The following is a 446,884-nucleotide window of genomic DNA, read 5'->3' as shown; positions in this document are numbered from 1 at the left end:
CACTGGCGCTCCAGGACGTCGTCGTACCCTTGGGCGCCCAGTTCTGGGGTTTGCTGAACAATCAGATCGACCTTGCGGTGTATCAGGCGGGCGCCCGGTCGGTGACCGGAGGCATCAGCCTCTACGACGTCAAGATGGTCGGCGACCTGGACTACACCTATTCGCCGTTCTCCGCGCTGTTGTTCAGTCCGCTGGCCTGGGTGTCCTTCGACCTCGCGCGTCCGCTGTGGACCGCGGGCATCGTCGTGGCGCTCTACCTGGTGATCATGCTGAGCTTCCGCAGCCTCGGCCGACCGGTGACCTGGCCGTTGCGCGTCATCGCGGTGTCGCTGGTCGCGGTGGCGATGTTGTTCGAGCCGGTGCGGACGACCATCTGGTACGGACAGATCAACGTCTTCCTGATGCTCGTCATCCTCGCGGACCTGACGCGTCCGGACGGTGGTCGCCTCAAGGGGTTCTGGACCGGCGTCGCCGCCGGCATCAAGCTGACACCCCTCATCTTCGCCGGATACTTCCTGGTGCAGCGGAACTGGCGCGCCCTCGCGGGGGTCATCGGCGGTTTCGCCACCACCGTGGTGATCGGTTTCGCGGTGTTGCCGGGGGATTCGTGGTCGTACTGGACCGGAAAACTGTTCGAGTCCGACCGGGTCGGGTCGGCGCAGTTGCGCGGCAACCAGTCCCTCCGCGGCATGCTCGCCAACCACCTCGACACCGACAATCCGCCGACGCTCCTGTGGCTCGTCGTGGTCCTGGCGGCGCTCGCGGTCGGCTTCGCGGTCGCGACCTATGCCCATCGCAAGGGCCAGGAACTCCTGGCCATCAGCATCGTCGGCATGACCGCGTGCGTCGTGTCGCCGATGTCCTGGGGCCATCACTGGGTCTGGTTCATCCCGATCCTGGTCATCGGGGTCCACCTGGTCCTCGACGTCCGACGCCCGCACACCCCGCGGGTGTGGGCGGGTGTTGGTGTCGCGGCTCTCGTGCTCCTCGCGTTCTCGTGGCCGACGCACGTGCCCGCGCTGATCCCCGACGGTTATTACACGGGGTTGTACGTCAAGACCCACATCCGGTGGCTGAACTGGTTCACCGTCAGCCCCTACCTGTGGGCCTACCTCGGTGTGCTCATCGCAACGGTCGTCGGCTTGCGGATGGTCGGCAGCCGCGGACCGTCGACCTCCGACCCGGTCATCCCGGCCGGCGTCGCGGCCGCTGTCATCGCCGACGGCGGCTTGCCGACCGGTGATGCGGGCGGCTCCGGGGCCGAGGACCGGCGGCGAGCGGAGAGAAGCGGCGACGAGTCCGGACCACGCGAGTCCGACCGCCCGTCCGAGCCCACCGACCACGTCCACGGCATGGCCGATGACCTGGTCGGAACCGACGGCGAACCCGTCAGCGAGACACCCGAACAGGGGTCTGCTCCGCCAGTGTGAGGCACGCTCATCGAGTGTCACGGGTCGCCGGTAGTCTCGACGCGTGGCTCTGTATCGCACCTATCGCCCGGCTACCTTCGCCGACGTCGTGGGGCAGGAGCACGTCACCGATCCGTTGAGTCGCGCCCTGGATTCCGGGCGCATCAACCACGCCTATCTCTTCTCGGGTCCGCGTGGTTGTGGCAAGACGTCGTCGGCGCGAATCCTGGCCCGTTCGCTGAACTGTGTGCAGGGGCCGACCTCCACACCGTGCGGGACCTGTGCCTCATGCGTGGCGCTCGCGCCTGGCGGACCGGGCAACCTCGACGTCATCGAACTCGACGCCGCGAGCCATGGTGGTGTCGACGACACCCGCGAGCTCCGCGACCGTGCGTTCTACGCGCCCGCCGAGTCGCGCTACCGCGTCTTCATCGTCGACGAGGCGCACATGGTGACGAACGCGGGCTTCAACGCGCTCCTCAAGATCGTCGAGGAGCCGCCGGAGCACCTGATCTTCGTGTTCGCGACCACCGAACCCGAGAAGGTGCTCCCGACCATCCGGTCGCGGACCCATCACTATCCGTTCCGGCTGCTCGCGCCGCCGGTCATGCGCGGCCTGCTGGAGAAGATCTGCGAGCGCGAGAACGTGACGGTCGCTCCCGAGGTGTATCCGCTCGTCATCCGTGCGGGCGGCGGATCTCCTCGTGACTCACTGTCGATCCTCGACCAGCTGCTCGCCGGCGCCGACGACGACGGGGTCGCCTACGAACGCGCCCTGGCCCTGCTCGGTGTCACCGATGTCGCGCTGATCGACACCGCCGTCGACGCACTCGCCGATGCCGACGGGTCGGCGTTGTTCGGCACGGTGGAGAAGGTGGTCGACGCCGGGCACGACCCCCGGCGATTCGCCGTCGACCTGCTCGAGCGTCTGCGCGATCTGATTCTGCTGCAAGCAGTTCCAGATGCTGCCGACCGCGGGCTGGTCGAGGCCCCGGGCGACCAGCTCGCCCGGATGCGCGCCCAGATCGAGACCCTCGGCCCGGCGTCGCTGACGCGGTTCGCCGAGATCGTGCACAACGCGCTCGGGGAGATGCGGGGCACCACGTCGCCGCGGCTGCTGCTCGAGGTGATGTGCGCGCGGATGCTGTTGCCCGCAGTGTCCGCCGACGACGCGGCGCTGCTGCAACGACTCGAACGACTCGAGTCGGGCATCGGCACCACGTCGATCCCGGTGCCGGCGAAACCGGCTGAGCCGGAACCGGAGCCGAAGTTCGTCCGGCCGTCGCAACGCAAGGCGATGGAAGACGCCAAGGCCGCCCAGGCCTCCGACCGTGCGGCTGCCGAGGCGGTGGAGGCCGATGCCGCGGCTCCCGAACCCGCGGCTCCCGAACCCGTGGCGCCGGAACCTGCGGCGCCGGAACCTGCGGCGCCGGAACCCGTGGCGCCGGAACCCGTGGCGCCGGAACCTGCGGCGCCGGAACCTGCGGCGCAGGAACCTGCGGCGCCGGAACCTGCGGCGCCGGAACCTGTGGCGCCGGAACCTGTGGCGCCGGAACCTGCGGCGCCGACCCCCGCGGACCTCGACTCGGCCGCACCGACCGAAGGGTCCGCCGAGGACGAATCGATGTTCGACGAGCTGATCGCCGAACAGCCGAGCGTCGATGCGACAGACCCCGACCCGGTGGCCGACCCAGCGCCTGCCACGCCGACGCAACCGCCGGCTCGTGCCGAGCGGACTCCGTCCGCGCCGGAGCCGCCGTCGCGTCCGCGGGTGACGTCTTCGCCGGAACCGGAACCAGTCGCCGAATCCGCGTCGACGTCGCCCTACGACGACATCCCGCTTCCCGATGAACCCGTCGACGAGGACGACGTCCCACCACCGGATGCGATGCCCGTCCGCGCCCGCCGGCCAGAACCCGCACCCGAGCCGGAAGCAGAAGCCGAGCCCGAGCCCGAGGCGCCCGCCGGTCTCGACGCCGACTCGGTGCGCAAGCGGTATCAGGACTTTCGGGCCGCGGTGCGTGAGCGTTCGAAGAGTTTGGAACCGATGCTCTCGGCAGCGGTCATCGCCGACGTCGACGGAACGACCGTGGTGCTGTCGCATCCCGTCGAGGTGTTGGTCGGGCGTCTGTCGGCGCCGCACGCCGTCACGATCATCCGAGAGGCGCTGACCGAGGTCTTCGGTACCGAACTCGACGTTCGCACGGTGCACCAGGCGCCGGGTGCCGCCGCGCCCACGGGCGCGTCTGCCTCACCGCCGTCGAAGCAGCCGGGTAAGGCGCGCCAGTCGTATTCACGGCCGAGTCGTGCGCGCGACCAGTCGGCGACGCCGGCGCCCGCGCCGGAACCGGTTGCCGAACCGGAGGAACCCGAGCCGCCACGCGCCGACGAGGACATCCCGCACGACGAGCGCGCGGAGATGGTGGCCGACGCGCGGACCGGGAACCCCGAGCAGCGGCTCGACCCGGACCAGGTGGCGCTGGAATTGCTCAAGTCCGAGTTGGGGGCCAGGCCGCTCGAGTGACCGGGTGTGTTCGCGGCCGGCGCTCGTGTACGGCCGTTCGTGGTAGAACGCACAGATGCGACGAGTAGCGGTGCGCCTCGGACTGTCACTGATGTCGGTGACGGCGGCGCTCACGATGTCGATGGCGTGCGCTGCGGCGACCCCGACCGAAGCGCCTGCGGTCGGTGCGTCTCCCGGCGGCGGAACATCGGGATCGGCGGTCAGAGCTCCCGCCGTCGGGCCGGCGCCGTCGATGCGGATGCCGGTCGACCGGCGGGTCAGCGCCGTCGGTTTCGTCGACGTCCGGACCGCGGTTCCCGACGCCGTCCTCGACCTGCGATATGCGACGGCCGACAACTTCGTCGGCGAGCGACTGTACCCGCCGAACGCCCGCTGTCTGGTCCACGAATCGATGACCCCGGGACTTCGAACCGCCGCGCGGACTCTACGGGCCCGCGGCGAGGTGCTGGTGTTCTGGGACTGCTACCGGCCGCACTCGGTGCAGCAGAAGATGTTCGACAAGGTGCCGGATCCCGCGTGGGTGGCCAGGCCGGGGCCGTATTCGACCAGCCACGAAGCCGGACGTTCGGTTGACGTGACACTGGCCGACGGCCGCCCGAACTGTCCTCCGGCGCGCGTCGTCGGCGACCGGTGTCGTCTCGACATGGGGACCGACTTCGACTCGTTCACCCCGCGGGCCACCGCGTATGCGACCGAGGGGGTGTCCGCGCCGGCACGGGCCGCTCGAACCCGCCTTCGAGAGGCGATGGCCGCCGGTGGGCTGACGATCTACGCGGGGGAGTGGTGGCACTTCGACGGACCCGGCGCCCACGTCCGCCGCCCGGTCATCGACGTGCCGGTCACCTGAGGGGCGGCGACAGAGGGTGGCTGAAAACCGCCTCGCACAGCGGGTTCGACGACGATACGTCGTCGAACTGTGTGCAGAGGGCGGATTTCAGCAGCGCGGGTGTGACCTCAGGCGTCCCACCACGGCCGGAGTGGTACCTGGTGACCGCCGTCCTCGTCGAGCTTCGTGGCGAGCACGTGATGGAGCTGGATGATGTTGCGGTCGAAGCCGATTCGGCATCCTGCCATGTAGAGGCCCCACAGCAGCGCGGTGCCCTCGCCGACCTCGGCCACCGCCTCGTCCCAGTGCTCGACGAGGTTGATGTTCCAGTCACGCAGCGTCATCGCGTAGTGCTCGCGGAAGTTCTCCTCGTGGATGACCTCCATGCCGCCGATGTCCTGCAGCTTCGAGATGATCTTGCCGGAGCCGGTGAGCTCTCCGTCGGGAAACACGTAGCGGTCGATGAACGATCCGGCTTTGCTGCGACTGGCGTTGTCGGGCCGGGTGATGCAGTGGTTGAGCAGCATGCCGCCGGGGCGGAGCTTGTCGCGCATGAAGCCGAAGTACGCGGGGTAGTTGTGGACGCCGATGTGCTCGGTGAGCCCGATGGACGACACGGCGTCGAATCCGCTCTCGGTGATGTCGCGGTAGTCGCTGTGCCGGACCTCGGCGAACTCGCCGAGTCCTTCGTCGGCGATGGCCTTCTGGGCCCACTGCGCCTGCTCGGCGGACAGTGTCGCCCCGATGGCGTGGACGCCGCGTCGGGCGGCATAGCGGACCATTCCGCCCCAGCCGCAACCGATGTCGAGGAGGCGGTCGCCGGGTTTCAGGCGCAGCTTCTCGAAGATGAGGCGGTACTTGTTCTCCTGCGCGGCTTCCAGCGATGCGTCGCGTTCCGGGTAGACGGCGCAGGTGTAGGTCATCGACGGTCCTAGGACCCACTCGTAGAACGTGTTCGAGACGTCGTAGTGGTAGTGGATGACCTCGGCGTCGCGGGACTTGCTGTGCCGCAGTCCTTCCGCGAATCGCCGCCAGCGCGGCACGGCCTCCTGCGGCGGCGGTGCGATCGGCTTGAAGTGCTCGATGCCCAGCGACCTGGCGATGTGCGCGAGTGCCAGCGGGGAGGGACGGTGGAACTGCAGGTTGCTGGCGAGAGCCTTCAGCGCGGGGTACGGGTCGCCGGGGTGGGCGCCGATGAGTTCGAGATCGCCTGCGATGTAGGCCCGTGCGAGCCCGAGGTCGCCGGGCGCGGTCACCAGATACGTCGTCCCCCGCGGGGTCTTGAGGTCGAGGCCGTATTGGGCGTCCGCGGGTCCGGCGCTGCTGCCGTCGTAGGCGGTGATCCGGATCGAGAGATTCCCGCCGAGGAGGGTCTCGAAGATCTCGGCGAGGGTCATCTTGCCGGCGTGTGAGTCGACACTCGACGGCGTGCTGTCCTTGAACGTGGTCATTGGCGTTTCACCGCTTTCGCATAGAGGTCCAGCAGACGGCCGCGCGGGTCGTACCGCTTCTTGAGGAGCCGATAACTCTCTCCGCCGTAGAGTTCGTCGAACTCCTCCGGCGTGTAGAAACTCTCTGAGTACAGCGACTTGTGGCCGTCGAGTTCGGCGACCTTGCGTTCGATGATCTTGTTGGTGTGTCCGGGATCGCCCGGGGTGACCGGCACGGCCGACCAGAAGCCGACGTTGACGTAGGTGCGTTGCGGGGCAAGGGGATACAGCGGCCACGGGCGTACCGGATCGGCGCTCGGGAGGGCCGGCTCCCGAAGACGCAGTGGGCACAGCCAGATCGGTTCGATCGGGATGTCGGCGAGGAACCACTCCACGTACTCGGCGGTCCGTTCGATGGGCACCTCGATGTCCTGCACGACCCGCTCGCCCGCGGGCAGGCCCTTGCGGGCGTTGAGCCGGTCACCGATGTCGAACCGCTGGTCGAGTCCGATGAGCTTCCAGTAGAAGCTGCTGCGCAGGTACCGCTTCGGCCACCAGCGTCGGATCTTCGGGTTCTGTGCGCCGAACGCGCGGGAGCACCAGAACCAGTCGGTGTCCCAGCGCCACAGGTAGTCGTGGATCGTGAGCCGATCGGTGGTCTTTCGCTGAATGGACCGGTAGAAGACATCCATCCCGGTGTAGTCGCTGACCGGCCCGTCGTCGTCGGTCTGACGGCCGAGTGTCAGGTAGGACTCGTTGGCGGAGAAGACGACTCCGTCGAGATAGTCGACGGGCTCGCCGTCGTGCGTCTTGGTGGTGACGATCGCGTCCATGGTCGACTGGAGGTCGGCGATGGTGGTGAACCGGAGATGACGCAACGCCACGTAGGGCTTCACCGGCTCCAGCTCGATGCGGAGGCGAACCGAATATCCGAGAGTGCCATAGGAATTCGGGAATCCGTAGAAGAGGTCGGCGTGCTCGTTGGTCGGCGTCGCCGTCAGGATCTCGCCGTCGCCGGTGAGGATGTCGATCTCCAGCACCGATTCGTGGGGAAGGCCGGATCGGAACGATGTGCTCTCGATGCCGAGGCCGGTGACCGCGCCGCCCAGGGTGATCGTCTTGAGCTGCGGGACGACCAGCGGCGCGAGGCCGTACGGCAGGGTGGCCGCGACCAGGTTCTCGTAGGTACACATCCCGGCGACGTCGGCGGTTCGTGCCGCCGGATCCACCGAGATCACGCGGTCGAGTCCGGAGACGTCCAGTCCGGGATGCGGATTGGCGGCGCGCTTGCGGAAGAGGTTGGACGTCTTCTTCGCCAGGCGCACGGTTGCGTGCGGCGGAATGGCACGATAGCTGGCCAGAAGGTCGGACACCCCCTGGTCGAATGCCGCTCCCCCCATCTCCAGCCGGTTGCTCACCCGGATAGCCTAGGACTTGATCAGTTCGCCCGCCAATCGTTTCGTACTGAGGAGTGTCCAATCGTGGGTCAGGTTTCCGCATCGCAGTCGCTCGACATCGCCGCCGCCCCGGACGCCGTGGTCGGAGCACTCGCCGACTACAACGACGTACGCCCGGCCATCCTCCCGGAGCAGTACCGCGACTACAAGGTGATCAGCGGCGGCAACGGCGACGGCACCGTCGTGCACTGGATCCTGCAGGCCACCTCGAAGCGTCAGCGTGACGTGCAGGCGACGGTCAGCGTCACCCCGGACACCGTCACCGAGCGCGATGCCAACTCGACGATGGTGACCACCTACACCGTCGCTCCGTCGGGAAGCGGTTCGCGCGTCACGACCACCACCACGTGGCAGGGTGCGGGCGGCATCGGCGGATTCTTCGAAAAGACGTTTGCGCCGAAGGGTCTCAATCGAATTCAGGCCGAGGTGCTCGGAAATCTGAAGAAGCGCCTCGAGCGCTGAGAAGTCGGAGTCTCCTCCGGCGGCGTTCGAACACACACACATGACCGGCGCGGGGCCTTCCGGCAGGCGACGTCGGGGCCGGGCGCGGCCATCGCCGTTGCCCATCCGCGACGGCGTCGACGCCACGCGCGTGGTGTTGCGTTCGGGGCCGGAGTCGACGGTGTCGCAGGCGTTGCTGGCCGCGCCCGGTCTGGCGGGGCTGACCGCCGACGACCTGCGTCGACGCGCCTCCGCCGGCGAGGTCGTCGATGCCGACGGTCACCCGGTGGATCTCGATTCGCCGTCGCGCCGCAACATCTCGCTCTACCTCTACCGCGACCTCGACGACGAGGTGCCGGTCCCGTTCGACCTACCGGTGCTCTACCGCGACGAGAACATCGTCGTGGTGGACAAACCGCATTTCCTCGCCACCATGCCCCGGGGCCGCCACGTCACCGAGACCGCGCTGGTCCGACTGCGTCGCGAGCTGGGCTCCGACACGATCTCGCCGGCTCACCGACTCGACCGGCTCACCGCCGGAGTGCTGCTGTTCACGCTGCGCCCGGAGGTGCGGGCGGCCTATCAAGATCTGTTCGCATCCCGGATCGCCCGCAAGGAGTACCTCGCGCTCGCGCCCGCCGACGAGGCACTCGCCACCACTGTGACCGTGCGGGATCGGATCGAGAAGACCGCGGGCGACCTCCGCGCGCTCGTCGTCGACGGACCCGTCAACGCCATCAGTGACATCACTCTCGTCGACGGCGCGGGGCGCCACGGCGTCTACCGGCTGGTGCCGCACACCGGTCGCACGCATCAGCTCCGATTGCACATGGCGTCACTGGGTGTGCCCATCGTCGATGACCCGCTGTACCCCGAGGTGCGTCCGGAACTGGCGGCGCGCCCCGACCACGCGGACTTCTCGAGGCCCCTGCGTCTGCTGGCACGGGTGTTGGAGTTCAACGATCCCCTGACCGGCGAGCACCGCAGGTTCGAGAGCCTGCGGTCGGTGTCGGGGTAGCAGGACACGATCTACCCTGGCCGCATGACCATCCGAGCGTCCTACGAGCGGCATCCCGACTTGGGGTGCGAGGCCGTGGTCTTCATCGACGACGAGTCGCTGGCATGTTTTCAGATCCAACGCGATCTCGTCGGGGGACCGCGCGCCGACGAGTACTGCGTCACGACGGGGGCGAGTGCGCCGATCTACGGGGCGATCACACAGTGGCGTCGGGTCGACGACCGATTCGAGTTCGCACTGACAGCGCGAGCGGGACGGCTGTTCGGCGACGAGGTCCTGTCTTTCGAGGTCGCGGCCGTCGAGGAGTCGACCGTCGACGACATCGCCGCGCATGTCGATCGGTTGCTGCGCTGACGCTGCGACTACCCTGGGCCGGGTGACGCAACCATTCGATCCCAGCGCGTTGTTCGGCGGCGGTCAGGGCGGAGAGAACCCGATGGCCGGACTGCTCGCGCAAGCTCAGCAGATGCAGGAGAAACTCCTGTCCGCGCAGAACGAGATCGCTGCGGCAGAGGTGGTCGGCAGCGCGGGCAACGGACTCGTCACCGTGACCGGCAACGGCACCGGCGAGGTGACCGCGGTGTCGATCGACCCGAAGGTCGTCGATCCCGACGACGTGGAAACCCTGCAGGACCTGCTGCTCGGTGCGCTCGCCGACCTGTCGGAGAAGCGCGAGCAGCTGGCCGGCGAGAAGATGGGCCCGCTCGCCGGTGGCCTCGGCGGCGGCCTTCCCGGACTCGGCGGCTGAGCACCACGCCCACGCACGACGCCGAACGACGAGTAGAGACCCCGGACACCATGGACGCAGAACACCATGTATGAGGGACCGATCCAGGACCTGATCGACCAGCTGGCCAAACAGCCGGGGCTCGGTCCGAAGGGGGCCCAGCGGATCGCGTTCCACCTGCTGGCCGGAGAGAAATCCGACATCGATCGCCTCATCGCGGCGCTCGGGCGGGTTCGCGACGACGTCGTCTTCTGTGCCGAGTGCGGAAACGTGTCGGCGAACCGCCTGTGCCGGATCTGCTCGGACTCGCGTCGCGACGCCAGCAAGATCTGCGTCGTCGAGGAGCCCAAGGACGTGCATGCGATCGAACGGACCAAGGAGTTCACCGGGCGCTATCACGTGCTCGGGGGTGCTCTGGATCCGTTGTCGGGGATCGGCCCCGACCAGTTGCGGATCCGCGAGCTGTTGCGTCGGCTGGCCAATCAGGAGGACGGCGTCGACGTCTCCGAGGTGATCGTCGCCACCGACCCGAACACCGAGGGCGAAGCCACCGCGACCTACCTCCAGCGCATGCTCAAGGACTTCCCCGGTCTGTCGGTCACCCGACTCGCGTCGGGGTTGCCGATGGGCGGCGACCTCGAGTTCGCCGACGAGCTCACTCTGGGCCGCGCCCTGTCGGGTCGTCGCATCCTGGCGTGAGGCCCGGCCCTCCCACCCGGCCCCTCGTACCCGGCAAACCGGACGGCTACTGTCAGGGGGTGATCTCGCGTAATCGGTGGCGTCGTCGAAATCGGGTAGTGGCAACGGGCCTGACGGCGGTGGTCGTGGCCGGGCTGGTGAGCGTGGGTCAGTTCGCGGCGACGCCCGAAGCGTCGGCGGCGCCCGCGCTCGACTGGGAAGCATGTCCCGCCGTTCACGGCGTCCCGGCGACCGTCCGATGCGCGACGGTCGAGGTGCCGCTCGACTACCGCAAGCCGGATGGCAAGACGATCGAGATCGGTGTCAGCCGGATGCAGGCGCGAGACCAATCGCGCCGGCGCGGTGTCGTGATGGGCAACCCGGGAGGTCCGGGTGGCGACGGCATCGCGATGTTCAGCCAGGTGCCCCCGCCCGCGGCGATGCTCGACGAATGGGACCTGGTGGCCGTGCAGCCCCGGGGTCTGGTGTCGGGCACGCCGCTGCGCTGCGAACCCATCACCGGCGACGAACCCGAACTGATGACTGCGCTGGGCAAGGTGAATCGCGATCGCTGTGAGGCCCGGACACCGGGTCTGGGGGCCTCGCTCACCACCGAGAACACCGCCCGGGACATGGAGGTGGTCCGCGGTCTGCTCGGTGAGTCGAAGGTCAGTCTCTACGGCATCTCCTACGGCACCCTGTTGATGTCGACGTACGCGACACTGTTCCCGCAGCGGGTCGACCGGATGGTCCTCGATTCCGGTTTCGACCCCGATCTCGTGTGGAACACCCTCCTCTCCGCCCAGACGCCCGGCTACAAGGCCCGCGTGCACGCGATGATGGCGTGGATCGCGCGCCACGACCGGATCTACGGTCTCGGAAAGACTCCGCTGGCCGTGTACCGGAAGTGGAGTGACCGGGTCAGTGTGGAGGCAGGCGTCCCGCCGTCCCTCCTGGCGCCGCCGGCCCAGGTGGGCGACGTGCCCCCGGGACTGCGGGCGTTCGCCCAGCAGTACATCGCCGGCACCGACCTCACCGCCGACGCGCGGGCGCGGTTCGAGAACCTGATGCTCACGTTGCTCCGACCCGGCTCGCTGCAACTGTCGTCGCAGCTACTGGTGCTCACTCGCGCCCTCGCGCCGGATCGGAACTCGTGGCCACTCGTCGCACAGCTGACCGCGAAGCCCGGCCGCAAGCTGCCCACCCCGGCGCCCGCGGTCCTCGAAGCCGCGCAGGTCTCTCAGGACATGCAGGGCGCGGTCCTCTGCAACGAGAACCGGGTGCCCGCACAGCCGTCGCTCGGCTTCCAGGCGTTCGTCGCGAACTACGTCACCGGGGATCCGTTCGAGGCGCCCGGGCTCGCCTATGAGTCCGGACTCGCCTGCGCCGGCGCGCCGGCCCTCGCCCGGCCGATCGAGATCCGCAATCGCGGGCTGGCGGTGACACCGTTGCAGATCCAGAGCGTCGGCGACCCGCAGACCCCGTATCGCGGCGCGCTGAAGATGCGTTCACTCATGCGGAGCCACCTCATCACCGTCGGCGGTGGCGACCACGCGCAACTCGGCCGGGCCAACAAGCCGCTCGAGAACGCGATCGTCGAATATCTCCGCACGGGGCGGACCGCCGTGCAGCGCGTTCCCGAAGCACCCATCACGGCTCCGCTGACGCAGATGCCGCCGGCATTCGCGGCCGGCACGGCCGGTCGGTGACCCATCCTGATCCGGTGAACCCCCGGATCCGCGCCCGGATCACCGACTTGGCCGATCGCCTCGATGCGGGGATCGTCGCCGTCGACGGGCCGTCGGGAGCGGGGAAATCGACGATCGCCGACCTCCTGGTCGCGGACCTGCGAGCCCGTGGAGTCGGCGTGACCCTGGTCCGCACCGACGACTTCGCGACGTGGGACGACCCGGTCGCATGGTGGCCGGAGCTGGAAGCCGATGTGCTGCATCCCTTCACGCGACGACGGGACTACCGGTACCGGCCGCGCGTATGGCAGGACGGTACCCCGACCCCCGGACCCCGTGTGTGGATCGAGTGGCAGCCCCTGCTCATCATCGAAGGGGTCTCCTCGGCGCGGCGACGGATCGCCGACCGCCTGTCCCACGCGCTGTGGCTCGACGGCGGAACACCCGGCGAACGACTCGAGCGGACGATCGCCCGTGACGGGGAGGGCGCGCGGGCACATCTGGAGGCCTGGCAGCAGTTCGAACGCGGCTGGTTCGGCGTGGATCGCACCCGGGAACGGTGCGTCGTCCTCGACTGACGGGGGTCCTCGGCCGATGAGGTGCCGCTTCCGACTCGACGGTTAGTGTCGAGGTATGGCCACCCGACGACGCTTCCGTGATCTGGCGGAGCTCGACGCGCAGCTGATCGAGTGCCGAGCATGCCCGCGCCTCGTCGAATGGCGGGAGCAGGTCGCCCGCGAGAAGCGTCGCGCGTACGCCGACGAGGAGTACTGGGGCCGGCCGGTGGCCGGTATCGGTCCGGCCGACGCGCGACTGCTGATCGTCGGACTCGCCCCCGCGGCGCACGGCGGAAACCGCACCGGGCGTATGTTCACCGGAGATCGCAGCGGCGATGTCCTGTTCTCGGCGTTGTACCTCGCCGGCCTTGCGAGCCAACCCCATTCGGTCGCGATCGGTGACGGGTTGGAGCTCTTCGATACGCGGATCACCGCGCCGGTGCATTGTGCCCCGCCGCAGAACAAACCGACGGTCGCGGAACGCGACACCTGCTCCCACTGGTTGCATGCCGAACTCGAACTGCTCGCGCCGACCGTGCGTTCGGTGGTCACCCTCGGTGGATTCGGTTGGCAGTCAACGCTTCGCACGTTCGCGAAACTTGGCTGGACGGTCCCCAAGCCGCTGCCGAAGTTCGGGCACGGCGCCTCCACGACGCTTGTCCGCGAGGGTGCCGAGCTCGAGGTGTTCGGGTGTTATCACGTGAGCCAGCAGAACACCTTCACCGGACGGTTGACGGTGGAGATGGTCGTGGACGTGCTTACCGCGGCGGCACGGTCCGCGGGTATCGAGAACGGCCACCGCCCGGCTTTCTGAGGTGCGAACGAAGCCTCCCCTGCTCCCTGAGGTGCGGCGAAGCGAGCCAGGAAGGGGCTCGCGAGGTGTCCCACCAGGCCCTTCGAGGCTCGTCGCTATCGCTCCTCACACCTCAGGATCTGCGGCCTGGCGACCGTCATGGGCCACGAAAGACCTACCCCAACGCCTTATTTCGTGACCGACAGACTTCAACTCGACTCCCAGACCTCGATCGAAGTCTGTCGGTCGAGTTGAAGTCTGCCGGTGGCGGGGCCGCCCTCCGCAAGCTCCGGGCGTCGGGAAGCAGGGGGTCGTCGCTACCGCCGCCGACCGGCGGCGAGGCGCTCGCGACGAAGCCGGTCGACCTCGGGGAGATCCAGCGGCGCAAGGGATTCGACGCCCATGGCGGTCGCCAGGAGATGATCGGCGAGTTCGGGGTTGCGGGCCAGTGCCGGACCGTGCATGTAGGTGCCGATGACGCTGCCCTGGACGACGCCCTCGGTGCCGTCGCCGACGCCGTTGCCGACGCCGTGCCGTACTCGACCCAGCGGGGCTGCGTCGGAACCGAGAGTGGTTCCGCCGCGGTGGTTCTCGAAGCCGGTGAGAGTCTGGGTCAAGCCGGGCAGCGACGGCTCGACGAGCAGCTCGCCGATGCTCCGGGTTGCTTGGGGGGCCGTCGTGAGGTCGAACAGGGAGATGCCGTCGACGCGTTCACCCGCCGACGTCTCGTACCAGTGGCCGAGCACCTGGATGGCCGCGCAGATGGCCAGCACCGGACGTCCGGCCGCCGCGGCCTGCTGCAGACCGGGGTAGCGCGTGAGATGTCGGGTGGCGAGCCGCTGCGCGTAGTCCTCTGCGCCGCCGAGGGTGTAGACGTCGAGGGAGTCGGGGACCGGGTCGTCGAGCGTGATGTGCACGACCTCGGCGTCGATGCTGCGCATCAGCGCTCGACGTTTCAGCACGAGCGCGTTCCCGCCGTCCCCGTAGGTGCCCATCACGTCGGGCAGGACGAGACCGATCCGCAGGGTCGATTCGCTCACTGCTCTGCCTTCCGCGATCGTGCTGCGCGTTCCAGGGCGGTCCCGAGGTCGCGGAACGCCGTGTAATTGGCCAGGACCTCGACGCGTCCCGGCGGGCAGGATGCGATGGCCGCCATGGGGTCGGGGACGGTGGTGTGCTCGGCGCCCGCGTAGAGCAACCGAACGGAGAGATCGGCGGCGCGCTCGCCGGCCGCGACAACCTGCATGCTCTCGAACGCCTCGAATCGCACATCCCACAGCCACGACAGGTCCTCGCCGTCGGGTACCTGGCCGTTGACCGCGATGACGAGTCCGTCGGCGTCCTGGTCGATCATCGACATCGCCTCTTGCCAGCCGGCCGGGTTCTTCGCCAGAAGTGTTCGGACGGAATGGTTCCCGACCTGATGGATGCCGTACCGGCCGGCGACCTCGCCGACCGTGCCGACGGCTGCCACCGCGCTGCGCGGGTCGGCGCCCATCGCGACGGCCGCCGCCACCGCCTGGGTCGCGTTGCCGCGGTTGGCCCTACCCGGTACCGCGAGCTGCAGGGGAGCGCTGAATCCGTCGGGGCCGTAGATGTTCTCGTCGTCGAACCACCAGTCGGGGCTGGGACGCCGGAAGTCGTCGTCGCCGGTCGAGCGCCACCCCTCCTCGGAACGGACGATGGGCTCGCCGGTCCGCGGGCAACTGACCGAGTCGCCGACCCAGCTCGCGCCGGCCGCGACCCACACCACGTCGGGGGCATCGAAGGCGGCGGAGGTCACGAGGACATCGTCGCAATTGGCGATGACCGTGGTCTCGGGGTGACGTGCGATGCCCTCGCGGAGCCGGCGCTCGATCATGTTGATCTCGCCGACCCGGTCGAGCTGGTCCCGGGAGAGATTCAGCAGCACCAGGACCTCGGGGTCGACGGCGTCGCTGACATGGGGGACGTGCAACTCGTCCACTTCCAGTGCGCAGAACGGGGCGGTGCGGCTGAGTGTGAGTGTCGCGATGATCCCGGCGTCCATGTTGGCTCCGTCGGCCTGCGTCGCGACCTCACCGAGTTCGGCCATGGCGGCCGCGGTCATCCGCGTGGTCGTCGACTTGCCGTTGGTGCCGGTGACGATGGCGGTCCGCTTGCCGGCCGCGAGCCTGCCCATGATCTGGGGGTCGATCTTCGCGGCGACGAGTCCGCCGATCATCGATCCCTTACCTCGTCCCGCGGTTCGTGACGCCCACCGAGCGGCAGCGGCAGCGCCCAGGGCAACGGCGGTACGCGCGGGAACTCGGGTATTCGTGCGGGGTGCGGAACCGGCGGAAGAGAGTCGGTCGGGCATGCGCACGAGTGTGTCACAGGCCGATCCGGCGGGAGTGGTCGTGCCATGCGCCGGCGCCGCGTAGGCTCTGCGGCTGTGAGCCGCGACACCCAACTGCGACTGTCCCTGCCCGCTCGAGTGCAACGCCGCGTGCTGCTCGCCGCCGCGCGGATCCCCGCCGGCGCGCTGGCCGTTCTGGGGCGTCGGGCACCGGTGAACTCCGACGGCGAACGGGTGGCCCCCGAACTCGCGGCGATCGGCTGGGCCAACGACAACGTGCCCGGCTTGAATCCCTTCCAGGGTGAGGTGGCGCAGTCGCGCGCGCAGACCGATGAGAGCGGCGCATCCATGGCCGAGGTGCTGCCGCCGCTGGCGGTGGAAGAGGACCTCGTCATCGACGGGCCCGCCGGACCGATCCCGGCCACCCGGTACCGCTCCTCGACCGAGTCGGCGGGATTGCTCGTCTACTACCACGGTGGTGGGTTCGTCACCGGCAGTCGGATCAGCCACGACGCGTTCGTCCGGCGTCTCGCGCACGGCACCGGACTCGACGTGCTGTCGATCGAGTACCGCCTGGCCCCGGAGGCGCCGTTCCCCGCAGCGGTCGAGGATGCGGTGGCGGCCTGGCGCTTCGCCGTCGAGGTCGCACCGAGGTGGGGGCTCGATCCGGGGCGGATCGTGGTCGGCGGGGACAGCGCCGGCGGGAACCTCGCGACCGTCGTCGCCCGCGAGGTCCGGGGCGATGCGGTGACCCCGGTGTTCCAGCTGCTCATCTATCCGGTCACCGATCAGGGCGCCGACACCCCGTCGCGGCGGGAGTTCGCCACCGGATACTTCCTCACCGCCGACGGCATCGACTGGTTCACCGACCGGTATGTGCCCGATGTCGCGCAGCGGCGCGACCCGCGCTGCTCGCCGCTGCTGGCCGAGGATCTCAGTGGCCTCCCGCCCGCGCATGTGATGGTCGCCGGGTTCGACCCGCTCCGCGACGAGGGCCTCGCGTACGCGCGCAGACTCGAGGAGGCGGGCGTGCCGGTCACGGTTCGCCGAGAGGGCGCGATGATCCACGGATTCGTCAACATGACCCTCATCAGTCCCGGCGCCCGCGCGGCGGTCGACCGCCTGTGCGCGGTGGTGCGCGATGCGCTCGCCGCGACTCCGCCCGGCGGGACGACGTCACCGGTCTGAACGCACCGGGGTCCCGATGCCGACGAGCGCGGCGGGGTCGACCGATTCGGAGTCGGGTGACTCGGCCGTGGCCGGATCGACGTCGACCGCGGCTCGTCTGCGGGCCCGCGGACGGGCCATCACCCCGGCCGCGCAGCCGGCCACGACGATGACCGCGCCGATGATCTCGCCGACCGACGGGACCTCGCCGAGGACGACGAAGGCCGCCGAGATCCCGACCACGGGCACGAGGAGCGACATCGGGGACACCCGACTGGCGTCGTTGCGCCCGAGGAGTGTGGTCCACAGGCCCGCGCCGATGACGGTGCCGAAGACCGCGAGGTAGAGCAGACCGCCGAGGGCGCGGAGACCACTCTCGGTGCCGAGCGTGGCGAGCGCCTCGAACCCCGCGGCCGGCCCCTCGACGATGAGACTGACCGCGTACAGCGGCGGGGTGGCGACGACGGCCATCCACAGCGTCATCCTGAGGGAATCATCCGGCCGGGCGAGCCGGCCACCGATGTTGCCGGCCGCCCAACTCAGACCGCCGAGAACGGTGAGGCCGATCGGCAGCAGTGCGGCCGCGCCGAGGTCGCTGCCGTGAACGCGGTCCAGCGCGATCACCGCCATGCCGACGACCGCGATCGCCAGTCCGAGGACCTGGCCGACGGTCATCCGCTCCCGGAGGAACAGCACGCCGAGCACGACGGTGAACGGCGCCGAGGTCTGGAGCACCAGCGAGGCGAGCCCGGTGGGCATGCCCAGATCCATCGCCAGGAACAACAAGATGAACTGCACGCTGCCGAAGCCGGCGACGTAGAGCAGGAACCACTTCAGGCGCACCTTCGGGAACCGGACGAAGAGCATCACCGGTATCGCGAGCACCGCGAATCGCATGGCGGCGAGAAAGAACGGCGGAAAGTGGTCGAGTCCGAGTCGGATCGCGATGAAGTTCAGTCCCCAGAGGACGACGACGAACAACGCGAGGAGGCGATCACGAGTGGACATGGCCCCATCGTCGGCGCTACCCAAATGAAGAACAATCTAATTTTGACGCACTGACTATTCAGATTTACTGAATATTACGCGCGTCACTCCTGGGCCGCGGCGACCTTCGCGCGCACGTCGTCCATGTCGAGACCCTCGACGGCGCCGATCAATTCCTCGAGCTGAGCCGCGGGGAGCGCGCCCGGCTGGTTGAACACCAGGATCCCGTCGCGGAACGCCATCAGTGTCGGGATGGAACGGATGCCGAGACTGCCGGCGAGCTGCTGCTCGGCCTCGGTGTCGATCTTGCCGAACGTGATGTTCGAATGTGTTTCGGAAGCCTTCTCGAAAACCGGCGCGAACTGGCGGCACGGACCGCACCAGCCGGCCCAGAAGTCGAGCAGGACGATGCCGTCCGAGGCGATGGTGTCCTCGAAGGTTTCCAGGGTGATGCCTTGTGATGCCATGCCCCCGACAACGGTGTGGGGCGTCCAGACATTCCGGGCAGCCCGGACGGGGACTCGATGCACGTTGCGCGAGCAGTCGGCCGGAGTGGGCCGCCGGCATGGGTGAGTACCGTTGCCGCATGGAGGTCCGGCGTCTACGGCTGCTGCGTGAGTTCGCCGATCGGGAGTCGATCGGTGCGGTGGCCGATGCGATGCACATGACCCCGTCAGCGGTGTCGCAGCAGTTGAAGGTCCTGGCCGAGGAGGCGGGGGTCGCGCTGTTCGAACCCGACGGCAGGCGAATCCGTCTGACGGAGGCCGGACGCGCACTCGTGTTGCGCGCCGACGACGTCATCGCGGCGGTGGATCGGGCCCAGGAGGAGATGTCGTCGTACCGGTCCGGCAAGGCGCGCGTCCGGCTGGCGATGTTCCCGTCGGGTGCGACGCTTCTGCTGCCGTCGGTCCTGGAGCGCGCCGGGGCGTCGGGCATCGACGTGCACGCAGTGCATCTGGACGTCGGATATCACGATGCCGCACCAGCTCTCGCGGATCACGACATCGTGGTCACCCACCGTGACGAACGAACGCCCGCGATCGACGTACCCCGGGTCCGGGTCACCGAGCTGATGCGCGAACCCGTCGACGTGATCGCCGCCGCCGACAACGAATTGGCCCTGCGGGACCAGGTCGCGGTCACCGAACTCGCCGACCACGACTGGATCAGTGTCGAAGGCGGCTTCCCGGTCGACGATGTGCTGCTGTCGATCTCGGCGGCGACCGGTGTGGCGCCGCGGGTGACCCAGCGGATGCTGGACTTCACGACGATCGAGGCCCTGGTGGCCCATGGGCACGGCATCGCTCTGATGCCGCGGTTCGCCGTCCGCCACCCGGGGGTGAAACGGCTGGTGCTCAAGGGTGTTCGTGCCGCACGGGTCTACGAGGCGCTCGCCCGGCCGCGTTCGCGAGCGGCCGTGCAGCAGGTCGTCGACCACCTGCGCGGCGTCGGCGCCGACCAGGGCTGACCGCCGCCGGGCGCGGGTGGCGCCAGGCCGTATGACGCACACAGCCCGGGGCGTGGCCCCGGGCTGTGGACGATGTCGAGGACTCAGACGCCGAGGCTCTTGCCGACGATGTCCTTCATGATCTCGGTGGTGCCACCGAAGATCGTCTGGATACGCGCGTCGGTGTAGGCGCGGGCGACGCGGTACTCGTTCATGTAGCCGTAGCCGCCGTGCAGCTGCAGGCAGCTGTCGATGACGCGCTTGGCCAGTTCGGTACACCACCACTTGTTCTTCGAGGCGTCGACGGCGTTCAGCTCGCCGTCGAGAACGCCCTGCAGGCAGCGGTCGATGTAGACCTCGGCGATGTCGAGCTCGGTGGCCATCTCGGCGAGGGTGAAGCGATTCGCCTGGAAGGTGCCGATCGGACGGCCGAAGGCCTTGCGGTCCTTGGTGTACTGCAGCGTCTCGTCGAAGATGGCGCGTGCCCCGGCGATGGCGCCGATGCCGATCGACAGGCGCTCGGAGGGCAGGTTCTGCATGAGGTGGTAGAAGCCCATGCCCTCCTGGCCGAGCAGGTTCTCGACCGGCACGCGCACGTCGTTGAAGTGCAGTTCGGCGGTGTCCTGCGCCTTGAGGCCCATCTTGTCGAGCTTGCGCCCGCGCTCGAAGCCCTCCATGCCGCGTTCGACGACGAGGAGCGAGAACGCCTTGTGGCCTGCTTCGGGGTCCGGGTTGGTCCGGCACACCACGACCACGAGATCGGAGTTGATGCCCGAGGAGATGAACGTCTTGTTGCCGTTGAGGACGTAGTGATCACCCTCCAGCTTCGCCGAGGTCTTGATGCCCGCGAGGTCGGAGCCGGCGCCCGGCTCGGTCATCGCGACGGCGAGAATCGTCTCACCGGTGGCGATCCCGGGCATCCAGCGCTTCTTCTGCTCGTCGTTGGCGAGGTGCACGAAGTACGGTGCGACGACGTCGTTCTGCAGGCTGAGGCCGGGTGCCGCCCCGTCGAACTTCGCGAACTCCTCGACCACCACGGCGTTGAACCGGAAGTCGTCCATGGCGCCGCCGCCGCCGTACTCCTCCGGGATGTTGAACCCGAGAAGGCCTGCGTCACCGGCCTTCTTGAACGCGATGCGATCGACCTGACCGGCTCGCGTCCACTCCTCGGTGTACGGGGCGCATTCGCGCTGCAGGAACTGGCGCGCGGTTTCCCGCAGGGCCTCGTGCTCGTCTTCGAAGATGGTGCGTTTCATGGCTTCTCCCTTTCGTGAGTGAGTCTGTCTCAGATGTCGGTCGGTGATCGGTCGGCGTCGCTGTGTCCTCGGGCACCGACGACGCGCAGGGAGATCAGGGCGTACGACGCCGCGACCTCGGCCGGTGTCCGGGGACCAGACGGGCGGTACCAGGTGGTCACCGCCTGGCACGCACCGAAGAGATAGCGCAGGACCTCTTTCGGGTCCTCTTCGAAGTGGAACTCGCCCGATTCGACACCGCGCGCGATGACATCGGCGAGCAGGTCCTCGGTTTCGGTGCGCATCGCGACGTAGGTCTCACGTCGCGGATCGTCGGAGTCGAGATGGCGGAACTCGTGGGCAACGCTGGCGAGTTCGAGATCGCTCGTCATGTGCAGGACGATCGACTCGATGGCATTGGACAATTGCTCGCTCGGCGTCCGGCCGGACTGGATGGCCGCACCGACCCATGCCAGCACCGAGGTCATCGCGGCCTCGAGCAGTTCGACGAGGATGCCGAGTTTGTTGTCGTGGTGGTAGTAGAGCGTCGGCAGGGAAACGCCTGCCCGCGAGGCGATGTCGCGGATCGAGGTGCCGTGATAACCGCGCTCGTAGAAGGCGTGCTTGGCCGCGACGAGGGTGGCCGGAAGCGGCACGGGCTCGCGCTCCCGCCAGTCCAGCCCCTCGGTCTCGATCGTCAGCTTCCGGGTGGGAGCCGTCCGCGCCGCCTCAGACACGTTCGATGATGGTGGCGTTGGCCATGCCGGCGCCCTCGCACATGGTCTGGAGGCCGTAGCGGCCGCCGGTCGCCTCGAGATGGTTGACCATCGTCGACAACAGGCGGGTACCGGACGAACCGAGCGCGTGACCCAGCGAGATGGCACCACCGCGCGGGTTCAGTTTGGCGGGGTCGGCACCGAATTCGTGTGCCCAGGCCAGCGGCACCGGTGCGAACGCCTCGTTGACCTCGTAGGTGTCGATGTCGTCGATGGACAACCCGGATCGCTTGAGCACCTTGTGGGTCGCCGGGATCGGTGCGGTGAGCATGAAGATCGGGTCATCGCCGGCGACCGAGAACGAATGGAAACGCGCGCGCGGGGTGAGCCCCAGCTTGGCGGCCATGGTGTCGCTCATGATGAGCGCACCCGATGCGCCATCGGTCAGCGGTGAGGAGTTGCCCGGCGTGATGAGCCAGTTGATGTCCGGGAAGCGTGCGGCGGTCTCTTCGGTGTAGAAGGACGGGCGCAGACCGGACAGTCCTTCGGCGGTGGTCGTCGCCCGGACGGTTTCGTCGGTGCGGTGGGTGACGGTCTCGCCGTTGGCGTCGGTGACGTCGATCGGCAGGACCTCGCGGTCGAAGAAGCCCTCCGCGGCCGCGGCTGCGGCGCGTTGATGCGACTGCGCGGCGAAGGCGTCGAGGGTGTCGCGATCGAACTTCCACTTGGCCGAGATCAATTCGGCCGAGATGCCCTGGTTGACCAGACCCTCGGGGTAGCGCGCGGCGATGCTCGGACCGTACGGGCTCTGTCCGGCGGTGGTGAATCCCATCGGGACGCGGCTCATGGATTCCACGCCCGCGGCGATGACCACGTCGTAGGCGCCGGCGATGATGCCCTGCGCGGCGAAGTGGGCGGCCTGCTGGCTCGATCCGCACTGCCGGTCGACTGTGGTGGCGGGGACGGACTCGGGGAAGCCTGCCGAGAGGAGTGCGGTCCGCGAGATGTTCAGGGCCTGCTCGCCGGCCTGGCCGACGCAGCCGCCGATCACGTCGTCGACGATGGCCGGATCGATGTCGTTGCGCTCGACCAGCGAACGCAACACGTGCGCCAGCAACTCGACGGGCTTGGTCTCCGAGAGCGCCCCACCGGGCTTGCCCTTTCCGGACGCGAGACGGACGACGTCGACGATGACGGCTTCGGGCATGGGGTTCCTCTCGGTGGCGCGACGCAGCACAGTGCATGGCACGCGTCACTTTATCTAACGATCGTTATACCCGGTCTAGCACGCCATCAGCAGCGGAATCAAGATCGGGGACCGGTGGACACGACGAAGCCCTCACCCGGTGGTCGGGTGAGGGCAATTGCCGCAAGAGCGTCAGATGGTCCCTTTATCGTCCTGACCTGCGGGGACGGCGGTGAATGTGCGCACATCGAGAGGTCCGGCGAGCAGACCGCCGATCGTCTTGCCGAGTTCGGTGAGGGCAGGTGCGGCGCCGTGGGTGGCCAGGGCCTCCATGGATTCCCAGCGCTCGATCATCACCAGATCGGTCGAGTCCCCGGTGGCCTCGTGTAGTGCGTACTTCCCGCAACCGGGCTCATCGTGCACCTGGGGGATGGCCTTGAGGACGGCGTCGCGCACGGCCTGTTCCTCCCCGGCCTTGGGGGAGATGGTGGCGACAACGATCACTTCGGACATTCGTGGTTCTCCATTCGCGGTCGAGCGGGGGGCGGCGCGGGTGTCGCGCGGTGAACCGGAAGGCCGAACGGTCGACGACCCGGACACCTCGGTGACGTTAGGGGAGTGGGCCGGGCTTCGGTGCCCGTTTGCCGACACGGGGGCGGTGACGCGCCCGTGACCGGCGGTGCGATCCGGAATGAGATGGAGAACACAGTCGAGCCCTCGATGTGACTACGTGTGATGCCTGATATTTGGGACAGAATCGACGCTTCGTGTCTACGAACCCGCAGACCAGTGGCATGTTCCGCTCAAATCCGGTGTGCGAGCCGCTGATCGGACACGTGGATCGTCACTGCCCCCAGCGGGCGGTGTCGATGACCCGGGGACAGGTGATCGCACCGGATGCGGTTTGCCCGCCACAAACGCGTCTACCTATGCTCCGTGCGTTCGGTCACATTCCGCGGCCGTGAAGTGCCTGGGACGGTTTCGGGGGTTGTGGGTGACTACTGCGAGCATCCGTCTGGGGCGTTCGGGGCCTGCGACCTATGTGCTCGGCTCGGTCCGGACCTTCGGGCGCCTGGTGCGGATGACGGCCAGGTCCTCGGCGATTGCCGGCGCGGAGATCGCGACCGGCCGATTCCCGTTGCGCGAGAGCCTGGTTCAGGGATGGTTCTTCGTATCGGTGTCCCTGTGGCCGGCGATACTCATCTCGGTGCCGATGGGGGTCGTGATCGCGGTGCAGATCGGCAGCGTCGCCTCGAACGTGGGTGCCAACTCGATGGCCGGAGCCGTCGGCGGCATGGGTGTCATGCAGCAGATCGCGCCATTGGCGACCGCCCTGCTCGTCGGTGGCGCCGGCGGGTCGGCGATCGCGTCGGACCTCGGCGCGCGCACGATCCGCGATGAGATCGATGCGCTGCGCACCATGGGTATCGACCCGCATCAGCGTCTGGTGGCGCCGCGGCTGGTGGCGATGTCCCTGGTGGCGCCCGCTCTCGCGGTTCTGGTGATCCTGATGAGCATCCTGTCCAGCTTCGCCGTGGCGGCCATCGGGCAGGGTGTCGCGCCGGGTTCGTACTGGTTGTCGTTCGGCAGTTTCGCATCGATCACTGATCTGCTGATCTGCCTCGGCAAAGCCGTCGTCTTCGGATTCGTGGTGGCCGCCATCGCCTGTCACCGCGGCCTCGAGGCGAAAGGCGGACCGAAGGGTGTCGCCGACAGCGTGAATGCCGCAGTCGTGCTCGGCATCCTCGCCTGCGTCGTCGTCAACCTCGCACTGACCCAGCTGACCATGATGTTCGTCCCCATCCGGTTCCTGTGACGGGCGGCAGATGATCACCGAGACAGACGAACCCGCCCACTACCGGCGGCGAGGGCTCGGCTGGACCCGCTCGCTCCGAAGGGCCTGGGGGCCGGTCGACGCAGTGGGACGCCAGTTCCATTTCGTGTGGATGGCGCTGAGCGGCATCGGCCATGCGCTCCGGATGCATCGCCGACGGACGGCCGAGATCTTCACCGACCTCGCCTGGGGGAACGGCCGGGCCCTGATCGTCGGTGGCGGAGTCGCGCCGGTGCTCGCGCTGATGGGTGTGGTGTCGGGCGCAATGATCGGGATCATCGGGTTCGAGGTACTCGACATGCTGGGGGTCGGGCCGCTGGCCGGTGCGATGTCGGCGATAGCCAATCCGCGTGAGCTCGCGCCCCTGATCGCCGCGGTCGGCTTCGCGGCCCAGGCCGGTTGCCGGATCACCGCCGAGGTCGGCGCCATGCGGATCTCCGAGGAGATCGACGCGCTCGAGGCACAGGCGATCGACCCCGTGCCGTATGTGGTCTCGACGCGCGTGATCGCGTCGGTGCTCACGGTGATACCGGCCTATCTCATCGCGCTCGCGCTCGGCTTCGCGACCACCCGCCTCACCGTCACCGCTGTCCAGGGGCAGCCGACCGGCGCCTACCAGCACTACTTCGACATGTTCGTCGAACCCCTCGACCTCGCCTACTCGCTGGTGAAGGTCGCGGTGTTCGTCATCGTGGTGACGCTCGTCCACGCCTATCAGGGCTTCTATGCCTCCGGTGGCCCGGAGGGCGTCGGGGTGGCGTCGGGTCGCGCGATCCGCGCCAGCCTCGTGGCCATCACCGTGTGCGACATGGTGCTGACCCTGCTGATGTGGGGCCTCGAATCGTCGATCGACTTCGCGGGGTGAGTGCATGACCAATCATCGGGAGCCGAGTGTCCGCGGTTATCGGATCCGCGGCCTGTGCGTCCTCGCGCTTGTGATGTTGCTCGGAATCGCACTGTGGCAGAAAGTGACCCCGGAGCCCGCCGACGGCGTGCGGTTCGCCCTGGTGGTCGCCGACCTCGGCGACGGTGTCGGGGAGGCCACCCCGGTCCGGTTGCACGGGCTCACGGTGGGTGAGGTCGTCGACCATCGGCCGCACGGGCCCGGACGTCAGCTCGTCACACTCTCGGTGGACGGCGCGCGATTCGGTGAGTTGTCCGACGAGCTCGATGTGCGTTTCATCTCCGGCACCGTGTTCGGTTCGACGGCCGTCGAGCTCGTTCCGTCGGAAACCGGTGTGCCACTGCGCCCGCGAGCGGTCCTCGATCTGGGCAACCGCGCGTCCGACGACACCATCACGACCATCATGCGGGACTCCGGACGACTGATGATCGACGTCGTCAACCGCGATCTCGCGATGTCTCTCGACGCGGGCGCCGAACTCAGCGCGGCGTCGGCCCCGCTGCTCGCCTCCGGACTCGTCGTGTTGCGCACGATGCAGCGAAAGATGAATATGCCGATGGCCGAACTGCTTCCGGCTCTGGCCAACGCATCAGAGGGCACCGCGGCGTTCACCCCGTCGGCCATCGGCATCCTCAACTCACTCGCCTCGGTGGCAGAACTCGACGATCCGACGCAGGTGGAGCTCGCCAACGGCACCATCGTCGAGGTCTCGAACCTGGTGTTCTCCTTCGCCGGCCGCCTCGTGGGTGCTCTCGCGCCGATGTCGGGCCTCATGGATGTGATGCTCGACCTCATCATCCCGCTCAATCAAGGGCTGCAGGGCATCACACCGGGCAAGGTGGAGCGCCTGCTCGACGGCGCGGACGGTGCGCTGCATCGTCGCGGCGGCCGCGTCGACCTCGACACCGAGATCCTGCTGCAGGGGTTCCCCGCCTTCGGACTGCCGCTGGCGTCGATGAAGGGGACACGGTGAAGAGCCCACGTCAGGCCGCCATCCGGCTCGCCGTTCTCGGCGTCGCGGCCGCACTGATCGTCACGCTGATCGTCGCGGCCATCCAGCGTCCCGTCGCCGGTGAGACGGTGGACTATCGCGCCACCTTCGGAGATGTCTTCGGCCTCACCCAGAATGCCGATGTCCGGTTGCGCGGCGTCCAGATCGGCAAGGTGACCGGAATCGATCTGACCGACGACGCCCGCGCCGAAGTCGGGTTCCACATCCAGGACGAGCACCGGTTGCGCACCTCGGACAAGTTGTCCATCCGATTCCAGAACCTGACCGGTCAGCGCTACCTCGAGGTCATCCGCGGCGAGGCGACCGCCCCGGAGGTCGCCGACGGCTCGCTCGTCACCAACACTGCGGACTCCTTCGACATCACCACCGTCTTCAACGGCCTGCGCCCGTTGCTCAGCGCGGCGGATCCCGAGGTCTACAACCGACTCGCGACCAATCTGGTGGCACTCATCGACGGCGGCAGCGACGACATGGGGCCGGTGCTCAAGGACATCTCGTTGCTTGCCTCCTACGCGAGTGACCGCACCGCGGTGATGGAGACGATCGTCGGCAACCTGGAGCAGATCTCGGTCGAGATCAACGGGCGGTCGGAGAATCTCGCGGCGATCCTCAAGGTGTTCCACTCGATCTTCATGCCGATCGCGACCCGGATGGAGGAGTTCCTGTCGCTCATGGACAAGGGGTCCATCGAGCTCTCGGAGATCCTGCGCGTGACCGATGCGCTCGCGCTGATGGGGCTCGGGGCCCGGAGCACCTCCGACGACGTGAATCAGAAGATCACCGAGGTAATCCCCGACACACGCGCCGCGGTGCGGTCGCTGTCGCTGCTCCCCGGAGTGCTCGAGGGCCTGAACAAGGTGATCCCACAGGCGAACCCGGCGCGATCGTGCAGCAACGGGCAGGTCACGATGCCGGTGACCGCCGGCGTCCTGCTGAACGGCCGGCCGCTCACCGTGTGCAAGGGGGACCGATGAGTGACACCCGCAGCAAGACGCTGATCGGCGCGGAGGACGCGTCGTCGAGCTCCCAGATGTGGTGGGCGACCGTCAGTATCGCCGTTGTCGCGATCCTCATCGCGACGACGGGCATTCTGTACCTGAAACCGCCGGGTACGCAGACCTTCCACCTGACACTCAGCGAATCCGGCAACCTGCGGGCCGGGGACGCCGTCCGGGTGGCAGGTGTCCCGGTCGGCAAGATACTCGGACTCGGACTCCGCGAGGATCACGTCGACGTCGAGTTCTCGGTGACATCCGAGGTCTTCGTCGGCGACACGACATCGGTGAGTGTACGGATGCTGACCCCGATCGGCGGGCTGTATCTCGCGATGATGCCGTCGGGCACCGAGCCGCTGCGCGAGCCCATCCCGCAAACACGTGCCGACGTGCCGTTCCTCGTCGACGATCTCGTCTCGAACGCGGTCGACGTGACCGACCAGATCGACACCGACGCATTGCGCGACGCGATGTCGGCGTCATCGGTGGCCCTCGACGACGCGCCGGGAACGGTGCGCAGCACCGTCACCGACATGCAGAAGGTGATCGAACTCTTCGCCCGCCAGAAGAACCAGATCGAGGACCTGCTGTCGCTGTCCAACGAGTACCTCGGCGCCGTGCTCGACAACAAGTCATTGATCACCGAGGTGATCCGGGCCTACGCCGTGCTCGGACCGTCGGCCATCGCATCGGCCGAGGAGACGAAGGTCTTCGCCGACTCCCTCTCGATCCTCGTCGGCGTCATCTTCGACTTCCTGTCGGGCCCATACCAACAGAAGCTCGAACCCCTTCTGCCGCCGCTCGTCGAGGCGCGGAACGTCGGCCGGGACATGGTCGGCTGGTCGACGCAGGTCGTCGACCAGATGCGAAACACGCTGGTGAGCCTGGGCGAGCTGGCCGGTCCCGAGGGCAAGGCGCTGATCGACCAGAGCGGACTCACCACCCGGTTGCCCGACGTCTGCCTGCCCGTGCCCGGACGGACCTGTTGATGGCCACCGCGGACCAGTCGCCCCACGTCTCGGCGACCCGACGGCGCGCCCTGGCCGTCCTCACCATCGTCATCACGGTGGTCGCCGTGTGCAGTGTCGCGTTCACCAGCACCGACACCCGGACCGGAACCGGGATCTGTGCGGCGTTCGAGAACTCGTTCGGCCTGTATCCCGGCGCGGCCGTGACCATCCGCGGAATACAGGTCGGAACGGTCGACTCGGTGACGCCGCGCGGCACCTCCGTCCAGGTCGACATGTCCATCGACGACCGGCCTCTCGGTGGCGACGTCGGCGCGGCGATCGTGAACTCGTCGATCCTCACCGACCGACGCGTCGAGCTCGTGAACACCGAAGAACGGAGCGGCACAGCAGAGTTCGACGGCACGTGCATTCCGGAATCGCGTACGGCCGAGCCCATCAGCGTTCCGGATGCGCTGGCATCGTTCTCCCGGTTCTTCACCGAGATCACCACCGCCGACGAGTCGGGCCGACCACCTCTGCAGGCTTTGCTCGAAGGTGCGGACCGCGAGATCGGCGGCCTCGGACCCACGATCAACCGACAGCTCCGGTCGTTGGGCCAGATGATGGAATCGCCGGACACCTTCATGAGGCAGTTCGGCACGCTCATCGAGAACAGTGCAGAGCTCACCGAGTTCGTCGACGCCGACTGGGACAACGTCTCCACCACCATCACAACGCTCGGGCCGGGCCTGTCGCTGATCGAGTACCTGCTCGGACTGGTCAAGACCATCGTCGAGAAGCTCGCCGACGCCATCGGCCCTCTCGACCGGCTGTTCAACGAGAACTTCCCGCTCGTCATGGATGCGCTCAACGCGTCCGTACCGATCGTGAAGCTGGTGCGCACCAGAGCAGAGGAATCCCCGGAGCTGCTCCGCACGATCCCCGGCGTCCTCACCATGCTCCACACGATGATCGAACGCCCGGGGCGCGGAATCGGCGTCGACTATCGTGCACCCACTGCGCAGCTGCGAAGCCCCGACGCTGAGCGGATGTGCGCTGCGCTCAACAAGATCCCGGGGAGCCGATGTGAGGTGGCGTCGTCGCAGATGATCGCCGTGCCGCTGCCGCAGTTGCTTCTCGACGACCTGACGGGACATCGACGATGATCCACGGCCTCATCTCGCCGCGTCGTCGCCTGACGGCGTGGCTCGGGCTGCTCCTGGCCGCAGTCCTGACGTGCGTCGGCTGCTCGTTCAATCCGGGGAACCACGCCATGCCGGGTACCGGTGTCGGCGGTCCGACGTACCGCCTCGACCTCGAGTTCACCTCCCTGCTCAGTCTTCCCGCCGGCGCCGAGGTGCGCAGCAACGGTGCGAAGGTCGGTTCGATGCAATCGATCACGCTCCGCGACGCGTTCGTGATCGCGCACGTCGAGGTCAGCGAGGACGTCGAGTTGCCCTATGGGACAGGGGCGGAACTACGACAGACGTCGATGCTCGGCGACATCTACATCGCCCTGATCCCGCCGGCCGTGGTGGGGCCGGACAATCTCGGCGACGGCGATGTCATCTCCCTCGCCGACACCGACCCGGGACCGCAGATCGAAGATGTGCTGGCGAGGATGGCCGACTTCGTCAACGCCGGCAGCGTGACCCGCCTGCAGGATGCGATCGCCGGCCTCAACGCCGCGCTGCCCTCCGACGTCGCCGAACTCCGGGGTTTGTCCGAATTCGGTTCGGCCGCACTGCACGAGTCCGCTGACAACCGCGACGCAATCGGTCGCACCATCGAGGCCGCAGACCAGCTGAGTGGTCGCCTCGACGCGATGCGTGGCGATCTCGGATTCATCTTCTCCGATCGCGCCCGCAGCCGGATGGAACGAGTGCCGCAGTTCATGACTGCCGTCCTCAACGTCGTGATCGACGTCAACACGCTGACCACCGGTCTGGAGTGGCTCATCCCCCGGCTGCCCCATCTCCGCGCCAACCTCGAACTGATCGCCCCGCTTGTCCGCGAACCATCCGCGAGTCCACACCACCTCAACGGCAACGCGGCCACGGTGGTGTCCTTGACCAAGAACAAGCTCGTTCCGTTCCTGTTGGGGCCCAACGTGGACATCGACCGGGTCAGCGTCGCGGAGCAGGACGTCAGCGCGAATGCCTTCATGTTGCTCAAGATGGTGGGGGCGGTCCGATGAGTCGAATCCCGGGGTGGGCCTCGGCCGTGGCGCTGATCGTCACGACAGTGCTCGGGGTCGGCTACCTTGTCGTCGACGTGCTCGCGGTCGATCCGATGGAGAAGAAGACGAGCATCACCGTCGATCTGACCGACTCCGCCGGCCTGGCAACCGGTTCCGACGTCGTCTACCGCGGTGTGAACATCGGACAGGTCGACGAGGTCACCGGACGTGAAGGTGGCGTCCGGGTCCGCCTCTCCTATTCGGCGAACCACCGCGTGCCCGTGGAGACCGAACTCGAGGTCGAACAGCTGTCATCACTCGGCGAATCGGTGTTCGCGTTCATGCCCACCACCGATGCGGGTCCCTTCCTGACGAACGACGCCCATCTCACGCAGACCGTCGAGGTGCCGACCTCGGTCGCGCAGTTGCTCGGTGACACCTCGGCGATGCTCGAGCAGGTCGAACCGCAGCGGGTGACACGGCTGATCGACACTTTCTCGCAGGCGGTCACGGGCATCGAGTCCACGGTGACCCCGGCGGTGCGTCGCGGAGCCGATCTGTTGCTGCTGACCCTCACGTCGAGACAGGGTCATCTCGACGCACTGACCGACCACCTGACCGAGATGCTCTCCAAGACAGATGAACTGAAGCCGGCGATGTTGGCGGCGCCGCCGCAGCTCGACGCGTTCGGGGAATCGTTGGGGGTCTCGTACGAGTACCTGTTCCTCGCCTCCCGCGAGCTCCGGGGGAGCGAGATCATGAGCTCGTGGCGCGACGAGCAGGCGCAACTCGTCGAGGTGCTCGAGAAGTTGTCGCCCGACCTGCTCGCGCTCGGCGGCATACTGCGCCCGATCTCCAAGGCGACCGGACCGCTGATCGGCATGATCGACCTCGCCGACCTGATCGACAGCGCTCTGCATTCCCTGCCCGGTGACCGACTCCGCGTCGAACTCACCGCCCCGGGCGGACAACCGTGAACCCCAGCCTCTGAAGGAGTCGAGCATGAGCCAGCACGAGAACCCCAGCGTCGAGGACACCACCGGCGAGAAGGACACCGACACCGACACCGGTGGACCGGCAGTGGCCGTGGACGACACACGCGAGGTATCCGAACGGGCCGCGAAACCCGCGAAAACCAAGGCGCCGAAGGTCAAGTCGCCGGGGTCGACGTCGACGAAGGGCGGCTCGGCCAAGGGCGGGAAGAAGGGCGGGAAGGCGAAGAAGAAGGGTTCGGGTGACGCGCCGCGGGCGAGCGCCCGGACGCGTGGACCGTTCGCCGTGCTCGGTGCCGTCGCGGCAATCGCGACCATTCTCGCTGTCGTGTTCGGAACTCTCTGGGCCACCGATGGTTCCGACGACGAGCTGGCGGTGCTGACATCGACGATCGCCACCGAGGCGGAGGCCGAGCGGGTGGCCGGTGACTATGCACTGAACGTGTCGAAGGTCGACTACTCCGACATCGACGCGTGGCGCGGGGCCTTGCAGACCGGGGTGACCCAACAGCTCAAGGAGAAGATGAGCACCGCCGTCGACGTGGTCGCACCGCTGCTGACCCAGATGCAGTACGTCTCCACGGCCGAGAAGCTGGCCGCAACCGTCGCTCATACCGACGGAAATCGGTACGTGGTGCGGGTTTTCGTCGACATGGACTCCAAGAGCAGGCAGACCCCGGACGGTGTCACGGCGACTGCCAGCTACACCATCACCCTCGACAAGGCAGGCGACTGGACGATCACCGATGTCGGCGGCCTGGGAGCCGGGCTACCCGGACAGGGTGAGGAGGCGCCCGCCGGCGGCAACTGAGCCGCCGGCGAATCCCTGACCACGGAGCAGAGGGTCAGCGCCATCCGAGCGCCGGTGCAACATGGGTGAGGATCGACTCGAGCACATGCGCGTTGTAGTCCACACCCAGTTGATTCGGCACCGTCAGCAGCAGGGTGTCGGCCGCGGCGATCGCCTCGTCCTCACGTAGTTGCTCGATCAACTTGTCCGGCTCATCGGCGTAGCTGCGGCCGAACCGGGCCACGCTGTTGTCGATCACACCGACCTGGTCCGACTCGGCGCCGCCGCGGCCGAAGTAGGCGCGGTCGCGGTCGTCGACGATCGCGAAGATGCTGCGGCTCACGGACACTCGCGGCTCGCGCGGGTGCCCGGCGTCGGCCCAGGCCTTGCGGAAGCGCTGGATCTGTTCGGCCTGCAACTGGTGGAAGGGCACGCCGGTGTCCTCGGTCAGCAGCGTCGAACTCATCAGGTTCATGCCCTGCTGCGCGGTCCACTCAGCCGTTGCCCGGCTCCCGGCACCCCACCAGATGCGATCCCGGAGACCGGGCGACTGCGGCTCGATGGGCAGCAGGCCGGGCGGATTGGGGAACATCGGACGCGGGTTCGGGGTCGCGAAACCCCCGCCCTCGATGACCCGCAGGAAGACCTCGGTGTGTTGACGCGCCATGTCGGCGTCGGTCTCGCCGTCGGACGGGACGTATCCGAAGTACTTGTACCCGTCGATGACCTGCTCTGGCGATCCGCGACTGATGCCGAGCTGGAGCCTGCCCTCGGAGATGAGATCGGCGGCGCCGGCGTCCTCGGCCATGTACAGCGGATTCTCGTACCGCATGTCGATGACCCCGGTGCCGATCTCGATCCGGCTGGTCTTCGCGCCGATTGCGGCCAGCAGCGGGAACGGCGAGGCGAGCTGTCGGGCGAAGTGGTGGACCCGGAAGTACGCGCCGTCGGCGCCGAGTTCCTCGGCGGCCACCGCCAGGTCGATCGACTGGAGCAAAGTGTCGGCCCCGGACCGCACCTGGGACCCGTGGGCGTCCGACCAGTGGCCGAACGAGAGGAAACCGATGTTCTTCATGACCCTCTAAATGAAACTCCGGTCCGTTTTGTTCCCGCGACCCCGCGGCCGTTCGGCGGATCGGACCAGATCAGCCGAACGGCGGCGGTTCGAGGAAGGTGGGGTCAGGGCGCCCAGGTGCCCGGGGCGGTCTCGTCGTCGGCGGCCGGCACCGAGACGACCCGGTAGGCGCGGTTCACCGCCGACACGACTGCACGCAGGCTCGCGGTGGTGATGGACGAGGCGATCCCGACACCCCACACCGTCTCGCCGTTGACCTCGGTCTCCACGTACGCCGCGGCGCTCGCGTCGCCGCCCGCGGTCAGTGCGTGCTCGCTGTAATCGAGCACCCGGACCTCGTAACCGACGGTGCCCAGCGCGTCGACGAACGCCGCCAAGGGTCCGTTGCCCGAGCCGGAGATCTCGCGCTCGTTGCCCTCGACCTTCACGACCGCGGTGATGTGGTCGTCGCCGCCGTCGACCTCCGCGGCGTCGACCTTCTGACGGATGCGCTCCAGCGGCCAGATCGGATGCAGGTAGTTCTCCGCGAAGACGTCCCACATCTCCTTCGGATTGACCTCGCCACCCTCGCCGTCGGTGATCTTCTGGATCTCGCGGCTGAACTCGATCTGCAGACGACGCGGCAGATTCATGCCGTGGTCGGCCTTCATGATGTAGGCGACGCCACCCTTGCCGGACTGGCTGTTCACCCGGATGACCGCTTCGTAGTTGCGGCCCACGTCCTTGGGGTCGATCGGCAGATACGGGACGGCCCAGGTGATGTCGTCGACGTCGGAATCGGCGTCGTCGGCGTCGACCTTCATCTGGTCGAGACCCTTGTTGATGGCGTCCTGATGGCTGCCCGAGAAGGCCGTGTAGACCAGGTCTCCGCCGTAGGGATGGCGCTCGGGGACGTTCAGCTGGTTGCAGTACTCGACCGTCCGGCGGATCTCGTCGATGTCGGAGAAGCTGATCTGGGGGTCGACACCGCGGCTGAACATGTTCATGCCGAGGGTGACCAGGCAGACGTTGCCGGTGCGCTCGCCGTTGCCGAACAGGCATCCCTCGATGCGGTCGGCGCCCGCCTGGTAGCCGAGTTCGGCTGCGGCGACGGCGGTTCCGCGGTCGTTGTGCGGATGCAGGCTCAGGATGACCGAGTCACGCCGGGCGAGGTTGCGGTGCATCCACTCGATCGAGTCGGCGTAGACGTTGGGAGTCGCCATCTCGACGGTCGCCGGCAGGTTGAGGATCATCGGCCGCTCGGGTGTGGGGGCGATGATCTCGGTGACCGCGTCGCACACCTCCTTGGCGAAGCTCAGCTCGGTACCGGTGTACGACTCGGGGGAGTACTCGTAGCGCCAGTTGGTGTCGGGGTAGTTCTGCTGCACCTCGAGCACCTTGTGTGCGGCGTCGGTGGCGATCTTGGTGATCGCCGCCTTGTCCGCGCGGAACACGACGCGCCGCTGCAGGACCGACGTCGAGTTGTAGAAGTGCACGATGACGTTGGCGGCACCGCGGCAGGCGTCGAAGGTGCGCTCGATCAGCTCGTCGCGACACTGGGTCAGGACCTGGATCGTCACGTCGTCGGGGATGGCGCCGTCCTCGATGATCTCGCGGACGAAGTCGTAGTCGGTCTGACTCGCGGACGGGAAGCCGACCTCGATCTCCTTGTAACCCATCCGGACCAGAAGATCGAACATGCGGCGCTTGCGTGCCGGGCTCATCGGGTCGATCAGTGCTTGGTTGCCGTCGCGCAGGTCGACCGCGCACCACATCGGGGCGGTGGTGATGACCTTGTCGGGCCAGGTGCGGTCGGGAACCGACACATTCTCGACCTCATCGGCGAACTGGCGGTATCGGTGAACCGGCATCGCCGAACTGCGTTGCGGATTCCATACGGGCTGTCCGGCGGGAATCGGGCCCGCGGGCTCGACGATTCGGCTGGCGCCGGAAGTGAAGCTGTCTGCTGGTGCCATGGTGGTCATTCTCCGTGTCTGGAAGGAAAGTGACCGGCGCGTGATTGGGCCCCGCGACGGAGGGCCGGTCGGTTCAGACCCCGCCGCGGCAACCGAGGAGGAGTGCGCGCTGCATGCGCCTGACTGTACTCCCCGGCGACGAAGTGACCAAAGCTGCAGGTGAGGCCCCAGATCGGCTCCCCCCTCTTCGGGGGGTGCCGCCCCAGCTGCTCGCATTCCAGACTATGACATGCCTCTCAGTCGGCAGCGTGAGTGACGCAATTCATCCATGCGGCCGACGGGGCGCCCGGGTGAGTTGTCGTCCGGGATAGCGCGCCGCCCACGCGGCCGTCTGCAGAAAGGGACGAACGCCAGTGACGACCATCCCCGCCGAGCCCCCGGTGACCGACCCGCCGGAGGGCAAGCGCACAAGCCTTCGACGAGTGGCCGCCGCGAGCTCCATCGGTACGACCATCGAGTTCTACGACTTCTTCATCTACGGCACCGCCGCCGCGCTGGTGTTCCCGACGGTGTTCTTCCCGTCCGCCGACGAGGTCACCGGGACGATCGCCTCCTTCGCGACCTTCGCCGTGGCCTTCTTCGCCCGCCCGGTCGGCGCCATGCTCTTCGGTCACTTCGGCGACCGGATCGGCCGCAAGCGCACCCTGGTGTGGACCCTGCTGATCATGGGACTGGCGACGGTCGCGATCGGACTTCTGCCCGGTTACGAGACCGGTGTGTTCGGCTTCGCCGAATCCGGCATCGGTATCGCGGCCCCCATCCTCCTCGTGTTCCTGCGGTTCCTGCAGGGCTTCGCCGTCGGCGGGGAATGGGCGGGCGCAACGCTTCTCACCGCCGAATATGCCCCGCCGGGCAAGCGTGGGCTGTACGCGATGTTCCCTCAGCTCGGCCCGGCCTTCGCGTTCTTCCTCTCGAGCCTGACCTTCCTCATCGCGAGCCTGACCCTCGGCGAGACCAGTTCGGCCTTCCTCGATTACGGCTGGCGGATCCCCTTCATCCTCTCGTTCGCGCTGGTGGCTGTCGGGTTGTGGGTTAGGCTCGCGGTCGCCGAGACCCCGGTGTTCCGGGAGGCGCAGCAGCGCAAGGCGACCGGCGCCGCCACGACCGACGGCCCCGCCCTGCCGTTCCTGGACGCGTTCCGGCACCAGTGGCGCGAGATCCTCATCGCCGGCGGTGCGCTGGCGAGCCTGTTCTCGCTGTTCTACATGGGTACCGCGTTCCTCACGAACTACGGCACCAAGTCGCTGGAGCTGTCGCGGACGTTCGTGCTGACCGCCGGGATGGGTGCGGCCGTGGTGTTCGGTCTGTCGACCGCGGCTTCGGCAGTGTGGTCGGACCGCGTGGGGCGTCGCCGGGTCATCCTCACCTCGTGTGCCATCGCTATTCCGTGGACGCTGGTGCTGTTCCCGATCCTCGAGGTCGGCGGCGGCCTGGCATTCGTCGTCGGGCTCCTCGGCACGCTGCTCATCTTCGGCATCGCCTACGGGCCTGCCGGTGCGCTCCTGCCCGAACTGTTCGAGGCGCGGTACCGCTACACCGGTGCGGGAATGGGCTACAACCTGGCCGGCATCCTCGGTGGGGCGATCCCGCCGCTGATCGCCGCCCCGTTGATCGCCGGTCCCGGTGCCATCTGGGTGGGTGTCCTGCTCGCCGGTCTGTCGGCGCTCAGCGTGGTCTGCACGATCATGATCGTCGAGACGAAGGACAAGACCATGCGTGCCTCGGCAACCGACGACGACCAGGTCTTGGTCGCGTAAACGACTGTCACCCAACGCATACGCACTCCGCCCCCGAGCCGAACGGCTCGGGGGCGGAGTGTTGTGGGACGAGGGTCGGCGGACTCAGGGGGTGTAGCGCAACCAGTCGACGGTCATCGTCGCCGGACTCGGGGTCGTCGACGACGGAGGGCCGGGCCAGATCCCGCCGACGGCCACGTTGAGCAATGCGTACATCGGCTTGTCGAAGACCCATCGTTCATCGCCGGTGAGCGAGGACTTGTTGATCGTGTGGACCGCGTTCCCGTCGATGGTGAAGCGGATCTGCGACGACGTCTTGGTCACGGCATAGACGTGGAAGTCGCCGGGGTCGATGCCGGTGAGGTCATGACCTCGTTCCCAGCGGCCGGCGAGGGGGCCCGGCAGCGGGAGTCCGGGGAGCAGGTCGGTGAGCGAGATGTCGAGCGACCCGGCGGCGGTCCCCAGAGCCGTGGGGCCGTGCACACCCACGTGCACCCAGTCGGAGGTGTTGATCGTCTCCGCGACGTCGATTTCGCCGGCCGCCGGATATCCGACCGAGTCGATGTCGGCACCGAGCAGCCAGAACGCCGGGTGCAGTCCACGTCCCTGCGGCAGGGAGAGGCGCGCCGAGATCGTCCCGTAGGTGAACTCGAAGCTGTCCTTGGTGGTCAGCCGGGCCGAGGTCCAACCGCCCGTCGCGGCGCGGCGGGCCTCGATGAGCAGGTTGCCGTTGCCGTCCAGACGCGAGTTGAGGCGGTCGGCGGTGTAGTTCTGTACCTCGTTGTTGCCCCAGCCGCCCGCGCCGGTCTCGTGCTGCAAGGCGGACGGAAACGTGCCGGCCGCGCCGTCGAACTCGAGACCGAAGGGCTCGTCGGCGTTCGCGGTCGCCGGCACGGACAGCGCTGCCGCGGCCGACAGTGCCGTGACGGCGGCGACGGGAGCGAGGTGCGATCCCAGCCGACGGAGAAGTCCTCGTCGTGGAGGTGAGACAGTCATGGAGAAGAAGTACCACAAGTCACTTCTGCCTCATATGCCTCGTTCGTCACATCCGCCGGTCAGGTGTCCGCGGAGCCCGGGAACGCGGCATGACCCCAGTGGTCGGCGAAGGCGACCTCTTCGAGGGGGAGTCGGGTGCGCGGCTTCTCGTCGCGGGCGCGGATGTCCTCGGGGAGCGACGCCGCGTCGGCGGCGAGCACTCCGATGCCGAGCAACACCAGCGGCCGTCGGCCGGCCGGGATCCCGAAAGCGTCTCGGGCGGCCTCGGCGTCGAACCCGGCCATCGGATGAGCGTTGAAACCGAGTGCCTCGGCCTGCAGGATCATCTGGGCGACGGCAAGTCCGCAGTCGACCGCCCCGTAGGTATGGGCCTTCGCGTCGTCGGGGTCATCGGTGGTGCAGACTAGGACCAGCGCCGCCGAGCGCGGCGCCCACCCCGAGTTGCCGCGGGTCAGGACGCCGCTCAGGGCGGCGAAGGTGGGGTCGTCGCGCAGGCCCACGATGAAGCGCACCGGTTGCACCCGGCCCCAGGTGGGTGCCCAGCGACCGGCGTCGACGATGGTGGCGACGTCGTCGACCGAGATGGTCGCGGCGGGATCGTAGCCGCGCGCGCTCCAGCGTCCCGAGATCAATTCGTGCATCCGCCCGAGGGTAGTGGCGCGGGGCCGTCCCGGTCCGCGGTCAGGGCTCGGTACGTCCCACGCCGACGGGACCGGTCGCCGGGAGCGAAGCGAGCGGGACCGGATCAGCGCCGTCGGGCAGCTGCACGTCGGCGACCTCGGCCTGCGGATCGGTCGGCTCGTCGCGCATCACGACGAGCAGGATCGTCCCCAGGACGAGCAGGGCGAGACCGCTCGCGAGCGATGCGGCATGCATGCCGTCGACGAACGACTGCTTCGCCGCCGTGGCCAGACCCTCGCCGGCCGGACCCATGTCGGCCGAGCGGTGCAGCGTCTCGCCGAGGGTGTCGCCGAACGCCCAGCCGCGATCGCCGTCCCGGAACACGAGGGTGGCCAGCGATCCGAGAAGCGCCAGACCCATCGCGGTGCCGAGCTCGAAACTCGTCTCCGAGATACCGGATGCGGCGCCCGATCGTTCCGGGGGCACCGAACCGACGACCACGACGGAGACCAGGCTGAACTGGATGCCGTAACCGATGCCCGCGATCGTCGTGCACAGGATGTACACCCAGACCGGAGACGAGGTGCCGAGGGTCAGCATGCCGAGGTTGCCCGCCGCCGCGAGGCCGACGGAACCGACGAAGGCCAACCGGGTGCCCAGGAAGGCGGCGACCCTGGTCGCCCCGATGGAGAACACCGCCACCGCGACGGCCATCGGAAGGCCGGCGATGGCCGCGGCCAGGACGTCGTGGCCCATGACCGACTGGAGATAGACGCCGGTCAGGTAGGACATGCCGCCGAGGGCCATCATGCCGATCAGCGCGACGGCGACCGCGCCGCTGAACTGCGCGTTGCCGAACAGTTTGAGGTCGAGGAGCGGGGACGCGATTCGCCGCTGGTGCAGCAGGAACGCGATGAGCAGAGCCGCACCCACCACGCCCGCGACGACCACGGCGGTCGTGGCGCCGTCGCTCGCCACCGTCTTGACCGCGTAGACCAGCGGGAGGATGCCGGCCATCGAGAGCACGACGCCGAGGACGTCGAAGGGATCGGTGGTCGCAGCCCGGTACTCCGGGATCAGGCGCGGGCCGAAGACGAAGAGCAGGACGAGCACCGGAACGTTGATGAGGAAGACCACGCCCCACCAGAAGTGGTGCAGCAGAACGCCGCCGATGACCGGGCCCACCGCGCTGCCGCCGGCGAACGCCGCGGTCCACACGCCGATCGCGCGACCGCGCTCGCGGGCGTCGGGGAACATGTTGGCGATGAGCGACAGGCTCGACGGCAGCAGGGTCGCGCCGCCGATGCCCATCAGGGCGCGCGCCGCGATCAGGATGCCGGCCGTGGGAGCGAAGGCCGCGATGACCGAAGCGACGCCGAAGAGGCCGGCGCCGGCGAGCAGGATGCGACGACGCCCCACGCGGTCGCCGACGTTGCCCATCGTGATGAGCAGTCCGGCGATGAGGAACCCGTAGATGTCGAGAATCCACAGCTGCTGGGCCGCGGACGGCGCGAGCGCATCGGTGATCGACGGGATGGCGAGGTACAGCACCGAGACGTCCATCGAGACCAGGAACACCGGCAGGGTGAGCACGGCCAGTCCCAGCCACGTTCGTCGGTCGGCGGCACCCGGGGTCGGGTGGAGCCGGTTCGACGGGTCGAGCTGGGCGGACATCGCTCCTCCTTCGCGGCAGACGACAGCTACCTACGCGTACGGTGTACGCGGGTCAGCGTACGGGGATGAGTACGCTGTACGCAATCGCTTTATTCCCGCTCTGAGCAGGAGGAACCCGAAAGTGACGTCCGACACCTCGAAGCTGTCGCCCGCGACGATCGTGAACGCCGCGATCGCCGTCGCCGATGACGACGGCATCGGATCGCTGTCGATGCGGCGGGTTGCCGAGAGACTCGGGGTCGGTGCGATGTCGCTCTATCGCCACGTCGCGGACAAGGACGCGCTGCTGCAGGCGATGTCGACCGAGGTGGGGCGTCGGTTCCCGTACCCGGTGGACACCGCGCCCGGGTGGCGCGCCCGGGTCGAGGTGGCCGTCGACGTCGACTGGGAGCTCTACACGCGGCACCCATGGGTCGTCCTCGCCTACTCGTCGCCCCGGCACAGCTATGGCGAGGATTCGCTGGCGTGCCTCGATTGGCTCGCGGCGGGGTTCCTGGAACTCGGCGTCGGCATCGAACGCGCGACCGACATGGCGCTGTCGGTCTGGAGTTTCGTCCACGGTGTGGCGCTGGTTGCGGTGAGCGACCAACTGCTGCACGACGACTCGCTGCTCCCGTCCGCCGGACTCGCCGAGGTGATCTCGGGAGAGTCCGAGGTCGAGGTCCCGTCGCACCTCGCCCGTCTGGCCGGGCGGCCCGATGCCGGCCGGCTCCTCGATCCCCGCGCGCGGCTCGACACCGGGATCGACTACCTCTGCCGGGGATTCGCGGCGTCTGCGGTGTGAGTCCGCGCTCCTCGGGGGGTGGGGGTGCGCGATTCTCACATGGCGTGGGGGAACACGGTGAGCATGTGCGCGCCGAACCACGAGCTGCCCACCACGATCGGCACGACGATCAGGCCGGCGACGACCGGTCGCATCCGGGCGAGCGCCATCGCCAGCGGGATCAGCAGGACGAACGCGGGCAGGAGCAGCCGCGGCCTGCTCATCATCAGCCCGCTCGACAGCACGATCTGCGCGACCAGCAGCGAGCCGTAGAGCAGGACCGGCCACGGCATCCGTGACCACACCGCGACGCCGAGCATCGCCAGCGTGCTCAAGACGATCCACGCGGTGGCAACCGGTGCGATCTCGGCCGAGTGCACGAGCATCTCGTTGACGAACCGGAAAGCGGCCTCACCCCAGTCGAACTGGGTGTCCCACCCCTCGGTCTGGATTCGGAACCATCCGGTCGGTGATCCGGTGTGCGCCCACACCACGCAGAGGTATGCGAGATAGCCGAGGGGGCTGATCAGGATGGCGACGATCGCGCGGACCCGTGCCCCTCGGGAGACGGTGGTTCGGCGTGCCTGCCACAGGAACACGACGGCCGCGAGCATCACGACCCCGATCAGGACCGCCGCCGTCGGCCGGCACAACCCGCAGATCGCGGCCACGACGCCGGCGAGGAGCCAGCGCTTCTCGAGGACCCCGACCAGCGCCCACACCGCGAGCGCGCAGAACAGCGCCTCGGTGTAGGCCATGTTCAGCACGATCGACATCGGCGTCGCCGCGAACAGCGCCACCAGGAAGAGTCCGGTGCCCCGCTCGGGGGCCGGGCCGACCGGTGACCGGCGGGCCATGAGTCGCGCGCACACCATGCCCAGGCGTGCCGCGCCGACCGCGGCCACACAACCCAGGAGCAGGTTCACCGTGAGGGCGGCACCGAACGGGCTCAGCCCGGGCAATTTCGCGATCAACCCGACGAGGTACGGATATCCCGGGAAGAAGGCGTAGGCCGTGTCGACGGTGTGCAGCCCCCGTGCGTCTGTGAGGGCGTAGGGCACGCCGTCGTAACCGTGGGTCGCGATCGCGATCATCCACTGCCCATCCCACACCGCCAGGGAGTCGCCGAGCGTGGTCCCGCGGAGGTCGACGAATCGGGCCAGGACCAGGATGCCGATCGCCCGGATGACGAGGAAGACGAGCAGCGCGTCGAGCCACCAGCGATGTCTGCGGAGGCCGGCGGGCGACGAGCCGACCGGACCGAAGAACGCCGAGGTCAGCGTCCGCAGTCGACGACCCGCGTCGGACCGGCTCCCGGTCCGGCCGTCGGCGCCGCTTCCGGTATCGCCGACGTCGGTAAGGGAGGCCACCCGAGCGATCCTAGGGCGGATCGGATCGTCCGGGTGCCGATGGGTGGCGCGGAGACCAGATCAGGCCGTCGGGCGTGGTCCCGGTAAGGTTGTCCCGGCAAGTTGACGTCTATGGTCCGGCCGACGCGGCCGGCAGGAGGTAACTCGACGTGGCCCTCGTGGTGCAGAAGTACGGCGGATCCTCGGTCGCAACGGCCGAACGCATCCGTCGCGTCGCCGAGCGGATCGTCGAGACCAAGAAGCAGGGCAACGACGTCGTCGTGGTCGTGTCCGCGATGGGCGACACCACCGATGAGCTGCTCGACCTCGCCCAGCAGGTCAATCCGGCGCCGCCGGCGCGCGAGATGGACATGCTGTTGACCTCGGGTGAGCGGATCTCCAACTCGCTCGTGGCCATGGCGATCAGCTCGATGGGTGCGCAGGCGCAGTCGTTCACCGGCTCGCAGGCCGGCGTGATCACGACGAGCAGCCACGGCAAGGCCAAGATCATCGACGTGACCCCCGGCCGGGTCCGCAGCGCCCTCGACGAGGGCAAGATCGTGCTTGTCGCCGGATTCCAAGGCGTCTCGCAGGACACGAAGGACGTCACCACGCTGGGACGCGGTGGTTCCGACACCACCGCGGTCGCGCTCGCCGCGGCGCTCGAAGCGGATGTCTGCGAGATCTACACCGACGTCGACGGCGTCTACTCCGCGGACCCGCGCATCGTGCCCGACGCCCGCCGGCTGGACACCGTCAGTTTCGAGGAGATGCTCGAACTGGCCGCCTGCGGTGCCAAAGTGCTGATGCTGCGCTGCGTCGAATACGCCCGTCGCTACAACGTTCCCGTTCACGTGCGCTCGTCGTACTCGACCAAACCCGGCACCGTGGTGACCGGATCGATGGAGGACATTCCCGTGGAAGAAGCCATTCTCACCGGCGTCGCACATGATCGCAGCGAGGCCAAGATCACCGTCGTCGGGCTCGACGACAAGCCCGGTTACGCCGCGCGGGTCTTCCGTGCCGTCGCCGACGCGGAGATCAACATCGACATGGTGCTCCAGAACGTCTCGAAGGTCGACACCGGCAAGACCGACATCACGTTCACCCTGCCGCGCGAGCTCGGACCGCTCGGTGTCGAGAAGCTCACCAAGCTGCAGCGGGAGATCGGCTTCACCGATCTGCTCTACGACGATCACATCGGCAAGGTCTCGCTGGTGGGTGCGGGCATGAAGTCGCATCCCGGCGTCACCGCCACGTTCTGTGAGGCGCTCAGTGAGGCCGGCGTCAACATCGAGTTGATCTCCACGTCGGAGATCCGTATCTCGGTGCTGTGCCGCGACACCGAACTCGACGACGCGGTGCGCGCCCTGCACGCCGCATTCGACCTCGGCGGCGAAGAAGAAGCCGTCGTCTACGCCGGGACGGGGCGATAGCCATGGGTGTTCGTATCGGAGTCGTGGGTGCGACCGGTCAGGTCGGTGCCGTCATGCGAACCCTGTTGGCCCAGCGCAACTTCCCGGCCGACGAGGTGCGGTTCTTCGCGTCGTCGCGTTCGGCAGGCAAGACGCTGCCGTGGGGCGACGGCGAGATCGTCGTCGAGGACGCCTCGACCGCCGACCCGTCGGGTCTGGACATCGCGCTGTTCTCCGCGGGGGCCACGATGTCCCGCGAGCAGGCGCCGCGGTTCGCCGCGGCCGGCGTGACCGTCATCGACAACTCGTCGGCGTGGCGCAAGGATCCCGATGTGCCGCTGGTGGTCTCGGAGGTCAACGGCGAGCTGGCGAAGAACCCGCCCAAGGGGATCATCGCCAACCCCAACTGCACCACCATGGCCGCGATGCCGGTCCTCAAGCCGCTGCACGACGAGGCCGGCCTCCAGCGACTGATCGTCTCGAGCTACCAGGCGGTCTCGGGCAGTGGCCTGGCCGGTGTCGAGGAACTCGCCGGTCAGGTGCGTGCTGTTGCCGGTGACGCCGAGAAGCTGGTCCACGACGGATCTGCTGTCGAGTTCCCTGCGCCGAACAAATACGTCGCGCCGATCGCCTTCAACGTGCTGCCCCTCGCCGGGTCTCTCGTCGACGACGGTTCGGGTGAGACCGACGAGGATCAGAAACTGCGCAACGAATCTCGCAAGATCCTGGGCCTGCCGGAACTGCTCGTGAGCGGCACCTGTGTGCGTGTGCCGGTGTTCACCGGTCACTCGCTGTCGATCAACGCCGAGTTCGCGAGTCCGCTGTCGGTGGCGCGCGCCCAGGAGATCCTCGGCGCGGCCGCCGGTGTCGAGCTCGCCGACGTGCCGACGCCACTGGCGGCCGCGGGCAACGACGCGTCGCTCGTGGGCCGGATCCGCCAGGACCCGGGTGTTCCCGAAGGTCGCGGACTCGCGCTCTTCATCTCGGGGGACAACCTCCGAAAAGGCGCTGCGCTCAACACCATCCAGATCGCCGAACTGCTGGTCTGAGCGGTCCCTCCCGAGCGGTCAACGGGTCTCTTCGGAGACAGCTGCCGCCGCCTCGGTGATGATCGCCCGCATCGACGCCTCCGCGACCTCCGGGTCGCGGAGGCGTATTGCTCTGGCCACGTCGTCGTGCAGTGCGATGGCGGCCGGGTTGGGGGTCGCCGGCATCATCCCGTGATGGGTGCGTCCGGCCAGGACCTCGTTCACCACGCCGGTGAGTGACCGGAACATCTCGTTGCCGCTCGCCTCGAGGAGTGTCCGGTGGAAGACCTTGTCGGCCAACAGGTATGACTCGAGGTCGCCGGTACGGCCATGCACCGACATGTCCGACACCGCCGCGGCGAGGATGCGGCACTGGTGTTCGTTCGCGCGTTCCGCGGCCAGCGCTGCCGCCACCGGTTCGAAACCACGCCGCAACTCCGACAGCGTCGCCAGGAACTCGGCGCGCTCACCGCCGTCGAGCCGCCACCGGATCAGCCGTGCGTCGAACACGCTCCAGCGCGTCCGCGGTTGGATGGTGATGCCGACGCGCCGCCTCGACTCGACCAGACCCATCGACTCGAGTACCCGGATCACCTCACGGGACACTGTCCGGGAGACGCCGTGTTCGGCACTGATGGAGTCGAGGGTCAGCACGCTGCCGGCCGGCTGTGCTCCGGACACGATGCGTCTGCCGATCGCCGCAAGGATCTCCTCGTGCCGTTCGGGTGCGCTTCGTGTGCCCTGACTCACCGTTTCATCTTCTCATTAGTCGAGGTCCGGCCGAATGTGCGTACTTAATGGCAGGACACGCTTGCAAAAGTATGACTATTGAGGCAGCCTACGTGATCAGCAGCACAATGTCGTGAGGAGTGAACATGCGATCACCGATTGTCGTCATGGGGGTGTCGGGGTCCGGGAAGTCGACGGTCGGAGCAGCGCTGGCGCAGCGTTTGCGCGTGCCGTTCGCCGACGCCGACGACTTCCACCCGGCGGAGAACATCGCCAAGATGTCGGCCGGACAACCGCTCGACGACGACGATCGCGGCCCCTGGCTCGAATCGATCGGGGTCTGGCTGGCCGAGCACGAGAGCGGTGGCGTCATGAGCTGTTCCGCACTCAAGCGTGACTACCGGAACCGCCTCCGCGAGCACGCGCCGGCGACACTGTTCGCCCACCTGGCCGGCTCGGTCGACGTCATCTCGCGACGGCAGGCGTCGCGGCCCGGGCACTTCATGCCCCCGGCACTGCTCGCCTCGCAGTTCGAGACCCTGGAGCCGCTGACCGCGGACGAACGCGGGTTCACCGTCGACGTCGACCAGAGTGTGGACGCCATCGTCGACGAACTGGTCGCGTCCCTGCCCGACACGCACGTTGACGGCGAGGAGAGCTGACGATGTCGACGACGACCACGATCCTCGCCGCCGGTGCGGACCTACCCGAACCCGTTGCCCCCGGTTGGCAACTCATTCTCGCGGCGCTGGCCGGCATCGCCGTCATCGTCGTCGCGATCACGATCGCGAAGGTCCACCCCTTCCTCGCGCTCGTCGGCGGCGGTGCGACGGTCGGCATCGTCGCGGGTGAGTCCATCCCGACGGTCCTCGAGTCGTTCACCGCCGGATTCGGCACCACCGCAGCGGGTGTCGGCATCCTGATCGCACTCGGTGCCATGTTCGCCAAACTCCTGGCGGACTCCGGCGGGGCCGACGAGATCGTCGACACGATCGTCGCTCATGCGTCACCGCGGATGCTGCCGTGGGCGATGGCCCTCGTCGGCGCCATCATCGGGCTGCCGATGTTCTTCGAGATCGGTCTCGTCCTGCTGATGCCGGTGATCTACCTGGTGGCCCGACGATCGGGACTCGGTCTGATCCCGATCGGCATTCCCGCGCTGGCCGGGCTCTCGGCGATGCACGGTTTCGTCCCGCCGCACCCGGGCCCGCTGGTGGCGATCGACGCTCTCGGCGCCGACCTGGGCATGACCCTCGGACTCGGTGTGCTGGTTGCCATTCCGACCATCATCGTGTCCGGACCGCTGTTCGGTGTGCTCGCCGGGAAATGGGTGACGGTCGACGCCCCGACGACCTTCGACGTCGATCCGGCAGACGGCCCGACGACGAAGCGGCCGTCTTTCGCGATCACCATGTTCAGCGTCCTGCTGCCCGTCGTGCTGATGCTGGGCAAAGCCATCGCCGAGATCTTCATCGCCGACGAGGACCAGCCCCTGCGCAAGGTGCTCGACATCCTCGGCACCCCGCTGATCGCGCTGCTGATCGCCGTGATCGTCGCGATGTTCACCCTCGGCCGTGGGTCCGGGATGGACCGCGAGACGATCTCGAAGTGCACGGGTGCGGCACTGCCCGCCATCGCGGGAATCCTGCTGATCGTCTCGGCCGGTGGCGGATTCAAGGAGGTGCTCGTCGACACGGGTATCGGCACCCTGCTGGCGGACTGGGCCACCGGTGCGAACGTCTCCGTCCTCCTGCTCGCCTGGACCCTCGCGGCACTGATCCGCCTCGCGACCGGTTCGGCGACGGTTGCCTCCATCACCGCGTCGTCGCTGATCCTCGGACTGGTCGACGGCATGGGTTCGGGAGAGCTCTCCCTGGTCGTCCTGGCGATCGGTGCCGGCTCGGTGTTCCTGTCGCACGTCAACGACGCCGGCTTCTGGTTGGTGAAGGAGTACTTCGGGATGACCGTCGGCCAGACCTTCAAGACCTGGTCGATGATGGAGACCGTCCTGTCGGTGACCGGACTGATCGTGGTACTCGCTCTCGGCCTGGTCATCTGAGCCGCGCGGCCGCGCCTGAAACCCACCCTCAGCAGCCGGGCCGTCGACATATCGTCGTCGAGCAGTCTGTGGGGGGTGGGTTTCAGAGGCGGATTTCTGCTGGGGTCCGGTAGCTTCACCTTCCATGACGCGGATGAAGCGGGTCTGGACGGCGGTGGTCAGCGGAGTCATGGCGATGGCGGTGGGTCTCGCGTACCCCGCGGTGGCGCAACCGGACTCGCCGAGCGTTGGGCTCGGACCGGCCGACACCTCGCTCATGCACGGCGATCTCGCCTCCACCGACTCTACGTCGCATCGCGGACCCGGCCGCGGTGCCCGGTTGGCCGCCTCCTCCGTCCCCGGCGGAGCCTGTGCGGCGACCTTCGTGGGCCGCGACGGGATGCCGGTCGCGTTGTGCACGCAGTTCGTCGGAACGACGCCGCCCGCATTCGCGGCACCGACGGTCGTCCTCTTCGATCCCCGGACCGCGCAACCGTTGGCGTCGACGCAGCTCACGAAGGGCGGCCTGCTCGGCGGTGTGTACGGCTACCTCGACGACCGTGACCGGGTGGTCGTAGCCGACGGCTCGAACTCGATTCTTCGTGTCGCGCATGCGAAGACGGCGAACGGCTGGCGGGTCTACGTCGATGATCGGGTCGACGTCGGCCAGGCGATCCCGGCGGGTGACGCGATCACCGGCCTGGCGCCGGACTTCGACGGCCGCGTCTGGTTTGCGACCACGGGTGGGGTGGTCGGGACGGTCGACCGGCATCGCGCCGTCCGGTCCACCCGGCTCCCGGCGGGAGAGGAACTGGGCAACGGCCTGTCCATCCGGCGGACCGGTGCGTCGATCCTCACGACGCAGGCGCTGTACGAGATGCGCGCCGACCCGGGCGCGGCACCGCGAGTCGTCTGGCGTCGCGCATATGACCGGGGACCGGCACGCAAACCCGGGCAGCTCACCTGGGGTTCGGGAACGACGCCGACCTATTTCGGTCCGGGCGGCGACGGGTGGGTCGCCATCGTCGACAACGCGGAGCCGCCGAGTCTTCGTGTGCTGCGCAGCGACGACGGTTCCGAGGTTTGCCGGATGCGGGCCTTCGCGAGGTCGGGGCCGGGCACCGAGAATTCGCCGATGGCCTGGGGTAACTCGCTGGTCATCCCGAGTACCCACGGCTACCAGTACCCGCCGATGGCGGTGCGGGGGCCGTCGGTCCCGGCCGATGCCCCGTTCGTCGGCGGCGCCACCCGCATCGATGTCGGCGACGGCGGTTGTCGTCGCGTGTGGGAGAACGACGACCGGATCGCCACGCTTCCCAAGCTGTCTCGCGCGGATGGGCTGATCCATGCGATCGGGTACGGACCTCTCGAGTCGCGCCGCCCCCAACAACTGGGTGAAGTCGTCTACCTCGCAACCGACTTCGCGACGGGGCGGCGGGTGGCGACCGTGCCGGTCGGGGCGGCACCATTCGACGAGCCGCTCGAACTGACCGGAACCATCACCGCGGATGGAACACTGTGGCAGGCGACTCTCGGCCGCATGCTGAAGGTGGCGCCGGGTCGCTGAATCGCCTCTCAGCGATACCCGTCGGCCGTTGTCGGCTCCGAGGTTCGCGAGACATCGGGAACTGCCTGTCCGACTTCGGATTCGCGTGTCGCCGGGGAAGTGGTCGGCGTCGGGGGCGTCGAGGTCTGTGGGCCATCGGTCGGTGAGGCCGGGTCCGTGGACGGCTCGGTCGACGATGATCCCGGGGTCTGCGACGCCGAACTCGGCGAGCCGGATTCGCTCGGGGTCGTGCTCGACACGGACGGGGCGGTGCGGGCCTGACGTCCGGGTGCTGCCCCGGGACTCGTCACCGTCCCCGGCGTCGCGCACGACGAACTCAAGACAGCCTTCGTGATCCGATGGGTCAGTGTGGGACTCGGCGAGATCCAGAAGTTCCCCACGCGGGAGACGAGATGAACCGTCGTCGAGCTGGGGAGCAGATCCAGGAGACCCGCACTCACCGTGTAGCTGACGGTCCCCGACGCCTGGGCCGGTAGGTCCTGGGTACTGAGCAGGAGACCGGTCGTCGTGGCCCGGAACTCGAGCCGGTAACCGAACGCGGGCCCGACCACCGGCCAGCTCAAGAGGGCGCTCGTCAGCAGTGTTCCCTGGGTCGCACAGGTGAAGCTCGCCGGCCGGGGCGCGGTGCCCAGCGTCATCGTCACCTGGCCGACCGTCCGGTCCGTCATTCCCGCTCGGGCGGCACCGGGCGGCGAGGCGACAATCAACGTCGCCGACAGCGCACCGACGAGGACGATCGGCATCCCGGCATGCGTGGCGCGTCCGGGGACGCCGGGGTGCGGTGCGGCCGCCCGGTGCCGACCGCTGCTGCGTCTGCGCCGGTGGGGTCCGAACACGGCGATGAGCAGCCAGACCGCCAGGACGATGCCCGCCGCGCGGGCAGCGGGCGTCGACGACCACGCGACGGCATAACCGAGATAGGGGACATCGGCCATCACGCGCTCGACGTCGGTGACGACATACGGGGTGAGGTCGGGTTCGGTGTTCGCGTCACCCTTCAGTACGAGCGCCACCGAATTGCCCGCGCCGGCATCCACGTTCACCACCCGGTGGGTGATCCGATTGCCGTTGTCGGCGGTCACGCTCACGACGTCACCCGGCTCGACCGCGCCGGCCGGGACCTCGCGAGCGAGGGCGAGGGAACCGACGGGGATCGCCGGCTCCATCGATCCGGACCGGAAGACGAGTGGTGTGATGCCGAACAGCACGGCCGAGAAGGCCAGGCACATACAGACCACGCCCGCGACGGCACCGACGCTCAGCGCGACGTCGGTTCCTCGCCCGGGCCGGCGACCGGGGGTGACGGGCTCAGGCATTCGCCACCCCGGTGCCGTCGAAGGTGAACAGGACGCCGCCGGTTGCGGCCTGGGTGGCATTCGATGCCGTTGCGGGCAGCGTGAACTGAAGGCACAGGATCTCGGCTCCGGTGCCGGCCGCGAGTGGGCCGCGCGTACCGAGGATGGCGGCGTCGGCGCCGGTCAGCGGCATGGTGGGAACCGTGGGGGTGCCGGTGCAGGTCGATCCCGAGATGGTGCCGCCGACCACGACGGCGAGTTGTACCGCGGTACCGGCCGTGCCCGTCCCTCGGACCTTGGTCGTGTAGGTCGCGGCGACATTGCCCCGACTCTGGACGGTGACACGTACGGCGGCGGATTGTCCGGGCAGCAGCGCCGACCCGAGTGGCACCGACAGCGGCGCGGCCTGAGTCGCGTTCACGTTGTCGAGCCACAGATCGACGGTGCCGGTGGTGAAGGTCCCGGAGGTGGTCGTCGTGGTTGCCGACCAGGCGGCCAGTGTCCCGACTGTGCCGAGTCCGAGAACGATCCCGACCGACAGCACCGCACGGACGCGGGTCGACCGCAGGAATCGTCCGAACCCGCGCGCGGCCGCGCGCATCGTGCTCATCGCGGCGCGGATCCGGTCGACACCCGCCGCCTGTCGACGACCGCACCGACGAGCTGAACGGCGGCATAGAGCCCGAGGGCGCCCGCCATGACGGTCACCACCAGAACGCGAGTGTCTCCGGTGAGCCAGTTGTTGACGTGACCGAGGTACGGGATCGAGTACCACACCGCTCCGCGGATCTGGGCCGGCTCCGCGGACCCGGGGTCGGGCTGTGGGTTGTTGTCGCCCTGCGTCGTATACGTACGTCCGCCGGTACTGTCCATGCCCGTGGCGATGATCCGATGCGTGACGACTGCGGGTTCGCCCGACCGGATCTGGAAGGTGATCACCTCGCCGACCGGCAGGCGGTTCGTGTCCGAGTCCCGGACCACGACAAGCGTGCCCGGTGGATAGGTGGGTCGCATCGACTCCGTCAGCACCGTGTACGGCTGGGCGTTGCCGACGAGTGGGATCACGACGAGCGCCAGGACCAGTGCCGAGACCGCGAACACGAGTAGCCAGGTGACGATCGTGCTGACCCACCACCAGGGTCCGGTGCGCGACGGATTCCGCCTCCGTGATCGACCGAGTGTCGGTGTGCCGGTGGCTCATACCTGCTCCGCCCGGAAGCCGAAGACGTGGGTGTAGGTGGCCGGTTCGGCCCCGGCGACGGAGATCAGCGTGCTCCGGACGCACCAGGTGTCCTGCGCCCCGGCGGCCAGGGTGCGGAACGCCGATGCGACGGTCGAGACGGAGCCGACGCCCGACAGCGTCGGGAAGGCGCTCGTCGGCCCGAGAGCCGATGTTGCCGTACAGGTTCCACCGATTGCCCCGGCGAGGGTCACCGTGACCGTCGACGCCGTCGACACCTGTGGGCCGGCGGAGGTCAATCGGTACCGCAGTGGCGTCGTCCCCGTGTTGACGATCGCCAGCGGCGCCTGCCGGAACTGGTTCGGGACGAGAGCCGCTCCGGTCAGCTCGGGAAAGGTGTAGACGTTGTCGGCTCCCGAGCCGGTGGCGAGGGCCAGTCGGCCGGTGGCCACCTGGCCGGGAGCCGACGACGCGGTCTCGGTCCAGTACGCCCCGGTCGAGCGCACCGACACCGCGATCAGGACGACCACCACCGCGAGCGCGACCGCGCCCGCGACGGGCCCGAACACGTGGCGCGACATGCGCATCCGTCGTCGTCGAGGTCGCTCAGGCGCGTTCCTGCTGCAGGGTCACCTGCAGCTGCGAGAGGTTGACCGTCGAGTTGATCCCCACCTGATCGGGGGTGCCGCGATCGAAGTCCACCGTGACGGTGACGTCAACGGTCTTTCCGTTGTCGGCCGTCGTGATCACGCTGCTCGGAATGGGCGCGCCGCCGAAGGTCGCGGTGTTCGTGACCGTCACCCAATCCGTCAGCGCTGCCGGAATGACGTTGGTGCCCTGATTCGTCGTGGTGATGCGCGCGGTCAGGTTGTCGCCGACCGCCGCGACCCGGTAGCTCGCGGTGAACTGCAGGACGTCACCGGGCACCATCCGGAAGGTCGCCGGATCGATGTCGACCGGGGCCGCGGCATTCGAGACATCCTGCCACTGACCCGCATTCACTGCTGTCAGGTCGAGCGTTCCGGTCTGGACGTCGCCGGAGTCGGTGGTCTCGCTGTCGCTCCACAGGGCGTAGGTGCCCAGGCCGCCCAGCAACAGCAGCACGGCCGCCACCGCTGCGAACAGACCCTTGCTGACCTTCTTGTTCACTTTTCGCCTCTCGTCGTGGTGTGCCGATTCGCCCGAGAAACCGATCGAAATGGGGTCGGAATCGACCTGAGAAATGTACCGATCCGAATTCGAGGCTATTCGTATGAATGGGTGAGGGAAAAGTGCCGGTCATTCTTTTTGGGGAACGCGAGCGAAATTGCGCATTATTCAATCACGAGACCGTAACGAATTCATTCGCTGCACTGAAATGACCGGGCCCCTTGGGGAGGATGTTCGGCCCACCGCGTCGGGACTCCGTCGTCGGCTGCTCCCCCGGATGCCGGAGTGGGGAACTCCTGGTGCCCGGACCCCCGACGCGATGCCAGTCACCTGACTCAAGTTACTGTGGGGTAGGTTACACAGCCATGAACGTGAGGTCGGGGAAGAACATGACTCATCGCAGGACATCGAGACGCATCGTCGGTGTCGCCGGCGCGTTGGTGGCGGCCTGTGCCGCATCCTTGGTTCCGGCTGCGGCCGGGACCGCTGCCGCGGCGGATTTCTACAGCCCACCGGCCCGGTATGCATCCGAGCCGGGTTCGGTGATCCGCAGCCAGTCGAGTCCGCTGCTGCTCCAGATCCCCGGGATGGCCGGTCAGTGGCCGGGGACGGCGCGCACCGTGATGTACACCTCGCGTCGTTCCGACGGGACACCCGTCCCGGTCACCGGCACCGTCGTCGAGCCCACCGCGCCGTGGCGCGGCAAGGGTCCGCGACCGACTCTGGTCGTCGGTTCCGGAACGATCGGTCAGGGCGACCAGTGCGCCCCGTCGAAGCTGATGGGTCTGCCGATGGCGGTCGACCTCACGAAGCCGAGCATCTCGGTCAACTACACGGCACCTGAGATGTACTACATGCTCGTCCACGGCGTGCGGGTCTTCGTCACCGATTACGTCGGGATGGGCACGCCCGGTGTGCACACCTACGTCAACCGCGCCGAGTCCGGACAGGCCATGCTCGACGGTGCGCGGGCCGCGCTCGACCTCTCGGGCGCGCCCGCCGATGCGCCGGTCGGCTTCGCCGGGTACTCGCAAGGCGGGGGAGCCGCGGCGTCGGCCGCCGAACTCGCCGAGACCTACGCGCCCGAGCTGAACGTCCGCGCCACCTATGCCGGCGCACCCCCGGCCGACCTGGAGAAGGTCATCCCGGCGATCGACGGCACCACCATCGCGGGTGCGATCGGTTTCGCGATCAACGGACTGACCGAGCGGTATCCGAACGTCGCCGACGTGGTGCGCCGAGAGACCAATCCGACCGGCAAGGCCGCACTGAAGCAGATCTCGACGAGTTGTATCGGCGACATCATCCCGGCCTTCGGTTTCCGCCGCGTCGAGACGTGGACGCGAACCGGTGAGACGCTGTCAGCCCTCATCGCGCGATCGCCGGGGCTGCAGGACGTGGTCCGGCAACAGCGGATCGGACGCCTGAAGCCGAACGCGCCCGTCTTCGTCGAAGGCGGACTGCACGACGACGTGATCCCGTACGGCCAGGTCGCGCAGCTCGCCGCGGACTGGCGGGCGCAGGGCGCCGACGTCACCTTCGTCACCGATCCCACCCCGCCCATCCTGACCAAGTCGATCGTCAACCACGTCGTGCCCATGCTCGGGACATTCGTGCCCGGGATGGAATTCGTACTGACCGAGTTCCGGAAATAGGCCGCACGTTGTCGGGCGGTTCTCGGCGCTGGAGGGCCGCCGGGGCGAGTGGCAGGATCGGGGCATGACGGATCCGAAGGACCCGACCGGCGGGACGTCCGGCGACCCGGCCGGGCGTGACCCCGACCGTGTCCCGAGCCAGGCCGAGCTGGATGCCGAGGACCTGGCCGCCCTCGAACGATCCTCCCGAGACCGGGACCAGGCGGCGCTCTATCCGGCCCGGCCCGGCGATCCCGGACGGCCACCGGATGCGCTCGCCGTGCACGCACGGATCGTGTGGTGGGGCGCTGCGGTGATCGGGTTGGTGCTGACGATCTACGGCTTCTTCAACCTGGGGACCATCACCGACGACCTGCGTGGCCGGTTGCTGGAAGGAGTGGTGGCCGACCCGGCGAACTCCGCCCCGGAGAGCGAGGTCGATACGCTCGCCGGGTTCTTCCCGCCGTTCATGCTGGTGATGATCATCGTCGTGCTCGCCATCGAGTACGCGTGCCTGGTCACCGCTGCCACACAGCACAGCCGCCACCTCCGGAACTTCTTCCTGGCTGCCGTCGTCGTGCACCTGTTGTGCATCCCCGTCGGCGTCGACCTCCTCTTCCGGTACCCGGACGTGTCGTCGACCATGGTCGTCCTGAGCTATGCGCAATTCGTTCTGCTCGTGGTCGCCGCCCTCTGCACCCTGCGTCGCCCGGTCAACCAATGGCTACCGGAGTCGACCCGGATGAAGCCGACGCGGATGATGCGCGGACGCTGAGCCGGTTGCGGAGACCGGTGTCGCGACCATCACGTCGCCGACGGCGGTGTCGCCGGAATGTTCGGTGAACGGAACGGGTTGGAACGACCGTTGGCCCGAACCCGCACTGAGCATCCAGGAGGATCTCGAATGGCAATCGAACCGGTGTACACCATCTCGTCGAAGGCGTCCGGCGGTGGACGCGACGGCGAAGTCGTCTCGGCAAGCGGCCAGATCGACCTGGACCTGCGCCCGCCGAAGGAACTCGGTGGCAACGGCGAGGGAACCAATCCGGAGGAGTTGTTCTCCGCGGGCTACGCGGCCTGCTTCCTGAGCGCGCTTCGTGCCACGGCCAAGCAGGCGGACACCTCGGTCCCCGACGGGGCAACCGTGGACGTGACCGTCGGAATCGGGAAAGACCCCGCGGACAACGGATTCGGGCTCACCGTCGCCATCGAGGTGTCGCTGCCCGGCCTCGATGAGGCCAAGGCCAAGGAGCTCGCCGACCTCGCGTACACGTTCTGCCCGTACTCGAAGGCGACCAAGGGCAACATCGACTCCGCGGTCACCGTCCGCGTCTGACCGCGTCGCACAGCGCAGTCGGAGCACGACTGCGACCAGCTATGACAAGAAGGGAGTTCTTGATCATGACCACCACTCCGATCACCAGCACACTCACCGACGAGCAGCAGTCCGTCGCCGGAAAGGCGTTGCAGGACACTCTCGTCGATCTCATCGACTTGTCGCTCATCGCGAAGCAGGCGCACTGGAACGTGGTCGGCAAGCAGTTCCGGTCGGTGCATCTCGACCTCGATGAGCTGGTCACGGTGTCCCGGGAGTTCACCGATGCGGCGGCCGAACGGGCCACCGCGATCGGCGTGAGCCCCGACGGCCGTGCCGAGACCGTCGCGAAGACCGCCCACACCAAGGGATTCGGTGAGGGATGGACCAAGGACAGTGACGTCGTCGAGGCGATCGTCGACAATCTCAAGGCAGTCGTCGCGGGTCTCCGCGAGCGAATCGGGGTCACCGAGGAGGCCGATCCGGTCACCCAGGATCTGCTGATCTCGTTCGCCTCGAAGCTCGAGCAGCTGCACTGGATGTGGCAGGCGCAGATCGCCTAGCGAGCCGCCTGACCCTCTCACAGCAACGAACCCCCGCCGGGCGGTCCAGCCCGGTGGGGGTTCGTTGTGTCTCGGGTCGCCGGTCGGTCAGTCGACGGGCCGTGTGGAGACCGGGGTTTCGGTGGAGGGGGTTTCGGTGGACGGGGCCTCGGTGGACGTGGCTTCGGCCGTCGGGGCCTCGGTGGACGTGGCTTCGGTGGACGGGGCCGAGTCCGGATCCGAGTCCTCGCCGGCGTAGGAGTCGCTGAAGGACACCCGTGGCGTGGTCGCCGAGTGATACAGCGCGATGCCGACGTACACCAGCGTCGAGACCCCGAAGACGCCTGCGGCCACGATCGTCGCGACGTGTACGACGGTCGCGAACACGCCGTCGAGTGATCCCACCGCGAGCGCTCCCGCTCCGGCGAGCACTGAACCGAGAAGCGCCCACGCGGCGCTCCGAATCCACGGCGCGACCACCGAGGCGTAGAAGAGCCGGTGATAGATGGTCAGCGAGAACTCGTCGACCGCGGCCAGCCGCACCTCGTCGTCGCCGGCGAGGTCGCGCAGTTCCCGGGCGAGCTGGGTCTGGCGCTGCAGGGTCGTCGATTCCCGTTCGCGGTATCGCACGAATCCGACGACGCCGAACGCCGTAGCCAAGAGTCCCAACCCGACCATCACACCCCAGTAGTCCACGACATGCACGCTACAACTAGAACCTGTTGCAGTCGTGAAGCGGGTCACAGGGCCGCGTCGTCGTGGCCGGTCACGGCCTCGCCCCCGCGGTGGCCGTCGAACCCGCACTGCCGGCGCTGCTACGTTGGGCGTCCGTCTGCGCCGGAACGGACGGACCGGGGCGAGCCCGGCAGCCGCGCGGAGGATTCGGCAACGAACGGGAGGGTGCGCGGGTGACCGGTCGGGTGATCTGGACGTCGATCGTGTGCGTGGTCGTCGGCCTCGTCGTGAGCGCTTCGGCAACCGGTGTCGGGGCTTCAGGCGTCGGGGCGTCCGGGATCGGTGCGTATACGAACCCGCCGCCGGGCGTCGGCGTGCTCTCCGGCGATGCACCGGAGTCCGTTCAGCTCAGTCGCGAGCTGTACGCCCGATCCGACGAGGCGATCCTGGTGGGTCCCGACGCACTCGACGACGCCGCCGGCCGGGCCGCTGCAGCACGTGTCGCACAGGACAAGCACGTGCCGGTCCTGGCCGTGACCCCGCAGACGGCGCCCAGCGTCACCGACGAACTCCGACGACTCGGGGTCGAGACCGAGGTCCGGCTCGGTCGGGTCGATGGCATCCCGTCGCCGCGTATCTCGGCGGCTCTCGACGACCTGCGGGGCAACGCCTCGAGGTCGGGGACCGCACCGGTGGTGATGCTGACCCGCGACGCCCCGGCCGACGCGATCATGACGGCACGGTCGGCGGCACGTGTCGTCGAGGTGCCGGTACCCGACCCGCGTGCGACCGCCGAGTCGGTGGCCACGATCGAGGCGGCCGCGTCCGAACCGGCCGCCGTGCGGGCGGTGGGACCCGGCTTCGGCACCACCGAGGAGTTCGCCCGGCGCGTCGAACTGGCCCGCGACACACCGGAACTGCCCGGCGGTGGGCAGGTCGTCTTCCCGGGCAGGCGGATGGTGGCGTTGTACGGCTCGCCGGACGCGCCGGCGCTCGGTCCCCTCGGCCGGCAGGGCATCGCGGCGTCGATAGACCGGGTGCGTCGCCTCGCCGCCGAGTATCAGCGGGTGAGTGCCGAACCGGTGGTCCCGGCGTTCGAGATCATCGCGTCGGTCGCCTCGGCCGAACCGGGCCCGGGGTCGACCTACACGAACATGATCGATCCGGAGACCCTGCGGCCCTGGGTCGAGGCCGCCGGCCGCGCCGGGGTCTACGTGACCCTCGACCTCCAACCGGGGCGCATGGACTTCCTGACGCAGGCGCGTCGCTACGCCGACCTGCTGGCCCAGCCGCATGTCGGCCTGGCGCTGGACCCCGAGTGGCGGCTCGAACCCGATCAGGTCCATCTCACCCAGATCGGCTCGGTCGGGGCCGGGGAGGTCAACCGGACCTCGGAGTGGCTCGCCGGACTCGTCCGAAGCCGCCGCCTCCCGCAGAAATTGTTCGTGCTGCACCAGTTCGACGCCGGGATGCTCGACGATCGGCCCGCGATCGTGACCGACCGCGACGAGTTGCAGGTGGTTCTGCACGCCGACGGGCACGGCACCCCGGACGTCAAGATGGAAACCTGGCGCAGATTGGTCACCGATCTCCCGGCGGGGATGTGGATGGGCTGGAAGAATTTCTACACGGAGGACAAGCCGACGTTCTCGCCCGCGACCACGCTGGCGGTGCGCCCGTCCCCCTGGTTCGTGTCGTATCAGTGACTCCGACGTCACCATGCGGTCCGGGCCGGACGGACGTCGTTCGCGGCGGTTCACCGCGGGTTCCGAACGGGACCCGGAGAACTGCAACTCCGCCCGGTGGCGGGGCCGCACCGACGTGAAGGAGCGCCCGTGGCGACATCCCTCTCCACCCTGCCCACCGCTGCCGAACTCGCCGCGTGCCCCACGCCGACCGAGCGCGCCGACCCGCTGAAAATCCTGGCGGCGCAGGCACAGACCCGGGTCGCCGACCTGATCCCGGTGCGGCACGCCCGGATGTCGGCCACCCCGTTCACCTTCTACCGCGGTGCGGCCGCGGTGATGTCCGACGATCTGTCGCGAACCCCGGACACCGGGATCATCACGCAACTCTGTGGCGACGCACACCTCAGCAATCTCGGTCTCTTCTTCAGCCCCGAACGTCGAATGGTGTTCGACCTCAACGACTTCGACGAGACGCACGTCGGCCCGTTCGAGTGGGACGTCAAACGCCTCGCGGCGAGCTTCGCGATCGCCGGACGCAACAACGGATTCGACGACGCGATCAACCGCAAGGTCGCCAAGACCGTCGCCAAGTCGTACCGGCGGGCCATCGCGCGCAGCGCCACGCAGACGACGCTCGAGAACTGGTACGCCGGCATCGACGCCGACGACTTCCTGACGGATTTCGGTCCGAAGCTCGACACGTCGATGAGTGAGCGTACGCAGAAGGCCCTCAAGAAGGCGCGTCACCGCGACAGTGCCCAGGCCCTTGCGAAGCTCTGCGTGATCGACGCCGACGGTACGGCGCACATCCGCAGTGACCCTCCGCTTCTGGTGCCCCTGCACGAACGGTTCCCGGCGGAGACCGCCGACGTCGTCGCGGAGCGGGTCCGCGAGCGGATCAGTGCCTACCGCGACACCGTGCCCCTGCACGTGGCGGCGCTCCTCGACCAGTTCGAGATCGTCGACATCGCGTTCAAGGTGGTGGGAGTCGGCAGCGTCGGTACGCGGGCATGGATCATCCTGCTCACCGGCAAGGAGATGGGTGACCCGCTCTTCCTCCAGGTCAAGGAAGCGCAACGCTCGGTTCTCGCCGACCATGTGCCTGCGTCCGGCTTCGACAACCAGGGCCAGCGGGTGGTCGAGGGTCAGCGACTGCTCCAGGCGACCAGCGATCTGTTCCTCGGCTGGTCGACGGGGACCGACGAGAACGGCGAGCGACGCGACTTCTACGTGCGCCAACTGCGGGATGGCAAGGGTTCGGTGGTCGTCGAGGCCCTGAGCCCGGAGGGCATGAAGTTGTATGCGCAGTTGTGCGGTCTGGTCCTGGGTCAGGCGCATGCGCGCACCGCGAGCCGCTTCCGGATCGCCGAGTACCTGGAGACCACCAAGGGCTTCGGCGAGGCCATCGCCGAGTTCTCGATCGGCTACGCGGATCTCAACGACTCCGACCATTCGAGGATGATGGAGGCCATCGGCCGCGGCGAACTCGAGGTGTACGACCTGGCGGCCGAGGGAAAGAGCTGAGTCCCGTCCGTTCGGCCGGGACCGCCCGATTCGAGGACAGACGGGAGATCGCCGGTGAAATCGACTGCGCGAGAAAACGACAGGGACGTCGAACTGCGTGACCAGGTGGCCGCGCTGATGCCGCAGGCGAGGTCAGATCTCGCGGAGATGGTCGGTTTCCGGTCGGTGCACGATCCGCATCAGTTCCCCGTCGAGGAGTGCGACGGGATGGTCGACTGGCTGCTGTCGGCGTTCCGGGATGTCGGCGTGGAGGACATCGCCGCACATGTCACGAGCGACGGGAGCAAGGCGATCACCGGATCGATTCCCGGCCCGGAGGGCGCACCGACCGTCCTGCTCTACTTTCACCACGACGTCCAACCGCCCCTCGGTGACGACGAATGGGATTCTCCCGTGTGGGAATTGACCGAGCGCGACGGTCGCTGGTTCGGGCGCGGAGCGGCGGACTGCAAAGGCAACATCGCGGTACACCTCACCGCGCTGCGGGCACTTGCCGGCCGGGCCGGGGTGACGGTGAAGATCATCGGTGAGGGCTCGGAGGAGCAGGGGACCGGCGGCCTCGAGGACTTCGCGGTCCGGAATCCGGAACTGCTTGCGGCCGATGCCATCCTGATCGCGGACTCCGGCAACTTCGCCGTCGGGAAACCGAGCCTGACGACCACCCTGCGGGGTATCGCGAACATCGTGGTGTCGGTGGAGACGCTCGGGTCGGCCATGCACTCCGGGATGTTCGGCGGCGCCGCGCCGGATGCCCTCGCCGCCCTCATCTCGATGCTCGCCACCCTGCGTGACGAGCGCGGCAACACCACCGTCAGTGGACTCGACGCCGACGCCCGCTGGTCTGGGGTGTCCTACCCGCCCGAGCGATTCCGTGGCGATGCAACGGTTCTCGACGGGGTCGAACTGGTCGGATCGGGATCGGTGTCGGACATGGTGTGGGCGCGTCCGGCCGCCACGGTGCTCGGTATCGACTGCCCACCGGTGGTCGGATCGTCGGCGGCCGTGCAGCCGCGGGCGCGGGCGCGGATCAATCTCCGGGTGCCGCCGGGGATGGACCCCACGCATGCGCAGGACGCACTGATCGAGCATCTCCGCGGGGTCACGCCCTGGAACGCACGGGTGTCCTTCGAACGCGAGGCGGTCGGGGCGCCGTTCGTCGGGTCCACCAGCGGCCCGGCGTACGACACACTCACCGACGCGATGTCGACCGCCTACGGCAGTGAGGTGCTGATCCAGGGACAGGGCGGGTCGATCCCGTTGTGCAACGTTCTCCAGTCGCTGTACCCCGACGCCGAGATCATGCTCTTCGGTGTCGAGGAGCCGCGCTGCCTGATCCACGCACCCAACGAGAGCGTCGACCCTTCGGAGATCGAACGGATCGCGCTGGCCGAGGCCATCTTCCTGCGCGACTTCACCTACCGCTGAAGAGCTGCAGCAGCGCGTTTTTCAGCTCCGGTCGACTCGCGGCGACCAGGATGAACGCGGCTTCGCGGAACAGTCGCTCGGAATGACTCCCGCGCACGAGTGCGCGTCCGCCGTCCGCGGACACCAGCGCGGCGGCGGCGTCGAGTGCCAGGCGGGCGGCGTCGGCCCGGGCTGCCAGCAACGCGGTGGCATCCGCCATCCCGGCGTCGAGTGCGGTTCGCACGACGTCGGCGCGTTCACGCAGCGCACGGGCTTCACGGTCGTGCCCGCTGACGTCGAGCAGCGCGGTGCATCGGCGCAGGAGTCCGAACGGGAGGGTGCCGTTGAGCCGGACTCCGACGTTCTGGTTCGTGAAGAACTCCGCGAGGCCCACTCGGGTCACCACCCGATCGACGGGGACGATGAGGCCGTCGACGTGCAGCGACACCGTCTTCGTCCCGGCGGCAGCGGACAGGTCGACGGGTGTGGCCTGCACCGCGCGGGCCGACGAGCCGTCGAGGAGATCGGACATGCGCACGATCGCGGACACGACATCGTCGGTGCCGGCGTCGCGTGCCGAGATCTGCAGGAGGTCGAGGTCGCCCCAGCCGCTGACGAAGGGAGCGTGACCGGTGAGCAGCCAGCCGTCGGCGGTGGCCGTCGCGGACATCCGTGGCGGCGTGGGGACGACCCCGGCATAGGCGACCCCCGCACGCAGTCGTCCGGCCACGGTCGCTTCGAGGAATTCCGCTCGTAGGTCGGCGTTCGTGGTCCGGGACAGGGCCACCACGACGCCGTGATGCTGAATCCAGGTGAAGGCGGTGGCGAGACAACCGCTGGTCAGTACCTCCAGGATCTCGGTGATCTGACCGAACTCGAGTCCCGGCCCACCGGCCTCGACCGGCGCGGCCATCCCGTACAGGCCGGCGTCGGCGAGCGCCTGCCAGTGCGCTTCGGGCACTGTGCCGGTGCGGTCCACCTCTCCGGCCGCCGGGAACAAGACCTCATCGGCGATCCTGAGCGCGGCCGCCCGGAGCTCGACGCGTCGTGCGTCTGCGGCGTCGTCGGTGGTCACGGTTCTCACCCTACGACGCGTGCTCCCGCCGGCCTCCAGAGTTGGACGTCTGACCCGGTCTGGCGCCGCCCCGGCTCACGGAACCCGTCGTGGCGCAGCACGATCCCGGGACCAGAATCCTTGAAAGTGGGACCAAAGGCCCAAGACCGGCGACGTGAGCGTCGATAAGCTCGTGTATCGGGTGGGAGCAGTCTTCGTGTGGAAGGAACCCAGGTGACCGCAATCCTCAATGGTCGGGACGTGCAGTCGATACGCGTAGTGCCGGAATCGAATTCGGGTGCTCCGCGGTCGGATATGCGGACGAGTGAGCGGTACTTGCGCGCCGCGGTCACCGACCTCATCGAGCGCAACTTCCGTGATCCCGACTTCAGCGTCGAGATCGTCGCCCGGCACCTGCACGTGAGTCGCCGGCACCTCTACCGGGTCCTCGCCGGCGGCACCACCTCGCTCGCGGAGATGATCGCCGACCGCCGCCTGGAATGGGCCCAGGGATTGCTCATGGGGCCGGGCAATCTGAAACTCGAGGCCATCGCGCACGCGTCCGGCTTCGCCTCGACGGCGACGATGCGCAACCGTTTCCGGTCGAAGTTCGGCTGCACCCCCGACGAGTTCCGCCGCACCGCGCCGATGCCCGGGCCGGACGCCGAGGCAAGCTGAAAAAGCTCCGGCGCAAACACTTTCGTGCCTGCGCCGGAGTCTGTGGTCATCGTCTGACGGTGGCCGTCACACCGTGCACAAGGGCGAGTAGTCGCTGCGTCCGCCGGTGGTCGGAGACACCAGGAAGGTGCACGGGTTGTACCCGACCTTCTCGATCTCCTTGGTCAATCGACGCAGCTCCGAGTTGGGGACCACCTTGTCGCGGGAGAGCAGAAATCCCGATCCCCGGGTGGGATCACCGACGATCGCATACCGGTAGGGGCCGGTCGGGTTCGGGCCGTCCTCGAGATAGGCGACGATGTAGTTGGGCGCGCCGCCGGGGTTGATGCTGCCCGGGGTCTGCGGGAAGCGAACGCTCAGTTGCGCATTGGTCTGCGGGTCGACGACGGTCGCGCGCCCGACGACGCCTCCGCGCATGCCGGTGGGGCCGGTGCACTGGTTGTCGACGCCGATCGTCGTGGCGTCGATGTAGGTGTAGGTCGCGCTGGTGTCCCGGGCGCAGGTGACGCCGAAGAACGACGGCACTGTCGCCAGCTGCCACCACTTACCGAGGTAACGGTCCACCTCGACCTTCGCCACGGGGGCCAGCGGCGCCGCTTGCGCCGGGCCGGCTCCGGATGCGAAGCCGACGCTGAGGACTACGCCTGCGACAAGGGCTGCAAGGGACCGGGTGATGCGGATGGTGTTCCTTTCGGGCGAAACGTCGTCGCGCGGCTCTCGAGGTGGAGCAGCGTCACCAGACGATTCGGACCGGATGCGCGTCGTGGATTGGTCGGTCCCCGCAGCCCTCGTCTCAGCGAAGTGTTCTCACTGCGTCAGTGGCCGGTCGGTCACAGGTTGTATTCGTTGGTGGGATTCCAGGTGGAGACGGCCCAGATCACGATCAGATCCAGGACGATGATCAGGATGGCCCACGCGGGGTAGTAGGGCAGCCACAGGAACTGCGCGATGATCGACAGCGACGCGATGATGATCGCGGAGATGCGCGCCCAGTCGGCGCCCACGGCGAGGCCACCGGCGACCAGGACCCCGACGATGCCGAGGATCAGGTGGATCCAGCCCCAGGTGGTGAGGTCGAACTGCCAGATGTACTGGGGTCCGGCGACGAACAGTTCATCGTTGGCGATGGCTGAGATGCCCTGGAAGATCGAGACCAAGCCGGCTACGAAGAGCAGCGCGGCGGCTACGATCGCGATCCCGAATGCGAAACCCTGCTTGGCAGACGAGTTGGCCTGCTGATCCGGGGAAGCGCTCATGGTTGGCGTGTCCTTTCAGTGGTTGTACGCCGACTCCCTGGTCCCGACCGACGGCGCGGCGGCACTGGTACGGATGGACCACAACAAGAATGAGGTGCGGGAGGCACTTTCGCACAGCATTCGAGCCAGACCGGGCACATCTTTGACCAGGCGATTTAGTACTCGACCACAGTGGGGTATAAGCTATCGCAGGCTACACACGGGGTGTGGCGCAGCTTGGTAGCGCGCTTCGTTCGGGACGAAGAGGTCGTGGGTTCGAATCCCGCCACCCCGACGCAAGGTTGAGATTGCAGAAGAGACCCTGACCGGAGACATCCGGTCGGGGTCTCCTCGTTTCCGCAGGTCGCCGGGTCACTCCGGCTCTTCCTCCGAGGAGAGCCGACCACCGATGTGGGCCAGGATGATCGGGTCGTCGGTGAGGACGCGGTCGACTTCCTCGCCACCGTCGCAGCGGAGCAGGCCCAGCGTCACCCCGGCCGGTCCGTGGTGGACCACCCGCCACGACGCCCCGGAGTCCTCCCAGCGCAGCAGGTCCTCGAGGGTCATCCGGGGGCGACGCTCTCGGCGCGGCTCAGCTGACGCGCGAGGTCGAGCAGATCCGTGGCGTGGTAGTCGTTGTCCGGCGAACCGGAGTCGTCTTTCTCGTCCCCGCCCCACTCGTCGGGCCGCTCGATGAACGCCGTCCGCAGTCCGAAGGACCGGGCGGCGTCGAGATCGCTCTGGTGGGTTGCCACCATCATCACCTCGGCTGGTTCGACCTCGAGGAGATCGGCCAGCCCGCAATAGGTCTCGCGCGCCGGCTTGTAGTGCCGCCAGAGGTCGGAACCGCCGATGACGTCCCAGGGGAATCCGTTGTGCCGGGCCATGTCGGTGAGCAGGGCGACGGTCCCGTTGCTCAGCGCGCAGATGATGTGGTCGCGTTTGAGGCGCCGGAGGCCGTCGGCGGCGTCGGGCCAGCCGGGGATCGTCCGCCAGGCGCGGACGAGAGAGCGGGACTGAGTGTCGTCGAGCGACACGTCGTGCAGCGCGGCGACCTCCTGCAGGGTCTCGGTCTGCAGATCGTCGAGGCGGCGCCACGGCAGCTCGCCGGATTCGACGCGAGCCAGGATCGGCGAATAGCGGCGCCGCCAGTCCTTGGCGAACGACGCGGCGTCGACACCCGGGACGGTCTCGCGGACGGAGTCGGAGATGCCGGTGAACCAGTCGGTGACCGTCCCGAAGGTGTCGAAAGCGAGGACCTTCACACGGGGATGAAGGTCAGCGCTCACATGGTCTCCCGGGCCAGCTGCGGCAGCGACTGGTCGGCGTCGTAGTCGGCGTCGCCGTGGGACACGGGCGTGAGGGTGAGAAGGCTGGCCTCCGGACGGCAGCAGAAGCGTGCCGGAGCGTACGGCGAGGTACCCAGGCCGGCGCTCACGTGCAGTTTCATCGAGGAGCCCCAGCTCGACGGGCCCTTCACCCGGGACCGATCGAGCTGGCAGTTCGTCACCAGCGCGCCGAAGTACGGCAGACAGAGCTGCCCACCGTGCGTGTGACCGGCCGTGACCAGGTCATAACCGTCGGCGGCGAACCGGTCGAGGACCCGCGGCTCGGGCGAGTGGGTCAGACCGAGCCGCAGATGGGCCAGTGGGTTGGGGCGTCCGGCGATCGTCTCGTAGCGGTCCCGCTCGATGTGTGGATCGTCGACGCCGGCCGCGACGACCCGTACGCCGCTGACCTCGAGTTCGCGGACGGTGTGCGTCGCGTCGAGCCATCCACGTTCGGTGAACGCGGCCCGCAGGTCCTGCCACGGCAGCGGTTCGCCCTGCGTGCGCTGGTGGTCTTTCTTGAAGTACTTGAGCGGGTTCTTGGGCTTGGGGCCGAAGTAGTCGTTGGACCCGAACACGAACAGGCCGGGCCGCGACAGCAGGCCGCCGAGCGCCTGGATCACCGACGGGACCGCCTGCGGGTGCGCGAGATTGTCTCCGGTGTTGACGACGAGGTCCGGTTCGAGCGCCTCGAGCTCGGCGATCCACGCCTGCTTCAGCCGCTGGCCGGGCATCATGTGCAGATCGCTGATGTGCAGGACCCGCAGCGGGGAGGCGCCGGGTTCGAGGACCGACAGCGTCGTGTGTCGCAGCGCGAATGCGTTGCGCTCGATCACCGTCGAGTAGAACAGCCCGGCCGCGGCGAGTCCCGCGGCGCCGGCCAGAGCGCGGACGGGTACCCCGGAACCGGACGGACCGAGGCGGGGGATGCCGAGGCGTGCGATGTCGAGTTCGGAGTGCTGCATCCCCCCAGGATACGCATCCCGCGCGCCGGTTCCGCCCCCGTTTCGCCGGCGGCGCGGGCGGGTCGTCGACCGTCCGATCGCGATCAGCCCGGGAGCTGGATCACCACCGGACCGACGCCGGGCACGACGACCGTCGTCTCGGTGGGACCGCCGTCGTCGCCACCGGCACGGCGGCCGTTGCTGACGTAGATCGTCACGGTGCTGCCGGGCATGGCCGAGTCGGACGGTGCGGTGAAGACCACGGTGCCCTGCGGACGTCCGCTGTCGACGTCGAGTTCGCTGACCTTGAATCCGGCGCCCTGCAAACGGGACGTGGCCTCGCTCGCGGGGAGACCGCTGACCTGCGGGATGCGCCCTCGATCGCTCCCGTTCCAGTACTCCCGATCGACCGGGGGCAGGTTGACGGGACCGAACTTCGTGGCCACCGGCCGGACGGCCTGGAACCACGTCCGGGCCGGTTCCATGCCGCCATAGAGATCGCCGTCGTAGCAGGACCGCAGCGGGCTGCTGCACACGCCCTGCGGGTTGGGGCCGTCGCTGTAGACGTAGGCGGCACCGGCGATCTGGTTGGTGAAGCCCACGAAGGCCGACGAGCGGTGCGCCTCGGTGGTACCGGTCTTGCCCGACATCGGCAGGGTCCAGCCCGCCGAGCCGGCCGCACCGGCCGCGGTACCGCCGCCCACGTCGTCCTTGCTCATCGCGTTGGCGAGGGTGTGTGCAAGTCCCTCGTCCACGACCTGCTCACACGGGGGAGGGGTGAACGGGACCGCGGTCAGGGCGCGCTGGCCGTCCGGTCCGATGACCGGGTTGCCGTACTGGTCCCGCTTGATCCGGCTGATGGCCTTGATCGGGTTCGGCGGGCACCACGTGCCGCCCGACGCGATGGTCGCGGCGACATTGGCGAGTTCGAGACCGTTGAGCGGCAGGGGGCCGAGGGTGAAGGAGCCGAAGTTCCCGTCCTTGACGTACTGGGCCATGCTCTTCTCGCCGTAACCCGACGATCCGGGGATGGTGTACGAGCGCAGGCCCAGGCGAACGGCCATGTCGACCGCGGGCTTGACGCCGACCTGCTGGAGCAGCTTCACGAACGCGGTGTTCGGCGACTGCGCCAGGGCGTTGGTCACCGACATCGAGGCCGGATACCGGCCGTCGTTCTTGACGCAGTAGGCGTTGACGGGACATCCGTTGGCCCCACCGCTGTTGCCCATGCCCTCCACGGCGATGGAGCCGGGGACGGGGATGTTGGATCCCGCGCCGAGACCCTTCTCCATCGCGGCGGCGACGGTGAAGATCTTGAACACCGAGCCGGCGCCGTCGCCGACCATCGAGAACGGCTGGGGTTGCATCGTCTCGCCGGCGCCGAGGTCGAGGCCGTAATCGCGGCTCGACGCCATCGACAGCACGTCGTGCGACTTCTTGCCGGGGCGCAGCGTGCTCATCACGTCGGCGACACCGTCGGCGGTCGGGCTGGCCTGTGCCTTGACCGCGCGCACGGTGGAACGCTGGACCTCGGGGTCGAGCGTGGTCTGGATGATGTAGCCGCCGCGCAGGACCGAGTTGCGGGACATGCCGTTCTCGGCCAGGAACTGCAGGGCGTAGTCGCAGAAGAAGCCGTTGTTGTCCGCCGCGATGCATCCCTGCGTCGGGGTCTGCGGACGCGGCAGCACGCCGAGCGGCTTCTCCTTGGCCGCGATCAGCTCGTCACGCCGTTCCGGGAAGTTCTCGATCATCGTGTCCAGCACGACGTTCCGGCGGGCGAGGGAGGCCTCGGGGTTGGAGTACGGGTTCAGCGCGGAGCTGGACTGGACCATGCCGGCGAGCAGCGCGGCCTGCTCGACCCTGAGGTCCTTGGCGGGGATGCCGAAGTAGGTCTGCGCGGCGGCCTCGATGCCGTAGGCGTTGTTGCCGAACGGCACCACGTTCAGGTACCGGGTGACGATCTGCTTCTTCGCCTCCTGCTTGGCAGCGGCGTCGTCGAGTCCCTTGTCGCGCTTGGCCTGATCGATGAGGGTCTGCTCGAGGGTCAGCGCCATCCGCACCTCGCGGAGCTTGCGCGCGGGCGTGGTCTCCACCGCGGCCTGGCGATCGGCCTCGGTCCGGGCGAGCACGAGGAGCTGGTAGTTCTTGATGTACTGCTGATCGAGGGTCGACGCACCCTGCTGGACCTCGCCCGACGACGAGTTCTTCAGAGCGGCACGGATGGTGCCCTTCCAGTCGACGCCGTCGTGTTCGAGGAACCGTCGGTCCTCGACCGAGATGATCGCGCGGATCATGTCGGGCGAGATGTCGTTGTAGCCCACCTGATAGCGGTACTGGTCGAACAGCACCGCGATCGGCTTCCCGTCGACATCGGTCATCGTGGTGACCTCTGGCAACGTGCCGTTGAGGAGTTCGGAGGACACGTTCTCGACCGCGGCCGCCGCTCGGTTGGAGACGACCCCGATTCCGCTGGCCACGGGATAGAGCAGACCGGCGACGAGAACTCCGGCCAGCAGGCTCGCCCACGCCAGCGACCACAGTTTCTTCGACATCACCCCGACAGGATACGTGCGTTCCTCCCGAACACCTCCCTGCACTCGCCCGCGGCGACGGCGACGACCGGCTCGACCGGCGTTCCCGGGGCGGCGGGGTGCGTCCGCGCGACAGGGTGATCGCGGACCGTCCGAACAGATGAGTTTGCACGGTTGTCCCACTTTGTTGCTTCCAGGGGTTGCGCCCCCCAGCACAGATCCCTAGATTGAGTGCAGAATGTGACTCACTTAACAGTTCGCTGCAAATGTGGCTTGAGCAGCGAGGTTGAGACGTTCTCGCAGCTACGCAGATACGACAGGTAGGGGTGGCGGATGGCGACAGCGGCAGTTTCCAACGAAGAGGATCGCTTGGCGTGGGTTGCTCAGGCGCGGTGTAGAGCGGGAGACCCCGACGATCTGTTCGTGCGAGGCGCGGCCCAGCGCAAAGCCGCCACGATCTGCCGCCACTGCCCGGTGCAGCTCGAATGCGGCGCCGACGCGCTCGACAACCGTGTCGAGTTCGGCGTGTGGGGCGGATTGACCGAACGCCAGCGCCGTGCACTCCTCCGCCAGCACCCCGAGGTCACATCCTGGTCGGCGTTCTTCGCCGCGCAGCGTCGGCGCCACCGCGACGCGGTCTGAACTCAGGGGGAGCAGTGATCAGCCGCGGCCGGTGATCTGCTCGGCCACCGCTCGCAGCGCGGTCACGTCCGCGACCTCGAACGGCAGCGCCGGCACCCCGACGATCGGTACCCGCGGATGCGACGCCGTGAATCGTTGCAGCAGATGGAGTTCGCGTTTCCCGGTGGCCGCCCGATCGGCGTGAATCCGGAGGACTCCCCGGGTGAGGTCGTCGGTCACCGAGTCGAGGGCGACCAACGCGGCCTCCTCGTGGATCGACGTCAGGTTCGGATGGGTCCGGTTGAGGATCAACCCGGCGAGCGGCATCGACTCCTCGGACAGGCGGTCGACGAAGAACGCGGCCTCCCGCAGGGCGTCGGCCTCCGCGGCGGCGACGACCGCGAACTGGGTGCCCGGCTGCTTGAGCAGGGCGTAGGTCTTCGCGGCACGGTCCTGGAAGCCGCCGAACATCGAGTCCAGCGACTGCACGAACATCGCGACGTCGCGGAGCATGTCGCCGCCGATGATCGTCGCGACACCGCGCATGGCCAGGCTCATCGCGCCGGTGACCATGCGGCCGACCCCGCGGCCGCCGCCGACCAGCACCTTCATCAGGCGGCCGGAGAGAAACGAACCCAGTCGCTGTGGCGCGTCGAGGAAGTCGAGCGCGTTCCGCGACGGCGGGGTGTCGACGACGATCAGATCCCAGTGGTCCTGTTCCAGCAGCTTGCCGAGCTTCTCCATCGCCATGTACTCCTGCGTGCCGGAGAACGACGAGGCCACGGTCTGATAGAAGGCGTTCTCCATGATCGCCTCGGCCCGCTCGGGGGAGGAGTACTCGAGCACCATCTCGTCGAAGGTGCGTCGCATGTCGAGCATCATCGCGTCGAGCGTGCCCTTGCCGTCGATCGCCACCGGTTGCGGATCGTTGGTGAGTTCGGACATCCCGAGGGACTGGGCCAGACGCTTGGCCGGGTCGATCGTCAGCACCGCCACGGTCCGGCCCTGCTCGGCGGCGTACATGGCCATCGCGGCCGCGGTGGTCGTCTTGCCGACTCCGCCCGCGCCACAACAGATCACGACGCGCGTCGACGGATCGGTGAGCACCGAGCCCATCTTGAGGTCGAGTGGCATCACGCACCCGCTTTCTGGAGGAGGTTGGCCAGCTCGTAGATGGATCCCAGGTCGACGCCGTCGCCGAGGGACGGGAGTTCGAGCGTCGGCAATTCGACCTCGTCGAGCTGCGCCTTGGCGATCTGCTGCGCCTGCAGCCGGGTCGCGTGCTCGATGGTCTCGGTGAGCAGGCCGGCCAGATCCCCGTCGGCGAGCTTGAGTCCGGCCGCGGTCAGGCTGTCCTCCACTCGCCCCGCGTCGATCCGGCCCTCGGCGATCTCGTCGATCACGTCGGCGGGCAGATGGGGCGCGCTCACGCGGTTGATGACGAGGCTGCCCAGAGTGAGGTTCTTGCCCCGGAGCTCGTCGATGGCCTCGATGGTCTCCTGGATCGGCATGGCCTCGAGGAGCGTCACGAGGTGGATGATCGTCTCCTCCGAATGCAGGAGCCGGACCACGCCTTCGCTCTGGTTGCGGATCGGGCCGGTCTTGGCGAGATCGGCCATCGCCTGCGTGACGTCGAGGAAATTCCCGATGCGTCCGGTCGGCGGGGCATCCACGACCACCGCGTCGTACACACGGTTGCCCTGCTTGTCGGTGTGGATGATCCGCTCTTTGATCTTGCCGGTGAGCAACACGTCGCGAAGGCCGGGAGCGACGGTCGTGACGAAGTCGATGGCACCGATCCGCTTCATCGCGCGGCCGGCGAAGCCGAGGTTGTAGAACATGTCGAGGTACTCGAGCAGGGCATGCTCGATGTCGATGGCCAGCGCGGACACCTCGCCGCCGCCCTCGGCCGTCGCGATGCGGGTGTCGGTCGGCGGCAACGGCGGGATGTCGAAGACCTGCGCGATGCCCTGGCGTCCCTCGGTCTCGACGAGGAGGACCTTCTTGCCGTCGGCGGCCAGCGCCAGCGCCAGCGCGGCCGCGACCGTGGTCTTGCCGGTGCCGCCTTTGCCGGACACGAAGTGCAGGCGGGCGCGGGCGGCGGCCGCAGGCCACTCGTTCCCACCCGCGACGGACGAAGCGTCTGTCGCACCGCTGCCGGAAGCGTCGTCTGTCACGCCGGAATCGAGCGACTCACCCGACCCGGATCGCGAGCCCTGTTCATTGGCCACGGCAACACCTTATCCATTCACCGTCGCCAGATAGGGTGAGTCCATGAGTGAAGTGACCGCGTGGGAATACGTGACCGTGCCGCTGCTGACGCACGCCACGAAGCAGATCCTCGATCAGTGGGGCGCCGATGGCTGGGAACTGGTTTCGGTTCTGCCCGGTCCGACCGGCGAGCAGCACGTCGCGTACCTGAAGCGACCGAAGGGCTGACCATGGCGACCACGTGGACCGATCGTCTCGTCGAGCTGGGCATCGAGCTCCCGTCCGTGGTGCCGCCGGTGGCGAGCTACACCCCGGCGGTGCGCACCGGCAACCTCGTCTACACCTCGGGTCAGCTGCCCGTCGTCGACGGCGAGCTGTCGGCGCGCGGCAAGGTCCACGAGGGCGCCGAGGGCATCGTTCAACCGGAGGATGCGACTGCGGCAGCCCGGGTCTGCGCGCTCAACGCACTGGCGGCGATCGACGCGCTGGTCGGGATCGACTCGATCGTGCGGGTGATCAAGGTCGTCGGGTTCGTCGCGTCCGCCCCCGGTTTCACCGGTCAGCCCGGCGTGATCAACGGAGCCTCGGATGTCCTCGGCGAGATCTTCGGTGACGCCGGGGTGCACGCCCGCTCTGCCGTCGGTGTCGCCGAACTGCCGCTCGGTGCGTGCGTCGAGGTGGAACTGATCGTCGAAGTGGCCTGACGTCCGCCTTGGACGTCGCACTCCTGATCGCCGCGGCCGCCGCGGCGGGCTGGGTCGACGCCGTGGTCGGCGGCGGTGGACTCGTCCTGATCCCGGCGATGTTGATCGTTCAACCGGGGTTGCCCACCGCGACGGCCCTGGGGACCAACAAACTCGCCGCGGTGTTCGGCACCGCGTCGGCGGCATGGCGCTACACGCGTCATGTCCGGGTCGATCTTCGTCGGCTGATCCCGGTTTTCGTCGCGGCGCTGTTCTTCTCGGCGCTCGGTGCAACGGTGGCCGTGGCCCTGCCCACCGAGATCTTCACGCCGATCGTGCTGGTGATGCTGGTGTGCGTCGGACTGTTCGTCGCGCTCAACCCGGGCTTCGGCGGTGACGCGTCGGCGGGCCCGCGCTCGCGCGTGTCGACGATCGCCGGTCTCGTGGTGGCCGGCGTCGTCGTCGCCTTCTACGACGGGGTGATGGGACCGGGGACCGGCACGTTCCTGATCATCAGCCTGACCGCGCTGGTCGGTACCAGCTTTCTGGAGAGCTCGGCGATGGCGAAGGTCGTCAACACCGGCACCAACCTCGGTGCGCTCACGGTATTCGGCCTGCAGGGAAATGTCCTGTGGCTGTTGGGGTTGGGGTTGGCCGTCGCCAACGTCATCGGCGCCCAGATCGGATCCCACATGGCGATCGGACGGGGTAGTTCGTTCGTGCGGTGGGTCCTGCTGGCCATCGTCGTGGTGATGGTGGGGAAGCTCGGGTACGACCTCATCGCGGGGTGAACGCCGCCGGGCGTCGCAACAGGCGGGTGGAACGGCTCCGGCCGATCTATGCTCTCCTCGTCGAGCCCGCGGCGGACGGGCCGTGACGCGGCTGTCGTGGAGGCGGTGCACCATGGGCGATTCGGCGACTTCGGAAACCGCGGCTCCGCTGTCGGGCAAGCAGCGGGTGCTCGCGCTGCTGCTCGCGATGGCGATGTTCGTTCTGGTCGTGGACACCTCGTTCATGAACGTGTCGATCTCGGCGGTGGTTCGCGATCTCGACACGACCGTGAGTGGGGTGCAGTCGGCGATCGCCCTGGAGGCACTGGTGTCCGCGGCGTTCATCCTGATCGGCGGCAAGGTCGGCGATCTGATCGGCCGGCGGCGGGCGTACGTCATCGGATTGCTGGCCTACGCCGTCGGCGCATCCGCCATGGCCCTCGCGCAGGGACTCACGACGATCATCGTCTTCTGGGCGATCATCGGTGGGATCGGGGCGTCGCTCCTCCTTCCCGCGATGCAGTCGCTGGTACACGGCAATTTCCAGGGCGACGATCAGAAGCGGGTGTACGCCCTCGTGGGCGCCGCGGCGGCGATCGCGGCCGCGGTCGGCCCGCTGTTGGGCGGATTCATCACGACGTACCTCTCGTGGCGCCTGGCCTTCGTCGCCGAAGTCGTCATCATCGCAATCGTGTTGTGTGGAATCGGTTTGGTCCGCGATGTCGCGTACACCGGGCCGCGCGGAGTCGACCCGATCGGAGCGCTGCTGTCGGTGCTGGGGATGGGCGGGATCGTCTTGGGGATCCTCGTCTGGCAGGAGGGCGGTGAGGCGGTTGGCATCCTGCTCGTGGTCGGAGCCGCGGGTCTGGTCGGCCTCACCTGGTGGTTGATTCGCCGGCGCCGCGCCGGCCGACCCACTCTCCTGGACCCGGATCTGTTCCGCTCGAGGCCGTTTCGTCTGGGCGTCAGCCAGCAGCTACTCCAGCAGATCGCACTCGGCGGCATCATGATCTCGCTGCCGATCTATCTCCAGATGGTCCTCGAGTACGACGCCATGGAAGCCGGGCTGTCACTGGCACCCTTGTCGCTCAGCATGTTCGTGGTCGCGTTGCTCGCCGGGCGGCGGACGCACACCCGGCCCCCGTCGACGATCGTGCTCGCCGGTTTCGGGCTGCTCACGCTCGGTGTCGCCGTCCTCCTCCCGATCGTGCCGCGGGCGGATTTCGGTTGGGGTCTGATCGTGCCGCTGATCGTGGCGGGTGCCGGTCTGGGACTGCTCGTCTCGCAGCTGAACGACTACACGCTTGGGCCGATCAGCGACGAACGCGTGAGCGAGGCCGCCGGGACGAACTCTGCGGCCGGGTCATTCGGATTGTCCTTCGGTCTGGCGGGCGCAGGCGCGATCTTGCTGGCGTCGCTCGCCTTCGGATTCGTCCGCGAGGCGGAGTCCAGTGCGGTCCTGGCACCCGCGGAACAGCAACAGGTGGCTCGAGTACTCGACGACGACGCGCAGGTGATGAGCAACACGCAGCTGACCGAGTTGCTGGCCGGTCAGCCCGCGGACGTTCGCGACGAGATCATCCGCATCAACACCGAGGTGCGACCGGTCGCGCTCCAGGTGGCACTCGTGATCCCGTTGGCCGCGGGCGTGCTCGGCACGGTCAACGCGCTGCGGATGAGAAGCGGGGCGGGTCGGCGGCGATCATGAGTTCGCTTGTCGCCCTGCAACGGCGAACCGTCGTGCTGCTCTGTGTGGCCCAGGTCCTGGGCGGGTTGTCGATGGGTGGGGCGCTGGCGCTCGGCGCGATCCTCGGTGAGGAACTGTCGGGGACGGACTCGCTGGCCGGTCTGCCGACCACTGTGGTCACTCTCGGTGCGGCTGCCGCGGGCCTCCCGCTGGCGTCCCTGGCAGCCGGGCGCGGTCGTCGTCCCGCGTTGACCACCGGTCTGCTGATCGCCGGATTCGGGACCCTGACCGTGGCGGTGGCGGTCGACCACGGTTGGTTCGTGCTGATGCTCATCGGCATGGCCGGACTGGGGTCGGGCAGTGCGGTGAGTCTGCAGGCGCGGTTCGCCGCGACCGATCTGTCGTCGCCGGGAACACGGGGGCGCGATCTCTCACTCGTGGTGTGGACGACGATGGTCGGCGCGGTGATCGGACCCGCGGTCGTCCCGCTCGGTGCGACCGTCGCGGGGTGGTTCGCGATGACCGAGCTGTCGGGTCCGTTCCTCGTCGGCGCCGCGGGGTGTTTCGGCGCCGCCGCCGTGCTCTTCGTCGGGTTGCGTCCCGACCCCCTCGTCGTGGCGATCGGCGCGACCGGTGGATCGCGTGCCAGAGTGTCGCTGGCCGAGGGGTTCTCGGCGATCGTGCACACACCGCCGGCCCGCGCGGCGATGGCTGCGGTGGTGTCGGCGCATGCGGTCATGGTCGGGGTCATGGCGCTGACGCCGGTCCACATGCATCACGGCGGCGCCTCGGTGACCCTGGTCGGTCTGTCGATCAGCGCGCACATCGCCGGGATGTACGCGCTCGCACCGGTGATGGGACTGCTCTCGGACCGGGCGGGGCGAGTCCCGGTCATCCTCGGCGGTCAGGCGGTACTCGTCGTCAGTTGCGTCGTCGGCTTCGTCTTCGCGGAGTCGCAGACCGGCCTCGTCGTGGCCCTGGTCCTGCTCGGCATCGGATGGTCGGCGTCTACGGTCGCAGCGTCGACGTTGCTCACCGACAGTGTGGACACCGCACGACGTGCACCGGCGCAGGGCGTTTCGGATACCTCGATGAGTCTCGCCGGAGCGGCCGCGGGCGCGCTCGCCGGGATCGTCGTCGGTGCCTTCGGATACCCGGCGCTGGTTCTCGGTGCCGCGGTGATCGCGGTGGTGACCGCGGCCTACGTCGTGCTCGACGGTGTCCGCGACCGGCGTCGGACCGTGATGGCCTAGGGTTCGACACACTGCTCGGGAACACAGGGGAGGCCGTCGGATGACAGCGTCGCATCTCGTCGGGCGTACCGGAACGGTGACGATGTCGATACCGGGCGGTGAGGTTCTCGGGGAGATCGAGTTGCCGTTGGCAGGCGGAACCGAGAGGTTCCTGGCACGCGCCGTCGAACCGATCGGGTTCGACGCGCCCGTACTGGTGATCGCCGAACGGCCCGGCCGAATCGTCGACGTCGAACCGTGGATGCCGGTCCCGGGCACGGCGGACCGAACCATGTGAACAACCGATCGTCGAAACGTCCCGGATGAGGCAGGATCTGACGTCGACACCTACCGCCTGCCTCTCGAGGAGAGACCATGCTCGGCTACTACGTTCCCGAACCCGACGAGGCGATGCTGATCTCCGGCGCCAAATCCGAGGCCGACAACGCGCCGTTCGTCGTGGTGGTGGGGCACGGCAAATGGGTCATGCCCTTCTTCCGGAAGGTCCGTTTCCTGTCGATGGCATTGCACGAGGCGACGATTCGCGAGGTGTGCGTGACGACGCAGGGCATCCAGCTGAACGTGCGGGCGGTCATCGCCCACAAGGTCGGCAACGACGTGGCGTCGATCGTGAATGCCGGACAACGGTTCATCTCCGAGCAGGAGAACGAGATGAACCAGCTGACCGGACAGATCTTCTCGGGCCATCTGCGGTCCATCGTGGGCTCGATGACCGTCGAACAGATCATCCGCGAACGCGACACCCTGGCCCGTCAGGTGCTCGATGCCTCGAAGCGCGAGATGGGATCGATCGGCCTGGTCGTCGACTCGTTCCAGATCCAGTCGATCGACGACATGGACTCCGGTTACATCAATGCGCTGGCCGCTCCCAACATCGCCAAGGTGCAGCGCGAGGCCGCCGTCGAACGGGCTCGCGCAGACCAGGAGTCGGCCAAGGCGCAGCAGGAGTCGCTGCGCAATCAGGCCGATTACGAGCGGGAGACGGCGATCAAGCGGGCCGCGATCAAGGCCGAGACCGACAAGGCCAATGCCGAAGCCGCCCAGGCCGGTCCACTCGCGCAAGCCCGCGTCAACCAGGAGGTCATCCGTGAACAGTCCGTGCTCGCGCAGGCGCAGGCCGAACTCCGTGAGCAGGAACTGATCTCGGAGGTCGTGAAACCGGCCGAGGCCGAGGCGCTGCGCCGCCAGATCATCGCCGAGGCGGAGGCCAAGGCGGTCGAGATCCAGTCGGCGGCCGCCGCGCAGCACAATCGGATCGCCCTCGACCAGCAGCTCATCGAGGCCCTGCCCACGCTCGTCGGCGAGGTCGCCAAGGGGCTCAGCACCGCGAATCTCACCGTGTACAACGGCGCCGAAGGGGTCAACGAGATCATGACCGGTGTGATCACCCAGGGTGCCGCGCTCCTGCGGAGTCTGCAGGATCAGGTGGCGCCGACGTTGGTCGACGGATCCGCCGACGAGCATCACGTGAACGGCACCCAGGTCCGCGAGAACTGATCGGGCCGTTCGGCTCGGCGTGGTCGGATCGTCGGGCTTCGCCCGGCCGTCCGGGCCGAGTCGATAGGCTCGGAGACCATGAGCTCACCGAATGACGCCGCACCGACGCACCCGGCCTACGGGGTGCTTCGCGAAGTGACCCCCTTCGCGTCGGTCTTGCTGTGCGACAACTCCGGGATGATGGAACTCGATGGTACGAACACCTATGTGCTCCGTGCGCCCGGAAGCGACGAGTGCGTGGTCGTCGACCCGGGGCCGCCGAAGTACAAGCACCATGCCCGACGCCTCGCCGAGCTGCCCGGGGTCTCGCTGGTGCTGGTGACCCACCGGCACTTCGATCACACCGGCGGGGTGTCGCGTCTGCACAAGCGCACCGGTGCTCCGGTGCGCGCTCGTCTCGAGAAGTACTGTCGCGGCGGGACACCGCTGCGCGACCGTGAGGTGATCGAGGCCGCGGGCCTGCGGATCACGGTGTTGTCCACGCCCGGGCACACGGGTGACTCCGTCAGCTTCCTCGTCGAACACGAGGGGCAGCGCGCGGTCCTGACCGGCGACACGATCCTCGGGAGTGGCACGACCGTGCTCGATCCCGCCGACGGTGGGCTGCGCGATTACCTGAACTCGCTGAACCGCCTCATCGTCGACGGGGAGGGGGCGGCGCTGCTCCCGGCGCACGGTCCGGACCATCCCGACCTCGGACCCGTCGCGCGGTACTACAAAGCCCATCGCGAGGAGCGGATCGACCAGATCGTCGCCGCCCTCGACACGATGGGGGTCTCGGCCCGGGACGCGAAGCCGATGAAGGTGGTGCGCAAGGTGTACGCCGACGTCGACAAGAAGCTGTGGCCCGCCGCCCGGATGTCGGTGAAAGCACAGCTGGAGTACCTGCGCGAGGCCTGACCACGACGAAGGCCGCCGGCTCGTGGAGCCGGCGGCCTTCTGTTCGTGTCGGTGTGCCTCGCTGTTTGTTCCCTGAGGAGCGAGCGCGGCGCCCTACATCTGCTCCCTGAGGAGCGAGCGTAGCGAGCGTCTCGAAGGGTCAGCGCGCGCGGCGCGCGAGACGCTCGGAGTCGGCGATGAGGACGCTCTTGCCCTCGAGGCGCAGCCATCCGCGCTGGGCGAAGTCGGCGAGCGCCTTGTTGACGGTCTCGCGCGACGCCCCGACGAGCTGGGCGATCTCTTCCTGGGTCAGGTCGTGGGTGACGCGCAGGGCGCCGCCCTCCTGGGTTCCGAAGCGCTGTGCGAGCTGCAGGAGCTGCTTGGCGACGCGACCGGGGACATCGGTGAAGATGAGGTCGGCGAGGTTGTTGTTGGTGCGGCGCAAGCGGCGTGCCAGGACGCGCAGCAGCTGCTCGGCGATCTCCGGGCGGTCCTTGATCCACGCCTTGAGCGCGTCGCGGTCCATCGACACCGCACGCACCTCGGTGACGGTCGTCGCGGACGAGGTACGCGGGCCGGGGTCGAAGATGGAGAGCTCGCCGAACATGTCGGACGGTCCCATGATCGTCAGCAGGTTCTCGCGTCCGTCAGGGGAGCGGCGGCCGACCTTCACCTTGCCGGACATGATGATGTAGAGCCGATCCCCGGGCTCGCCTTCGTGGAAGATCACATGTCCGCGAGGGAAGTCGACGGGCTGAAGCTGCTTGGTCAGCGCCGCGACGGCGGAGGGCTCGACGCCCTGGAATATGCCCGCCCGCGCCAGTACTTCTTCCACCTAGGGAACCTTTCTCGAATCTTTGCTACAGCCACGCGTCAGATCGCGCCCTTGGATACGCTACCCCGCGCACAAGCATATGTGTTGGATGGGTCACTGAAAGCTCATTGCGCGTGTGTCCCGTCGTCGAGGTGTCGACGTGGCGTCCGGTGCGAGGTGGAGGCGGACTCGCGGTGACCGATCAGCTGGCCCGCTGCGGCGACGCGGCGTGGTCGGCGACGGCCGATTCGTGACGCGTGACGCGTCGGTCGCGGAGCTCGTCGAGTGCGGCTGGCATCCCCTCGCGGGCGAGGGTCTGGACGTTCTGGGCGTCGGCCGAGTCGAGGAAGTCCTCGACCTCGTCGCGGGAGACCGCCGTGCGGTCGATCCGGGACTGGACCTTGTCCATGCCCATGGCGAAGAGCATGAGTACAGCCGGGAACAGCAGCGCCGCGAGACCGTGCATGGGGACCAGTAAACACAATGGACCCGCCGGAATCCCCATCCGGAGTGCCGCCGTCACTGACTTGTTACCTGACCGTAGGTTGTGGGTGAGCTGATCCCCGCGACCGGCCGGAGGACTTCGCGCAGGGCGGAAAACCCGCGTTGAACTGCGCAAACGGTGGGCATTCCGACGTGGTGCCGGCAGGCCGGGGTGTGCTTGGAGCCGCTGGAATCGGGATTGCCGCTGCACATCGCTAACCTGAATCAGGTGAGCGCACGCAAGACCGCTGCCACGGGCCCGGCCCCGGCACGTAAGCAGGAGACCCATCTCGGATTGGTCCGGCGCGCGCGACGGATGAACCGCACCCTGAAGGTCGCCTTCCCGCACGTGTACTGCGAGCTCGACTTCACCGATCCGCTGGAGCTCTCGGTGGCGACGATCCTGTCTGCACAGTGCACCGATGTCCGCGTGAACCAGACCACCCCGGCGTTGTTCGCGAAGTACCGGACGGCCGCGGACTATGCCGGTGCCGACCGCACCGAGCTCGAGGAGATGATCCGCCCGACCGGGTTCTACCGGAACAAGGCGAACTCGATCATGGGACTCGGCCAGGCCCTCGTCGAGCGGTTCGACGGGGAGGTGCCGAACAACCTGAAGGACCTGGTGTCGTTGCCCGGATTCGGGAGGAAGACCGCGAACGTGGTGCTGGGCAATGCCTTCGGCGTTCCCGGGATCACTGTCGACACCCACTTCGGCCGCCTGGTCCGACGCTGGCAGTGGACCGAGGAGACCGATCCGGTGAAGGTCGAGCACGCCATCGGCGAGCTGATCGAACGGCGCGAGTGGACCGACCTGTCACACCGGATCATCTTCCACGGCCGCCGGGTGTGTCATGCGCGCAAGCCGGCCTGCGGCGTGTGCATCCTCGCCAAGGACTGCCCGTCGGTGGGGACCGGTCCGATGGACAAGGCCGACGCCGCCGCTCTGGTGAAGGGGCCGGAGACCGAGCATCTCCTCGCGCTGGCCGGGATCGCCGCCCCGTGAACGACACCACGGACACAGACCAGAGCGCAGGGACCGAAGCGGGTCCGTCGTCGCGGGATTCGCGTTTTCCCCCTGTCGCGCGGTGGACCGTCGTCTTCGTGATCGTGATGATCGCCCTGATCGTCGCGATCTGGCCGCGCGGGGACGATCCGGCGCCGATGACCGGCACGCCGTCGTCGGCGAGTGGAACCCGCCCGATCGACGCCCCGGTCGACGAGTCGCGGGTGGCGGAGGCGCGCCAAGCCGCCGCACTGCCTGAGTGCCCGGTCACGGGTCTGCCGGAGTCACCCGATTCCGTCCTCGAGGGTGTCGTCGAGCCCTGTCTGGGCACCGGCGCGCCGTACGACCTCGGTGCGTCGACTGCGGGCCGCCCGCTGGTGATCAACGTGTGGGCGCAGTGGTGCGGTCCGTGCAAGACCGAGTTGCCCTACTTCGAAGAGTTCGCCGCGCGCGCCGGGGACCGGGTCACCGTGCTGGCCTTGCACGCCAAGGAGGGCGGTAGCAATCCGTTCTTCCCGCTGACGCTGCTCACCGAGATCGGAGTCCGTTTGCCGTCCGTGCTCGACCTCGACGGGAAGGTCGCCGCGGCCATCGGCGCGCCGCGGGTGTTCCCGTCGACCGTCTTCCTCAGGCCCGACGGCACGGTGGCCGAGGTCTATCCCGGTGTCTTCGACAGCCCGGAGGAGATCGCCGACTCGGTGGCCGAGCACCTGGGCGTGCGGATATGAGCGGGCGGCCGCGCGCGGACGCGGGTCCGCTGGTCCCGCGTGCGGAGATCCCACCCTGGCTACGAGCTCTCACCGAGGATGTCACCGCTGTCACCAGGAGTGTCGACAATCGTGGCGGCGACCGGTCGCGGTGGGCGTCGATGCTGCCGACGAAGTCGCGGTCGGCGGCGGTCCTGATCCTGTTCTCCGGGTCGTGGGAGTCGGCCGACGACCATCCCGGCGGTGTGCCCGCCGACGCCGAGGTCCTGCTGACCGAGCGTGCGCCGACGCTGCGCCAACACAGCGGGCAGGTCGCGTTCCCCGGCGGTGCGGCCGATCCGGGCGACGACTTCCCGGTGGGCACCGCGTTGCGTGAGGCCGCCGAGGAGACCGGCCTCGATGCCTCCGGGGTCAGCATCCTCGCGACCCTCCCCAGCTTTCCGGTCGGGGTCTCGGGGTTCGACGTCGTCCCGGTGATCGGCTATTGGCACCGTCCGAGCGAAGTGCGCGTCGTCGACGAGGGCGAGACCGCGCGGGTGGACCGCATCAACCTGCGCGAGTTGCTCGACCCGGACAACCGATTCCAGGTCCGTCGCAAGGCGGTCGGCATCGTCTACAAGGGTCCGGCCTTCTTCGTCGACCGGCTGCTCGTGTGGGGCTTCACCGGTGGGCTCGTCGCCGCCATCAGCGAGGTGTCCGGCTGGGACCGCCCCTGGGACAAGGACGACGTGCGTTCGCTGGAGAAGATGATCGAACTCGCCGGCAGCCGTCAGGAATCCGGTTTCGCCGAACTCCACCCGGACGACCGCGACGTCGTCGATGCCCGCAACGCCGAGTCGGGTGGTCCCCGGTGACCGGCTCGACCTGGGTCGACATCATCGTGATCGGCATCGCGCTGCTCGCCGCGGCCAGCGGGTACCGATCGGGTGCGGTCGCATCCGCCCTGGCGTTCATCGGTGTCGCGCTCGGCGCCGTGGCCGGTCTGCTGCTCGCGCCGCGCCTGATCGAACGGTTCGACGACCTGCAGGTGCGGGTGCTCGCCGGAATCCTGGTGCTCGTCGTACTCGTCGTCGTCGGCGAGGTCGCGGGCATGGTTCTGGGCCGCGCGGCTCGCGGTGGTATCCGGTCGCCCGGGCTGCGTGCCGTCGACAGTGGTGTCGGCTCGCTCCTGCAGGTGGTCGCCGTGCTGCTGGCCGCAGGCCTGCTGGCCATCCCGTTGCGGGAGTCGGCGGACCCGGCGATCGCGGGGGCGGTGCGTGACTCCAAGGTGCTGACCGGCGTCGACGCGGTGTCGCCGCAGTGGGTCGACGACCTGCCCGACGACTTCAAGGCGCTCCTGGACAGTTCGGGGCTCCCGAAGCTCCCGTTCGTCAGCACCCCGTCGACGAATGTCGACCCGCCGGACCAGGCGCTGGCCGAACTGCCGGTGGTGACGCAGGCACGTCCCAGCGTCGTGAAGATCGAGGGCGTCGCGCCGAGCTGCCGGCAGGCGCTCGAGGGGAGCGGGTTCGTCGTGTCGCCCGAGCGGGTCATGACCAACGCGCACGTGGTCGCGGGTACCGAGCGGCTCGAGGTGCAGACCTCGACCGGGGCGCAGCTCCCGGCGCGCGTGGTGCTCTTCGACAGCGAGAACGACATCGCGGTGCTCGACGTCCCGGGTCTGCGTGCGCCTGCCCTGCGGTTCGCCTCACGGCCCGCGTCGACCGGGGACGACGCGATCGCGCTCGGTTTCCCCGAGGCCGGACCCTTCTACGTGAGTCCGCTGCGGGTTCGCGCGGTGTTCGCCCACACCGGCGACGACATCTACCGCACCGGGCAGGTGACCCGTGAGGTCTATGCCGTGCGTGGTCTGATCCGGCAGGGCAATTCGGGTGGACCGCTGCTCAACTCGGACGGCGAGGTGCTCGGCGTGGTGTTCGGGGCGGCCGAGAACGCGGCCGACGAGACCGGTTTCGTGCTCACCGCCCGTCAGGTTCGCTCCGACTTCGACGAATCCGAGCGGCGAAGCGAGCGGGTGAGTACACAGCGCTGCGTCCTCGCCTGACCTTCCGCGCCGATCGGCGCGTGCCGTCCGCGGTGGGTTCGGGCTCGTGGCGCAGGAACTCGATGATGTGCCCGGTCACCGCGGCCGGCTGTTCCTGGTGGACGAAGTGACCGCTGCCCTCGACCTGCCGGTACAGCTGGTGTGCAGCCCACCGGTGGCTGTCGGCCATCGCGTCGTCGAGGATGTAGGGGTCGTCGCGGCCGCGGAGGGCGAGCACCGGCAGGTGCAGTCGCTGATCCATGAGTTCCATGAAGCGGGCGCCGTCGGGCCGGAATTGCGAACGGAACGCCCAGCGCCGGTACTCCAGGCTGCAGTGCGCGACGTTGGGGATCAGCATGGCCGAACGATTGAGCTCGACGGTGTGCCCGTAGTCGGGCTCGGCCCGCCAGGGAGCCGACGACCGTTCCGCGAAGTAGTCGGCGACGAAGGCGGCGTCGTCGCGGGTGACCTGACGTTCGCCGAGACGCGGGATCTGATTGCGCAGGAACAGCGGCAGGAACCGGGACCGCTGGGCCTTGTCGCGCAGTACTCGTCGGCGCAGGGCGCGCGGATGGGGGGACGCGATGACGACGATCCGGTCGACGACCCGTGGGTGGAGGGTCGCGGTCGCCCAACAGACCAGTCCGCCGTCGGAATGCCCGATGAGGGTGGCGCGCGAGTGCCCGAGTGCGCGGACGAGGCCGTTGGTGTCGCCGGCCAGGGTCCAGCCGTCGTAGCCGCGCGGCGGCTTGTCGGTGTCGCCGTAGCCGCGCAGGTCGACGGCGACGGCGCGGAATCCGGCGTCGGTGAGTGCGGTCAGTTGATGCCGCCAACTCCACCAGAACTCGCCGAAGCCGTGCAGTAACAACACCAGTGGACGGTCTCCTGCAGGGACGCCCGCGGGCTGGACGGCGTGGAACCGGACTCCGTTGGCGCGGACGTCGAAGTGCTCCCAGTCGCCCGGGAGACGAACGCTCGAGGGGTCGGGCTCCTCGCTCACGGATCAGCCTTCGCGGGCGGGCGGGATTCTCGGGTGGGTGGTCTCGTGTGTCGCATGACGGTTCGGCAGGACGGTCGGCAGTTCGTTGACCGACTCGATCGTCTTCTTGGGGCCGCGCACGCGTTTGAAGAACAGATACCCGACGAACGCGGCGACCACGGTCACCAGGACCAGGATGAGGAACACGATCAGGAAGGCCAGCCAGCGCCAGACCCATTCGTCGAGCAACTCGGCCAGGAAGAAAAAGAAGAAGAAGCTGGAGTACAACGCCATCACGCCGGCGACGATCAGCAGCCCGGTGCCGGTGCCGGCCTTCTTCGCCTCGGTGACGAGCTCTGCCTTGGCGAGCGCGACCTCGGATCGGAACAGGGTGGAGACGCTGGTGGTCGCGTCCTTGACCAGGCTTCCGATGGTCGGCTCGCCGTTGTGGCCGGCGTTCGCGTCGGAGAGCGGGATCGACGGGACGGAGTCCCGGCCCGCGTCGGGCAGGCCGTGCTCGTTGGGGCTCACAGAATCCTCCGTTGTTCGGCAGATGCGCCTTATGTTGCCATGCGAGTGCCGCTGAGGTGGTGCCCCACCCTCGGGTGCGTCGGTGAGTTCCCCGGACGTGCGATGCGCCACCGGCGGGAGTCCGCCGGCGGCGCATCGACACAGTAGTGCTCGCGGGGGAGCGGTCGTCCGGGCCCGATCAGGCCTTCTTCGCGCGGATCGCCTCGAACACCGACGGGTCGACGAGCGTCGAGGTGTCGCCCAGTTCGCGACCTTCGGCGACGTCCTTGAGCAGGCGGCGCATGATCTTGCCCGACCGTGTCTTGGGCAGTTCGGGCACGACGTTGATCTCGCGGGGCTTGGCGATCGGTGAGATCTCCACCGACACCTGCTGGCGCAGTTCGGCGATCAGCTGATCACCGGTGTTCTCCACACCCTCGCGCAGGATGACGAAGGCGACGATGCCCTGGCCGGTGGTCTCGTCGGCGGCGCCGATGACCGCGGCTTCGGCGACACCGGAATGGCCGACGAGGGCGGACTCGACCTCGGCGGTCGAGATGCGGTGGCCGGAGACGTTCATGACGTCGTCGACACGTCCGAGGACCCAGAGGGCGTGGTCCTCGTCGTAGCGGGCGCCGTCACCGGCGAAGTACCAGCCCTGCTCGGCGAAGCGGGACCAGTAGGTTTCGCGGAATCGCTCGTCGTCGCCCCAGATGCCGCGCAGCATCGACGGCCACGGCTGGTCGAGCACGAGGTAGCCCTGCTCGCCCGCACCGACGGGGTTGCCCTGGTCGTCGACGATGTTGGCGCTGATGCCGGGCAGGGGCTTCATCGCCGATCCCGGCTTGGTCGCGGTGACGCCGGGCAGCGGCGAGATCATGATGGCGCCGGTCTCGGTCTGCCACCAGGTGTCGACGATGGGCGCGGAGTTTCCGCCGATGACCTCGCGGTACCACTTCCAGGCTTCGGGGTTGATCGGTTCGCCGACGCTGCCGAGCAGCCGGATGGTGGACAGGTCGTGGGCGTCGGGGATCTCGCGGCCCCACTTCATGAAGGTGCGGATCAGCGTCGGCGCGATGTAGTAGATGGTGACGCCGTACTTCTCGATGATCTCGAAGTGGCGGTGTTCGTTGGGGGAGTTGGGTGTTCCCTCGTAGACGACCTCGGTCGCGCCGTTGGAGAGCGGGCCGTACACGAGGTAGGAGTGGCCGGTCACCCAGCCGATGTCGGCACCGCACCAGAAGACGTCGCGGCCTTCCTTGTGGTCGAACACGTAGTGGAACGAGTAGCTGACCTGGGTGAGGTAGCCGCCCGAGGAGTGGACGATCCCCTTGGGCTTGCCGGTGGTCCCCGAGGTGTAGAGCAGGAACAGCGGGTGCTCGGCGTCGAACGCCTCGGCCTCGTGGGTGTCGGACTGCTCGTCGACGGTGTCTTCCCACCACACGTCGCGGCCTTCGACCCAGTTCAGGTCGGGGTCGTGGTTGGTCCGACGCACGACCAGGACCTTCTCGACCGACTTCGCGGCGTCCTCGCCGGTGCCGAGCGCTTCGTCGACCTGCGTCTTCAGCGGCGCCGGCTGGCCGCGGCGGTACTGGCCGTCGGTGGTGATCACGAGCTTGGCCTCGGCGTCGTCGACGCGTGAGCGCAGCGCGCCCGAGGAGAAGCCGGCGAAGACCACCGAATGGGTCAGTCCGAGGCGGGCGCAGGCGAGCATCGAGATCAGGGCCTCGGGGACCATCGGCATGTAGATGGCGACGCGGTCGCCGGCGACCAGTCCGATGGAGGCGAAGTAGTTGGCCGCCTTGCTGACCTCGGCGAGCAACTGGCTGTAGGTGAGATCACGGGTGTCGCCGGGTTCGCCGACCCAGTGGATGGCGACCCGGTCGCCCTTTCCTGCGGCGACGTGGCGGTCCACGCAGTTGACGGCCACGTTCAGCTTGCCGCCGACGAACCACTTGGCGAAGGGTGCGTCGGACCAGTCGAGGGTGGTGGTGAAATCGGTGGCCCACTCCAGCCGCCGGGCCTGCTCGGCCCAGAACTCGAGGCGATCGGCATCGGCATGGTCGTACATCTCGGCGGTGCCGTTGGCCTGGGCGGCGAACTCGTCGGAGGGTGGGAATGCCTGGACGGTGGAGGACATCGGTGACAAGGGCCTTTCGCTGTCGACGGCGGTCACTCAACAGTAAGGTGACCCGACGTCAGTACGGGGAAACAGTGTGAGCGTAGTCACGTAGGAGTCGCGCCAGGAACCGCCCGTATGCGAACGCGACCGATACGCGATGAACGGCAGGTGAGCGACGACGAACGGTCGTACGCCCATCCGGGGTGCGGTACGACGACCCACGCCGACGTTTCAATCAGAGTTCTGACATATCCCGCAAACAATTGACTACACGGATTTCCTGAAACGACGACTAACAATGGATCGTCGGAGTTTCCAATTCGCCGAAAGGTGTAACTCTCGATGCGGGGGGTGTCCATCCGATCGTCCGACCCCGGGGCGTCCTGGCCGGGGTGTCGACGACGCAACTATCGTCGGTTCGTGACCACCGACCCGCTGCTGCCCCTGCTGGAACTCCCCGGCGTCGCCGACGCTGCCGACCGCGCGCGCGATGCCCTGTCTGCGGTCCACCGGCACCCCGCCAACCTGCGAGGATGGGACAAGACGGCCACCGAGGCCTCGTGGCGCGCGGGTCGGTCCTCGGCCGCGATCGACGGTGGAAGCGTCGAACTCCGGCGCGACGGCGACTTCGACGATCCGATCCTGGCGGGCGCGATGCGGGTGTCGCAGGCGCTCGACGGCGACTCCCTCGTCACGCTGACCGCCGTGATCCGGCGGGCGCCTGCGCAGGCTCTGGCGCGGCTGCACACCCTGGCCGCGGCGGACCTCGTCGGTGACCCCGAGGAGCTGGGACGGCCACGAAGTGGGACGGATGCGGGTGAACGTCTCAACCTGTTGGGGCAGTTGACAACCGGTGCTACGTCGGTCCCGGCGCCGGTGCTCGTCGCGGTGGTCCACGGCGAGTTGCTCGCCGTGGATGCCTTCCCGACCGCCAACGGCGTCGTGGCCCGAGCCGCGTCCCGCCTCGTCAGTGCTGCGACCGGTCTGGACCCGCACTGTCTCGGCGTGCCGGAGGTGACCTGGTTCAAACGGGTCGGCGAGTACCGCACCTTGGCTGCGAACTTCGGGGCGGGTACCGAATCGGGCCTGCGGGACTGGATCGTCTTCTGCTGCGAGGCCCTGGAAGCCGGTGCGGCGGAGGCGAAATCGATCGCCGACGCGGCGCGGGCGGGCTAGCGTCCCGGGGTCGGCCCCGGACAGCACTGCGGGCGGCCGCCGGCGTCGTAAACGACGCGGTTGCCGCCCGCGTAGCACGGACCCAAGTTACCAAGCGTGCTTGGTGGGCTGTGGTTACCGCCTCGGCGATTGACCACGAGTCGGGATTGCGGACCGTCCACGTGCTGCCAGCTGTGGGCCATTCCTCCCGGGCCTGGCGCCTCATGAGAGGAAGGCGGTGGCGCATCGAGTGGTGGCGGTCGGTCGTCCTGACTGTGATGTCGCAGGCGCACAACACTTTTGCCATATGCGGCGTGCTCCGCGTGGGTGCTTGCCGCCCGTGCTGGGAAGTGCTCGGCGTGGGGGTCCGTTCCTTCTCTTCCGGATCGAACTTGGCCTTCCGAGTTTCCGTAACCACTGTTCTACACCGTGATGCCGATCACATCAAGCGTTCGGCGCCGGAATGTTGGACCAGTTGCCGAATTCAGTGAGATCGCTTGGGGCGCAGGCGAACCGAACGACCCGTCGAGGTCTCGGGGCCCGAGGCGGAATGTGGCGAGCCTGCTGGGCGCGCTGAGTAGACGTTGCAATGACGTTGCGAAGATTCGCGCGTCCCTAAAAGGTGTTTCCTCGATAGCGGCCAGGAAGCGCATGCATTTCGCAGAACTTGTTACCGAGGAGTAGAACGGACATTCGCGAATGCGATTGTTGTGCTTGCAAAGAATCCGAAACCGTGTGTATAGTCATCGGTACCCGGTTCTCATACCGGTACGTTTCAGCCCGACCCCCCGGGGCTGAAACGTGACGACCCCGGCCTCCTCCCCCCCTGGCCGGGGTTGTCCTCTGTCTGGGGTCTTTTCTACCGCGGAACTTCGGCGGTCGCGCCCGGTTGTCCACAGGCCCGGACTCCATCCCCAGGCGGCGGTGTTCCGGCCGGTCGGCGTCCTCCGCCTGCCGCATGATCGTCCGCATGCCCGACGAACTGCTGGTTCTCGTAGACCCTGACCTCCGCGACGACGTCGTGCGCTGCGCCGCCGCGGCCGGTTACCTCGTGCACGTCGGGTCTGCCGGCGACTGCCGACGCGAGTGGCTGACGGCCCGGGCCGTGGTCGCGGACCCGCCTGCGGTCGCGGTCCTGTCCCGCATACGCCCGCCCCGTCGCCCTGGACTCGTGCTGGTCAGTGCTGCCGAGCCGGGGGCACACACCTGGCGGATGGCGATGGACCTGGGTGCCGAGGACGCGTCGACCCTGCCGGCCGAGGAGGGGCGCCTGGTCCGCGTGCTGACCGAGTGTCGGGTACCTCGACGCCGCCCGGCCGGCGTCGTCGCGGTCATCGGTGCACACGGCGGCGCCGGAGCATCGACGCTGGCTGCCGCGGTGGCGCTGACGTCGGCCGACGCCGGCTCGCCCACGCTTCTCCTCGACCTCGACGACATGGGCGCAGGTGCCGACCTTCTGCTCGGCATCGAGCGCCGCCCAGGGCTGCGTTGGCAGGATCTCGCGCTCGACGGTGGGGTCGTCGGCGGTACGGCCCTCCACCAGGCGCTGCCGAGTGCGCGTGACGGTCTCGCGGTGCTGACCTCCCAGCGACTGCCCGCCGCCGGGTTGAGCGTGGAGGCCGTCACCGCGGTCATCGATGCGGGACAGACGCACGGCGATCTTGTCGTGGTCGACCTGCCGCGCTCCGACAACCCCGTGGTGCGCGCCGCAATCGCATCCACCGACGTCGTGGTGGTGGTGACCACTCCCACCGTCGGCGGATGCGCCGCCGCTCGACGCATCGTCGACCGTGTCGTCGGCGACGAGGTGGCCGTCGAGCTCGTCGTGCGGGGACCCTCGCCCGGCGGGCTACGGCCACAGCAGGTCGCCGACGCGATCGGACTCCCACTGCTCGCCGCCTTTCGCCCGGACCCGCGTCTGGCCGTGCGGCTGGAAGGTGGCCCGTTGCGACTGCGACCTCGCAGCCCACTCGGCCGCGCGGCCGCGACGGTGCACTCGCGGGTCGCCGAGCGACGGCGGCTCGCATCATGACGCGGGCACGAACGGACGGGCAGGCCGACGAAGCGCTGTTGGACCGGGTGCGCTCGCGTCTGGCCGCCGACGCGGCCGACCCGAGTCCGGCCGTCATCGCCGACGCGATCCGGGCAGAGGCCGGGGGAGTGCTCGGCGACACCGACCTGCTCGCCGCGCTCCGATTCCTGCAGACCGAACTGACCGGGGCGGGCAAGCTCGAGCAACTCCTCGCCGAACCCGACATCGCCGACATCCTGGTGGCGGGTCCGGACGAGGTGTGGGTGGATCGGGGTTCCGGGCTCGAGTCGACGCCGATCCGATTTCCGGACGAGGGGTCGGTGCGTCGACTGGCGGGCCGGCTCGCACTCGGGGCCGGACGACGCCTCGACGACGCCCAGCCCTGGGTCGACGGGCAGTTGTCGAACGTCGGACGCCGCGGGTACACCGTGCGGCTCCACGCGATCATTCCGCCACTCGCTGCGGACGGAACGTGCATCTCACTGCGGGTTCTGCGTTCGGCGTCCAAGGACCTGCCGAGCCTGATCGACAACGGCGCGATCCCGTCCGAGGTGGTGCCGGTCATCGCCGACATCCTGCGTCACCGGCTCGCCTTCCTGGTGATCGGCGGCACCGGCTCGGGGAAGACGACCCTGCTGAACGCGCTGATCGGCGCCATGGATCCGCGCGAGCGGGTGGTGTGTGTGGAGGACGCCCTCGAGCTCGCCCCGCGCCACCCGCAGGTGGTGCGGCTGGTCGCGCGGGCATCGAATGTCGAGGGTGTGGGTGAGGTCCCGGTGCGGACGCTCGTCCGGCAGGCGCTTCGGATGAGACCCGACCGGATCATCGTCGGCGAAGTTCGAGGCAGTGAGGTCATCGACCTGCTCACGGCGCTGAACACCGGTCACGACGGGAGTGCCGGTACGGTGCACGCGAACTCGACCTCGGAGGTGCCGGCGCGGATGGAAGCACTTGCCGCGCTGGGAGGTATGGGACGTGATGCCCTCCACAGTCAGCTGGGTGCCGCGTTGCAGGTGGTCCTCGGGGTGGCACGGAATGCGGGTGGAACACGGGGTCTCGTCGAGATCGGGATCGTCCGACGGGACGACTCCGGGCGGGTGATGATCGTGCCGATCTGGTTGCGCCACAACGGTTTCACCGCGGATCGTCGGCAGTTCGACGCGCTGGTCGCCGGCCGGGGGACGGCTACGGGGGAGTGCCGGTGATGTCGACTCCGGTCGCCGTCGCGCTGGTGTCGGCCGCTGCGGGTGTCGCGGTACTGATGACTTCTCCGCCACGGGTGACGTACCGAATCCTGGCTGTCTGCGGAGGCGAGGACCCCAGCCGGTCATCCATCCCGGTCGTGCTGGCTCCGATGGCGGTGCCCTTCGGTGTCTCCCTGATGGGCGGGTTGCCCGCCGCCATCGCGGCCGCGATCATCGTGACGGTCGTGCTCTGGGTGCGCCGCCGCCGACTGGCCGAGAAATCGCGCGATCGTCGGTCGGACGACCTGCTCCTCGCGCTGTCGCTGATGATCGCCGAACTGTCGGTCGGCGCGCCACCGGTGCGGGCCTGCGAGGTCGCGGTCGCCGAACTCCGCCGTCGTGATCCCGGTGACGGGGGTTCCGGATCAGCGATCGCCGACGGCCTGGAGGCGATGGCCTGCCGTGCCGCACTGGGTGGTTCGGTGCTCGATTCGACGTCCGGGGACGACGCCTCGGCGGGTGGCGAGTCGTGGCGTCGTATCGGTGTGGCGTGGCAGATCGCCGACGACCGCGGTCTGCCGATGGGCGACCTCCTCGGCGCGGTGCGCTCGGACCTGCAGGCACGGCGGGGTTTCGCGGATCGAACACGGGCCGGACTGTCGGGGCCACGCGCGACGGCAGCGGTTCTGGCCGGTCTGCCGCTGCTCGGGATCGCGCTGGGGCAGGCGACGGGTGCGGGACCGATCCAGGTCCTCCTCGGTGGCGGTCTGGGCGGCGTTCTGCTGGTCGTGGGGTGTGGCCTGGTGGCCGCAGGGATCGGCTGGTCGGAGCGCATCACCGGGAAGGTGCTGGCGCGGTGATGCCCGGCGGGATGGCGGGCGCCGCCTGGTCCGCGGCACTGTTGGCCGTGGCGTTGTGGCTCTGGCCGGCGCCGCGGTGGTTGCTGTGCCGGGTGACCGGGCCGCCCCCGCCCCCGGATCGCACGCCACGGTGGCTGGGTGCCGGACCTGCTCCCGACGACCCGTTCGCAGTCGCGTCGGCATTCGATCTCTTCGCCGTGTGCCTACGTGCCGGACTCCCGGTGGGGACCGCGGCGTCGGTGGTCGCCGAGCGCGCACCGGCGTCGATGGCCGGGCCCCTCGCTCACGTCGCCGACCTGCTGCAGCTCGGTGCCGATCCGGACGCGGCGTGGTCGGCGTTGATCGACGGGTCGAACGGCGCGGCCTCCGACGACCACCTCGACGCGCTCGCCGCGATGGCTCGTCGCTCGGCGCGGGCCGGCTCGTCGCTCGCGGGCGGGCTCGCCGAACTCGCCGAGGACGTGCGGCGCCGGGCCCACGACGACGCCCTTGCCGCCGCCGAGCGGGCCGGGGTCGCCATCAGCGGCCCGCTCGGATTGTGCTTCCTACCCGCATTCATCTGCCTCGGTATCGTTCCGGTCGTCGTCGGCCTCGCCTCGACGGTTCTGGGTTCGGTCTGACGCGCTGTCGGTGCGAGGACGCACAATGGACCCATGACCGACTCAGGTTCTCGACACCACGCAATCGACTACATCGAACTCACCGTCACCGACTCCGTCGCGGCGCAGGCGTTCTATTCGTCGGCGTTCGGCTGGCAGTTCAACGACTACGGGCCCGCGTACGCGGGGATCGTGAACCCGGGCGGTCCCGACCTGCCCGAGGTCGGTGGCCTCGCGACGAGCGAGACGGCTGCGGTGCGCGGTGGCCCGCTCGTGCTGCTCTACTCCGACGACCTGGACGCCACGGCGGAACAGGTTCGCGCCGCCGGTGGCGAGATCGTCAACGGACCCTACGCTTTTCCCGGCGGCCGACGGTTCCATTTCACGGATCCGAGCGGCAACGAACTCGGGGTGTGGTCGACCTCGTAGGCAGCCCTCGTCCGGGTCCGGCCAGGGCTCGGCATGGTCTCGAAATCCGAGGGATCCGAATCGGCGCTCGGCGCGTCCAAGTACCTGCAACACCGCAAGTGCTCGGACCAGATCGGCCCGCGGTTCCATCGACTCTCAGGAGAGACCATGTCACGCACCATTTTCCGGACTCACGACGCTCCCGCCGCGCACGACCCCGGCGCCGTGACCGAACGTCTCGGCGCGCACCTGACCCGGCTCATGACCGACGAGGAAGGGATGTCGACCGCGGAGTACGCAATCGGGACCATTGCCGCGGCCGCGTTCGGTGCGATTCTCTACACGGTCGTCACCGGTGACAACATCGTGAGCGCGTTGACCGGCATCATCGGGAAGGCGCTCAACACCTCGGTCGGCTGATGATCGGGTCACAACGATTGCGACGCTTGGCCGTCGACGAATCGGGGATGGTGACCGTCGAGGCCGCGTACGCGATCGCCGCGATTGTCGTCACGGTGCTGATCGCGGTCGGCGCCATCGCCGCGGTGACCACGCAGATCCGATGTACCGATGCGGCACGAGAGGTGGCGCGACTGTCCGCCGCGGGGGATTCCTCGGCGCGGGAGGCCGCCCGGCGGCTCGTCGGTGACGCTGCACGAGTGTCGATCTCGGCCTCGGACGAGAATGTCGTCGTCGAGGTCAGGTCGGAGGTGGCGATGCTGCCGGGTCTGACGATGTCGGCACGGGCGGTGGCGGCGAAGGAGCCGACGGGTGCGGATCAGGTGGTGTTCGCGCCGGGGGTCGGACCATGACGGCCGGCCGGGGACTGGTCGTGGACGATGACGGTCACGCGACGGTACTGGGTGCATTCACGATCGCGGCATTCGCCGCCGTCCTCGTGATGGTGATCTACGTCGGGGGCGCGGTGCTCGCCCGGCACCGGGCGCAGTCGGCGGCCGATCTGTCGGCACTGGCCGCGGCGATCGATCACGTCGCCGGCGAGGTGAATCCGTGTGCGGCCGCGCACGACCTGGCCGGCCGTCAACGACCCCGCGCAGAACTGGTCGGGTGTCGTGTCGACGGCGATGACGTGGTGGTGACGGTACGGGTGCCGGTCGAACTCGGAAGCCTCGGGACGAATCACGCCACCGCACAGGCCCGGGCGGGGCCGATCGACTGACGCCGCCGGGGCGGACTCACCCGAGCCCGTCCGAGTCGACGGCGATCTGCTTCGGGTACACGCGGATGGATTGCATGGGGGCAAACCACAATTGGTGAAAGTGAACCTCGGTGTCACCGCGGTACGCGAGTTCGAAGCCGTCGGTGCCGGTGTTCAAGGGAATCCACGACCGGGCAGCCCGAACGAACGACGACCAGTGGATGAGCTCGCCCTCGGTGAGGAAACCTCCTGCTGCTGCCCAGATCTCGCCGGATTGGGCATCGGAGGAAGCCAGATAGACCTCGCCGAGCGACGCGGTCACCCGTGGCCCGACCATCGCCGTCTGGAGGTACCACTGCGCCGTCGTCACGACGTCGGTGAACCCACCGGACCGGGCAGCGCACCAGGCGTAGTGGAGGTCCAGGGCGTCGAGTGCCTCCTCTTCGGAGAAGAACACGTCGCGTTCGCCGATGGAGGACGGCAACTGGTCGGTGTTCTGCGTCGGCCGGGCGAGCAGGAAGAAGGCACGGGAGGGGCGGGTGACCTGACGGTACGTGTGGGTTCCCCGGTCGGATGCCTCGTCATGCATGGGCCAAGTATTCCCGACGGAGGAGATCCAGGACGGCCACTGCGCCATTCTTGTCCAGCGGGTCGTTGCCGTTGCCGCACTTGGGGCTCTGGACGCAGGACGGGCAGCCGCTCTCGCACCCGCAGCCGGCCACCGCGTCCCGGGTGGCGTCGATCCAGGTCAGGAATGCCGAGTGCCCCCGTTCGGCGAAGCCGGCACCGCCCATGTACCCGTCGTAGACGAAGACCGTCGGCAGCCCGGTGTCCGGGTGGAGGTCGGTGGAGAGTCCACCGATGTCCCAGCGGTCGCAGGTGGCCACCAGGGGAAGGAGACCGATGGCCGCATGCTCGGCGGCGTGGAGAGAGCCGGGGAGCCGGGTCTCGTCGATGCCGGCGTCGGCGAGCGACTCCGGTGTGAGGGTGTACATCACCGCGCGGGTACTGAGTGTCTGTTCGGGCATGTCGAGTTCGACGGCGTCGAGCACCTCGCCGGTCCGCAACGTGCGCAGATACCCCACGACCTGGTGCGTGACGTCGACCTCGACGAACGCGACCGTCAGCGGACCGAATCGTCGGCTCGCGAGGGTCGCGGTCACGGTGACGTCGGACGTCTCTCGCGCCGACGTCGTCCAGTCCGGGTCCTCGGGGTGTGTCAGCGCGAGACCGTCGTCGAGGTCGAGCTCGTCGACGAGATAGCTTTCGCCCTGGTGGATGTGGACGGCGCCGGGGTGCACCGTGGACATGGCCCGGCCGGTGTCGACCGTGCCGAGCAGTTGCGACGTCGTGGTGTCGACGATGAGGACCTGACCGCCGATGCCGCCGCGGATGTCGACGTCGGCGTGGGGTTCGGTCCCGGCGGTGACGTACCAGCCCGACTTGCGTTTGCGGAGCAGACCCTCGGCGGCGAGGTCGTGTGCCACGTCGTGTGCATTCCAGGCGTCGATCTCTGTGTCCGACAGCGGCTTCTCCATGGCAGCGCACAACAGGTGCGGGCCCAGGATGTAGGGATTGGCCGGGTCGGTGACCGTGGCCTCGACGGGCTTGCCGAGCAGCGACTCGGGGTGGTGCACGAGGTAGGTGTCGAGTGGGTCATCGCGCGCGACGAGCACGACGAGCGAATCGCCGGACTCGCGCTGGCGTCCCGCCCGTCCGGCCTGCTGCCAGAACGAGGCGACCGTGCCGGGATATCCACTGACGATCACGGCGTCGAGTCCGCTGATGTCGACGCCGAGTTCGAGCGCGTTGGTGGTGGCCACGCCGAGCAGTTCGCCGTCGGAGATGGCCTTCTCGAGACGGCGCCGGTCGTCGGCCAGATAACCGGCGCGGTAGGCCCCGATCCGGGACTCGAGCTCGGGGGCGCTCTGCGACAACAGGTGTCGCGCACTGAGCGCGGTGAGCTCCACGCCTCGTCGGCTGCGCGCGAAGCACAGTGTGCGAGCCCCCTCCACCACGAAATCGGCCAGCAGTCGCGCGGATTCGGCCCCGGCCGAGCGGCGCACCGGTGCGCCGTTCTCCCCGGTGACCACCGGCAGGAAGTCGGGCTCCCAGAGGGCGACGGTCCGCTCACCGCGGGGAGACCCGTCCTCGGTCACCGCCACCGCGGGCTCGCCGATCAGCCTTCCCAGCGCCGCCGCCGGCTCGGCGACCGTCGCACTCGCCCCGATGACGATCGGGTCGGCGCCTGCGGCCCGCGCGATGCGCAGCAACCGCCGCATCACCAGCGCGGTGTGCGAGCCGAACACCCCACGGTAGTGGTGACATTCGTCGACGACGATGAATCGGAGACGTCGGAAGAACTGTCGCCACCGGTGATGGTGGGACAGGATGCCGATGTGCAGCATGTCGGGGTTGGTGAAGATCCAGCGCGAATGCGCACGCGCCCACTGCCGGATCTCGGGGTCGGTGTCGCCGTCGTATGCGCACGGCTGCAGGTGCCCGAACTCCGGTCGTCCGGCGATGATCGACGACACCGCCCGGATCTGGTCGGCGCCGAGTGCTTTTGTCGGCGCGAGGTATAGCGCGGTCGCATTCTTTTCGTTCAGCAAAGCAGTGAGAATGGGCATTTGATACGACAGGGATTTGCCCGATGCGGTACCCGTGCAAATAGCGACATGATTTCCGTGGAATGCGGCGTCGGCCGCGCTCGCCTGATGAGTCCACACCTTCTCGATGCCGTTGTCGGCGTAGGCGTCGATCAGCGGTTGCGGCACCCATTCCGGCCACTCGACGAAAGATGCTGAGCGAAACGGGATTACCGACAGGTGGGTGAGGGGGGAGGGGTCGGCGTCGGAACCCGCGAGGGTCCGGGCCAGTAGTCCTGTCCCGAATGTGGAGTACTGCATCTTCTGGTGACAACTCTTCGAAATAGTGTCGCGGCTTCAGGTCTCCTGACCTGCGGCGATGTTACCGGCTGATGTCGTTGCTCTGAAGTTTGACGAGGTTTTGACTCACTTTGGTTCGTGTGACTATCGCTGGGGGGCCGAACATGATTGACTGGTTCCGGCCGCAGCTTTCGCGACCCACCGCCCGGTGGGCGACAAGCATGTTGCAGCCGTGGTACTGAGGTTAGTTTGGCGGATCGATGCAGATCTTCGCGGGGCTCTTTGAGGTATGGCGGTCGACCGGCCACGACACGATGACCCATCGTGTCGCGACAGTTGATATGTAAAGGATTGCAAGAATGGCACAGGGAACTGTGAAGTGGTTCAACGCGGAAAAGGGCTTCGGCTTCATCGCGCCTGATGAGGGTTCCGACGACGTGTTCGTCCACTATTCCGAGATCCAGGGATCCGGTTTCCGCACCCTCGAGGAGAACCAGCGGGTCGAGTTCGAGGTCGGACAGGGCACCAAGGGGCCGCAGGCCACCGGCGTCCGCGCCGTCTGAGAACACCCGCGTGTGACTGCACCACGCAGTCGGGGCAAACCACCGCTCCCGTTTCGATTCGTCGAGGCGGGAGCGGTTTGTTGTCCGTGCCCCACAATGCGCCTCTGTCCGCGCTCCCATACCTCCTCCTTCGTCGTGACGATCACCGATCGCTCCCTGGGAAACCTCCCACCGGTTTCCGAGGCGCACCACTAGTCTCGACTCGTGGGCCAGTTGTCGTTTTTCTCTGCCGAGACCGAACAGCCCGCGTACGCCGATCTCGCGGGGTTGCTCGCGGCGCACGGACAGTCCGTCCGCTCCGAAACCGGTACGCGGGTCTCGATCGTGGTGGCCGACCGCTGGCGGGCCGAGCAGATCGTCGTCGAGATGCGTGCGGCCGGACTCGACGCCGAGTCGACGGCGTCGGACGAGGGCACTCCACTGGCACGCACCGCCTCCTGTCATGAACTGGACCCACTGCACAAGGCATGGTCGGCGGGAGCGGTGAAGGCGATGCCGTCCGGCTGGGTTCCGAGCTACCGGGCACTGCGTCTGTGGGTGATCGCCGCAGGCCACCTGGACGACGGTCGCTACCAGCTCGGTTTGGATCCGCACGCCCCGGAGTCGCACGCCGCGCTCGCCACCGCGCTGATGCGTGTCGGCATCGCGCCCACCCTGGTCGGTACGCGTGGGCATTCGCCGGCACTGCGGATCGCCGGCCATCGGCGACTGTCGCGCCTGCACGAGTACGTCGGAGTGCCGCCCTGCGCCGAGGCCGTCGCGGACTGGCCGCCGGTGGACGAGCATTAGCCATCCCACACTCGAGCCTCTGAACTGGTAGAACGTGTCAAAGTGCCGGCGGATCCGTCGCTCGCTGGGGTCCGGCGCGGAATTCAGATGTGCAAACGGCGCTATACATAAGGTACAAACCCATCGAACACACCTGAACTGACACGCAGGAACGTTCTCCACCCAGTCAACCAAAGGACGCCCCGGTGGCAGAGACCAGCACCGCATCCCGCTCGAGTGGGGCCACCCGACGCCTCGTGATCGTCGAGTCGCCGACCAAGGCCCGCAAGATCGCCGGCTACCTCGGGTCGAACTATGTGGTGGAGTCCTCCCGCGGGCACATCCGCGACCTCCCGCGCGGCGCCGCCGACGTGCCGGCCAAGTACAAGGGTCAGCCGTGGGCCCGTCTCGGGGTCAACGTCGACGAGAACTTCGAGCCGCTGTACGTGGTGTCGCCCGACAAGAAGTCCACCGTCAGCGAACTCAAGTCCCTGATGAAGGACGTCGACGAGCTCTACCTCGCCACCGACGGTGACCGCGAGGGGGAGGCGATCGCCTGGCATCTCCTCGAGACGCTCAAGCCGAAGATCCCGGTCAAGCGCATGGTGTTCCACGAGATCACCGAACCGGCCATCCGGGCGGCCGCGGAGAATCCGCGTGACCTCGACATCGACCTCGTCGACGCGCAGGAGACCCGACGCATCCTCGACCGCCTGTACGGCTACGAGGTGTCGCCGGTGCTGTGGAAGAAGGTCATGCCGAAGCTGTCGGCAGGCCGCGTGCAATCGGTGGCCACGCGGATCATCGTCGAGCGCGAACGCGAGCGCATGGCGTTCGTGTCGGCCGAGTACTGGGACATCTCGGCGACGATGGATGCCGACGCAGATGCCGGTGTCGGCAACCCCCAGACCTTCAAGGCGCGACTGGTCAACGTCGACGACGCACGTGTGGCCACCGGACGCGACTTCGAGTCCACGGGTGCGCTGAAGAAGTCCGACGGGGTGATCGTGCTCGACGCCGACCGCGCCGAGGGGCTGGCGGCCGGTCTCCGGGGCGCGGCGATGACCGTGACGTCGGTCGAGGAGAAGCCCTACACGCGTCGTCCGTATGCGCCGTTCATGACCTCGACGCTGCAGCAGGAGGCCGGCCGGAAGCTGCGCTTCACCTCCGACCGCACGATGCGGATCGCGCAGCGCCTGTACGAGAACGGCTTCATCACCTACATGCGTACCGACTCGACGAGCCTGAGCGAGTCGGCGATCAACGCCGCCCGCGCGCAGGCCCGCGAGCTCTACGGCGACAACTTCGTCCATCCGACGCCCCGGCAGTACACCCGCAAGGTGAAGAACGCTCAGGAGGCGCACGAGGCGATCCGGCCCGCCGGCGAGACCTTCCGTACCCCCGGCCAGGTCGCCGGGCAGCTCGAGGCCGACGAGTTCCGCCTCTACGAGCTGATCTGGCAGCGCACCGTCGCCTCGCAGATGGCCGATGCCAAGGGCACCACGCTGAGCCTGCGCATCGCGGGGACCGCCTCCACCGGAGAGCGCGCGACGTTCGCCGCGTCGGGCCGCACGATCACCTTCCCCGGCTTCCTGTCGGCGTATGTCGAGACGGTGGACGAGCAGAGCGGCGGCCAGGCCGACGACGCCGAGAACCGGCTTCCGCAGCTGACCGAGGGCCAGTCGCTGACGGCGACCGACCTGACCGCGGACGGTCACTCGACCAACCCGCCCGCACGCTTCACCGAGGCCTCGCTGGTGAAGGTGCTCGAGGAACTCGGCATCGGCCGCCCGTCGACCTACGCCTCGATCATCGGCACCATCCAGGATCGCGGCTACGTGGTGAAGAAGGGCAACGCCCTCGTGCCGTCGTGGATCGCCTTCGCGGTCGTCGGTCTGCTCGAGGCGTACTTCCAGAGCCTCGTCGACTACGACTTCACAGCGACGCTGGAGGACGACCTCGACCAGATCGCGACCGGCAACGAGAACCGGACGAAGTGGTTGACGGAGTTCTACTTCGGCGATGACCACCCGGGTGCCGACGGCGAGAACCGTTCCGCCCATTCGGCGATCGCGCAGTACGGCGGACTCAAGAAGCTCGTCGGCGTCAACCTCGAAGAGATCGACGCCCGGCAGGTCAACTCGATCCGCCTGTTCAACGACGAGGAAGGGCGTCCGATCTACGTGCGGGTCGGCCGATTCGGGCCGTACCTGGAGCGCAATGTCGCGACGTCGCCCGACGCCGAGCCGGATCTGCAGCGCGCCAACCTGCCCGCCGACATCACACCGGACGAGCTGACTCTCGCGATCGCCGAAAAGCTGTTCGCCACACCGCAAGAGGGCCGCTCGCTGGGCACAGACCCGGCAACGGGCCACGAGATCGTCGCCAAGGAAGGCCGGTTCGGTCCGTACGTGACCGAGATCCTGCCGTCGGACGACGATGACGACGACGGCGACACCCCGGCGACCATCCCCGCGGGCCCGACCCCGCGCGATGGCGGGGCCGGCGGTGGCACCGGCGGTTCCGATTCCGCCGACGGCGACGTCGTCCCGCTCGACGCGCCGGGCGGCGGCACGGCGACGAAGACGAAGCCCGCGGCCAAGAAGACCGCGAAGAAGGCTGCGAAGAAGGCCGGTCCCAAGCCGCGCACCGGCTCGCTGTTCAAGACGATGGACATCTCGACGGTCACGCTCGACGATGCGCTGAAGCTCCTGTCGCTGCCGCGTGTCGTCGGCGTCGACCCGGAGTCCGGCGACGAGATCACCGCGCAGAACGGCCGGTACGGTCCGTACCTCAAGAAGGGGTCGGACTCGCGGTCGCTCGGTTCTGAGGAGCAGCTGTTCGAGATCACCCTCGACGAGGCGCTGAAGATCTACTCCGAGCCCAAGCGCCGCGGTCGGCAGGCCGCCGCACCGCCGCTCCGTGAACTCGGCAAGGACGACGAGGTCAGCGGCAAGCCGATGGTCATCAAGGACGGCCGCTTCGGACCGTACGTGACCGACGGCGAGACCAACGCGAGCCTGCGCAAGGGCGACGAGGTCGCCTCGATCACGCCGGAACGCGCGATGGAGCTGCTCGCCGATCGGCGCGCGCGCGGCCCCGCCAAGAAGGCCACGAAGAAGGCGGCCAAGAAGGCTCCGGCCAAGAAGGCCGCGGCGAAGAAGACGGCGGCCAAGAAGACGGCGGCCAAGAAGACCACGGCGAAGAAGACGACCGCCAAGAAGACGGCAGCGAAGAAGACCACCGCGAAGAAGACAGCTGCGAAGAAGGCGACCCCGGACGCCGAGTGACGCCCGGGCCGTCGCTCAGGCCGACCGGTCCGGCTCGAGATGCGGGCGCGCGAGAAGCGTCTCGATCCCGCGGCCGCGGAGTTCGACGCCCTCGCCGATCTCCCAGTGCTCGGCCTCTTCGTGCGACGCCAAGAACACCGCGCGGGCGGACCCGAGGACGCGTGTGGGCTCGTCTTTGGCGAGTTCGGTGAGTCGGGCCGCCTCGTTCACGGGGTCGCCGATGACCGTGTACTCGAGTCGCTGTTCGGCACCGATGTGACCGGCGATGGCCTTGCCGGCCGACACCCCGATGCCGATGTCGGTGTCACCGAGGGTCTCGTACAGCTCGGCCCGCAACTCACGCGCAGAGGCGAGCGCGCGGCCGGCGAAGTCGTCGAGGTCGAGCGGTGCCCCGAAGATCGCGAGCGCCGCGTCGCCCTGGAACTTGTTGACGAATCCGCCGTGGCGTCCGACGACGCCGACGACGACCCGGAAGAACTCGTTGAGCAGCTCGACGATCTCGCGCGGTGGCCGATTGACCGCCAGTCGCGTCGAGCCGACGATGTCGACGAACAGGACGCCGACATAGCGCTCCTCGCCGCCCAGCTCGGTACCGGTCTCGATGGCGCGCCGGGCGACGTCCTCGCCGACGTAGCGACCGAACAGGTTGCGGAGCTGCTGACGTTCGCGCAGATCGGCGACCATGTCGTTGAAGCCGGCCTGCAGCAGGCCGAGGTCGCTGCCGTCGTAGATCTTGACCGCGACGTTGAGGTCGTTCTCGCTGACCTTGGCCTGCGCGCGGCGCAGCTGTTTGATCGGATCGTTGATGGCGGCCACGACGCGCACGATCGCGATGACGCTGAACGCCAGTGCCGAGATGGCCATCCACAGGATCGGCCGTTCGAGGCCGGTGGAGTCGGCCTCGATGATCCCGAGCCGGTGGAGCACGATCATCCCGATGATCACGAGCATCGGCGCCACGACGCTGATCACCCAGAAAGCGGTGATGCGGGTGGTGACACTGGGAGCGATCGCGTTGTCGGGATTGTTGGCCATCGCCGCGACGGTGATCGGCCGCATGACCTTCTCCGCCTGCATGTAGCTCAGCGCACACGTCACCATCGCGCCGATCGTGCTGGCGATGGCCACGATGAAGGCGTTCTTCGACGACACGGTCAGGTTGACCAGTGTGAACAGTGTGCCGCCGACCACCCACAGCGCGGCGTTGACCGCGGTCAGCAGCATCGGCAGAGCGAGTGCGCGGCGTCGCGCGGCCTCGTTGTCGAGCCGGGTGCGGCGCCGATGCCAGATGAGTACCGGTAGGGACAACTGGATGCTGGCGAAGCCACCGATCACCATGGCGATCAGCAGGTAGGCCGCGAAGATGACCTGGTTCAGCGCGGTGATCTCGTCGAGGCTGATCGAATCCTGGATCGGCATGCCGAAACGCAGGAACGCGAAGGTGAACAGCGCGCCGACGAGATTCGCCCGCAACATATCGAGCGCGAGAATCGGCCACGGCGTATGAATCAGCCATCGGGCCAGATGCAGGCCCTTTGACCACCGCGACCGTTGTTGAACCACGGAGACCACGGTAGCTGGCTGCTTGCAATCGTTAAACACGGTTCCGTGTCTCAGGCGTGTCCGAACTGCGGATTAGGGTGTTGCTGTGACAAATGTCTTCGATCGGCTGACCGGGCAAGAGGCCATCGCCGACGATCTGCGGGCGGCCGCGCGCGCCGCACGGGTTCTGGCGGCGAGGCTCGACGCGGGGGCCTCGGCCGACCTGTTCCTCGCCGACGACGAGATCCCGGCCGTCGACGCGGGATGGTCGCGGGCATCGATGACCCATTCGTGGTTGTTCACCGGGCAGCCGGGCAGCGGTCGGTCGGTGGCCGCGCAGTGCTTCGCCGCGGCGCTCCAGTGCCAATCGCCCGATGCCGCGAACATCGGCTGCGGCGAGTGCCGCGCCTGCGTCACCGTGATGGCCAAGACCCACGCCGACGTCCGCCATGTGGTGCCGGAAGGGTTGAGTCTCGCCGTGGGGGCCATGCGGGACATCGTCCAGGCCGCCGCCCGCCGGCCGGGGACGGGACGCTGGCAGATCGTCATCGTGGAGGACGCCGACCGACTCACCGAGCAGGCCGCGAATGCGCTGCTGAAGGTCGTCGAGGAGCCGCCGTCACGAACGGTCTTCCTGCTGTGCGCGCCATCGGTCGATCCCGAGGACATCTCGGTGACCCTGCGGTCGCGCTGTCGGCACGTCGCGCTCGTCACGCCGACGACCGCAGACATCGAGCGGGTTCTCGTCGAGCGGGACGGCCTCGACCCGGAGCAGGCGAGATGGGCGGCGTCGGTGTGCGGCGGTCACATCGGTCGCGCGCGCCGGCTGGCGACCGACCCGGAGGCCCGTACGCAGCGCGAGAAGGCGCTCGGGCTGGCGCGTGCCGCCTCCCGGGACTCGACCGCGTACGCCGCAGCCGAGGAGCTGGTCCGGTCGGCCGACGAGGCCGCCAAGGCGATCAGTGCCGAACTCGACGTGGCCGAGACCGAGGAGATGAAGACCGCGCTCGGTGCGGGCGGTACCGGCAAGGGCACTGCGCGGATGCCTCGCGGTAGCGCCGGCGCGCTCAAAGAACTGGAGAAGCGGCAGAAGTCGCGAGCCACGCGCGTCGGCCGCGACGTCCTCGACCGCGCTCTGGTCGACCTCGCCGCGCTTTTCCGGGACGCGCTCGTCGTCGGCGTGGGTGCCCAGGTCACCGCGATGCACCCGGACAAGGCTGACGACCTCGCGAACCCGCTCGCCGGCTACGCCAGGCCCGAGCAGCTGCTGCAGTGCGTCGAGGCGGTACTCGCCTGCCGTGAGGCCCTCGACATGAACGTGAAGCCGAAGTTCGCCGTCGACGACATGGTCGCGCGGATCGGGCTGGCGCTCGCGCGTCCGATTCGAACGTAGGCACTTCCCGCATTGGTAACTCGTATGTTACCAATGGGGTGTGGATGAGTTCGAGGCGATCGCCGATCCGGTGCGTCGAGCCCTCATCGAGCGGCTCGCTCGAGGCCCGGCGCGTGTCGTCGACCTCGCGGCCGACCACCCGATCAGCCGGCCCGCGATCTCGCGACACCTCCGGGTGCTGGGTGAGGCCGGCATGACGACCGTCGTCGATCAGGGGCGCGAGCGACACTACGAACTCGCACCTGGTGCGCTTGCCCCGGTTCGGGCCTGGCTCGACGCCGTGGACTCGGAGGTTGCGAACTCGGAGGTTGCGGGCTCGGAGGTCGTCGAGCCGAGATTCGACGATCGCCATCTCGATGCGCTCGACCTCGAGGTGCGACGCACCGTGCGCGAACGCGGCAAACCCGAGGCTGATGCCGAATCGCTCGATTCCGCTCCCTCACTTACAGATTCGATCAAGCGACACGAGGAGACAGGATGAGCGCCGACGTCACGGCCACGGGCCGTCGAGAGATCCGGGCCGGTGTGCCCCACGTCGTACTGGAGCGCACCTTCACCGCGCCTGTCGACGCGGTGTGGGCGGCGATCACCGAACCGTCCCGGCTCGAGCGGTGGATCGGCACGTGGGCGGGAGATCCGGCCGACGGTGTCGTCGACTTCCGGATGACCGCCGAAGGGGACGACGTGGAGTCCGAACGGTTCTCGATCCTGGAGTGCGATCCGCCGCGTCGGCTCGTCGTCGAGTCGAAGTCGCCCGGCGGCGACGGTGACGGCGATGTCTGGCGGCTGGAGCTCGATCTCATTGAAGCCGATGGGACAACCACTCTCACCTTTGCGCAGGGGTTACCGAGACCGGACTCGGCCGAGAACGTTGGTCCAGGGTGGGAGTACTACCTCGATCGTCTGGTCGCAGCCGAGGGGGGCCGCAGTGTCGCCGAGGTCGACTGGGATGCCTACTACCCGGCCTTGGCGTCGTCGTATGAGGCCATGTTCCGGGACTGATCCGGTCGCGCTCGTTCGTGATCGCCGAAAGGCGACGAGCGCCGGGACCTATCATGAGTTCATGGTCGCGCCGCGACCGGACTATGAGCGAGGAGCAGACGATGTCGGACTTCATCCGCAAGATCAAGGAAGATGCCAAGGCCGTCTCGGCTGCCATCGATCAGGAACTGACGGTGCTCGAGGGTGTGCCGGGTTACGACCCCCTCGCCGACAACAAGGACACGGACGCGTCCGACGAGACCGCCGAGGGCGCGGCCCACGTCGAGGGCGACGCCCGGTAGGGCTCAGACGCCAAACGGCCGCCGGATGGGAAACCATCCGGCGGCCGTCCTGCTCACTGAGGGTGTGCTCGCTGCTGAACCCACCCCGGGGCGCTCACTTCTGAACGAACCCCAGCAGCGCCTCGTTCACCTCGGCGGCGTGAGTCCAGAGCAGGCCATGGGGGGCGTCGGGGATCTCGACGTACTCGGCGTCCGGGACGGCCTGGTGGAAACGCCGTCCGCTGGCATCGATCGGCAGGATGTTGTCCGCGGTGCCGTGCAGGATCAGCGTCGGCTTGCCCGAGTCGCGAACGGCAGCAACATCTTCGCGGAAGTCTTCGATCCAGGTGGGGACGACCGCGTAGGCGGCGACCGGTGCGCTGCTGACGGCGGTGTTCCAGTTCGCGTCGACGACCTCCTGCGTGATGCGGGTGCCGAGATTGTCGTCGAGGTTGTAGAAGTCCTTGTAGAACTGGGTGTACCAGGCGTAGCGGTTCTCCTTGGCCGCCGCGGCGATGCCCTCGAAGACGGAACGGTCGACGCCTTCGGGGTTGTCGTCGGTCTTGACCAGGAACGGCTCGAGCGAGGCCAGGAACGCGAACTTCGCGATGCGGTCCGTGCCGTGGTTCTTGGCGTAGCGGGCGAGTTCGCCGGTGCCCATGGAGAATCCGACCAGGATGACGTCGCGGAGGTCGAGCGTGGTCAGCACGGTGTCGAGGTCCGCGGCGAAGGTGTCGTAGTGGTAACCGGTGCCGACCTTGCTGGATTTGCCGAATCCGCGACGGTCGTACGTGATCACGCGATAGCCGGCGTCGATGAGCTCGCGCGCCTGCAGCTCCCAGCTGTTGCCGTCGAGCGGGTAGCCGTGGATCAGCACGACGGCCTGGCCCGCGCCGTGATCTTCGTAGTACAGCTCGATGTCGGTCGAGTTCTCGGTGCCGACTTTGATGTAGCCCATTGCGATCACTTCTCTCTGCTGAGGCGACCGATCGAGATCGGGATCGGTGCGGCGGGCGGGAGAACGGTCGTTCTCACCGGTGATTGCTACACTAGAGAACGATCGTTCCCCGCGCAACCCCTGCGTGGGAACAGGCTGAAGAGGAGTTCCGGGTGACCGACACAGTGGACCCGCGAGAGCAGGTGGTCCGTGCCGCTGACCAGCTGTTCAACGCGCACGGCGTCCACGCTGTCGGGATGGACAAGGTTCGCGATGCCGCGGGGGTGTCCCTGAAGAGGATCTATTCGATGTTCCCCTCGAAGGAGGCGCTGATCCTCGCCGTGCTCGAGGACCGCACCAGGCAGTGGAACGCCGGGATCGCCGCATGTGCCGACGGTTTGTCGTCGCCGCGGGAGAAGTTGCTGGCCGTGTTCGACTTCCTGCTCGAGTGGTTTGGCACCGACGAGTTCCGCGGTTGCGCGTTCATCAACGCCTATGGCGAACTCGGGGCCGAGATGCCGTCGGTCGCCGCGGCGGTTCGCGCCCAGAAGGCCGACTTCCAACAGTATGTAGCCGGCCTGGTCGCCGAGTTGGGCGCGCCCGACGGCCTCGGCGCGCAGCTGTCGATCCTCGCCGAGGGCGCGCAGACCACGGCGGCGATCGCCGGCTCGGTCCGGGCTGCCGACGACGCGCGCGCCGCCGCCGAGATCCTGATCGACCAAGCCCTGCGTTGATCGTGCATCGTTTCTCGTCGACTGTGCATCGTTCGTCGGTGTGACAACGACGGCGTTCGCTCATGACGGCCGGGCCGGATGGGAAAACCGCTCGCGCCGGGACGTGATCGATGCGACGCTGCGACGATGGCCGACCCCAACCCGTCCATCGCCGAGACCTTCATCGAGAACGGCTTCGTCAAGATCGAGCGTCCGTCATTGCGGAGCACGGCAGACCGTGCGCGGGCGGGTCTGTGGGCGCAACTGGGGTTGTCCGAGGACGACTCCGCGGGCTGGACCGAACCGGTGCGCTGGGCGTCGGACATGGTGGGCGTCGGCCCATTCGGAGTGCTCGCCAACAGCGCGGAGCTGACCGAGGCGCTCGACGCGATCTGCGGCGTCGGTGGGTGGACGCCCCGGGGCGCCCTGGGCAACATCCCGGTCCGCTTTCCGCTGCCGCCGACGGTCGATGACCGTGGCTGGCACATCGACGCCAACACGCCGCGCGAGGACGGGTCATGGGTGGTGAGCCGACGCCCCCATACCGTGTTGATCCTGACCCTGCTGTCCGAGGTCGGGCCGACCGATGCGCCGACCCGAATTCGGCTGGGATCGCACCGCGATGCCGTCGATGTCCTCACCGACGACGGGCAGAGTCCGTTCGACGTCGGCCCGTCGGTCGATGCGGCGAGCCGTGACCGCCCGATTGCCGGCTCTTCCTGATTGACGGTGCGTAGAACGGGTTCTACCGGGCACAAGATGTAGGTCGGGTTCGGCGGCGGCGAGCCGGGGATGCGGGCGGGTCCTGTGGTGTGAAGATGAAAGCCCCTACACCTCATCACTCACACCGACAGGACCCTCGTTGCAGCGTAGCGCCATTGCCGACACGATTTGCCGCACGATCGAACTCGGGGTGACGATCACCGATGCCGCTCTCGACGGCGAGGATCGCACACACCTGTTCTGCGAGGTCTTGGCCCCGAAGAGTAGCTGCCCGAGGTGCGAGCGGGCGGGTCGGTTGCGTGATCATGTCGATCGTGAGGTGGCAGATCTACCGATCGTGGGCCATCCGACCCGGTTGCATCTGAGGGTGCCGCGCTACGCCTGCGAGAACGGCGCGTGTGGTCAGGGCATCTTTCGCGCCGACATCTCGGCGATCGTCGCGCCGCGCGCGGCGGTGACGCGCCGCACGATCGCGTGGATTCTTCGGCGGATGATTCTGGACAAGATGAGCGTCTCTGCGGTCGCCGCGTCGGTCGGGTTGGGCTGGAACACCGTGAATGCCCTCGCGTTGCAGGCGGCGCGTACGGTGGCTTCGGCGCCTGGCCGACTCGACGGTGTCAGGGTTCTCGGTGTTGATGAGCACAAGTGGAAACATGTTCGCGGCAATGGTGATTCGAGTTTCGTGACCGTGCTGGTCGACCTCACACCGATTGTGGATGGGACCGGGTCGGCGCGCTTGCTGGATATGGTGGGCGGCCGGTCCAAAGCGGCGTTGAAGGACTGGCTCGATGCCCGCGATGACTCCTTTCGGGACCGGATCCGGGTGGTCACCATGGACGGATTCACCGGGTATCGCACCGCGACCGCCGAGGCATTGGATAAGGCGCGGGCGGTGATGGACCCGTTCCACGTGGTCCATCTGGCCGCCGAGAAGCTCACAGTGTGTCGTCAACGCGTGCAACACGATACGTGTGGGCACCGCGGCCGCACGGGTGATCCGCTCTACGGTATCCGCCGACCACTGCTGACCCGGATCGCGTTGCTGACAGACAAGCAGAAGGCCCGGCTACGTAGCGGGTTGGAGGCTCACGAGGAGCACGTGGCCGTCTCGGTCACCTACGCGATCTACCAAGAGCTGATCAACGCCTACGGCCAGGAGAACAAGCGTGACGGCAAGATCGCGATGTACAAGCTGCTCAAACGGATTCATACCGGCGTTCCGTCCGGGCTGGCAGAGTTGGCCCAACTCGGCCGATCATTATGGGCGCGGCGTGCCGAGATCTTGGCCTACTTCGACACCGGCGCCTCCAACGGACCCGTCGAAGCGATCAACGGCCGCCTGGAACACCTCCGCGGGATCGCGTTGGGCTTCCGCAACCTCAACCACTACATCTTGCGGTCACTCATCCACTCCGGCGGCCTCGCACAACACCTCGACGCACTCTGAATCAGGAAGAGCCCGATTGCCTTCGCGACCGGCAACCCGGGTGACGTCTACGTGGTCCATCCGTTCACGGTGCACGCGGCCGACGAACATCGCGGCGCCACACCGCGATTCATGGCCCAGGGGCCGGTGATGCTTGCCTCGCCGTTGTCGGCGGACTCGGCCGGGCCACTCGCGTGCGTGTTCTGAGGCCGACGATGAACTAGGCGGTGGAATCCGCCGACTCGCTGCCGGAATTGTCGCCATCGGAACGGTCACTCGAGTCGGAGTCGTCGTCCGATCCCGAACCGCTGCCACCCGCCGGATCTCCCGACCCCGGGTCGCCGGACTCACCGGGCCGGCTGTCGTCGACCTGCTCACCCGACTGCGAGTCGGTATCGGCGTCGGCGCCACCGTCCTCGCGCTCGGTCGGCGTGTCCGCACTGCTGTCGACATCGGTGTCGTGCACCGTCTCTCGATCCACCCGCCGTGGTTCCACTTCTTCCCGAGGCGACTCGACATCGGAACCCCCGTCAGAGGAGGTCTCGGTCTCGCGAGTCCCGGTGTTCGGCTCGATGGGCCGGCCGCGGGGCGGTTCCGTGGTGCCCGACTCGCCGCGGGGGTCGGGATCGGTGCGTGGCGTCTCGACAGGCGAGTCGGTTCGTGGGGTGCCGCTGTCGCGACCCAGTGACTTCAGGAGCGCGGAGACGAGCGGGATGGTCTCGAGCCAGACCCGGATGCTCCACGGCCCCCGCGGATCCGACACCAGGACGATGACCGGTCCATCGGTGTCGGTCGGAGGTGGAGGCGTCAGGCTGGTGTTGCCGTCGGTCTCGCCCGGGCCGCCGGAGGCCTGGGGGTCGCCGGTGTAGACGACGAACGGGCTGTTCGCGTCCAGTCCGGCGATGACGGTCATCACCGCCAAGTTCTGTTGCACCGCACGCTCTTTGGTCTCGTCGTCGAGCTCCGTCGACAACACGGTGCGGGTCATGGGGCCGCTGGCGATGATCGGACCGACTGACTGCGGGTGGTCGATGACCAGTATCCGAGGCGCGCCGGCGACGGGCAGTTCGCGCGCGGTGGCCGCGCCGGGATCGGTCGGCAGCGATACGGCAGGCGTGTGCGGCGTGGTGTTCACGACGACGGACGGCGGGGCCGGGTTCGGGCCGAGCGGGGTGGTGAGTTGCTGCGCAGCGACCTGGACAGTGGCGGGTGCGGCGAGGGCGTGGACCAGGGTGGTGGCGTTGATCGACGCGACTGCCGTCGGGATCACCGTGAAAAGCGCAAGTGCGGCGAGAGTGAGGGAGGTGCCGGCGACACCCGGGGGTCGTCGAAGAGGACCGCCGCCGTCGTTGTCGACGGCGCGGTGCGTGCCGCGCCGATGTGATGCCACCCCTGGGTCCCCTCTTTGTCGATCAGATAGTAGAGCATGCGCGGGTGGCATGGTGTCGTCTGAATGAAGCAACCGCTCACGGACTCCGACGACACCGTGGCCACAGCCGCAACGCAGGCACGACGCCGAAGCGGCGGGAGAGATCCCATACTGCGACCCCGCTGAGCTGCAGTGAGCTCACGACGAGCCCCATACATGCTCCGATGCTGCCCCACTCGTGAATGAGGAACAGCGTCAGGGGAAACGAGATCGCGAACACCGTGACGTTCCATCTCAGAATGGTCTTGGTGTCCATTGCCGCACGCAGTACCGACATCCAGATCGAATACGGCACCCGGAGTACCGCACCCAGTGAGAGCAGGCAGAGACAGGTGATGAACTCCCGGGTGGAGTACGCGCTCCCGAAGATCTTCCCCACGACAGGTGAGGCGAGGCCCAGCGCTATGGCTCCACCGAAGACGAGAAGCTGCGAGACCGACCAGATCCGGCGAAGGTGTCCGACAAGTGCTCCAGGGTCGCGCGCCATGTGCGCGGTGAGTGCAGAACCGACGCCGTCTGGTACGAAATCGAGTACCTGGGCAACAGCCAGCGCGAGGGCGACGGTTGCCCCTGGGATCGGCCCGGCAACCCAGGTCGACAGAAATGGCAGCACCAGGATGAGCCCGAATGACGTTGTACTGGCGACGCCGTCGCGGACGGCGAAGACGCCGAGGCTGCGTCGATCGAGCCGATTGTCTGCGGCGCGGGGCTTCTCGCGGACTGTGCACCGTCGCAGAATGCCGGGCACGACGACGAGGAAGACCACCGCTGCGCTCACTGCCGCCGGGACAACCGTCGCCCACAGCGCACTGAGGGCGACCGCGTTGGCCAGAGCGCACACGATTGCCACTTTCAACGCCACGGCCATTACGTTCACCGCGGGCAGCCACCGCGTTCCGTGCAGGCCGACCAGGGCGGCATCCTTCAGCACGAAGAGCGCCATCGCGATCGAGCCGGACGAGACGAGCAGCGCGGAAGCGAGGCGGCCACCGATCAGGTCGCTCGCGATGAACCCGCCGGCCCCGCCCAGAATGCAGGCACCCGCGGTGGTGAGGCCCAGACCGTCGATGAGACGGGTGGTGCGTCGGCATCCGGGCGCGGACAGCATCGCCTTGAATGCGCTCCCCGATCCGTACGCCGTCACGGTTCCTATCGCCGTGACGAGCGAGATCAAGGCTGTCTGTACGCCGAGGTCGTGCGGCGGTATCACTCGAGCCGCCACCACCCAGAAGATCATCCCGGAGGTCGCGGTGACGAAGTAGGTCAGCACGATCGAGATGGAATCGTCTGTGAGGCTGCGCGATCCGGATGATGATGATCGCCGGTTCACGGTGGTCACGGGTGGTCCCCTGTAGGCCTGACCCGGTGGAGGCCGTCGACGAGCAGCGCGTACAGGTAGCCGGTGCCTGCGGCGACGACTGTCGACGCCAGTACGGCGGCCCGTGACATCCCCCCGGGCTCGGATCGTCGTGTGTACGGCGAAAAGCCCTGATGGACATATCGATACATAGCGACGGGAACCGTGGACATGAGATACGAGCGTTCGGTGCTCGTGGCGTCGCCCGGTCCGACCAGCCGCGCGATCTGCCTCTTCGACATACCCTCGCCGAACGACCGGCGGAGGACGTAACCGACGCGGGCCCTGTCTGGACTCACGCGGTGTCGCACGCGCATGTCGGGATCGAACGTGATCTTCGCGGCCGGGTCATACCGCGACATCCGGATGCACAACTCGGTCTCTTCGCACCCCACCGGGCGGGTGCCCACCCGACCGAGGTCGGTGTCGAACCCGCCGACGTCGAGGAGCAGCCGACGCCGGAACGACATGTTGCACCCCATGAGATTACGGACGGGTGCAGGCACGGTCGGCAAGCCGGCGTAACTGCATCCGACCGTCCAGTCACATTCCGGAGGAAACCATCGAGGTCGGGCATCGGGCCAGATGGGTTCGGCGTATCCGCCCACCGCGGCGAGGTCGGGATCGTCGAAGTGCCCGAAAAGCCGTTGTCGCCATTGGGGTTCGACCGCGGCATCATCATCGACGAACGCGATGACCCGGCCCGAGGCGAGACGGGTGCCGCAGTTCCGGGCGCCGGAGAGGCCGCGCCTGTCGTTGTTGGCCACCACCCAGATGAGGGGTTTCAGAGACGATTCGAATTCACCCCTGGCCAGGCCGAACAGCTCTTCGTTGTGGTCGATGACCACGATGAGTTCGTCGTCGCCGGTCAGTTCGCGCTCGGCGGCGTTGACCGAGCTGATCAGGTCAGCCCATCGATCGGTGGTGTACGCGCAGATCACCACCGACAACGTGTCGATCGATCGACTGTCCATCAGAGTCCTGTTCCGTCCAGTGTGTGTCACTTCTGGTACGACCACACCGCGGCCCAGTCCACGAGAATCCGGCCGCGACTGTTCCCCGCGCCCCTTGTCTCCGACTGCAGCTGCCACCTCATCGGCGTGGCCGGTACCCACTTCGTGCTGTCGAGGACGACGGCGCCGTCGAGGAGGTACCGCACCCGTCCCGGTGTCCACTCGATCGTGTACGTGTGCCAGTCGGTGAACCGGGCGCCGATGTCGCGAGCCGCGATCTTGCAACCGACGCATGAGCCATCACCGGCGAAATGCTGGTAACCGCCGACTGTTCTCGTCAGCCATCCTTCGGGGAAGTCGAGCTCGCCGTCCTGCGGCCACCGCTCCGATTGCGGCCACAGGAGCCAGGCGACGTAGTACTCGTCGAGGTCCGGGCTGTCCACCCGCATCCGGACCGAGTACCGCCCGTAGACCTGGTACTGACTTCCGTTGGCGAGCACGGGGGATGGGTTGGCGCCCGCCGGCAACCCGTCGACGTTGTGCAGGTCGAAGATGAGGTGGCCGTCGTCGACGCTCAATACCTCATCCGCTCGGTAGGGACGGCGGTCGAACGTGTCCAGGTAGCAGCGCGGATAGGTCAACCATTGCTGGCCTTGCGCTCCGGTGTACACGACGTCGTAGGGGGAACACTCATTGGCCCAGCTACCCACGGGTGCATCACGATCGAAGTCGTCGACGAACACCTGCTCCCAACCGGGGAGGTCACCGCCGGGCGCGCCCCGCGCCGGTGTGGCACCGCATGCGGCGATCGGGGCCAGGAGGATGAGCACGAGTAGTTGTAGGGCTGTCCGCCAGGGGTTTCGAGCTGGGCTGCGTGTCATGTCCGATCCACCATGTAGAGCAGTGCCGAGGCGCATGCGATTGCCGAGGTCGACAGGCTCGCGGCGAGCACGAGCCGCGAGACGCGGTCGGAGGTGGCTTCACCCCGTGGGTCCACCTGATGCTCTCGCCGAACAGTGGCGACGACGAAGAACACTGCGGCCGAGATGAACAGCACGATCGTCACGGTCATGGTGTCGCCTCCAGGTCGAGGTGACGTGCTCCGGCGCGTGCCAACACGTGGACCTCTCCATCGTCGTAGAGGGAGGCGAATCCGTTACGGCGCACCAGGAGGTCGAGCTGTCGCGCGATCTCATCGGGAGTGACTCCGTAGCGGTATCGCAACAGTTTGACGTCCTGGGCGGAGACGATCAGGTAGTCGATGTCCTGAGCCGCGGTACATTCCGCCAACTCGCGTTGCTCGGCAATGCATGATGCGCCGATGTCGTAGGCTCTCGGGAGACCGATGATCGAGCCCTGCCCCCAGTAGGCGACCGACATCGGGGGCGCCTGGGCGACAAGCGCATCCGCGACCTGAACGGTCTCCGGTCGCGAGCTCTCGAAGGATGTGTTGAGTCCGCGATTGGACACCCCCAGCACGGCGACGCCGAACATCAGCGCAACAGTGCCGATTGTCAGCACGGCGGCGGGAACTCGTGCGAAGCCCCCGAGCCGTGTGACCGAGCCGACGCCGATGATCGCACCCAACGCGGCGAGTACGGGTGACGAGTAGAGGAAACAGCGGACGATGACCTCCCCGCCGTAGCTCTGCACGATGACGAGCAGGAAAGGGGCGAGGGCGATGACCGCCAACGGTGCACGGAATCGGCTGTTGCCGAGCCGGAACCATCCGATCGTGGCCAGGACGAAGAGCAGCAGGGTGCCGCCGATCCTGAGGTACTGCATCCGGCCATAGACCGGGTCACCCGTGATCCGTTCGGACACTCCCGAATTGATGCTCGCCGTGATGTCGCCGATCTCGCCCAGGATCTGGTCGAGATGTCCGAGCCAGTACCCGCTGGCCCCGAAGGTGAACCACGCGCTGAAGACCAGCAGCGCACCGAGCCAGAGCAACTTGTGACGGGTCGCTCCCAACAGGGCCAGACCGGCAAGTGCCCCGATCGTCACCATGGGGGTGAGTTGGTGACTGACAACCATGGCGGCCAGCAGGACGATCACGATCGCCTCGACCGCATACTCGAACCCTCGGCTCCGACCATGCGGCCGTCCCGGTGTTCGTCGCCACGTGCACCAGGACCCGGCGCGTGGCAGGGGCGAGTGCCGGAGCTCCCAGATCAGCAGAGCGATGATGGTGACGTACAGCTGCATCGCGACTGCCTGCGGGGCGAAATAGTCCTGCTGGTACCAGTTGAAGAGGATGTAGATCGTGACGGTCGCCCAACCGACGCGCGCACTCCCCGACAGGCTGTGTCCCAGTGCGAACAGCGGGAACATCATCAGGATTCCGAACACCAACGAAGCGCTGGTGAGAAACACCATGCTGTCGTCGAGACCACCGGTTTGCATGACCTGGGCGGCTCCCGCGAAGAATCCGCTCCAGCTGACCCGACCGTCGACTGCGGGCGGCAGCGCGCCGAGCCCGGAGACCCAGTTGGTGAGAAATCGGTGAACAAATGCCGTGGGAAACGTGGGTGCGCCGGTGGACCACGCGACCGGCATGCTCAAGTACACGACGAGCAGCACGTTCGCGGCGGCGAGTGTGGGCGGATGTAACCGGCGGCGCCGGTACTCGCGGAACAGTACCGCGCAGAGCGTCAGCAGACCGGCCAGGTAATCGAATCCGAGGAGCGGTACGAGCCCGTACACCCCGGCCTGCTCCGGGCGCAGACGGAAGATCGAGACCACGAAGACGGCCGAGGACGCGGTCAGGAGCGCCACGGTGGTCCGATCGCAGGTCCGGATGGACTCGCGCACAGCCGTGCCCGACATGAGCAGGTCGCTTCGGAGTCGGGAAACCGGCCGCGGACACCGTGTACTGAGGAGCGCCCCGGTGGCGACCCCCGAGACGACAAGGATGACGCCCTGTTGGAGCAGGGGGTCCCAGAACCCGACGAGGAGCGACACCATCGATACGATGATGTTGGTACTCAACGACAGTGCGATCGCGACGCCGGCGAGCAGTCCATTGTTCGGTAACCGCAGCAGAGTTGCGATGGGGAGCCCGGGAAGCACCAGTGCCACGGACACCACCACCGCGACGCGGACTCCCATCGGCAGCAAAGACACGATGCCCGTCGTGGCCAGTATCGACATCGCCAGCGACCCCGCGATGGCGACAACCGAGATCAGCGCGACGATCGACGATGTCAGGGAGTCCCTCGGGTGCGAGGACGCCGGCCTCGGAGCCGGTTGCGCGTCCTGGCGATCGAGTTGGTGGGTCACGCCCGCCTACCCGGTAGCACGAGCCGACTCGATCGACGGCCGGTAGAAGGCACGCACCCCGGACACGACCCGGTCGAGGTCGGCCCTGGACATGTACGAGTGCAGCGGAAGGGTCACGACGCGGTCGGCCGCGGCCTCGGTCACGGAGAGGTCGCCGCGCCGGCTGTTGCGGTAGTAGCTGAACCCGTGCGCACCCTGGAAGTGGATGCCGGTTGCGACTCCGAGTGACTTCAGATGTTCTACCAGCGCGGCACGTTCGGTACCGTCACCAACCCGGATCACGTAGATGTACGGTGCCACGCCGACCCAATCGGTCTCGAACAACTCGATCTCGGTGATGTCGGCAAGAGCCGAATCGTAGAAGCGACAGTAGCTTTGCCGATTGGCGATGAACTCGTCGACCCTCGCGAGCTGCGTGAGGCCGATTGCGGCCGGCACCGCACCGAGGTGGCATCGATAGCCCTGACGGACGACGTCGAAATCCCAGTTGCGTTGGTTCCGGTAGCGCGCATCAGTGTCGGAGTCGATACCGAGGTGCCTCAGCTCACGTAAGACCTGCATGTCAGCGGGATCAGACGTTACGATCGCGCCGCCTTCGAGCGTCGTGATCATCTTCACCGGGCCGAAGCTGAAACATGTGATGTCGCCGTGTGATCCGATCCGCCTGCCGGCCCGGACGGTGCCGAAAGCGTGCGCCGCATCCTCGATGACACGCAGCCCGTGCTCGTCCGCGATCGCCATCAACTCGTCGAGGTCGCACGGGAAGCCGAGATAATCGACGACCAGGATCGCCTTGGTGCGGGCAGTGATGAGCTCGCGAACCCGTTCGGGATCGATGTTGAGGTGGCGCGGTTCGACATCACAGAACACCACCTCGGCGCCGGTCCGGGTGATCGCCTGATGGCCCGCCACGTAGGTGAAGGCCGGACAGATCACTTCGTCGGACGGGCCGAGCCCGATGAGACGGGCGGCCAGGTGAAGCGCCTCGGTGCACGAGTTCGTGGCGACGACAGGACGTTCGGAGAGCCCTAGGTAGTCTCCGACGGCCTCTTCGAACTGCCGGCTCAATGCGCCCATGCCCAGCCACCCGGTCGCGAGGGCGTCCACTGCGGCCTGCTGGACGTCCTCGCCCAGATAGGGGCGGTACAGCGGCACCGTCTCGAGGCCTCGCCCCGTCGTTGTCGTCACGACCAGCACCTCCACGGTGCTTCGCCGCGCTCCCACAGGTCGTTGAGAAAGACCTTGTCCCAGATCGTGTCCATCCCGCGCCAGAAGCCGTGATGCTGGTATGCCGAGAGTTGTCCTTCGGCGGAGAGGGTCGCGAGCGGCTCCTTCTCCAGCAGGGTTGCGTCGCCGGCGATGTAGTCGAGGATCTTCGGTGACGAGACGAAGAATCCACCGTTGATCCAACCGCTGCTGCCTTGGGGCTTCTCGACGAATCGTGTCTGCGGCGAGGAGATGTCCAGCGTGCCGAAGCGCCCGGGCGGCTGTACCGCGGACACGGTCGCGATTGACCCTGACATCTCATGGTGCGCAACGACTTTGCGTATGTCGATATCGGCGACACCGTCGCCGTAAGTGAAGGAGAAGGTCTCGTCACCGATGTGCTCGCGTGCGCGCAGCAGCCGCCCACCGGTCATCGTGTCGAGGCCGGTGTCGAGGAGGGTGACACGCCATGGCTCGCCCTTCGACGAAAGGTTCTCGATCGCACCGGTACCGAGGTTCACGGTGACATCACTCGCATGCAAGAAGTAGTTCGCGAAGAACTCCTTGATCATGTAGCCCTTGTAGCCGAGCAAGACGACGAAATCGGTGATTCCGGCGGCCGCGTAGATCTGCATGATGTGCCAGATGATCGGACGTCCGCCGATCTCGACCATGGGTTTGGGGCGATCGATGGACTCTTCACTGATCCGGGTTCCCCTGCCTCCGGCAAGGATCACAGCTTTCACGGCGGATCACTCCTTCCATCGCAGATCGTGGTCGAGCGCTTCGCTGTCGAGTAGCTCGCGTAGAGCTCGCAGACGCACGAAATCGCTTCCGCCGAACCGGTCGGCACTCAAACCCTCGTCGACGTACGCGGCATAGATCTCCGCGATACCCGTTGCCAGGGTCCACTGAGGGGAGTAACCCGGTAGCGAGGTCTCGATCTTGGTGAAATCGACGACGTAGTTACGGATGTCGGCGCCGCCCTCGTCTGCGAAGGTCAGCTCGCAGTTCGGCACGATGTCGGCGACCATCTTGGCGACGTCGCGAATCTGATGATTCTCGTTCGTGCGGCCGACATTGAAGACCTCGTTGTGCACGGCGTCGGGCGGAGATCTGAGTACTACGACCATCGCGTGCGCGATGTCGCGAACGTGAACCAGCGGGCGCCAGGCCTCCCCGTTGCTCGTCAGCAGGACTCGTCCGGAGGTGACGGCGTGACCGACGAGATTGTTCACCACGACGTCTGTACGGAGGCGACGAGATATCCCGTATGCCGTGGCATTTCGAAGGAACGTCGGGCAGAAGCGATCGTCCGCCAATGGCCTGATCGCCTCTTCGGCGCGGATCTTTGATTCACCGTACGGAGTGACCGCGGTCATGTGTGCGTCCTCGGCGACCGCTCCGTCCGACCCGCTTCCGTAGAGGCTGCAGGACGACGAGAACACGAACCGCTCGACGCCGGCGGCTTTGGCGAGGCGGGCCAGCGTCAGACTGGCGCCGAGGTTGATGTCATAGGTGAGCTGCGGGTTGAGTTCGCTCACCGGGTCGTTGGACAGTGCGGCGAGGTGGACGACGGCCTCGAAACCGGCCAGGTGGCGCTGCGTGATGTCGCGGATGTCCATGCGAATGGCCGGTACCGCCACGGGTTTCGATCCGAAGTCGCGCCCGTGAAAGTAGTCGGTGTCGAGTCCGACGACATCGTGCCCCGCGGCGATCAGCATGGGGACCAGCTCGGCTCCGATGTAGCCGAGATGGCCGGTGACGAGAACTTTCATCGCAGCCCTCCGGCCGGTTGATCGACCTGACGCCATGGCGGCACCTGCCGAAATGCCGGATCTATTCCGGCGTAGACACTTTCGATATTCGATGTCATTCGCGACTCGGTGTAGTCGTCAGCGGTGACAAACGAATTCTCCGACATTGTCTGCCAACGGTCCTGGTCTCCCAGCACGGAATCGAGAATCTCGGCGTGACCCGCGGCCGGGGAGTCGAGAAGTACACCACACGAACCCGCGGCGACGATGTGCGCGATCTCGCCGCAGGGTGTTGTAGCCACAGGTGTGCCGCTGGCGAGGGCTTCGAGCGCTGACAGTGGTAACCCCTCCCAGCGCGAGGTGAGTAGGAATACCCGTGAATCCGAAACCCTTTCGCGTGTGTGCGTGTGGGTGTCGCCGATACTCACCTCGACAACGTCATCGAGATCGAGTTCCCGACGTCGTCGGAGAAACGCCTCTTGTAGCGGTCCCGGACCGGGCGCGATCCACAGGCATCTGAGTGTGTCGCGTCGTCCCGAAAGACTCTTCACCAGTTCGAGGAACAGGAGCGGGTCCTTTTGCTCGTCGAACCTCGCTACGTTCACGAGATCGTAGGACCGGTGTCCATAGCTTCGGGGCGTCTCGTCCAGCTTTCGTACTCCGTTGTTCACCACTGATATCTGGTGTGCAGACAGGTGCGGATACGCCGCGAGCAGCGACGTCTTGACGACGGTCGACACCGCAACGATCCGCGGGGTTCGATACGAGACCGTGGTGTGATCGGTGAGGATGTTGTGTACGTGTTCGATTGTGCGAGTGCGTCGCCCGAGGACGGCGCTGATGTAACCGAGGAATCGCTGCTGGCAGTGGATGACATCGGCAGCACGCACCGTTCGCAGAGCTGCAGGACCCGGAAGGCGGTGCGTCCGGATGCCCGAGTCGCCGAGCCGGTGGTCCCACTCGCCATGGGCGAGAGAGATGACCGCGACCTGATGACCCTCGCCGACCAGGTGCGTGACGAGTTGGAGGACGAAGTGGCTCACCCCACCTGGACTCATCCGATCGGTCATGACCACGATCCGCCGTCGCCGGACTTCGGCATTGTCGACACCCATGGTGTCCTCGCTCAACCGGCCGCGTGATGCGAGGGCGGATGGACATCATCGGGACCATGCGCGTCGGGCCGTTTTGTGGACGTACTCTTGCCATTCCGCGCCCGCCAGACGGTTCCGAGGACGCGTCTACCGTCACTGACCGCGTGTAAGTTGGAATATCCGGTGCGACGCGGCATTTCAACGCTCGGAACCTCGGCGATCCGAAGCCCCGCCTGGACGGCGCGAACAGTCATCTCCGCCTCGATCTCGAAGCCGGTCGCCTCCAGATCGAGCAGATCGAGGTACCGGCGATGAAAGGCGCAGAAGCCGTAGCACAAGTCGGTCAGGTCGGTTCTGTACAGACTGTTGAAGAACGCGAGTAGCCCCTGATTGCCCAGGCGCCGAAACCGGGTGATGTCGAGTGACCCGCCGCCACCCATGAATCTCGAGCCCTTGACGAAGTCGAATCCGTTGTCGAGAAAGTGTAGAAAGTGGGGAATCTCTTGTGGGGCCATACTGCCGTCGGCGTCCATCATGACGATGATGTCGCTGACTGCGTAGGCAAATCCGGTCCGCAAGGCGCTGCCTTTTCCGAAGCCGGTCTGTTGGACCACGGTGATGTCGTTCCGGCAGCTCCGTGCGGTGATAATCGTTGCGTCAGTCGAATTTCCATCGACGATTATGATCTCGTCGATGCCCTTGGGTATCTGCTCCAGCACCCAGCCGATGTTGAGCGCCTCGTTGCGAACCGGGATGACCAGGCTCACCGTGTGTCTCGTCGCGCCGCGATCTCGATGTGCGTCCGCTGTCGGTTCGGCCGGAATCGGTTTCGTATTGTGATGTCCTGCAACGGATATGGCTGTGTTGTTGTGTCCGGTCAATTCGATCATGTTGTTCCGATCCCGCGTCTGGTTCGGTCGCCACTCGAGGACGAGACTTCCCCCGGGAAGCGTCGACTGAGCGAGTTGAGCGTTCGCGTGTTCTGAGGTAGAGAGACGGTCGTCTTCCCCGACGACCTGCAAACTGCGTCGGCAGAATTCCTGCAACGAGCCTGGCAGAGTCCCATGTTGACAGGAGTCGCGCTCGGCCTTCGCCCGAGGAGCCGTTCGTCTGGACCAGTCGAACGATCGCGTGTCTGAAGTAGAAGTTGGTCGTCCTCCCCGACGACCTGCAGACAATGCTAGCAGAGGAAGTGCCTGTTCGGCGGGCGTGCGAGGGCGACCGAAGCTGTTTTTCCGGAATAAGGTTGACGTTTTGTAAAGACTGATGCCGCACCGTTATTCGCATGCCGAGCCCATACCTGTTCAGTATGGGAACCAGTGGAGTCGCGATCTTGCACAATGTCCGGCATTCTGGTGCCTATCGCGGACTCGGTTCGTAACGAATGGCTCGTCGCATCCGATGTGTAGCTGCACATCGGATGGATATGCGGAAAGTCCCTGCTGAGCGTCCGATGAAGGTTCGCGCGCGAACGCTCGCATTCATGCGGCGGCGCACATGCGGTTCCACCGTGATCGCATCGGCTCCGCCGACGGGTTTGAGTCCGACTGTTCACAGTGCGGTCGGCGGATCCCCCCGAACCGCCATCAGCGGCCATCGACGGCGTCTGGTGAATTCTCTCGGTACCAGTTGGGTAACGCTCGTCCGGAGACCGTGATCGAGTGCGTCGATGTGCCCGGTTCGGGGTGAACCAGCCGATCGCCCGCGGATGTCGCGGTGTTGCCGACCGGAAGCGCCGGGTTCCGCTGAACATGAGCGTCGAGCCGACGTCTGATCAAGTGGAGCCGCCCAGGGGAATCGAACCCCTGACCTATTCATTACGAGTGAATTGCTCTACCGACTGAGCTAGGGCGGCGTGCTACGCGAGGCAGCGCAGACGAGTCTAGCGAGGGTCGGAGAACGAGCAAAACCCGGGTCGTCGACGCAGGTGGAGCTTCCGTCGAAGTGGATGTCGGTCAGCCCGGGAAGTCCGAGCCGCAGACGACGGGCACCCGGTGATCCGGGTCGAGCGCGTTGCGGACCAGCGCCCCGACGGTCGGGGAGTAGGCCATCCCGACATGACCGATCCTCGACGCCGGGCACACATCCTGGACCAGCGTGTTGGTGATGTTGGGACCCGGCGGCATCAAGGTGAGCACGTACGGAGTCGAGATCTCGTCATACCGCGTCGCGAGGTTCACGTATCCGATCGATGGATGTCTCGGACCCCAATAGCTCTGTCCGGGTGCCCGAGCCGGCAGCCGATCGGTGAGGGAGCCGAGGCGCGAGTAGCCGCGGTTGGACGCGGACAGTCCGACGATCGTGCCCACCTGCGCCGCGCGTCCGGGTATCTGGGTGACAAGCTGGGCGATCGCGCCGCCCTGGCTGTGACCGACGAAGTCGATCTGCTTTGCGCCCGTGGCGCTGAGGACCCGCCCGACGAAGTCCGAGACCGTGCGGGCGGACTGCTCCTTGTTCCTTAGCCCGCCGGTGTTGCCACTCCAACTGGTCTGGCCGTAGGTCAGGCTGAACACGCAATATCCCGCGTTCGCCAGCGTGGGCGCGAGGTACGCCCAGTTGGCGCTCTGGTTCATGGCCGTCGCGTGCAGCAGTACGACGGGGTTGCGTCCGTCACGGTCACGGCAGTCGAAGCGATTGGCGCCGGGAGGCGACTCCAACGCCGGGCTCAGATACCGAGAGGCGATGGCGGTCGCCGCGTCGGTCGTGACCGGGAACGGGGCGGCGTGCGCGGTGCCCGCGGCGAGGCACAGAACTGCGGCCACCACCGCGACGAACGCTGACGTGACTCCGGCTCGGATGCGGTCCATGCAGAGGATTGTGGCCGACCGGACGGTAGGGGCACGGCGTTTCGCCTCTACTGGGCGTCGCGACGGCGGAACTCGACGCCACGCGGCGACAATTCGTACCCGACGACGAGGCTGTCGGTCAGTCCGAGCTTCTTGAGCTTGGTGATGTCCTGCTTCAATCCCGCTCTCTCCCGACCGAGTTCGGCCGCGAGGTCGGTCGACACCACCCCTGGGCGGCGGGCGATGGCGTCGAGCACTTCGCGCGTCCACGGTCCGCGATTGGACCGCGCGTCCATGCGATCGAGGCGGCTCCGGATCTCGTCTACATCGTCGTCGGACAGATCATCATCGGCGCGCAGGGCGATCCGCGGGTCCTCGCCGATGCACCGCAGTCCGATCCGGTACGTCGGGTTCTGGACGTTGACGCACAGGGCAGCGCGGACGTCGTCGGCAGCGTCGTATCCCGCGCGACGTGCTTCGTCGTCCGTGATCCGCTCGGGGTCGACGCGCTGCATCGACGTCACCTCGATCACGTGCGTCAGCGCGATGAAGCTCGAGCCCGGATGTATGCGCGGATCGCCCCATCGCCGGAAGGCGAGGTCGACTGTTCCATCGGCGACCCCGCGAGCAACTGCGGCCGTGAGAAGCACAGTCGCGACCCTAGCGAGCGGGGCGTTTCGGTGCAGGACCTGTGGTCAGGCGCCCGTGTCACCCCTGTGGATGAGAGCTGAGAGGTCCCTGAGAGCTGTTGTAGGGTGACCCGAGGTCAGCGACGGCACTGCCGACGTATTCGGGGGACCCCCTGCGTCGTGCTGTCGTTGAGCGCAACTTCACGACGACGCGATCACCGGCCGGGGGGAGGGATCTTTGGTGCCGCCGCGCGCTCCTGCTCTGTGGTTTCCCGACGTCCCGCCGTGGCCTGCCATCGATGCGACACCCGCCTTCGATCTGGCCGCTCACCTGGCCCGACACCGTTCCGTCGGCCCAGCTCACGCAGCTGCGCAGTCGTCCGGAGTGGTCGTCCTCGAGCGGCCGATGGAGGTTGTCGCGCCGCCGAGCAGGCCGGTGGTCGCCGGACCGGAAGTCATCACGCCACGCGTCCCCTCGGAGCTCGACGTGTTCCTGGCCGAGGCCGAGAAGTCGGTGCGAGCCAAGCGGAAGACCGGATCGGCTGGTCGCGGCGAGAAGTCCCCACGTGTCGGTTCGCCACTGCGAATCGCCGGTGCGGCAGCAGCGATTCTTGTGATTGTGGCCACAGTGTTGGGTGTAGTACTGACCCGCGGTGACGGACCCGAGGCGACGACGGCATCGACGTCGACCAGCGGTGCCACGTCTGCCGGGTTGGCAGCGTCCACATCGCCCGTGGTCCGGGAGCCCGCGTGTACCCAGCGCCCGGTGGGTGCCGGAACCACGGTGTCCGACGGTGACGACGCCGGCAATCAGGAGTCGGGCGCCGGGGCGATCCGTGCCTTCAACCACGCGTATTACGTCCTGCGTTCGGCGAGGGCGGCACGCGCGGTCGCAGCTCCCGGCGCGGTGGCCTCTGAGTACGTCATGCAGCAGTACATCAACCAGCGACCGCTCGGGACCCGGCATTGCTTGACAGTCTCCGACCGCGGACCCGGCGAGTACTCGGTGGTGCTGACCGAACTGCAGCCCGACGCGGCGCCCATCACCTACCGGCAGGTCATCCGCACCACGACCACCGGCGGCAAGTCCTACATCCAGTCCATTCGATCCGTTGAGTGAGTTTCTGCCCGCCACCGCGGGCGTACCAGAGAGGTAGTCGAGTAATGAGTCATGGTCGGGGTCGGCATCGGAAGCGTCGTGTGCCGAGTGGTCCGTTGCTGTCGGTGACGTCGGCGGTGGTCGCGGTGTCGATCACCGCGGGCGCGGGGGCGGCGTTTGCGGTGCCGGAGCAGGGTGGGACCAGTCCGGGTGATTCGGCTCCCGGTCAGGGTGGCACGAGTCCGGGGGATGTGTCTCCGGATGGTGGTGCCGGGGCTGAGGCGACTGTCGAGCCGGTTATGGTTCCGGGTCCGGGCAGTATTCCGGGTCCGCCGGTGGAGGCGCCGTATCAGGCGTACACGGCGCCTGGGTCTTATTCGTATGACGAGCCGTACACGCCGTTGATCAACAATCGGGTGGCTCCGCGGGTTGCTCCGCCGGTTCGGCCGATTGCGCCGCCGCCGGAGAAGATTCGTGTGGGCAACTTCGTCACCGACATCCCGCAGGGCATGTCGAAGCGGGATGTGAACTCGATCAATGCGTGGTCGGCGTATGGCGAGGCCAAGATTGCGCAGGGTCTGATCTCTGCTGGTGTGCCGGAGGACGAGGCGACTCGTCGTGCTGCTGCGACGATCATCGGTGTGATGGCCGGTGGTACCGCGGGTGCTGTCGCGCTTGGTATTCCGTCGGCGGTTGTGGGGGCGGGGGTAGGCGCAGGAGTAGGAGCAGGCATCGGACTAGGTGTGGGGTCCGTGCTCGGATTCGTTAACTTGGTTCCCGCGGTTGGAACCGGTGCCGGTATCGGAGCGGCAGTCGGAGGGATCGGCGCGGGCGCCGCGGGTGCGGCGATTGGTTTCGCTATCGGCGGGACTGCCGGCGGAGCCCTCGCCTACGCACTGGGAGCGGGAGACCCCGGAGCGAACCCAGATGAGCCGTGGCGCCAAAAGCGTCCGCGTCACGCACTTCCGGATGCCAGCGGACCGAACCAGTTCGAGTTTCATCTGTCGGCAGATCACGCACGCCGCTCAGGACTGCCTGCGGTGGACTACGTGGTGAACCACCGTGGCGACGTTGACGCAAAGATCGGAGCCTCGACTTTCAAATGGTCTGGTGTGCAGGCTCGATCGCCGTACGCGGTATTTGGTCCGCACGCTGAGAAGTCGGTTCGTGCCTGGACCCGTTCTCAGTCCGACAGTCTGAAGAACGCAATCCCCGGCGGGGACGTGCTGTGGCCTGCGGAAGCGGCGGGCGCTGATAGGCCCGGACTCTAGCGGTTCGGATATGTTCGCTGTCGTGTGGTCATAAAAGGAGAGTATCGATGAGACGATTGATTGTAGTTTGTTTGGCTGCGCTTGTCGCTTCTGTAGCCACCTTTGCAGGGACTGGAAGTTCACAGTCTGCACCACTCCCACTTCAGTTCGCGGTGCTGGGTGACAACTTTGGGACGATCGGGAACCACTCATTTTGCCGGGGAGCTATCAACGTCCGGCTTTCGGTTCCGAAAGGCAAGAAAGGTGTAGTCCGCGTGACTGCAACTTCCCATGGATTCACTGGAGACGGGCCTGGGTGGAGAAGAAATCCAGTGTGCCGCATGGTTCTTGGCACCGAGTTCATTAGCGCACGTGGGTATCTCGTGCCGAAGTACTCCAACGTCGCATTCGGACCAAAACCCGGAACCAGAGTGGTGCAAGACGTGCACACGGGCTCGGGCCCAGTGGCAATTGAGACTCGGACGTATGCGCCCAATAGCGGATTCCGTCAGATCTACTCGCGAGGGGTCAGTTACTACGTTCTCGTTCCCTGAAATCGAGCGTTACAGCCAAAGGCCCTGGGCGAGTTGCATGCCCTTCGACGGGCGCTGCTTGCTGCGAGGCGCGCAATTCCGACGAGAAGCAGAATAGTCCTAGCGACGGAGAGTTGGACGTGAAGAAACTGGCTATTGTGGTTTTGCTGGCCGCATTCGCGGCGGCGATGGTGTCTGGTGTCGGTCAGGCGACTGCTGCGCCGATTCCGAACATCGCGCTCTACGGCAACAACTTGGGCACGATGGGCGACCATTCCTACTGCCGCGGGACCGTCAACGTGACGATCCGTACACCGCAGAACAAGCGTGGCGTTGTCCGGGTCACTGCACGGTCCGCTGGTTTTGTTGGAGAAGGTGCGAGCTGGAAGCGGAACCCGAACTGCCGCGTGCTATTTCAAACGACGTATACCAGCATCCGGGGTTACGCGCTGCACAAGTGGGTGCCGGCGACGTTCGGCACCCGCCCCGGATCAAAGAAGGCATGGGATGTCCCGACCGGGTCGGGGCCGGCGACGGTCGGAATCACGACCTACGCCATCAACAACCCAGTTCGGACACCGACCGGTGGACTCGTCGGATTCCACATGCTCGTTCCCTGACCCCAGATGACCAACCCAACCATCCCACGCGACGGCGACCCGCAGGCCTGGGCCGAGCGGGCCGTCGTCGTGTGCGGGACAGCCGGTGGCGTTGGGACGTCGGTTGTTTCGGCGCTGCTTGCCGAGCATCGGGCGTCGTCGACGCTCGGGTTGCTCTCATGGTGGGTGGACGCCTCGGGCAACGATTGCGACATCGAGCTGCGACTGCGTGGTTCGGGGAATCAGGAACTGCTCCGCACGGCGTCGGGGACCGGCCTGTGGCTTCCGCCTGACGATGCGACGGCCACCGATGCCGTCGTCGAAACGTGGCGGCAGGGCGCGGTTCCCGTTGTCGACGCGGGTGCCCATCCGCTCACGCTGCTGCCCGAGCTCGCCGAAGACGACCTCCCGAACCTCACCCCGGTTCTCGTCATCGCGGCGCGACCCGACCTGCTCAACCGCGCCCGCGTCGTCTTCGCCGAATGGGACCGGGCAGGCGTACTCGAGAAGACGATCGTCGTCATCTCCTCGCAAATGCCGACCACCCACGACGACGGACTCGCCGACATGCTGGTCAATGTGGTGTCCGGGGCAGTCGGCGGCGTGATCGGCCTCGACTACGACCCCGTCATCGGCGCGGGTACCGCCCTCGATCAGGATGCGCGCCGCGGGTTCCTTCCGGCGACACACCAAGCGATCGCAACACTTGCCGCGGCGACCACCAATCGAAGCTGAACCGCGCGCACCCTTTCGTAAAGCCGATGAAGCGGGCAGCATGGGGCGGTATGACCGGCTCAACCCGCTCACCGCTCACCACCGCCCAGGCTGCCGAGATGGTGGCCGATCCCTGGCGCGTCATCGCCGACAGGCTGGTCGCCGCCTACAACACCGGCTCGATGGTGCGCGGCGGTGAGTTCGTCGCGAAGATCATCGACGCCGCCGAGGAAGCGAACCACCACCCCGACATCGATCTGCGTTACGGGACAGTGCATCTCGTGCTCACCACGCACAGTGCGCATCAGCTCACCGAAGCCGATGTCGCGCTGGCGAACCGGATCACCGGCATCGCCGCGGACCTCGGCCTCGAACCTGCGTCCGCACCCGTCACGCAGTTCAACCTGGCCATCGACGCCCTCGACATCCCGGCCATCCGGCCGTTCTGGAAAGCGGTGCTGGGTTACGGCGACGCCAGCGAGCGCGAACCCGTCGACCTCGTCGACCCCGCCGGCCGACTGCCCAGCGTCTGGTTCCAGCAGATGGATGAGCCTCGCCCGCAACGCAACCGCATGCACGTCGACCTGTGGATTCCGACCGACGAACTCCACGAGCGTCTGCAAGCCGCGATCACCGCCGGCGGACAACTGCTCACCGACGAGTACGCACCGGCCTTCTGGGTGCTCGCCGACGCCGAGGGCAACGAGGTGTGCCTGTGCACCTGGCAGGACCAGAACTATTGAGCCCTCTCTGACCAATGGACCTCAACTCGACTGCCAGACTTCGATCGAAGTCTGGCAGTCGAGTTGAGGTCTGGCAGTCAGTGCTGAGCGACTACGAGCAGTGCCCCTCCGCGCGGGCGACCTCGGCGACAGCAGCCGCGACGGCCGGGGCGACCCGGTCGTCGAGCGGGCTGGGCACGATGCGATCGGCGCGCAGGTCGTCGGCGACGACCGAGAAGATGGCCTCTGCCGCAGCGATCTTCATACCCTCGCTGATGCGGCGTGCGCCTGCGTCGAGGGCACCCTTGAAGACGCCGGGGAACGCGAGCACGTTGTTGATCTGGTTCGGGAAGTCGCTGCGGCCGGTCGCGACGATCGCGGCGTACTTGGCCGCGGCCTCCGGATGGATCTCCGGGTCGGGGTTCGACAGCGCGAAGACGATCGAATCGTCGTTCATCGACGCGATGAGCTCTTCGGGGATGAGTCCCGCTGAGACACCGATGAAGACGTCGGCGCCGGCGAGGGCCTCGACCGCGCCGCCGGTCAGTCCGCGCGGGTTGGTGCGGGAGGCCAGTTCGCTCTTCGACTCGTTCAGTCCGTCCCGTCCCTGGGACACGATGCCCTTGGAGTCCAGCACCACGACGTCGGAGATGCCCACTGCCAGCAGGATGTTCGCGCAGGCGACGCCCGCGGCGCCGGCGCCCGAGATCACGACCTTCAGGCCGGCGAGGTCGCGGCCGAGGTGGGTCGTCGCACCCTTGAGGGCGGCGAGTACGACGATCGCGGTGCCGTGCTGGTCGTCGTGCATGACCGGGCAGTCGAGGGCCTCGATGACTCGACGCTCGATCTCGAAGCATCGGGGCGCGGAGATGTCCTCGAGGTTCACGGCGCCGAAGCTCGGACGCAGCCGGATGAGGGTCTCGACGATCTCGTCGGGGTCCTGGGTGTCGAGGACGATCGGGATCGAGTTGAGTCCGGCGAAGCTACGGAAGAGTGCGGACTTGCCCTCCATGACCGGCAGCGAAGCGCGCGGTCCGATGTCGCCGAGTCCCAGAACTGCCGATCCGTCGCTGACGACGGCCACCAGCCGGTCGGTCCACGTGTACTTGTTCACCAGGGTGGCGTCGGTGTCGATCGCGCGCGACACCTGGGCCACGCCCGGGGTGTAGGCGATCGACAGGTCGCGCTGCGTGTCGATGGGGGCGCGCAACTCCACCGAGAGCTTGCCGCCGACGTGCGCCAAGAAGATCTCTTCATCGGTGATGGGGTGATCGGCGATCGTGGGTTCGGTGTAGGGGGTCTCACCCATACGTGTGTCCTCCGTGCTCGTCACGGGTCCTCCTGGAATGCCGCGAAATATGCGGGTTGCATCGTCTCGCCGGCCACGCTGCCCGCGAGCTAGAAGTGATCCGCATCGACGCGAGCGGGTGGACTCAGCGGACGCGGGTCGGGCTCGTGTGAGCGGGGTGACGCTCGTTACGGCCGGATTAAGTGTCTCACCGTCTGGGATTGTGCCGATAGGTGGGTCGGGCCAGGTAGACCACCCAATGGTCATTGGTAAGGTACAACTTGTGTCTATGTTGCATGCGACCACCGAATCTGCTGCTGAGCGGGTATACGCCGAGGTCAAAGAGCAAATACTCACAAACGAGATTGCCGGCGGTGAGCTGATCAGCGAGGGCGAGATCGCTGCGAGGTGCTCTGTGAGCCGCACTCCGGTGCGCGAGGCATTCCTGCGTCTGGAGACAGAGGGCTGGATGCGCCTCTACCCCAAGCGCGGGGCGCTCGTGGTGCCGATCGGCGAGCGCGAGATCCGGGACGTCGTCGACGCTCGGCTCCTCCTCGAACGGCACGCGGTCCAGTCGGTGGTCGCGCGCCCGGCCGCGACCGCCGCACTCGTGCGGAGTCTGCGCGACAACCTGACCGCGCATCGCAGAGCAGACGCCGCTGACATCCGGCAGTTCGCGCGGATCGACGCCGAGTTCCATCAGCTGATCGCCGCAGCCGGCGACAATCCGTTGCTCTCCGACTTCTACACGACGTTGGGGGAGCGCCATCGTCGGATGACGACGGCCTCGGTCCACCGGGACGCCGCCGTCGCCGCCCGAATCCTCGACGACCACCTCGCGCTCCTCGACGCCGTCGAGTCCGCCGATGCCGACCGCTTCGACGAGCTGCTCGCCGGCCACCTCGTCGCGGTCCACGATCTACCCGGACACGACCTCCCCGGGGCACGGGCGTGAGCGCCGGCCGCGCGCGCTTCGGATGGCCCGCCGTCGCGCTCGCCGTGTTCGCCACCGCGTGGGGCGGCAACGAGTTCACGCCGCTGCTGGTGATGTACCGCCAGATCACCGATCTGTCACCGGTGGTCGTCGACGCGCTGCTGTTCGCCTACGTGCTGGGCATCGTGCCCGCTCTGCTGATCGGTGGTCCGCTGTCGGACCGGCTGGGTCGACGACCACTCATGCTGCCCGCCCCGCTGTTCGCGGCCGTCGGTTCGGGCCTGCTGGCCGCAGGATCGGAGTCGGTGGCGCTGCTCACCGCAGGGCGCGTGTGCAGCGGGATCGCGCTGGGTCTGTCGATGGCCGTCGGCGGGAGCTGGATCAAGGAGCTCTCCGACCGCGACGGCGCGCGGACCGGGGCCGGTGCCGGTCGCGCGGCGATGAGCCTCACCGCCGGTTTCGGCGTCGGGGCGGGAGTGGCCGGTGTGCTCGCGCAATGGGGACCCTGGCCGCACGTCCTGCCCTATCTGATCAACATCGGCGTCGCGGTCGTGGCGGCGAACCTGATCGTGCTGGTGCCGGAAACGCGTGCCCGGCAGGCTTCTCCGGGGCGTCTGCGCGACGACCTGCGCATCCCGTCCGCAGGTCATCGTCGTTTCCTGGTCGTCGTGATGCCGCTCGCACCCTGGGTGTTCGGTGCCGCGGCGTCGGGCTATGCGATCGTCCCCGCCCTCATGTCCGCGCGCACCGCGGGAGCGCCGATCGCGTTCGCCGGCCTGTGCTGCGTGGTCGGTCTGACCGCCGGTTTCGGCATCCAGTCGCTGGGGCGGCGGATCGACCGGCCGGGGAGTATCCGCGGAGTCGTCGTCGCCCTGGTGGTGCTCGTGGTCGGAATGGTCCTGGCGGCGGTGGCCGCCCACGTGCTGACCGTCTGGGTCGCGCTCCTGGCGTCGACGGTGCTCGGCTGTGGCTACGGCATGGCGATGATCGCCGGTCTCCTGGAGGTGCAGCGCATCGCCGGCCCCGACGACCTCGCCGGTCTCACGGCGGTCTACTACGGCGTGACCTACCTGGGCTTCGCCGTGCCTGCGGTGCTGGCGTGGATCTCGGAGACGTGGGTGGGGATCTCGTATCCGATGATGTTCGGGTTCGGGGCCGTCGCCGCCGTCGTGTGCTTGGCGGTGACACTCGTCGGGCATCGACGCCACGGGCCGGACGCCGCGGTCGACCCGCATGCCCCGCTCGCGACCGCAGACCTCGGGGCCGCCCGGGCGCGGTGACCCGGCACCGCCGCGCAACCACCCGGTACCCTGCTGGGAGTTTGGTCGGCCACCGCAGGCGGTGTGGTCGACGGTGCGACGGGGAGTGCAGCGGGTGAGTGTGGAAAGGCGCGGGCGATGATGCTTGGGGCATGGGTCGTCGTGGTGTCGGCGCTCGTGCTGATCGTGCCGGGCGCGCTCGTCGGCCGGCGGATGAACCTCCCGTGGCCGGTCGCGCTGGCCGCCGGCCCGCCCATCACCTTCGCTCTCGTCTCGATCCTGACGGTGCTGTACTCGATCGTCGGTTTCGAGTGGAACGGGGTGTCGGCGCTCGTCGGCCTGGTCTTCGCGGTCGCCGGCGCCTGGATCTATTCGGCGCTGCTGCTCACGCGCCGGGGTAGACGGCTGGCGCCGCCATCCGAGGACACCGGTGAACACCGGGTGGGCCGCACGGCGGTGCTGCGGGTCGCCGCGGGCCTCGCACTCGGGGGCATCGTCATCGCCGTCACCTGTATCCGGCCGATCGTGAACACCGCGTTCGCGGGTCTCGGCAACATCTCGCAGGTGTGGGACTCGTTGTGGCACGCCAGTTCTCTGCGCTGGATCCACGAGACGGGCATCGGCTCGGCCATGCGTATGGGCGAGCTGATGAACTACGACACCCAGGGCTTCAACTACTACCCGAACACCTGGCATGCGCTGGGCGCGCTGCTGTTTCCGCTGACCGGCGTCGACCCGGTGGAGCTCTACAACACCTATTCGCCTGCGGTGCTTGCGGTAACCGTGCCGCTCGGCGTCGCGTCGCTGGCCTACTGGTTCGCGCGGCACCGCTACGACGTCGACTCGGCCGCCTTCATCGCCGGCACGGCGGGAGCGCTGAGCGCGCTGTTCCCGTCGCTGCCGTACGTCGAGATCCAGCTGACCTCCGTGCCCAATGCGGTGGGCGTCAGCCTGGCGCCGGTGGCCGCCGTGCTCGTGATGAGCGTCGTCTCGGACCGCTCCCGTGTGTTGCCCGCCGCGCTTGCCGTTGCCGGTGTGACCGCCACGCACCCGTCCGGTCTCATCGTCGTCGGCGTGATCGTCGGCCTATGGTGGCTGTGCGAGGGTCTGTGGCGTCCGGTTGCCGGGCGCCTGCGCGACCTTGCGGCCCTGGCGGTGACGGCCGTGCTGACACTGGTCCTCATCGCGCCGGTGGTGCTGGGTACCATCCGGGTCGCCGACACCAACGAGCTCCCGTTCTTCGACTTCCGCGAGGACACGATCGGCGTGCTCGACGGACTTGTCAAAGGTGCGTTCAACGGGACGATCCCGCTCGAACTCGACCACTTCCCGGTGTGGCCGCTGATCGCCGTCACCCTGCTGGGCCTGATCGCGCTGGCCTGGTCGCGGTGCTGGGCCGGGCTCGCCGCGTGGTTCGTGTTCGCGCTGGTCACCGCCAACGCCATGGTGTCTCTCGGCCCGCTGTCGGCGCCCCTCGGGGTGATCGGCGGGTACTTCTACAACTCGCCGCATCGCCTCACGTTCGTCGTCGCGATCATCTCGGCGGCGGCCGCCGGTGTGGCGATCGGCGCTCTCGCGCTGGGCGTGGCCGGCTTCGTCCGACGCCGCGCGGTGTCCGGTCAGGCCGAGGGCCGGGAACCGGGCGAGACGACGTCGGGGAAGGCGGGCTGGGTGGTGGCCGCGACGTATGTGGTGCTGCTGGCGCTGATCGCCGGCGCCGCCGTCGTCCGCTATCCGCCGAATGCGCAGATCGCGTCGAAGGAGCGGGGCGGCAAGTACGTCGGCCCCGACGACCTCGCCGCCTACGCATGGCTGGCGTCGCAACCCGATGCCCAGGACGTGCTCGTCCTGAACAACCTCGACCAGGGGACCGGCTGGCTCTACCCGGTCACCGGGGTCACACCCATGTTCCCGTTCTATCGGGCCAACGAGTTCTCGGAGCGGCAGCGCGACGTGTTCTGGGGTGTGTCGAAGATCGGCGCCGACCCGGCGATCGACCAGATCGTGCGAGACATGAACGTGCACTACGTCATCGACTCGCCGCCGAGCTACTGGGAGTTCCAGCGCGGCATGCCCGATCCCTCGCGGGGTCACCAGGGGGACCCGTTCCTGTCGCTACGGCAGAACGGTGCGCCCGGACTGACCGAGGTGTTCCGCCGCGGCGACGCCGTGATCTACCGCGTCAACGACCTGGTCTATCCGCCGCCCGCGCCCTGATCGTCCTGCTCGCTGCTCCTCGAACCCGAAAGAAGCGACCCCCCTCCGCTCCCTGCTCCCCTAACCCGAAAGAAGCGACCCCCCTCTGCTCCCTGAGGTGCGAGGAGCGCAAGCGACGAGCCTCGAAGGGCCGGCGAGGCACGTCACCACGCCCTTCGTGGCTCGCTTCGCTCGCACCTCAGGGAGCAGAGAGGACGCCGCTGGCACCTCAGGGAGCAGAGGGGATGCCGCCGGCACCTCAGGGAGCAGAGGGGATGCCGCCGGCACCTCAGGGAGCGGAAGGGGGGTCAGTGGTCACGAGCAGGGGCTAGCGTCGACACATGCGGCCCTGGATGTGTGTCTTCTGCGCCAACGAGTTCCCGCCGGGCGAGACCCCGCCCGCGATGTGCCCGATCTGCGACGACGACCGGCAGTGGCTCCCGGAGAGCGGACCGGGTTTCATGCCGTTGGACGAGACCGCCGACAACGCACTGACCACCGACGAGGTGGAATCCGGCCTGACCGCGCTGACGGTGCGTCCGTCGGTCGGGATCGGGCAGCGCGGCTTCGTGATCGCCACGTCCGACGGGAACATCCTGTGGGAGCCACCGGGGTTCATCGGGCCCGCGCTGGTCGAGTGGCTCGAACGGCACGGCGGGCTCGCCGCCGTCGCCGCCAGCCACCCGCACCTCGTCGGCGCGAGTGTGTCGCTCAGTCATCGATTCGGTCGGGTGCCGGTGTACTACAACGACTTCGACCGACGCTGGGTAACCCGCCCGGACCCGGTGATCGAATTGTGGACCGACACGGCTGATCTTCCCGGCGGGGTGCGACTCGTCCGGTGCGGTGGGCACTTTCCCGGGAGCGCGGTCCTCCACCTACCCCACGCCGCGAACGGGCGGGGCGCGATCCTGACCGGTGACACCGTCAAGGGCGTGATGCAACCGGGCATGGTCACCTTCATGCGCAGCTACCCGAACATGATTCCGCTGTCGCCGCGGCTCGTCCGCCAGATCGTCGACCGTATCGGTGAACTCCGGTTCGACCGGCTCTACGACGCGTTCGGCGTCGTGATCGACCACGACGCCCGCGGCGTCGTCGAAACCTCCGCCCGGCGCTACATCGGCTGGGCGACAGACGAGATCGTCGACCCCGACGACCCGCACACGCCCGCCTGAGCGGGGGCCGGGGACCGCCTCAGGCGTCCGGGTACCCCTTCGGATTGCCCGACTGCCACCGCCAGGTGTCCGCGCACATGTCGTCGATGGTCTTGTCGGCGTGCCAGCCCAGGTCGGCGTTCGCCCGAGTCGGGTCGGCGTAGGACGCGGCGATGTCACCGGCACGACGGGGAGCGACCTCGTAGGGGATGGGTCGGCCGCTGGCCCGCTCGAACGCGTGCACGACCTCGAGGACCGAGACGCCCTGGCCCGTACCGAGATTCCACGTCGACATGCCGGCCCCTCCGGTGCTGATCCGGTCGAGCGCGGCGACGTGACCCGCGGCCAGGTCGTCGACGTGGATGTAGTCGCGGACACCGGTTCCGTCCGGGGTGTCGTAGTCGTCGCCGAACACCGACAACTTCTCGCGCCGGCCGACCGCGACCTGCGCGACGAACGGCATGAGGTTGTTGGGGATGCCCGACGGGTCCTCGCCGATCGTCCCGCTCGGGTGAGCGCCCACGGGGTTGAAGTAGCGCAGCGCCGCGATACGCCACAGATCCGAACTCGCGGCGACGTCGCGCAGGATCTGCTCGATCATCACCTTGGTCCAGCCGTACGGGTTGGTCGCCGACGTGGGCAGATCCTCGGTCATCGGCAGTTCGGGCTCGGCACCGTAGACCGTCGCCGAGGACGAGAACACCAGCGTGTGCACGTCGTGGCGCTCCATCGCGCGGAGCAGCGCGAAGGTCGTGCCGAGGTTGTTCTGGTAGTAGTCGAGCGGTTTGGCCACCGACTCGCCGACCGCCTTGTACCCCGCGAAGTGGATGACCGCGTCGATGTCCTCGTGGGCGAAGAAGTGTTCGGTCTTGTCGACGTCGGCGAGGTCGAAGGCGTGCACCGGGATGGAACGCTCGGTCAGCGCCTCGAGCCGACCGACGACAGTCGGTTTGGCATTGCTGAAATCGTCGACGATGACCACGTCGTGTCCGGCGGAGACCAATTGGACGACGGTGTGCGAGCCGATGTAGCCCGCGCCGCCGCTCACGAGTACGCGCATGACCACCACCGTATGCGGCGACCCTGAGAACCGGCCACGCGTGTCGTGTCAGCCGGTGACGCGTTCGGTGGCGGCGTATTTCTGTTCGACTGATTCTTTGGTGGGTTGCCACCAGGCGGGGTGGTCGCGGTACCAGTCGATGGTGGCGGCCAGGCCGGTGCGGAAGTCGAGGTAGGAGGGGGTCCAGCCGAGTTCGGTGCGCAGGCGGGTGGAGTCGATGGCGTAGCGGCGGTCGTGGCCGGGGCGGTCGGTGACGAAGTCGAAGGCGTCGGTGGGCTGGTCGAGGAGTTCGAGGATGGTTTCCACGACGGTGCGGTTGTCGACTTCGCCGTCGGCGCCGATGAGGTAGGTCTCACCGATGCGGCCGCGGTCGATGATGGTCCAGACGGCGTCGTTGTGGTCGTCGACGTGGATCCAGTCGCGGATGTTGCGGCCGTCGCCGTAGAGCTTGGGGCGCACGCCGGAGAGCACGTTGGTGATCTGGCGGGGGATGAACTTCTCGATGTGCTGGTAGGGGCCGTAGTTGTTGGAGCAGTTGGAGATGGTCGCGGCGACGCCGAAGGAGCGGACCCAGGCGCGGACGAGGAGGTCGCTGCCGGCCTTGGTCGAGGAGTAGGGGCTCGACGGGTTGTAGGCGGTGGTCTCGGTGAAGCGGGCGGGGTCGTCGAGGTCGAGGTCGCCGTAGACCTCGTCGGTGCTGATGTGGTGGTAGCGCACCTGGTGGGTGCGGACGGCTTCGAGCAGGGTGTAGGTGCCCACGAGGTTGGTGGTGACGAAGGCCGACGGGTCGGCCAGGGAGTTGTCGTTGTGGGATTCGGCGGCGAAGTGCACGACGAGGTCGGCCTCGGCGACCAGGCGGTCGACGAGGGCGGCGTCGGTGATGTCGCCCTCGACGAGTTCGACGCGGTCGGCGACCGGGGCGAGGGTGTCGGGGTTGGCGGCGTAGGTGAGTTTGTCCAGGACCCGGATCGAGGTGTCGGGGCGGGTGGCCAGCGTGCGCAGCACGAAGTTGGCGCCGATGAACCCGGCACCCCCGGTCACGAGAACACGCACGTGCGACGCCTTTCGTCGAGGTCGGTGGACGCCGTCACTCTACCGAGCAGCCGGTGCGGGCGTCCCGGGTGAACGCATGGTGGCACGACGCACCTGGCGTCGCGGAGGGTGTCGGGCATTACCCTGATCGCCATGAAAGGGATCATCCTGGCCGGCGGTACGGGCACCCGGCTTCACCCCATCACGCAGGGGGTGAGCAAACAGCTCGTCCCGGTCTACGACAAGCCGATGATCTACTACCCGCTCTCGACGCTCATGCTGGCCGGCATCCGCGACATCCTGATCATCACCACCCCGCACGACGCCCCGGCCTTCGAGAACCTGCTCGGCAACGGGGACCAGTTCGGCATCAACCTGACCTACAAGACCCAGCCCTCGCCCGACGGCCTCGCCCAGGCCTTCGTCCTCGGCGCCGAGCACATCGGGACCGAGTCGGTCGCACTCGTGCTCGGCGACAACATCTTCTACGGCCCCGGTCTCGGCAGCCGGCTGCAGGGTTTCGAGAACCTCGACGGCGGTGCGGTCTTCGCCTACTGGGTGGCCAACCCGGAGGCCTACGGCGTCGTCGACTTCGACGCCGACGGCACCGCCATCTCGCTGGAAGAGAAGCCCGCCGACCCGAAGTCGAACTTCGCGGTGCCCGGTCTGTATTTCTACGACAACGACGTCGTCGACATCGCCCGTGACCTGAAGCCCAGCGCCCGCGGCGAATATGAGATCACCGACGTCAACGCGCACTACCTCGACCGCGGCAAGCTGTCGGTCACCGTGCTGCCCCGCGGGACGGCCTGGCTCGACACCGGAACGTTCGACAGCCTGCTCGACGCCGGCAACTTCGTGCGCACCGTCGAACAACGGCAAGGGCTGAAAATCGCTGTTCCGGAAGAGATCGCCTGGCGCCAGGGTTATCTGAACGACGATGAGCTGCGGGCTCGGGCCGACACATTGCGCAAGTCGGGTTACGGTGACTACCTGCTGGAGCTCCTTCAGCGTGGCAAGGGTTTCTGACGCGAAAGGCTTCTCATGAAGGTCCGCCCACTCGCCATCGAGGGTGCCTGGGAGTTCACGCCGGTCCAGCACGGCGACGCCCGGGGGTTGTTCGCGGAGGCGTTCAAGGCCGATGTGCTGGCCGAGGCCATCGGGCACCGCTTCGACCTCGCGCAGGTGAATCTCTCGGTGTCGGCCGCCGGCGTCCTCCGCGGTGTCCACTTCGCCGACGTCCCGCCGGGACAGGCCAAGTACGTCACCTGCCCCAGCGGTGCGATCCTCGATGTCATCGTCGACATCCGGGTCGGCTCACCCACTTTCGGTGCGTACGACACCGTCCTGCTCGACGATGTCGACCGCCGGGCGGTCTACCTCGCAGAGGGACTCGGACACGCGTTCTGTGCCCTCGCCGACAACTCGACCGTGACCTACCTCTGCTCCACCGGTTACAACCCGACCGGTGAACACGGCATCAATCCGCTCGATCCCGAGCTCGCCATCGACTGGCCGACGCGGGCACGCGACGGTTCACCCCTGGAATTCGAACTCTCCCCGAAGGACACCGCTGCGCCGGGGCTTTCCGAAGCACGTGAGTCGGGCCTGCTCCCGGTTTACGACGAGGTGGCCGAGTTCCTGCGGGCCCGACGTAGCTGAGGCGTCCGAACGCCGAAACGTGTACGGCGTGGCCGTACACGTGCCGGGGCGGGCGGAAGTCAGCCGTTGGTCGACCGCCGGAAGGCGGTGACCGCCCAGAAGTAACCGACGACCAGGAACACCACACACCAGCCCAGCGCCCACGGCCAGCGATCGCTGATGTCGAGACCCATGAGGAGTCCGCGAAGCGTGTCGGCGATCGGACTGAACGGCTGGTACTCGGCGAACTGGCGGACGCCGTTCGGCATGCTGTCGGTCGGGACCAGCCCACTGCCCAGGTAGGGCAGGAACAGCAACGGCAAGGGCATGTTGCTGGCACTCTCGGGGTTCGGCGCGACGACGCCCATGGCAACCGCGATCCACACCAGGCCCGCGGTCAGCAGCAGGAGTAGACCGCCGGCCGCGAACCAGTCGAAAAGGCTTGCGTCGGCGCGGAATCCGAGTGCGAAGGCCACCGCCAACAGGAAGCAGACCGCGACGACACCCTGGATCAGGGCGCCGACGAAGTGTCCTGCCAGGATCGCCGTCGGCGGAGTGGCCAGCGATCGCAACCGGTTGATGATGCCCTCGGTGACGTCCTGGTTGACCGAGACAGCCACCGCCACCGTCAGGAACGACGGCACGAAGAGGAGCAGGCCGGGCAGCAGATAGTTGATGTACTTTCCGTCGATCGGGCCGTCCGCGGACAGTGCGCTCTCGATGGCACCGCCGAAGAAGTAGGTCATCATCAGCAGGATCACCACCGGCATGGCGATCGTCGAGAACATCATGGTGGGATAACGCCGCAATCGGATCAGATTGCGTCGCACCATCACAGCGGAGTCCGACAGGGTGTGGTCGAGCGTGGTGGTCATGGCTTCTCCTTAGTTGGTGGCGGCGGCGCGGCCGGTGATCGTGAGGAAGACGTCGTCGAGATCCGGTGTGTGCACCGAGATCCCGGAGGCGTCGATGTTCGCTTCGTCGAGGGTGGACAGGACGTCCCGGACCGCGCCGATGCCGGCACCCCCCGGCACGGCGAGGGTGTTCTCGCCCGGGGTGTCCACCGCCGAAGGGAAGCGGACCCGCGCCCGTTCGAGGTCGTCGGCGTCGGTGAAGTTGATCCGGATGTACCCGCCGGGGACGAGTCGTTTCAGTTCGGCGGCCGTGCCCTCGGCCACGATTCGGCCCCGGTCGAGCACGGCAATGCGGTCGGCGAGATGGTCGGCCTCCTCCAGGTACTGCGTGGTGAGGAAGATGGTCGTGCCGCCGGCGACAAGGCCGCGGACGGTGTCCCACACCGTGCGACGAGACCGTGGGTCGAGTCCGGTCGTCGGCTCGTCGAGAAAGATGATCGCTGGTTCGCCCACCAGCGTCATGGCCAGGTCGAGGCGCCTGGTCATGCCGCCGGAGTACTCGGCGACCCGACGGTCGGCGGCCTCGGTGAGGTCGAAGTCGGCGAGCAGTCGGTCGACCCGTTCACGGGCCGCCGTCCTCGACAGGTGCCGCAACCGGGCAACCATGGTGAGGTTCTCTCGTCCGGTCAGCAGTGTGTCGACCGCGGCGAACTGACCGGTCAGACCGATCTGTGCGCAGATCTCCGTGCGGTCGGTGCGCGGATCGAGGCCGGCGATCTCCACCTCCCCGTCGTCCGGGTGCGACAGCGTGGACAGGATCTTGACCGTGGTCGTTTTGCCCGATCCGTTGGGACCGAGCAGCGCAAAGACGCTGCCTGCGGGTACCTCGAGGTCGATCCCGTCCAGGACGGTGTGATCGCCGAAAGACTTCGTGAGTCCGGTGGCGCGGATGGCGGTCGTTGTCATGATCGTGCTCCCTACGGTGGATGGAACGATGAATAAACACATGCGCATATATGCATAGATGGGTAGACGACCGTCCCTGATGGACGTCGTCGGAAGTGCTCGGTTGTGCTAGCGGGTCGGTCGGGTGGGATTACCCCTGCTCCCTGAGGAGCGAAGCGTCACGAAGGGTCTTCGACTGTCACACGTCCAGGTCTTCGACTGTCACACGTCCAGGTCTTCGACCTCGGGTCGGAGGGCGGCTGCGGTGCGCGCGTAGAACCGCTCGGGGACAAGAGGTTTGAGTTGCTCGGCGGTGTCGACGATGTCGACGCGGTAGTCGCCCCAGTCGGGGAGGTCGGCGGTGAACAGGCTGCGGACGCTGGGCAGGCCGGTCAGATCCTTCAGCCAGTTGCCGGTCTTCTGCCGATGTGTCACCCCGTAGTTCATCCAGTCGACGTGGTGGACCGCGAGGACGATCTTGCCCGTGCGGCCCTCGTAGGAGCTCAATTTCGTCGCGTTGCCGGTGGCCTCGTCGTACTCGGTCTCCTCGGCCAAGAGTCGACCGAAGAATCGCTTGCGTCGGACGCCGTCGGGTCCGTCCCGCAGAACCACCTCCTCGTAGCCCGCGTCGCGGTAATCGGCCGCTCGGACGTAGGCGCGCAACGCTTCGACGACCGCGCCGGAGAGGTTGCCCCCCGACACCTGTTGAGCGCGTTCGAGGACCTTGATGTCCTCGTCGGAGACGTAGATGGTCTTGTTGGGCATGCGCCAACTATAAGTAGATGTATACGTAGACGCAAGGGTGAATGCGAAGCTCCTCGGGCGACCCGTCCGCCGGCCTCGGGTCTCCGAATCGTTCAGTAGGCTGAGTGTTGGGAGGTGGCGAGCGGATGCTCTCGGAACTGTTGGGAAATTCGGCGATCATGGCCGCGATAGGGCTGGGGATGGTCGCGTTGACCGCGTGTGCGCTCCACCTGAGGAGATCGTGCGGGGCGGTGACCTGGCTCGTGGTCCTCCTCGGGGTTGCGCTGACGTTCGACAATGTCGCGGTCGCGGTCGGACGCATGGTCGGATTCGGCGACGTGCTCCACGCGATCAACCTGCCGCGCTTCTGGATTCACGGTCTGATGACACCGCTGATCGTGGTGGCTGCGGCAGTGCTGGCGTGGCGCCTGGGCGTGCGGTGGAGTCGGCGCACACTCTTGCTGGGGACCTTCCTGGTCACCGCGCTCGTGGTCGTCGGGATCGTCGAACTGTTCGTGGCGCTGGATCTGACGCCGGCGACTGACGGCGACGCGCTGCGGTACGCCAACGCGGCCGCTGCCGGCCCGCCGATCCCGGCGTTGGGCACCGTGCTGCTGCTCATCGCGATCGGTGTGTCCGCCTGGCGTCAGGCCCGATCGTGCTGGCTGCTCATCGGGTCGGTCACGATGCTGGTCACCGCGGCGGCCGGTATGTCGGTTCTCTGGCTCGGCAACTTCGGCGAGCTCGTTCTGTACGCCTCCATCGTCGCCAGCATGTTTCAGGTGGCCACGACCGTAAGGCGTTCTGCCGTCGATGATGACAACGAACAACCCGAGTCGGCGGGTGCAACGGCTCGGCAGGTGACGGTCGGACGCTAGTCTCCTGGTCCGCCCCGGTGCTCCCGCTCGGCGTCCTGCAGCGCGATGGCGCGGGCCAGTCGCGCGTATCTGACCTCGAGATCGCGGAACCGCAGATACGTCGACACCGTGGTGAACGCGAACGCGATGACCAACAGGAACAGCACCAGGTCGAGGCCGCGCTGGATGCCGATCTTGTTGGCGACCCAGGTGACATCGTCCTGACGCAGCATCGCGTAGAGGCCGAATCCGATGAACGCGACGAACAGCAGCTTGACACCCGCCGATGCGCGGGCCGTTCCGCGGTTCACCACGAAGAAACCGACGAGCGCGACCAGACCGAGGATCGCGAGGATCTGGAACCAGATCATCGAGGCCTCACTTCCTCATCCGCGTGTGGAAGAGCCCATCGGCGACGATGTTGACCCCGTTGATCAGCGACTGACCCTTCGCGCGCGAATAGTCGGTGTAGAGGATCGTCACCGGTTGTTCGGCCACCCGCCACCGGTGGTGATCGATCAGCGCGATGAACTCCGACGCGTGGCTCATCCCGCTCATGAGGAGATCGAGCTCATCGGCCACGGTCTTGTTGAAAGCGCGAAGCCCGTTGTGCGCGTCGGACAATCCGAGGCGACGGGTGCGCGGACTCAGGAACACGATGGTGCGCAACGCCATTCGGCGCAGCAACGGAACCGACTCGCTTCGGCCGTCGGCGAAGCGGGTTCCGACGATGATGTCGACCGGCTCGCGTCGCAACCGCTCGATCATCGCCGAGACGTCGTCGACCTGATGCTGGCCGTCGGCATCGAACGTCACGAAGAACCGGGCCCCCGGCCGGCGACGCGCATATTCGACGCCGGTCTGGATGGCGGCGCCCTGACCGAGGTTCACGGGGTGGCGCACCAGATGCACGCCTGCGGCCCGGATCTCCTCGGCCGAGTTGTCCGAACTGCCGTCGTCGACGCAGACGATGTTGGGAAACGTCTCGCGGGCCTTGGCGGCCACCTCGCGGACGACCTGGCCCTCGTTGAACACGGGTACCACCAGCCACACGTCGGCGTTGGTACTGGGGTCGGCCATGGTCACCAACCCTAACCCGCTCCCACGTGGTGCCTGTCGTCCGGCACGCCTCCTGCGCGGCAGGGGGTTCGGACCTGGTTAGTCTTGTCCGGTGACGATCGACGTGATGATGCCGTTCTACGGCGACGTCGCCCGATTTCAGCAGGCCGTGACCAGCGTTCTCGAGCAGAGCGACCCGGAGTTGCGCCTGGTGGTCGTCGACGACTGTTACCCGGATCCGACGCCCCGACGGTGGCTGGAGTCGCTCGGCGATGCCCGGGTCCACTACCTGCGCAACGAGACCAACCTCGGCGTGAACGGGAACTTCCGACGCTGCGTCGACCTGGTGACCGCCGGCTGGTTCGTCGTCATGGGATGCGACGACCTCATGCACCGGGACTACCTGAGCACCGTCCGCACGCTGGCCGGCCACCACCCCGATGCCGCGGTCATCGCGCCCGGTGTCGACGTCATCGACGAGAACGGTCAGGCCGTCACGCCGCTGGGTGACCGGATCAAGTCGATCCTCGCGCCGCCGCGCGCGACCGTGCTGGAAGGGGAGCGGCTCGCGACGACGCTCTACCACGGCAACTGGACATATTTCCCGTCCCTGCTGTGGCGAACCGCCGCCGTCCGCGAGGTCGGGTTCCGTCCGAGACTCGAGATCGTCCTCGACCTGGCGCTTCTCGTCGATCTCGCGAGCGCCGACGGCTCACTGGTCTACGACCCTGAGGTGGTCTTCTCCTACCGCAGACACAGCGCGTCGGTGAGTTCGATCCAGGCGGTCGACGGCCGGCGGTTCGCCGAGGAGAACCGCTTCTTCGCGGAGGAAGCGCAGCGATGCGCCGCGCGCGGTTGGCCGAAGGCGGCACGCGCCGCGAGGTGGCACGCGACGTCGAGGCTGAACCACCTCTCGGCCCGCGTGGGCGCGGGGATCGGCCGGCTGCGGGGGTCTTCCGGGAGCTAGCACCTTTCGCTCACGAGCCCAGCCCCTGCTCCCTGACTCGAAACAACCACACACCCACAGGTCCCTAATCCGAAAGAAACGCATACCCTCTGGCCCCTGAGGTGCGAGGAGCGCAAGCGACGAGCCACGAAGGGCCTGGTGAGACGCCTTGCGAGACCCTTCGTGACGCGCCCTCCGCAGGCTCCGGGCGCTCCTCAGGGAGCAGGGGGTGGGTCGCCCTCTTGGGGGAGCAGGGGGGTCGCTCTCTCGGATGAGGGAGCAGGGGGTGGGGCGGTCAGGCCCGCAGTACCCCGACCAGATGCACACCGAGCCCGATCAGCGGACCGACGACGAGGGCGACGCAGGTCCGGGTCGCGACGTCGAACGGCAGCAGGAGCATCGCAACCGCCACGAGGGTCGCCACCCACCAACCGGCCGCATACCAGCGGTGGGCGCCCGCGGCGATCGCGGCGGCGCCGGTCACCGTCAGAAGAGCCAGGCAGGTCGCGCCGAGTGTCAGGGCGGCCACGACCAGCCCGTCGAGATCGAAATCAGCCCCGAACACCGACCTCAGCAACCACGGACCGAGCAGCCACGCAGCGAGGACCCCCACCCCGCCGACCGCGGCGACGATCCCGAGTGGGACACCGAGCGAGGCGAGCCGACGGTCCCGGCCATCGACGAATCGCGAGATCAGAACGCCCTGAAAGCTGTTGAGCGGCACCAGCAGCGGCGCGCGCGTCAGGGTGACGGCGAGGATCAGTGCGCCGATCGTCCGGGTGTCGTCGGCGTCGGACCCGCCGCGCAGGTCGGTGGTGAGGTTGATGAGGACCGGGAACCCCATGACGAGGACGGCACTCGCCGCTGCGGCGGCCATCGCGGTCAGGGTGTTGACCGTCAGGCTCCGAGGCGGGATGTCGCCGGCAACGCCGATCGCGCGGCGGGCTGTCGCCGAGACCGTCAGGACCACGCACCACGACACGGAACCGATGACGGTGACGACGAGGAACGCGGTGGTGCCCCAGCCGGCTGCCACCACGATCCCGGCACCGGCGAGCCGGATCAGCGCGTCGATCGACAACAACATCGCGAACGACGACCAGTTCAGTCGTCCCGACAATGCGCCACACAGGTGGGCGTAGACCGCGAAGCTCGCCACGCCCACGGCGAGCAGCAGCACCGACAGTCCGCGGTCCGCGGTGAACACCCGGCCGCTCCACAGCGGTGACGACACCAGGACGAGAACGGCAAGGCCCACACCGATGCCCGTGTTCACCAGCAGCGGCCGCGACCGGGCGAGGCCCTCCGACGCCGCGGTTCGCACCGTTCGGGTGGTCTCCTGCAGCTGTCCGTTCTGCGCGCCGGTCACCAGCCCATACGCGGCCCAGAACACGGCGAACACGCCATAACCGACGGCGCCGAGATGGCGGGCCGCCAAGAGCATGACGGCATATCCCGACGCGGCCGCGACAACCGTCGCGATCGTGACCCGACCCAGCGAACGGGCGGACATGTCACCGGACGGGACCGCCGCACTCGGGTCGGGACCCGGCGTCGTCGGATCGGTCGTCATCGAACGGTCAGGAGGGACCAGGGAACGGCGGCAGTTCGGGCGTGAACAGCCAGTCGTCCCAGAGTTGCTTGAGTGGCGTCGACGACTGGGTCGCGGCGAGCGCCATGAAGTCCTCGGTGGTCACCGAGCCGTAGCGGTGCTTGTCGGTCCATCGCTGCAAGAGTGCGAAGAAGTCTCCGTCGCCGAGGGTCAGCCGCAGTGCGTGCAGGGTGAGTGCGCCGCGCTTGTAGATCCAGTCGTCGAACATCTTGCGAGGGCCGGGATCGGCGAGTGGCACACGCACCGGGGACGATTCGAGTTTCGCGTAGTAGTGACGCGCCCACTCGTCGGCGCTCCGGCCACCCGAGTGCTGACTCCACAGCCACTCGGCGTAACAGGCGAAACCCTCGTGGAGCCAGATGTCGCGCCACCGGGCCGCGGTCACCGAGTTGCCGAACCACTGATGTGCGAGTTCGTGGGCGATCAACCGCTCGGCATGCCGGCTGCCGTCACAGTGGTTCGCGCCGAAGGTGGAGAAACTCTGTGCCTCGATGGGGATCTCGAGCTCGTCATCGGTCACCACGACGGTGTACAGCGGGAAGGGATAGGGCCCGAACATCTCGATGAACGCCGAGACCATCTCGGTCTGCTTGCCGAAGTCGATGCCGAAGTTCTCCTCGAGGCGCGCGGGAACCAGACCCGAGACCGGAATCGGCTTGGACGCCAACGAGATCTGTTTGTATTGGCCGATCTGGATCGACGCCAAGTAGGTGGGCATCGGCTCCACCTGCTCGTACACCCAGGTGGTGTGTGCGGCGCGGACTCGTTTGGACTCCAGCACGCCGTTCGCCAGCGCGTGGTACGGACTGTCGGTGGTGATCGAGATCCGGTACGGCGCCTTGGCGCTCGGGTGGTCATCGCACGGGAACCACGATGCCGCCCCGTTGGGTTGGTTCGCGCAGAGCGCACCGTCGGTCAGCTCCTCCCAGCCGACCTCGCCCCACGGGCCGCGGATCGGGTGGGGGCTGCCGTGGTACCGGACCGTGACGGTCATGGCTCCACCCGGGGGGAGCGGAGTGTCCGGCGTGATGGTCAGCTTGTGGTTCCGGTGCGAGTAGCGGGCGCGCTTGTCGTTCACCGACACCCGGTGCACCGAGAGCGAACTCGCCAGGTCGAGGGTAAAGCGTTTGAGCTCGGCGTACGACGTCGCGGTCAGGATCGCGGTGCCCTCGAGCCGGTTGCTGGCGACCTTGTATTCGAGCTCCAGGTCGTATCGGGAGATCCGATACCCCAGATTGCCGTTGTCGGGCAGGTAGGGATCGAGGACGTCGGCGGGTGCTCCCAACACTGGTTGCCCGGAATTGCCCCGTGAACCCAGCCCAAACTTTCCCGGCACTCTCGACTCCTACTCCGTTCTGCCCGGCGGGCTGACGTGCGGTCACGCGCTTCGACGAGTCGCGTCGGCGACGCGCTGCGACCGGTCACGAAGCGGTTGCGGTTGGGTGGTGATGTCTCGATTCTGCAGTTCACCCGCGACGGGGCGATGCTGTCCCGGACACTGAGAGAGTACCTGGCGGCGGCGCAACCGGCCCGCCCGATCGATCGAGGAGTGCGGAATGAGCGGATTCGGTAGTGTGGCGCAGTTTCTCGCGCGCCTGATACTCGGCATCATCTTCATCGCCCACGGTTGGCAGAAGCTGTTCACGCAGGGTATGGATGCCACCAAGGTGGCCTTCGGGCCCGGCGGGATGGACGTGCCCTACCCGGAGCTGGCGGCCTATTACGCCACCTGGGTCGAGCTGATCGGCGGCATCCTGCTGATCCTCGGACTGCTGCTGCCGATCGTCGCGACCCTGCTGATCGCGGACATGATCGGTGCGATCGTCTTCGTGCACTGGGACGCCGGGTTCTGGAACATGGACGGCGGTTACGAGTGGCCGCTGGCGCTGATCGCGGGCCTGCTGGCGGTCGGGTACACGTCGGCGGGCCGGATGGGCGCCGACAGCTACATCATGCGGCGACGACGCCGAGACGTCGTCTGAGACTCAGGCGAAAGCCAGGCCGTCGATGGTGGCCGTGCTCGTCGACACCGCGCCGGTGTCGGCGAGGGCGGCCACGAGTCGTGCGATCGTCTCGCGTTCCTCCTCCGCGTGACGGAGGCCGACGCCGTCGATGAATCCGGGCGAGAGCAGGGCGAGGGGATCGGTGTCGTGCCGGTGGATGACCGCCGCGCCGAGGAGGCGTTGCGCCTGGCCCGGATCGGATTCCCACAGCGCGTCGGCGGTGAGCAGATACAAGCGGACGGCCGGTGGGTACTCGTGAAGGTGCACGAGCGCCCAGGCCCAGTGTTTCGCGACATCCACCGTGTCGGCCTCGGCCCGGCCGTGCGTGCGGACGTACTTGCCGTACAACTCACGACACAGATGACTGGCGTCGGACCACAGCATGAGATGCGACATGCACCGGACGCAGTCGTGCAGATTGGACAGGTACATCACCGAGTAGGGGCCCTCGCGGCGCGACCTGATCTCGCGGAGCACGGAGAACTCGGCCAGCGCGTGGTCGTATTCACCGGCCGAGAGCAGCGCCTGGGCCTCGGCCTGCATTTCCTCGATCACCTTTGTGATTGTCGCCGATACCGCGATCCACCATGACTCGTTTCGCCGAACCGGCCGGCGGTCGCGGCACACAAAGGACCCACGCACCTGCGCGCCTGGCGGAGCAACCGACGGGCTGGCATCGTGGCAAGGATGAAGGACGACATCGGCAGTAACCCCGAGGGCTCGGACGGCGAGTACAGCCTCGACGAGGACGATCAGCTCCAGCCCGAGGACACCCTCGACGACCGCGGGGTCGACGACGTCCTCGACGAGGGGTACTCACCGCCCGACTACGAGCCCAAGGGCGCGGTGCACGGGCTGACCTCCCGCGAGCAGGCCGAGGGCGAGACGCTCGACGAGAGGCTCGCCGAGGAGGAGCCCGACGTCGGGGCGGTGGACCCGCTGGATGAGATCACCGCCGAGGAACGTTCTCGGACCGATTGGCGCGCACATGATTCCGACCGCGACGAAGAGTTCGAAGAAGACGACGAGGTCGGGGATACCCGAGCGGGTCGGCTGATCGCCCCGGATGCGGGCTCCGGCATCGACACCGAGGCCGAGGCGGTCGCCGAGGACGCCGGGATCGACGGAGCCGGGGCCTCCGCGGAAGAGGCTGCTGTGCACTACATCTCGGACGCCTCCGAGTAGGGCGCCGACGGTCGGAGACCGGGCCCGCGCGGGAGGCGGTCAGAGGCCCGGCGAGAGTGCGGAATACAGGACGGGGATGTCGCGGGCCCAGTATGGCCAGGCGTGGGTGCCGACGGGTCGGAAATGCGTGGCGGGGTGCAGTCCGGCGGCGCGCATCCGGGCGACGAAGTCCCGCGAGCATGTGTTCACCAGGCTCTCGAGCACCGCGCCGGTGGTGATCTTCTCGAGGCGGGAACGTCCCGGATCGAGCCTGGTCAGCCGGTCGAGGGGGCTTGGTGCGCCGGTCCCGGCGGCGATGAAGATGTGTTTGCCCTGCAGGGCGGCCAGTCGACGCGCCGGGTCGTGGTCGGCCCACCCCGGCCCGTTCCAGGGGCCCCACATGTTCGTGGGGTCGCCACCGTCTCTGATGACGGCGGCGCGGATCTGCGACTCGTTGACCGGACCGGTGGTGGGAGGACAGCCGCTGATCGAACCGACGCCGGTGTAGAGCGCGGGGCGACGGGCCGCGAGTGTGAAGGCCGCTTGGCCGCCGGCGGACAGCCCGGCGATCGCGTTTCTGCCGGTGCCGTGGAACCGGCGGTCGACGAGTGGGGGTAGTTCGCGCGTCAGGAAGGTCTCCCACTGCGGGCGGCCGAACCTCGGGTCCGCGCGGTTCCAGTTCGTATAGAAGGCGCCCTGACCGCTCGGCATGACCACGTTGACCGTTTTGTTCCGGAAGTGGCGATCGACGTGGGCTTCGGTGATCCAGTCGCTGACCGTTCCCTTGTGGCCGCCGCCGTCGAGGAGGTAGAGCGTGCCGCGAGGGTTGCCGTGTGCCGGGTGCAGCACGGTGACCGGTACCTCTCGGCCCATGGAAGGTGAACGGATGAGCAGGTCGTGTCGATGATCCTCGACCGCAACACTTCTCACCAGTGTCGCGGTCGGGGCCCCGGAGGCGACCCCCGGTGTGCACAGTGCCAGTGCCGCTGCGATGAGGGTGGCTGACAGGAGTCGCGGTCCTCCGGGTTTCATCCCGGCAGCAGACCCAACTGGCCGAGGAAGTCGAGCTGGTCGAAGTAGAGGTGCTCGGACACGAGTTCCGGACCTCGCACGCGGTAGGTTGCGCTCCACCGGAACGTCACGGACCTCCCGGTGGGGTCGACCGCGCCCTGCGGGCTCTGCAACACGCCGTCGTGGACCCCGGCGAAGACTCCCTCGACCGAGGCGTGTTCGGCGTCGACGACGTAGGAGTGAACGGAGAGCCGGCCGTCGGGGAACGCGTCCTGGAAGACCGACAGGAACCCGAGTACCTGGTCCCTCCCGGCGAATGATCCACCCGGCGCGATCAATTCGGCGTCGGACGACCACGGCTCGTCGTCGGGGGTGCGGGTGTTGAACGCGTCGATGTGCGCGTCGATCACCGTTCGTGCATCGGTCATGTCAGTGCTCCTCCTGGGTATCGCTTCTCTGAGATGTCGCCGGTCGGGTGGTTCGGATGGTGGGGTGGCCGTTCGGGGTGGTCAGGTCCTCGAGTTGGGTGGACACGATGCGTGCCGGGTCGTAGGCGGCGATCGCGCGCGCCATGCGGGCGCATCTGCCGGTCAACTCGTCGTCCGCGAGAACGCTCGCGACCGCATCGGAGATCTGCCGGGGTGACGGGCGCCGGGTTGCGAGATCCACTCCGACGCCGAAATGCCGTACACGAGCGGCGACTTCGGGTTTGTCCTCTCCGCCCGGCGCGACGACGACGGGCACCGAATGGCTCAGCGCGTGCAGTACGCCACCGTAACCGCCGTTGGTGATCATGACCGAGGTTCGCGGCAGGAGCGCGTCGTAGTCGAGGTATCGCGAGACGGTCGCGTTGCCGGTCGCGATCACCGACCGGGGATCTGCGCCGCCGGTGCTGACGACGACCCGGACGTCCATGTCGGCCAACCCCGTCAGCGTCGGTTCGACGAGTTGGGAGAAGTCGTGGTTGTCGAGCGTGCCCTGCGTGACATGCACGATCGGGCGGTCGTCGTCGAGCAACCCCGACCACCATGGTGGCATCGTCCGGGCGTCGTCCGGGGGCTGTGCACGTCGGTCGAGCACCGGCCCCGCGAACACGGTGCCGGCGGGCAGATCGGGCCGCGGGTACTCGAACTCGGCGGGCCCCAGTTGGACGAATCTGTCGAATGCGCGGGAGAGGTCCAGGACGAAGTGGTCGAGCGAACCGCCGGCACCGCGGGCCAACTCTCGTGCGCGTCGCTGTGTCGAGGCGAACAGGACGCGTCGGACCATGAGGTGTGCGAGTCGATTTCGCATTCTCCCGGCCGGGCCGTTCATGGGTCTCAGGCCGCTGTTGAACGGTGCCACATGGGGGCTCGTCTGCGCGAGCGGCATGGTGCCGAGGCCGAGCACGGGCGGCCGCCGACTCGCGGGGCGCGACAACAACGGGATGATCCCCGCAAACGTGCCGTCGCACAGCACCGCATCGACGTCGTGATCGCGGAGGGCGGAATCCACCGCGCGAGCCTGATCTGCGAGTGGGTCGATGAACGTGCACTGCACCTGGTATCGGGACAGGGTCAGCCCGCGGTAGCGATCACGATCCGGGGTGAAGCTGTCGGGATCGCGTTCGTCCAGGTCGGCCGTGCCGTCGAGCGGGTGAGGGATCATGCCCGCGGCGGCGACCTGGTCGGTGAAACGCGAACCGGTCACCACGATCACCGTGTGCCCCCGGTCGACCAGCATGCGTCCGACGGCGATGACCGGTCCGACATGACCTGCCAGGGGCGTACTGCACATCAGGTAGGTCGACATCCAGCCTCCGTATATTCGATAGAGTCAGACTTTATCGAATATGTGTCGGGGTTGCTGGGGAACGAGTGGTTGGGGGGTATCGTCACTGATCAGGCGCTGTACCCGATGAGTGCCGCCCATCGCTCCCGCGGGACGTTTGTCGACGCCGCGCTAGAATCGATGGAATTCGACACCAACCGTAGCGGAGGCCGGCATGAGTAGACGCCCGTATACTCCGCGTAAACGTGCGATCAGCGCGGCGCACACGCGCACGAGAATTTTGGATGCCGCCCAAGAGCTGTTCGTCGCCCAGGGGTATTCGCGGACCACGCTGCAGCAGATCGCCGACCGCGCGGGTGTCGCCGTGGGCACCGTCCACCAGGCGGGTTCGAAGGCGTCGCTGATGATGGCGGTGCTCGAGCGGGGATTCACCGGCGACGAGAAGTTCGTCTCGCTACTCGAGCGGCCGGAGTTCATCGCGATCATGGAGGAGACCGACACGGCCCGGGCCATCGACCGCTACCTCGACCACATACTCGCCGCGAACAGCAGGATCGCAGATCTGTGGCACGCCGCAACGCTCGCCGCGGATTCCGATCCGGCCATCGGGGAGCAGCTCGAACGGTCCGAACTCCGCCGGCTCGACGACGTGCACACCGGTTGTCACTGGTTCGTCCACCGCAACCTCATCGAGGACACCGAGGTCGACGAATTCGCGGACATCCTCAGCCATCTCACCAGCCCGGCCACGTATCGCTACTTCACCGTCGAACGGGGATGGACCCCCGCACGACTCAAGAAATGGATGATCGTCAGTATCGAGGCCGCGATGCGGTGACGACGCGTTTGTGGGTCGTCCGGTGTGGCTCGAACCATGCCGGCCCGTCAGTTCGGCCCCCGGGGCGCCTCACTCCTGGATGGCTCGAGCAGGAATGCGGGGGTGCAAGGTCAGAGCGGATCTGTCGGCGGGTTGGCTCTCCTCAGCGCTGTTCGGCGCAGACGGCGATGACGGTCAGCCCGTCGGGCCCGGCGCGTAGGCGACGGCGGGTCTGCAGATCGACGGAGATGAACTGGCCCGGCGCGATCGGCGTCGGTTCGTCGTCGACGACGACCCAGCCGCTGCCCGCGATGACGGCGTAGACGTCATCGTTGCGATCGTCGATGTGATCGTGGTCGACCGTTTCGGAGCCCGGTGGGAGCTCCACCTGGTAGACCTCGAAAGCCGTGACGTCGAGGGCCTCGCTGATGCGCCGGTCGAACGGGCTGGCTGCCGGATGCGGGCCGTGGCCGGCAGGTACCGCGGATGCGTGGACGATGACGTGACCCATGAACGCATGCTAATGCCGGACGCTCGCTTGGTCTCGCCGAGAACTCCACCACCCGTCGGACCCCGAAGCGATTGGAGGAAAGCGTTGCGGCGCAGTCGTTCCCGCGGACCTGAACCGTGCGCTAATCGGACGGCGGCGTCTGCTCCATGACCTGCGCGAGCGCCTCGACGATCTTCCCCCGAATTGCTTCGGGGGTCAGCCCCAGTCCGCCGAGCGCGCCGGCCAGGCCGTCATCGGCGAACATGCCGAGAAGCAGGTGTTCGGTGCCGATGTAGTTGTGGCCCAGCTCGACCGCGACGCCCACGGTCGACTCGAGTACCGCCTTGGCCGCCTCGTCATAGGGCACCACGCTGGTGGCCTCCGCGTCGGGGATGTCCCGCGGACTCGGCACCAGCGGTGTGATCGCGGTCGTCCACGCGGCTGCGTCGACACCGAACTCGGACAACACCACGAAGACGAGAGACGTCGGCTCGGCGGTGAGGGACCGCGCGATATGGGCGGGGGTCACGTGTTCGGCCCGGTCGGCGGCCGCGCTTGCGTTGGCAGCCATGAGAACGTTCGCCGCGCGTGGGGTGAAGCGCGAGAACGGGTTGTCGTCGGCGGGGGCCTCGTCGCTGCTCGCCGTCGACACCCGGTCGACGAACCGCTTCTGGGCGGCCTGTTTGCTCACCCCCATGCTTGCGCCGATCGATGTCCAGGACGCGCCGGAGCGTCGTGCCTGGTCGACGAAATGGCCGATCAGGCTGTCGGCCACGTCGCCGAGATGCTGGGCGGCGAGGACGGCGTCCGACAGCTGATCCAGCGGGTCGTCGTGGACTTTTCGGATCGCGGTGATGAGGTCGTCGAGACGGATGGTGACAGGTGTATCAGGCATGCGTCAACCATAGGTTGACGACCGATCCCCGTCAACCCTTGGTTGACGAACCGCGGCGACCGGGGCGTTCGGCCGCGTTCGTTGACAGGATCGGAAACCGTCGTGACGATGGATGCGGAGATCGGCGAAGACGTCGCCGGCGACTCCCTTCTTGCCACGGAGGATTCCAGTGAGCATCACCGAACCGTCGATCCGTCCCGAGTCCTCGCATGACGTACCCGTGAACGGCGCGGCGTCGCCGACCCAGAACTCGCGCACCGACGCCGCCCAGCGGTTCGTCGATGTCCGTGCGCTGACCGACACGTTGGCATCGAGGCTGTCACCCGAGGATCAAACGCCGCAGTCGATGACCGAGGCCAGTCCCGCGAAATGGCATCGGGCACATGTGACCTGGTTCTTCGAGGAGTTCATCCTCCGGCAGGATCCCGGATACCGGGTCTACGACGAGTCCTTCCGTTACCTGTTCAACAGCTACTACGAGGCTGTCGGAGAACGACATCCGCGCCCCGATCGAGGCCTGGTCACCAGGCCCGGAGTGCGCGACGTGACCCGCTACCGCGAACACGTCGACGCTGCCATGGTCGATCGGCTCGAGAGCGGGACTCTGGACGACGCGACCCTCGAGCTCGTCGAGCTGGGGTGCAATCACGAGCAGCAGCACCAGGAGCTTCTGCTCATGGACATCAAGCATCTGTTCTCCACGAACGTGTTCGCCCCGGTGTACATCGATCGCGAACCGGACGAACCGGGCACGTCGAAACCGCTGGGCTGGCGGCGATTCGACGGCGGCGTCCAGGAGGTCGGTGCTCTGGGCAACGGGTTCTCCTATGACAACGAGGGGCCCCGGCACCGCGTCTACCTGGAGGACTTCGAGATCGCCGACCGCGCCGTGACGAATGCGGACTGGCTGGAGTTCATGGCCGACGACGGCTACCGCCGTGCCGAGTTCTGGTTGTCCGACGGCTGGGCGAGGATCCGCGAGACCGGCTGGGACGCCCCGGGTTACTGGCGGAACGAGGCCGGGGCCGGGTCCACCGGCCGGGACGCGGAGTGGACCACCTACACGCTGTCCGGACGACGCCCGATCGTCCTCGACGAGCCCGTGCTGCATGTCTCGTTTTACGAGGCCGACGCGTACGCGCGATGGGCGGGCGCACGATTGCCCACCGAGTTCGAGTGGGAGATCGCCGCGGCGTCGCTGGGCGACGAACGCGGAATTCTCCTCGATCCGCAGCGGTGTCACCCCGGTCGCGCGGGTGCTGCAATGGTCGGCGACGTCTGGGAGTGGACCGCGAGCGCCTACCTCCCGTACCCGGGTTTCGTGCCGGCCAACGGAGCGGTGGGGGAGTACAACGGCAAGTTCATGTCCGATCAGCACGTGCTGCGCGGTGCCGGTGCGGTGACCCCGGTCGGCCACGAGCGGATCACCTACCGGAACTTCTTCCCGGCACAGTCGCGCTGGGTCTTCTCGGGGCTGCGACTCGCCCGATGACCCTCGACAGCGACGCGAGCGTCGATTCCGGGACCACCACCAGCGGTCTTGCCGCCGACGCATTGTCGGGCCTGTGGCAGAACCCGCCGACCCTGCCGACCAAGTGGCTCTACGACGAGCGGGGCAGCAAGCTGTTCGACGAGATCACGCGGCTGGACGAGTACTACCCGACGCGCCGCGAGACCGCCATCCTCCGTGCACGATCCGCGGAGATCGCGGCGACGACCGGGGCGGCGGTCATCGTCGAACTCGGATCGGGCACGTCGACGAAGACGCGCCTGTTGCTCGACGCGTTCAGCGCGGCGATGGGCACCGATCGGCGCCTGACCTACGTTCCGGTCGACGTGAGCACCGAGATGCTCACCACCACTGCGGAAGTGCTCTCGGCCGACTATCCCGGGATCGACGTCGTGCCGGTCGTCGCCGATTTCACCGAACCGGATCTCGAGCTGCCCGCGGCCGACGGGCCTCGGCTCGCGGTGTTCCTCGGCGGCACCATCGGGAACTTCGTACCCGACGACCGCGCCGGGTTCTATCGACGGCTCGCGGCGTCACTCGCGCCCGGTGACTACTTTCTGCTCGGCACCGACCTCATCAAGGACACCGGGCGTCTGGTTGCCGCGTACGACGACCGGGCGGGTGTCACAGCGGATTTCAACCGCAACATGATCGAGGTGCTGCGCACCGGGCTCGATGCGCGCGGGCTCTACGTCGACGACTTCGAGCACATCGCGCGCTGGAATCCCGACGAGCACCGCATCGAGATGTGGTTGCGCGCCCGACGTGACGTCGATGCCTACTTCGGAGCGCTCGGCCGGTCATGGCGGGTGCCCGCGGGGACGGAGATCCACACCGAGATCAGCACCAAGTTCGAACCCGGTGCGCTGCAGAGCGAACTCGAGGCGTCCGGCCTGACCGTCGAGGCGACCTGGACCGACCCGGCCGGGGATTTTCAGCTCACCCTGACTCGGCGCTGAGCAGTTCCCGCACGCGCGGGATGACCTGCGTCCCGTACAACTCGATGCTCCGCATCAGTTCGGCATGGCCGAGTGTCCCGTGCGAGTACTTCAGATCGAAGCGGCTCACACCCAGTGCGCGGACGGTGGATGCGATCTTGCGCGCGACCGTCTCGGGTGACCCGACGTAGAGCGAGCCCCCCGGTCCGGTCGAGCGTTCGAACTCGATGTGCGTGGGCGGCGGCCACCCGCGCTCGCGGCCGATGCGACCGACGTATTCGCGGTAATGCGGCCACAACTCGTCGCGTGCCTGGGCGTCGGTCTCGGCGACATGGCCCGGCGAATGCACGCCGACGGGCAACGGGGACTTGTCCATCTCGCGCAGGGCGCGGTGGTAGAGGTCGACGTACGGCTGGAACCGAAGCGGGTCGCCGCCGATGATCGCGAGCATGAGGGGCAGCCCGTACGACGCGGCGCGCACCACCGATTCGGGGCTGCCGCCGACGGCGATCCAGGTCGGCAGGGGTGGGTTCTCGAGTTCGGGGTAGACCGCCTGCGCCTGCAGCGGTCCGCGCGTCGAACCCGACCACGACACGGGTCGGCCGGTGCGCAGTTCGGCGAACAGGGCGAGTTTGTCGCTGAACAACTCCTCGTAGTCGGATAGGTCGAATCCGAACAGCGGGAACGACTCGGTGAACGATCCGCGACCGAGAATCACCTCCGCTCGTCCCGACGACAGGGCGTCGACCGTCGCGAATCGCTGGAAGACGCGGATCGGATCATCGGAGCTGAGCACGGTCACCGCCGAACCCAAGCGCATCCGGGTGGTGCGCGCCGCGATCGCGCCGAGCACGACCTCGGGTGCCGACACCGCGTAGTCGTCCCGGTGATGCTCACCGACACCGAGGAAGTCGACGCCCACCTCGTCGGCGAGTACGGCCTGCTCGAGCAGATCGCGGAGCGTCTGGGCGCCGGAACGCCGGGTGCCGTCGGCGTCGGCGGTGATGTCCCCGAACGTGTCGAGCCCGAGTTCGACGCCGGAGACCGCAGTGTGAGAGTTCATGTCGCCCTTCGCGGGTTGATGATCGAACGGGCGCGTGGTCGGAGGAGTCGCGCCCGCACTGTCCTCCCACACGATTTCACGGACATCTTTCCAGTTCGTCAAGGTGTCCGGCCCGGTGCTGTGCAATGCTCATATCGGTTCATGTGCTCGGCGAGAACACGCCGATTCTTCTAGACAAGGGAGACACTGCGATGTGGGATTCATTCTGGGACTTCATCTGGTACACGATCGTCATCTTCGCGTTCGTCGCCTACCTGATCGTCCTGTGGCACATCATCAGCGACCTGTTCCGGGACAAGGCCGCCTCGGGCTGGCAGAAGGCGGCGTGGGTGATCTTCCTGATCGTCTTCCCATACCTCACCGCCATCGTGTACCTGCTGGCCAAGGGCAAGGGGATGGCCGAGCGTCAGCGTGAGGCCTACAGCCAGGCGAAGCAGGCCTCCGACGAGTACATCAAGTCCGTCGCCGGTACCTCGCCGACCCAGCAGATCACCGAGGCCAAGTCGCTCCTCGATTCGGGAGCCATCACGCCTCAGGAGTACGAACACCTGAAGAACAAGGCTCTCAGCGGCGCTGCCTGACCGCCGGGGGCGGGAGTGGTCGGATACCTGTGCAGGCGCATCGTCACGTGGGCCGCACTGGTGTTCGTCGCGACCAATCTGACCTACTTTCTCGCGACGTGGTTTCTCGATCCGCGGTCGAACTACGCTCTCCGGCGACCGCCGTTGCCGGAGAGCGTGGTCGACGCCTCGCTCGAGACCTACAACCTGAACGACAAGACACCTCTCGTGGAGAGATGGTGGAACTGGCTGTCCGGGATTCTGCTCCACTGGAACTGGGGCTCCACCCCCGTCGGTGAGAGCGTCAACTCCGAGATCGGTTTCCGGCTGGTCTCGTCCGTGCAACTCCTCGCAGCGGCCACAGTGCTCTCGACGATCGCAGGAATCGCCCTGGGCGTGTACACCGCCCTCCGGCAGTACAAGGTGTCCGACCGGGTGTGGCAGTTCATCTCGATCGCGGCCATCAACCTGCCGGTCCCCGTGGTGGGCCTCGGGATCGTGCTGGCCGCGATCTCACTCAATCAGGGTGTCGGACACACGGTCGTCTACGTCTCGGGCGCGTCGAGCATCGACATCGACGGCTTCTTCCCGGTGCTCTTCGACCGCCTCCAGCACCTCATCTTGCCGACCATCACGCTCGTGATCGTGCAGTACGCCGGCCTGCACCTGCTGCAGCGATCCCTGGTGCTCGACACCGTGAACGCCGATTACGTCCGGACCGCGCGAGCCAAGGGGCTCACCCGCGGCGTCGCGGTCCGTCGGCATGCCCTGCGCACGGCCATCATCCCCGTCGCGGTCGGTGTCGCCTTCGCCATCCCGGCGGTGTTCACCGGCGCCGTACTCACCGAGACCATCTTCGGGTGGGAGGGCATGGGACGCTACTTCGTGACATCGATCAACACCAACGACGTCCACGGCGTCGTGGCCGTGGCCGCCTTCGGTGCCCTCGCGACGGCCGTCGGCGCCATTCTGGCGGACCTGGCAGTCGTCTATCTGGATCCGAGGGTGCGGGTGAACTGACATGACGACGCTGCCTCCTGAACCGCGCGGTCGGAGTTCGGGACACCAGGACGCCACCGTGCCGATCATGGGCGAGGCCGGGGGTCTGCTGGCCGAATCCGACGCCACGTCGGTGCCGGTGGCGCGGCGCCGGGCGGGGCGGACGAAGATCATCGCGACGCGCTACCGGCGAAACCGCTCCGCGATGCTCGGGCTGTTCATCTTCGGGTTGTTGGTGCTGTTCGCACTGTTCGGCGGGTTGCTCTCGGCTTACTCCTACACCGACACCGACTTCCTCGCGATCGGGATCCCGCCGACCTTCTCGGGATCCGAAGGCGCGCACTGGTTCGGCACGAACGACGCGGGCAACGACCTGTACGCCCAGGTGGTCCACGGGCTCCGGCGGTCGCTGACGATCGCGCTGTCGGTGGCGATCGGGACCACCGCGATCGCAGCTGTGCTGGGCGGGTCGGCCGCGTATTTCGGCGGATGGGTGCAGCGGATCGTCCTGGGTGCGGTCTACCTGCTGCTCGTCGTGCCGACGTTCCTGATCCTCGCGCTGGTCTCGAACAGCACCGGGGGCGACTGGCGCTGGTTGATCGTCGTGCTCATCGCGTTCGGATGGATGATGCTGGCCCGGGTCATCCATTCGCTCGCCACGACCGTGCGCGAACGCGACTACGTCACCGCCGCAAACTATCTCGGGGTGTCGCCGGTGACGATCATCCGACGACACATCCTGCCCAACATCGCCTCGCTCCTCGTCGTCAACTTCGCGCTCGGCGTGGTGGCCACCGTCTTGGCCGAGACCGGTCTGTCCTTCCTCGGTTTCGGCGTCGAGATCCCCGACGTGACCCTGGGGTCGTTGCTGCAGGCCGGGGCGGGAACACTGGCCGCCTCCCCGTGGCTGTTCTGGTTTCCGGCAGGGGTGTTGTCATTGCTGACCGTGTCGATGGCGCTGATCGCCGACGGGTTGCGCGATGCCTTCGACCCGACCTCCCGGGCGTCGACCCGTCGACACCGTCCCACCGATGAGGCCGGGCGATGATCGGCGCGGTCGGCTCCGCCGTGCAGCCGGCGGTCATCGAGGTCCGCGACCTGCGGGTGGACTTCGACACCGAGGCCGGCGCATTGAACGCGGTCCGCGGCCTCGACCTCGAGCTCCGATCCGGTCGGACGACGGCGCTCGTGGGCGAATCGGGTTCGGGAAAGTCGGTGTCGGCGTTGGCCGTTCTCGGATTACTGCCCGATGCCGCGCGGGTCTCGGGTTCGGTGACCCTGCGCGGCCGGGAACTGGTGGGCCTGCCGGATCGGGATTTCTCGGCGATCCGGGGTTCGGAGATCGCCATGGTGTTCCAGGACCCGCTGTCGTCGCTCACGCCGGTGTTCACCGTCGGCGCCCAGATCTCCGAGGCCCTGCGCGCTCACCGGCAGCCCTCCGGCAAGCAGGCGTGGGCACGAGCGGTCGAGTTGCTCGATCTCGTGGGCATCCCGGATCCGGCGCGGCGTGCCCGGTCCTTTCCGCACGAATTGTCCGGCGGGATGAGGCAACGGGTGATGATCGCGATGGCCATCGCCAACGATCCCGCCGTGATCATCGCCGACGAACCGACCACCGCACTCGACGTCACGATCCAGGCGCAGATCCTCGAGGTCCTGCGCACCGCGCAGCGGGAGACCGGTGCCGCCATGCTGCTGATCACCCACGATCTGGGGGTGGTCGCCGGCACCGCCGACGACGTCGTGGTGATGTACGCCGGTCGGGCGGTCGAAACCGCGCATGTCGAACCGATATTCGTCCGTCCGCGGATGCCGTACACGATCGGTCTGCTGGGCGCGGTTCCGCGGGTCGACCGCCGAACCGACACGCTCACCCCGATCCCGGGTGTGCCGCCGGCTCTCATCGACCTCGACGACGCCTGCCCGTTCGCACCGAGATGTCCACTCGCGGTCGACGACTGTCTGCGCGCCGAACCGGAACTGCGACCACTCGTGGGGGGCGGCGACGGTGTCGAGGACGACATGGCTCCCGGGCACAGCGCCGCCTGCATCCGTGCCGACGAGATCGGGGCGGACGGGCGGCTCGGCGGAACCCCGGTGTTCGACGGACCGGTGTTCGGCACGCAGGGGTTCGGTGCGGCGGCCCCTCGAGGCGACGAAGATCGTTCGTCAGCAACAGTTCTCGAGGTCGAACAGATGGTCAAGGTCTTTCCGCTCACCAGCGGCCTGCTTCGGCGCCGCGTCGGTTCGGTCCGCGCGGTCGACGGCATCTCCTTCGATGTACGACGCGGTGAGTCGATGGCGATCGTCGGCGAATCGGGAAGCGGGAAGTCCACGACCCTGCTCGAGATCATGAACTTCGCCCAGCCGGCCGGCGTGATCCGCATCGGCGGCGTCGACCCGGCATCGGTCCGCTCGCGTGCCGCACGAGCGTTGCGCCAGAAGGTGTCGATCGTCTTCCAGGACCCCTCGGACGCTCTCGACCCACGCTTCACCGCCTTCGACATCGTCGCCGAACCACTCCGTGCGCTCGGCCACCCGAAGGCCGAGACCGAGCGCGCCGTCGCCGATCTCATGCTTCGGGTGGGGCTCGACCCCGTCCACGCCGACCGGTTCCCGGCCGCGTTCTCGGGCGGGCAGAAACAGCGACTGGCCATCGCGCGGGCCCTGGCCACCGATCCGGAACTGATCATCCTCGACGAACCGCTGTCCGCGCTGGACGTCTCCGTGCAGGCCGACATCGTCAACCTCATCCGGCGGTTGCAGTCCGACGGTGACGTCGCCTACCTCGTCGTCGCGCACGACCTGTCGGTGGTGCGCCAGCTGGCGGACCGGATCGCGGTGATGTATCTCGGGGCGATCGTCGAAGAGGGGCCGACCGAACGCGTCTTCACCCGGCCGTTGCACCCCTACACACGGGCCCTGCTGTCGGCGGTCCCGATCCCCGACCCGCGAATCGAACGCGAGCGTCGGCCGATCGTGCTGAGGGGCGAACAACCCAGTCCCACCGAGGACATCGTCGGGTGCGGCTTCGCCGCCCGCTGCCCGTTGCACCGGGACCTCGACGACGCGCGACGCGAACGCTGCCGCTCGGTCGTCCCCCGATTGCGGACGACCGAGCAGGATCCGCACACCGATCACCGAGCGGCCTGCCACTTCGTGGAGCTCGACCCCGGCCCGGGGGGATCGACGTGAGACGGTTCTGGATCCTGCTGTCGGTGGTGGTGATCGCGGTCGGGTCCGTCGCGGGATGCGGTGCCGCGCTCGACACGTCAGCGGTGACCACCGAGGGCGCGTCGCTGAATCCGCAGCCGCGCGAGAACCTCCGCGACGGGGGCAGTCTCACGACCGCCATCACCGAGGTGTCCGCGCAGTGGAACACCTTCCACGCCGACGCTTCGGCCTACACTCTGGCGCTGTGGCGGTGGTACAACCCGAATCTGGCCTACTTCTCACCGGACGGCGAGTATTCGCCCAACCCCGACTACCTCACCGATGTCCGCACCGAGACCGTCGACGGCGACACCGTGGTCACCTACACCATCAATCCGCGGGCGTTCTTCAACGACGGGACGCCCATCGACTATCGGGCCTTCGTCGAGACCTGGCGGACCAGTAGGGGAATCGACGACCGATACATCGTGAGTTCGACCGACGGGTACAGCCAGATCGGCTCGGTCACCCGGGGGATCGACGACCGGCAGGCGATCGTGCGGTTCGACGGCGTGTATGCGTGGCCGGACGGTCTGTTCAATCTGGTGCTTCATCCGAAGGCGACTTCCCCGGACACCTACAACAAGGGATACGTCACGAACCCGCACACCGAATGGGGAGCCGGGCCGTACACGATCGCGTCCTACGATCCGAACGCGGGAACGGTTGTGTTCGAGCGCAATCCGAAATGGTGGGGCAAGCCCGGCAAACTCGACCGGCGGGTGTTCCGGCAGCTCGAGTCGCAGGCCGCACTCAACGCCTTCCAGAACGGTGAGATCGACGTCGCCGGAGTGGCGGCGAAGGATGCCCGTGCCCGCGTGCTGACCATGAACGGGATCGACATCCGGACGGCCGCCTCGCCTCAGCAGGCCCTGCTCGCGCTCAACCTGGACGCCCCGATCCTCGCCGATCGGACCGTGCGCGAGGCGGTGATGACGGCGATCGACCGAGAAACACTGGCGCGCATCCGGTTCACCGGTCTCAACTACACCGAGGAACTTCCCGGATCGCTGTCGCTGTATCCGTTCCAACCCGGCTATCGGGACAACCTGGCCGGTGTGGTCTCCTACGACCCGGATCGCGCCTCGGGTCTGCTCGATCAGGCGGGGTGGCGCATCGGGGACGACGGCATCCGGACCAAGGACGGAGCGCGGCTGTCACTGACCCTGCCGAATGTCGGCGACGACACCACCAGCGCCAACCTGTCACGCGCCCTGCAGGCGATCCTGGGCAAGGTCGGCATCGACCTCGTCGTGACCCAACGACCGTCAGCGGACTTCTCGAAGGTCGTGGTGAACAAGGAGTTCGACCTGTTCATGATGGGCTTCTCCTCGAGCGATCCGTTCGGGATGGCCTACTTCTGTCAGGTCTGGTGCAGCGACTCGCAGTTCAACCCCGCGGGCGCGGGGACACCCGAGCTCGACGCGCAGATCGAGGCCATGTCGCAGATCGGCGACCCGACAGCACAGATAGCCGCCGGGAACCGGGTCGAACACGAGGCGTTCCAGCAGTTCTCGAACCTGCCACTGTTCAACGGTCCCGCCATGGTGGCGGTGAAGGAAGGGCTGGCGAACTACGGGGCGGGTCAGTTCTACATCGGCCCGATCGAGGACATCGGCTGGGAGAAATGACGGGAGCGACCGGACGGTCGGCTAGTCCGCGGGCCCCGCGCTCAGTCGCCACAACGGATTGACCGGGCCGTGGCCGGCACCCAGCGGATAGGCGGCGGCCAGGCAGCGCGTGACCCAACCCTTTCCGAAACCGACCGCCTCGGGGACCGGGTAGCCGTGTGCGAGGGCGCTCGCGATCGCCGCGGCGAGGGTGTCGCCCGCGCCGTGGTCATGCGGGGTGTCGATCCGCTCATGACTGAGTTCGATGAACTGGTCACCGTCGTAGAGCAGGTCCGGGGACCGATCCGACGTCCGCAGGTGCCCGCCCTTGACCAGGGCCCACCGCGGCCCGAGATCGAGCAGTGCTCTGGCGGCATCGCGCTGCGAATCGGCGTCGGTGACCTCGATCCCGGTGATCAAGCGAACCTCGTCCAGATTGGGTGTCACGACCGTGGCGAGGGGGAACAGCTTGTGACGCAACGTGTCGAGCGCGGAGTCGGCGAGCAGCTGGTTTCCGTGCATCGATGCGCACACCGGGTCGACCACCAGCGGGACGGATGCATCGCGGCCGATGCCGCTCGCGCCGCACTGCTCGACGATGGCCTCGATGATCGGTGCCGACGCGAGCATGCCGGTCTTCGCCGCGGCGACACCGATGTCACCGGCGACGGAGTCGATCTGCGCCGCCACGGTCTGCGGTGAGATCTCTTCGAAACCGCGGACACCCAGCGAGTTCTGGACGGTCACCGCAGTCACCGCGACACACCCGTGCACCCCGAGCAGGGCGAAGGTGCGCATGTCGGCCTGGATTCCCGCACCACCACCCGAATCCGATCCGGCGATGGTCAGGACCCGAACGGGAGCAGAACCGGGCTGCGCAACAGGGAGTTCCACGAAGCCTTCCTTGTCGACCGTGCGTCGATCTCCGTCGACTGTGCGTTGTTTCGCGTTGACTGTGCGCATCACTCGCCACCAACCGTCTCGAGCGGCAGGTACACGCGGTTCCCGGCCTCGGTGAACTCCGCCGACTTCGCGGCCATGCCCTCCGCGATCGTGCGGTCGATGTCCTCGGCGGTGACGAGACCGTGTTCCTCGGCATAGGCGCGGACATCTGCCGAGATCCGCATCGAGCAGAACTTGGGCCCACACATCGAACAGAAGTGGGCGGTCTTGGCAGGCTCGGCGGGCAGTGTCTCGTCGTGGTACGCGCGAGCGGTGTCCGGATCGAGTGCGAGGTTGAACTGGTCGGTCCATCGGAACTCGAAGCGCGCCTTGCTGAGTGCGTCGTCGCGTTCCTGGGCTCGCGGATGGCCTTTGGCGAGGTCGGCGGAGTGCGCGGCGATCTTGTAGGTGATCACGCCGACCTTGACATCGTCGCGGTCCGGAAGTCCCAGGTGCTCCTTCGGAGTCACGTAGCAGAGCATCGCGGTGCCGGCCTGGGCGATCATCGCTGCCCCGATGGCCGAGGTGATGTGGTCGTACGCGGGTGCGATGTCGGTGGCGAGGGGGCCGAGGGTGTAGAACGGTGCCTCCTCGCACAGCTCCTCTTCCAAGCGCACGTTCTCCGCGATCTTGTGCATGGGGACGTGCCCCGGTCCCTCGATCATGACCTGCACGCCATGCGATTTGGCGATCGTGGTCAGTTCGCCGAGGGTGCGGAGCTCGGCGAACTGTGCTTCGTCGTTGGCGTCGGCGATCGACCCCGGGCGCAGACCGTCGCCGAGGGAGAATGTGATGTCGTAGCGCCGGAAGATCTCGCACAGCTCGTCGAAATGCGTGTACAGGAACGACTCCCGGTGATGTGCGAGACACCACGCGGCCATGATGGAACCGCCGCGCGAGACGATGCCGGTGACGCGCTTCGCGGTCAGCGGCACGTACCGCAGCAGGACGCCGGCGTGGACGGTCATGTAGTCGACGCCTTGTTCGGCCTGCTCGATGACGGTGTCGCGGTACAGCTCCCACGTCAGTGAGGCGGGGTCGCCGTTGACCTTCTCGAGTGCCTGATAGATGGGAACGGTGCCGACCGGGACCGGCGAGTTGCGCATGATCCATTCCCGCGTGGTGTGGATGTCTGCGCCGGTCGACAGATCCATGATGGTGTCGGCGCCCCATCTGGTGGCCCACACCATCTTCTCGACCTCGTCGGAGATGGAGCTCCGGACCGCCGAATTACCGATGTTCGCATTGACCTTCACCGCGAAGCGCTTTCCGATGATCATCGGCTCGGACTCGGGGTGGCGGTGGTTCGCCGGGATCACCGCGCGCCCGATCGCGACCTCGGAGCGGACCAGTTCGACGTCGACACCCTCCCGGGCGGCGATGAACCGCATCTCGGCGGTGACGATCCCGGCGCGCGCCCAGGCGAGCTGGGTGCTCGCGCCGTCGATCGGGTCGGGCCGGTGCCAGCTGTCGCGAATGGGTGCGAGGCCCTTCTCGACATCGATGTGTGCCGCGTCGTCGGTGTACGGCCCCGAGGTGTCGTAGACGTCGAGATGCTCACCATTGGTGAGGTGGATGCGGCGCTGCGGCACGCGCAGATCGTCGACCGAGAGGTGGTGTTTGACGCTGCCCTCGATGGGACCGAGGGTCAGGAACCCGGAATCGGCGGGTGCGCTGCTGTCGTATGTGGCGGATACAGGTGTACCCATGGCTCAACTCCCTACGCCGGCATTACCCGGACAGGTTCGAGCGGTCGGCGACCGCCCGTCGCCATCTCAGCCCTCGGTCATCGTGAGAGCCCCCGCGGTGTGTAGTTGTCGTGCGTCCGCAACCCTACATCGCCCGACGAGGCGGGCGGGCAGGGTGCGGCGAACCGTATCGATATGCGACAACCGAGCCATGGGGTCGGCAGTTACGGTTCCGTAAGGTACCGTGTGACCCGGATCACAGGCGGGTGTCATGTCGAGTCAGTGCCGGCGCGCGCCGATGGTCCGATGTCCGTGATCACGAGGTGAGGAGGGTCGGGTGCTCCGCAAGCATCGTCAGCGACCACCACAGTCGGCGAAGTCGATTCTGCAACAGATCTCGCAGGTGGTACACAACCCCGACCGCGACCGATTCGAACTCTGGGTGGCCGGCGATCTGGTCGGCGTTCTCGGGTACACGACCGAGACGGCCGACGGTCAGACGACCATCACCGTGCTGCACACCGTGCTCTACGACGAGTACAGCGGACACGGTCTCGCCACCCGGCTCACCCGCACCGTCGTGCACTACACCCGCGAACAGGGCGCCCGGCTGCGTCCGGTGTGCACGTTCACCAAGCGCTACCTCGACAGCCATCCCGGGATCGTCACCCTCGCTCCGGTGTGAGGGGTGCGCCGGCTCAGTCGGCGAGCAGGGTCTCGCGCAGCACCTTCTTGTCGATCTTGCCGACCGCGGTCACCGGGAGGGTGGTCACGATCCGCACCGCGTCGGGCAGTTTGAACGAGGCGAGTCCGCGCTCGGCGAGGAACGTGCGGATGGTCGCGAGCTCCAGCGGCTGGGCCGGGGGGTGCTCATGCGAGAGCACCACGGCGGCGCAGATCTTCTCCCCGAGTGCGTCGTCGGGTAGGCCGACCACCGCCACCTGTCGGACCGAGTCGTGGGCGAGGAGGTTCTCCTCGACGTCGTCGGCGGCGACGTTCTCGCCGGCCCGGACGATGGTGTCCTTGATGCGGCCGGTCACCGCGAGGTGGCCCGACGGCAGCCTCGTCACCTTGTCGCCGGAGCGATAGAAACCGTCCGGCGTGAAGGACTTCTCGTTGTGGGCTGCGGCCCGGTAGTAACCGCGGATCGTGTACGGCCCACGCACCAGGAGTTCACCTTCCGTGCCATCGGGGACGTCGTCGCCGTCCTCGTCGACCACGCGCACCTCGTCGAGCTCCGACATCGGCGAACCCTGCACCTGGTGAACAAGCTCGCGCGGTTCATCGAGACGGGTGTAGCAGATCAGACCCTCGGCCATCCCGAACACCTGCTGCGCGACGGGGCCGAGTGCGGCGTCGAGGGCGACGGCGTCGGGCTGGGCCAACTTGGCGCCGCCGACCTGCAGCAGGCGCAGCGAGCTGATGTCGGCGGGTTCCCACTCGGTCGCCGCGCACCAGAGTTGCGCGAGGGCGGGGACGAGCGACGTCACCGTGATGCGGTGTCGCTCGATCAGGTCGAAGGTGTTGTCCGGGCTGGGGTTGTCGGCGAAGACGATGTGCCCGCCGACGCCGACCACGCCGAGGATGCCCGGGCAGCTCAACGGGAAGTTGTGTGCTGCGGGCAGCGCGACGAGGTAGGTGTCGTCGGCGGTGAGGCCGGCGATGCCCGCCGACAGTCGCGCGTTGAGGTCGTAGTCGTCGTGCGTGCGGGCGATCAGTTTCGGCAGGCCGGTGGTTCCCCCCGAGACCAGGAACAGCGCAGGCAGACCGGGGTCGGGGCCGTCGGGGAGCGCGGTCGCGGCGGGGTCGGCGTCAGGCAGCGCCGCGAACCGGCCGGGATCGCCGGAGATGAAGACCTGCGCGATGTCGGGCACCCGCGACTGCAGTTCGGCCGCGAGGTCGCGGAGGTCGAACCCCCGGCGGCCGTCCTCGCCGATGTAGGCGACCGCGCCCGAGCCGGTCGCGAGATGGGCGATCTCGGTGATCCGGTGCGCCGGCAGTGTCATCACCGGCACGACACCCGCGCGTAGGAGGCCGAACAGGGTCACGGCGAAGTCGAGGGAGTTGTTGAGCTGCAGGACGACCCGTTGGGCGGGCCGCAGACCGGCGTCGACGAAACCGGCGGCCCGGCGCAGGGTGGCGGCGCGGAACTCGGCGTAGGTGAGCGTTCGCGGACCGTCGGTGGATGCGTCGGTCACCGCGGGCGCATCGGGGGAGCGCTCGGCCGCGACGTCGAGGGCCGCGAACAGCGGGCGGCCGAGGAACACACCCGCGTCCCGGTATCGCTGGGCCTGTGCATCGGTGTGGGGGGAGAAACCGTCGAGCAGATCGGTCACGTGGTCGAGGTGCGTCGGCATGAGTTCATTCAAACACAGCCAGGATAGGGTAACCTTACCGGTCGATGCGGGACGGTGGGCCCGCTCTCGACCGTGGGGGGTTGTTTGATTAGGCTGCCCTAAGCTTCCCTATGATCATCGGTGCTCGAGTGCATCACGACCGGAGGAACGAAGGACATGTCGCTGACAACCGAATCGCACGCCGCGCAGTTCGTCGACCTGCTCGCGCCCGCCTCGCCGCTGGGTGAGTCCGATGCTGCGCGGATCACGGCCGCCTGGGCGGGTTCCGGCGAGTTCGGCGATCATGTCGTCTACGAGCGCGACCGGCGATGGACCTTCGCGGCCGGGGTGCGTGCTCGTGTGGTCGTGACGCGGAGCGAGGTCATCGTCGACGATCAGGGTGACCGGACGACGACGCCGTGGCGCGGCGACCCCGCCGACGCGCTCGCTGCCGCGACCGCTTCGTTGTCGATCCCGGACTGGCGCGTCTACGGCTGGGTCGGCTTCGACTTCTGCGCGCCCTATCACGGCATCCTCGACCGCGTCCCGGAGGACACCGTCCTGGCGCACCTCATCGTCCCCGAGTTCGAGGTGACCGTCGATGCCGAGGGCGTCGACACCGGCGCCGTCGACGCCGATCGCGCCCGTCGTCTTCTCGAGATCGCCTCGCAGGCAACTGTTTCGGCAGAGTCGCGACCGGTGGATGTCCAGGCGGACCCCGACGACTACCGGGGGCGGGTGGCGACTGCGGTCGCCGAGATCGAAGCCGGCCGGTACCAGAAGGTGATCCTCTCCCGCGCCGTCGACATCCCGTTCGACGTGGACATCCCCGCAACCTACGCGCGCGGCCGGGCCGACAACAATCCCGCCCGCAGCTATCTGCTCTCGCTCGGCGACCTCCAGGCCGCCGGATTCAGCCCCGAGCTCGTCGTCGCGGTGCATGACGACCGGACGGTGGTCACCGAACCGCTCGCCGGGACAAGAGCTTTCGGTATCTCGGCGGATCAGGACGCGGCGGCGCGCGCCGACCTCCTCTCCGATGCGAAGGAGATCGCCGAGCACGCCATGTCGGTGCGGGCGTGCTTCGACGAGATCTCGTCCATCGCAGCGGACGACACCACCGCGGTGAGCGAGTTCATGGAGGTCCGCGAACGAGGCAGCGTCCAGCACCTGGCCTCGACCGTCCGCGGCACCCTCGCTGCTCACGAATCACCCTGGCGTGCACTCGAAGTCGTCTTCCCGTCGATCACCGCGTCGGGGATCCCCAAGACCCCGGCGGTGGAGGCGATCGACCGCCTCGAGCCGCGGCGTCGTGGCCTGTACTCCGGCGCCATCCTCACCGCGGCATCGACGGGCGAACTCGAGGCTACCCTCGCGCTGCGCACCATCTTCTCCTCCGGAGACGGCGCGTGGCTGCGTGCCGGCGCCGGGATCGTCGCGCAGTCCACGCCGGAGCGCGAGTTCACCGAGACCTGCGAAAAACTCGGCAGCGTCGCCCCGTACGTGGTCCCGCGCTGATCACCCGATACTTTCGACCGAACACCCCATCTCAGGAGTCACCACATGTCCGACCACATCACCGAAGCCCTGCGCGGCATCCTCGAAGAAGACCTCGACCTCTCGCTGGGAGATGTCAGCCGCGACGCGAAGCTGATCGACGACCTGGGACTGGATTCGGTGGCGTTCGCCATCGGTGTGGTGGCGATCGAGGAGCGGCTCGGCGTGAAGCTGTCCGAGCGGGAGCTCTTCGAGTCCAAGACCGTCGGTGACCTCGAAGACCTCATCCGGTCGAAGGCCGGCACCCCGGCCTGAGACGGAGAGTCGACATGAGTGTGGACACACCGGTGCAGACGTACGCCGAATTGCTCGACGCCGCGTTCGACGAGCGGGTGACGTCGTGGACGGCGCAGGCCGAACAGGATCACCGGTTCCCGCGGCCCCTTCTCGAGCACCTCGGCTCCGAAGGTGTCTTCGTCCGTAAGTGGGAGGACCGCAAGTTCACCGACCTCTACGATCATTTCGCGCTCGGCGCCCACCTCGGCGCGCTCGGCTCCGCGGCGATCGGGGTGGGGGTGAGCCTGCACGACTCGGCGATCGCCATCCTCCGCCGCTTCGGCCGCAACGACTACCTCAAGGACCTCGCCCAGCGTGCGCTGACCGCCGAGACCGTGCTCTGCATCGGGGCCTCCGAAGAGCAGGGCGGCTCGGATCTGCAGAACTCCGAGACCCGGATATTCCCGGAGAACGACGGCTTCCGCGTCGTCGGACACAAGAAGTTCGTGTCGCTCTCGCCGATCGCGGATCACGTGTTCGTGGTCTGCCGTGGCGTCGACGACGGTCCTGATCTGGGCGGCAACGTGGCCCTCGCCGCGGTGCCGATCGAGTCGGTCACGGTGGGCGAGCCGTACCAGAAGCTGGGCGCCGGGCCGCTCGACACCGCCCCGGTCACGATCGATGCCTGGATCCCGGAAGAGGCGCTGATCGCGCGGCCGGGGACCGGCCTGGCCATCATCAGCTGGGGGCTGGCGCACGAGCGGTACTCGGTGGCCGCCCAGATCGCCGCCGCCTGCGAGGTCATGATCGGGGTGACGCTCGCCCGGATGATGGAGCGCACCCAGTTCGGCAAGAAGCTCTACGACCACCAGGCGCTGCGCCTGCGCGTGGCGGACCTGCAGGCCAGGGTCGACGTGCTGCGGTACGCACTCGCCGGCGTCGCCGCCGAGGGCAAGATCAACCTGCGCACCGCCGCGGCGCTGAAGGCGACGGCCGCCAATCTCGGTGAGGAGGTCGCGTCGGAGTGCCTGCACATCTTCGGCGGGATCGGTTACCTCGAGACCGAGACCCCGATCGGCCGGTGGTGGCGGGACATGAAGCTGGCCCGCGTCGGGGGCGGCACCGATGAGGTGCTGTGGGAACTCGTCGCGGCAGCGATGAAGCCCGACACCGAGCGTTACCAGGCCATGTTCATCGATTCGGAGCTACACCGGCCGGGCTCGTCCGCGTCCTGAGAAGCATCCGAACATCCACTCCCACCCAGGCGGTCCTCACATGAACAGCCCAGCCGGCCAGGCCCCGGTCGACGCACGCGTCACCGAACTCGCGCCTCCCGACCACACCTACCTGCACATGGACAAGGCCGGTGCGCCGATGCACTGGTCGATGATCCTGCAGCTCGAGGGCGGCGACGTGCTCGGCCTCGATGCGGTGCGGGAGCGGGTCCGCGAACGATCCGGGCTGTTCGAGATCTTTCGGCTGGGAATCCGTAACGGGCGCTGGCGCAAGCCCGAGGTGGTGCTCGCCGACGACAGCTGGGACGCCGGCGAGCACGTGACCGAACTGGGGTTCACCGACCGCGCGCACCTGCAACGTCGGGTGGCGAAGCTCCTCGAGTCGCCGCTGCCTCGCCCGCGCCCGTTCTGGGACATCACGCTGTTCACCCCGTCGGCCGGCGCCGAGGGCGTCGGGCAGTGGGTCCTGCTGCGGGTACACCACAGCGTTTCCGACGGCATCGCGGGCGCCGCGTTCGCCGCACTCCTCGCCGACGGCGAACCCGAGGACCTGGCCGAGTTCGAGCGGTTCGCGACCAGCCCTCGATTCCGGATCAGCGGCATCGATCCCGAGGAACTCGCCGAGGCGAAGGCCGCCTACGGCGATCAGCACGCGGCCGGCGGTGGCAAGAAGCGGGCCTGGCCGGCGCTCACCAAGTCGGGCGAGCGGGAGTACGCACTCGTCGATGCCTCGACCCGAGACCTGCGCAAGGCGGCCAAACGCAACGATGCGACGGTCCACGAGTTCCTGCTCGCCGCCATCGGACGGGCGATCAGCCTCAACCCGCCGACGAGTCCACAGGCCGACGTCGTCCGCGTGACCCTGCCCGTGACCCTCGACGACGGATTCCGCCACACCGGTAACGCGGTGTCCGTGGCGCTCCTCAACCTGCTTGGCAACGAGCCCGATCTCACACGCCAGATCGACCGCGCGCGAAGCGAACTCGAGACGATCGCGAGACGGAAGCCGGAGCTGTACCTGGCCGCGGCCGACGACCTGCCGCGCGCACCGCTGTGGGGTCTGCAGCGCGCGATCGTGAACGCGTCGATGTCCCACATGCATCCCGACATCCACATCGGCATCAACCCCGGCTTCTCCCGGGTGCGGTCGGTGCTGGGGCAGTCGATCGTCACCCTGACGCCGCTGTCGCCACTCGCGGGCTACTCGCTGTCGGTGACGACGTTGATCCTCGGACACACCACGACGTTCGGCGTCGTGACCGATGCGCAGGCACTGCCCGGTTACGCCGACCGCTTCGTGGCGACGCTCGGTGAAGTACTGCGGGAGGCCCTCCCGTCGACCTGACGGGGGTGCAAGCTTAGGCTTGCCTTGTCATCCGATGTCCGAGGGCTGCAAGATACAGGTGGCCGTCGGCTCGGCGGGGGCGAAGACATACACGGAGAAAGATCAACATGAGCAACGACGTCAACTACCAGGACCCGTCGGCGGTCGACTACCAATCCGGGGTCGATTACCGCGAACCGGATGCGGGTTCGTCGCGTCGGTCGGGCGGGGTCAGCATCCCGACCGTGCTGGCGTCGGCAGGCGTCGCCGCCATCATCTCCGCGATCGTCGTGACGATCGGCGTGGTGGGCATCGTGGTGAGCGAGCGTAACGATTCCGCCACCGCCGCCCAGCCGACCGTCGTCAACCTCGGTGCCGCGCAGACGGCGCTGCCCCAGCAGGGCATCGCGGGCCAGCAGCCGGGCGCGGTCCCGGGCCAGCCCGCACCCGCCGGGGCGCCGGCCGCCGGAGCGCCCGCAGCGGCCCCGACGGAGAACGTGCCCGAAGGCGGCGGCGCGATCGGCGGACCGGTCGGCCCTCCCGGTGAGGGAGCTGGTCAGGCCCCGGCACCGGCGCCGGCACCGGGCACCACGGCCGCGCCGCAGCAGACCGTGGCCGCCGGGCCCACCGCGCTGACCCCGGGACAGCTCAACACCAAGGTCCGGATCGTCATGAACTCCAACGGCAGCCGCGCCGCCCGGGCCGCCGAACTCGAAGGCGGTGAGCGTGCGCTCCGCCAGATCGACCTCGTCGCCCGTGCGATCACGACCTACGGCAACGTCGGGCTGAGTTACCAGATGGTCGGGCCGGTCCAGGTCAGTGGTAACACGCTGACCGCGCCGCTGCAGATCAGCGTGGTCGGCCGCGGAAGCCAGAACCGGTCGATGACGTTCGTGTGGAGCGGCAACAAGTGGAAGCTGTCCAACCGAAGCGTCTGCACCATAGCGGGATTCGTCCTGATGCCCTGCTCGCTCTGACGGCCGGGCACACACTCTGTCCGGTCCGCCGGACGACATCGACACTCCATGGGGGATCTTCACGTGACTTCACGACATCGCCTGGGCGCTCTCGTCGCGAGCGCACTCCTGTTCGCGGGCCTGCTGGCCGGTTGCTCGAGCTCGGATGACGAATCCGCGGGCGGCTCCGTCCAACTCAATCTCCCGGACGGCAGGCAGGTCACCATCCCGGACACCCCGGAGCGGATCGTCACACTGGGTGACCAGTGGACCGACGTCGTGTTGTCGTTCGGTGAGACGCCGGTCGGTTACTACGACTACTCGAAGTCGGCGACCGGCGAGATGCAGCCCTGGTACGGCCAGAAGCTGGCCGATGCCACCTTCGTCGACCCCACCAAGGGTGACGACGCGACGACCATCGCCACACTGAACCCCGATCTGATCTTCGCACCGGGCTTCGCCTCGGACAGCCCGGAGTTCGAACAGATCTCGAAGCTGGCGCCGACGGTGAACGCCATCAGCGACCAGGAGATCGACCCCTGGCAGGACATGGTCACCGTGATGGGCACGGTGCTGCACGACCCGGAGAAGGCGAAGTCGATCATCGACGACACCAACGGCAAGATCGCGGCGGTGTCCGAGGAGTACCCGGGTCTGAAGGGCAAAACCTACGCGTTCGCCTTCATGTACGGCCCCGATCAGCTGTCGGTTCTCGGTGACGAGAACGACGGTGCCGCAAAGCTGTTCACCGAGCTCGGCATGAAGATGGCCCCCAAGCTGGTCGCCGAGTACCAGCGGACCGGGCAGCCGCGGTTCGGTCTGAGCACCGAGAACATCCCGATGCTCGACGCCGACGTGCTCGTCGTGGCCACCGCCACCCCCGAGCAGGCGGAGACCCTGCGGTCGCTTCCCGGGTACAAGAACCTGAAGGCGGTCAAGGACAACGCCGTCACGTTCATGACCCAGTCGCAGATCACCGGCCTCAACGCGCCGACGCCGAACTCGATCCCCTACGTCCTCGATCTGCTCAAGCCGTCCTTCGCCGCGGCGTCCAGCTGATCTCCGTCTGACGAACTCGCCCTCCGCGGAAAGCGGAGGGCGAGTTCGTTTCTGGGGCACCGGACCCTTCGAGGCTCGTCGCTTGCGCTCCTCGCACCTCAGGGAGCAGAGGGTGCCCCCCTGCTGGTTGAGCAGGCGACGAGCGCAGCGAGGAGCCGTGTCGAAGCCACTTCGCAACCCCGCCAACGACAACGGCCCGACCCTTCGAGGCTCGTCGCTAACGCTCCTCTCAGGGAGCAGAGGGTGGCCCTGCTGGTTGAGCAGGCGACGAGCGCAGCGAGGAGCCGTGTCGAAGCCACTTCGCAACCCCACCAACGACAACGGCCCGACCCTTCGAGGCTCGTCGCTAACGCTCCTCGCACCTCAGGGATCAGAGGGGTGCTCGTCGCTTGCGCTCCTCGCACCTCAGGGAGCGTTGATTCAGCGGGTCACTGGGCCGTGGGCAGGGTCGACTAGGGAGCGACGATGTCGTCGTCGTCCGCGGCGCCGAAGCTGGTGAACGCGGTGTGCTTGGGCAACCGGTAGGCCTCTCGGCCCAGAACCGTGTTGAGGATGCGTGCGTTGCGGACGGCGCCGATGTCGAGGTTCGGGGCCGAGACGCCGTGCGCGTGCTCCTCGGCGTTGGCGACGAAGATCCGGTTGGTCAGGGCGTCGTCGGTCTCGATCTCATGGTTGGCGCCGATGACGAGCCGTCCACGGGAATCGCGATGCAGCGCAGACTCGATCGGAGCGAGGAAGTCCGCCTTGCGCGCCTGGTATCCGGTGCTGGCGATGACCATGTCGGTGGTGTGGGCCAGTTCGGAACCGGTGTCGAGGTGGCGGCCGCGCACCCGGAGCTTGCCGTCGGCGAGGGTGTCGACGCCGTCGACCTCGACCGAGATCCGCAGCTGCACCGGGCTGAGCTTGTCCTGCAACTGACGCCGGTACAGCAGGTCGTGGAGCCGCTCGAGCGAGTCGGTGGAGATTCCCTTGTGGAACTGCCAGTGCTGCGGGCGGACCCGGTCACGTGCGGCCTCGGGAAGACTGTGGAAGTAGTCCATGTAGGCCGGCGTGGTCATCTCCAGCGACAGCTTCGTGAAGTCCAGGGGTGCGAACCATGGTGTGCGCGTCCACCATCGCACGGCGGGGCCGCCGCGCAGGTTGGCCTCGAGCAGATCGATGACGATCTCGGCACCCGACTGGCCGGATCCGACGACCGTGACGGTGTCGGCGGCCAGCGCCTTCTCCTGGTTGAACAGGTAGTCGGAACTGTGGACCACGGCCGGCGACTCCGACGAGAGTGCTTGCGGGATGAAGGGTTCGGTGCCGATCCCGACCACCACGTGACGCGCGATCACCGTCGAGGAGCTCGTCGGAGTGTGCATGGTCACCCGGAAGGCATCGGCCTCGGCGTCCCATGCCACCTCGTCGACGGTGGTGCTCCACCGGAGTGAGTCGAGCCGGGACACGCACCATAGGAGGTAGGCCTCGTACTCGATGCGCGTCGGAAAGAAGTCCTCGCGCACCAGGAATCGGTACATGCGATCGATGTCGGCCATGTAGTTCAGGAACGACAGCGGGTGGGTCGGATCGACGAGCGTCACCAGATCGGACAGGAAGCTCACCTGCAGGGTGGCATCGTCGAACATCAGGCCCGGGTGCCACCGGAACTCGTCGCGTGAGTCGACGACGAGGAGGTTCACGTCGTCGAGCGTCGAGGCGAGCGCGGCGAGGCCCAGATTGAACGGGCCGCAACCGATCGCCAATACGTCTACGTTTTCAACAGAGTTTATTCGGAGACTCTCACCATTTCTTCACTGTATGTTCCCGCGCCGGGTGCGGCGGAGCCTTCGGACTCCACCTCGAGGGCGACGCGGAGGAGTTCGTCGAACAACTCGTCGATGTCGCTCTCCGAGGTCTCCGGATTGAGGAGGGTCAACTTCAGGCAGGTCTGTGGCTCGTCCTCGCCCGGGATCCGGACCTGGGTACGGCCGATGAGGGCCTTGCCGTCGGCGATGAGGCGGCGCCGCAGTTCACCGTTGACCACGTCGAGATCGGTGCACCGGTAGCGGAACACGACGGTCGTCAGCGTGACCGGCGCGATGAGCTCGAGCTGCAGTTCGGTGGCGACACGCTGTTCGGCGTACAGCGCGAGGTCGTTGCACTTGTCGAGCATCTCCCCGAGGGTGCTGCGCCCGTAGGCGAGCAGGGTGGTCGCGACCTTGAGGACGTCCGGACGCCGGGTCGTCTGGAGGGTCTGACCGAGGAGTCCGCTGTATCCGGCCTCCACGTCGTCGTCGGGATTGAGGTACGCCACCGAGCGATTCAGGGACACGAAGCGATCGGCGTCGGACAGGAGCATGAGGCTCGCAGCGGCGGGCTGCCAGCCGACCTTGTGCAGGTCCAGGGTGACCGAGTCGGCGCGTTCGACGCCGGCGAGCAACCCGGCGAGGCGGTCGGAGAACAGCGAACCGAAACCGTATGCGGCATCGACGTGCATCCAGATCTCATGACGCTCGGCGATGTCGGCGATCTCCCCGAGCGGGTCGACGGTGCCGAAGTCGGTGGTGCCCGCGGTGGCGACGATCGCCAGTGGGGTGGCGGTGCCGGAGTCCCGGATCGCTGCCTCGAGGGCCTCCGGGATCATCCGGTGGTGTGAATCGACGTCGACCGGGATGACCGCGGACTCGCCCAGACCCAGTGCCGCGCAGGCACGATGGACCGAGAAGTGGGCGACCCGCGAACAGAAGACGACGGGGCGATGCAGTGCGCCGACGCCGTCATGACGCACGTCCACACCGTGGCGCGCGGCGGTGTGATCGCGGGCGATCATGAGCGCCAGCAGGTTCGAGATCGATCCGCCGGGACTGAAGACACCGCCGGCATGCTCGCCGAAGCCGGCCATGCGGGCCAGCGACTGCACGGTCCAGGTCTCGAGCGCGAGCGTGGCCGGACCCGAATCGTAGGTGTCGAGTGAGGCATTGGTCGCCGATGCGAGGGCGTCCGCGGCAACCGCCACCGACAGCGGAGCGGGCTGCAGATGTGCCGCGGCCATGGGGTGGGTGAGGTCGAGACCGAACTCGGCCACCAGGCGAGCGAGTCGGGTCAGTGCCGCGGATTCGCCGATGCCGGTCTCGGGAATCCCGTGCGGACCGAGCAGTGCCGTCACGCCGCCGAGTACAGCCACGGGGTCGCCGCTCGGCAGCGGGGCGCCGTGGTGATCGTCGCTGACCGCGGCGGCGACCTCGGCCAGGCCTCGGCCGACGTCGGCCCAACCGTGGCCGGGACGGGCGAATCGCGAGGCACCCCAGACGGACTGGTGGTCTTCGGACACTGAGTTCCCCCTTGTTGACTCTGGCGCGCGATGGCGCGGCGGCAGGCCGGTCATCCGGCGGTGCCCTTCTGCGGAACGCGCTCGGCGAGGACTTCGAGGAGCGCGGAGACGGAGTAGTGCAACGACGTCGGGATCAGGTCGACGAGCGTGGTGAGCACGGCGGTGGCTCGGTCGGCCATCTCGTCGGGGACGATTCCCGGTTGGTGATCGACCTCGACGTGGGTTCTGTCGTCGTCGGCCTCGAAGGCGATCGAGAGCGGGTAGTTCGCGATCCCGTTGAAGACCGACCGGCAGGTGACCGGCGCGTCGGCGGGTTGCGGGATACCGCGCAGCGGCGCGGGCCGGACCGACGCCATGATCTCGATGACGGGGAACCGTCCACCCTGCTGTCGCAACGCGGTGAGAACCGGCCCGAAGTCGGTGCCGGAGTGTTCCATCGACCGGTAGATGACCGAACCCGCGTCGCGGAGGGCCTGTTCGACGGTGGCGTCGGGGTCGACGCGGAACCGCATCGGGATGATGTTGCCGCAGTAGCCGACGTCCTGCGGTGCCTGCGCGCGCCGACGATTGTCCGCCGGCACCACCAGGACATGGTCCGCGGCGCCGGTCAGTGCGTACGACGCCAGCGAGCAGACCCCGATCAGAAGTGCGTTGGGCGTTGCCCCGACGGTCTGGGCCACCCGCCCGAAGGCGGACAGCGAGTCGGCCGCCACCGGGGCGGCGGCCTTGATCCCGTCGCGGTCGTCCATCGGTGACAGCCAGCTGTCGGCGGCGCTCTCCGTGGGCAGCTCGCCGGTGAGCGGGTAGCGGACATCGTCGGCAGCCCAGGTCGCGATCGCATGCCGCACCGCGCTGTTCGCCGCTTCCGCGGCCGCCGCGGGGTCAGGCGTCTCCGGTCGGGCGTCCGCGGTGACGTCTCCCGGCCACGAACCCGACACCAGGGTGCCCAGGAGCAGGGGCCATGACGTGTCGTCGACCGCGAGGTGGTGGACCACCAGGATCATCGTGACGTTCCCGTCCGACCCCGAGACACGCATGCGCAGTGGGACTTCCGAGTGGAGATCGAACGGTGTCCGGGTGAGCGCGGTGGCTGTGGCGTCGACATCGTCACCGGCGTCGCTCACAGCCGAGTCCGTCGGTCCCCAGGTCCACACCGATCGCGAGGCGTCCCACGAGCCCGCGCGCGGCACCTCGCGGCGGCTCGGCGTGCCCGCATCGTCGACCTCGACCACCGAGCGCAACACCCGGAACCGGTCGACGAGCAGCTCGGCGGCGGCGACGACCGAACCGAGCGTCCGGCGTCCGCCGAACTCCAGCACGAGTCCGATGTTGTGCGACAACGATTCCGGGTCCAGTTCATAGATCCGCCACATCCGGCGTTCGGCGATGCCGAACTCGCCGAACGGCACAGTCGTCTCGGGTCGAGTGTCACCGGCGCCGGGAGCGGAGCGAGCGGGCCGAATGTCACCGGCGCCGGGAGCGGAGCGAGCGGGCCTAATGTCACCGGCCTGCGCGAGCCGACGACGCAGGAGCGTGAGGCGCGCTTCGGTCAACGCGGGCATGGTTCCCTCTCGGTCGATGTGGCGGCGGTCGGCGTCGACGCAGCCGCGGCCATGGCGTGCAGGGTGTCCCAGTCGCGGACGACCTCGACCAGCTCGCCCGTCGCCCACTGGGCAGCCTGGTCCTGGAAGTGTTCGGATCGGGGATCGCCGCTCACGCCCAGCGGGACGATCCACCGACTTGCGCTGCGATCGGCGAGATCCCACACATAGCGTGCCGCGGCACCGGTGATGCACAGGTGTGTGCCGACCGCCGCGGCGTTGGCGAAGACGCTCTCGGCGTCGCCGGCCAGCGGCAGCGGTGTCGGACGCAGCGTGGCGAACAGGTCCGGGTACTGCGGCGATGCGCCGACCAGGTCGAACCCGTGGATGGGGGCGAGGCGGTGGACGCTGCCCCAGGTGGGTGTCGAACCGAAGCCGGCGACGCGGGCCACCACGGCGTCGAGTGCCGCCACCGCGACGGCCTCGATGTCGATGCCGATCCCTGCCGTGTTCGCGACCACGGACGTCAGTGCGGTGGCCAGCCGGGGTTCGGGCACGAACCAGGGCTGGAACACCGCCGGGAATCCGTGCGGCCCGCGGAGCGGGGCGAGGATGTCGGTGTTCGCCACCCCCAGGACGAGTTGGGTACGGAACTCGGCGTACAGATACGCATCGGTGCTGTCGGCGTCCATCGAACGGTCCCACGCCACCAGCCGCTGCCGGACATCCTCGGCCGCGGCGTCGTCGGCGCGTACACGGGACAGCAACTCCTGGACGACGGTCGCCTGCTCGAGGCGCACGTCGGAGTGGATGTCGGCACAGTCGGCCGGACTCACCGAATCGAGATCGTCGAGCCGCGCGGCGATACGGTCGGCGCGGAACGGTTCGACGCACTCGCTCGTGAGCGGTTGCAGCGCAGGCACGTCCGACATCCGCTGGTTGGCGGTGACGGTGATGCCGCGACCCTTCGTGACGCCCTCCGCAAGCTCCGGGCTCCTCAGGGAGCGGGGGGTCGCGTCGAAGTCCGGATCGCCGAGCGAGCCGCGTTCGTATCCGCGCCACTGGTAGCGCTCGTCCCAGCCGGGCACCGGCAACCAGTAGTTCTCGGGCGCACGGACCGGTACTCGGCCGGCCACATGGGTGGCGACGGTGCCGTCGGCGTGGGCGATCACCGCGCGGTTGACCGGCTCGACCCAGTTGACGAGCGCGGCCTCGACGTCGGCGACCGTGCTCGCGAACAGCAGATCCAGCGGCGCGTCGAAGGAGACGTCTTCCGAGAGCAGGGGTGACCGGATGCTCATCGCGAACGAGTCCTCGGGGCCGCCGAACACGACAGCACCGTTCGGGGTGGTGATCACCTGTGTCGCCACGGGTTCGGCACCCCGGACCAGGATGGTCTCGGTGCTGACCCCGGCCGGCACCCGGCCACCACCCGGCACCTCGACCAGCAGTGCGCCCGTCTCGTCGCGCGTCAACCGCTCGAGGAAGAGATCCTGATAGTCGCCCATGGCGTTGGTGATGCCCCAGGCGATGTCGTCGCCCTGGCAGAAGTGGGGGACCCCGGGTACGCCCGCGAAGGCGAACCCGGCCATGTCGAATGTGTCGAGGGGTCCGGTGGAGGCGAGATGGAACTGCTGATAGATGCCCGGCAGCTCGAGGAAGCGATGGGGGTCACCGGCGACGATCGGCGCGCCGGTCGAGCTCCGCTCCGCGGAGACGCCCCATGCGTTGCTGCCCGACATCGGATCACCGAGGTCGACTGCGGGGGAGGGCTGTTCGGGGGACACCGGCCGGGTGATCGCCAGGATCTCGTCGAGGAACGCCTCGTCGGGCATCGCGGGCATCGTGGGGTCGGTCTCTCGTGTCTCGAAGTCCCAGAATCGCAACGCGTCCAGACCGAGCGTGCGGCAGGCGTGCAGCCGGAACAGTTTCGTCGTGAACCGTCCGAACAGCACGTGGTGCATGATGAACACCGAGATCGGTGTCCACGGGCGCCACGGTTGCGGACGATGCGCGAGCGCCTCGAGTTCCGGTGCCGCAGCAGAGGTGTCGGGGTCGTCGAGGGTGCTGTTCACCCCGGCCGCATAGGCGGCGACGAGATCTCGGGTGCGGGCGGAGGATGCGTCGAAGATCCGTCTGGCCGCGGCATCGAGCTGTGCCCGGCGGGCGAAGGTGTCCCACTCCACGCACGAGGCCCCGAAGACCTCGGCTGTGCGTCCTTCGGCGCGCAACCGCATGAACTCGATCTGCCAGCGCCGGTCCTCACCGCATGCCCGACCCTGTCCGTACAGGACGGCCGCCGGGTCGGCCCCGCGGACGTGCGGGATGCCGTGGCCGTCGCGCAGGATCTCCACGTCCGGTCCCGCGCCACTGTGGGTGGCGGTCATGTCCATCACCGGCCCCTCTGCGACGCAATCGGATTGGCGAGCCGGTGACCGGCATCGATCAGTGATGCGTAGGAGTCCTCGATGTCGACCATGCGTTTGTTGTTGCGCAGCTGCAGGCCGTTCATGTGCACCGCGCCGAACTCCGGCGCGAACAGATCCCAGCGGGTGAACCGCTCCTCGAGTTCGGGATGGGCGGCCACGAACTCGTGCAGGCTCTCACCGACCAGCGACCAGAACTCGCCGTCGTCGACGATGCCGTGTGTGTGCAGGACCGCGGCGAGGGGGCGCAGGAAGTCGTCGAAGACATCCGACAGCACGCCCAGGTTGCGGATCTCGTCCGGCTCGGTCGTCCGGACCCGTGCGCAGCTCTCCGGGAGGCCCTGGGCCTCCCCGAACACCGACACCTCCTCGCCGATGTCCTTGAGGATGGCGCGCACCGGGATGCCGTCGGCGAGTACCAGGATGAGGTTCTCGCCGTGCGGGGAGAACTTCAGCTCATATCGGTAGAGCAGATAGGCGATGGGATGGAGATAGGTCCGCAGGTAGCGGCGGATCCACTCCGTCGCCGGGACACCCGATCGCTCGATGAACGCGCCGACGAGTGGTTCACCCAGGTGATCGACGTGGAGCAGCGCGGCCATGGTCGACAACTGCTCGTCGGCGGCCGTCAGCGGCACCGGGCTCTGTCGCCACAGCGCCGACAGGATCTTGCGGTACTCCGATCCCGGCTGGGTGATCGGCGTGAAAGTCGGGCTGCGGTAACCGATCGCCGCGACCTCGAAGATCATCTCGAACCCGATCGCCGCGAGGTACTGGTCGTCGGCGACGAGTCCGCGGACCCAGTTGTTGATCAGCGGGGTCGTACGCATGTAGTCGGCGGACATCCCGCGCGTGAAGCCCATGTTCACGATCGACAGCGCGACCTTCACGTAATTGCGGGTCGGCGTGGTCGAGTTGAACACCGTGCGGATCGACTGCTGGGCCTGGTAGAGGTCGGGACTCGTGCCGACCTCGACGATGCGACGGCCTGCGATGTCGGCGGAGTACAGCTTCCGTACCTTCTCGACCCACTGCCAGGGATGTACCGGCAGATAGCGGTAATCAGCGGGGTCACAACCGGCTTCGCGCAGCGCCGAGTCGAACCCCGCCAATGTATCGGCACCGAGCTCGTCGACGAGCAGTGTGTCGTAGTCGATGTCGCTCACGGTGGCGACATCGCAATCCTCGCGACGAGCAGCCAGCCAGACGAGCCGGAAGTGGTTGCCGACCTCGGGGGCGTAACGCTCGATGTCCTCGGAACTGAAGCCCAGTCGGCCCGCGTTGGCCACGATGCACGGATGCCCCTCGGTCATCGTCGCCTCGATGGTCTGGAAGTCGGCGTGCGCGAGATCGGTTGCCGGAATGCGGCGTTCGTCCGGACGGTCGGCGCTGATCGCCAGGGTGTTGATGAACTCCTCGAGGTATTCCGGCAGGGCCTGGGGCCCGATCCCCAGGAACGGGGCGAGGTCGACGATCATCGCGACCGCGTCGATCGGGAGTTCGTCGCCAGTCCGCACACGACGCAACGACGACTCGTCGATCGCCCAGCTGTCCAGGGCGAGCCGGTCGGCGCGGAAGTGGTAGTCGGTGAGACCGTCGGCGGAGGAGACGACGTAACCGTCGCCGCTCGCGACCGGGTCGAGGGCCCGCTCGTGCGAGAACTCGGCGAGGATCTTCGTCGCGATCCTGGTGTGATACGTCTGGCGATGGCTTCGCGCACCCGACCCCCCGGCCGTGCGCGTCGCGAATTCCTGAATGGTCCCGATGTCCTGGAGAGTCAACGATCTACGCCCCCAGATCCGTGACCTCGACCGGTCCGACGGACTTGCCGTTGTCGGTCACCGCGAGGAAATCGGCGCGGGTGCAGTAGCTCAGGTGAGCGGTCTTGTTCCCGACGGGATAGTCGCCGTCGACGCGGAAGCCGACACTCGCGTTGAGACGGTGCACGGCTTTGTTGCGGACATCGGGCTCGACGACGACGCGCGCTGCGCCGACCTCCAGGATCGCGGTACGCATGATGTGCAGCATCACCGCGCCGGTGAAACCGGGCAGTGCCTGTTCGGCGTGCGCGACCAGGAGATGCATGCCGATGTCGCCGTCGGCGGGCACGTAGCCGCTGGCCGGGGCGGCGAGTTCACTGGCGGCCGGGTCGTAGAGCTCGAACAGGAACTGCGGACGCCCGTCGTGGTAGCCCAGGCGCATCCCGTACGGGGTGCCGGCCGTCGCCTCGGCCGAATCGCGAATCATCTTCTCCACGTCGGTGACCGAGCTGTCGAGCATGTCCCAGTACTTGGCCTTGGGATGGGTCAGCCATTCGTGCACGGTCGCGGCGTGCGACACGTCGTCGAGGTCGACCGAGTTCAGGTCGTAGGTCGGTGCGGAGGAAATGGTCATGATGCCTTTGCTCTGGGTGGTGGTCTGCCGTTGTGGCCGGAGGAGGTGCCGGATGCGGTCAGCTGCGCGCGATCTCGGCCTCCACCTGTTCGTCGGTGAGGTGTATGACGTCGAGGAAGGTCTGCGCCACGAAGGATGCGCGTTCCCCGCCGAGCTCGGTGAGCCGTCCGGCGAGACCCGCGATGGTCCGCTGGGTGAAGATGTCCGCGACCGAGAGGCCGGGTGCGTCGAGCCACTGGCGCACCAGCGCGACCACCCGGGTGGCCTGGACGGAATCCCCGCCGAGAGAGATGAAGTCCTCGGTGACGCTCGCCGGCGGGGCGGGCAGGACGTCGCCGAAGATCACCGCGAGGGCTTCTTCCACCGGGCCGCGAGGTGTGACGGCCTCGAGCGGGTCGTCGTCGGTGTCGGTGCCGGCGGCGATGGCTTTGCGGTCGTGTTTGCCGTTCGGCGTCAGCGGGAACCGGTCCAGGACCGCGACGGAACGCGGGACCATGTGTGGCGGCAGGGTTTCGGCCAACTGGGCGCGCAGGCGGGCGTCGTCGTCGGTCGCCCCGGCGGTGAGCACGACCGCCGCGCGTAGGTCCCGGCCGTCGGACCACGCGACCGCCGAGCCCACCCCGTTCAGGCCCAGGAGGCCGGCCTCGACCTCGCCGAGTTCGACACGATATCCACGGATCTTGACCATGTGGTCGGCGCGACCGAGGAAGTCCAGGAAGCCGCCGGGTAGGTAGCGCGCGAGATCACCGGTGCGGTACCAGCGTTGACCCTCGTGCTCGACGAAGCGGTCGGCGGTGCGTTCCGGATCGCCCCGGTACCCGTCGGCCACCCCGGCCCCGCCGATCCACAGTTCGCCCGGTACGAGGTCGGGACGGTCGCGGCCGGCGTCGTCGACGACTCGGCAGCGGACGCCGCGCAACGGTATTCCGTACGGTACGAATGCCATTCCGGCCGGGACGGCGTCGGCTTCGCAGATGGTGGAGTGGATGGCCGTCTCGGTGGTCCCGCCGAGACCGGCGACGCGACAATCCGGCAGTTGCGCCGCGACACGGTCGAGCAGTGACACATCGACCTTGTCGCCGCCCATGATGATCATCCGCAGCGACGAGGGCAGGGGCGCGAGGTCGAGGAGCATGCCGAGGATCGACGGCACGCAGTTGAGCACACTGACCGACTGTTCGCCGAGCAGTCGCACCCAGTCGTCGACCTTGGTCTGCTCGTCGTCGCCCGGCACGACGACCGCGCCGCCCACGGCCAGCAGTCCGAAGATGTCGAAGACGGAGAGATCGAATTCCAGCGACGACACCTGCAGGCTGCGGTCGCCTGCCCCGATCGCGTACCGGTCGACGAGGTCGGTGATGGTCGCCACCGCGGCACGATGCGGAACCTGCACGCCCTTGGGCAGGCCGGTCGAGCCGGAGGTGAACAGTACGTAGGCGAGGTCGTCGGTGGTCACCGCGATCGGCTCGGTCGGCTCGGCGAGCCGGGCGTCGTCGAGCGTGAGCACGGTGCCGGCGGTGGATTCCCAGGCCGCGGGATTGGTGGTGAGAACAGCGGCGGGAGTGGCGACGTCGAGGATGCGCTCGCGGCGTGCCCGGGGCTGTGTGGGGGCGATCGGGACGTAGGCGGCGCCGGCGGCGAGAACTCCCAGCGCCGCGACGATCTGGTCGCCACCCTTGGGCAGATGGACGACCACCGTGTCGCCGGACGCGACACCGGCCGCGACAAGCGCTCCGGCGACGCGCCGGGCTTCCTCGGCCAACTCGGCGTGGGTCCAGGTACGTGCATCGGACACGACGGCCGGCGCGTCGTCGTGCTCGGCGGCCCGGGCGAAGAAGGTTCCGTGCAGGGTCCCGTCGAAGGTGTCGGTGACCGGCAGTGGGCTTTCCACCGAGAGTCGCTGTGCGCGAACCTCCGCGCTGATCGGCGACGGTGCGGGCGCATCCCATTCGCCGTCGACGAGGAGTCCGAGAAGCCGGACGTAGTGGTCGAACATCGAACGCGCAGTGGAGAGTGGGAGATCAGAGGCGCGGACGTCCCAGTTGAGGAGGAGGCCACCGGCCACCTCGGTCACCTGGGCGTCGAGAAGGACCTGCGGGCCCTGCGACACGATCCAGGACGGATCTCCCAGCACGTCGGTCGCCTGCTGGGAGAAGAGGTCTCCCAGTCCCAGTGCGCTGGTGAACACGATCGGCGAGACGACGGGCTCGCCACGGTGGCGGCTCAGTTCGCGCAGCACGTCCAGGCCGCTCATCGAACCGTGCGCGGCGGCCTCGTGCATCGACGACCGCATCGACCGTGCTCGCTCGGCGAGTGTGGCCGGCGCGCTCAGGTCGACACCCACGAGGATCGACGAGGTGAAGTCGCCGACCACGCGCTCGACGTCCGGGTGCACCTGGGGTCGGTCGAACAGCGGCACGGTGATCAGGAAACGCGGTGTGGCCGAATGTGTTCCGACTGCCTCGGCGAACACCGCGGCGACCGCCGCCGCCGGGGTGACCCCGCGTCGGTGTGCGTGCTCCTCGAGCCGTTTCCAGTCCGAGGCGGACACCGAATGGTGCAGGCGGACACTGTGCGGCTCGACCTCACCGCGCGCCGCGCGCTCGTCGAGCGGAAGCTCGGGCGGTCCGGGGAGCGTGGGAATGCGTTCGCGCCACCAGGTCACGTCGTCGTCGAGGATCTCGCGGGACGTGCGATCCGCGGTGATCGTCGCGAAGGTCACGCCGAGCTCGGGCAGGGTCTCACCGCGGTACAGGCGAGCGAAGTCGTCGACGAGTACCCGGTAGCTCATCGCGTCCGCGGCGATCATGTCGACGTCGAGGTGGACACGGGCCGAGTTCGCCGGCAGCAGACTCAGTTCGGCGCGGATGACCGCTCCTTCGTCGACCGGCAGCGTGCGGTGTGTGCCGTCGGCGCGCTTCGCGGCCAGGATCTGCTCGACCATCTCTGCCGAATGGGACCGGAGATCATGCACGGCAATGGCTTCCGGGTGCGCCGGGCCGATCTCCTGGGTGCCGTCGGGGAGCACGCGGACGCGCAGCATCGGGTGGCGCTCCATCAGCGCGGACATGGCCGCGGCGAAGCGTTCGGGATCGACGTCGGAACCGTCGAACTCGATGTAGAGGTGTGCCGCGACGTTGCCGAAGGCGTGACTGTCCGATCGCCCGATCCAGTAGGCGTGCTGCATCGGGGCGAGGGGGAACGGTCCGGTGGTCGCTTCGGACACCGGTGACGAGGAGTCGTCGTCGGCGATCGGTGCCGATGCGCCGCCCAGCAGTGCTGCCCAGGCGGTGATGGTCGGTTGTGCGGCGAGGCGGGCGAAGTCGATGTCGATGCCGCGTTTGCGCCAGGTGCCGGCGAGTCGCATCATCCGCAGGGAATCGAGTCCCTGGGCGATGAGGTCCTGGTCTGGGTCGAGCGACTCGGGAGAGACGCCCAGCGCGGTGCCCACCTCGGCGCGGATGTCCGGTGTGGTCGTGTCCACCTCGGCGTCACCGGTGGCAGCGAGAAGGAGTGGTGCCCAGGCGGTGATGGTCGGTTGTGCGGCGAGGCGGGCGAAGTCGATGTCGATGCCGCGTTTGCGCCAGGTGCCGGCGAGTCGCATCATCCGCAGGGAATCGAGTCCCTGGGCGATGAGATCCTGCTCCGGGTCGATCGACTCGGGCGTCAGGCCGAGGGCCCCGGCCACCTCGGCGACGATGTCGGCCATGGTGGCAAGGTCCGTGGTCTGGGAATTCGTGGCCATCAGCCGGCGTGCCTCTCGCAGTTCGGTGACATGGTTACTCAGGCTGGGGAACCCGCATTTAGGGTAGGTTATACTAACTAACCGCTCTGCCCAATCCCTGGGCACGCCGGCGAGAGAGCCCCACGAGCCGACGCGAATTAGGTTAGCCTAAGTTCGCTCCGAACGTCCCATCGGATGATGTGAATCACGCTGCGCCACCGACAGGATCTGGGTCTTGTGTCCTAGAAAGATTAGGCTACCCTACCCAAATGACGCGAACGTTCATGTTCGCCGGACCGGCGGTCGAGACGACACGCGGGACGACCCCTCGGTCGCCGACACGACCGAAGACTTTGACACGACCGACGCCACATGCTGGCGAGAACGGGAAACGAGAATGTCGCAGAACAGCGTGATCCTGGAGGAATCGGGCTCGACCAATGCGTTGGCGGCCACCGTTCGTGAGGCGATGCTGGCGGGAGACACGAGCCTCTCCGTCCTGGACTCCGATACCGGCGAGTGGGTGACGGCACCATGGCGCGAGGTCCACGCCCGCGCCGAGCAGATCGCCGTCCAACTGCTCGCCGACAGCGAACTGCACGAGCCGCAGGCCCTCGGTCTGATCGGGGACCCCACGGTGGATCTGATCGCCGCCATCCAGGGCGCGTGGCTCGCCGGCGTTCCGGTCACCATCCTGCCGGGTCCGATCCGAGGGGCGGACGAGGAACGGTGGGCGCAGAACACCTACCAGCGGTACGTGTCGATCGGTGTCGGCACCGTCCTCGGCAGCGGCACCCAGCTCGACCTGCTGACCAAGGTCGAGGGACGGCTGCACATCGCCCGCGTGGCCGAATACGGCCTGGGCGCAGACACCACCGATTTCGTCGCGCGCAATGTCAACGGCAACACCATCGCCGTCCTCCAGGGAACCGCCGGTTCGACCGGCGACCCGAAGACCGTCGCCCTCACGGCGTCGGCCGTCTACTCGAACGCCATCGAACTGGTCAGCCGGCTCGGCCTCCACCGCACCCGCGACACCGGATTCAGTTGGTTGCCGCTCTATCACGACATGGGTCTGATGTTCCTGCTCGCCGGAATGACCACCGGCATCCCGGCCTACATCGTGCCCAACACCGCCTTCGCCGCGGCGCCCTTCAAGTGGATGCAGTGGCTCACCGAGACCAAGACGACCGTCACCGCTGCGCCGAACTTCGCCTACGACATCCTCGGGCGCTACGGCAAGCTGCTGCGCGACATCGACCTGTCGAATCTGCGTGTCGCGATCAGTGGCGGTGAGCCGATCGACGCCGACGCGTTCGACAAGTTCCTCGAGGCGACCGCGCCGTTCGGCTTCGATCGGTCCGCCGCCGCACCCGCCTACGGAATGGCTGAATCCGCGTGCGCGGTGACGATGCCCGCGGTCGGCGAGGGCGTGCACTACGACGAGGTCACCGTGGCCCCGCCCGGCGGTGGCGAGCCCATTCGCCGCCGGTACGCGATCCTCGGTAAACCACTGGGCGGCATGCAGGTTCGCATCGTCGAGCCGAATGTCGACGTCCCGGTGATCGACGGGCGCAACGTCGGGCACGTGGAGATCCGCGGTGCGTCGATGATGCGCGGCTACCTCGGCGACGCGGATCTCGGTGCGGGTGAATGGTTCTCGACCGGCGACCTCGGTTACCTGGTCGACGACCGGCTGGTGATCTGTGGACGGGCCAAGGAGGTCATCATCGTCGCCGGCCGCAACCTGTTCCCGATCGAGATCGAACGTGCAGCCGCCGAGGTGGCCGGGGTGCGTCGTGGTGGCGTCGTGGCGATGGCCCGAGGTGAGGGATCGTCCCGTCCGGGCCTCGTGATCCTCGCCGAGTACAAGGGTTCCGATCCGGACACCGCGCGCGCCGAGGTCAACTCCGAAGTCGCATCGGCGTGCGGGATCATGCCCGCCGAGGTGATCTTCGTCGCGCCGGATTCGGTGCCCCGCACCACATCCGGAAAGATCCGCCGGCTCGAGACCCGTCAGATGGTCGAGAACGGCACCTTCGAGTAGATCCGATTTTCCGTGGGGCGTCGTGTCATCCCGGCGGCCACGAGAATGACAGTGTCTCTCCGGCCCGTCACCGGGCCGGGGAGGCGCTGTAGAGAGGTTCAGGTATGAGCGAGGTATCGACCAAGGGTCGTGGCTGGCAAGGCGCGGTCATGAAGATCCTGGGTGGCGACGACTTCACCTTCACCGTCACCGCGAAGGAGTCGGTGACCGACCACTATCTGCGACTTCATTTCGATGGTGGCGGGCTCCTCGCCGACTCCACGGTCCACCCCACCATGTGGGTTCGACTGTGGTTCGCCGACGGCGGCAAGATGCATCAGCGCGGATACACGCTGGTCGATCCCGACCCGTCGACGGACACCTTCGACATCGAGTTCGCCATTCACGACGGCACCGCGGCGCGGTGGGCCCGGGACGCGCAGGCGGGGGACACCATCGGTGCCACCCTGATGGGCTCGAAGTTCGCGATCCCCGAGCCCGCCCCGGTGGGCTGGCTCATCGCCGGCGACACCGCTTCGCTTCCCGCGATCAACTCCTTGCTGGACACGCTCGGGAACTCCGGTGCGGGAGCGACCATCTGGTTCGAGTACCAGCACGAGAGCGACAAGTCATTGCCGCTGCGACTCCGCGATCAGGACACGGTCCACTGGATCGCGCGCGGGGCGGACGGTGGCGCTCTCGTCGACGCGGTTCGGTCCGCCGCCTTCGATGCCACGGACCATTTCGGTTGGGTGGCCCTCGATTCGACGAACACCCGCGCGGTCGCGGGGTTGTTCAAAGGCGAGTTCGGGCTGCCCAAGAAGTCGGTGAAGTCCCAGGCATACTGGATCGTCGGGAAGTCGTTCGCCTGAGACCGGGTCGCGCCGGGGTCAGTCTGCGACCTCGAAGACCACCGGGGCGTGATCGCTGGCGCCCTTCGCCTTTCGCGCGTCGCGCCCGATGTGGGCGCCCATGATGCGGGTGTCGAGGGCGGGTGAGCAGAACGCGTAGTCGATGCGCATGCCCTCGTTGCGGGGGAAGCGCAACTGGGTGTAGTCCCAGAAGGTGAACCCGGGCGCGTACGGGAGGGCCGAGTCGACGAGGCCGGCGTCCAGAAATCCCTGTACGGCTGCCCGTTCGGGCGGGGTGACGTGTGTGCGACCGTCGAAGTACTCGCGATCCCACACGTCGTCGTCGGTCTGCGCGACGTTCCAGTCGCCCGCGAGCATCAGTTCGGCGGCCGGGTCGTGCGCCAGCCGCAGGGTGATGTGGTTGCGCAGCGCGTCGAGCCACGCGAGCTTGTAGCTGTAGTGCGGGTCATCGGGGGTCCGGCCGTTGGGCACGTACAGGCTCCAGACGCGAACGCCGTTGCAGCGCGCGGAGATCGAGCGAGCCTCCCGGATCGGCTGGCCGTCGACCGGATGGGTCGGCACGCCGTCGAAGGCGATCTCGACCTCGTCGAGCCCGACCCGCGAGGCGATCGCGACGCCGTTGTAGGCGCCCTGTCCGACATGCGCGACGTCGTACCCGGCGGCGAGGAAACTCATCAGCGGGAACGCGTCGTCGTGGCACTTGGTCTCCTGCAAGGCCAGTACATCCACGTCGGCGCCCTCCGCCCAGGCGACGACGGACTCCGACCGGGCGCGGATCGAGTTCACGTTCCAGGTGGCGATTCTCATCGGCCGCCCCCCGGCGCGACCGGCAGGTCCGGCGTGACATACCGATAGGTGTGGTGCAATCCGAATCCGAGGCGGCGGTACCAGGACCCGGCCGACCGGTTGTCGGACTCGACCTGCAGGTAGACCGCCTCGGCGCCGCGGTTCACCCCCCAGGCCGTCAGTGCCGCAACCACATCGGAGGCCAGTCCGCCTCCTCGCCGGCTCGGCTCGGTCCACAGTGCGGTCAATCCCAGCCATCGGCGCCCGTCCGGTGCCTCGGTCACCGAGCCCCGCCCGATCGCTGCCGTGTCGCCGATGGTCGCGAAGGTCAGCGGGCCGTCCCCGGCGGTCACGACATCGGCGGCCGCATCGGGCTGCCGAGACGCACGCCCGGTGGCGTACGCGCCCAGCCATCCGGCGTCCGGCGCGTTCTCGAGTCGGACAGGGCGCGAGGCGTTCTCGCCGATGCGCGCGTGCAGGGCGGCGAGGTCGGCCGTCAACATCTGCACCTCGACCCCGGGATTCCCGACCCCGGGATTCTCGGCGACGGCGGTCGGCGGGATGAGCCGGTCCGGCAGGGCGAGCAGCGCGGGGAGGTCGCGATCGGCGTACCACGCGCCGATGCGACGCAGGGTCGATGCGTCCGGACGTGCGTGTCGCTCGAGGGGCACCGCCGAGTTCGCGCGCCTGCTGAATCCGTGCCCGGCCCGCAGGAACCAACCGTCGACCCACTCGCTGTCGACGCCGGGCCAGGCGGCGGCGGCAGCCCACTCGAGGTTCCGGATCTCGTTGTTGCGCACGGGTTTCGCCGACAGCAGGCGCACCGACGTGATGGCCGCGAACGGGATCGACAACTCTTCGTCGTCGCGTCGTATCCGCACGGGGTCGGCGTCGTCGAGCAGGACGCCGGTCACGTCGGACCGGGCGGCCGCGGGATCGCCCCGCCAGTCGGCGGGGGTGGAATCGCCCAGCCGGTACCGGACGACCACGCGGTCACCGATGACCGCACCCGACAATGAGACCTCCACGCGCGAAAGCGAGATCAGTCGTCGTCGTGGCCGAACGGGTCGGCGACCTCGCCGGGCGTCCAGGTCAACCCGGGCACGCCCCAGTTGTTCCGCTTGATCGCCTTCTTCGCGGCACGGGCGTTGCGCCCCACCAGGACGTCGACGTAGAGGAAGCCGTCGAGGTGGCCGACCTCGTGCTGGAGCATGCGGGCGAAGAACCCCTCGCCCTCGATGACGACCTCGGCGCCGGTCCGGTCGACCCCGGTGACACGCGCCCAGTCGGCGCGGCCGGTGGGGAACTGCTCGCCCGGCACCGACAGGCAGCCCTCGTCGTTGTCGTCGGGATCGGGCATGGTCTCGGGGATCTCGGACGTCTCGAGGACCGGGTTGATGACCTCGCCGCGCCGGCGAGCCGACGACCGGTCGCCGTCGGGGCAGTCGTAGACGAACATGCGGGAGCCGACGCCCACCTGGTTGGCGGCGAGGCCCACGCCGTGGGCGGCGTCCATGGTCTCGTACATGTCGTCGAGGAGACCGACGACCTCGTCGGACGGACGGCCGTCCGCGTCGAGGGGGACCGGAGTGGTCGGCTGGTGCAGGACCGGCTCGCCCACGATGCAGATCGGGAGAATCGCCATGGCGCTCACCTTAGCGCTGCTCAGGGCGCAGGAACGACGCCGGGTACGGCGTCGCGGATGGCGTCACCGGCGGGGCCGGGAATGCCGGGGAAGAGCGTCGACTGCCAGTCGAAGCTGTCGACCGCCTCGGTCACCACGGCGCCGGCGCACGACCCGCGCAGGGAGGTCCGCACATCGGCGATGATGGCCGGGTCACGCATCTCGATGGTGTGGTCGAAGCCGGTGTTCGCGAGGGGGACCGGTGAATAGGCGCGGCACTGTGCGGTCCCGTCGAGGCGGCCGTCGGTCCATTCGCCGTCGCTCTGCACCACCGAGTAGCGAGTGGGGCCGGGGGCGTCGGGACCACGGTTGAGGGCGGTGATCGCCTCGGCGTACATGCAGGTGTCGTACCCGCGGTCGCGCGGCTGAGCGCACCCGCCGGGTGAGCCGTATTGGGCCGTGCCGATCGCCACGTACTCGTCGACGACGGCGGACCCGCCGAGGAACTTCAGGTAGTGCCGGGCGCCGAGCCCGCCTGCGCTGTGGGCGACGATGCCGATGGACGACGCCTTGCCGACGAAGGGCTCGACCGTCCGTTGGATGAGCTTTGCATCCGATGCGACGTCGCGACCCCCGGCGTGCGCGTACACCACGGTGTTCCCGTCGGCGCGGGTCGCGTCGGCGAGCGGACGGAACGTCTCCTCGTTCTGTGCATCGCCCGCGTAGAGCTGCTGACCGGGCACGATGACGACGACCCGATCGGCGGGCGCCGCGCCGGCGGCCGCGGGGAGTGCGGTTGCCGCCGAAGCGATCGCGATCGCCGACGCCAGGGCGACGAGAGCGCCGCCGAGTGGTCGACGGGGCCGTGCGGTCCCGGATACAACTGTCGTCATCTCTGTGCCCCCGATCGATGGCATCCCCGGTCGGGAGATGTGTAAGGGGAGCCTAACAGTGGGCGCCGTCACCCGGATCGTGCGGAGTGCGGGCCGTGGCGAGTCACAGCGCGATCGGACCGGCCCGCCGTGGTTAGATTGTCTGCGAACCACACCGCTGTCATTCGTCGTCGTGAGGCGACGTCCGCATCCGCATCGCCCAGCGAATCGGTGCACGTCAGCGGTGGTGTGAGGTCGTTGACTGTATCTGAGGGAGTGAGATGGACAGCGCAGCTGCGCGTAGCCAGAAACAGGGCGATCAACCCACCCCCGACACGAACGCCGGAATCGGGGCGGACGGGACCGCCGCGCCGCTCGATCCGCACGAGGTCGGCGCGGACGGACTGACCCGCCGCGAACACGACATCCTCGCGTTCGAGCGGCAGTGGTGGAAGTACGCCGGTGCCAAAGAAGAAGCGATCAAAGAGCTGTTCGGGTTGTCGGCGACGCGGTACTACCAGGTGCTCAACGCGCTGGTCGACCGTCCCGAGGCGCTCGCGGCCGATCCGATGCTCGTCAAACGGCTGCGTCGTCTGCGGGCAACACGCCAGAAAGCCCGCGCGGCGCGTCGTCTGGGCTTCGAGATCACCTGACACGCTGAACCCGGTCGCCGTCCCACGGTGCGTTAAGGTCGTCGGTGATGAATGCAGACCGTGAGCCCAATCGCCTTCCGCTGCGCGCGGGGGCGATGATGCTCTTCGCAGTCGCCGTCGTCTTCATCGGCCTCGGCTGGCATTCCGCGGCGACCGCGGGGAACGACTCGCCTACGACCGAGGCCGCGACGACCGTGTCGTCGACGCCCACCTCGACGTCGCCGTCCACCAGTGCGGCATCGACCGGCAAGCGGCTGTGCGTGATCAATGCCGGTCAGGTCGCGGGCCTGGCCTCGGACGTGACCGAGCTGCTCCAGGCCAAGGGCTATCAGATGGCCGAACCCGGCAACTACACCGCGGGTGGGTTCAGCGAGAACACGATCTTTTACGAGGACGACACGGACAAGGCCCAGGCCGACGAGGTGGCGGAGGCGCTGGGCGGGACGGTCGCCGTCGAGGAGCGTCCGACGTCGTTCACGCGCTGCCGGGGCGGTATCCCCGTCGTCGTGGTGACCGCGGTCAGCGGCGCGTGAGCGGTCGTGAGATGACACCGCGTACGTGACGCCGATGCCGAAGCATCCCTGGCCCCGAGAACCCGCCCGACCGACAACGCCCTGATCCTGAAAATCATTGTCCGCCAAACAAGGAGTGACATGTCCGGACGTTCCAAACTCGCCGCGCCCCGCGCCCTCGCCGCGCTGGTCTCCGCGGGACTGATCGGCGTTGCACTGGCCGGGTGTAGTCCCGACCAGGAGCCCACGGATGTCCCGGGCACGACGCCGCCCGTCGTCAGCGACGCGCCCCTTCCGCCCGGCGCCGAAGACGACGTGGACAGCGAGCCCAGCGGTCAGATCGCCGTCGCCGAGATCAAGGACACCTCCGGCGACGTCGTCGGCCAGGCCACCATCACCGCGGCCTCCGAGACCGCCGAGCCGGTCACCATCAACGTCCGCGTCACCGCGGGTGACCTGCCCGCCGGGTTCCACGGCATGCACATCCACGAGAACGGCACCTGCGACGCGGGCGCCGGCGGTTCGCAGGCGTTCACGTCCGCGGGCGGGCACCTGCAGGTCGACGGCAACACCAGCCACCCCTCCAGCGGCGACCTGATCTCGATCAACATCCTCGAGGATCACACCGGCCGGACGGTCACAACGACCGACGCCGTGAACCTCCAGCAGCTGATCGGCAAGTCGATCATGATCCACGAGAAGCCGGACAACTTCGGCAACATCCCGGCCGACAAGTACCCGGGCGGCGCGAACCCCGACACCCTGAAGACCGGCGATGCCGGCGCCCGTATCGCGTGCGGTGTCATCGAAGAGCAGAGCTAGGCGTCCTGGCACCGTCCGAGGCCGCCACGCACATGGCACCGATCGAGTTCGACGGGTCACCGACCCCCACCCTCGGGGTCGAATGGGAATTCGCCCTGACCGACAAGGTGACCGGCGACCTGTCGAACTCGGCCGCGGCGCTCTTCGCCGCCGTCGGTGACCACCACCCCGACTTCGCGGGCAGGATCCACAAGGAACTGCTGCGCAACACCGTCGAGCTGGTGACCGGGATCTGCCGGACCACGGGTGAGGCGATCGCCGACCTCACCGGCACGCTGGGGGTGGTACGCGGGCTGACCGAGGAACTCGGCGTCGATCTGTACGGCGCGGGTACGCATCCGTTCGCGGAGTATTCGACCCAGCTGCTCACCGAGGGGCACCGGTACGCGGAGCTGATCGAACGCACCCAGTGGTGGGGTCGGCAGATGCTGATCTGGGGCGTGCACGTCCACGTCGGGATCAGCCACCGCGACAAGGTGTTACCCATCCTCGACGCGCTCCTGAACTATTATCCACACCTGCTCGCGCTCTCGTCGTCGTCGCCGATGTGGGCCGGGCAGGACACCGGATACGCGAGCAACCGCGCGATGATGTTCCAGCAACTCCCGACAGCGGGGTTGCCGTTCCAGTTCCGGACGTGGGAGCAGTTCGAGAATTTCGTCGCCGATCAGAAGACGACCGGCATCATCGACCATCTCAACGAGATCCGTTGGGACATCCGGCCTTCGCCGCATCTCGGCACCATCGAGGTGCGGGTCTGCGACGGCATGACCAACCTCGGTGAGCTGTCGGCGATCGTCGCGCTCATCCACTGCCTCGTCGTCGACCTCGACCGTCGGTTCTCGGCGGGGGAGACGCTGCCGACGATGGCTCCCTGGCTCGTCCAGGAGAACAAGTGGCGGGCGGCTCGATATGGACTAGATGCCATCGTCATCCTCGACGCGGACTGCACCGAGAAACTGGTGACCGACGATCTCGCCGCGCTCCTCGAGCGTCTCGAACCCATTGCGCGCGAACTCGATTGCGTCGACGAGCTCGCCGGCGTCGAGCGCATCATGGCGCAGGGGGCCAGCTATCAGCGCCAGCGCGCGGTGCATCGTCGGACCGCGTCCCTGCGCGAGGTGGTCGCGTCGGTGGTCGGCGAACTCGACGCTCCCTGACCCGGTCGGATCGAGGTCGTCCCGGGACTCGACGTCAGAGGGCCAGGCCGATGGCGAGTACGAGGATCGCAAGGGCCGGAACGACTCCCTGCTTGAGTGCGGCCGCGATCTTGTCGGGGCTCGACACGGCGAGCACGAGTGCGGCGGCCGCCATCGACGCGGTGCCGGTGATGACGAGCGTCGCGCCGATCGCGGTGGACCCGCCGATGACGAAGGCGATCCCGACGAACACGGCGAGCGCGAGGAACAGGTTGTAGAACCCCTGGTTGAACGCGAGTTCTTGCTGCGCACTCGCCTGTTCCACCGTTCCGGTGCCGAATGTCGCGCGTGCACGCTTGCTCGTCCACGCGATGGACTCCAGATAGAAGATGAAGACGTGGACGAGCGCCGCGATCGCGGCGAGCACCAGACCTGCGATGACCATTTCCGTACTCCTCGTTGTCGACGGCCGGCCGGAGCCATAGTGTTCCGACCGGTCTAAAATACCGAAGGGCGACGAGAGAGAGGCGGGTGGGCCGCGGATGGGACGGATCCAGGAGTTCGACACGACGGAGGTCGTCCGGGCCGCCCGCGGGATCTTCTGGCAGCGGGGATACGAGAGCGCGTCCCTGCCCGACCTGGAACGGGCGACCGGAATCGGGCGATCGAGTCTCTATCACGCCTTCGGGTCGAAGCGAGGTCTCTTCGATGCGGCCGTACAGAGCTACCTCGACGAGGTGGTCCGCCCCCGGTTGCGTCCGCTGACCGGCAGCACCATCACGCCGGACGCCGTCGAGGACTACCTGAACGGGCTGCGATCGTCGCTGACCGACGACACGTCCCCGGCTCGTGAGGGTTGCCTGCTCATCAACACCGCAGGCGCCCCCATCGGGCGCGACGCCGACGTGGTCCGGACCATCGCCGGGTATCGCGAGGAGTTGCGGGGTGCCGTGGGGGCCGGTGTGCGGGCGAGCGCACCCGCGCTGAGCGACGCCCGACAGGCTGCACTCGCCGACGCCGTGACGGCGCTGGTCATCGCCGCGCTCGCACTCGTGCGGGTCGTTCCCGAGGAAGCGGCCCGGGGCCTCGACACCGCCGTCGCGCTGGTCCGTGAGGGGCGTCGGACGGCCGGTTCGCAGTCAGTCGCGGTCCGGTGACTCCATGTCCCGCTGATCGATGAGGCCATCACGCGCCCGCTGTTCCTGATACGCCAGCCGGCCGATCCGATGCGCCACGACGGGTGCGGTGATCAGGGCGAAGAGCCCGGCGAGAACGAGCATCCCGCTGTCGACGTTGTCGCCGAGCCGCAGGACCGCACCGAGCAGGATGAGCAGAAGGCCGAAGGTCTGCGGTTTGGTGGCCGCATGCATGCGGCTCAGGGTGTCCGGGAAGCGGACGAGTCCGATCGCGGCGGTGACCGCCATCAGGCAGCCGGTGAGGAGCAGCGTCGCGCTGATGATGTCGATGATCATGTCTGGTCGTCCCGTACTCGGAATCGCGCGATCGCGACCGATCCGACGAAGCTGAGCAGAGCCAGGGCCACGATCGCCGGGACGACCGTCGAATCACGGCTGAACGCGGCCCACGTCCCCAGACCGCACATGCACAGCGCGATGAGCACGTCGAGCGCCACGAGCCGGTCCAGCGTGGTCGGACCGCGCAGGATCCGGACCATCGTCAGCACCGTGGCGACGAGCAGCATGGCTGCCGCGATCGTCCACACGTAGCTCATGAGTCCCCCCGTTCCGTCTCGGCTGGTCGGTGGTCCGGCTCGGGCGCATCGGCGGAGTCGGTGGTCGAGGACGCCGTGTCGACCGAGCGGTCCACCGAGCGGACGTGGTGGAAGTCCTCGTCGATGCCGTGGAACGGACTCGGATGCCATTCGCTGTCGCGCTCGAACGCCTTGATGAACATGCGCTCGACGTAGGCGACCTGATCGTAGAAGGCACGAACCTTCTTCTCTGATCGGACATCGAAGACGTGAACGTAGAGCATCCGGCGGCGGTGGTCGATCTCCAGGACCATCGTGCCCGGTACCAGGTTCAGGTAGTCGACGGCCAGCGTCAGCACCATGTCGGACTTGATCGCGACGCGCACCCGGACGACCGCACCGAGCGGTGGGCGGCCCGGACGGATGGCCATCCACCCGATCTGCACACTCGACACGAAGAAGTCGACGATCAGGCGGAACACGAGCTGCAGCACCGACAGCGGATGGATGCGGCCCTCGACCGGGACCCGCGGCAACGGCAACACCGTCAGCACCAGCGTCGCCAGCACCACGCCACCGATCACATTGGCCCAGGAGAGCGTGCCCCACAACAGAACCCAGACGAAGGTCAACCACGCGATGGTCCACAACCGGACTGCGACCTCACGACCGTCGCCACCCAGCCACCTCGGCAGGCGGGTGTGCGTCCGCAGCCAGACCAGCGCGCCGACGAAGTGCCAGAAGACGAACAGCAGCGACACCCGCCACACGTTGATGACGAGGTACAGGACCGGCCCCTTGGTCGAGACCACCGGTGCGCGGCGCCTCGGCGCGTCGCCCGATCCCCGGTCGCGTTCGCTCGCGCGTTCCTCGGCGCTCATCGGGTACCACCTTCGCCCAGCACCGCATCGACGTAGACGGCACGGTCGACGACATCGGTCGCCGCATGGTCGGTGAAGTCGAAGATCGGTCCGGCCCACAGCGTCAGGACAAGTCCCGCCGCCACCATCGCCATCGTCGGCAGCACCATCATCACGGGCATGCGGCCGACGTCCTCGCGGTCGGAGAAGGCGGCGTCGTCGGCGCTCTCGTCGATGAGTGCGGAGGGGCCCTTGTCGGCGAGCTCGCCTTCGGGGGCGTCGGCGCGCGGCCGCCAGAAGCCCTTGGTCCAGATGCGGGCCATGACGTAGAGCGTGAGGAGGCTGGTGACCACCGAGCCGGCGACGAGAATCCAGGCCAGCACGGACCCGTCCTGGGTGCCGGCCTCGAGGAGTGCGACCTTGCCGATGAAGCCGGAGAACGGCGGGATGCCGCCGAGGTTCAGCGCGGGCACCAGGAACAGCACGGCCAGCAGTGGACTGGCGATGAGTCCGCCGAGTCGGCGGAGCGACGCCGAGCCGGCTTGCCGTTCGATCAGTCCGACGACCAGGAAGAGGGTCGTCTGCACGAGGATGTGGTGGGCGACGTAGTAGATCGCCGCCGACATCCCGAGGTCGGAGGACAGCGCGATGCCGAAGATCATGTAGCCGATGTGGCTGACGAGGGTGAAGGACAGCAGCCGTTTGATGTCGGCCTGGGCGATCGCGCCGAAGATGCCCACGAGCATCGTCAACAGTCCGGCGACCAGCATCACCGTGTCCATCGAGCCGCCGGGGAACAGCAGTGAGTGCGCGCGCACGATCGCGTAGACGCCGACCTTGGTGAGCAGACCGGCGAACACGGCGGTGACCGGTGCCGGGGCGGTGGGGTAGGAGTCGGGCAGCCAGGTCGACAGCGGGAACACCGCGGCCTTGATGCCGAACGCGACGAGCAGCACCGCGAACAGCGCGTTGCGGGTCCCGTCGGGGACGTCGTCGAGGCGGACGGCCATCTCGGCGAGGTTCAGGGTGCCGGTGGTGGCGTAGGCGAACGCGATGCCCGCCAGGAAGATCAGCGACGACACCATCGAGACCATCACGTACGAGGCGCCCGCACGGACGCGCTCGGCACTGGCACCCAGGGTGAGTAGCACGTAACTCGCGGTCAGCAGGATCTCGAACGAGACGTACAGGTTGAACAGATCGCCGGCGAGGAACGCGTTGCACACGCCGGCGGTCAGGATCAGATAGGTCGGCAGGAAGATCGACGTCGGCTGCTGCGCCGTACCGTCCCGGATACCCTGACCGATCGCGTAGACGATGACGCACAGCAGCACGATCGTCGACACGACGAGCATGAGCGCCGCGAGCTGATCGACGACCAGCGTGATGCCGAGTGGTCCATTGGGTTTGCCCTTGTCGCCCCACCCGCCGATCGCGACCGCGAAGGTGCCGTGGCGATCGGTGAGGTAGAGCATGATGCACGACGCCACGAAAGCGACCGTGATGGCGACGATCGACACGAATCGCTGGATCTTGGGACTGCGTCCGAGCAACAGCGAGATGGCGGCGGCGCCCAGCGGCACGAGGGTGGGCAGGGTGATCAGGACCGGAATCCACGACTCTTGCGGGGTCATCGGTCACCCCCGTCCTCGTCGGCATGCTTCTTCTTGTCCGGCCCGACCACGTCGCGGTCCGGCATCTCGTGCTGGTCGATGACGTCGGGGTCGGCGTCGTCCTCGCCGGACCCGTCGGGAGGTGCGGTGGCAGCCTTTTGTCCCACCTCATCCGGACCGAGTTCGCCTGGTCCGTACACATCCGGCCCCGCCTCGCGGGCGGCACTCTGCTCGGTGGTCTCGGGGTCCGGTTCTTCCTCCGCGCCGCCGATCTCGTCGACGACGTCGGAGTCGGTCGGCATGATGTCGGTCTCGTACAGCGCGGCCTGGCGGGCGGCGGCCTGCTCCGGGGTCAGGGGATTGCCCTTGTCGTCGAAGTAGTCGCCGGTGGGCGTGTCCGAGTGGGTCAGGGGATCGTCGCTGCGATCGCGGTCGGGCGCCGTGCCCAGGGACCCGCTCAGGATCTTGACGTCCTCCTCGTCGTCCTCGACGTCGTCGTCGTCGCGGTTGATCACGAACAACCGGTAGACCAGTGCGAGCACGAAGGCGGCGACGCCCATCATGATGACGATCGCCGTCAGGACCATGCCCTGGGCGAGTGGATCGGCGTCGGACGCGCGGTTCTCCGACGAGCGGCCCATGATCGGCGGATTCCCCATGCCGCCGGACACGACGATGATCATCAGGTTGAGCGCGTTGCCGACGAGCAGGAGTCCGAACAGCATCCGGACCAGGCTGCGTTCCATCAGCAGGTACACCCCGCACGCCGCCATCGCGCCGACGACCAGCATCAGCGGGAGATTGGTGGTCATCGGCTCACCTGCCCGCCGGCCGCGTTCGCTGCCTCGCCGGTGGTGTCACCGGTGGCGGCGCCGCTGCTCGAGGTGCCACCGTCGGAGTCACTGATCCGCGCCGCGGTGCGGGCGATGGTGGTCTCCACGTCGAGCCGCGCGCCGAGACTGCGCAGCACGTCGAGCACGAGACCGACCACGATCAGGTAGATGCCGAGATCGAAGAACAGAGCGGTGACGAACTTGATGTCGCCGAGGACGGGCACGGTGACCTCGAAGACCGCCGACGACAGCGCGGGCGCACCGAGGAACATCGAGACGATCGCAGTCGTCGCGGAGACGGCGAGGCCGGCACCCAGGATGCGGCCGGGTTCGATCGGCAGGGCTTCCCCGAGTTCGTAGCGTCCGCCCGCGAGGTAGCGCAGCACGAGCGCGAGACCCATGGTCAGGCCACCCGCGAAACCGCCGCCCGGCGCATTGTGACCGGCATAGAAGAAGTAGATCGACAGCACCACCATCGTCGGGAACAGCAGGCGGGTCGTGGCCTCCAGCACCATCGACCGGTGGCGCGGGTCGCGCAACCCGGAACCGAGCAGCCACGTGGTGCGGTCCGGTGGGACGTGATCGTCGTCGTCCCCGTTGTCGCCGGCCTGCAATCGGGCGGCGTCGGCCACGCGCGGCGCGGCCCCGAACCGGCGGTTGCGGAAGACCATCGATGCCACGCCCGTGGCGGCCGCGATGAGCACCGACACTTCGCCGAGGGTGTCCCAGGCGCGGATGTCGACGAGCAGGACGTTGACCGCGTTGGCACCGTGACCGAAGTCGTAGGCGGCCTCCGGGAGATCGACGTGAAGCGGTTCGGTCGAACGTGCCGACGCCGCGAACAGCCCGATGAGCACCAGCATGGCGCCGAAGGCGAGTCCGATCAGGGCGCGCAGCGGCTTGAACCCGGTGGCGTGACGCTTCTCCGGTTCGGCGGGCAGCTTGCGCAGCACGAGCACGAAGATGACCAGGGTCAGTGTCTCCACCAGGAACTGGGTGAGTGCGAGGTCGGGTGCGCCGTACAGCGCGAACAGCATCGCGCAGCCGTAACCGGTGATGCCGACGACGAGCGTGGCCGCCAGGCGGTTGCGGAGGAGGACGGCGGACAGCGACGCGGCGACGATGCAGCCGCCGATCACCCATTGGACCGGGGTGGCGGTGTAGTCGATGCTCAACCGATCGCGAGCGCCGGCGAACAGGACGATCGTCGGCAGCAGGATCGCGGTGCACAGGATGACGCCCTGTGTGACCGGCAGCGAACCGCGCTGGGTGTTGCGGGTCAGCAGCAGCGACAAGGTGTCGGCGCCGCGCAGCGTCGCGTCGTAGATGCGGTCGGCGTTCACCAGCGGGCGGAAGCCGAAGACCCGGTCACGAACACGCCGGACGCCGAGGAACAGCGCAGCTCCGCCGACGATGACGATGATCGAGAAGACGACGGGCAGGCCGAACCCGTGCCACAGTGCGAGATGCTCGAGTTCGTGCCCGTAACCGTTGAGGGTCTCCGCATACGGTTCGAAGAGGCCGCCGAGCTGGGGACTGAACACGCCTGCCGCCACACCGGCAGCGGCGAGGGCGACCGGCGAGAAGTAGAACGGCCACGTCGGCGGGTGCATCTTGGCGACCGCGGGACTCGGGGTGTTGCGTACCTTGCGGCCGAACGCGCCCCACAGGAAGCGGAGCGTGTAGGCGCAGGTGATGATCGAGCCGACCAGCAGGACGATGTCGACGGCGTGCGCCTGCCAGGAGACGAATGCACCGGTCTCCCACACCGACGCGAAGGCCGTCTCCTTGCCGACGAATCCGAGGGTGATCGGGATGCCGGCCATGCTGGCCCCGGCGACGGCGGCCGTGACGGCCAGTCCCGGGAGTCGATGACCGAGGCGCGCGAGCTTGCGGACATCGCGGGTACCCGTCGAGTGGTCGATGATGCCGACGACCATGAACAGCGACGCCTTGAACAGAGCGTGTGCGACCAGCATGGCGATGCCGGCCATGGCGACGTTCGCGTCGCCGATGCCGACGAGCACCGCCATGAAACCGAGCTGCGACACGGTGCCGAACGCCAGGATGAGTTTGAGGTCGAGTTCGCGCAACGAACGCCACCCGCCGAGCACCATCGTCACCAGGCCGAGTCCGACCACGGCGACCTGCCAGCTGATCGTCACCGAGAATGCGGGGGCCAGCCGGGCGATGAGGTAGATGCCTGCCTTGACCATCGCCGCCGCGTGCAGGTAGGCGCTGACCGGGGTGGGCGCGGCCATCGCGCCGGGCAGCCAGAAGTGGAACGGGACGATGGCCGACTTGGTGAGGGCGCCGATGAGCAGGAGCACGACCGCGATGTCGACGTAGACGCCGGTGGGCGGGGCCGAGATGATCTCGGACAGCAGGTAGGTGCCCGACCGCTCGCCGAGCATGATGATGCCGACGAGCATCGCCAGACCGCCGAAGGTGGTGACCAGCAGGGCCTGCGTGGCGGATCGTCGAGCCGTCGCGCGCACCCCGTAGAAGCCGACGAGCATGAACGAGAGCACGGTGGTGAGCTCCCAGAACACGTAGAGCACGAGCATGTTGTCGGAGATGACGAGTCCGAACATGGCCGCGGCGAAGGCGACCATCTCGCCGCCGAACACCGCGACCCGGGGGCGGGCGTCGTCGAAGTAGTGGGCGCAGTAGCAGAGCACGAGCGCGCCGACCCCGAGGATGAGTACCGACAGGATCGCCGTCAGGGTGTCGAATCGGGTGACGATGTCCATCTGGAGCGATGGAACCCAGCTGACCGTCTCGACCCGGGCGGCGGCCGCGTCGGCCGACGGCCAGTTGGCGATCACCCAGATCAGACCACCGAGCGGCGCGAGCGCGAGGACGTAGAAACCGCGGGTGCCCATCCAGTGGATGACTGCGGGCGCGACGAGCGCGCACACTGCCAACGCAGCCAACACAGTGATCAAAAGGGCACTCCGTCTTTCTCCCGGCGGGGTGTCACGGGCGAACACCCGCGGTCGCTACTTTACCGTTGCCCGTATGTTCCGGTTCGACTGGCTCCGGCGTACCGCCGTCATCACCGCTGCTGTCCTGCTGGTATTCGGCCTCGTCGCGGGGTGCGCGGACGAGGAACAGGCCGGTCCGGACGGTGTCCCGCTGCCGTCGGACTTCCCGGTCACCCAGGTGCCGCTCATCGACGGCCACGTGCTCTCCGCCGGGGGCAGCCGCTCCGACGGCTGGGAGGTCACGGTGCAGGGTCCGGTGAATGCCGGCAACCAGCTCGAGGCCGCGACCGACACACTGGCCGAGGCAGGCTTCGCCGAGTCGCACCGCTCGACCGAGGGCGGCCAGTCGGTGGTCGTGATGTCGGCGACCAAGGAGGGTGCGACCTACTGGGTCCAGATCGGCGCGTCCCCACAGGCCGCGGGCGGCGGCTCGTCGGTCTTCTATCTGGTCAACGTGGAGTAGCTCGCACCGCGGGGGTGCCATCACGACGTTCGGCTGTGGTCCACGATCGCTATCGGGCAGCGCGTGCGATGCTGCGTCGCGCGTGCGACCGATCCCGCCCAGGCGGCGAAGGCGCTCCCTGCGCGTGGTCGGGTGACGACGAGCAACGACGCCTGCGGAACCGCCTCCCCGACGGCCCGGGACGGGTTGCCGTTGACCAGTTGCAGCGTCGTGGCGCAACCGGGGAAGCGTCGACGCCACGGTGCGAGCAGCGCGTCGGCCCGCGCGTACACGGACTCGATCTGGGCAGGGGGAGCCGCGTCGGGTATCGCACACACCACCGCCACCGCGCTGCCCGTGCCACCGGCGTACTCGAACGCGGTCGACAGGGCGAGGTCGGAAGGGGCGTCGGCGTCGATCGCGGCGACGACCGGACCGCCGGTTGCGAGGTTGCCGTACGGGACGGTCACGACGGTGCAGTGCGAGCGTCCCGAGAGTGCGGAGCTGATGCTCCCGGTGGTGAGACGCTCGATCAGTCCGGGCCGGTGATGACCCACGACCATCAGATCGACCTGGCTCGACAAGCGCGTGAGGAGCGGGATCGCGAAGTCGTGCTCGACGACGGTGTCGATGCGCAGGCCGGGATGGTGTGCGCAGAGGCGGGTGGCCACCGCGGACAGGTGGTCGACCGCTGCCCGCCGCGTGGCGGCCACGTCGAAGTCGAGCTCGAACTCGCTGAGAGGTTGCAGCGCCCCGGCGGCCGCGAATCCGTGGATCAACACCAGGCGGTCCCCGACGCGGGCCGAGGCGGCCGCCCAGCGGGCGGCCGCCTCGGATTCGGGACTCAGGTCCACCCCGACGGCGATGGTGTTCATCGCGTGCGGGTGGGGTCGCCCGTTCGCGTGTCGGCGACGGACCCGGTGACGTCTTCCTGCGGTCCCTCGGCGGGGGCGAAAGCCTGCGGCGCCGATGCGGCGATGGCTGCCTCCTCCGCGCGCCGTTCCTCGTCGCTGCTCATCGTCTTGAGGGCGACCTCCTTGATGAGCGTGATGGCGATGAAGCTCAGCGCCGCCATGACTGCCGCGACCAGGAAGATCCGGGCCGTTCCGTCGCCGTACGCACCGCGGACGATGGCCGCGATCGGAGCCGGCAGCTCGTTCAGATTGGCCAGGCCGGCCGCGCCGCCACCGGTCTGTCCGGACCCGATGCCCAGGGCCCCGAGACCCTTGGCGATGAGATCGGTGACGTGGTTGGACAGGATCGCACCGAGCACCGACACACCTGCGGCGCCGCCGAGTGAGCGGAAGAAGGTGACCGTCGAGGTCGCCGCGCCGAGGTTGTCCGGGCTGACGTTGTTCTGCACCGCGAGAACCAGGTTCTGCATCGTCATGCCCATGCCGCAGCCGAGAACGAACAGGAATGCACCGACCAGGACCATGTCCGTGTGCGCGTCGATCGTCGCGAGCAGGCCGAAGCCGATCGTCATCATCGCGGCACCGGCGACGAGGAATCGCTTCCACCGTCCGTACCGGGTGATCAGGTTGCCGGAGACGGTCGCCGACAGCATCGAACCGATGACCATCGGGAGGGTCAGCAGGCCGGCCGCGGTGGGCGAGTACCCGCGGGCGATCTGGAAGTACTGGCCGAGGAAGACCGCGCCGCCGAAGAGAGCGACACCGACGCCGATGCTGGCGAGGGTCGCCAGGGCGGTGGTGCGATCCCGGAAGATGTGCAGCGGGATGATCGGGCTGGACACCTTCGACTCGACGACGACCGCGGCGACGAGCAGCGCCACACCGAGCGCGACGAGCCCGTACGAGGTCAGCGACGCCCAGTCGAAGTTCTTACCGGCCAGCGTGACCCAGATCAGCAGGGTGCTGACACCGGAGGCGATGAGCGCGGCGCCGAGGTAGTCGATGCTGACCTTCTTGCGCACGACCGGAACATTCAGCGTTCGCTGGATGACGACGAGGGCTAGGACGGCGAGCGGGACGCAGACGTAGAACGTCCAGCGCCAGCCGAGCCAACTGGTGTCGACGATGACGCCGCCGATGAGCGGACCGGCAACGGTCGCGACAGACATCACCGCGGCCATCGGGCCCTGGTACCGGCCGCGTTCGCGCGGACTGAACATCGTCGCGACGACGATGACGACCAGCGCCTGCAGACCGCCGAGGCCCAGACCCTGGATGACGCGAAAGCCGATCAGCATGTCGACCGAGGTGGAGAGTCCGGCGAGGACCGAACCCAGGGTGAACAGGAACAGGGCGCCCTGCACCAGCAGCTTCTTGCTGACCAGGTCGGCGAACTTGCCCCAGATGGGCGTGGTCGCCGTGGACGCGAGCAGTGTCGCGGTGATGACCCAGGTGTACTGGTCCTGGGTGCCGTGCAGATCGGTGATGATCGTCGGCAGGGCGTTGGACACCACGGTCGAGGACAGGAACGCGACGAACATGCCGAGCAGGAGGCCGATGAGGGCCTCGATCTTCTGGCGATGGGTCATCGGCACGTCTTCGACCGGCGCCACCGCGGATGCGGGTGCACTCATAGAACAAACCTCCGAGAAAGAAAGCTGCCCGCGACGAGGAGACGAGCGGGCTGCGAATCGGCGCGAACGGCGGCGCACCCGATTGGTTGATTGATGCAACTATAAAGCGTGATGGTTGCAACCAACAACTATCGGAGGTTATTCCGGGTGTGTTCCGGGACTCACCCGGCCGGCGAAGGGACCTCGGCTGTGGTCAGTCGAGGCGGCGCTCGGCGTAGGCCTTCAGGTCGGCGACCTGTGCGGGGTCGAGCGACGGGCGGACCCGCTTGCGGGCTTCGTCGACGTCGGCGACGGTCACCGCGGCGGCATCGATGTCGCGACGCATGGCCGACAGCGCCGCCTCGCGCAGCAGCGCCGAACAGTCCGCCGCCGAATAGCCCTCGAGATCGGTGGCCAGCTCGTCGAGGTCGACGCCGTCGAGCGGGACGTTGCGACCGGTGGCGCGCAGGATGTCCCCGCGGGCGTCGGCGTCGGGCGGCGGCACGAAGACGAGTCGTTCCAACCGTCCGGGGCGTAGCAACGCCGGGTCGATGAGGTCGGGACGGTTCGTCGCGCCGAGAACGACGACGTCTTGGAGTGGTTCGACGCCGTCGAGTTCGGTGAGCAGTGCGGCGACCACGCGGTCGCCGACACCGGAGTCGGTGGACTGCCCGCGGCGCGGGGCCAGCGCGTCGACCTCGTCGAGGAAGATGAGCGACGGTGCCGACTCGCGGGCCCGTGCGAACAGGTCCCGCACCGCCTTCTCCGACGATCCGACCCACTTGTCCATCAGCTCAGCGCCTTTGACCGTGTGCACCGACAGCTGACCCGACGCCGCGAGGGCGCGGACGACGAAGGTCTTGCCGCAGCCGGGCGGGCCGAACAGCAGGACCCCGCGCGGCGGATCGACGCCGAGTCGGGCGAAGGTGTCGGGGTGTTGCAGCGGCCACAGGACCGCTTCGGTCAGGGCCTGTTTCGTCTCGACCATGTCGCCGACGTCGGCGAGGGTGATCGAGCCCAGCGCGACTTCGGGGGAATCCGAGCGGGACACCGGCCGGATGACGTCGAGGGCGCCGACGAGGTCCTCGGTGCGCAGCGACGGCGCAGACTTCTCGGCACTCGCGCGGGTGGCAGCCCGGAGGGCGGCCTCGCGGGCGAGCGCGGCGAGATCGCCGGCGACGAAGCCGGGGGTTCGCGAGGCGACCGACGTGAGGTCGAGATCGCCGTCGGTCGGGACGTTCGACAGGATCGACGACAGCAATCGCGCGCGGGTGGCGGCATCGGGCAGACCGATGACCAGTTCGCGGTCGCACAGCGACGGGTCGCGCAACCGCGCGTCGAGGCGGACCGGTTCGGCGGTGGTCGCGACGAGCGCGATGCGGCCGTCGGCGATGCCGGAGCGCAGTTCGTCGAGGATGAGGGCGCCCACCGGCTCGGGTTCGGCGGGCAGCAGCGCGTCGACATCGGTGATCAGCAGGACGCCGCCCCCCGATCGGGTGCGGGCCACCGCGTCGGCGACCGCCCGTAGTCGCGCGGTGGCCTCGAGGGCTCCGACCGTCGGCCCGTCGACCGTCACCAGCGCGCGCGACGCGCACACCGAGCGCACGAGCGTCGCCTTGCCGCCGCCGGCCGGGCCGGTCACCAGGACGCCGAGACGCGGTGTCGCGCCGAGGGTGCGCAGGACCTCCGGTTCGTCGAGGGTGATGGTCAGCCACTCGGTGAGTTTGGTGATCTGGGAGTCGACGCCGACGAGCTCCGACACCGGCCGGACCGGGACGTCGGGCTCGCGGGCGGGCTCGCGGACAGGGGTGGGCGCGGCGACCGGCCGCGGGCGGGAGTCGGACTCCGACACCATGCCGAGTGCGCCGGGGATGCCGGGTGACCCCGGCCAGGTCCGGTCGCCGAGCGGCGGCACCTCGCCCGCGGTCGTCGACCACAGCACGGCGGTGTTGGTCTGCACGCTGACCGGTGCCGACACCTGGTCACCCGTGGGCGGGCCCGGCTCGGTCGCGGTGACGGTCAGCAACTCGGTGGTCCAGGTGATCCCAACCGACCGGGCCAGCGCGCGCGTGGCCTCGGTGGCCGCGAGTTCGGGACCGAGGTCGCGGGGGAGCAGCGAGACGGCGTCACCGACGGACAGGACCTTGCCCAGCAGCGCGCGGCGCAGCGTCGACTCGGTGATCGACTGGGTGGCCAGCACCGAACCGCTCACCACCACCCGGCTCGCGCCCTGCACCTCGACAGGTGCGAGAACGACCGGCGAGTTCTCCCGGACACCGGCATTGGAGAAGGCGATCTCGTCGAGAAGGGCCACCCCGGTCGGCGCGGTCGGCTCGGTCGCGGCCACCACGGCAGCCGTGACGCGTGCGCCGGTGATCGACACCGCATCCCACTCCCGCAGCGAGAGAGCCGTCAGCACCTCGGGATGCACGCGGATGATGCCGCGCCGGGCCTCGGCCGCCGAGGGATTGTGGCGCGCCGTCAGGGTGAGGGAGGCGGGCGTGCTCATTCGGGCTCGCTTTCGGTCGTCCCGCCGGTCGTGCGGGGCGCGGTGACGCCGGGGCCGGTGGGGCGGTTCAGGCCCAGGCGGCCGAGCGAGTTGATGACCGGCCGCCGGCGCCGGCCACCGGGAGACGCGGTGCGCAGGGCCCGACGCTGGGCACGACGTTCGGCCGGTTTGTCATCCCAGTGCTCGGGACGGGAGGCGACCCAGCGACGTGCGCGCCACGCGAACGGGATGTGCACCGCGTACCCGGCGATAGCGATCATCATCAGCACGTAGGGGAAGGTCACCAGCAGTGCCGCGGCCGCGGCGACGAGCACCAGCAGGCCGGCCACCGCGCCGGGCGGGATCGAGGCGGTCTTGAGCGAGGAGGTCGGGATGCGGCTCACGGCCATGAACGCGACGAGGATCAACCACCCGCCCACGGCCGGCAGCGAGGTCCACCACCCGTCACCGAACTGTTGTTCCAGCCCGATCGGCAGGAGTGCGCAGATCGCCGCGGCGGGCGCGGGGACACCGGCGAAGAAGTCCTTGGTGTACGCCGGTGCCTCGTCGTCGTCGAGCAGGGTGTTGAATCTCGCGAGCCGCAGCACGATGGCGCAGCAGTAGATCAGGGCGAGCACCCAGCCGAGGTCGTGCCCGTCGATGAAGTGGAAGTAGATGATCATCGCCGGGACCACACCGAAGTTGATCGCGTCGGCCAGTGAGTCGATCTCGGCGCCGATGCGGCTCGTCGCTCCCATCAGGCGTGCGACCCGGCCGTCGATGCCGTCGAGGAACGCCGCCGCGACCAGGAGCGCCATCGCGGTGTCGACGTCGCCGTTGATGGCCGACCGCATGGCGGTGAGGCCCGCGCAGATCGCGAGGATCGTCAGCGAGGACGGGATGACGATGCGGCTGGCCTGTGCCTGGCGGCGCAGACGACGGCGCTCCGGCTCCTTCCGCGGAACCGGGTGCGCCTGTGCGTGTCGGCTGGCCGAGCGTGCTGTCGGGGTCCGGGCGGTGCGCGAGCCGGGTCGTCGACGCCCGGGGGTCGTGCCGGATGAGGTCATGTCGGTCGGGTTCACCGGGCCGGAGTTCACTGATCCAGGTACGCGAACGGGGTCTCGCCGCCCACCGCGCGCTGGCCGACCGAGACGCGGGGCCGGGTGCCGGCCGGGAAATAGACGTCGACCCGCGAGCCGAATCGGATCAGCCCGTAGGTCTCACCGAGCGCCAGCGAGTCCCCGACCGTCGGCTCGCACACGATCCGCCGCGCGATGAGACCGGCGATCTGCACGACCGCCAGCTCGGGGCCGGGCGCGCCGCCTGCGGCGGTGGTGCGGATGGTCATCGTGGTGCGCTCGTTGTCGCGACTGGCCTCGGGGAGGTCGGCGGAGACGAACGCGCCCGGCGTGTGGGTCACGGCGGTCACCGTGCCCGCGATCGGCACGCGCTGCACGTGGACGTCGAAGATCGACAGGAAGGTCGAGACCCGGGGCAGCGGCTGCGTGCCCAGACCGGACTCGGCGGGCGGGACGGCCTCGTCGACCAGGGCGATGGTGCCGTCCGCGGGCGCGACCACCACCCCGGGCTCGGTGGGCGGGACCCGCTTCGGGTGCCGGAAGAAGGCCGCGCACGCCCCGGCGGTCAGAGCGGCCGGCCGGGCGATCCAGCGGTGCCTGCGACCCAGCAGGGCAACGGCGGCCGGAGCGGCGACGAACGGCACGCCCGCCGGATGGACGGGGGGGATGGTCTCTCGGGCCAGATCGAGAAAATGGGCGACACGGCCGGTGTCACCGGAGCCGTCCGGACGCGGACGTCGGGCCACGATCAACCTCCTATGGCCTGTGTCCAGGCCGGGTACTCGGTGCGCACCGCATCGCCGGGTGCCTCGGCGTCCACTCTAGAGCGCTGCCCCCGCGGGCCTCGTCGTCAGCGCAGGACCAGCACTTCCACCAGCGTTCCGGCCTCGACTGACTCGACGTCGGCGGGGATGTCGATCAGTGCGTCGGCCTCGGCCAGGTAGCGCAGGTGATGGGAGGCGGGTGGGCCGATCGGATCGACCCCGACGGCTCCGTCGAGGTGCCCCGCGTCGAGTACGCCGCGCAGGAACTGTCGTTTGCCGCGAGGTGAGCGGATGTCGGCGCCGAGGCGGGCCTCGACCCGCTCCCGGTCGGCCGGCAGGGCCATCGCGGCGCGCAGGGCCGGCCGGATGAAGACCTCGAACGACACGAGCGCACTGACGGGGTTGCCCGGCAGGGTGATGATCGGTACCCGCGTCCCACGCGTCGAGGGGAAGTGGCCGCAGCCCTGGGGCATTCCCGGCTGCATCGCGACCTTCACGAACTCGACGGTCCCCGTCGCCGACAGTGCGTCCTTGACCACCTCGAAGGCGCCGGCGCTGACGCCGCCGGAGGTGATGATCAGATCGGCGTCGTCGGCGACCTCGTCGAGCCGCGCGGCGAAGTCCGCGGTGTTGTCGGGAACGAAGTGGAGGTGACGACCGATCGCGCCGGCCTCGGTGACCGCGGCGGTCAGCATGGCGCCGTTGGACTCGTAGATCTGACCGTGGCGCAACGGTTTTCCGAGCTCCACGAGTTCGGAACCGGTGGACAGCACGACGACGCGCAATCGTCGGGCGACGGCGACCTCGGCGATGCCCAGTGCCGCCAGCAAGCCGATCTGCGGCGCGCCGATCACCGTGCCGGCCGGCAGCGCGCGGGTGCCGAACTCGATGTCGGAGCCCCCGCGCCGGATGTGCTTGCCCCGCTCGGGCGCCGCGGTGAAGGTGACCGTCGGCGCGGCGGCCACCGGCCCGACCACGGCGTCGGTCAGTTCGACCGGGACGACCGCATCGGCGCCCGCGGGCATCGGGGCGCCGGTCATGATGCGGTGTGCGGTCCCCGGTTCGAGCGTCAGGTCGTCGGTGCGGCCGGCGGGGATGTCCGCGGCGACCGGCAAGGTGACCGGTGAATCGGTGCTCGCGTCCGCGAGATCGGCGGCGCGCACGGCGAATCCGTCCATCGCGGAGTTGTCGAAGCCGGGCAGGGACAGCGGGGCGTCGACATCGGTGAACGTGGCGAGGCCCAGCGATTGCGGCACTGCGACCGTCGACGGTTCGGGCGCGCCGAACAAGGCCGCGACGACGCGCTGATGCTCTACGACGGTACGCATGGGCTCAGCATGCCAGGTGCCGCCGCGGGCGCTGCCGCGGTCCCGGCAGGTGGCCGGGCCTGTCCTGCGACGCAGCTGCCCGAGGACTACATTCGTGCGCATGGCGCTGGGTCTGCTGCTCGACATCGACGGGGTGATGGTCACCTCGTGGCGGGCGCTGCCGGGCGCGGTGGAGGCGATCGCCGAACTCGCCGATCAGGGCATCCCACGGATGTTCCTGACCAACACGACGTCCCGGTCGCGCGGGGAGATCGCCGAGGCGCTGAACGAATGCGGTTTCGAGGTGGAGTCGGACGAGATCCTGTCGGCGGCCAAGCTGACCGCCGAACACGTCGCCGCGGCGTATCCGGGCAAGCGGGTATGGGTGCTCAACGAGGGGCCGATCGCCGAGGACATGACCGGCGTGGAGCTGACCGACGATCCGGCCTCGGCCGAGGTGGTGGTACTCGGCGGCGCCGGTTCGGTGTTCACCCACGCGGCATTGTCGAAGGTCCTGGAGATGCTGCTCGACGGCATCCCGGTGATCGCGATGCACCGGTCGATGACCTGGTCGACGTCGGCCGGTCTGAGCATTGACACCGGGGTGTACCTCGAGGGCCTCGAAAAGGCCTCGGGCGCAAAGATCAAGGCGATCGGCAAGCCCTCGCCGGTCGGTTTCCGGGCGGCCACCGAGATCCTGGGTCTCGAGCCGACGCAGGTGGTCATGGTCGGCGACGACATGCACAACGACGTCCTGGGAGCCCAGGCCGCGGCGCTGATCGGGGTGCTGGTGCGCACCGGCAAGTTCCGCGAGGAGGCGCTGCATGCGTTGCAGCGTGACGAGTTCGGGCCCTACCCCGACCACATCATCGACTCGGTGGCCGACCTCCCCGAGCTCATCAACAAGCTCAGCGGAACCTGATCCCCGCGCCCTGAGGAGCGAGCTTGCGAGCGTCCCCCGCTCCCTGAGGAGCGAGCTTGCGAGCGTCCCCCGCTCCCTGAGGAGCGAGCTTGCGAGCGTCCCCCGCTCCCTGAGGAGCGAGCTCGCGAGCGTCTCGAAGGGTCAGTTGGACTCGGCGGCGCGCTTGATCTTGCCGAGCGTCTCGGCCATCCCGAGCTTGAGTTCCTCTTCGAACGAGTCGGCCCCACCGAAGAGCTTGTCCACGAGCACCGACGAGACCTTGGTGGTCGATCCGTTGACCTCACGGCGCTCGGTGACCGTGACGCCGGCGTCCTTCGGGGTGATGGTGTAGCTCCAGATGGTGTGGTTCTCCGCGACCCGGAAACCGAGTTCCTGGTTGGGGGTGAAGCGCACGACCTTGGAGGTGGTCGGCCACACCAGCGGGCCCCGGCGGTTGATGTTGATGGTCTTGGTCCCCAACCCGACGGTGCCGCCGCGGATGATCATCTTCTTGCACTGGGGGCTCCACTCGCCCATGCGCTTGAGATCGGAGATCACCGACCACACCTGCTCGGGGGTGGCGTCGATGTCGATGGATTCCTCGATGAGTGCTGCGGTCATGGTCGCTCACCCTATGGGCTTGTTGGCCGAGGGTCAATAAGCATGTTCGGGTGCGTGAGTCAACCCCGGAAAACGCGTGGACCAGCGGTGTCGCCCCGAACTCAGACCAGCAGGGTCATCCCGATGACGGCGCCCACGGCGACGAACACCGCGGCCGTGATCCACCCCGCGGGATGCTCGTCGGCGGCCCTCCGGCCGGTGTCGAGGGAGTCGGGAGCGTCGTCGGCGCCCGGCGCCCCGTCGAACAGCAGGGTCCCGAGCTTGCCGGGCGTGAGCCAGTCGATCAGTACGAACGACCACATCATGACCGCGATCGTGAGCACCGAGTACGCCGCGGTGTAGAGCAGCGCACGCCACAGCTCCAGGAGCTCGGTGTCGACGACCGAGCAGACCAGCACGATCGCGAGACCGATGACCATCGACGTGGTCAGCAGCACCGCGTTGCGGTTGTGTTCGATCCACACCAGCTGCCGCAGCCGGCCGGGCGTCACCAGGTCGAGTGCCGCGAATCCCAGGATGAGCAGGGCGATGCCGACCAGGCTGAACGACGCGCCCGCGGCCAGATTGTCCCGCAGCAGTTCCATCCGGTTCCCTCTCGCCTCACGACACCGTCAGCGGGCGGCCGCCCGACAACGACTTCAGCGAAGGTCCGTACGCGGGAAGCGCAGAAGGACCTTCGCTGAAGGACAGTAGCCGGGGCACAGCCCCCGCAGCACCCCTCCGGAGCGTGTCCGGGGGAGATCGGCGTGTCAGCCGACGCTGAGCATGTCGTAGGAGTCGACGTTCTCCGCCAGGCGGGTCACATGGTCCGACGCGTCGCCGAGGGTGTGGCTGATCGCGGTCAGTCGGCTCACGTAGTGGGCGATGGGGTACTCGGCGGTCATGCCGATACCGCCGTGCATCTGGATCGCTTCCTGGCCGACCAGACGCGCGGACCGGCAGATCTGCAGCTTCGCCCGCGACGCGATGATCGGGTCGGCGATGCCGTCGGCGAGCGCCGAAGTCGCATACAGGCTCAGGCTGCGCGCCAGTTCGAGCTGGACGTACATGTCGGCGGCCCGGTGGGTGAGCGCCTGGAACGACGACAGGGTGACGCCGAACTGCTTGCGCGACTTGAGGTATTCGACGGTGAGATCGAGGCTGCGCTCCATCGCGCCGACGGCCTCCGCGCACAGCGCCGTCTGGATGCCGACCTCCGCATCGGCGATCGTCTGCGAGGCGTCGCCGTCGCCGAGGCGCGTGGCCTTGGCATCGGTGAACTCGATCTGCGCACCGCGCCGACGATCGTGGGTCCGGTAGGGGGTGCGGGTGACGCCCTCGGCGTCGGCGTCGATGAGGTAGAGGCCGACGCCCTTGTCGTCGCGGGCCGACACGATCAGCTTGGCTGCGCAATCGCCGTGTCCGACAAGGCTCTTGGTTCCGTTCAGGATGCCGTCGGCCGACGCGGTGGTCTCGACCCGGGCCTCCGGCCACCGGTCACCGGGCTCGGTGTGGGCGAAAGCCATCAGGAGTTCGCCGGATGCCAGTGCGGTCCGCAGCTCGGCGCGGGTCGCGTCGTCGGCGAGGCCGAGGAGTGAGCCGGGGACGAGGACCGAGTCGAGGTAGGGCTCCGGAGCCAGTGCGCGGCCGAGTTCGGTCATCACACTGGTGAATTCGACGGGCCCGGCATCCATGCCGCCCTCGTTCTCCGGGAAGGTGAGGCCGAGGATGCCGATCTCGGCCAGCGACTTCCACACCTTCTCGCTCCAGCCGAGATCGGTGTCGGTGACCTTGCGCAGCGTCTCGACGTCGTAGGTCTTGGTGAGGACTTCGCGAACGGTGTCGCGCAGCATCCCCTGCTCTTCGGAAAGCTCGAAATCCATGGTGTTCCTTAGGTGAAGGTCGGTAAGAGTCGTGGCCGGGGCTCAGAGGCCCAGGACGGCCTTGTCGATGATCTGGCGCTGCACTTCCGACGAGCCGCCGTAGATCGTGACCTTGCGGTAGTTGAGGTAGGTCGGTGCGGCGAGCTGGGCCCACTCGGGGGCGCTCACCTCCGCGCTGCCGTTGGGTGCCGACGCATCGAGCTGGGCGACCGGGAGCGAGTCGGGGCCGGCGATGTCGGCGAGCAGCTCCATCGCGGCCTGCTGCAGCTGGCTGCCGGTGAGCTTGAGCAACGACGACGCCGGGTTCGGCTTGCCGTCGGCCGACGACGCGGCGACACGCAGCTGGGTCAGCTCGAGCGCGAGCAGTTCGTTCTCGACCTCGGCCAGACGCGCGGCGAACAGCGGTTCGTCGAGCAGCGTGCCCTTGGCGGTCCGGGTCTGCTTGGCGAGTTCCTTGGCGCGCGCGAGCTTGGCCTTGGTGTAACCGACGCGGGCGATGCCGTTGCGCTCGTTGCCGAGCAGGAACTTGGCCTGCGTCCAGCCGCTGTTCTCCTCGCCGACCATGTTCTCGGCGGGTACGCGGACGTCGTTGAAGAAGACCTCGTTGACCTCGTAGCTGCCGTCGATGAGCTGGATCGGGCGGATCTCGACGCCCGGGGTGTCCATCGGGAACAGGAACATGCTGATGCCGGCCTGCTTCTTGACATCGGGGTTCGTGCGCGCGAGGCAGAAGATCCAATCGGCGAACTGGCCGAGCGTGGTCCACGTCTTCTGTCCGTTGATGACGTAGTCGTCGCCATCGCGAACCGCGCGGGTCTTGAGCGAGGCCAGGTCCGAACCGGCCTCGGGCTCGGAGAAGCCCTGGCACCACCAGATGTCGAGGTTCGCGGTCTTGGCGAGGAAGCGTTCCTTCATCTCGTCGGACCCGAACTGGGCGATGACCGGACCGATCATGCCGACGTTGAAAGGGAGCATGTCGGGGACGAACGCGAGGCTCATCTCCTCGCGGTAGATGTGGTGCTGGATCGGGGTCCAGTCCTTGCCGCCGTACTCCGCGGGCCAGCTCGGGGTGGCCACACCGTGCTCGTTGAGGATGCGCGTCGTGGTGACGAGGTCCTCCGGGTAGTTGAGTTTGCCCTCTTCGCACCGCTTGCGAACGTCTTCGGGGACCTTGGCGAAGATTCCGCGCAACTCCTCGCGGAAGGCCTCTTCTTCAGGACTGAATGTCAGCTGCATGGGTTCTTCTCTACTCCTGTCGAGGGTGTCCGTACTCCGGGCGGTGTGGCCGAACCGGGGACCTCTGCCGTGTGCCTCCCGGCTGGGGAGACCCAGCCGGTTCACGAATGACTAAGCGCTTGCTTAGTGATAGGTTGCACTATGCCGCGCGGGCCGGAGGCTGTCAATCACGGGTCCGTTGCGATGACCAGTCCGACCGTTTCGAGAGGGTGACGATGGGCCCGTCCGCCGATCCGGCGTCGCAAACGCGGCCGATGGCCGCTCGGGCCCGGCTCCTGCGTGCCGCCGTCGAGGCGTTCGCCGCGAAGGGGTTCAACGGCACCACCACGAGGGACATCGCCAACGGTGCGCAGATGAGCTCAGCAGCGGTCTACGTGCACTTCCGCTCCAAGGAGGAGCTGCTGTTCGAGATCTCGGACGCGGGGCACCGTGCCATTCTCGCGGCGATCGACGACGCCGACGATCCGTCGGCGTCGCCCGGTGACCGGCTGCGGGCGATCGTCCACGCGTTCACCGAGCACCACGCGCGCGAACACGTGGGGGGTCGGGTGGTGAACTACGAGCTGAACGCGCTCGCGCCCGACCATCTCGGCACCGTGATGGCCATGCGCCGCGAGATCACCCGGCGGGTGCGCGCGATCGTCGACGCCGGCATCGGCAACGGGGACTTCGCCGTTGCCGATTCGCTCGCCACCACCAACGCGATGCTGTCCATGGGTATCGACGTCGCGCGGTGGTATCGCGACGGGGGTTCGCTCTCGCCCGAGGAGATGGGGGACTTCTACGCGGAGCTGGCCACTCGGATGGTCGGGTGGCGACCGACCGTCGCGGAGTGACTCAGCCCTTGCATGCCGGTTCCGGTTGCGCCGCAGCGTCTTCGGCGGAATCGCGGACTGCTGTCGTCGCCCGGCGGCGCATCGTCACCGCGAATGTCGCCGCGATCATCACCATCGCGAGGACATAGCCGACGTAACCGATGATGGTGTCGCGCAAGCCGATGTGCGACACGACGATTCCGGCGATCACGGCCGGGACGCTGAAGGCGAGGTAGCTCGCCACGAACACCGACGAGAAGACCTGACCGCGCTGGGCGGGCGGGGTCGCGGCGGTGATGTTGTCCATCGCGGAGAGGAAGGTGGCGGCCCAGCCCGAGCCGGCCACGATCGAGCCGACGATGTAGAGAGGCAGGGATTCCGCCAGGACCCCGGCCAGTGAGATCACCACACCGGCGGCGAGTGCGGGGAGACCGTATGCCGCCTTGACCGTCGACGGGCGATCGGTGATGAACAGGGACGTGAGGGCCGCGCAGGCGAAGAAGACGAACAGGATTGCGCCCGCCGCGCCGTGGTTGTCCACGCCGAAGACGCGGGAGACGACCGACGAGCCGAGGGAGAGATACAGGCCGCCGAGGGACCAGGTGGCGACGAGCGCGGGGACGGATGCCAGGAACACCGTGCGGACCTCGCGGGGCACGCGCACCTGCGGCGCGAGCGTGCCCGCCAGGTGTCGTCGGGAGTCGAAGCCGATCCGTTCGCGTGTCTCCGGGACGACGAGCAGGGCGATCAACAGCGCGGCGAACAGGCCGAGGATGATCTCGTAGATGAGGACGCGGGGCGCGGGTGCGTATTCGACGAGCACACCGGCCACGGCGACGCCGCTCGCCAGGCCGATCGCCGGTGCCGCGCCGACGATCGTCGAACCGATCCGAGCCGAGGGCTGCAGATCGACCGTTGTCGCGGTCAACGTGCCCATCGCCGCCCCGGTGGCCAGTCCTTGGAGGGCGCGGGCGGCGAGCAGCGTGCCGACGTCCTGGGCGACGACGAACAGCACCATGCTCGCTATGAGCAGGACGAGCGCGACGGCGAGAACGGGCCGCCGGCCGACATGATCGGAAAGAGACCCGACCGTGAGGAGGCTCAACAGCATGGTGAGCACGTACACCGCGAACACCAGCGTCAGCGTGAGCGCGGAGAACCCCCAGAGTTCCTGGTAGACGGGATACAGCGGTGACGGTGCCGCGGACGCGAACAGGACCATCATGTAGGTGGCCGCGATCAGCCAGAACGCGCGATGGGGGTGAAGTGGCGCCACGAGGTCTCCTTAAAGCAAACAGAGTTGCATTCAGAAACTAGCCCGGACTGTGTTCCAAAAGCAATCAGCTTTGCAATAATGGCGTCCATGACGACCGCCCGCACTTCCGACGAGCCGACTCCTGGCGGCCCCGCCGCGCCGACCCGGCGTCCCGGTGGTCGCAGCGCGCGCGTGCAATCGGCGGTCTACACGGCTGTCGGTCAGCTCGTCGGCGCCGGACGCCGCGAGACGATGACGATCCCGGAGGTCGCCGAACTCGCCGGGGTCAACCCGACCAGCATCTATCGACGGTGGCGGTCGATCGACGCACTGCTCGGCGAGGTGGCGGTCGCGGCGCTGACGCAGGGCGAACCGCTGCCCGACACCGGCACCCTTGCCGGGGATCTCGCGGAGTGGGCGCAGATCATCGCCGCCGACATCGCGCGTCCCAAGCGCCGGGCCTACCTGCGCGCCATGGTCGCGGCCCGCGAGGACATCGTCGAGGTCTGCCCCTGCTGGGAGATCAGGCGAGAGCACGCCGAGCAGATGATCGCGCGGGCGCAGGAGCGCGGTGAACCCACGCCGTCCGTGCGCCAGGTGCTCGATCACGTGATCGCCCCGCTGTACCACCACGCGGTGTTCGGGCTCGCCCTCGACGCCGATCACGCCTCGGACCTCGTGGGTGACGTCTTGTCGATGATCGGGGTTGCGCCGAGACGGTAGGGTCCGGGCATGAAACACGTCCACGCGTTCACCGACGACGCACTCGGCGAGCACGACGCGGTCGGCATCGCCGACGCGATCTCCTCTGGCCAGATCTCCGCGGCGGAAGCGGTCGAGGCCGCCATCGCCCGCATCGACACCGTCAACCCGCATCTCAACGCGATCGCCTTCGACGATCGCGAGCGCGCTCGGAAGCGTGCCGTCGACAACGACTTCCCGCTGGGATCGTTCATCGGGGTGCCGTCGATCATCAAGAACAACACCGACTTCGCGGGACTGCCGACCCGCCATGGTTCGGCGGCGGTGCCGCCGCGGCCGGCCGCGGCCAACGAGGCCTTCACCAATCAGTTCCTGTCCAGCGGGGTGAACGTCGTCGGGGCGTCGACGATGCCCGCCTTCGGGCTGACCTCGACGACGGAATTCGTCGACCGCGAGCCGACGCGCAATCCGTGGGACACCGACTATTCCTCGGGTGGTTCGTCGGGTGGTTCGGCGGCGCTCGTCGCCGCCGGTGCGCTACCGATCGCGCACGCGAACGACGGTGGCGGGTCGATCCGGATCCCTGCCGCCATCTGTGGTCTGGTGGGGCTCAAGCCGAGTCGCGGGCGGGTCGAGTCGTCGAAGGAGACGCGGGACGCTCCGATCGACCTGGTGTCCAACGGCATCGTCAGTCGCTCGGTGCGGGACACGGCGCGCTTCCTCGCCGACACACAGGGTTTCCGGCCCGCACCCGGGATGCCGCCGATCGGTGTGGTCGACGGTCCGGGCACCAAGCGGTTGAAGATCGCACTGATCACCGAGCCGCTGACCGGGGCGCTGCTCGACCGCGAGACCCAACGGTGCGTTGCCGAGGCCGCCGAACTCGTCGAGTCGCTGGGGCACCGCACCGAGATGGTGCCGTTGCCGGTCGATCGCGACTACGTCCGGGACTTCATCGACTACTGGTCATTGCTGGCCCTGGCGCTGGACCGGTTCGGAAAGCGGGTCGTCGACAAGGGCTTCGACCGCTCGCAGGTCGACTCCTTAACCCGCGGGTTGTCGCGGAGCGCCCTCCGGCACTTCTACCGGCTCCCCGGCGCGGTTCGCGGGCTGAAGAAGTCGACCGCCACGATCCGGGGTCTGCACGACACCTTCGACGTGATCCTCACCCCGACCGTCGTCCATACAACTCCCGAGATCGGATACCTCGATCCGGCAATCGAATTCGACGAGGCGATGGACCGGCTGACGAAGTTCATCGCGTTCACCCCGGCCAACAACACCGCGGGCACCCCGGCGATCAGTTTGCCACTCGGACAGACGGAGTCGGGTATGCCGGTGGGCATCCACTTCGCCGCCGACCTCGGCCAGGAGCGCACCCTCCTCGAATTGGCCTTCGAACTCGAAGCCGCCAAGCCGTTCGCGCGGATCCAGGACGCCTGAGTCCCGGGGTTGATTGTGTTCCCGCGGTTCCGTTTCCGTTCCGCTTATTGGATCCGATAAGCGCGGCGGAAACCGCGCCGCGGGAAGGACCCACACCAACGACAGACGCACCACCGAAGATCGGTGGTGCGTCTGTCGTTGCGGATTGAGCGCGAGTGGCCTAGTGCTGCACGGCCTTCTCGGCACCGATGCCGGTGAGGGACCGAACTTCCATCTCCGCGTTGCGTTCCGGGGTGCCGTTGTCCGATGGGGTCGTCAGCGTGCCGACGATGCCGAGGACGAAGGCCAGCGGGATCGAGATGATGCCGGGGTTGGCCAACGGGAACCAGGCGAAGTCGGCGCCGGAGATCATGGCGGTCGACGACCCGGAGACGGCGGGGGAGAAGATGATCAGCACGATCGTGGAGATCAGGCCGCCGTACATGCTCCACAGGGCGCCGCGGGTGTTGAAGCGCTTCCAGTAGAGCGAGTAGACGATCGTCGGCAGGTTCGCGGCCGCGGCGATCGCGAAGGCCAGCGCCACCAGGAAGGCGATGTTCTGACCGTTGGCGAGGATGCCGAGGACAATGCTGACGATGCCGAGGACGACGACCGTGTACCGCGAGACGCGGACCTGGTCGGCCTCACTTGCCTTGTTGCGCTTGATCACCGAGGCGTAGATGTCGTGGGCGAAGGACGCCGACGCGGTGATGGCGAGGCCGGCGACCACGGCGAGGATCGTCGCGAAGGCGACCGCCGAGATGATGCCCAGGAGGACGACGCCGCCGAGCTCGAATGCCAACAGCGGTGCGGCGGAGTTCTGTCCGCCCGCGGCGTCGAGGATCTTGTCCGGGCCGACCAGGGCGGCCGCTCCGTAACCGAGGACCAGGGTGAACAGGTAGAAGGCGCCGATCAGGGCGATGGCCCAGACCACCGACTTGCGAGCCTCCTTGGCGGTCGGCACGGTGTAGAAGCGCATCAGCACGTGGGGCAGGCCCGCGGTGCCGAGGACGAGTGCGATGGCGAGCGAGATGAAGTTGATCTGGCTCGTCAGCGATCCGCCGTACTGGGCACCGGGTGCGAGAACGTCACGCGCGGCGACCTTCTCGCTGGTCGAGTCGGTGACCGCGTCCTGTGCCGCACCGAGGATCGACGACAGGTTCATGCCGAACTTGGCCAGGACGATGAAGGTCATGATGCCGGCGCCCGCGATGAGCAGGACGGCCTTGATGATCTGCACCCAGGTGGTGCCCTTCATGCCGCCGATGAGCACGTAGACGATCATGAGCGCACCGACGACGGCGATGACGATGGACTGGCCGAGGCGTCCTTCGATGTCGAGGAGCAGCGCGACCAGGCCGCCGGCGCCGGCCATCTGGGCGAGCAGGTAGAACAGCGACACCGCGAGGGTCGAGATCGCCGCGGCCAGACGGACCGGGCGTTGCTTGAGGCGGAAGCTCAGGACGTCGGCCATCGTGAACTTGCCGGTGTTGCGCAACAATTCGGCCACCAGCAGCAGGGCGACCAGCCACGCGACGAGGAATCCGATGGAGTAGAGGAAGCCGTCGTAGCCGTAGACCGCGATGGCGCCCGCGATGCCGAGGAAGCTGGCCGCCGACAGGTAGTCGCCGGCGATCGCGATGCCGTTCTGGGGTCCGGAGAAGCCGCGGCCGCCGGTGAAGAAGTCGGCGGCGGTGTTGTTGTTCTTGCTGGCCTTGATGACCACGAACATCGTGACCGCGACGAAGGCGGCGAAGATGGCGATGTTGGCGACGGGGCTGCCGACGGTCGCCGCGAGGACGGTCACATCGGAGGTGGGCACAGTGGTGTTCACAGCGAGGGTCCGCCTTCCATCTCGTTGCGGATCGCCTCGGCCTTCGGGTCGAGGTTGCGATTGGCGAAGCGTACGTACATGCCGGTGATGACGAAGGTGCTGACGAACTGCAACAGACCGAGGATCAGACCGAGGTTGATGTTGCCCCAGACCTGGGTCGCCATGAAGTCATGCGCGAAGGCGCCGAGCAGCACGTAGAGGGCGTACCAGATCAGGAAGAACGCGGTCAGCGGGAAGACGAACTTCCGCAGCGTCCGCCGCAGCTCCTGGAACTCCGGACTGGCCTGCATCTCGATGAATTCTTCGCCGGTCGGCGCGTGTGGCGCCGGTGGTGGTTGGTCGACGGTCGACACGGTTCCTCCCAGGGTGACGTGGCCACATGTGTGATGGCTCTGCGAGAGTCAGCCTGAATGAGGTGCAGGTCACAGGCAATCACGTGGCGTGGGTCACACGCCGAAGCCCGCGGTCCGTGCGCCGGACGGTCGGTGAGATCCGACGAACGGCGAGCGGTCACCTGTCCGATCGGTCATCCGCCACCCGTCCGGGTGTGCGGTCCAGCCCCATCCCGACGCGCTCCGGCACATGCATCCGTGCGAATGTCCGGGCCAGATCGGCCGGTATCCGACGGCGGGTCATCCGGCTGACCAGCACCATCGTGCCGAACGCGAGCGGCACCGTGATCGCGGCCGGATAGCCGATCACCACCGCGAGCCACCCGCCCAGCACGTCGTCGTCGACGACCCCGGCGATCGCCAGCATCGTCGCCGACCCCGACGCCGCGCCGCCGACGAGGAGTCCGGCGATGGCGCCGACGGCCGTCAGACCGCGCCACCAGATCCCCAGGACCAGCAAGGGGCACAGTGTCGACGCGGCGACCGCGAACACCAATCCGACGGTCCGGGACAGTTCCAGGGAGGCAGCCGCCAGGGACAGGCCGATGGGGATGAGTCCCCCGATGACCGCAGCCACCCGGAAATCGCGGACGCGGCCGCGCAACAGATCGGTGGCGAGCGCACCGGCGACCGACACGAGAAGTCCCGACGACGTGGCGAGGAACGCCGCGATCGCCCCCGCCGCGACGAGCGCGGCCAGGATCTGGCCGGCGATCCCACCGACCGCGGCACTCGGCAACAGCAGGACCGCCGCGTCGGCGGTACCCGTGATCAGCAGTTCGGGGACGTAGAGCCGGGCGAAGACCCCCAGCAGGATCGGGAACAGATAGAACAGCGAGAGCAACGCGATGACGGCCAGTGCCGTCCGCCGGGCCGACCGCCCGTCGGGATTGGTGTAGAAGCGCACCAGGACATGCGGTAGACCCATCACGCCGAGGAACGTCGCGATGATCAGCGACAGCACCTGGTAGAGGGGATGACTGCCGCCGAAACCGCCGCCCGGTGCGATCCAGTCCGCGTTCTGCGTCGGTGCGCCCGCGACGACGGGGGTGGCCGCGCCGGCGTCGAGGAAGATCGTGGAACCCGCGGAGATCACATGCGGTCCGGTGGTGGCCACCGGCGCGTCGTCGACGACGACTCCGTCCAGCGTCCCGGTGACCCGGACGCCTGCGGTCTCGGCGACGGTGACCGACACGTCGGTGGTCACGTCGACGGTGGTCGCGGTGGTGATGCGCGGCGGCGCGGCTTCCCCGACGGGCGCGGGGTCCTGGGCGAAGACGCCGATCAGCACGAGCGCGGGGACCGCGATCGCGGTCAGTTTGAGCCAGTACTGGAACGCCTGCACGAAGGTGATCGACCGCATGCCGCCGCCGACGACGTTCACGATCACGATGAGGCCGACGCCCACCACCCCGGCCCACACGGGAGCGCCGAGCAGGATGTTGAGGGTGAGTCCCGCGCCCTGGAACTGGGGGATGAGGTAGAGGACGCAGACGACGACCACGACCAGCATCGCGGTCTTCCGGACGGTGGTGGAGGCGAGGCGGAACTCGGCGAAGTCGGGCACGGTGTACGCCCCGGAACGACGCAGCGGCGCAGCGACGAACAGCAACAGCCCGAGGTACCCGGCGGTGAACCCGACCGGATACCAGAGGGCGTCGGCGCCGTACTTCGCGATGAGCCCGGCCACGCCGAGAAAAGATGCCGCCGAGAGGTATTCGCCGGAGACCGCGGCGGCGTTCCAGCGCGAGCCGACGCTCCGCGAGGCGACCAGGAAGTCGGAGGTGGTGCGCGAGAACCGGCCGCCCCAGGCGCCGACCACGATCGTGGCGATGGCGGCGGCGAACAGCCCGACCGCGGTGAGGACGTGGACCTCGGTGGTCACGGCGCGCCTTCGTCGGACACATCGTCATCGACGAGGCCCATGAAGTCGCGTTCGGCCTGTTCGGCGAGATGGACGTAGAGCCGACCGGCGAGGTAGAGGACCGGGAAGGCGACGAGCCCCAGCACCAGCCAGATCAGACGGATACCGAAGATCTCGGCGTCGGCAATGCCCGGAAACAGCCAGGCGGCAACGGGTATGGCCATGGCGACGGCGAGCAGGGCGCCGCCGAGCCGGAGGCCGAGACCGAGCTGGGCGCGCATGAGGCCCCGGACGAGGGCGTCGCCGACCTCGGTCTGTTCTTGGACCTCGACGCGGGTGCGCACCATCCGTGCCCCGCGGCGTGAGGCGAGCACGACCCGTTCCCGCTGGGGTGGGTGTTCAGCCATCGTCGCGGCCGGCGGGGGAACGGTACTGGCGCAGTGGGTCCCGGATGAGACGGTCCTTCAGTTCGCGGACCTGACGCCGGCTCACGGGTAGTTCGACGGCGTCCGAGGCGCCGTTGGCCCGCACGCACACCACGGTGCCGCCGCCGACGCTGCGCAGGCCGGTCACCATCGGCAGCGCGACGAGGTAGGACCGATGTACGCGCGCGAAACCGGTTTCTTGCCAGCGTGATTCGAGGGTCGACAACGGGATGCGCACGAGGTGGGCGCCCGAGTCGGCGTGCAGGCGGGCGTAGTCGCCGACGGCCTCGACCCAGGAGATCGAGTCGCGCCGGACGAGCGAGGTCACGCCGCTCATCTCCACCGGGATGACCTCGTCCGTACCGGTGCGACGCTCGGGACGAGCCGCCGGCTGGGCGGGTTCGGGCGCGCGTTCCCGACTGTCGAGGCTGGCGCGGACCCGCTCGACCGCCTGGGTGAGACGTTGTTCGCGAAGGGGTTTGAGCAGGTAGTCGACGGCCCCGACCTCGAACGCGTCGACCGCCCGGTCGTCGTGGGCGGTGACGAACACGATCGCCGGGGGCGAGGCGTATTTCGCGAGCACGCCGGCGAGTTCGAGTCCCGAGAGGCCGGGCATGTTGATGTCGAGGAAGATCGCGTCGATGCGGTGCTCGTTGAGTTCGCGGAGGGCGCCGGTGGCGTCGGAGGCCGAGTGGACCTCGGCGACGTCGTCCTGCCGGTTCAACAGGTAACCGAGCTCGTCGAGAGCTGGTGGTTCGTCGTCGACCGCGAGTACCACCAGTGCGGTCATGGAACACCTCCCGCCTCGACGACAGACCGCAGTTTACCGCCCCGGTCTTCCGGCGCCCGCCGGAACCGTGCCGTGCGTTGTCACGCCCGGATGCCGGCGCGGAACTTCGGGACACGCATCCCGACCTTGGTGCCGGCGCCGACCGCCGTCTCGACGACGAGCCCGTAGTCGTTGCCGAACGCGGCGCGGAGCCGATGGTCGACGTTGGTCAGGCCCACGTGGGCACCCTCGCTGTGATCGAGGGCGTCCAGCGCGCCGCTGCGCAGGAGTTCGGGTTCCATGCCCACGCCGTCGTCCTCGACGGTGATGACGCAGTCGGTGCCCTCGTCGGCCGCGACGATCGTGATGGTGCCCCCGCCCTTCGACGCCAAGCCGTGTCGCACGGCGTTCTCGACGAGCGGTTGCAGGGCGAGGAACGGTACGACGACGTTCAGGACCTCGGGCGCGACATGCAGTCTGACGTCGAGTGCGTTGCCGAAGCGGGCGCGTTCGAGCGTCAGGTAGCGGTCGATGTTGCGCAATTCGTCGGCGAGAACCGTGTATTCACCGGCCGCGCGGAAGGAGTACCGGGTGAAGTCGGCGAAGTCGAGGACGAGTTCGCGCGCCCGGTCGGGGTCGGTCCGCACGAACGAGGCGATGGTGTTGAGCGCGTTGTAGATGAAGTGCGGACTGATCTGCGCGCGGAGCGCGAGGACCTCGGCGCGGTTGAGCCGTGCGCGTGAGGCGTCGAGGTCGGCGAGTTCGATCTGGCTCGACGCGTACCGCGCGACTTCGGCGATGGCGCCGAGCATTCCGGGGCCGGGCCGTCGCGTGGTGGCGACCACCAGGACCCCGACCCCGACATCGTCGGCGACGAGGGGCTGGGCCACCAGCGCGCGTACCGGCGACTCGGCCCCACTGGGGTCGGTGAGCAGTACGCGCCGGAGGTCGCCGAGCGCCGAGGCCGCCGCGCGGTCGGCATGCGCGAGCATCTCGTCGTCCCAGATGTCGTCGCCCTCGGGCAGATGGGCGAGGCGGCTCGGCTCACCGTCGTAGAGCGCAACCGCCTCGGCGGCGGTGAGCGTGTGCAGGTGGGGCAATGCCTCACGTGCGGATTCCGCCGACAGTCCGGTTCGCAGGGAGCGCGCGGCGAGGGACGCGGTGTGCAGTGCCAGGTGGACCGCCCGCTCGGCCGGGGTTCGTACGACGCGCCGGGTGCGGATCAGCACCACGACGCCTGCACATGCCAGCACCCCGAGGAGGACGAGAGCGATCGTCACGCCGCTAGACATCGGCGCCCCGATCGGCGTCCGCGGTGTGCGGCAACGACGACACGGCGAGATCGATCAGGGTGTGTCGGTCGGCGTGCCACTTGTCGGGGGGCAGGTGACCGTGGGTGTCCAGGTCGGTGAGGCCGTGGGCGGTCGCGAACAGCAGGGCTGCGTGGTGTCGCGCGGCGTCGGCGCCGACGATGCGGCTCACGAGGAACACCAGGCGGTCCTGCGCACGCGCGGCGGCCGGGATCGCCGGCGCGCCCACCGGTGTCGCGAACATGAGCCGGTACAGGTGCGGCCGACCCAGTCCGAGGTCGGACAGTGCGTGCAGCCCCGATCGCACGGCGTCCTCGGCCGGCAGGTCCGGGTCGGTCGCGATGACATCGAGTCCGTCCGCGACGACTGCCCAGGCCTCCGCGGCCACTGCTGCCAACAACTCGTCCTTTCCGTCGAAGTGACGGTAGGCGGCGGAGCGGGAAACCCCTGCGCCGCTGCCGACTTCGCGGAGAGTCACCGCGTCGGGTCCGCCGCGGTCGAGGAGTGTCGACGCCGCCGCCAGCAGCGCCTGGCGGGTGTGTGCCGCGCTTTCCGCCCTGGTGGTCATCGCTCCACCCTACAGTTGACACCGTCAACCGAATGCGGTTTCCTGGGTTGACAACGTCAACTGAATGAGGCGGGAGCCGACATGAATCCATCGCCTACTGCGAACCCGGCCTGGACGCTGGTCATGACGGGTGCCACCCGCGGCCTCGGCCTGGTCGCTGCCAGGCACGTCGTGTCCACCGATCCGTCGTGTCATCTCGTCGTGATCGCGCGCGGGGGCGGACCCGCGGGGTTCGTGGAAGGCTTCGGTGCCGGTGCCGAGCGCGTGAACGTCGTCGATGCCGACCTCGCCGACATGGCCGCCACTGTCGCCGCGGCGACCACGATCCGGCGGATGCTCGACGACGCGACGCTGCCGCCGTTACGCGGGCTGGCGGGCAACGCGGGCATCCAGTACCTCGACGACCAGCACGTCACCGCGGATGGGCTGGAGGCGACCTTCGCGGTCAACGTCCTCGCGAATCACCTGCTGATCGGTGAGCTGAGCGGACATCTGGCCCTCGGTTCCCGAATCGCCATCACGGTGAGCGACACGCACTTCGGCGATTTCCGGCACAACCTCGGAATGGTCCCCGCGCCGCGGTGGACGAGCCCGGCACGCCTGTCCCGGCCCGGTGCGTTCGGGGTTTCGAGTCCGGCCGCCGGCCGCACCGCGTAATCGACGGGCAAACTGGCGGCCATCCATCTCGTTCACGAGTGGGCGCGCCGACTCCCCGACGGCGTCGAGATCGTCTCCTACAACCCGGGTTACGTGCCCGGTACGGACCTGGCCCGGGCGGCGAACGCACCGCAGCGGTTCGCGAACAGGTGGGTCCTGCCGGGTCTGGCCCTGGTCGGCCCGTTCGACCGGGTGCCGACGGCCGGCCGACGGCTCGCCGAGGCAATTCTCGGTGTGCCATCGGCGAACACCGGCGCCTACCTCGACCGCGGGCGGGTGTCGGAGTCATCCGCCGAGAGCCATGACCCCGATCGTGAGCGCGATCTGTGGGCCCATCTCGAGCACCTCCGTTCGAGTACGCTCCGACGTCAGTAGGTCGCCCACTCGCCTTGCGCGTACCGCAGGATCCGGGGGTCCATGAGCGTGGACGGAGGCAGGTCCAGTTGCTGCCGATCGAGTGGGAAAACCGTTGCGGCAGCCAACTGCTCAGGGCTGAGGAACCGGAGCGGTCCCGGCGCCCGCACCGACGGGGTGGCCCGGCCCTCGACACCCGCCAGGTGGAAACCCCAGTCCCCGAAGGCGGGGACGTCGACGTGGTACGGGGTCGGGTCCAGTCCGGCCGCACGCATGGTCGACGCCACGCACCAGAACGACTTCGGTGCGAAGTAGGGGGAGCCGGCCTGGACGACGGTGCGGCCCGTCTCGGCGAGATGAGCGCGGACCATCGCGTAGAACTCGGTGGAATACAGCTTCGCGGTGGCCGAGTCGTCGGGGTCGGGCATGTCGACGATGATCACGTCGAACCGGCGGTCGGTGCCACGTAGCCAGGAGAAGGCGTCGGCGGCGATCACCTGGGCTCGTGGGTCGGTCATCGATCCCCGGTTCAGCCTCGTCAGACGCTCGTCGGTCCGGGCCAGTCGGATCATCTCCGGATCGAGTTCGACGAGCGTGACGTCGCGCGCGTCGGGATAGGTGAGCACCTCGCGCAACGCGAGTCCGTCACCGCCACCGAGGATCAGAACGGAATCGTGCTTGCCGGACATCGCCGGATGGACCAGGGTCTCGTGGTAGCGGTGCTCGTCGACCGAGGAGAACTGCAGGTCGCCGTTCAGGTACAACCGGGTGTCGGCCGCTGCCCCGAAGCGGTTCTCGGTGATGACGATGTCCTGGTACGCGCTGCGCTCGGCGGCCACGATCGGGTCTCGGTACAGCGCCTGGCGAGCGGTGACCTCGAAGCGACCGGACAGCATCAGCCCCGCGACCAGGACGGCGACGACCCCGATCGCCGACGCGGACAGGACGAGCATCTGGGTGCGCGACATCGACTTCCGGAAGACCACGAAGACGAGGAAGCACCCGGCCGCGGCGTTGACGAGTCCGACCACCAGTGCCCCACGCAACTGGCCGAAGAACGGCAGCAACAGGAACGGGAAACACAGTCCGCCGACGAGTGCGCCGATGTAGTCGACGGCGAACATGTCGGCCACCGCCGAGCCGGCCTCCTGGCGTCGTATCCGTTGCAGGAGGACCATCAGCAGCGGGATCTCGGCGCCGATCAGAAGGCCGAGGACGAAGGCCACGAGAACGAGTGCGGGCGTGTACAACTCGAGGTACGCGAAAGCGGCGTAGAGCGCCATCACCGACAATCCGCCGATGAGTGCGAGCAGCAGTTCGATGACCGCAAAGGCCGTGATGGATTGCGGCTGGAGCGGTTTGGCGGCGAGCGACCCGATCCCCATCGCGAAGACCATCACCGCGAGGACGATCGACGCCTGTGTCGCGGTGTTGCCGATCAGGAACGAGCCGAGCGAGACCAGAGCCAGCTCGTACACCAGGCCGCAGGCGGCGCAGACGAAGACGACGGCGAGCAGCCCGGCGCGGGCGAACCTCGGTCGCAGCGCCAATGCGTCCGGTGCTGCGTCGGTCGCCACCGGACCGCGGTCGTCCGGAGTCGGGTCGTGGTCGATCACGGACGAGCGGGGGACTGTGGTGACACGGTCACAGGATGGAGGCGGCGACGATGATCGACACCCCGATGTGCGCGATGCCCTGCACCCAGACGGCCGGGTGGCTCTCCGGATGGACCAGCAACTCGCCGAGATTCCCGGGGGTCAGCAGGTCGATGACGAGGAAGGTCACCGCCATCACGATGAGGCCGATGGCCGAGTACACCGCGGTGTAGGCGAGTCCCTCGAGGAGCCGGCCCTCGCTCGCGACGATGGCCGCGGTGACGATGACGGCGACGGCGAGCATGTTGGAGCCCACCAGGATTCCCGCGTTGCGGTTGCGGTCGGTCCACAGCTGCGAACGGAGCTTTCCCGGCGTGAGGAGGTCGAGGATGCCGAACGAGATGATCATCAGGATCACGCCGACACCGGCGTAAGCGCCTGCAGCGTAGGCGTTCTCAGCGATATCAGCGAGCATGGTCTTCTCCGTTGGTTGATCGGACGAGTTCGATGGGGAGTTCCGGACGGACAACGATCATTTGCCGCCACCGCCACTGCCGCCGCCGCGGTTCCCGCTGCCGCTACCCGCGTAGCGCGGGGTCGGTACCCAGAAGGCGCCGACGTAGGGGTGGTAGTGGTGGTAACCCGACCGGTAGTCGCGGCTGAGCATCACCCGGGTGGTCCCGGCGGCCAGCGGGAACAGACCGACGAGATAGTCGGGATACTGCAGGAATTGGGTGCCGGCGATGTTGCCAGTGCCCGAGGCGCCGCTCCGCTGGTCGCTGGGACGTTCGGCGTCGCGGATCTCGTTCGCGACCTCGGCGGGGCTTCCGTCGGCCACGTAGGCGTCGACATCGCCCTCGTCGAGGGCGGTGTCGCGCTCGTAGTTCTGCGTGATGTAGTCGCGCGCCGACCCGCCGATGCCGCCGCCGCGCGCGACTCGCGCGGTGCACGCCCCGATGAGCGCGAACACGGTGAGCACGACGATCACGCCGATGATGATGTTGCGGGTCTTGTTGAGCCGTCGGCGCGGGTCGGGCGGCCCGCCGGGCGGGGGCGCTCCGGTCATGGGCGGGCCACCGGGCCGCGGTCGATCCTGCTGGAGGTGACGACGACCTCGGCGGCCTTCGGGTAGGTGTGCCAGGTGTGCCAGCTGATGGCGTCGTCGGTGGACTCCGAGACGATGGCGGTGACGGCATACGGCTCGCCCGGGAAGTGACCCATCACGCACGGGTGGCCGGTCGCCGACTGCTCGGTGACGCGAGCGGCCAGTTGCTCGACGAGGGCGGCGAGCTGGTCGGGGTTCACGGACTCCACACGGGAACTGAAGTAATAGCCGCTCTCCTGGAAACTCTCCGGGAGCGCCGAGGTCACTTCCGGCAGGCAGGCGACGGTCTCGCAGATTCGTTGCACCCCGTCTTCGACGAGCACCTGATGGCTCGCGCCGAGCAGGCGCACCGACACGGTGATGCCGTCGATGTCGCGGTCCTCCTGGGCCAGGGGTTCCTGCAGCGGTGCGCTCAGCGAGAATCCGAGCTGGGCCGCGCTGGTGTCGGCGTAGGCGACGGCCAGCTGGGCTGAGGGGTCGCCGGGGTGTCCGAGGTTCTCTGTCATGCGTGCTTCGATCTCCGTGCTCAGGACGTCTGGGTCGGGTGGACGGCGGTGAGGGCCGTCAGGGCGTCTCCGGAGCCGGGTTGCTGGGATAGATGCGGTAGTCCGCGCGTGCCAGCAGTTCGCCGCGAGCGCACTCCCAGCCGCTGCCGTAGTCCTCGAACGACAGACGGTCGGGGCCGGCCTGGTAATCGTGGTAGGCCATCCGGCCCGACGCCGCGACCCCGGTGGTGCCCGCGGAGGTGAAGCGCGCGGAACCCGCTTCCTCGGACCGGTATCGACGTCCCTCGAGTTCGACGGTGTCGGCGCCCGGCGTGACGGTCGCCCCGGGCACCTCGTGCCACAGCACCACCTCGAGGTCGGGATCGTCCTCGACCGAGATCCAGGCCTTCGACCCGACCCCGGTGTCCAGGAAGTTCTCCGTCCAGGTGTACCCGTCCTGCGTCAGGCGCAGCGTGCCGCGGACCGCGTAGGTCTGACCGCGCAGCTCGACGAGGTCGCCGGGTTTCAGATCACGGGGATCGCCGAAGACGGAATCGTCGTCGGCCGACGAGAACGGGTCGCCGGGCCGGTAGGTCCGCTCACGCAGGGCGTCCTGCTCGGCCTCGCGGGCCTTGCGATTGCCCAGGAAGTTGAAGATGACGACCACCGCGATGATCGCCAGCAGCGCCACGATGACGATCAGCAGGAATTCCACCCGACGACCCTATCCGGATCGGTCACTCGTCGTCAGGTGGGTTCGACGATGATCGGCGGGCTGAATGATGCCGGGGCCGGCGCTCACACGTCGACGGCACGCAGTTCCGAGATCACCGGGGCGAACGTCTCGAGTGCCGGTTCGAGCACGGTGAGGTAGCTGATGCCGGTTCGGGCGCGGAGTTCGACGAGGCGTGCGGCGATGTCGGAGACGGATCCGATGAGCACCGACGGCAGGTCGATGAACTCCTGGGCACTCATCGACAGTTCGTGTCGTGCGATCAGCTCCTCGGCCACCGTCGTCGCGTCGTCGGTCACCTCGACGATCTGCATCAGCAGATTCCATTCGACGTCCGGGGCGCGTTCGCCTGCGGCGGCGCGGGCGAACGCCACCCGTTCGTCGAAGTCGGCTGCCGACAGCGGTTCCAGATCGCCGTCGGGACCCGTGCGGGCCGCCGTGAATCCGACGACGTCCGCGTGCTCGGCGGCCATCCGCAGCACCCGGTCGCCGTTGCCGCCGAGCAGGAGCGGTACCCGCGGCTGAACGGGACGCGGCCGGTGATCCCGGTCGGCGAGGAGTTCGGTCACCTGCGAGACGGTCGCCGCCAGATGGTCGACGCGTCGTCCCGCGGACCGGAATTCGATCCCGGCTGCGTCGAACTCCGCCCGGACGTACCCGGTACCGAGGCCGAGCTCCACCCGACCGTCGGACAGTTGGTCGACGGTGGCCACGTCGCGGGCGAGCAGCGCCGGATTGGTGAACGCGGCGTTGAGGACGAACGGGCCCACGCGCAGCCGTTGGGTCGCGGTGGCCGCGACCGCCAGCGCGGGCCACGGGCTCGGGATGCCCAGATGGTCGGGGACGAGGAGGACGTCGTATCCGAGCTCTTCGACGGAACGTGCACGAGACCGCCATGAGGCAGTGGTGTCGACGGCGAGCATGTTGACGCCGAATCGGAACGCCCTGGACGCGAGTGCCATGCCACCAACGTAGCCAGGGGTACCGCGCTCGACCATGCCGGCGAACGGACGCCGGCGGCAGCCTTGCACTCGCAGTGGTCGAGTGCTAAAAACGAGGTTGGCACTCACGGACTGTGAGTGCCAGGTCGGGACGGTGAGGCCGGTACCGAATGACACACCGGTCGTCCGTCGCGGGCACCGAGTTCCGGCCATACGAACCTAGTGTCACCCCCTTCGGAGGATCACTTACCCATGGCCAAGCAAATTGCGTTCGACGAAGAGGCCCGTCGCGGCCTCGAGCGGGGCCTCAACAGCCTTGCCGACGCCGTCAAGGTGACGTTGGGACCCAAGGGTCGCAACGTCGTCCTGGAAAAGAAGTGGGGCGCCCCCACGATCACCAACGATGGTGTGTCCATCGCCAAGGAGATCGAGCTGGAGGACCCGTACGAGAAGATCGGCGCCGAGCTGGTCAAGGAAGTCGCCAAGAAGACCGACGACGTCGCGGGCGATGGCACCACCACCGCCACCGTTCTGGCCCAGGCTCTCGTCCGTGAGGGTCTGCGCAACGTCGCTGCCGGCGCCAACCCGCTGGGTCTGAAGCGCGGCATCGAGAAGGCCGTCGAGGCCGTCACCGAGTCGCTGCTGAAGAGCGCCAAGGAGGTCGAGACCAAGGAGCAGATCGCTGCCACCGCCGGTATCTCGGCAGGCGACCCCTCGATCGGCGAGCTCATTGCCGAGGCGATGGACAAGGTCGGCAAGGAAGGCGTCATCACGGTCGAGGAGTCCAACACCTTCGGCCTGCAGCTCGAGCTCACCGAGGGCATGCGCTTCGACAAGGGCTACATCTCGGGTTACTTCGTCACCGACGCCGACCGCCAGGAAGCCGTCCTCGACGACCCGTACATCCTGCTGGTCTCGGGCAAGGTCTCGACCATCAAGGACCTGCTGCCGCTGCTGGAGAAGGTCATCCAGGCCGGCAAGCCGCTGCTGATCATCGCCGAGGACGTCGAGGGCGAAGCCCTGTCGACCCTCGTCGTCAACAAGCTCAAGGGCACCTTCAAGTCCGTCGCCGTCAAGGCCCCGGGCTTCGGTGACCGCCGCAAGGCCATGCTGGCCGACATCGCCATCCTCACCGGTGGCGAGGTCATCAGCGAAGAGGTCGGCCTCTCGCTCGAGGGTGCGGGCGTCGAGCTGCTCGGTACCGCACGCAAGGTCGTCGTGACCAAGGACGAGACCACCATCGTCGAGGGCTCGGGCGATCCCGACGCCATCGCCGGTCGCGTGGCCCAGATCCGCGGCGAGATCGAGAACAGCGACTCCGACTACGACCGTGAGAAGCTGCAGGAGCGTCTGGCCAAGCTGGCCGGCGGTGTTGCGGTCATCAAGGCGGGCGCGGCCACCGAGGTCGAGCTCAAGGAGCGCAAGCACCGCATCGAGGACGCTGTCCGCAACGCGAAGGCTGCTGTCGAAGAGGGCATCGTCGCCGGCGGTGGCGTGGCCCTGCTGCAGTCGGAGCCGGCCATCGACGCACTCTCGCTCGAGGGTGACGAGGCCACCGGCGCCAACATCGTCAAGGTCGCGCTGTCGGCTCCGGCCAAGCAGATCGCGATCAACGCCGGGCTCGAGCCGGGCGTCGTCGCCGACAAGGTCCTGAACTCGCCCACCGGCACCGGCCTGAACGCCGCCACCGGTGTGTACGAGGACCTCCTCAAGGCCGGCATCAACGACCCGGTGAAGGTCACCCGCTCGGCGCTGCAGAACGCAGCCTCGATCGCGGCTCTGTTCCTCACCACCGAGGCCGTCGTCGCCGACAAGCCCGAGAAGAACGCTGCCCCGGCCATGCCGGGCGGCGACGAGATGGGCGGAATGGGATTCTGATCTCCTGATCAGATCCCTGCGTCTACTCACGCAGCAACAACCGAAGGCCGGTCACCCGCAAGGGTGGCCGGCCTTCGGCGTTGCGAAACGCGCTACGACGCAGAATCTGCCGCATAGTTGCAGCCATGACACGAAAGCGTGTGTTGTTCACCGCCAGGACTGTCGGTCACGTCATGTGGTGGGTGTTCGTTGTCGCCGCGCTGTTTGCAGGCGGAATCACCTGGTGGATGACGGAGTATGTCGCGGTCGACGCTTCTTTCGTAGGCGGGTCTTACGGTTGGACGATCTACACTCCCACCACCGTCGCAGGCTATGTCGATCTCATGAGGTCGTCTGGCCCGGAGTGGTGGCAGGATCCGACCGTATACGCGCTCGCCGCATTCGTGGCCGTCGTGATCGCCGCTATCGTCGATGCGCTCGCAGCCCGTCGCCTCGTCGCCGGCGTCATCACGGTCGCAGCGCCTTTCGTAGCGCTGGGCCTCTTTGTGCTCGCAACCCCCGGCGCGGTCGATGAGGTCTACCCACACGGCACCGTTTCCCTCGTGTTGATTCTCATCGGTGTGGCGATCCGCGAGGTGTGGATGCGCGCCATCGCGCCCGGAGTGCGAGATGAGCCTCGGGGGTGAGCTTTCGGACAGGGGCGATTGCGCCCCTGCTCGGTGCGCGACCTGGCCCGTTGGGCCGGTGCGATCAGATCGGCCGATAGGTTCCGTCGCGGTGCGAAGTGTTCAGCGGCGTCGACGTGCGTGTGGCCCTCCGAAGAAGAGGCGAACCCGGACGGAGTGCTGAATCGTATCCTCGTCAAGGAGGATGCTGCCTGTCACAAACATGTCACCGATGGAGACCGCCCCTGCGTCACCGGCTTGCTGCAAAACAGCTCGACGGATCGCGTCGCTGAGCTCCGGCCCTCTCAGGTCAGTTCGAAGCTCGACTCGGAAAATTTCCTCGTTACCCACCTGCACCACCACCCGACTGTTCATAAGAATAGACCTGTGTCTTCGAAACTGTTGACTCGCAGGGTGTTACACCACTTGTGGTCGTCCGGCCGAGTGAAGTATCGAGTGGGCGCGGCGTACTCGGCGGGCGCACCTGAATCGGGGTCAGCGGTAACGATGTCGAGGTCTGTGTGGGTCAGTAGGTCTGCGATGGTCTCCGCATTCGCACCGATGCCCGCCCAGTGGGCGTCAACGTCGGAGGCGATGCACCACGCGTGATCGGCTGGCCACACAAACGATGCCGGGTTGTGCCCCGTCTCTCGCACGCCCCAGCGTCCGAAGTCGGATAGCGGGCCGTGCAGGAGGTAGTAGGACCGGTTGGGGATGATCATTCGGGCGCTCCGGCGCATAACCGTTGAGGTATCAGGCCATCCCTCCCAGATTGCGAAGTAACAGTCGTCCGGAGTGCCGGTCGCAGAGTGCAACAACTCGCAGAGACGACCAACTTTGGCCTGATCCGTGGGATCGTCCGGACCCGCGGCGAAGTCTTGTCCGTCGGGGTCGGGCATGAACCGCAATCGCGCGTAGGCCTCGAACCCTGGAGTGGCGAAAGCGGTCAAATCCTGCCACGGCTCCTGGGAGTTTACGATCCAGGCCGCTGCTCGAGGAGTTTCGCACGGTCGCAGTTCCACTGATCAATGACACCACAGTCGCGATCGGAAGTGCTTCGGCTCGTCAGCGCTGAGCGCTGCGTTCTGCTTACCCTGGAATCGGAGGGTCGCCACGCTGCCCGTGACGGTGATCAGCGTCCCACCCAGGCATCGCCGCCGGGGTGGTCCGGCCGAGTGACGGTCGGCAATTCTTGTCGGTGGTCGCACGTATGTTTGATCTATGGAGTTCGGGGGCGGCGCAGATATCTCGGGTGAGGAGTCCGGGGTCGAATCGTCGTTGCCTGCAGTGGTTGTCGACAACGAGTTGTCCGCCACCGAGCTCGTCGATGTGATCACCCACTGCGCGTCGATCACCTCCGCAGCGTCGTATCGGCTCCTGACCGCGGCGAGTCTGCTGCACGAGGAGCGCGAACTCGACTACCACCTCCGCCGCACCGAACACCATGACGGACAGGTCTTCTCCGAAGACGACCTCCACCGCCGAGCCGCCGACGCCGCCGCCGGTATCGACCCCTACGCGCAGTTCGGTCCCGACGGGTTCGATCAGGCCACCGCCGAACTCGGTGCAGCCCTGATGATCACCGCGGCACAGGCCCGCGACCTCATCCGTACAGGTGACGTCCTGCGGTACCGGTTGATGCTGACCGGTAGCACCCTGGCGTGTGGCCGGATCGACCAGAAGCGGTTCGAGATCGCGGTCAAGCGCACCGACTTCGTGTCCGACGCCGACATGCAGGCCGTCGATGCCCATCTGGCCGAAGCGATTCTCGCGCGCCCACCGATGTCGACGACCCAGTTCACCACCATGGTCGATGCGATCGTCGCCACACACGCACCGGATGCGGTGCGCCGCCGCCGCGAACGCGCCGGCGACGACCGCCACATCACCATCGGACCCGACCGGTTCGGTCCGGGCCAGTCCCGCATCAGCGGCAGCCTGCCCGTCACCGACGCCGCCACCCTCGATGCCCAACTCAACGCGATGGCCGCCTCCGTGCACCCTCACGACCCACGCACCAAACGGCAACGACGCATCGACGCACTGCTCGCGTTGGCCGCACACCTCGACGTGCTGGCCTGCCGCTGCCCACACTGCGCACCTCCACCCGAACCGGTCGACCTCGACGACGACACCACCCCAACCGACGGCGCTGACACGACCGCGGCGTCGGCGGATTCGGCCACACCGTCGGCGGTCACCGGCCACGCCCCGGCACCGACCTTCCACATCGTGGTTAACCTGTCGACGCTGCTCGGCCTCGATCAGGACCCGGGGTTCCTCGACGGCCACGGGCTGCTCGACGCCGACACCATGCGATCGCTGGTCGACGGTGCCCGCCGGTCCTTCATCACCGGTCAGCCGCAGCAGCCAGCCGAATCCCGCTACACCCCGAGTCGCAAACTCCAGACCCTGGTGCGGTGCGGAGAACTGTGCTGCACCTTTCCCGGGTGTACGCAACCGGTGTGGGAGGCAGACCTCGACCACACCATCCCGTTCGACCACCACACACCCACCACTGGTGGTGCCACCACACAACGGAACCTCAAGCCGCTGTGTCGTTTCCATCACCGGATCAAGACGTTCGGGATGTGGCGGGACTACCAGGACGAGTACTGCACCGCATGGTTCCGATCCCCCACCGGACACACCTTCGTCGGCAACGCCTTCAACGGCCGCGATCTGTTCGGTTACCTCGTCCCCAGGCAACCACCGGACCACCCGGCCCGCAGCCACCTCGCCGAACAGCGAGACACCCGCACCACCACCCGCCGTCGTGAACTCGACGCGTGGGACACCGCCAACCCACCACCCTTCTGAACACCTGTGAAGCAGGGTGGGTGAGTCGACGATTCAGTAGCCCCGGCCGCTGGACAGGCGCTCGGCGCCGTGGGGAACGATTTCCGTCACGGCGATGTTGAGACGGCCATGAGTGCTCCCATCACCGTCGACATCTGGTCCGACATCGCCTGCCCGTGGTGCTACATCGGCAAGCGCAAGTTCGAGGCGGGTCTCGCCGAGTTCGCCGGGCGTGACCACGTCGAGGTGACGTATCACAGCTTCGAGCTCGCGCCCGACACGCCGGTCGACTTCGACGGGTCCGAGGTGGACTTCCTGGTCCGGCACAAGGGGATGCCTGCCCAGCAGGTCGAGGGCATGCTCGAGCAGGTGACCGGGATCGCCGCCGAGGTGGGTCTCGACTACGACTTCGACAGCCTCCAGCACACCAAGACCCTGAAGGCGCATGAGGCGCTGCACTTCGCGAAAGAGCGTGGCCGACAACTCGATCTGGTGGAGCGGTTGTTCAAGGCCTACTTCGAGGAGGGTCGTCACGTCGGCCGTCCCGACGAACTCGCTGATCTGGCCGCGGATATCGGCCTCGATCGCGACGAGGTCATCGCAGCGCTGGACTCGGGCGCTTACGCGCCGGCCGTCGCGGCCGACATCGACCAGGCGCGCGCGTACGGAATCAGCGGAGTGCCCTTCTTCGTGATCAACGGCAAGTACGGAGTCTCCGGGGCGCAGGCGCCGGAGATCTTCACGCAAGCTCTCGACAAGGTACGCGCCGAGGCGGGCGATCGTGTCTGAACCGCTCGTGCCTTTCGAGATGGTCGGGGACGCTGACGCGGCCGTCTGCGTCGATGGTGTGTGCGCGCTGCCGGAGGCCGCAACCGAACCGTCGGAGCCTGTGCTGGAGTGAGTCTCGGAATCGTCGACGTCATCACCCACTGCGCGTCGATCACCTCCGCCGCCTCCTACCGACTCCTCACTGCGGCAAGCCTGCTTCACGAGGAACGCGAGCTCGACTACCAGCTGCGCCGCACCGAGCACCGCGACGGGCGAGCCTCCTCGGCAGACGAACTGTATCGACGCGCGGCCGAGGCCGCCGCCGGGATCGACCCCTCCGTCGAGTACGGGCCCGATGGTGTCGACCAAGCCGCCGCCGAACTCGGTGCGGCACTGATGATTCCCGCCGCCGAAGCCCGTGACCTCATCCGCACCGGCGATGTCTTGCGCTACCGACTCATGTTGACCGGTAACACCCTCGCGTGCGGACGGATCGACCAGCGACGTTTCACCATCGCCATGAAACGCACCGACTACGTGCCCGACGCCGACAGCAGGTCGTCGATGCCCATCTCGCCGAGGCGATCCTGGCCCGCCCACCGATGTCGACAACCCAGTTCACCGCCCTGGTCGACGCCATCGTTGCGAGGCTTGCTCCCGACGCAGTGCGCCACCGCCGTGGACGCGCCGACGCCGACCGCAACGTCACCATCGGGCCCGACCGGTTCCACCCCGGCCAATCCCGCATCACCGGCACCCTCCCGGTCACCGACGCCGCCGAACTCAACGCGCAACTCAACGCGATGGCCGCCTCCGTACACCCCGACGACCCCCGCAACAAGCAACAACGACGCGCTGACGCGATGATCGCCCTCGCCGCCCACCTCGACACCCTGGCTTGCCGCTGCCCACGATGCGCACCCCAACCAGTAGCCGACCTCGACGACACCAACACCGAGTTGGACAGCGGCTCGCCAACAGTCGAAGCCGACGACCCCCTTGCGGAAGCACCCGAATCGGCCCCGGCACCCGAACCGGCCCAACCGACCGCCACCGGACCGCACCGGCCGGTGCCCATGTTCCACATCGTGGTGAACCTGTCGACGTTGCTCGGCCTCGACGACGACCCCGGCTTCCTCGACGGCCACGGACTGATCGACGCCGACAGCATGCGCTCGCTCCTCGTCGACGCGCAACGCTCCTTTGTCACCACCGGCCGTACCCGACCAGCCGGCCACGCCTCCGATCCCACTGCCGATGTCGGGTCCCGCTACGCCCCGAGCCGCAAACTCCACACGCTGGTGCGATGCGGCGAACTGTGCTGCACGTTCCCCGGATGCAACCAGCCGGTGTGGACCACCGATCTCGACCACACCATCCCGTTCGACCACGGCTCGCCGTCGACCGGTGGTGCCACCGCGCACCACAACCTCAAGCCGATGTGCCGGTTTCACCATCGGATCAAGACCTTCGGCATGTGGCGCGACTACCAGGACGACTACTTGACCGCCTGGTTCCAGTCCCCGACCGGACACACCTTCGTCGGCAACGCGTTCAACGGCCGCGATCTGTTCGGATACCTCGTCCCCGGGCGCCCACCCGATCATCCAGGCACGCAGCACGCTCGCTGGCCAGCGAACCGCCCGCACCACCACCCACCGTCGAGAGAGCGACGCGTGGAACGCCGCCAACCCACCGCCTTTCTGAACGGTGTGTGGGTAGCCCCCCCGGCACGTTGACGTGTGAGTGCCCGGTTGCAGTGGGTACACAAACGCCATGCAGACGTTCCTGCCCTACCCGGATTTCCGACGCTCCGCGGAGGTCCTCGACCCCGCGCGGCTCGGCAAGCAGCGGGTGGAGACGTTGCAGATCCTGCGGGCGCTCGAATTGTTCGACTACGGCTGGTCCAGCCATCCCGCGGTCACGATGTGGCGCGGGCACACCCCGGCGCTGGTCGCGTACGGGCTCGCGTTCGTCGATGTGTGGACCGGCGAAGGACGTGCGGACAGCACCGCGCCGATGATCGCCGAGTTCGCGCCCGACGTGGTGGGCCGGGCCCAGTCCGAGCTGGCCGCGCAGGGCCTGATGCCCGCGTGGCTAGGTGTACTGACCCGGGACGTTAGGTACGGCGTTCGGCGAGTCGGCGTGACATAGGGAAGACCTCCGAGTGAGGTGTGGAGCTGTCTAGGAACCGCTCCTCAACCCGGAGGTCTTCGTGTCTCACCGTAATTCACCGTTGTCCCCGACTGGTCGGTTGCGTCTGGCTCGGTGCGTCGTGGACGACCGGTGGCCACTGCGTCGCGCGGCTGATCGATTCAACGTGTCGGTTACCACGGCCAAACGGTGGGCCGACCGCTACCGCGAGGCAGGGTCAGCCGGAATGGTCGACCGCTCCAGCCGACCCCGGTCGTGTCCGCATCGCACCAGCCGGCGCCGGGAACGCCGGGTCGTCGGGTTACGCGTCTCCCGCCGCTGGGGGCCTGCCAGGATCGCGTTTCACCTGGGGGTGAACGTCTCCACGGTGCACCGCATCCTGACCCGGTACCGATGCCTACGGTTGTCATGGACCGACCCCGCAACAGGGGCGCCCGTACGTGCCCGCAGACGCGAGATTCATCAGTACGAACGCCAAGCGCCCGGAGACTTGATCCACGTTGACATCAAGAAACTCGGCAGAATCCCCGACGGTGGCGGACACCGCATCCACGGACGCGCCCTGGGCGCCCGCAACTCCAGCGCCCACCGCGAGCCCGCACGACCCCGCAAAGTCCACGGCCGCCCCAACCTGGGGTACGCGTTCCTCCACCACGCCGTCGACGACCATTCCCGCTACGCCTACTCAGAGATCCTCGGTGATGAGAAGAAGGAAACCGCGACCGCGTTCATGACCCGGGCAGTGGCGCACTTCGCCTCTATCGGTGTCACCACCGCGCGGGTGATGACCGACAACGGGTCATGTTATCGGTCCCGAATGTTCCGACAGTTGTTGGCCGACAACGGGATCAAGCACAAGTGGACCCGCCCGTACCGGCCGCAAACCAACGGCAAGGTCGAACGCTTCAACCGCACCCTGCAGGAGGAATGGGCCTACGCCCGCCCCTACCTCAGCGAAACCGAACGCGTCGCAGCCTTCCCCGAGTTCCTTCGCACCTACAATCACGAACGCGGCCACACCGCACTGCGAGGCAACTCACCCGTCAGTCGCGTACCCAACCTGGCGGGTCAGTACAGCTAGGCGACGACCGGCTCCATCGCAGCCATCGTTCCGCGCTGCTCCGCAAGGCGCCGGACTTCTACGGCTCCGTGTTCGACGACGTCGACGACGAACTGCCGTACTTCTGGCCCGATCCGCCGGTCGCCGATACCCACGAGCTGGACGAGCCGACCCGCACGGTGTGGATCGTCCGCGCCACGTCCGAGGACCAGTACACCGAGTTCCGGCGGCGACGCATCGTCGGGTTCGGCACCGAGTCCGGCATCGATGCCGACGCGTCGTCGGGCGCCGACGCGAGCCTGCGGACGCTGCTGAAAGAGTGCAGCCCGGGGCGTCGGCCGGGGAAGGACCTGCGCGTGCTCGCGTCCTTCGTCGCCGACGTGAAGGTGGGGGACCAGGTCGCCGTGGTCGACCCGGCCGACCCGGACGTGCTGGCGCGGGGCGAGGTGGTCAGCGACTACGAGTTCTCGACGCGCGCCGCGACGCTCACCCCGCACCGCCGTCGCGTCCGATGGACCGGCACGCTCGAGCGGACGTCGGTCACCCCGCCGGCACTGCTACAGAACCCGCGCACACTGTTTCCCGTAGCAGTGATGCAGTGAGTGATCCCGGGCTGAGCGCTGTCGTCCGATCGACCGAATCTCGGGCGGATGATCGTGACGCCCGGCAGTGCACGAGCCGGCCGAAATGCGCGGAGTCGACATCGCGGACATCCGAAATGGGCGTCGCGGGAGCGAGAATGGCTGCTCAGACGGGATATGTTCCCGTCACGCGAGATTTGGCATCGTGAAAATGACTCCAACCGTGGCTATACCGCGCTCGTGCTGAAGGTGAACGGCAAGGGTGCCCGACCGTGTATTCGCGGACGCATTTCCGCCCGATGCGTATGGTGAAACGTATTCGGATCGATATCTGCACGTGTGAATTCCGTTGTCGAGACGACGGCGCGGTCGTAGTGATGTGAAGGGACTGTGATGTCCGCAGCGGATGGTGCTCTCCGCCGACGCCTGGTCGCCACGACGGTCTCGATCGTTGCTCTCGTTGTCGCTCTGGCCATTCCGTCACTGGCGTCTGCGGAACCGGGAAGCGGGTCGACGCGGGCGCAGGCGTTGGCCCGGGCAGTGGCCGACGGCCGGGTGCTCGACCTGTCGGTGCATTCGCCTTCGATGAAACGAGATGTCCCGGTGCGCGTGCTCGTGCCCGCGGATCGATCGAAGCCCCGTCCGACGCTGTATCTGCTGAACGGTGCGGGTGGCGGGGAGGGTACCGGCCACTGGTTCGAGCAAACCGACATCGTCGATTTCGTCGCCGACAAGAATGTGAATGTGGTCGTGCCGATGCGCGGTGCCTACAGCTATTACACCGACTGGGTGAAAGTCGATCCGGTGCTCGGGCGAAACAAATGGACAACCTTTCTGACCAGCGAATTACCGCCGCTCATCGACGAAAAGCTGAAGACCACCGGGGTGAATGCGATCGCGGGGATCTCGATGGCGGGAACATCGTCGTTGAGTCTGGCCGAGTCCGCACCTCAGCTCTACCGGGCTGTCGCGTCCTACAGCGGATGCGCGGAGACGAGCACGAACCTGGGTCGGCTGGCCATCCGAGCGGTCGTCGAGGGCCGCGGCGGTGGCGACATCGCCAACATCTGGGGGCCGGTCGGCTCTCCGGGATGGCGTGCCCACGACCCGGTCGTCAATGCCTACAAGCTGCGCGGCAAGGCGATCTACATCAGCACCGGCACGGGTGTCCCCGGACCGCACGACCAGTTGCAGAGCCAGGGAATCGACGGCAAGACCACGATCTACATCGATCAGATCGCGGTCGGCGGCGCGATCGAGGCCGCCACCCATCAGTGCACGCTCAATCTCGACCGCCGGCTCACCCAGCTCGGCATCCCCGCGACCGTCGACTACACGCCCGGTACGCACGCCTGGCCGTACTGGCAGGATCAGCTCGTGAAGTCGTGGCCGATGCTCGAACGCGCGCTCACCGACTGAGCGGCCCGAGATCTGTCACGATGTGACCGTGACTGCGACCCCCGGTGCGCCGAGCCCCATCCCGAGCCTGCCCAACCTGCGCGATCTCGGCGGCTGGCGCACCGCCGACGGCCGGACGGTCCGATCCGGCGTCCTGTTCCGTTCGACGGACTTCTCCGCCCTCGACACCGCCGACGTGCCCGCGCTGGAGGCTCTCGGTCTCTCGACCGTCTACGACCTCCGGTCGGCGCACGAGAGTGAAGCCATCCCGGACCCGGTTCTGCCCGGTGCGTCGAACATCGCTCTCGACGTGCTCGCCGACGCACAGATGTCGATTCCGGCGAACATCGGCGCGGTGCTCGCCGACCCTGTCGTCGTCGCGGAGGCCGGCGAGATGCTGTCCGGCGGCAAGGCGCGCGAGATGATCTCCGGGACCTACCGCGAGATGATCACCCTTCCCAGCGCGACGGCCGCGTACACCGAGTTCTTCCGCGGACTTCTCGACGAGGCGACGACGCCGGCCCTCGTGCACTGCACCACCGGCAAGGATCGAACCGGTTGGGCGGCAGCATCTCTGCTGACCCTGCTCGGGGTTCCGAGGGACGATGTCTACCGCGACTACCTCCTCACCAACGAGCGGCTGATCCCGTCGCTCGAGCACATCTTCGACGGGTTCGCCGCAGCGGGGGGCGATCCCGAGCTGCTCGTCGGCGTGCTGGGCGTGGACGCCGGTTACCTCGACGCGGCGTTCGACGAGGTGGACAAGCGGTACGGCGGGATCGAGGGCTACTTCGGCGAGGCGCTCGGCCTGGATGTCCGGGACCAGCAGACCCTCCGCGACCGCTACCTCGACGGGTGAGGCACGCGGGTTCGATGAGCTCGGCAGTGTGCGAGTGCCGGTGCCGATTCCTCCGGTGAGGGGATACCGCCGACTCGTGCCGATCGATAGCGTCGGGCGAACCCTCTCTACCGAACTACGGAGATCCATGCGCGCAGGAGTTATGGCACGGTCGTTGTTGATCTCCGTTCTGATCGTCGGAAGCGCGATCGGCGCGACGACAGACTCCCCGGACGCACGGGCGGAGCCGGGCGGGTCGGTCGACTCCGGAAGTCTCGAGGGTGCAGATCCCCGCGACCTCGACTACGGCAGCCTCGACGGTGTGGATCTCCGGGATCTCGACTTCGTCGGGAGCATCGGTGGAGGCGTGCAGCCGCCGCGAGTTCAGCAGTGTGACGAGGAGACGCGATCCGGAGGCCAGGGCGTCACGGAGACGCGGTACATGTTGGGCCGGCCGGGGCCCACCCGCTTCACCCTGCGGTACGAAACGCTCGATCAGCCCGATGAGATCCGAGTGTTTTACCAGGGCAGACTGATTCACAACACCGGGTACGTCGGTGACAATCGCAACCAGGGCACGGGTAGCGCCCGGGTCGTCGTGCCGCGGGGCACCGAATCCTCCGTCGTCGTGCGGGTGACCGGTCCGGAAGAGGGCACCCAGTGGGAGTACACGGTGTACTGTCCCGGGTCGAGCTGAGCGCCTGACGTTCGTCGGTAGTGTCTTGGGATGAGCGAACTGAGCTTGTCCCAGAAGGCCGCCCTCGGCAGCGGCGCCGATTTCTGGACCACGAAAGCGGTGGGTTCGATTCCCGCGCTCACTCTCACCGACGGCCCGCACGGGGTCCGCAAACAGACCGGCGCGACCGATCACCTCGGCCTCGCCGGCAGCGAACCCGCCACCTGCTTTCCGCCCGCAGTCGGCCTCGGCCAGAGTTGGGATGTCGGGCTGATCCGTCGTGTCGGCGAAGCGCTCGGACGGGAGGCCCGCGGTCTCGGCGTCGACGTTCTGCTCGGTCCGGGAGTGAACATCAAACGAGATCCGCGGTGCGGCAGGAACTTCGAGTACTTTTCTGAGGACCCGTTCGTCACCGGCCGGCTCGGCGCGGCGTGGATCGAGGGTGTTCAGAGCATCGGGGTCGGGACATCACCCAAACACTTCGCGCTGAACAATGCCGAGGACGACCGGATGCGGTCGAGTTCGGACGTCGATCCCCGGCCGATGCGCGAGATCTACCTCCGCGCCTTCGCGCACATCATCCGCTCGGCCGATCCCTGGACCGTGATGTGTTCCTACAACCGCATCAACGGCATCCCGGCATCGGAGAACCACTGGCTCCTCACCGACCTGCTGCGCGGCGAGTGGGGCTTCGACGGTGTGGTGGTCTCCGACTGGGGTGCCGTCGCCGACCGCGTCCGTGCGGTCGCGGCCGGACTCGATCTCGAGATGCCCGGGTCCGGCGGGCGGACCGACGCGCAGATCGTCGACGCCGTCGAGGACGGGACTCTCGACGAGGCGGCCGTGGACCGATCGGCGCGGGCGGTCCGGAGGCTCGCCGAGCGGGCCGGTGCCGGTCGCGCGGGCCGAGTCGTCGTCGATCCCGATCTGCACCACCGCCTCGCCCGGGAGGCGGCGGGGCGGTCCATCGTCCTACTGAAGAACGAGGGCGCCGTTCTCCCACTGGTTTCCGGGCAATCCGTCGTGGTCATCGGCGAGTTCGCGCGCGAACCCCGGTATCAGGGCGGGGGCAGCTCACACGTGAACCCGACGCGCCTTGATGTGCCGGTGGACGAGATCCGGGCGGCCGGTCACACGGTGACGTACGCCCCTGGCTTCTCCACCGACGATGCGCTGGCGGATGCGGCCGAGGCGGTCGCCGCCGCGGCCGAGGCCGATGTCGCCGTCCTGTTCCTGGGACTGGCGGCGTCGCAGGAGTCGGAGGGCTTCGACCGCGACGACATCGAACTGCCGTCGGATCAGATCGAACTGCTGACCCGAATCCTCGCGGTGCAACCCCGCACCGTGGTCGTGCTCGCCCACGGTGGAGTCCTCCGCCTCGAAGCGATCGCCGCGGCCCCCGCGGTCCTCGACGGTGCGCTCCTCGGCCAGGCCGGGGGCGGGGCCATCGCCGACGTGCTCGTCGGCGCGGTCAACCCGTCGGGGCGGCTCACCGAGACCGTGCCGGTCAGGTTGCAGGACGCGCCGGCTTACCTCAACTTCCCGAACGAGAACTCCCACATCCGGTACGGCGAGGGGATTCACGTCGGCTACCGCTGGTACGACGCGCGGGACCTCGAGGTGACGTACCCGTTCGGGCACGGGTTGTCCTACACGACGTTCGAGCACTCGGATCTCTCCGTCGCAACGGAGGATTCGGTCGTCGACGGAGTGATCGTCGAGGTGACGGTCACGAACACCGGACCCCGCGCCGGGCGCGAGGTGGTCCAGATCTACACGTCGAAGCCGGACTCACGCGTCGGTCGTCCGCCGCGTGAGCTGGCGGGTTTCGCGGTCACCCGCGACCTCGAGCCCGGTGAGTCCGAGACCGTGTCGGTCACGATCGACCGAAACGACCTCGCGTACTGGGACACCCGGGTCGATCGCTGGATCGTCGAGGCGGGTGAGTACGCGATCCAGGTCGGCGCGTCGAGCCGCGACATCCGGCTGATCACGACCGTCGAGATCAGCGGAGACGACGTGGTCCTCCCGATCGACGAGAACTCGACCCTGGGCGAGGTCCTGGCGAATCCGGCTGCGGCGCAGGCGCTCGCGGAGTTGGCCGAGAACAACCCGCTGATGAGTGCCGGGAACGACGCGCTGGGTGTCGACATGGCGCGGATGCTCGCGTCGATCCCGCTCGGTCGCCTCGCCGGCTTCGGGATGAGAGACGAGGGCATCACCGGGATCATCGCGGCTGCGCGCACGGACTGACCGGCCTGCGGGCTACCGGAACACGATGCAGGTGGTGGTTCCATGTGCCACGAGCTTGCCGTCGGCGGCGAACACCTTGCCCTCGGCGGTCGCGGTGGTGCGGCCGGCGTGGATGACGGTGCCCACGCCGGTCAGCTCCCCGGCATCGACGGCGACCGAGCGGATGTAGTTCACCTTCAGCTCCAGGGTCGTGTAGCCGACGCCGGCGGGCAGCGTGGTGTGCACGGCACACCCCATCACCGAGTCCAGCAGCGTGGCGCAGATGCCGCCGTGGACGGTGCCGAGGGGGTTGGCGAAGTCGGGCTGCGGGGTCACGGCGAAGGTGACCGCGCCCTCGTCGATCTGCTTGGGGACCATGCCCAGGAGGCGGCCGATGCTCGGACGGTCGGAGCCCGCGCCGTCGGCCTGCCAGGCGCGCAGTAGTTCGAGTCCGGACATGGCGGTGGGGTCGGTCGGGGCGTCGGTGGTCGTCATGACTATGCATGGTTGCATACTCGACAGTGATTATGAAGGTGTGCATATCCGGGTGGGTTCATCGCGGGGGCGATGACCTCGGCGGATGCTCTGTATGCTGGCGCAGGACATCAGATATATGAGGGTCGGCATAGGAGTTGTTGCTGCATGGCGTCACATCCCGCCGAGTCCGTGGTCACCGGCGCGGACGACCGGGGCCCGCGTGAACGCATGGTCGTGCACGCGGCCGACCTGATCGGTCGCGACGGCGTGGCCGCCACGTCGATCGGCGACGTCATCTCCGCGAGTTCCGCACCTCGCGGGTCCATCTACCACCATTTCCCGGGCGGCAAGACCCAGCTGATGACCGAGGCGGTCCGGTACGCCGGCGAGTTCATCGCCGAGCGCATCGGGCGCCCGACCGCGATGACCCCGGCCGACACGGTGCGCGAAATCGGCGGGGTGTGGCGGCGTCTGCTGGTCAACACCGATTTCCAGTTCGGGTGTCCGGTCCTCGCCGGCGGACTCGCCCGCCGCAGCGAACCCGCGGTGGCGGACGCCTCCGCCGAGATCCTGCAGCGCTGGGCCGACCTGGTCACCGCGCGGCTGGTGGTCGACGGCGTCGACAGCGACCGTGCCGACTCGCTGGCCAACCTCATCATCGCGGCGGTCGAGGGAGCGGTCGGACTGTGCCAGACACGGCGCAGCGTCGAACCCCTCGATCGCGTCATCGCCGAACTGGCGAGCCTGTGTGACGCCGCGGTCGATCGGCGCCGATAGGTCTGAGACGTTGGACACGCGTGTGCTCCGTTAGTAGGTTCACCATGTCGTCACCGTGGGGGTGACGCCTGGCCTGCGCCCGTTCACCGTCGGTGCCGGCCCGGATGGCTGGGTGATCTCGGGAGGATGACGCCATGACGCCGGTCTTCCGGCATGCGCTGGGTTCGGACTTCGACCGTCTGCATCCCAACGTCGCATGGCGCTACGGCATCGACTCGACATCCGGTGTCGCCCAGATCTGTAGCGGGATCTACGAGTCGGTGTACATCTCCTCCGCGTTGCCGCCGCCCGCGCTGTGGCATTACGCCAAACGCAACGCGCTGCCCTCGAAGACGAGCCGGATGGTGCCGTTCACCCAGGGGTACTACTGCTACTCCGACGAGCTCGGGCGCGAGTCGCTCGCGGTGTTGCGGAACTTCCAGTACACGACCGGCCCCCGCAAGCTGAACTCACTGCTCGTCGCCGGGCGAACGGGCCTGGTCGACTATTTCGGCGACGGCCCGGAGTTCCTGTATCCCATCGAGCCGTCGGTGACGCGGTCCGGCGAGTTGCTGCTGGAGAGCGGGCCGATGCGCTGGCTCGGGCGCGGACCCAAGGTCGGGATGAAAGGGCTGTTCACCGCTCAGATGAAGTACATCGAGGGGTGGGACGAGAAACGGGATCGCTTCCGGTGCGACGCGACCGTTCGCAACCCGGTCATCGGCGAGATCATGCACTTTCGTGGCTGGTTCACCGCGGTCGACCAGGCTTGCTCTCTACGCGACATCCCCGACGAGGCGTGGCCGGTCAACCTGGTCGACCGCGAGAGCTGATCGCTGTCATCCCGGGCGACTCCGCCGCGGGTCGACACGTCGTCGACGGTTCGTTGCATCGGCGGCACGGGCGCGCGGTAGGTTCTGCGCATGGCTGTCTCAGCGAACATCGAATTCGACGTCGCCGCCCCGGTCTCGGTGGTGATGGAAGTGCTCATGGACATCGAGTCCCTGCCGGAGTGGTCGGGCCCGCACAAGGAAGCCGAGATCCTGACCAGTCACGACGACGGCACGCCCGAGAAGGTGCGGATGGTCGTCACCGCGGCGGGCATCTCCGACGAACAGACGTGCACCTACGAGTGGACTCCCAACTCGTGCGAGTGGCACCTCATCGAATCGAATCAGCTCAGCGAACAGCACGGCAAATACACGGTCACCGAGACCGACAAGGGGGCCCGGGTCCGGTTCGATCTCGCCGTCGAGCTGAAGATCAAGCTGCCCGGACTCATCGTGAAACGCGCCCAGAAGATGGCCGTGGACACCGCCCGTAAGGGGCTCACCGCCGAAGTGGAGAAGCGCGCGGCGGCCTGAGGGCGATCGTGACCCGGACGTGACGGGTCGATCGACTCCTCCCCTGCGCCGGCCCCTGTACGCTGAGGGCGTTCCCTACCGGGCGCCCGATCAATGGAGGCCAAAGCAGTTGAGAATCAAGAAGTTTGCCGTTCGCGGCCTGGTCCTGGCGGCGGGGATCGCCGGATGTGTCGGTTTCGCCGGGCTGTCGGGCGAAGGGGTCTCCTCGGCGTCGACGCATTGCTCGGTGTCGAACGGTCACCAGGTCGAGCGGGTCGAGGGACGGAGCGGATGCGGCGCGAAGGCCGGCCTCGGCAGTAGCGCTACCGCCGATGAACGCAGCGGCGGCGGCACCGCGATCTCGGTGTCGGACAACGGCGGAAACGCTGCGGCGTACAACCTGCAACCGGGTTCGACGGCCCTCGCCGGTGCCAACAGCCGGGGCAACGCCTACTCGGTCACGACCGGGCCGAGCGCGCTGTCCGTCGCGCAGGCGCGCCGGGGCGGCACCACCGTCGCGGTCGGTGGCTGGGGCGGCGAGGCCTACGCCGGCCCCGAAGGTGCCCGGTGCAGCGGTGGTTTCGCAGCCGCGTTCGACACCAGCACCGGCAAGGCCTGCCTGCACTCCGGTTCGATCGACCTGCGGAACTGACCTCAGACCGGCCGATACCGAGCTGCACCACCGCTGGTTGAGCCGACACCGAGCGCAGCGAGGAGTCGAGTCGAAGCCACCGAGCGCAGCGAGTCGAAGCCACCGAGCGCACGACATCTGAGAGACAGAACACGCCCGGCGCGACGGTCGTTAACCGGAGCGTCGGGCGTCGTTCGTCCCTTCGTCCTATCGTTGTGGAGTGACCGACCTCCACAGTCCCGACACCCAGATCGGCCCCGACTTCAGCGTGCTGAACGGCCGCGAAGCGCTCCAGCAGCTCGTCGACCTCCACGACACCACCCACTTCACGGTCAACGACGACGATGACGACGACCCGGTTCTGCTCACCCTGCCCGAGCGCAACGTCGTCGACACCTGGCGCGAGGACTATCCGTACGAGGAGCGGATGAGTCGCCGCGAATACGAGGTCACCAAGCGGCGCCTGCAGATCGAGCTCCTGAAACTGCAGAAGTGGTCCAAACAGACCGGGCAGCGGCACCTGCTGGTCTTCGAAGGTCGCGACGCCGCGGGCAAGGGCGGCACCATCAAACGCTTCAACGAACATCTCAACCCGCGCGGTGCCCGCACCATCGCACTGGAGAAGCCCAGTGAACGCGAGGCCACCGAGTGGTACTTCCAGCGCTATGTCCAGCACCTGCCCGCCGGCGGTGAGATGGTGTTCTTCGATCGCTCCTGGTACAACCGTGCCGGCGTCGAGCGGGTGATGGGATTCTGCAGCCCGCAGCAGTACACACAGTTCGTCGCACAGGTCCCGGCGTTCGAGAAGATGCTCGTCGACGACGGGATCAATCTGGTCAAGTTCTGGTTCTCGGTCACCCCGCTCGAGCAGCGGACCCGGTTCGCCATCCGTCAGATCGATCCCGTGCGGCAGTGGAAGCTGTCACCGATGGACCTGGCGTCGCTCGACAAGTGGGATGCCTACACCGAGGCCAAGGAGGCGATGTTCGCCGCCACCGACACCGACCACGCACCGTGGACGGTGGTGAAGTCCAACGACAAGAAGCGGGCGCGGATCAACGCCATGCGTCACGTGCTGAGTCTGTTCGACTACGACGGCAAGAACGAGTCGTTCGTGGGTACGCCCGACCCGCTGATCGTCGGGCGCGCCGCAGACGTGATCGGGGAGTAGCGGCCCCGAGCAGTTCAGCGCCGCCCGGAGATCAACCGCCCAAGGATCCCGATGGCGAACATGGCGACGCCCACCCCACCGACGATGAGGGCGACACGGGTGACGTCGTCGTACGCGCCGTCGATGATGAGCTCGGCCACCTGCCGGCCCGAGCTCTCCGCACCGGCGACCTCCTGTTTGGCGCGGTCGGCGAAGAACAGGCCCATGGCCCAGGTCGAGACACCGGCCGCGACCACGCCGAGTCCGAGCCACGCGAACACGGTTCCGCGGCGTCGTGCGATCAGCAGAGCCAGCACCGCCGAGATGACGGCGACCGCGGCTGATCCCCAGGCGAGCAGGGTGATCTGGCCACCGACCTCGGCGTATCGGCCCGCCTCGAGACCCGAGGCGCCGTTGGTCAGTTCCACGACGACCGGGCCCTGGATCGCGTTGCCGCCGGACAGGTTCAGGGCACGGTTGATCATGGCGGTGATGTCGAGCTGCATCACCGAGGTGTCCGAGCCCGGCGCGGGCTCCTCGAAAAGGAACGCGTGTTGCTGCCCGACGACGTCGGCGAAGTCCTGCTGGAACTGTTCGCTCGCGGTGTAGCGGCCCGCGAGTGGCCGTACGAGCGCGCCCGCGATGGGCAGATCGGTCCGGGCGGTCGCCTGTGCGGCGATCTCGTCCGCCAGGTAATCCTTGACCTTCTGGTTCTCTGCCATCGGCCTGACCGTCGAGACGAATCCCGCCTGGTCGACGATGCGCTGATCCAGCCAGAAGGACGGAACGGCGAGGATGGTCGCCGCAATCGCGACAAGTGTCAGCAGGGCACTGAGGAAGCTACGCACAGCCACGAGGCTACCGAGACAATGCGCGTGGATCATCGACCGGCGCGGTGGGGCTGATGCCACACGACCTTTGACAAGTCCACAGTGTGAAACGGGCCCGCCAGGCAGGGTCAGTGCCCCGCGAACGCCTCGGCGAGCCACCACGAGCCGCCGTCGTCGGTGATCTTGGCGTCGATGACCAGTGGCCCCGACGGTTCGGGGGAGGGCAGCGACCCGACCCAGTTCCGGACCTCGTCGAGGTCGTCGAGTCCGGTGACCGTGACGCCCGTGGCGCCGTGGCCGCGGGCGATCGCGGCGATGTCGACCTCCGGGAAGGTCACCGTCGTCATGTCGGCGTTCCCGAAGTGGTGTACCTCGGCGCCGTAGGCGGAGTCGTTGTAGACGATGACCACCAGCGGCAGTGCGAGTCGGACGGCAGTCTCCAATTCGGCGATGGCCATGAGGAATCCGCCGTCACCGGTGCCGAGGACCGGCAGCCGGCCAGGTTGGGCGAAGGCTGCGCCGATGGCGGTCCCGAGGCCGAGTCCGATCGACTGGAAGGCCTGGGTGAAGCAGAACCCGTATTCGTCGGGCACGGACAGATGGGTCGACGGATACCCCATGAAGTTCCCGGAGTCGATCGACACGATGCGCTCCGCCGGGAGGATCTCGTCGAGCGCGATCGTCAGCGCCCGCGGGTCGACCCGACCGGGAGTCACCTCGCCGGTGACGGGGACATCCTGCCACCGCGACGATTCGGCGATCCGGGCGGCGACGTCGGCGGATCGATAACCGACAGGTGCGGGGTTGTCCGGCGGCAGGGCCGCGAGCACGTCGGCGGCGGTCGCGGCACAGTCGCCGACCACACCGAGATCGACCGAGCGATGTGCGCCGATGGCGTCGATGTCGACGTCGACCTGAGCCACCGTGGTGTCGGCACCGATGAGTCGGCCGTGTCGCATCGTCCACATGTTCAGGGCGCACCCCCATCCGACGATGAGATCGGCACCGGCGATCAGTTCGGCCGAGGTGGGCGAGGAGAAGCCGCCGGAGATGCCTAGACAGAACGGGTTTCCCGCGAACAGGCCGTTCGCCACCGCCGACGTCGCGACCAGCGCACCGGATACTTCGGCCAGCGCCGCGATCTCCGGTCCGGCGGCGCGCGCACCCCGTCCCGCGACGAAGACCGGACGCCGCGCGGCGCGGATGGCGTCGGCCAGACGCGCCACCGACCGGGCCTCCGGCCGGACCCGCGGCGCCTCGACGGAGAGCTTCGTGGGACCGTCGAAATCCGCTGCGGCCGAGGCGATGTCGATCGCGACGTGGAGCACCACGGTTCGGCGCTGTGTCACTGCGGTCCGGAAGGCACGGGTCACGTCCGCCACCACGGTGCCCGGTCCGTAGACGCGGTCGTTCACGGCGCCGACGCTCGCGGCGAGGGCCTCCTGGTCGATACGGAAGTTCGACCGCAGCGCCGACGCAGGCGAGTCGGCGGTCAGCACGATCATCGGTGTCCGGCTCTTGGCCGCCTCGGCGATGCCGGTCATCGCGTTGGTCAGTCCGCAGCCCTGGTGGACCGACAGCACGCCCACGCGTCCCGACATCCGCGCGTAGGCGTCGGCCATGCTCGCCGCCCCGCCCTCGTGACGGGCGGCGGCGAACGGCACCCCACCCTCGCGAAGGGCGTTGGTGAGGACGAAGTTCCCGCTGCCGACCACACCGAACGCGTGGCCGACACCGAGATCCGCGAGTACCCGGCCCGCCACGTCGGCGACCGTCGGGCCGTAGCGGCCGGGTGCCTCCATCAGCCCTCGACGATCGCCAGCACGCGCGACGGACTGCCGGTGCCCCCGACGATCGGCAGGGGGCTCACCACGATCACCGCACCGGTGGGCGGAAGCGAACCGAGGTTGCGCAGGGAGGTGAGCCCGTACTTGTCGTTGCCCAGGAAGTGGTAGTGCACGGGGAACGCGGGATCGAAGCCACCGGCGAGACCGGCGTCGACGCCGACGGTTTCGACGCCCAGGCCGGTGATCTCGCGTTCGGTGGCCAACCATTGCGCGCACTCCACCGAGACCCCGGGAGTGTGCGACCCGGTCTCGTCGGCGTTGAGGAACTCGGCTTCGGAGCCACCGCGCGATTCCCAGCCGGTCCGGAGCAGCAGCCAGGTACCGGCGGTGAGCCGCCCGTGGTCGCCTTCCCAGGCCTCGACCTCGGCGACGGTCAACAGGTGATCCGGGTCGTCGGCGACCTCCCGGGTCAGGTCGAGAACCGCCGCGGGACCGATGAGGCGCTGCACCGGGATCTGTGACACGTCGTCGCCGTCGCGTCCGCTGATCCAGTGGATCGGCGCATCGAGGTGGGTGCCGATGTGCTCCCCGGTGTGGATGTTGTTGTGCCGCCAGTACGGTCCCGGCTCGTTGTAGGCGCTGACCTCTTCGAGACTGAAGTCGATCAGGTTCGCGAACGGGGCGGGGAGCCGCAGCGCCGGCGTCGAGGCGCTCAACGGGGTGGTCAGGTCGACGACGCGGAGTGATCCGTCGGCGAGGCCGGCGACGACACCGGCCAGAGTGGTTGCGGTCATGGCGAAGTCCTCGGCTACTTGCGTGCGCCGCGCCAGTTCATGCCCCAGCCGTACGCCTCGTCGACCTTGTCCTGCGCCCCACGGATGTAGCGCACCTCGCGGTTGAGGACCAGTTCGCCGCCGCGGTTCTCGAACAGTGCGATCGCACAGGAGAGTGCCGACTGATCCGCCTCGTCGAGCCGGACCTCGATCTCCGGGCCGTTGGCCGGGAACAGGGTGACGACGCCGTTGGCGCCGGCCCAGTTGGGTGTGCCCTCGTAGATGTAGGCGAAGATCAGGATTCGCCGGATCCGGTTGGTCGCGGCGAGGTCGATGTACATGTTCTCGCCGCCGGAGCCCGATCGATCGTCGCCGTCGAGATAGATGATCGGCTGTCCGTCACGAGGAGCACGGAACGAGTTGCCCAGGGCCTGGACGATGCCCTTGCTGCCGTCGGTGAACTCCCAGAGGCAGGCCAGGTCCAGGTCGATGCCCTGCGCCTTGCGAAAGAGTCCGCCGCCCTTCGAATTCGAGGTCCAGCTCAGGTTGACGCGCACCTGGCCGGTGGTCGCACCCTGCTTGCTCAGCGAGATGCTCGGCGCGGACTTGGTGAGGGTGATCTTCGACAGCGAGACCGGCTGGGCGGGCGGCTGCTGGCCGTAACCCGCCGGGGCGGGGGGCTGCTGGCCGTAACCGGCGGGCGCGGAGGGGGGCTGGGCAGGCGGCTGCGGTGGCTGCGCCTTCGGACGCTTGGTGTAATCGATCCCCATCTCGGTTCCTCATCTCGTCGTCGGTGACATCGTCTGGTCCAGTCATCGCACGGCGAAAGACACTCGCCGCAGGTGTTGGGGCCCAGCGTAGTGGACCACCGTCACCGGGCGGCGCCCGTTGCCGGCGCCTGAGCCCGCGCGGACGGACCGAACACCGACGCGACGTCGAGCGTTCCCTGCGGGTTTCGGCGGCAGCTGGCCACCGCGACATGGCACGGACGTGGGACGTTCGGCGGGATCGGGTAACCGTCGTCGATCTGATAGCGGGTGTTGGTGACCTTCGACGCGACCGCCGCCGGGTCCGCGGGATGATCCGGAGCGGCATCTGGGCGAATGACGACCATGGCCTCGGTGACACCGGCCGGCCAGTCGAAGCGCACGGTGTCGCCCTCCACACGGACCGCGGTGATCGGTGGCGGATCGTCGGGCCGAGGTGTGGTCGGGTGCACCGGCGCCGCGCTCGCCGAATCGGCGAACGGGGCGGACGTGGAGTCGGTGCGGGCCGGCTCGGACCGGTGCCCGGCGTGGAGTGCGGTGACCTCGTAGACCGGTGCGACCGGGTCGGGTGCGCTGCCGTCGGACAGTTCGGTCGCCGTGGTGCGGCCGAGCGTCCGGGTCGACCCGTCGAATCCGATGCGCACCACGCGGTAGGTCACCGACTCCGTCGCGGAGGGATCCCACGAGACGGTGATCGCGCCACCCTCGGCGACGGACCGGACGTTTCGCGGCGGATCCACGGTGACATCGGCGGCCGACCTGTTGAGCGCTCCGTGATCCACGATCTGACGCCGCATCTCGGCCGCGGCGTACAGGCTCGCCGGGTCTCCCGTCGACGCTGCCCGCGCGGTCTCGTCGGCCCGGGCGACGACGTCGCGCGACTGCTCGAGCCGCTCGTCGAGACGACCGCCCGCGTCGGGGAGCAGGTCGATGTCCCGGGCCCGCCGGAGTATGTCCTCCAGCAGTTCGACTGCCGCGACATGCCGCTTCTCGTCGGCGAGGTCTCGCGCCCGGCGCGCATCCGTCACCGCCTGGCCGATGACCCGCTCGACCTCGTCGGCGACCGCGGCGATCTGCCGGAGCGCCTCGCCGTCGTCGCCGGCCGAGGCGCGCGCGTCCGCGATCGACGTACGCGCGCGGACCGGCAGACCGTCCCGCAGGGCGGCGCGGGCGGTGCGGAGATCGTTCTCCCACAGTCTCTTCGGCGGGACCTCGACAGGCTCGGCCGGCAGAGGTGGGCCGGCCGGCAGAGGTGGGCCGGCCGGCAGAGGTGGGCTGGCCGGCAGAGGGGGGTCACCCGGCGAAGTCGCGCCGAATTCGAGGGCGAGTTCGGTGATCACGGTGCGCGCGTCCCGCGAGCCCAGCCCGCGGGCTCGGGCCTCGTCGAGCAGGTACTCGTGGTCCTGCGCGCCGAGTTCGTCCTCGACCAGGACCGCAGCCCGGACCCGCGGCCGTAGGTGGTCGGTCACCGTGTCGATGACCGACTGCCGATACTCCTGCGCCAGTGCGGGATCGGCGAGCAGGACGTCGTGCACGTGGACGAGCAGTTCGTCGAGGACGCCGCGGAATCGGCCGGGGGCGAGCTCGCGGGCGCGTTCGCCCAGCGCGACCGCCCGCGACTCGATGACACCGCGGTCGGCGGCGGCGTCGGTGTCGAGGTGCAACAGGGTCAGCAGGGTCGGGGTGGGGTCGCCGTCGCGGAGTCGGTCGAATTCGGCGAGCAGGTCGCCGATCTGGGCACGTCGCTGCGCGGTCAAGGTCACCCGCGGCGGCGTCGGGGCGGCGGGCGCGGGCGGTGCATCGTCGACGATGCGGTGACGCCGCAGCCGGGTGGCGATCTCCGCCGGATCGAGCCCGCCCATCGCGCCGATCTCGTCGAGTCCGGCGCGCTTGGATCTCGGGATCCCGCCGTACCGCTCGTTGAGTCGCGCGATCGCGTTGTCGAGGAGTTCGAACCGCTGCTGATCGCGGAATTCGCGTCGGGTGCTCACCGCCCGTGCCTCGGCGATCCGACCGGTCTTGTGCCGCAACGGCGCCGACCGTTCGTCGTGTTCGGCCACGAGTCGCGCCACCAGGATGCGGTACTTCGGGTGGTCGCGTTGCTTCTGCCAGAACGCCCACACCTCGTCGAGTCGAACGGCGACGGCGTCGTCGTCGAGGCGCTCGGCCTCGCCGATCGGGATGTCGTACAGTTCGAACGAATCGGATTCGCCGGGCCCCCCGCGTTTCTCGACCGCGGCGAGCACGCGCTTGCGATAGTCGTTGCCGACGAACGGCTCCATCAGATCCCCTGCCTCACCCCGAGATCGGTCACTGCTCGCGGCGCCGGGACCGGTGGACCTGTTCGAGTTCGCGCTCGACCTCCGACTTCGAGAGCGAGGCACCGGTCTTGGCCGACAGTGTCAGTGGGATCCGGGCATCGACGTGGAACGCGGTGACATGCAGGACGCCGTCGAAGGCCATCTCGAAGGTCACCGAGACCTCGCTGCCCTCGTCGTAACCGGGTGGGATGTCGGTGATCGCCCCCTCGATGAGGACCTTGGCGTCTTCGGGACGGGGAGAGGCGGCCTGTCCCTGCTGTTCCAGCACGACCAGTTCGATGCGGGACTGGTCGCGTCGCATGGTCCCGAACGACCGGCGCACCTGGACCGGCAGCGTCTGATTGCGGTGCACCAGCCAGCTGGCCTCCAGCTCACCGCTGTGACCGTTGACCGCCAGCACCCCGAACCCGCGGGAGACCACCGTGTCGACGCTGATCTCGAGCATCCGCCGGACGCTGCTGACCGGCAACGCGAACGCGTGCGCGACCCGTGTGCACGATTCGTCGAGATCGGCCTGCGCGACCCCGTCGAGTCCGCGGTCCTCGCGGAGTCGGCCGCGGGCGGCGAGGTCGGCGCGGACGAGCCGCTCGATCTCGAGCTTCTCGCCGTAGATCGCGGCGCCGCGGGCAACGGCGAGATCGGGATCGTCGATTTCGGGGGTCTTCCGCAGCGTGGCGGCGAGCTCTCGGGCGACCATCGGCATCCGCGACGAGCCGCCGACCAGCAGGACCCGGTCGACGGTGGACACCCCTCGGCGTTCGGCGGCGGCCAGGCACGACCTCGTCAGTTCGACGGTGCGGGCCAGCAGGGGGCGGGTCAGTTCCTCGAGTTCGGCACGGGTGAGCGGGATGACCGACCGGGCGCCGTCGTGAGCGACGATCACCGACGTCGAATCGGATTCGGTCAGTTCGTGTTTCGCGCGCTCGGCAGCGAGGATCAGAGTTTGTGAACCGGCCGAGTCGTCGAGCGGGTCCTCGGCATCGGGATTCTCGGCGCAGAAGGTGCGCGAGAGATGGAGCGCCAGCCGCTCGTCCCAGTCGGCACCGCCGAGTTGATGATCACCGTCGACGGCCAACACGGTGATCCGACGGTCGGCGAGTTCGATGACCGTCGCGTCGAAGGTGCCGCCGCCGAGGTCGTAGACCAGCACCGTCTCGTCGGGCGTACTCGTGGCCACGGGATCGGTGAGCCGGCTGAACCCGTAGGACAGTGCCGCGGCGATCGGTTCGGACAGGACCCCCGCGACGTCCAGGCCCGCGTACGTGCCTGCCTGGATCGTCGCGCGCCGCTCCTCGTCGCCGAAGTACGCGGGCACGGTGATCACGGCGCGGTCGACCTGCTCACCGGCGAAGGCGGCATCGGAGATCAGCGATCGGAGGATGAGCGCCGAGATCGCCGGCGCCGACCAGGTCTGGCCGTGTGCGACGAAACGCCACTGCGCGTCGCCCATCCGTCGTTTCACCAGACTGCAGACGTTCTCGGGGTCGAGCCGGGCCTGCCTGCGCGCCCCTTCGCCGACGACGTGGTCGGTGGGCGAGGTGAGCAGGACCGTCGACGGGGTGGTCGGTGCACCGGTCAGTCCGACGATCACCTCCGGGCGACCGTCGGCATCGATCTTCGCCATCGCCGAGTTGGTGGTTCCCAGGTCGATTCCGATTACGCCCACGATCGGGGATGCTAGCAGCGCAGACGGTCTCGCCGGTGTCGGTCGAGGAGCGGGCGGGTGTTGATTACGCTGGCGGAATGACGTCTCCGGAGGGCGCAGCACCCGACCGAACCGCTGGGCTCGAGCAGTTGCGGGAGCAGGTGTCCGACCTTGCACTTGTGGTGGCACGGCAGACCCGGACGATCGAACGGCTCGTCGACGCGGCCAAGCGGCCGGGTGGGTCCGCGACGGCCGACGTTCCGCTGCTGGTCGACCTGTTCGCGCTCCACACCGATGCGGCGACGTGTGTGGTCTCCGCATCGGAGGCCGACCGGCCCGCATTCGAGTTGTTGCGCGCCGGACTGGAACGGCTCATCGTCGGCCGTGGCGGTGCCGTCGTCGCCCCGCCGCCCGGTGCCGACTTCGATGCCCGCACCATGGAAGCGGTCGATGTCCGAGCGGCGACCGACACCTCGGCGGACCGCACGGTCGCCGAGCTCCTGCGTCCGGGGCTCGTCGTCGGGGAGCGGTCGGTCCGTCCCGCAGCTGTGGTGGTCTTCCGGAGCGGTCAGTCCTCGGGAGACAGTGTCCGCCAGAGGAATTCGTAGGCGAGCGCCGACTTGAACGCGGACTGCTTGTTGTCCGCGGCGCCGCCGTGGCCACCCTCGATGTTCTCGTAGTACTGCACGTCGTGTCCTGTTTCCTCCAGGCGTGCAACGAGTTTGCGTGCATGGCCGGGGTGGACCCGGTCGTCGCGCGTCGAGGTGGTCACCAGGATGGGCGGATAGGTCGCCTCGGCGTCGACGTTCTGGTACGGCGAGAACGGCTTCATGAACTCCCATTGCGCGGGATCGTCGGGGTCGCCGTACTCGGCCATCCACGACGCTCCGGCCAGCAGGAGGTGGTAGCGCTTCATGTCGATGAGCGGCACCTGGCACACCAGGGCGCCGAACAATTCGGGGTACCGGGTCAGCATCACACCCATGAGCAACCCGCCGTTGGAACCGCCCTGCGCGCCCAGCTGCGCGGGTGTCGTCAGCCCGGTGTCGACGAGGGCGCGCGCCACCGCGGCGAAATCCTCGTAGACCTTGTGCCGCCCGGCCTTCTGGGCCTGGGTGTGCCACGACGGTCCGTACTCGCCGCCGCCGCGGATGTTGGCGATGACGTAGATCCCGCCGCGTTCGACCCAGCTCTGTCCGGCGATGGCGAGGTAGCTCGGGGTGAGGGCGTTCTCGAACCCGCCGTAGCCGTACAGGAGAGTCGGGCCGTGGGTCACGTCGCGGCGCCGCACGACGAAGTACGGGACCTGGGTGCCGTCGTCGGAGGTCGCGAAGTGCTGCTCCGCGGTCACCGAGTCGGCGTCGAAGAATGCGGGACTGCGCTTGATCACCTCGGGTGCGTGGCCGCTGTCGCCGTGCAGGAGGCTCGGCGGATCGGTGAACGACGTCGCCGACCAGAACACCTCGTCGCTCTCGTCGGGGTCGGTGTCGAGCACCGAGACGGTGGCGAGGTCGGGTAGTCCCGGCATGTCGACGCCCCGCCACGTCCCGAGCTCGCGGACCTCGACCCCGGTGTGCACGTCGTGAAGCTTCACGATGATGAGATGCGAACGCGTGTAGGCGTAGTCGACGAGACTCGTGTGCGCGTCGGGCGCGAACAGGACGGTCGCGTCCCGGTTGCCCGACCGGTAGGACTCGTAATCGAAGGCCAGCAGCGTGCCCGGGGCATGGGTCGTGCCGTCGACCTCCCACTCCGATCGCGACAGCACCAGCAGCCAGTTCATCCGCACCCCGGCGTCGGCGTCGGTGGGGACGTCGAGCAACTCGGTGGTCCCGTCGCGTAGTTCGTAGTCGAGCGAGTTGAAGAAGTCCGTGGCGCGTCCGACGAAATGACGCTCGAATCCCGGTGTGCTGTCGTACGACGCGCGCACCGACACGTCACCGGTCTCGCCGGTGAAGACCGTCACGGCGTCCGAGAGCGGGGTGCCGCGCGTCCATCGCTTGACGACGCGGGGATAGCCGGAGTCGGTCAGCGAGCCCTGCCCGTCCGGTTGCTCGCCGAAATCCGTTCCGACGTAGACGGTGTCACGGTCGATCCAACCGACATCGGACTTGTTCTCGGGCAGGACGAATCCGTCGGTCACCCAGGTGCGGGACGGGATGTCGAACTCGCGGACGACGGTGGCGTCGGCGCCACCCCGCGAGAGGGAGATCAGCGCGCGCTCGTACTCGGGACGCAGCGCGGTCGCACCGGCCCATACCCAGTTCTCGTCCTCGTCGCGGGCGAGTTGATCGACGTCGATGAGGACATCCCAGTCGGGGGCATCGGTGACATAGGAGTCGTACGTGGTCCGGCGCCAGAGTCCGCGCGGGTTGGTCGCGTCGCGCCAGAAGTTGTAGAGATACTCCCCACGCCGCCGTGCGTAGGGGATGCGGTCGTCGGTGTCGAGGGCCGCCAGCGTCGCGGCCTCCAGCTCGCGGAACCGTTCCGAGGCGGTCAGCGCCGCGACCGTGGGCTCGTTGTGCGCGCGCACCCACGACAGAGCCTCGTCGCCGGTGACCTCCTCCAGCCACAGGTACGGATCGTCGTCGGGTGTGGTGTCGGTGGACGCAGTGCCGTGGTCGCCGTGCTCGGTCATGGCGTCCAAACTACGCGGGCGGGCCGGACCGGTTGATCCCCGCGCGGCGCCGACCCCGGCAAAACGCCTCCTCGGGCCGTTGTCTCCGGGGTATCGTGGCGCAGCGACGTCGAGGAGACCCCCATGGCCACTGCCCATTCCGTTCCCGTCCGCTGTCCCGGCCATGAGCCGCCCCGGGCGTCGAGATGGGGTCGTCTCTCGATGGCCACCTGCTCCGCGGTCGCGGTGATCGCTCTCGTCGCCGCCTGCGACAGCGGGTCGTCGGGAACCGGTGCGCCACCGTCGGGCTCGTCGCCGGCCAATCCGAACTCCGTCGCCGCCGAGCCGCTGCCGGCCGATGCCGTCGACAAGGCGGTCGGACAGCTCGACGACCTCGTCAACTCGATGATGGAGTCGACGAAGATCCCCGGGGTGGCCGTGGCCGTGGTGTCGGGTGGGGAGACGAAGTACGCCAAGGGGTTCGGCGTGAAGGACATCACCACCGGTGACGCGGTCGACGCGAACACCGTCTTCCAGCTCGCGTCGGTGTCGAAGTCGGTCGGATCGACGGTGGTCGCGGCAGCCGTCACCGACAAGACGGTCACCTGGGAGATGCCGATCGTGGAATCGCTGCCCTGGTTCGCGCTCGCCGAACCGTATGTCACCCGCACGGTCACGGTCGGCGACATGTACTCCCACCGGTCCGGCCTCCCGGACCATGCTGGCGACAAACTCGAGGACATGGGTTACTCGCGCGACGAGATCCTGCAGCGCATGCGCTTCATGCCGCTCGATCCGTTCCGGATCAGCTACGCCTACACCAACTTCGGGGTGACGGCCGGTGGCGAGGCGGTGGCGGTGAAGGCCGGGACGGACTGGGCGACGCTGTCTCAGGACCTCATCTACGGCCCGCTGGGCATGACCAGCACCAGCTCGCGATACGTCGACTTCGAGCGCCGGGCGGACCGCGCGGTCGGGCACATCAAGGAAGACGACAAGTGGGTCAAGACCCCGATCCCGCGTGAACCCGACGCCCAGTCACCCGCGGGCGGCGTCAGTTCGACCGTGAGCGACATGGCGATCTGGCTGAAGATGGTGCTGGCCCAGGGCAAGCACAACGGACAGGAGGTCGTGGCACCCGACGCCCTGCTCCCGGCGGTCTCACCGCAGGTTGTGTCCAATCCGCCCCAGACGCCCGACTCCCGCGCCGGTTCGTACGGCTACGGCTTCAACGTCGGGGTCACCGAGGACGCGCGGACGCAGTTCAACCACGCCGGGGCCTTCGCCTCGGGCGCCGGAACGGTGTTCTCGATCCTGCCGTCCGGCGACACCGCCATCGTGGTCCTCTCCAACGCCGCGCCCCTCGGTGCGGTCGACGCGATCGCCGCCGAGTTCATGGACCTCGTGCAGTTCGGTGAGATCCGCAACGACTGGCGTGATCTCTACGCCAAGGCCTATGCCCCCTTGAGCGTGCCGAGCGGCGAACTGGTCGGCAAGCAGCCGCCGTCGAATCCCGCTCCGCCGCAGCCGCTGCCGTCGTATGTGGGCACGTACGCGAATCCGGTGTACGGACCGGCGGAGGTCGTCGAGCGGGATGGGAAGCTCGTCCTGGAGATGGGCCCGGGCGGGGTGCGCAAGCACGAGCTCGCCCACTGGGACGGCAACACCTTCACCTTCAGGCTTCTCAACGAGAACGCCGAGCCGGGTTCGATCTCGCAGGTCACCTTCGACGGACCGCGGATGACGATCGAGTACTACGACGACGAGGAGAGCAACGGCGAATTCATCCGCCGGTGATGTTCAGCGCCCGGTCTTGCCGTCGATGCGTTCGCGGATGATGTCCAGGTGCCCCGCGTGACGAGCGGTCTCCTCGATCAGGTGGGTCAGCGCCCACCTCATGGAGGGTGACGAGCGTCGTCCGCTCGCTCGCGGCGCAGGTGCGGCGAGATCGGTGTAGGACTCGATGACCGCGCCGACTTCGGATACCGCACGGCGATAGGCGTCCTGGACCGATGCCACGGTGTCGGTGTCCGGGCAGGTGAACGTCGCCTGCCAGTCGTCGGCGTCCTCGCCGAGGAAGAAGAACCGTTCCACGAACGTCAGGTGCCGGACCAGGCCGAGGAGGCTGGTGCCCGACGGAACGGCGGGCGCACGAGCGTCGTCTTCGGCGACGCCGTCGAGTTTGGCCACCGCCGACGCCCGCAGATAGTCGAGGAAACCGACGAGCACCTCCTTCTCCGAAGCGCCGGTCGCCGGTGGCGGGGTGTCCTTGCGGCGGCGAGGAGGCATGGGCACCACCCTAACGGCCGGCAGTCACCGGGTCGGGGACTTCGCCGGCCCGGATCGGGCATCGGGTGTGCGAGTAGATCGTCGGCATGCAGAGGTTGCAGTGGATGCACTTCGATGTCGTCGTGGGGTCGGCGGCCAGGCGCAGCGGAAGGTCGGGTTCACGCAACAGAGCGCGGCCCATGGCCACGAAATCGAAACCCTCGGCGAGAGCGAGGTCCATCGAGGCCCGGTCGGTGACGCCGCCCAGGAGGATCAGCGGCAGATCGACGGCCTTGCGGAGCTCACGCGCAAGGGGCAGCAGGTAGGCGTCGTGATAGCGGTAGTGCTTCAGGAAGATCGGCGCGAACGCCTTGAGGCCGTACTTCATCGCGCCGGAGAAGGCGTCGGCGAACTCCTTGCGCGGCGCCTCGCCGTGGAACAGGTACATCGGGTTGAGAAGTGAACTCCCCGCGGTGGGTTCGATGGCGTCGAGGTGACCGTCGGACTCCAGCAACTGCGCCACCCGGCACGCCTCGTCGACGTTGAAACCGCTCAACCTGGACCGGCCGCGCGCCCGCGCCGCGGGAGAGCGCTCGAGGTCGACCCGGCCGACGCCGTCGAAGGTGTTCAGTTTGACCCAGATCGCCGCCTCGTCGCCGACCTCGTCGCGCACGGTCTCGACCACCTCGCGTGCGATACGTGCGCGGTTGACGAGGCTCCCGCCGTAGGCGTCGCGACGACGGTTCAGCAGGGGAGACAGGAAGCTGGAGATGAGATAGTTGTGGCCGCAATGGATCTCGAGCCCGTCGAAGCCGGAGTCCACCGCGAGCCGGGCGGCCCGGCGGAACGTGGTCCGCAGGTCGGCGATGTCGTCGACGCTGATCGCGCGGGTCACCGACATCCCCATCGGCGCGGGTATCCGTGACGGCCCGAGGGAGGGGGCCCGGTTCGACGCCGAGTTCGCGACCGCGCCCGCGTGTCCCAGTTGGGCAGCGGCGAGCGCACCCTCGGCGTGGATGGCGTCGGTGAGTCGCTGCAGACCGGGAACCGCCTCCGGGCGCATCCAGATCTGGTGGCGGTCGGTGCGGCCCTCGGGTGAGATCGCACAGTAGGCGACGGTGCTCATGGCGACACCACCGGCCGCGACCTCGCGATGGAACTCGATGAGCTCGTCGGTCACCAATGCGTCGGGCGTCATCCCCTCGAAGGTGGCGCATTTGATCAGCCGGTTCCGCAGCTGCAACGGGCCCAGCCGGGCGGGGCTGAACGGTCCGGTGGTGGCGCTGTCCACGACAGGTCCTCTCACTCGTGTCTAGGTGGCGGGGGCGGTCAGTCCGGCGGTGACGAAGCCGGCCAGGGCCGTCACCGCGGGGGTGCTCAACGTCTCGGTGCCGCCGAACCGCAGGAGGATGAGCTGGAAGGCGAGGGCCCAGCGCCGGCGCGCCTCGCTCGCGGTCAGGCCGGGGACGGCCTCGGCGAGCATGTCCGCGAAGGGGTCGAGATCGAACCAGTGCGACGTCCAGCTCGCACCGGGATGGGCGAACACGAACCGGGCGAGCAGCCGTAGGTGCAGGTGTCCGGTCGGGGCGGCCTGCAGGTCGACGAAAGGGGCCACCACCACGTCGACGACCTGAGAGATCGGCGTGCCGGCCGGGTCGAGTGAGGCGAGCGGGTCGGCCCACAGCGGACCGAGCCGGGACTGCAGCAGCGCGATGGTGAGGTCGTCCTTGGTGCCGAAGTGATAGTGCACCGCGGCCGGGTTGGCGTCGGCGGCCGCGCAGATCGCCCGGACGGACACCTTGTCGTATCCGTCGGCGAGGAAGAGACGTTCGGCGACGGCCAGCAGGGCGTCGCGCGTGGGCATCGCCGTCGAACCGCGACGCCCGGCACCACGTTCATCTCGGGTGGTCTGGGTCACACGAGCAGCAAAGCACAGTTCAGTCGGTGTTTCAATCAGTGATTGAAATCAGAGGACTGCTACCGGCGAGTAGTGGGACACTCTGCGGCGACGGTCGGACGCGACGTAGGCTGACTGTCGTGGCTGAACACTTTCAAACAGTTGTATTGGGTGCAGGTCCAGGTGGGTACGTAGCCGCGATCCGGTCGGCTCAGCTGGGCATGAAAACCGCCGTCATCGAGGAGAAGTACTGGGGCGGTGTGTGTCTGAACGTCGGATGTATCCCGTCCAAGGCACTGCTGCGCAACGCCGAACTCGCGCACATCTTCAATCATCAGGCCAAGACCTTCGGCATCAGCGGCGACGTCTCCTTCGACTTCGGAGCAGCATTCGACCGCAGCCGCAAGGTCTCGGAGGGCATCGTCAAGGGTGTCCACTACCTGATGAAGAAGAACAAGATCACCGAGATCGACGGATACGGCGTGTTCACCGACGCCAAGACGATCACGGTGGGCGATCGCGAGATCACCTTCGACAATGTCATCATCGACACCGGGTCGACCGTCAAGCTGCTCCCCGGCGTCGAACTGTCGGACAACGTGGTCACCTACGAGGACCAGATCCTCACCCGTGAACTGCCCGACTCCATCGTCATCGTCGGCGCGGGCGCCATCGGCATGGAATTCGGCTACGTCATGGCCAACTACGGCGTGGACGTCACCATCGTCGAGTTCCTCGACCGAGTGCTGCCCAACGAGGACGCCGACTCCTCCAAGGCGCTCGCCAAGGAGTACAAGAAGCTCGGCATCAAGCTGCTCACCGGCACCCGTGTGCAGTCGGTGACCGACAACGGCGACAGCGTGACCGTCACCTACACCGACGCCAAGGACAAGGACGGCGAGCTCACCGTCGACAAGGTCCTCATGTCGGTCGGTTTCGCCCCGCGCGTCGAGGGCTTCGGCCTCGAGAAGACCGGCGTCGAACTCACCGACCGCGGCGCCATCGCGATCGACGACTACATGCGGACCAACGTCGAGGGCATCTACGCCATCGGTGACGTCACCGCCAAGCTGCAGCTCGCCCACGTCGCCGAGGCGCAGGGTGTGGTGGCCGCGGAGACCATGGCCCGCGTCGAGACCATGACCCTCGGGGACTACCGGTTCATGCCGCGCGCGACGTTCAGCCAGCCCCAGGTCGCGTCCTTCGGACTCACCGAGGCGCAGGCCAAGGACGAGGGCTACAACGTGAAGGCGACGACCTTCCCGTTCTCGGCCAACGGCAAGGCGCAGGGACTCGGCGAGACGGCGGGCTTCGTGAAGCTGCTCACCAACGCCGACACCGACGAACTCCTCGGCGGACACCTCGTGGGCGACAACGTCTCCGAGATGCTCCCGGAGATGACGCTGGCCCACAAGTGGGACCTCACCGCCAAGGAACTCGCCCGCAACGTGCACACCCACCCGACCCTGTCGGAGGCACTCCAGGAGACGTTCCACGGCGCGATCGGGCACATGATCAACCTGTAGGCGAGTGAGTGCCGCCGAACGTGTCCGCGAGTGGACACCCCCGTGGCCGCTGGACATCGGGGCGACGGTCGGCCTGCACCGGCGCGGTGCGGGCGACCCCGCCTTCGTCTACGGACGAGACAGGTCGGTGTGGCGGGCGGCGTACACGCCCGACGGGCCGGGCACGCTGACCGTTCGCTCCGATGGCACGACCGTCACCGGACGCGCCTGGGGGCCGGGGGCGGACTGGCTGCTCGAGCAGATGCCCGATTTCCTCGGGGCGAGCGACGATCCGGACGCGCTGGTCCCACGTCACCCCGTGGTGAGCGAACTCGTCCGTCGCACCGAGGGATTGCGCCTCGGGCGCACCGATCGTGTGTGGGAGGCCTTGGTGCCCGCGATCCTCGAACAGAAGGTCGTGGGCGCCGAGGCGTTCCGCGCATGGCGGTATCTGTTGCGCCGCTTCGGTACTCCCGCGCCCGGGCCGGTTCCGGAGACGATGAGGGTGCCACCGCCCCGAGCGGAGTGGACCCGCATCCCGAGTTGGGAGTGGCACCGCAGCGGCATCGAACCGGTCCGGATGCGGACGATCCGCGGGGCGACCGCCCTCGATGTCGAACGCCATGCGGCCAAGCTCACCGTGCTACGCGGCGTCGGGCGATGGACCGAGGCCGAGACGCTCTCGCGGGCGCTCGGCGACCCCGACGTCGTCAACGTCGGCGACTACCACATCCCGAAGCTGGTGGGGCTCACGCTGATCGGCGAGGCCGTCGACGACGCGGGCATGCTCGAGTTGCTCGAACCCTATGCGGGACAGCGACAGCGCATCATCCGGATGGTCACGCGGGGCGGCGTTCGTCCCGAGCGTCGCGGACCGCGGATGACCATCCGCGACTACCGGTCGTTCTGAAGGGGTCGGGCCCCTACGATCCCGTCTTGCGTGCCAGCACGAATTGCCCCTGGCCGGTGACGGTCTGCTCGACGTCGTCCACTCCGGCGCGACGGAGGCGCTCGACGATCTCGTGGTCGTCGAAGATCCGGTACCCGCTCGCTCCGGCGAGTGGCCGGACACCCGGGAGTGAGGTGAGCGGGGTGGCCACGGAGGTGAAGACCACGATCTCGCCACCGGGCGCGGTCACTCGCACCAATTCGTCGACTACTGGTAGGGGATCGGGGATCAGGTAGAGCGCGGCCAGGCAGGTGACCACGTCGAAGGTGTTGTCGGCGAACGGCAGTGCGTGGGCGTCACCGCGCAGGAACGCGGCCCGCCCCACGGCGTTGGTCTGCGCGGCCCGCGCCAGCATGGGTGCGGAGAAGTCCACGCCGATGCACCGACCGTCGCCGGTGAGGCCGTCGGCGATCTCTCGCGTGTAATTGCCGGGCCCACAGGCGACATCGAGCACCAGGCGGTCGCCGGGGCGGGCGAGGTAGGCGCGCAGCGCGCGATCGAAGTCGGCGGTGGACCGGCCGCCCAGACTGAAGAGCCGCGTGAAAGTCGGTCGCCACAGGTGTTCGTAGATCTCGGCGAAGTACTCGTTGCGCATCAGCCGCTGCGCGATCGACTCCATCTCAGGAGCGGGTGTCGCGCTGGATGCGCAGCGTGTGGATGGTGGTTGCGAGACTGTCGTACTGGCCGACGAGCAAGGTGAAACCGATGAGCTTTCGGTCGTCGAGGTGCCGGGACAACGCCTGCCAGGCGATGTCGGAGACGTCCTTTGTCTCGACGAGTTCGTCGACGGCCCGCAGGATGGCGCGTTCGCGATCGCCCCACCCGGCGTCGGGACCCTCCAGGATGCGGTCGAACTCGTCCGCGGTGATCCCGGCCCGACGGCCGAGGCGTCGGTGATGATCGAGTTCGTAGTCGCATTTCCGAAGGTGCGCCACCCGGATGATCACCATCTCGGAGTCCTTGCGCGGCAACACTCCGAACGGCATGAGTCGGCTGCTGAAGTGGAGCCAGCCGCGGAACAGTCCCTTCGCGCGGCCGAGCGTGGAGAAGATGTGCGCGTCGTCCACACCGATCGTGCGCGCGGCTCCCCGTGCGAAGACGAAATTGACCGGCCCTAGCTCCCGGAAACCACCCGGTGCGACGCGAGGTGTGCCCATGGCCCCACGGTAGACTACGCGGACTATGACGCACAGCACACGGACGTTCACCAGTGTCGACGAACTCAAGGCCGCGATCGGCGAGGATCTGGGGTCGGGCGAGTGGCTCGAGATCACCCAGGAACGGGTCGACGCCTTCGCCGATGCGACCGGCGATCACCAGTGGATTCACGTCGATCCCGAGCGTGCGAAGTCCGGTCCGTTCGGGACGACCATCGCGCACGGGTACCTGACGGTGTCGCTGCTGCCGATGATCGCCGGCAAGATCTTCACCGTCGAGGGTCCCAAGTTGGTCCTCAACTACGGGATGAACAAGTTGCGCTTCCCGAATCCGGTGAAGGTCGGCGCCCGTATCCGGTCCAACGCGGTGATCACCTCGATCGAGGAGACGCCCAAGGGCGTGAACATGGTTGTCACCAACACGGTGGAGATCGAGGGGGAGGCCAAACCCGCCTGCGTCGCCGAGAATCTCCGCGTCCTCGTCTTCTGACCCGGCGCAGAAAGTCTCGGCGCTCAGCGGCGGCACTCGTTGACGGCCGGTTCGCCACGAAGTCGACGATCGAGCCAGTCGAGAGCGACCGGGAAGCCGAGTAGCGCCGCGGCGACGTGTTCACCGAAGATCTCGCGGTAGGCCGCGGTGGCGCCGTGCGCACACTGCTCGCGATAGAGCGCCCGGGCGCCGGCGGCAGGTATCCACCACTCGTGGGTGCCGTGGTAGATCAGCAGCGGAATCGCGGACACGCGATCGGCCATCCGGGTCAGCCGGTAGATGCGTTCGGCGGTCGGCGACCGGAACGGATCGGGGTCGTCGGACAGCACCTGCATCGGTAGGAAGGTCCCTCCGGCGATCGCCTCGGGGATGACGCACACGTTTTTCAACGGCGACGAGGCCAGCCATCGCGCCGGCCGGTTGGCCAGGGCCAGGATTTCCGGATGTTCGCGCACGATACCGAAAGTGGCGGCATGGAACAGGCCGGACGCCAGGTTTGCGTTCATGCTCCCGACGAGCATGCGGAAGTCGGCCGGGACACCGCCGAGTGCCGCCCCGACGACCTGCTCGGTGAGTTCGGGGGCATAGTTGCCCAACAGTTTCGACGCTCCGTGTGTGGCGATGGCGCCGCCGGAGTATCCGGTCATCGCTATCCGACTGTCGCGCAGCGTGTCCGGTCGCACCCGAACGGCAGCGCGGATGGCGTCGAGCGTCACGTGGCCGGCGAGTACCGGTTCGGCGTAGGCCATCCGGGGACCCTGGTGGTCGGGCACGAGAACCGCAAAGCCCTGGTCCAGGGCGAGCTGGGTGGCCGGCGGGATGAGGTCCGTGACCCCGGTCGCAATGGAGAACCCGTGCGCGAGTGTGTATCCGGGCGTACAGGCGGCGCCGAGGGAATCGATCGGGAGGTTGTTCACCAGCATCGGCATCGATGCGTCGACCGCCCGTCGCGGGATCAGCAGGGTCGCCGTGCCGTAGATCGGTGCCCCGACGGCATCGGTGCTCCGGAACTTGATCAGTGTCGCCGATCGGAGCGGTACCGTCACCACCACGGGACCGGCGGCCGCGGTGACGTCGCGGGTGGCGATCACGTCGCCCGGCGCGCGGCCGAGCAGATCCACCGGCCAGCGGTCGAACATCGGGTCCCCGGTGGGCGAGGGCAGGATCGATTCGAGCAATTCGAGTGTGCGGTGGTCGAATCCGCCGGCCCGCGCACGCGGTGGGATGACGCCGAGTCGGGGAATCGGCGGCGGGGGCACCGCCTCGTCGATCGCCCCGACGACAGGCGGCGGCAACGGCATCATGTTCGGTGGGTCGGCGGCCGCGCGTCCGACATGCGACGAAGCGAGGACGGCGGCGAGCAGGACGCCGACCGTCCACACCGATCGGTGCCGGAGCGGTGACCCGCGGCGGTGTGAGGTAGTCGCCATGACGGTGCCTCCGCTTCACGGGCGCCCCGATGCGCCCGCCACCTCGTGACGGTAGGACGCGCGACCGGGCCCGGGCGCCCAACGCGTATCGATGGTCGCCACACCGAGACGCAACCGTGATATCAGGTGCCCAAGGAGTATTCGCGTGTCGCCCGACCGGACTACACGTGCGATCGCCTGCGCCATCGGCACGGCGTGTGCGCCCCGCGCCATCTAGCATTGGCCCACAGGTGATCGCGATTCGAGTCGTCAGATGTGCTGCCGGGGGGCGGGGACTCGACGGTCACCGATGTGAGACGGGAGATCGGCGATGCCGATAAGGGGAGTTCGACGATCGGTTCGACGGGCAGCGATCGCAATCACGGCGGTGGCAGCCGCGGTGGCTCTCGTCGCGGGTCCGACCGGGACGAGCGGGACGGCCGACGCCGAACCGCCCAACCTCACCTCGGTCCCGTCGCAGCTACCAAAGGACATCGACGCGGTGATCCCGCCGCCGCCGGTCAAGAAGTTGTCACGCATCCCGGAACGGTCCCGTATCCCGGGCGCCTCGCAGGAACTGCAAGAACTCCGCGAAGCGCTCATGCCGTCGCCGAGCGGAGACCGATTCTTCGATCACTGGCCGGCGGGGCTGGGTGCGCGGACCCCCGGGGAGATCCTGTCCACACGGTCGGTGACGCGCGTGGCGCAGCCGCTCGTCTTCGTCCCGCTGCGGTCGGCGCGGCAGGTCAAGTTCCGGACAACCGACGCGAACGACGCACCGATGTTCGGCACCGCGACCCTCCTGGTGCCGGCCAAGGCGTGGACCGGGCGGGGAGCCCGGCCCGTCCTGATCAACAATTCGCCGATCGTCGCGTTGGGTACCAGGTGCACGACAGGGTTCACCTACGCGCACGGTTTCACCAACAACACGAACGAGACCGATCTGATCCCGCCGTTCACCCAGCTCGCACTCGATCGCGGTTATGCGGTGCTCGTGCCCGATCACACGGGGCCCCGGATGGCGTACGCCGAGCCGTATGTCGCGGCACACGTGATCCTCGACTCGGTCCGCGCGGCCGCAGACCTCGACCCGACGAACTTCGCGTACGGACCCATCGCGATGGTCGGCTACTCCGGCGGGGCGATCGCCACCCACGGAGCGGCCAAGCTCGCCGCCGGATATGCACCCGACATCGCCGGCCGTTTCGTGGGAGCGGCCATCGGCGGGGTTCCTGCCGACTACCGGTCGCTCGCCGGCGCCATGAATGCGAACCTGGCCTCCGGGGTCTTCCACGCCGCGATGCTCGGTATCGCGCGGGAACGGCCCGAGGTCTTGCGGATGTCGAACCATCTGGCGAGATGGCTCGCGACGTCGGAGATCCGCAACATCTGCACCGACGACATGGGCAATCTCGGCATCGCCCACCTGCCGACCCAGCTGCTGTCGACCGACCCGGATCCGTTCCACTCCGCACTTGCCGAGAAGCTGTTCGAGGTCACGGCCATGTCTGATCTCGAGGCGTCGATGCCGTTGCTGATCTACCACGGGCGCTACGAGTGGTGGGTCCCGGCTAGTCAGGCACGGGCGCTGTTCGCCCGGCAGTGTGCGCTCGGTGCCACCGCTATCTACCGCGAATACGGGGCCGAGCACGTGTCGGCGGCCGCGCTCGGCTTCCCGGACACCGCGAGATGGCTCGACGACCGGTTGCGTGGGCTGCCGGCACCGAACGGGTGCCGACGCTGATCGTGGTACGGCCCTTCGTGGCTCGTCGCTAGCGCTCCTCGCACCTCAGGGAGCAGTGGGGCAGGTCGCCAGCGCTCCTCGCACCTCAGGGAGCAGTGGGGCAGGTCGCCAGCGCTCCTCGCACCTCAGGGAGCAGTGGTTGTGTGTTTCGTTCGGATCAGGGAGCGGGACGTGTCTCGGTGAGGCTCATGTACGGCGAGACGCTGCTGGTGTGTTCGTCGATGCGCAGTGAGGCCCCCAGGGCGGGGAATGCACGCTGGGCGCAGTTGGTCCGCTCGCATACCCGGCAACCGGCACCGATCGGCGTGACATGTGCCTGCGGCCCGATCTCCAGGCCGTCGGAGTAGATGACCCGCGCGGCATGGCGTAGTTCGCAACCCATGCCGATCGCGAAGGTCTTGCCGGGTTGGCCGTAGCGAGTCGCGCGGCGTTCGACGGTTCGTGCCACCCAGAAGTAGTTGCGGCCGTCGGGCATCTCGGCGATCTGGGTGATGATCTTGCCGGGGTAGGCGAAGGTCTCGTAGACATTCCAGAGCGGGCACGTCCCGCCGCTCTGCGAGAAGTGGAAACCGGTGGCGGACTGGCGTTTCGACATGTTCCCCGCGCGGTCGACGCGAACGAACGACCAGGGGATGCCGCGTAAGTTGGGTCGCTGCAGTGTAGAGAGCCGGTGGCAGATCGTCTCGTACGAAACTGAGTAGAAGGCGGACAGTCGTTCGATGTCATACCGGAAGTCCTCTGCCGCGCCGTGGAACTGGCTGTAGGGGAGGACGACGGCCGCGGCGAAGTAGTTCGCGAGCCCGAGTAGTCCCAGCGCACGGGCGTCCTCGCTGCTGAAGTTGGCCTCGTCGACCAGTTTGTCGAGGAGGTCCTGGTACTCGAGATAGCAGAGCTCGCTCGCGAGTTTGAACGTGCGCTGGCCCGCGGAGAGAGACGCGGAGAACTCGAGGCGTCGCGCCTCGCGGTCGAACCGGTGCAGCGTGTAGTCGCCGAGGTCGACGCGTCGCACGATGCTGATGCCGTGGACGCTCTCGATGCGATTCATGATCTCGCGGCGGATGTCGGCCGAATGCATCCGCATCCGGGTCGTCATCCCCTCGGCAGCGACGTCGAGTTCGTGAATGTAGTTGCGGCGCTGATAGAAGTAGTCGCGCACCTCCTCGTGCGGCGCGCTGATGGTGCCGCGCATGCTGCGATCCCCGCGTTCGTCGGTGGCCGCCGCGAGCTGATCGGTCGCGATCCGATAGCGGCGGTGGAGGTTCACCATCGCCTGCGCCATCTCGGGGTGCGACGTGACCATCGCGCTGATCCCCTGTGCGTCGAGCGCGCCGGGGGAGGCCTCGAGATCGTCGTCGAGCAGGGCCTCCCGCAACTCGGCGACCAGACGGACGTCGTCCTGCGAGTCGAAGAACCCGGCGTCGACGCCGAAGGCCTCGGTGATCTTGGCGAGCACCGAGGCGGTGAGGGGACGCGCATCGTGCTCGATCTGATTGAGATACGACGCCGAGATCGACAGGGTCTGCGCGAGAGCGACCTGCGACAGGCCGCGCTCGGAACGCAACTGGCGTAACCGCGATCCCACATAGGTCCTGCTCATCGTCCACCTCCCGGACAGGTGCCGCCGCCCTGAGCGTCGCCCCCAGGGTACGGTGACCGCGTGCTCACCCTCCTCGGCCGATGCCGCTCGCCGGCAGCGCTGGCCGTGTCGGTCGCGGCCGTGACGCTCGGCGTCGCGGGGTGCGCAGCCGGCCCGGAGACCGCGCCGGCTCCGCGGGGACCCGCCGATCTGGTGCTGTCCGCGTCGGAGCTGCCGCCCGGGTACACCGCCGCTCCGCTGTCCGTGTCCGATCTCGTCGGGGGGAACCAGGCCGCCATCGATGCGTCCCGGTCGGCGCGTGTCACGCCCGAGTACTGTCGGCCCACGTCCGATGAGTCGCTCAACAAGCAGCTGACCGCGGACAACTCTGCTGTCCTGGCCGCTCGTGACGGCGCCACGGGGACCCTCGTCGAACTCGTCACCACCGCATCTCGCGACATCGACGCCGATCGTCTGACAACGACGGGCCGTTGCTCGCGCACCACGACGGAGATCACCACCGGGCATCTCTCGGGAAGCCGGGTGCTCACGGTGTACACCGAACTGCCCCAGCCGGATATCGACGGGGGGTTGCTGCCCGGTGAGCAGTTGCTGGTCACCCGATCCGACGTCACGACGACACTTCCCGACGGCGGCGTCCGCCGGCAGATCGGCTTCGCGGGGTACGCACTGCTCGACCGCCCGGCGTCGGGCCGGGTGACGGTGCAACTCACGGTGTCGGGCGCGCCGACCCGCGCGACCGATCCGCCGACCACGCCGGTCGAGCCGATCGATCCGGCCGCTTTCTCGGCCCTGTTCGACGTCGCTGTCGAACGAGTCACCACGCCCTGAGCCCCGCGGACCGCGATCGGCGCGGCCCCGGATCGTGTGAAGGGCGTCACTCTCGGCCACCTGACCGTTCCCGGCGTCGTGCGGACCGAGAGCGCTTCGGTACCCAGGTGCATTCCTACCCGCGAGTAGAAAATCCCAGTACGGACGTACTTTTTGGCGGGCGGGGCTTCGCGATTCACAGATCAATATTTGCAAACTTTGCACACCGATGACGAAAAATAACCCAGATTTGCAGTGCTCAAGGGTTGGACCTGCAGGTTTGTCTTGTGGCACCCTGGCTGCAGGCACTACCGACACCGAGTCCGCAGGTTCGCAAGTTTCGGCCGAGACTGACGCCGACCGCGAGTCAGCACCTTCAGGCGAGGATGTCGGTTGTCTGTCAGCAGAGAGGTTCCGGCGGCACGCCGGGCCGTCGCCCCGATCCGGCCCCCGGTCGGGACGAGCAGGACAACGAAAGCGAAGTAGCCAATGAGCAACGTCGGAAAGCCCCGTACCGCCGCAGAGATCCAGCAGGATTGGGACACCAACCCGCGCTGGAAGGGCATCAAGCGCGACTACACCGCCGAGCAGGTCGCCGAGCTCCAGGGTTCGGTCGTCGAGGAGCACACCCTCGCCCGTCGTGGCGCGGAGATCCTGTGGGACGGCGTGACCAAGGGTGACGGCAGCTACATCAACGCACTCGGCGCCCTCACCGGCAACCAGGCCGTGCAGCAGGTTCGCGCCGGCCTGAAGGCCGTGTACCTCTCGGGCTGGCAGGTCGCCGGCGACGCCAACCTCTCCGGGCACACCTACCCCGACCAGTCGCTCTACCCGGCCAACTCGGTGCCGAGCGTCGTGCGTCGCATCAACAACGCGCTGCTGCGCGCGGACGAGATCGCCCGTGTCGAGGGTGACGACTCGGTCGACAACTGGGTCGTCCCGATCGTCGCCGACGGTGAGGCCGGCTTCGGTGGCGCCCTCAACGTCTACGAGCTGCAGAAGGCCATGATCGCCGCGGGTGCCGCCGGTACCCACTGGGAGGATCAGCTCGCCTCGGAGAAGAAGTGCGGCCACCTCGGTGGCAAGGTGCTGATCCCGACCCAGCAGCACGTCCGCACCCTGAACTCGGCTCGTCTGGCCGCCGACGTCGCCGGTGTGCCCACCGTCGTCATCGCACGCACCGACGCCGAGGCTGCGACGCTGATCACCTCGGACGTCGACGACCGCGACAAGCAGTTCGTCACCGGTGAGCGCACCGCCGAGGGCTACTACCACGTGAAGAACGGCATCGAGCCGTGCATCGAGCGTGCGAAGTCCTACGCTCCCTACGCCGACATGATCTGGATGGAGACCGGCACCCCCGATCTCGAGCTGGCGCGCAAGTTCGCCGAGGCCGTCAAGAGCGAGTACCCCGACCAGCTGCTGTCCTACAACTGCAGCCCGTCGTTCAACTGGAGCAAGCACCTCGACGACAGCACCATCGCCAAGTTCCAGAACGAGCTCGGCGCCATGGGCTTCACCTTCCAGTTCATCACGCTGGCCGGCTTCCACTCGCTGAACTACGGCATGTTCGACCTGGCCTACGGCTACGCCCGCGAGCAGATGTCGGCGTTCGTCGACCTGCAGAACCGCGAGTTCAAGGCTGCCGAAGAGCGTGGCTTCACCGCCGTCAAGCACCAGCGTGAGGTCGGCGCAGGCTACTTCGACAACATCGCCACCACCGTCGACCCCAACACCTCGACCGCAGCTCTCAAGGGCTCGACCGAGGAGGGTCAGTTCCACTAGGAACCCGACCGCCTCTGGCGTGATTTGGCAAACCAGTCAGGCGGTCCGCGGCTTTCGCTGCGGGCCGCCTGTTGGCGTATCCCGGGCGTGATCAGTACCTGGGAGTCACCCCTGTTCTCGCGAAATCGGTTGTCGCCAGAACGTTTTTCTCCGAGGAGCCGACATGACAAGCCAGACGATCTCCCGCGTCGGGGTGGTGGGGGCAGGGCAGATGGGCGCCGGAATCGCCGAGGTGTGCGCGCGTGCCCACTCGGATGTGCTCGTCTACGAATTCACCCGCGAACTGGCCGCCGCCGGTCGCGATCGGGTCCTCCGATCGCTCGACCGCGGCGTCTCCAGTGGCAAACTGACCGAGCGGGAACGCGAACAGGCGTCGCTTCGACTCCGCTTCACCTCGGACCTGGGCGACTTCGCCGACCGTCAACTCGTGTGCGAGGCCGTCGTCGAGGACGAAACGGTCAAGACCGAGATCTTCACCCAACTGGACAAGGTCGTCGCCGACCCCGAGGCCGTCCTGGCGTCGAACACCTCGTCCATCCCGATCATGAAGCTGGGCATGGCAACTCAGAATGCCGCTCGTGTCATCGGCATGCACTTCTTCAACCCCGTCCCGGTTCTCCCGCTGGTCGAGGTCGTCACCACCCTGGTGACCACGCCGGCGGTCGTCGAGCGCGCCGAGACCTTCGCGCACGACGTGCTGGGCAAGCAGGTGGTCCGATCGGCCGATCGGTCCGGGTTTGTCGTGAACGCCCTGCTCGTCCCGTACCTGCTCTCGTCCATCCGGATGGTGGAGAGCGGCTTCGCGACGGTCGACGACATCGACAAGGCCATGGTCCTGGGCTGCGCCCATCCGATGGGCCCGCTCAAGCTGGCCGACCTCGTCGGACTCGATACGGTCAAGGCGATCGCCGACAAGATGTACGAGGAGTTCAAAGAGCCCCTCTACTCGCCGCCTCCGCTGCTCCTGCGCATGGTCGAGGCCGGCCGTCTGGGCAAGAAGGCCGGCCACGGCTTCCACCGATACGGGTGATCTGACCGGTCTGTCGGGGCGTACGAGTGACCTCTGTCACGAGTGTTAGCAGGATGCTTGCATTTGCTAGCACGGCGTGGATACTGGATATCGGAAACACCAATACCGATGGCGCCGCGGTTCCCCTTTTCTCGCGCGGTGTGAGCCGGATCGAATCGGCTTGCGACACCGAACGTTTCGAGGCGACAGGCGACGGAATGTTCCGACATGCGCCCGGCGAAGATGCCGAGATGAGCGAGACCGCATGTGCTGCAGCGCGATTGGTGACCCAACCCGAAGGAGTCCATTGTGACCACCACCGAACGCAACTATGCCCCCCTCTACGCCGCAGTCGGCGCAGGCGACTACGCCTTCGCGCAGGTCACCGAGAAGCTGACCGAACTGCGTGAGCGCACCGAAGCTGCTGCCGAGACCGCTCAATCGCGTTTCGATGAAGCCAAGACCCGGATCACGGATCTGCCGGAGACCGCACAGACGCGCTTCGACGAGGCCAAGACCCGCATCGGTTCGCTGTCCGAGGAGGTCCCCGGCGACCTCGAGGAGCTGCGCGGCAAGCTGACCGCCGACGAGCTCAAGCGCATCACCGATCCGTACGTGGAGAAGGCCTACGGCTTCTACACCTCGCTCGCCGAGCGCGGTGAGGCCACGCTCGAACGCCTCCGTACCAAGCCGCTCGTCCAGGAGAACCTCTCGCGTGCCGAGAAGGTCTACAACGACGCGGTCGACCTCACCGAGGATGCTCTCGGGGTCGTGTCCACCCAGACCCGCCTGGTCGGCGACCGCGCGGCGAAGCTCGCCGGCCGCGCAAGTGAGCAGGTCGAGGACGTCGCCGTCGCCATCGAAGAGGCCGGCAGCAACGTCAAGGAGCAGGCCGACGACGCGGCCAAGGAAATCGACGGCGCCGCAGGCACTGTCGAGGCCAAGGGTCGCGCCGCCAAGTCGTCGCCGGCCACGAAGGTGGCCGAGGCCAAGGACACCCCGGTTCCGGCCGTGAAGAAGACCGCCGCCAAGCGGGCGCCGGCCAAGAAGGCTCCCGTCAAGAAGCCGACCACCGCGAAGTAAGCTCTCGCGCAGTCGCATCCGCAACGCCCCCGCCCTCGGCGGGGGCGTTGTCGTGTGTCGGGGTGCCGTTGTCTCGGGGGAGGGCCCTCTGTCCCGCGGTGGTGTTTCCGTCCCGCTGATGAGATCTGATCAGCGGGAGGGAAATGGGACCGCGGGACTCAGCTCATCAATTCGAACTTCTCCAGCCATGGCCGGAGCAGGCCGATGAAGGACCCGTCCTCGAGCATCGACCAGGTCCAGCGCACGACGACGGGGCCCAGCGCGCGGATCTCGTCCTCCCGCAACTTCTCCTTCAGCACGACATCGGCCACGGTCTTTCCTGCTGCCCGCAGGCGGCCGTATTTCACCATGCCGTCGAACTCCCCGACGAGCTTCGCCTCCCAGTCGAAGTCGACACGGTAGACGCCGCTCCGCCCACAGAACTCGTGTTGCAGCCCCGGAGCAGGCAGGCCGGCCTCGATCATCTGCGCCCGACTCCACGATTCGCCGACGCTTTCGGCCGCCCCATCGGCCAGTGCCAGCGCACGCCGCGCCACTCTGCCCCCTTGGCGACGGCGCGAGGTCAGGATCCGTCCCATGAGCTGACGATCGGCGCCTACGCGAAGTGCCTGGTCGAAGGCGGTGAGCGCCTGTGCGAAGTCGCCCCCGGCCGCCACATCGACGGCGGTTCGCTCGATTGTGGTGACAAGTATTCCGTCGACGACGGTGAGCTCGTCCTCCGTCAGGGCGGCTGCGTGAACGTGACGATGCGTCGCGATGAATCCGCCGGTCTTCTTGCCGCTGGTGACGTGGACGCGGTCGGTGTCGGGCTTCAGCAGTGGAATGCCGAGCACCGCGGCGGCCGACACGTTGCTCAGCGGCAGCTGCGGTGCGTTGGCGGGCTGTGCCGTGGCGATCGCAACAGATTTGAGGCGGTGCAACTCCTGATCGCCTTCGTGCCCGGCGAAGTCGTCGGATGCCGGCACGAAGACGCCGGGGATGAGGCGGATCAGGTCGCCGGCGGATACTGCTGCGGCGAGCAGATTGTCGGAGAAGGCCGCATCGAGTGCGGCGCCGCGACGGATCAGACCGTAGCGGTCCACTGGGTAGCTGGTCATCTCTATTCGACGCAGCGGAGGGCGTTTCGGCTCCATCGAGTTTTCCCTGGCTTCCCGCGGCCCCGCTTCCGTCCCGCTGATCGGATCCCATCAGCGGGACGGAAACAGCACCGCGGGAAGGCGAGTTGGCAGGCCGTCAGGGCGTCCGGATCGTCAGGACCGCGAGGGCACCGTCGTCGCTGCGATAGGTGTGCGGAACGTCGGACAGCCAGTGCAGGGAGTCGCCCGGCCCGGCCGTGTGCTCCTCGCCGGCGCGCCCGGCGAGAAGGTGCCCGCTGACCACATGGACGTGCTCGACGACGCCGGGTCCGTGTGGGGGTGACTCGCGGGTTCCGCCCGGGGTTACGCGCAACCAGAACACCTCGGTGACCGATCCGTCGTCGTGGTGCTCGACATGGAGCAACCGCGCGGCGAGATGGGGTCCGACCCCCTCGGTACCGGATTCCTCGCCCAGGAGCGCCGACAGGGGCACACCGAGCGGCCCGGCAATGGCATACAGCGTGTCGAGGGTGGGGTTGCGTTGACCGGCTTCCAGTTCGGAGAGTGAACCCTTGCCGATCCGGGCCTCGCGGGCCAGGCCGGACAGACTCTTGCCACGTTGCTTCCGAATGGCGGAGATCCGGGCCCCGACGGCTCGTCGTCGGTCATCGCCGTGTGTCATCGTCCTCGTCTCGTTCGCGTCGCTGCCGACAACCACCGTTCTGTTTACGGAACGATACCGTTATGCTCGCGGCATGACCAGTCCCGTCTCGTCGACTCTCAGCGAGCCGATCATCGCCGGGGTGGTGACCTCCTTGGTCGGGTTCACCTCCTCCTTCGTCGTGGTGGTGACCGGATTGCGTTCGGTGGGCGCCGACCCGTCCCAGGCCGCGTCGGGTCTGCTGGTGCTGACGGTTCTGTTCGGACTCGGGTCGATCCTGCTGTCACTCCGCACGCGCCGGCCGGTGACGCTGGCGTGGTCCACGCCGGGCGCCGCACTGCTCGTATCGGCCGGCTCGTCCTACGACGCCGGATGGCCGGCGGCGATCGGCGCCTTTCTGGTGGTCGGGTTGCTGATCCTCGCAACCGGACTGGTGCCGGCGCTCGGCGAGTTGATCGGCCGCATCCCGACGCCGATCGCCCAGGCGATGCTGGCCGGGGTCCTCCTCTCGCTGTGCCTCGCGCCGATGACCTCACTGGCCGCCCAACCGTGGTCGACCATTCCGATCCTCGTCGTCTGGTTGCTGGCGATGCGATGGCTCCCGCGGTGGGCGCTGCCGCTGGCGCTCGTCACGGCCCTGATCGTGATCGGGGTGAACCTGGTCCTCGACGACTACAGTGGCTGGGCGGGTGAGTCGTGGTGGCCGCAACTGACCTGGACCACACCGGCTTTCGATGTGAGCGCGATCGTCGGGCTCGCGGTTCCGCTCTACATCGTCACGATGGCCTCGCAGAATGTTCCGGGGGTGGCCGTGCTCAAGTCCTTCGGCTACGAGACGCCCTGGCGGCCGGCGATGTTCGTGACCGGGGCCGGAACAGTGCTCGGTGCGCCATTCGGCGGCCACGCGATCAACCTCGCCGCGCTGTCCGCGGCACTGGCTGCAGGTCCGGAGGCGGGTGCCGACCGGTCGCGCCGGTGGATCGCGGGTGTGGCGACGGGTTCGACGAGTCTCGTGCTCGCAGCGCTGTCGGGCGCGCTGGTGGTCATCACGGCGATCGCACCGGAGGGATTGCTCGAAGCGGTTGCGGGACTTGCGCTGTTGACCACCTTCGTGGCGTCGATCCTCGGTGCGTTCGAGAAGGCGGAGTTCCGCATGCCCGCGGCACTGACCTTCGTGACCGCGGCCGCGGGTGTCACCTTCGCCGGGATCGGTGGCGCGTTCTGGGCTCTCGTCGTCGGGCTGGTGGCGCACTGGGTGCAAGCACGTCGCCCATCTGCTCCCTGAGCAGATTTCAGTCGGCGGCGGCGAGTCGCTTCTTCTCGGCCTCGACGTCGAAATCGGCTGGTGGCCAATTGAGATCGAGACGGGTGAGCGCGTCGATGAGGAGTTCGCACACCGCGAGACGTGCGTACCACTTGTGGTTCGACGGGATGACGAACCACGGTGCGGAGTCGCGGTCGGTGAGGTCGAAGATCGCCTGGTATGCCTCGAGGTAGGCATCCCAGTGGCCGCGTTCGTCGACGTCGCCCGGGTTGTACTTCCAGTACTTGTCCGGCCGGTCCAGACGCTGCGCCAGGCGGGCCTTCTGTTCGTCCTTCGACACCACGAGACAGCACTTGAGAACGGTCGTCCCGCCGGCGACGAGCTCGGACTCGAACTGGTTGATCAGGTCGTAGCGCTTCTCCCACTCCGACTGCGGAACCAGATTGTGCACCCGAACCGGCAGGACGTCCTCGTAGTGCGATCGGTCGAAGATCCCGATGCGGCCGGCGGGCGGCAGGGCCCGATGGATGCGCCACAGGAAGTCGTGCTGCAGTTCCTCTTTCGTGGGCTTGCCGAATCCTTTCACCGACAGGCCCTGCGGGTCCAACAGGCCGCCGACGTGACGCACGATGCCGCCCTTGCCCGCCGTGTCCATGCCCTGTAGGACGAGCAACACCGACCGATGATCGCCGGCCCGACCGTTGGCGAACAACAATTCCTGCAGGTCGGCGAGTACGTCACCGCGCTGCGCGAGGAGGTCGGTGCCGGCGGCCTTGTCGCCCTCGAAGCCGGGCGTCGTCTCCGGATCGAACGACGCCACCGGTCCGATTGCCTTGGCGCGCAGGGCCTCGACGGCGGGGGTGGACCAACCGGTGCTCATGACGGCGTCCTCTCGGATTCGGATTCGGATTCGGGTTCGGGGTCGGTTGTTTGCTCACCCGGCGGCGGGAAGAGCGGTCCGCCGCCGAAGGCGGCGCGGTGTGAATCCGGCGGCGTGCCATCGTTGTTGACGATCCCGTACTCCCCGCCCAGCTCGGCGGTGACGAGTGTGTGTCCGCTGAGTCGGGAGAGCCGGGGGTCGGCGGCCAGCCGGGCGATGACGCGGCCGACGAATTCTGGGTCCTCGGCACGCGCGAGTGAGAAACCGGCGAACTCGTCGAGGCCGAGAGACAGCAGCAGCTCGGTGCGGATCAGGCCGAGCCACAACGAGATCGAACTGACCCCGGTGCCGCGTAGTTCCTCCGCCATGTCGGCGGCCATCTTGTCCAGGGCGGTCTTGCTCATCCCGTACAGAACCGAATGCAGATGACCGCGCGAGCCGAACGACGAGATGTTCGCGATGAGCCCGCTGCCGGCCTCCGTCATCACTCGGGCCGCATGCACCGAAGCCACGTAGTGGGCTCGTAATCCGACGCCGATCAAGGTGTCCCAGTCGTCGACGGGTCGTTTCCAGAACGGTTCGGAGAAACCGCCGAAACCCTTCGGGGCTGCCCACGCGTTGTTGACGAGCAGATCGAGTCGGCCTGTGTCCGTGCCGATCTGGTCGAACACCGCGGACACCGCGGCATCGTCGGCGTGATCACAGGCGAGCGCTCGAGCGCCGTCGGGCCCCGATCCCGCCCGTGAGGTGACGTAGGTCGTCCACCCGTCATCGATGAGCGCGCGAGCGATTCCGTACCCGACGCCGCGGCTGCCGCCGGTCACGAGCGCAACGCGTCCCGTCATTCGCCTGCGGTTTCGGCGGTGGGATCGGTGGGCAGGGGATCGGTGGGCAGGGAATCGAAGAGCGCAGGCGGCGCCGCGAGGAACTTCTCCCGCGATCCGTTGACCTGCCACACACCCACCACCGCGCTCCAGACCATCATGGTCAGATAATCCACCACCTCGTCCGCGCTGAGGGTGCGTTTGGTCATCCACCAGTCGACGACGTGCTGGATACCGCCGACGAGGGCATGTGACCAGAGTTCGGCTCCGGTGGTGTCCGCGCCGCGCTCGGCCATCCGCATCTGGATGCTGCCCATGACCAGTTGGGTGACCAGTCGCACGGAATCCGCCGGCGCCGGCGACGACGTCGGCGAACTCGCCAGCGCGAACCGGTACAGCTGCGGTTCGTCGTCGACGGCGTGGACGTACACCCCGATGATGGTGTGGGTGAGGGTGTACTCGTCGAGATCGTCGGCGATCGCCTCGGTCAGCCGCGGGTAGATCGTCGTCTCGAAGAATCGCACCGTCGTCGCCACGCCGAGGTCGCTCTTGTCGGCGAAGTAGCGGTACAGCACCGTTTTCGAGACACCGATGTGCGCGGCGATCTCATCCATCCCGACGTCGGCGCCCAGGTCGCGGACCGCGGCGATGACGCCGTCGGTGAGTTCGGTGCGTCGAGCGAGCTTGTGTTTCTCCCAGCGCTGTTTGCGACCGTCGGGTTTGGCGCCGGTCTCGGCGACCGACTCGGTGACGGTCGTCAGGACCTGTTCGAGCCCGCGCGTCACGTTGGCCGCGGCCGCCACTGCTGCGCGCGCCGCGGCGGCGGGATTCGGGCGGTTGGCCATCACGCAGCCAGCGTAGTCGCTCGATGGGTGACACTGGTCCCATGGCATCGACAGTCATCCCGGGAGTCGCCGGTCAGCACGAGGGTCCGCCGGCCAAGTCGTCCGCGCCCGGATTCGGCGGGAACAGCGCCGGAGACGAGGGCAGGCGCAGGGATCTGCGCAAGATGAAAGCCGTGGCCACGGGCTTCCTGGTCTTCGCGGCGATCGTGTATCTGTTCACCCGCTACCTCGAGCATCGCGACGGCGCCGAGGTGGCGGCATGGGTCGGCTATGTCCGCGCGGCCTCGGAAGCCGGGATGGTGGGCGCGCTCGCCGACTGGTTCGCGGTGACCGCGCTCTTCCGCCATCCGCTGGGTATCCCGATCCCGCACACCGCGCTGATCCGCAAGAAGAAGGACGACATCGGCGACCAGCTGGGCGGCTTCATCGAAGAGAACTTCATGACGCCCGACGTCGTGGTCTATCGCGCCGAGCAACTCGATCTGCCGCGGCGCCTGTCGACGTGGGTCGCGGACCCGCGCAACGCACCGCGGGTCAGCGGTGAGGCCGCGCGCGCGATCAAGCTCGCCGCCGAGATGCTGCGCGACGAGGACGTCGAACAGCTCATCCAGGCGGCGCTGAAGTGGGCGGCCGAACCGCAGTGGGCGCCGCCCACCGGCCGCATCCTCGAACAACTCATCGCCGAGGATCGGCTGGAACCGGTGTTCCAGCTGCTGTGTGATCGGGCACACGAGTGGGCGGTCGGCAGTCAGGACCTCGTCGACCGGGTGGTCGACCGGGACGGACCGCAGTGGACGCCGAAGTTCGTGAACAACCTGGTGGGTGACCGGATCTATCGCGAACTCGTCGATTTCACCTACAAGGTGCGGATGGATCCCGACCACGAATTGCGCCGCGCCATGCACCAATTCGTGGAGAAGTTCGCCGACGACCTGCAGAACGACCCCGACATGATCGCGAAGTTCGAGGCTCTCAAGCTCGAACTGGTGGGGCGCGACGAGGTGACCGGCGCGGCGTCGACGGCATGGCAGACCGGCAAGGCCGTGATCGAGGAGATGCTGTCGGACCCGAACAGCACCCTGCGGAACACGCTGTCGGACTCGATCATCCAGCTCGCGCAGCGAATCCGTGACGATCGTCCGCTGCAGGAGAAGATGAACGGCTGGGTGGCGAGGGTGGCGCACCACGTCGCCGCGAACTATTCACAGGAGATCATCTCGGTCATCACCGAGACCGTGCGCGGGTGGGATGCCGACGACACCAGTCGCAAGATCGAACTCCAGGTCGGCCGGGACCTGCAGTTCATCCGCATCAACGGCACGGTTGTCGGCGCACTCGCCGGACTCGTCATCTACTCCACGTCGGTGCTGATCTTCTCCTGACGGGTCGTGGGGCGGTCGGCCGCGGCGTCGACACCGGGCAGTTTGCTGTGTGCTTGCACGGGTTAGCAGTCGTGTTGATACTGGGGGAACGGGCTTGAAGTCGGACACCTCGCCGAGCGTCCCGACCGACGACACCGGAACAGGTCCCGGGGAACGGAGCGTTGATGCAACCCGAGAAGGACGACGCGTCTCCCGACGCCGACGACGCCTCGGTCGCAGACGCCGTCCCGGTCACGGGATCGTCCACTGCCGCAGCCGGTTCGGACGTCGCCGACGAAGGGGACGACGGGTCGACGCCGATCGCCGTGGAGGCGGTGGAGGCCGTGGCCAACGCGGCCCAGGACATCGGCGCCTTCATCCGATCGCAACGCGTGGCGGGCAAGGTCTCGCTGCGTCAGCTCGCGGAGCGGGCCGGCGTGAGCAATCCCTACCTCAGTCAGATCGAGCGTGGACTGCGGAAACCGTCGGCGGAGGTGCTCGCCCAGATCGCCAAGGGGCTCCGCGTGTCGGCCGAGGTCCTGTATGTGCGGGCGGGGATACTCGAAGAACGGCCCGCGAGTCCGGTCCGTGATGCTCTCATCGCAGATGACTCCATCAACGAACGCCAGAAGCAGATGTTGCTGGAGATCTACGAGTCATTCCGAAAAGAGAACACGATCGAGTCGACCGGCAAGGAGTAGTTGATGAGCGAGAACCCGTTGACCACAGCCGTGGGGCAGGTGGCTGCTCTGCTCGCAGACGTGCGCGAGCGCGGCGAGGCCGCGAGCGAGCAGGCCCAATCCAAGCTCGTCGAGACCGTCGGTTCGACCCAGGCGAGGGTTGCCGACGCGCAGTCCAAGATCGCGGAAACCGTCGAGAACACCCAGTCCAAGCTCGTCGAGACCGTCGGTTCGACACAGTCGAAACTCGAGGCACGGCTGACGGAGTCGCGGGATGACGCGCAGGCGCGGATCGACGAGGCGCTCGCGACAGCTCTGGCGCTGTTCGAGGAGGCCAGGACCAAACTGTCGGCTCTGCCGGTCGAATTGCCCGCGGAGATAGAGGAATTGAAGACCAGGTTCTCGCCGGAGGAGTTGCGGAAGGTCGCCGAGGCGTACCTGGCGGTCGCCGCAGGCCTGCTGACCGCCCTGTCGGAACGACGGGACGAGGCGGTGGAGAAGCTGAAGTCGCAGCCGCTCCTCGGGGAGAATCTGCCGAAGCTCGAGAAGGTGTACAACGACGCGGTCGGCCTCACCGAAGACGCGCTGGGCTCGATCTCCGAGCAGACCCGCGCGGTCGGCGAGCGTGCGCTGAAGCTGGCGAACCGTTCCGACGCCGACACCGAGGCGTCGGCGAACACCCTGCGGTCCGGTCAGGCAGCGCCCGAAGCGCAGGCTTCGCTCTCGCCGAAGGCGGCGGCGAGGGTCGCCGAGGTCAAGGCGGCGGTCGACCGGGCCCCGGTGAGCACGCCACCCGAACCGCCGGCCGAGACCCGGAAGGCCGCAGCGAAGAAGTCTCCCGCCACGAAGGCGGCCGCGACGAACGCCCCGGCGACGAAGACCCCGGCGAAAAAGGCCCCGGCGAAGAAGGCCCCGGCGAAGAAGACCACCGCAAGCACGGCGGCGCCCGCCAAGGCCGCCACCAAGAAGGCCGCGGCCGTCCGAGGCGCCGCCGAACGGGCCGCCGCCAAGAAGACGGCGGGGGCCAAGAAGACAGCGGGGGCCAAGAAGACAGCGGGGGCCAAGAAGGCAGCGGGGGCCAAGAAGGCTGCCGCGACGAAGGCCCCGGCCGAGACCCCCGCGAAGAAGACGCCTGCGAAGAAGACGCCCGCGAAGAAGGCCCCGGCCACGAAGGCCGCGGCGACCACGACCCCGGCCACGAAAACCGCGGCGAAGAAGGCTGCAGCCAAGAAGACCCCGGCCACGAAGACCCCGGCCAAGAAGGTGCCCGCGAAGAAGGCGTCTCCCGGCGCGGAATGACGCCGAACGGGGCGGGTGACGGCTCCGCATCGTAGGGTGTCGCAGCAAACCCGACTCGCGCGACTACAGTGTTCGACGTGGACTTCTTCAGCGTATTGGCCTACGGCCAGAGTCTGATCATGTTGACCCTGACGTTGGTCGCGGGCATCGCCTCGACCCTCGCGCTGATCCATGCGGCCATCCAACGGCCCGACGCCTTCCCGGCGGTGGACCGGCAGAGCAAGGTCATCTGGGTCTCGATCCTCGCAGCCGCGACCCTGTTCATCTGGTTCTTCGGGGCGGTGAACTTCCTGGGCATCATCGGTGTGGTCGCCATGCTCGTCTACCTCGTCGACGTGCGCAAACGAGTCGACGACATCCAGGGCAAGTCCTGGTTCAGCAAAAGGGCCTGACCCGTCGTGGCGGAATATCGGATCAACGACCTGGCCGAGGCGTCCGGGGTCAGCGTGCGCAACATCCGGGTCTACCAGGACCGCGGACTGCTGCCGCCACCCACCATCCGTGGTCGCGCCGGCTGGTACTCCGACCAGCACCTCGTCCGGTTGAATCTCATCTCGCGCATGCTCGAGCGCGGGTACACCTTCGCCACCATCAGTGAGCTGTTGCACGCGGCACATCACGGCATGCGGGTCGAGCAGATCCTCCGTGGCACGCCGAAGGGCGGCCGGTTCCGCAACTTCAAGCGTGCCGCGACGATCACCATCACCGAGCTCCGCAAGACGCTGAACGCCAGCGACCGGTCGATCGCACTCAGTCAGAAGCTCGGGTTGCTGGCGAAGGACGGCGCGCACTACGCCATCCGCAACCCGGAGTTGCTCGAGGGTGCCGAGATCCTGGTCAAGAGCGGGGTCGACATCGACGTGCTGCTCGACCGGTGGGTACGCGTCCAGGAAGACCTCGAGGACGTCGCCACCAGCTTCGTCTCGATCATCACCGACAAGTACTTCGACGAGAATCTCCCCGACCTGGGCGAAGCCGGGGTCAGCGAGATGGCCGACCTCATCCAGACCGTGCGGCCGATCGCCCACGAGATCGTCGAGACCACCTTCCGCAAGGCGCTCGACGAGCAGATCTCGAAGGCCATCGGTCAGGCGGCCACCTACTTCGACGCCGAGGTTCCCGCGCCGGTCATACCCGCTGACGACGAGCCAGAGCAGGCACAGCCGAACTATGAGACAACGGACATTGGTACATTGAACCCCGAGACGGGGCGCTGAGCCGGATTCGGTGCCTCGCAGCGGACCGGTGAGGTCCTCCAGAGGTGAGGGGTGCCGAGTGAACACGAAATCATTGGCCAGTGCGGGCGGTGTGGCCACCGCGATCGGTGCCGGCGCGGTTGCGGTGGGGATCGGAACGATCTTCACGCGCCTCGCGCGTGAAGCGCTACACGCCGACGCCGCCGTCGACGACGGACCGGATGATCTGCTCACCCGGCCGGACAACGCCCCACGGCGCCTCGAGGTCCGCACCGCGGACGGGACGCAGCTCAATGTCGAGGTCTACGGGGACGCGCCCGACTCCGACGTCGACGACACGGGCGACGTCATCGTGATGGTCCACGGCTGGACCTGCAACACCGCCTACTGGTACCCCCAGATCAATCACCTCGCCGCCACCGAGGGCGGCTCCCGGCGGGTCGTCGCCTACGACCAGCGAGGTCATGGTCGGAGTGAACGTGGCCGCCGCAGGCCGACCGTGGCGATGCTCGGCCAGGATCTCGACGCGGTGCTGGAAGCCGCGGTGCCCGCGGGGCGTCGCGCGATCCTGGTGGGACACAGCATGGGTGGCATGACCATCATGTCCTGGGCGGCCCAGAATCCCGAGAAGGTCGGGACGCGGGTGTCGTCGGTGGTGCTGGTGTCGACCGCGGCCAAGGCGGTCATGGACAATCACCTGCTGATCCCCGTCGATCTGCCCGTGTACGCCAAGCCGTTCGCGCCGGCGGCAGCGAAGATGATCACCTCGGTCCCCGTGCCCATCCCGAAGACGTCCTACGGCGTGCGCTTCTCGCACTACATCGCGCTGGGGCCGAACGCCCGCCGGGCACACGTCGAGTTCGTGGACGAGATGATCGGGGCGTGCCCACCCCGCGCTCGCGCCGGGTGGGGATCGGCGATGGGGAAGCTGGACGTCACCGCCGGACTCGCGGCACTGTCGGTGCCCACCACGGTGGTCGTCGGCACCGAGGACCGGCTCACTCCGCGACTGCACGCCGAGCAGATGGCGGAGGTGTTGCGGCGCAACGGCTCCCTGCGCGACCTGGTGGTCTACGAGGGTGTCGGACACATGTCGAGCATCGAGGCCGCCGAGCGCTTCAACGCCCTTCTCGACGAGGTCGTCGCAGAGAGCTCGCGGGCGACCGAGGAGCGCAAGGACGTCCAGTCGGTCTGACGGTCCTCGTCAGAGACTGCAGTTGACCAGGACCGGCTCCGGTCGCAGCGTCACACCGAATGCATCGGCGACCCCGTCGCGCACCTCGCGGGCGAGGTCGAGTAGTTGCGTGGTTGTCGCCGAGCCCCGATTGGTCAGTGCCAGAGTGTGTTTGGTCGACAACCTGGCCGCCGCGTCCGGGCCCGGGTGGCCGCGGTGGAATCCGGCCCGTTCGATCAGCCACCCGGCCGACAACTTGATCGCCCGGTCGGCGTCGTCGGAACCGGCGGGATAGGTCGGGATCGCGACATCGTCGCCGACGCGCGCCGCGATCCGTTCGAGTACCGCCGGGGCCTCGGCCCCCGGCACGATGGGATTCGTGAAAAACGATCCGGCACTCCAGGTGTCGAAGTCCGCGGCGTCGAGGACCATGCCCTTGCCGGCGCGCAGGTCCAGGACGGCCGCGCGGACCTCTGCCGCGTCGACACGATCATCCGGTTCGACGCCCACACGGGTCGCGAGTTCGCGATAGCGGATGGGCTGGCTCGCGCGATTCTCGTTGAGCCAGAACGACACCGCGACGACCACGAAGTCGTGACGGTGCTTCAGATTGCTGGTGCGATACCCCAGGCCCAGCTCGGCGGGGGAGACCCACCGCAGATTTCCGGAGCGTCGGTCCAGAACCTGGACCGACCGCAGGATGTCGGCCACCTCGACGCCGTAGGCGCCGACGTTCTGAACCGGCGTCGCCCCTGCGGCGCCGGGGATTCCGGACAGGCACTCGAGCCCGCCGTAACCCGCGTCCACCGTCGCGGCGACCAGTTCGTCCCAGCCCACCCCGGCGTCGGCGACGACGTGCGCGCGACCCGACTCGCGCCCGGAGCCGAACTCGACGCCCTCGCTCGCGAGGACGACCGCGGTGCCGTCGAAGCCGGCATCGCCGATGACGAGGTTCGAACCGCCGCCGACCACGAGCACCGGCTCGGATCGTTCATCGAGGTCGAGGATGGTCTCCACGATGGTGCGGGTGTCGGCGCATCGGATGATCTCGCGCGCGGGTCCGCCCAGACGCAGGGTGGTCAGCTCGGCGAGGGGCGCGCTCAGCGGCGCCTGCGTGTCGGTCACGTCCTCAACGTTAACCGGCGAGCGGTAGCGTTCTCTCCATGGCGAGCAAGCTGCAGCACACGGTGTCCTATCCCTTCTCCACCGCGCGACTGTGGGCGATCTACACCACCGAGAAGTACTGGCACGACCTCGTCGAGCGCATGAACTCCGGACACGGTCATGTCGAGAAGGTGACCATCGCCGGTGACACGGTGACGGTGGAGATCCAGCAGGGCATCCCCGCGGACAAGCTGCCCTCCGCGGTCACCAAGGTGATGCCGGGCGACCTCCGCATCCCGCGAAAGAACACATACCGCCTGGTCGGCGACCGGATCGAGGGGGAGACCCATGCGACGGTCGACGGGGCGCCGGTACCGGTCGACGTCACCGGCACGACGCTGACGACCGGCGATCCGGCGACCACCGACAACCGCGCCGAGGTGACGGTGAATCTGCCACTCTTCGGCGGCAAGATCGAGAAGTCGGTGGTCAGCGAGTTGTCGGCGCTGCTCGACGCGGAGCGCGGACACACCGTCGAGTGGGAGAGCCAAAATCCGCTGACGTAGCCTGGGCTGCATGGCACGACGGCTCAGCTACTCCGCTCGGTACACGCACCCCGCGGAGAAGCTCTATCAGGCCCAGAGCACCAAGCAGTACTGGGACGACATGATGGCAGGCTTCCAGATGATCTCCCCGCACTGCGAGGTCGACTCCTTCGTCTCCGACGAGACGGGCATCCGGGTGGTCCTCAAGCAGACTATCGGCAGCGATCAACTGCCCCCGCTCGCGAAGACGGTGATGAAGAAGGACATGGTCATCACCCGCGAGGAGACCCTGGGGCCCTTCGATCCGGACAACACCAAGGGCACGTACAACGCGTCGATCCCCGCGGGACCGGGCAGTCTCAACGGCTGGCAGGAGCTCTTCCCCACCGACAACGGCGGCTGCACCATCCGCCGGACCAGCGAGGCCAAGGTCTTCGTCCCCTTCGTCAACGGCAAGCTCGAGCAGATGATCCTGATCAACCTCGTCGACCTCTTCCGCGCCGAGGCCGAGTACGCCAAGGACTGGGTCGCCAAGAACTTGTGAGCCGTCCCGGCCGCCACGGTCGGGTTGCCGAGTGAGAATCGACGAGCGAAGTGAGGCACGAACGCAGCGAGGAGGCTCGGAGCGAGAGCAGGCCCGGCCGCATGAGACCCGGTCACAGACCGCTGGGCCGGGTCACACGGGGTACGACGAACACCAACCGGCTTCGGCGCGTCGACCGATGGATGGTCCACTCGCCGCTGGTTCGATCCGCGCTGGACATCCCGCGCCCCCTCGTCGTCGACCTCGGTTACGGTGCTCGCCCGGACACGACCGTCGAGATGGCCGCGCGGCTGCGTTCCGTCGCGGCGGATCTGGAGATGGTCGGCCTCGAGATCGACCCCGAACGCGTCGTCGAGCCGCGCGCGGGTGTCCGGTTCGGATTGGGCGGCTTCGAGCTGGGTGGCCTGCGTCCGCGCCTGGTGCGCGCGTTCAACGTCCTGCGCCAGTACGACGAGGACGAGGTCGATGATGCGTGGGCGCGGATGCGCTCGGCCCTCGCTCCGGGCGGGGTCATCGTGGAGGGCACCTGCGACGAGATAGGCCGGCGGTGCAGTTGGGTACTCCTCGACTCCGATGGTCCGGTCAGCCTGACGCTCAGTTGGGCCCCGGAGCATTCGGACCGTCCGTCGGAACTGGCCGAGCGTCTGCCCAAGGCGTTGATCCATCGCAATGTCCCGGGTGAGCGGATTCATGCGCTGCTGGCCCTGGCCGACCAGTGCTGGGACGTCGCCGCCCCGCTGGCGCCGTACGGCCCGCGGGTCCGGTGGATGCATGCGCTGGGTTTGCTCCGCGAACGCGGGATCGACTGCGAGGTGCCGAGGCGTCGCCTGTCGGACAACGTGCTGACGGTTCCGTGGGAGGCGGTCTCGCCCAAGTAGATACTGTGGCCGCTATGCGTGTGGCGATGGCCCAGATCAGTTCGACCGACGACCCGACCGCCAACCTGGCGACGCTGCGTTCGGCCACCGAGGAGGCGGCATCCCGCGGCGCCGAGCTCGTCGTGTTCCCGGAGGCCACGATGTGCCGGTTCGGCGTGCCGTTGAAACCCGTCGCCGAGGACATCGACGGTCCGTGGGCACGCGGGGTGTCCGAAGTCGCCGCGGCGTCGGGCGTCACGGTGGTGGCCGGTATGTTCACCCCCTCCGGCGACGGCCGCGTCCGCAACACCCTCGTCGTGGCCCATCCGGACGGAACCCGTCTGGGGTATCACAAGATCCACCTCTACGACGCGTTCGGTTTCACGGAGTCGAAGAACGTGGCCCCGGGCTCGGAACCACTGACGTTCGAGGTCGGGGGCGTCACCGTCGGTGTCGCCACCTGCTACGACATCCGTTTCCCGGGGCTGTTCACCCATCTGGCCCGGTTGGGGGCCCAGGTGATCGTGGTCCCCACGTCGTGGGGTGCCGGCCCGGGCAAGCTCCGTCAGTGGGAGGTGCTCGCCGCGGCCCGAGCGCTGGACTCGACGACCTTCGTGGTGGCCGTCGACCAGGCAGTTCCCACCGACGACGAGGCCGCGTCGTCGAGTGCGCCCACCGGAATCGGACACAGCCAAATCACAGACCCGTTCGGTACGTTGGTCGCCGCGTATCCGGATAGCATCCGGGTGGACGTGCACGACCTCGACCTAGCACTGGTCGAGAAGGCCCGTACGCAACTGGCAGTCCTCGCCAACGAGCGGCCCCTGCCGGTCGGCGGTGGAACGGACAACGACGTGACGCCGGCCCACGCGCGGCTCCGCGAGTCAGACGACCCAGGACGGAACCCATGAGCGACAGCAACACGCCCCGCCCCGATTCCTCATCCGGGGAGCCCGCCGACGAGAGCGGGAAGCTCGATCCGCACGCGGGTGACCCCACCCATACCGATCCCGCGGCCGGCGAGACGACTCCGGCCGAACGAGGCGGCGAATGGCAGCCGGTCCCCGGCGCGGGTCACGGTGAGCCTCCCGCGACCGAGCAGTTCGCGACCGAGCCGATCGTCCCGGGTGGGCAGGCGTACTCCGCCATCCCGCCGTCGGACGGGGACACCACGGATCTCGGCGGTACCAAGCCGCCGACGTCCCAGTTCGCACCCGGCGAGGATCCCTACGGCCCCGCCGCGGCGTCGGGACCGATCACCCCGGGTCCTGCCGACCCCACCGGCAGCGGTCCGGTCTTCACCTCACCGCGCAAGAAGCGCAGCACGGGCAAGATCGTGGCCTTCAGCCTGGTCGGCGTGCTGCTCCTGGTGGTGATCGGCGCGGTCGGCAGCGAGCTGTACCTGCGCAACAAGGTCACCAACTGTCTCGAGGAGTCCTTCAGCGGACTCACCGGCGTGCCCACCGAGGTGTCGCTGAGCCGCAAGCCGATCATCCTGCAGGGCAGCGGTGACATCCCGTTCGTCCAGGTCGACACCGATGACAGTGCCGGGGGCGTCCGCCTGCACATGCGCGCCGACGGTATCTCCGGCACCGAGAACTCCACCGACATCCGCAGTCTCAACGGCACGGGCTTCATCCCGTACGAGCGGATCGTCGAATTGAGCAAGGAGCAGACGTCCGGCGCCGGGACCGGCACCGGAACCGGGGCGGGCGGTGTCGGCGCGGTCGAGCAGATCACCGGCAACGCCGCCGACGGCACTTTCGAGGTCCAGGCCGCGTTCCCGGTCATGGTCTTCCAGGTGCCGGTGTCGGCGACGATCAAACCCGTTCTCAAGGACGGCCGGGTCGACTTCGAGGTCGTCAAGGCCAGCGCGCTGGTGTTCGGCATCCCGCCGGACTTCGCGCAGCAGATCGTCGATCAGATCACGACCTCGTCGCTCGGACCCTTCTTCGACGAGGTGCAGGTCGACTCGCTGAAGGTCACCGACACGGGCCTCGAGTTCGGGGTCAGCGGTTCGGACGTGCAGTTGACGAGTGAGATGACCGGCACGTCGTCGCAGGGGCAGTCGGGCGGCTGCTCGGTCTGACCGGTCGCGCACCCACCGGGGGCTAGACGACGGTTCCGGGTGGGTCGACTCTCAGGAACCAGACCGTCGGCCCATCCGTCAGGGTGAACTCGTCGTAGACCCGGCCGCGCCATTTGCGGGCATACACGTCGATCATCTGCGCATCCGCGGTGCTGGCGGTGACCGGCGATCCCGCGTCGAGAGCTTGTCGCAGAACCGGCTCGAGGAGCGCTGCGAGCGTTCCGTGTCGTCGATGGTCCGGGTGGACCAGTGCGAAGACGATGCTGTGTGCGCCGCCGACCGCACGTGCCCGGGACTTCTCCTGCAGTTCGCGGAAGCGAGCGATGAAACCGTCGATGGCGATCACGAAATGGCGCGAGCGCGCCATCAATTCGTCGTCGACGGGTTGGGTGTGGTGGTCGGGGCCGGCGACGGCCATCAGGGCGACCATTTCGCCCTCGGGCGTGAACATTCCCTGCGCCCCCGGCAGGTGGTCGGTGAAGAGAATGTCGCCGTACCAGCGAAACGCCTCGACGGGGGCCGCCTCGCCCAACAGCCAGCGGTACACGGGGACTTCGCGAATCCCGTTTTCGAGGAGATCGAGTGCGCGGTCACGGTCATCGGTGATGAGGGGGCGCACCCGCACGTCGGCCGTCTGCACCTCTGTCATTCCGCCATATCAGCACACGGGTGTGCTTTTCGGGGGTCCATTCGAACTGTCGGACATTGATTGCACGTTTGTTAGACCATCATTTGATAAGGCAAACCATCAATTATCCATATCGGAGGACGTTTCCGTGATCGGTCTGTAACGTCGCCGTCAGGTCGTTCCGCGAGATGAGACGTGCGGCCGAAGACGAGAGATCTCATCACCATCAAGGGAGACGGATATGGCAGGCATTGTCGAGGGCGGTATCGCTGGTGCGATCGGTGGAGCCGTCGAGGCGATTCTCGGCGGTCTCGGAGACGCGGGTTCGATCGGCGGCGGATCGATCGACGGCAGTGATTCCGGGGCCTGATCAGACGGAATACGGTTCAGCGGTTGGTGACGCGCGGCGCCACCAGCCGCTGACCTCTTTCTGGGTCAGATCAAGAACGGCGACAACGCGCAATACGTTGCATTGTCGATGCATCGAGAAAATGTTCGGATTCTGTTTACGTTGATTTCAATCAATGTGTCTTCGGCAGCTCACCTGCGGCAATGCCGGCCCTTCGCCCCTGTTTTCTCGGAGTTCCGGTAATTGATCTCGACGGTAGGGGAGACATTTCCGAAATCGATATGTAACGTCGGCAACGAGCCGACGCACGGGTGAGAGCGGACGGTGATCTACGAACAATCTCACCGATGACGAAGGAGTAGATATGTCAGACGCAATCGAAGGCGGCATCTCCGGCGCTATCGAGGAGATCCTCGGCAATGTGCTCACCGGTTCGCTCGGCAGCGACGACGCCGGCACCGGCGAGTAGCCATTCGGCACAGACTCGGCCACCGCCCCGCGACGAAAGTCGCGGGGCGGTGTGCTGTGTCGGGGTCGTCAGTTGAAGACGACGGTCTTGCGGCCGTGGACCAGGACGCGATCCTCGAGGTGCCAGCGCAGACCACGAGAGAGCACCAGGGTCTCGATGTCCCGACCCTGACGGACCATGTCGGCGACCGAGTCGCTGTGGTCGACACGGATCACGTCCTGCTCGATGATCGGTCCGGCGTCGAGATCTGCTGTGACGTAGTGGCAGGTGGCGCCGATGAGTTTCACACCTCGAGCAAAGGCCTGATGGTAGGGCCGGGCGCCGATGAAGCTGGGCAGGAAGCTGTGATGGATGTTGATGGCCCGGCCGGCCCACGCATCACACAACTGCGGCGGCAGGATCTGCATGAACCGCGCCAGCACCACCGCGTCCGGTTGATAACCGTCCACGATCCGTCCCACCTCGGCGAACGCCTCGGCCTTGCGTTCACCCGCGAACGGCACGTGGTGGAACGGGATGCCGAACCTGGTGGACAGGTCCTCCAGTTCGCGATGGTTGCCGATGACGGCGCGGATGGCGGCAGGGAGTTCACCCCGATGGGCGCGGCCCAGGAGGTCGACGAGGCAATGGCTCTCCTTGCTCACCAGCAGCACCGCGGACTTGGTCTCCCGCGAATCGGTGAGGTGCCAGTCGGTTTCGGGGCCGAGCTCGGCGGCCACCTCGGCCGCGAAGCGCGCACGTAGTTCCGCCGCGGTCGACGACACCGAATCCACGCGGATGGCCTGGCGGGTGAAGAACCAGCCGGTCTCCTCGTCGGAATGGTAGGCGGCCTCGGTGATCCAGCCGCCGACCTCGGTCAGGAAGGTCGAGATCCGGGCCACGATGCCGGTGCGGTCGGGGCAGCCGAGCGTGAGTACATAGCGGTGCTCGGTCTGATCTGTCTGGGTTCGACCTGTCGGGGTCGTCTGTCCGGGGGCCACGACAGTCAGTGTGCCAAGCTCGTCGGTGTGACGAACACGGACCTGCGACGCGGCGACGTCGCCGCCATCATCGACCACACACTGCTGAAGCCCGAGGCGACCCGGGCCGACGCGGAGGCCACGGTGGCCGAGGCGGCGCGGCTCGGGGTGTTCGCCGTCTGCCTGTCACCGTCGATGCTCCCGATCGACACCGGGGAACAGCGGACCTGCGTCGTGGCCGGATTCCCGTCGGGCAAGCATCACTCGCTGGTCAAGGCGGCTGAGGCGCGTCTGGCCGTCGACTCCGGCGCCGACGAGGTCGACATGGTGATCGACGTGGGCGCGGCCGTCGACGGCCGGTTCGACGAGGTGTTCGCCGACGTCCTCACGGTCCGTGAGGCGGTCGGGGACGAGACCCTCCTCAAGGTGATCATCGAGTCGGCGGCGCTGCTGCAGCTCGCCGGACCCGACACCGTCACCGAGGTGTGCCGCCGCGCCGAGCGGGCCGGTGCGTCGATGGTGAAGACCTCGACCGGTTTCCATCCGGCGGGCGGCGCGAGCGTCGAGGCGGTGCAACTGATGCGTGCCGCGGTGAGCGACCGGGTCGGAGTGAAGGCGAGTGGTGGAATCCGGACCGCCGACTTCGCGGCCGAACTCGTCGCCGCAGGCGCAACCCGGCTCGGGTTGTCCGCGTCGGCCGCCGTCCTCGAGGGTTTCCCCGAGTAGGCGGCCGACGGCGGTGCGGATGGTCGGCCGTCAGGCCGGCGCGGCGACCGTGGCGTGCAGGTCCGCCATGACCAGGCTCGCGTTGACCGCTGCGCCGGCCGAGAGTCCCTCGCCCATGGCCACGGTCACCATCGCGTTCAGGGTCGTCGTGTTGCCGGCTGCCCACACACCGGGTAGCGCGGTCTCGCCCATCGGGCCGGTTCCGACCACGCCGCCCATGCCCATCGGACCCTCGGCGAGTTCTCCGCCCAGACGCTCGTAGAGCTCACCCCGGACCACGAACCTCGGCGAGACGACCACCGCGTCGGCGTCGACCAGGGTGCCGTCGGACAGGAGGACGCCGTCGAGGCGGGCCGATCCGTCGTCGTCGCGCGTCCGGACGCGCTCGACGCGGGCATCCACGACGTCGATGCCGGTGACCGCGAGATGCCGCCGGTCATCCGCGGACAGGGCGGTCGGATCGTGCGCGATCACCGTGACCTGCTCGGTGAGCTGGCGGAACATGAGCGCCTGATGTGCGGACATCGGGCTCGTCGCGATCTGGACGATCCGGGTGCCGCGGACCTCGTAACCGTGGCAATACGGACAGTGCAGGACATCGTGCCCCCACAGTTCGGCGACTCCGGGGATCTCCGGGAGTCGGTCGACCAGTCCGGTCGCGAGGATGAGGCGCCGGGCCACCACGACCTCGCCCGACGAGAGGTGCAGCGTGAAGTCGTCGATGGAGCCGGTGGCGTCGACGACGGTGCCCGACCGGATCTCCGCCCCGTATCCCGTCGCCTCCGCGCGGCCACGCGCGAGCAGGTCGAGGGGGGAGATCCCGTCTTGTCCGAGCACGTTGTGGGCTGCCGCTGCCGGCGCGTTGCGCGGTTGCCCCGCATCGATCACCACGACCTTGCGCAGCGAACGCGCCAGTGCTGTTGCGGCACTGAGTCCCGCAGCTCCGCCGCCGACGATCGCGACATCGTATTCGGCTGTGGTCGACGGTGTTTCGGTGGTCACGGAATCGGTCATCGGTCACTCGCTCTCGGGGTGGGGGGTCACGGTCGTGCGCGGGCGGGCGATCCAGAGGAGCCGCCCGGCGGACAGGGTCAGGTCATCCAGACGTTGTGCGTCGGAATCGGATTCGTCGATCAGGTGATCGAGCAGGGCCAGGTCGGCCGAATCGAGGGAGTCGGCCAGCCGGTGCCGGAACTGGGCGAACCAGTGGCGCGCGTAGCGGGCCACCGACCGACTCGGGTCGCTGCGTTCGACTGAAACACTCCGCTCTACGTGGATGGTCTCGAAACGGAGGACGTCGTACCCGGCGTCGTCGAACGTGTCGGTCCAGTCCACGAGCGCCTCCCACCCGGCCCCGGCCGCCGCGGCTCCGCAGCGGTCCTGCAGGCCGCTCAGCTCGGTGTCCTCGTGTGCAGGGACGAAACTCGGGACCCCTGCCATCTCGGTGATCACGACGACCCCGTCCGGTCCGAGCGACGTCGCAGCCTCTCGCAGCAGGCGCTGCGGATCGGCCACGTGGTGCAGCGACATGGCCGCCCACACGACATCGGGCGATCCGAGTGGCGGCAACCCGTCGTCGAGATCGGCGACGACGGCGGTCACCCGATCGTCGAATCCGCCGTCCCGCGCCCGGCGATCGACGAGCGCGACCATGTCGGGCGAGCCGTCGACCGCGACGATCTGCGCGTGCGGGAAGTGGCGGGCGAGTGCCTCGGTCCCGGTCCCGGTGCCTGCGCCCAGATCCGCGATGTGCACCGGCGCGTGCCCCAGCGACTCCGCGATCAGGCGTGCGGCGTCGTCGAGGTGGTCGGCCATGAGTTCGGCGTCGAGGTCGAGGACCGCGGCGAGGCGGGCATGGTCGTGGTGGTCGGCGTGGTTCGCGTGAGCGTGGTGTCCGGTGGCCGGTTGGTGGTGGTGAGTGCTGGACATGACTCCACGGTAGCGGCATCATGCCCCGATGGCATACAGTCTTGCCAATGACGCAAGAACTCGATGTAGTCGTCCGTCAGCGCATCCGCGGGCTCCGGATCGCGCGGGGCTGGACGCTCGATGCCCTCGCCGCCCGGTGCTACTTGTCGCCGTCCACCCTCAGCCGGATCGAGACCGGTCACCGCCGGGTCGCTCTCGACCAGCTCGTGCCGATCGCGCGCGCGCTGGGCACCACCCTGGACCAGTTGGTCGAACCCGCCGACGACACCGACGTCGTCATCCGGCCCCAGCCGCACACGGTGGAGGGGATGACGATGTGGTTGCTCTCCCGCGAGAACGCGCCGCAGGGCGTGACCGTGGCGAAGATGCGCTTCGACCGCGAGCAGCCCGTCGGTGACCTGCGCGTCCATCCCGGTTACGAGTGGTTCACGGTGCTGTCCGGAACAGTGAAGCTGTGGCTGGGCGACCGTACGATCCTGGTACCCGAGGGCGACGCCGCGGAGTTCTCGACGATGATCCCGCACGCGATCTGCGCGTATCAGGGCCCCGCGGAGGTGCTGTCGATGATGGATCACGCCGGTGAGCGCGCCCACCTGCCGTCCGTGCGGACGGGTGCCCGGGCGCGCGACGCCGACGAAACCGGTGCCCCTCAAGCGTGACCCGATCCGCAACCCACCGATGCGAACCGCCGCATCGGTACTGTTGTTGCGGTGATGACTCCTCAGACCTCGGTGAACCGACGCTCCGTGCTCGCCGCGGCCGGGGTCGGTGCGCTCGGGGTCGCGATGGCGGCCTGCGCGGGCTCCGGCCTCGGTCCCGGTGAGGACACCCCGGCCGACCCCTCGGTCCGCCTGACCTTCACCCCGGCACTCGACGGCGAACCGGCCGGCCCGACCGCCGAGTTCTCGGTGAAGGCAACGGACGGATTCCTGAACCCCGACGTGAAGCTGACCAACCCGCGCGGAGTCGTGGTGAAGGGGCAGTTGTCGGACGACCGGACGACCTACACGATCGGCGAACCGCTCGGCTACGGCACCGAATACACCTGGAGCGGAACGGCGGTGGGTGTCGATCGCAAGGTCGTGCCGGTCGCCGGGTCGTTCACCACCCTGACCCCGTCGAGTCAGGTGAACGTCGTCGTCAACATCGGCGACGGGCAGGAGGTCGGCATCGCGGCGCCGATCATCCTGAAGTTCAACGGCACGGTCGAGGACAAAGAGGCCGTCGAGCGTGCGCTGACGGTCACCACCACCCCGCCGACCGAGGGGTCGTGGGCGTGGCTGGGGGAAGACAACGGCTCCCGCGTGCACTGGCGGCCGCGCGAGTACTATGCGCCCGGCACCAAGGTCAGCATGGCGGCCAAGCTGTACGGGCTCGACCACGGTGGCGGAGCCTACGGAGCCGCCGATGTCACCAGCGACTTCTCCATCGGGCGCGCGCAGGTGGTGAAGGCCGAGGAGTCCTCGCACCGGATCGTCGTGCTCCGCGACGGCGCCGAGCTCATGAGCCTGCCGTGCAGCTACGGCGGCGGCGACCTGGACCGGAACGTCACGCGCTCGGGAATCCACGTGGTGACCGAGAAGTACGAGGAGTTCTTCATGAGCAACCCCGCCGCGGGCTACTTCAACATCCGCGAGCGCTGGGCCGTGCGGATCTCCAACAACGGCGAGTTCATCCACGCCAACCCCGAGACCGTGAACGTGCAGGGCTCGGCGAATGTCACCAACGGGTGCATCAACCTGTCCGAGTCCGACGCCGAGCGGTACTTCGGGGTCGCCGTCTACGGCGACCCGGTGGAGGTCACCGGCACCCGGATCGCGTTGTCGGAGGCCGACGGCGACATCTACGACTGGATCTACGACTGGGAGACGTGGCAGGGCATGTCGGCCATCAAGGGCGAGGTCCGCGAGACCTCGGTGCCCGCGACCCCCAGCGGGGCGCCCACCTCGAACGCCCCGGCACCGCGTTAGCGAGCCACACCACTAGCCCGTCTTGATGTTCCGTCGGGCGGAGGCCTGGTCGCGTGGCTTGAGGATGATCTGATCCAGGTTCACGTGCGGCGGGCGGGACGCGACGAACCCGATGACCTCGGCCACGTCCTCGGCGACCAGCGGCGTGAGGCCCTCGTAGACCTTGTCCGCGCGTTCCTGGTCGCCCTCGAAACGGACGAGGGAGAAGTCGGTCTCGACCATGCCCGGGGCGATCTCGGTGAGCCGTACCGGCTTCCCGAGCAGTTCGTAGCGCAGTGTCCGGTGGGTGACACCCTGGGCGTGTTTCGCCGACGTGTACCCCGCGCCGTTGTCGTAGGCCTCGAACGCCGCGATCGAGGTGACCGAGACGATCAGGCCGTCCCCGGAGGCGATGAGAGCGGGAAGCAGTGCCTTGGTGACCCGCAGACTGCCCAGCACGTTGGTCTCCCACATCCAGCGCCAGTCGTCGAGATCGGCGGTCGACACCGGGTCCAGGCCCTTCGCGCCACCGGCGTTGTTCACGAGCACGTTCACCGTGTCGAGTCCGGCGACGAACGCGGCCACGGAGTCCTCGTCGGTGACGTCGAGTTGTCGTCCGGTGCCCCCGATCTCGTCGGCCAGAGCCGTCACCCGATCGAGCCGCCGGGCGCCGAGTACCACGTGATAGCCCTGCGTGGCGAGCTGACGCGCGGTGGCCGCGCCGATCCCCGAACTCGCGCCGGTGACCACGGCGATCGGTCGGTTGTCCGTCGACTGGGAGGCGGTGTCGGTGCTCATGGGCTCAACTTTACGGTCACCGCTGCTACATTCTTCGCATGCGTGGGGGAGTGATCCCGGCGGCGCTGCAACTGACCTCCACCCCGGCGGCGGCGGTCCTGCACGCGATCCGGGTCGGCGGACCGGTGACCCGGGATCAGCTGGCCGCGACGACGGGTCTGTCGCCGGCCACCATCAACCGTCAGGTGCACGCGCTGGCCGCGCACGGTCTCGTCGTCGAACGCCCCGATCTGGTCGTGCCGAAATCCATTGGCCGACCGAAGAATCCGCTGACCATCGATCGTGACTCGTTGTGTGTCGCCGGCATGCACATCGGCGCCCGGCGGACCGTGCTCGCCATTGCCGACCTCGGCGGGCGAACGTTGCACAGCCACGCCGTGCTGACGCCGACGGAGGACCAGGAAGCCGCCATACGGCACCTCAGCGCACTGCTCGCCGAACTCGCCGCGCGGTTCAGCGGGCGCCGGCTGCTGTGGGGCGGGGTAGCCGTCGGCGGTGCGGTCGACGCCGAGACCGGGGTGGTGAACCATCGGGTCCTGGGCTGGCATCAACTCGGCGTGGGCGCAACACTTGCCGACCATCTCGGCACCCCGGTATCGGTGTGCGAGCACGTCGAGGCGATGGCCGCCGCTGAGCTGCTCCTGTCGCATCCACGGGACGACGGTGGGTCCGGTCTTTTCTTCTACGCCCGTGAAACAGCGGGAATGGCAATGACTCTCGACGGCCGGGTGCATGTGCCCGAACGCGGGGCGGGCACCATCGCCCATCTGCCGGTGACGGCGCCGGTGCTGGCCCCCGGGCTCACCCGGGTCCGGTTGCAGAACGTCATCGGCGACGACGCCGCCGAGGCCGCGGCGCGTCGCCTCGCCATCAGTCCCACGTCGGCCCGGATCGTCGACGAGCGGGCCCGCGTTCTCGGTGAGTCGGTCGCGCTCATCCGGGACGTGATCAATCCCGATGCCATCGTCGTCGCGGGCGATGCGTTCGCTGCGCACCCCCATGGGCTCGCCCCGGTACAGGCAGCCTTCGACGAGGCGACGACGCTCACCTGGCCGCTGGAGATCGCGCCGTCGAGATTCGGTGTGCGCGTGCAGGAGAGCGCGGCGGTCGTGGTGGCGCTCAGCGTCATCTACGCGGACCCGGTCGCGGCCATGGCGACGCTGTAGCGGGTCCCAGGCCGCCTGCCGCTGCCGTCGTCGCGCACATCCCCTACGGTGAGTCCATGACGCTGCCCCGCGATGTGTCCGCACGGCTCGAGGTGCGGGTCGACGACCCCACCGAACTGGAGATGCAGATCACCGTCGCCCGAGTGCCCGGACTCCACCTGGAGGAGGAACTCAAGCTCGAGTTCGACGGACGGTCGGTGACCCCGGAGGAGATCATCGGCCCGCACGGTTCCCGGATCCACCGCCTGCAACTCGAGCGGGGCGTCCTGACCATCGACTACTGGGCGTCGGTGCTGACACCCGCCGATCCGCTGCCCGTCGACATCGCCGATCGCTCGACATACCTGCGCCCCAGCCGATATGCCGAGTGCGACAAATTCTTCGGGTTCGCCGCGGGGCAGTTCGACTCGTCGCTGCCCGACGGTGAGATCCTGAGACAGGTCACCGAATACGTGTCGGATCGGCTCAGCTACATCCCGGGGACCTCCGATCCCATCGACGGTGCCGCCGACACATTGCTCGCCGGTGCCGGTGTGTGCCGCGACTACGCGCATCTGGTCGTCGCACTCCTGCGGGCACTCAACATCCCCGCGCGTCTCGTCGCGGTGTACGCGCCGGGATGTTCGCCGATGGACTTCCACGCCGTCGCCGAGGCGATCGTGGACGGCGAGTGGGTGGTCGTCGACGCGACCGGACTCGCTCCGCGGCAGAGCATCGTGCGGATCTCGACCGGCCGCGATGCCGCCGACACCGCATTCCTCGACAACCATCGCGGTTCGATCAACCTCAACTCCTACGAGGTGACGGCAACGGTGCGCGGCGAGCTCCCGATCGACGACGGGATCGCACGCGTCCGGATAGGCTGAGCCGCGTGCACGCGCTCACCTGCCCGGTCTGCAATGCGCTGTCGGGCTTCGACCGTCAGACGTGCCCGGACTGCGGGACGACCGTCGGCGTCCACCTGCCGTCGCGGTCGCTGTACGTGGTCGGCGAGGACGGGGTCGAGATCGACGGCCCCGGCGCCGGGAGCGGAGCGAGCGGGCCGAACAAGCAACGGTGGGTTCGGTGCTCGCTGTGGGATCGCACGCGGTGTAATTGGCTGACACCGGCCGAGGTCGCCGATGACAGCATCGGCCTGCGGGGGCGGTGCTTTCCGGAGTCCCTGATCCGCCGTCAGCCCGACGCCGAGGACACCATCGCACTCGAGAAGCTCGCGTCGGCATCCTTCGATCTGCGGCTGCTGGTGTATCAGCTCGTCGATCTGGGTCTACCGGTGGAACCGTTCTGGCGCACCGACGGTGGTCTGGCGTTCGACCTCCTGTCGAGCCAGACGCTCGGCCGGCCGGTGATGATCGGCCACGCGGGTGGTGTGGTGACCATCGACCTCGCCGAGACCCAGGACGCGTATCGCGAGCGGCTCCGGGTCGATCTCGGCGAGCAGTACCGCACCATGCTCGGTCACTTCCGGCACGAGACGGGACACTACTTCGAACACGTGCTCGTCGAGACCGGACCGGGAGCGGACCGCTATCTCGATCGGTGCCGGAACCTGTTCGGCGACGAGCGCGTGAGCTACGCCGATGCGATCACGCGGCACTACCGGTTCGGGGCACCCGAGAACTGGCACGAGTCGTTCATCTCCGAGTACGCCACGATGCACCCGTGGGAGGACTTCGCCGAGTGTTTCGCGCATTACCTGCACATCACCGGAACCATCGACACCGCACGGGAATCCGGACTCAACCTCGATGCCCAGCAGGTCCGGTTCACGATGGAGCGTGACATCGTGCCGCTCCGGTCGTATGCCGACGAGCCGATCGAACGGTTGCTCTACGACTGGAAGTGGTTGTCGCTCATGTTGAATCGGGTGAACGTGGCGATGGGCCGCCGGCCGCTGTACCCCTTCACCATCCCCGAGCCGGTCGTGCGCAAACTCGGTTTCGTGCACGAGGTGATCCGCGAGAGTGCCCGCCGGGCGGTGACGACGGACCCGCTCGTCGCGGCGCCGGCCCAGGAGGGCGTCGCTCCCTAGCCGACCGACGCCGTGCGCGCCCGCTGTTCGGCCACGAACGCGAGAACTGTTGCCACGTCGTCGGTGTCGGCGATGCGGAACTCCGCGGCGGTGTCGCCCTCGCCGACCTTGATGCCGATGTCGCCGTCCTCCGGTCGGAGGTGGGCGAAGGCCTTCTCGTCGGTGACGTCGTCACCGAGGTAGATGACCGCGTCGGCGCCGATCCGGTCGCGCAGGGTGTCGAGCGCATGCCCCTTGCTGGTCTCGATCACCGCGAGTTCGAGAACGGCCTTTCCCTCGGTGGTGTGCACACCGGGCCAGGAGGCCGGACCGGTCCGGACACGGTCGAGTGCCGCGACGGCGTCGGCCTCCGACGCGTTGCGCACGTGCAACACGGTGCTGGCCGGTTTGACCTCGACCGTGCTGCCCGGGAAATCGGCGGCGATCGACGACAACTCGTCGATCAACCGGTTCAGCAGGGCACGGGCATCATCGGTGATCTCGACCGCGAACCCGGACTCGAACTCGCTGCCGTGGCTGCCGACCAGTACCACCGGGGCGTCGAGGCCGGACAGCGCAGCGAGCACGGCGCGCTCGCGACCGGACACGACGGCGACGACGGTGTCGGGCAGTGCGGCCGCAGCGACGAGAGCGTCGATCGACGCGGGGTCGGGGACGGCGTCCTCGGGACGCGCGACGATCGGTGAGACACATCCGTCGTAGTCGCTGGCCAGGAGCAGCACCCCCACGCCGGCGGCCCGCGTCAGCGCCTCGGTGAGCTCTTCGGGAATCCCGTTGTCGCTCATTCCGCTTCGTCCACCAGATGAACACCCCGGTTGGGTGACAGCTCGGTGTCGGAGTCGGCGCCGAGGGTGCGGAGGAAGCTCTCCGCCCACTTCGCGACATCGTGTGCGAGGACCTGTCTCCGCAGTGCGCGCATCCGCCGCCTGCCCTCGTGTTCGCTCTGTTCGACGGCGGCCTCGATCGCGTCTTTCACGCCGTCGAGGTCATACGGGTTGGCCTGATAGGCCGAGCGCAGTTCGGCTGCGGCACCGGTGAATTCGCTGAGTACGAGCGCGCCGCCGAGATCGCCCCGGCAGGCGACGTACTCCTTGGCGACGAGATTCATGCCGTCGCGCAGGGGAGTGACCAGCATGACGTCGGCCGCCACGAAGAAGGCGAGGAGTTCCTCGCGGGGGACCGGACGGTGCAGGTACTGCACCACGGGATGTCCCACGGTCGCGTACGTGCCGTTGATGTTCCCGACGAGCTGCTCGATCCCGGCGCGCATCTGCTTGTAGCTGTCGACGCGTTCCCGGCTCGGCGTCGCGAGTTGCAGCATCACCGTGTCGGCGGGGTCGAGGCGCTTCTCGGCCAGCAGCTCCGAGATGGCCTTGAGCCGGACGTCGATGCCCTTGGTGTAGTCGAGCCGGTCGACGCCGAGCATGATCGTCTTCGGATTGCCCAGTTCGCGGCGGATCTCGGCGGCCCGTTCCCGGATCTTGCGGGTCTTGGACTGGGCGTCGAGCTCGCCGGACTCGATCGAGATGGGGAACGCGCCGACGCGCACGGTCCGGAACCCGACCTGCACCACGCCGAAACGCGAGCGCACGCCGACCGTGCCCTTGCTCGTCGCCTGACCGGCGAGGCGCCGGGCCAGAAAGAGGAAGTTCTGCGCCCCGCCCGGCAGATGGAAGCCGATGAGGTCGGCGCCGAGGAGGCCCTCGACGATCTCGGTCCGCCACGGCATCTGCATGAACAGTTCGACCGGCGGGAACGGGATGTGCAGGAAGAAGCCGATCTTCACATCGGGTCGGAGCATCCGCAGCATCTTGGGCACCAGCTGGAGCTGGTAGTCCTGCACCCAGACGACCGCGCCCTCGCCGGCGGCCTTCGACGCCGCCTCGGCGAACCGCCGGTTGACCTCGACGTAGGCGTTCCACCATTCGCGGTGGTACTCGGGTTTGACGATGACGTCGTGGTAGAGCGGCCACAGCGTGGCGTTGGAGAAGCCCTCGTAGTACTCGGCGATCTCCTGCGTCGAGAGCGGGACCGCGTGGATGTCGATGCCCTCGATGTCGGGGTTGTCGTCGGAGTCGGGAATCCCCGACCATCCGACCCATGCCCCGGTGTTGGCGCGCAGGATCGGCTCGAGCGCGGTCACGAGTCCCCCCGGACTCCGCTTCCAATTGACGGTGCCGTCGGGAAGGACCTCTTTGTCGACGGGCAGACGGTTCGCGACGACGACGAACTCCGCCCCGTCGTGGATGTTCCGGTCGGTCCCGGTCACGCCGTCGGCGTCGGGGTGGGTTTCTCCTGCTCGCGGAGCCACCTGGTCAGGCGTTCTCGCCCGGCGCGATCCCCAGCATGGCGAACAGCATCCGGCATTCGTCGGCGTCGGTCGCGTACGCGGCGACGACGCGGCGCGCCGAGTTGGCGGTCTCGTCGGCCACGGGTTCCAGTTCTTCGTCGGCGATGTCGGTCGTCTTCGCGGGCATGTGAGTCCCCTCGTTGTGCGGCATGGTGTGCGTTCGGCGCGCGATGTCAGCCGGCGCGGCGGTGCGGCGTCCCCGGACTCCTGGTGATGCCACGCTGCCGTCCGAGGACACGCCCGACTACGTATTCTACCCGGGCGTCGCGGGGGTTCACGGTCACCCGCCTCGCGTCAGAGTCGCGGCGTCGGTGGTCGCCGGCGGTTCGGTCGGCCCCGGCGGGCGTTGGCGTGCGCCTGACGGGCCTCGCGATCCTCGCGTAGCGCGATCCGGCGGCGGAGTCGCCAGTCCGGCCGGGGAGGCAGCTGGGGACGACGCAGCGACCGGGCGACGAACTCGCCCAGCGTGACTCCCGCAGCGAGAGCGCAGCCGATGGCCAGCGCGTTCGCGATCCAGGTGAAGCCGTCGAGCGTCTGATCGCCGAGGATGCCGTAGAGACCGCGATACACCGCGAGACCCGGTAGCAGCGGGGTGATGCCGGCCACCGCCACGACGAGCGGCGGCGTCAGTGCACGGCGCGCCAGCAGGCCGCCGATCAGGCCGACGAACGCCGCCGCGAGGCCGTTGGCGATGACGTCGCCGATGTCGGTGAAGGTCGATGCGGCCGCCACGGCGGTGCCGATGAAGCCGCCGAGGAACGCCACCCCGAGCGCGCGCGTCTCGGCGTAGCTGGCCAGCGCATAGGCACAGGCGGCCACCGCGCCGGCGACCACCCGGATGGGGAGTTCGACGACCTCGAAGCTGGTCGTCGTGGTGATGGTCGGGAGGTAGATGCCTCCCGCCTCCAGGATTCGGATCGCGACGCCGACGCCGGCGATGATTCCGCCGGTCATCAGCAGCAACTCGAAGAAGCGGGCCACCCCGGTGATGGGCGCGCCGGTGATCGCGTCCTGTACCGAGCCGACCAGCGACAGCCCGGACAGCAGGACGACGATGCCGGCCGCGATGACCTGCGAGGGCGCGATCTGGACACCGAGCCGTTCGGCCGCGGCGAAGACGAGGGCGGCGGGGACGACGGCCACGAACCCGCCGAGGACCTGCTGGAAGAAGACGGGGGTCCCGATGCGGTTGAGGCGGCGGTTGATGCTGACCGTCACCACGGTGGTCGCGAAGGCCAGCGCGGCGACGAGATACTGGCCACCGAGCAGCACCGCGATGCCCGACGCCATGATCCCCCAGGCGGTCGTGGCCAGCCAGTGCGGATACGGGTGCGGCGCGGTGATGATCTCGTCGACCATCTGGTGCGCCGTGGACGGACTGATGAACGAATCGCGGATCCGACGGACGAGCCGGTCGACCTGCGCGAGTCGCGTGAAGTCCATCGAGCGGTAGTAGACCTGCTCCATCGTCGTGATGGGCGGGAGCGTCGCGCCGCGCCGGGCGCTCACCACGATCGTGTTGTAGGTGACGTCGACGTCCACGTCCTCGAGACCGTAGACGCCGGCGACGAACTTGATCTGGGTCTGGGTGTCGATGGCCCCGGTGCCCGAGTCGAGCAGCACCGCACCGATCTTCGTGGCGAGGTCGAGGACCTCGGTGATGGCCGCGACGTCGAACGGTTCGATCGGCTTGCGCGGCGACACCATGATGCTGCCGGGTTCGATGGTGTCGATCGTCGCCTGCCGGCTGCCGCTGAGCCGACGCAGGACACGGCCGATCTGTTCGCGCACGCAAGGCCTCCTCGGGTCGATGGTGGAGTGCTCGCGGGGTAACCGACACCCGGCCGGTTCAACCCTGACAGGAGACTGGATACACCTCCACCGTCCGGGCAGCACGGGCAGGGTCGGTGCAGGAGTCGGCAGCGGTGGTGGCCGGGGCCGCTCGTCTACGATCGCGGCATGTCCTCCGTGCAGATCAACGGTCCCCGAGACGGTCACACCCGCAGCGCCACGGTGAGTCCCGGAAGTCTCGTCTTCACCGCCGGCGCGGCGCCCATCGACGCCGACGGCGCGACCGTCGCTCCCGGGAACGTTCGCGAACAGGCCGTGCAGTGCATGAAGAATCTCGAGGCCGCACTGGTCGAGTCCGGCGCCACACTGCGCGACGTCGCCAAGATCACCGTCTTCGTCGCCGAGCACCTGCAGGCCGATCTGGTGGTCGCGTGGGACGCGGTGACCGAGGCCTTCGGCGACCACAAGCCGGCAGGCAGCCTGCTGGGCGTCTCGGTCCTCGCCTACGACGAACAGCTGGTGGAGATCGAGGCGGTCGCCGCGATCCGGGGCTGATCCGGCGGCCCGGGCCGGCCGGGTGCCGGTGAACCGGATGGCGGTCCGGCGGATATACTCGCTCGCGCGCCTCCTTAGCTCAGTGGTAGAGCACTCGCCTTGTAAGCGAGCGGTCGACGGTTCGAACCCGTCAGGGGGCTCGAGTCGCCCTCGTCCGGGCCGTCTCGGAGTCCAAGGACCCATTCGGCCGGGACGCGGGTGATCATTTCGATCCGCTTCGCCAGCGCGACGACGTCGCGCGGCCGCTGACGATCAGTCTCCCATCCGGCGAGCGATCCTGGCTTTACTCCGAGCGCGTCAGCGAATCCCCGCTGGTCCATCCCTGAAACCGCCCGCGTTTTGCGGATGCGGTCACCCAATGTCCACGTCGGAAAGACGTGTTCCCCGTGGTGTGCGTCTGCAGTCATGAACAAAGCATGGCATACGCAGGCAAACCGGGGCAATACTCAATTTCTGTGATTCACATTGCCTGCCGTCGTTGACATCACCTGCCGCAGCATGCTTGGTTTAGACCCATGCAAACAAAGCATGCTGCGGACGACAGGCTCAGTGTAGGTGAAGCCGCCGGCCTCATCGGAATCTCTGTCGACACGCTGAAACGCTGGGAACGAGCCGGTCGGATCTCTTCGACCCGCACTCCCACCGGGCACCGCCGCTTCCGTCGCTCCGACGTCGAGGCACTCCTCACCGATCGGGCGGAATCGGCATGAGCCCCACTGAGCGCGCATCCGCGCTCCGCTCCACATAAGACCCCCGTCGTCCGGCCGTGTTCGATGGGGAAGGCCGGGCGGCGGGATTTCCACCCTCAGAAGGGAATCCAGCCCAATGTTGTTCGATTTCGTGTTCCGCCATCTCGGATTCTGCATCGTCACCGCGTTCTTCGTCGGCGCAGGAATCCTCATCCTGGTCGACCTCTCCCGCTCCGCAATCGACGTCGACGCCCACGCGATGACTGTCCACAAGGGCGAGATCGTCGACCCCCAGGCGGTGCGGCGATGAGTACCAACGCCCACAAGCTCTACCAAGGCCAGACCAAGACACTCGAGCAGCGGGTCGAGCAGTACAACGAAGCCGCCGCCGATCTGGGCAAAACCTTCGACCAGCTCTCCGCGATGGGTGAGCCGTCGATGAAGGAACTGTGCCTTGCCCTGGGGAGCGCACTCGTCCAGTCGAACGTCCTGATCGCCCGGATGATCTCTGTTGGCCACGCCGAGGACGGCCTAATGACCATCGCCGCCGAGGCCGGCTACCTCACCGACAACCGTCACCCGGGTAGGCAGGTCGACTCCGATATCGACCTGGGCGAGCTGACCGACGAGACCCGACTTCTCATCCAGGAGGAGGGCATCACGGTCGATCCCGGAGCGCTCGCCGGCCTCACGGTCTCACTCGACTGCGGCAATGGCGTCGCGAAACACCTCAGCGCGAAAGGGTCCGACGACCTCGGTCGCGCACTCATCGCCGCCGCAGCGGCATCCCGGCACGGAGAGCGGGTGGACCAGTGAGCAACACGATGAACTACCGCGGCGACTGCACCGAGTTCGACCCGGAACAGATCGTCGGCCCCGACCTGCACGGCGCCTACTACCGAATCGTCGAAGCCGACTACGACCGCTCCGCCGACATGACGAAGCGCACGTTCCAGCCGATCCCGCCAAGCGAACTGTTCGGCGGCCAGCGATGAGCGCCGGCGCGGTCGAACTGATCCGCAGCATCCGCCAGCAACAGCCCGACCTGAGCGTGATCATGTCGATCCAGCCCCACCCCGAGGGCGGGGTCGTCACCGCCGTCACCGTCCTCGGCCTGCCGAGCAATCGATACCCCGTGACGCGTGAGGGCGACTACGGCGACGAGTACATGCTGTCGGTCCATGGCCCGGACCAGCGGGACCCGAAAGCGTCGCTGTCGGTCACCCGCTACCACGACGACAACGTCGTCGCCGCGTTGCAGACCGCCCTGGACTACATCGTCGCCCGGTCAGGGTCGGCGCAGTGACCTCGGCGTCGCGCTACGACAGCGCCAACATCCCGGCGAACATCGCCGACACCCCGACCTCGGAGCAGATCGCGAAGCGGCGGGAGGCCATCGGTCGCGCGATCGAGCAGCTCGGCGACGCGTGCGCCCGCAAGGGCGTCGACTTCGCGATCGTCCAGACCTCGCTCGTCGGGAAGCCCGCCCGCCGCATCTCGATCACCAACCAGCGCACCGGCGAACGCATCTCCGTCCACGGTGAACTCCTCGACGTCATCGACACCGCCCGGGACCGGTTGAACCGAGAGGACTGGGACCGATGAACGACACGGCCACACTCCTCGACACCCTCGATCAGCGCTGCGACGACGACCAGTTGATCTGCGGATTCGTCATCTCGCGGATGCGTTCCAACGATGAACCCCTCCCGCTGCCGCAATACCGGGTGAGTGTCATCGCCACCCGCGGCGAGATCACTGAAACCGCCGACACCCTCGCTGCCGCGGTCACCGCCGCCATCGGCCGGATGGAACGGGGGACCTGGAAATGGTGAACATCGCGACCCGCGTGATCCTGCGCGGACCGAAGGCGACTCTCGACGACGTCGCTGCGTTCGTCGCCGAGGCGCGCCACCGCGGCGTCTCGGGTGACGCCACAGTCCAGTTCCGCGGTGCGACCGGGCTCGGCGCGTTCGCCGCGTTCTCCGTCGACGTCCCTGCTCGCCCTCCCGCTGACCGCGGTGACGAGGACGTTCATAGCGTCGCGGTCGCCTGCGACTCAGGCTGCGGCCGCGAGGTGACGCTCACCTTCGCCGCCCCGAGCCCGGACGCAGCCGCCGAGGCCGCGATCGAGCGACTCACCGCTGACGACGGCTGGTCAGTGCTCGACGGAAACCATTGCCGAGCCTGCTCGCTACTACGCGCTGGATGGTCGGCAGCGCCTGGCCCCGACCAGGACGGCCACGAGATGAGCACGGAATCCGCAGGGGGAGAGTCGTGACCTCCGCCGTCGGATCTCGGATCCGCACCAAGTTCCTCGAGTCGGCGGAAGCTCTGCCCTGCCCCGAGGGCTGGTCGTGGACGGTCGTCGACTACGCCGCCTATCACCGGGCGTGCCAGGACGGCATCCCCACCCTGCACCTCGAGTACGGGTGCGACGACGACGTCGAATTCGTGTACCTCGTCGGCCGGCACGACCTCGCGACGGAGGTGGCGCCGTGAGCCTCGCCGACATCGACCGCAAGCAATGGGGAACCGACGAGCGCCGCGCCCAACGCGCGGAACGTCGCGGCGCCCCGCACCCCGACGACGTCATGCCCGACGTCGACCGCAACCGGCACCTGCGGATCGCCAACGGGCGCCCCGCATTCGAGCTCGCCGACCTGCCGCCCAGCAAACAGCACGGCATCCCGGCAGTCCGCGAAGAACTGATCTCGTTCTGCCGCCAGAACCCCGGCCGATGGGTTCGGTACAACGCCGCCGGAGCCGAGGACTCCACCCCAACGGCGCTCCGCCACCAGGTGCGACGCGCCACCGGTGGATTCACCCGCGGGTTCGAAGCGGCGCTACGCCAGGCCGGCGCCGACACCCCGAACCTCTACGTGCGGTACGTCCCGACTGACGGCGGTGACCGGCGGTGAACTCGATCAACTCGACGGTGTTCGTGCCCGGCCACAACCAGTTGAAGCGGTGCCGCGGCTGCTCAGAACTCATCTTCTTCGCCGTCACCCGCGACGGCCGGTCGATCCCGGTCGACCACAAACCCGCCGCGGACGGGAACCTCGCGGTCGCGCCGCTGCAGGACGGCGAGAAGCAGCCCCGCGCGACCGTCGTCACCCCCGGACAGGCCGCCGGGATGCGCGCCGCCGGCGTCCCGGTGTTCTCCCCGCACTGGGCTCGGTGCCCGAAAGCCGACGAATTCCGGAAACGTGCCCGCGCGCGCGGCGCCCGCCAGAAAGGACGGCCCCGATGACCTTCGGCCGAGTCCGCTACGAGGACATCGACAACCGCACCCAGGAGGCCCGCGCCGTGCAAGTCGGCGGCGACGTCCTTCGAGACGGTCGCTGGGTCGTCATCCACAAGGACGACGGCACCCGGACCGAGATCCCCGAAACGAACGTCATCTCCATCGACTACCCGAAAGGCGACGACCAGTGAACACCACCGCCGCAGACCAGCCCACCGCCGAGCGCAGCCAGTTCGCCGAGCGCGACAACTTCCGCGACCTCACCCCGTACGAGGAAGCGATCCTCCACGGCATGACGAAGCCCGCCTACTTCCCGGGCCGTGGCTACTTCATGGTGCAGGGCGTCTATCAGGGGTACGCCGACGATCGCGTGATCACCCACCGCGACGGCACCGTTGAGGTGATCCCGGACCCGCGGATCGCCCGCACCGAACGACGCCGCGCGCGGAACAAGGCGGGCCGGAAGTCGCGCCGCATCAACCGGATTCGGGCACGACGATGAGTGTCCGCGTGGAGATCATCACCCAGGCATCTGTCGACATCGCCGCAGGAGAAACCCGCCCAGCAATCCCGCTGTGCAGCGAACGCCGCACCACCCTGGTCGATCACCCGTCGGTGAACGACCTCTACACCGGGTGCCGCGGCCACGACGCGGTCGTCACCGTAGAAACCGAACTCGGCGCCGTCGAGGGACTCATCTTCGCCCTGCCGTTCACCGCCCTCTCCGAGTACGTCGACCAGGTGCGCGACGGCGACCTCGACGGCTTCGAGGACGCCCTCAACCACCTGCTGCCCCGGGGCCGGTCCCGCAAGTACATCGACGCCTACACCCTCGGCCAGGTCGAAGCCCGGGGGAGGGCCGAGTGATGACCGAACCCCGCACCCTCGCTGACGTCGTCGAACGCGTCGTCACCCTCGCCCAATACGACCCCGACGCCTGCGCGATCGTGTCACCGGCGTACGGCAACAAGGCACCCCACATCCTCGACGGCAAGGCGAACACCATGATCGCCGGCGTCCTGGAGCTCGGCGCCGCACTCGAACGTGGCCTGTCGTGGAACGTCGCACCCGCGTCGACGCTGCTGCGATCACTCAACCACCGGTGGGCCACCCCCGCGGACGTCGCCCGCGCCGACTGGCTCGACCGCGTCGCCGAAGCCGAACAGTCCGGCGCCACACGCCTCGCCTCGATCCGCGCCGCAGGGGAGGTGCCCCGATGACCACGTACGCATTCGTCGACACCGAGACGACCGGCCTCGACCGTGGCGCCGAGGTCTGGGAGTTCGCCGCGATCATCCGATACAGCGACGACACCGAGCACACCGTCCACATCCACATCGACCACAACTTCGAGCACGCCGCCACTCTCGACGAGAAGTTCCGCGTCGACCACGATGCCCGGTTCGGCGCCGCGACCGACATGTACGTCTACACCCGCGCCGGTGCCGCCAGCATCATCCACGCCGCTCTCGCGGGTACGCACATCGTGGGCGTCAACCCCGCGTTCGACGCCAAGATGCTCGAGCGGCTCCTCGACGTGGCGGACCTGCAGCCGTCGTGGCACTACCGCGTGATCGACCTCAGCGCGATGACGCTCGGATACCGCCTCGCGCAACGCCAGGCCGACGGATACGAGAACCTCCCCGTCGACATCCCGTGGCGCTCCGACGACCTCGCCGGCCAGGTGATGCCCATGGTGACCCCCGACGGCGACCCGATGTACCCGCGGCACACCGCCCTCGGTGACGCGCGCTGGTGCCGCGACTGGTGGGACGCCCTCACCACCCTGCGCGAGGAGGAGTACTGATGACCGCGATCGAGGTGAAGAACCCGCCCGCCCCCGGCACCCCGGAGTGGCAGCGCGTCGTGTCTCCGTCGAAGATCCCCGCGCTGCTCGGTGTGTCCCGGTTTCGCTCGCAGTACACGGTGTGGCACGAGATGGCCGGCCTGGTCGAGCCGGAGCCGATCGCCGCGGCGAGGCAGGACGACTTCGACTACGGGCATGCGTGCGAGCTCGCTGCCCGCGAGTACTGGCTGTTCAAGAATCCCGGGTGGCGGCTGTCTCGCGGCGAGGTCGCCTACCGCAACGACACTCTGCCGTTCCCGAACCTCGCGACCCTCGACCTGCGGGCGTCGCGCGGCCGCACCCGCAAGGTCGTCGAGGTGAAAACCGCACGCGACAAGGAGGAGTGGGGCGACGACGGCTCTGGTGAGGTGCCGGCCGACTACGCCGCTCAGGTGATCGCGCAGCAGCACATCACCGGGTGGACGTCCGAACCGGCCGACATCGTCGTGTGGTTCCAGTTCGGCATGCCGAAGATCTACCACGTCGACTACGAACCCCGGCTCGCTGCAGCGATGTTCGCGCGCATCGGAGCGATGTGGCCGTCGATCGTCGCGCAGACCCCGCCCCCGGACCTGGACGACTCGGTGTCGACGTACGAGACGGTCAAGGCGATGCACCCCGACATCGACGGGACGACCGCGGTCCTCGACCCGGCCCTCGCGCGTGACTTCCTCACCGCCGACGCCGACCTCAAGTCGATCACCAAGCGGCACCGCGGACTCAAGACACGAGTCCTCGACGCCATGGGCAACGCGCAGCACGCCGTCGCCGGCCACCCCGAACAGAAGATCGCCCGCCGCCAGCCCGGACAGCGTGGCTCCGTCTCGCTCTACCCGATCACCAAGACCGACCCCGACAGCATCACCACGAAGGAGAGCACCGCAGCATGAGCAGCACCGAAATCGCCACCAAGCAGGGCGCGATCGCCACACAGCCCACCTCCGAACTCGCCATCGCCCCCGGCCAGTCCGAGTTCACCGAAGCGCAGGTCGCCGCCCTCGCCCAGCTCGGCGTGCAGGACGCCTCGCCCGGGGACCTGCAGGTGTTCTTCCACCAGGCCAAGAGCACCGGCCTCGACCCGTTCAAGAAGCAGATCTACATGATCGGCCGCAAGACGAAGACCGGCGGCTACCGCGGGGAACCCGAACGGTGGGAAACGAAGTGGACCATCCAGGTCGGCATCGACGGATACCGGCTCGGCGGCCGCCGCGTCGTCAACGCCCTCGGCATCAAGCTCGACCAGGACGGCCCGTACTGGCACAACGGCACCGACTGGGTCGACGTGTGGCTCGACACAAAGAACCCCCCGCAGGCCGCGAAGTTCGTCATCATCCGCGACGGCGAGCGGCATACCGGCATCGCGAACTACTCCGAGTACGTCCAGACAAACCGCGACGGGTCACCGAACTCGATGTGGAAGAAGATGCCGGCCAACCAGCTCGCCAAGTGCGCCGAGGCCGCCGCCTGGCGCCACGCGTTCCCCGACACATTCTCCGGGGTGGTGTTCGAGGACGCGGCCCACCACACGGTGATCGACTCCGAGGTCGTCGATGAGGCACCGAAGAAGGAAGGCGGCCGTGGCGCCGCCGGACTCGCTGCAGCGCTCGGCGTCACCGACGAGGACGCCTCGGAATCGACTTCGAAACCGGAATCCGAGCAGGTAGTCGACGCGGAAACCGAACCCGCGCCGACGTCGCCCAACTCTCCGACTGCCGAGCAGGGCCAACGCGTCAACGAACTGTTCACCCGCGCAGGACTCACCGCCGACGACGGCACCGGCCGCGGGATCGTCGTCGCCGCGCTCCTGCCCGACCGTGATCCCTCCGCGGCGCTCACCGCGGACCAGGCCGATCACGTGATTGCCACCCTCGAGCAACTCGTTACCGAGGGAGAGAACTCCGGAACCGGAGACCAGGTGCTCATCGACACCGTCGAGAGCCTCATCACCGAGCACGACACGGAAGGACCTGCCAAATGACCACCACCGAACTCTCACCGAACGCCGCGCAGTTCGCCGCCACCGCCCAGGCGCCGAAGAAGAAGGCGCGCCCCGACCGCGACCTCGTCGTCTACTCGACGAAGTCCGGGAAGTGGCACTGGAAACTCATGTCACCCAACGGGAAGCTCGTGCAGGCTCGTTCCGGCCCGGACGGCTACAAACGGCGCGACGACGCCACCACCACCGCCGGCCGCCGGCTCCTCGCCACCATCGCCGACACGGCGGTCCGCCTCGTTGTCCACAAGGCCGACGGCACCATCGACGACCGCGGACTCATCTCGTGAGCTCCGAGCAGCACGTCGCCGACGCGAAGACGGCACTCGCCGACGCGAAGGCTGCGGGCGCCGGCGCCGCGGCGGGTTATCACCTCGTCGTCGCGCAGACCTCCTACGCGATCCTCGCGCTCGTCGACGCCCTCAGCAACGTGTCGCTGCCGAACTCGAACTACACCATCCACCACCGCCCGGAAGGAACGCCCAACCATGGCCCTCGCTTCTGAACCGCCACCCGAACTTCCCTCCACCACCGCAGGTCTCGACCCGGACAGTGACGGGCAGTACATCAAGATCCGCGTCAACGGGCTGAAACTCGACAACCCACCCGCCAAGGGCGAAGCCGTCACCCTCATCGTCAAGGGCACGTGCCACGAGATCCACGACAAGACGATGAAGGACGGCGAGGACAAGGTCGTCCACTACATCGACGCCGACTCGGTGTACGAGCGCGGCAAGGTCCCGATAGTCGACGAAGGACCGAAGGGTCTGTTCGACTTCGTCTCCGACCAACGGCTCTGGGAGACGGCGAAAGACGCCGCATTCGAACGCGGCGAAGTCCTCGACGACGTCGTCACCGGCTGGCTCCGCGACTACATCAACGCCGAACCCGCCGACGGCGAGAACCAGGGCGACGACGTCGACACGAAAACCGACGGCGGCCAGGTCATCCGCCCCGCGTTCTCCGACCAGAAGAAGGACGACTGACCGATGCCGTTCGTGCTGCTGGCCGTGGCCAACCTCGCCCTCTTCTGCCTCGCCCTCGCCGCCATCCTCACCGGCGGCTGGCTACTCCTCGCCGCCGCGTGGGCGCTCCTGATCGTCGAAGCGCTCTCCGTCGTCGGATGGGCACGGCTGGCAGCACACCGCGCCCGAAAGGACCTGCCCCAATGACAGACACCACCGAGCCGACCGTGCCGACATGCAGTCTGTGTCGGCGCGAACGCACCCTCGCCGACGCCTACGACTACAACCCCCTGCAGGTCATCACCGGCCAGCCCGTCGGCTGGTACTCCGGCGACGACGGCGAGGTCTGCCCCCATTGCATGGCCAAGACCCTGAACGGCCAGGTATGACGAAGCACAACAACCCGACGAACGCCGACATCGCCCACCGCGGCCTGATCCTGCGGGGCCAGGTCGGCTCCGGCTTGCACGGCGTCACGACCGGCGCCGACGACCGCGACGAGATGGGCCTGTGCATCGAGCCACCCGACTACGTCATCGGCCTGAACACGTTCGATCAGTACGAGTTCCGAACCCAGCCCGACCACCACCGCTCCGGAGCAGGCGATCTCGACCTCGTCGTCTACTCCCTGCGGAAGTGGGTGCGTCTCGCCGCGGCCGGCAACCCGACGATCCTGCTGCTGCTGTTCATCCCGGACCGCGAGATCGTCCACCGCGACACCGTCGGGATCAGCTACGAGATCCAGGCCGCCGCGGACCTGTTCGTCACCCGGCAGGTCGCAGCCAAGTTCGGCGGATACCTCGTGTCACAGAAGGAACGGATGCTCGGCCTGCGGTCACAGCGCACCAACCGCCCGGAGCTCGTCGACACCTACGGGTTCGACACCAAATTCGCCTATCACATGGTGCGCCTCGGTCTGCAGGGCGTCGAACTCCTCACCACCGGACGTATCCAGTTGCCGATCGCCGAACCGGATCGGACGTGGCTGACCGAGCTCCGCGCCGGGAAGCACACGAAGGAGGAGGCGCTCGACCGCGCCGATGACCTTCTGGCGCAGCTCAACAACCTCCGCGACCATGCGGCGCTGCCTGAGCGACCCGACATGGAGGCGATCAACGAGAAGCTCATCCGCTGGTACAACGACGGCTGGGACTGGCTGTGGTCGGAATGAGCGACTTCACCACCGACGACATCGCGATCGCCGTCGAGATCCCCGGCGTCTACGACGGCACCAGCGCGTACCTCCTCAAGGACGGCACCTGGCGAAACCGCTGGGACGGACTGGCCCTCCCGCGACGCCAACAGGCAACCGCGGCATGGATAGAGCAGAACGGCGACACCTTCCGCGAAGCCAACCGCGACCTACTCGACAGCACGCGATCATGACCCTCGCCCTGACCGCCGACGAACGCGACCTCCTCCGCGAAGCGCACCGCGTCATCGCTCCGATCGTCGCGACGTCCGGCATGACCGACCACGTGCGAACCAGCATGAGCGGCGGCGGAAACGGTCGCTTCTCCTACGCCGTGCGCGGCAACAAACTCACCGGCTGGTGGCCCACCCAGTGGAACCCAGAGCGCGAGGTGTCCATCACCCTCACCCGCGTGCAGAAGTGGGCCGACAGCCTCCCCGACGAGCTACGGGCCCGCGCGCTCGTTGCGTGGCGGGTCTACCCGGTCAACACCCGCGACATCCCCGCGCTCTACCGCATCACCCTCGATGCGATCGACCTCCAAGATCGACGCGCACCGGCGGATGGTCAACAACTCGACCTGTTCCAGGAGGTGTCATGACCTACAGCGACTTCCTCACGGCCAAGGTCGATTTCGATCGACATTACGGGTTCGATATCGACCTCGACGCGGTGCATCCGGTGTTGTTCGACCATCAACGTCGGATTGTCCAGTGGGCAGTCAAGGGTGGGCGTCGAGCGATCTTCGCCGCATTCGGACTCGGTAAGTCACTGATGCAGTTGGAGGTGTTGCGTCAGGTCCTGCACCAGGAGGGTGGCCGCGCGTTGATCGTCTGTCCTCTCGGGGTGCGTGGCGAGTTCGCGCGTGACGCCCGACTGGTCGGCACGGAGACGACATTCGTGCGCCGCGACAGCGAGGTCGACGGGCCCGGACTGTATGTGACGAACTATGAGAGCGTCCGCGACGGCAAACTTGACCCGTCGCTGTTCGTCGCTGTCTCGCTCGACGAGGCGTCGATCCTGAGGTCGTTCGGGTCGAAGACCTACCAGACGTTTCTGCCGATGTTCGCTGATGTGCCCTACCGGTTCGTCGCGACCGCCACCCCGTCACCCAACCGGTACAAGGAACTTATTCACTACGCCGGCTACCTCGGCGTCATGGACACCGGGCAGGCCTTGACGCGGTTCTTCCAACGAGACTCCACCAAAGCCAACAACCTCACCCTCTACCCACACAAGGAACGCGAGTTCTGGCTGTGGCTCAACACATGGTCGATCTTCCTGCAATCACCAGCCGACATCGGCTGCGACGCCACCGGTTACGACCTACCTGGCCTGGACGTCATCTGGGAAGAAGTCGACGCCGACCACACGGCCGTCGCTTTCGACCGTGACGGCGCCGCACCCCTGTTCAAGGGGACCGCGCTGTCGATGGTCGACGCGGCCCGGGAGAAACGAGCCACTCTGCCCGCCCGGGTGAAGAAGCTGACCGGTCTCGTCGCTCAGCACGATGCCGTCACAGGCGGTGACCAGATCATCCTGTGGTGCGACCTCAACGACGAACAACGCGCCATCGAACACGCCATGGACGCACTCGGATTCAGCTATTCGTCGATCTACGGATCCCTCGACCCCGACGAATGCGAACGCCGCCTCCAGGCGTGGCGCGACGGCAAGACGAAAGTCCTCATCGGGAAACCGGTGATGCTCGGCCAGGGCGTGAACCTGCAGCAGTGCAACACCGCGATCTACGTCGGCATCACGCACAAGTTCAACGACTTCATCCAATCTCAGCACCGGATCGTCCGGTTCGGCCAGACCCGCCGCTGCCGCATCTCCGTCATCTATGCCGACTCCGAGCGCGAGGTGAAGGCCTCCCTGCTCGACAAGTGGGCACAACACCGGGAGTTGACCACCAACATGACCGACGTCATCGCCGAACACGGCCTGTCCCAAACCTCCGTGCGTGATGCCCTGAAACGCTCCATCGGCGTCACCCGCAACGAAGCATCCGGCGACCGGTGGCTCCTGGCCAACAACGACTGCGTACCCGAAACCCGCAGCATGGACACCGAGTCTGTCGACCTGGTCGTCACCTCGATCCCGTTCTCCAACCACTACGAGTACACCCCGGCCGTCGAAGACTTCGGCCACACCGACGACAACGCCCACTTCTGGGCCCAGATGGACTACCTCACGCCCGAACTGCTGCGAGTCCTGCGCCCCGGCCGCGTGTACGCCTGCCACGTCAAGGACCGCATCCTGTTCGGCGCCGTCACCGGCGCCGGGATCCCCACCGTCTCCCCGTTCCACGCGGAAGCGATCTTCCACGCCCGGAAACACGGCTTCGACTACCTCGGGATGATCACCGTCGTCACCGACGTGGTGCGCGAAAACAACCAGACCTACCGCCTCGGATGGTCTGAGCAGTGCAAGGACGCGACGAAGATGGGTGTCGGGTCACCGGAGTACGTGTTGCTGTTCCACAAGCCGCAAACCAACCGTGAGAAGGGCTACGCCGACACCCCCGTCGTCAAGGACAAAACCGACTACTCGCGGGCTCGCTGGCAAGTCGACGCGCACGCCTTTTGGCGTTCCGGGGGCGACCGGCTGCTGACCACCGACGAACTCGCAGGCCTTCCACCCGAGCAGCTGTCGAAGCTGTTCACCGAACAGACGTTGCGGCAGGTGTACGACTACGAATCGCACGTCCGGATCGGGGAAGAACTCGACGGCCGCGGCGCACTGCCCGCCACGTTCATGAGCCTCGCCCCGGGGTCGTGGCGCGACGACGTGTGGCACGACGTCAACCGGATGCTCACCCTCAACGGCGAGCAGAAGCGCCGCAACGTCCAAATGCATGTGTGCCCCTTGCAGATCGACATCGTCGACCGCCTCATCAACCGATTCTCCAACCCCGACGAGCTTGTGTTCGACCCGTTCGCCGGACTCGGCACAGTACCCCTACGCGCACTGAAACTCGGCCGCCGCGGCCGTGGAGTGGAACTCAACGCCGGCTACTGGCTCGACTCGGTGAAGTACCTCGAAGCCGAAGAACGCCGCCACGACATGCCCACACTGTTCGACTTTGAGGACGTGTCATGACCGGCAAAGCAGAGCGTCCGGTGAGTCACCGCGAGATGAAGCCCCTACCCGGGGTCCTCACGACCGCCGAGCGGATCCGGTACCGCCGATGCCTGTGGTGCGAGTGGCATCCCGAAGCGCAGGGCCACCACCCCGACTGCCCGACACGACTACACGACAAGGAGGCGCAGAGTGGCCCTCAGTAGACGACTGCGCTACGAGATTCTGCGGCGCGACAACCACACCTGTCGGTACTGCGGAGCGTCCGCGCCGGCGGTGCCGCTCACCGTCGACCACGTCATCCCCGTCGCGCTCGGCGGTCTCGACGATCCGACGAATCTCGTCACCGCGTGCCGCGACTGCAACAGTGGCAAGGCCGCCACCTCACCTGACGCGACGATGATCGCGGACGTCCAGGAGCGAGCGCTCCTCTGGGCGGCAGCCATGAAACAGGCCGCGGAGGAACGCGCCGGGGAACGCGAGTTTCACCAGTGGATCCACACATGGTTCCGCGCGCGCTGGAATCGGTGGACGTGGACCGACGCTCGCGGAGAGAAGCACAGCGTCCCGCTCCCGGAGGAGTTCACTGTTTCGCTCGATCGCTTCCTGAACGCCGGACTCGACGACGGCGACTTTGACGAGCTCATTGACGCCACGATGACCGCGCGCTCCTCGGACGAGTGGAAGTACTTCTGCGGCTGCTGCTGGCGGCGAATCCGACAGGCACAGGACCGTGCCGCCGACATCGTGGCGGAGGTGAACGACCGTGGCTAACTCGGGCGGGTTCATCGACGAATCCATCTGGCGCGACCGGGACTTCCGTGCGCTCCCTCGAACCGCCCAGGCGACGTTCGCTCAACTGCTGTCCCAGAAGGAACTCGACCGCGCCGGCCTCCTGCCGCTGCAACCGACGAAGTGGGTCAAGGGCTGCGACGCGATGACTCTCGACGACCTCACAGCCGATCTCAAGGCGCTCGAGGACGCTCGGTTCATCATCGTCGACGAAGAGACCGATGAGCTGCTGGTGCGGTCATACATGCGGCGCAGCAACGTGATCAAGCAGCCGAACCTGCTGAAGAACGCACTCAAGTGCGCGAGCATGGCGGCGTCCGATCGGTTGCGGCGCGAACTCGCTGTTGAACTGCGCAGATTGGGGCGATCCGATACCCGTGCCGTGGCTGAGGAGATCGACCCGACGACCAATCCTGAGAACCCTTCCAGAACCCCAACGGACGACGTTCCGAACCCCAACGGAAGCCTTCCCGAACCCTTTAACCCTTCGGGAACCCCAACCGAACCCCGGGGAGTGGGAGAGGGAGAAGGAGTAGTTACGTCTGTAGGTGGTTCAGTTGGGGGGTCGCACGCGCGTACCCACACACGCGAGGCTCCCGAATCGGCCCAGTCCCACGACGCGCCCCCACTCACATGCTCTCGGCATCCCGAAGGAACCGACCGGCCCTGCGGCCCATGCAAAGACGCTCGCCAGCACCACGATGCGTGGCTGGCTGACCAGAGTCGCCGCGCCGCCGCCGCCCGATCCGAAGCCGCCCGCACCGCAGCGGAACTCCGCGCCGCCGAGATCGCCAACTGCGACCTGTGCGACAGCAACGGCTACCGCGGGAACCGCGTGTGCGACCACGACCCAGAGACCGCCGCCCGCGCAGCCCGCGGGATGGCACTCGTCCGCGAACAGCTCGCCGCCTCAGCCTCGAAAGGAAGCTCGTCGTGACCCAGCCCCACCTGCCCGACTTCGCCGCGCACATCCCGTGCGACTCGGCCAGCCCCCGCGTGGTGTGCACCGACCCCGCGGTCTACCGCGTGGTGATGCACCCACCGAAGACGCCGGACGACCACACGTGCGGCCACCACGTGACGCTGCTGTGCGGGCACTGCGTGCAGGTCGTCCGGAACCACGTGCGCCGCACCCTCACGAAGAAGGGCGCACCGCAGCCTGTATGCCCGGTGTGCGACATGCGGTTCTACGCCATCCGTGACGTGATGCAGGAGGTGACGGAACTGTGAGCACCGAGAAGCGTTCCAAGGTGGTCGCCGTCGACACCAGCGACAGCGCCGACTCGCCGATCGAGTGGCGCATCCACGTGATGCGCCACCCCGACGGGTTCGGGCGGCTCCCGGCCGGCGGCCCGTCGGCCGAAGACGTCCCGACCGATGCGCTCCGCGCACTCCTCGCGTTCGCCGTGAATGGCCTCGCCCTCTCCGGGGTCGGTGAGGCGGCCCAGATCGTCCGCGACGAATTCGCCCAACACCAGCCAGACGAGGTCCCAGACACGGAGGTTGTCGAACCGTGAAGCAGTGGATCGAAGACCAAATCCGCGAGGTCGCCCTCGGTGTCTCATGGGCAGCCAGCCGCCTCGCCGAGCGTCTCCGGAAGCGGACTCGTTCATGACCGCCATCGTCGGCCTCGACCCGTCCCTCACCAGCACCGGCATCGCGATCCTCGCCCGCCATGACGGTGACGACGTCGCTCACGTCCGCACCCTGCGGTCCGTCGGCCACCAGTCGACCGACTCGAAGTCGTGGGTCCACCGCTCCCGCCGCATCGTCACCCAGACGCGGTTCGTCGTCCAGGCGATCCCCCGCGACACCGAACTCGTCGTCATCGAGGAGATGCCCGCCCACATGAAGATGCAGCACTCACTGATCGACCGGTGGGTCCTGTGGTTCGGCATCGTCTCCCAGCTCGACGCGCTCGGAATCCCTGTTGCCGTGGTGAATCCGGCGACCCGCGAGAAGTGGGCGACGGGGAAGGTCGTGCGGGGCCTCGACCCGAAGGACCGCAAGGCCCGCGTCACCACCGCCGTCCGCGACCAGTGGGGACCCCACATCGAGCAACGCATCAGCAACCACGACGAAGCCGACGCCCTCACCCTCGCCGGCATGGGGGCACTCCACTCCGGCTGGACACTCCCGTTCGACGTCGGGACCTGGCAACACAATGGCCTCGCATCCGTCACCTGGCCGAAGGAGGACGCGTGAGCACGTACCACTACCTCGAATGCTCCTGCCACAACCCGCCACTGACCTCTGACGAGGAGGTCGAGCAGCACCGCGGTACCGAAACGCTCGAGAAGGTTCGAGAGCTGGTCCGCAGACGCGATGTGATCCTGCCGCTTGTGCGTGCCGAACTCGTCGACTACCCCGATGACCGGTACCTGCGGAACGCACTGACGTTCCTCAACGATCACGAGCACTGTGTGATCGGACTCGTCACTGAGTACGGGGAGCGGGAATCGATCCGATGACCGTTTGCCCGCGCTGCCATCTCGAGGTCCCGGCCGCCGCCGACGCCTGCGACTGCGCCCCCACGCCCCCGCGTGCACCCGAGCCCGAGCGGCCCGCCGTGCCGGTCTACTCCGAGAACATGCGCGTCGACCGAGACCGAGCATTCACCCAGCACGCCAACGAGAGGCACCCGAACCGATGACCCAGCCCATCGACGCCGGCCTCAACCCCCACGCCCAGGACCGCCTCGTCGAGAAACTCACCGACATCCACTCCTGGCTGTCCGAAGACCTCGACGCCACACTGATCCGCGACACCGCGTTCCGCGACAACTCGGAGCGGGTCTCCGGGAAACGCGCCGACAGCGAAGGGCCCATGCCGTACGACGACGCCGCGGCCGAAGCGGCACGCGAACTCCACGGCGCGCTCCGCGCTGCCGTCCTCTCGGTGTGCACCGAACGGGGACTCACCTGGCCCGGGGAACGCCGCAGCCCCTACCTCGCCATGTGGCTGTCCCGGCACATCGTGTCACTCGCCGTGTGCGACAACGCGACCCACATCGCCCACACCATCACCGCCGCCCACAAGACCGCATTCGCCGCCGTCGACACCCCCGTCCGCCCCCACTTCCACGGCTACTGCGAGATGTGCGGCCAATCCCTGTGGTCCCGCGGCGGCGACACCCTCACCTGCAAGAAGTGCCGCCGCGTCGTCGACACCGACTATCAGCGCCAACTCGTCGACACCGAACTCGAAGGCCGGTTCTTCACCGCCAACGAACTCGTCGACGTCGTCCGCGACCGCTTCAAACTCGACATCAAACCGAAGACCGTGCACGACATGGCATACCGGCGGCGCGAACGCCTCCCCGTCCGAGGCCGCACCCGCGACGGCCAGAAACTCTACCGCGCCGGCGACGTCTTCCACCGACTCCGACAACAACAGGACCGACGACAGCAAAGGAAAACCCCATGACCGCACCACTACCGCCCATCCGACCCAACGATGACGCGCAGGCCCAGTGGGTGCGCGACTGGCTGATCAAGTCGCATGCGAACCTCTCGATCACCTGGCAGCGTCAGAGCGGGCTCGGCGACGTCTTCCGACTGTTCTTCGGCGAGGCCGAGGCCGCACCGCCGAGCGGAGTGTGGATGGCGTACAACAGCGACCACTCGTCCGCCGTCCCGTTCCCGACCGAGATCGAAGCACTTCGCCACGCCGTCGCCTACCCCGGCATGCAGGCACGACTGGTGCAGTGGGGGACCGACGTCACGGACCTGAGTGAGGCCCGATGAGCAACCCACAGGCCGACGAACTCGCGCAGCAGCTCGTGACCCAGGCAACGTCCGAAGGTCGAACAGTGATCGTCGTCGGCAAGGGCGCCCACTGCACCGACCTCTTCGACCGCATCGTCGCCATCGACGAACTGCCACAACGCCGATCCCGCTCACGCCGCTACATCCAGTACGCCAACGGCGCGAAGATCCTCCTCTGTCCCGCCACCCCCGACGTCGCACGAGGACTGTCCTGCGACACCCTCTGCATCCTCGCCCCCATCACCGAAGCAGCGCGCGCGTCCGCCGAGCCCACGCTGTCGAGCACGGCCGAACCCATGATCCTCAGCACCTTCGCCTACGCACCAAAGGAGGACTGACCGATGAACCATGCGAGCATGACGCGGGCCGCGTCCCGCTGGATGCGTCACCGCGGTTGGACCAAGCTCGAGCACGACGACACCCTGCGGTCCAGGATCGCCCGCGCTGTCGGCGACTGGAACCGCTGGTACTCCTGGGGTCGCCCGGTCATGTGGCTCGTCGGCCGCTACGACTGCGGCTACGCGGGACCGCCACGCGGACGCGACCTGTGGTGGATCCCCACCCAGTACGTCGAGGGCATCGCCACATCCCTCGTCGCCGACTTCGACCAGCGGTTCGGCTGCTACACCACCACCGAATTCCGTGACGTCGACACGAGCCGAGGCGACATTCCGTGGCGGATCTACGACCTCCAGGACGACGGCCGCACAACGAAGGTCGGCCTCTACCCCAACCACCCCGACCACGGCGGCCACATACAACCCCTCCCGTGGCAGGACATCAACGCGGGCCTGTTCGTGTGGTGGTTCCTCTGGCAGCACAAAGCCCGTGCCCAGTGGTTCGGGCTGCGCCGCTGGATCTACTACAAGGCGCTGCACGCAGCCGTCCACGGCAAGGTCCCGTTCACCTGCCAGCAAACCCCACCACCACGCTCAGGCGGCTACTCACATTGGCACTGCGAACTGGGACGAAAACACAAGGGGCAACACAGATTCCGTAACTACACCTGGACAGCGAGCCGCGTCAAGTACACGCCGACAAGCTCAGATGCTTGACAACCCTTGACAAATCCCGAATCCTGAAAGCTCAGGTTGAGGTGCTGTGCCCGAACGGGCCAGCACCTCTTCTCATTCACCCGTCGCGGCGCGGTCGTGCGCGCACACCTTCGACACCACACACCCCGATGCTGGGCTGGCATCCAATCGTGTGGTGACCGGGCCTCCCCGCACCGGACCGAACACGCAGCACCCGCGCCGCGACGGGCCCCCAACCGACACGAGAACCCCATGGCCAGACGCCGCCCCAACCCCGAACAACGCGGACTCGGACACGCACACAAACAGCAGGTCAAACACCTCAAAACCCGTCACATCGACGGAACACCCTGCTGGTGGTGCGGCAAACCCATGTACCTCGACCGCACCCGCAACCCCGACTACAACCCCACCAGCCCCGACCCCGCATCAGGCAGCCTCGCCGGCGACCACACCCTCGCCCGCACCCACGGCGGAACACTCGCCGACCGACTCCTCCACGGCCGCTGCAACAAACAACGCGGCGACGGACGACACGACCACACCCGCCCAGCCCTCACCGGACAACACCAACCAGCCCCCACCACCCACCTCGCCATCAACTGCTGGCCCTAACAGCCCACCCACACCCCCCACCCCCCCCAAAAATCCTGAAAGGGGGGCCTCGCACGCCACTCGCCGGTGAGTGGGATTTTTTTGCGGGGGACCTGGGGGTTTCGGGCAGGAATCGGAGGGTTCTGTTGACGCTGGCCCTCGATATGCGCGGTTCGGATGTGGTGGAGGAGCTTTCACTCGAGGGTGACTCCGTCGCGTTGCGGTTGATGATCCGCGAGGTCGGCAGGCTGGTGGATCGGCTGGCGAAGCTGGATCTGATCCTGTCTGGCGACGTGTCGACGTGGACGAAGCTGGTGACGGGGAAGGACTCGGTCATCGAGGTGCGTGTCGATCACGCTCTCGCGGAGGCGCGTCAGCAGACGACGTCGCTGCGTCAGCTGCTCGCGGAGATCGAGCGGCAGCGCGGCGGCAACCCCGGAGGGGGTTCCGGTGGCAGCGGCGACGAAGACGGCCTCTCCGGGCTCTGATCTGTCGGAGTGGCCGCGGCTGGAGGGCCGGCAGGAACCGCGGCTGCTGTCGGAGTGGGATGGCGACGACTCGGACGGTGTGAAGGCTGTCGAGCTGGGTCGCCGGGTCGGTAAGAAGGCGATGCCGTGGCAGTCGACGATGCTGCGGGCGTGGATGCGGCGTCGTCCGGATGGGTTGTGGACGCATCCGGAGTGCGTGGCGATCATCGCGCGGCAGAACGGCAAGACGCTGCTGGTGATTCTGCGGATTCTGTGGGGTCTGTTCCTGGCGAATGACCGTCAGGGCGAGCGGATTGTGTACTCGGCGCAGCGGTGGCCGACCGCCGAGGATGTGTACAAGCGCGTGTGGGCGATCATCGAGGCCCGCCCGTGGCTGAACCGTCGGGTCGTGCAGCACACGTGCTCGGGTGGTCGCGGGATGATCGTGACCGACCGGGGCGCGCGGTGCGCGTTCGTGACCCGATCGGCTGACCTCGGAAAGGGTTTCGACGAGGTCGACCTCGTGATCTACGACGAGGCGTACAACCTGACCGACACCCAGACCGGTGCGCTCGACCCAACGCAGACGGCGTCGGCGAACGCGCAGACGATCTACCTGTCCACCGCGGTGGATGAGTCGACGATGCCGAATTGCCAGGTGCTGGCGGCGATCCGGCGTCGCGGTCTGGCGAACGAGGAAGACCTGTACTTCGCCGAGTGGTCTCCCGAGGATGGGATGCCGCTCGACGACCCCGACACGTGGGCGTTCGTGAATCCGTCCTACGGGGTGATCCAGAAACCGCGGTTCCTGCGGACGAAGGCCCGCAACGCGAACACGTCGAGGAAGCGGCGGATCTTCGAGCTCGAGTTCCTCAACCGCGGGCACTGGCCGAAACCCGAGGACGATGTCGAGCTGCTGGTCGACCTGGAGGAGTGGTCGAAGATGCGGTGCCTCACTCCGAAGCTGACCGGGCCGATCGCGTTGGCGCTGTCGCGGACTCGTAACCGGGACCGCTGGGCGTTGGCCGCGGCGCAACACCGCGTCGACGGCAAGGTGCACGTCGAGGTGGGCTACTTCCGGCAGGCGACCGCGCAGGAGGTTGTGCGGTTCGTGCTGGCGGTGCTCGAGCGTTCCGACCCGGTCGCGCTGGTGATGGATTCGCACGACAACGCGAAGTCGGCTGTGCCACTGCTGACGGCGGCGGAGGTCGAGCCGGAGCTGTTGTCGGCGTCGCAGTACGCGGAGGCGTGCGGCGGGTTCCTCGACGACGCGACGACGAACATGCTCTCCCACGCGGGAGACGCGGAGATCCTGCGGGATGCGGTGGCGGACGCGACGAAACGCGATCTGCCGAGGGGCGACTTCGTGTGGGACGACTCGGTCGGCGACAGTGCGGCGCCGTTGAAGGCGATCACGTTGGCGCGGTGGGCGCTGATCACGTTCGGCGCCAGGGCGAAGAAGAAGCCGGCGTCTCCGTCGAGGGGGACGGCGCAGCGGACGAGCACGAGCCGGGTGACCGGCGAATTGGACCTGATGGCAGCGGGATTCTAGGGAGGTGACACGTGGCAACTGAACCAGTGGTGAAGCCGCCGAAACCGGCGATCCGTGAGAAGGGCTATGTGCACGGCCAGATCTCGGCGGCCGAGGCGGGGTTCTCCCAGTGGGAGATGTTCGAGCGTGTCCCGGACCTGCAATGGCCGGCGAGTGTGCAGACGTTCGCGCGGATGCTGCGCGAGGATTCGCGGGTGTCGTCGCTGTACGCGGCGATCACGTTGCCGATCCTACGGGCGCAGTGGCGGATCGCGCCGAACGGGGCGCGTGACGAGGTCGTGGAGTTCGTGGCCCGGAACATGCGGCTACCGATCGACGGCGCCGAGGACGAGCTGAACTATGGCCGGTCGAAGGGCCGGTTCTCGTGGAAGCACCATCTGCCGCAGGCGCTCACCGCGTTGCCATACGGGCACAGCGTGTTCGAGCAGGTGTACCGCGAAGAGGCGGGCCGGTTCTGGCTGCGCAAGCTCGCTCCGCGTCCGCAGCGCACGATCTCGGCCTGGAATGTCGCGCTCGACGGCGGGCTGATGTCGATCGAGCAGATGGCGCCGGCGTCGAACTCGAAGGTGATCTACGGGCCGAAGCCGCTGTCCATCCCGATCAGCCGCCTGGTGGTCTACACCCGCGACATGGAACCCGGCATGTGGGTGGGGAACTCGCTGCTGCGGCCGAGCTTCAAGCACTGGCTGATCAAGGACGAGCTGATCCGGTACCAGGCGATGGCGATCCGCCGCACCGGCATGGGTATCCCGGTCGCGACAGCCGCCGACGGCGCGTCCGACGAGGACGTCGACAAGCTCGCTGACATGGCGATGGCGTATCGCGGCGGCGACAACGCAGGCGTCGGCCTCCCGTTCGGCGCCGATCTCAAGCTCGTCGCCCCGAACGGCAATCTGATCGATATCGGCGCCGCGATCGCCTACCACGACAACATGATCGCGATCGCCGGTCTCGCGCACTTCCTCAACCTCGAAGGCAAGGGCGGGTCGTACGCGCTGGCCAGCGTCCAAGAGCACACCTTCTCCCAGTCGGTGCAGACCGTCGGCGAGCAGGTCCGCGACACCGGCAACGCCCACGTCATCGAGGATCTCGTGGACATCAACTTCGGTCTCGACGAGCAGGCTCCGCTGCTGGTGTTCGACGAGATCGGTTCCCACCAGACCGCCACCGCCGCGGCGCTGAAGATGCTCGTCGAAGCGGGCCTGCTGTCGCCCGACATCCTCGTCGAGCAGAAGGTGCGCCAGCACTTCGGGATCCCCGCGAAGACCGAAGACCCGGCGCCGACGCCGGCGCCCACGCTGGCACCCGCCGCGAGCACACGCCCGCGAGCAACCCACGCTACCGGCGCGAATCAGGGGACGTTGTTCTGATGGTCGACGTCCCCGCGACGCCGGTCCTCGCGACCATCCCTCGTGTCGAGCTCGGCTCGGTCGGCACCTGGAACATCTCGAACATCGCCGGATGGCATCCGACCGCCGAGGACTTCGCGTCCGCGGTCGCCGCGCTCGACTGCCCCGGCGTGCGACGCCCGGTCCTCAAACCCGGACACTCCGACGGTCCCGGAGACCCGACGATAGGGCTCGTCGACAACCTCGCAATCACCGACGACGGGCAGACCCTCGTCGGCGACTTCGTCGGTGTGCCAGCGTGGCTCGCCACCGCCGACACCGAAGGCCGCTCGGTCATCGCATCGGCCTATGCCGACCGGTCGGGCGAGTGGGAACACAACTACGTGTGCCAGCTCGGCCACACCCACCCGTTCGTGCTGCACGCGGTCGCGCTCCTCGGTGTCGAGCGCCCCGGCATCGGAACTCTCGAATCCCTGTACGACCTGTACGCCAAAGCGCCGCAGGAGAAGGAGAAGGCCATGGCCTCAACAGCTCTGGCGTCCGTGACCGTCGATCAGGTGCGCGCCGCGTACTACAACGGTCCAGCCGCCACCAACTACAACCTGTGGATTCGGGAGATGCTCGTCGACCCGCCGCAGCTAATCGTGCAGAACGACGCCGACAGCACGCTGCTGAAGGTGCCGTTCACCGTGGCGGACAACGACGTCACGTTCGGCGAGCCAGTGAAGGTGACGGTCGAGTACGTCGACTCCACCCCGGTGACCGTGACTCCCGAGGAGGGCGAACCCGAGCAGGTCGCCGCCTCGGCCCCAGCCGTTCGGTTCGCATCGCGCGCCGAATCCCGTCCCGGCCGCCCGGTCGGGACATCGAAGCCCGCCGCGGGAGCGGACGGGGTAACCACCGAAGGAGGCTCAGACGTGGAGATCACGAACGAGCAGCTGGCGGCCCTCCGCACCGCTCTCGGACTGGAGGACGACGTCGACCTCGACGGCATCATCGGTGCCGCCGAGGAGGTCGCGCAGAAGGCTGCCGACAACACCGAGGACTCGACGACCACCGGAGACGGCACGCCGCCGGCGGGCGACGCGACACCGTCGGGAACTCCCGCCGCCGCATCGGCCGGCGCCGGACTGCCCGACGGGGTCGTCGCGATCGACGCCGGACGCCTGGCGACGCTCGAGACCAACAGCGCCCGGTTCGCCGAGTACCTGGAGAACGAGCGCAAGGCGGGCATCGAGACGACGCTCAACTCCGCGATCTCCGAGGGCCGGATCACCCCGGCGAACAAGGAGACCTGGCGCAAGTCGTTCGACGCCAACCCCGAACACGCCCGCGAGTTGCTGGCATCGATGATGACGCCCAACTCCGCCGTCCCGGTCCACGAGCTGGGCCACTCGACCGAACCTGCCGACACCGCCGACGTCCGCGAGGACCCGGCCTACAAGAACTGGAGCGTCTGACATGCCCGGAATCGTCCAGGTCACCCAGGGTGGCCCGAAGACCTTCACCCCGGCCGACAATCAGGTCATCAAGGGAGGCCAGCTCGTCGAGGCCCGCACCGGTGGCCGCATCGGTGTCGCCGCGGCGGGCAGCCTCAAGGTGCTCGGCGTCGCGCTGACCGACGCTGTCGCACCCGAGGATTTCCCCGGCGCCAACGGCACCGACGCGATCGGCCGCCCGGTCGTGTCCCTCGCGCCCATCCCCACCACGGTGGCCGTCGCGTACGCCGGCACCGAGGTGAAGGTGACCTACGCAGCCGACGCGACGTTCGGCGACAAGCTGATCGCCGCCGCGAACGGCCAGGTCACACCGGCAGGCGCCACCCCCGACGCCCGCACGATCGTCGGTATCTGCACCGAACCCGCTGGCGTCGACGTGTCCGAAAAGGCAGTCGGCCTGATCCGTCTCGCCTGAGACACGAACCCGAAAGGACCATCCTCATGGCCAACACCCTCGTGAGCGTCAGCGACGGACCGAGCTTGACCGTCTCTGACCTCGTCAAGAACCCGCTGTGGGTGCCGACGAAGCTGAAGGAGCTGATGGAGAACCAGTTCATCAGCGAGGCGCTGCTTCGCAACGGCGGCAAGAACGACGCCGGTGTCGTCGCGTTCCGCGAAGGCGATCCGACGTTCCTCGACGACGACGTGCAGGATGTCGCCGAGTTCGGCGAGATCCCGGTGAGCGCCGGTCGTCTCGGCCTGCCGCGCGCCGCGTACGCGACGAAGAAGGCTCTCGGCGTTCGCATCTCGAAGGAGATGATCGACGAGAACAAGATCGACGCGGTGAACAAGCAGATCACCGGTCTGCGCAACACCTTCGTCCGCGCGAACGATCGCGGCGCGAAGGCACTGTTCTCCTCGCCGGCAGTGCCGACGATGCCGGTGTCCGAGCCGTGGGATGACCCGCTGGGCAAGCCGCGTAGCGACCTGGCGAAGGCGATCGAGGAGATCTCGACCGCCACACCGGATGAGGCGACCGAAGACGAGTACTACGGCTTCGAACCCGACACCATCGTGCTCCATCCCGGCCTGCTCGCCACCCTGATGGACAACGAGCAGATCCTGAAGGTGTACCAGGGCAACGTGGCGAACGAGTCGATCGCCTACACCGGCGCGATCCCGGGCCTGCTGATGGGTCTCAACGTGATCAAGTCGCGGACGTTCCCGATCAACAAGGCGCTCATCCTCGAGCGCGGCACGGTCGGCTTCTACTCCGACACTCGGCCGCTGCAGTTCACCACGCTCTACCCGGAGGGCGGTGGCCCCAACGGTGGCCCGCGCGAGACCTGGCGTTCGGACGCCTCGCACAAGCGCGCCATCGGCCTCGACCAGCCGAAGGCCGCTCTCTGGCTCACGGGGCTGGTGGCCTGAGCCATGGCTGAGTTCGTCCTGACCGCATCGCGTTTCGACTTCGTCGTCGAGCGCGATGACAAGGGCCACCCGATCAGGGTGATCAAGTACCGGCGCGGCGATGCCGTGACGGGGCTGCCCGATCATCAGGTGTCGCGGCTCCTCGCGGCCGGTGCGATCGCACCGGCCGCCGAGGTCGAGGAGGTCGTCGACGCGGCCCAGAACCTCGATCAGGCGACCGCCGACCTCGCCGACGCTCAGACCGACGTCGAGGAGGCGCGCGGCGACGCCGCCACCACGGTGAGCGAGCTCAACACCCAGCTCGCTGAGCCCGTGCGGCCGAAGATCACCGCCACCAAGAAGGTGTGGGTCGAGTACGCCGTGGCTCGCGGCTGGAACGCCGAGGACGCCGAGAAGCTCGACAAGCAAGAGCTGATCGAGGCGCTGGCGTGACGAGTGGAGAGGGGACGGCACCGTTCCTGACGACCGATGAGTTCATGGCGCAGTGGCGTCCTCTCTCCTCTGCCGAGCGCATCTACGCCGAGCAGCTCCTCGCCGCAGCGGCTCGCCGGATCCGCCGCAAGGTGCCCGGCCTCGCGGCCGACGACCCGGACGCGAAACTCGTGTCCTTCCAGGTCGTTCGGTCGGTCCTCGAGTCTGACGAGGCCCGCGCGTCGATGCCCGGTCTCAGCACCTTCTCCGAGACGGTGGGCGAGAAGATCACCTCCGGGAAGCTGATCAACCCGGACGCGTTGCTGGTGTTCACGCCGTACCACTGGGAGCAGCTCGGTGTGTCGTCGAAGCCGCAACCGCGGTGGAACTTCCCGCGAAACGACTACTGATGCCGCAGTTCTACACCGAGCAAGTGCAGATCGTCCGGCCGGTCAAGGTGTCGGACAAGTACAACCCCGACGGCGAGATGCTGTCGTGGGAAGGGGCGCAACGGCTCCCGGTTCCGTTCAAGGTTGAGGTGCAGCCCCGCACCCAGTACGAGACCGACGAGAACGGCACCCGCGTCGCGACCCGAACCGTGTGGTGGCTCTGCACCCCGCGGGGCAAGAACCTCGACGTCGAGCCGACCGACCGGATCGCCCACGCGGGCCGCGACCTCGACGTCGTTGGCGAGATCAAGCGCTGGCCAGCACCCGAATTCGAGTCCGGCGTCGACCACGTCGAACTCACCCTCGAATACAAGAACGGATAGGACCTGCCATGCCCAAGGTTCCGAACAGAGTCACGATCGACCGCAAGCAGCGGAAGGTGTTCGTCGACGGTGTCGAGTTCCCGTGGATGATCGCCGAACAGGGCCCGGACGTCGATGACATCGCCAACCCGCACGCGATTCCGACCGTCACGATCCCGATCATCGCGGCCGACGTCGAGGTGATTCCCGCAGGTGACCACGTAATCACCTACGGCGACCGCGGCGGCCGGACTTCGGAAGAAGTCATGGACTACCTGGATAAGCGATGACCGAGCAGCCGACACCCTGCGAGGTCGTGTTCGACTACGCCCGCGACGTCGTCGTGTTCGACGGGACGGATCTGCCGTTCCCGCTGTCGGCGATCCGGGCGAGGGCGGTGGCCGAGGATGGGCACGCGGTCGTGACGCTCACCCTCGACGTCGACCAGGTCCGCACGGTCGCCGCGCTGCCAGAGAAGCCGGAGGAACCCGAGGAAGCCCAGCCGGCGCCTGGTCCGGAGCAGCGGTTCGAGAATCAGCTCGACGCGATCCGTCGTCAGAACGGGACGCGTCGTGGCTGACGATCTGGTGCGGATCGACGCGGACCGCATGTTCCGCGAGCTCAACCGGATGCCGCGCGTCCGCCGCGCCGTACGCGCCCGGGCCCGCGGGATCGCCGCCCGCGCCCGCCGTATCGACCAGGCCGAGAACGACGGCCGCGCCGACATCACCCTGTCCGAACGCACCATCGGCAACGGCCGGTTCGTCGTCCACGTCGAATCGACAGACGCCGACGGCGAGCACGGCAACTCCACCACTGTCCGTCGACGCACCCTCCGAAGGGCCATCGGCTCCCGATGACCGACAACGGATTCCCCGACGCCCTCGAGAAGGTGATCGGGGCGCTCAACACTGCCCTCCCGCTGGCCTACGTCGGCGACGAACTTCCACCCCAGACGGCGCTCGAGAACCGCCTCCCGATCGTCCTCGTCCAGGACGTCCCCGGCGGATCCCGGGCGGTGCCGTGGCAGGCCGGCGGCGGCCCGCTCATCGACGTGTTCGCTGCCGACTTCTACATCCTCGGCCGCAACCGAGAACAGTCCCGCGAGTACGCCGCCCGCACCCGCGGGATCCTGTTCTCCCTCGTGTATCGCGACGACATCGAGATCAAGAAGGTGATCGAGGTGTCGGTGTTCTCCCGGGCGACCGATTTCAACCCGCGCGTGAAGCGCGAACACGGCGAGTACCACTTCCACATCGGCCGCGACACAGCCTGATTCGCCCCGCGGCACCCCAGATCCGGACCTGCCAGGACCGTTCACCGCAGACCCCTCCGATAGGGGCTGCTTCCACATGCCTACACGCAGAATGAGGAGGACGTGATGGCAGTCCCAACCATCGATGGGTTCAAGGCCGAGGCCGCGCGCGTCGGCGTCACCGGCCGCATCGACATCGCATCGCTCACCGCAGGTGTGCTCCCGCACGACATGAGCAACCTGACGACCACCGGTCCCGGCGGCTACACCAACCTCGGATACATCTCCGACGACGGTGTCACCGAGGGCCGCGACGAGGACAACCAGGAATTCGTTCCCTGGCAGGAGAACTCGGCGATCCGCTACGAGATCACCAAGTCCGTCGTGACGCTCGAGTTCACGCTGTGGCAGTCGACCCTGGCGACCGCCGGGTTCTACTACGGCGTCGACGCGGACGACATGTTCCTCAACGACGACGGGTCGGTGTTCTTCGACGAGTCGGGCAAGCCCGACGTCAAGCAGCACAAGCTGGTGCTGACCGTCGTCGACGGGTCGCGCGCCCGCCGCACCTGCCTCGCGGCCGCCCAGGTGACCGAGCGCGGCGAGATCACCTACAAGTCCGACGAGATGATCGGCTACAACGTCACCGTCACCGGCTTCCCGGGCGAGGACGGCCCCGACGGAAACGCGCTGTCGCGCCGCCGGATCTTCATGGAGGGCTGGGACACCACCGGCCTCCAGGAGTACGTGCCGCCGACGCCGTAGCCCCCAAGACGGGTGCGGGGCGGGGAGTTTCCCTGGCAGGTCCGCCCCACCCCGCACCCTTGCACCACCTCTGGACCTGCCGATCTCTGAAAGGGGCCTGCCATGGCTGACATCGATCTCGACCTCTACATCGCGCAGCGTGAGGAAGCTCGCGCCAACGGCGACACGGAGGTGTACACGTTCGACTTCGAGGGCAAGTCGTTCGACAAGACCGACGGTGACACGTTCACCTTCAAGTTCCAGGGCCGCGACTGGGTCGTCCGGGACATGCAGTTCCTCACCGACGCCGAAAAGGACCAGCTCGAAACGCTGACCGCCGACATCGACGTCGCCGCCTGGTACATGGGCGAAACCCAGTACGAGGAGTTCCTCGCGGCCGGCGGTGAGTCGTGGATGTTCAACCAGGCATTCACCGACTACGGCAAGAAGATTCGCGACGAGCTGCAGGGAAACCCTACTCGGCGGAATCGCTCCTCGCGCCGCGCGGCGTCGAAGAAGTCGAAGCAGCGCTAGACGCGACGTACCCGGGTCTGTGTGACCCGGCCAACGCGCGGGGTGTTCTCGCCCGGTATCACCGCGGCGAGATCACCCTCCGCAAACTGCGGGTGCTGATCGACGGTCTACCCCAGGGCCGGACGGCGATCGATCAGGCCAAGACCGGTGGGCAGCAGTGGGGCTGGATCGAGCAACTGCTGTGGATGCAAGTGCGTCTCATGCAGATCCAGACCGCCAGCATCTCCAACCGGCTCGGAAAACCCAAGGTGAAGGTGCCCAAAGAGCACCCGAAGTACCCGTGGACCGACGTCGACGAGGACGAGCCCACGAAGTACGGCAACCGTGGTGACCACTCGTCCGAGGACGTCATGGCGTTCCTCGACACTCTCTGAACGACCCCCGACGGCAACCGCTTTCGGGGGTCGTTCTGTCTCTCTTTCCCAGATCGGAGGTGGAATCCGTTGGCCGAAGAACTATGGCGCCCCGTCGTTGGCTACGAGGGCTACTACGAGGTATCCGACCATGGTCATGTCCGGTCGCTGGACCGTCTGGTGGAGGCGTCAGACGGCCGGACCCTGCGGATTCAGGGTCGGGATCGGAAGCTGTGGCGCACGCCGGACGGCCACCTGAAGACGAGCCTGCACAAGGACGGCGAGTCGCGGGTTCCACTGATCCACCGACTGGTCATGGACGCGTTCGTCGGACCCTGCCCGCTCGGGATGGAGGTATGCCACCGCAACGGAGTCGGCACCGACAACCGGCTGAGCAACTTGAGGTACGGCACTCGATCCGAGAACTCGACCGACCAGGTTCGGCACGGCGTCCACAACCAGGCGAGGAAGACGCAGTGCGACCGGGGGCATGTGTATACCGCCACAAGCACATACGAGTATCGAGGCCGCCGAGTGTGCCGCATTTGCCGAGCGGCACTGAAGCGTGAACGCCGTCGTCTGAAGGCCGCGGTCTGATGGCCGAGGATCAGGTCTGGGTCCCAGTTGCCCCTTCGATGAAGGGGTTCATGGCCACAGTGGTGAAGGAGGCGTCGGGCGCGGCCCGGGCGGGCTCCGCCGGGATGGAGAAGGAGTTCGCGCGCGGCGGCCGCGAGTCCGGACGGTCCGCTGCGCGCGGCGTCGACGACGGCCTGTCCCGCGGGAACATCGGCGTCAACTCGGTCAAGGCGCGGATGGCGAAGCTCGCCGCCCAGATGCGCGGCATCGGCCGCACCGCCGGCCACCAAGGCGCGCTCGGCGTCAACGACGGATTGAACCACATCGACTACACGCGTGTCGGCGACGAGCACGGCCGCTCCTACGGCCGTGGTTTCGTGCGCGGTGTCCGCAACGGCCTCGTCGGGATCGCCGCCACTGTGGGACTCGTCAACGCCGGGTTCCGGGGAACCGTCCGACACATCAGCACGATCGCCACCGCCACTATGTGGGCGTCGAGGATCATGCGGGGGTTCGCCGTGCAGGTGATGGCGGGCGCCGTCGCGATGCGGCTCCTCGCCGGTCAGGGGTTGGCGAAACTCGCCGGCTGGCTCCGAGCGGTCGCGGCGCTCGCTGGTCGTCTGGCCCGCGACGTTGCGCGCGCGACTGCGGCGGTGCTGGTCCTGTCTGCCGCGGTCCGGACCCTCGGCCGCGTCATGCGGGTCACCCGCGTGATCGGCATGCTCACCGTCGGGCTCGCCGCCCTCATCGGCATCGCGAGCACCGCGGCGCCCGCCCTCGCCGCGCTGAGCGCCGCGATCGTCACCCTCGGGTCGGCGGCCGGCGGTATCGGTATCGCCGGACTGTCGGCGCTCGGCGCGTCGATCGCCGGGCTGAAGGTCGGCCTGATGGGCGTCGGCGACGCGTTCAAGGAGATGGGCACCTCCGGCGCCGGTAGCGCGGCGAAGGTCGTCGACAACACCAAGGACATCGCGCGCGCCGAGCGGGGCCTGACGAAGGCGGTCGAGGCCGAGAAGGACGCGCAGGAAGACGTGTCGAAGGCCCGCGACGACGCCCGCAAGAAGCTCCGCGACCTCGATCTGCAGCTCCGTGGCGCCGCGCTGTCCGAGCGCGACGCCCAGCTGTCGCTGCGGGAGGCGCGCGCCGACCTCGCGAAGGGCGGGTTCGAGACCGGCACCGAGCGCGAGCGGGCGGTCCTCGCGGTGCAGGAAGCCGAACTTCGTCTCGCCGAGGTGCAGCGCGACAACAACGACCTAGCGAAGGATGCGGCCTCCACCCGACGCAAGGGTGTCGAGGGCTCCGACGAGGTCGTCGCCGCCCAGGAGCGGCTGCGCGACGCCACCGAAGCCACCAGGGACGCACAGGAGGCGCTCGCCGACGCCCGCCAACCGAAGGACACCGGAGCGAGCGCGGCCGCCGACAAGCAGGCCGAGGCGATGGCGAAGCTGTCCACGAACGCCCGCTCGTTCGTCGAGTCCGCGATGGGTGTCAAGCCCGCATGGGACGCGATGCAGCGCGGCGTGCAGGACACCCTGTTTGCCGGTCTCGCCGAGCGACTTCCGCAGCTCGCCGACACCTGGCTCCCACGACTCGGCGGCGCACTGCGCACCGTGACGGGCGGGTTCAACACCGGCGCTCGTTCGGTCGTCGACTGGATGAACTCCGCGCAGGGCATCCCGATCGTGTCGTCGTGGCTGCGCACCTCGTCGGGTATGGCGGCGCAGGCCGGTACCGCGCTCGGCGCGCTCGCACCCGGACTCGCTTCGATCGCCGCCGGCGCGGGTGAGGCGTTCGCCCCCATGGTCGCGGGCGCGACGGAGGGCGCGACGTCCCTGTCGAACATGCTGGTGCAGGCTCAGCAGTCGGGCCGCATCAAGCAGTACTTCACCGACGCGTTCAACCAGGTGAAGACGGTCATCCAGAACGTCACCGCGGTCGTCGGCCCTCTCTGGGCGGCGTTCATGCGGCTCGGTCAGATCTCGGCGTCCGGACTCGCTCCCGGGATGCGGTCGGTCGGCGCGGCGATCACCCAGGCGACCCCCGGCCTCGTGCAGATGGCCGAGCGGTTGATGCCGGCACTCGGTCAGGCGCTCACCAACCTCGCTCCGATCATCCCGGGAATCGTGCAGGCATTCTCCCCGTGGGCCACGATCCTCGCCGTCATGGCGCCCCACATCGCCACGGTGATGTCGCACCTCGGGCCGATGGCTCCCGTGCTGCTGACTCTCGCGGTGACGGTCAAGGCGATCACGATGGCGATGACGCTCTACAACGCCGTCATGGCCGTCGCGTCGGTCGCCCAGGGCGTGTTCTACGCCGCGACCGGACGCAGCACCGCGGGCCTGCGGGGCAACCTCATCGCCCTCGCCGCGCACCGCGTCGCCATGCTCACCGGCGCGGTCGCCTCCGGCATCTTCGGCGCCGCACTCGCCATCGCAACGAGCCCCATCACCTGGATCATCGTCGCGATCGGCGCGCTGATCGCCGGGCTCGTCCTGTTCTTCACCAAGACCGAGATCGGCCGCAAGATCTGGACCACCGCATGGAACAGCATCAAGGCGGCGGTCGCGGTCGTGTGGTCCTGGCTGCAGCAGACCGTGTGGCCCGCCATGATGTCCGCGTTCCGGATGCTCGGCGCCGTCGTGATGTGGCTGTGGCGCAACGTCATCACACCCGCGTTCAACGCCATCAAATGGGTGATCGGCGTCGCCTGGAACGCCGTCAAGCTCTACTTCGGACTCTGGGTAGGCCTGTTCCGCAACGTCATCGGACCCGTCGTGATGTGGCTGTGGAACACCATCATCTCGCCGGCGATGCGCGCCATCGGCGCCGTCATCGGCTGGGTGTGGAACTCCCTGATCAAGCCAGTGTGGGACTCATTCCGACGCAGCCTCGACATCCTCGGTGAAGCCTTCAAATTCCTGTGGAACAACGTCATCAAGCCCACCTGGGATGCCCTCGGCGCCGGGATCAGTTGGGTCGTCGACAACATCATCACCCCCGCGTGGGACGCCCTCAAGTCCGGACTGAGCGCGGTCGGCGGATTCTTCGACACCATCGTCACCGGGATCGGCAACGCCTGGGACAAGATCAAGAGCTTCGTCGCGAAGCCGATCAACTTCGTCCTCGGCACCGTCTGGAACAAGGGCCTGCTGCCCGCGTGGAACACGATCGCCGGGTTCCTTCCCGGGCTCAACCCGATGAAGCCTGTCGCCGAGGTCGCGTTCAAGGATGGCGGCCCGGTCCCGATGGGCTCGGGTGCCAAGCGGGGCAAGGACTCCGTCCACGCGCTGATGATGCCCGACGAACACGTGTGGGATGTCCGTGACGTCCGACGTGCTGGCGGTCACGGCGCGATGTACCGGATGCGCAACATGGTCGACTCCGGGCGCCCGTTCACCTGGACCCCCGGCGGTCTGAGCCCGGTGTCCGAGGGCGGCCCGCTGCCTCGTTTCGAGAAGGGCGGCGCGGTCGCGGCGGGGCAGAAGCTCTCCCCGATGCCCGGTGAGGGCGGGTTGCAGGCGATCGGTCAGCTGATGCGCCGCATCATCTTCAAACTGTGGCCGAAGATCAAGGACATCGGCGGCTACCGCCAGGACAACTTCGACGAGCACCCGTCGGGTCGCGCGCTCGACGTGATGGTCGGCTCGGACAAGAAGCTCGGCGACCAGGTGAATGCGTTCGCGCACGCCAACAACCCGAAGTTCCCTCTGCAGCACTCCATCTGGCAGCAGGCGATGTGGTACCCGCCGAAGATGCGGCGCGAGCCGATGGGCGACCGCGGATCGCCAACGCAGAACCACATGGACCACCCGCACCTGTGGTGGAAGCCGCAGAACGTCAACCCGAACGTCGTGCCCGAAGGCCTCGTCACCGACGGATTCGGCGGCCCGTCGACCGCGGAGATGCTCAATATCGTCAAGAAGAAGATCTCCGAGATCATCGACAAGGCTTTGAATCCCATCAAGCAGGGCCTGACGTCGATCGTCGGTTCGCCGCCCCCGGAATGGCTGGGAATCCCGCCGAAGATCTTCGACATCACCAAGACGAAGGCGATCGAGACGGCGTTCAATCTGGCGGCGAAGCTCGGCGACAAACTCAAGGGCGCGTACGACGCGGCGAAGAAGGTCACCTCGATCGTCACGAACGTGGTGAAGTCGCCGTTCAAGGCGCTCGGCGGACTGCTGCGCGACCAGGGCGGTTACCTGCCGAAGGGTCTGTCGTTGGTGCGCAACGAGACCGGCAAGCCCGAGGCGGTCCTCAACTGGGACCAGCTCACCACCGTCAAGGACATGATGGAGGCGTTCCGAGCTGTGTTCTCGGGGCAGTCGCCGGAGGCGGCGAGCGCGGCGCAGCAGCAGATCTCCGATCAGATGGCCGCGCGCCACGAGCAGGAGATCAAGGGCCTCACCGGTCAGCAACTCGCCGCGGTGCAGAAGCGCCACGACATGGAGCGCAAGGCGCTCGAGGACAGCACCGCTCGGATCGAGGGTTACCGGGCTGGCGCCACCACGATCCGCGACACCCCGATGGTGGCGGCCGAGTCGATGGCCAAGGACACCGCCGACTTCTTCGGGTTCGGGAAGATCTTCGACACCATCTCCGGTCTCATCCCTCGAGCAGGGGACGCCGCATCAACCGGTACGGCCGGCGGGGCGGGCACCAGCTCGCTGAGCACCACGACGACGCCCAGCGCGACAGACCCGGTGTACGGCGACGGCACGACGATCGAGCAGGGGCAGACGCCGTCGACGACGAAGATGCCGGACCTCGCGCCAGGTGGCTGGGAGCGGTACCCGTTCGCGATCACCGAGCAGGCGAAGAAGATGGGTCTGCCGAAGCGTGCCGCGATCATCGGGAACGCGACGGCGCTCGTCGAGGTGGGCGACCCGATGAAGATGTACGCCAACACCGCCGTCCCGGAATCGTTGAAATTCCCGCACGATGCCGTCGGCTCCGACCACGACTCGATCGGCCTGTTCCAGCAGCGGCAGGCGGGCTGGGGCACGGTCGCCGACCGGATGGATCCGCACCGCTCGGCGAAGATGTTCTACGACGCGCTGATGAAGGTCCCCGGCTGGGAAACCATGGACATGGGCGCGGCGGCACAGGCGGTGCAGCGCAGCGCATTCCCGGGCAAGTACGCCGGCCGGATGGCGCGTGCGACGGAGCTCGTCGACAAGTTCGGCATCTACGACCAGGGCGGCTGGCTCAAGCCGGGTGGTCTCGCCCTCAACCTGTCGAAGCGTCCCGAGCCGATCCTCAACGGCGCGCAGTGGGCGTCGATCGATTCGATGCTCGAGGCGCTGCCGTCGGCGGCCGAGTTCAAGTCCGTCGCCGACCTCGGCGCCGCGGCGATGCGGTCGAGCGGCCGGATGCCGAACGAAGGCGACGACGCCCAGTCTTCGACCGGGCACCGCGACGCCCCGCTCGTCTGGGTCGAGAACCAGTACACGCATGACCCGGATGAGGCAGCACTCAAGACCGGACGCGAGGTTCGCCGCGCGACCCGGTCCGAACAACTCGTGGGCGGGTGGGGATGAACAACCGTGCAGTCCTGACCGATCACACGATCGTCGAGTGGATCTCGCCGAAGGGCGAACGCGTCCGCCTATCGGGTGCGAAGAAAACCGCACCACCCGAACTAGGTGCGTGGCTGTCCACGGGCGGGATCGACGGCATCGGGCACCTCGACGTGAAGGCGCTGTTCGATGCCGCCGCCCGCCAGTGGGGCGAGGACTACGTCGGCGAGACCCTCGATCACGCGGAACTCGATGTGCCGCTGTTCATCCTCGGCGCCAACCCGGACGACTTCCGACGCCGCGTCGAGCACCTGCGGACACTCATCCGCCGGCACGAGGTCGGGTGGCTCGCGGTGTACACCAACTCCACCGGGTGGAGGTGGGTCGCCGCGCGCCTCGGCTACCTGAAGCCGACGTTCCCCTTCGACCCGAGTAGGACGTCGGCCGCCAACTTCGAGCTGATGCTGATCGTCGAGCACCCGATCCCGCGGGCCGCCGATCACGCCGACTCGTGGAAGAACACGACCAACACGGGCAAGGGGTCGGTGTCGATCTACCCGGGCCCGCTGTGGCAGGCGTGGCCGCAGTTCGCGTTCCAGGGCCCGGGACGGCTGCGGTTGCGGTACGCCGGCAACGACGTCGACCACCCGTTCACTGTTGTCGCGGGCGAGACGATCCTGATCAACACCGACGAGGCGCGCCCGACGATCCGATCGGCGAAGACCGGACGCAACCTGTGGCCGCTGATGAAGGGCCGCAAGTACACCCACCCCGTGCCGGAGGGTGAGGTGACGCGCGTCGACATCACCGTCACCGGCGGCAACACCAACACCGAGCTGTGGGTCATCTGCCGCCAGCAGTACGAGGGGCTGCTGTGAGCGTCCGCGGAGCGTTCGCGACGCTCACCCACGACGAACAGACCGAACGCGACACCTACAAGAACCCGAAGGCGGTCGTCGAGCTCCGCACCAAGGAGATGGCGATCTGGTCGATCTCCGGTGACTACCAGGATCTGAAGTTCACCGACAAGAAGTCAGCGGCCGGCGGGCTGACGATGTTGCTGCCGTGCGATGACCACTACGGCGACTACCTCGACGGACAGCCGAAGGCGACGGTCCGGCCGATCGTCGTCCGGCTCCCGGGCTACACGACGTTGTGGTTCATCACGAAGTTCACCCGCACCCGCAAGGGGTTGAAGCGCTACTACGAGGTCGAGGCGATCGGCGCGCTCGAACATCTGGCGTGGATCCGGCTGTGGCCCTGCCCGTGGTCTGTGGCCGAGTTCCAACCGATCAAGTACTGGTTCGGGCTCGGCCCGTCGGCCAGCATGTGCGCGCTCGCGTTGACCGCGAATCTCGTTCGGCTGCAGGGCGAGCTGTTCTCCATCCCGACGGGCAACCTGTTCTCACCGAGCGCGTGGAACGTCGTCAAGAAGGCGCTGCATCCGATCATCGTCAACCCGCGCAACAAGTTCATCGGCGACACATCGAAATGGGATTCGGCGTCGTGGCGGATGGACGAGGCGCTCACCGCCTTCACTGAGGTGTGTCAGGCGAACGACCTGCAGATCGTCTACCAGTTCTTTGACCCCGACGTCGACCCGCAGCCGTTCCCCGAGTTCATCCACCTCGACCGTCCGAAGCTGATCATCGACTTCGTCGAGAAGGGGCAGCCCGTCGGTTGGACCGGCACCGCGATCGACGGGTTCTTCCGCACCGGGATCCAGATGGGGTCCGACCTTCTCGGCTGGGTGTTGTACCCGATCCTCGGCGACGACGGTTACCAGAAGTACCTCGACCAGGTGGAGGGGACGATCGCGAACAAGCCGATCGCGGTCTACACCACCGGGAAGTACACGCCCGCTGACGAGTACGAGCAGACCACCCACACGGCGATGGCGTCGCGGGTGACGGCGGGCGGCAAGTCGCCCGAGTGGGTCAACACGCTGCTGGTGACGGGCGCGAACATGCTGCTGTCGGGGATCGGGGCGGCGGTCGGCGCCGCGCTGGTCGCCGCGACCGGCGGTGCGGCGGCACCGATCCTGCCGTTCCTCACCAACCTCGAGCTCGGCGCGTTCGAAGGTGTCGTCAAGGACACCGTGATGGCGTTCCACACCTCCGAGGACATCCAGCGCGCCAACGAGGCGGGGCCGTGGCGGTTCCGGGAGACGTTCGCAGAGAGCTCGTCGACCGGGCTGTCGATGGAAACGCTGTCGGGGATGAAGTCGGCGCACTGGGCGACGAGACCGTACATCTCGCATGCCATCTCGGTGCAGAACGGTTCGCCGTACTACATCGGGAAGGACCTGCAGCTCGGCGACCTCGTCGGTGTCCAGATGGCCGACGGGAAGGTCGAGGTCGAGTACCTCGAGGAGATCACCTACGAGGACTCACGCAGCGTGCGCGGCAAGTTGACGCTGCAGATCGGCCGGCCCGACGCCGAACGCGAACCCGGGTCCATCGCCCTGGGCAAGATCCGCCGATTCGGCACCTGGCTCACCCGAGCAGCACTGAGCGAATGAAAGGAGCAACACTGCAATGAGTTTCAGAACAGCGTACGGCTACAAGTACTCCGAGAACGGTTGGCGGATGTGCAACCGCGACGAGTGCGTCACCATCACTGTGGCGGGCATGGGTCTCCACGTGCGATCCGGCTACGCCGCCGAGGTGCTCGGCGCGTGGGTTCGCTGGTACCACGAGAACGTCGAGCGCATCGACCTGTACAAGCCGCTCGACGACTGGGGATGGTCGAACACCAACGACGTCGCCACCTCGAACCACCTGTCGGGCACCGGGGTCGACCTCAACGCCACCCAGTACCCCTGGGGCCGCCGCGTCATGCCGGCCGACCGCATCGCGAAGGTGCGCCGGGGACTCGCACTGTTCGAGGGCAACATCTTCTGGGGCGCAGACTGGTCGCGGGCCGACGAGATGCACTACCAGCTCGGGGCCGGCACCGCGGCCGGGGACGGGGCATCGGACAAGCTCATCGACTTCGTGCAGCGTCGGATCAGGGACGGCCGACTGGTCGACTCGGTCGGCGCAGCGGCTCTCGACGTGGGGCGCGTCAACGCGTTCACGCAAGGCTTCATGGGGCCGATCGGTTCCGACGCGAAGGACAGCCGAGAGCAGCTGTGCGGCTCCGGTTCCCGAGACGCCGGCGAGTTCGACGGCTGGCCGCAGCTCGGCCTGGACACATTCACCGACGGCCTCGCCGCAGTCCTCGAGAAGGCGGTGAACCGATGAAGTGCAAACACTGTGGTCTGACGATGCGGGGTGAGCCCGGCCACTGGCTCCACGCCGAGGGCAAGCAACGGGGCAAGTCACGGTGCGCCGTCGAGCCCTACGGCTTCAATGCCGAGGCGCCGGGCGAGGAGTGCCAGTTCATCTGCGCTGGTAGCGACGGTAACGAACCAACGCACGTCTATCCGGCGGGTGATCGCTGATGGGCACCTACTGGGCCGATGTCTCGCAGTTCCAGCGATTGGCGAATGACGAGTATCCGCATCGGGTGTTCTCGTTCCGCACCAACAGCGGCGACCAGCGCGACAAGAACGCCGCCGCGAACCTCGACTGGGCGCTCGCCGCGCTCGACCGCGGCGACCTCGACATCGTCATCCCGTACTACTTCTTCCGCCCGGGCGCCGCGAACTGCGACCTCTGGCGAGAAGTGGTCACCCGCAACGGCCGGATCGACCCGCGCATCGTGTGCATGGTCGACGTCGAATCCGGCAACGGCTCCTCGCAGGGCGCCATCCCGAACCGCGACCACTCCGTCGAGATCAACGACGAGATCCGCCGAGTGCGCCAGTGGCTCGGCGGATCCCGGGTGATCGGCTACTACAACCCGCGCGCCGACCCCTCTCTGTGGCAGTCGCGCGGGAACGTCCCGCTCGTCGTGCCGCACTACGGCGTCCGTCCGGGCGAGTCCTACTCGTACCCGCAGCGCTTCGCGCACCAGTACTCCGACCGCGTGCCGTGCGCCCCGTTCGGGCCGTGCGACGCCAACTACACCGACCTGTCCATCCCACAACTCAAGACACTCTTCGGAATTGGAGGCACCACCATGGCCACAGACGTCGACAAGATCAACGAGTTCACCCGGGCGTTCAACGCGGCGATCGGCTCGGACACCAAGGACGTTCGCGAGCAGCTCGTCGGTGCCCGCGACCTCGTCTACAAGACCGTCGACGGCAAGAAGGTCGTCGACATCGAGAAGTCGTTCCCCGGCTGGCCGCAGCTCGGGAACCGCACCGTCGTCGACGCACTCGCCGCCATCGGCACCGCGCTCGGCATCCCCGGCTTCTACGACCCGCTCGGGATCGTGAAGAACCCCAACGACAGCAAGGAGAACTGAGCATGTCCGTACCCACTCACGCACCGCTGACCGCGTTCATCGAGGACGTCGCCGAACGCGCCGTGAAGACGTTCGTCCAGAACCTCGCACTGTTCCTCGTCGCAGGCGTGTCCGTCCTGTCCGTCGCCTGGGGCACCGCGCTGCAATCCGCGGCCCTCGCCACCCTTGCGACGGTGCTGCTGGCGCTCGTCGACGAGCGGATCGTCGCGGCGAACCCCTACGTCGAGGCGCTGATCCGGGCGGGCCGCACGTTCATCGCGACCGTCGTCGGGTCGATCCCGGTCGTCGTCTCAGCTGATCAGGCAGTCACGTTCGCCGATGTGAACTGGACGCAGGCCGGCGGGCTCGCCGGCACCGCGGCACTGATCTCCCTCGCAACCTCGATCGCTTCGCTTCCCATCGGTCCGAAGGGCACTCCCAGCCTCGTCGTCAACGGCGGGGTGCGAGACGAGCCGGTCGCGTAGAACCCATGCCCTGCTCATCGCTGATGGTCCGCCCACTGGTGGGCGGGGTCGAAAGGTGTGCCCGTGACCGACAATCCCCCGGAGACTCCACCGCAACGAAATGGGCTGCCACCGTCGTGGCTGGTCAACCTCGTCGCGGTGGTCATCCTCGTCGCTTGGATTGCCAGCCTCGTTGTCCGAATGATCGACCCGGCTCGCGCCCTCCCACCCGTGGTCGACGCACTGATGCTGATGGTCGCGGGATTCCTGTTCGCGGGCAACCTCAAAGACCGCTTCACTGGCGGCAGCAACGGGGGAAATAGCAATGGACCCAACTGATCTGATCCTCGAACTGGTCCGAGCCATCGGCTACGGAACCATCGGCGTCGTGATCGGTCTCGCCTTCACCTGGCGCCGTGCCACCGTGCACGGCGTCGAGGTGCGGGTGCCGACCGCGCGTCCAGACAAGCCGGTGTGGAAGCGCATCATCGGCGCGCTGCTCGTGCTGGTCGCGGTGCTCAGCATGACGCAGAGCACCATTTTCACGGCCCGTCAGTCGGCGTGTAACGACGAGTTCCGGCGGGTGATCAAGGAGCGCAGCGAGGCGTCTCTCGAGCAGTCGGAGCTGTGGAGCAAACTCGAACGTGAGCTGGCGGCGATCGGCCCGGCGGTGACGCTGGAGAAGCAGAGCGAGATCGTCGCCGCCCGCAAGCGCTACGTCGAAGACTTCGACCGGCTCTCGGAGCAGCGCCGCGCGAACCCGTACCCGGATCCGCGATGCTGACCCCGAAGTTCGTCGTCACGGTCCGCGGGATCGGTGAGCCGATGGGCCGGAACATGCTGACCCCGTTCGTGGATCGGCTCGGCGACGGGTGGACGCACATCGAGGTGCCCTACCCGGCGGCGTACGGATTCGTCAACGGCCAGCGCAACCCGAACGCCCCGGACTACGAGACGACGAAGCGGCTCGGCCGCGCCCAGGTGCGGATCGAGCTGGCGATCATCAGGGCTGAGCACCCGCACGCGATCGTGGTGCTCGCCGGATACTCGGCCGGCGCCGACATCGTCGACGACCTCGCCGTCGAAGGCGTGATGGCCGAGTTCCCACAGGTGAAGCTGTGCGTGGTAGTGGCGAACCCGTCGAACCCCGGCTCGAATGGGCTGGCCGACTACGGGATCGCCGCGCCGGAACGCGGCCGCCAGCACGTCGACTCGCGCGTCATCCCGGTCAACCACCCGGGCGATGTCATCTGCTGCTGCCCGCCGCGGTCCCCGCTGCGCGTCATCGCGACCCTCACACCGCGGATGCAGCTCGCCGACCGGTCGGTGTGGGTGCGGGACGTCCTGGCCAAGCTCGGGAACCCGACGGTCCGCGCGGAGATCGACGACAAGCTGGGTGCGTGGTGGGACCCGCGGAACTGGGGCCGCTACGACCGGGCCGCGAAAGACGCCCGGGGCTACCTTGGCCTCGGCGTCCGCTCCACCCACACGATCTACAACCGGCGGCCGATCGGCGGGCTGTCGATGCTCGACCACGCCGCCGACCGCGTGACGCGCGAACTCGAGGTGGCGCGGTGAGCGACGACAACGAGCAGGCGCCGAAGCCGTACGGGCTCGACGACCCGACGGTGTTGCGGCTCGGGAAGTTCCTGCGGAACACCCCGCTGTCGAACAACGCGTTCGCGCCGATCCCGGACCCGCTGTCCGAGCTCGTCGCGCAGGCCGTCTGCAACTACACCCAGGACCTCGTGTGGTCGGGCGAGGTCCGCGACTTCGTGCCGCTCGGCCACTGGGAGGCGACCCCCGACCTCGGCGACGTCGGGGTCGAAACCGTGGCGGGTGAGGTGACCCGCATGACCCACCGCGTCACCGGCATCTCCGTCCTCGGCGAGAACCCCGACCAGGCTTGGAAGCTGCTGCGAGAGAAAGTGAGACAGCACAATGGCTGACGACCCGATCGAACGCATCGGTGTGGAGCTGGAGATCTTCGCGATCCCGCAGCCCGCCGGCGCCCCGCCGATGACGGAAACGTACATGCACGTCCGCCGACGGCAGAACGGTGCCGCCGAACGCGCTGTGCTGGGGTTGCCGGCGTACGAGGGGGCGCAGGGCCCGCCCGGGCCGCCCGGTGCGATCCACCGCGGCGAGCTGTCGACGTCCGAGCTGGACGCGATGGCCCTCGTGCTCGGTGAGGACAACACCAACTGGGCGTGGCGCAACACCGACACGAACGACCAGTACGTGTGGTCCGGGGCGACGTTCGTCGTCTACCACGGCGTGTACGGCACTCCGGGGCCGGTGGGACCCGCCCCGGCGCTGACGCCGGGGACGCTGACGATCGACGGCGACCCGGTCGTGGGCCCGGACTTCGGTGTGCGGGTGTCGGGGTCGGCCGGTTCGTACGCGGTCGGTGTGGATCTGCCGCCGATGCCGAAGGGCGACAGGGGCGATATCGGCCCGTCGGGGTCGGTCATCAACTCCGTCGACGTCGCCGACGACTCCGACCCCACCGACGGCGACGTCCTCACCTACCGGGAGGACGACGGCAAACTGGTGTGGCAGCCCGGCCAGTTCGTCACCGAGGAGTACGTGGTCGGCCCGGGCGGATTCCCCACCGTCACCAAGGGATCGTCCGACACCCGCCACACCATGTTCTCGGTCAACATCCCGGCGAAGCCGTGGCCGTACCGGTTCGACTTCGCCGGCGGTGTGGACGTGTCTTCGTCCAACGGCACCCAGATCGACATGGAACTCCGCACCGAGAACGCCACCTCGGGGCCGCTCGTCGGCTACGGCAAAGGCCAGGACGGTGAGGGCTACCGCGAGGTGGCGTTCCGCGCCCACTCCGACGTCGACCTCACACCCGAATCGACCGAGGGAATCATCCCGGCCGATACCGCCGTCACGCTGTACGCATCGGCAGTCAAGACCGCCGGTGTCCTCACCTCGTGGAAGATCCGCAACACCAAGGCGCAGTTGCGGATTCGGCTGATGCGGGTCACGGTCTGATGTCACCTCCACCGGAGGGTCGGGACCGCCACTACTGGCCCGACGGCGAACCCGGCGCGGACCGGCTGGGTGCGACGCAGGTGATCCCGGCGCGCGGTGCTCCGAAGATCACCATGCCGCCCCCGCAGTCCGCGGACCGTATGTCGCTGCAGGAGCGGGCGAACGCCATCTTCGGTGAGGTCGGCACGAAGTTCGAGGTCACCGAGGTCGCGTCGGGTGTCGACAACGTCGCGACCAACATCCGCAACGCGGTCGCCGGGGGTGTCGCTGCGGGTGTCGGCGTGGTGCGGGAGGTGTTCGACTCCGTCGCTGGGTTGTTCGGCATCGCGGACAACGCTGAGAAGATCGCGATGGCGGCCCAGCAGCAGTTGCAGGACATCACCAACGAAACGAACGTGCCTGGCTGGTCGGGCTATTCGTGGTCGACGATCTTCTCCGGCGCCGACGGCACGCCGCTGCCCTCGACCGACTGGGCCACCACCCGGATCGCGATCGTCGGGGACGACGGGCACGCCGGCATCATCAACAACTCGGCCGACGGCGACCACTTCTGCACGGTCCGCGACATCCACAAGTTCGCTACCGACTCGCAATCGGCGTCGATCGTCGTCGGGAAGAAGTGGTCATTCTCCGAGGACCGGTGGACCTCGATCCGCCTGCGCTGCGACAGCGAGAATCCCACGCAGGGCGCGGTGTGTTGGGTGCGTCCCGGCAACATCCGGATCGGCCGATTCTCGGGTGGCACCAACACGATCTGGTACACGGTCGGCCAACCGATCAAGCCGGGCGACATCGTCCGGTTCCGCTGTCACGGCGACAACTACTACGTGCTGGTCAACGGCAAGGTCGTCGTCTCGTGGACCGACACCGGCGCATCGGTGTCGAAGGGCTCGGGATTCCGACACGCCGCCTTCACTCAGGAGTACCTCAATGGAGCATTCTTCGACCAGGCCAGCTTCCAGGTCGCATCGTGGGCGATGGCCGACTGGCTACCAGCTGGGGGCGCAGTGACCACCCCGGCATGGCGACTTCGACGAGGCTCTGGAACGTCGGTTGCCCTATCAGTAAGCGGTGGTGGGTCGGCGGTGCTCCCATCCGGCTTCTACACGGTCGCAGATCTGGCAGCCGCGGTAACGGTCACCAATCTAGGCACCGGTCAAGTCACAATCACGGAGTCCGGCTGGTACGCAATCTCGACATCAATGATCCAACTCCGCAACGTGGCGAGTGCGAATACCGGCTGGGCGGCGTCCCCGTGGGTTCTCTATATCGACGGTGTAGCTGCCGCTGGCCCGATCATGGCGGGCGTTGCCGCTGAGGTGTACCTGGCTGCGGGGCAGGTAGTGCGCCCTGGGATTTCAGCCTCGTGGCCATTCTCGTCGGGCAGTGAGACAGTCACCGCAAGCTCGGCTGTCGACTTCATCGGTGCCGCTCCTGCCGCATCGTTTACTGGAAGGAAGATTGCGTGATGGCCAACGACACCATCTTCGAGTTGCCCGAGATCCCGGGCGTCACGTTCACCGCGAGCTACGGGTCCGGTGGTGAGACCGGCCTGCCGTCGAACTGGATCCGCATCGTAGGCACTGTCGAAAACCCTTGGTACGACCCGACGTACAACTATGGCCTCGACCCGAGGGGTTACACCGAGGTCACCGATCCGTGGAAGCGGCACACCCAGTTCCCGAAGGTGTGCGAGATGGGGTTCGAAGGCCCGAGCGTCGGCCTCCCCACCGACCCACCACCGCCACCGGTCGAGCCCGAACCGACCCCCGACATCATCGAGGAGCCCACCGATGGCTGACATCACCTACATGACCGTCACCGGTCTGTGGACCCACATCGTCGACGACGGCATCGTCGACGGCGACCCCAACCCCGACACGGTGCGACCCACCGGCAAGGTGGTGTTCGCGCCGAAACCGTCGAACACCGGGTTCGTCACCGCCGGCGCCGCAGGCGAATCGGAGAGCGTCACCCTCGCAGAGGTGCCGGCGCTCGTCGCTGACGGTGTCCTCACCGACCTGCAGGGCAACGACGGCATTCGGCTGGCCGCGACGATCGGCGGCAACCCCGTCCGGTGGGTGGCGCAGCCGACGTTGCTCTACGGCAAGAAGACCCTGCCGTCGAAGTCCGTCACGTTCGACCCGCCGACCGTCGGGACCACGCTGCACCTCAACGACCTGTTCGACGACATCGGGCCGCAATCGCCGCTCGTCACCACCGAGGTGAAGGCGTACCGCGACCAGGCGGTCGCCGCCCGGGACGAAGCCCAGCAGATCGTCGACGACGTGGCCGCCGGGGTGGTGCCGGACGCCGGTGTCGCCGCCCGCATCGCCGCACCCGACTCGGAGTCGGGCGCCGCCGTCGACGCCCGGATCGGTGCCGCGGGACTCCTCACCCAGGAGGATGCCGACGCGGCTTATGCCCCGACGGTGGACACGCGTGTGCCGGCCGCCAACCTGCCCGAGGTTTACCGCACAACCGACTCGCAACCGTTTGCTGCCGACTCGATCTGGAACACGGCGAGGGGGGATGGATGTACCTTCGAGTCGGCCGCTGATCCGGCGACGGCGAACCTACTTACGGCCACGCCCGTCCTCAACGACTTCACCAACGGGTACGGATTCAATATCGACGTAGCCTCACCAACCGATCCTCTCGGCACCGGCACCTATCCGGGCGGGAGCTTCACTCATCGGATGCCGCGTAACGCCAGGATTGCCACAGGCACCGACGCGTCCATGCGAATCATCGACGGCATCTACGCATACGACTACTGGCACACCACGAAGGTGGACGATGTCACCTATACGGCCGACTTCATCACTCGCACCGACTTGCGCGGCAGTGGCCGCAACGCGGGTACCAGGGCAGCCCGATTTCCGACAGCTGGTGGGTTGATCCGAACACACGAGGTGGCTAAGGGTCACATCCCGCACGCGCTGTGCATGTCGATCCCACTGTCCTGCCTCAAGCGGGGGTTTGTATGGCCGGCGGCAGCCGAGGACGCCAACGACGGGGCGCATGTCTATTCAGGGCAGGTGCCGATGGGATCGTTCTTCTCGATCCCCACCTCGGTCAATGTCTCCACCCTGGGCCTATCACCAGAGGGTTTGGCGTTGGCAAGATCCCTCCAGGACTACGGGGTGTACATCGGTGACGCGTCGGGATCGGCGGCTCTATCTGTTGAGGGTGAAGCGATGCGCCTAATCCCCGCCGCGGTGGATCGAATGCGGGCCGACTGGACCGCTCTGTTCCCCATGCTGCGCAGAGTGACGAACGTCGGGACTGTCGGCGGCGGGCCAGGCGCCCGGCGCGCTCCTGCAACCGGTCCGGTTGCCGTGAAGTCTGACGTTGTCGATGTGCAGGTGTCAGCACTCAGGCGTTCCTTCGAGTTAAGCGGCGGCGACCTGATCACCTCCGCTTCCTTCCGACTAACCGGTTCCTCGGTGCTTGACACCACCGATTGTCTGTATGGCGGCGTGCCGAAGGCATGGTCAGGCTTCGTGTCGGAGTGCGAAATCAGCAATGGTGCGCTGCGGCGCATCGCCTCCAATGATGGAGTAGCGCGCGCGGTCATCCTGGATCACGGCGCGAAAGATGCGCGCGTGGAAATTCTCGTCACCGCCAGACAGGCATCTGGAACGACGTATGTTCTGGCTCGATCAGCCGACAGTCAGAACACATACCGCGCCGCTTTCACGTCGACGGGGACGGCGTCGCTACAGAAGGTGGTAGGCGGCGGATCGGGTATCTCGCTGCCGAATTCATCCACCGCTGCAGGTGTAGTGAAGGCTGGCACAAAGTTCGGTATCGGGGTCTTTGGAACAACAATCGTTTTACTCATCGACGGGCAGGTTGCTGCCACCGCCGTTGATGCCTCCTTGCAGACGGGCGCGAAGTCCGGCCTGCTTCTTCCCGCTGACACCACCCTCGCCATTGGAGCGTTGTGGGTCAACTCAATCCCCCAAATTGGAGCCTGACATGTCGGAGCAAATCGTGTCGTTCAACCCGAGCGCTTCGTCTGGGTCCAAGTTCTCCCCGGCGGTTATCGCTGAGATTGAAGCTGTCGCCCCTGGCGGCAGCGGCAGTACCGCGTGGGCCGACATCACCGACAAGCCGGCTGTAATCGCGGCAGGGGCTGACGCCGCTGCCGCACGAACCGTCATCGGTGCCGGAGGGCTTGACGTCACGAACACGTGGTCGACCACTCAGACCATTCAGATCGCCGCGATACAGAATCTCCGTACTGCGCCGGCCGCGCGCACGGCGTCACTGACGCTCACCACCAGTAGCGCCACCGTGAACGCGTGCAACGCAACCAGCGCGGCGATCGTCGTCACACTGCCAGCCACGACCATCGCTGGCATTCGCTTCGTCATCAAGAAGATCGACGCTTCGGCAAACACAGTGCAGGTGGCTGCTACGGCGATCGACGGCGCGGCATCGGTGACACTTTCCACGCAGTGGCAGTGGGTAGAGGTCATATCCACCTCGACGTCGGGTACCTACTACATCATCGGACGCGGTTAACCCGCCCATAACGTGAATTACGCGGCGGGCGAATCGTGTGGCGAGACTGGGTGATCTGCGAGTAGAAACGAAGACGGCCTCGGCGGTGCTACCAACACCGGCCGAGGCCTTGCCACCCGTTCAGCTCTGACCTGAAGGATGACCGTGTCTCACGCTACCCAGGCGTGCGTTCTCGCGCGCGCCGACCTCGATCTCTACATCGAATCGTTCCTCTCCCGCTGGGAGAACCCCAACACCCGCGACGCCTACCGTGCCGACCTCGTGATGTGGCTGCGGTGGTGCGAGCTGCATGACAAAGACCCGATTGGCGACGCCTCCCGGCCGCTGGTGGAGATGTGGATGCGCTGGCTGCGCGACGAGCGCAGCAACTCCGCGGCCACCATCAACCACCGCGTCGGCACCCTGGGTCAGTTCTTCGAGATCGCCCTCGACGACGACCTCGTACGAAAGAATCCGTGCCGCCTGGCCCGCCGGCCGAAGGTACAGCCCAACCCCGATCAGCGGATCGCGCTGACCCGCCCGGAGTTGCAGCGCCTCGAGGCCGTCGCCGCGGCGTCGTGCCCAGCCGATCACGCACTGGTGATGCTGATGGGCTACTGCGGACTCCGGGTGTCTGAGGCGTGCAGTCTGGACGTCACCGACTGCCACGAGATCGCCAAGGCGCACCGGTGCGTACGGTTCGTCGGCAAGGGCGGCCGGCCCGCGCTGGTGCCGATGCCTCCGGCGGTGCAGCGCGCCGTCGACGCCGCGATCGCAGGACGCACCGAGGGCCCGCTCATCCTCCGCCGCGACGGCTCCCGAATGACGCGCCGCTCCGCAGACCGGGTCGTGAAGCGGCTCGCGAAAGCCGCGGCGATCACGAGCGTGACGGTCTCCCCGCACACCCTGCGGCACAGCTTCGTCGTCTCTGCGCTCGACGCCGGCGCGGCGCCGCGCACAGTGCAGCTCTCGGCTCGCCACGCCGACATCTCCACGACCCTGTCGACGTATGACCGCGGGCGTCAGGCCCTCGACGACCACGCCGCCTACATCGTCGCCGGATACCTCGGATCATCGGCGGCCTGACCGTGGGTGACACGTAAAGTGTTGCGGTGCAACATCTTTGGCTGCTACAGTCATGTCACAAGTTCAGAGCGGGTGAGGTTCAGGAACACACACTGATCGCCGACGCGGGAGCGACCCGGCCACAGCAGGCAACAATGAGAACCCGATCGCAGAGGCCCATGATGCGACACCCGCTCTGAACCTGGACAACGAGAAGGCCCCCACCCTCGCGAGGGTGGGGGCCTTCGTCCGTGCCGGGGCTACTCGGCGGCCGGAGTCTCGGGCTCGGGCTCCGGCTCCGGCTCCGGAGTCGCCTTCCAGGTCGGCGCCTCGTAGCTGTAGCTCGGCGACTCACCCGACCCGGCGGACACTGGGTCGGTGTTCGCACCTCCGCCGATGGAGTCCCCATTGGTCGACACGATCGGCGGCGGGCACGGTGCCACACCGCCGCCCGCGATCGGCATCACGCATGGCTTCTCCGCTGCCGCCGCGACGCCCACCCCTCCGAGCATCCCGGCCCACACCACGGCCGCACCTACTGCAGCGATCACACTTCGTCTCATCTGTACCTCCAGGGTTGGTGGATGCTTGATTCATCCATTGTGGATGACTGAACCATCCACTAGGGTGCCTGTCAAGAGGGAACGGAGGACTGAGTGACTATCCTGAGAGATGTGGCAACCAGGCCAGGGCGTGACGACGAAGGCCGGCAGATCATCGCAGCGGCCCTGCGCGCCGAGATGGCGCGCGCCGGCGTGTCGGGCCGCCAGCTCGCCGAGCGGGTCGGGAAGAACCACCAGTGGGTCCAGCACCGGATGTCGGGAAAGGTGGCGCTGACGACCGACGACGTGCGTCCGATCGCGTCAGCCCTCGACCTGCACCCGCGCGAGTTCCTGGTCAAGCTCGGCGGCGAACTCGAGCCGCTCGACGACGAGTGACATTCGCCGAAAACCGTTTCAGGGGTTTGTCACAGCCCAGCACCTTTAACCCCCCTGAACACGCAAATCGGCCCCGCCCCCCGACAATCGGGGGAGTGGGGCCGATTCAGCGTCTTTGCAGAGTTCGACCTAGAACAGGTCTCCGTTACAGCTGACCACGGCGTACTGGCCGTTCGACGAATTCTCCACTTCGACCTTGCCGTCGATGATGATCTTGCAGGTGATGGTGCCCGTCCCGCCGTTCTGGGCGGTCACCCCCTTGATCATGGTGTCGGACTCGTCGAACGCCTTTGACCGCCACGGCAGGGTCGCGCCGTTCTCCTGCGACTGGTTGCCGCCCTCACCGAAATAGGTGATGTTGTTCGCGGTCCCGCTGTCGCTGGTCACTTCGTACACGACGCCCTCGGTGCCGGACTGCTGCTCAGTCGTCGTCTGCTCGGGTTCGTCCTCGCCGGTCTGCGTGGGGGCCTGCGTCTCGGTCGTGCCCGGGCTGTCGGCGGTGTTGTCGGTCGACTCCTCGCCGCCACCGCCGCTGGTGGCCACCGCGATGATGATGATCAGGACGACGACCGCGCCGAGGATCCAGGGCCACTTCTTCCGCTTCTTCGGCGGCTGCTGAGGCGGGTAGGGCGGCGGCGGGGGCTGCTGCCCGTACTGGGGCTGCTGGTACGGGTTCTGGTCGCCAGCGTTCGGCGGAGGTTGCGTCATAGCGAGATGATCTCCAAGTTCTAAGGAATCGGTAAGCGGATAGTAATGGAATGCTGAGCGACCGGGGTCACTGTCGTCCGATCAGGCCACATCCTTATGGTCCTCGTCGTGGAGGCGATTCACGGCCTCCCGTTTCCGGTCGTCAGTGATTGCGGTGTAGATCGCCGTCGTCGACAGTGTCGCGTGCCGCATCAACTCCTGGACGACACGGAGGTCGGCGCCCGCCTCAAGCAGTCCCGTTGCGAACGTGTGCCGCAACGCGTGCGGAGTCGCGTTCACGCCGTTGCGGAGCATGAACAACCGGATTCGTTCGGACACGCACTGGCCGCCCAGATGCTTGGCGCGCTGCGAGGGAAACCAGTACCCGGACGGCATGAGCGCGGCGTGCGCGATGATCACAGGGTGCGCCGGGATCGACAGCGTCGCACCACCCTTGCCCCGGACCTCGAGCATGCCGGTGTGGATGTCGAGATCGCGGCCGTGGAACCGGGCGATCTCGGCGACGCGCAGGCCGGCGTACCCGGCGAGTATCAGCATGGCGAGCATGTCACGGTCGGCGTTACCGACGAGGCGGCGGAACTCGGCCGGCGCGATGGGCCGCGGGTGACGTTTCGGTCGGCGGGCGGCCTTGATCGATGCCATCGGGTTGTCGGTGCGGTATCCGTTCAGCACGGCCCACCGGTAGAAGCCGGTGAGGATCGAGTGGTACACGCTGCGGGTGACCGGCGCGAGGTCGTCTCGGCCGAGCCATCGTGCGAGGTCCAGGGTGTTGGCCTCGATGACCGGGTAGCCGAGGTCGGTTTCGAGTCGTTGCAACACGATTCGTCGATCTTTGATCGTGCGGTTGGCCTTTCCTTCTGCGTGGAGGTGAGTGATCCAGGTATCGATTGTGATCGTCATGGGAATCACTTTTGTCCCATTCGTGTACTTCTGTCCCAGAAATCCCGCCCTTTTGGTACGAACAAACTATTTCCGTTCGATACGTTAACGAGGGGGTCTGACCTGCGCAGACCCTCTGGGTGCACGTCCTCAGTCCGGCCACTATCGAAGCGGACTCGGACACAGTCCTTGAGGACGCGCGACACCCGGCCCTGTTCGCTCGACGTGCCGGACATTCCGACGTATTCAACTCGCTGCCGGGGATGGAGTTCGTTCCCGTCGCGGTCCACCTGGCGAGGCGTCATGCGGCGATACCGGGGCGTACGGCGGGGACCTCACGACCGAAGTCGACCCGGGTCACAGGGTCAGGCAGCGCCGCTACCTTGTAAGCGAGCGGTCGTCGGTTCAATCCCGACAGGGGGCTCCGAGGACGAACGCCGCGCACCGATCCGGTGCGCGGCGTCGTCGTTTCACGAGCCCCGCTCGCCGGGGGTCGGCTACCAGATGACCGCGAGGCCCGCGGCGAGGAGGGACAGGGCGCCGACGGCCCAGAAGAGCGGACGCGGGACGGGCTCGCCGGTGCGCTTCTGCCGTGCGCTCCCGATACCGAGGATCGCGCCGAGGACCACCAGGATCACCAGTTTGATGCCGATCTTGGGGTAGTTCAGGTCGATTCCGGCCGGCCACGGCGCCGCGAGCGCGAGCCCGGTGAGCAGGGAGAGCAGGATTCCGTAGTCCATCACGCGGGTGACGTGGAACTCGCGCGCCACGAGCTGGGTGACCCAGGCGCCGAAGGTGACGGCGAAGCCGATGATGTGCAGGAAGATTACGACGTTGCGTAGTAGCTCCATGGGGTCACCCTACCCAGCAGACGCACCGGAGTTCTGGACAACCGGAACAGGTTCACGGTGCACGATGGACTGATGAAGCACGACGAACCGGGCACGCCCACGACTCCGCCCGTCTTGGCGGGAGACGCAACGACCGGCCCACGCCCGCTGGCCGAGACCCGCGTCGGGACCTACCGTGGCGTCGTCGGCGACCGGGCCGACGTGTGGCGGGGGATCCGGTACGCGCGTCCGCCCGTGGGCGGATTGCGGTGGCGTCGTGCGGTTCCGCTGGAGGAGAGCGACGCGCTCGAGGACGTCGTGGACGCCGCCACCTTCGGTGCGGTGTGCCCGCAGCAGTTGAACCCCGCGGTCCGCCTCGGCCCGGACGTGGTCATGGACGAGGACTGTCTGTTCCTCAACGTGTGGACCCCGCCGGGCGCCTCCGAGCATGCCGACGAGGCGGTCGGACTCCCGGTGATGGTGTGGCTGCACGGCGGCGCCTACGTGCTGGGGTCCGGGGCCCAGCCGTTCTACGAGGGCTCGAACCTCGCCGCCACCGGCGACGTCGTCGTGGTGACGCTCAACTACCGACTCGGGGTGCTCGGCTTCGCCGACCTGTCGTCGATCGACGAACGGTTCGAGTCGAACGCGGGACTCAGCGATGTGCTGACCGCACTGCGCTGGGTGCGCGACCACATCGCCGCCTTCGGTGGCGATCCCGACAAGGTGACGGTGTTCGGCGAATCGGCCGGGGCGGGTCTGGTCACCGCGCTGCTCACCATGCCGGCCGCGGCGGGGCTCTTCGGCCGCGCGATTGCGCAGAGTTCCCCGGTGACGTCGATGTACGGGGCCGACCGGGCGGCGCGGGTCGCGACGCAGTTGCTCGAGGTCGCCAGAATCGACGCCGGTGAACTCGACACCGCCGAGATCGTCGAGCGGCTCGACGAGCTCGACGGCATGACGTGTTCGGCGATCACCACCACCCTGTTCGAGAAGATCCCCGGCGAGACCCCGGGGACGATCGCGTTCGCTCCGGTCATCGACGGCGATCTGTTGCCCGAGCACCCCCTCGACGTCTATCGCGCGGGTCGCGCGCATCCGGTGCCGCTGATCATCGGGACCAATCGCGACGAGGCAAACCTGTTCAAGTACATGAAGTCTCCGCTCATGCCGATCACCACCGCCGACATCGAGCGGATGTTCGCGGGGATGGCGAAGGAGTATCCGGACGTCGTCCTGCCGGAGCGTGCGCAAGTGCTCTCGGCCTATTCGGGCCTGCGGCCCAAGGTCACCGGGCTCGGTGTGGCCCGCGATGTGGCGTTCCGGATGCCCACGTTGTGGCTCGCCGAGGCGCACGCACGCTCCGCGCCGGTCTATGTGTACCGGTACGACTGGACGACGCGGATGTTCCGGCTCCTCGGGCTCGGCGCCGCCCACGCGACCGAAGTCCCTTATGTGTGGGGGAATCTGGGCTCCGGGCCCCGCGACGTCACCTTCTTGCTCGGCGGCCGTAAGCAGGGAGAAGCCGTGTCGGAGAGGATGGTCCGACGCTGGACCGCCTTCGCGCACGGGCAGGAGCCGGATGCCGGGACGCTCGGCGATCCCTGGCCCACCTACGACTCCGGTCATCGCCCGGTGCTGCGCATCGATGCCGAGGATCGGGTCGTACAGAATCTCGACGGCGACATCTGGGAGGCGTGGGGCGACGAGGTGCTCGGCTTCCGCTGAGACGCGCGCTCTGCCGCCGCGCCCGTCGAGGTCACCAAGTGGCTTCGACTCGGCTCCTCGACCTCGACGCGCTCCTTCGTCGCTTGCTCGGCCCGGCGGCTGCGCTCGGTGCCGGCTCAACCAGCAGTTGAGGGCCTCCCTGCGCCGGCCGAGCAGCGCCGCCCCCCTGCTGGCCGAGCCGCGTCGACCGAGCGCAGCGAGGACGCCGCGTGTCGAGGTCACCTGTCGGTGAACGACATTCAGTCCCGGCCACAGTTCGCGCGCACGTCGACGTGTGGGAGATAGGCGTCGCGCTGCGCGTCGGTGAGGGGTGCGGTGCTCGCGCAGATCCAGTCGCGGGCCACGTCGAGATCGAGCGTGTGCCGGTAGACGTTCCCGGTCGTGTCGCCGCCGGCGATGATCTCGTCGTCGGACGGGAGCCGGACCGGTAGCTGCCAGGTGGTGGTGGTGTCGGTGGTGGCGAGCAGGGTCCCGACCGGTTGGCGATCGCCGAGCCGCCCGTCGTCGCCGAGCGCGAAGCTGATCAGTTCGTGCGTGGCGGTGCCCACCGCGATCCGGTTCGGCGCCATCGACACCGTGGAGGCGAACATGTCCTCCCGGCGGTCGAGGAGTTCCGGCTCGGCGTCCGTGCCCGTCGGGGGCAGGCGCCAGGTGGAGAGGTCGCGGGAGGCGACCACCAGCACCTCGCCGTCGTCGTCGAACGCGGCCTGGGCGATCGGCGCGTCGTCGGTGATGACGTCGATCGGGTCCGGACTCGGCGACGTGAGGTCGTACAGGTAGACGCGTTTGTCGTCGGAGGTCAGTGCGAGCCGCGTGCCGTCAGGGCTGAAGGCGGCGTTGCGGATGAGGTCGGTGGGCCCGCGCAGCGGGGCACCCACCCGCCGTGGGGCGCCGGGCACCGACGTGTCCCACAGGGCGACGGTCGTATCCGTGTCCCCGGTCGCGAGCAGGTTCCCCGAGGGCGCGAAGACGACCGGGAAGGAATAGCGGGTGGCGACGTCGAGGGCCGCGGCGCGGCGCGGGGCCGCGGTGTCGGTGATGTCCCACAACTCGACGAGCCCACCGTTGTTGTTCGCCGTGGCGGCCAGGGTGCCGGGGCCGTTGAGGCTGACGCGCGGATGGTCGTTGACCCGGCGCTGGATCGGGGTTCGTGAACGCAGCGTGAGACCGCCCGACGTCGTCCACAGGTTCAGGGTCGTGTCGGAGCCGACGGTCGCCAGGACCCGTTGTGCGGCGTCGGTGCCCAGTCCGGTGATCGTTCCGCCGCGGTCGGGTTCGGTCCGGCCGGGCAGACTCCAGACATCGATGGTGCCGTCGGACCGACCGGACACGAGCTGGTCGCCGCTCGGGTCGAACCGGGCGGCGAAGGTGCGTACCGAGCCCTGCTCGGAGGTGGTCTGCAGCGCCCACTGCAGGGTCGGCGAGGTCGGATTGGCGGTGTTCCAGACCCGCACGAGACCGTCGGCGCGGGCCGAGGCCAACTGCGCGCCCGAACCGTCAAAGCCGATGGACCACGAGCCCGCGGTGCTGTTGGGCAGGGACGTGCTCAGCGGGCGGGGTGCGAGCGGGTCGGCGACATCCCAGAGTTGGGTGTTGGGGCTGTCGCCGGTGACCGCGAGCGAGCGACTGTCAGGGCTGAAGGCGACGGCATGGGTGATGCTGGGGAAGCCGGTGAGCGGCGGGCCGAGCGGCCGGGGTGCCTCGCCGGTCGTCCACAGTCGCACGGTGCGGTCGTCGCCGCCGCTGGCGAGGACGCGTCCGTCGGGGCTGAAGGACAGGGTCCGCGCCGCGGCGGTGTGCCCGCGCAGAACGGCTGTCTCCCGGATCGATCCGGCCGGGGACACCGCGTAGACGGTGATCGTGCCGTCGTCCGACGACGCGGCCAGCGTGCGGCCGTCGGCGGCGAACCGCACCATGTAGACCGTGCCGTGACCGGGGGACACCGTCGTCGCCAGTCGGGGTCTCGACACGTCGGTCAGATCCCACATGCGGACGGAGCCGTCTCCGCTGCTGCTCGCCAGCAGCTGTCGGGTCGGATGGAAGTCGGTGCTGGTGACGTAGTTCCCGAAGCCGCGCAGGACGGCGGTCTCGCGATAGTCCGACGCCTCGGACCGTGTCCAGACCCGTACGGTCCGGTCGCCGCCGGCCGACGCCAACCGGGTGCCCGTCCGGTCGAAGGACAGGTCGTAGACCGGGCCGGTGTGGCCGGTCAGCGACGTCACGAGCGGCGTCGTCGCGGCCCCGCGCAGCCGGCTCGCCACGGTCGGGTCGTCGGGATAGAGGTGGTGCGCGACGAGCAACAACCGCGCCGCCAGCGACGGGTTGGAGTACTGCATGCTGTCGATGTGGGACAGCAGTGCCGACCGTTCGGCGGCGTTGCGCTGTTGCCGGAGGTCGTGCGCCTGCCGGAACCCGATCGCCGCGGTGATGGATGCGGCGATGGCCAGCACCACGATGACCGACACCGCACCGAGTCGGGTCAGGTGCCGCTGCCGCTGCATGGCGACCGCGGCATCGAGGAAGGCGTCGTTCTCTCTGCTCAACAGGTGCAGATAGTCACTGCGAAGGGTCCGTCGGCGGCGCTGTGCGTCGTCGAGGCGCGACCCGGTGTAGAGGAAGGACCTGCCTCGACCGTTGGCCAGCCAGGCGGCGCTGTCGGCGTCGACCTGCTGGCGCCACAGGTGGTTGTCGGTGTCGTCGGCGATCCACTCGGCCAGACGTGGCCACGCGGTCAGCACGACGTCGTGCACGAGCATCACCGAGTCGGTGGACACGGTGAGCAGCCTGGCCTGGGCGAACTCGTCGATGACGGTGGCGACCTCGGGCGGGAAGCGGTCGGCGATGGTCGCGGTGGACAGCGGCACGCGCAGCGCGATACCGGCCGGACCGACGTGCACGAGGGCGAGCAGAACCGCCCGTGCGAGGTCCCGGTGCCGCGGATCGATCGCCGCCCAGGCGGACTCGGCGGTGTCGGCGACGGCGCGGGCGATGCCGCCGGTGGCCCGGTAGCCGGACAGGGTCATCCGATTGCCGCTGCGGCGTGCCCAGGTCGCCTGCAGCACGTGTGCGAGCAACGGCAGGCGGCCGGCCCGGTCGCCGCCCGTCGAGGCCTCGTACAGCTCGGCGATCATCACGTCGGCGAGTCCGGTCTCGATCCGGCCGCCGGCGAGCCGTACGGGCGCGGTGATCACCTCGCGCAACTGCGTGCGGGTCATCTCCGAGACGATCACGCAGCGGTGTTGCCACGCGTCGGCGAGAAACGGGTGCTCGACGCACTGACTGAAGAAGTCGGCTCGCACGCCGACCACGACGACGGTGTCGGACGCGAGGTCCTCGACCCGCCGCAGCGTCTCGGCCCGCAGCGAGTCCTCGAGAGAGAAGACGTTCTCGAACTGGTCGATGACGATGACCGCATCCTCGGTCGTCGTCTCCGTGGCCTCTGTCGTCTCCGAGACCTCCGTCGTCTCGAGGTCTTCCGTTGCCTCGGTGGTCTCCGGATCCGGCGGGTCCGCGATGACGAGACCTTCGGGGGTGATCTCGCCGAGTCGGGGCGCGGGCAACCGGGCGTCCCGGGCCAGGCCGGCGCGCAGCAGCGACGACTTGCCGGACCCCGACACCCCGGTGACCACGACGAGCCGAGACGCGGGGGCAAGGGGCGGCCGGCCCGTGCGCGCCGCCAGGATCGCGTCGACCAGGGTGCCGACGACGTCGTCGCGACCGAAATACATCTGACTGTCGGCCGCGGTCAGGGTGGCCAGTCCGGGAAACGGGCGCGCGTGCTGCGGCGCGGACGGCTCGGCGCCGGTGGTCTCCTCCGGCGTCCGACGGTCCCACATCTCTCGCCACTGCGGGATGGTCAGCGCGTCGTCGGCGCCGGCGGCGACGGCGCGCGCCGTCAGCCAGACGAGCAGCGGTTCGACGGTCGCGAAGTCCCGGGGGAGATGCCGGCCGTTGCGCCAGTCGCTGATCCGCTGCGCGGACACCCGGGCTCGGGACGCCGAGGCACGCAGGGTGGGACGGCCTGCTTGCACGAACAGTCGCGCGAGTGCCTCACCGAAATCCACTCAGCCGTTCCCATGCTCGCCCCGACAATTCGACCGCACCATCATGCGGTAGCCGAACCCCCTGCGCCACCATCGACGACCCGATGTGGCGACGGCCACATGCGCGCCTCGCGTGGCCGTGCCCGCCGGCGGAACAGCCGCCGGATCCGGAGCCGGTTCTGTCCGGTCCGGATAGTCCGTTAGCCGCGTGAGCTGCGCTTTCGCGCGCTGTTTCGGCTCGGGGGTGGATTGGGTCGCGTTCGTGGGGTCTGCTTGTGGGGCGCAACCCGACGGGGGTCGGGAAGCGCACAGGTTGCGTCGGTCGAAGGACACACGGAAAGTGTCGCGAACACTGCCCGTCGGGGGCTGTGTGTCGTTCGGCCCACACGACCGCGCGGGTGCCGGACACCGGGTCGACGGGGGTCGGCGGTCTCCGGCACCCGCGTCCCCTCCTCGCGCCGGGCCCCTTCTCTTGTCAGCGCGGCTCACTACGATCTGTCCATGCTGATCACCGACGCCCAGCGTCGCGCACGCCTCATGCGCCGGGCTCACCTCGATGCGTCGTCGCGAGCTGCCGACGCGGTCGAGGCGGCCGCCACCATGGTCGGTCTGCACGCCACCACACCGTCGACGGTCCATCTGGCCGCATGGGCTCGCGTCGGTCCGGGCTTCACCCGCGACTCCGTCGACGCCGCCCTGTACGAGGATCGGACGCTCGTCAAGCACCTCGCCATGCGACGCACACTGTTCGTGTTCCCGCGCGACGTGCTGGCCGAGTCCGTCGGCGCCCTGGGGCCGCGGATCTCGGCGTCCGAACGCACCAACATGTTGCGGGACCTCCGGCGCAGTCCCGACTTCGACGACCCGGAGGGCTGGATCGAGACCGCCCGGCAGGCAGTCCTGGCCGAACTGGCCGGCGGGGAGTCGCTGACGTCCACCGAACTGCGGGAGCGGTTGCCGGCCCTCGACGGGTACATCACCCACGGTGCGGGCACCTCCTGGGCGGGACGCGCCCCGATGGGCCCCCGGGTGCTGAACATGCTGGACGCCGAAGGTGCGATCGTGCGCGGCCCCAACCGGCTGGGCTGGCATCTCTCGCGGCCGGCGTGGACGTCGATGCCGCTCTGGCTCGGTGAGGAGCTGCCGCCGATCAGCGTCCACGACGGGCACTGCGCACTGATCGGGCGTTGGTTGCGAACGTACGGACCCGGTACGGAGACCGACCTGACGTGGTGGCTGGGCTCGACCAAGACCGCCGTCCGCGCGGCCCTCGCCGAACTCGAGACGATCCAGGTCGACCTGGAGGACGGCGGCGTCGGTCATGTCCTGCCCGACGACACCGGTGACGACGGCATCGGGGGCGAGCCGGTCGAGCCGCAGGCCGTGCTCCTGCCCGAGCTCGACCCGACCACCATGGGCTACAAGGAGCGCGGCTTCTATCTCGGCCCCCACACCGCGCAGGTCTTCGACTCCGCGGGCAACGGCGGTCAGACCGCTTGGTGGGACGGCCGCATCGTCGGCGGCTGGTACCGCAGGCCCGACTCGTCGATCGACATCATCCCGCTGGAGCCGCTCTCCCGTGATGCGCGTCGAGCGCTCGACGCCCGGGCCGAGGAACTCGCGGCGTGGTTGGGCGACGAGCCGTTGAAGACCGGATATGCGGCGCCTTATGCGCGGGGGTTGTGAGGTCGCCGGTTCGGGTTGAATCGACATATGTCAATATTGACGAATGTCGAATCAGAACCTGCTGTCGGCGGTTCCCCGCGGATTGACGGCCGGCGAGGCGGAGACCGCCGCGCCGGTGTTGAAGGCGCTCGCGGATCCGGTCCGGTTGCGGTTGTTGTCCGAGATCGCGGCACATCCGGGAGGTGAGGCGTGCGTGTGCGACATCTCCGGACCGTTCGACGTCTCGCAGCCGACGATCTCGCACCATCTCAAGGTGCTGCGAGAAGCCGGGCTGGTGACGAGTGAACGGCGGGCCACCTGGGTGTACTACCGCGCGAACACCGATGCGCTGCGCAGCCTCTCGGTCCTGCTGGGCGATCTCTCGTCGGTGGTCGGCGAGTCCCGCACGTGCGAGCCGGGCCGATGAGCACGGTCAATACCGGGGTGGCGGGCAAGTTGTCGGTGCTGGACCGGTTCCTGCCGGTGTGGATCGGTGCGGCCATGGTCGTCGGTCTGCTGCTGGGTCGCACCGTTCCGGGCGTGGGTGACGCGCTGGCGTCGGTGGAACTCGACGGCATCTCGCTGCCGATCGCTCTCGGATTGCTGATCATGATGTATCCGGTGCTGGCCAAGGTGCGCTACGACCGACTCGACTCGGTCACCGGCGACCGTCGCCTGCTGCTCGGCTCACTGGTGTTGAACTGGATCATCGGGCCTGCGCTGATGTTCGCGCTGGCCTGGCTTCTGCTCCCGGACCTGCCGGAGTACCGGACCGGCCTGATCATCGTCGGCCTGGCGCGCTGTATCGCGATGGTCATCATCTGGAACGACCTGGCGTGCGGTGACCGCGAAGCCGCTGCCGTCCTGGTCGCACTGAACTCGGTGTTCCAGGTGATCATGTTCGCCGCGTTGGGCTGGTTCTATCTCTCGGTGCTCCCCGGGTGGCTCGGGCTGGAACAGACGACCATCGACACCTCGCCGTGGCAGATCGCGAAGTCGGTGTTGATCTTCCTCGGCATACCGCTGATCGCCGGCTACCTCACCCGCCGCATCGGTGAACGGACCAGGGGCCGCGACTGGTACGAGTCCGCGTTCCTGCCGCGCCTCGGACCGTGGGCGCTCTACGGGTTGCTGTTCACCATCGTCGTCCTGTTCGCCTTGCAGGGTGAGCAGATCACCTCGCAACCCTGGGACGTCGCGCGTATCGCGCTTCCGCTGCTGATCTACTTCGCAGTGATGTGGGGCGGCGGTTTCCTCCTCGGCGCCGCGATGGGCCTGGGTTACGCGCGGACCACCACACTGGCGTTCACCGCCGCCGGCAACAACTTCGAGCTCGCGATCGCCGTCGCGATCGCCACCTACGGTGCGACCTCCGGTCAGGCTCTCGCCGGAGTCATCGGACCGCTGATCGAGGTCCCCGTTCTCGTCGGCCTCGTGTACGTGTCGCTCGCGTTGCGGAGGCGATTCACCGCCCCTGCCGCTGTCGGACCCGACGTGTCGAAGGAGCCCGCTCGCGATGTCTGATCCTCTCGAGGTGCTGTTCGTGTGTGTCAGCAATCGCGGCAAATCCGTGATGGCAGAGCATCTCACGACGACGGTCACCGACCGGATCGCGGCGTCGTCGGCCGGAACGAGCGCGAAGATCGGCGGCGAGGTCAACGAACTGTCCGCGCACGTGCTCGCCGAGATCGGCGTCGACGTCGCCGCCCACCGGCCTCGTCAACTCACCGACGATCTGATGCGCGCCGCGGATCTCGTCGTGGTGGTCGGCACTGCCGAGGTCACCCCGCCCGACGGAGTGAGTATCGAGGAGTGGAACACCGTCGAACCCGCTGACCGCGGCGTCGATGGCCTCGAGCGGATGCGGCTGATCCGCGACGACATCACGACTCGTGTCCGCGACCTCACCGACCGTCTGCAGCGGTGAGCATTCAGAACGGTGGTGGGTTGGCGGCGTTCCACGCGTCAATCTCGCGACGGTGGGTGATGGTGCGGGTTTCGCGCTGATCGGCGAGCTTGCTGCGGGCCGGATGGTCGGGTGGGCGGCCGGGTACGAGGTAGCCGAACAGGTCGCGGCCGTTGAAGGCGTTGCCGATGAAGGTGTGTCCGGTCGGGGACTGGAACCAGGCGGTCAGGTACTCGTCCTGGTAGTCGCGCCACATGCCGAAGGTCTTGATGCGGTGGTGGAACCGGCACAGCGGTTTGAGGTTGCGCTGGGTGGTGGCGCCACCGGTCGAGGGTGATTGGTGGTCGAACGGGGTGGTGTGGTCGAGATCGGTGGTCCACACCGGCTGATTACAGCCGGGGAAGGTGCAGCACAAACCGCCGCAGCGCACCAGGTTCTGGAGTTTGCGGCTCGGGGTGTAGCGGGATTCGGCTGCCGCATCGGCATGAATGCCGGTGGTGACGAAGGAACGACGGGCATCGGCGAGCAGTGAGCGCATGGTGTCGTCGGATTCCACTGCTGCCGACGGCCTTTCCATCTCCGGCTCGTTGACGGTGTCGTCGAGGTCGACCGGTTTGGGCACCGGAGCGCAGTGTGGGCAGCGGCACGGCAGGGTGTCGAGGTGGGCGGCGAGGGCGATCATCGCGTCGACGCGTCGCTGCCTTTTGTTGCGGGGGTCGTCGGGGTGCACGGAGGCGGCCATCGCGTCGAGTTGGGCGTTGAACGCGGCGGCGTCGGTGACCGGGAGGCTGCCGGTGATGCGGGCTTGGCCAGGCTGGAATCGGTCGGGTGCGATGGTGATGTGGCGATCCCGGGTGGCGCGCTCGCGGCGGCGGCGGACGGCGTCAGGGGCGTGTCTGGCGACGATCGCGTCGACCAGGGTCGTGAACTGGGTCGTCGACATCGGGGGGCGGGCCAAAATCGCCTCGGCCAGATGGGCATCGACGGTTTGCATGTCGCTGTCGGAGACGTAGTCGGTGCGTTTCATGGCGATGGTGAAGCGGCGTTGGTCTATCCGTCCGCAGGCCAGGGTGTTGCCGGTGAGCATGAGGCGGTAGCGCAGGACGTCTCCGGTGCGGATGAGGTCACGGGCTTGCGCGGCGGGGATCATCAGTGCCGCACCGAGTTCGGTGGTCGCTTGGTCGAATCCGTCGGGACCGTATTCGGCGTAGGGGTCGATTCCGGCCGCGGCGTCGGCGGCGCGGCGGTGCAGTTCGTCTTCCGACGAGGCTTGACCGTCCCGGAGTTCGGTGCGGCGTAGGTGGTGGTCGAGTTCGCGTTCCTCGTGCAGCAGGCTTGCCGCGGTCAGGAGACGATAGGAGGCGGCGGAGGTGATCGACGCGCAGTGGGTGATGACGTCCACGAGTTCACCGGCGGACAACTCGGTATCGGAAAGCGCTGCGGACAACGGCATTTCGTCTTCGGGCGCGATACCCGAAGCGTCTGCGCCGCCGCCCCCGAATTGCATGACAACACCATACGACCACCCACCGACAAGAACGACGACGCTCGGTCAGCAGCAGGTTGTGCGAGCGTCGGCGGGGCCGGTGGCGCCACCACCGCAGCAGACCGAACCCGTGCCGGATTCGTCGACAGCGTTCTCGGCCAACAACTTCGGGCTCGTGCCGAACGTGTCCGAGTCCGCGAGCACGGTGTAGATCTCCCACTTCTCGTCGCTCGGTCCGGTCACCCACACCTTGTCCTGGGTCGCGAAACAACAGGTGGAGTCGATCTCCTCCTGCGTGAACAGCCCCGCGCCGGAGAGTCGGTCGATCTCGGCATGCACGGTGTCGCTCGACTCGACTTCGACGCCGAGATGGTTGATCGTGCCGCCCCGGCCCGGGTTCTCCAGAAGGACCAGTTTCAGGGGTGGCTCGACGATCGCGAAGTTGGCATAACCGGGCTTGCGTTTGGCCGGGGCGGTGTCGAACAGCGTGGAGTAGAACTCGATTGCTGTATCGAGATCATCGACGTTGAGCGCGAGTTGTATACGGGTCATGACGAACCACCTCACCTGTGAGACATATATCGAAGTAGGGGCCCCTGCAGGATCCCACCTTTTCGACATATGTCAATAGCGAGGGTATGGTCGGGTCATGCCGAAGACGTTGCCGATGGTCGACATCAGTGCTCCCATCTGCTGTGCACCCGTGTCCGCGGCGCCGCTCGACGACGCGACTGCGCTCGAGATCGCCCTGAGGCTCAAGGCTCTTGCCGACCCGGTGCGGATCAAACTCGTCTCGATCCTGCTCGCCGATGGAGGCGATGGGATCTGCACGTGCGACCTCGCGACCGCGGTCGGCCTCACCGAGGCGACGACGAGCCATCACCTGGGTCAGCTGCGCAAAGCCGGGATGGTCTCGCCCGAGCGTCGCGGGATGAACGTCTATTACCGGTCGAGGCCCGAGTCGTTGGAAGCTCTACGCAATGTCCTCAGCGCGACCACCGGATGCTGCTGACCCCGGGGACCACGCGTCGAGTGCCGGCCTGGCCGGATCATTCCCCCACGTGCGGCGGGACGGCAGTCGGATCGGCCATGACGTCGGTGCCGCCGAGGGTCTTGTTGGCGCGGCGTTCCACCAGCAGCGGCACGAAGTCGCGCACCTCGGTTCCCTCGAAGTGTCGGTATGCCTTCTCGACCGCGGCGGCCACATCATGGGGTGACCGGTGCGAGTAGAGGCCGATGAGCCGGTCCTGGACTTCGCTGATCTGACGACGTTCGTCATTGGCATCCATGCACACAATTTAGTCGGAATACGACAATGTGGACCGTCACGATCGATGGATTCACCGAGCGTTCATCTCATCGCTATCGGCGCTCAACCCCCGTTGGACGCCGATGGTGATGCTCGGCGGTTAACGGCTGGAGAACCTAGGATGACAACCATGGTTCCGTCACGGAGGCCCATCGATCCCGCCGCGCAGGCGCAGGCTCGGGTGCTGGTCGACGAATTGGAGCGCGTCGCGGATTCCCTCGTCGACAGGTTGCAGAACGGGTCCGGTGGCGAGAAGGTGCAGCGAGCCGCGCGTCGGGAACTGTACGAGGTCCGTGAGCACGTGCGCCGGCTCCAGAGCACCTACAACCTCTCCATCCACTGACGACGTGGTCGCGCTTCGATGAATTCAGGCGTCCGCGCGGGTCTGACCCGGTGAACTGTTTCCATCACCGAGTGAAAGGCACCGCCATGAGCACGGCACTCCCACCCGTGGCCGACCGCGAGACCTGGGCGGCGGCGCTGGCCGACCTGCGGCGCCGCGAGAAGGCGGCGACCCGCGAACTCGACGCCGTGGCCGCGCAGCGTCGTCGACTCCCCATGGTCGAGATGGACGACTACGTCCTCACCGGACCCGACGGGCCGGTCCGTCTCGTCGACGTCTTCGACGGCCGCTCCCAGCTGATCGTCTACAACCACATGTGGACCGACGGCGCGCGATTCCAGTGCCCGGGTTGCACCGGCTTCACGACACAGTTCAGCCGGCTCGACTACCTCGCCGACTACGACGCGCGGTTCGTCGTCATCACGCACGGGCCGATCGAGGAGGTCCTAGCGTACAAGGATCGCGTCGGCAATCGGATGGACTGGTACTCGTCGGCCGGCACGACCTTCTCCGCCGATGTCGACGCCGCGCCGGGGGAGGGGTTCGCGGTGAACGTCTTTCTCCGGGACGGCGACACCGTGTATCGCACGTGGCACTCGACCGGACGCGGTACCGAGCAGCTCGGCTTCACGTTCGGGCTCCTCGACGTGCTGCCCTACGGACGCCAGGAGGAGTGGCAGGACTCTCCGGGCGGGTGGCCCCAGAGCCCGACCTACTCGCGCTGGCGCGGCTCCGAGGAGATCGCCGCGGCGTACGGTGACCCCGAGGCGTGACTTCCCGTCTCCGACGAACCCGCTGGTCAGCGTTCACAGCAATCTCCCAGCGTGCCTACAGTGAGGTACCAGGGCGTCCTGGGAGTCTGGTCGTGTGAGTGAAGTGGCGAAACAGAACAGCACGCGCGGCGCGAAGGTCCTCGTGGTCGACGACGAGGAGAACATCCGTCAGTTGTTGTCGGTGTCGCTGAAATTCCAGGGGTACGAGGTCGAGACCGCGGCCGACGGTCCGGCGGCCCTCGACCGATGCCGCTCCGTCAAACCCGATGTCCTCGTCCTCGACGTGATGATGCCGGGAATGGACGGGTTCGGGCTGTTGCGTCGGCTGCGCGCCGACGGCGTGGAGGCTCCGGCGCTGTTCCTGTCCGCGCGGGACACCGTGGAGGACAAGATCAACGGTCTGACCATCGGCGGCGACGACTACGTGACCAAACCGTTCAGCCTCGAGGAGGTCGTGGCCCGCCTGCAGGTGTTGCTGCGGCGCAGCGGTTTCGACGATCAGCAACGGGCGTCGTCGAAGATCACGTTCGCCGACATCGAACTCGACGACGAGACCCACGAGGTGTTCAAGGCGGGCGAGCTGGTCGCGCTCTCGCCGACGGAGTTCACGTTGCTGCGCTACTTCATGGTCAACGCGGGCACGGTCCTGTCGAAACCCCGTATCCTCGACCATGTCTGGAATTACGACTTCGGCGGTGAGGTGAACGTCGTCGAATCCTACGTCTCGTACCTGCGGCGCAAGCTGGACACGGGGGACAAGCGGCTCATCCACACCCTGCGCGGAGTCGGCTACGTGATGCGTGAGCCCCGTGACTGATCCGACGGCGACGAGCGCAGGTCGAAAGACGCGCAAGCGCGGTGTCCCACTGCGGATCTCGCTGGTGGCCCTGACCGTGTTGCTCGTCGTCCTCGGGCTGCTCGCCTCCGGTGTGGCGGTGACCTCGTCGATGCGCCAGGATCTGATCGCCCGCGCCGACGACGGGTTGGAGAATGCCGTACGGACGTGGGCCGAGCCCCGTGGATTCCTCGGCGACGGTCCGGGCCCACCCGGCCCGCGCAGGCCGCCGTCGCCCTACTACGTCGAGTCCGTGGTCTACGGGCCCGGAGGGGTGTCGGCCGACAATGTCTACAACCAGTTCGACGACGCCCCCGACCTCGGTGGACTGACCGACGACGACGCCGGACCCGTCACCGTCCCGTCCGTCGACGGCGACGGGCCGCAATGGCGGGTCATCACACGCAGCAACAGCTTCGGTAGATCCGTCGTCGCCACGCCGATGTCCGACATCGACGACACGGTGAGCAGGCTGATCTGGCTGCAGCTCGCGATCGGCGCGCTGGTCGTACTGCTCATCGGGGTGCTGAGTTATGTCCTGGTGCGCACGAGTCTGCGCCCGCTCCGTCGTGTCGAGGAGACCGCCCACGAAATCGCGGAGGGAAATCTGACGCGACGCGTGCCACCGGCGCCGCCGAACACCGAGGTCGGCAGCCTGTCGGACTCGTTGAACCGGATGCTCGGGCAGATCCAGCACGCCTTCGCCACGACCGCGGCGTCCGAACAACAGGCACGCGCCTCCGAGGAGCGGATGCGCCGCTTCGTCGCCGACGCCAGCCACGAATTGCGGACTCCGCTCACGTCCATCAAGGGTTTCGCCGAACTCTATTCGCAGGGCGGCGTTCCCGACGTGACCGACGCGATGCGACGCATCGACGACGAGGCCGGTCGGATGAACCTGCTGGTCGAGGACCTGCTGATGCTCGCGCGGCTCGATGCCGCGCGTCCGGTCGATTCCGCGCCCGTGGATCTGCTCGGTCTGGCCGCCGACGCCGTGCAGAGTGCACGTGTCGCCGCGCCCGAACGCGAGATCCGGCTCGACGTCGTCCCGGGCGACCGTCCGCCGGTCGTCCTCGGCGATGGGCCGCGGCTCGTACAGGTGCTGCGGAATCTCATCGGCAACGCCGTGAACCACACACCGCCGGACGCCTCCATCACGGTCGGGGTGGCCGTCGACGACGGGGCAGGCGAAGCGGTGCTGACCGTCGCCGACACCGGCCCGGGCATCTCGGCGGAGGATGCCGACCACGTCTTCGAGCGCTTCTACCGCGGCGACGCCTCGCGGCATCGAGGCTCCGGCGGTGGCAGCGGTCTCGGCTTGTCGATCGTCGCCGCCCTGGTGGCCGCACACGGCGGCCGGGTCGGCGTCGACTCGAGTCCCGGTGCGGGAGCGACGTTCCGGGTGCGGTTGCCGCTCGCGAACGCCGGCTAGATCAACCGGCGCAGCTGCGGCCTCACTGCTGGTTGAGCAGCGACGAGCGCAGCGAGGAGCGTGTCGAAGCCACCGCCGCCTCAGCCGATCAACCGACGCAACTTCGCGAACTCGGTGACGTCGTCGCGGAAGCGGTCGAGTCCGACGAGCGTGTACATCCCGTCGATCTGGCGGTTGACCCACAGCTGATGGATGCGACGAAGGTCGGATTGGCGTGACTTCCAGCCGATCCCGTCGATCACCGCGAGAACCAGCTGGGTCGGCAGCCGCACCTCGGCCATCTCCTCGATCTCGCGGACCGCATCGGTGAGTTTGGACCCCGTCGAGTCGAACCCCTTGGCCGCCACCACGATGTCGGCCGACGACGGGTCGCCCACGATCAGGTCCGCGGGTGCGGTCCGCCCGTTGCGTCCCGCGAACCGGGAGCGGGTGACGTAGTCGAGCCCGATGTCGCGGGCGATGTCCTCGATCTCGTCCTCGATCCGACGACCCGATGCACCCGCGCGGGTGGCGGTCGCGCGGGTCCCGGCGCGGGCCACGAGGATGTCGGCGAAGGTGAACGTGCGGGACAGCTGGGTGCGCAGCATGCGGACGAGGTCGAACTCGGTGTCGAGCCAGGTCACCAGGTCGACCGGCTGCGTCCGCGCCAGCGCATGCCAGCCGCTGGTGTCGAAGCGGTCGCGCAGGGCGTTCTTCAGCTTCTCCTGGGACAGCCCGACCGCGAGTCCGAGGACCGGCACGTCGGTGGGGTTGTCGCGCACCCAGGCCGCCAGGCCCGCGATGTCGGTGTCGAGCAGTTCGCCGAGGCGCGCGGTGGCCTGGGTTATCCGCTCGGCCTCCGGCGTCGATGCGGTCGGATCGACGTGAGAGGTCAACCGTCCCAGGGATGCCAGGTAGTCGTCGAAGTCGCCCGCGGTGCTCATCGGTTCGTCGTGTCGTAGATGGGTCGTGTCGCCGGTCAGTCCCGGCCGATGAACAGGTACTCGCTGACGTCGCGCCGTGTCGCGGCCGCGTGGGTGCCGAAGCTGTACTTGTGGTCGATCGCGATGACCTCCACCGACGGCTTGACCTTCCCGAGCAGGTCGACGATGCGGTCCTTGCCCGGCAACGCATTCGACGAGTACGACAGCACGATGGCGCCGGCGTCCTCGAAATGCTCGAAGGTGCGCAACAGGGCGTCCTCGATGGTCCGCTTGTAGGCGAACGGGGTGAAGCGCTTCGGCAGCTTCTTGGTCTTGGTGTTCTCCATGATGCTCATGCCGCGCCAGTAGGCCGACAGGCCCTCGAGAAAGTGGTAGCGCTTGATGTAGTCGTTGTCGTCGGTCGGTGGGGCGTACGGGGGATCGAGGTAGACCAGATCCGGTGGTGCGGACCACGGCAGTTCGAGGTCGAAGATGTCGCCCTGGACGCTCCGGCTGCTGCGTGCGTTGCTGAACACCGTGGCGTTGTAGTCCCCGGCTGCGCGCAGACGGAAGTGGTCGCGCAGGGACATCGTCAGGTCACGCCGGCCATCGGCGTACCGCGTCGAGTCGGTGAACGTGAAGACCCCTCGGGGCTGTTTGCGCGCCGCCGAGAGCACCAGGGCGGCGATCGCGAGGTCGCGCCGGTAGCCGCGCAGGGCATCGACGTGCGACCACGCCGAGTCCAGGAACGCCCGGTCCTCGGTGGTGAAGTACAGGCCGTCGAAGGTCCGGGAGATGTAGTCGCGGTCGTCGGCGGGGGGACCGCAGATGGCCTCGATGAGTTCGGGCTCGAGCCGGACACTCGAATTGGCCACCGACGCGCGGGTGATGATGTGCGGGAAGTTGAGGAAGTCGTTGCTGACGACCTCGAAACCCTGCGCCTTCAGGAGATAGGACACCACCCCGGAACCGGAGAACGCATCGACCGCGGTGGACCCGCCGATCTCGGCGAAGGTGCGCTCGAGGTGGGGGAGCAGGCGGTACTTCGACCCCATGTACCGAAGGCGTGGGAACCGCTGGGCGCGGGCCAGGACGTCGCTGGATCCGACGACGGCTCGGGAGGTGCGTCCCGTCCCGGATGATTCTGGCCCACTCACATCGAAAAGGATGTCATGGACCCCCGACAGTCGGCCGCAGACAGTCCGGCTGCGAGACGTCCGGGACATCACCCGCCGTTTAGACTCGGGCCCATGGCATCGGTCTTCAGCATGATCATCAACGGCGAACTCCCCGGTCGATTCGTCTGGAAGGACGGCGAAGCGGTCGCGTTCCTCACCATCGAGCCGGTCACGCCCGGTCACGTGCTGGTGGTTCCGCGCGCCGAGGTCGATCACTGGGAGCAGATGGACACCGCCGCATTCGCCCACCTCAGCGCGGTCGCGCAGAACGTGGGTCGCGCGGTGAAGGACGCCTTCGACGCGCCTCGGATGGGTCTGCTCATCGCCGGCCTCGAGGTTCCGCACGTGCACGTCCACGTGTTTCCGGCGCTGTCGCTCGAGACCTTCGACCTCGCCAATGCGAACAAGAACGCCCGTCCCGAGGACCTCGACGCCGCGGCGGAGAAGATCCGCGCCAGCCTGCGGTCGCTCGGTTACGGCGAGTACGTCGCCGACTGACCACACCGCGGAGGGTTCACACCGTCCGGTGGATGAGGAGTGGTAGTACCGCGGTCGCGCCCGCCTCACGAAGGGCGGCGGCGGCCAGGGTGATCGGCCAGCCCGAACTGTTGGCGTCGACCACGAGCATGACGTTGCGGCCCGCGACCTCCGGCGGGTCGCCGAGATGGTCCCGCCAGTAGGCGGCCTCGACCGCGCCGGTCGCGTCGGTGGGTGGATCACCCATCCGCACGGGGAAGCTGCCGCCCTCGCGTTTCCCGACCGTCCGCAGGTGGTCGGCCAGGGTCTCGGCGAGCGTGGTGCCGGTCAGACGCAGGGACACGATGAGGTCGGCGCGGACGCCGGTGTCGCGCACCCACGCGGCCAGCGTGGCGACCGCGGCGTCGCCCAGTTCGGCGACCGCACGCTCGTTTCCGTTGCGTGCGGCGGCGAGCACCTCGACCCACTCGGGGGCGTCGGCGTGCGCCAGGACGCGTCCCGGCGCGGCCAGCAGGTCCGCGGGAATCCGTCCGCGACGGCCGAATTCGCCGCCGGGCCACATCTTGCGGGGGTCCAGGGTCTGGGCCTTGCGGCGCAGCGTGGAGGTCACGGTGCGCACGGTCTCGTCGTCGACGGTGTCGGTGAGACCGTCGCTGAGGGCGCGCCGGCAGACCGAGCAGCGCCCGCAGTCCGCGGCCTGCGGGTCGTCGAGCGATTCGGTCAGCAGCCGCATCAGGCAGGTGCGCCCCGCGATGTATGCGCGCATGATGTCGGCCTCGCGCCGGCGCACGGCGAGGATGCCGTCGTAGTGCGCGGCGTCGTAGGTCCAGGGCTTGCCGGTGACGACCCACCCGTCGGGGGTCCGGTCGGTCACGCCGTCCACCGCCAGCTGCTTGAGCATCAACTCGATCCGGGTGCGGCGGAATCGGGTCGCGGCCTCGAGCTGAACCACCGACTGCGGCTCGTCCGCGGACTCGAGCGCGGCGAGCAGATCACGCATCTTGTCCGGGTCGGGAATCGTCGCGGTGGCGAAGTGGTCCCAGATCCGGTCGTCGGTCTGCGACGCCAGCAGCATCACGACGGCATCGTCGAGGGCGCGTCCGGCACGGCCGACCTGCTGGTAGTAGGAGACCGGCGACGGTGGTGACCCGACATGCACCACGAAGCCGAGATCTGGTTTGTCGTAACCCATTCCGAGCGCCGACGTCGCGACCAGCGCCTTGACCTCGTTGCGCAGCAACGCGTCTTCGAGTTCGTGGCGGCGGTCGGCGTCGAGCTGGCCGGTGTAAGCCGCCACCGCGACGGCGTCGCCGTGGACCGCACGGATGGCCTCGACGAGGCGGTCGGCATCGGCGACGGTCAGCACGTACACGATGCCCGATCCCGGCAGCGCCGGCAGCGACTGCGCCACCCACCCGTACCGCTGGACGGGGGACAGTCCGTCGAGAACGTTGAGATGCAGAGACTTTCGCGCCAGCGGCCCGCGGAGGACGAGGGTGGGCTCCCCTGCGGTACCGGCGTCGAGCTGGGCGGCGACGTCCTCGGTGACACGGGCGTTGGCGGTGGCGGTGGTGGCCAGGACCGGTGTCGTCGGGTTGACGGTGCGCAACACGTCGGCGACGCGACGGTAGTCGGGGCGGAAGTCGTGACCCCAGTCGGAGACGGCGTGCGCCTCGTCGATGACGAGTAGTCCCAGGTTGCCGGCGAGGGCATCGAGGACCCGGCGGCCGAATCCCGGGTTGGCGAGCCGCTCCGGCGACACGAGCAGGACGTCGAGGTCGCCGGCGCGCAGCTGGGCCTCGATCGTCGACCACTCGTCGACGTTGGACGAGTTGAGCGTGGCCGCCGACAACCCGCCGCGGGCGGCGGCCGCGACCTGGTCGCGCATGAGGGACAGCAGCGGCGACACGATGAGGGTCGGCCCACCGCCGCCCGCGCGGATGATCGCGGTCGCCGACCAGTAGACCGCCGACTTGCCCCATCCTGTCGCCTGGACCACCAGGACGCGCGCACCGCGCTCGCCGGGATCGGCCGGACGGCCGGCCAGCGCGGTCACGGCCCGGAGCTGGTCGTCACGCAGCGCGGCGCCCTCACCGGCCAGGCTGGTGATGACGCGGTTAGCGGCGGTCAGCTGGTCCGGGGCGAGGGTTGCGGCCATGCGCCCCAATGTAGTGGCGCCCCCGGACACGCCGCGTTCTCCGTCCACACGCCCCGGTCACACCGGGTGTGCGTTCACAGGAACCTGGCAGGTCGTACGCAGTGTGACCCGAGGCTGGGATCCGACAGTGATCCACATGATCCCAGAAGCACCGCCGGGCGCCACGGCGCAGAACTACACACTGACCGACAGTTCCACGCCGAATCCGGTACTCGACATCGTGGTCCCCGTCTACAACGAACAGTCCGACCTCGCGTCGTCGGTGCGTCGCCTCGCCGACCATCTGCGTCTGCACGTGCCCTACGCCGCGCGCATCACCGTCGCCGACAACGCGAGCACGGACGACACCCTCGCGATCGCCGTCGCACTCGCGGACGAACTCGTCGGCGTACGCGTCGTCCATTTGGAGGAGAAGGGACGTGGCCGCGCCCTGAGCGCGGTGTGGCAGCACAGTGACGCCGAGATCGTCGCCTACTGCGACGTCGACCTGTCGACCGATCTCAACGCCCTGATGCCGCTCATCGCTCCGCTGGTGTCCCGTCACTCCGACATCGCGATCGGCACGCGTCTCAGCCGCTCCGCCCGCGTGGTCCGGGGGCCCAAGCGCGAGTTCATCTCCCGCTCGTACAACTTGATGCTGCGCACCGCGATGGGCGCCAGGTTCTCCGACGCGCAGTGCGGGTTCAAGGCCATGCGCACCGACATCGCGCGCGAACTGCTGCCGTTCGTCGCCGACACCGGCTGGTTCTTCGACACCGAGCTCCTGGTCCTCGCCGAACAGATCGGTCTGCGTATCGCGGAGGTGCCGGTGGACTGGGTCGACGACCCCGACAGCACCGTCGACATCGTGCCGACTGCGATCGCTGACCTCAAAGGCTGTGCGCGCGTGGGTCTCGCACTGGCGATGGGCCGGCTCCCGATCGCGCAGCTGCGTGCGTCCATCGGCCGGGACCGGGCCGCGGGACCGCAGCTCGACGGGGTACCGATGGGGATGGTCGGGCAGCTGGCACGCTTCTGCGTGGTCGGCGTCGCCTCGACGCTGGCCTACGCGGTGCTGTTCCTCGCGCTCCACTCGTTCCTCGGTGCCCAGATCTCGAACGTGGTCGCCCTCGCGATCACCGCCGTGCTCAACACGGCCGCCAACCGGCGCTTCAGCTTCGGGATCCGGGGTCGCGACAACGCGTTGCGCCACCAGCTCTTCGGACTGGGCGTCTTCCTGTTCGGCTGGCTGGTGACCTCGGGGGCGTTGCTGGTGCTCCACACCGCCGCTCCCGACGCGACCAAACACATCGAACTGGTGATCCTGGTGACCGCGAACCTGGTGGCCACCCTCACCCGGTTCATCGGTCTGCGCTGGGTGTTCCGCAAGGCGCCGGCTCACCACACGGAGGTCGTCGCATGAGCACCACTCTCGTGCCCCCGGCGAATCCGGTTGCGCCCGAGGATGCCTCGGGCGTGCGGCGTCCGGCGTCGGAGAACTCGCGCCTGGAACGCATCTCGCTGACACTGCTGCTGGTCGGCACCACGGTCGCCTACCTGTGGAACCTGTCGATCAACGGATGGGCCAACTCCTTCTACTCGGCGGCCATCCAGGCCGGCTCCCAGTCGTGGAAGGCCTGGTTCTTCGGATCGTCGGACATGGCGAACTCCATCACGGTCGACAAACCGCCTGCCTCGCTGTGGATTCCGGGGCTCAGCGCGCGGATCTTCGGGGTCAACTCGTGGTCGATCCTGGTGCCCGAGGCGCTGATGGGTGTCGCCTCGGTGGCGCTGCTCTACCTGATCACCCGAAAGTATCTCGGCCACTGGGCCGGCATCCTCGCCGGGGTGATCCTCGCGGTGACCCCGGTCGCGGCGATGATGTTCCGCTTCGACAACCCCGAGGCGCTGCTCATCCTGCTGATGATCGCGGCCGTCTGGTCGATGATGAAGGGGCTCGAGGACGGTCGCTGGCGATGGCTGATCCTGACCGGGGTGTTCGTCGGGTTCGGTTTCCTCACCAAGCAGCTCCAGGTCATGCTGATAGTCCCGCCGCTGGCGGTCACCTACCTCGCCTTCGGTCCGCGCAGCTGGTTGCGCCGGGTCGGGCAGCTGTTCGCCGCGCTGGGCGCGATGCTCGTCAGCGCGGGCTGGTGGATTCTGGCGGTCGAGCTGTGGCCCGCGTCGTCGCGGCCGTATATCGGTGGCTCGCAGAACAACTCGATCCTCGAACTGACCCTCGGTTACAACGGCCTCGGCCGGCTCAACGGCAACGAGACCGGTGCCGTCGTCCCCGGCGGTGGCGGAGGCGCCGCGGAGGGCATGGGCGGTCCCGGCGGTCCCGGCGGTGGTGGCGGCGCGTGGGGTGAGACCGGCTGGCTCCGGATGTTCGAACCCGCGCAGGGCGGTCAGATCGCCTGGCTCATCCCGACGGGCCTGATCCTCGCCGCCGTGGCGCTCGTCCTCATCGGAAAGGCCCGGCGCACCGACCCGCGTCGTGCATATCTGGTCGTCTGGGCGCTCTGGCTGCTGGTCACGATGGGTGTCTTCAGCTTCATGGCCGGGATCTTCCACCAGTACTACACCGCGGCACTGGCTCCCGCCGTCGCCGCGGTCGTCGCCGGCGGCGCGGCGGTCTGCTGGTCGCACCGGGACCGGTTGTGGGTGCGGATCGCACTGGGGATCTCCGTCGCGGTCGCCGCGGTCTGGGGCTATGTCCTGCTCGATCGCACGCCCGACTTCGTGCCGTGGCTCCGGTTCGCGGTGCTCGTCGTCGGCCTCGCCGCGGCGGTGACCATGATCTTCGCCCAGCGTCGGGCCATCGCGGCGGCAGCCCTCGTCGGGGCGATCATGGCCGGTCTGGCCGGTCCGGTCGCCTATACCGTCGACACCATCGCGACCGAGAAGAGCGGATCCATCATCTCCGCGGGTCCCCGTGTCGAGGGCGAGTTCGGTCCCGGTGGAGGTGGACCGGGCGGTCCCGGTGGACGCGGAGGCCCGGGTGGACCCGGCGGTCGGGGCATGCCCGGCACGCCCCCGCAGGGCATGGGTGGCCCCGGTGGCCAGGGGCCGACCGGACTGGGCGGTCCGGGCGCGAACGGCACCGACGGCCGCGGGGGCGGCGCCGGGGGACTGCTGCGGGGTTCGACGCCCTCCACGGCCATCGTGAACACGCTCAGCGCCGACGCGGACGACTACACCTGGGTGGCCGCCGCCGTGGGGTCGATGTCGGCCTCCGGATACCAGCTGGAGACCGGCCACTCGGTGATGCCGATCGGCGGCTTCAACGGCAGCGACCCGTCGCCGACCCTGGCGGAATTCCAAGAGCTCGTCGCCGCGAAGAAGATCCACTACTTCATCGGCGGGGGCATGGGGCCCGGCATGGGTGGTGGGATGGGCGGGAACTCGGCCCAACCGTCGTCGCAGATCAGCACCTGGGTGCAGGAGAACTTCGTCGCCGTCACCGTCGACGGCGTGACCATGTACGACCTCACCCAGCCCACGAGCTGACTGTCGCAGCCCGGCGGACCGCAGTAGGTGTGCCACCGCGACGCCCCTCCGCCCCCTAATCCGAAGAGTTAGGTGGGGTGGTTGCTCAGGCCGCTCCGCGGGGTGTGATGGTGACGTCATATCCGAGTAGGTGGAGCTCGTTGAGGGCGCGGTTCTTGGTGCGTTCGGGGTGGCGTTGTTGGTGGTAGTCGGGGCCGGGTTCGTCGTAGACGACGTTGTCGGTGAGCATGATCCAGACCACGGTGAGCAGGGTGTGTTCGAGGGCGAGGATGGCTTTGGGTTTGCCGCGGGAACGGACCAGGCGCCGGTATTTGGCGTTGAGGAAGGTGCCTTTGTGACTGGCGATCGACAACGCTGTAGCACCGAGAGCACCTTTGAGGTGTCGGTTACCGGGGCGGGTTTTGACGTTCTTGATCCGTCCTGCGGACTGGTGCTGGCCGGGGCACACCCCCGCCCAGGAGGCTAAATGTCCTGGTGTGGGGAACTGGGACATGTCCGCGCCAGTCTCGGCGATGATCACATCGGCGGTGGTGGTGGAGATGCCCGGGATGGTGCAGATCAGGTCCCGCTTGGCCTGAAACGGCGCCATCACCTTCTCGATCCGTTCGGTCAACGCGTCTATACGGGTGGTGTGTTCGGTGATGAAATCCAGATGCAACTCGACCAGGAACGCGTGGTGGTCGGTGAAGCGGCCCTGCAATGCCTGGGTCAACGCGGGGATTTTGCGGCGGAGTTGTTTCACCGACATCTCCGCCAACTTGGCGGGATCGCGTTCACCCTTCACCAGCGCCTGCAGCATGAACCGCGACGAGACCCCGTTGATGTCGGAGACGACCACCGATAGTTTGATGCCGGCGTCTTCGAGGACTTTCTCCAAACGCTGAATCTCGCGGCTGCGTTCGCGAGTGATCGCGGTGCGGGTCCGGGTCAGATCACGCAACCGCCGGATCGGTTCGGGCGGCACGAACGAGGCACGCAACAACCCGTGCGCGGCCAACTGCGCCAACCACGCCGCGTCCGAGACATCGGTCTTGCGGCCCGGGAGGTTCTTGGCGTCGTGGGCGTTGACCAGCATCACCTCGAACGGGGCGTCTTCGAGGAGGTAGTAGAACGGTTTCCAATAGTCGCCGGTGGCTTCCATGACCACACACGTCACCTGCTCGGCGATCAGATAGTCCCGCAGCCGCAGAATCTCGCCGCTCATCGACGACCAGGTCGTGGTTTCCTGCACGGTCTTTCGTCCCGGACTAGCCAGGCGGACACAGACTTTCACATCCGATTTGGAGACATCCATCCCGGCGCAGCGGGGATGCAGCACTTCCATCTCGGTCTCCTTTCGAGTCCTCGGAAGTGGGCTGCGGACGGGGCTAAACAGTGCAGGAGTCTAATCCGCGTGCTCGTAGCAACAATCCACGATTCCCGTGGCAGGCCCCGCGCCTCACACTGAGGTACTGGCTCTTCGGCACAAGGGAGAAATTCAAGGTCACCGCATCCCACCCCTCCACTATCGCCCCCCGACACCGTGGTGACCAGCACAACTCTTCGACCCCCACGACGGCCGCCAGGCCGCAGATACTGAGGTGCGAGGAGCGATAGCGACGAGCCTCGAAGGGTCTGGCGACGCATCTCACCAGGACTCTTCGAGGCTCGCTTCGCTCGCACCTCAGGGAGCGGGACGGGTCGTTGCCCGGCATGTTGCTGCTGTTCGGCGTCGTGCCCGTGGGCAAAGCCGTGGGGACCGACCGTTTAGAGTCATGGACGTGCGCGTACTCGTGATCGGCTCGGGCGGCCGCGAACATGCCCTTCTCATCGGTCTGGCGAACGATCCGGCGGTCACCGACCTGCACGTCGCCCCGGGGAACGCCGGCACCTCGTCGATCGCCACGAACCATCCCGTCGACGCCGTCTCCGGCGACGCGGTCGTGGAGCTGGCACGCGAGGTCGGTGCCGACCTCGTGGTCATCGGTCCCGAGGTGCCCCTGGTCCTCGGAGTCGCCGACGCCCTGCGCGCGGCCGGGATCGCGACGTTCGGCCCGAGTGCCGAGGCCGCCCGGATCGAGGGGTCGAAGGCGTTCGCGAAGGACGTCATGAAGGCCGCGGGGGTCACGACCGCCCACGCCGAGATCGTCGACAATCCCGCCCGGCTCGACGCCGCACTCGACAGCTTCGGCCCGACCTGGGTGGTCAAGGACGACGGTCTCGCCGCGGGCAAGGGCGTCGTCGTCACCACAGACCGTGACGTCGCCCGCGACCACGCCGCCGAGTGCCTCGAGAGCGGGCACCCGGTGCTGCTGGAGAGCTTCCTCGACGGGCCGGAGGTGTCGCTGTTCTGTCTCGTCGACGGCGAGACCGTGGTGCCGTTGCTGCCCGCGCAGGACCACAAGCGCGTCGGCGACGACGACGCCGGCCCCAACACCGGCGGCATGGGTGCCTACACGCCGCTGCCCTGGCTGCCCGCGGAGATGACCGCGCGCATCGTCGACGAGGTCGTGAAACCCGTTGCTGCCGAGATGGTTCGGCGCGGTATCCCGTTCTCCGGTCTGCTGTACGCCGGCCTGGCGATCGGATCGGACGGACCTGCCGTCGTCGAATTCAACTGTCGCTTCGGTGATCCGGAGACCCAGGCGGTGCTGGCCCTGCTCGACTCTCCGCTCGGACAGGCGCTGCACGCGACCGCAACCGGGACGCTCGCCGACCTGCCGCCGCTGCAGTGGCGTGACGGTGCCGCGGTCGCGGTGGTTGTCGCGGCCGAGAACTACCCCGGCAAGCCGCGCACCGGCGACGTCATCACCGGCGCCGACACCGACGGGGTGCTGCACGCCGGCACCGCGCGCAACGCCGACGGCGCCGTCGTCTCCTCCGGTGGGCGGGTACTCGCGGTGGTGGGTACCGGTGCCGACCTCGCCGAAGCCCGCGAGCAGGCCTACGCGCGGATCGCGGGCATCAAGCTCCCCGGTTCGCACTTCCGCAGCGACATCGGCCGTAACGCCCTCGAGGGCCGGATCAGCATCTGAGTCTCGCTCGCATCGTCCGTTCCCGATCACCCCGAATCGGTTGAGTGCGAACGGAACACGTGAGCGAATCCCGAGTCAGACCGCCAGGTTCCGTCCGAGGAACTCGACCTGCTCGGGAAGGACACTGCGCCAGTACCGGTTGGTGTGTCCGCCGGCCGCGGTCCCGAACGCGGCCGGCGGCCGGAGTCCGGCGGCCCACTGGCGCGTGTAGGTGTAGAACTGGTCGCTCGAGCCGATGTTGATCAGCAGCGGGATCTTCGCGAACTTCGGCTGCGCGCCGAACAGCGAGTTGGCCTGGTAGTCGGCGATGCCGTCGAAGGCGCGCGGCGGGAAGTTGCGCGGGTCGGCCCACATCGCGGGCGAGCTGACGGCCACGGCGGCGACGCGCGGTGCGCCCAGCATCGCGGCCAGGCGCAGCGCACCGTAGCCGCCCATCGACCAGCCGAAGAGTCCGATCCGCTCGGTGGACAGGTTGAGTTTCGGGTCGCTCGCCAGCATCGGCAGGAACTCGTCGAGGACCATCGCGCCGCCATCGGTGCCGTCGGTGCGCCGGTGGTAGTAATTGCGCCCGATGTCGGCGGCCGCCAGAGCGAACGGCGCATTGCCTGCGTCGACGTACTGCTGCATCACGGTCTGCATCTCGAGCTTCGGCCCGAAGATCGATTTCTCGTTGGTGTTCAGCGCGTGCAGTACGACGACGACGGGCAGGGTGCCGGTCACGCCGTTGGGGCGGGCGACGGCCCACCTGGTGTCGCGCCCACCCATCCGCGCGGACCGGAAGCTGCCGGTGACCAGCGGCGGGCCCCCGGTGACCGGGGGTGGGGACGCCTCGACCGGCAGTTCGTCGTCGGCCCGGCCCTCCAGCTTGCGGGGCTGCACGGACGTCGGCGGGGTCGAACCCGAGCATGCGGCGACGCCGAGCGCAGCGGCGCCGAGTCCGGCGGCCAGGACAGCACGACGGCCGACGGGCGAGCGGCCGTTGTCGTCGGGCCTGCTGCGCTCGTCGGTATCGCTGGTCGGTGGTGTCACTCGGGTCATCGAGTCAACAGGGTAGTAGCCGACCCCCGGCTCGCCGCAACGGATCGTCGACCGACGCGCATCGATGTGAGGAATCTCCTCTCAGCTGTGCTGCCAGAAACCGGCGTGCACCTCCCGTGCGGCGTCGAGAGCGAACGGGCCGCGGACGACGATCGGCCGGCTGCCCGCCTCGAAGATCCGGCGGCACGGCATCGCCAGTGTCGGATTCGCCGGGTCGTCGCCGGTCATCTCCCGCAGTTCGTCCTCACCGAGTGCGTAGACGACCGTACCGATCCCGGCCCAGTAGATCGCTCCGGCACACATCGCGCACGGTTCGGTGCTGGTGTAGAGCGTCAGCCCGCCGCGGGTGACGAGGTCGAGGTGCCCGACCGCGCGTACGACGTTGGTCTCGGCGTGCCCGGTCGGGTCACCTGCGGTGTCGACGGTGTTCATGCCCTCGGCCACCACGCTGCCGTCCGGCGCGACCAGGAGCGAACCGAACGGGTGATCGCCGCGCGCGCGGGCCTCGGCGGCCAGCTCGATCGCGCGTCGGAGATGGGTGTCGTCGCGACTGTCGGTGGACATGTCCCCGATGGTCGCATGGGTCGCCGGTGATGCGGGCCCGGTGTGGGATGCGCGGCTCAGTGCTGCCCGACGAGCTCGCAGCTGAAGTCGATCGGCCGCGCGCGCCGGTCGAACTCCACGTGCGCCACCGACTCGCCGTCGGTGACGTCGCAGATCGGCGATCGGCCGCCGTCGGTGCCTGCCCGCCAGCTGATGTGCCATCCGCGCCGCGCGGCCATCCCGTGGATCGCCACCCGATGATCGTTGACCGCAAGAGATCTCATCACGGTCGGCATCGTCGTGGCGAAGTCGGCGAAGCTCGGCTCGGGGAGTGCGACGTCGTCGAGGAGGTACACGGCGAGTTCCCCGTCGTCGAGCCGTCCCGTCCAGTAGGGACTGATCCCGGTGCTCTCGACCGCGGCGGCGGCGACGATGTCGATCGCCTGCGCCCGGCAGTCGATGACCTCGTCGCGAGACAGGTTGGGCGGCAACGGTACCCGAGGCGTCGCGAAGTCGTCGACGCCGAATCGGGCGCCCACGTCCCGCAGCGCCGAGGCGGGGCCGGACGGTTCGCCGCGTGGATGGGCCCACCCCCACACGATCGCGTCCGCCTCGATCACCGCGATCAGGGTGGCGCGCGACCGGACCGAGTCGTGGTGCCCGTCTTGACCGGTGGGGGCGGTGGCGGTGAAGACGACGGCCCGCTCGGCGGGGTCGCAGCGCGCCTCGAAGCTGCCCAGCCGTTCGCGGAGGTGATCGGCGAACGCGACCTGTCGCAGACAGGTGTAGAGCGCCGCGTAATCGGCGACAGCGTGGAGGCCGTCGAACTGCATGCGCTCACGGTAACCGCGGGCCCGGTCGTCGTACCCCGGTGTCCGATGTCCGACTGACGCCCCCGGTCGCGCGTTGTCGGAGGTCAGCGGACTTATACGGGAATCAGACTGTGTGTGCATCGCTTTGGTGAAAGCGATACGGCGGTACCGGCCCTTTGGCAGCATGAACATCCATGATGACCTCGGCGGCGACACCGAAGGGTGTGCGGCGGCGGTCTCGATTGATCGAGGCTGCCGGCGAGCTGTTGCTCGAAGGCGGCTTCGACGCCGTACGTCATCGCGCGGTGGCCGAGCGGGCGCAACTCCCGCTGGCGTCGACGACCTACTATTTCGGCTCCCTCGATGACTTGATGGCCGAGGCCGCCGCCCACCTGTGCGCCCACGACGAGACCGCAGTCTCCGCCCGCTGCAACGCTCTTCCGCGCCGGCATCGCGGGAGCACGGCGACGGCGGCCGCGCTCGCCGACGTCTTCGTCGGCTCCGACACGACACTCCAGCAACTGTCCGCGCGGTACGAGATGATCGCGCTCGCGGCGCGTCACCCCCTTTTGCGCGACGTCGTCGCCGCGCGCGGACAGTCGCTGGCGTTTCATCACTGCGAGGTCCTGGTCAAATCTCACCGCGTCGCCGACCCGGTGCACATCGCGCAACTGATCGGCATCGAGGACGGTGCCATCGTCGGCGCGCTGGCCCAGACCGCGGTCCGGCCCGTCGATGCGGTGCGCGACGCACTGCTCGATGTCGTCGACGTCCTCGCCCCGCGTGAGTGACCGCGACGAACCTCGCGAATAGGCCGCGCCATCGGGGCGACGATGACACGATGGGGCGTCAGGTCACCGACGGGGAAGGGGATCGAGTGTCGGGACGACGCTGGATGGTGAGGATCGGGGTCGCGCTCGGCGCGGCGGTGATGAGCACGACCGCGCTCCTGGTGCCGTCGGCACAGGCGGCGCCGGCCGGCCGGGTCGATGCATCGGTCCCGCTCTCCTCGGCGGTCTACGGCACCGGCTGTACGTATCCGCTGACCGTGGCCGTCAACTCCTCGGGCTGGGTGGAGTTCTTCGAGGTCAAGGCGGGCTTGCCGCCGCGCTTCGTGGGACGCGACCTGCCCCAGGGTGCGCTCGCCTCCACCACCTGGGTCCCGCAGCGCATCGGTGACAAATACCTGTACGCGGTGCAGAACGGGAAGGTCTCCCAGCCGACGTTCGTCCGCGTTCGCCAGGGCTACGGGTCGAACGGATCGTGCGTGGCCTTCTGACGCCGACCGACGTCTCACCGCAGGCGGCCCGAGCAGGGTTTCGGTCTGACCTCGGTCGCGACCTACACTGGGCGGGTGTCGAAGCCCGTCATCGCCAACGTCCTGGCCAGTCGCTATGCCTCCGCCGATCTCGCCGAGCTGTGGTCGGCGAGCACCAAGATCGAACTCGAACGGCGGCTGTGGATCGCGGTCCTCAAAGCCCAACGTGACCTCGGCATCGACGTACCGTCCGACGCCATCGCCGACTACGAGCGCGTCGTCGACCAGGTCGACCTTGCCTCGATCGCCGAACGTGAACGGGTCACCCGCCACGATGTGAAGGCCCGGATCGAGGAGTTCAACGCCCTCGCCGGTCACGAGCAGATCCACAAGGGCATGACGAGCCGGGACCTCACCGAGAACGTCGAGCAGCTGCAGATCCTGCGTTCCCTCGAGCACGTCCACGCCCACGGGGTCGCGGTGCTGGCGCGGATCGTCGCCCTGGCGGCCGACTACTCGTCGACGGTCATGGCCGGACGCAGCCACAACGTCGCCGCCCAGGCCACCACTCTCGGCAAGCGATTCGCCTCGGCCGCCGACGAACTCATGATCTCGCTCACCCGCCTGCGCGAGCTCGTCGACCGCTACCCGCTGCGCGGGATCAAGGGTCCGATGGGCACCTCGCAGGACATGCTCGACCTGCTCGGCGGCGACGCCGCCAAGCTCGCCGACCTCGAGGACCGCGTCGCCACCCATCTCGGGTTCGCGCGCTCGTTCACCTCGGTCGGCCAGATCTATCCGCGGTCGCTCGACCACGACGTGGTGTCCGCCCTCGTGCAGGTGGCCGCGGCGCCCTCGTCGCTGGCACACACCATCCGGCTGATGGCCGGCCACGAGCTGGTGACCGAGGGCTTCCAGCCCGGCCAGGTCGGCAGCTCGGCGATGCCGCACAAGATGAACACCCGCAGCTGTGAGCGCGTCAACGGACTCGCCGTCGTGCTCCGGGGATACGGCTCGATGGCCGCGGAACTGGCCGGGGCGCAGTGGAACGAGGGTGACGTCTTCTGCTCGGTCGTCCGTCGGGTGGCTCTGCCCGATGCCTTCTTCGCGATCGACGGCCTGATGGAGACCTTCCTGACCGTTCTCGCCGAGTTCGGCGCATACCCGGCGGTGATCGCCAACGAACTCGACCGCTATCTCCCGTTCCTGGCGACCACCAAGGTCCTGATGGCCGCGGTGCGCGCCGGCGTCGGCCGGGAGACCGCACACGAGGCGATCAAGGAGAACGCGGTCGCGGTGGCGCTCGCCATGCGCGAGGAGGGACGCGAACCCGATCTCCTCGACCGGCTGGCCGCCGACGACCGCATCCCGCTCGACCGCGCCCAGCTCGAGGAGTTGCTGGCCGACAAGACCGCCTTCGTGGGTGCCGCCGAGCAGCAGGTCTCCGACGTCATCGCGGCTGCGGAGAAGATCATCGGGCAGTACCCCGACGCCGCAGGCTACTCCCCGGCGCCGATTCTCTAGTAAGTCGGCGCACTCACTCGGGGGCGGCGGCGTCGGAGTGGCCGAGATTCCAGTCCGGGAGCGCGGTGTCGCGGACCCGTCGCTTGAGTTCGGGAGCGCCGGGGAAGCCGCCGTCGCGCTTGCGTTCCCAGATCATGGTGCCGTCGACCTCGATGACGAACACGCCGCCGGTGCCGGGGACGAGTGTCACCGAGCCGATCTCGGTGCCGAAGGTGTTCAGCAGTTCCGAGGCCATCCACGACGCCCGCAACAGCCAATTGCACTGTGTGCAGTAGGTGATGGTGATGTGGGGTGCAGTCATCGGTCCAGAATGTCAGAGCCTGCCGCCGCAGGCGCCCCGGTGACCCTCTAGGGTCGAGTCCATGCGTCCTGAACTGCAGACCTACCGTCATCTGGCGTCGGGGAAGGTCCGCGAGATCTACGAGATCGACGCCGACACCCTGCTGCTGGTGGCGTCCGACCGGATCTCGGCCTACGACCACATCCTCAGTCCCGCGATCCCAGATAAGGGGCGCATCCTGACGGCGATGAGCTTCTACTGGTTCGACGAGCTCGGGGTACCCAACCACCTGGCCGGCGGTCCCACCGACGACCGCATCCCGGCACCGGTCGTGGGTCGTTCGATGGTGGTCCGCCGTCTGCCCATGGTGCAGGTCGAATGTGTGGCCCGCGGCTATCTGACCGGGTCGGCCCTGCTCGACTATCAGTCGACCGGATCTGTGTGCGGCGTCGAACTGCCCGCGGGTCTGTCGGAGGCGAGCAAGCTTCCCGAGCCGATCTTCACCCCGGCGACCAAGGCCGAGCAGGGCGAACACGACGAGAACATCAGTTTCGAGCGGGTCGTCGAACAGGAGGGGGAGGAGCTGGCGCAGGCACTGCGGTCGGCCACCCTCGACATCTACGCGCGGGGTGCGGCGGTCGCCGCAGAGCGCGGGATCATCCTCGCCGACACCAAGTTCGAGTTCGGCCGCGGGACCGACGGCGAGCTCGTGCTCGCCGACGAGGTGCTCACCCCCGACTCGTCCCGGTACTGGGAGGCCGCCACCTATGAGGCGGGCAGGGTGCAGCCGAGCTTCGACAAGCAGATCGTGCGGAACTGGCTGACGAGCGCGGAATCCGGATGGGACCGGGCGTCCGACGTCGCGCCGCCGACGCTGCCCGACGACGTCGTGGAGCGTACGCGACAACGGTATATCGATGCCTACGAATGGATTTCGCAGAAGTCCTTCGCCGACTGGCCCGACGCAGAGGTGATCTGATGACCGACGAGAAGCAGGACGCGACCGCTCCGGTGGTGACCCCGCCGGTCGCCAAGAAGGTGCCCGCCGAGCGCACCCACCATGGCGACACCTTCGTCGACGACTACGAATGGTTGCGCGACAAGGATGATCCCGAGGTGATCGCCTACCTCGAGGCACAGAACGCCTTCACCGAATCGCAGACCGCCCAACTGGCGGACCTGCGCACCCAGATCTTCGGCGAGATCAAGAGTCGTACCAAGGAAACCGACATGTCGGTGCCCAACCGGCGCGGCCGATACTGGTACTACGGGCGAACCCATGAGGGCAAACAGTATTCGACGTCCTGCCGGTGTCCGATCCGGTCCGACGACGACTGGACCCCGCCGGAGGTCGGCGACGACCCGCTGCCCGGCGAGGAGATCCTGCTCGACGCCAACGTCGAGGCGGAGGGCCATGACTTCTTCAGCCTCGGCGCGCTGACCGTCAGCGACGACGGGAACTGGCTCGCCTACAGCATCGACGTCGTCGGAGACGAGCGATACACGCTGCGGGTGAAAGACCTTCGGAGTGGCGAGTTGCTTCCCGACGAGGTGCGCGACACCTCGGGCGGGGCGGTCTGGTCGGCGGACGCCCGGCACGTCTTCTATTCGACGGTCGACGCCGCGTGGCGTCCGGACACGGTGTGGCGCCACGACATCGGCGCCGGAACATCGGACGTCAAGGTCTTCCACGAGCCGGACGAACGGTTCTGGGTCGGGATGGGCACCACGCGGAGTGACAAGTTCCTGGTCATCGGCGTCGGTTCGAAGATCACGTCGGAGAGCTACCTGCTCGCCGCCGACGATCCCACCGGCGAATTCCGCAGCGTCGCACCACGAGTGGAAGGCGTCGAGTACAGCGTCGAGCATGCCGTCATCGACGGTGCCGACTACCTGGTCATCGTCCACAACGGAGTCGGGGCCGGGGAGGACCGCGACGGCGCGAAGGCGGAGAACTTCGCCATCGATCTCGCGCCGGTTGCCGACCCGTCGGACCGGCGACCGCTCATCGCGCACGATCCGCAGCGCCGGATCGAGGACCTCGACGCCTTCGCGGACTACCTGGTCCTGTCCTACCGCCTGGATGCGCTGCCGCGGTTGGCGATCGCCGACCTCAGACAGATCGACGGCATCCCGGCCGAGTCGGACTTCCGGGAGGTCACCTTCGATCAGGAGCTGAGTTCGGCGGGCCTCGGGGCCAACCCGGAATGGCGTGCCCCCAAGCTGCGCATCGGGTACGGCAGTTTCATCGAGCCGGCCGAACTGTTCGAACTCGACGTCGCCTCCGGTGAGCGGACCCTGCTCAAGCGGCAGCCGGTGCTGGGCGGTTACGACCCGGCCGATTACGTCCAGTCCCGGGAGTGGGCCGTCGCCGACGACGGCACCCGGATCCCGCTGTCGGTGGTGCGCCGCAAGGAGACCGACGCCGCCACACCCGCGCCGTTGCTGCTGTACGGCTACGGCTCCTACGAGGCGAGCATCGACCCGTACTTCTCGGTGGCGCGACTGTCGATGCTCGACCGCGGCATGGTGTTCGTCCTGGCCCACATCCGTGGCGGTGGCGAGATGGGTCGCCACTGGTACGAGAACGGCAAGGAGCTCAGCAAGCGCAACACCTTCACCGACTTCGTCGCGGCGGCCCGCCATCTCGTCGACGCCGGGTGGACGACGCCGCAGCAGATGGTCGCCGAGGGCGGGTCCGCGGGTGGGTTGCTGATGGGCGCGGTGGCCAACCTGGCGCCCGAGCTGTTCAACGGGATCCTGGCGTCGGTGCCGTTCGTCGACGCACTCAACTCGATCCTCGATCCGTCGCTGCCCCTCACGGTGATCGAGTGGGACGAATGGGGTGACCCGTTGCACGACCCCGAGGTCTACCGGTACATGAAGACCTACACCCCCTACGAGAACGTCGACGCCAAGCCGTACCCGCCCATCCTCGCGCAGACGTCGCTGAACGACACCCGGGTGCTGTTCACCGAGGCGGCGAAATGGGTTGCGCGGCTCCAGGAGAAGACGACCTCCGACAATCCGGTCCTGCTCAAGACCGAGATGTCGGCCGGTCACGGCGGCGTCAGCGGACGCTACAAGCAGTGGGAAGAGGTCGCGTTCGAGCTGGCGTGGATCCTCCAGCAGTCGGGTGCGCTCGACACCTCCGCTGGTTGAGCTTGTCGAAACCACACAAAGCCCCGTTCGACTTCACGTCGGACGGGGCTTTGTGATGTCAACCAGAGATCAGTGCATCATGATCGGCCCGCGGTCCAAGTCCTCTTCGGTCAGCTGGGAGGCGATCTTCTTGCGGGGCAGGAAGAACGCGGGGATCAGCGTGAGCACGATCAGGACAACCGAGATGGTGAACGTGTTGGAGAACACGTCTGCGGCTGTCTCGAAGAACGACTGCGGCAGCGGGTCCGGCACTCCCGGCGGCAACGGTGCGTCGGAGGTGTTGGCCATGATCGCCAGTCCCGCCTCGGGGCGGCTCGCGAGGCTGCTGGCCAGGATCACCGAGATCACCGCGGTACCGATCGAGGTCGCCGACTGCTGGATCACGTTGAGCAGCGTCGAGCCGTCGGGAACCTGGGAATTCTTCAGGGTGGCCAGGGCCGAGGACATGATCGGCATCATCGTCATGCCCATACCGAGACCCTGCACGAACAGCGACCCGCAGATCAGCCAATACGACGTGTCCGCGCCGAGGAACATGAACGTACTCAGGCCCAGCACGATCAGGACGATGCCGACGAGCACGAACTTGCCCGGCCCCATCTTGTCGGTGAGACGACCGGCGATCGGCATGGTGAGCATGGCGCCGATTCCCTGCGGTGCCAGCAGCAGGCCGGCGGCCAGCGTGGACTCGCCGCGCACGCCGATGAAGTACTGCGGGAACAGCAGCGCCGCACCGAAGAACGCGATCATGAACAGCACCATGGTGACGACCGAGATGCTGAGTGTGCGGTTGGCGAACAACCGCAGGTCGAGCAGCGGGTTCTTCTTGCGCAGGGCGTGGAAGATGAAGGCGCCGATGAGGATCGCGCCGACGATGGTCGGCACGAGGACCGAGGCCGTCACGAAGGTCCGGTGCTCGGCGCTCGAGGAGATGCCGAACAGGAAGAGTGCGAGGCCCGGCGAGAGCAGGAGCAGGCCGACGACGTCGATCGAGGAGCGCTTGGTCTCGGCGTCGTCGCGCAGGACGATCCAGGAGAAGATCAGGGCGCCGATGCCGATCGGGACGTTGATCAGGAAGATCCAGTGCCAGCTGAGCTGCTCGATGAGGACGCCGCCCAGGATCGGGCCCGAGATCGGGCCGAGGAGCATCGGGATACCGAGGACGGCCATGACCGAGCCGACCCGCTCGGGTCCGGCGGCCTTGGTCAGCATCATCATGCCGATGGGCATCAGCATGCCGCCGCCGAGGCCCTGGATCACGCGGAACGCGACGAGCATCCCGATGTTCGGCGCCAGCGCGCACAGCACCGATCCCAGGGTGAACAGGACCAGGGAGACGAGGTAGACCTTCTTGGTGCCGAAACGCGAAGCGGCCCAGCTCGACAGCGGGATCACCGCGGCCAGCGCCAGGGTGTAGCCGGTCGCCGTCCAGGCGGCGCCCGCGGCATCGGTGCCGAATTCCTGCTGGAAGGTGTTCTGCGCGACGGCCACCACGGTGACGTCGAGGATCGACATGATCGCACCGAGCACGACCACGCCGGCGACCATGAGGACGTGTCGGTCCAGCTTGGTGTCCGGTGGGCCCTCGTGCAGGTGGCCACCTGTGGATGAAGTCATTCGGGTGTTCCTATCGGTCGGACGAGAGATGAGCGTGCCGCGGTCACCCGCGGGGTGATCGTCTGTCGGGCTCGATCGACCCGTGCGGGGTCGAGTGAGGCGGTCAGGGGATCAGTGGGTCGATGTCGAGGCGAGGGGTCATGAGGCCTGCCGTCCATCGGAGGGCAGACAGAAATGGTCGACGGCGTCGTCGACGATCGGACGCAGGGCCGTGCAGAGGTTGTCCCGCATGTCTGTCGGCAGGTTGGCGACGAAGTGCCGGATGGTCCCGCGCTTCACGGCCAGGTGGGTCTCGAGGTAGCGCCGCCCCGCGTCGGTGAGGGAGATGCGCTTGACCCGTCGGTCGGATGGGTCCTCGCGACGGTCGACCAGATCGCAGCCGACCAGTTTGTCCACTGTGCGGCCCGCGGCTGCGAGGGACAGCTGTACCTGATCGGCGATGGCGTTCACCGACAACGGGCCGGGCTGGCAGGCGAGTGCGGAGAGGATGCGCAACTGAGAGAACGTGATGTCGGTGGCTGCCAGGCTCTCCAGTGTCTCCGGCCGGCCCAGGTCGATGAGGCGCTCGAGAAAGGCGTTGAGCGCCGTCGATGCAGCGTTCACCGACTCGTCGGCACCGCTGTACGACCTGCAATCTCCGGACACCCGAAGATGCTAACCCGAATGCAACTATTGCAGAAACGCAATTAAGCGTGACCTTGGGCATACGTCACGACGTCCTGTGACCCACGTCTCCGGATGAACCGGCGGGCGCCGTCTAATCTGGCGTCTATGGCCAACATCAAGGACATCCCGGTTTCCGCCCTCGACGGCTCCGACGTCTCGCTGAACGACTTCGGCGGACCGCTTCTCGTTGTGAACGTCGCCAGCAAGTGCGGACTCACCCCGCAGTACGCCGGCCTCGAAGAGCTCGCGAAGACGTACGGCGACAAGGGCCTCACCGTCGTCGGAGTGCCCTGCAACCAGTTCATGGGACAGGAGCCCGGCACCGCCGAGGAGATCGCCACCTTCTGCTCGGCGACCTACGGTGTGACGTTCCCGCTGCTGGAGAAGACCGACGTGAACGGCGACGATCGCCACCCGCTGTACGCCGAACTCACCCGGCACGCCGACGCCGACGGCGAGGCGGGTGACATCCAATGGAATTTCGAGAAGTTTCTCGTCAACGCCGACGGGGAGGTCGTCAACCGCTTCCGTCCGCGCACCGAGCCCACCGACCCGACGGTCATCGCCGCCATCGAATCCGTGCTCTGAGGCGATTTGGCGCACCCGGTAAGCTGACCGGCGTGAACTGATCGGAAATCACCGATCAGGCGACAACCGACCAGCAGACATTTGAGGAGCGGTCCATGGCGCGAGTGGTGGTCGACGTGATGCCCAAAGCCGAGATTCTCGACCCCCAGGGCCAGGCCATCGTCGGCGCCCTGGGCCGGCTCGGGTTCAGCGGTATCGGCGACGTCCGTCAGGGCAAGCGATTCGAACTCGAGGTCGACGACTCGGTGGATGACACGACACTCGAGCGCATCGCCGAAGAACTCCTGACCAACACGGTCATCGAGAACTTCAACGTCTCGCGCGTCGCGGAGTAGAGGACAGCCATGACAGCTCGTATCGGGGTCATCACCTTCCCCGGAACCCTCGACGACGTCGACGCGGCCCGCGCGGTCCGGCTCGCCGGTGCCGAGCCGGTGTCGTTGTGGCACGGCGACGCCGACCTCAAGGGGGTCGACGCGATCATCGTGCCCGGCGGCTTCTCCTACGGCGACTACCTGCGTGCGGGTGCCATCGCGCGGTTCGCGCCGGTCATGGGTTCGGTCGTCGAGGCGGCGGGCAAGGGGATGCCGATCCTCGGCATCTGCAACGGTTTCCAGGTGCTCTGTGAGGCCGGGTTGCTGCCGGGCGCTCTCACCCGCAACGAGGGGCTGCACTTCATCTGTCGCGACGAGTGGCTGCGCGTCGAGTCGAACACCACCGCGTGGACGACCCGCTTCGAGCAGGGCGCGGAGATCCTGATCCCGCTCAAGTCGGGCGAGGGTCGTTACGTGGCCTCGCAGCGCAAGCTCGAGGAGCTCGAAGGGGAGGGCCTGGTCGTGTTCCGGTTCCCGGAGCGCAACCCCAACGGCTCGGCCCTCGAGATCGCCGGGATCTCCAGTCCCAACGGACGGATCGTCGGCCTGATGCCGCACCCCGAGCACGCCACCGAGCCGCTCACCGGTCCGAGCGACGACGGTCTCGGACTCTTCTACTCGGTGATCGACTCGGTTCTCGCCTCGGTGTGAGCGCAGCTTCGCCGATGAGTGCGTCCGCCCGGATCCCGACCAGCGCGACCGCGCGTGGGCTCGGAGAATTCGTCGATGCGTCCCCGTCGCCGTTCCACGTCTGTGCGACGGTGGCTCGGGAACTCGAGAACGCCGGTTACACACGGCTTTTCGAGGACCAGGAGTGGGCGGAAGCCGACCTGAGCGCGCCGTCGGCGCGGCATTACGTGATCCGCGGCGGCTCCATCATCGCGTGGGAGACCGGGCAGGCCGGAGCCTTCCGCATCGTCGGCGGGCACACCGACAGCCCCAACCTGCGGCTCAAGCAGCATCCGGACCGTTCGTCGGCCGGGGTTGCGATGGTCGCGCTCGAGCCCTATGGCGGCGCCTGGCTCAACTCGTGGCTGGACCGCGATCTGGGCCTGTCCGGCCGCCTCGCATACCGGTCGGGAAACTCGGTGGCGCACACGCTGGTTCACGTGACCGAGCCGATCGTGCGGGTGCCCCAGCTCGCGATCCATCTGGCCGAGGATCGCAAGGGCGTCTCGCTCGATCCGCAGCGGCACGTCAACGCCGTGTGGGGGATCGGCGACGAGGTGCCCGACGTCCTGGGCTGGGTGTCGGAGTATGCGGGGATCGATCCCGATGCGCTCCTCGGCTGGGAACTCATGACCCACGACGTGGCACCGTCGGCGATCATCGGTGCCAATGGAAACCTGCTCAGCGCACCCCGATTGGACAACCAGGGCACCTGTTACGCGGGTATGCGGGCCCTGCTCGACGCCGGGTCGTCGACGAATACGAAGATGCTGGTGCTGTTCGACCACGAAGAGGTCGGCAGCGGTTCCGAGCGCGGCGCGGCGTCGGACTTCCTGGGTTCGATCTGTGAGCGAATCGTGCTGGCGCGGGGCGGATCACGTGCGGACTTCCTTCGGACGATGGCGGCGAGCGTCTGCCTGTCCGGGGACATGGCCCACGCGACCCACCCGAACTATCCCGAACGGCACGAACCCGGCCACCGCATCTCGATCGGCGGCGGCCCGGTGCTCAAGGTGAACCAGAATCTGCGCTACGCGTCGGATGCGATGGGCGAAGCCATCTTCGCGCTCGCCTGCGATGCAGCGGGGGTGCCGATGCAGCGGTACGTCCACCGGGCGGATCTGCCGTGCGGCTCGACGATCGGGCCGATCACGGCATCACGCACGGGCCTCACGACGATCGACGTCGGCGCGCCGCAACTCGCGATGCACTCCGCGCGCGAGCTCATGGGCGCCGACGACGTGCCGATGTATTCGGCTGCGCTGCAGGCGTTCCTGACACAGGACTGACGGGCGAAGGCTGTACCTGCGGCCTGGCGGCCGTCGTGGTACACGAACGAACCGCCAGCTGGCGCCGAGTTATTCTGCTCCCTGAGGTGCGAGCGGAGCGAGCCACGAAGGGTTCCGCAAGGTATCTCACCAGGCCCTTCGTGGCTCGTCGCTTACGCTCCTCGCACCTCAGGGAGCAGTGGGGGCGTCGGTCACGCTCCTCGCACCTCAGGGAGCAGTGGGGGCGTCGCTATCGCTCCTCGCACCTCAGGGAGCAGTGGGGGCGTCGGTTACGCTCCTCGCACGTCCGGGGTGGCGCGATCAGTATTCGCGGGCGAACCCGAGGACCTTGTTCACGTAGTCCATCGAGTTGTTGTACCGCAGCACGGCAGTCACCAGCGAGGACGAGTCCCGCAGGTCGAGGTCTTCGTCGCACAGGTAGTTCGCGGTGGTCAGCGCGGCGTCGAAGATGTTCTGCGGGTCGGACTTTCCGTCGCCGTTGCCGTCGGCGGCGTACATCTTCCACGTCGACGGCAGGAATTGCATCGGGCCGACCGCGCGGTCATAGACGGGGTCGCCGTCGAGCTCGCCGCGGTCGGTGTCCCCGATGACCTGGTTGCCGGCGAGGGAACCGTCGAGGCGCGGGCCGAAGATCGCGCTGCGCAGCACCCCGTCGGGGTTCACGTTGCCCTGATCGGCGTGATGGGACTCGACGCGACCGATTCCGGCGATGACCTTCCAGTCGATCCCGCAGCGCGGATGAGTGCTCGTGACGGCCTTCGCAGCGGACTCATAGGCGTCGTAGTTGGTCACCGGGACCGCACCGGTCGTCACGCTGGCCGGGCGGACCGGTGGCGGCGGGGGAGTCGGAGCGATCGGGTGCGCTCGGACGGCCGGCGTCACCGACGGGGGCGCGGTGGTGGCCTCGGGCGCGGGCTGGGGTGCCGACACCGGCGTCGGCGCCAACGTGTGACCGGAGAGCTCGGCCCCGGCCGTGGCCGCGCCGGCGAGAACGCCCACCGGCAGGAGGGCGGTGGCCCACAACGGTGTGCGTGACCTCTTCCGTGGCTTGGAGTGCTTACCCAAAACTGATCGACCTCGCGTGTACATCTCGTGGTTCGTGCTTGCGGAACCGAGCCGACCGTACACGCGGCCGTGAGCAAAGCGTTACCTTGTCGTGATCAATTCAGGTCTGGACTCGTCGGCACGTTTGTGTCGTTGCAGGTGAGCGATGGGCCGAAAGTCCTCTGTGAGACGGCCCACAGAGACGGTTGACGATGCAACGATCGGGGCAAAAGCGGTCAGTTCGGCCGCAGCACCGACAACGTGCTGCCCTCGCTGACGGCGATGTATCCGTCGACGACCCGGACGAGACCGGGAGACGACAGACCGCGCTCCCAGGCGGCGGTGTTGGCCGGGGTGAGGCCGGTCAGTACTCCCTGATTGACGAGGACCATGGTGGTGCCGCTGGAACCGACGCACCGCGGGTTGGCGAGGATCGGTTGTTGCGGACCGGGCGGCGGCCCGCTGCCGACGTGTGTGCCGTCGGCGAGTGCATACGTCGTGCGCGAACCGTCGAGGCGGCCGAAGTTGACGAGGGAGCCGCACGCGACGGCATTGGCCTTGGACAGTTCGCCGTCGCGGATCTGCCACAGCGCGCCCGGGCGCGCCGGATCGCGGACCTCGTACTGGCCTTCCGCGGCGAACACCCGGTTCGCGGCGTTGAGGACGGGCAGGGTCGACGGCCCCGGCAGCACGCGCAGGCCGTCGGCCTCGGCGACCGGATCGGCGTCGACCCGCCCGTTCACGGTCGCGTAGGTGACGACCTTCTCCTCGCCGTACGCCTGATGGTCGACGGTCACCCCATTCGGGTAGAGCCTGATGGAGCACTGGTCGCAGCCGATGCGGTCCTCCCCGGTGGCCGGGTTGACCAGATGCTGACTGGCGTCGGCGGTCTTGATGATCACAATGTCGCCGGTGACGTCGATGCCGACGATCGGCGCCGCGAACGTCCGCGCCCAGATGCTCTTGCCGGCCGGGGTGTTGAGCGTGACCTGGTGCCCGACCCGGTTGACACGCAGGAAGTTGGTGCCGAGACCCTCGACGGCCTTGGTGTCGAGGTACTCCGCCGTGCGGGTCGGGAGCCCGGCGTCGTCGACGAGGTAGAAACCGTCCTCGAGCGGGGTGCCCAGCTGTACCGCGCAACCGACCTGGCCCGCCTCGTTGACCGCGCAGTCGCCCTGCCCCGCGTTGATCGGGTTGTCCCACAGCAGTTTTCCGGTACGGCGGTCCACCATCACGAACGAGCGTCCCAATCCGGACGGGTACGTGATGAGCCACCCCTCGTCGGAGGTATCGGCGATCTCGATGGTGACCTCGCCGGAGTAGTCGGGCAGGTCCTCCTGGCCGACGATCGTCCACGCCGTTCCCGGTTCGCGTTCGTATCCGCGCAGCTCTCCGTACGCGTACTCGCCGTCGTCGGTTCGGGCGTCGCCGCTCGCGAGCACCACGCCGCCGGTCAGGACCAGCGCGGCGCACAGGACGACGACGATGGTCCCGATGCCGAACGGCAGACGCGCGGACAGGGCCCGGACGCGAGAGCGAGAGGACATGGATAAGAGTCAACCATGACGGTGGTGGCCGGTCCGGAGTCGGGAGTCGGACGACGGAGCAGGAAATCCGCCGGTCCGGTCATGGTTTTCCGGCGTGTGACGCGCTGGACTGTTCCCATGGACGTGGTGCGCGACGTGATGGTGACCCTGGCGATCGTGACCACCGGACTCAGCGCCGGTGTGCTGGCGGGATTCGGCTATGCCGTGATCCCCGGTCTGACCCGGGCCGGTGCCGACGTGGCGGTCGCGGGGATGCAGCGGATGAACAGTGCCATCCTCAACCCGATCTTCGCGGTCATCTTCGGCGGCGGCGTGGCGTTCGGGGCTTTGACCGTCTGGGCCGGCTGGGGATCCGGCCTTCGCTGGTGGGCCCTCACCGCGACGATCCTCACCGCACTCGGCGTCGTCATCACGATGGCCGCCAACGTCCCCGCCAACAACCGCCTCGACGCTGCCGGTGCGGTTCGCGGTGACGAGGCGGTGCGGATCTGGACGCGATTCACCGCCGTCTGGGTGCCGTGGAACATCGTGCGTTCCGTGCTGACCACCGCCGCCGTGGTGGTGCTGGTCGTCGGGGTGCTCGTGGGGTGACCTTCTGCTGGTTGAGCGTGGCGACTTTCTGCTGGTTGAGCCGGCCCCGAGCGAAGCCGCCGGGCCGAGCAAGCGACGAAGGAGCGCGTCGAGGTCGAGGCGCCGTGTCGAAGCCACTAGGTGACCTCGACTCGGTGACCTCGACGAGCGCGGCGGCCTCGCTGCGCTCGGTCGACGCTGCTCGGCCAGCGTGGTGGTGTCTTCTGCTGATGGCGCCGTGTCGAAGCCACTCGCCGGAACTCAGAACAACTGCCCGAGGTAGAACTGTGCGCCCTGGTCGTCGGTGCAGCGCGCCGAGATGCCGTACGGTGCGGTGTTCGGTTCCTCGAGCACCGTGCCGCCGGCGGCACGGACGCGCTCGACCGCGGCGACCACGTCCTCGGTCGTCCACATCGGCACCGCCACCGAGCTCTCTGCGCCACCGGCGAGACCGACCTGCGGCCGGGAGTCGTCCACTTCCCAGCCGTCGTCGATGCGTCCGCCGTGGAATGTCCAGCCGAGCACCGACCCGTAGAACGCGCGGAAGCGTCCGCTGTCGGGAGTCAGCACCGTCAGATAGGTCATGGCCCCGGGATCGCGCGGGTGTGTCTGCGGCCGGACGTCGCCGGGCTCGGGGGCGTAGACCGCGAAGCGGACGCCCTGGTCGTCGACGGCGTCGACGACGCGGTGACCGTCAGGACTGGCGCCGAACTCACCCTGTCCGCCTGCCGCGACGATGCGCCCATGGGCCGCGTCGAGGTCGTCGACGGCATACGCGCAGAACATCGTCGGCGCACCGTCGGTCTCGAAGATGCCGAGTCGGTGGCCCACGTTGGTGACGCGCCTTCCCTCGACGTCGAACTCCCAGCCGAGGACGTCGCCGTAGAAGCGCCGGGCGCGGGCGGCGTCGGGCGTGTTGAGGGACATGTAACCGATGTCGCCCTGGTGGACCGTTTCGGCGGTCGTGATCTTCGACGGTCCGCTCAGCATCCACCGGTGTCCGAACGGATCGACGATGACCGCCGTGCGGGCGCCGTGGGCCTCGTACGGTTCGCGGGTGACCGCGGCCCCGGCGCGGGCGGCCGTCGAGACCGCGTCATCGGTGTCGTCGACGGCGACCATCAGGCTGACCGACACCTGCCCGGGTGCGGGTGCCCGGAGTCCGAGGTCGGGGAACTCGGCGGCGAGATAGATTGCACCCCCGCCCAACTCGAGTTCGGCATGACCGATCACGCCGTCCGACATCACGATCGGCTCGCCGCGCAGCCGGGCGCCGAACGCGTCGACGTACCAGTCGATCGCGGCCTGCGGTTCGGCGACGACGAGATAGGGGAGGGCACCGGGACGTTCGACGGTCGGTTCCGTCTCGACCCCGGTACCGGCCGACGTGGTCTCGGGTACGTCGAATTGTGTTGCGGTGGCCATGACGACTCCTTCGGGTAGTGTCACCCCGCGCTCGAGGCGATCACGCAGCGCATCGGCGAAATCGCGGTCGGGACGGACCGGATCGTCGAAGCCCGGGGTGCTCGCCGCGTTCAGGACGTGCAGCGGATCTCGTGTCGCGTCGAAACGCGAGCTGTTCCGGGTACTCATGCGTGACCTCCTCTCCCGCTGGGCTGGGGTTGTGTCTCGGGATAGGCGGCACGGAACGCGCGCTTGGCCCTGGTGAGAAGCGCCTCGGTCGCGCCGACCGTGCGGCCCAGGATCTCTGCGCACTCACCGACGGGGAGATCGTCGACGTAGCGCAGGGTCAGGACCGATCGATGGACCGGCGACAGCTGGCCGAGAGTGTGGTGGGCGACCATCCGGTCGAGTTCGGTGTCCCAGGGGTCGTCGCCGCGTTCGGGCAGGTTGTCGACGGGCTCTGGGGTGCGCTGGGCGCGTCGCCAGTGGTCGGCGAGCTTGTGCCGGGCGATCCCGATCAGCCACGGGGTGGTCGGTTCGGTCTCCCGGCGTCGTCGGACCGAGTCCATCGCGGCCAGAAAGGTCTCCGACGTGACGTCTTCGGCGGTTCGACGATCCGTGCAGCGGCGCACGACGAAGCCGTACACCTCCGGCAGTGCCCGGTCGTAGACGGCCAGCAATCCCTCTGGTCCCCGGGCCGACGAACCCGGTTGGTCGCTGCTCACATCTCTATCGTCGCGGCCCGGCACCGAAATCCGACGCCGGTGGCGGAAATTCTTTCGACCGCTCGACTTCGAGCACCGTCCCGACGGTCAGGGCGAGGTGAGATCGCCGACGGTGAGCTCGGCGATCTGGTCGGCGAGGGCCACCGGCTGATCGAGGGACACGAAGGTCCGCGCGTCGGGAACCTCGACGAATTGCGCGCCGCCGGGGAAGGCCGCGGCCAGCCGGCGTCCGTGCGCCGGGGTGAAGCATCGGTCGTCGCGCCCCCAGACCAGGCGGACCGGGAGGTCGACACCCGACATCCGCGGGGTGATCTCCGCCAGTTCGGCCGGACTGATGCCTCGCAGGAATGCGATGAAGTCGTCGCGGATGCGTTCGTCGGTCTGTAGCGGCTCGAACACCGAGCCGGTGAGTTCCGGATCGGGATCGTTCAGCAGCAGACCGACCCCCAGTGCCGAATGGCGCAACGCGCGCAGTCGCATCGCGACGGCCAGGGGCTTCAGCAGCACCCGATTCCTCATCAGCGCGAAGTACAGGCGGAACGGCTGCGGCGGGAAGAGATCGAACGCATCGCAGTTCGTGAACACCAGCCGGCTGACGAATCGTGGGTCGTCGCCGAGGGCGAACTGGGTGATGGCGCCGCCGGAGTCGTTGGCCACGAGGGTGGCGGGGGACAGGTCGAAGCGGGCGACGAACTCACGCAGGAGCCGGCTCATCCCGCGCGGTGACCGGTCCGCTCCGGGCCCGAGCGGAATGTGATGAGACCCCAGGGGCATGAGGGGGACGAAGCACCTGAATCCGCGTTCGGCGAGCAGGAGTGCGGTCGGTTCCCACAGGCGATGGTCGACGACGGCACCGTGGACGAAGACGACGGGCGGGTGCCCGGAGTCGGCGGGTCCGTAGGTGGCGTACTCGATGACGCCGGACGGCAGCTCGACGGTCGGCAACTCGGAGGCCGGCGGTGCAGTTGTCATGGCGAGACCCGCTTCTCGTAGACTCGGTAACTTACGAACACTGAGTACGAAAGTTACGTGCAAACTGTATGAAAGTCAATCGTCGTACCCAGGCCGAGCGGACCGCGGCCACCCGCGCGGCGCTCATCGCCGCCGGACGCAAGCTCTTCGGCGAGCGCGGCTTCGCCGACGTCGGGACCCAGGAGATCGTCGCCGAAGCCGGTGTCACGCGCGGTGCGCTCTATCACCAGTTCGATGACAAGAAGGGCCTGTTCGTCGCCGTCTACGACGACGTGGAGCAGTCGATCGTGGCGCAGATCGCGACGGCCGTGGGGGAGCGCGCCGGCGAGGATCCGCTCGCCGCACTGAAGGCGGGCATGCGCCTCTTCCTGCGGCTGTGCACCGAGCCGGAGGTGCACCGCATCACCCTGGTCGAGGCGCCATCGGTGCTGGGCTGGAGCGAATGGCGCGCGCGCGGTGAGGAATTCGGATTCGCGCTGGTCGAGGGGCTGATCGCGGCGGCGATCGCGACGGGGCAGGCGGTCGAGCAGCCCACCCGCCCGCTGGCCCATGTCGCGATCGGCGCGCTCGACGAGGCGGCGCTCTTCGTCGCCGCGGCCGACGATCGCGAGGCCGCCACCGAGCAGGTCGCCGCGGTCCTCGAGCGGATCGTCGACTCGTTCGCGACCTAGTCTCAGATCTCCGCGCGCACCAGCTCGGCACAGCGCTCGCCGACGAGCATCACGGTGAGATTCGGATTCACCGTCGTGTGCTCGGGGAACACCGATGCATCGGCAACCCGCAGGCCCGCAACACCTTTCACGCGCAGTTCGGGGTCCAGCGGCGACAGCTCGTCGTCGGGTGGACCCATCCGCACGGTGCCCACCGGGTGGTAGACGGTGTTGTGGGTGCGGGTGATGTAGTCGGCCAGTGCGGCGTCACTCGTGGTGTCGGGGCCCGGATACAACTCGCGCGCAATCCAGTTCGCCAGGGGTGCGGCGGCAGCGATCTCGCGGGCCTTCCGCAGGCCGGCGATCATGATCCGCATGTCGTAGCCCTCGACGTCGGTGAAGTACCGGGGATCGACCCGCGGCTTGTCGCGGAAGTCGCGGGAGCGCAACGCAACCGTGCCCCGTGACCGGGCGTGCGTCACATTCGGTGTCAGGCAGAAGGTGTTGTCGCTGGTCGGATAACCCTGACGCAGCGTGTGCATGTCGAACGGCACGCTGCCGTAGTGCATCATCAGATCCGGCCGGGTGAGGCCCTCATCGATGGTGGTGAAGATGCCCGCCTCCCACCACTGGGTCGACTCGCGGATCATCGGCTTCGAGGTCTCGAATCCGATCACCCCCTCGGGGTGGTCCTGGAGGTGTTCACCGACCCCCGGTGCGTCGACGAGGGCCTCGATCTCGTGCTCGCGGAGGTCGTCGGCCGGACCGATCCCGGACAGCATCAACAACTTCGGCGAGTCGATCGCGCCCGCCGAGACGATCACCTCGCGCCGGGCCTCGATCTGTGTCGTGCGACCGAACGCGTTGTCGGTGATGTCGACGCCCACGGCGCGCAGCTCGCCGTCGACCCTCTCGATCACCACTCGCTTCGCCCACGACCCGGTGCGGACGGTGAGATTCGGCCGATCGAGGTGCGGATGCAGGTAGCTGACCGATGACGAGGCGCGTACCCCGTCGGGTCGCCGGTTGATCTGGAAGAAGTTGGCTCCGTTGACGACCGTCGTACCGCTGTTGAACTCGACACGGGGGATGCCGACCGCCTCGCAGGCGTCGAGCACGGCGACGCCGCACGGGTCGTTCGGCGGCACGGTCATCAGGTGGACCGGTCCGTTGCGTCCGTGATGTGCGCCGGGTGCCCCGTTGGTCTCGATCTGCGGATAGAGTCGGTACAGTTCCGCCGAACCCCATCCGGCGCAGCCGAAGTCGCGTTCCCAGGAGTCGAGGTCTTCGCGAGGTGCCCAGAAGGCGATGCAGCTGTTGTGTGAACTGCAGCCGCCCAGCACCTTGGCGCGGGCGTGCCGCATGAAGTCGTTGCCGTTCTCCTGCGGCTCGATGGGATAGTCCCAGTCGTACCCGGATTCGAGGAGTTCCATCCACCGGTCGAGCCGGAGGACCGCGTCGTCGCCGACGTCGGACGGACCGGCCTCCAGCAGGCACACCGAGATCGAGGGGTCCTCGGACAACCGCGACGCCACCACGGCACCGCCGGAGCCGCCGCCGACGACCACGTAGTCGTACGTCTCGCTCATCGCCGATCCTCCCGGCCGTCTCGGTCCTCGAACCACCCGGTGACCCCTGGTCGGAGGTTCTCGTAGACGTGCTTGGCCTCGCGGTACTCCGCCAGCCCCGACGGTCCGAGTTCCCGGCCGAAGCCGGATTGGCCGTACCCACCCCACTCGGCCTCGGGCAGATACGGTCCGAAGTCGTTGACCCACACCGTGCCGGCCCGGATCCGTCCGGCGATGCGGCGGGCGCGGGCGGCGTCCGCCGACCAGACCGCGCCCGCCAACCCGTAGACGGTGTCGTTGGCCAGGGTCACGGCTTCGTCCTCGGTCGTGAAGGTCTCGACGGTGACCGTGGGTCCGAACGCCTCGTCGTGCACGCAGGCCATCGAACGGTCGGCCCCGTCGATCACGGTGGGCAGATAGAACCATCCGTCGTCGAGGCTGCCCGATTGGTGATCGCCCGTGGCGAAGGCGCCACCGGTTCGGATGACGGCGCCGTCAGCACGGGCCTGCTCGACGTAGGCGTGCACCTTGTCGCGGTGTGCCGCGGAGATGAGCGGACCGGTCTCGGTGCCCTCGGCATAGGGGAGCCCCAGGCGGATGCGTTCCGCGCGGCGGACGAGTTCGTCGACGAAGCGGTCGTGCGCGGACTCTTCGATGATGAGTCGCGCTCCGGCCGAACAGACCTGACCCGAGTGCAGGAACGCGGCGTTGAGCGCATTGTCGACTGCGGCGGCGAGCAGGTCGTCGGTGGCGCAGGCGTCGGCGAACACGACGTTCGGGTTCTTGCCCCCGAGTTCGAGCGCAACCTTCTTCACCGTCGCCGCCGCCTCGCGGGCGATGACCCGGCCGGTGACCAGTCCACCGGTGAACGAGACGAGGTCGACGTCGGGGTGCGCGGACAGGGGGGCACCCGCCGCGGCCCCCGCCCCCAGCACGAGGTTGCCGACGCCCGCCGGGAGACCGAGATCCTCGAGGACGCGCATCAGCAGGATCGACGTGTGCGGGGTCAGTTCGGCGGGTTTGAGGATGAAGGTGTTGCCCGCGGCGAGCGCCGGTGCGACCTTCCAGGCCGCTTGCAGCAACGGGTAGTTCCACGGGGTGATCAGTCCGCAGACCCCCACCGGCTCGTACACGATGCGGGAGTCGGCATCGGGTGATCCGGTGTCGACCACGCGACCGGCGTCGGTCGCCGCGAGCTTGCCGAAATATCGGAAGCAGTGGCCGATGTCGGTCATGTCGAGGTCGGATTCGTATGGCCGTTTGCCGGTGTCGAGTGTCTCGGCCCGGACGAATTCGTCTCGGCGCTCGTCGATCTGGCCGGCGACGCGGAGGAGAAGATCGCCACGTTCGGCAGCCGGTGTGGCGCTCCAGTCGCCGGCGTCGAAGGCGCGCCGCGCCGCCGCGATCGCGTCCTCGGTGTCGGCCGCCCCGGCCTCGGCAACCACGCCGACGACCGAGTTGTCCGCGGGGCAGCGGATCTCGCGGGTCTGACCGGAGGCGGCGGACCGCCAGCGGCCGTCGATGTAGAGGGTCTCGGTCATCGAGCCGGTGCTCCTTCGGAACTGCTGTCGGGGATGTCCGTGTCGCTGTCGGGCACGCTACCGTCGCCGGCGCCCGGATCGGGTGCGGGCTCGTGGTGGTCGCCGGCGGCATCCCGCAGATGCAGGTAGCCGAGATGGCGTTCGTACTGGTCGAGGATGTCGCCGATGATCTGGTCGCGGGTGTACCCGGTGAGCGAGTAGCCCTGCGACCCCTCGGTGAGATACACCTCGCATCGGAAGTAGCGATCGTCGGATCGCTGGGTCCGCACCGCGTACGTCGGGGTCGGCGCCGAGACCGGCCACACGCAGTACTCGAAACGGGGGACCTCGGCGAGTTCGACGACGAGGCGCGGCGACGGCAACCCCTCGTTCTCGGCCGATTCGTCGACGGTCGCGGTGATCCCTTCGCGACCGAACTGTTCGGCGACCTCGGTCATCGCCGGAACGACGTTGGCTCCGATGAACTTCCGCGTGGCGGCCGGGCCGGGGAAGCGGAGGGTACCGATGAGGCGCTGTCGCCAGCTGCCGTGTTCGGTGGGACCGCGTCCGACGGCGATCACCTTCGGCAACGTGGTCCGGAAGCTGTCGAGTTTCACCGACTCGTTGCGGACGGCGCGGAGCAACGAGATGCCGATGAGCCCGAGCACGAAGGAGAACGGCAGGCCCATGATCACCGTCGCGGCCTGCAGCGTCAGGATGGATCCGTCACCGCCGCCGGCGAACAGCATCGACAGCGTCAGCAGGCCGATCGCCACCGACCAGAAGATGCGAAGGGACCGTGCGCAGTCGGCCATCGGGTCGTCGAGTCGACTGGTGAAGTTGCCCATGACGAGGGAGCCCGAGTCGGCGCTGGTGACGTAGAACAGCAGGCCGGTGATGGTCGCGATACCGATGAGCAGCGTCGAACCGGGATATTGCTCGAGCAACGAATAGAACCCGGCTTCGGGTGTGGAGGCCGTCGTCTCGGCGAAGTCCGCATCGCCGCGGGCAACCTGCAGGGCACTGTTCCCGAAGATGGAGATCCACACCAGGATGAAGCTGAACGGGACCACCAAGACGCCGAAGATGAACTGGCGCAACGTACGTCCGCGCGAGATGCGCGCGAGGAAGAGTCCGACGAACGGCGCCCAGGCCACCCACCAGGCCCAGAAGAACAGGGTCCAACCGTCGACGAAGGCGCGGGCGTCGTTGCCGGGCGGCGGGTTCACCTGGTCCCAGGCGAAGGTGTCGAGCGTCCGGTCGGCGAACGTGGACACATAATCTCCCGCGTTCTGAACGAGCCCGTTGAACAGGAAGTCGGCGTCTTTGGCGACCGTGATGTAGACGAGCATGCAGATCGCCAGGATCACGTTGATCTCGGAGAGGCGCCGAATGCCCTTGTCCACGCCCGATGTCGCGGACGCGGTCGCGATCACGACCGCCAGGACGATGAGACCGATCTGCGCGGCCTTCCCCTGCTCGATCCCGAAGATCTCGTTCAGCCCGAAGTTGAGCTGGACGACGCCGATGCCCAACGAGGTGGCGATGCCGAAGATGGTGCCGAGGACGGCCGCGACGTCGATCGCGTCGCCCCACCGACCTTCGACGCGTTTGCCGAAGATCGGATACAGCGCCGCTCGGATCGTCAGCGGGAGATTGTGCCGGAAGGCGAAATAGGCGAGCGCACCTCCCATGAGCGCGTACATCGCCCACCCGGTCACGCCGTAGTGGAAGACCGTCCATGTGACCGCCTCGCGCGCCGCCGCGTTGGTCTCGGCGAGTCCGGTCGGCGGGTTGAGGAAATGGGTGACGGGTTCGGCGACGGAGAAGAACATCAGGTCGATGCCGATACCCGCGGCGAACAGCATCGACGTCCAGGTGAAGAGGCTGTACTCCGGACGCGATTCCTCCGGCCCCAGCCGATAGCGCCCGTACTTGCTGAGGCCGAGGAACACCACCAGACCGACGATGGCGGTGGCGAGGACGAAATACCACCAGCCGAACCACCGGGTGATGAAGTCACGGACGTCGTTGATCGTCGACTCGGCCGCCGCCGGTGCCGCCAGCGCCCAGACGGCGAAGGCGACCACGATGACGCCCGAGGCGACGAAGACGGTCAGGTTGACCCGGTGCGACCGGGGTCGAGCGTCGCTCGTCATGGGCTACGACGCTAGTCCGATCACCGACGAATCGGGCGGTTTGGGCGAATCACCCCATGCGGCTGGGCCTCGTCACCCGGCGAAACGCGCGAGCAGTGCGCCGGTCTCGGTGCCCGCACCAAGCCGCGCGATGGTGGCGGCCTCGTCGTCGAGATGATCGGCGAAGGTCCGGCCGAAGGACGCCCGTGCGAGGCGTCGTGCGTGCCCGATCGCGGCCGTGGGCCGGTCGAGCAGGAGCGCGACGACATCGTCGGTGGCACTCTCGAGTTGCTCCGCCTCGACGACCTCGTGGACGAGTCCCCAGTCCAATGCGGTTGCTGCGTCGATCTTCTCGTTCCGCACCAGCATGCGTAGCGCGCGCCCCAATCCGACGGTCCGGGGCAGATTGATCGATACACCGCAGTCGGGGGAGAGCCCGATCGTGGAATACGCGGCCACGAACGACGTCTTCGGTGTCGCGATCACCACGTCGGCGGCGAGGACGAGACCCAGACCGCCGCCGGCCGCGGTGCCCTGGACCGCGGCCACGACGGGAACCGGCAGGCGGTCGAGCGCGATGAGGGATCGATGAACCGACCCGGCGAGTTCGGCGAGGAACCGTTCCCGGTCGGGCGCGGCGGCCATGCCGTGGACGTCGCCACCGCCCGAGAAGAGCCGGCCGGCCGCGGACAGCCGGACGACACGGACGCCGTCGCGTTCGATGCTCTGCACCGCAGCGGCGAGCCCCTCGGCGACGTCCATGTCGAGGGCGTTCGCGGCGTCGGGCCGGTTCAACCGGATGTCGGCGACACCGCGGTCGTCGATGGCGAAGTCGAGGCCGCTGGTCATCGTGCTGCCCCCACCGGTGCGTCGAGTTCGGTTCCGGGAATGGGTGTTTCGGCAGCGGCACGCAGCACCGCGTCGACGGCCGCACGCGCCCGGGTGCTGTCGTAGGCCCGCGCGATCTGCATCTTCTCGGCCTCCAGCGAGCCCTCGGCATGGGTGGCCAGAACCGATTGGTAACCGCCCCACTGACCCGCGGTCAGATCGCCGATCAGGTGGATGAGCCGCAGGCGCTCCTCCGCCGGCCTCGCTGCGGCGAAGTACTTCTCCAGGACCGCACGGACTTCGGGGTCATCCCAGTCATGGCCGCCGGGTCCGGTGACCACGAGGCCGCCGGCAAGGTCGAGCAGGGTGGCCGCGGCCTGGTGGAACCCGTGCGCGAAGTGGTACTTCGCCATGTTGACCGCCAGCGGATCGGGAAGATGAATCCCGTTGCCGCCGTTGCGCGCGCGGACCGCGGCCAGCTCGGCGAAACCTCGCACCGTCTCGGCGTAGGTGATCAGTTCGGTCAGCTTGGTCTTGACGTGGCCGGCACCGGCGATGCCGTTGGCCTCCGCGATCCCGATGGCGGCGCCGACCAGCAGATCGAGGATGGGGAGTTTGTAGTTCACCGCGGTGAAGCGGTGGTAGTCGACGAAGGCGAGCGCCAGCGGGCCGGCGAGTTCGGGCTCCCGGTTGAGGAACACGCGCTCCTTCGGTACGCGGACCCGATCGAACACCGTCAGGCTCTCGAGCAGCTTGTGCCTGGACGAGATCGGGTGCTCGAAGGCGTGGTGGTCGCCGTGCAGGTACGGGGACACGTAGAGCGTCAGACCCTCGGTGTCGACCGGGATCGCGAAGCTCACCGCCCAATCGCGGTCGGCCTCCGACATCGCGCGTGTGGGCAGCACGATGAGTTCGTCGGCGTTGGCGCTGAACGAGGTGTGGACCTTCGCGCCGGACACGGTGATCGAGTCGGCATCCTCGTCGACGATCCGCAGATAGTGATCGGGATCGGGCTGGCGATGCGGGGGGAGTGACCGGTCGCCCTTCACATCGGTCTGGGCCACCGCAAGGGCGACGTCGTTCTCGCAGCAATATCGGTAGAACGCTTGGGCTTTGGCAAGGCTGTCGCCCGACAACGCGCGCAGGAGGGCGAACAGTGCGTCACTGCCCACCTCCTTCAGCACGATCGTCCCGGCGCCCATGCGGGACAGGGTCTCGATGAGGCGACCGCGATTGCTGATGTCCTCCGCGGTGCGCGGCACCCGGTAGAACGCGGTGTAGGGCCCGTCGCCGTCGTCGGCGACAGCGAGATCCGGCTCGGTGCGCGAGATCTCGTAGGCGAGCGACGAATGGGCGATGGCATCCGCGAATTCGTCGAACGCGGTGACGTCGTCGATCCTCTCGCCGCGGTAGACGACGCGCCTGTTGTCGCGGAGGCCCTCTCGATAGGCCTGCGGGTCCCGGATGGCCACAACTGTCCCCTCTCGGTTGTTCACCCGCCGTGAGCGAGCGATCGCTCGGACAAGCATGCCTCTTCACCCGCGGTGGGGTCAAATGCATCCAGGCTCTGGGCGTGGGCTCGGGTGGGCGATCGTGGTGTCGGACTCGTGTGTGCCGGGTGGGCGGCGCCTGTCGTGACGTGGTCATTGATTGCGCATGACCAGATTCGGACGCTAGGCTCGGCGCAGCCGAACAGGGGTGGTCCAGGCCGGGGGCGGCCGTGCCGCCTCGGCGTCAGGTGCATCTGGGAAAGCAACCGCCAGCGACGCCACCCTTCGTGCAGTGTTTAGTTAAATCAAACAGACGGCGTGTGAGGCAGGCCGAACGAGTCGGCCCTCGCCTCGCCGTCCCGAACGCTCACACCCTGACAGGTGTGGGCTCCGAAAGGACTCACCGTGACACCGACCCACACCCCCGACGATTCGCTGCAGGGCCGGACCCTGTTGATCTCCGGCGGCAGCCGAGGGATCGGCGAGGCCATCGCGGTGGCGGCCGCGGCGCGCGGCGCCAACATCGCGCTCGTCGCGAAAACCGCTGACCCGCATCCGAAACTCCCCGGAACCATCCACACGGCGGCGGCCGCGATCACCGAGGCCGGCGGACGGGCGCTCCCCATCGTGGGCGACGTCCGGAACGACGACTCGGTGGCCGAGGCCGTCAGCCGCACCGTCGAGCACTTCGGCGGCATCGACATCGTGGTCAACAACGCCAGCGCCCTCGATCTGACGCCTGCCGAGAAGATCGACATGAAGAAATACGACCTGATGCAGGACATCAACGCACGAGGCGCCTTCGCGCTGACGAAGGCGGCGATCCCGCATCTGCGGGCGTCGGAGAATGCGCATGTGCTGACGCTCTCGCCGCCGATCGATCTCGATCCCAAGTGGTTCGCTCAGATCGGCACCGCGTACACGATCTCGAAGTTCTCGATGTCCATGGTCACCATCGGCCTGGCCGCCGAGCTGAAAGCCGATGGCATCGCAGTCAATTCGCTGTGGCCGCGGACCACCATCAACACCGCGGCCGTGCGCAACATCCTGAGCGAGGAGCTCGTCGCCCGGAGTCGGAAGCCGAGCATCATGGCCGACGCCGCGATGAGCATCATCACCAAACCGGCCTGGCTGGCGACCGGGCAGTGCTTCATCGACGATGACGTCCTCGCACGAGACGGTGTCCGTGATTTCGAGCAGTACCGCGTCGTGCCCGGGGACGAGGAACTCGAGCTCGACTTCTGGATGAACTGGAACTGAACCACCACGACGGCGCCGGGTCATCAAGGACGATGACCCGGCGCCGCCGCGTTGTCTTGGTTGCCGGTCGTGGGTGACTATCGAACCGGCTGAGCCTGTGGCTGCGTGTCGTCGACGCCGGCCGAGGCCGGTGAGTCGAACTCGCCGTGATAGCGCTTCTTGACGATGACGTACAGGCAGAGCAACGACGCGGCGGCCAGCAGGGTCAGGAAGAGCCCGACGCGCCAGGCGTTGTCCGGGTTGCCGTTGATGATCGCGACCATCACGAACGGCGCGAACCCGCCGACGATCGCCGAGATCTGGTAACCCAGGGACGCGCCCGAGAAGCGGATCTCCGGTGGGAACAGCTCGGCGAAAAGTGTTCCCTGCGTGCCGGTCTGCAATGCCATCGCCACGACGCCGACGAGAACGGCGACTGCGAAGGGCCAGATGGACGTCGGCGAAGACGACCCGATCAGCAGCCACATCGGGATGGCCCAGATCATCATGGCCGCCGAGCCGATCGCGAAGACCAGTTTGCGGCCGACGCGATCCGACAGCCAGCCGAAGGCCGGAACCAGCGGGACCATCACGACGCAGGAGATCAGAATCCAAGTCAGCACAGTGGATCGCGCGACGTCGAGGTAGGTCGTCACGAACTGCACCGAACCGGTGATCATGATGTAGAAGAAGACGATTCCGATCGTGTTCGCGCCGGCGGCCATCAGTATGGTCCCCGGGTTGCGGCGGATGACGTCGAGCATCGGGGAGCGCTGCACGTCGGGTGTCTGTGCGATCTTGGCCGCGACTGCCTTGAATTCCGGTGTCTCCTCGAGGAACCGATGGATGGCGAACGCGACCGGGAGCATGACCAGGCTGATCCAGAACGGGATTCGCCAGACCCAGGACAGGAACGCGTCCGAACTCGACAGCCCGGTGGCGAGCAGGAACGCGACATTGCCCAGCACCAGGCCGATCGGCACGCCGAGCTGGGCGAAACTGCCGTAGAACCCACGCAGATGTGCCGGTGCGTTCTCGGTGGCGATCAGGACGGCACCTCCCCACTGTCCGCCCACGGCCAGGCCCTGGCAGATGCGGAGGATCACGAGGAGGGTCGGTGCCAACCACACCGTCTGGGTGTTGGGCACGCAGCCGATCAGGAAGGTGGCGACGGCCATCAGGCACACCGCCCCGACCAGAACGGGCTTGCGGCCGTAGCGATCACCCAGTTGGCCCGCGAGAATGCCGCCGATCGGCCGGGCGATGAAGCCGACGGCGACGGTGGCGAAGGAGTTGAGTGCGGACACGACGGTGCTGTCGGTGGCGAAGAACGTCACGTTGAACACCAGCGCAGCCGCGGTGGAGTAGATGAAGAAGTCGTACCACTCGAGCGACGTCGAGATCGCGGCGGCGATCGACGCTCGAGCCGAACGGGGTGCCGGCCGTTCGCCGGTGTGATCTGTGGGCACGGAGATGCTCCTGGCTCAAGGGGGTGCCCGGCCGACGGAATCGAGCCACGGCCGTTCTTCCGGGGGTCGCCGTGAGGTCGTCGAAGGTGCGGCCGTCGGGCCGGAGGGGTGTTCCCGGACACAGTCCGCGCCGAGTGTCGGTCACGTCCCAGCTCCGGGGTAGCTGGAGATTAGCCAACCCCGATCGAAACAGTCAACCCGTACTCTTACGGGTGGAGGTCAGACCTCGAGGAGTACGAGGGCAGTGTCCGTCCACTGCGGCAGATGGGGGTCGCGCCGCGGGTCCCGGTGATCGAAGGCGTAGGCGAGGGCGACCCCGCGCATGCTGGTGAAGAGGATCTCGCGCAACTGCGCGTAGCGCGGGTGGCCGACCAGCTCGGGGCCCCACATCCGGTCGATGCTCGATCGGATCACGCCCCCGAGGTGCCGCTCCACGGGAAGCAGCGCGCCGGCGATCCACTCGTTGGTCCTGGACGCGGTCCAGAGTTCGACCGCGGCCCAGAAATGTGGCTCGTGGAACGACATCCACATCATCTCGACGACGTTCGTGACCCTGGTGGAACCCGTGACATGGCCGTCGATCTCGGCCACCGCGCGCGCTGTGGTCGCCGCCACCCGTTCGGCGGCGAGGTGTCGGGCGGCCGCCACGAGCAGGTCCTCCCGGGAGGGGAAGTGATGCAGTAACCGGCCGCGCGAGACGCCCGCCCGTGCCTGGATCGCCGACGTCGTCGCCCCGGCGAAGCCGTGCTCGATCAGGCAGTCGACGGCTGCCTCGAGAATGCGTCGCTGGCTGGTGATGGTCCGCTGTTCGCGGCGAGTGGGCGCCGCCTCGGCATGTGCTGCCGTGCCGGCCGGTGCCTCGGGTGAACTCACCATGCCAATATACAAGTCAGAGTTGACTTGTTCATGAGGTCGGCGGTTGGTATCGCATGATCCCCAGGGCGTAGTCCACGTATTCGGCTGCCAGTTGTTCCGGGGTGAGCCGACCGTCGGGCTGCCACCAGGTCGGCAGGGCGGTGCACATCGTGACAACGGCGCGTGCGGCGTCGTCGGGATGCGGTGGCCGGAAGTGTCCGAGGGCACCCGCGGCGTGTACCTGCTCGTCGACCAGCGCTTGTTGACGGTTTCGTCGCCGGCTGACGTTCCGCTGGTTGGACGGTTCGAGCGCTCGCACCTCGCTGGAACCGAGAAATCCGAGCCGGCGGCGGTGCGTGTGGTAGAGCGCGAGGTTCTCCACGAGCGCACAGAACTTCCCGACGGCGTCGTCCTCGCTCGCCGCCGCGGCCGCGGCTCGCCATTCGAGATCCGCCATCGTGCGGTCGAGGATGTCGACCAGGATGAGCTGCTTGCTCGGGTAGTAGTTGTAGATCCCGGGCACCGACATCCCGCACCGCGTGGAGATCCGTCGCATCGTCGTCCCGTGATATCCGACCGCCAGGAACTCCTCGACGGCGGCCAGCAGGATGGGGGAGAAGTCGAGCGGGCCGTACTGCCGCCAATCCCCGTGAACGACGGCCGCGGCCGGTGCGCCGGTCGCCCCACGCCGCGGCACCGTGCCCTCGATGATCTGGGTGACGCCGACCCCGAGAGCGGCCGCGATCGCCTCGAGCCGATCGACGCGCAGGCCCGTTCTCCCGTTCTCGATCTGGCTCAGCGTCGCGGGACTCACGCCGATGGAGGCGGCCAACGACCGTAGACTCACCCCGGCGGCCTCGCGCGCTCGCCGGACCCGCACCCCGGCGGCGGACCGGGCCGTACTGTCGTCGATCGGCTCTCCCCGGGACACGCACCGCAGTCTAGGTTCTCCGGATGGGCCCGGGCGAGGAGGTGCGGGCCCGTCGGCGCCGCGTTCGCTCTCGGCGTAGCCGCCCGGGAACACCGCCCCGGCCAGCGCAGTTGTACTGTGCACATCCCCGCCGCATCGGTGGATCCATGCACTCTACGCAGGCGTTAACTGCAGGTGCACCCGAGACGACCTCTAGAGTGGAAGCAGGCTGGTCGTCGTCTATCCGCACCGGTGGTCCTCCGGGACCTCCGAGGTGGTCTCCGCGGCGGCCGGGGCGCTAGCAATGTGAGGGAGAACAATGTTCGAACGGTTCACCGACCGCGCGCGTCGGGTTGTGGTTCTGGCCCAAGAAGAAGCGCGCATGCTCAACCACAACTACATCGGTACCGAGCACATCCTCCTCGGCCTCATCCACGAGGGCGAGGGCGTGGCCGCCAAGGCGCTCGAGTCGCTCGGGATCTCCCTGGAAGGGGTCCGCAGCCAGGTCGAGGAGATCATCGGCCAGGGCCAGCAGGCACCGTCGGGACACATCCCGTTCACCCCGCGCGCCAAGAAGGTGCTGGAGCTCTCGCTGCGCGAGGCCCTGCAGCTCGGCCACAACTACATCGGTACCGAGCACATCCTGCTCGGCCTGATCCGTGAGGGCGAGGGCGTCGCCGCCCAGGTGCTGGTGAAGCTCGGCGCCGACCTCAACCGGGTCCGCCAGCAGGTCATACAGCTCCTCAGCGGATACCAGGGCAAGGAGCCGCAGGAGGCGGGCACCGGCGGACGCAGCAGCGAGTCCGGCACCCCGTCGACCTCGCTGGTCCTCGACCAGTTCGGTCGTAACCTGACCGCCGCGGCCTCCGAGGGCAAGCTCGACCCGGTCATCGGCCGGGAGAAGGAAATCGAGCGTGTCATGCAGGTGCTCAGCCGCCGCACCAAGAACAACCCGGTGCTGATCGGTGAGCCCGGCGTCGGCAAGACCGCCGTCGTCGAGGGCCTCGCGCAGGCCATCGTCAACGGCAAGGTCCCCGAGACACTCAAGGACAAGCAGCTCTACACCCTCGACCTCGGTTCGCTGGTCGCGGGCAGCCGCTACCGCGGTGACTTCGAGGAACGCCTCAAGAAGGTGCTCAAGGAGATCAACACCCGCGGCGACATCATCCTGTTCATCGACGAGCTGCACACGCTCGTCGGCGCAGGTGCCGCCGAGGGCGCGATCGACGCCGCCAGCATCCTCAAGCCGAAGCTGGCCCGGGGCGAGCTGCAGACCATCGGTGCGACGACCCTCGACGAGTACCGCAAATACATCGAGAAGGACGCCGCCCTCGAGCGTCGCTTCCAGCCCGTGCAGGTCGGCGAGCCGTCCGTCGAGCACACCATCGAGATCCTCAAGGGTCTGCGCGATCGGTACGAGTCGCACCACCGCGTCTCCATCACCGACGGTGCGCTGGTCGCGGCTGCGACGCTGGCCGATCGCTACATCAACGACCGGTTCCTGCCGGACAAGGCGATCGACCTCATCGACGAGGCCGGTGCGCGGATGCGCATCCGCCGGATGACCGCGCCGCCAGACCTGCGGGAGTTCGACGACCGCATCGCCGATGCCCGCAAGGAGAAGGAAAGCGCGATCGACGCGCAGGACTTCGAGAAGGCCGCCAGCCTCCGCGACAAGGAGAAGCAGCTGGTCGCCGAGCGGGCCGAGCGTGAGAAGCAATGGCGCAGCGGCGACATGGACGTCGTGGCCGAGGTCGACGACGAGCAGATCGCCGAGGTCCTCGGCAACTGGACCGGTATCCCGGTGTTCAAGCTCACCGAGGAGGAGACCACCCGTCTGCTCCGCATGGAGGACGAGCTGCACAAGCGGATCATCGGCCAGGAGGACGCCGTCAAGGCGGTGTCGAAGGCCATCCGTCGTACGCGCGCAGGCCTGAAGGATCCGAAGCGTCCGTCGGGCTCGTTCATCTTCGCCGGCCCGTCCGGCGTCGGTAAGACCGAGCTCTCCAAGGCGCTCGCGAACTTCCTGTTCGGCGAGGACGATGCGCTCATCCAGATCGACATGGGCGAGTTCCACGATCGCTTCACGGCGTCGCGCCTGTTCGGTGCGCCTCCCGGATACGTCGGCTACGAAGAGGGCGGCCAGCTCACCGAGAAGGTGCGCCGCAAGCCGTTCTCGGTGGTGCTGTTCGACGAGATCGAGAAGGCCCACTCGGAGATCTACAACACCCTGTTGCAGGTCCTCGAGGACGGTCGCCTGACCGACGGTCAGGGTCGCACGGTCGACTTCAAGAACACCGTGCTGATCTTCACCTCGAACCTCGGTACCTCGGACATCTCCAAGGCCGTGGGCATGGGCTTCTCGTCGAGCGACGGCACCCAGTCGAACTACGAGCGGATGAAGCAGAAGGTCAACGACGAGCTCAAGAAGCACTTCCGGCCCGAGTTCCTCAACCGCATCGACGACATCGTCGTGTTCCACCAGCTCACGCGTGAGGAGATCATCCAGATGGTCGATCTCATGCTGACGCGCGTGGAGGGTGCGCTGAAGAACAAGGACATGGCGCTCGAGGTCACCGACCGCGCGAAGTCGCTGCTGGCCAAGCGTGGGTTCGATCCGGTGCTCGGTGCACGTCCGCTGCGTCGTACGATCCAGCGCGAGATCGAGGACCAGCTCTCGGAGAAGATCCTGTTCGGCGACATCGCTCCCGGACAGATCGTGCTGGTCGACGTCGAGAACTGGGACGGCGAGGGCGACGGCGAAGACGCCCGGTTCGTCTTCACCGGCTCGGAGAAGCCGCGCATGGTTCCCGACGCACCGGTCGAGCTCACCAAGGCCGGCGAAGCCGACGCGAGCTGACACCAGGTCCGTCTGAGCTGATCTGACACCACTGACGGCGGCGTCACCCGACACGGGTGGCGTCGCCGTTGTGGTGTTTCCTGGGACGGATTGACACAGGCGACGTGGAGTGTCCCAGCGCCCGATAGCATCGACCTGTGACGAGCGATACATCAGAGGTCGGGCGCAAGTCCCGGCAGGACCAGCCCACCATCACCGTCGAGCGGGATGGCGAGATCGCGATCTTCCGGCTCAACCGGCCCGATCGGCTCAACGCCTTCACCCTGCAGATGGGTGAGGAGTTGCGCGCCGCGTTCGACGACACCGACGCCGATGACTCCGTCCGAGCGGTGGTGATCACCGGCAACGGACGCGCGTTCTGTGCGGGTGCGGATCTCGAGGCGGGTGGATCGTCGTTCGACGCCTCGTCTGCTGTCGAGTCCGATGAGATTCCCGCGGACGAGGGCGGCAAACTGACGCTGCGGATGTTCGCCTCGCTCAAGCCGATCGTGGTGGCCGTGAACGGGCCGTCGGCCGGTGTCGGCGTCACGATGACGCTGCCCGCCGACGTCCGCATCGCCTCGGAGGATGCGAAGTTCGGCTTCGTCTTCGCGGCGCGAGGCCTCGTACCCGAAGCCGCGTCGAGCTGGTTCCTGCCCCGGCTCGTCGGACTGCCGACCGCACTGCAGTGGACGATCGGCGCCAAGATGGTCCCGGTCGCCGAAGCCCACGAGCGCGGACTGGTCCAGCAGGTGGTGCCCAAGGAGCAGGTCCTCGACACCGCGATCGCCGTCGCCCGCGAGATGACCGCGAACAGTGCGCCCGTCTCGGCGGCCCTGACCCGGCAGCTGCTCTGGCGGATGGCCGGTGCGCCGAGCCCGCTCGACGCCCACCACGCCGACTCGAAGGCGATCTTCTACCGCGGGCAGTCCGGTGACGTGTACGAAGGCGTCATGTCGTTCCTGGAGAAGCGTCCGGCGACCTACCCCAACACCGTCTCGGACGATCTGCCCGAGATCTTCTGAGCGTCGGCATCGCCGCGGTGGCGGGTGAAAAAGTCCTGCAAACAGCCCGTGTGAACTGGGTGAACATCCGAACACGCCGGACATAAACGGTGGCAGTGCTCATCGACCGCGGTTATCGTGGCGACAGAGCAGGCCAGACCAACGAGAGGAGGTGACGCAGATGTCGATGGGTGACAAGGCTTTCGCCGGCGAGTGGCGGACGGCCCCATCCGAGCGTCGATGCGGACTGAAATCCGACGGCAGGCCCGGACCGATCACATCACGCGTCACCAGTTCCTGAGGTCATGAACCTCGGTGGTCGGCGCACTCACTCGCCCACGCATCGAGGAGCTGTCATGACCATCTTCGTCACCAATGCCGGACTGCAGATCCTGGCGCGCGTCACCTGGCGTCGTGCGGCCGTCCTGCTGACCACCGAGGTCGCGCGGAACGTCGAGGGCACCCCGCTGGTTCGCGTCGTCCATTCCCCGACGCTGTCGCTGCCCATTCACAAGGTGGTGGCGATCAAGCGAGATGCCTACCGCCCGTTCGCCGGTAAGACGATGGACTCGTATGCGTCGAACGCGACCATCCTGCGCCGTGATCAGTGGATCTGTGCGTACTGCGACGGACCGGCAGACACCGTCGACCACATCGTCCCGGTGTCGCAGGGCGGCCCGAGCACGTTCGGCAATCAGGTCGCGGCATGCAAGTCCTGCAACGGGTTCAAGGCCAACCGGACGCCACGCAAGGCGGGGATGGCACTGCGGCACGCACCGTTCGTCTACGACCCCTGGGCGGCGGACCAGAAAGAGGTGTGGGAGATGTTCACCCTGCATCCGAAGACCGATTGAGGCTGACGCCGATTCGTTGACGACCCGTGATCAGGTCGGCAGCGGGTCGGCGCCGCGCTCCTTGAGCAGCATCGTCATCACCCCGATCTCGTCGCCCTGGTCGCCGATCATCATGAGCGCCAGATCTTTTGTCGCGGACCCCGAACGCGCGTCGTTGTAGGCCGCCTGGGCCATCGACATCCCGCCGCGATGGTGCCGGATCATCAACTGCAGGAACAAGATCTCCGCCTCGTCCGGTGGCAGCGTGGAGAGTCGGCCGACCTCGTCGATGCTGGCCATGCCCGGCATCGGCGGAAGCGAGTCGTCGGGTCCGGCGCCGTGGTGGGAGTGCCCGCCGGACATCCAGGACATCGGCTCCGTCGCGGTGATCGGCTGGTCGAACCACTGCAGCCAGCCTCGCATGGTCGCGGTCTCGGCGGTCTGCGTGTACACGATCCGGTCGGCGACACCGCGGATCTGCGGTGTGACCCCGGGTACCGCGCCGATCGTCCGCGACATCAGGATGGCCTGGTCGTGATGCGTCGACATGTCCTGGGCGAACCCGATGTCCGACAGGCTCATCGCGGACGAGTCGTGGTCGCGTCCCGGCCACACCGCACCGATGACGACGCCCATGGTGACGAGCAGGGCGGCGGTGACGCCGAGGACAGCCGCCCGCACCAGCGGGACGCCGGGCCGACGACTGCTCATCCGATCGAGGAGTTCTGGTCCGGCGGCGGGGTGTACACCGCGGGACTCAGCCGCAACACCTGGAAACCGCCGTCGGAACAGGTGACCCGCAGCTCGTTGCCCCGGAACTCCGGCGGGGACATGCACCAGTCGGTCGACATGTCGCCGCCGACGACCATTCCGCTACGCGGACCGACCATCTCGTTCAACCGGACCTTGCCGTTCGCGATCGACATCCCGAGACTGAGGAATTCGACGGCGGGCACACCCAGCAGCGAACCGACGACGTGCGGCGAGTTGGGTGTCTCCAGCAGGGTCGTGCCGGTACGGGCCGGCGGGTTGTAGTAGGCGATCTCGCGAATCCGGTCGAGGTCGCGGATGTCGAAGACGCGGATGCCCGACGACTCCCAGCCGCATGCCAGGGCGGTGGGATCGTTCGGCCGGTCGACCGCGCAGTAGTGCGGATTGCTGCTGAACAGCGAACCGCCGGTCGACGACCGCAGGTTGGTGTCGAGGTTCTCCGGGAGATTGATCTCGAGTTTGATCTGCGCGGTGTAGCGGGGTTTGTTCACCCTCGTCACGTCGAAGATCTTCACCCCGCCGGAGCCGGCCTCGTCCGCGGTGACGATGTGCGGCCGGCCGCGGTAGGTGATCGGGATCGAATGCTGGTTGAGCTGGCCGTCGGGCCACAGATACGCGGCGACGTGGGGGACCTGGGGGTGCGGCCGTCGGCGCTGGACGTCGCTGATGTCGAGCACGGTCACCCCGGCCATGTTGGACAGGAACATCCGATTGCCGTCCGGCGAGACGCCGAAGCCGTGCCCGAGAAACGAGTGGAGCCCCTGCCAGATGACGCGGGGCGACCGGGGATCGGCGATGTCGATCGCGCTGAGGTGACCGGGGAAGACGCCGGAGGCCCAGTAGGTGCGGCCGTCGGGGGAGAAGCCGCCCTCGTGCGAGGTGAACGGGAGTGGCGTCGACGTGCCCGGTCCCCTGTTGAGGAGTTTGGGGCGGGCGCAGTCGGAGATGTCGTACACGGCGAAGAAGCCGCCGCCCCACAGCAGCGGCACCGAGGTCGCGGCGAGGAGCTTGCGCTCCTTGTTGACCTTCAGGGTCTCCCAGGTGCCGCCGCGCATCGCCGGGTCGGTCAGCGAGCCGACCACTCGCGGTGCGCGGGGGTTCGAGGCGTCGATGACCTGAACGCCCGGCGGGTTCACCCAGTTGTTCCCGGGGAACAGGCTGCCGGTGTAGCTGCAGTTCTCGAAGTTCGCCGACACGATGCCACCGCCCGCGCCGCGCACCCCGCCGAGTCGCGTGATGTTGCAGCGGTAGCCGCGCATGCTGCGTCCGGACAGGCGATCCTCGGCGCTGACGTCACCCTGCAGGCCCGGTTCGGGTTGCGACCCGGGGCCACACTCGGCCCGGGGAACCGAGACCTCGGAGATGTCGGGGAACAGGTGGTTGGCCGCCTGTGCGGGTGCGGCCACCAGCATCGTGGCGAGGAGTGTCGCGCCGGCGGCGAGACACGTGACGGCGCGGGATCGTCGGCGCCATCGCCCTGCCGGGCGGGCCGAAACGTGCGCGTCGAATCGAACTGGCATCATCGCATCCCCCGATCATGATCTGAGTCACGCTAGCGGGCGGGGTGAGACGACACGGCGGAATCGTCGAATCGGCCCCGACGCAGACAACCGGCCCGGGATCGCCGGACCGGCTGTCGATGGAGGGGATGGAACCCGGTCAGACGGCGTCGCCGCCGTCGATGCTGCCGAAGTCGCCGACCTCGACGTTGCCCTCGTCGTCGACGGCGGTGTCGAAGGTGCCGTCACCGTCGGTGTCGGCCACTGCGATGTCGGTGAGACCGTCGGCGTCGGTGTCGGCTTCGATGACGTCGATCTCGCCGTCGGCATCGGTGTCGTAGGCGATGGAGTCGGCCTGGCCATCGCCGTCGGTGTCGAGGATGGCGTCGGTGGTGCCGTCACCGTCGACATCGGTGAGTGCGGCGTCGACGGCTCCGTCGCCGTCGGTGTCGACGAGAACGGCGTCGGCGGGGATCTCGGTGCTCATGGTGGGTCCTTCCACGTGGATCGCTGAGGGTGGTGGAGCGCTGCTGGTGCAGTGCTTCCGGGCGGTTCGTGTACTTGGAGGCGGCACCCGGGGCGAATGTTCCCGAGATGCCAGGAGTCGTTCGATCGGCTGATCCGAGGACCGACTACCGTTTGTCGTACCACTCGACTTCGGAGGTTCACTGTGCAGCAGATCGGCGTCATCGGCGGAGGCACCATGGGTGCGGGCATCGCGGAGGTGTGTGCCAAGGCGGGCAGCGACGTCGTGATCGTTGAGGTCAAGCAGGAGTTCGCCGACGCCGCGCGATCGCGGGTGGAGAAGTCGTTGGCCAAGGCGGTCAGCCGGAACAAGCTCGCCCAGGACGACGCCGACGCCGCGCTCGGGCGTCTGCGGGTGACGACCGACTACGCCGACCTCGCCGATCGCGAGCTCGTGATCGAGGCGGCCCCCGAGATCGAAGAGCTCAAGCGCGAGATCTTCGCGAACCTCGATCAGGCAACCGGCGCGAACACCATCCTCGCCACGAACACGTCGTCGATCCCGATCATCAAGGTCGCGACGGCGACCAAGACGCCCGAGCGCGTCGTCGGCGTGCACTTCTTCAACCCGGTGCCGGTGATGCCGCTGGTCGAGATCATCTCCACGCTGACGACCGCGCCCGAGACGGCCGACGCCGTGAGCGCATACGTCACCGACACCCTCGGCAAGACCGCGGTCCGCGCGGGTGACCGGTCCGGTTTCATCGTCAACGCCCTGCTCATCCCGTACCTGTGTCAGGCGATCCGGATGTTCGATTCGGGTTACGCCTCGGCCGAGGACATCGACCTCGCGATGAAGGGCGGCTGCGGCTACCCGATGGGTCCGCTGACCCTGCTCGACACCATCGGCCTCGACGTCACGTTGTCCGCCGCGGAGTCGCTGTACGCGGAGTTCGCCGAACCCCACTATGCGCCGCCGGCCCTGCTGCGCCGCATGGTCGACGCCGGCCGCCTCGGACGGAAGACCGGTCGCGGGTTCTACACCTACTGATCCGGCAGAAGACAGACGCCGAACCCCGGCTCACCTTCGGGTGAGCCGGGGTTCGCTGCATCCGGGACTGTCGACCGATGTGTCGACACGCGCTAAGCTGGCCACGACACAATCAGGCAACACTTGTTATCAGAATGGGCGGGGCCATGACGCAGGGCGATCAGCGCATGTCGCGGACCGAGATGGACAACATCGACAGCAGCTTCTTCGCGCGTTCGCTGCTGTCGATGGGGCAGACGATGAGCACGACGAACGTGATCATGCAGCTGGCGAACCCGGCGGTCGGATACGGCGTCGCACACAGCAAGGTCGAGAACGGGCGACTCGATCGTCATCCGGTCAAGCGCGCCCGGACCACCGCGTCGTACCTCGCGGTCGCGATGCTCGGCAACGCCGACGACCGGCGCCGGTACCGGCACGCCGTCAACCGGCAGCACGCACAGGTGCGGTCGGACGAGAACAGTCCGGTCGAGTACAACGCGATGAACACCGACCTGCAGCTGTGGGTCGCGGCGTGTCTGTACTACGGCTGGGAGGACATCTACGAACGGGTGCACGGCCCCCTCCACGGCGCGGATCGCGAGAAGTTCTACCAGCAGGGCAAGGTCTGCGGCACGACGCTGCAGATGCCCGCCGAGGCCTGGCCCGCCACGCGCGACGAGTTCACGGCCTACTGGGACGACCAGGTCTCGCGCATCGAGATCAGTGACGAGATCCGCGACTTCCTGCTCGACATCGCGAACTTCGGCTACGCGCCGACCCGCATCCAGGAGAAGTACGGCCCGGTCAAACTCCGCCGGACCATCGGCTATCTGCCCCAGCCGTTCCGCGACGCTCTCCGGGTCGAGTGGACCGACGAGGACCAGGAGTGGTTCGACGGCTACGTCGCCGGGCTGGTGGAGAAGGAGCGTCGCACGCCGCTGTGGCTGTCCCGATTGGGTTTTCGTCTTCTGCTCGCCGATGTTCGGCTTCGGGTCCGGATGGGACGGCCGCTCGTCTAGGGGAGAGCGGCGCCGCTGCGGCGAGCGGCCAGGAAGGCCAGTGCTCCGGCGACCAGACACGCGACGGCTCCGACCGCGAGACCGACACGCGCGTCGAAGGTCTCGATGATCGCGCCGACGATCGGACCCCCGATCGGCGTCGACCCCATGAACGCCACCGACCACAACGCCATCACCCGACCCCGCATCCGCGGTTCGGAGTTGAGTTGCAGCGTGGCATTGCCGGTCGACATGAACGTGACACTCAGCCAGCCGACTCCGAAGAGCGCACAGATCGCAGTCGGCAGATTCGGTGCGAGGGCGGTCGCCCCGACCGCGACGCCGAAGCCGAACGCGGCCAACGTGAGTGGGCGCAGGCCGGTCGTTCCGCGGGCCGCGACCACCAGGCCGCCGACGACCGCACCCACACCCATCGCCGACGTCATGAAGCCCAGTGCCTCGGGCCCGCCGTCGAACACGAAGTCCGCGACGGCCGGCAGGGTGACCGGAAAGTTGTACGTCAACGTCCCGACGAGCGCCATCGTGGCCAGCGGAATCCAGAGTGCGGGGCTGCCGCGGACATATCGGAGACCTTCTCGCAGCTGGCCTTTCGCGCGTGGGATCGGTGTCTCCGTCGTGATCTTCAACGAGTCGAGCGCGAGGAGCGAGGCGACCACGGCGACGAAGCTGACTGCGTTGACGGCGAAGCACAAGCCGGATCCGACGAGGCCGAGGACCACGCCGGCGACGGCCGGACCCACCGCGCGGGCGGCGTTGACCATCACCGAGTTGAGGGTGACCGCGTTGCGTATCAGGTCCTTGCCCACGATCTGATGGATGAACGCCTGGCGTGCCGGCTGTTCGAAGGCGTGCCCGAGCCCGAGCATCACCGCCAATACGCCCACGTGCCAGACCTCCACCACCCCGGTGAGCGTGATGACGGCGAGCGCCGCGGCCAGCAGGCCCATCATCGACTGCAGGGCGATGAGCAGTCGGCGCCGGTCGACGCGATCGGCGATCACCCCGGCGTACGGACCGATGAGCAGGACGGGCAACGCCTGGAGGGCGACGATGAGCCCCAGAACCGATGCCGACCCGCTCAGCGTCAGGACGAGCCAGGCCTGCGCCGTCGCCTGCATCCACGAACCCGTCATCGAGACGGCCATCCCCGCGTAGAACAGCCGGTAATTGGGGATGCGCAACGACGCGAACATGCTCGTCCGGTCCGACTCGACGGGGGGATCACCGCCCGGCTCACGGTCCCGCGAATCGTCTTCGATCTCGGGAACGCGCTCGTCGGTCATCGACGACCATCGTAGGCGCGCGGCGTGAGCCGCCGGGGTGACGCACCTCCAGTAGGGTCGGCAGGATGACTCAGACGGTGATCGTGTCGGGTGGGACGGGCGGCCTCGGGTCGGCGGTCACCCGGAAGTTGCTCGACGACGGCAGGCGCGTGGTGGTTCCCTGGATCGCCGAGTCCGAGTTGTCGAGGCTGCCCGAATCGGACCGGCTGGTCGGTGTTCACGCCGATCTCTTCGACGAGGCGTCGGTGGCCGAGGTCGTGGCGGTCGCGGCCGGTGACGCGTCGGCGCCGGTGACCGCGGTGGTGAATCTGGTGGGCGGTTTCGCGATGGGGGACCGGGTCGACGCCACGCCGGTCGACGAGTTCGAGCGCCTCCTGCGGCTCAACCTGCGGCCGCTGTATCTGCTGTCCGCGGCGGCGATCCCGAAGCTCGTCGAGGCCGGTGGCGGGTCGATCGTCGGGGTGTCGGCGAAGGCGGCGTTCGCACCCTTCTCCGGTGCGGCGGGCTACATCACGTCGAAGGCGGCGGTGTGGGCGTTCATCAGTGCGCTCGCCGCCGAGTACAAGTCCGACGGCGTCCGGGCCAACGCGATCTTGCCGTCGGTGATCGACACCCCGGGGAACCGGGCGAGTCAGCCCGACTCGTCCCGCGCGGGTTGGGTGTCGCCGGAGTCGATCGCGGAAACGATCTCGTTCCTGGTCTCCGATGCCTCCAGCGCGATCACCGGAGCGCAGATCCCGGTGCCCGGCGTCGGCTGAGCCGGGCACGATCGGAGATCAGCCGCACAGTCGACGGAATCAGACGCACAGTCGACGGGGCCTCGAAACCGCTGCAGCGCAACCGTTCGGGGATCAGTCGCGCGAACGGCCCGGACGGGCGTGCACATAGGCCTCGACGACCGTGCGCATCACGGGTCTGCCCTCGCCGTTGCGCAGCTCCGCCGACGAGGTGACCAGTGCGCGGTCGCGGTCGTCGAATTCGATCGCGTCGATGACGGTCGACCCGGTGAGGGTGTCGCCGGGTCGGACCGGACGCAGGAACTCCACGTCGCCGAGTCGCTTGCCGGCGATCACCCGCCAATTGGTCAGCACGCCGGTGACATTGAGCTTCTGATAGATCGACATCGTGTGCAGCCCACTGGCGATGAGCCCTCGGTAGGGCCCGCGTTCGGCGACTTCCTTGTCCACGTGGAAGTCCTGCGGATCCCATGCGCGAGCGAAGTCGAGGAGTTCCTCTTCGCTGACGACATGCTCGCCGAACTCGAAGATCTGGCCCACGGACAGGTCATCGGCCCACAAGCGGTCCGATGCGTCGCTCACCTCAGGTCTGCCGCGATCTTCGGCCAGGTGGTCTCGAGGTCACGTTCCCAGTAGCCCCACGAGTGCGTGCCGCTCGGCCGGAAGGTGACCTCGTGCGGCACCTTGAGGGCCCGCATGCGCGAGACCATCTGCTTGGTGCACTCGTTGACCGCGGCCTCGATGATGCCGCCGATGACCATCTGGTTGGCCAGCGTCAGCGGATCGCCGGCGACCAGCGGCGCCTCGAGCCGGTCGAACTGACCGGGCATGCCGGTCCCGCTGGTCATGTAGACCTTGGTGCCGCGCAGCTTGTCCGCGTGGATGTACGGGTCGTTGTCCCGCCAGCCCGCCGAGTTGACCGGTCCCCACATGTTGTTCAGGTTGCCCTGCCCGCGGTCGGCGACGACCATCCGGATATAGGCCTGTCCGACCGGATCGCTGGTGCGGGCGCATCCGCTGTAGGCGGCGGCCGACCGGTACAGCTTCGGTGCGGCGATCGCGAGATTGAGCACCGACGTGCCGGCCATCGAGATCCCGGCGATCGCGTTGACCCCGGTGGTGTCGAATTCCTTGTCCACCAGCGGTGGGAGTTCCTTGGTGAGGAACGTCGTCCACTTGTTGCGGCCGAGCACCGGATCGTCGTGCTGCCAGTCGGTGTAATACGAGAACGCGCCGCCGATCGGCGTGACGACGTTGACCTCTTTGTCGGCGAAGAACTTCGCGTACTGGGTCTTGGCCGCCCAGGTCGCCGAGTCCTCGCCGCCGCCGGCGCCGTTGAGCAGGTAGAGCGTGGGGCGCGACTTGGTCGTGTCCTTGGGGCGCAGCACGTTGACCGGGATGAGTTTGCGCATCGCCGCCGAGTACACGATGAGGGTCGACTGCTGGGCCGAGTCGTGGACCACGGTGTCGACGCGGGCGCGATCGGGGTCGGGTGTGGGTTCGGCCAGCGCGGCCGGAGCCCATCCGGCGGTCGCGACCGCAACGGCACATCCGGCGACGCACAGTCGTCGCAACCAGGAGGATCGCACCTCTAGCCCCTTCTGTAACAAAATTCTCAGACGTAACAAAGGTAGCCGAGAACGTCGAGGGCTCCCAACCCGAGAAGGCCCTCGTCACCCAGTTGTGACGTCACTTTCGAGGGGGTGGTGACTACTTGGCGCGATCTTTGAGCAGCAGTCGGACGGTCAGCTCGAGTCGGTTGGTGACGTCGGTGGCCGACGCCCGCCGGGTGAGCCACTGCACGAGGTTCGACATCCACACGTCGGAGAGGACACGGGCGATCGCGAGATCTTCTTCGGTCGGCTCCCCGTTGTCGACGATGGCGCCCGCGAGGAGCCGGTCGATGATCCCGGCGACCTGGTCGACCTCGGCGGTGGCCGACGCATCGGCGAACATGAAGGCGCGCGTCATCGCCTCGGTCAGGAGAGGATCGCGCTGCATGGCGAAGGTGATCATGTCCAGGACATGTCGGAGCCGGTCGATGGCGGTGTCGCCGCGTAGCTGCGAGCGGTCGACCTTGGACTCGACGCGCTCGAACTCGCGGGCCAGCGCGGTGACCAGCAGGTGGACCTTCGACGGGAAATAGCGATACAGCGTGCCGACGGCCACATCGGCCTTGTCGGCGACGGTGCGCATCTGCACGGCGTCGTAGCCGCCCTTGGATGCCAGGGCGAGGGTGGCGTCCAGGATGCGGCGGCGACGTTCGCGCTGCGCGGTGGAGCCGGCTTCGGACGAGGCGGCAGGCGCCGCAGCCCCGTTGGGAGCGTCGACCGCGGCGTTGCCGGGTGCAGAACGGGCCATGTGCTCTCGAACATCCTCACGTGTCAAACGGTCTGGCGGGTGGATCGCGGGTGGGTACCCGATCCGAGTACACCCATGGCATATTAGAACAGGTTCTAATTATTCGTCACAACTCGACATACAGGGATTGCCAGTGACAATCGCCACGTCTTCCGAGCAGATCGCGGTGCGCGACAGCATCGCGTCCTGGGCGCGCTCCACCAGTGTGACCGACATCGTCCGTTCCGACATCGACAAGCCCCGCGACCAGTGGACGCAGTTGCTGTCCCAGATCGCCGACCTGGGCGTGTTCGCCGCAGCGGTCCCCGAGACCTCCGACGGCCTCGGGGCGAGTTTCCTCGACGTGGCCGCCATGCTCGAGCAGTGCGGGGTCGACCTCGTCCCCGGCCCGCTGGGTCCGACGGTGTCCGCGGCGATCGCGCTTGCGATCGCCCGCCGCGACGCGCACGAGGGTGGCGCCGACCGGGGCGCCGCGCTGTTGCCGGAGGTGCTCGCCGGATCGGTGCCGGTGGTGACGCCCGCGACGAGTTACGCCGGGGTGGCCCGCGAACTGTCCGGCGGCGACCTCGACCTCGGGCTCGTCGGCGGGTACGTCGAGGGTTGCGCCGTCCTGGTCGAGTTCGGGACCGCCGACCGCGAACGGTCGTGGTGGATCGTCCCGCCGGGTGTCGGCGTCGCCGATGTCGCGCCGCAGACCCCGCTCGACGGCACCGCATCGGTCAGCCGCGTCCGCGTGTCCGAGATCGAGGTCGACGACCTGATCGAACTCGGGGACCCGACGTTCGTCGCCGGCCTGCTGTCGGCGACGCTCGCCGCCTACCAGAGCGGCGTCACCCGGTGGGCCCTCGACACCGCCGTCGAGTACGCGAAGGTCCGCACGCAGTTCGGCGTGCCGATCGGATCGTTCCAGGCGATCAAGCACATCTGCGCCGAGATGCTGTGCCGCAGCGAACGCGTCACCGCGGTCGCGTGGGACGTCGCCCGCGCGGTCGACGACGTGCTCGCGGCCGCGCCGGGGGACGAGCTCGTCTCCGCCCGCGAGCAACTCGAGATCAGCAGACTGGCCGCCGACGTCGTCGTGGGCCGCGATCCGGTCGCCAACACCAAGGACTGCGTCCAGGTTCTCGGCGGGATCGGGTTCACCTTCGAGCACGACGCCCATCTCTATCTCCGTGCGGCGCTCGCCGCGCAGGCGACGCTGGCGAACGCCTCGGCGCATGCCGCCGCACTCGCCGGGCTCGGACTGTCGGGGACGCGGCGACGTTTCCGTCTCGACCTGTCGCAGGTCGAGGACCGGCGCGAGGAGGTCCGTGCCACCGTCGCGGCGATCGCCGACGCGGCCCCGGACGAGCGCCGCAGACTCCTCGCCGAGACCGGCTATCTGACCCCGCATTGGCCGGCGCCGCACGGCCTGGGTGCGGACGCGGCGCTGCAATTGCTGATCGACATCGAGCTCGAGTCGGCCGGCATCGAGCGGCCCGATCTGGTGATCGGCGCGTGGGCGATCCCGACGATCCTCGAGCACGGCACCGACGCGCAACGTGAACGGTTCGTCGCGCCGACACTCGCCGGCGACATCGTGTGGTGTCAGTTGTTCTCCGAGCCCGAGGCGGGCTCGGACCTGGCCGCGTTGCGAACCCGAGCCGAGCGGGTCGACGGCGGCTGGCGACTGGACGGGCAGAAGATCTGGACCTCGCAGGCCCACAACGCGCAGTGGGCGATCTGTCTCGCGCGCACCGATCCCGACGCGCCCAAGAACAAGGGCATCACCTATTTCCTCGTCGACATGAGTTCGCCCGGAATCGACATCCGTCCGTTGCGCGAGCTCTCCGGACGGGCCAACTTCAACGAGGTCTTCCTCGACGGCGTCGTCGTGCCCGATGACTGCGTCGTCGGCGACGTGAACGGCGGCTGGCGGCTGGCCCGCACCACCCTCGCGAACGAGCGGGTGGCAATGGGTGGGACCGGTCTGGGCAAGGAGATGGAGGCGCTGCTGTCGCAGGTGCGGTCGATGGACCGGGAGCTGACCGACGAGGAGCTGTCGGCGCTCGGCACGCAGCTCGCCGACGCGCATGTCGGCCGGGTCCTCGATACGCGGGCGGCGACGAGGCAACTGGCCGGGCTCGACCCCGGCGCGTTGTCGAGCGTGCGCAAACTGATCGGCGTCGAACATCGCCAATCGGTACCCGATCTCGCGTTGCGGCTCCTGGGGGCCGCCGGCCTGGCGGCGTCCGAGGCATCCGACGCGGTGCTGCAGAACCGGTGCCTCTCCATCGCGGGCGGGACCACCCAGATCCTCCGCACCGCGGCCGCGGAACGCATTCTCGGTTTGCCGCGCTAGCTGTACTGACCCGCCAGGTTGGGTACGCGACTGACGGGTGAGTTGCCTCGCAGTGCGGTGTGGCCGCGTTCGTGATTGTAGGTGCGAAGGAACTCGGGGAAGGCTGCGACGCGTTCGGTTTCGCTGAGGTAGGGGCGGGCGTAGGCCCATTCCTCCTGCAGGGTGCGGTTGAAGCGTTCGACCTTGCCGTTGGTTTGCGGCCGGTACGGGCGGGTCCACTTGTGCTTGATCCCGTTGTCGGCCAACAACTGTCGGAACATTCGGGACCGATAACATGACCCGTTGTCGGTCATCACCCGCGCGGTGGTGACACCGATAGAGGCGAAGTGCGCCACTGCCCGGGTCATGAACGCGGTCGCGGTTTCCTTCTTCTCATCACCGAGGATCTCTGAGTAGGCGTAGCGGGAATGGTCGTCGACGGCGTGGTGGAGGAACGCGTACCCCAGGTTGGGGCGGCCGTGGACTTTGCGGGGTCGTGCGGGCTCGCGGTGGGCGCTGGAGTTGCGGGCGCCCAGGGCGCGTCCGTGGATGCGGTGTCCGCCACCGTCGGGGATTCTGCCGAGTTTCTTGATGTCAACGTGGATCAAGTCTCCGGGCGCTTGGCGTTCGTACTGATGAATCTCGCGTCTGCGGGCACGTACGGGCGCCCCTGTTGCGGGGTCGGTCCATGACAACCGTAGGCATCGGTACCGGGTCAGGATGCGGTGCACCGTGGAGACGTTCACCCCCAGGTGAAACGCGATCCTGGCAGGCCCCCAGCGGCGGGAGACGCGTAACCCGACGACCCGGCGTTCCCGGCGCCGGCTGGTGCGATGCGGACACGACCGGGGTCGGCTGGAGCGGTCGACCATTCCGGCTGACCCTGCCTCGCGGTAGCGGTCGGCCCACCGTTTGGCCGTGGTAACCGACACGTTGAATCGATCAGCCGCGCGACGCAGTGGCCACCGGTCGTCCACG

The 446,884-nt window shown here is 68.0% G+C and carries 451 protein-coding genes, 3 tRNA genes, 4 pseudogenes and 1 riboswitch (2 of these 459 running past the window's edge); of the genes and pseudogenes, 271 read left to right on the top strand and 187 right to left on the bottom strand.

The window, feature by feature from the left end:
- The 3 genes in view from AB4Z55_RS25850 to AB4Z55_RS25840 are tightly spaced (at most 55 nt apart) and all read left to right on the top strand, a layout consistent with a single transcriptional unit that may run on beyond the window.
- Positions 1-1,430: the 3' portion of a glycosyltransferase 87 family protein gene (locus tag AB4Z55_RS25850; protein ID WP_369520926.1), read on the top strand. The gene continues 58 nt to the left of window position 1, outside the view; the window shows 1,430 of its 1,488 coding nt (coding positions 59-1,488); the start codon falls outside the window, past its left edge; its stop codon occupies positions 1,428-1,430.
- 43 nt (positions 1,431-1,473) lie between these two features.
- Positions 1,474-3,933: a DNA polymerase III subunit gamma and tau gene (locus AB4Z55_RS25845; protein ID WP_369520925.1), complete on the top strand. Its 2,460-nt coding sequence runs from the start codon at positions 1,474-1,476 to the stop codon at positions 3,931-3,933.
- A gap of 55 nt (positions 3,934-3,988) precedes the next feature.
- Positions 3,989-4,780: a M15 family metallopeptidase gene (locus AB4Z55_RS25840; protein WP_101820711.1), complete on the top strand. Its 792-nt coding sequence runs from the start codon at positions 3,989-3,991 to the stop codon at positions 4,778-4,780.
- A 107-nt stretch (positions 4,781-4,887) separates the two neighbouring features.
- Here the strand turns inward: AB4Z55_RS25840 and AB4Z55_RS25835 are convergent, their stop codons facing one another.
- Complete coding sequence (locus AB4Z55_RS25835) at positions 4,888-6,210, bottom strand: class I SAM-dependent methyltransferase (RefSeq protein WP_004021583.1); 1,323 nt, start codon at positions 6,208-6,210, stop codon at positions 4,888-4,890.
- Complete coding sequence (locus AB4Z55_RS25830; protein WP_033204647.1) at positions 6,207-7,589, bottom strand: FAD-binding oxidoreductase; 1,383 nt, start codon at positions 7,587-7,589, stop codon at positions 6,207-6,209. The genes AB4Z55_RS25835 and AB4Z55_RS25830 overlap by 4 nt, the downstream gene beginning before the upstream one ends.
- Positions 7,590-7,670: 81 nt before the next feature.
- On the opposite strand from AB4Z55_RS25830, the gene AB4Z55_RS25825 reads away from it, so the two are divergent.
- The 8 genes from AB4Z55_RS25825 to AB4Z55_RS25790 all read left to right on the top strand — a co-directional run bounded on the left by AB4Z55_RS25825 (position 7,671) and on the right by AB4Z55_RS25790 (position 13,569).
- Positions 7,671-8,108: an SRPBCC family protein gene (locus AB4Z55_RS25825; RefSeq protein ID WP_004021585.1), complete on the top strand. Its 438-nt coding sequence runs from the start codon at positions 7,671-7,673 to the stop codon at positions 8,106-8,108.
- A gap of 40 nt (positions 8,109-8,148) precedes the next feature.
- The gene (locus AB4Z55_RS25820; protein WP_369520924.1) at positions 8,149-9,105 is read left to right on the top strand and encodes a pseudouridine synthase; all 957 of its coding nucleotides are present in this window, start codon (positions 8,149-8,151) and stop codon (positions 9,103-9,105) included.
- 24 nt (positions 9,106-9,129) lie between these two features.
- Positions 9,130-9,459: a hypothetical protein gene (locus tag AB4Z55_RS25815; RefSeq protein ID WP_004021587.1), complete on the top strand. Its 330-nt coding sequence runs from the start codon at positions 9,130-9,132 to the stop codon at positions 9,457-9,459.
- Between the two features lie 22 nt (positions 9,460-9,481).
- On the top strand, positions 9,482-9,853 hold the full coding sequence (locus AB4Z55_RS25810) for a YbaB/EbfC family nucleoid-associated protein (RefSeq protein ID WP_369520923.1): 372 nt from the start codon (positions 9,482-9,484) through the stop codon (positions 9,851-9,853).
- A 66-nt stretch (positions 9,854-9,919) separates the two neighbouring features.
- Positions 9,920-10,531 (top strand): recombination mediator RecR, encoded by a 612-nt coding sequence (gene recR, locus AB4Z55_RS25805; protein WP_004021589.1) that lies wholly within the window; start codon positions 9,920-9,922, stop codon positions 10,529-10,531.
- A gap of 59 nt (positions 10,532-10,590) precedes the next feature.
- Positions 10,591-12,219 carry an alpha/beta fold hydrolase gene (locus AB4Z55_RS25800; protein WP_369520922.1) on the top strand — a complete coding sequence of 543 codons (1,629 nt, stop codon included), beginning with the start codon at positions 10,591-10,593 and terminating at the stop codon, positions 12,217-12,219.
- Positions 12,216-12,776, top strand: coding sequence for a uridine kinase (locus tag AB4Z55_RS25795; RefSeq protein ID WP_004021591.1), 561 nt, complete (start codon positions 12,216-12,218; stop codon positions 12,774-12,776). The genes AB4Z55_RS25800 and AB4Z55_RS25795 overlap by 4 nt, the downstream gene beginning before the upstream one ends.
- A 55-nt stretch (positions 12,777-12,831) precedes the next feature.
- Entirely contained in the window at positions 12,832-13,569 is a 738-nt protein-coding gene (locus tag AB4Z55_RS25790; RefSeq protein ID WP_354561455.1) for a uracil-DNA glycosylase, read from the top strand.
- A gap of 296 nt (positions 13,570-13,865) precedes the next feature.
- Here AB4Z55_RS25790 and AB4Z55_RS25785 read toward each other — a convergent pair whose 3' ends face one another.
- Positions 13,866-14,588: a type 1 glutamine amidotransferase gene (locus AB4Z55_RS25785; RefSeq protein WP_354561453.1), complete on the bottom strand. Its 723-nt coding sequence runs from the start codon at positions 14,586-14,588 to the stop codon at positions 13,866-13,868.
- Positions 14,585-15,886 carry a MurT ligase domain-containing protein gene (locus tag AB4Z55_RS25780; protein ID WP_369520921.1) on the bottom strand — a complete coding sequence of 434 codons (1,302 nt, stop codon included), beginning with the start codon at positions 15,884-15,886 and terminating at the stop codon, positions 14,585-14,587. Before AB4Z55_RS25780 ends, AB4Z55_RS25785 begins: the two co-directional genes overlap by 4 nt.
- 75 nt (positions 15,887-15,961) lie before the next feature.
- Here AB4Z55_RS25780 and AB4Z55_RS25775 point away from each other — a divergent pair, with 75 nt between their 5' ends.
- Positions 15,962-17,053 (top strand): alpha/beta hydrolase, encoded by a 1,092-nt coding sequence (locus AB4Z55_RS25775; protein ID WP_101821035.1) that lies wholly within the window; start codon positions 15,962-15,964, stop codon positions 17,051-17,053.
- Here AB4Z55_RS25775 and AB4Z55_RS25770 read toward each other — a convergent pair.
- Together AB4Z55_RS25770 and trxA are read right to left on the bottom strand one after the other, a co-directional pair.
- Positions 17,042-18,040, bottom strand: a complete 999-nt coding sequence (locus tag AB4Z55_RS25770) for an EamA family transporter (protein WP_369520920.1) — start codon at positions 18,038-18,040, stop codon at positions 17,042-17,044. The two genes, AB4Z55_RS25775 and AB4Z55_RS25770, sit on opposite strands and share 12 nt — an antisense overlap.
- An 83-nt stretch (positions 18,041-18,123) precedes the next feature.
- Positions 18,124-18,486, bottom strand: coding sequence for a thioredoxin (trxA, locus tag AB4Z55_RS25765; protein ID WP_369520919.1), 363 nt, complete (start codon positions 18,484-18,486; stop codon positions 18,124-18,126).
- A 119-nt stretch (positions 18,487-18,605) separates the two neighbouring features.
- Here trxA and AB4Z55_RS25760 point away from each other — a divergent pair, with 119 nt between their 5' ends.
- The gene (locus tag AB4Z55_RS25760) at positions 18,606-19,487 is read left to right on the top strand and encodes a LysR family transcriptional regulator (protein ID WP_369520918.1); all 882 of its coding nucleotides are present in this window, start codon (positions 18,606-18,608) and stop codon (positions 19,485-19,487) included.
- 83 nt (positions 19,488-19,570) lie between these two features.
- Here AB4Z55_RS25760 and AB4Z55_RS25755 read toward each other — a convergent pair whose 3' ends face one another.
- The 4 genes from AB4Z55_RS25755 to AB4Z55_RS25740 form a co-directional block, all read right to left on the bottom strand.
- A complete protein-coding gene (locus AB4Z55_RS25755) occupies positions 19,571-20,722 on the bottom strand; it encodes an acyl-CoA dehydrogenase family protein (RefSeq protein ID WP_064569701.1) in 1,152 nt (383 codons plus the stop codon).
- A 29-nt stretch (positions 20,723-20,751) separates the two neighbouring features.
- Positions 20,752-21,438, bottom strand: coding sequence for a TetR/AcrR family transcriptional regulator (locus AB4Z55_RS25750; protein WP_354561448.1), 687 nt, complete (start codon positions 21,436-21,438; stop codon positions 20,752-20,754).
- Positions 21,431-22,624: an acetyl-CoA C-acyltransferase gene (locus AB4Z55_RS25745; RefSeq protein WP_369520917.1), complete on the bottom strand. Its 1,194-nt coding sequence runs from the start codon at positions 22,622-22,624 to the stop codon at positions 21,431-21,433. The genes AB4Z55_RS25750 and AB4Z55_RS25745 overlap by 8 nt, the downstream gene beginning before the upstream one ends.
- A gap of 171 nt (positions 22,625-22,795) precedes the next feature.
- Positions 22,796-23,116, bottom strand: coding sequence for a putative quinol monooxygenase (locus AB4Z55_RS25740; RefSeq protein ID WP_004021603.1), 321 nt, complete (start codon positions 23,114-23,116; stop codon positions 22,796-22,798).
- A 481-nt stretch (positions 23,117-23,597) separates the two neighbouring features.
- On the opposite strand from AB4Z55_RS25740, the gene AB4Z55_RS25735 reads away from it, so the two are divergent.
- The 9 genes from AB4Z55_RS25735 to AB4Z55_RS25695 are packed head-to-tail and all read left to right on the top strand — an operon-like array spanning position 23,598 to position 32,280.
- Positions 23,598-24,419, top strand: a complete 822-nt coding sequence (locus AB4Z55_RS25735; protein ID WP_197505572.1) for an ABC transporter permease — start codon at positions 23,598-23,600, stop codon at positions 24,417-24,419.
- A 10-nt stretch (positions 24,420-24,429) separates the two neighbouring features.
- Positions 24,430-25,302 carry an ABC transporter permease gene (locus AB4Z55_RS25730; protein ID WP_369520916.1) on the top strand — a complete coding sequence of 291 codons (873 nt, stop codon included), beginning with the start codon at positions 24,430-24,432 and terminating at the stop codon, positions 25,300-25,302.
- A gap of 4 nt (positions 25,303-25,306) precedes the next feature.
- A complete protein-coding gene (locus tag AB4Z55_RS25725; RefSeq protein WP_004021606.1) occupies positions 25,307-26,314 on the top strand; it encodes a hypothetical protein in 1,008 nt (335 codons plus the stop codon).
- The gene (locus AB4Z55_RS25720; protein ID WP_369520915.1) at positions 26,311-27,327 is read left to right on the top strand and encodes an MlaD family protein; all 1,017 of its coding nucleotides are present in this window, start codon (positions 26,311-26,313) and stop codon (positions 27,325-27,327) included. Before AB4Z55_RS25725 ends, AB4Z55_RS25720 begins: the two co-directional genes overlap by 4 nt.
- Positions 27,324-28,337: an MlaD family protein gene (locus AB4Z55_RS25715; protein WP_369520914.1), complete on the top strand. Its 1,014-nt coding sequence runs from the start codon at positions 27,324-27,326 to the stop codon at positions 28,335-28,337. Before AB4Z55_RS25720 ends, AB4Z55_RS25715 begins: the two co-directional genes overlap by 4 nt.
- Positions 28,337-29,464, top strand: a complete 1,128-nt coding sequence (locus AB4Z55_RS25710) for an MCE family protein (protein WP_369520913.1) — start codon at positions 28,337-28,339, stop codon at positions 29,462-29,464. Before AB4Z55_RS25715 ends, AB4Z55_RS25710 begins: the two co-directional genes overlap by 1 nt.
- Positions 29,461-30,495 carry an MlaD family protein gene (locus AB4Z55_RS25705; RefSeq protein ID WP_369520912.1) on the top strand — a complete coding sequence of 345 codons (1,035 nt, stop codon included), beginning with the start codon at positions 29,461-29,463 and terminating at the stop codon, positions 30,493-30,495. The genes AB4Z55_RS25710 and AB4Z55_RS25705 overlap by 4 nt, the downstream gene beginning before the upstream one ends.
- On the top strand, positions 30,492-31,454 hold the full coding sequence (locus AB4Z55_RS25700) for an MlaD family protein (RefSeq protein WP_369520911.1): 963 nt from the start codon (positions 30,492-30,494) through the stop codon (positions 31,452-31,454). Before AB4Z55_RS25705 ends, AB4Z55_RS25700 begins: the two co-directional genes overlap by 4 nt.
- Before the next feature lie 25 nt (positions 31,455-31,479).
- Positions 31,480-32,280 (top strand): hypothetical protein, encoded by an 801-nt coding sequence (locus AB4Z55_RS25695; protein WP_369520910.1) that lies wholly within the window; start codon positions 31,480-31,482, stop codon positions 32,278-32,280.
- Between the two features lie 34 nt (positions 32,281-32,314).
- Here AB4Z55_RS25695 and AB4Z55_RS25690 read toward each other — a convergent pair whose 3' ends face one another.
- Positions 32,315-33,334 (bottom strand): LLM class flavin-dependent oxidoreductase, encoded by a 1,020-nt coding sequence (locus AB4Z55_RS25690; RefSeq protein ID WP_369520909.1) that lies wholly within the window; start codon positions 33,332-33,334, stop codon positions 32,315-32,317.
- 104 nt (positions 33,335-33,438) lie between these two features.
- Complete coding sequence (leuA, locus tag AB4Z55_RS25685) at positions 33,439-35,289, bottom strand: 2-isopropylmalate synthase (protein ID WP_004021616.1); 1,851 nt, start codon at positions 35,287-35,289, stop codon at positions 33,439-33,441.
- A gap of 353 nt (positions 35,290-35,642) precedes the next feature.
- Between leuA and AB4Z55_RS25680 the strand changes: the two genes are divergently transcribed.
- Complete coding sequence (locus AB4Z55_RS25680; protein ID WP_101821029.1) at positions 35,643-37,046, top strand: MFS transporter; 1,404 nt, start codon at positions 35,643-35,645, stop codon at positions 37,044-37,046.
- Positions 37,047-37,130: 84 nt separating this feature from the next.
- Here the strand turns inward: AB4Z55_RS25680 and AB4Z55_RS25675 are convergent, their stop codons facing one another.
- From AB4Z55_RS25675 to AB4Z55_RS25665, 3 genes are read right to left on the bottom strand one after another with little or no spacing between them, the layout of a single operon-like run.
- Positions 37,131-38,021 carry a glycoside hydrolase family 16 protein gene (locus tag AB4Z55_RS25675; RefSeq protein WP_101821053.1) on the bottom strand — a complete coding sequence of 297 codons (891 nt, stop codon included), beginning with the start codon at positions 38,019-38,021 and terminating at the stop codon, positions 37,131-37,133.
- Positions 38,022-38,080: 59 nt separating this feature from the next.
- The gene (locus AB4Z55_RS25670; RefSeq protein WP_101821028.1) at positions 38,081-38,662 is read right to left on the bottom strand and encodes a nitroreductase family protein; all 582 of its coding nucleotides are present in this window, start codon (positions 38,660-38,662) and stop codon (positions 38,081-38,083) included.
- Between the two features lie 40 nt (positions 38,663-38,702).
- A complete protein-coding gene (locus tag AB4Z55_RS25665) occupies positions 38,703-40,316 on the bottom strand; it encodes an MFS transporter (protein ID WP_101821027.1) in 1,614 nt (537 codons plus the stop codon).
- Positions 40,317-40,437: 121 nt separating this feature from the next.
- On the opposite strand from AB4Z55_RS25665, the gene AB4Z55_RS25660 reads away from it, so the two are divergent.
- Complete coding sequence (locus tag AB4Z55_RS25660) at positions 40,438-41,100, top strand: TetR/AcrR family transcriptional regulator (RefSeq protein WP_369520908.1); 663 nt, start codon at positions 40,438-40,440, stop codon at positions 41,098-41,100.
- 35 nt (positions 41,101-41,135) lie between these two features.
- On the opposite strand, the gene AB4Z55_RS25655 is transcribed toward AB4Z55_RS25660, so the two are convergent.
- Positions 41,136-42,449 carry a hypothetical protein gene (locus AB4Z55_RS25655; protein ID WP_369520907.1) on the bottom strand — a complete coding sequence of 438 codons (1,314 nt, stop codon included), beginning with the start codon at positions 42,447-42,449 and terminating at the stop codon, positions 41,136-41,138.
- Positions 42,450-42,598: 149 nt separating this feature from the next.
- Between AB4Z55_RS25655 and AB4Z55_RS25650 the strand changes: the two genes are divergently transcribed.
- Together AB4Z55_RS25650 and AB4Z55_RS25645 are read left to right on the top strand one after the other, a co-directional pair.
- Complete coding sequence (locus AB4Z55_RS25650) at positions 42,599-43,864, top strand: aspartate kinase (protein ID WP_101821024.1); 1,266 nt, start codon at positions 42,599-42,601, stop codon at positions 43,862-43,864.
- 2 nt (positions 43,865-43,866) lie between these two features.
- The gene (locus AB4Z55_RS25645) at positions 43,867-44,892 is read left to right on the top strand and encodes an aspartate-semialdehyde dehydrogenase (RefSeq protein WP_369520906.1); all 1,026 of its coding nucleotides are present in this window, start codon (positions 43,867-43,869) and stop codon (positions 44,890-44,892) included.
- An 18-nt stretch (positions 44,893-44,910) separates the two neighbouring features.
- Here the strand turns inward: AB4Z55_RS25645 and AB4Z55_RS25640 are convergent, their stop codons facing one another.
- Positions 44,911-45,621, bottom strand: a complete 711-nt coding sequence (locus AB4Z55_RS25640; protein WP_101821023.1) for a FadR/GntR family transcriptional regulator — start codon at positions 45,619-45,621, stop codon at positions 44,911-44,913.
- A gap of 125 nt (positions 45,622-45,746) precedes the next feature.
- Here AB4Z55_RS25640 and AB4Z55_RS25635 point away from each other — a divergent pair, with 125 nt between their 5' ends.
- The 3 genes from AB4Z55_RS25635 (at position 45,747) to AB4Z55_RS25625 (ending at position 49,205) form a co-directional block, all read left to right on the top strand.
- Positions 45,747-46,262, top strand: a complete 516-nt coding sequence (locus AB4Z55_RS25635) for a gluconokinase (RefSeq protein WP_004021626.1) — start codon at positions 45,747-45,749, stop codon at positions 46,260-46,262.
- A 2-nt stretch (positions 46,263-46,264) separates the two neighbouring features.
- Entirely contained in the window at positions 46,265-47,659 is a 1,395-nt protein-coding gene (locus AB4Z55_RS25630; RefSeq protein WP_369520905.1) for a GntP family permease, read from the top strand.
- A gap of 133 nt (positions 47,660-47,792) precedes the next feature.
- Entirely contained in the window at positions 47,793-49,205 is a 1,413-nt protein-coding gene (locus AB4Z55_RS25625; RefSeq protein ID WP_354561669.1) for a hypothetical protein, read from the top strand.
- Between the two features lie 8 nt (positions 49,206-49,213).
- Here AB4Z55_RS25625 and AB4Z55_RS25620 read toward each other — a convergent pair whose 3' ends face one another.
- The 5 genes from AB4Z55_RS25620 to AB4Z55_RS25600 form a co-directional block, all read right to left on the bottom strand.
- Positions 49,214-50,521: a signal peptidase I gene (locus AB4Z55_RS25620; RefSeq protein ID WP_239401974.1), complete on the bottom strand. Its 1,308-nt coding sequence runs from the start codon at positions 50,519-50,521 to the stop codon at positions 49,214-49,216.
- The gene (locus AB4Z55_RS25615; RefSeq protein WP_354561432.1) at positions 50,514-51,110 is read right to left on the bottom strand and encodes a SipW-dependent-type signal peptide-containing protein; all 597 of its coding nucleotides are present in this window, start codon (positions 51,108-51,110) and stop codon (positions 50,514-50,516) included. The genes AB4Z55_RS25620 and AB4Z55_RS25615 overlap by 8 nt, the downstream gene beginning before the upstream one ends.
- On the bottom strand, positions 51,107-51,601 hold the full coding sequence (locus AB4Z55_RS25610) for a signal peptidase I (RefSeq protein ID WP_369520904.1): 495 nt from the start codon (positions 51,599-51,601) through the stop codon (positions 51,107-51,109). The genes AB4Z55_RS25615 and AB4Z55_RS25610 overlap by 4 nt, the downstream gene beginning before the upstream one ends.
- Positions 51,602-51,697: 96 nt before the next feature.
- Entirely contained in the window at positions 51,698-52,261 is a 564-nt protein-coding gene (locus AB4Z55_RS25605) for a hypothetical protein (protein WP_354561428.1), read from the bottom strand.
- Positions 52,262-52,286: 25 nt separating this feature from the next.
- A complete protein-coding gene (locus AB4Z55_RS25600; RefSeq protein ID WP_354561427.1) occupies positions 52,287-52,829 on the bottom strand; it encodes an alternate-type signal peptide domain-containing protein in 543 nt (180 codons plus the stop codon).
- 389 nt (positions 52,830-53,218) lie between these two features.
- Here AB4Z55_RS25600 and AB4Z55_RS25595 point away from each other — a divergent pair, with 389 nt between their 5' ends.
- From AB4Z55_RS25595 to AB4Z55_RS25580, 4 genes are all read left to right on the top strand, one after another.
- On the top strand, positions 53,219-54,484 hold the full coding sequence (locus tag AB4Z55_RS25595; RefSeq protein ID WP_354561425.1) for a lipase family protein: 1,266 nt from the start codon (positions 53,219-53,221) through the stop codon (positions 54,482-54,484).
- 64 nt (positions 54,485-54,548) lie between these two features.
- Complete coding sequence (locus tag AB4Z55_RS25590; RefSeq protein WP_004023348.1) at positions 54,549-55,238, top strand: hypothetical protein; 690 nt, start codon at positions 54,549-54,551, stop codon at positions 55,236-55,238.
- A 129-nt stretch (positions 55,239-55,367) separates the two neighbouring features.
- The gene (locus tag AB4Z55_RS25585; RefSeq protein WP_354561424.1) at positions 55,368-55,799 is read left to right on the top strand and encodes an organic hydroperoxide resistance protein; all 432 of its coding nucleotides are present in this window, start codon (positions 55,368-55,370) and stop codon (positions 55,797-55,799) included.
- Positions 55,800-55,864: 65 nt separating this feature from the next.
- Complete coding sequence (locus AB4Z55_RS25580; RefSeq protein ID WP_004023350.1) at positions 55,865-56,341, top strand: Dps family protein; 477 nt, start codon at positions 55,865-55,867, stop codon at positions 56,339-56,341.
- 87 nt (positions 56,342-56,428) lie between these two features.
- Here the strand turns inward: AB4Z55_RS25580 and AB4Z55_RS25575 are convergent, their stop codons facing one another.
- Entirely contained in the window at positions 56,429-57,025 is a 597-nt protein-coding gene (locus AB4Z55_RS25575) for a hypothetical protein (RefSeq protein WP_354561422.1), read from the bottom strand.
- Positions 57,026-57,228: 203 nt separating this feature from the next.
- On the opposite strand from AB4Z55_RS25575, the gene AB4Z55_RS25570 reads away from it, so the two are divergent.
- The 3 genes from AB4Z55_RS25570 (at position 57,229) to AB4Z55_RS25560 (ending at position 61,632) form a co-directional block, all read left to right on the top strand.
- Entirely contained in the window at positions 57,229-58,701 is a 1,473-nt protein-coding gene (locus AB4Z55_RS25570) for a hypothetical protein (RefSeq protein ID WP_354561667.1), read from the top strand.
- A gap of 129 nt (positions 58,702-58,830) precedes the next feature.
- Positions 58,831-60,207, top strand: coding sequence for a DUF2252 domain-containing protein (locus AB4Z55_RS25565; RefSeq protein WP_354561420.1), 1,377 nt, complete (start codon positions 58,831-58,833; stop codon positions 60,205-60,207).
- 54 nt (positions 60,208-60,261) lie between these two features.
- Positions 60,262-61,632: a dipeptidase gene (locus tag AB4Z55_RS25560; RefSeq protein ID WP_354561419.1), complete on the top strand. Its 1,371-nt coding sequence runs from the start codon at positions 60,262-60,264 to the stop codon at positions 61,630-61,632.
- On the opposite strand, the gene AB4Z55_RS25555 is transcribed toward AB4Z55_RS25560, so the two are convergent.
- Positions 61,619-62,686: an acyl-CoA dehydrogenase family protein gene (locus AB4Z55_RS25555; protein WP_354561418.1), complete on the bottom strand. Its 1,068-nt coding sequence runs from the start codon at positions 62,684-62,686 to the stop codon at positions 61,619-61,621. The two genes, AB4Z55_RS25560 and AB4Z55_RS25555, sit on opposite strands and share 14 nt — an antisense overlap.
- A 213-nt stretch (positions 62,687-62,899) precedes the next feature.
- Here AB4Z55_RS25555 and AB4Z55_RS25550 point away from each other — a divergent pair, with 213 nt between their 5' ends.
- On the top strand, positions 62,900-63,343 hold the full coding sequence (locus AB4Z55_RS25550; RefSeq protein ID WP_239401962.1) for a helix-turn-helix transcriptional regulator: 444 nt from the start codon (positions 62,900-62,902) through the stop codon (positions 63,341-63,343).
- A 66-nt stretch (positions 63,344-63,409) separates the two neighbouring features.
- Here AB4Z55_RS25550 and AB4Z55_RS25545 read toward each other — a convergent pair whose 3' ends face one another.
- Positions 63,410-64,024 (bottom strand): lipocalin family protein, encoded by a 615-nt coding sequence (locus AB4Z55_RS25545; protein WP_239401960.1) that lies wholly within the window; start codon positions 64,022-64,024, stop codon positions 63,410-63,412.
- Between the two features lie 149 nt (positions 64,025-64,173).
- Positions 64,174-64,599: a hypothetical protein gene (locus tag AB4Z55_RS25540; protein WP_004023358.1), complete on the bottom strand. Its 426-nt coding sequence runs from the start codon at positions 64,597-64,599 to the stop codon at positions 64,174-64,176.
- Between the two features lie 200 nt (positions 64,600-64,799).
- Here AB4Z55_RS25540 and AB4Z55_RS25535 point away from each other — a divergent pair.
- A tRNA-Pro gene (locus AB4Z55_RS25535) sits at positions 64,800-64,873 on the top strand.
- A 77-nt stretch (positions 64,874-64,950) separates the two neighbouring features.
- Here the strand turns inward: AB4Z55_RS25535 and AB4Z55_RS25530 are convergent.
- From AB4Z55_RS25530 to AB4Z55_RS25515, 4 genes are all read right to left on the bottom strand, one after another.
- Entirely contained in the window at positions 64,951-65,145 is a 195-nt protein-coding gene (locus AB4Z55_RS25530; RefSeq protein WP_354561416.1) for a hypothetical protein, read from the bottom strand.
- A complete protein-coding gene (locus AB4Z55_RS25525; protein WP_369520903.1) occupies positions 65,142-65,867 on the bottom strand; it encodes a haloacid dehalogenase type II in 726 nt (241 codons plus the stop codon). The genes AB4Z55_RS25530 and AB4Z55_RS25525 overlap by 4 nt, the downstream gene beginning before the upstream one ends.
- Positions 65,864-66,871, bottom strand: a complete 1,008-nt coding sequence (locus AB4Z55_RS25520) for a metallophosphoesterase (RefSeq protein WP_248644445.1) — start codon at positions 66,869-66,871, stop codon at positions 65,864-65,866. The genes AB4Z55_RS25525 and AB4Z55_RS25520 overlap by 4 nt, the downstream gene beginning before the upstream one ends.
- A gap of 83 nt (positions 66,872-66,954) precedes the next feature.
- Complete coding sequence (locus AB4Z55_RS25515; protein ID WP_004022077.1) at positions 66,955-69,402, bottom strand: penicillin-binding protein; 2,448 nt, start codon at positions 69,400-69,402, stop codon at positions 66,955-66,957.
- Between the two features lie 312 nt (positions 69,403-69,714).
- On the opposite strand from AB4Z55_RS25515, the gene AB4Z55_RS25510 reads away from it, so the two are divergent.
- Positions 69,715-70,023, top strand: coding sequence for a WhiB family transcriptional regulator (locus AB4Z55_RS25510; RefSeq protein ID WP_369520902.1), 309 nt, complete (start codon positions 69,715-69,717; stop codon positions 70,021-70,023).
- 18 nt (positions 70,024-70,041) lie between these two features.
- Here the strand turns inward: AB4Z55_RS25510 and AB4Z55_RS25505 are convergent, their stop codons facing one another.
- Positions 70,042-71,136 (bottom strand): ArsA family ATPase, encoded by a 1,095-nt coding sequence (locus AB4Z55_RS25505; RefSeq protein WP_004022079.1) that lies wholly within the window; start codon positions 71,134-71,136, stop codon positions 70,042-70,044.
- Positions 71,136-72,233 (bottom strand): ArsA-related P-loop ATPase, encoded by a 1,098-nt coding sequence (locus AB4Z55_RS25500; protein WP_004022080.1) that lies wholly within the window; start codon positions 72,231-72,233, stop codon positions 71,136-71,138. The genes AB4Z55_RS25505 and AB4Z55_RS25500 overlap by 1 nt, the downstream gene beginning before the upstream one ends.
- 43 nt (positions 72,234-72,276) lie before the next feature.
- Between AB4Z55_RS25500 and AB4Z55_RS25495 the strand changes: the two genes are divergently transcribed.
- The 8 genes from AB4Z55_RS25495 to AB4Z55_RS25460 all read left to right on the top strand — a co-directional run bounded on the left by AB4Z55_RS25495 (position 72,277) and on the right by AB4Z55_RS25460 (position 79,003).
- Positions 72,277-72,441, top strand: coding sequence for a DUF4177 domain-containing protein (locus AB4Z55_RS25495; RefSeq protein WP_004022081.1), 165 nt, complete (start codon positions 72,277-72,279; stop codon positions 72,439-72,441).
- 2 nt (positions 72,442-72,443) lie between these two features.
- Positions 72,444-72,917 (top strand): RidA family protein, encoded by a 474-nt coding sequence (locus AB4Z55_RS25490; RefSeq protein ID WP_101821005.1) that lies wholly within the window; start codon positions 72,444-72,446, stop codon positions 72,915-72,917.
- Positions 72,918-72,925: 8 nt separating this feature from the next.
- Positions 72,926-73,687 (top strand): TSUP family transporter, encoded by a 762-nt coding sequence (locus AB4Z55_RS25485; protein WP_239401954.1) that lies wholly within the window; start codon positions 72,926-72,928, stop codon positions 73,685-73,687.
- Between the two features lie 112 nt (positions 73,688-73,799).
- Complete coding sequence (locus AB4Z55_RS25480; protein ID WP_354561412.1) at positions 73,800-75,374, top strand: MFS transporter; 1,575 nt, start codon at positions 73,800-73,802, stop codon at positions 75,372-75,374.
- Positions 75,371-76,606, top strand: coding sequence for an MFS transporter (locus AB4Z55_RS25475; protein ID WP_239401950.1), 1,236 nt, complete (start codon positions 75,371-75,373; stop codon positions 76,604-76,606). The genes AB4Z55_RS25480 and AB4Z55_RS25475 overlap by 4 nt, the downstream gene beginning before the upstream one ends.
- A 40-nt stretch (positions 76,607-76,646) precedes the next feature.
- Positions 76,647-76,883: a hypothetical protein gene (locus AB4Z55_RS25470; protein WP_354561411.1), complete on the top strand. Its 237-nt coding sequence runs from the start codon at positions 76,647-76,649 to the stop codon at positions 76,881-76,883.
- A gap of 77 nt (positions 76,884-76,960) precedes the next feature.
- A complete protein-coding gene (locus AB4Z55_RS25465; protein ID WP_239401948.1) occupies positions 76,961-78,103 on the top strand; it encodes a flotillin family protein in 1,143 nt (380 codons plus the stop codon).
- A 78-nt stretch (positions 78,104-78,181) separates the two neighbouring features.
- Positions 78,182-79,003: an MBL fold metallo-hydrolase gene (locus AB4Z55_RS25460; RefSeq protein ID WP_239401946.1), complete on the top strand. Its 822-nt coding sequence runs from the start codon at positions 78,182-78,184 to the stop codon at positions 79,001-79,003.
- A 139-nt stretch (positions 79,004-79,142) separates the two neighbouring features.
- Here AB4Z55_RS25460 and AB4Z55_RS25455 read toward each other — a convergent pair whose 3' ends face one another.
- Together AB4Z55_RS25455 and AB4Z55_RS25450 are read right to left on the bottom strand one after the other, a co-directional pair.
- Positions 79,143-79,817 carry a Crp/Fnr family transcriptional regulator gene (locus tag AB4Z55_RS25455; RefSeq protein WP_004022089.1) on the bottom strand — a complete coding sequence of 225 codons (675 nt, stop codon included), beginning with the start codon at positions 79,815-79,817 and terminating at the stop codon, positions 79,143-79,145.
- Between the two features lie 181 nt (positions 79,818-79,998).
- Positions 79,999-80,262: a hypothetical protein gene (locus AB4Z55_RS25450; protein ID WP_004022090.1), complete on the bottom strand. Its 264-nt coding sequence runs from the start codon at positions 80,260-80,262 to the stop codon at positions 79,999-80,001.
- Positions 80,263-80,595: 333 nt separating this feature from the next.
- Between AB4Z55_RS25450 and nth the strand changes: the two genes are divergently transcribed.
- The 4 genes from nth to AB4Z55_RS25430 are packed head-to-tail and all read left to right on the top strand — an operon-like array spanning position 80,596 to position 84,036.
- Positions 80,596-81,285: an endonuclease III gene (gene nth / locus AB4Z55_RS25445; RefSeq protein WP_231895996.1), complete on the top strand. Its 690-nt coding sequence runs from the start codon at positions 80,596-80,598 to the stop codon at positions 81,283-81,285.
- Positions 81,282-82,013: a TlpA family protein disulfide reductase gene (locus AB4Z55_RS25440; RefSeq protein WP_369520901.1), complete on the top strand. Its 732-nt coding sequence runs from the start codon at positions 81,282-81,284 to the stop codon at positions 82,011-82,013. The genes nth and AB4Z55_RS25440 overlap by 4 nt, the downstream gene beginning before the upstream one ends.
- Positions 82,010-82,846, top strand: a complete 837-nt coding sequence (locus tag AB4Z55_RS25435; RefSeq protein ID WP_369520900.1) for a CoA pyrophosphatase — start codon at positions 82,010-82,012, stop codon at positions 82,844-82,846. The genes AB4Z55_RS25440 and AB4Z55_RS25435 overlap by 4 nt, the downstream gene beginning before the upstream one ends.
- A complete protein-coding gene (locus tag AB4Z55_RS25430; protein WP_004022095.1) occupies positions 82,843-84,036 on the top strand; it encodes a MarP family serine protease in 1,194 nt (397 codons plus the stop codon). Before AB4Z55_RS25435 ends, AB4Z55_RS25430 begins: the two co-directional genes overlap by 4 nt.
- On the opposite strand, the gene AB4Z55_RS25425 is transcribed toward AB4Z55_RS25430, so the two are convergent.
- From AB4Z55_RS25425 to acs, 3 genes are all read right to left on the bottom strand, one after another.
- Positions 83,951-85,015: an alpha/beta fold hydrolase gene (locus AB4Z55_RS25425; RefSeq protein WP_004022096.1), complete on the bottom strand. Its 1,065-nt coding sequence runs from the start codon at positions 85,013-85,015 to the stop codon at positions 83,951-83,953. The genes AB4Z55_RS25430 and AB4Z55_RS25425 overlap by 86 nt on opposite strands.
- 3 nt (positions 85,016-85,018) lie before the next feature.
- A complete protein-coding gene (locus AB4Z55_RS25420) occupies positions 85,019-85,525 on the bottom strand; it encodes a phage holin family protein (RefSeq protein WP_004022097.1) in 507 nt (168 codons plus the stop codon).
- Between the two features lie 178 nt (positions 85,526-85,703).
- A complete protein-coding gene (gene acs / locus AB4Z55_RS25415; RefSeq protein ID WP_101820997.1) occupies positions 85,704-87,644 on the bottom strand; it encodes an acetate--CoA ligase in 1,941 nt (646 codons plus the stop codon).
- Between the two features lie 402 nt (positions 87,645-88,046).
- On the opposite strand from acs, the gene AB4Z55_RS25410 reads away from it, so the two are divergent.
- From AB4Z55_RS25410 to AB4Z55_RS25370, 9 genes are all read left to right on the top strand, one after another.
- Positions 88,047-88,802: a hypothetical protein gene (locus AB4Z55_RS25410; protein WP_004022099.1), complete on the top strand. Its 756-nt coding sequence runs from the start codon at positions 88,047-88,049 to the stop codon at positions 88,800-88,802.
- Positions 88,803-89,751: 949 nt separating this feature from the next.
- Positions 89,752-90,813: a septum site-determining protein Ssd gene (gene ssd, locus AB4Z55_RS25405; protein WP_369520899.1), complete on the top strand. Its 1,062-nt coding sequence runs from the start codon at positions 89,752-89,754 to the stop codon at positions 90,811-90,813.
- Positions 90,810-92,018 carry a TadA family conjugal transfer-associated ATPase gene (locus tag AB4Z55_RS25400; protein ID WP_354561406.1) on the top strand — a complete coding sequence of 403 codons (1,209 nt, stop codon included), beginning with the start codon at positions 90,810-90,812 and terminating at the stop codon, positions 92,016-92,018. The genes ssd and AB4Z55_RS25400 overlap by 4 nt, the downstream gene beginning before the upstream one ends.
- Positions 92,018-92,857, top strand: a complete 840-nt coding sequence (locus AB4Z55_RS25395) for a type II secretion system F family protein (RefSeq protein ID WP_239401934.1) — start codon at positions 92,018-92,020, stop codon at positions 92,855-92,857. Before AB4Z55_RS25400 ends, AB4Z55_RS25395 begins: the two co-directional genes overlap by 1 nt.
- Before the next feature lie 11 nt (positions 92,858-92,868).
- A complete protein-coding gene (locus AB4Z55_RS25390) occupies positions 92,869-93,477 on the top strand; it encodes a type II secretion system F family protein (RefSeq protein WP_033204595.1) in 609 nt (202 codons plus the stop codon).
- Between the two features lie 33 nt (positions 93,478-93,510).
- Positions 93,511-93,885 carry a VOC family protein gene (locus AB4Z55_RS25385; protein ID WP_239401932.1) on the top strand — a complete coding sequence of 125 codons (375 nt, stop codon included), beginning with the start codon at positions 93,511-93,513 and terminating at the stop codon, positions 93,883-93,885.
- A 147-nt stretch (positions 93,886-94,032) separates the two neighbouring features.
- Positions 94,033-94,284 carry a DUF4244 domain-containing protein gene (locus tag AB4Z55_RS25380; RefSeq protein WP_033204594.1) on the top strand — a complete coding sequence of 84 codons (252 nt, stop codon included), beginning with the start codon at positions 94,033-94,035 and terminating at the stop codon, positions 94,282-94,284.
- Positions 94,285-94,331: 47 nt separating this feature from the next.
- Positions 94,332-94,676 carry a TadE family type IV pilus minor pilin gene (locus AB4Z55_RS25375; protein WP_239402178.1) on the top strand — a complete coding sequence of 115 codons (345 nt, stop codon included), beginning with the start codon at positions 94,332-94,334 and terminating at the stop codon, positions 94,674-94,676.
- Positions 94,673-95,044, top strand: coding sequence for an Rv3654c family TadE-like protein (locus tag AB4Z55_RS25370; RefSeq protein ID WP_239401930.1), 372 nt, complete (start codon positions 94,673-94,675; stop codon positions 95,042-95,044). The genes AB4Z55_RS25375 and AB4Z55_RS25370 overlap by 4 nt, the downstream gene beginning before the upstream one ends.
- A gap of 16 nt (positions 95,045-95,060) precedes the next feature.
- Here AB4Z55_RS25370 and AB4Z55_RS25365 read toward each other — a convergent pair whose 3' ends face one another.
- Positions 95,061-95,612, bottom strand: coding sequence for a hypothetical protein (locus AB4Z55_RS25365; protein WP_004022108.1), 552 nt, complete (start codon positions 95,610-95,612; stop codon positions 95,061-95,063).
- Complete coding sequence (locus AB4Z55_RS25360; protein ID WP_369520898.1) at positions 95,605-97,932, bottom strand: DEAD/DEAH box helicase; 2,328 nt, start codon at positions 97,930-97,932, stop codon at positions 95,605-95,607. The genes AB4Z55_RS25365 and AB4Z55_RS25360 overlap by 8 nt, the downstream gene beginning before the upstream one ends.
- A 338-nt stretch (positions 97,933-98,270) precedes the next feature.
- Between AB4Z55_RS25360 and AB4Z55_RS25355 the strand changes: the two genes are divergently transcribed.
- The 3 genes from AB4Z55_RS25355 to topA all read left to right on the top strand — a co-directional run bounded on the left by AB4Z55_RS25355 (position 98,271) and on the right by topA (position 102,532).
- A complete protein-coding gene (locus tag AB4Z55_RS25355) occupies positions 98,271-98,474 on the top strand; it encodes a cold-shock protein (protein WP_004022110.1) in 204 nt (67 codons plus the stop codon).
- Positions 98,475-98,678: 204 nt separating this feature from the next.
- A complete protein-coding gene (locus AB4Z55_RS25350; protein ID WP_004022111.1) occupies positions 98,679-99,263 on the top strand; it encodes a hypothetical protein in 585 nt (194 codons plus the stop codon).
- Positions 99,264-99,448: 185 nt separating this feature from the next.
- On the top strand, positions 99,449-102,532 hold the full coding sequence (gene topA / locus AB4Z55_RS25345) for a type I DNA topoisomerase (RefSeq protein WP_369520897.1): 3,084 nt from the start codon (positions 99,449-99,451) through the stop codon (positions 102,530-102,532).
- Positions 102,533-102,547: 15 nt separating this feature from the next.
- Here topA and AB4Z55_RS25340 read toward each other — a convergent pair whose 3' ends face one another.
- On the bottom strand, positions 102,548-104,008 hold the full coding sequence (locus AB4Z55_RS25340; RefSeq protein WP_101821047.1) for an adenylate/guanylate cyclase domain-containing protein: 1,461 nt from the start codon (positions 104,006-104,008) through the stop codon (positions 102,548-102,550).
- A gap of 172 nt (positions 104,009-104,180) precedes the next feature.
- On the opposite strand from AB4Z55_RS25340, the gene AB4Z55_RS25335 reads away from it, so the two are divergent.
- From AB4Z55_RS25335 to AB4Z55_RS25320, 4 genes are all read left to right on the top strand, one after another.
- The gene (locus AB4Z55_RS25335) at positions 104,181-105,467 is read left to right on the top strand and encodes a DNA polymerase III subunit delta' (RefSeq protein WP_369520896.1); all 1,287 of its coding nucleotides are present in this window, start codon (positions 104,181-104,183) and stop codon (positions 105,465-105,467) included.
- A gap of 40 nt (positions 105,468-105,507) precedes the next feature.
- A complete protein-coding gene (locus AB4Z55_RS25330) occupies positions 105,508-105,948 on the top strand; it encodes a metalloregulator ArsR/SmtB family transcription factor (RefSeq protein ID WP_354561400.1) in 441 nt (146 codons plus the stop codon).
- Entirely contained in the window at positions 105,945-106,469 is a 525-nt protein-coding gene (locus AB4Z55_RS25325) for an SRPBCC family protein (protein WP_101820988.1), read from the top strand. Before AB4Z55_RS25330 ends, AB4Z55_RS25325 begins: the two co-directional genes overlap by 4 nt.
- 101 nt (positions 106,470-106,570) lie before the next feature.
- On the top strand, positions 106,571-106,750 hold the full coding sequence (locus AB4Z55_RS25320; RefSeq protein ID WP_354561663.1) for a hypothetical protein: 180 nt from the start codon (positions 106,571-106,573) through the stop codon (positions 106,748-106,750).
- 94 nt (positions 106,751-106,844) lie between these two features.
- On the opposite strand, the gene AB4Z55_RS25315 is transcribed toward AB4Z55_RS25320, so the two are convergent.
- Positions 106,845-107,687, bottom strand: coding sequence for an alpha/beta fold hydrolase (locus tag AB4Z55_RS25315; RefSeq protein ID WP_369520895.1), 843 nt, complete (start codon positions 107,685-107,687; stop codon positions 106,845-106,847).
- A 152-nt stretch (positions 107,688-107,839) separates the two neighbouring features.
- Between AB4Z55_RS25315 and AB4Z55_RS25310 the strand changes: the two genes are divergently transcribed.
- The 4 genes and pseudogenes from AB4Z55_RS25310 to AB4Z55_RS25295 all read left to right on the top strand — a co-directional run.
- Complete coding sequence (locus AB4Z55_RS25310; RefSeq protein WP_369520894.1) at positions 107,840-108,400, top strand: TetR/AcrR family transcriptional regulator; 561 nt, start codon at positions 107,840-107,842, stop codon at positions 108,398-108,400.
- A gap of 126 nt (positions 108,401-108,526) precedes the next feature.
- Positions 108,527-109,090: pseudogene (locus AB4Z55_RS25305) on the top strand (mitomycin antibiotics/polyketide fumonisin biosynthesis protein); the annotation flags it as partial.
- A 151-nt stretch (positions 109,091-109,241) separates the two neighbouring features.
- The gene (locus AB4Z55_RS25300) at positions 109,242-110,549 is read left to right on the top strand and encodes an ISL3 family transposase (RefSeq protein ID WP_006358292.1); all 1,308 of its coding nucleotides are present in this window, start codon (positions 109,242-109,244) and stop codon (positions 110,547-110,549) included.
- A 12-nt stretch (positions 110,550-110,561) separates the two neighbouring features.
- Positions 110,562-110,735 (top strand): annotated as a pseudogene (locus AB4Z55_RS25295) (mitomycin antibiotics/polyketide fumonisin biosynthesis protein); the annotation flags it as partial.
- 13 nt (positions 110,736-110,748) lie between these two features.
- Here AB4Z55_RS25295 and AB4Z55_RS25290 read toward each other — a convergent pair.
- The 10 genes from AB4Z55_RS25290 to AB4Z55_RS25245 all read right to left on the bottom strand — a co-directional run bounded on the left by AB4Z55_RS25290 (position 110,749) and on the right by AB4Z55_RS25245 (position 121,555).
- The gene (locus tag AB4Z55_RS25290) at positions 110,749-111,918 is read right to left on the bottom strand and encodes a hypothetical protein (protein WP_369520893.1); all 1,170 of its coding nucleotides are present in this window, start codon (positions 111,916-111,918) and stop codon (positions 110,749-110,751) included.
- A 76-nt stretch (positions 111,919-111,994) separates the two neighbouring features.
- The gene (locus tag AB4Z55_RS25285) at positions 111,995-113,296 is read right to left on the bottom strand and encodes a lipopolysaccharide biosynthesis protein (RefSeq protein WP_369520892.1); all 1,302 of its coding nucleotides are present in this window, start codon (positions 113,294-113,296) and stop codon (positions 111,995-111,997) included.
- Positions 113,293-114,288, bottom strand: coding sequence for a glycosyltransferase family 2 protein (locus AB4Z55_RS25280; protein WP_369520891.1), 996 nt, complete (start codon positions 114,286-114,288; stop codon positions 113,293-113,295). Before AB4Z55_RS25280 ends, AB4Z55_RS25285 begins: the two co-directional genes overlap by 4 nt.
- Before the next feature lie 26 nt (positions 114,289-114,314).
- Positions 114,315-115,148, bottom strand: a complete 834-nt coding sequence (locus tag AB4Z55_RS25275) for a family 16 glycosylhydrolase (RefSeq protein ID WP_369520890.1) — start codon at positions 115,146-115,148, stop codon at positions 114,315-114,317.
- A complete protein-coding gene (locus AB4Z55_RS25270) occupies positions 115,145-115,339 on the bottom strand; it encodes a hypothetical protein (RefSeq protein WP_369520889.1) in 195 nt (64 codons plus the stop codon). Before AB4Z55_RS25270 ends, AB4Z55_RS25275 begins: the two co-directional genes overlap by 4 nt.
- The gene (locus AB4Z55_RS25265; RefSeq protein WP_369520888.1) at positions 115,336-117,549 is read right to left on the bottom strand and encodes a hypothetical protein; all 2,214 of its coding nucleotides are present in this window, start codon (positions 117,547-117,549) and stop codon (positions 115,336-115,338) included. Before AB4Z55_RS25265 ends, AB4Z55_RS25270 begins: the two co-directional genes overlap by 4 nt.
- Positions 117,550-117,555: 6 nt before the next feature.
- Positions 117,556-118,737 carry a DegT/DnrJ/EryC1/StrS family aminotransferase gene (locus tag AB4Z55_RS25260; RefSeq protein ID WP_369520887.1) on the bottom strand — a complete coding sequence of 394 codons (1,182 nt, stop codon included), beginning with the start codon at positions 118,735-118,737 and terminating at the stop codon, positions 117,556-117,558.
- Entirely contained in the window at positions 118,734-119,501 is a 768-nt protein-coding gene (gene rfbF / locus AB4Z55_RS25255; protein ID WP_369520886.1) for a glucose-1-phosphate cytidylyltransferase, read from the bottom strand. The genes AB4Z55_RS25260 and rfbF overlap by 4 nt, the downstream gene beginning before the upstream one ends.
- A gap of 6 nt (positions 119,502-119,507) precedes the next feature.
- On the bottom strand, positions 119,508-120,533 hold the full coding sequence (locus tag AB4Z55_RS25250) for an NAD-dependent epimerase/dehydratase family protein (protein WP_369520885.1): 1,026 nt from the start codon (positions 120,531-120,533) through the stop codon (positions 119,508-119,510).
- Positions 120,530-121,555, bottom strand: a complete 1,026-nt coding sequence (locus AB4Z55_RS25245) for a glycosyltransferase family 4 protein (protein WP_369521060.1) — start codon at positions 121,553-121,555, stop codon at positions 120,530-120,532. The genes AB4Z55_RS25250 and AB4Z55_RS25245 overlap by 4 nt, the downstream gene beginning before the upstream one ends.
- Between AB4Z55_RS25245 and AB4Z55_RS25240 the strand changes: the two genes are divergently transcribed.
- Positions 121,478-121,654 (top strand): hypothetical protein, encoded by a 177-nt coding sequence (locus AB4Z55_RS25240; RefSeq protein ID WP_369521069.1) that lies wholly within the window; start codon positions 121,478-121,480, stop codon positions 121,652-121,654. The genes AB4Z55_RS25245 and AB4Z55_RS25240 overlap by 78 nt on opposite strands.
- On the opposite strand, the gene AB4Z55_RS25235 is transcribed toward AB4Z55_RS25240, so the two are convergent.
- From AB4Z55_RS25235 to AB4Z55_RS25220, 4 genes are all read right to left on the bottom strand, one after another.
- Positions 121,639-122,496, bottom strand: coding sequence for a glycosyltransferase family 2 protein (locus AB4Z55_RS25235; protein ID WP_369520884.1), 858 nt, complete (start codon positions 122,494-122,496; stop codon positions 121,639-121,641). The two genes, AB4Z55_RS25240 and AB4Z55_RS25235, sit on opposite strands and share 16 nt — an antisense overlap.
- An 889-nt stretch (positions 122,497-123,385) precedes the next feature.
- Positions 123,386-123,461 (bottom strand) — tRNA-Thr (locus AB4Z55_RS25230).
- A gap of 100 nt (positions 123,462-123,561) precedes the next feature.
- Positions 123,562-124,413 (bottom strand): esterase/lipase family protein, encoded by an 852-nt coding sequence (locus tag AB4Z55_RS25225; protein ID WP_369520883.1) that lies wholly within the window; start codon positions 124,411-124,413, stop codon positions 123,562-123,564.
- Positions 124,414-124,460: 47 nt separating this feature from the next.
- The gene (locus AB4Z55_RS25220; RefSeq protein ID WP_369520882.1) at positions 124,461-125,042 is read right to left on the bottom strand and encodes a hypothetical protein; all 582 of its coding nucleotides are present in this window, start codon (positions 125,040-125,042) and stop codon (positions 124,461-124,463) included.
- 220 nt (positions 125,043-125,262) lie between these two features.
- On the opposite strand from AB4Z55_RS25220, the gene AB4Z55_RS25215 reads away from it, so the two are divergent.
- From AB4Z55_RS25215 to AB4Z55_RS25195, 5 genes are all read left to right on the top strand, one after another.
- Positions 125,263-126,141: a hypothetical protein gene (locus tag AB4Z55_RS25215; RefSeq protein WP_369520881.1), complete on the top strand. Its 879-nt coding sequence runs from the start codon at positions 125,263-125,265 to the stop codon at positions 126,139-126,141.
- Between the two features lie 44 nt (positions 126,142-126,185).
- Positions 126,186-127,391, top strand: a complete 1,206-nt coding sequence (locus AB4Z55_RS25210; protein ID WP_369520880.1) for a hypothetical protein — start codon at positions 126,186-126,188, stop codon at positions 127,389-127,391.
- Between the two features lie 646 nt (positions 127,392-128,037).
- The gene (locus AB4Z55_RS25205) at positions 128,038-128,523 is read left to right on the top strand and encodes an enoyl-CoA hydratase (protein ID WP_369520879.1); all 486 of its coding nucleotides are present in this window, start codon (positions 128,038-128,040) and stop codon (positions 128,521-128,523) included.
- A 6-nt stretch (positions 128,524-128,529) separates the two neighbouring features.
- On the top strand, positions 128,530-129,237 hold the full coding sequence (locus tag AB4Z55_RS25200) for a hypothetical protein (RefSeq protein ID WP_369520878.1): 708 nt from the start codon (positions 128,530-128,532) through the stop codon (positions 129,235-129,237).
- Positions 129,238-129,287: 50 nt separating this feature from the next.
- On the top strand, positions 129,288-129,959 hold the full coding sequence (locus tag AB4Z55_RS25195) for a VOC family protein (protein ID WP_369520877.1): 672 nt from the start codon (positions 129,288-129,290) through the stop codon (positions 129,957-129,959).
- 91 nt (positions 129,960-130,050) lie between these two features.
- On the opposite strand, the gene AB4Z55_RS25190 is transcribed toward AB4Z55_RS25195, so the two are convergent.
- Positions 130,051-131,247 (bottom strand): NADP-dependent malic enzyme, encoded by a 1,197-nt coding sequence (locus AB4Z55_RS25190; RefSeq protein WP_033204498.1) that lies wholly within the window; start codon positions 131,245-131,247, stop codon positions 130,051-130,053.
- 268 nt (positions 131,248-131,515) lie between these two features.
- On the opposite strand from AB4Z55_RS25190, the gene AB4Z55_RS25185 reads away from it, so the two are divergent.
- From AB4Z55_RS25185 to AB4Z55_RS25170, 4 genes are all read left to right on the top strand, one after another.
- Positions 131,516-132,181 (top strand): GntR family transcriptional regulator, encoded by a 666-nt coding sequence (locus tag AB4Z55_RS25185; RefSeq protein ID WP_354561660.1) that lies wholly within the window; start codon positions 131,516-131,518, stop codon positions 132,179-132,181.
- Positions 132,178-133,440: an MFS transporter gene (locus AB4Z55_RS25180; protein ID WP_354561359.1), complete on the top strand. Its 1,263-nt coding sequence runs from the start codon at positions 132,178-132,180 to the stop codon at positions 133,438-133,440. The genes AB4Z55_RS25185 and AB4Z55_RS25180 overlap by 4 nt, the downstream gene beginning before the upstream one ends.
- Before the next feature lie 117 nt (positions 133,441-133,557).
- On the top strand, positions 133,558-135,636 hold the full coding sequence (locus AB4Z55_RS25175; RefSeq protein ID WP_354561358.1) for a DUF6541 family protein: 2,079 nt from the start codon (positions 133,558-133,560) through the stop codon (positions 135,634-135,636).
- A 320-nt stretch (positions 135,637-135,956) separates the two neighbouring features.
- Positions 135,957-136,793, top strand: coding sequence for a hydrolase (locus AB4Z55_RS25170; protein WP_369520876.1), 837 nt, complete (start codon positions 135,957-135,959; stop codon positions 136,791-136,793).
- A 19-nt stretch (positions 136,794-136,812) separates the two neighbouring features.
- Here the strand turns inward: AB4Z55_RS25170 and galE are convergent, their stop codons facing one another.
- Positions 136,813-137,832 carry a UDP-glucose 4-epimerase GalE gene (gene galE, locus AB4Z55_RS25165; RefSeq protein ID WP_004022136.1) on the bottom strand — a complete coding sequence of 340 codons (1,020 nt, stop codon included), beginning with the start codon at positions 137,830-137,832 and terminating at the stop codon, positions 136,813-136,815.
- A 48-nt stretch (positions 137,833-137,880) separates the two neighbouring features.
- Positions 137,881-138,885 (bottom strand): dTDP-glucose 4,6-dehydratase, encoded by a 1,005-nt coding sequence (rfbB, locus tag AB4Z55_RS25160; RefSeq protein ID WP_369520875.1) that lies wholly within the window; start codon positions 138,883-138,885, stop codon positions 137,881-137,883.
- A 132-nt stretch (positions 138,886-139,017) separates the two neighbouring features.
- Between rfbB and rfbA the strand changes: the two genes are divergently transcribed.
- Both rfbA and AB4Z55_RS25150 read left to right on the top strand, forming a co-directional pair.
- Positions 139,018-139,893 carry a glucose-1-phosphate thymidylyltransferase RfbA gene (gene rfbA, locus AB4Z55_RS25155; protein WP_369520874.1) on the top strand — a complete coding sequence of 292 codons (876 nt, stop codon included), beginning with the start codon at positions 139,018-139,020 and terminating at the stop codon, positions 139,891-139,893.
- A 15-nt stretch (positions 139,894-139,908) separates the two neighbouring features.
- Entirely contained in the window at positions 139,909-140,526 is a 618-nt protein-coding gene (locus AB4Z55_RS25150; RefSeq protein ID WP_004023614.1) for a dTDP-4-dehydrorhamnose 3,5-epimerase family protein, read from the top strand.
- 59 nt (positions 140,527-140,585) lie between these two features.
- Here the strand turns inward: AB4Z55_RS25150 and AB4Z55_RS25145 are convergent, their stop codons facing one another.
- The 3 genes from AB4Z55_RS25145 to AB4Z55_RS25135 form a co-directional block, all read right to left on the bottom strand.
- A complete protein-coding gene (locus AB4Z55_RS25145) occupies positions 140,586-141,380 on the bottom strand; it encodes an ABC transporter permease (protein ID WP_004023613.1) in 795 nt (264 codons plus the stop codon).
- Positions 141,381-141,389: 9 nt separating this feature from the next.
- The gene (locus AB4Z55_RS25140) at positions 141,390-142,325 is read right to left on the bottom strand and encodes an ABC transporter ATP-binding protein (protein WP_369520873.1); all 936 of its coding nucleotides are present in this window, start codon (positions 142,323-142,325) and stop codon (positions 141,390-141,392) included.
- A gap of 201 nt (positions 142,326-142,526) precedes the next feature.
- Positions 142,527-143,069, bottom strand: a complete 543-nt coding sequence (locus tag AB4Z55_RS25135; protein WP_004023611.1) for an EXLDI protein — start codon at positions 143,067-143,069, stop codon at positions 142,527-142,529.
- 125 nt (positions 143,070-143,194) lie between these two features.
- On the opposite strand from AB4Z55_RS25135, the gene AB4Z55_RS25130 reads away from it, so the two are divergent.
- Positions 143,195-143,926, top strand: coding sequence for a hypothetical protein (locus AB4Z55_RS25130; RefSeq protein ID WP_369520872.1), 732 nt, complete (start codon positions 143,195-143,197; stop codon positions 143,924-143,926).
- Here the strand turns inward: AB4Z55_RS25130 and AB4Z55_RS25125 are convergent.
- A complete protein-coding gene (locus AB4Z55_RS25125) occupies positions 143,923-144,276 on the bottom strand; it encodes a DUF2304 domain-containing protein (protein WP_369520871.1) in 354 nt (117 codons plus the stop codon). The two genes, AB4Z55_RS25130 and AB4Z55_RS25125, sit on opposite strands and share 4 nt — an antisense overlap.
- Positions 144,277-144,283: 7 nt before the next feature.
- Positions 144,284-144,985, bottom strand: a complete 702-nt coding sequence (locus AB4Z55_RS25120) for a glycosyltransferase family 2 protein (RefSeq protein ID WP_369520870.1) — start codon at positions 144,983-144,985, stop codon at positions 144,284-144,286.
- A gap of 91 nt (positions 144,986-145,076) precedes the next feature.
- Between AB4Z55_RS25120 and AB4Z55_RS25115 the strand changes: the two genes are divergently transcribed.
- Entirely contained in the window at positions 145,077-145,931 is an 855-nt protein-coding gene (locus AB4Z55_RS25115) for a glycosyltransferase family 2 protein (RefSeq protein WP_369520869.1), read from the top strand.
- A 274-nt stretch (positions 145,932-146,205) separates the two neighbouring features.
- Here the strand turns inward: AB4Z55_RS25115 and AB4Z55_RS25110 are convergent, their stop codons facing one another.
- Together AB4Z55_RS25110 and AB4Z55_RS25105 are read right to left on the bottom strand one after the other, a co-directional pair.
- Entirely contained in the window at positions 146,206-147,483 is a 1,278-nt protein-coding gene (locus AB4Z55_RS25110; protein ID WP_369520868.1) for a lipopolysaccharide biosynthesis protein, read from the bottom strand.
- Positions 147,484-147,490: 7 nt separating this feature from the next.
- On the bottom strand, positions 147,491-148,858 hold the full coding sequence (locus AB4Z55_RS25105; RefSeq protein ID WP_004019707.1) for a M1 family metallopeptidase: 1,368 nt from the start codon (positions 148,856-148,858) through the stop codon (positions 147,491-147,493).
- 220 nt (positions 148,859-149,078) lie between these two features.
- Between AB4Z55_RS25105 and AB4Z55_RS25100 the strand changes: the two genes are divergently transcribed.
- The gene (locus AB4Z55_RS25100; protein ID WP_004019708.1) at positions 149,079-149,504 is read left to right on the top strand and encodes a DoxX family protein; all 426 of its coding nucleotides are present in this window, start codon (positions 149,079-149,081) and stop codon (positions 149,502-149,504) included.
- 3 nt (positions 149,505-149,507) lie between these two features.
- Here AB4Z55_RS25100 and AB4Z55_RS25095 read toward each other — a convergent pair whose 3' ends face one another.
- Entirely contained in the window at positions 149,508-150,080 is a 573-nt protein-coding gene (locus AB4Z55_RS25095; RefSeq protein ID WP_369520867.1) for a hypothetical protein, read from the bottom strand.
- A gap of 132 nt (positions 150,081-150,212) precedes the next feature.
- On the opposite strand from AB4Z55_RS25095, the gene AB4Z55_RS25090 reads away from it, so the two are divergent.
- Positions 150,213-150,710: a DUF5709 domain-containing protein gene (locus AB4Z55_RS25090; protein ID WP_369520866.1), complete on the top strand. Its 498-nt coding sequence runs from the start codon at positions 150,213-150,215 to the stop codon at positions 150,708-150,710.
- 39 nt (positions 150,711-150,749) lie between these two features.
- On the opposite strand, the gene AB4Z55_RS25085 is transcribed toward AB4Z55_RS25090, so the two are convergent.
- Genes AB4Z55_RS25085 through AB4Z55_RS25075 form a run of 3 tightly spaced genes read right to left on the bottom strand, consistent with a single transcriptional unit; the run spans position 150,750 to position 153,491 of the window.
- Complete coding sequence (locus tag AB4Z55_RS25085) at positions 150,750-151,721, bottom strand: alpha/beta hydrolase (RefSeq protein ID WP_369520865.1); 972 nt, start codon at positions 151,719-151,721, stop codon at positions 150,750-150,752.
- A complete protein-coding gene (locus tag AB4Z55_RS25080) occupies positions 151,718-152,128 on the bottom strand; it encodes an ester cyclase (RefSeq protein ID WP_369520864.1) in 411 nt (136 codons plus the stop codon). Before AB4Z55_RS25080 ends, AB4Z55_RS25085 begins: the two co-directional genes overlap by 4 nt.
- Before the next feature lies 1 nt (position 152,129).
- The gene (locus AB4Z55_RS25075; protein ID WP_369520863.1) at positions 152,130-153,491 is read right to left on the bottom strand and encodes a glycosyltransferase; all 1,362 of its coding nucleotides are present in this window, start codon (positions 153,489-153,491) and stop codon (positions 152,130-152,132) included.
- Positions 153,492-153,684: 193 nt separating this feature from the next.
- On the opposite strand from AB4Z55_RS25075, the gene AB4Z55_RS25070 reads away from it, so the two are divergent.
- Positions 153,685-154,308: a TetR/AcrR family transcriptional regulator gene (locus AB4Z55_RS25070; protein ID WP_369520862.1), complete on the top strand. Its 624-nt coding sequence runs from the start codon at positions 153,685-153,687 to the stop codon at positions 154,306-154,308.
- A 142-nt stretch (positions 154,309-154,450) separates the two neighbouring features.
- On the opposite strand, the gene AB4Z55_RS25065 is transcribed toward AB4Z55_RS25070, so the two are convergent.
- Positions 154,451-154,798: a cupin gene (locus AB4Z55_RS25065; protein ID WP_369520861.1), complete on the bottom strand. Its 348-nt coding sequence runs from the start codon at positions 154,796-154,798 to the stop codon at positions 154,451-154,453.
- A gap of 121 nt (positions 154,799-154,919) precedes the next feature.
- On the bottom strand, positions 154,920-155,672 hold the full coding sequence (locus AB4Z55_RS25060; RefSeq protein ID WP_239401860.1) for a Clp protease N-terminal domain-containing protein: 753 nt from the start codon (positions 155,670-155,672) through the stop codon (positions 154,920-154,922).
- 220 nt (positions 155,673-155,892) lie between these two features.
- Here AB4Z55_RS25060 and egtB point away from each other — a divergent pair, with 220 nt between their 5' ends.
- A complete protein-coding gene (gene egtB / locus AB4Z55_RS25055; protein WP_239402175.1) occupies positions 155,893-157,164 on the top strand; it encodes an ergothioneine biosynthesis protein EgtB in 1,272 nt (423 codons plus the stop codon).
- Entirely contained in the window at positions 157,161-158,141 is a 981-nt protein-coding gene (gene egtD / locus AB4Z55_RS25050) for an L-histidine N(alpha)-methyltransferase (RefSeq protein ID WP_354561339.1), read from the top strand. Before egtB ends, egtD begins: the two co-directional genes overlap by 4 nt.
- Here egtD and AB4Z55_RS25045 read toward each other — a convergent pair.
- Complete coding sequence (locus AB4Z55_RS25045) at positions 158,122-159,183, bottom strand: LLM class flavin-dependent oxidoreductase (RefSeq protein ID WP_239401856.1); 1,062 nt, start codon at positions 159,181-159,183, stop codon at positions 158,122-158,124. The two genes, egtD and AB4Z55_RS25045, sit on opposite strands and share 20 nt — an antisense overlap.
- A gap of 191 nt (positions 159,184-159,374) precedes the next feature.
- On the opposite strand from AB4Z55_RS25045, the gene AB4Z55_RS25040 reads away from it, so the two are divergent.
- From AB4Z55_RS25040 to AB4Z55_RS25020, 5 genes are read left to right on the top strand one after another with little or no spacing between them, the layout of a single operon-like run.
- Positions 159,375-159,764: an SHOCT domain-containing protein gene (locus AB4Z55_RS25040; RefSeq protein ID WP_004019720.1), complete on the top strand. Its 390-nt coding sequence runs from the start codon at positions 159,375-159,377 to the stop codon at positions 159,762-159,764.
- 15 nt (positions 159,765-159,779) lie between these two features.
- Entirely contained in the window at positions 159,780-160,763 is a 984-nt protein-coding gene (locus AB4Z55_RS25035) for an ABC transporter permease (RefSeq protein ID WP_369520860.1), read from the top strand.
- A gap of 1 nt (position 160,764) precedes the next feature.
- Positions 160,765-161,790 (top strand): ABC transporter permease, encoded by a 1,026-nt coding sequence (locus AB4Z55_RS25030; protein WP_369520859.1) that lies wholly within the window; start codon positions 160,765-160,767, stop codon positions 161,788-161,790.
- Positions 161,787-163,937, top strand: a complete 2,151-nt coding sequence (locus tag AB4Z55_RS25025) for a dipeptide ABC transporter ATP-binding protein (protein ID WP_369520858.1) — start codon at positions 161,787-161,789, stop codon at positions 163,935-163,937. Before AB4Z55_RS25030 ends, AB4Z55_RS25025 begins: the two co-directional genes overlap by 4 nt.
- On the top strand, positions 163,934-165,586 hold the full coding sequence (locus AB4Z55_RS25020; RefSeq protein ID WP_369520857.1) for an ABC transporter family substrate-binding protein: 1,653 nt from the start codon (positions 163,934-163,936) through the stop codon (positions 165,584-165,586). The genes AB4Z55_RS25025 and AB4Z55_RS25020 overlap by 4 nt, the downstream gene beginning before the upstream one ends.
- Positions 165,587-165,607: 21 nt before the next feature.
- On the opposite strand, the gene thiD is transcribed toward AB4Z55_RS25020, so the two are convergent.
- Together thiD and thiC are read right to left on the bottom strand one after the other, a co-directional pair.
- Positions 165,608-166,528: a bifunctional hydroxymethylpyrimidine kinase/phosphomethylpyrimidine kinase gene (thiD, locus tag AB4Z55_RS25015; RefSeq protein WP_239401848.1), complete on the bottom strand. Its 921-nt coding sequence runs from the start codon at positions 166,526-166,528 to the stop codon at positions 165,608-165,610.
- The gene (gene thiC, locus AB4Z55_RS25010) at positions 166,528-168,216 is read right to left on the bottom strand and encodes a phosphomethylpyrimidine synthase ThiC (RefSeq protein WP_369520856.1); all 1,689 of its coding nucleotides are present in this window, start codon (positions 168,214-168,216) and stop codon (positions 166,528-166,530) included. Before thiC ends, thiD begins: the two co-directional genes overlap by 1 nt.
- A riboswitch (TPP riboswitch) is annotated at positions 168,208-168,322 on the bottom strand. (Overlaps the previous gene by 9 nt.)
- A 210-nt stretch (positions 168,323-168,532) precedes the next feature.
- Here thiC and AB4Z55_RS25005 point away from each other — a divergent pair.
- Positions 168,533-168,880 carry a GNAT family N-acetyltransferase gene (locus AB4Z55_RS25005; protein ID WP_004019726.1) on the top strand — a complete coding sequence of 116 codons (348 nt, stop codon included), beginning with the start codon at positions 168,533-168,535 and terminating at the stop codon, positions 168,878-168,880.
- Between the two features lie 13 nt (positions 168,881-168,893).
- On the opposite strand, the gene AB4Z55_RS25000 is transcribed toward AB4Z55_RS25005, so the two are convergent.
- The gene (locus AB4Z55_RS25000) at positions 168,894-170,552 is read right to left on the bottom strand and encodes a (2,3-dihydroxybenzoyl)adenylate synthase (RefSeq protein ID WP_369520855.1); all 1,659 of its coding nucleotides are present in this window, start codon (positions 170,550-170,552) and stop codon (positions 168,894-168,896) included.
- A 156-nt stretch (positions 170,553-170,708) separates the two neighbouring features.
- On the opposite strand from AB4Z55_RS25000, the gene AB4Z55_RS24995 reads away from it, so the two are divergent.
- The 6 genes from AB4Z55_RS24995 to AB4Z55_RS24970 all read left to right on the top strand — a co-directional run bounded on the left by AB4Z55_RS24995 (position 170,709) and on the right by AB4Z55_RS24970 (position 176,878).
- A complete protein-coding gene (locus AB4Z55_RS24995; protein ID WP_004019728.1) occupies positions 170,709-172,049 on the top strand; it encodes a salicylate synthase in 1,341 nt (446 codons plus the stop codon).
- Between the two features lie 45 nt (positions 172,050-172,094).
- On the top strand, positions 172,095-172,343 hold the full coding sequence (locus AB4Z55_RS24990) for an acyl carrier protein (protein WP_004019729.1): 249 nt from the start codon (positions 172,095-172,097) through the stop codon (positions 172,341-172,343).
- A 14-nt stretch (positions 172,344-172,357) separates the two neighbouring features.
- The gene (locus tag AB4Z55_RS24985; protein ID WP_369520854.1) at positions 172,358-173,539 is read left to right on the top strand and encodes an acyl-CoA dehydrogenase family protein; all 1,182 of its coding nucleotides are present in this window, start codon (positions 172,358-172,360) and stop codon (positions 173,537-173,539) included.
- A 40-nt stretch (positions 173,540-173,579) separates the two neighbouring features.
- Positions 173,580-174,884: a wax ester/triacylglycerol synthase domain-containing protein gene (locus tag AB4Z55_RS24980; protein ID WP_369520853.1), complete on the top strand. Its 1,305-nt coding sequence runs from the start codon at positions 173,580-173,582 to the stop codon at positions 174,882-174,884.
- A 107-nt stretch (positions 174,885-174,991) separates the two neighbouring features.
- Entirely contained in the window at positions 174,992-175,840 is an 849-nt protein-coding gene (locus AB4Z55_RS24975; RefSeq protein ID WP_369520852.1) for a hypothetical protein, read from the top strand.
- Between the two features lie 63 nt (positions 175,841-175,903).
- Positions 175,904-176,878, top strand: coding sequence for an ABC transporter substrate-binding protein (locus AB4Z55_RS24970; protein ID WP_369520851.1), 975 nt, complete (start codon positions 175,904-175,906; stop codon positions 176,876-176,878).
- Between the two features lie 452 nt (positions 176,879-177,330).
- Here the strand turns inward: AB4Z55_RS24970 and AB4Z55_RS24965 are convergent, their stop codons facing one another.
- The 7 genes from AB4Z55_RS24965 to AB4Z55_RS24935 are packed head-to-tail and all read right to left on the bottom strand — an operon-like array spanning position 177,331 to position 190,297.
- The gene (locus AB4Z55_RS24965; RefSeq protein WP_369521059.1) at positions 177,331-178,650 is read right to left on the bottom strand and encodes a lysine N(6)-hydroxylase/L-ornithine N(5)-oxygenase family protein; all 1,320 of its coding nucleotides are present in this window, start codon (positions 178,648-178,650) and stop codon (positions 177,331-177,333) included.
- On the bottom strand, positions 178,647-180,191 hold the full coding sequence (locus tag AB4Z55_RS24960; protein WP_369520850.1) for an aspartate aminotransferase family protein: 1,545 nt from the start codon (positions 180,189-180,191) through the stop codon (positions 178,647-178,649). The genes AB4Z55_RS24965 and AB4Z55_RS24960 overlap by 4 nt, the downstream gene beginning before the upstream one ends.
- 50 nt (positions 180,192-180,241) lie before the next feature.
- Complete coding sequence (locus tag AB4Z55_RS24955; protein WP_369520849.1) at positions 180,242-181,753, bottom strand: condensation domain-containing protein; 1,512 nt, start codon at positions 181,751-181,753, stop codon at positions 180,242-180,244.
- The gene (locus AB4Z55_RS24950; protein ID WP_369520848.1) at positions 181,741-184,119 is read right to left on the bottom strand and encodes a penicillin acylase family protein; all 2,379 of its coding nucleotides are present in this window, start codon (positions 184,117-184,119) and stop codon (positions 181,741-181,743) included. Before AB4Z55_RS24950 ends, AB4Z55_RS24955 begins: the two co-directional genes overlap by 13 nt.
- A gap of 5 nt (positions 184,120-184,124) precedes the next feature.
- The gene (locus tag AB4Z55_RS24945; protein WP_369520847.1) at positions 184,125-185,939 is read right to left on the bottom strand and encodes an IucA/IucC family siderophore biosynthesis protein; all 1,815 of its coding nucleotides are present in this window, start codon (positions 185,937-185,939) and stop codon (positions 184,125-184,127) included.
- Positions 185,940-185,943: 4 nt separating this feature from the next.
- Entirely contained in the window at positions 185,944-186,552 is a 609-nt protein-coding gene (locus AB4Z55_RS24940) for a GNAT family N-acetyltransferase (protein WP_369520846.1), read from the bottom strand.
- 58 nt (positions 186,553-186,610) lie between these two features.
- Positions 186,611-190,297 (bottom strand): amino acid adenylation domain-containing protein, encoded by a 3,687-nt coding sequence (locus tag AB4Z55_RS24935; protein WP_369520845.1) that lies wholly within the window; start codon positions 190,295-190,297, stop codon positions 186,611-186,613.
- Between the two features lie 376 nt (positions 190,298-190,673).
- Between AB4Z55_RS24935 and mbtM the strand changes: the two genes are divergently transcribed.
- Together mbtM and AB4Z55_RS24925 are read left to right on the top strand one after the other, a co-directional pair.
- Positions 190,674-192,323, top strand: a complete 1,650-nt coding sequence (mbtM, locus tag AB4Z55_RS24930; RefSeq protein WP_248644518.1) for a long-chain-fatty acid--ACP ligase MbtM — start codon at positions 190,674-190,676, stop codon at positions 192,321-192,323.
- Positions 192,324-192,427: 104 nt separating this feature from the next.
- Positions 192,428-193,174 (top strand): siderophore-interacting protein, encoded by a 747-nt coding sequence (locus AB4Z55_RS24925; protein ID WP_369520844.1) that lies wholly within the window; start codon positions 192,428-192,430, stop codon positions 193,172-193,174.
- Positions 193,175-193,192: 18 nt separating this feature from the next.
- On the opposite strand, the gene AB4Z55_RS24920 is transcribed toward AB4Z55_RS24925, so the two are convergent.
- From AB4Z55_RS24920 to AB4Z55_RS24905, 4 genes are read right to left on the bottom strand one after another with little or no spacing between them, the layout of a single operon-like run.
- On the bottom strand, positions 193,193-193,981 hold the full coding sequence (locus AB4Z55_RS24920) for an exodeoxyribonuclease III (RefSeq protein ID WP_369520843.1): 789 nt from the start codon (positions 193,979-193,981) through the stop codon (positions 193,193-193,195).
- A complete protein-coding gene (locus AB4Z55_RS24915; protein WP_033206172.1) occupies positions 193,978-194,988 on the bottom strand; it encodes a GNAT family N-acetyltransferase in 1,011 nt (336 codons plus the stop codon). The genes AB4Z55_RS24920 and AB4Z55_RS24915 overlap by 4 nt, the downstream gene beginning before the upstream one ends.
- A gap of 14 nt (positions 194,989-195,002) precedes the next feature.
- A complete protein-coding gene (locus AB4Z55_RS24910) occupies positions 195,003-195,605 on the bottom strand; it encodes a peptide deformylase (protein WP_004022811.1) in 603 nt (200 codons plus the stop codon).
- Positions 195,606-195,625: 20 nt separating this feature from the next.
- A complete protein-coding gene (locus tag AB4Z55_RS24905) occupies positions 195,626-196,477 on the bottom strand; it encodes an esterase/lipase family protein (RefSeq protein ID WP_369520842.1) in 852 nt (283 codons plus the stop codon).
- Between the two features lie 260 nt (positions 196,478-196,737).
- On the opposite strand from AB4Z55_RS24905, the gene AB4Z55_RS24900 reads away from it, so the two are divergent.
- The 4 genes from AB4Z55_RS24900 (at position 196,738) to AB4Z55_RS24885 (ending at position 199,603) form a co-directional block, all read left to right on the top strand.
- Positions 196,738-197,109, top strand: coding sequence for a DUF3263 domain-containing protein (locus AB4Z55_RS24900; RefSeq protein WP_004022813.1), 372 nt, complete (start codon positions 196,738-196,740; stop codon positions 197,107-197,109).
- A gap of 47 nt (positions 197,110-197,156) precedes the next feature.
- Positions 197,157-197,642, top strand: coding sequence for a LytR C-terminal domain-containing protein (locus AB4Z55_RS24895; RefSeq protein WP_369520841.1), 486 nt, complete (start codon positions 197,157-197,159; stop codon positions 197,640-197,642).
- A 120-nt stretch (positions 197,643-197,762) separates the two neighbouring features.
- Positions 197,763-198,443: a superoxide dismutase family protein gene (locus tag AB4Z55_RS24890; RefSeq protein ID WP_004022815.1), complete on the top strand. Its 681-nt coding sequence runs from the start codon at positions 197,763-197,765 to the stop codon at positions 198,441-198,443.
- 32 nt (positions 198,444-198,475) lie between these two features.
- On the top strand, positions 198,476-199,603 hold the full coding sequence (locus AB4Z55_RS24885) for a glutamate--cysteine ligase (RefSeq protein ID WP_369520840.1): 1,128 nt from the start codon (positions 198,476-198,478) through the stop codon (positions 199,601-199,603).
- Between the two features lie 34 nt (positions 199,604-199,637).
- On the opposite strand, the gene AB4Z55_RS24880 is transcribed toward AB4Z55_RS24885, so the two are convergent.
- The gene (locus AB4Z55_RS24880; protein ID WP_369520839.1) at positions 199,638-200,027 is read right to left on the bottom strand and encodes a DUF1304 domain-containing protein; all 390 of its coding nucleotides are present in this window, start codon (positions 200,025-200,027) and stop codon (positions 199,638-199,640) included.
- A 97-nt stretch (positions 200,028-200,124) separates the two neighbouring features.
- On the opposite strand from AB4Z55_RS24880, the gene AB4Z55_RS24875 reads away from it, so the two are divergent.
- A complete protein-coding gene (locus AB4Z55_RS24875) occupies positions 200,125-200,739 on the top strand; it encodes a TetR/AcrR family transcriptional regulator (protein ID WP_369520838.1) in 615 nt (204 codons plus the stop codon).
- Here the strand turns inward: AB4Z55_RS24875 and mnhG are convergent.
- Genes mnhG through AB4Z55_RS24845 form a run of 6 tightly spaced genes read right to left on the bottom strand, consistent with a single transcriptional unit; the run spans position 200,722 to position 207,547 of the window.
- A complete protein-coding gene (gene mnhG / locus AB4Z55_RS24870) occupies positions 200,722-201,054 on the bottom strand; it encodes a monovalent cation/H(+) antiporter subunit G (RefSeq protein WP_004022819.1) in 333 nt (110 codons plus the stop codon). The two genes, AB4Z55_RS24875 and mnhG, sit on opposite strands and share 18 nt — an antisense overlap.
- The gene (locus AB4Z55_RS24865) at positions 201,051-201,314 is read right to left on the bottom strand and encodes a monovalent cation/H+ antiporter complex subunit F (RefSeq protein ID WP_004022820.1); all 264 of its coding nucleotides are present in this window, start codon (positions 201,312-201,314) and stop codon (positions 201,051-201,053) included. The genes mnhG and AB4Z55_RS24865 overlap by 4 nt, the downstream gene beginning before the upstream one ends.
- The gene (locus AB4Z55_RS24860) at positions 201,311-202,174 is read right to left on the bottom strand and encodes a Na+/H+ antiporter subunit E (protein WP_369520837.1); all 864 of its coding nucleotides are present in this window, start codon (positions 202,172-202,174) and stop codon (positions 201,311-201,313) included. Before AB4Z55_RS24860 ends, AB4Z55_RS24865 begins: the two co-directional genes overlap by 4 nt.
- Positions 202,171-203,787: a Na+/H+ antiporter subunit D gene (locus AB4Z55_RS24855; protein ID WP_064571461.1), complete on the bottom strand. Its 1,617-nt coding sequence runs from the start codon at positions 203,785-203,787 to the stop codon at positions 202,171-202,173. The genes AB4Z55_RS24860 and AB4Z55_RS24855 overlap by 4 nt, the downstream gene beginning before the upstream one ends.
- On the bottom strand, positions 203,784-204,578 hold the full coding sequence (locus AB4Z55_RS24850; RefSeq protein ID WP_064571460.1) for a Na(+)/H(+) antiporter subunit C: 795 nt from the start codon (positions 204,576-204,578) through the stop codon (positions 203,784-203,786). Before AB4Z55_RS24850 ends, AB4Z55_RS24855 begins: the two co-directional genes overlap by 4 nt.
- Positions 204,575-207,547: a Na+/H+ antiporter subunit A gene (locus tag AB4Z55_RS24845; RefSeq protein WP_101822559.1), complete on the bottom strand. Its 2,973-nt coding sequence runs from the start codon at positions 207,545-207,547 to the stop codon at positions 204,575-204,577. The genes AB4Z55_RS24850 and AB4Z55_RS24845 overlap by 4 nt, the downstream gene beginning before the upstream one ends.
- A gap of 73 nt (positions 207,548-207,620) precedes the next feature.
- Between AB4Z55_RS24845 and AB4Z55_RS24840 the strand changes: the two genes are divergently transcribed.
- Complete coding sequence (locus AB4Z55_RS24840; protein WP_004022825.1) at positions 207,621-208,049, top strand: hypothetical protein; 429 nt, start codon at positions 207,621-207,623, stop codon at positions 208,047-208,049.
- A 20-nt stretch (positions 208,050-208,069) separates the two neighbouring features.
- Here the strand turns inward: AB4Z55_RS24840 and AB4Z55_RS24835 are convergent, their stop codons facing one another.
- The 6 genes from AB4Z55_RS24835 to glp form a co-directional block, all read right to left on the bottom strand.
- Positions 208,070-208,903, bottom strand: a complete 834-nt coding sequence (locus AB4Z55_RS24835) for a universal stress protein (protein ID WP_101822557.1) — start codon at positions 208,901-208,903, stop codon at positions 208,070-208,072.
- Positions 208,900-210,576: an MDR family MFS transporter gene (locus tag AB4Z55_RS24830; RefSeq protein WP_064571457.1), complete on the bottom strand. Its 1,677-nt coding sequence runs from the start codon at positions 210,574-210,576 to the stop codon at positions 208,900-208,902. Before AB4Z55_RS24830 ends, AB4Z55_RS24835 begins: the two co-directional genes overlap by 4 nt.
- A gap of 193 nt (positions 210,577-210,769) precedes the next feature.
- Entirely contained in the window at positions 210,770-213,064 is a 2,295-nt protein-coding gene (locus AB4Z55_RS24825; protein WP_369520836.1) for an AAA family ATPase, read from the bottom strand.
- Positions 213,061-214,110, bottom strand: coding sequence for a phosphatidylcholine/phosphatidylserine synthase (locus tag AB4Z55_RS24820; protein WP_239401805.1), 1,050 nt, complete (start codon positions 214,108-214,110; stop codon positions 213,061-213,063). Before AB4Z55_RS24820 ends, AB4Z55_RS24825 begins: the two co-directional genes overlap by 4 nt.
- Positions 214,111-214,136: 26 nt before the next feature.
- A complete protein-coding gene (locus AB4Z55_RS24815; protein ID WP_369520835.1) occupies positions 214,137-214,868 on the bottom strand; it encodes a phosphatidylserine decarboxylase in 732 nt (243 codons plus the stop codon).
- Between the two features lie 104 nt (positions 214,869-214,972).
- Positions 214,973-216,214 carry a gephyrin-like molybdotransferase Glp gene (gene glp / locus AB4Z55_RS24810; protein WP_369520834.1) on the bottom strand — a complete coding sequence of 414 codons (1,242 nt, stop codon included), beginning with the start codon at positions 216,212-216,214 and terminating at the stop codon, positions 214,973-214,975.
- Between the two features lie 100 nt (positions 216,215-216,314).
- Between glp and AB4Z55_RS24805 the strand changes: the two genes are divergently transcribed.
- Positions 216,315-217,115 (top strand): HAD-IIA family hydrolase, encoded by an 801-nt coding sequence (locus AB4Z55_RS24805; RefSeq protein ID WP_239401801.1) that lies wholly within the window; start codon positions 216,315-216,317, stop codon positions 217,113-217,115.
- A gap of 141 nt (positions 217,116-217,256) precedes the next feature.
- On the opposite strand, the gene AB4Z55_RS24800 is transcribed toward AB4Z55_RS24805, so the two are convergent.
- The 4 genes from AB4Z55_RS24800 to AB4Z55_RS24785 all read right to left on the bottom strand — a co-directional run bounded on the left by AB4Z55_RS24800 (position 217,257) and on the right by AB4Z55_RS24785 (position 220,813).
- The gene (locus tag AB4Z55_RS24800; RefSeq protein ID WP_004022833.1) at positions 217,257-217,715 is read right to left on the bottom strand and encodes an SRPBCC family protein; all 459 of its coding nucleotides are present in this window, start codon (positions 217,713-217,715) and stop codon (positions 217,257-217,259) included.
- A gap of 101 nt (positions 217,716-217,816) precedes the next feature.
- Positions 217,817-218,299, bottom strand: a complete 483-nt coding sequence (locus AB4Z55_RS24795) for a DUF350 domain-containing protein (protein ID WP_369520833.1) — start codon at positions 218,297-218,299, stop codon at positions 217,817-217,819.
- Positions 218,300-218,464: 165 nt separating this feature from the next.
- On the bottom strand, positions 218,465-219,577 hold the full coding sequence (locus AB4Z55_RS24790) for an acyl-CoA dehydrogenase family protein (RefSeq protein ID WP_369520832.1): 1,113 nt from the start codon (positions 219,575-219,577) through the stop codon (positions 218,465-218,467).
- 42 nt (positions 219,578-219,619) lie between these two features.
- Positions 219,620-220,813, bottom strand: a complete 1,194-nt coding sequence (locus AB4Z55_RS24785) for an acyl-CoA dehydrogenase family protein (RefSeq protein ID WP_239401795.1) — start codon at positions 220,811-220,813, stop codon at positions 219,620-219,622.
- A gap of 215 nt (positions 220,814-221,028) precedes the next feature.
- On the opposite strand from AB4Z55_RS24785, the gene AB4Z55_RS24780 reads away from it, so the two are divergent.
- Complete coding sequence (locus AB4Z55_RS24780) at positions 221,029-221,649, top strand: TetR/AcrR family transcriptional regulator (RefSeq protein ID WP_004022837.1); 621 nt, start codon at positions 221,029-221,031, stop codon at positions 221,647-221,649.
- Between the two features lies 1 nt (position 221,650).
- Here AB4Z55_RS24780 and AB4Z55_RS24775 read toward each other — a convergent pair whose 3' ends face one another.
- Positions 221,651-222,904 carry an MFS transporter gene (locus tag AB4Z55_RS24775; RefSeq protein WP_369520831.1) on the bottom strand — a complete coding sequence of 418 codons (1,254 nt, stop codon included), beginning with the start codon at positions 222,902-222,904 and terminating at the stop codon, positions 221,651-221,653.
- 87 nt (positions 222,905-222,991) lie between these two features.
- Between AB4Z55_RS24775 and AB4Z55_RS24770 the strand changes: the two genes are divergently transcribed.
- Entirely contained in the window at positions 222,992-223,606 is a 615-nt protein-coding gene (locus AB4Z55_RS24770) for a TetR/AcrR family transcriptional regulator C-terminal ligand-binding domain-containing protein (protein WP_369520830.1), read from the top strand.
- Between the two features lie 9 nt (positions 223,607-223,615).
- On the top strand, positions 223,616-225,028 hold the full coding sequence (locus AB4Z55_RS24765) for an amidase (protein ID WP_369520829.1): 1,413 nt from the start codon (positions 223,616-223,618) through the stop codon (positions 225,026-225,028).
- Positions 225,029-225,188: 160 nt separating this feature from the next.
- Here the strand turns inward: AB4Z55_RS24765 and AB4Z55_RS24760 are convergent, their stop codons facing one another.
- The 7 genes from AB4Z55_RS24760 to AB4Z55_RS24730 all read right to left on the bottom strand — a co-directional run bounded on the left by AB4Z55_RS24760 (position 225,189) and on the right by AB4Z55_RS24730 (position 232,169).
- Positions 225,189-226,841, bottom strand: coding sequence for a cation acetate symporter (locus AB4Z55_RS24760; RefSeq protein ID WP_239403426.1), 1,653 nt, complete (start codon positions 226,839-226,841; stop codon positions 225,189-225,191).
- Entirely contained in the window at positions 226,838-227,194 is a 357-nt protein-coding gene (locus AB4Z55_RS24755) for a DUF485 domain-containing protein (protein WP_033206154.1), read from the bottom strand. Before AB4Z55_RS24755 ends, AB4Z55_RS24760 begins: the two co-directional genes overlap by 4 nt.
- Positions 227,195-227,351: 157 nt before the next feature.
- Positions 227,352-229,118: a cation acetate symporter gene (locus tag AB4Z55_RS24750; RefSeq protein WP_369520828.1), complete on the bottom strand. Its 1,767-nt coding sequence runs from the start codon at positions 229,116-229,118 to the stop codon at positions 227,352-227,354.
- A complete protein-coding gene (locus AB4Z55_RS24745; RefSeq protein WP_004022844.1) occupies positions 229,115-229,504 on the bottom strand; it encodes a hypothetical protein in 390 nt (129 codons plus the stop codon). Before AB4Z55_RS24745 ends, AB4Z55_RS24750 begins: the two co-directional genes overlap by 4 nt.
- Complete coding sequence (locus tag AB4Z55_RS24740; RefSeq protein WP_101823014.1) at positions 229,497-230,312, bottom strand: LytTR family DNA-binding domain-containing protein; 816 nt, start codon at positions 230,310-230,312, stop codon at positions 229,497-229,499. The genes AB4Z55_RS24745 and AB4Z55_RS24740 overlap by 8 nt, the downstream gene beginning before the upstream one ends.
- Before the next feature lie 80 nt (positions 230,313-230,392).
- Positions 230,393-231,583, bottom strand: coding sequence for a sensor histidine kinase (locus AB4Z55_RS24735; RefSeq protein ID WP_101823012.1), 1,191 nt, complete (start codon positions 231,581-231,583; stop codon positions 230,393-230,395).
- Positions 231,576-232,169, bottom strand: coding sequence for a TetR/AcrR family transcriptional regulator (locus tag AB4Z55_RS24730; RefSeq protein ID WP_101823010.1), 594 nt, complete (start codon positions 232,167-232,169; stop codon positions 231,576-231,578). The genes AB4Z55_RS24735 and AB4Z55_RS24730 overlap by 8 nt, the downstream gene beginning before the upstream one ends.
- A gap of 81 nt (positions 232,170-232,250) precedes the next feature.
- Between AB4Z55_RS24730 and AB4Z55_RS24725 the strand changes: the two genes are divergently transcribed.
- Both AB4Z55_RS24725 and AB4Z55_RS24720 read left to right on the top strand, forming a co-directional pair.
- Positions 232,251-232,826: an SDR family NAD(P)-dependent oxidoreductase gene (locus AB4Z55_RS24725; protein WP_369520827.1), complete on the top strand. Its 576-nt coding sequence runs from the start codon at positions 232,251-232,253 to the stop codon at positions 232,824-232,826.
- 93 nt (positions 232,827-232,919) lie between these two features.
- Positions 232,920-233,201 (top strand): hypothetical protein, encoded by a 282-nt coding sequence (locus tag AB4Z55_RS24720; RefSeq protein ID WP_369520826.1) that lies wholly within the window; start codon positions 232,920-232,922, stop codon positions 233,199-233,201.
- Here the strand turns inward: AB4Z55_RS24720 and AB4Z55_RS24715 are convergent.
- From AB4Z55_RS24715 to AB4Z55_RS24690, 6 genes are all read right to left on the bottom strand, one after another.
- A complete protein-coding gene (locus tag AB4Z55_RS24715; RefSeq protein WP_369521058.1) occupies positions 233,195-234,757 on the bottom strand; it encodes a polyamine aminopropyltransferase in 1,563 nt (520 codons plus the stop codon). The genes AB4Z55_RS24720 and AB4Z55_RS24715 overlap by 7 nt on opposite strands.
- A gap of 67 nt (positions 234,758-234,824) precedes the next feature.
- A complete protein-coding gene (locus tag AB4Z55_RS24710) occupies positions 234,825-235,250 on the bottom strand; it encodes a DUF350 domain-containing protein (protein ID WP_004022849.1) in 426 nt (141 codons plus the stop codon).
- Positions 235,251-235,307: 57 nt separating this feature from the next.
- The gene (locus tag AB4Z55_RS24705) at positions 235,308-235,841 is read right to left on the bottom strand and encodes a DUF4247 domain-containing protein (protein ID WP_239403424.1); all 534 of its coding nucleotides are present in this window, start codon (positions 235,839-235,841) and stop codon (positions 235,308-235,310) included.
- Complete coding sequence (locus AB4Z55_RS24700; protein ID WP_004022851.1) at positions 235,838-236,386, bottom strand: DUF2617 family protein; 549 nt, start codon at positions 236,384-236,386, stop codon at positions 235,838-235,840. Before AB4Z55_RS24700 ends, AB4Z55_RS24705 begins: the two co-directional genes overlap by 4 nt.
- Before the next feature lie 58 nt (positions 236,387-236,444).
- The gene (locus AB4Z55_RS24695; protein ID WP_004022852.1) at positions 236,445-237,080 is read right to left on the bottom strand and encodes a DUF4178 domain-containing protein; all 636 of its coding nucleotides are present in this window, start codon (positions 237,078-237,080) and stop codon (positions 236,445-236,447) included.
- Between the two features lie 83 nt (positions 237,081-237,163).
- Positions 237,164-238,060: a TIGR03621 family F420-dependent LLM class oxidoreductase gene (locus AB4Z55_RS24690; protein WP_369520825.1), complete on the bottom strand. Its 897-nt coding sequence runs from the start codon at positions 238,058-238,060 to the stop codon at positions 237,164-237,166.
- Between the two features lie 231 nt (positions 238,061-238,291).
- On the opposite strand from AB4Z55_RS24690, the gene groL reads away from it, so the two are divergent.
- The 12 genes and pseudogenes from groL (at position 238,292) to AB4Z55_RS24630 (ending at position 253,049) form a co-directional block, all read left to right on the top strand.
- Complete coding sequence (gene groL, locus AB4Z55_RS24685; protein WP_004022854.1) at positions 238,292-239,917, top strand: chaperonin GroEL; 1,626 nt, start codon at positions 238,292-238,294, stop codon at positions 239,915-239,917.
- A gap of 125 nt (positions 239,918-240,042) precedes the next feature.
- Positions 240,043-240,543 carry a hypothetical protein gene (locus AB4Z55_RS24680; RefSeq protein ID WP_369520824.1) on the top strand — a complete coding sequence of 167 codons (501 nt, stop codon included), beginning with the start codon at positions 240,043-240,045 and terminating at the stop codon, positions 240,541-240,543.
- Between the two features lie 1,200 nt (positions 240,544-241,743).
- Positions 241,744-243,342, top strand: coding sequence for a DUF222 domain-containing protein (locus tag AB4Z55_RS24675; protein ID WP_354563553.1), 1,599 nt, complete (start codon positions 241,744-241,746; stop codon positions 243,340-243,342).
- A gap of 108 nt (positions 243,343-243,450) precedes the next feature.
- The gene (locus AB4Z55_RS24670) at positions 243,451-244,110 is read left to right on the top strand and encodes a DsbA family oxidoreductase (protein WP_354563555.1); all 660 of its coding nucleotides are present in this window, start codon (positions 243,451-243,453) and stop codon (positions 244,108-244,110) included.
- A gap of 60 nt (positions 244,111-244,170) precedes the next feature.
- Positions 244,171-245,828: pseudogene (locus AB4Z55_RS24665) on the top strand (DUF222 domain-containing protein).
- A 37-nt stretch (positions 245,829-245,865) separates the two neighbouring features.
- Entirely contained in the window at positions 245,866-246,243 is a 378-nt protein-coding gene (locus AB4Z55_RS24660; protein ID WP_354563557.1) for an MSMEG_6728 family protein, read from the top strand.
- 61 nt (positions 246,244-246,304) lie between these two features.
- Positions 246,305-247,324 (top strand): IS481 family transposase, encoded by a 1,020-nt coding sequence (locus AB4Z55_RS24655; RefSeq protein WP_369520268.1) that lies wholly within the window; start codon positions 246,305-246,307, stop codon positions 247,322-247,324.
- Positions 247,325-247,392: 68 nt separating this feature from the next.
- Positions 247,393-247,905: a hypothetical protein gene (locus tag AB4Z55_RS24650; RefSeq protein WP_354563299.1), complete on the top strand. Its 513-nt coding sequence runs from the start codon at positions 247,393-247,395 to the stop codon at positions 247,903-247,905.
- Between the two features lie 372 nt (positions 247,906-248,277).
- The gene (locus tag AB4Z55_RS24645) at positions 248,278-249,303 is read left to right on the top strand and encodes an alpha/beta hydrolase family protein (RefSeq protein WP_064569194.1); all 1,026 of its coding nucleotides are present in this window, start codon (positions 248,278-248,280) and stop codon (positions 249,301-249,303) included.
- 28 nt (positions 249,304-249,331) lie between these two features.
- A complete protein-coding gene (locus AB4Z55_RS24640) occupies positions 249,332-250,141 on the top strand; it encodes a tyrosine-protein phosphatase (protein ID WP_180819472.1) in 810 nt (269 codons plus the stop codon).
- A gap of 127 nt (positions 250,142-250,268) precedes the next feature.
- Positions 250,269-250,817, top strand: a complete 549-nt coding sequence (locus AB4Z55_RS24635; protein WP_239403416.1) for a hypothetical protein — start codon at positions 250,269-250,271, stop codon at positions 250,815-250,817.
- A gap of 30 nt (positions 250,818-250,847) precedes the next feature.
- Entirely contained in the window at positions 250,848-253,049 is a 2,202-nt protein-coding gene (locus tag AB4Z55_RS24630) for a glycoside hydrolase family 3 C-terminal domain-containing protein (RefSeq protein WP_369520823.1), read from the top strand.
- Between the two features lie 12 nt (positions 253,050-253,061).
- Here AB4Z55_RS24630 and AB4Z55_RS24625 read toward each other — a convergent pair whose 3' ends face one another.
- Entirely contained in the window at positions 253,062-253,541 is a 480-nt protein-coding gene (locus AB4Z55_RS24625) for a PaaI family thioesterase (RefSeq protein ID WP_172622042.1), read from the bottom strand.
- A 129-nt stretch (positions 253,542-253,670) separates the two neighbouring features.
- Here AB4Z55_RS24625 and AB4Z55_RS24620 point away from each other — a divergent pair, with 129 nt between their 5' ends.
- The 5 genes from AB4Z55_RS24620 (at position 253,671) to ppk2 (ending at position 257,406) form a co-directional block, all read left to right on the top strand.
- On the top strand, positions 253,671-254,282 hold the full coding sequence (locus AB4Z55_RS24620; RefSeq protein WP_354563304.1) for a TetR/AcrR family transcriptional regulator: 612 nt from the start codon (positions 253,671-253,673) through the stop codon (positions 254,280-254,282).
- A gap of 134 nt (positions 254,283-254,416) precedes the next feature.
- Complete coding sequence (locus AB4Z55_RS24615; RefSeq protein WP_004018991.1) at positions 254,417-255,094, top strand: DUF4166 domain-containing protein; 678 nt, start codon at positions 254,417-254,419, stop codon at positions 255,092-255,094.
- Between the two features lie 90 nt (positions 255,095-255,184).
- On the top strand, positions 255,185-255,625 hold the full coding sequence (locus tag AB4Z55_RS24610; protein WP_004018990.1) for an SRPBCC family protein: 441 nt from the start codon (positions 255,185-255,187) through the stop codon (positions 255,623-255,625).
- A gap of 109 nt (positions 255,626-255,734) precedes the next feature.
- Complete coding sequence (locus AB4Z55_RS24605; RefSeq protein WP_064569192.1) at positions 255,735-256,256, top strand: DUF6764 family protein; 522 nt, start codon at positions 255,735-255,737, stop codon at positions 256,254-256,256.
- A 199-nt stretch (positions 256,257-256,455) separates the two neighbouring features.
- Positions 256,456-257,406 (top strand): polyphosphate kinase 2, encoded by a 951-nt coding sequence (ppk2, locus tag AB4Z55_RS24600; RefSeq protein WP_064569191.1) that lies wholly within the window; start codon positions 256,456-256,458, stop codon positions 257,404-257,406.
- Positions 257,407-257,420: 14 nt separating this feature from the next.
- Here the strand turns inward: ppk2 and AB4Z55_RS24595 are convergent, their stop codons facing one another.
- The 6 genes from AB4Z55_RS24595 to AB4Z55_RS24570 form a co-directional block, all read right to left on the bottom strand.
- Positions 257,421-258,233 carry a hypothetical protein gene (locus AB4Z55_RS24595; protein WP_354563306.1) on the bottom strand — a complete coding sequence of 271 codons (813 nt, stop codon included), beginning with the start codon at positions 258,231-258,233 and terminating at the stop codon, positions 257,421-257,423.
- Positions 258,234-258,343: 110 nt separating this feature from the next.
- Positions 258,344-260,017 (bottom strand): thiamine pyrophosphate-binding protein, encoded by a 1,674-nt coding sequence (locus AB4Z55_RS24590; RefSeq protein ID WP_369520822.1) that lies wholly within the window; start codon positions 260,015-260,017, stop codon positions 258,344-258,346.
- Positions 260,017-260,796, bottom strand: a complete 780-nt coding sequence (locus tag AB4Z55_RS24585; protein WP_239403411.1) for a cyclase family protein — start codon at positions 260,794-260,796, stop codon at positions 260,017-260,019. Before AB4Z55_RS24585 ends, AB4Z55_RS24590 begins: the two co-directional genes overlap by 1 nt.
- A 14-nt stretch (positions 260,797-260,810) precedes the next feature.
- Positions 260,811-261,545, bottom strand: a complete 735-nt coding sequence (locus AB4Z55_RS24580; RefSeq protein WP_081908916.1) for a tellurium resistance protein — start codon at positions 261,543-261,545, stop codon at positions 260,811-260,813.
- 101 nt (positions 261,546-261,646) lie between these two features.
- Positions 261,647-263,824, bottom strand: a complete 2,178-nt coding sequence (locus tag AB4Z55_RS24575) for an Ig-like domain repeat protein (RefSeq protein ID WP_369520821.1) — start codon at positions 263,822-263,824, stop codon at positions 261,647-261,649.
- Between the two features lie 28 nt (positions 263,825-263,852).
- The gene (locus AB4Z55_RS24570) at positions 263,853-265,529 is read right to left on the bottom strand and encodes an Hsp70 family protein (RefSeq protein ID WP_369520820.1); all 1,677 of its coding nucleotides are present in this window, start codon (positions 265,527-265,529) and stop codon (positions 263,853-263,855) included.
- 77 nt (positions 265,530-265,606) lie between these two features.
- Between AB4Z55_RS24570 and grpE the strand changes: the two genes are divergently transcribed.
- Complete coding sequence (gene grpE / locus AB4Z55_RS24565; protein WP_239403408.1) at positions 265,607-266,116, top strand: nucleotide exchange factor GrpE; 510 nt, start codon at positions 265,607-265,609, stop codon at positions 266,114-266,116.
- Here grpE and AB4Z55_RS24560 read toward each other — a convergent pair.
- Complete coding sequence (locus AB4Z55_RS24560) at positions 266,077-268,146, bottom strand: prolyl oligopeptidase family protein (RefSeq protein WP_369520819.1); 2,070 nt, start codon at positions 268,144-268,146, stop codon at positions 266,077-266,079. The two genes, grpE and AB4Z55_RS24560, sit on opposite strands and share 40 nt — an antisense overlap.
- A gap of 201 nt (positions 268,147-268,347) precedes the next feature.
- On the opposite strand from AB4Z55_RS24560, the gene AB4Z55_RS24555 reads away from it, so the two are divergent.
- A complete protein-coding gene (locus AB4Z55_RS24555; protein ID WP_369521057.1) occupies positions 268,348-269,922 on the top strand; it encodes a serine hydrolase in 1,575 nt (524 codons plus the stop codon).
- A gap of 3 nt (positions 269,923-269,925) precedes the next feature.
- On the opposite strand, the gene AB4Z55_RS24550 is transcribed toward AB4Z55_RS24555, so the two are convergent.
- From AB4Z55_RS24550 to AB4Z55_RS24540, 3 genes are read right to left on the bottom strand one after another with little or no spacing between them, the layout of a single operon-like run.
- On the bottom strand, positions 269,926-270,414 hold the full coding sequence (locus tag AB4Z55_RS24550; protein WP_354563316.1) for a DinB family protein: 489 nt from the start codon (positions 270,412-270,414) through the stop codon (positions 269,926-269,928).
- A gap of 10 nt (positions 270,415-270,424) precedes the next feature.
- The gene (locus AB4Z55_RS24545) at positions 270,425-271,684 is read right to left on the bottom strand and encodes an NADH:flavin oxidoreductase (RefSeq protein ID WP_004022732.1); all 1,260 of its coding nucleotides are present in this window, start codon (positions 271,682-271,684) and stop codon (positions 270,425-270,427) included.
- Positions 271,685-271,705: 21 nt separating this feature from the next.
- Entirely contained in the window at positions 271,706-272,311 is a 606-nt protein-coding gene (locus AB4Z55_RS24540; protein WP_248644574.1) for a TetR/AcrR family transcriptional regulator, read from the bottom strand.
- A 119-nt stretch (positions 272,312-272,430) separates the two neighbouring features.
- Between AB4Z55_RS24540 and lpdA the strand changes: the two genes are divergently transcribed.
- Together lpdA and AB4Z55_RS24530 are read left to right on the top strand one after the other, a co-directional pair.
- A complete protein-coding gene (lpdA, locus tag AB4Z55_RS24535) occupies positions 272,431-273,816 on the top strand; it encodes a dihydrolipoyl dehydrogenase (RefSeq protein ID WP_369520818.1) in 1,386 nt (461 codons plus the stop codon).
- A gap of 4 nt (positions 273,817-273,820) precedes the next feature.
- Positions 273,821-274,705, top strand: a complete 885-nt coding sequence (locus tag AB4Z55_RS24530) for a DNA-3-methyladenine glycosylase (RefSeq protein ID WP_248644575.1) — start codon at positions 273,821-273,823, stop codon at positions 274,703-274,705.
- Positions 274,706-274,718: 13 nt separating this feature from the next.
- Here the strand turns inward: AB4Z55_RS24530 and AB4Z55_RS24525 are convergent, their stop codons facing one another.
- Positions 274,719-275,363: a methyltransferase domain-containing protein gene (locus AB4Z55_RS24525; protein ID WP_354563320.1), complete on the bottom strand. Its 645-nt coding sequence runs from the start codon at positions 275,361-275,363 to the stop codon at positions 274,719-274,721.
- Between the two features lies 1 nt (position 275,364).
- Entirely contained in the window at positions 275,365-275,901 is a 537-nt protein-coding gene (locus AB4Z55_RS24520) for a carboxymuconolactone decarboxylase family protein (protein ID WP_101822214.1), read from the bottom strand.
- A 25-nt stretch (positions 275,902-275,926) separates the two neighbouring features.
- Between AB4Z55_RS24520 and AB4Z55_RS24515 the strand changes: the two genes are divergently transcribed.
- Positions 275,927-276,391 (top strand): MaoC family dehydratase, encoded by a 465-nt coding sequence (locus AB4Z55_RS24515; RefSeq protein ID WP_004022738.1) that lies wholly within the window; start codon positions 275,927-275,929, stop codon positions 276,389-276,391.
- Between the two features lie 23 nt (positions 276,392-276,414).
- Here the strand turns inward: AB4Z55_RS24515 and AB4Z55_RS24510 are convergent, their stop codons facing one another.
- Positions 276,415-277,821, bottom strand: a complete 1,407-nt coding sequence (locus tag AB4Z55_RS24510) for a lipase family protein (RefSeq protein ID WP_369520817.1) — start codon at positions 277,819-277,821, stop codon at positions 276,415-276,417.
- A 310-nt stretch (positions 277,822-278,131) separates the two neighbouring features.
- Here AB4Z55_RS24510 and AB4Z55_RS24505 point away from each other — a divergent pair, with 310 nt between their 5' ends.
- Positions 278,132-279,544 carry a lipase family protein gene (locus AB4Z55_RS24505; RefSeq protein WP_369520816.1) on the top strand — a complete coding sequence of 471 codons (1,413 nt, stop codon included), beginning with the start codon at positions 278,132-278,134 and terminating at the stop codon, positions 279,542-279,544.
- 157 nt (positions 279,545-279,701) lie between these two features.
- Here the strand turns inward: AB4Z55_RS24505 and ramB are convergent, their stop codons facing one another.
- The gene (gene ramB, locus AB4Z55_RS24500) at positions 279,702-281,141 is read right to left on the bottom strand and encodes an acetate metabolism transcriptional regulator RamB (RefSeq protein ID WP_004022741.1); all 1,440 of its coding nucleotides are present in this window, start codon (positions 281,139-281,141) and stop codon (positions 279,702-279,704) included.
- Between the two features lie 60 nt (positions 281,142-281,201).
- On the opposite strand from ramB, the gene AB4Z55_RS24495 reads away from it, so the two are divergent.
- From AB4Z55_RS24495 to AB4Z55_RS24480, 4 genes are all read left to right on the top strand, one after another.
- A complete protein-coding gene (locus AB4Z55_RS24495; RefSeq protein WP_369520815.1) occupies positions 281,202-281,972 on the top strand; it encodes a hypothetical protein in 771 nt (256 codons plus the stop codon).
- Positions 281,973-282,440: 468 nt separating this feature from the next.
- The gene (gene aceA / locus AB4Z55_RS24490; protein ID WP_004022743.1) at positions 282,441-283,736 is read left to right on the top strand and encodes an isocitrate lyase; all 1,296 of its coding nucleotides are present in this window, start codon (positions 282,441-282,443) and stop codon (positions 283,734-283,736) included.
- Positions 283,737-283,899: 163 nt separating this feature from the next.
- Entirely contained in the window at positions 283,900-284,766 is an 867-nt protein-coding gene (locus AB4Z55_RS24485) for a 3-hydroxybutyryl-CoA dehydrogenase (protein WP_004022744.1), read from the top strand.
- 288 nt (positions 284,767-285,054) lie between these two features.
- Complete coding sequence (locus tag AB4Z55_RS24480; RefSeq protein WP_004022745.1) at positions 285,055-285,828, top strand: hypothetical protein; 774 nt, start codon at positions 285,055-285,057, stop codon at positions 285,826-285,828.
- Positions 285,829-285,986: 158 nt separating this feature from the next.
- Here the strand turns inward: AB4Z55_RS24480 and AB4Z55_RS24475 are convergent, their stop codons facing one another.
- Together AB4Z55_RS24475 and AB4Z55_RS24470 are read right to left on the bottom strand one after the other, a co-directional pair.
- Positions 285,987-286,925 (bottom strand): hypothetical protein, encoded by a 939-nt coding sequence (locus AB4Z55_RS24475; protein WP_369520814.1) that lies wholly within the window; start codon positions 286,923-286,925, stop codon positions 285,987-285,989.
- 136 nt (positions 286,926-287,061) lie between these two features.
- Positions 287,062-287,586: a helix-turn-helix domain-containing protein gene (locus AB4Z55_RS24470; protein ID WP_369520813.1), complete on the bottom strand. Its 525-nt coding sequence runs from the start codon at positions 287,584-287,586 to the stop codon at positions 287,062-287,064.
- Positions 287,587-287,659: 73 nt separating this feature from the next.
- Here AB4Z55_RS24470 and AB4Z55_RS24465 point away from each other — a divergent pair, with 73 nt between their 5' ends.
- Complete coding sequence (locus AB4Z55_RS24465) at positions 287,660-288,850, top strand: benzoate/H(+) symporter BenE family transporter (protein ID WP_369520812.1); 1,191 nt, start codon at positions 287,660-287,662, stop codon at positions 288,848-288,850.
- Positions 288,851-288,857: 7 nt separating this feature from the next.
- On the opposite strand, the gene AB4Z55_RS24460 is transcribed toward AB4Z55_RS24465, so the two are convergent.
- Genes AB4Z55_RS24460 through AB4Z55_RS24450 form a run of 3 tightly spaced genes read right to left on the bottom strand, consistent with a single transcriptional unit; the run spans position 288,858 to position 291,378 of the window.
- Positions 288,858-289,709, bottom strand: a complete 852-nt coding sequence (locus tag AB4Z55_RS24460) for a PPK2 family polyphosphate kinase (protein WP_369520811.1) — start codon at positions 289,707-289,709, stop codon at positions 288,858-288,860.
- Entirely contained in the window at positions 289,706-290,554 is an 849-nt protein-coding gene (locus tag AB4Z55_RS24455; protein ID WP_369520810.1) for an SDR family NAD(P)-dependent oxidoreductase, read from the bottom strand. Before AB4Z55_RS24455 ends, AB4Z55_RS24460 begins: the two co-directional genes overlap by 4 nt.
- Positions 290,551-291,378 (bottom strand): TetR/AcrR family transcriptional regulator, encoded by an 828-nt coding sequence (locus AB4Z55_RS24450; protein ID WP_239403428.1) that lies wholly within the window; start codon positions 291,376-291,378, stop codon positions 290,551-290,553. Before AB4Z55_RS24450 ends, AB4Z55_RS24455 begins: the two co-directional genes overlap by 4 nt.
- 41 nt (positions 291,379-291,419) lie before the next feature.
- Here AB4Z55_RS24450 and AB4Z55_RS24445 point away from each other — a divergent pair, with 41 nt between their 5' ends.
- From AB4Z55_RS24445 to AB4Z55_RS24420, 6 genes are all read left to right on the top strand, one after another.
- On the top strand, positions 291,420-292,760 hold the full coding sequence (locus tag AB4Z55_RS24445) for a DUF445 domain-containing protein (RefSeq protein WP_101822231.1): 1,341 nt from the start codon (positions 291,420-291,422) through the stop codon (positions 292,758-292,760).
- A 164-nt stretch (positions 292,761-292,924) separates the two neighbouring features.
- Positions 292,925-293,440: a helix-turn-helix domain-containing protein gene (locus AB4Z55_RS24440; protein WP_369520809.1), complete on the top strand. Its 516-nt coding sequence runs from the start codon at positions 292,925-292,927 to the stop codon at positions 293,438-293,440.
- Positions 293,441-293,443: 3 nt separating this feature from the next.
- On the top strand, positions 293,444-294,718 hold the full coding sequence (locus AB4Z55_RS24435; RefSeq protein ID WP_369520808.1) for a heparin-binding hemagglutinin: 1,275 nt from the start codon (positions 293,444-293,446) through the stop codon (positions 294,716-294,718).
- Positions 294,719-294,786: 68 nt separating this feature from the next.
- Positions 294,787-295,110 carry a DUF2516 family protein gene (locus tag AB4Z55_RS24430; RefSeq protein WP_064569131.1) on the top strand — a complete coding sequence of 108 codons (324 nt, stop codon included), beginning with the start codon at positions 294,787-294,789 and terminating at the stop codon, positions 295,108-295,110.
- A 6-nt stretch (positions 295,111-295,116) separates the two neighbouring features.
- Positions 295,117-295,935: a MerR family transcriptional regulator gene (locus AB4Z55_RS24425; RefSeq protein ID WP_004022756.1), complete on the top strand. Its 819-nt coding sequence runs from the start codon at positions 295,117-295,119 to the stop codon at positions 295,933-295,935.
- 58 nt (positions 295,936-295,993) lie between these two features.
- Positions 295,994-297,109, top strand: coding sequence for an alpha/beta fold hydrolase (locus tag AB4Z55_RS24420; RefSeq protein WP_239403391.1), 1,116 nt, complete (start codon positions 295,994-295,996; stop codon positions 297,107-297,109).
- A gap of 9 nt (positions 297,110-297,118) precedes the next feature.
- Here AB4Z55_RS24420 and AB4Z55_RS24415 read toward each other — a convergent pair whose 3' ends face one another.
- Positions 297,119-298,213, bottom strand: coding sequence for a UDP-N-acetylmuramate dehydrogenase (locus AB4Z55_RS24415; RefSeq protein ID WP_369520807.1), 1,095 nt, complete (start codon positions 298,211-298,213; stop codon positions 297,119-297,121).
- A 38-nt stretch (positions 298,214-298,251) separates the two neighbouring features.
- Between AB4Z55_RS24415 and AB4Z55_RS24410 the strand changes: the two genes are divergently transcribed.
- From AB4Z55_RS24410 to AB4Z55_RS24390, 5 genes are all read left to right on the top strand, one after another.
- Positions 298,252-298,758, top strand: a complete 507-nt coding sequence (locus AB4Z55_RS24410; protein ID WP_239403389.1) for a DUF2505 domain-containing protein — start codon at positions 298,252-298,254, stop codon at positions 298,756-298,758.
- A gap of 10 nt (positions 298,759-298,768) precedes the next feature.
- Positions 298,769-299,281, top strand: coding sequence for a DUF2505 domain-containing protein (locus AB4Z55_RS24405; RefSeq protein ID WP_004022760.1), 513 nt, complete (start codon positions 298,769-298,771; stop codon positions 299,279-299,281).
- Between the two features lie 101 nt (positions 299,282-299,382).
- Positions 299,383-300,159, top strand: coding sequence for a class I SAM-dependent methyltransferase (locus AB4Z55_RS24400; protein WP_239403388.1), 777 nt, complete (start codon positions 299,383-299,385; stop codon positions 300,157-300,159).
- 14 nt (positions 300,160-300,173) lie between these two features.
- Positions 300,174-301,049, top strand: coding sequence for a carbon-nitrogen hydrolase family protein (locus tag AB4Z55_RS24395; protein ID WP_239403387.1), 876 nt, complete (start codon positions 300,174-300,176; stop codon positions 301,047-301,049).
- Entirely contained in the window at positions 301,046-302,227 is a 1,182-nt protein-coding gene (locus AB4Z55_RS24390) for a hypothetical protein (protein WP_369520806.1), read from the top strand. Before AB4Z55_RS24395 ends, AB4Z55_RS24390 begins: the two co-directional genes overlap by 4 nt.
- A 22-nt stretch (positions 302,228-302,249) precedes the next feature.
- Here AB4Z55_RS24390 and AB4Z55_RS24385 read toward each other — a convergent pair whose 3' ends face one another.
- Complete coding sequence (locus AB4Z55_RS24385) at positions 302,250-302,876, bottom strand: hypothetical protein (RefSeq protein WP_004022764.1); 627 nt, start codon at positions 302,874-302,876, stop codon at positions 302,250-302,252.
- 220 nt (positions 302,877-303,096) lie between these two features.
- Here AB4Z55_RS24385 and AB4Z55_RS24380 point away from each other — a divergent pair, with 220 nt between their 5' ends.
- On the top strand, positions 303,097-303,225 hold the full coding sequence (locus AB4Z55_RS24380) for a hypothetical protein (RefSeq protein WP_255220192.1): 129 nt from the start codon (positions 303,097-303,099) through the stop codon (positions 303,223-303,225).
- A gap of 516 nt (positions 303,226-303,741) precedes the next feature.
- Here the strand turns inward: AB4Z55_RS24380 and purU are convergent.
- Positions 303,742-304,653: a formyltetrahydrofolate deformylase gene (gene purU / locus AB4Z55_RS24375; protein WP_369520805.1), complete on the bottom strand. Its 912-nt coding sequence runs from the start codon at positions 304,651-304,653 to the stop codon at positions 303,742-303,744.
- Between the two features lie 27 nt (positions 304,654-304,680).
- Between purU and deoC the strand changes: the two genes are divergently transcribed.
- A complete protein-coding gene (gene deoC / locus AB4Z55_RS24370; RefSeq protein WP_033205849.1) occupies positions 304,681-305,358 on the top strand; it encodes a deoxyribose-phosphate aldolase in 678 nt (225 codons plus the stop codon).
- Between the two features lie 30 nt (positions 305,359-305,388).
- Here deoC and AB4Z55_RS24365 read toward each other — a convergent pair whose 3' ends face one another.
- Together AB4Z55_RS24365 and AB4Z55_RS24360 are read right to left on the bottom strand one after the other, a co-directional pair.
- A complete protein-coding gene (locus tag AB4Z55_RS24365) occupies positions 305,389-306,372 on the bottom strand; it encodes an NAD(P)/FAD-dependent oxidoreductase (RefSeq protein WP_239403384.1) in 984 nt (327 codons plus the stop codon).
- Between the two features lie 3 nt (positions 306,373-306,375).
- Entirely contained in the window at positions 306,376-307,287 is a 912-nt protein-coding gene (locus tag AB4Z55_RS24360; protein ID WP_354563350.1) for a class I SAM-dependent methyltransferase, read from the bottom strand.
- 47 nt (positions 307,288-307,334) lie between these two features.
- On the opposite strand from AB4Z55_RS24360, the gene AB4Z55_RS24355 reads away from it, so the two are divergent.
- Both AB4Z55_RS24355 and AB4Z55_RS24350 read left to right on the top strand, forming a co-directional pair.
- A complete protein-coding gene (locus tag AB4Z55_RS24355) occupies positions 307,335-307,946 on the top strand; it encodes an XRE family transcriptional regulator (RefSeq protein WP_354563352.1) in 612 nt (203 codons plus the stop codon).
- Between the two features lie 54 nt (positions 307,947-308,000).
- Entirely contained in the window at positions 308,001-309,257 is a 1,257-nt protein-coding gene (locus tag AB4Z55_RS24350) for an Ig-like domain-containing protein (RefSeq protein ID WP_354563375.1), read from the top strand.
- Between the two features lie 12 nt (positions 309,258-309,269).
- On the opposite strand, the gene AB4Z55_RS24345 is transcribed toward AB4Z55_RS24350, so the two are convergent.
- Positions 309,270-310,034, bottom strand: a complete 765-nt coding sequence (locus AB4Z55_RS24345; RefSeq protein WP_369520804.1) for an SDR family NAD(P)-dependent oxidoreductase — start codon at positions 310,032-310,034, stop codon at positions 309,270-309,272.
- A 38-nt stretch (positions 310,035-310,072) separates the two neighbouring features.
- Between AB4Z55_RS24345 and AB4Z55_RS24340 the strand changes: the two genes are divergently transcribed.
- Genes AB4Z55_RS24340 through AB4Z55_RS24330 form a run of 3 tightly spaced genes read left to right on the top strand, consistent with a single transcriptional unit; the run spans position 310,073 to position 313,232 of the window.
- Positions 310,073-311,200 (top strand): ROK family protein, encoded by a 1,128-nt coding sequence (locus AB4Z55_RS24340; protein ID WP_369520803.1) that lies wholly within the window; start codon positions 310,073-310,075, stop codon positions 311,198-311,200.
- 56 nt (positions 311,201-311,256) lie between these two features.
- Positions 311,257-312,066 (top strand): transglutaminase family protein, encoded by an 810-nt coding sequence (locus AB4Z55_RS24335; RefSeq protein ID WP_239403379.1) that lies wholly within the window; start codon positions 311,257-311,259, stop codon positions 312,064-312,066.
- Positions 312,067-312,071: 5 nt separating this feature from the next.
- Entirely contained in the window at positions 312,072-313,232 is a 1,161-nt protein-coding gene (locus tag AB4Z55_RS24330) for a putative zinc-binding metallopeptidase (RefSeq protein ID WP_354563357.1), read from the top strand.
- Here the strand turns inward: AB4Z55_RS24330 and otsB are convergent.
- From otsB to AB4Z55_RS24310, 4 genes are all read right to left on the bottom strand, one after another.
- Positions 313,229-314,017, bottom strand: coding sequence for a trehalose-phosphatase (otsB, locus tag AB4Z55_RS24325; RefSeq protein ID WP_354563359.1), 789 nt, complete (start codon positions 314,015-314,017; stop codon positions 313,229-313,231). The two genes, AB4Z55_RS24330 and otsB, sit on opposite strands and share 4 nt — an antisense overlap.
- A complete protein-coding gene (locus AB4Z55_RS24320) occupies positions 314,014-315,501 on the bottom strand; it encodes a trehalose-6-phosphate synthase (protein ID WP_369521056.1) in 1,488 nt (495 codons plus the stop codon). The genes otsB and AB4Z55_RS24320 overlap by 4 nt, the downstream gene beginning before the upstream one ends.
- Positions 315,502-315,547: 46 nt before the next feature.
- On the bottom strand, positions 315,548-315,709 hold the full coding sequence (locus tag AB4Z55_RS24315; protein ID WP_010842782.1) for a hypothetical protein: 162 nt from the start codon (positions 315,707-315,709) through the stop codon (positions 315,548-315,550).
- Positions 315,710-315,876: 167 nt separating this feature from the next.
- The gene (locus AB4Z55_RS24310; protein ID WP_010842781.1) at positions 315,877-317,373 is read right to left on the bottom strand and encodes a threonine/serine exporter ThrE family protein; all 1,497 of its coding nucleotides are present in this window, start codon (positions 317,371-317,373) and stop codon (positions 315,877-315,879) included.
- A 168-nt stretch (positions 317,374-317,541) separates the two neighbouring features.
- Between AB4Z55_RS24310 and AB4Z55_RS24305 the strand changes: the two genes are divergently transcribed.
- Positions 317,542-317,928: a RidA family protein gene (locus AB4Z55_RS24305; RefSeq protein ID WP_064569118.1), complete on the top strand. Its 387-nt coding sequence runs from the start codon at positions 317,542-317,544 to the stop codon at positions 317,926-317,928.
- Positions 317,929-317,996: 68 nt separating this feature from the next.
- Positions 317,997-318,068 (top strand) — tRNA-Thr (locus AB4Z55_RS24300).
- Between the two features lie 90 nt (positions 318,069-318,158).
- On the opposite strand, the pseudogene AB4Z55_RS24295 reads toward AB4Z55_RS24300, so the two are convergent.
- Positions 318,159-318,335 (bottom strand): annotated as a pseudogene (locus AB4Z55_RS24295) (helix-turn-helix domain-containing protein); the annotation flags it as partial.
- A gap of 108 nt (positions 318,336-318,443) precedes the next feature.
- Between AB4Z55_RS24295 and AB4Z55_RS24290 the strand changes: the two are divergent.
- The 73 genes from AB4Z55_RS24290 (at position 318,444) to AB4Z55_RS23930 (ending at position 366,921) form a co-directional block, all read left to right on the top strand.
- On the top strand, positions 318,444-318,638 hold the full coding sequence (locus AB4Z55_RS24290; protein ID WP_074851633.1) for a helix-turn-helix domain-containing protein: 195 nt from the start codon (positions 318,444-318,446) through the stop codon (positions 318,636-318,638).
- Positions 318,639-318,753: 115 nt separating this feature from the next.
- Entirely contained in the window at positions 318,754-318,927 is a 174-nt protein-coding gene (locus AB4Z55_RS24285) for a hypothetical protein (protein ID WP_369520802.1), read from the top strand.
- On the top strand, positions 318,924-319,433 hold the full coding sequence (locus AB4Z55_RS24280) for a hypothetical protein (protein ID WP_369520801.1): 510 nt from the start codon (positions 318,924-318,926) through the stop codon (positions 319,431-319,433). Before AB4Z55_RS24285 ends, AB4Z55_RS24280 begins: the two co-directional genes overlap by 4 nt.
- Complete coding sequence (locus AB4Z55_RS24275; protein ID WP_369520800.1) at positions 319,430-319,612, top strand: hypothetical protein; 183 nt, start codon at positions 319,430-319,432, stop codon at positions 319,610-319,612. The genes AB4Z55_RS24280 and AB4Z55_RS24275 overlap by 4 nt, the downstream gene beginning before the upstream one ends.
- Positions 319,609-319,923, top strand: a complete 315-nt coding sequence (locus AB4Z55_RS24270; protein ID WP_074851629.1) for a hypothetical protein — start codon at positions 319,609-319,611, stop codon at positions 319,921-319,923. The genes AB4Z55_RS24275 and AB4Z55_RS24270 overlap by 4 nt, the downstream gene beginning before the upstream one ends.
- Complete coding sequence (locus tag AB4Z55_RS24265) at positions 319,920-320,222, top strand: hypothetical protein (protein ID WP_369520799.1); 303 nt, start codon at positions 319,920-319,922, stop codon at positions 320,220-320,222. Before AB4Z55_RS24270 ends, AB4Z55_RS24265 begins: the two co-directional genes overlap by 4 nt.
- Positions 320,219-320,452: a hypothetical protein gene (locus AB4Z55_RS24260; protein ID WP_369520798.1), complete on the top strand. Its 234-nt coding sequence runs from the start codon at positions 320,219-320,221 to the stop codon at positions 320,450-320,452. Before AB4Z55_RS24265 ends, AB4Z55_RS24260 begins: the two co-directional genes overlap by 4 nt.
- Entirely contained in the window at positions 320,446-320,898 is a 453-nt protein-coding gene (locus tag AB4Z55_RS24255; protein ID WP_369520797.1) for a hypothetical protein, read from the top strand. Before AB4Z55_RS24260 ends, AB4Z55_RS24255 begins: the two co-directional genes overlap by 7 nt.
- On the top strand, positions 320,895-321,119 hold the full coding sequence (locus AB4Z55_RS24250; protein WP_369520796.1) for a hypothetical protein: 225 nt from the start codon (positions 320,895-320,897) through the stop codon (positions 321,117-321,119). The genes AB4Z55_RS24255 and AB4Z55_RS24250 overlap by 4 nt, the downstream gene beginning before the upstream one ends.
- The gene (locus tag AB4Z55_RS24245) at positions 321,116-321,538 is read left to right on the top strand and encodes a hypothetical protein (RefSeq protein WP_369520795.1); all 423 of its coding nucleotides are present in this window, start codon (positions 321,116-321,118) and stop codon (positions 321,536-321,538) included. Before AB4Z55_RS24250 ends, AB4Z55_RS24245 begins: the two co-directional genes overlap by 4 nt.
- Entirely contained in the window at positions 321,535-321,870 is a 336-nt protein-coding gene (locus AB4Z55_RS24240; protein WP_369520794.1) for a hypothetical protein, read from the top strand. Before AB4Z55_RS24245 ends, AB4Z55_RS24240 begins: the two co-directional genes overlap by 4 nt.
- Positions 321,867-322,055: a hypothetical protein gene (locus AB4Z55_RS24235; RefSeq protein WP_369520793.1), complete on the top strand. Its 189-nt coding sequence runs from the start codon at positions 321,867-321,869 to the stop codon at positions 322,053-322,055. Before AB4Z55_RS24240 ends, AB4Z55_RS24235 begins: the two co-directional genes overlap by 4 nt.
- Positions 322,052-322,366 carry a hypothetical protein gene (locus AB4Z55_RS24230; RefSeq protein ID WP_369520792.1) on the top strand — a complete coding sequence of 105 codons (315 nt, stop codon included), beginning with the start codon at positions 322,052-322,054 and terminating at the stop codon, positions 322,364-322,366. Before AB4Z55_RS24235 ends, AB4Z55_RS24230 begins: the two co-directional genes overlap by 4 nt.
- A complete protein-coding gene (locus AB4Z55_RS24225) occupies positions 322,363-322,731 on the top strand; it encodes a hypothetical protein (RefSeq protein WP_369520791.1) in 369 nt (122 codons plus the stop codon). The genes AB4Z55_RS24230 and AB4Z55_RS24225 overlap by 4 nt, the downstream gene beginning before the upstream one ends.
- Positions 322,731-323,084, top strand: a complete 354-nt coding sequence (locus tag AB4Z55_RS24220; RefSeq protein WP_369520790.1) for a hypothetical protein — start codon at positions 322,731-322,733, stop codon at positions 323,082-323,084. The genes AB4Z55_RS24225 and AB4Z55_RS24220 overlap by 1 nt, the downstream gene beginning before the upstream one ends.
- Complete coding sequence (locus AB4Z55_RS24215) at positions 323,081-323,671, top strand: hypothetical protein (RefSeq protein WP_369520789.1); 591 nt, start codon at positions 323,081-323,083, stop codon at positions 323,669-323,671. Before AB4Z55_RS24220 ends, AB4Z55_RS24215 begins: the two co-directional genes overlap by 4 nt.
- Positions 323,671-324,600 (top strand): YqaJ viral recombinase family protein, encoded by a 930-nt coding sequence (locus tag AB4Z55_RS24210; protein ID WP_369520788.1) that lies wholly within the window; start codon positions 323,671-323,673, stop codon positions 324,598-324,600. Before AB4Z55_RS24215 ends, AB4Z55_RS24210 begins: the two co-directional genes overlap by 1 nt.
- Positions 324,597-325,688: a recombinase RecT gene (locus AB4Z55_RS24205; protein WP_369520787.1), complete on the top strand. Its 1,092-nt coding sequence runs from the start codon at positions 324,597-324,599 to the stop codon at positions 325,686-325,688. The genes AB4Z55_RS24210 and AB4Z55_RS24205 overlap by 4 nt, the downstream gene beginning before the upstream one ends.
- The gene (locus AB4Z55_RS24200) at positions 325,685-325,993 is read left to right on the top strand and encodes a hypothetical protein (protein WP_369520786.1); all 309 of its coding nucleotides are present in this window, start codon (positions 325,685-325,687) and stop codon (positions 325,991-325,993) included. The genes AB4Z55_RS24205 and AB4Z55_RS24200 overlap by 4 nt, the downstream gene beginning before the upstream one ends.
- Positions 325,990-326,208, top strand: coding sequence for a hypothetical protein (locus AB4Z55_RS24195; protein ID WP_369520785.1), 219 nt, complete (start codon positions 325,990-325,992; stop codon positions 326,206-326,208). The genes AB4Z55_RS24200 and AB4Z55_RS24195 overlap by 4 nt, the downstream gene beginning before the upstream one ends.
- Complete coding sequence (locus tag AB4Z55_RS24190) at positions 326,192-326,689, top strand: hypothetical protein (protein ID WP_369520784.1); 498 nt, start codon at positions 326,192-326,194, stop codon at positions 326,687-326,689. Before AB4Z55_RS24195 ends, AB4Z55_RS24190 begins: the two co-directional genes overlap by 17 nt.
- 3 nt (positions 326,690-326,692) lie before the next feature.
- Complete coding sequence (locus AB4Z55_RS24185; protein WP_369520783.1) at positions 326,693-326,875, top strand: hypothetical protein; 183 nt, start codon at positions 326,693-326,695, stop codon at positions 326,873-326,875.
- Positions 326,872-327,057: a hypothetical protein gene (locus AB4Z55_RS24180; RefSeq protein ID WP_369520782.1), complete on the top strand. Its 186-nt coding sequence runs from the start codon at positions 326,872-326,874 to the stop codon at positions 327,055-327,057. The genes AB4Z55_RS24185 and AB4Z55_RS24180 overlap by 4 nt, the downstream gene beginning before the upstream one ends.
- On the top strand, positions 327,054-327,839 hold the full coding sequence (locus AB4Z55_RS24175; protein ID WP_369520781.1) for a nucleotidyltransferase domain-containing protein: 786 nt from the start codon (positions 327,054-327,056) through the stop codon (positions 327,837-327,839). The genes AB4Z55_RS24180 and AB4Z55_RS24175 overlap by 4 nt, the downstream gene beginning before the upstream one ends.
- The gene (locus AB4Z55_RS24170; RefSeq protein ID WP_369520780.1) at positions 327,836-328,054 is read left to right on the top strand and encodes a hypothetical protein; all 219 of its coding nucleotides are present in this window, start codon (positions 327,836-327,838) and stop codon (positions 328,052-328,054) included. The genes AB4Z55_RS24175 and AB4Z55_RS24170 overlap by 4 nt, the downstream gene beginning before the upstream one ends.
- Positions 328,051-328,461 carry a hypothetical protein gene (locus tag AB4Z55_RS24165; RefSeq protein WP_369520779.1) on the top strand — a complete coding sequence of 137 codons (411 nt, stop codon included), beginning with the start codon at positions 328,051-328,053 and terminating at the stop codon, positions 328,459-328,461. The genes AB4Z55_RS24170 and AB4Z55_RS24165 overlap by 4 nt, the downstream gene beginning before the upstream one ends.
- A complete protein-coding gene (locus tag AB4Z55_RS24160; RefSeq protein WP_369520778.1) occupies positions 328,458-330,965 on the top strand; it encodes a DNA methyltransferase in 2,508 nt (835 codons plus the stop codon). The genes AB4Z55_RS24165 and AB4Z55_RS24160 overlap by 4 nt, the downstream gene beginning before the upstream one ends.
- Positions 330,962-331,150: a hypothetical protein gene (locus AB4Z55_RS24155; protein WP_369520777.1), complete on the top strand. Its 189-nt coding sequence runs from the start codon at positions 330,962-330,964 to the stop codon at positions 331,148-331,150. The genes AB4Z55_RS24160 and AB4Z55_RS24155 overlap by 4 nt, the downstream gene beginning before the upstream one ends.
- On the top strand, positions 331,137-331,718 hold the full coding sequence (locus AB4Z55_RS24150) for an HNH endonuclease (protein ID WP_369520776.1): 582 nt from the start codon (positions 331,137-331,139) through the stop codon (positions 331,716-331,718). The genes AB4Z55_RS24155 and AB4Z55_RS24150 overlap by 14 nt, the downstream gene beginning before the upstream one ends.
- The gene (locus AB4Z55_RS24145) at positions 331,711-332,673 is read left to right on the top strand and encodes a hypothetical protein (RefSeq protein ID WP_369520775.1); all 963 of its coding nucleotides are present in this window, start codon (positions 331,711-331,713) and stop codon (positions 332,671-332,673) included. Before AB4Z55_RS24150 ends, AB4Z55_RS24145 begins: the two co-directional genes overlap by 8 nt.
- On the top strand, positions 332,670-332,966 hold the full coding sequence (locus AB4Z55_RS24140; protein WP_369520774.1) for a hypothetical protein: 297 nt from the start codon (positions 332,670-332,672) through the stop codon (positions 332,964-332,966). Before AB4Z55_RS24145 ends, AB4Z55_RS24140 begins: the two co-directional genes overlap by 4 nt.
- Positions 332,963-333,253, top strand: coding sequence for a hypothetical protein (locus AB4Z55_RS24135; RefSeq protein ID WP_369520773.1), 291 nt, complete (start codon positions 332,963-332,965; stop codon positions 333,251-333,253). Before AB4Z55_RS24140 ends, AB4Z55_RS24135 begins: the two co-directional genes overlap by 4 nt.
- Positions 333,254-333,347: 94 nt before the next feature.
- Complete coding sequence (locus AB4Z55_RS24130; protein WP_369520772.1) at positions 333,348-333,941, top strand: hypothetical protein; 594 nt, start codon at positions 333,348-333,350, stop codon at positions 333,939-333,941.
- Positions 333,938-334,207 (top strand): hypothetical protein, encoded by a 270-nt coding sequence (locus AB4Z55_RS24125; RefSeq protein ID WP_369520771.1) that lies wholly within the window; start codon positions 333,938-333,940, stop codon positions 334,205-334,207. Before AB4Z55_RS24130 ends, AB4Z55_RS24125 begins: the two co-directional genes overlap by 4 nt.
- A 178-nt stretch (positions 334,208-334,385) precedes the next feature.
- Entirely contained in the window at positions 334,386-335,162 is a 777-nt protein-coding gene (locus AB4Z55_RS24120) for a hypothetical protein (protein ID WP_369520770.1), read from the top strand.
- A complete protein-coding gene (locus tag AB4Z55_RS24115) occupies positions 335,159-335,482 on the top strand; it encodes a hypothetical protein (RefSeq protein WP_369520769.1) in 324 nt (107 codons plus the stop codon). Before AB4Z55_RS24120 ends, AB4Z55_RS24115 begins: the two co-directional genes overlap by 4 nt.
- Complete coding sequence (locus AB4Z55_RS24110; protein ID WP_369520768.1) at positions 335,479-335,841, top strand: hypothetical protein; 363 nt, start codon at positions 335,479-335,481, stop codon at positions 335,839-335,841. The genes AB4Z55_RS24115 and AB4Z55_RS24110 overlap by 4 nt, the downstream gene beginning before the upstream one ends.
- A gap of 3 nt (positions 335,842-335,844) precedes the next feature.
- A complete protein-coding gene (locus AB4Z55_RS24105; RefSeq protein ID WP_369520767.1) occupies positions 335,845-336,558 on the top strand; it encodes a hypothetical protein in 714 nt (237 codons plus the stop codon).
- 231 nt (positions 336,559-336,789) lie between these two features.
- Entirely contained in the window at positions 336,790-337,152 is a 363-nt protein-coding gene (locus tag AB4Z55_RS24100; protein WP_369520766.1) for a hypothetical protein, read from the top strand.
- A gap of 125 nt (positions 337,153-337,277) precedes the next feature.
- Positions 337,278-337,619, top strand: coding sequence for a hypothetical protein (locus AB4Z55_RS24095; RefSeq protein ID WP_369520765.1), 342 nt, complete (start codon positions 337,278-337,280; stop codon positions 337,617-337,619).
- On the top strand, positions 337,582-339,150 hold the full coding sequence (locus AB4Z55_RS24090) for a hypothetical protein (protein ID WP_369520764.1): 1,569 nt from the start codon (positions 337,582-337,584) through the stop codon (positions 339,148-339,150). The genes AB4Z55_RS24095 and AB4Z55_RS24090 overlap by 38 nt, the downstream gene beginning before the upstream one ends.
- Before the next feature lie 11 nt (positions 339,151-339,161).
- Entirely contained in the window at positions 339,162-340,520 is a 1,359-nt protein-coding gene (locus AB4Z55_RS24085) for a DUF935 family protein (protein WP_369520763.1), read from the top strand.
- Positions 340,520-341,959: a hypothetical protein gene (locus AB4Z55_RS24080; protein ID WP_369520762.1), complete on the top strand. Its 1,440-nt coding sequence runs from the start codon at positions 340,520-340,522 to the stop codon at positions 341,957-341,959. Before AB4Z55_RS24085 ends, AB4Z55_RS24080 begins: the two co-directional genes overlap by 1 nt.
- Before the next feature lies 1 nt (position 341,960).
- Positions 341,961-342,413 (top strand): hypothetical protein, encoded by a 453-nt coding sequence (locus tag AB4Z55_RS24075; RefSeq protein ID WP_369520761.1) that lies wholly within the window; start codon positions 341,961-341,963, stop codon positions 342,411-342,413.
- 26 nt (positions 342,414-342,439) lie between these two features.
- The gene (locus tag AB4Z55_RS24070) at positions 342,440-343,369 is read left to right on the top strand and encodes a hypothetical protein (RefSeq protein WP_369520760.1); all 930 of its coding nucleotides are present in this window, start codon (positions 342,440-342,442) and stop codon (positions 343,367-343,369) included.
- 3 nt (positions 343,370-343,372) lie between these two features.
- The gene (locus AB4Z55_RS24065; RefSeq protein WP_369520759.1) at positions 343,373-343,801 is read left to right on the top strand and encodes a hypothetical protein; all 429 of its coding nucleotides are present in this window, start codon (positions 343,373-343,375) and stop codon (positions 343,799-343,801) included.
- Positions 343,798-344,190, top strand: a complete 393-nt coding sequence (locus tag AB4Z55_RS24060; RefSeq protein WP_369520758.1) for a hypothetical protein — start codon at positions 343,798-343,800, stop codon at positions 344,188-344,190. Before AB4Z55_RS24065 ends, AB4Z55_RS24060 begins: the two co-directional genes overlap by 4 nt.
- A complete protein-coding gene (locus AB4Z55_RS24055; RefSeq protein ID WP_369520757.1) occupies positions 344,190-344,552 on the top strand; it encodes a hypothetical protein in 363 nt (120 codons plus the stop codon). The genes AB4Z55_RS24060 and AB4Z55_RS24055 overlap by 1 nt, the downstream gene beginning before the upstream one ends.
- Before the next feature lie 8 nt (positions 344,553-344,560).
- Positions 344,561-344,821 (top strand): hypothetical protein, encoded by a 261-nt coding sequence (locus AB4Z55_RS24050; protein ID WP_369520756.1) that lies wholly within the window; start codon positions 344,561-344,563, stop codon positions 344,819-344,821.
- Positions 344,818-345,111, top strand: coding sequence for a hypothetical protein (locus tag AB4Z55_RS24045; RefSeq protein WP_369520755.1), 294 nt, complete (start codon positions 344,818-344,820; stop codon positions 345,109-345,111). Before AB4Z55_RS24050 ends, AB4Z55_RS24045 begins: the two co-directional genes overlap by 4 nt.
- Positions 345,104-345,391, top strand: coding sequence for a hypothetical protein (locus AB4Z55_RS24040; protein WP_369520754.1), 288 nt, complete (start codon positions 345,104-345,106; stop codon positions 345,389-345,391). The genes AB4Z55_RS24045 and AB4Z55_RS24040 overlap by 8 nt, the downstream gene beginning before the upstream one ends.
- Entirely contained in the window at positions 345,388-345,807 is a 420-nt protein-coding gene (locus AB4Z55_RS24035; protein ID WP_369520753.1) for a hypothetical protein, read from the top strand. Before AB4Z55_RS24040 ends, AB4Z55_RS24035 begins: the two co-directional genes overlap by 4 nt.
- A 105-nt stretch (positions 345,808-345,912) precedes the next feature.
- Positions 345,913-346,551: a hypothetical protein gene (locus AB4Z55_RS24030; protein ID WP_369520752.1), complete on the top strand. Its 639-nt coding sequence runs from the start codon at positions 345,913-345,915 to the stop codon at positions 346,549-346,551.
- Between the two features lie 102 nt (positions 346,552-346,653).
- A complete protein-coding gene (locus AB4Z55_RS24025) occupies positions 346,654-347,064 on the top strand; it encodes a hypothetical protein (RefSeq protein ID WP_369520751.1) in 411 nt (136 codons plus the stop codon).
- 92 nt (positions 347,065-347,156) lie between these two features.
- Positions 347,157-347,438 (top strand): hypothetical protein, encoded by a 282-nt coding sequence (locus AB4Z55_RS24020; protein ID WP_369520750.1) that lies wholly within the window; start codon positions 347,157-347,159, stop codon positions 347,436-347,438.
- A 69-nt stretch (positions 347,439-347,507) separates the two neighbouring features.
- The gene (locus tag AB4Z55_RS24015; RefSeq protein WP_369520749.1) at positions 347,508-348,014 is read left to right on the top strand and encodes an NUMOD4 motif-containing HNH endonuclease; all 507 of its coding nucleotides are present in this window, start codon (positions 347,508-347,510) and stop codon (positions 348,012-348,014) included.
- A 50-nt stretch (positions 348,015-348,064) separates the two neighbouring features.
- Entirely contained in the window at positions 348,065-353,536 is a 5,472-nt protein-coding gene (locus tag AB4Z55_RS24010) for a hypothetical protein (protein WP_369520748.1), read from the top strand.
- Positions 353,533-354,393 (top strand): hypothetical protein, encoded by an 861-nt coding sequence (locus tag AB4Z55_RS24005; protein WP_369520747.1) that lies wholly within the window; start codon positions 353,533-353,535, stop codon positions 354,391-354,393. The genes AB4Z55_RS24010 and AB4Z55_RS24005 overlap by 4 nt, the downstream gene beginning before the upstream one ends.
- Positions 354,390-356,036, top strand: a complete 1,647-nt coding sequence (locus AB4Z55_RS24000) for a hypothetical protein (RefSeq protein ID WP_369520746.1) — start codon at positions 354,390-354,392, stop codon at positions 356,034-356,036. The genes AB4Z55_RS24005 and AB4Z55_RS24000 overlap by 4 nt, the downstream gene beginning before the upstream one ends.
- A gap of 16 nt (positions 356,037-356,052) precedes the next feature.
- Positions 356,053-356,760 (top strand): M15 family metallopeptidase, encoded by a 708-nt coding sequence (locus AB4Z55_RS23995; protein ID WP_369520745.1) that lies wholly within the window; start codon positions 356,053-356,055, stop codon positions 356,758-356,760.
- A complete protein-coding gene (locus tag AB4Z55_RS23990) occupies positions 356,757-356,960 on the top strand; it encodes a hypothetical protein (protein ID WP_369520744.1) in 204 nt (67 codons plus the stop codon). Before AB4Z55_RS23995 ends, AB4Z55_RS23990 begins: the two co-directional genes overlap by 4 nt.
- On the top strand, positions 356,960-357,871 hold the full coding sequence (locus tag AB4Z55_RS23985) for a hypothetical protein (RefSeq protein WP_369520743.1): 912 nt from the start codon (positions 356,960-356,962) through the stop codon (positions 357,869-357,871). The genes AB4Z55_RS23990 and AB4Z55_RS23985 overlap by 1 nt, the downstream gene beginning before the upstream one ends.
- Before the next feature lie 2 nt (positions 357,872-357,873).
- On the top strand, positions 357,874-358,335 hold the full coding sequence (locus tag AB4Z55_RS23980; RefSeq protein WP_369520742.1) for a holin: 462 nt from the start codon (positions 357,874-357,876) through the stop codon (positions 358,333-358,335).
- A gap of 63 nt (positions 358,336-358,398) precedes the next feature.
- Positions 358,399-358,653 carry a hypothetical protein gene (locus AB4Z55_RS23975; protein ID WP_369520741.1) on the top strand — a complete coding sequence of 85 codons (255 nt, stop codon included), beginning with the start codon at positions 358,399-358,401 and terminating at the stop codon, positions 358,651-358,653.
- Positions 358,640-359,098 carry a hypothetical protein gene (locus tag AB4Z55_RS23970; protein WP_369520740.1) on the top strand — a complete coding sequence of 153 codons (459 nt, stop codon included), beginning with the start codon at positions 358,640-358,642 and terminating at the stop codon, positions 359,096-359,098. The genes AB4Z55_RS23975 and AB4Z55_RS23970 overlap by 14 nt, the downstream gene beginning before the upstream one ends.
- Positions 359,092-359,892: a cutinase family protein gene (locus AB4Z55_RS23965; protein WP_369520739.1), complete on the top strand. Its 801-nt coding sequence runs from the start codon at positions 359,092-359,094 to the stop codon at positions 359,890-359,892. The genes AB4Z55_RS23970 and AB4Z55_RS23965 overlap by 7 nt, the downstream gene beginning before the upstream one ends.
- Positions 359,889-360,263 carry a hypothetical protein gene (locus AB4Z55_RS23960; RefSeq protein WP_369520738.1) on the top strand — a complete coding sequence of 125 codons (375 nt, stop codon included), beginning with the start codon at positions 359,889-359,891 and terminating at the stop codon, positions 360,261-360,263. The genes AB4Z55_RS23965 and AB4Z55_RS23960 overlap by 4 nt, the downstream gene beginning before the upstream one ends.
- Positions 360,256-361,323 carry a hypothetical protein gene (locus AB4Z55_RS23955; RefSeq protein WP_369520737.1) on the top strand — a complete coding sequence of 356 codons (1,068 nt, stop codon included), beginning with the start codon at positions 360,256-360,258 and terminating at the stop codon, positions 361,321-361,323. Before AB4Z55_RS23960 ends, AB4Z55_RS23955 begins: the two co-directional genes overlap by 8 nt.
- Positions 361,323-362,792, top strand: a complete 1,470-nt coding sequence (locus tag AB4Z55_RS23950) for a hypothetical protein (RefSeq protein WP_369520736.1) — start codon at positions 361,323-361,325, stop codon at positions 362,790-362,792. Before AB4Z55_RS23955 ends, AB4Z55_RS23950 begins: the two co-directional genes overlap by 1 nt.
- Positions 362,792-363,124: a hypothetical protein gene (locus AB4Z55_RS23945; protein WP_369520735.1), complete on the top strand. Its 333-nt coding sequence runs from the start codon at positions 362,792-362,794 to the stop codon at positions 363,122-363,124. Before AB4Z55_RS23950 ends, AB4Z55_RS23945 begins: the two co-directional genes overlap by 1 nt.
- The gene (locus tag AB4Z55_RS23940; RefSeq protein WP_369520734.1) at positions 363,117-365,306 is read left to right on the top strand and encodes a hypothetical protein; all 2,190 of its coding nucleotides are present in this window, start codon (positions 363,117-363,119) and stop codon (positions 365,304-365,306) included. Before AB4Z55_RS23945 ends, AB4Z55_RS23940 begins: the two co-directional genes overlap by 8 nt.
- Before the next feature lies 1 nt (position 365,307).
- Positions 365,308-365,856: a hypothetical protein gene (locus AB4Z55_RS23935; RefSeq protein WP_369520733.1), complete on the top strand. Its 549-nt coding sequence runs from the start codon at positions 365,308-365,310 to the stop codon at positions 365,854-365,856.
- A 144-nt stretch (positions 365,857-366,000) separates the two neighbouring features.
- Positions 366,001-366,921 (top strand): tyrosine-type recombinase/integrase, encoded by a 921-nt coding sequence (locus AB4Z55_RS23930; RefSeq protein ID WP_369520732.1) that lies wholly within the window; start codon positions 366,001-366,003, stop codon positions 366,919-366,921.
- Between the two features lie 239 nt (positions 366,922-367,160).
- On the opposite strand, the gene AB4Z55_RS23925 is transcribed toward AB4Z55_RS23930, so the two are convergent.
- Positions 367,161-367,451 (bottom strand): hypothetical protein, encoded by a 291-nt coding sequence (locus AB4Z55_RS23925; protein WP_369520731.1) that lies wholly within the window; start codon positions 367,449-367,451, stop codon positions 367,161-367,163.
- A 123-nt stretch (positions 367,452-367,574) separates the two neighbouring features.
- Between AB4Z55_RS23925 and AB4Z55_RS23920 the strand changes: the two genes are divergently transcribed.
- Positions 367,575-367,838 (top strand): helix-turn-helix domain-containing protein, encoded by a 264-nt coding sequence (locus tag AB4Z55_RS23920; RefSeq protein ID WP_369520730.1) that lies wholly within the window; start codon positions 367,575-367,577, stop codon positions 367,836-367,838.
- Positions 367,839-367,967: 129 nt separating this feature from the next.
- Here the strand turns inward: AB4Z55_RS23920 and AB4Z55_RS23915 are convergent, their stop codons facing one another.
- The 3 genes from AB4Z55_RS23915 to AB4Z55_RS23905 form a co-directional block, all read right to left on the bottom strand.
- Positions 367,968-368,546, bottom strand: a complete 579-nt coding sequence (locus tag AB4Z55_RS23915) for an MmpS family transport accessory protein (RefSeq protein ID WP_369520729.1) — start codon at positions 368,544-368,546, stop codon at positions 367,968-367,970.
- 81 nt (positions 368,547-368,627) lie between these two features.
- Positions 368,628-369,446, bottom strand: coding sequence for a tyrosine-type recombinase/integrase (locus AB4Z55_RS23910; RefSeq protein ID WP_369520728.1), 819 nt, complete (start codon positions 369,444-369,446; stop codon positions 368,628-368,630).
- A gap of 476 nt (positions 369,447-369,922) precedes the next feature.
- The gene (locus AB4Z55_RS23905) at positions 369,923-370,276 is read right to left on the bottom strand and encodes a Fe-S protein (RefSeq protein ID WP_369520727.1); all 354 of its coding nucleotides are present in this window, start codon (positions 370,274-370,276) and stop codon (positions 369,923-369,925) included.
- Positions 370,277-370,348: 72 nt separating this feature from the next.
- Here AB4Z55_RS23905 and AB4Z55_RS23900 point away from each other — a divergent pair, with 72 nt between their 5' ends.
- A complete protein-coding gene (locus AB4Z55_RS23900) occupies positions 370,349-371,983 on the top strand; it encodes a carboxylesterase/lipase family protein (protein WP_369520726.1) in 1,635 nt (544 codons plus the stop codon).
- Positions 371,984-372,222: 239 nt separating this feature from the next.
- Here AB4Z55_RS23900 and AB4Z55_RS23895 read toward each other — a convergent pair whose 3' ends face one another.
- Positions 372,223-376,047 carry a hypothetical protein gene (locus AB4Z55_RS23895; protein WP_369520725.1) on the bottom strand — a complete coding sequence of 1,275 codons (3,825 nt, stop codon included), beginning with the start codon at positions 376,045-376,047 and terminating at the stop codon, positions 372,223-372,225.
- Between the two features lie 480 nt (positions 376,048-376,527).
- On the opposite strand from AB4Z55_RS23895, the gene AB4Z55_RS23890 reads away from it, so the two are divergent.
- Genes AB4Z55_RS23890 through AB4Z55_RS23875 form a run of 4 tightly spaced genes read left to right on the top strand, consistent with a single transcriptional unit; the run spans position 376,528 to position 379,618 of the window.
- Positions 376,528-377,712: a winged helix DNA-binding domain-containing protein gene (locus AB4Z55_RS23890; protein WP_354563364.1), complete on the top strand. Its 1,185-nt coding sequence runs from the start codon at positions 376,528-376,530 to the stop codon at positions 377,710-377,712.
- Between the two features lie 43 nt (positions 377,713-377,755).
- A complete protein-coding gene (locus AB4Z55_RS23885) occupies positions 377,756-378,118 on the top strand; it encodes an ArsR/SmtB family transcription factor (RefSeq protein ID WP_369520724.1) in 363 nt (120 codons plus the stop codon).
- Complete coding sequence (gene arsB, locus AB4Z55_RS23880; protein ID WP_369520723.1) at positions 378,115-379,215, top strand: ACR3 family arsenite efflux transporter; 1,101 nt, start codon at positions 378,115-378,117, stop codon at positions 379,213-379,215. The genes AB4Z55_RS23885 and arsB overlap by 4 nt, the downstream gene beginning before the upstream one ends.
- Positions 379,208-379,618, top strand: coding sequence for a low molecular weight phosphatase family protein (locus tag AB4Z55_RS23875; RefSeq protein WP_369520722.1), 411 nt, complete (start codon positions 379,208-379,210; stop codon positions 379,616-379,618). The genes arsB and AB4Z55_RS23875 overlap by 8 nt, the downstream gene beginning before the upstream one ends.
- A 4-nt stretch (positions 379,619-379,622) precedes the next feature.
- Here the strand turns inward: AB4Z55_RS23875 and AB4Z55_RS23870 are convergent, their stop codons facing one another.
- Both AB4Z55_RS23870 and AB4Z55_RS23865 read right to left on the bottom strand, forming a co-directional pair.
- Positions 379,623-381,104, bottom strand: a complete 1,482-nt coding sequence (locus AB4Z55_RS23870; RefSeq protein ID WP_369520721.1) for a DUF222 domain-containing protein — start codon at positions 381,102-381,104, stop codon at positions 379,623-379,625.
- Positions 381,105-381,149: 45 nt separating this feature from the next.
- The gene (locus tag AB4Z55_RS23865; RefSeq protein ID WP_369520720.1) at positions 381,150-381,635 is read right to left on the bottom strand and encodes an ArsI/CadI family heavy metal resistance metalloenzyme; all 486 of its coding nucleotides are present in this window, start codon (positions 381,633-381,635) and stop codon (positions 381,150-381,152) included.
- 97 nt (positions 381,636-381,732) lie between these two features.
- Here AB4Z55_RS23865 and AB4Z55_RS23860 point away from each other — a divergent pair, with 97 nt between their 5' ends.
- Positions 381,733-382,095: an Rv2640c family ArsR-like transcriptional regulator gene (locus AB4Z55_RS23860; RefSeq protein WP_004020648.1), complete on the top strand. Its 363-nt coding sequence runs from the start codon at positions 381,733-381,735 to the stop codon at positions 382,093-382,095.
- Between the two features lie 37 nt (positions 382,096-382,132).
- Here AB4Z55_RS23860 and AB4Z55_RS23855 read toward each other — a convergent pair whose 3' ends face one another.
- Positions 382,133-382,372 (bottom strand): three-helix bundle dimerization domain-containing protein, encoded by a 240-nt coding sequence (locus tag AB4Z55_RS23855; RefSeq protein WP_369520719.1) that lies wholly within the window; start codon positions 382,370-382,372, stop codon positions 382,133-382,135.
- A gap of 150 nt (positions 382,373-382,522) precedes the next feature.
- Between AB4Z55_RS23855 and AB4Z55_RS23850 the strand changes: the two genes are divergently transcribed.
- From AB4Z55_RS23850 to AB4Z55_RS23835, 4 genes are all read left to right on the top strand, one after another.
- Positions 382,523-382,735, top strand: a complete 213-nt coding sequence (locus AB4Z55_RS23850; protein WP_369520718.1) for a hypothetical protein — start codon at positions 382,523-382,525, stop codon at positions 382,733-382,735.
- Between the two features lie 86 nt (positions 382,736-382,821).
- A complete protein-coding gene (locus tag AB4Z55_RS23845; protein ID WP_369520717.1) occupies positions 382,822-383,508 on the top strand; it encodes a DUF899 domain-containing protein in 687 nt (228 codons plus the stop codon).
- A gap of 94 nt (positions 383,509-383,602) precedes the next feature.
- Positions 383,603-384,325, top strand: coding sequence for a response regulator transcription factor (locus tag AB4Z55_RS23840; protein ID WP_369520716.1), 723 nt, complete (start codon positions 383,603-383,605; stop codon positions 384,323-384,325).
- Positions 384,318-385,775, top strand: a complete 1,458-nt coding sequence (locus tag AB4Z55_RS23835) for a sensor histidine kinase (protein WP_369520715.1) — start codon at positions 384,318-384,320, stop codon at positions 385,773-385,775. Before AB4Z55_RS23840 ends, AB4Z55_RS23835 begins: the two co-directional genes overlap by 8 nt.
- A gap of 80 nt (positions 385,776-385,855) precedes the next feature.
- Here AB4Z55_RS23835 and AB4Z55_RS23830 read toward each other — a convergent pair whose 3' ends face one another.
- Together AB4Z55_RS23830 and AB4Z55_RS23825 are read right to left on the bottom strand one after the other, a co-directional pair.
- The gene (locus AB4Z55_RS23830; RefSeq protein ID WP_369520714.1) at positions 385,856-386,698 is read right to left on the bottom strand and encodes a hypothetical protein; all 843 of its coding nucleotides are present in this window, start codon (positions 386,696-386,698) and stop codon (positions 385,856-385,858) included.
- A 35-nt stretch (positions 386,699-386,733) separates the two neighbouring features.
- A complete protein-coding gene (locus AB4Z55_RS23825; protein ID WP_004020641.1) occupies positions 386,734-387,732 on the bottom strand; it encodes a DNA adenine methylase in 999 nt (332 codons plus the stop codon).
- Positions 387,733-387,927: 195 nt separating this feature from the next.
- Here AB4Z55_RS23825 and AB4Z55_RS23820 point away from each other — a divergent pair, with 195 nt between their 5' ends.
- The gene (locus AB4Z55_RS23820) at positions 387,928-388,353 is read left to right on the top strand and encodes an HIT family protein (protein ID WP_369520713.1); all 426 of its coding nucleotides are present in this window, start codon (positions 387,928-387,930) and stop codon (positions 388,351-388,353) included.
- A gap of 16 nt (positions 388,354-388,369) precedes the next feature.
- Here the strand turns inward: AB4Z55_RS23820 and AB4Z55_RS23815 are convergent, their stop codons facing one another.
- The gene (locus AB4Z55_RS23815) at positions 388,370-390,490 is read right to left on the bottom strand and encodes an ATP-dependent DNA helicase RecQ (protein WP_369520712.1); all 2,121 of its coding nucleotides are present in this window, start codon (positions 390,488-390,490) and stop codon (positions 388,370-388,372) included.
- 136 nt (positions 390,491-390,626) lie between these two features.
- Here AB4Z55_RS23815 and AB4Z55_RS23810 point away from each other — a divergent pair, with 136 nt between their 5' ends.
- Positions 390,627-391,892 (top strand): glycosyltransferase, encoded by a 1,266-nt coding sequence (locus AB4Z55_RS23810; RefSeq protein WP_369520711.1) that lies wholly within the window; start codon positions 390,627-390,629, stop codon positions 391,890-391,892.
- Positions 391,889-393,979, top strand: a complete 2,091-nt coding sequence (locus AB4Z55_RS23805; RefSeq protein ID WP_369520710.1) for an ArnT family glycosyltransferase — start codon at positions 391,889-391,891, stop codon at positions 393,977-393,979. Before AB4Z55_RS23810 ends, AB4Z55_RS23805 begins: the two co-directional genes overlap by 4 nt.
- Positions 393,980-394,064: 85 nt before the next feature.
- Here AB4Z55_RS23805 and AB4Z55_RS23800 read toward each other — a convergent pair whose 3' ends face one another.
- Complete coding sequence (locus tag AB4Z55_RS23800; RefSeq protein ID WP_369520709.1) at positions 394,065-395,303, bottom strand: IS110 family transposase; 1,239 nt, start codon at positions 395,301-395,303, stop codon at positions 394,065-394,067.
- A gap of 436 nt (positions 395,304-395,739) precedes the next feature.
- On the opposite strand from AB4Z55_RS23800, the gene purD reads away from it, so the two are divergent.
- Complete coding sequence (purD, locus tag AB4Z55_RS23795; RefSeq protein WP_369520708.1) at positions 395,740-396,993, top strand: phosphoribosylamine--glycine ligase; 1,254 nt, start codon at positions 395,740-395,742, stop codon at positions 396,991-396,993.
- 75 nt (positions 396,994-397,068) lie between these two features.
- Here purD and AB4Z55_RS23790 read toward each other — a convergent pair whose 3' ends face one another.
- From AB4Z55_RS23790 to AB4Z55_RS23780, 3 genes are all read right to left on the bottom strand, one after another.
- On the bottom strand, positions 397,069-398,031 hold the full coding sequence (locus tag AB4Z55_RS23790) for an alpha/beta hydrolase family protein (protein ID WP_064569211.1): 963 nt from the start codon (positions 398,029-398,031) through the stop codon (positions 397,069-397,071).
- 81 nt (positions 398,032-398,112) lie between these two features.
- Positions 398,113-398,595, bottom strand: a complete 483-nt coding sequence (locus AB4Z55_RS23785; RefSeq protein ID WP_239403243.1) for a nucleoside deaminase — start codon at positions 398,593-398,595, stop codon at positions 398,113-398,115.
- Between the two features lie 56 nt (positions 398,596-398,651).
- Positions 398,652-399,407 carry a DUF6882 domain-containing protein gene (locus AB4Z55_RS23780; RefSeq protein WP_004020633.1) on the bottom strand — a complete coding sequence of 252 codons (756 nt, stop codon included), beginning with the start codon at positions 399,405-399,407 and terminating at the stop codon, positions 398,652-398,654.
- A 176-nt stretch (positions 399,408-399,583) separates the two neighbouring features.
- Between AB4Z55_RS23780 and AB4Z55_RS23775 the strand changes: the two genes are divergently transcribed.
- From AB4Z55_RS23775 to purB, 3 genes are all read left to right on the top strand, one after another.
- A complete protein-coding gene (locus AB4Z55_RS23775; RefSeq protein ID WP_174316846.1) occupies positions 399,584-400,177 on the top strand; it encodes a TetR/AcrR family transcriptional regulator in 594 nt (197 codons plus the stop codon).
- Between the two features lie 104 nt (positions 400,178-400,281).
- Entirely contained in the window at positions 400,282-400,665 is a 384-nt protein-coding gene (locus AB4Z55_RS23770; protein ID WP_239403237.1) for a hypothetical protein, read from the top strand.
- 75 nt (positions 400,666-400,740) lie between these two features.
- Positions 400,741-402,168 carry an adenylosuccinate lyase gene (gene purB / locus AB4Z55_RS23765; protein WP_369520707.1) on the top strand — a complete coding sequence of 476 codons (1,428 nt, stop codon included), beginning with the start codon at positions 400,741-400,743 and terminating at the stop codon, positions 402,166-402,168.
- 13 nt (positions 402,169-402,181) lie between these two features.
- Here purB and AB4Z55_RS23760 read toward each other — a convergent pair whose 3' ends face one another.
- The gene (locus tag AB4Z55_RS23760) at positions 402,182-402,469 is read right to left on the bottom strand and encodes a SelT/SelW/SelH family protein (protein ID WP_369520706.1); all 288 of its coding nucleotides are present in this window, start codon (positions 402,467-402,469) and stop codon (positions 402,182-402,184) included.
- A gap of 61 nt (positions 402,470-402,530) precedes the next feature.
- Here AB4Z55_RS23760 and AB4Z55_RS23755 point away from each other — a divergent pair, with 61 nt between their 5' ends.
- Together AB4Z55_RS23755 and AB4Z55_RS23750 are read left to right on the top strand one after the other, a co-directional pair.
- Positions 402,531-403,427: a phosphoribosylaminoimidazolesuccinocarboxamide synthase gene (locus tag AB4Z55_RS23755; protein WP_369520705.1), complete on the top strand. Its 897-nt coding sequence runs from the start codon at positions 402,531-402,533 to the stop codon at positions 403,425-403,427.
- Entirely contained in the window at positions 403,427-405,610 is a 2,184-nt protein-coding gene (locus tag AB4Z55_RS23750) for a S9 family peptidase (protein WP_369520704.1), read from the top strand. The genes AB4Z55_RS23755 and AB4Z55_RS23750 overlap by 1 nt, the downstream gene beginning before the upstream one ends.
- Before the next feature lie 69 nt (positions 405,611-405,679).
- Here AB4Z55_RS23750 and AB4Z55_RS23745 read toward each other — a convergent pair whose 3' ends face one another.
- The gene (locus tag AB4Z55_RS23745) at positions 405,680-407,227 is read right to left on the bottom strand and encodes a DHA2 family efflux MFS transporter permease subunit (protein WP_354560801.1); all 1,548 of its coding nucleotides are present in this window, start codon (positions 407,225-407,227) and stop codon (positions 405,680-405,682) included.
- 138 nt (positions 407,228-407,365) lie between these two features.
- The gene (locus AB4Z55_RS23740) at positions 407,366-407,872 is read right to left on the bottom strand and encodes a MarR family winged helix-turn-helix transcriptional regulator (protein WP_239400308.1); all 507 of its coding nucleotides are present in this window, start codon (positions 407,870-407,872) and stop codon (positions 407,366-407,368) included.
- Positions 407,873-407,998: 126 nt separating this feature from the next.
- On the opposite strand from AB4Z55_RS23740, the gene AB4Z55_RS23735 reads away from it, so the two are divergent.
- The 4 genes from AB4Z55_RS23735 (at position 407,999) to AB4Z55_RS23720 (ending at position 410,813) form a co-directional block, all read left to right on the top strand.
- The gene (locus tag AB4Z55_RS23735) at positions 407,999-408,481 is read left to right on the top strand and encodes a glutathione peroxidase (protein WP_004020747.1); all 483 of its coding nucleotides are present in this window, start codon (positions 407,999-408,001) and stop codon (positions 408,479-408,481) included.
- A gap of 95 nt (positions 408,482-408,576) precedes the next feature.
- Complete coding sequence (gene purS / locus AB4Z55_RS23730; protein ID WP_004020746.1) at positions 408,577-408,816, top strand: phosphoribosylformylglycinamidine synthase subunit PurS; 240 nt, start codon at positions 408,577-408,579, stop codon at positions 408,814-408,816.
- A 9-nt stretch (positions 408,817-408,825) separates the two neighbouring features.
- Complete coding sequence (gene purQ, locus AB4Z55_RS23725) at positions 408,826-409,506, top strand: phosphoribosylformylglycinamidine synthase subunit PurQ (RefSeq protein ID WP_004020745.1); 681 nt, start codon at positions 408,826-408,828, stop codon at positions 409,504-409,506.
- A 14-nt stretch (positions 409,507-409,520) separates the two neighbouring features.
- On the top strand, positions 409,521-410,813 hold the full coding sequence (locus AB4Z55_RS23720; RefSeq protein WP_369520703.1) for a M18 family aminopeptidase: 1,293 nt from the start codon (positions 409,521-409,523) through the stop codon (positions 410,811-410,813).
- Between the two features lie 300 nt (positions 410,814-411,113).
- Here AB4Z55_RS23720 and AB4Z55_RS23715 read toward each other — a convergent pair whose 3' ends face one another.
- Both AB4Z55_RS23715 and AB4Z55_RS23710 read right to left on the bottom strand, forming a co-directional pair.
- Positions 411,114-411,878 carry a lytic transglycosylase domain-containing protein gene (locus AB4Z55_RS23715; protein ID WP_239400304.1) on the bottom strand — a complete coding sequence of 255 codons (765 nt, stop codon included), beginning with the start codon at positions 411,876-411,878 and terminating at the stop codon, positions 411,114-411,116.
- A 215-nt stretch (positions 411,879-412,093) separates the two neighbouring features.
- Positions 412,094-413,404: a hypothetical protein gene (locus AB4Z55_RS23710; protein WP_004020742.1), complete on the bottom strand. Its 1,311-nt coding sequence runs from the start codon at positions 413,402-413,404 to the stop codon at positions 412,094-412,096.
- A gap of 117 nt (positions 413,405-413,521) precedes the next feature.
- Here AB4Z55_RS23710 and AB4Z55_RS23705 point away from each other — a divergent pair, with 117 nt between their 5' ends.
- A complete protein-coding gene (locus AB4Z55_RS23705; protein WP_239400302.1) occupies positions 413,522-413,995 on the top strand; it encodes a DUF1772 domain-containing protein in 474 nt (157 codons plus the stop codon).
- Positions 413,996-414,235: 240 nt separating this feature from the next.
- Here AB4Z55_RS23705 and AB4Z55_RS23700 read toward each other — a convergent pair whose 3' ends face one another.
- The 3 genes from AB4Z55_RS23700 to AB4Z55_RS23690 form a co-directional block, all read right to left on the bottom strand.
- Positions 414,236-415,567 carry a VOC family protein gene (locus AB4Z55_RS23700; protein WP_239400300.1) on the bottom strand — a complete coding sequence of 444 codons (1,332 nt, stop codon included), beginning with the start codon at positions 415,565-415,567 and terminating at the stop codon, positions 414,236-414,238.
- Complete coding sequence (locus AB4Z55_RS23695; RefSeq protein ID WP_369520702.1) at positions 415,564-416,103, bottom strand: RNA polymerase sigma factor; 540 nt, start codon at positions 416,101-416,103, stop codon at positions 415,564-415,566. The genes AB4Z55_RS23700 and AB4Z55_RS23695 overlap by 4 nt, the downstream gene beginning before the upstream one ends.
- An 87-nt stretch (positions 416,104-416,190) precedes the next feature.
- Entirely contained in the window at positions 416,191-417,075 is an 885-nt protein-coding gene (locus tag AB4Z55_RS23690; RefSeq protein ID WP_369520701.1) for an alpha/beta fold hydrolase, read from the bottom strand.
- Between the two features lie 68 nt (positions 417,076-417,143).
- Here AB4Z55_RS23690 and AB4Z55_RS23685 point away from each other — a divergent pair, with 68 nt between their 5' ends.
- A complete protein-coding gene (locus AB4Z55_RS23685) occupies positions 417,144-417,746 on the top strand; it encodes a TetR/AcrR family transcriptional regulator (protein WP_239400294.1) in 603 nt (200 codons plus the stop codon).
- A gap of 2 nt (positions 417,747-417,748) precedes the next feature.
- Here AB4Z55_RS23685 and AB4Z55_RS23680 read toward each other — a convergent pair whose 3' ends face one another.
- From AB4Z55_RS23680 to AB4Z55_RS23660, 5 genes are all read right to left on the bottom strand, one after another.
- On the bottom strand, positions 417,749-419,314 hold the full coding sequence (locus AB4Z55_RS23680; RefSeq protein ID WP_369520700.1) for a GMC family oxidoreductase: 1,566 nt from the start codon (positions 419,312-419,314) through the stop codon (positions 417,749-417,751).
- Positions 419,311-420,834, bottom strand: a complete 1,524-nt coding sequence (locus AB4Z55_RS23675; RefSeq protein WP_369520699.1) for an aldehyde dehydrogenase family protein — start codon at positions 420,832-420,834, stop codon at positions 419,311-419,313. The genes AB4Z55_RS23680 and AB4Z55_RS23675 overlap by 4 nt, the downstream gene beginning before the upstream one ends.
- Positions 420,831-422,972: a choline BCCT transporter BetT gene (gene betT / locus AB4Z55_RS23670; protein ID WP_369520698.1), complete on the bottom strand. Its 2,142-nt coding sequence runs from the start codon at positions 422,970-422,972 to the stop codon at positions 420,831-420,833. The genes AB4Z55_RS23675 and betT overlap by 4 nt, the downstream gene beginning before the upstream one ends.
- A 72-nt stretch (positions 422,973-423,044) precedes the next feature.
- Positions 423,045-423,800 (bottom strand): enoyl-CoA hydratase/isomerase family protein, encoded by a 756-nt coding sequence (locus AB4Z55_RS23665; RefSeq protein ID WP_369520697.1) that lies wholly within the window; start codon positions 423,798-423,800, stop codon positions 423,045-423,047.
- Complete coding sequence (locus AB4Z55_RS23660; RefSeq protein WP_004020732.1) at positions 423,797-425,251, bottom strand: 4-hydroxyphenylacetate 3-hydroxylase N-terminal domain-containing protein; 1,455 nt, start codon at positions 425,249-425,251, stop codon at positions 423,797-423,799. Before AB4Z55_RS23660 ends, AB4Z55_RS23665 begins: the two co-directional genes overlap by 4 nt.
- A gap of 423 nt (positions 425,252-425,674) precedes the next feature.
- Between AB4Z55_RS23660 and AB4Z55_RS23655 the strand changes: the two genes are divergently transcribed.
- Positions 425,675-426,529, top strand: coding sequence for an NAD(P)-dependent oxidoreductase (locus AB4Z55_RS23655; protein ID WP_064569247.1), 855 nt, complete (start codon positions 425,675-425,677; stop codon positions 426,527-426,529).
- A 77-nt stretch (positions 426,530-426,606) separates the two neighbouring features.
- Here AB4Z55_RS23655 and AB4Z55_RS23650 read toward each other — a convergent pair whose 3' ends face one another.
- The 3 genes from AB4Z55_RS23650 to AB4Z55_RS23640 form a co-directional block, all read right to left on the bottom strand.
- A complete protein-coding gene (locus AB4Z55_RS23650; protein ID WP_064569224.1) occupies positions 426,607-427,977 on the bottom strand; it encodes an MFS transporter in 1,371 nt (456 codons plus the stop codon).
- 219 nt (positions 427,978-428,196) lie between these two features.
- Complete coding sequence (locus AB4Z55_RS23645) at positions 428,197-428,853, bottom strand: TetR/AcrR family transcriptional regulator (RefSeq protein WP_369520696.1); 657 nt, start codon at positions 428,851-428,853, stop codon at positions 428,197-428,199.
- A 28-nt stretch (positions 428,854-428,881) separates the two neighbouring features.
- Entirely contained in the window at positions 428,882-429,763 is an 882-nt protein-coding gene (locus tag AB4Z55_RS23640) for a TetR family transcriptional regulator (protein WP_369520695.1), read from the bottom strand.
- 298 nt (positions 429,764-430,061) lie between these two features.
- Between AB4Z55_RS23640 and AB4Z55_RS23635 the strand changes: the two genes are divergently transcribed.
- The 3 genes from AB4Z55_RS23635 (at position 430,062) to AB4Z55_RS23625 (ending at position 434,439) form a co-directional block, all read left to right on the top strand.
- Positions 430,062-432,602 carry an ATP-dependent Clp protease ATP-binding subunit gene (locus tag AB4Z55_RS23635; RefSeq protein ID WP_004020727.1) on the top strand — a complete coding sequence of 847 codons (2,541 nt, stop codon included), beginning with the start codon at positions 430,062-430,064 and terminating at the stop codon, positions 432,600-432,602.
- Between the two features lie 137 nt (positions 432,603-432,739).
- Positions 432,740-433,606, top strand: coding sequence for an enoyl-CoA hydratase-related protein (locus tag AB4Z55_RS23630; protein ID WP_064569226.1), 867 nt, complete (start codon positions 432,740-432,742; stop codon positions 433,604-433,606).
- A gap of 335 nt (positions 433,607-433,941) precedes the next feature.
- The gene (locus AB4Z55_RS23625) at positions 433,942-434,439 is read left to right on the top strand and encodes an HNH endonuclease (RefSeq protein ID WP_004020724.1); all 498 of its coding nucleotides are present in this window, start codon (positions 433,942-433,944) and stop codon (positions 434,437-434,439) included.
- 30 nt (positions 434,440-434,469) lie between these two features.
- Here AB4Z55_RS23625 and AB4Z55_RS23620 read toward each other — a convergent pair whose 3' ends face one another.
- The 3 genes from AB4Z55_RS23620 to AB4Z55_RS23610 all read right to left on the bottom strand — a co-directional run bounded on the left by AB4Z55_RS23620 (position 434,470) and on the right by AB4Z55_RS23610 (position 437,175).
- The gene (locus AB4Z55_RS23620; protein WP_369520694.1) at positions 434,470-435,129 is read right to left on the bottom strand and encodes a DUF305 domain-containing protein; all 660 of its coding nucleotides are present in this window, start codon (positions 435,127-435,129) and stop codon (positions 434,470-434,472) included.
- Positions 435,126-436,601: an LVIVD repeat-containing protein gene (locus AB4Z55_RS23615; RefSeq protein WP_369521055.1), complete on the bottom strand. Its 1,476-nt coding sequence runs from the start codon at positions 436,599-436,601 to the stop codon at positions 435,126-435,128. Before AB4Z55_RS23615 ends, AB4Z55_RS23620 begins: the two co-directional genes overlap by 4 nt.
- A 247-nt stretch (positions 436,602-436,848) precedes the next feature.
- Positions 436,849-437,175 carry a hypothetical protein gene (locus AB4Z55_RS23610; RefSeq protein WP_239400275.1) on the bottom strand — a complete coding sequence of 109 codons (327 nt, stop codon included), beginning with the start codon at positions 437,173-437,175 and terminating at the stop codon, positions 436,849-436,851.
- A gap of 183 nt (positions 437,176-437,358) precedes the next feature.
- Here AB4Z55_RS23610 and AB4Z55_RS23605 point away from each other — a divergent pair, with 183 nt between their 5' ends.
- Together AB4Z55_RS23605 and AB4Z55_RS23600 are read left to right on the top strand one after the other, a co-directional pair.
- Positions 437,359-438,204 carry a 3-hydroxybutyryl-CoA dehydrogenase gene (locus AB4Z55_RS23605; protein WP_004020720.1) on the top strand — a complete coding sequence of 282 codons (846 nt, stop codon included), beginning with the start codon at positions 437,359-437,361 and terminating at the stop codon, positions 438,202-438,204.
- A 146-nt stretch (positions 438,205-438,350) separates the two neighbouring features.
- Entirely contained in the window at positions 438,351-439,205 is an 855-nt protein-coding gene (locus tag AB4Z55_RS23600) for an oxygenase MpaB family protein (protein WP_369520693.1), read from the top strand.
- Here the strand turns inward: AB4Z55_RS23600 and AB4Z55_RS23595 are convergent.
- The gene (locus AB4Z55_RS23595; RefSeq protein WP_369520692.1) at positions 439,202-440,488 is read right to left on the bottom strand and encodes an MFS transporter; all 1,287 of its coding nucleotides are present in this window, start codon (positions 440,486-440,488) and stop codon (positions 439,202-439,204) included. The two genes, AB4Z55_RS23600 and AB4Z55_RS23595, sit on opposite strands and share 4 nt — an antisense overlap.
- Positions 440,489-440,553: 65 nt before the next feature.
- Here AB4Z55_RS23595 and AB4Z55_RS23590 point away from each other — a divergent pair, with 65 nt between their 5' ends.
- Positions 440,554-441,246 carry an SDR family NAD(P)-dependent oxidoreductase gene (locus AB4Z55_RS23590; RefSeq protein WP_064569231.1) on the top strand — a complete coding sequence of 231 codons (693 nt, stop codon included), beginning with the start codon at positions 440,554-440,556 and terminating at the stop codon, positions 441,244-441,246.
- 93 nt (positions 441,247-441,339) lie between these two features.
- Here AB4Z55_RS23590 and AB4Z55_RS23585 read toward each other — a convergent pair whose 3' ends face one another.
- From AB4Z55_RS23585 to kstR, 3 genes are all read right to left on the bottom strand, one after another.
- Entirely contained in the window at positions 441,340-441,807 is a 468-nt protein-coding gene (locus AB4Z55_RS23585; protein WP_369520691.1) for a MaoC/PaaZ C-terminal domain-containing protein, read from the bottom strand.
- Positions 441,804-442,814, bottom strand: coding sequence for an alpha/beta hydrolase family protein (locus AB4Z55_RS23580; protein WP_004020715.1), 1,011 nt, complete (start codon positions 442,812-442,814; stop codon positions 441,804-441,806). Before AB4Z55_RS23580 ends, AB4Z55_RS23585 begins: the two co-directional genes overlap by 4 nt.
- Before the next feature lie 121 nt (positions 442,815-442,935).
- Positions 442,936-443,586 (bottom strand): cholesterol catabolism transcriptional regulator KstR, encoded by a 651-nt coding sequence (kstR, locus tag AB4Z55_RS23575; RefSeq protein ID WP_004020714.1) that lies wholly within the window; start codon positions 443,584-443,586, stop codon positions 442,936-442,938.
- Positions 443,587-443,719: 133 nt separating this feature from the next.
- Here kstR and AB4Z55_RS23570 point away from each other — a divergent pair, with 133 nt between their 5' ends.
- Positions 443,720-445,927, top strand: a complete 2,208-nt coding sequence (locus AB4Z55_RS23570; protein ID WP_369520690.1) for an acyl-CoA dehydrogenase family protein — start codon at positions 443,720-443,722, stop codon at positions 445,925-445,927.
- Here the strand turns inward: AB4Z55_RS23570 and AB4Z55_RS23565 are convergent.
- Positions 445,924-446,884: the 3' portion of an IS481 family transposase gene (locus tag AB4Z55_RS23565; protein ID WP_369520268.1), read on the bottom strand. It continues 59 nt past the right edge of the window; only the last 961 of its 1,020 coding nucleotides appear in the window; its start codon lies off the right edge, out of view — the gene reads right to left on this strand; it ends in the stop codon at positions 445,924-445,926. The genes AB4Z55_RS23570 and AB4Z55_RS23565 overlap by 4 nt on opposite strands.

Source organism: Gordonia sp. ABKF26, from assembly GCF_041103195.1.
Taxonomy (GTDB): Bacteria; Actinomycetota; Actinomycetes; order Mycobacteriales; family Mycobacteriaceae; genus Gordonia; species Gordonia terrae.
This window is presented reverse-complemented; position numbering and strand designations above follow the sequence as displayed.

What these genes read in the sequence shown, in the direction of transcription:
- AB4Z55_RS25840 (WP_101820711.1), top strand. Translation starts at nt 3,989, where the DNA reads ATGCGACGAGTAGCGGTGCGCCTCGGACTGTCACTGATGTCGGTGACG.
- AB4Z55_RS25835 (WP_004021583.1), bottom strand. Translation starts at nt 6,210, where the DNA reads ATGACCACGTTCAAGGACAGCACGCCGTCGAGTGTCGACTCACACGCC.
- AB4Z55_RS25830 (WP_033204647.1), bottom strand. Translation starts at nt 7,589, where the DNA reads ATGGGGGGAGCGGCATTCGACCAGGGGGTGTCCGACCTTCTGGCCAGC.
- AB4Z55_RS25820 (WP_369520924.1), top strand. Translation starts at nt 8,149, where the DNA reads ATGACCGGCGCGGGGCCTTCCGGCAGGCGACGTCGGGGCCGGGCGCGG.
- AB4Z55_RS25815 (WP_004021587.1), top strand. Translation starts at nt 9,130, where the DNA reads ATGACCATCCGAGCGTCCTACGAGCGGCATCCCGACTTGGGGTGCGAG.
- recR (WP_004021589.1), top strand. Translation starts at nt 9,920, where the DNA reads ATGTATGAGGGACCGATCCAGGACCTGATCGACCAGCTGGCCAAACAG.
- AB4Z55_RS25790 (WP_354561455.1), top strand. Translation starts at nt 12,832, where the DNA reads ATGGCCACCCGACGACGCTTCCGTGATCTGGCGGAGCTCGACGCGCAG.
- AB4Z55_RS25780 (WP_369520921.1), bottom strand. Translation starts at nt 15,886, where the DNA reads ATGCCCGACCGACTCTCTTCCGCCGGTTCCGCACCCCGCACGAATACC.
- AB4Z55_RS25770 (WP_369520920.1), bottom strand. Translation starts at nt 18,040, where the DNA reads ATGTCCACTCGTGATCGCCTCCTCGCGTTGTTCGTCGTCGTCCTCTGG.
- trxA (WP_369520919.1), bottom strand. Translation starts at nt 18,486, where the DNA reads ATGGCATCACAAGGCATCACCCTGGAAACCTTCGAGGACACCATCGCC.
- AB4Z55_RS25760 (WP_369520918.1), top strand. Translation starts at nt 18,606, where the DNA reads ATGGAGGTCCGGCGTCTACGGCTGCTGCGTGAGTTCGCCGATCGGGAG.
- AB4Z55_RS25755 (WP_064569701.1), bottom strand. Translation starts at nt 20,722, where the DNA reads ATGAAACGCACCATCTTCGAAGACGAGCACGAGGCCCTGCGGGAAACC.
- AB4Z55_RS25745 (WP_369520917.1), bottom strand. Translation starts at nt 22,624, where the DNA reads ATGCCCGAAGCCGTCATCGTCGACGTCGTCCGTCTCGCGTCCGGAAAG.
- AB4Z55_RS25740 (WP_004021603.1), bottom strand. Translation starts at nt 23,116, where the DNA reads ATGTCCGAAGTGATCGTTGTCGCCACCATCTCCCCCAAGGCCGGGGAG.
- AB4Z55_RS25730 (WP_369520916.1), top strand. Translation starts at nt 24,430, where the DNA reads ATGATCACCGAGACAGACGAACCCGCCCACTACCGGCGGCGAGGGCTC.
- AB4Z55_RS25725 (WP_004021606.1), top strand. Translation starts at nt 25,307, where the DNA reads ATGACCAATCATCGGGAGCCGAGTGTCCGCGGTTATCGGATCCGCGGC.
- AB4Z55_RS25715 (WP_369520914.1), top strand. Translation starts at nt 27,324, where the DNA reads ATGAGTGACACCCGCAGCAAGACGCTGATCGGCGCGGAGGACGCGTCG.
- AB4Z55_RS25710 (WP_369520913.1), top strand. Translation starts at nt 28,337, where the DNA reads ATGGCCACCGCGGACCAGTCGCCCCACGTCTCGGCGACCCGACGGCGC.
- AB4Z55_RS25705 (WP_369520912.1), top strand. Translation starts at nt 29,461, where the DNA reads ATGATCCACGGCCTCATCTCGCCGCGTCGTCGCCTGACGGCGTGGCTC.
- AB4Z55_RS25700 (WP_369520911.1), top strand. Translation starts at nt 30,492, where the DNA reads ATGAGTCGAATCCCGGGGTGGGCCTCGGCCGTGGCGCTGATCGTCACG.
- AB4Z55_RS25695 (WP_369520910.1), top strand. Translation starts at nt 31,480, where the DNA reads ATGAGCCAGCACGAGAACCCCAGCGTCGAGGACACCACCGGCGAGAAG.
- AB4Z55_RS25690 (WP_369520909.1), bottom strand. Translation starts at nt 33,334, where the DNA reads ATGAAGAACATCGGTTTCCTCTCGTTCGGCCACTGGTCGGACGCCCAC.
- leuA (WP_004021616.1), bottom strand. Translation starts at nt 35,289, where the DNA reads ATGGCACCAGCAGACAGCTTCACTTCCGGCGCCAGCCGAATCGTCGAG.
- AB4Z55_RS25675 (WP_101821053.1), bottom strand. Translation starts at nt 38,021, where the DNA reads ATGACTGTCTCACCTCCACGACGAGGACTTCTCCGTCGGCTGGGATCG.
- AB4Z55_RS25670 (WP_101821028.1), bottom strand. Translation starts at nt 38,662, where the DNA reads ATGCACGAATTGATCTCGGGACGCTGGAGCGCGCGCGGCTACGATCCC.
- AB4Z55_RS25665 (WP_101821027.1), bottom strand. Translation starts at nt 40,316, where the DNA reads ATGTCCGCCCAGCTCGACCCGTCGAACCGGCTCCACCCGACCCCGGGT.
- AB4Z55_RS25645 (WP_369520906.1), top strand. Translation starts at nt 43,867, where the DNA reads ATGGGTGTTCGTATCGGAGTCGTGGGTGCGACCGGTCAGGTCGGTGCC.
- AB4Z55_RS25635 (WP_004021626.1), top strand. Translation starts at nt 45,747, where the DNA reads ATGCGATCACCGATTGTCGTCATGGGGGTGTCGGGGTCCGGGAAGTCG.
- AB4Z55_RS25630 (WP_369520905.1), top strand. Translation starts at nt 46,265, where the DNA reads ATGTCGACGACGACCACGATCCTCGCCGCCGGTGCGGACCTACCCGAA.
- AB4Z55_RS25625 (WP_354561669.1), top strand. Translation starts at nt 47,793, where the DNA reads ATGAAGCGGGTCTGGACGGCGGTGGTCAGCGGAGTCATGGCGATGGCG.
- AB4Z55_RS25620 (WP_239401974.1), bottom strand. Translation starts at nt 50,521, where the DNA reads ATGCCTGAGCCCGTCACCCCCGGTCGCCGGCCCGGGCGAGGAACCGAC.
- AB4Z55_RS25615 (WP_354561432.1), bottom strand. Translation starts at nt 51,110, where the DNA reads ATGAGCACGATGCGCGCGGCCGCGCGCGGGTTCGGACGATTCCTGCGG.
- AB4Z55_RS25605 (WP_354561428.1), bottom strand. Translation starts at nt 52,261, where the DNA reads ATGTCGCGCCACGTGTTCGGGCCCGTCGCGGGCGCGGTCGCGCTCGCG.
- AB4Z55_RS25595 (WP_354561425.1), top strand. Translation starts at nt 53,219, where the DNA reads ATGACTCATCGCAGGACATCGAGACGCATCGTCGGTGTCGCCGGCGCG.
- AB4Z55_RS25590 (WP_004023348.1), top strand. Translation starts at nt 54,549, where the DNA reads ATGACGGATCCGAAGGACCCGACCGGCGGGACGTCCGGCGACCCGGCC.
- AB4Z55_RS25585 (WP_354561424.1), top strand. Translation starts at nt 55,368, where the DNA reads ATGGCAATCGAACCGGTGTACACCATCTCGTCGAAGGCGTCCGGCGGT.
- AB4Z55_RS25580 (WP_004023350.1), top strand. Translation starts at nt 55,865, where the DNA reads ATGACCACCACTCCGATCACCAGCACACTCACCGACGAGCAGCAGTCC.
- AB4Z55_RS25540 (WP_004023358.1), bottom strand. Translation starts at nt 64,599, where the DNA reads ATGAGCGCTTCCCCGGATCAGCAGGCCAACTCGTCTGCCAAGCAGGGT.
- AB4Z55_RS25530 (WP_354561416.1), bottom strand. Translation starts at nt 65,145, where the DNA reads ATGACCCTCGAGGACCTGCTGCGCTGGGAGGACTCCGGGGCGTCGTGG.
- AB4Z55_RS25520 (WP_248644445.1), bottom strand. Translation starts at nt 66,871, where the DNA reads ATGCAGCACTCCGAACTCGACATCGCACGCCTCGGCATCCCCCGCCTC.
- AB4Z55_RS25515 (WP_004022077.1), bottom strand. Translation starts at nt 69,402, where the DNA reads ATGTCGAAGAAACTGTGGTCGCTGGCGTGGGCGAGCCTGCTGGCCGGA.
- AB4Z55_RS25510 (WP_369520902.1), top strand. Translation starts at nt 69,715, where the DNA reads ATGGCGACAGCGGCAGTTTCCAACGAAGAGGATCGCTTGGCGTGGGTT.
- AB4Z55_RS25505 (WP_004022079.1), bottom strand. Translation starts at nt 71,136, where the DNA reads ATGCCACTCGACCTCAAGATGGGCTCGGTGCTCACCGATCCGTCGACG.
- AB4Z55_RS25495 (WP_004022081.1), top strand. Translation starts at nt 72,277, where the DNA reads ATGAGTGAAGTGACCGCGTGGGAATACGTGACCGTGCCGCTGCTGACG.
- AB4Z55_RS25490 (WP_101821005.1), top strand. Translation starts at nt 72,444, where the DNA reads ATGGCGACCACGTGGACCGATCGTCTCGTCGAGCTGGGCATCGAGCTC.
- AB4Z55_RS25480 (WP_354561412.1), top strand. Translation starts at nt 73,800, where the DNA reads ATGGGCGATTCGGCGACTTCGGAAACCGCGGCTCCGCTGTCGGGCAAG.
- AB4Z55_RS25475 (WP_239401950.1), top strand. Translation starts at nt 75,371, where the DNA reads ATGAGTTCGCTTGTCGCCCTGCAACGGCGAACCGTCGTGCTGCTCTGT.
- AB4Z55_RS25470 (WP_354561411.1), top strand. Translation starts at nt 76,647, where the DNA reads ATGACAGCGTCGCATCTCGTCGGGCGTACCGGAACGGTGACGATGTCG.
- AB4Z55_RS25465 (WP_239401948.1), top strand. Translation starts at nt 76,961, where the DNA reads ATGCTCGGCTACTACGTTCCCGAACCCGACGAGGCGATGCTGATCTCC.
- AB4Z55_RS25460 (WP_239401946.1), top strand. Translation starts at nt 78,182, where the DNA reads ATGAGCTCACCGAATGACGCCGCACCGACGCACCCGGCCTACGGGGTG.
- AB4Z55_RS25450 (WP_004022090.1), bottom strand. Translation starts at nt 80,262, where the DNA reads ATGCACGGTCTCGCGGCGCTGCTGTTCCCGGCTGTACTCATGCTCTTC.
- nth (WP_231895996.1), top strand. Translation starts at nt 80,596, where the DNA reads ATGAACCGCACCCTGAAGGTCGCCTTCCCGCACGTGTACTGCGAGCTC.
- AB4Z55_RS25435 (WP_369520900.1), top strand. Translation starts at nt 82,010, where the DNA reads ATGAGCGGGCGGCCGCGCGCGGACGCGGGTCCGCTGGTCCCGCGTGCG.
- acs (WP_101820997.1), bottom strand. Translation starts at nt 87,644, where the DNA reads ATGTCCTCCACCGTCCAGGCATTCCCACCCTCCGACGAGTTCGCCGCC.
- ssd (WP_369520899.1), top strand. Translation starts at nt 89,752, where the DNA reads ATGCCCGACGAACTGCTGGTTCTCGTAGACCCTGACCTCCGCGACGAC.
- AB4Z55_RS25400 (WP_354561406.1), top strand. Translation starts at nt 90,810, where the DNA reads ATGACGCGGGCACGAACGGACGGGCAGGCCGACGAAGCGCTGTTGGAC.
- AB4Z55_RS25395 (WP_239401934.1), top strand. Translation starts at nt 92,018, where the DNA reads ATGTCGACTCCGGTCGCCGTCGCGCTGGTGTCGGCCGCTGCGGGTGTC.
- AB4Z55_RS25390 (WP_033204595.1), top strand. Translation starts at nt 92,869, where the DNA reads ATGGCGGGCGCCGCCTGGTCCGCGGCACTGTTGGCCGTGGCGTTGTGG.
- AB4Z55_RS25385 (WP_239401932.1), top strand. Translation starts at nt 93,511, where the DNA reads ATGACCGACTCAGGTTCTCGACACCACGCAATCGACTACATCGAACTC.
- AB4Z55_RS25380 (WP_033204594.1), top strand. Translation starts at nt 94,033, where the DNA reads ATGTCACGCACCATTTTCCGGACTCACGACGCTCCCGCCGCGCACGAC.
- AB4Z55_RS25375 (WP_239402178.1), top strand. Translation starts at nt 94,332, where the DNA reads ATGGTGACCGTCGAGGCCGCGTACGCGATCGCCGCGATTGTCGTCACG.
- AB4Z55_RS25370 (WP_239401930.1), top strand. Translation starts at nt 94,673, where the DNA reads ATGACGGCCGGCCGGGGACTGGTCGTGGACGATGACGGTCACGCGACG.
- AB4Z55_RS25365 (WP_004022108.1), bottom strand. Translation starts at nt 95,612, where the DNA reads ATGCATGACGAGGCATCCGACCGGGGAACCCACACGTACCGTCAGGTC.
- AB4Z55_RS25360 (WP_369520898.1), bottom strand. Translation starts at nt 97,932, where the DNA reads ATGCAGTACTCCACATTCGGGACAGGACTACTGGCCCGGACCCTCGCG.
- AB4Z55_RS25355 (WP_004022110.1), top strand. Translation starts at nt 98,271, where the DNA reads ATGGCACAGGGAACTGTGAAGTGGTTCAACGCGGAAAAGGGCTTCGGC.
- AB4Z55_RS25340 (WP_101821047.1), bottom strand. Translation starts at nt 104,008, where the DNA reads ATGTTGCGGGCGAATCTCGTCGGCGCGCTGTTCACCTTCGCGTTCCTG.
- AB4Z55_RS25325 (WP_101820988.1), top strand. Translation starts at nt 105,945, where the DNA reads ATGAGCGCCGACGTCACGGCCACGGGCCGTCGAGAGATCCGGGCCGGT.
- AB4Z55_RS25320 (WP_354561663.1), top strand. Translation starts at nt 106,571, where the DNA reads ATGTCGGACTTCATCCGCAAGATCAAGGAAGATGCCAAGGCCGTCTCG.
- AB4Z55_RS25315 (WP_369520895.1), bottom strand. Translation starts at nt 107,687, where the DNA reads ATGGGCTACATCAAAGTCGGCACCGAGAACTCGACCGACATCGAGCTG.
- AB4Z55_RS25280 (WP_369520891.1), bottom strand. Translation starts at nt 114,288, where the DNA reads ATGGACAGTCGATCGATCGACACGTTGTCGGTGGTGATCTGCGCGTAC.
- AB4Z55_RS25275 (WP_369520890.1), bottom strand. Translation starts at nt 115,148, where the DNA reads ATGACACGCAGCCCAGCTCGAAACCCCTGGCGGACAGCCCTACAACTA.
- AB4Z55_RS25270 (WP_369520889.1), bottom strand. Translation starts at nt 115,339, where the DNA reads ATGACCGTGACGATCGTGCTGTTCATCTCGGCCGCAGTGTTCTTCGTC.
- AB4Z55_RS25250 (WP_369520885.1), bottom strand. Translation starts at nt 120,533, where the DNA reads ATGAAAGTTCTCGTCACCGGCCATCTCGGCTACATCGGAGCCGAGCTG.
- AB4Z55_RS25240 (WP_369521069.1), top strand. Translation starts at nt 121,478, where the DNA reads ATGGGCGAGAGAGATGACCGCGACCTGATGACCCTCGCCGACCAGGTG.
- AB4Z55_RS25235 (WP_369520884.1), bottom strand. Translation starts at nt 122,496, where the DNA reads ATGATCGAATTGACCGGACACAACAACACAGCCATATCCGTTGCAGGA.
- AB4Z55_RS25225 (WP_369520883.1), bottom strand. Translation starts at nt 124,413, where the DNA reads ATGGACCGCATCCGAGCCGGAGTCACGTCAGCGTTCGTCGCGGTGGTG.
- AB4Z55_RS25210 (WP_369520880.1), top strand. Translation starts at nt 126,186, where the DNA reads ATGAGTCATGGTCGGGGTCGGCATCGGAAGCGTCGTGTGCCGAGTGGT.
- AB4Z55_RS25200 (WP_369520878.1), top strand. Translation starts at nt 128,530, where the DNA reads ATGACCAACCCAACCATCCCACGCGACGGCGACCCGCAGGCCTGGGCC.
- AB4Z55_RS25195 (WP_369520877.1), top strand. Translation starts at nt 129,288, where the DNA reads ATGACCGGCTCAACCCGCTCACCGCTCACCACCGCCCAGGCTGCCGAG.
- AB4Z55_RS25190 (WP_033204498.1), bottom strand. Translation starts at nt 131,247, where the DNA reads ATGGGTGAGACCCCCTACACCGAACCCACGATCGCCGATCACCCCATC.
- AB4Z55_RS25185 (WP_354561660.1), top strand. Translation starts at nt 131,516, where the DNA reads ATGTTGCATGCGACCACCGAATCTGCTGCTGAGCGGGTATACGCCGAG.
- AB4Z55_RS25175 (WP_354561358.1), top strand. Translation starts at nt 133,558, where the DNA reads ATGATGCTTGGGGCATGGGTCGTCGTGGTGTCGGCGCTCGTGCTGATC.
- AB4Z55_RS25170 (WP_369520876.1), top strand. Translation starts at nt 135,957, where the DNA reads ATGCGGCCCTGGATGTGTGTCTTCTGCGCCAACGAGTTCCCGCCGGGC.
- galE (WP_004022136.1), bottom strand. Translation starts at nt 137,832, where the DNA reads ATGCGCGTACTCGTGAGCGGCGGCGCGGGCTACATCGGCTCGCACACC.
- rfbA (WP_369520874.1), top strand. Translation starts at nt 139,018, where the DNA reads ATGAAAGGGATCATCCTGGCCGGCGGTACGGGCACCCGGCTTCACCCC.
- AB4Z55_RS25150 (WP_004023614.1), top strand. Translation starts at nt 139,909, where the DNA reads ATGAAGGTCCGCCCACTCGCCATCGAGGGTGCCTGGGAGTTCACGCCG.
- AB4Z55_RS25145 (WP_004023613.1), bottom strand. Translation starts at nt 141,380, where the DNA reads ATGACCACCACGCTCGACCACACCCTGTCGGACTCCGCTGTGATGGTG.
- AB4Z55_RS25140 (WP_369520873.1), bottom strand. Translation starts at nt 142,325, where the DNA reads ATGACAACGACCGCCATCCGCGCCACCGGACTCACGAAGTCTTTCGGC.
- AB4Z55_RS25135 (WP_004023611.1), bottom strand. Translation starts at nt 143,069, where the DNA reads ATGCCCAACAAGACCATCTACGTCTCCGACGAGGACATCAAGGTCCTC.
- AB4Z55_RS25130 (WP_369520872.1), top strand. Translation starts at nt 143,195, where the DNA reads ATGCTCTCGGAACTGTTGGGAAATTCGGCGATCATGGCCGCGATAGGG.
- AB4Z55_RS25125 (WP_369520871.1), bottom strand. Translation starts at nt 144,276, where the DNA reads ATGATCTGGTTCCAGATCCTCGCGATCCTCGGTCTGGTCGCGCTCGTC.
- AB4Z55_RS25120 (WP_369520870.1), bottom strand. Translation starts at nt 144,985, where the DNA reads ATGGCCGACCCCAGTACCAACGCCGACGTGTGGCTGGTGGTACCCGTG.
- AB4Z55_RS25110 (WP_369520868.1), bottom strand. Translation starts at nt 147,483, where the DNA reads ATGACGACCGATCCGACGACGCCGGGTCCCGACCCGAGTGCGGCGGTC.
- AB4Z55_RS25100 (WP_004019708.1), top strand. Translation starts at nt 149,079, where the DNA reads ATGAGCGGATTCGGTAGTGTGGCGCAGTTTCTCGCGCGCCTGATACTC.
- AB4Z55_RS25090 (WP_369520866.1), top strand. Translation starts at nt 150,213, where the DNA reads ATGAAGGACGACATCGGCAGTAACCCCGAGGGCTCGGACGGCGAGTAC.
- AB4Z55_RS25085 (WP_369520865.1), bottom strand. Translation starts at nt 151,721, where the DNA reads ATGAAACCCGGAGGACCGCGACTCCTGTCAGCCACCCTCATCGCAGCG.
- AB4Z55_RS25080 (WP_369520864.1), bottom strand. Translation starts at nt 152,128, where the DNA reads ATGACCGATGCACGAACGGTGATCGACGCGCACATCGACGCGTTCAAC.
- AB4Z55_RS25075 (WP_369520863.1), bottom strand. Translation starts at nt 153,491, where the DNA reads ATGTCGACCTACCTGATGTGCAGTACGCCCCTGGCAGGTCATGTCGGA.
- AB4Z55_RS25070 (WP_369520862.1), top strand. Translation starts at nt 153,685, where the DNA reads ATGAGTAGACGCCCGTATACTCCGCGTAAACGTGCGATCAGCGCGGCG.
- AB4Z55_RS25065 (WP_369520861.1), bottom strand. Translation starts at nt 154,798, where the DNA reads ATGGGTCACGTCATCGTCCACGCATCCGCGGTACCTGCCGGCCACGGC.
- AB4Z55_RS25060 (WP_239401860.1), bottom strand. Translation starts at nt 155,672, where the DNA reads ATGCCTGATACACCTGTCACCATCCGTCTCGACGACCTCATCACCGCG.
- egtD (WP_354561339.1), top strand. Translation starts at nt 157,161, where the DNA reads ATGACCCTCGACAGCGACGCGAGCGTCGATTCCGGGACCACCACCAGC.
- AB4Z55_RS25045 (WP_239401856.1), bottom strand. Translation starts at nt 159,183, where the DNA reads ATGAACTCTCACACTGCGGTCTCCGGCGTCGAACTCGGGCTCGACACG.
- AB4Z55_RS25040 (WP_004019720.1), top strand. Translation starts at nt 159,375, where the DNA reads ATGTGGGATTCATTCTGGGACTTCATCTGGTACACGATCGTCATCTTC.
- AB4Z55_RS25030 (WP_369520859.1), top strand. Translation starts at nt 160,765, where the DNA reads ATGACGACGCTGCCTCCTGAACCGCGCGGTCGGAGTTCGGGACACCAG.
- AB4Z55_RS25025 (WP_369520858.1), top strand. Translation starts at nt 161,787, where the DNA reads ATGATCGGCGCGGTCGGCTCCGCCGTGCAGCCGGCGGTCATCGAGGTC.
- thiD (WP_239401848.1), bottom strand. Translation starts at nt 166,528, where the DNA reads ATGCGCACAGTCAACGCGAAACAACGCACAGTCGACGGAGATCGACGC.
- thiC (WP_369520856.1), bottom strand. Translation starts at nt 168,216, where the DNA reads ATGGGTACACCTGTATCCGCCACATACGACAGCAGCGCACCCGCCGAT.
- AB4Z55_RS25000 (WP_369520855.1), bottom strand. Translation starts at nt 170,552, where the DNA reads ATGCCGACGCACCTCGACCACGTGACCGATCTGCTCGACGGTTTCTCC.
- AB4Z55_RS24995 (WP_004019728.1), top strand. Translation starts at nt 170,709, where the DNA reads ATGTCGCTGACAACCGAATCGCACGCCGCGCAGTTCGTCGACCTGCTC.
- AB4Z55_RS24990 (WP_004019729.1), top strand. Translation starts at nt 172,095, where the DNA reads ATGTCCGACCACATCACCGAAGCCCTGCGCGGCATCCTCGAAGAAGAC.
- AB4Z55_RS24985 (WP_369520854.1), top strand. Translation starts at nt 172,358, where the DNA reads ATGAGTGTGGACACACCGGTGCAGACGTACGCCGAATTGCTCGACGCC.
- AB4Z55_RS24980 (WP_369520853.1), top strand. Translation starts at nt 173,580, where the DNA reads ATGAACAGCCCAGCCGGCCAGGCCCCGGTCGACGCACGCGTCACCGAA.
- AB4Z55_RS24975 (WP_369520852.1), top strand. Translation starts at nt 174,992, where the DNA reads ATGAGCAACGACGTCAACTACCAGGACCCGTCGGCGGTCGACTACCAA.
- AB4Z55_RS24955 (WP_369520849.1), bottom strand. Translation starts at nt 181,753, where the DNA reads ATGCCCGCGTTGACCGAAGCGCGCCTCACGCTCCTGCGTCGTCGGCTC.
- AB4Z55_RS24950 (WP_369520848.1), bottom strand. Translation starts at nt 184,119, where the DNA reads ATGACCGCCACCCACAGTGGCGCGGGACCGGACGTGGAGATCCTGCGC.
- AB4Z55_RS24940 (WP_369520846.1), bottom strand. Translation starts at nt 186,552, where the DNA reads ATGACCATTTCCTCCGCACCGACCTACGACCTGAACTCGGTCGACCTC.
- AB4Z55_RS24935 (WP_369520845.1), bottom strand. Translation starts at nt 190,297, where the DNA reads ATGGCCACGAATTCCCAGACCACGGACCTTGCCACCATGGCCGACATC.
- mbtM (WP_248644518.1), top strand. Translation starts at nt 190,674, where the DNA reads ATGTCGCAGAACAGCGTGATCCTGGAGGAATCGGGCTCGACCAATGCG.
- AB4Z55_RS24925 (WP_369520844.1), top strand. Translation starts at nt 192,428, where the DNA reads ATGAGCGAGGTATCGACCAAGGGTCGTGGCTGGCAAGGCGCGGTCATG.
- AB4Z55_RS24920 (WP_369520843.1), bottom strand. Translation starts at nt 193,981, where the DNA reads ATGAGAATCGCCACCTGGAACGTGAACTCGATCCGCGCCCGGTCGGAG.
- AB4Z55_RS24910 (WP_004022811.1), bottom strand. Translation starts at nt 195,605, where the DNA reads ATGGCGATTCTCCCGATCTGCATCGTGGGCGAGCCGGTCCTGCACCAG.
- AB4Z55_RS24905 (WP_369520842.1), bottom strand. Translation starts at nt 196,477, where the DNA reads ATGACGACAGTTGTATCCGGGACCGCACGGCCCCGTCGACCACTCGGC.
- AB4Z55_RS24900 (WP_004022813.1), top strand. Translation starts at nt 196,738, where the DNA reads ATGGACAGCGCAGCTGCGCGTAGCCAGAAACAGGGCGATCAACCCACC.
- AB4Z55_RS24895 (WP_369520841.1), top strand. Translation starts at nt 197,157, where the DNA reads ATGAATGCAGACCGTGAGCCCAATCGCCTTCCGCTGCGCGCGGGGGCG.
- AB4Z55_RS24890 (WP_004022815.1), top strand. Translation starts at nt 197,763, where the DNA reads ATGTCCGGACGTTCCAAACTCGCCGCGCCCCGCGCCCTCGCCGCGCTG.
- AB4Z55_RS24885 (WP_369520840.1), top strand. Translation starts at nt 198,476, where the DNA reads ATGGCACCGATCGAGTTCGACGGGTCACCGACCCCCACCCTCGGGGTC.
- AB4Z55_RS24880 (WP_369520839.1), bottom strand. Translation starts at nt 200,027, where the DNA reads ATGGTCATCGCAGGTCTGGTGCTCGCCGCGATCGCGGCGCTCGTCCAC.
- AB4Z55_RS24875 (WP_369520838.1), top strand. Translation starts at nt 200,125, where the DNA reads ATGGGACGGATCCAGGAGTTCGACACGACGGAGGTCGTCCGGGCCGCC.
- mnhG (WP_004022819.1), bottom strand. Translation starts at nt 201,054, where the DNA reads ATGATCATCGACATCATCAGCGCGACGCTGCTCCTCACCGGCTGCCTG.
- AB4Z55_RS24865 (WP_004022820.1), bottom strand. Translation starts at nt 201,314, where the DNA reads ATGAGCTACGTGTGGACGATCGCGGCAGCCATGCTGCTCGTCGCCACG.
- AB4Z55_RS24860 (WP_369520837.1), bottom strand. Translation starts at nt 202,174, where the DNA reads ATGAGCGCCGAGGAACGCGCGAGCGAACGCGACCGGGGATCGGGCGAC.
- AB4Z55_RS24855 (WP_064571461.1), bottom strand. Translation starts at nt 203,787, where the DNA reads ATGACCCCGCAAGAGTCGTGGATTCCGGTCCTGATCACCCTGCCCACC.
- AB4Z55_RS24850 (WP_064571460.1), bottom strand. Translation starts at nt 204,578, where the DNA reads ATGACCACCAATCTCCCGCTGATGCTGGTCGTCGGCGCGATGGCGGCG.
- AB4Z55_RS24840 (WP_004022825.1), top strand. Translation starts at nt 207,621, where the DNA reads ATGTTCCGGTTCGACTGGCTCCGGCGTACCGCCGTCATCACCGCTGCT.
- AB4Z55_RS24835 (WP_101822557.1), bottom strand. Translation starts at nt 208,903, where the DNA reads ATGAACACCATCGCCGTCGGGGTGGACCTGAGTCCCGAATCCGAGGCG.
- AB4Z55_RS24830 (WP_064571457.1), bottom strand. Translation starts at nt 210,576, where the DNA reads ATGAGTGCACCCGCATCCGCGGTGGCGCCGGTCGAAGACGTGCCGATG.
- AB4Z55_RS24825 (WP_369520836.1), bottom strand. Translation starts at nt 213,064, where the DNA reads ATGAGCACGCCCGCCTCCCTCACCCTGACGGCGCGCCACAATCCCTCG.
- AB4Z55_RS24820 (WP_239401805.1), bottom strand. Translation starts at nt 214,110, where the DNA reads ATGACCTCATCCGGCACGACCCCCGGGCGTCGACGACCCGGCTCGCGC.
- glp (WP_369520834.1), bottom strand. Translation starts at nt 216,214, where the DNA reads ATGCGTACCGTCGTAGAGCATCAGCGCGTCGTCGCGGCCTTGTTCGGC.
- AB4Z55_RS24805 (WP_239401801.1), top strand. Translation starts at nt 216,315, where the DNA reads ATGGCGCTGGGTCTGCTGCTCGACATCGACGGGGTGATGGTCACCTCG.
- AB4Z55_RS24800 (WP_004022833.1), bottom strand. Translation starts at nt 217,715, where the DNA reads ATGACCGCAGCACTCATCGAGGAATCCATCGACATCGACGCCACCCCC.
- AB4Z55_RS24795 (WP_369520833.1), bottom strand. Translation starts at nt 218,299, where the DNA reads ATGGAACTGCTGCGGGACAATCTGGCCGCGGGCGCGTCGTTCAGCCTG.
- AB4Z55_RS24790 (WP_369520832.1), bottom strand. Translation starts at nt 219,577, where the DNA reads ATGGATTTCGAGCTTTCCGAAGAGCAGGGGATGCTGCGCGACACCGTT.
- AB4Z55_RS24785 (WP_239401795.1), bottom strand. Translation starts at nt 220,813, where the DNA reads ATGCAGCTGACATTCAGTCCTGAAGAAGAGGCCTTCCGCGAGGAGTTG.
- AB4Z55_RS24780 (WP_004022837.1), top strand. Translation starts at nt 221,029, where the DNA reads ATGGGCCCGTCCGCCGATCCGGCGTCGCAAACGCGGCCGATGGCCGCT.
- AB4Z55_RS24770 (WP_369520830.1), top strand. Translation starts at nt 222,992, where the DNA reads ATGACGACCGCCCGCACTTCCGACGAGCCGACTCCTGGCGGCCCCGCC.
- AB4Z55_RS24765 (WP_369520829.1), top strand. Translation starts at nt 223,616, where the DNA reads ATGAAACACGTCCACGCGTTCACCGACGACGCACTCGGCGAGCACGAC.
- AB4Z55_RS24745 (WP_004022844.1), bottom strand. Translation starts at nt 229,504, where the DNA reads ATGGCTGAACACCCACCCCAGCGGGAACGGGTCGTGCTCGCCTCACGC.
- AB4Z55_RS24740 (WP_101823014.1), bottom strand. Translation starts at nt 230,312, where the DNA reads ATGACCGCACTGGTGGTACTCGCGGTCGACGACGAACCACCAGCTCTC.
- AB4Z55_RS24735 (WP_101823012.1), bottom strand. Translation starts at nt 231,583, where the DNA reads ATGTCTAGCGGCGTGACGATCGCTCTCGTCCTCCTCGGGGTGCTGGCA.
- AB4Z55_RS24730 (WP_101823010.1), bottom strand. Translation starts at nt 232,169, where the DNA reads ATGACCACCAGGGCGGAAAGCGCGGCACACACCCGCCAGGCGCTGCTG.
- AB4Z55_RS24725 (WP_369520827.1), top strand. Translation starts at nt 232,251, where the DNA reads ATGAATCCATCGCCTACTGCGAACCCGGCCTGGACGCTGGTCATGACG.
- AB4Z55_RS24710 (WP_004022849.1), bottom strand. Translation starts at nt 235,250, where the DNA reads ATGCTCGCTGATATCGCTGAGAACGCCTACGCTGCAGGCGCTTACGCC.
- AB4Z55_RS24705 (WP_239403424.1), bottom strand. Translation starts at nt 235,841, where the DNA reads ATGACCGGAGCGCCCCCGCCCGGCGGGCCGCCCGACCCGCGCCGACGG.
- AB4Z55_RS24700 (WP_004022851.1), bottom strand. Translation starts at nt 236,386, where the DNA reads ATGACAGAGAACCTCGGACACCCCGGCGACCCCTCAGCCCAGCTGGCC.
- AB4Z55_RS24690 (WP_369520825.1), bottom strand. Translation starts at nt 238,060, where the DNA reads ATGGCACTCGCGTCCAGGGCGTTCCGATTCGGCGTCAACATGCTCGCC.
- groL (WP_004022854.1), top strand. Translation starts at nt 238,292, where the DNA reads ATGGCCAAGCAAATTGCGTTCGACGAAGAGGCCCGTCGCGGCCTCGAG.
- AB4Z55_RS24680 (WP_369520824.1), top strand. Translation starts at nt 240,043, where the DNA reads ATGACACGAAAGCGTGTGTTGTTCACCGCCAGGACTGTCGGTCACGTC.
- AB4Z55_RS24675 (WP_354563553.1), top strand. Translation starts at nt 241,744, where the DNA reads ATGGAGTTCGGGGGCGGCGCAGATATCTCGGGTGAGGAGTCCGGGGTC.
- AB4Z55_RS24670 (WP_354563555.1), top strand. Translation starts at nt 243,451, where the DNA reads ATGAGTGCTCCCATCACCGTCGACATCTGGTCCGACATCGCCTGCCCG.
- AB4Z55_RS24660 (WP_354563557.1), top strand. Translation starts at nt 245,866, where the DNA reads ATGCAGACGTTCCTGCCCTACCCGGATTTCCGACGCTCCGCGGAGGTC.
- AB4Z55_RS24645 (WP_064569194.1), top strand. Translation starts at nt 248,278, where the DNA reads ATGTCCGCAGCGGATGGTGCTCTCCGCCGACGCCTGGTCGCCACGACG.
- AB4Z55_RS24635 (WP_239403416.1), top strand. Translation starts at nt 250,269, where the DNA reads ATGCGCGCAGGAGTTATGGCACGGTCGTTGTTGATCTCCGTTCTGATC.
- AB4Z55_RS24630 (WP_369520823.1), top strand. Translation starts at nt 250,848, where the DNA reads ATGAGCGAACTGAGCTTGTCCCAGAAGGCCGCCCTCGGCAGCGGCGCC.
- AB4Z55_RS24625 (WP_172622042.1), bottom strand. Translation starts at nt 253,541, where the DNA reads ATGCAACCATGCATAGTCATGACGACCACCGACGCCCCGACCGACCCC.
- AB4Z55_RS24620 (WP_354563304.1), top strand. Translation starts at nt 253,671, where the DNA reads ATGGCGTCACATCCCGCCGAGTCCGTGGTCACCGGCGCGGACGACCGG.
- AB4Z55_RS24615 (WP_004018991.1), top strand. Translation starts at nt 254,417, where the DNA reads ATGACGCCGGTCTTCCGGCATGCGCTGGGTTCGGACTTCGACCGTCTG.
- AB4Z55_RS24610 (WP_004018990.1), top strand. Translation starts at nt 255,185, where the DNA reads ATGGCTGTCTCAGCGAACATCGAATTCGACGTCGCCGCCCCGGTCTCG.
- AB4Z55_RS24590 (WP_369520822.1), bottom strand. Translation starts at nt 260,017, where the DNA reads ATGGAGGCACCCGGCCGCTACGGCCCGACGGTCGCCGACGTGGCGGGC.
- AB4Z55_RS24585 (WP_239403411.1), bottom strand. Translation starts at nt 260,796, where the DNA reads ATGACCGCAACCACTCTGGCCGGTGTCGTCGCCGGCCTCGCCGACGGA.
- AB4Z55_RS24580 (WP_081908916.1), bottom strand. Translation starts at nt 261,545, where the DNA reads ATGGGGATCGATTACACCAAGCGTCCGAAGGCGCAGCCACCGCAGCCG.
- AB4Z55_RS24575 (WP_369520821.1), bottom strand. Translation starts at nt 263,824, where the DNA reads ATGGAGCCGTTCGTCGGCAACGACTATCGCAAGCGCGTGCTCGCCGCG.
- grpE (WP_239403408.1), top strand. Translation starts at nt 265,607, where the DNA reads ATGACGTCTCCGGAGGGCGCAGCACCCGACCGAACCGCTGGGCTCGAG.
- AB4Z55_RS24560 (WP_369520819.1), bottom strand. Translation starts at nt 268,146, where the DNA reads ATGACCGAGCACGGCGACCACGGCACTGCGTCCACCGACACCACACCC.
- AB4Z55_RS24555 (WP_369521057.1), top strand. Translation starts at nt 268,348, where the DNA reads ATGGCCACCTGCTCCGCGGTCGCGGTGATCGCTCTCGTCGCCGCCTGC.
- AB4Z55_RS24550 (WP_354563316.1), bottom strand. Translation starts at nt 270,414, where the DNA reads ATGCCTCCTCGCCGCCGCAAGGACACCCCGCCACCGGCGACCGGCGCT.
- AB4Z55_RS24525 (WP_354563320.1), bottom strand. Translation starts at nt 275,363, where the DNA reads ATGGAGTCGATCGCGCAGCGGCTGATGCGCAACGAGTACTTCGCCGAG.
- AB4Z55_RS24520 (WP_101822214.1), bottom strand. Translation starts at nt 275,901, where the DNA reads ATGGGCACACCTCGCGTCGCACCGGGTGGTTTCCGGGAGCTAGGGCCG.
- AB4Z55_RS24515 (WP_004022738.1), top strand. Translation starts at nt 275,927, where the DNA reads ATGACGCACAGCACACGGACGTTCACCAGTGTCGACGAACTCAAGGCC.
- AB4Z55_RS24510 (WP_369520817.1), bottom strand. Translation starts at nt 277,821, where the DNA reads ATGGCGACTACCTCACACCGCCGCGGGTCACCGCTCCGGCACCGATCG.
- AB4Z55_RS24505 (WP_369520816.1), top strand. Translation starts at nt 278,132, where the DNA reads ATGCCGATAAGGGGAGTTCGACGATCGGTTCGACGGGCAGCGATCGCA.
- ramB (WP_004022741.1), bottom strand. Translation starts at nt 281,141, where the DNA reads ATGAGCAGGACCTATGTGGGATCGCGGTTACGCCAGTTGCGTTCCGAG.
- aceA (WP_004022743.1), top strand. Translation starts at nt 282,441, where the DNA reads ATGAGCAACGTCGGAAAGCCCCGTACCGCCGCAGAGATCCAGCAGGAT.
- AB4Z55_RS24485 (WP_004022744.1), top strand. Translation starts at nt 283,900, where the DNA reads ATGACAAGCCAGACGATCTCCCGCGTCGGGGTGGTGGGGGCAGGGCAG.
- AB4Z55_RS24475 (WP_369520814.1), bottom strand. Translation starts at nt 286,925, where the DNA reads ATGACCAGCTACCCAGTGGACCGCTACGGTCTGATCCGTCGCGGCGCC.
- AB4Z55_RS24470 (WP_369520813.1), bottom strand. Translation starts at nt 287,586, where the DNA reads ATGACACACGGCGATGACCGACGACGAGCCGTCGGGGCCCGGATCTCC.
- AB4Z55_RS24465 (WP_369520812.1), top strand. Translation starts at nt 287,660, where the DNA reads ATGACCAGTCCCGTCTCGTCGACTCTCAGCGAGCCGATCATCGCCGGG.
- AB4Z55_RS24460 (WP_369520811.1), bottom strand. Translation starts at nt 289,709, where the DNA reads ATGAGCACCGGTTGGTCCACCCCCGCCGTCGAGGCCCTGCGCGCCAAG.
- AB4Z55_RS24455 (WP_369520810.1), bottom strand. Translation starts at nt 290,554, where the DNA reads ATGACGGGACGCGTTGCGCTCGTGACCGGCGGCAGCCGCGGCGTCGGG.
- AB4Z55_RS24450 (WP_239403428.1), bottom strand. Translation starts at nt 291,378, where the DNA reads ATGGCCAACCGCCCGAATCCCGCCGCCGCGGCGCGCGCAGCAGTGGCG.
- AB4Z55_RS24445 (WP_101822231.1), top strand. Translation starts at nt 291,420, where the DNA reads ATGGCATCGACAGTCATCCCGGGAGTCGCCGGTCAGCACGAGGGTCCG.
- AB4Z55_RS24440 (WP_369520809.1), top strand. Translation starts at nt 292,925, where the DNA reads ATGCAACCCGAGAAGGACGACGCGTCTCCCGACGCCGACGACGCCTCG.
- AB4Z55_RS24435 (WP_369520808.1), top strand. Translation starts at nt 293,444, where the DNA reads ATGAGCGAGAACCCGTTGACCACAGCCGTGGGGCAGGTGGCTGCTCTG.
- AB4Z55_RS24410 (WP_239403389.1), top strand. Translation starts at nt 298,252, where the DNA reads ATGGCGAGCAAGCTGCAGCACACGGTGTCCTATCCCTTCTCCACCGCG.
- AB4Z55_RS24405 (WP_004022760.1), top strand. Translation starts at nt 298,769, where the DNA reads ATGGCACGACGGCTCAGCTACTCCGCTCGGTACACGCACCCCGCGGAG.
- AB4Z55_RS24400 (WP_239403388.1), top strand. Translation starts at nt 299,383, where the DNA reads ATGAGACCCGGTCACAGACCGCTGGGCCGGGTCACACGGGGTACGACG.
- AB4Z55_RS24395 (WP_239403387.1), top strand. Translation starts at nt 300,174, where the DNA reads ATGCGTGTGGCGATGGCCCAGATCAGTTCGACCGACGACCCGACCGCC.
- AB4Z55_RS24390 (WP_369520806.1), top strand. Translation starts at nt 301,046, where the DNA reads ATGAGCGACAGCAACACGCCCCGCCCCGATTCCTCATCCGGGGAGCCC.
- AB4Z55_RS24385 (WP_004022764.1), bottom strand. Translation starts at nt 302,876, where the DNA reads ATGACAGAGGTGCAGACGGCCGACGTGCGGGTGCGCCCCCTCATCACC.
- AB4Z55_RS24380 (WP_255220192.1), top strand. Translation starts at nt 303,097, where the DNA reads ATGGCAGGCATTGTCGAGGGCGGTATCGCTGGTGCGATCGGTGGAGCC.
- AB4Z55_RS24365 (WP_239403384.1), bottom strand. Translation starts at nt 306,372, where the DNA reads ATGACCGATTCCGTGACCACCGAAACACCGTCGACCACAGCCGAATAC.
- AB4Z55_RS24360 (WP_354563350.1), bottom strand. Translation starts at nt 307,287, where the DNA reads ATGTCCAGCACTCACCACCACCAACCGGCCACCGGACACCACGCTCAC.
- AB4Z55_RS24355 (WP_354563352.1), top strand. Translation starts at nt 307,335, where the DNA reads ATGACGCAAGAACTCGATGTAGTCGTCCGTCAGCGCATCCGCGGGCTC.
- AB4Z55_RS24350 (WP_354563375.1), top strand. Translation starts at nt 308,001, where the DNA reads ATGACTCCTCAGACCTCGGTGAACCGACGCTCCGTGCTCGCCGCGGCC.
- AB4Z55_RS24345 (WP_369520804.1), bottom strand. Translation starts at nt 310,034, where the DNA reads ATGAGCACCGACACCGCCTCCCAGTCGACGGACAACCGACCGATCGCC.
- AB4Z55_RS24340 (WP_369520803.1), top strand. Translation starts at nt 310,073, where the DNA reads ATGCGTGGGGGAGTGATCCCGGCGGCGCTGCAACTGACCTCCACCCCG.
- AB4Z55_RS24335 (WP_239403379.1), top strand. Translation starts at nt 311,257, where the DNA reads ATGACGCTGCCCCGCGATGTGTCCGCACGGCTCGAGGTGCGGGTCGAC.
- otsB (WP_354563359.1), bottom strand. Translation starts at nt 314,017, where the DNA reads ATGAGCGACAACGGGATTCCCGAAGAGCTCACCGAGGCGCTGACGCGG.
- AB4Z55_RS24315 (WP_010842782.1), bottom strand. Translation starts at nt 315,709, where the DNA reads ATGCCCGCGAAGACGACCGACATCGCCGACGAAGAACTGGAACCCGTG.
- AB4Z55_RS24305 (WP_064569118.1), top strand. Translation starts at nt 317,542, where the DNA reads ATGTCCTCCGTGCAGATCAACGGTCCCCGAGACGGTCACACCCGCAGC.
- AB4Z55_RS24290 (WP_074851633.1), top strand. Translation starts at nt 318,444, where the DNA reads ATGCAAACAAAGCATGCTGCGGACGACAGGCTCAGTGTAGGTGAAGCC.
- AB4Z55_RS24285 (WP_369520802.1), top strand. Translation starts at nt 318,754, where the DNA reads ATGTTGTTCGATTTCGTGTTCCGCCATCTCGGATTCTGCATCGTCACC.
- AB4Z55_RS24280 (WP_369520801.1), top strand. Translation starts at nt 318,924, where the DNA reads ATGAGTACCAACGCCCACAAGCTCTACCAAGGCCAGACCAAGACACTC.
- AB4Z55_RS24270 (WP_074851629.1), top strand. Translation starts at nt 319,609, where the DNA reads ATGAGCGCCGGCGCGGTCGAACTGATCCGCAGCATCCGCCAGCAACAG.
- AB4Z55_RS24260 (WP_369520798.1), top strand. Translation starts at nt 320,219, where the DNA reads ATGAACGACACGGCCACACTCCTCGACACCCTCGATCAGCGCTGCGAC.
- AB4Z55_RS24255 (WP_369520797.1), top strand. Translation starts at nt 320,446, where the DNA reads ATGGTGAACATCGCGACCCGCGTGATCCTGCGCGGACCGAAGGCGACT.
- AB4Z55_RS24235 (WP_369520793.1), top strand. Translation starts at nt 321,867, where the DNA reads ATGACCTTCGGCCGAGTCCGCTACGAGGACATCGACAACCGCACCCAG.
- AB4Z55_RS24225 (WP_369520791.1), top strand. Translation starts at nt 322,363, where the DNA reads ATGAGTGTCCGCGTGGAGATCATCACCCAGGCATCTGTCGACATCGCC.
- AB4Z55_RS24220 (WP_369520790.1), top strand. Translation starts at nt 322,731, where the DNA reads ATGACCGAACCCCGCACCCTCGCTGACGTCGTCGAACGCGTCGTCACC.
- AB4Z55_RS24215 (WP_369520789.1), top strand. Translation starts at nt 323,081, where the DNA reads ATGACCACGTACGCATTCGTCGACACCGAGACGACCGGCCTCGACCGT.
- AB4Z55_RS24210 (WP_369520788.1), top strand. Translation starts at nt 323,671, where the DNA reads ATGACCGCGATCGAGGTGAAGAACCCGCCCGCCCCCGGCACCCCGGAG.
- AB4Z55_RS24205 (WP_369520787.1), top strand. Translation starts at nt 324,597, where the DNA reads ATGAGCAGCACCGAAATCGCCACCAAGCAGGGCGCGATCGCCACACAG.
- AB4Z55_RS24200 (WP_369520786.1), top strand. Translation starts at nt 325,685, where the DNA reads ATGACCACCACCGAACTCTCACCGAACGCCGCGCAGTTCGCCGCCACC.
- AB4Z55_RS24190 (WP_369520784.1), top strand. Translation starts at nt 326,192, where the DNA reads ATGGCCCTCGCTTCTGAACCGCCACCCGAACTTCCCTCCACCACCGCA.
- AB4Z55_RS24185 (WP_369520783.1), top strand. Translation starts at nt 326,693, where the DNA reads ATGCCGTTCGTGCTGCTGGCCGTGGCCAACCTCGCCCTCTTCTGCCTC.
- AB4Z55_RS24180 (WP_369520782.1), top strand. Translation starts at nt 326,872, where the DNA reads ATGACAGACACCACCGAGCCGACCGTGCCGACATGCAGTCTGTGTCGG.
- AB4Z55_RS24175 (WP_369520781.1), top strand. Translation starts at nt 327,054, where the DNA reads ATGACGAAGCACAACAACCCGACGAACGCCGACATCGCCCACCGCGGC.
- AB4Z55_RS24170 (WP_369520780.1), top strand. Translation starts at nt 327,836, where the DNA reads ATGAGCGACTTCACCACCGACGACATCGCGATCGCCGTCGAGATCCCC.
- AB4Z55_RS24165 (WP_369520779.1), top strand. Translation starts at nt 328,051, where the DNA reads ATGACCCTCGCCCTGACCGCCGACGAACGCGACCTCCTCCGCGAAGCG.
- AB4Z55_RS24160 (WP_369520778.1), top strand. Translation starts at nt 328,458, where the DNA reads ATGACCTACAGCGACTTCCTCACGGCCAAGGTCGATTTCGATCGACAT.
- AB4Z55_RS24155 (WP_369520777.1), top strand. Translation starts at nt 330,962, where the DNA reads ATGACCGGCAAAGCAGAGCGTCCGGTGAGTCACCGCGAGATGAAGCCC.
- AB4Z55_RS24130 (WP_369520772.1), top strand. Translation starts at nt 333,348, where the DNA reads ATGACCGCCATCGTCGGCCTCGACCCGTCCCTCACCAGCACCGGCATC.
- AB4Z55_RS24120 (WP_369520770.1), top strand. Translation starts at nt 334,386, where the DNA reads ATGACCCAGCCCATCGACGCCGGCCTCAACCCCCACGCCCAGGACCGC.
- AB4Z55_RS24115 (WP_369520769.1), top strand. Translation starts at nt 335,159, where the DNA reads ATGACCGCACCACTACCGCCCATCCGACCCAACGATGACGCGCAGGCC.
- AB4Z55_RS24110 (WP_369520768.1), top strand. Translation starts at nt 335,479, where the DNA reads ATGAGCAACCCACAGGCCGACGAACTCGCGCAGCAGCTCGTGACCCAG.
- AB4Z55_RS24105 (WP_369520767.1), top strand. Translation starts at nt 335,845, where the DNA reads ATGAACCATGCGAGCATGACGCGGGCCGCGTCCCGCTGGATGCGTCAC.
- AB4Z55_RS24100 (WP_369520766.1), top strand. Translation starts at nt 336,790, where the DNA reads ATGGCCAGACGCCGCCCCAACCCCGAACAACGCGGACTCGGACACGCA.
- AB4Z55_RS24080 (WP_369520762.1), top strand. Translation starts at nt 340,520, where the DNA reads ATGGTCGACGTCCCCGCGACGCCGGTCCTCGCGACCATCCCTCGTGTC.
- AB4Z55_RS24075 (WP_369520761.1), top strand. Translation starts at nt 341,961, where the DNA reads ATGCCCGGAATCGTCCAGGTCACCCAGGGTGGCCCGAAGACCTTCACC.
- AB4Z55_RS24070 (WP_369520760.1), top strand. Translation starts at nt 342,440, where the DNA reads ATGGCCAACACCCTCGTGAGCGTCAGCGACGGACCGAGCTTGACCGTC.
- AB4Z55_RS24065 (WP_369520759.1), top strand. Translation starts at nt 343,373, where the DNA reads ATGGCTGAGTTCGTCCTGACCGCATCGCGTTTCGACTTCGTCGTCGAG.
- AB4Z55_RS24055 (WP_369520757.1), top strand. Translation starts at nt 344,190, where the DNA reads ATGCCGCAGTTCTACACCGAGCAAGTGCAGATCGTCCGGCCGGTCAAG.
- AB4Z55_RS24050 (WP_369520756.1), top strand. Translation starts at nt 344,561, where the DNA reads ATGCCCAAGGTTCCGAACAGAGTCACGATCGACCGCAAGCAGCGGAAG.
- AB4Z55_RS24045 (WP_369520755.1), top strand. Translation starts at nt 344,818, where the DNA reads ATGACCGAGCAGCCGACACCCTGCGAGGTCGTGTTCGACTACGCCCGC.
- AB4Z55_RS24035 (WP_369520753.1), top strand. Translation starts at nt 345,388, where the DNA reads ATGACCGACAACGGATTCCCCGACGCCCTCGAGAAGGTGATCGGGGCG.
- AB4Z55_RS24030 (WP_369520752.1), top strand. Translation starts at nt 345,913, where the DNA reads ATGGCAGTCCCAACCATCGATGGGTTCAAGGCCGAGGCCGCGCGCGTC.
- AB4Z55_RS24025 (WP_369520751.1), top strand. Translation starts at nt 346,654, where the DNA reads ATGGCTGACATCGATCTCGACCTCTACATCGCGCAGCGTGAGGAAGCT.
- AB4Z55_RS24010 (WP_369520748.1), top strand. Translation starts at nt 348,065, where the DNA reads ATGGCCACAGTGGTGAAGGAGGCGTCGGGCGCGGCCCGGGCGGGCTCC.
- AB4Z55_RS24005 (WP_369520747.1), top strand. Translation starts at nt 353,533, where the DNA reads ATGAACAACCGTGCAGTCCTGACCGATCACACGATCGTCGAGTGGATC.
- AB4Z55_RS23995 (WP_369520745.1), top strand. Translation starts at nt 356,053, where the DNA reads ATGAGTTTCAGAACAGCGTACGGCTACAAGTACTCCGAGAACGGTTGG.
- AB4Z55_RS23990 (WP_369520744.1), top strand. Translation starts at nt 356,757, where the DNA reads ATGAAGTGCAAACACTGTGGTCTGACGATGCGGGGTGAGCCCGGCCAC.
- AB4Z55_RS23985 (WP_369520743.1), top strand. Translation starts at nt 356,960, where the DNA reads ATGGGCACCTACTGGGCCGATGTCTCGCAGTTCCAGCGATTGGCGAAT.
- AB4Z55_RS23980 (WP_369520742.1), top strand. Translation starts at nt 357,874, where the DNA reads ATGTCCGTACCCACTCACGCACCGCTGACCGCGTTCATCGAGGACGTC.
- AB4Z55_RS23970 (WP_369520740.1), top strand. Translation starts at nt 358,640, where the DNA reads ATGGACCCAACTGATCTGATCCTCGAACTGGTCCGAGCCATCGGCTAC.
- AB4Z55_RS23965 (WP_369520739.1), top strand. Translation starts at nt 359,092, where the DNA reads ATGCTGACCCCGAAGTTCGTCGTCACGGTCCGCGGGATCGGTGAGCCG.
- AB4Z55_RS23955 (WP_369520737.1), top strand. Translation starts at nt 360,256, where the DNA reads ATGGCTGACGACCCGATCGAACGCATCGGTGTGGAGCTGGAGATCTTC.
- AB4Z55_RS23950 (WP_369520736.1), top strand. Translation starts at nt 361,323, where the DNA reads ATGTCACCTCCACCGGAGGGTCGGGACCGCCACTACTGGCCCGACGGC.
- AB4Z55_RS23945 (WP_369520735.1), top strand. Translation starts at nt 362,792, where the DNA reads ATGGCCAACGACACCATCTTCGAGTTGCCCGAGATCCCGGGCGTCACG.
- AB4Z55_RS23940 (WP_369520734.1), top strand. Translation starts at nt 363,117, where the DNA reads ATGGCTGACATCACCTACATGACCGTCACCGGTCTGTGGACCCACATC.
- AB4Z55_RS23935 (WP_369520733.1), top strand. Translation starts at nt 365,308, where the DNA reads ATGTCGGAGCAAATCGTGTCGTTCAACCCGAGCGCTTCGTCTGGGTCC.
- AB4Z55_RS23915 (WP_369520729.1), bottom strand. Translation starts at nt 368,546, where the DNA reads ATGACGCAACCTCCGCCGAACGCTGGCGACCAGAACCCGTACCAGCAG.
- AB4Z55_RS23910 (WP_369520728.1), bottom strand. Translation starts at nt 369,446, where the DNA reads ATGACGATCACAATCGATACCTGGATCACTCACCTCCACGCAGAAGGA.
- AB4Z55_RS23905 (WP_369520727.1), bottom strand. Translation starts at nt 370,276, where the DNA reads ATGGAGCTACTACGCAACGTCGTAATCTTCCTGCACATCATCGGCTTC.
- AB4Z55_RS23900 (WP_369520726.1), top strand. Translation starts at nt 370,349, where the DNA reads ATGAAGCACGACGAACCGGGCACGCCCACGACTCCGCCCGTCTTGGCG.
- AB4Z55_RS23890 (WP_354563364.1), top strand. Translation starts at nt 376,528, where the DNA reads ATGCTGATCACCGACGCCCAGCGTCGCGCACGCCTCATGCGCCGGGCT.
- AB4Z55_RS23885 (WP_369520724.1), top strand. Translation starts at nt 377,756, where the DNA reads ATGTCGAATCAGAACCTGCTGTCGGCGGTTCCCCGCGGATTGACGGCC.
- arsB (WP_369520723.1), top strand. Translation starts at nt 378,115, where the DNA reads ATGAGCACGGTCAATACCGGGGTGGCGGGCAAGTTGTCGGTGCTGGAC.
- AB4Z55_RS23875 (WP_369520722.1), top strand. Translation starts at nt 379,208, where the DNA reads ATGTCTGATCCTCTCGAGGTGCTGTTCGTGTGTGTCAGCAATCGCGGC.
- AB4Z55_RS23870 (WP_369520721.1), bottom strand. Translation starts at nt 381,104, where the DNA reads ATGCAATTCGGGGGCGGCGGCGCAGACGCTTCGGGTATCGCGCCCGAA.
- AB4Z55_RS23865 (WP_369520720.1), bottom strand. Translation starts at nt 381,635, where the DNA reads ATGACCCGTATACAACTCGCGCTCAACGTCGATGATCTCGATACAGCA.
- AB4Z55_RS23860 (WP_004020648.1), top strand. Translation starts at nt 381,733, where the DNA reads ATGCCGAAGACGTTGCCGATGGTCGACATCAGTGCTCCCATCTGCTGT.
- AB4Z55_RS23855 (WP_369520719.1), bottom strand. Translation starts at nt 382,372, where the DNA reads ATGGATGCCAATGACGAACGTCGTCAGATCAGCGAAGTCCAGGACCGG.
- AB4Z55_RS23850 (WP_369520718.1), top strand. Translation starts at nt 382,523, where the DNA reads ATGGTTCCGTCACGGAGGCCCATCGATCCCGCCGCGCAGGCGCAGGCT.
- AB4Z55_RS23845 (WP_369520717.1), top strand. Translation starts at nt 382,822, where the DNA reads ATGAGCACGGCACTCCCACCCGTGGCCGACCGCGAGACCTGGGCGGCG.
- AB4Z55_RS23830 (WP_369520714.1), bottom strand. Translation starts at nt 386,698, where the DNA reads ATGAGCACCGCGGGCGACTTCGACGACTACCTGGCATCCCTGGGACGG.
- AB4Z55_RS23825 (WP_004020641.1), bottom strand. Translation starts at nt 387,732, where the DNA reads ATGGGGTCGAAGTACCGCCTGCTCCCCCACCTCGAGCGCACCTTCGCC.
- AB4Z55_RS23820 (WP_369520713.1), top strand. Translation starts at nt 387,928, where the DNA reads ATGGCATCGGTCTTCAGCATGATCATCAACGGCGAACTCCCCGGTCGA.
- AB4Z55_RS23815 (WP_369520712.1), bottom strand. Translation starts at nt 390,490, where the DNA reads ATGGCCGCAACCCTCGCCCCGGACCAGCTGACCGCCGCTAACCGCGTC.
- AB4Z55_RS23810 (WP_369520711.1), top strand. Translation starts at nt 390,627, where the DNA reads ATGATCCCAGAAGCACCGCCGGGCGCCACGGCGCAGAACTACACACTG.
- AB4Z55_RS23805 (WP_369520710.1), top strand. Translation starts at nt 391,889, where the DNA reads ATGAGCACCACTCTCGTGCCCCCGGCGAATCCGGTTGCGCCCGAGGAT.
- AB4Z55_RS23800 (WP_369520709.1), bottom strand. Translation starts at nt 395,303, where the DNA reads ATGGAAGTGCTGCATCCCCGCTGCGCCGGGATGGATGTCTCCAAATCG.
- AB4Z55_RS23790 (WP_064569211.1), bottom strand. Translation starts at nt 398,031, where the DNA reads ATGACCCGAGTGACACCACCGACCAGCGATACCGACGAGCGCAGCAGG.
- AB4Z55_RS23785 (WP_239403243.1), bottom strand. Translation starts at nt 398,595, where the DNA reads ATGTCCACCGACAGTCGCGACGACACCCATCTCCGACGCGCGATCGAG.
- AB4Z55_RS23780 (WP_004020633.1), bottom strand. Translation starts at nt 399,407, where the DNA reads ATGCAGTTCGACGGCCTCCACGCTGTCGCCGATTACGCGGCGCTCTAC.
- AB4Z55_RS23775 (WP_174316846.1), top strand. Translation starts at nt 399,584, where the DNA reads ATGACCTCGGCGGCGACACCGAAGGGTGTGCGGCGGCGGTCTCGATTG.
- AB4Z55_RS23770 (WP_239403237.1), top strand. Translation starts at nt 400,282, where the DNA reads ATGGTGAGGATCGGGGTCGCGCTCGGCGCGGCGGTGATGAGCACGACC.
- AB4Z55_RS23760 (WP_369520706.1), bottom strand. Translation starts at nt 402,469, where the DNA reads ATGACTGCACCCCACATCACCATCACCTACTGCACACAGTGCAATTGG.
- AB4Z55_RS23755 (WP_369520705.1), top strand. Translation starts at nt 402,531, where the DNA reads ATGCGTCCTGAACTGCAGACCTACCGTCATCTGGCGTCGGGGAAGGTC.
- AB4Z55_RS23750 (WP_369520704.1), top strand. Translation starts at nt 403,427, where the DNA reads ATGACCGACGAGAAGCAGGACGCGACCGCTCCGGTGGTGACCCCGCCG.
- AB4Z55_RS23745 (WP_354560801.1), bottom strand. Translation starts at nt 407,227, where the DNA reads ATGACTTCATCCACAGGTGGCCACCTGCACGAGGGCCCACCGGACACC.
- AB4Z55_RS23735 (WP_004020747.1), top strand. Translation starts at nt 407,999, where the DNA reads ATGGCCAACATCAAGGACATCCCGGTTTCCGCCCTCGACGGCTCCGAC.
- purS (WP_004020746.1), top strand. Translation starts at nt 408,577, where the DNA reads ATGGCGCGAGTGGTGGTCGACGTGATGCCCAAAGCCGAGATTCTCGAC.
- purQ (WP_004020745.1), top strand. Translation starts at nt 408,826, where the DNA reads ATGACAGCTCGTATCGGGGTCATCACCTTCCCCGGAACCCTCGACGAC.
- AB4Z55_RS23720 (WP_369520703.1), top strand. Translation starts at nt 409,521, where the DNA reads ATGAGTGCGTCCGCCCGGATCCCGACCAGCGCGACCGCGCGTGGGCTC.
- AB4Z55_RS23710 (WP_004020742.1), bottom strand. Translation starts at nt 413,404, where the DNA reads ATGTCCTCTCGCTCTCGCGTCCGGGCCCTGTCCGCGCGTCTGCCGTTC.
- AB4Z55_RS23705 (WP_239400302.1), top strand. Translation starts at nt 413,522, where the DNA reads ATGGACGTGGTGCGCGACGTGATGGTGACCCTGGCGATCGTGACCACC.
- AB4Z55_RS23700 (WP_239400300.1), bottom strand. Translation starts at nt 415,567, where the DNA reads ATGAGTACCCGGAACAGCTCGCGTTTCGACGCGACACGAGATCCGCTG.
- AB4Z55_RS23690 (WP_369520701.1), bottom strand. Translation starts at nt 417,075, where the DNA reads ATGACAACTGCACCGCCGGCCTCCGAGTTGCCGACCGTCGAGCTGCCG.
- AB4Z55_RS23685 (WP_239400294.1), top strand. Translation starts at nt 417,144, where the DNA reads ATGAAAGTCAATCGTCGTACCCAGGCCGAGCGGACCGCGGCCACCCGC.
- AB4Z55_RS23680 (WP_369520700.1), bottom strand. Translation starts at nt 419,314, where the DNA reads ATGAGCGAGACGTACGACTACGTGGTCGTCGGCGGCGGCTCCGGCGGT.
- AB4Z55_RS23675 (WP_369520699.1), bottom strand. Translation starts at nt 420,834, where the DNA reads ATGACCGAGACCCTCTACATCGACGGCCGCTGGCGGTCCGCCGCCTCC.
- betT (WP_369520698.1), bottom strand. Translation starts at nt 422,972, where the DNA reads ATGACGAGCGACGCTCGACCCCGGTCGCACCGGGTCAACCTGACCGTC.
- AB4Z55_RS23665 (WP_369520697.1), bottom strand. Translation starts at nt 423,800, where the DNA reads ATGACCAGCGGCCTCGACTTCGCCATCGACGACCGCGGTGTCGCCGAC.
- AB4Z55_RS23645 (WP_369520696.1), bottom strand. Translation starts at nt 428,853, where the DNA reads ATGGTGAGTTCACCCGAGGCACCGGCCGGCACGGCAGCACATGCCGAG.
- AB4Z55_RS23635 (WP_004020727.1), top strand. Translation starts at nt 430,062, where the DNA reads ATGTTCGAACGGTTCACCGACCGCGCGCGTCGGGTTGTGGTTCTGGCC.
- AB4Z55_RS23625 (WP_004020724.1), top strand. Translation starts at nt 433,942, where the DNA reads ATGACCATCTTCGTCACCAATGCCGGACTGCAGATCCTGGCGCGCGTC.
- AB4Z55_RS23620 (WP_369520694.1), bottom strand. Translation starts at nt 435,129, where the DNA reads ATGAGCAGTCGTCGGCCCGGCGTCCCGCTGGTGCGGGCGGCTGTCCTC.
- AB4Z55_RS23615 (WP_369521055.1), bottom strand. Translation starts at nt 436,601, where the DNA reads ATGCTGGTGGCCGCACCCGCACAGGCGGCCAACCACCTGTTCCCCGAC.
- AB4Z55_RS23610 (WP_239400275.1), bottom strand. Translation starts at nt 437,175, where the DNA reads ATGAGCACCGAGATCCCCGCCGACGCCGTTCTCGTCGACACCGACGGC.
- AB4Z55_RS23600 (WP_369520693.1), top strand. Translation starts at nt 438,351, where the DNA reads ATGACGCAGGGCGATCAGCGCATGTCGCGGACCGAGATGGACAACATC.
- AB4Z55_RS23595 (WP_369520692.1), bottom strand. Translation starts at nt 440,488, where the DNA reads ATGACCGACGAGCGCGTTCCCGAGATCGAAGACGATTCGCGGGACCGT.
- AB4Z55_RS23590 (WP_064569231.1), top strand. Translation starts at nt 440,554, where the DNA reads ATGACTCAGACGGTGATCGTGTCGGGTGGGACGGGCGGCCTCGGGTCG.
- kstR (WP_004020714.1), bottom strand. Translation starts at nt 443,586, where the DNA reads ATGGCCCGTTCTGCACCCGGCAACGCCGCGGTCGACGCTCCCAACGGG.